Consider the following 323177-nt stretch of genomic DNA (forward strand, 5'->3'; position numbering starts at 1 on the left):
CATCAATGTTTGGCTCAGGCAATACAACCGGATAAGACCACATCACGCATTGAACATGCGCCCGCCAGTGCTTGAAACCTTATTAGAGAAAACGAAAATTACTGGTACTGAAATTGGGGGCTAGACAAGAGGTTCAAAAAGGGTCGCTCAAGAACAAACAATGAAAAATCGCTTGCGATATTCCAACGGCTGCACTCCGGACATTGCTGCCGCTCGTAACGTCAAGCCCTCAGTGAGACGTTTTTGCCTCAGCAACGGATCTATTCCTTTGGGACTATCGTGACTGAACACTCTTCATTTGTGTCGAGGCCAGCCCCTCGGCACTGCGGCTCGGTCAAGTTAAAGAAGAATACGTCCGACCCCTTGCCCCAAGGTCGGATATTCCTCTCAAACGGCTCTGATCCGTTCAGCATCACATTGGCAAGAAAAGCTCCTGTATGTTCTTGCAAGTGTTCTGGCCTCACAACGATATAGCGGGGCAGATTGGCCTGTTTGCGTAGAATTCTGGCTGAGAATGTTATCTTGCCTTGAGCCACGTATTCAACCCCCGTTTTGGTCTGCATATCTGCGTTAGCCTTCATAATGCTTACTTGCTAAGGCGCAGTCAATTGACCGGTCATGGGCTCGGAGATACCGTTCGGCGCTGACTTTTGCGTCCTTGCCCGCAAATAGATTCTTGTGCGCCTTTAACGCCTCTTTTGCGAATACCATCAAGGCTTTGACGCAGGCGGACTGCACAGGCTGGGTCGAAAACGGGCGACCTGGAGTGGATTAGGCCGGTGGGCGCTTCAAACCAATGGGAATGTAGGGCGCGGGACGTTTTTGTAGTCCAAGGACGCGTAATTCAGCGTGCAGAGAGCGCCACTATCGCAGACGATAATACGCCCGGCAATCGGGGTGAATGCAGCGCGGAAATGCTGCATGGATTTTAGTGCGACGACGGACTTCGATGCGGGATCGATTCCAAAGGTTTCAAATTGTCGCAAATCCAGCATCTGGTGCGCGATACTGACGATCAGAATATCGATCCCCGCGACGTTAAGGACGGCTGTGAGTCCAAAGCTACGCTCTAACCCACCCAGGATCGGACCGTTGCCGACAACGTGGCCATCTCCGGTCCATTTAACGGTGCCGGTCACGCTGAGTGGACCACCTCCATAGGTCGGCGCCGTCGCGCCACCGATGGAAATCGTGATCTCAGAACCTACCGCCAAGCCTTGAAGGGCCATTGCTGCCTTTGCGTCGATCAGCGGACCGAAACAGGCCTTTGTCACGCCGGCATCAAGCAAGGCTGCCAAAAGGTTCGTAGCATCGCCGTAAGCCCCGGACCCGGGATTATCGGCATAGTCGGCAATGATAAGCGGACCTGTTTCGCCGTTCCAGTTCACAGCAACGTCAGCGGCCTCAGAAACTGTCAGGTAGCTATTCAAAGATTCGTGCCGTCTTTCCCAGATGTCATCGGCCAATTCCTCGGCGATAGTCTGATGTGCGGCGAAATCCCCCTCGCAGGTGATCAGGACGGTCGGGCCTACCTCGGCAATATCGGCGCAGGGGAATGCGCCATTGATGCTGATCGCAAAAACGCTTTTGCGCGTCTCATAGGCGCGGGCAAGGGCGTGGCGGCCAATCATTGGCCCCAGGTCGGTGCGCCCGCCACTGGCCTCTTCCAGCATCGGGCGGTGCGCGCGCAGGGTCCTGGGCCGAATATCTCCCGTCATCGCGCGCTGCAACAACTCGGCCGCGCGGCGTCCGGTGGTGCGGATATCGACATGTGGGTATGTGGTGAAAGATACGAGGATTTGCGCCAGGTCGCACATCGCCGTGGTGACATTGGCATGCGGGTCTAGCGTAACTGCGATGGGTAGGTCTGGACCGATAACAGCCCGCAAACGACGTAATATCTCGCCTTCACCATCCTCGCAGAAATCGGTGACCATTGCGCCGTGCAATATCAGGAACACGCCATCCCACTGTGCGTCAGCGGCGGCGATCAGGGGCGCAGTCAATGTATCGAAGGCCTCGCGTGTCACAGGGCCGCCCGGGCCTGCAGCGGCACTCAGGACATGGGTGATCTCCCAGTCATAATCGCGCCCCGTATCCAGCAATCCGGCCAGTTCGGTATTCTTGTCGCCACGCATCGTGATCGCCTGATCACCCTCCATAAAGTAACGGTTGCGAAAGCTTTGCACTGTCGTTGGATGGATATTGAACGTGTTGGTTTCATGCGAAATTTCGGCGCTAAGGACTTTGAAGCTCAAGTAAGTGACCCTTCAGATCGGATGGCGACAAGTGTCACTAAAGTCGCCACGGGCCAACAACGCTGGCGTTTCAGACATGCATAGGGACGTAGCACGCGCGCATCTGTCGGTAAAGGCGTACCCTGACTGCAGATCGGGTAGGCTTGGCGGAGTTGCCAGACCAATCGAACCAGCCTCGGCCAGATCGGTTCGAACTCAGTGCCATTGCTGGTTCGTCGGTCTCTTAGGTCGCTTCCTCATAGGTCGGTTCGAGACGAATTGTCAGCCATCAAATGACTTGCATCAAGGAGTTAGGCTAGGAGCTACTATTAGTATAACTTGATTGCCTATGCTTTCGGGCGAGGCATCTTGTACTATAGCTCGTCTCTGCTTGCGGAGTTTCAAAAACTGAGAGGTCCCGATGAGCGACGACCCATATGCGGCCCTTGGCCTGAAAAAATCAGCCACTGCTGAGGATATCAAGAAGGCCTATCGAAAGATCGCCCGGACAAGTCATCCCGACTTGAATCCCGACGATCCCAAGGCCGAGGCCAAGTTCAAGGCAGCGTCACACGCCTATGATCTGCTAAAAGACCCCGAGACCCGCGCCCGGTTTGACCGTGGCGAGATTGACGCAAGCGGGGCCGAGCAACAGGAGCGAAGATTCTACAAGGAATATGCCGAAGCACCGGGCAATCCATATCGCTCTGGCCAGCGGTTTGAAGACTTTGGCGAGGCTTCCGACATATTCGCAGAGTTTATGCGCCAGAAGGGGTACAGAGACCGCCAGGAATCTGGGCAGCGCTTCAATGTTCGGGGACAGGACCAACGCTACGCGCTCGAGATACCTTTTCTCGAAGCGGTCAACGGTGGGACGACACGGATCACGATGCCAAACGGCTCTGCCCTCCAAGTCAAAATTCCCAAAGGAAGCGACGACGGCCAGACGATCCGGCTGCGGGGTAAGGGAGAGCCAGGATATGGTGAAGGTCCGCCTGGTGACGCGCTGATCACTCTGTCCGTGCGCCCGCATTCCCTGTTTCGCCGGGAGGGTAATGATATTTTGATAACACTGCCTGTCACGCTTGATGAGGCCATTTTGGGCGCACAAGTCGAAACACCGACGATTGATGGGAGTGTCAAGCTGTCAATCCCGAAAGGAGCCAGCAGCGGTCAGATACTGCGTCTACGCGGCCGTGGCGTCAAATCCATCGGTACCAAATCGCGCGGCGATCAGAAAGTTGAACTGCGTATCGTCGCACCGCCCGAAATTGATGACGCGCTGGCCGAATTCATGGAAAACTGGCGCAAGACCAACGCTTATGATCCGCGCAAGGGGATGAAGATATGATCGACTTCTATTCCGAAGAAGACGCCATCGCCACTGTTGCGCGCCTAACCCACACGCAGTTGCTTTCTTTCGTCAAAGCCCGGATTGTGACACCAATGCAATCCGAAAGCGGCCCGGTTTATCGCCAGATAGACCTCGTGAGGATGGAGCTGCTCTGTGAATTGTCCGAGCAATTTGAACTTGATGACGACGCGCTTGGGGTTGTCATCTCGCTGATTGACCAGCTTCATGGGGTTCGGGCCGAACTACGAGCCTTTGTTGATGCGATTGCGAGCGAGCCAGCCGACGTGCGTGAAAGGATCAGCGAGGCTGTGCGGGCGACACGATCTACCGGATAGGTCAAATGGGGGCTCAAAACGGCCATGTGCAGCTTTACGTTCGTGGTGGCATAACTCGACGCTGATATCCGGCACTAAGCGCGCTCCAAATCGGTGGCTTGCCTCAATGCTTCCGAATTGATCGGCTTATGCACTGCCTTCATCAGTAAACCGATAAGACTGATTGCAGTGACGAAAACTTTGCCCGAACCCGCCCTCCTAAGCATCCTTAGCTCAGCTGGATAGAGCGCCGCCCTTCGAAGTTGGAGAGGATGACTTACATTAAAAACATAATACATTGAATTTTAACATTGAATTTCGTCGCAAAACTTTAAAGAGAGCCGTTTTCAAGAGTTGCGGCTCAATAGACCCACTCCCCAAATTCGAACTTAAAGCCATCGGCCGAAAATCTGGGAACGCATCTCAAACACTTGTGTCGGTCTTTGTGGTGGATGGTCGCAAATCTGCAAACTTAAAATACAAAACTCAGTTTATGTTGCAAGCGACTGAATGCAGAGCTTATCATACGGAGCAGCACTATGGATCCACTCCTCCAACCCTTCCAGATCAAGCATCTGACGCTGCGCAATCGTATCATTAGCACAGCACATGCACCGTCTTATCAAGAAGGCGGGCATCCGCGCGAAAGGTATCGCCTTTATCACGAAGAAAAAGCGAAGGGAGGCATTGGGCTGACAATCATTGGGGGCTCCACCAATATCGCACCTGACAGCCCTTCGGTGTTTGGCCAACTTTATGCGGGCGATGACAGTATCATCCCGTGGTTCAGGGAACTGACGGATGGGGTGCGGTCGCATGGCGCGGCTGTGATGTGTCAGATCACCCACATGGGGCGACGCACTGCGTGGGACGATGGGCATTGGCTGCCGGTCGCAGGGCCTTCGGGCGTGCGGGAACGGGCGCATCGATCCTTTCCCAAGGTGATGGAACCCGAAGACATCACCCGGATCATCGCGGACTTTTCGGATGCGGCAAAGCGGTGCCAGGATGGTGGCTTTGACGGGATCGAGTTGCTGTCGCATTCGCATCTTTTAGGGCAGTTTTTGTCCCCCTTGGTGAACAACAGGGACGACGATTATGGCGGTTCCTTAGACAACCGGATGCGACTGACATTACAGGTCATCGAGGCGGTGCGCGATGCCGTTGGCTCCGATTTTATCTTGGGTATGCGCGTGACAGGGGATGAACTGGCAAAGGGCGGTTTGGAGGCGGAAGAATGTGTTGAAATTGCACAGAAGATCGAGGCCACAGGTGCCGTCGACTTTCTGAATGTTCTGGCCGGTGCACCTTACGATGATCTAGGACTGGCAGGCTGGGTCGCCCCAATGGGGATGCCCGCTGCACCACATTTGACTATCGCCGGTCGCATCCGCAGTGTTGTTGATCTGCCGATCTTCCATGCTGGCGGTGTTGCCGATATAGCAACGGCCCGTCACGCGGTCGCGAATGGGCTCGTTGATCTGATCGGTATGACGCGTGCACATTTGGCGGATCCTTATCTGGCACAAAAGCTAAGCCGCGGGGACGAAGAGCGTATTCGCCCCTGTGTCGGCCTTGGCTATTGTGTGGACCGTGTCAATCAGGGCAAGGCGGCTGTGTGCGGCCACAATGCGGCGACGGGGCGCGAAGCAAAGATGCCTCATATAATTCAAAAGGCACCAGAAGCACGCAAGGTTGTAATTGTTGGCGGTGGGCCCGGTGGGTTGGAGGCTGCGCGCATCTGTGCCGAACGGGGCCACAACGTAGTGCTGTTTGAGGCCAGTGACCGCTTGGGTGGGCAGATCAACCTTGCGGCTAAAGGTATGACCCGTCGTCAGATTTGGGGAACTGCCGACTGGCTAATCAATGAGGTGACGTATCTGGGTGTCGTTCAGCGCCTGAACTACTATGCAGAACCGGATGATATCACAGCTGAAAATCCCGACGTTGTCATTATCGCTACGGGCGGTTGGCCGGAAGCGTTGGATGTTCCCGGCAATCATCTAACGACCTCTAGCTGGGATGTATTGAGCGGTGAGTCGCGCCTAAACGGAGATATCTTGTTGTTCGACGAGGTCGGTGAGCAATCGGCGCTGGTCTGCGCCGACGTCATGGCCCGCGCCAACTGCTCGGTTGTTCTTGTCACACCGGATCGTATGGTCGCCCATGAATTGGGGCCGACAAACTCAGCAGTCGTTTTGCGTGATCTCGCGAAGCAAGGCGTGGCGTTCGAGTGTTTTTTCGACCTTGTTTCTGTCGAGATGGATGGCAACCGCAAACACGTGACATTACGCCATGTGCTAACCGGTGAAACCATCAATCGTGTTGTCGATCATGTTGTCGTGGAACATGGGGTTACGCCAATGGACGAGCTTTATCATGCACTGAAGCCAGGTGCGCGCAACAACGGGCAATTGGATTACACAGCGATGATCGCGGGAACGATTCCTTTTACCAATACCAACCCGGCCGGATCCTATGATTTGGCGCGTCTGGGCGACGCGGTCTCGAGCCGCAACATACATGCAGCAGTGTATGATGCGCTTCGAATCTGCAAGGATATCTGAGCGAATTGGTCACTTTGGTAAGGTTTATCGACACCTTATTTTGAAAGACTAGAGCGGCATTCAAAAAACAGCTTTACCTTGTAACAGGTCTCGGTGTTTCTCAAATGCCAAAGCGATGTGGTTCATGAAAGTACGCACACGGGCGTTTGACATCATATCACGGTGCACCAAAACCCAAATCCAATCGTTTGGTTCAGCTTCGGCTGTGGGAATACGGCGGATACCGGGGGCGACATCGCCGATGAAGCAAGGCAGGGATGCAATACCCATGTGATCTTGTATGGCGGTTAGCTGCAGGACGTCAGAATACATATTTCCGCGCACGGGGATGGATGGAAATTTCTTCTTTTGCGGCCATTTTAAATGGTTTTCGGCGTCCCCCCAGCCCAGCCAATGGCAATCAAGTGGCTCGTTTACGGGATTGTGGCTTTTTAGATATTGATGGCTGGCATAGGCTGACCGGTAAATCTGAATAACGCGTTTACCGGCCAAAGAATGCGGGGGGTTATCAACATGGCGTATGGCGATATCGGCGTCTCGCGCGGCAAGATCCCTAACGCGGCAGGTCATGTTTATGTCAAGGTTAACATCGGGGTAAAGTTGCATGAATTCATGGATTGCAGGCATAAGCAGATGGGTCGCAAAGCCGATAGGCAGGGTTATGCGGATGTCCCCCTCTAGGCGCGCGTCTTTGCCTGTCAGGTCCAGTTCTATATCATTGAATTCGTCGTAGATGATATCTGCCGAACGGGTCAGGCGTTGCCCTGCCTCGGTCAGACGATAGCCACTTGGCAGGCGGTTGAACAGTTTTGTTCCCAGATCGTTTTCCAGCATCTTTAATCGTCTGGCGCAAGACGTGTGATGCATATCGAGTTTGTCTGCAGCTTTCTTCAAGCCGCCGGTTTTAACGACTGCACGAAATATTTTCAGATCATCCCAGTTCATTGATGTGTCTCGTTCAAGGGTCGCATATTTGCGCCGTATAAATGTGATTTTGCGAACTGTGCAGTAAAATTGCATTCACGTACAAGCCTGCCATCCAAATGCTCAACCGAAAGAAAAAGAAATGACACGTAAAATATCGACCATCGGCAAGATGATACCAAAGCTGTCTTTTACGCGGCTTGCGGGGGTACTTAGTGCCGCTATTATTGCGTTAACCCTTGTAACAACACCAGTTTCAGCTCAATCACGCGAAGCCACGGTTCTGTTAAAGGCTGACACTGTGATCGAGGTTTCTTACGGCTCAATCGAAGGTGGTAAAGAAATGCAGTTAATGGGGGATTACCTGCCGAAGATTATGCCGATTGTAGAATCGTACGGTGGCAAAATGCTGGGCAACTTTCAGGTAACAGCCGTTACCGGCGGGGAAATAACACCACAGATGGTTGCTATCTTTGAATGGCCCAGCTTGGAAGCTCGCAATGAAATGCACGCGGACGAGGCAGCCAAAGAACTGTTCCCGCTGCGTGAAGACGCGATGACATTTTTCAAGCAGGCGTTTTATACGGTTGACGAAGATACGCCACTGACATTCCATGAAGATAAAACATATGAGTTTTTCACAGCGTGGTTAACCTTTGCTGCCAAAGCGTCATTGCCAGCGTACTTCGTAATGTCGGATGCGCCCAAACAAAATTATGGCCCACCACGCTTTATCGCCACACTGAAGCCGTTGGAAGATGGGCCAAACGGTAGCTATGTTCTGAACCCGGATATGGCTGGCATTGTTGAGTGGAACAATACTGCTACTTACTACGGTCTAGTCAATAATCCCGGCTTTAAGCTGGCCGCACCTTTGTTGTCTGCATCTGTGTCCCGCTTGGATATGGTGCATACAAGGTTCGCGTTTCCGCAATAAGGGACGCAAACCATTTTTTTAATGTAGTAACAGCCATCACCCGACGTAGAACGGGTGGTGGTATTTTTGGCTCGGGTACATGGCCATCGCATCCGCCAGAAATCGAGCACAAAATGACCCTAAAATTTTAACTGGACAACAATTCAAAACACGCTTCCATAGTGCAGAAAGAAACGTTCACGGTCTTACTTGAAAGGGGGGGGGCATGTTTCCGATTATCGCGCTTTGGTCACACCCGCGGTCCATGTCGACGGCGATGGAGCGTATCATGCGTGAACGCGGCGATATGCAGTGTTTTCACGAACCTTTCATGTATGACTACTACGTCAATCATAACAATCGCATGATGCCGCATTTCGACATCAATGAGGACCATCCCGTTACCTATCAGGACGTCCGCGACATGCTGCTGGAACAGGCCGCCAAAAGCCCGGTCTTTTTAAAGGACATGAGCTACTATGTCTTTCCACATATTCTTTCAGACAAAGAGTTTGGAAAACACCTGACCAATTGTTTTCTGATCCGCGATCCAATTGCGTCCATTCAATCATACTTCAAGATCGACCCCGGCATGTTATGCGAAGAAATCGGGCTGGAAGCACAATGGCGCCACTTCGACGCCCTGTGCGAGGAGACCGGAGATGCACCGGTCGTCATGAACGCCGAGGACATCAGGCGCAATGTCAAAGATTATGTCAGAGCGTTTTGGGACGCGATTGGTTTAAGCGACATTCCCGAAGCTTTTGAATGGGGCACAAAACCACCGGAAGACTGGCAACAGGTCGGCGCATGGCACGGCGATGTGACGACATCACGATCTATTCGCCCGCTGGACAAGGACGAGAATGAAAGGAAGAAGAAAACTTTTGCCGAATTGGCCCAAAAGGCACCTGATATGCAGCGCTATCTGGAACACCACCAGCCGTTTTACGACCGCCTGATGGAACATAGGATTAGGGCATAAACCCTTCGGGTGACGTCATCAAAACCTCTATCCCTGTTAAGGTGAGTTTTCATTGCAAGAGCCGTTCGAACGATTAAAACTGCCGGAAAGACCAAGAACACGCCATGCACCAGATTGTCGATTTAGGGAAATACCCGCTTGATCACCTAGGGATGAACGAAAACAACAAACAAATTTAAACACAAAGTCTAAGCCGTGAAAGTCATGACTTATAACATCCTCTGTGGCGGGCTTGCGAAGGTAAACGGTGAGGAGCGCCTCAACAGCATTCTGGAAACCGTCCAGGATTGCGCCCCAGACATACTCGCCCTTCAGGAAGCAAATCATTTTGAAAGCCCTGAACTTGCTAAAAGATTTTCCAAGGCACTTTTACTACCCTACTATGCCTTGGCTGAGGCTGCCATTTACGAAGACGGTGAGCGTTACAATGTCATCGTCTTTTCACGCTACCCAATCAGCAAGGTCTACCGGTTCCCGGATTGTCAGTTTCAATCTGCGGCAATCTCTGTGATGCTGGAAACACCCGTTGGAAAGATTTCGATCTGCAATGCGCATCTGCATGCCTTTTCAGAAACACACCGTGTTAAAGAACTTGGATGCATTCTGGCATACCAATGCGGATTTCAGGATCAACTTTTTGTCGGCGATATGAATGCTATCAGCCGAAGTGACACTTACGCGGATGATGCGACAGAGTTTGAATTGAACTACGAGGTGACAGACATGCTGAACCGCGAGTTTACGGATGTCTTTGCGGCTACGTCCGGACCAGATCAGTGGACACACCCAAGCCGTATTAAGGCAGATCACACCCGCAAGGTTTTTCGGCGGATCGACTATGTTTTTGCCTCGCCCAGCCTAAGTCGGCGCGTTGTTCGGGCGAAGGTAATCACCTCTGAAAAAGCCCACCGCGCATCAGATCATTTTCCTTTGATTGTCGAATTCGAATAAACGTGCTTTCCTGACAGCTGGCTTATTCCGACCAAGCTACAAAACGGATATCAATACCAGGAACAATACCAGAGGGCGGGTCGTAGAAATGGACGCAAGCGTAACTTTGATGGGCGTGAAAGGCGGACCGGCAATCCGCCCAGGCTCAAACATGCCAACATCAATATTGTTGCGAATGGGGGGCAAGACCATTCTGGTTGATGCCGGACTTGGCGTCACAAGGGGCATTTGCGATCAGGGCGTTACGCTTACCGACATTGATATGATCTTCATAACGCATCTTCATTCAGACCATTACCTTGAACTTGGTCCGTTTTTTCATACGGCCTGGGTTGCGGGGCTGGCACGAAAAATCCCGGTAATAGCGCCAGCCGGTTTGGCGGAATATTGGCACGGTTTCCTGAGCTCCATGCAGTATGATATTGATTTGCGCATCACGGACGAGGGGCGATGCGACCTTGAAAGCCTTGCAAAGCTTCAAACGCTCAAGGAAGGCGTCATCCACAGTCATGACGGGCTAAAGGTAACTGCAATGCGAAATATCCACCCGCCTATTGCAGAGAGCTATGCCTTACGTTTTGAAGCATCTGGCAAAAGCGTTGTTCTTTCGGGGGACACAGCGTTCATGGACGGCATGATCGAATTTGCCGACTGCGCAGATCTGCTGGTGCACGAGGCAATGCTCCTGCCCGGTGTCGAAGCCCTTTGTGCGCGTATGACGAATGGTGACGAACGCCTGCGAGCGCATATCCTGCGCAGTCACACAAGTGCCGAGGACGTTGGCCGTATTGCCCGAAACGCGCGTGTTAAGCATTTGGCCCTGAACCATTTTGTGCCGGACGGCGACCCCGATTTTAAGGAGTCTCATTGGGAAAACGCCGTGCGCGAAAACTGGGATGGCCCACTTACGCTTGGCAAAGACAGCATCACTCTCGTTTTGTAACAGAGGCAAGAACACTCAGTCGCCGCCGCGTCCTCACTACCTTTTGCGTTAGCAGTTTCTGTCATCATTTACATTCTACTAGGAGCCGACGCGCTAAGAGACTCGCTGAGTGACGTTGCCAACTTTTCATAAGCACCGATATCCCGGCACAGCAGCGCCACACCAGCAGCGTTCTGACCCCTCACCTCTGAACCCGGCACTTAGCCCGCTCCAATTCGGTGTTTTAACCCACGGCTTGCGAATTGATCGGCTTATGCATTACCTACATCAGTGAAGCCACAAACTGATTGCAGTGACGAAAACTTTGCCCTAAACCGCCCGCCTAGGCACCCGTAGCTCAGCTGGATAGAGCGCTGCCCTCCGAAGTTGGAGACGATGTCTTGCTTTCAAAATCTAGTTGTCTGAATTATTTAGATAATTTCGATGCGAAGCCACGAACAGAGTTGTATTTAAGAATTGAGGCTCAATAAAGCCACTCCCTAAATTCCTGCTCGAAACTATAGACCGAGAATGAGGAGACGCGCACTGCCTACTTTATAATACCTTGGTCTGAATTACACCAACTACAAGCATTCGCGACACATTCACCCGACTGCGGGTGTGCGAACAATGCGACCGTGGTTTTCTTCGAACTGACACAAAAGATCATCAGCAACACGCCATATCCGAATTAAACAGGTATCGTGCCCTCAATAACATTCCGGATTTGTGAAAAGGAACTGTAGAGATGCTCTATCAATGCACGAACCCGCGGGTTATGGCGAAGGTCTTGGTGGGTAAGAACCCATATCTGCAGATCGGCAATCAAGTCGAATTCTAGCAGGCGCCGTAAATCAGGGTCCTTTTCTCCTATAAAACATGGAAGCAGTCCAATCCCCTGACCGTGCCGCAACACGCTTGCGACGACAGATAAAGAGGGTGACAGAAAAGCGGGCCTAGCCGGAATATACGGCGCCAGTGTTGGTGCATAATCCAACGCAATCCACCGATCAAGAGAGGGACGGTTATCAAGATAAGACTGCGATGCGTATACAGCCAAGGGGCTTTCTGCAACTTTTCGACCGTAGGTATATTCAGGGGGGCTTTGAGTAAGGCGGATGACCACATCTGCTTCGCGGCGATTAAGGTTACTTAATTCCGCTGTCGTTATTAGCTCCAGTTTGATCATCGGGTGTTGTGTCATGAATTCGTCAATGTGATCATGCAAGGCAAACGTGTATAAATCCTCCAGCAATGACAGACGAAGGGGTCCGGCCAAACTGCCCCCCTGAGCAAACGAGAGCCGGTCTATCGCTGAGGTGTTATCAGCGACGGCATCAGCAAATGTCTGAATTTTGCGGCCAAATTCGGTCAGCTTGAAACCGTCTCTACCGCGCTCAAACAATGTGTTCCCGAGTTCTTCTTCTAGCGTGCGAACACGGCGCGAAACGGTGGCATGCGTTGTTTGTAAATCTGCTGCTGCTGCGCGGATGGAGCGAGCGCCAACCAAAGCACGAAAGAAGCGTAAATCATCCCAATTTTTCACGGATTAAAAACTATCCATTCTGCCTCACATTTGGACAATACCTATTCCATCGAAGACGACATATCAATCGTCCACCACGCCGAAAAGGAAACGATATGAATTATGAAGTGACTCTCGAAAGCGCCGATATCCGTGATACGATGGACGGGGAAATGCGGTTTGGGCTTTTACATAACAACAGCAAAGTTGCAGAAGTGTCTTACCATTGGGATGCCACGCATTTTACTGCTACATTTCACGGCCATGCCCCAAGCCTGCCGGAGCCAGCACATCCGACTGTGTTTATTCAACAGCCTATTGCAGCGATCCAAATGCTGAAAACCGAGCCAAATGTTCTGCCGACCGACGTCTTCAATAGCCATCGTGTGTTCATTAGTGGCGAGTCAAAAGGATAAATAATATGACTTATCTGAAGCCTATAGTCGTTTCCGGTATCATCCTGTTGTCGGCATCTACGGTTGAAGCTGCACCAATAGGTGTCGTCAGTTTGCTTAAAGACGGCGACACATTGGAAATGTCAGCAATCGAAAACCTCAAATGTTCTCTTGAGCGAGAAGGGAACATCATGATGCAGCAAGGCAATCTGGATTTGGAGTTACCCAACCGCTTCGCCATTTTATCGTGCGAGCAGCCCATATTGCAAATCAGCGGTAGCAGAGCACAACTGGCCGACCTGTATCCCGGAGCGCAAGAGATTGCCGTTTTCGAAGGCCGTTTGGTTTGGAATCCAGAGGACGACGCAAGTTCTTCAGTTGCTGACAGGCAATACATTCTGAAGCTTAGCCACTATAACAACACCGACCCGGATCAGCGGTATGGAGATCAGGTAGCGCTTAGCGCAGCCGGCTCAACCCGAGAAGATCACTGGGCAACAGAAGGGTTTTTAAGCGTCCACAGCGCGAGAGGAATTCCAACACCCGATGAAATTGTTGTTATCCACTATGACTCGCCGGAAGCAGGTGACAGGTTTCGTGACACCAATCAGGATATTCTCGAGCAGGTCGGTGCATTCAACAGGGCTCACCTTACTGAATTCACCTACTTGATAGGTTCGGCGAACCGGTGAAATGACAACGTTGTTAGCCAATATGGAATTTCGACCAACAATAAATTCTCTCCTTTGACGTTTGAAGCGAGCCAGCATGGCGGTCGCTGTCGGCGCCAAGACTGCCTACATCGGGCCAGGATCACCTTGGGAGAACGGTTGTTCCAAACCTGCATGTGTCACCGCGCTGTTAGTGCACAGCCCAATGCAGACCTTTGAAAAAAGCGAGATAAGAGCAGTCTTCTTGCGATCCGGACGCATGGTTTCTTCCGGAACCTTTGACCACAGAGTTCTCTTGGGGCAGTATCTAAATATGGGTTCATTGACTCAACTCGAGATTTTGCTGCCGGAATTATGCGCTTACGCACGCTATATCAGTTCGCATTCGAGCGATGCCGAGGATCTTGTCCAAGATGCAATCGAACGCACTCTCCGTGCAGATAGTCGCCCCGCTAAACTTCGGGATCTGCGGCCATGGATGTTTCGTGTCATCCGCAATCTTCATCTGGATGAATTGCGCCGCCGCAGGGTCCGGATGGAATATCAGAGCCGCGAGAAACGTTTCTCTAATGATATATGCGGTTCAACGGATGTGTCGCGGGATGTTCTAATCCGGATCGCATTCGAAAAATTGCCCCCGGAAAAACGTGAAATTCTTTTTCTGGTGGATATTAGCGGATTGACATATGCGGAAGCCGCAGAAGTAATCGGGGTCGCCCACGGCACGGTGATGAGCCGGGTCAGCCGAGCACGGAGTGCGCTGCGCAAAGTTGTTGGCGGATTCCGGGATGCGGAGAAAACTGTGGTTGATAAGGCGACTGAGAAATGAGTTTAAGCGATCACGATTGGCAGCTTTTGAATGCCCTCCACGACGGCGAACTTGACAGGCCGGCAGTCCGTGCTTTGCAAGCGCGTTTGCGCGAGGAACCTGCATTGCAGGCTGCACTTGCAGATCTGCGCGAGATCTCGACCGCATTGAAGCCGCTTCGATCGGGAAACCCTGCGAAGAATGCCCTCCCTGTCAAGCAGGGGCATTGGCGTGTTGGTGCTCTGGCCGCCGTGCTTGCGATCATGGCTTTCGGGTTGGGTTTCACTCTGCTTGGCCAGGGCAAAGCGGAACAATCACCGCTCGACTGGCATCAAAGCTTCCTCGATCGTCAGTATTCGGTAGAACAGACTACGCACAAAATCCGCACCGTCGCTCAGTGGGTCGGACACCAGCCTGACCTTTCTTCTGCCAATCTCACCTTTGTTGATGTTGCAACGTCGCCTACAGGCGAGATCTACTTCCATTATAGCGGTGTAAATGGCTGCCGGCTTACGGTTGGCGCACATTCCAAAACACCAGATTTACAAATCATATCCAGCGAAATGCATGTCCATGTCTGGTCGTCCGGTGCGGCCCACTATTCAATGCTAGCGCAAGGAATGGACGCCGGAAAATTCGCAGCAATCTTACTGCTGCTCGAAGAATATACCCGCGAAGGAACAGAATCCGAGGAAATGATGGCCGTGGTCCGTTCTGCGACGCAAACCGCACTGCCCTGCGCCTGAGTAGTGCGCCCTTTAGGGGCGTGGAAAATTGGGCCGGTCAGTGTTGTAATGCTCGGCGAGGTAGTCGAGGATCGTGTTCCTGTCTGCTTCGGCAAGCTCCCCCATTCCCTGCTCCTCGACCATCCATTCCAGAAGTTCGTCCCAACCTTCGCGGGTTTTGCCCTGCTGGGCGACGATCATTTCGGAATGGCAGGCGGTGCAGGTGTAGAATGTCTCTTCCACCCCCTCTGCGATCACGAGCTGACCAAAATCCTCTGCCGGAACATCGGTTTCCCCTTCCGCTGCGTCGACACCCGCTTCACTGAACAGTCGTGGCTCATTGCTCATAGTGTTGAGAAAGGCGATAATGTTTGCTCTCTCGGCAATATCGGACAATCCGCGATAGCTCATGCGCGTTCCCGGTATCGCTTTGCGCGGGTTTTCAAGGAAGGCCGCTAAACGGTCCAACGACCATTCCCCACCAAAGTCGCGCAGAGCCGAGGAATAACGGAAACCTTCGGATGTCGCGACCGACCGGCCCAGAACACCGTAGAGGTTTGGTCCGACTCTATTTCTGCCGCCCTGATCGACCGTATGACAGCCCTTGCATTGCCTGAACAGGCGTTCGCCCACAGCCGGGTCTGCATTTGCTATCACTTCGGAAATTTCCTGACCTACGCTTGGAAATGCATAAACACCAAGGCACAAGGCCAGACCTGTTCCGATCGCCGTGATGCGCATCTTAAGGTTCCTCTTTCCGGGAATGTGCGCGGCGGTGAGAAACACCGCCGCCGATAAACTAGCTTACACGCAATCCAACCCGGTGCATGGTATTGTTGAGATAGCCCTTCGGGTTCCAGTTAATTGCAAAGGGCTGTGCTTCGCCCGCACTGTCGGTCGCGCGCGCCCAGACTTCGTAGTAACCAGCCTGTGGGAAGGTCACATTGGCCCGCCAGTTTTGCCATGCACCGCTGTTTACCGGTGCATCAAGGCTGGCGCTCTGCCAGGTCGCGCCGAAGTCAATCGAGATATCAAGGCTGTCAACCATGCGATCACCCGACCAGGCATGTCCGCGCACCTCGGTCTCTTTACCACTCTCGGCGCCATTTGCTGGGAAGGTGACCAGCGACTTCACTGGCATACGTTCTATGATCACGAAATCCTCTTTGGGAACATCGGTGCCCGGTGAGACCGGATAGGCCGGAACGCGATAAGCTTTTCCGGTCATCTTCGGCCCGTCATGGACCTGATCACGCAGCTCGATCCGGCGCAACCACTTCTGCGAACAAGAGCCCGGCCATCCCGGAACCACCAGCCGCAGTGGCGCGCCATTCATTGGATGCAGATCTTCTCCGTTCATGGCGAATGCGATCAGGATATTGTCGGTCATAGCTTTGGCAATCGGCATGCCGCGAGAAATCGGCAGTTTCCCTTCCTCTCCTGAAAGGTGGCTGTCTGCCCCGAAATGTGCCGTGTATACGACATTCGACTGAACACCAGCCTTGGCGAGCACGTCTTTCAACCGCACGCCGGTCCATTCGGAACAGGCCACAGCGCCAAGGGTCCACTGGTTTCCGCTTGCGGGCGGGTCAAAAAATGCCCGCCCGTTGCCGCCGCACTCAACGGTCAAAGCCATTGTAACGACTTCGAAATTGTCTTTCAGCGCAGCAATGCTCATCTCCATCGGATTGTCCACGAACCCATCAACGGTCAGTGTCCATCCTTCGGCACTCATGTCTTCCGGCGGCAGGCCATTGTTACGGATGAAGTGCCTGTTTGTTGGTGTGATTGCGTCATCGAGCAGCTCCGGCGGGGTTTCGGCATTGACCGGGCGATCATTGAGTAAGGTCAGACCATCTTTGCCCATAAGAACGTTTTCCTGCGCCATTGCGGCCGGAATGAAACCTTGAGGGATGTTACGATGGAACGGGATCACCATACCAACTGCGGCTGACATAGTTGCCAGTCCTGCACCACGCAAAAAACCTCGCCTGTCGTTGTTAACCGTGCACCCTTCTACAGCCATATCCGCTGTTTCGGGCTTCTCTAGGAATTGGGTGCGCTGGTTATTCTTGTTTTCGCCCTCAGTAGTCATTCCGAACTTCCTCCCTTGTTGCGGTGCAACATGTTGTCGCACCAACCTTCTTCACTAACGGGTAAGTCGCTGGGTTTATTCCTCATCTTTCAACAATATCTCCAAGGTCACTTTTGACTTAAGCAATCAACTAATATCGCGCCGTGCCGAAAGTCCGCTGTTTGCGCATAGAGACAGTCGGCTTCAGGAAACGAAAAAAGCCAGCTAAGGGTGCAGAGCGGTAGTTTGCTATGGCCTGTTCGAGCTACCCGATTGGGTCGATTGCTGACAATTGGAGTAACAAGTTCGCATTGTCAGCTCTGTGAAAGCACTGCCATGTGTTGAAACACGAAGTCTGCGAATACCCGTCGTTGGTTTCGTGTGCAGAGATTGTCGACTTTGGAAATCACAGAAGGTGTCGACACAATACAAAAGGTATGGGTGCAAGAGGCAGATAAACGGTTCCTTCATTTCTATCAAAGCAGTGCTGACGAAGTGCCAGACATTTATGGTTTATGAATCCTTTCGCACAAATTGTATTCCGGACCATCGCGCTTTTGAATGGGTGGCCATCCCCAAACTTTTCACCCCCGGCACGCCGCCACCACTCCCCGACAAGATTCAAACGTTCTGACCCCTCACCTCTGAACCCGGCACTTAGCCCGCTCCAATTCGGTGTTTTAACCCACGGCTTGCGAATTGATCGGCTTATGCATAACCTACATCAGTGAAGCCACAAACTGATTGCAGTGACGAAAACTTTGCCCTAAACCGCCCACCTAGGCACCCGTAGCTCAGCTGGATAGAGCGCTGCCCTCCGAAGGCAGAGGCCACTGGTTCGAATCCAGTCGGGTGCACCACCTTCTCCAACTCTAATGCAGCACTGTACAAAACCTTCGCATGTGTCTTGGGTTTTAGGTTGCGCAGTTTCAATTCCACGGCTGATATGGTTTAAACCAAGGAAATCGTGAACATATCTGGGCCGCTGTGTTCGAGTCCATCATCAGACGGGGTTGACGCATTATGCTCTTGAGTAACCGGCAGGACGAATTGCAGGAAATAGTAAGTTCAGTCACCAAACTTTGTAATACGTTTGGAGAGGACTATTGGCGCAGACTCGACAAAAAGGATGGATACCCAACTGAATTTGTAAACGCCCTGACGCAGGCCGGGTTCTTAACCGCACTCATCCCGGAGGAATACGGTGGTTCCGGGCTGGGCCTGCTTGAGGCTTGCACAATTCTGGAAACCGTTTCGCGCTGCGGCGCACATGCCGGCGCGTGCCATGCGCAGATGTACGTTATGGGTTCCGTACTTCGGCACGGTTCGGACGCACAGAAAGAAAAATGGCTTCCAAAGATTGCCAGCGGCGAGATACGTCTTCAAAGCTTTGGCGTGACAGAACCAACCTCTGGTACGGACACGACGTCTCTGCGCACACAGGCGAAGCGCGTAGATGAAGGCTGGTCGATAAATGGGCAAAAAGTCTGGATAAGTCGGGTTGAGCATTCCGATCTGATGGTGCTTTTGGCGCGTACGACTCCGCGTGACGAAGTCGCCCGGAAAACGGACGGGTTATCTGCGTTTCTTGTTGATCTGCGTGCAGCGCGAAGCAATGGTTTAGACGTCCGCCCGATAGACGCGATGATTAACCACCACGCGTGCGAATTGTTTTTCGACAATCTGATCATCCCGGCTGAGTGCCTGCTTGGGCAGGAAGGCGGCGGATGGCGTGTCATTCTGGACAGTATGAATGCCGAGCGTATCCTGATCGCAGCAGAATGTGTTGGCGACGCCAGATATTTCATCGATAAATCAACTGCCTATGCAAAAGACCGCGTTGTGTTTGACCGCCCGATAGGTGCGAACCAGGGTGTCGCATTTCCGATCGCGCGAAACTACGCTGAAACCGAAGCGGCCGCGCTGATGGTTGAGCGTGCAGCACTTTTGTATGATGCAGGCAAGCCCTGCGGGGCCGAGGCAAACATGGCCAAGATGCTGGCGTCCGAGGTAAGCTGGCGCGCGGGTGACACCGCCATGCAAACGCACGGGGGATACGCTTTTTCCCGAGAATACCACATTGAGCGAAAATTCAGGGAAACGCGGCTTTATCAGATCGCGCCAATTTCGACCAATCTGATCCTCAGTTTTCTGGCAGAGAAAGTGCTCGGCCTTCCGAGGAGCTTTTGATGCGCCCGCTCGATGGTCTTCTTGTTGTTTCAATTGAACAGGCGGTCGCAGCCCCGCTTTGCACGGCGCGATTGGTTGATGCCGGCGCCAGAGTTATCAAAATTGAACGTGACGTGGGTGATTTTGCCCGTGGTTACGACACCGCCGCCAAAGGCGACAGTTCTTATTTTCTCTGGACCAACCAGGGAAAAGAATCTGTCGTGCTCGACTTCAAAGACCCGGAAGATCATGCGCTGATCCTTTCGATGATCGCTAAGGCCGATGTTTTTGTCCAAAACCTTGCGCCAGGCGCCTTAGCACGTGCGGGTTTGGATTCTGAAACTTTACGCTTAAGGAATAAACGCCTGATTACTTGCGATATTTCCGGCTATGGGGATTCTCTGGAAATGCAGGGCATGAAAGCCTATGATCTTCTCGTGCAGGGTGAGACCGGCCTCGTTTCAGTTTCGGGTGGACCAAATGAATTAGGCCGGATCGGCGTTTCCGTATGCGATATTGGCGCAGGAATGACCGCGCACGCTGGTATTCTTGAAGCGCTTATAAAACGGGGGGTCACCGGGAAAGGCTCTGGTGTAAAACTGTCGTTGTTCGATGTTGCCGCAGAATGGATGACCGTGCCGTTGATCCACGCCGAATATGGTGCGGGGGCGCCAACACGTCAGGGGCTTCAACACCCCTCAATTGCGCCCTATGGGGCTTATGAAACTCTTGAAAAGGCGAAGACGATCATTTCCATTCAGAATGAGCGCGAATGGCAAAGGTTCTGTGAGGTCGTGTTAAAGACACCCTCGCTAGGATCTGACCCACAGTTTTCAAACAACACAAAACGCGTTGAAAACCGGGGTGTGCTGGACCAAGAGATCAATCAGGTATTATCAGCAATGACTGCTGCAGAATTGCGCAATCTTCTTACAGAAGCGTCAATTGCCTTTGGTGCCCTTAACACCGTCGAAGACCTGATGGCTCATAAAGCGCTGCGCCGACGCCATGTGCCAAACTCAATGGGCGAAACAGTTTCGATCCCTGCCCCACCGATCCAGTTTGCACGTGAATCAGAAGAGGCGAATGCAATGGCCGTTCCGACCCTTGGAAACTCTACCGCCGCAATTCGAAAAGAATTTTCCAAGAATTGACGTGTTGGGCTCTGTTCAAGAAGCAGGTTTTTAAAGTTACTGCTTTTCGAAAATACCTTCAGGCTGTTGCCGCTCCAGTGTTTTCCGCCAACTCGCCCGTTACCCAAGACATGGTCGAGCGATAAACGACATATAGAATCAATGGCGTTCCGACTATCAGACCTGCGTAAATTCCAACAAGACCCAAAAGCCCCATACCTTTGCCAACGGCCAGCACCTGAACTTGTAAAAAGATCGCTATGGGGAAGGTGAAAGCTGCCCAGACCGGGCTCCACCCACCCGCGACCATCCACGGCGTGATGAGGAGCAGGCCGAACGCCACGCATTCAACGATCCAGAAAAACAGCTGAAACGCCCAGTCAATTCCGAGTGAACCAAAACAAAGAGCAAACAGACAATTCGGCGCGAGAAAAATCGCCAGCGACGGGCGTAAGCGAACCGGCGGCAGGGTTCTTAGCATTCGCAGAGCGTAGCCAACCGTTATGATAGAGAATGGCACGAGTGCTGCCAGCGCCAGCAGAATACTCTCAGTCACATAGCCAAGCGGTATTCCAGCAACTGGCCCAACAACTGGTCCAACAAAGGTAAGGTACTGAAATGTTGTAAACTCTCTGATCTCAGGCGGATCGCACCAGATCGCATAGCATCCAATCGCGCTCGCTCCGATTTGCATGATAACCCCGGCCCACCAAATATAGGGGGCCGATATTCCAAAGGGTAGAAGCGCCGCTGCAAGCAGCATCATCGCCATGGCCGCCGCCGCCACCCCTGCCCGCGCTGGTGGGCTCTTCATATCTTCCAGCAGTACTCTGGGTCGCGTTGCAAACTTTCGAAGAAAAAAGGCTAGAAAATAAAGATAGTAGGCGCAGCTTAGCCCAAGCAGAATATCACCGATTTCATGCGCAATGGGCAGTACATCGGACGCGTTACGCCAACCAAGCCCGAGCCCCATGAAACCCAGACAAACAGGGAAAATCGCAGGGGGCGTTCTTCGCCATAAGGGGTCTTCTTTAATCATCTTGCACTTTCGAATGCCGACTATCCGGGCCTACCAGAAACAGTGTTCTGAACAGATAACAATCGAATTTCAATATGTGCAATCGGCTGCGATGTCTCAGCAACGCCAAGACATCTCAGGAAACTGGCCGATCATTTTACAGGGGGTGTAATTTTATCCAACAATAATTCGGCCCGTTTGATGTGCTCGCGTGCGATCAGCACCTTGCGCTTCAACCTGTCTTTCTTTGAATCTTTTTCGGTCGCTTCGATCTCTTGAACGAGCCCTTGCTCCTTTTTCTGAAGCTTAGAGATAACTTTCAGAACATGGCTGGGTTTAATCTTCTTTGCCTTCCCATCTTCCAGACGCGCGAAATATTCGTCGATCTTATTTGCATATTTTTCTAGGCCCATTTGTCGGTCACTCCCATTATCTTTGTGTTTCGCCCACCTTGCAGGCACCGCGCAACACTTTTGTAGCAAATCAAATTTCGCAGCGTTATTTTGCAACTGCGACGTCAGAAACAACTGCTTCAACTTCTTCTTCATCCAGCGTCAGAATACGCTCGACCTCTGCCATCGCACTGTCGGGCTGAATGTAATATGCACGCGCTGCACCAAGCAGATTACGCATGGCGCTGTAGGCGTATCCAGAATCATTCAGAAAAGACGTCGCTGCATCAGCGTCCATCTGACCTTCGCGGATCAGCTCTTCAACCACGCGCGTAGAATTGACCGAGTCACTTTCGACCTGTGCCGCTTCTTCGTCCAGCCAAAGTTGGCTTCTGTCTTCGGGTTCTGCGAGGTCAAGCCTTTGGATTTCCGCCAGAATACGCCCGATCTCTGTACGAAGCCCGTTATAAAGATCACTTGCCGCGCCTTTAGGCGTGGATGTATAAATCGTGGTATTTCGCCTCAGGTGTTTAACCGCTTTCACTGCCCGTACGATCTGACCGGCAACGTCGCGCAAAATATAAACCCGGTCCATTACGTCGTGTGGCAGGTTCTTGGAGCCCGCACGCGTCGAAAATTCAACGATCGCAGTATATAGGGTTTTGACCCTGTGTTCATATTTTTCATCAATGTCGAATTCGATCTGCGCACGGCTTTCCGCCACTGTTTTTGCGACGTCTTTGGTTGAAAAAAGATCGTGCCGATGAATGTTTAAACCGTGAGTGATTAGTTCAACGGCATTATCGTATAAGTGTTTCACCTCTTTCCTCAGAGCAATTTCAATCGTTTGTGGAAATTCATCAACAGCCTCGGAAAGATACTTTGGTTTACTCAGATCCAAAGCCGGCTCTTTGATGACGCGTTCCAGAAATCTGATCAGAGCCCGTAGTGTTGGCAGCATCAAAACAACGCCGAGCACATTGAAAATAGTGTGGAACACGGCAAGTTTTAGCGCAAAATCAGTATCTGAAATGCCGACATTCGCACTTACCCAGTCAACAGCATCCCGCAACGGGCTGATAAAAATCAAGGCAACGCCTGCGGTTAAAAGGTTGAAGATCAGATGTGCCAATGCCAGCCGCTTGCCCTGAAAATTTGCGGTTAGCGATCCGATGATAGCAGTAATCGTGGTGCCGATGTTTGCCCCGATTGCAAGTGCAAGCGCGTTTTCATATGAGATTTGACCGGCCGCCAGTGCGGTAATGATCAGAACCATAGTTGCGTGGCTTGATTGCATGACAACAGTCGCTGTCATTCCGACAGCCGTATAGACAACCAAACCCAGCAAGCCTGTCAGCGCAAAACGGGTAAGATCAAATTGGTCCTTGAAGGTTTCAAACCCTTCTTTCATGTGGTGAATGCCCAGAAAGAGAAACCCCAACCCCGCTAACGCAAAGCCTGCGCCACGCAGGTATTTTGATTTCTGAAAGACCAGTATAATACTGACCGCCAGCATTGGCATCGCATAGGCCGATATTTTAACCTTCAGACCAAATCCAGCTATAAGCCATGCACCCGTCGTCGTGCCTATGTTGGCACCAAATATGATACCAACCCCCGCCAGCAGACTGATAAGCCCCGCACTCAGAAACGAAATCGTAATTACCGATACCAGCGAGCTGGACTGCATAAAGGTTGTAGACACAATTCCAAAGGCTAGCGATCTCGGAACCGAACTGGTCGCTCGTTCAAGGATGTTTTCAAGAAAGCCACCACCGAACAGCTTGAAGCCGTCTTCCAGCATCAGCATGCCAAACAAAAAGATCGCAACACCCGCAGCGATCTGCTGGAAATCGGGGCTAAACCAGAACCCGATAACCAGAACACCAATTGCGACAGGAAGACTATATTTTTTCATGTGCTAAACCCCTGCAGCCTATGGCAACATCATTCCACGCAATGCGAAGTAGAACAATGCCGCTAGAACCGCAGACACCGGAAGGGTAATGATCCAAGCCGACGCGATTTTCAGCAACGACTTTCGGCTGACCAACTGTCGTTTCAAAGCCTTTTGCAATTCTTTGCGTTGCGCGGCTGAAATCACCGCTTCAGGACCCATTTTTTTCAGTTTTTCCAACAATTGTTGCTTGTCTTCCACAGGAGCATTCTGGAAATCCCTGAGCACGGCTTCGGCTTGCACGAAATCCGGCTGACCTTCATGAAGCGCCAGCACGTCTTCAACGACCTTCCCAAGCCGCTGGTCAAGGAATTCACGCAGGAAACCAACACCAAAAACACCACCCAGTGCGACATGTGTCGAACTGATAGGCATACCCAACTGGCTGGCGACAATCACCGTGATGGCTGCTGAAAGCGCGATGCAGAATGCGCGGGATCTATCCAGCTCTGTTATTTCAGAGCCAACCGTGCGGATCAGTTTTGGGCCGAACAGCGCCAGCCCCACCGAGATACCAAGTGCTCCGATGATCATCACCCAAAGCGGAATGGCAACTTTTCCGCCGCCGTCTCCGGCGCTCAGAACATCGACAATGCCCGCCAATGGCCCGACAGCATTTGCGACGTCATTCGCACCGTGCGCAAAGCTTAGCAGCGCGGCTGCAAAAATTAAGGGGATTGTGAACAATCGATTCACGCCATCCCTGTCGGCAGAAAGTCTTGGCGAAGCTTTCCTGATCATGGGACGCACGATAAGATAAGCGATCACGGCAACGATTACTCCCGCCGCGACAGCGGAAGGGAAAGAGACTTTGACAAGATGCTTGATACCTTTGAGCGCAATGTAAGTCGTAAAGGCCCAAGCCATGATCGCAATCATAACCGGTACAACCTTTTGTGCATGGTCCACCGGGTTCTTTTTGAAAAAGACGAGTTTTTTCAACGCGTACAAAAACCCAGCAGCGACGACCCCCCCGGTGACCGGCGATATGACCCAACTCAGGACGATATTGCTGACTGATCCCCAGTTAATGATATCCCAACCCGCTGCAGCGATTGAAGCTCCCATAACACCGCCAACAATCGAATGCGTTGTCGAAACCGGAGCTCCAAGCCATGTGGCGGCGTTTAACCAAATCGCCGCCCCCATAAGCGCGCCCATCATGACCCATACGTAAACATCCGTATTGGCAAGGTTCGCCGGGTCAATGATGCCGTTTTTAACTGTTTTAACGACGTCCCCGCCAGCAACGATGGCACCTAAAGCTTCAAATATGGCCGCGATCATAATAGCGCCCGTCAAAGTCAGGGCAAAGGAACCAACTGCCGGGCCAACGTTATTGGCGACGTCATTCGCACCAATATTCATCGCCATATACGCCCCGATCACCGCCGCAGCGACGAGCAGGTAAGACTGCTCAACATGCGCAAACTTTGAACCAGTGTAAATCATGACACCGACAACAAAAATTATTGCCGTGCCAAGACGACCAACCTCAGATCGGCTGATATTGGTTGCTTTCTCAATCTTTAGATAATCTTTAATTTGCATACTTCCCCCATTCAGGCTCAGTTTGGTCAGACACTGCGTTTACGCGCCAAACCATGTCCAAGCAGAGCTGGACATCTCAGCCCGTCCCGTCTTTTGTTTGTTTCGTTAAATGACTTGCAGAAATGCTAGCACCGAATTCAAAAACACAACATGAGCCAGATCAAGAAAAACCCTGGCAAGAACAACAATGTTGGCTATGACAAAAGTCATAATTCGCCGCAACGTTTCCGCCTGTCTGCGATACGTTAACATTAGAAATTATTAGTTCATCTTAAACCAATTTTGTGTGCTTCGAACTTGATCGAGCACAAAGTTCTTCTTCGGATTAGTTGTTACAAAGAGAGCTTATGAAATGAAAATACGCGCCGTCACAGGGTCTGTATTCAAGATGAATGGAGTTCGACTTGCTGAAAGATATTCCGCTTCAAAGCCGTCCAATCAACGAAGTCAAGGATGGGCTTAGGACATCTGACGACGGGCTTAGCACTGCCGAAGCCCAGGCTCGGCTAGCGCAATATGGGCGCAACGAACTTCAGGTTGGCAAATCCACACCTGAGATCGTCAAGTTCCTGTGGCAATTCAAAAATTTCTTCGCGCTTTTATTGCTCGCGGGCGGCGGGCTCGCGTTGACAGCCGAACGGCTCGATCCTGGACAGGGTAATCTTTACATCGCAATCGCGCTTATTGCTGTCGTGTTTTTAAACGCGACCTTTACCTACCTCCAAGAACATCAAAGCGAAAAAATAATGGACAGCTTCAAAAAAATGATGCCGTCCATTGTTACAACAATGCGCGATGGAGCCCCGTGCGAGCTGCCAGGTGCTGAATTGGTTCCGGGTGATGTGATTGTCCTGCATGAAGGCGACAAGGTGCCAGCCGACGGTCGTTTGCTGTCAGCAAGCCATTTCAAGGTAGATCTGTCCAGCCTGACAGGCGAAAGCGAACCGCAACTGCTAGACCCTGCCAAAAGCCATGAAAGTATCATGGAAAGCCCGAACATGGTGTTTTCCGGAACGCTGGTACAAAGCGGCGAAGGCCGTGTTGTTATTTGTGAAACGGGTATGACAACGCAGATCGGCAGCATTGTGGAACTGACCAAGGCGACCGATGCCGCTGAAACACCAATTCACCGTGAAATTAAACACTTCATCAAGATGATCAGCGCAATCGCAATCTTTCTGGGGTTGACCTTCTTTGCCGTCAGTGTCGCGATTGGCAATGGGGCAATCGCCAGCCTGATTTTTGCGATCGGCATTATAGTTGCGAATGTCCCGGAAGGGTTGTTGCCCACCGTGACGCTTTCTTTGACAATGGCCAGTCGACGCATGGCGCGTAAGAATGCCTTGATCAAAAACCTCGAAAGCGTTGAGACGCTTGGCAGTACCACCGTTATCTGTACTGACAAGACGGGAACGCTGACTCAGAACAGGCTTGGCGTGAACACGGTCGTTCTGGGTAGGCAAAGCTACAGGGTGGACGACCCGGCGCTAACTGCTGACCCCATTTCGAAACCGCTTTTGCGAACCATGGCAATTTGCAACAACGCCTACCTTACGGACGTCGGGTATTCAGGCGATGCTACTGATGGTGCCCTTTTGCTTTTTGCTAACGATAAAGCAGATGTACGATCGCTTATTGATGTAAATGAAATCTCTGAAGAACCTTTCAGCTCTGTCTCCAAACGCATGATCAGTATTGTAAGCGACAAGCAAAGTGATGCGACAACAGCCTATCTGAAGGGCGCCCCCGAAGTCGTGCTCGACATGTGCGACAGGGTTATGATCAATGGTGAAATCCTTGAACTTACCCCTTCGCGGCGTAGCCATGTCATTGATGACTATCGCACGCTGGCTGGTCGTGGTGAACGTGGTCTCGCCTTTGCATCACGCCTATCGGACGGCTCTGCGGTTCCGGAAGACGGGTACATCTTTATCGGGCTCGTTGGCATGATTGACCCGCCACGCCCCGAAGTGCCCGTCGCACTAGAACGCTGCCGCTCTGCTGGTATCCGCGTCATTATGCTGACAGGAGATTATGGTCTGACGGCCGAAACCATTGGTCGGCAAATTGGGCTGTTCACAGGCATCGGGCGTGTTGTTCAGGGAGACGAGCTTAGCGCGATGAGCGACAGTGCTTTGCAAAACGTTCTGAAAACTGAACCTGAAATCATTTTTGCCCGTATTGCCCCTGCCCAGAAGCTGCAGGTGGTTCAGGCTTTGCAGGCCCTCGGTGAAACCGTGACCGTCACTGGTGACGGGGTAAATGACGCCCCTGCCCTTAAAAACGCCGACATGGGTGTTGCGATGGGCCTGATGGGAACGGACGTCGCCAAGGAAGCCAGCAACATGGTTCTGATGGACGATAATTTCGCCACCATCGTCAGTGCAATTGAAGAAGGTCGCACGATCTTTGACAACATCAAGAAATTCGTCGCCTACATCCTGACCAGCAACATCCCGGAAATCCTGCCGTTCATCGCTTTTGTATTGCTCGACATTCCGCTGCCGCTGACGGTGATCCTAATCCTGGGTATCGACCTTGGTACTGACATCGTCCCTGCGCTTGGTCTTGGCGCGGAACCGCCGGAAACCGATGTTATGAAACGCGGGCCACGCAAACGTTCGGAACGGCTTCTGACCCGAAACCTCTTGATCATGAGCTACGGGGTTGTCGGTATGATTCAGGCCGCGGCCGGGTTCTTCAGCTACTTTGTCATTCTATATGCCGGTGGCTGGGAATGGGGGCAAGATCTGGCAAACAGTGATCCGCTCTATCGTACCGCGATCACTGGTTTCTTTGCCTCTATCATTATCTGTCAGGTCTCAGACGTTCTGATTTGCCGGACACGGCGGCAAAGCATTTTTACGGTTGGCTGGTTCAGCAACAGGCTCGTCTGGCTTGGGATCGGGACAGAGCTTTTGCTACTTGCGCTGATCGCTTATGTTCCTGCCTTCAACGTATTCTTCGGAACCGCGCCGCTTGAAGCGTGGCATCTGATGCTAAGCGTGCCCTTTGCCATTTTGATCCTGATCGGGGACGAGTTGCGCCGCTACATGATCCGTCGCGACAATGCTTTCGTTCAGCGCTGGTTAATGTGGTAAATCGCAAGCCACCCCGGCTTAACAAGTTGCAAAAGCTATGGGGTGGCGATACGTCGGCCGTCCGCGCCGAAATGCATTTGGTCGCTGCTGTTCCAGAGAACGCCACAAGCATGGCCTTCCTCTGGCGCAGGCTCCATTCCGTTTTGGCGTACAGTAAAGGCTGCGTCTGAGGAAAGCCTCAGATGCACCAGCGTTTCAGAACCAAGCGCTTCGCTGTAGCTGACTTGCCCCTCTACAAGGCCGTGGTCCGGAGTTGTCAGCGTGGCATGTTCTGGCCGTACGCCCACGGTTGTCCCCGCAGGTGCGCCCGACACAAGGGCCGCTGGCAAGAAATTCGTCGCAGGAGACCCGATGAATCCAGCGACAAACTCCGTTTGCGGGTTTGCATAAACTTCAAGCGGCGCGCCAATCTGATCCGCGATACCTCCGTTCATCACAATCATCCGGTCCGCAAGCGTCATCGCCTCGACCTGATCATGCGTGACGTAAAGCGAGGTCACACCAAGTGAACGTTGCAATTGCTTGATCTCCAACCGCATCTGGACACGTAGTTTTGCATCAAGATTTGACAGGGGTTCATCAAACAAAAACACATCTGGCTTTCGCACAATCGCCCGACCCATAGCGACCCTCTGGCGTTGGCCGCCGGACAATTCGCGCGGTTTGCGCATCAGGTACTCTTCAAGCTGCAACAGTTTCGCGGCACTTTGAACCCGCTCTGCGATCTCTGCCTTTGGGGTTTTTGCAATTTTCAGCCCATAGGCCATGTTATCAAAGACCTTCATATGCGGATAAAGCGCGTAGTTCTGAAATACCATCGCGATGTTCCGGTCCATTGGCTCCATCTCATTCACGCCGGCGCCGTTAATCTGCACTTCGCCGCTTGTGACCGTCTCAAGGCCCGCGACCATACGCAAAAGCGTGGACTTCCCACATCCAGATGGGCCAACAATCACGATGAATTCCCCATCAGAAATATCGATATCGACGCCATGAATAACATCGGTCTTGCCGAAGCTTTTCTTGAGGTTGCTGAGTTTGACTGTTGCCATTGGTTACTTCTCGCTGTCCACAAGCCCACGGATAAATAGTTTCTGCATTGAAATCACGACAATAATTGGCGGTAGCATCGCCAGAATGGATGTCGCCATGATGACCGGCCAATCGGCGATATCATCGCCAGACGGGAACATCTGCTTGATACCCATAACGATGGTGTTCATTGAAGGGTCAGTCGTGATCAGCAGCGGCCAGAGGTATTGGTTCCAGCCATAGATAAAGAGGATGACAAAAAGGGCCGCAATATTTGTGCGGCTCATTGGCAAAAGGATATCCCAAAAAAACCGCATGGGACGTGCGCCATCAACCCGCGCGGCCTCGGCCAGTTCGTCCGGTACCGTCATGAAAAATTGCCGGAACAGGAAAGTTGCTGTGGCAGACGCGATCAGCGGAAAGATCAGCCCTGAATAGCTGTTGAGCATGCCAAAGCCGGCAACAACTTCGTAGGTCGGCACAATGCGCACTTCAACGGGTAGCATCAGCGTCAGGAAAATCAGCCAGAAGAACACTTTGCGCCCCGGAAAGCGGAAATAAACAATCGCAAAGGCAGACAGCAGCGAGATCAGAATTTTACCAAGCGCAATCCCCATCGCCATGACGAAGGAATTCAGAAGCATCTTCGCGACCGGCGCATTCACACCGGAAACCAGCGCATCACGGTAATTGTTGAAAAACTGGTCGCCGGGCCAAAGTGGCATTGGCGGGTGCACGATTTCTGGCTGTGTCACGGTCGAGGCGACAAAAGCCAGCCAAATCGGAAAAAAGATAATCAGAACACCTATGATCAACCCAAGATGGGTGAACCAATGGCCCACGCCCCGTTTCTGCACCATGCCATGTTGTTCACGCCCCGCCATCAGTAATGCACCCTGCGTTCGATGAACTTGAACTGTATGACTGTAAGCAGACCGACCACGACCAGCAAAATAACCGACTGCGCAGCAGAAGAGCCGAGGTCCTGCCCGACAAAACCATCGGCGAACACCTTGTAGACTAGAATGGTCGTCGCCTGCTGCGGCCCGCCAGAGGTGATAGTGTGGATCACACCAAAGGTTTCAAAGAACGCATAGACGATGTTTACGACCAGCAGAAAAAACGTTGTCGGCGACAAGAGCGGGAAAACGATTGTGCGAAACCGCGTCCAGAACCGCGCGCCGTCAATTGCCGCAGCTTCGATCACCGATTTCGGGATCGCCTGAAGCCCCGCAAGGAAGAAAAGAAAGTTGTAACTCACCCTGCCCCAGGACGATGCGGCGACAACAAGACCCATGGCCTCAGCCTCGTTCAGGACATGGTTCCAGTCATATCCCAATATACCCAGATACCATGAAACCACGCCAACCCGCGTGTTGAACATGAAAAGCCAGAGCACCCCCGCCACCGCAGGTGCAACGGCATAGGGCCAGATCAGCAACGTTCTGTAAACGCCAGAGCCTTTGATCAGCCGATCTGCAAGAACCGCAAGAAACAGCGCCATCCCAAGCGAGGCAACCGTCACGAGAATTGAAAAAACCGCCGTCGTTGTGAAAGCCGCACGATAGTAGGGATCACCCAGCAGAAATTCAAAGTTTCCAAGACCAACAAACTGGGATTTAAGCCCAAACGGGTCCGGAATAAATAGCGACTGCCAGACCGCCTGCCCCGCCGGGTAAAAGAAAAACACAGCTGTAACGATCACCTGCGGAAGCAGAAGACATATTGGCAACAGCCAGCCTTTAAAGGTGACGCGTTTTTCCATACCAAGCAATCAGTGTGGCCCCAAATTCTGGGGCCACACCTAATTCACTATTGGTTCGCTTGCTCAAAGCGGCGCAACAGAACATTGCCACGTTCTACCGCGCTATCCAGAGCGGCTTGCGCTGTTTTATCGCCAGCCCAGACTGCCTCGAGTTCTTCGTCGATGATCCCGCGGATCTGGTCAAAAGACCCTAGGCGCAGACCTTTAGAGTTCGGGGTTGGCGCATTTGCAGTCATCTGCATACCCGCAATCTCGGTTCCCGGGTTTTCATCATAAAACCCTTCGGCCTTGGTCTGTTCAGCAGCGGCTATCGTGATGGGAAGATACCCGGTGTTCTGATGCCATTTCGACTGAATGTCAGAGGTCGACAGAAAGCTCAGGAATTCAGAAACGCCTTTGTATTCTTCTGACTCGTGGCCGGACAGAACCCAAAGCGAAGACCCACCGATGATCGTGTTTTGCGGTGCGCCGTCGACGCCATCCCAATACGGCAACGGACGAATTTCAAAGTCAAATTGCGCCTCAGCTTTCACACCGGCATAACCGGCTGAGGATTCGGTGAAAAGTGCGCATTCCCCGGCGCGGAAGTTTGCACCACCTTCATTGCGGCGACCCGCATAGATAAACCGGCCATCTGCCGCCCAATCGCCCATCATCTGAACATGCTGAACCTGAACCGGGCCGTTGAAGGCCAATTCGGTATCCAGCCCTGCGAAACCGTTGTCTTTTGTTGCAAACGGCACGTTATGATAGGCTGACATGTTTTCGAGATGCACCCAGCTTTGCCAGGCTGTTGTTAGCGGGCATGTGCTTCCGCCCTCTTTCAAAGCGGTAAGTGCCGCATCAACATTCTGCCATGTTGAAAGGTCCGTGTCCGGGTCAAGCCCCGCATCTGCAAAAGCGTTGCGGTTAACGTAAAGGACCGGCGTAGAAGAGTTGTAGGGCAGCGAAAGCATGTCGCCTTCGGTTGTGGTGTAATACCCTTTTACGGCCCCCATGTAGCCGTCAGAATCAAACGCGGCCCCGCCTTCGGCCATTACCTCGTAAACAGGTTTGATAGCACCGCCAGCAGCCATCATCGTTGCTGTGCCAACCTCGAACACCATCAGAATATGGGGCTGTTCACCCGCGCGAAATGCGGCAATTCCCGCGTTTAGCGTTTCAGAGTAGTTTCCCTTGTGAGAGGCAACAATTGTGTAATCATCCTGGCTTGTGTTGAATTGTTCAACCTGCTCGGCAAGCAAATCCCCCAAACGGCCCGTGAAAGCATGCCACCACTGTATTTCCGTTTGCGCGTAGGCCGTGCTTGTAAAAGCGATGGTCGACGCAAGCGCGAGACTAAGTGACTTAAATTTCATTGTATCCTCCCAGAACAACTATTTATTTTTTTTAAACGAACAGCTTAGGCTCATTTAGCTAGAATTGGCAAGCTTACACAAAGAAAATCACAACCTTAGGTTTTGTCCTTACCGGTTCAGAAATGGCGGCAGAAGCCGCCACACCATTGTTTTGCAATCGCCAAATCCGACCCGCCCAGTCTTGCATTGGAAAACCGGACTTTGCCACAGAGAGCCGTAGCGAATGAAGATCAACTTTTAGTGATAATCCTTAACTTGCAATCTCGGCTTTGCTCAGTTCCGCCAGATGACCCGTTTTAACGTAGATAAGGCAACCCTCTTCTGAATAGGGATGATGCTGCGACATATGTGGGCTGCGAAGCCATGTGCCAGCCGGATAATCGCCATGTTCATCCTGAAAAGTACCTTCCAGTACAAGGATCTCTTCCCCGCCCCAATGCGTGTGTGGCACAAACTTTGTTCCCGGTGCCCAACGAACGAGGGCGGCAGATTCAGTTCCATGCTGATGCAGCGGAAGAACGGTCAGCCCATCAACGCTCCCTTGCGAAAAGGTTGCGTTTTTTGTGTCTATCGAGAATTGCCGCTGATCATCCTCTGCGAATTGCTGCAGTTTCACAAATATTGTGCAGCCCTCTTTGCTGTGCGGCGTATGGCGCGTTCCGATAGGATTGCGCACATATGTGCCTGCGGGATAGTCGCCGCTTTCGTCAGAAAAGACGCCATCCAGAACAACAAACTCTTCTCCGCCCGTGTGTTCATGTTCTGAAAACTGCGAGTCAGGGGCGAAGCGAACAATCGTTGTTGCGCGCGCAACTTCGCCCCCGATCCGGTCAAGCATCATTCGGTCAACGCCATTTTTCGGCGAATTAACCCATTCTCTGTCGTCCGGGCGGATGACGACGCGTTCTGAAAAATCTGCGTTAACGTACATGATGATGATCCTTTTCGTCTATTATTGCCGTCCGGCGGTAACGCCGCCGTCTACAGATAGTACCTGCCCTGTGATCCACGATGCCTTGTCTGAGGCAAGAAACAGCAGTGAATCAGCGATATCGCCGGGTTGACCATTTCGTCCCAGTGGATGAAATGCATTAAAGGTTGGCAGTGTTTGTTCCACCTCTTCCCTTGTCAGGAAGGTGTTGTAAACTGGAGTTTCAACAACCGCGGGCGCAACTGCGTTGATCCGGATGTTATCACTGGCGAGTTCGATCGCAAGGTTTCGCACCATCGCATGAACGCCGGCATTCGCTGCGGAGTAAGCGGCAGATGGTGTTGCGCCAATTGCCTGGATGGCCCAAAGCGAACCCGTTTGCACGATTGCCCCACCGCCGCGTTTTTTCATGGCTTTGGCAGCGGCCTGCGCTGTGAAGAACTTTCCTTTCAGGATGGTATCAAGGAACCAGTCGTATTCGTCTTCTTCCAGTTCAAGAAAGGGTTTCGGGCGGAACACACCCGCATTGTTGAAAAGGACATCAACTCCGCCAAAGCGGCTAGTTGCTATCTCAACCAGTTCCGCTGACGTTGCTGGCTTTGCAATATCGCCCGCAACCGTCGCAATGTTTTGCCCTGTTGGGTCAATCTCTTTTGCCGCTGTTTCAAGCTTGGCCTGATCGCGGCCATTCACAACAACCTTGCCGCCTTCGGCAACAAACCGTTTTGCGACTTCTTTGCCTATGCCTGATCCGCCACCCGTTACGATTGCGATTTTTTCTTTGAACATTAGAATCACCTACCTATCAGTTGATAGCTGACATATAGCTTGCAATTTCAGTTTCGCAAGAGCTATCTATCAGTTGATAGGTTTTAGGTATAGAAAATGACTGAACGCGTAGATGCCATTCTGGATGCAGCAGAAAACAGGATACGAAGAGCCGGTTACAACGGCTTTAGTTTTCGTGAAATCGCAACCGATGTCGGGATCAAAAGTGCAAGCGTACACTACCATTTCCCTACCAAAGCGGATCTCGCCGCTGCAGTTGCTAAACGCTACCGCGAGCGGTTTGAAGAAGCAGTTGCAAAAAACGAAGCTGCTGGTGCGGGACGTGTGGAAACCTGGAAAACGCTGTTTCGGGACTCTCTGGCAGAAGATAACCGCATGTGTTTGTGCGGCATACTGGCAGCCGAAAAAGAAGGTGTTCCCGAGGTTGTCGCAGACGAGGCCCGGCAGTTTTTCGAGATGGGTGTAAGCTCTATCGCCGAAGTGTCCAAAGATAATGCTGAAAATTCGTTAGCCTACGGTCTGAACATCCTAGCAACGCTTGAGGGTGCAATGCTTTTGGCGCAGTCAATGGGCGACAACACACTGTTCGACCTAGCAACCGCAAATCTGAAATAAGACAGCTTGGCACACATCTACAGGTGAATGTCCAAAAGTGATGCAGCAGCGCGTTTCGCGTCATGCGCTGCATTTTTATTGACCCCCATCATCGCCAAAACGATAGACCCCTCTTTCAGAACCATAAGCTGACGCGCCAATCCTTCCGGGTCTTTCATTTTCGCCCGTTTGGCCACGCCGGTGAAATAGTCATAGAGCATGCGCTTGTGTTCTGCGGCCTGTGCGTAAATCGGATGGCTGCTTTCCTGAAACTCGGCACTTGCCTTGATAAACATACATCCACGAAAAGCGGGGAGTTGAAACCATTCATCCATCGCGTCAAACAACGCGAGAAGCTGGCCCTGAGGCGTATCAGATATTTCCTCAATTCGCCGATATAGCCAATTTCGAAAATTCTCGTCCCTCAGCCGCAACACAGCAAGCATCAGTTCATCTTTGTTGCGAAAGTGTTTGTACATGGAGGTCTTGGAAACGCCCGTCTCCCTTACCAGCATATCCATTCCGGTCGCATGGAATCCATTGCGATAAAACACGTCCAGAGCCTTGCGAACCAGTTCATCTCTTTTATTAGGGCGCATATTTTTTCCGAAATTATGTACTGATCTGCAAATAGTTAAACTACGCTAAAATAGCAAGAAGACGTGACAAATTAAGTAATTAACTGCCTTTTACCTTGAGTATTCGATTCCTAAATCTCTCAAATCAAGAATTTTTTTGTTGACTAAGTTTAACCGATTGGTACACCTTGACCCGAAAGATGTACAGATCGGTAAACTAAAGAAATTGATACAGACTGGAGATTGATATGAAACGCCTGCTACCATTTCACGTTCCTATAGAGGTCATTATTCTGACAATTCTTTACGGCTACACACTGCAACTCGGGTCTTCGTAAGAATCGCCCCATGTCGGAACGGCAGCCCTGTTAAACGAAATGCTTTTGGCTGCTCCCCATTCTAATTTTATCGCCTGTTAGAAACTTGAAATATGTTGGTCAGTTTCGCTGACTGGATTAATCACGGGATACAAAATGACTCGCCCTCCTCTGCCCCCCTTCACAGATGAAACCGCACGCCTGAAGGTGCGCACTGCCGAAAACGCCTGGAACACCCGCAACCCTGACATCGTCACCCCCGCTTACACGGACGACAGCGTCTGGCGAAACCGCAATGAATTTGCGACCGGACACGCGGAAATCCATGCGTTGCTGACCCGCAAATGGACGCGCGAACACGAGTATCGTCTGGCCAAAGAACTCTGGACCTTCGCGGGCAACCGGATCGCGGTTCGGTTTGCCTATGAATGGCACGACGGTTCGGAAAACTGGTTTCGCGGGTATGGCAATGAAAACTGGGAATTCGCATCCGACGGCAGAATGGCCAGGCGCCATGCAAGCATCAACGACCTTGCGATAACGGAAGCAGACCGTCTGTTCCGCTGGCCTCTGGGCCAACGCCCCGACGACCACCCTGACCTGAGCGACCTGCTACTTTAGACGCGTTCAAGTATTACTTGCAAATTTAAGATGTTATGCTCCGCGGTTTCGCTGAAACTGCGGGAATGAATTCATGGCGGCCCGACGTTCGTCCGCAAAGTATTTGGCGTGAAAACGGGTACCGTTCCTTGACATCCGAACTTATAGGTGTATATACACTTGATCTTAGTTGTGTTGGTTAAAAAATGAAACTTGAGAAACATTCAAACTGTACATGCTTCAATCTGCGAAAAGCGACGCGGGTTATTACACAGTTGTACGATGAAGCGCTAAAGCCAAGCGGTATACGCTCTACTCAATTTACTTTGCTCTCCACCGTTCAAAGCAAAGGGCCAATTGGCATTGCAGAATTGGCCAAGCTGTTGGCAACCGACCGCACCACCCTAACACGGAATCTGAAACCGCTTTTAGACCGTGACCTTCTTAAAACCGTAAGTGGATCGGATGCGCGGCGGCGGCCTGTTGCCCTGACACCCAAAGGCTCAGAAACGCTACGCCAAGTTGTTCCACTTTGGGAGGCGGTGCAGGCTGAGGTTACGCATAAGTTTGGCCAACCCCGCTGGGAGAACATGATCCGCGACCTCAATCAGATCGTGTCTCAAATTCAGGAGGCATAATTTTTTAACATATTTTTACGTGTATATACACGTTAATCAACAAGAACTGCTCAGGCAAACTTAAAGCTCCGGAGACGACCAATGGAAACACCCCCAAATGCAAAATCCGCCGCAAACATAAACCCAGCTAAAACGATCCGCGCCAACGATTGGTTTAGCGCAGGAAAACGAGTGTTTTACGACACGAAGAACAAGAAATTCCTGCTAAATGGCGAAAACGGTGAAGCGAAAAAAATCGTTCAAATCCACACCCGCATCGACAAAGACGAAACACAAACTGACGGCTCTGTCTGGGCATCGTTTATGCCGGGTTGGCCGGATGGCTCCTACGGTTGGTCACGCGTCAACCAGCATTTGTCCGGACAAAACATCGGCCACAGGCTGTTCTTTGATTATGTCGGCCTGGGCGACTCTGACAAGCCAGCAGATTACCCCTACAGCACCATAGAACGCGCCGATATGATGGAAGCGTTGTGGAAAGCAAACGGAATCAAATCCACATTCATCTTCAGCTTTGATTACTCGTCGCTCGTCACGCTTGAACTTCTTTGCCGTCAGGAAGACCTCATTAAAGCGGGTATCGAACCTGAGACCCGGATCGAAGGTGTATTGCTGATGAATGGCGGTCTTTATGCAGATGGTCATTCGCATCCATGGTTCACAACGCCAATCCTGAAATCCTGGATGGGCGGCTTTGTCACCTCGCTCGCACAACGATCAAAAACCATCTTTGCCGAGCTTATGAAACCCTTGTGGTCAAAAGATTACAAAGTCACGGCCGAGGAAATAGAACAACTTTTCGATGCAATCGGGCGTCGCAAAGGCATCTACGCCATGAGCAAATCCGCCGATTTCGTGAGCTACCACAAAAAGAATGCCGAAAGAATGGATCTGAGCCGCCTCTACAGGAGTATGCGAGACGCCGTTTCATTCCATGTGGTCGGCAGCGAGCAAGACCCATTTGAAGGCCGGCAAGCGTATCTCGCTAAGGAACGGTTGGGCGCAGAGGGTCTTGACGTTCGGATTTTGCCAGGCGGCCATCTTACAACATCCGAACACCCCGACCTTATCGCCGATATCATCTTGGATGTTGGTCCAAGTAGTGAAAAATTCAAGACGGCAAAATCGGCCAGAGAAAAACCCCTGCGTGAAACAACGCGTAAGCTGAAAGTATCGTGATGCAAAAACAAACGAACAATACCTTCACGCAGGTTATCGCGGCGGCTTCGCCACCCTCGGTGTTCAAGGGTGTCCTTCTTCGTGCAGCGATCATCTCATTGATAATTGGTAGCATTCTTACGCTTGTGAACCAGTGGTTGGCGCTATTCGGAGAAGAACAAATTCAGTATCTTCCGCTCACTCTTGTTTATCTGACGCCATTCTTCGTAGTCGCCATTTCACAAGTAATCGCCATTCGAAAAGCGGTAAAGGATATGTTGAAAACTCAGAATTCTACCTTTCAGAAAAAACCGTTCATCCAGACGGCATTGCAACACGGCATTCCTGTACGCGCAGTGTCGCTTGGCCTGATCGTTGGCAGTCTAAACACGGTGATTGTAGCCACAGTTGTTCTTTCAAGCGGTGGCAGCGTCTCGGACTTGCCTGTAAAGCTCCTCGCGCAAAGTTATGCCTTGCCAGTTCTCTTTGGGTTGGTTTCGCAATCTATTTCATATCGACGTGCTGCCGCAGCCTTAAGCGCTGCGCATCAGGCAGCGCCCGGGATCTGAACACTCCGCCCACCTTCCTGAAAATCGTCAAGCGACAAAGGCCAAACGGTGCCCGGCCAGCGAATTTCCATCTGGCGTTTTCGCGGCCGGTAGACCGCCGTGTAAAGCGTTCCAAAACCCGCAGAAAACGCGATCGAATAGAGCGGTGGCTTCAAGAATGCCTTGATGAACTTTTCTTCCGGGTCTCGATGCAGTGTAAGGCGTTGCAGTAAGTAGCGTTCTCTTTCAACGGTCGCAGTAAACCGGGCGTGGCTGACCCATTCCACGGTTTCCTGGTGGTTTGTAGCAACCGCTGCGCGCGTCACCAACGCAGGCTTGTCGGGCGACATCATCACCGTAAGGTAACGTCGCTTCGCATCCAGAACGGTGACGTTATAGCTCATATGGGTCGGAAGCCGCTCTAGCGCTGCCCCCGCCTCTTCTGTGGTGGTGCAGGTTTGTAAAACATATCGCAGGATAAGCGGCACACCGAACCCTTCGCCCACGACACGACGGCCACCAAATGTGAGCGATAATGCAAGCCCTGCATCGTTCATCCCGTCAACCATACCCCAAAGCCCGTCGCTGGTGCCAAGCACGCGCCGACCTTGCCAGCTGGTGTGCAATATCAAACTGTCAAAGGCGGTCGGGCTATAGTCATAGTTGCGCACAAGAACCGGCTCTTTACCCGGCCAAATCGCCTGACTGCAGCCAGCCAGATAAGGTGGAGGACAGTAAAAGCTTAAGAATCGCGCGGCCTGATCGCCCCCGCCAGCAAGTTCACACAGCTGATCATAAAGCGGTACGATTTCCGGCATATGCTTGACCAGCGCGCGGCGGCTTTCGCCATAGCTTGGACGGGCGCTGTCGCCTTCCTTCAGCCACCAGCGTTTGTAATCAGGCCAGTATTCCTGAAACAGCCCGGCCCATTTTGGCCCGGGCTCTGCCTCGGATATTGCGCGCCACATCATTGGCTATCGCCTTTTGTCAGAGGATTTTGAAGGCTGGGTCCGCCAAGGATGGGCTTGCTTCGACCGTTGGTAAGGGCCTTGCCGCGACGGACTGTTTTATGCCGTGAATCCATCGTTTCGCTCTTTCGTTAAGCTGAAAGTTTTTCGTCATCGAGCGACCACGAGTCACAAGAATGCCAATGTCAGCACCTTCATACCGATAATCACCCGGCTGCAGAATACGCAAGAAGAAAGCTTCGTTTTCGCTCTCTACCGCGCGGCGGTGATAGTCAAACCTGTCAAAGATCACACTTCCGTCAGAAAGCATTTTGTAAATGCCGGTTTCCGGAACTTCGGTACAAATGTCTACACTGTCATCGGTATGTTTGATAACCATCTGCGACCAACTGTCGATCATTGACGGGTCGGCCCAGCGGTTATTTAGTTCATTTACATCCAGATCGAATTTCTTTTTCGAGAATTCGAGCAGATGGAACAGGAACAACGGCGCGTCCGCATGGGCAAAGGCCGCGTGGTTCGTCATTGACGACGCCCCGGTGATCCTTGGGTTAAGTTCACCAAGCCAAAGGTCGCCCGTTTTTTTGTCGATCAGAAAGTCGAGTTCAAAGTAGCCGCGGTAGCCTTCTTTTCTGAGTTGTTCACCAAATTTGAACGTCAGTTCCCTTGCCCGTTGCCGTACTTTGGGTGGAAAGGCAGTCGACAAAATCTCGTTTCCACACCAGCCACCGCGATAGGGTGTCAGGTCCTTGAAGCCAACGAGTTCCGTCATTAGCGGACCAACAATGGTCCCCTCTTTTGTGGCACATGCCTCGATCGCAGAACCTCGACAATCGATCCGCTTCATGATCTTGATCTCGCCCTCGCCCACGATTTCATGTTCGTGGCGGCGAAAGTCGGCCTCGGATTTAATAAAGAACGTCGTGTGACCTGAATCCCCAAAAGCAGACTGAAGCACAAGGTCATGACCAATCCCGGCTTTTTCGCAGGTCTTCTTCAGGTCTGCGTAATCTTTGACATCCGCCAAAACATTCGGCACCGAAGGAACGCCTGCTTTGTTGCCGATGCGGACGGTCTCGATTTTGTTGTCCATATTTGTCCGCAGCTTCGCCTTTGGAAACCAGACTTCCGCACCAAGTTCTTTTGAAAGACGCTCTGTTTCTTCGTCAAACATCAGGAATACAAACTTGGGCTTGCCACCACGCCGTTTGATAAAGTCGATAACTTCCTTGTGCTGCAACAGATAGTTATTGATATCCTCGATCGATTGGAATTCCGCGTGCGGTTGTTCCGATGGGCAGAAGACATTCGGGTGTTTGCCGCCGTAACAATCGATGTAGCAGATATATTTGAAATTCTTGACCCACTCATCAAGGCCCAACAGATTAAAGTTGGTTGCCGAAATAAAATAGATGGGGTCCTCGTTCCGGTGAAAAAACCGACGGATTTCCGAGATATTTTTAAGCACTGTTGCTGGCATAATATTTCCTCTTCTTATTCGGCTGCAGTGGGAAGTTTTAATTTAATCTGAGACGCTAAAGCTTCGGGCGTAAACACCCGCAGACCCAGATCGGCGCGATAACCGTGAATTTCGTTCACGTCCAGGGCGCGCATAAAGGCAAGGATTTCCTTGCTGACGACCTGCCCTGGCACAAGGATCGGGAAACCCGGTGGATAAGGTATTATGAAAGAGGCTGATACAACCTCTTGCCCGCTATCCATTGCCGCTTTTACGGACCCGTCGAGTTCCAGGTAGTCACAGTTATTCTCGTCGTAACTTAGGAAAAAGGCGCTGCGGATATCTCCTTCAGACGTCACATTGTCTTTCCGGAAAGCATCGTGAAAACGGCTGAAATCTGGCAACGGAGGCAAATCTTCCATCAGATTTTTAACACGCCGGTCGAACGACAACCGTTCCATGCGCGACGCATCATCAAGAAGGTCGTCCAGCCCTTTGGCAATTTCGACCAGAACCTCGATAAGATAGGCAACAGACGAACGTGTTGTCCCGATGTTCGTCATAAACAAAACCGTATTGCGCGAGGTTTTATTGATCTGAATACCGTATTGATCCATCAGAATATCAGTTTTGAACGTATCCCCATCCCAACCGGTGCCACCAACGGCAAGGGTTACGCGCGTCGCATCCAGAACGAATTCGTCCTTTTCCCAACAATCCCAGATATCTGTCCAACCCTGTTCAGAGTCGTAATAGCTCGTCACACCGCTTTCGCGATGCTTCTCAGGAATCATGTCACCCGCGGTCAGGACTTTGAAGTATTTCTGAAGCAACGGGTGCGTTGAAATAGCACGCCGCATCGACATGGCGGCCTCGACCTGACGCTGAACAAATTCGAAACCCTCCAGTTCGACCTGACGGCGACCGACATCAAGCGACGCGATGATCTGATAGTTGGGCGATGTCGATGTGTGGGTCATGTAGGCTTCGTGAAAAGACTGTTCGACCTCACCTTTGAAATCCTGATCGTTCACATGGATCATGGAGCCCTGTCGCAAGCTAGTAAGGGTTTTATGCGTTGATTGCGTCGCATAGGTCCTGACCCGCGCATTGGGCGGCGGGATAAGCCGTGTGTTCAGCAGGGTTTCCGTATCCGCATCCTTTAACTTTTCCTGCTGTTTTTCATACGCTTTGAGATGGCTCTCACTTCTGAACTTCTCTCGAAGTACATTGGCGGCATTCATCGCGGTACGCTGACGATATGTCGGGCCAAAACGCGCAAACGCAAACCAGGCCTCATCCCAAAGGAAAATAAGATCTGGCTTAATCGCCAGACATTCCTCCATCACGCGCTCGACGTTGTAGACAATACCGTCAAACGTACAGTTGGTCAGCAAAAGCATCCGAACGCGGTCAAGCTTGCCCGCAGCCTTAAGCGCAAGCAATTGGTGCTTGATATCCCTTAACGGAACCGCGCCATACATCGAGTATTCATTAAGGGGGTAGCTGTCGAGGTACACAACCTGCGCACCGCTCAGCACCATACCGTAGTGATGCGATTTGTGGCAATCGCGGTCGACCAGCACGATATCTCCTGGACGAACAAGGGCTTGCACGACGATCTTATTGCATGTCGAGGTGCCGTTTGTTGCAAAAAAGGTCTGTTTTGACCCGAAGGCACGGCTGGCCAGTTCCTGCGCTTCTTTGATGGGACCATGCGGTTCCAGCAAACTGTCAAGCCCACCCGAGGTGGCAGAAGTTTCCGCAAGAAAAATATTCGGGCCGTAAAAAGCCCCCATATCCTGTATCCAGTGACTTCGCGAAATGGATTTTCCGCGGCTGATCGGCATCGCGTGAAAGACGCCTGTAGGCTGCTTTGAATATTCAACCAGTGCGGTGAAAAACGGTGTTTTTTGGCGCGCTTGCACCCCTCTCAGAATGTTAAGGTGCAGTTCCATGAAATCTTCTTGGTTATAGAAAACACGGCGACATATGCCTAAATCCAAACCTGCGATATCTTCGACAGAGCGTTCTGTAACAAGATAAGCGTCTAGTTCTGGTCGCACCCTTGCAATCAGGCGGCACAATTCCGGACCATAGTCTTCGGGCCGCAAAGCTTCCAGTTCTTCCTGCCCACCAGCGCGGTTCAGGTACCGTGCAAGTGTTGGCTGATCAAGTTTTGACTTCAGGACAAGCCCAGGCCGGACAACAATGGCCTGAATATTATGATTAAACAGGATGGCAATTAGCGCATCCTCTAGGCTTGGCACAACCACGGCTTCGAAAAGGTAAGGGTCTTCAGGCCGCCGCATACGTAAAACATTGCTTTTCAACCAACGTTCCTGATGCTCGTTCACCTCGTCAACGATCAGTACCTCGAAATAGGGTTTGCTCATGGCACGCGCTTCCGGGGAAAGCATGGCCTCGTCGTCATGTTCCTCTTTGTCGACTGAATCCCGCTCAAGAGGTATATGGCGCCTACGATAGGCACCTGTTGTAAGTGCGCGAGTCACACGATGTACGGAAAACGCAAGATCTTCATATTTGCGATGCTCAAACTGGCGCCGCATGTGATCAAAGGCTGACATCCCGGGGAAGGCCCAGTACGGCTCTATCAACGCGAGAGAGTTGAACAACTCCTCTATCTTTTTGTGCAGTTCTCCGGATTTCTTGCATTGCGGATCATTAGAAAGCGACCTTGTCACTTCGCGCAATGCGCTCCAGCGATCTGAACGGAGCTGGATCGCAGAATAGTAGTCATTCACAGATTGCATCAGTCGTTCTCCACTTTTTTAAGCGAACGACCAATGCAATTCCAAGAACGTTTTTCGTGAACTGTCTGGTCGCTTAGCCGCTAGATATCTTGCCCAGAAAGGATGAAATCCCATGAGCCCGGTTTCTGGTTTCTTTTACTGGCTGATCGTCTGTCGGAACATCAACGCGCAGCCCTGCGCGCGAGCCTTGTTGGGGAATTTCAAGAGGTCCAAGCGTATGCAAAAAAGCATCCGTCCCGCTGTTACGGTCGTAGACAGAAAAGTCGACAGACCGGTCGCGGAAACTTTTCAAGACTTGCCCCAAACCCTTCATACCGGTTTCACGCTGGCGCCGAACCATGCTCAAGTCAATCTCGATGGGGAACATGTCTTCCTGCCCGCCGGATTGGTGCAGTACGGTCGAGGCCGGATCAATTACGCAAGACTTACCGACACCCCCGGCACCTAAGCCATTGACATCAAAGACATAGCACTGAAATTGCGCTGCTGTTGCGCGCGCGATAGCAAGCTCTGCGTCACGGTCTGTTGTACCCGTAAGAACGGGATGCAAAAGAACCTCAACACCCTGGCTTGTCAGTTGTCTGGTGGTCTCCGGGAACCAGATGTCATAGCAAATCGACAGTCCAAAACGCCCAACTTCGGGGACATCAAAAACGCAGAAATCGGTTCCGGCTGTGATCCCCGCCTCATAGGGGCGAAATGGGAACATTTTACTGTAACGCGCCACGATATCCCCGTCCGGGTTAATCACGACTGAGCTATTAAACACACGCCCGTCTTCTGCTTTTTCAAACATCGATCCGGGAATGAGCCAGACCTTGTGACGACGAGCCGCCTCGCGAAACCGGTCAACAACGTCATTTTCTCTCGGCAGAGCAAAACGATCCAACGGGCCAAATGGTGCCAGCTCGCTGAACAGGACCATTTGCGTCCACGGGAACCGCAGCATCACAATATCCAACCGCTGGATCATGTAGTCGACATTTGATTGTAGCGCGTTCACATACATCTGAACGCCGGCGATTGCGAAAGGGGTCATACAGAAAAGTCTCCATAAGCGCAGACAGCTCCATCTGGAACAAAACCGTAAGAATCTGCGTTGCGCACCTCTTACCCCCTAATACCTAGAACCGAAATAGCAGAATGTCGCTTAATAAAAACAACGCCACAAGCGTTGTAAAGAACCTTCAAACTGCGTTGTTCGCTGCACATCATATTCAGTAAAGACGTCCCATTCCGCACTTAATTCCATGACTAATTATGAGCTTTATCTTAATTTTACCTGTCTATGGACTTACCACAATCTGTTACTTCTGAGTTTTGTCAACAGATATATTCAAATTGAATCACCAGATGTACTGTTTATTATTCTAATCACTTGTTTCTTGAGCAAGTAAAATGTGCCTGGCAAAAAAATCTTGAGAAGCCAACAAGCGCGATGTCTTTTGCATTAATTTTTTGTTGCGATAATGTTGCCCAAAAGGTGGCACGTAAAACAGCACCCCAAATTAGGGACGGGAGAAATGGTTAATGTCGAAACTCATATCATTGGAGCGCTACGCGGTGTTTTTAGGCGTCGCCCTTTTGACGGTTCTGTCTCTTGTTGCAGCATATTGGTTTGCTTGGATGCTGGTACCAGCCTTGTTTTTCGCAGCCCTCACCGCCCTTGGGGTTCATGATGTCACCCAGCCCCGCCATTCTATTTTGCGAAATTACCCGGTGCTGGGGCATATGCGGTTCCTTTTTGAGGGTGTTCGCCCGGAAATCCGCCAATACCTGATCGAAAGCGATCAGGATGAAGAACCCTTTAGCCGCGATGACCGTTCGCTTGTATACCAGCGCGCCAAAGGTGTGGAAGACAAACGTCCTTTTGGCACCCGTAAACGCGTTTATGACGCCGGATACGCATGGCTCACGCATTCGATACAGCCCGTTCACCTGACAGATACAGATTTTCGGGTCAGAATTGGGAATGACGCCTGTAAAAAGCCTTATGATGCGTCGCTTTATAATATTTCCGCGATGAGTTTTGGTGCCCTTTCAGCGAATGCAATTCTGGCTTTGAACACCGGTGCGAAAATAGGCGGCTTCGCCCATGACACGGGCGAAGGTGGGGTCAGCAGATACCACCGTGAAGGTGGCGGCGATCTGATTTATGAAGTTGGTTCAGGATATTTCGGGTGTCGCGCAGATGATGGAAGCTTTAACGCAGACAGGTTTGCAGAACAATCTGCAAGTGATCAGATTAAGATGATTGAAGTCAAACTCAGCCAGGGCGCTAAGCCCGGGCATGGGGGCATGTTGCCCGCCTCAAAAATCTCGCCCGAAATTGCCGAAGCGCGTGGGGTGCCGATGGGGCAGGACTGTGTCTCGCCAGCGTCGCACAGTGCTTTTTCCACACCGATAGAAATGATGGAGTTTCTGGATCTTTTGCGCGAAAGATCAGGTGGCAAACCCGTCGGATTCAAACTTTGTATCGGGCACCGGCGCGAATTCATGTGCATCGTTAAAGCGATGCTGAAAACCGGCGTCGTGCCAGATTTCATTGTCGTTGATGGCACCGAAGGTGGCACGGGTGCTGCCCCTGTAGAATTTGCAAACCACGTCGGAATGCCGATGACCGAAGGGCTGACTTTCGTTCACAACACGCTACGTGGTGCGGGATTGCGTGATCAGGTAAAAATTGGTGCTGCGGGCAAGCTGATCACCGCGTTCGACATTGCACGCGCATTGGCCCTTGGCGCAGATTGGGTGAATTCAGCGCGCGGCTTCATGTTCGCGATCGGCTGTATCCAGGCGCAGGCCTGCCATACCAACCACTGCCCGGTTGGTGTCGCAACCCAAGACCCGCTTCGTCAGCACGCGCTTGACGTGAACAACAAAAGCCAGCGTGTTGCCCGGTTTCATGACAACACACTTAAAGCGCTTGGAGAGATGGCAGGCGCCGCTGGCCTGTCAGATCCACGGCACTTCCTGCCGCATCATTTTATGACGCGCCAAAGCGATGCACAGATGGTCACAGGCGATGAAGCCTACCCCTATTTACCCGAAGGGTTCTTGCTGAAAAAAGGTGCAGACCAATCTGGCTACAAAGAGCGTTGGAACCGAGCGCGCGCAGAAAGTTTTCAGCCCGTTCAATAAGAAAAAGGCGCATAGAACGCTATGCGCCTTTTATCAGAGAAGTTGCTTTTCAGGGGCGGTTTATTGCTCTGCAACGGCTGCAGTCAGCGCCTCTTCAAAGATACTCAAACCTTCTTCGATAATCTCATCAGACGCGGTCAATGGCACCATGATGCGAACCGCATTTCCGTGCATGCCACAAGACAGCAGGATCAGACCGCGTTTCAGCGCATGCGCACAAACCGATTTGGTCAGAGCAGCGTCTGGAGTTGCGGTTTCAAAATCCGTTACGAACTCAACGGCAAGCATTGCGCCCAAACCGCGGATGTCCCACATCCGGTAGGGGGCAGCACGGGCACCAATTTCTGCAAAACGGCTGCGGAAATGTTCCCCAAGTGCTGTCGAGCGGGCCAAAAGCCCCTCTTCCTCGATTGCCTGAATCGCGGCAAGCGCGGCTGCACAGGCAACAGGGTTGCCACCGTAGGTTCCGCCAAGGCCACCGGGCGCCAGCGCGTCCATAACGTCGGCACGGCCAATGACACCAGCGATCGGATAGCCGCCCGCCATACTTTTGGCGACGGTGATAAGGTCAGGAACAACACCGGAATGCTCGATAGCGAACCATGTGCCGGTACGGCCGAACCCTGCCTGAACTTCATCAGCAATAAGCAGAATACCGTGTTTGTCGCAAATTCCGCGCAGGGCCTGCATCAGTTCGGTCGGGACAGGGTAGTACCCGCCCTCGCCCAGCACCGGCTCCAGAATAATTGCTGCAATACGATCTGGCTGCGCATCTGTCAGGAAAAGATTTTCCAGCGCCGTCAAAGCATCAGCAACTGTAATGTCGTTGCGCTTGCTTGGGAACGGAGCACGGAAGACATCGGCAGGGAACGGGCCAACGTCCTTCTTATAAGGCGAAATCTTCCCGGTCATACCCAAGGTCAGCAGCGTGCGGCCATGATAGGCGCCGGTGAAGGCAATAACACCTGTACGACCAGTTGCAGCACGCGCAATTTTGACCGCGTTCTCGACAGCTTCGGCACCTGTGGTCACCAGCAGCGTTTTCTTGGCAAAATCGCCGGGTGCGAGTGCATTCAGCTTTTCAGCAAGTGCAACATAAGGCTCGTAAGGTACAACCTGAAAGCTGGTGTGCGTGTAGTGATCTTCCTGGGCTTTCGCCGCCTCAACCACCTTCGGATGGCGATGACCCGTGTTCAAAACCGCAATGCCGCCAGCAAAGTCGATGTAGCGGTTGCCTTCAACATCCCATAGCTCTGCGTTTTCTGCGTGGCTTGCAAAAACAGGTGCCGCTGATGCAACCCCATGTGGTACCGCCGCCTGACGGCGCGCCAAAAGCGAAGCATTGGTTTTAGCGTCTGGCGTCGCGCTTGAAACAACCTCGATTTTGGCTTTTTTCTTCGCACGCGCTCTCGCGGGTTTCTCTTTCACAACATTTGCCATAATAAACTTTCCTTCATAACGTGACGGCTTGAACTGTTTAGTATTTCAATACGGTGTTTATTTTAATTGTCAATCATGCGAAATACTAAAATAAATCGCGATTCAAAACACTAAAAATACTCTGTTTTGCTTTCCGCTTTGTCATTGTGATGCGGCAACGATAAATAATGCATTGAACAATATAAGAATTCAGGGTGTGATCCACAAAAGGCCAGTCAATTGGATATCGGAAAAAAGCTACAATCTGTAAGAAAACAGCGCGGATTGTCTCAGCGGGAACTTGCTAGTCGGGCCGGTTTGACGAATGGCACAATCTCGTTGATTGAGAAGAACAAGACCAGCCCTTCCATCGCATCGCTTAAAAGCCTGCTCGACGCCATTCCCATGAGCATGTCGGAATTCTTTTCTTCATTTGACGATGAAAACACGCCGAAGTATTTTTTCACCGCCAGCGAGTTCACCGAGATTGCGCCGCAAGTTTCAGGCGACAGCCCGGGGGCATCTGCACAGGTGTCTTTGAGGCAGATCGGCGGCTCATCCCATCACGCGCTACTGATGCTGTACGAAACCTACCCGCCTGAATCCGATACCGGTGTCGAACTTCTTTCGCATGAGGCGGAGGAAGCGGGTGTTGTCATAAGCGGTTCGATTGAAATCACCGTCAGCGATCAGGTTCGTGTTCTAAGCGCGGGGGATGGTTATATCTTTGACAGTCGCCTGCCGCACAGGTTTCGTAACACAGGCCAGCAGGAGTGCGTGATCGTAAGCGCCAGCACCCCTCCAACCTTCTAATCCGGCTTTAAGACACCCACCGATGTTTGTTTTCATAGGGCATGGTCTGCATGGGTTTTCCTGCAACACGCGTGATCGCCAGTTGAAAAATACGATCAGGGCTCTTTGAAAAACTAAGATGTGGCTTCAACGGATCACCCATTGAAACGCTGACGACTGCTGGGGTTCCGTTGTCATAGCTCAGCTGCTTACTTTGAATAAGTTGCTGGGTATGCTGCTCCAGCAACTCGTGGCTTTCACGGCCCGAATTCTGGAAAATACAAACAAAGACGCCTTTTCCAACGTAGGACATCAGGAAAAAGCCCCTGGACATCAGTGTTTCGGATATAGCGCAGCCAACTTCTTTCACGAGACGCAAGAATTCCGAAGAGCTGCCCTGCGTGTGAATAATTTCGGCCTGATCGACCTTCACGGCAAAGATCGTTGAATTGTAGAGCCGCGACTTGGAAAGTTGATTTAGGTAATTTGAAAGCACGTCATATTCGACCGCGCCCTCTATCATTTCCAGACTATTTGCATCCGAAAACTCCACTTTTGCGTCAGTTGAACCATCGGCTTGGCATGTTGGTTCGGAAAACTGACGAGTCCAGTTTTCTTTTTGCTCTGCAATCAGGTTTTCCGCCGCCAGAATTTTTTCTCCAATTGCCATAACATCGAAGGGTTTTGTGACATAATCGGTAGCACCAGCAGCGAAGGCCTGATCGATGTAAGATTTGTCGTTCATTGCCGTCAGCATGAAGATTGGCGTTGTGCGATATCCGGGCAATGCACGGATTTTTCCACAAAGTTCGATCCCGCTCATTCCAGGCATCTGGATATCGAGAAACAGGCAGTCAAATCTGTCGTCTTCGTTTGCGATTGTCGTCAGTGCCTCTTCAGCAGACATGCTGATCGAAACGTCGTGATCCCCGCAATTCGACAAAAGCAACGGTACTAGCTCTGCAATGAACTCGTCATCATCTACTGCCAGAACTTTCATCCCTAAACTCCATAGTTGCATGCGCTGCATTTGGATTCAGCCTAGGGAACAGTGCATAAATATTTATGGAGATATTGTGGCCTAATCGTGTTTTTGCCCGCCAATTCAAGGGTAAATACCGCTTTTCTAACCCTTTTTGATACGAGTTACACATTTTTCAGAACAAATCTCTGGCTCAGCATTTTGTCTGAACTTCAGGCTTTAGCAACAAAACAGCTAACGCTGGCGCCACGCTTCTGAACGCTTCAGAATAGCGCGCGATCCCACGGCATGCAGTAATCTGGCCGCTGCGTTCGTGTAAAATATCATCATGCCCATAGCGGCGGCTGGTGCGATATCGCCTGCGTCATCCATGTTCAGAACCGCGATAGACGCAAGTGCTGTATCGGTTGAATACAGGAACACCACAGCAGAAACCGTCGTCATCGCGTTCACAAACAGATAGATCGAGATGTTCAGTATTGCAGGCATACAGACCGGCACTGTGACTCGCGCAAAGAGCTTGTAAAATGGCTGCTTGAGTGACGAGGCCACGCTCTCGAATTCCGTATCCATCTGCTTAAGGGCCGTCACCGCAGTCAGGTGAGAAACCGTGTAAAAGTGGGTCACTGTCGACACGACCAATATCGCCATCGTCCCGTAGATGAAATTCAAAGGGTTCGCTGGGTTATTAAAGAAGAAGATGTAGGCAAGACCCAGAACCATGCCCGGAATGGCCATGGGCATCATCGCGAGCATCTGGAATCCTGATCTGCCCTTGGTGAAATCGCTGGTTTTCTCGACCATGTAAGCCCCGAGGAAAACCACAACCGTTCCGACAAATGCAGTGAGAAGCCCCAGCTTGATCGAGTTTTTGTAGGCGGCCCACCCGCCCCCATCCATCCGGTCAAAGGCGTAGTTGTTCAGCGAAAGGCTCATATCATAGGGCCAGAACTTGATGAGCGCGGCCATTTGGCAAATTCCGATGATACCCAGAATGAAAACTGCAACAAGGCTGCAGTAAAACAGCCAGCCGGTGTCTGCCTTGCGGTCTGGTTTTGGCTCGAACACGACCGAGCGCGCAGTCAGACCCGCGACTTGTTTTTTCTGCACTTGCCGGTCAATTGCAAAGGCAAGCAAGGCTGGCAGCAAAAGCACAACAGACACAACCGCGCCCATTTCAAAGTTCTGCTGCCCGATCACCTGCTTGTAGATATCAACAGCCAGAACATTGAACTGCCCGCCGATAACCTTTGGCAGACCAAAATCGGTGATCACAAGGTTGAAGACAACAAAGGCCGCCGAGATCAGCCCATACCGCGCCCCGGGAATTGTGACGGTCCAGAACGTACGCCACCTGCTGGCCCGCAAGGATACCGCCGCTTCATAAAGTCGTGCATCAGAGATCGACAAGGCCGTGCCAATGATGAGCATTGCATGGGGAAATGTGAAGAAGACCGAACCAATCACAATTCCGATAGGGCCATAGATGCTCTGCCCCATGAGCAATCCTTTCAGGATGCCCTGATTGCCGAACAAATAGACAAGCGCAATACCCGGCAAAAGGGATGGCACAAGAATGGGTGCCATCGCAACCAGCCTGAAGAAGCCTTTGTATTTCATGCAACTGCGGCTCAACGCGTAGGCAAACCAAAATGCAAGCGTCACTGTTATGATCGTTGAAACCGTCGCAATGAAAACCGAGTTTCCGATCGAACGGAACAATGCAGGGGTCGAAAAATAGCGCGTGAAGTTTGACATACCGCGGCTTTTGACCGGCCTTACAACGACCTTGCGAAAGGTGTTGCTGTCGACCTCCACGCTTTCGGTACCGACGTGCCGTTCTGATCCGACGAGAAAGACAGACTTTTCATCTGTTCCGGCAACACGGTACATCACCGGACTTCTGAAACTAAAGTCCGGAAAAAACTGCGTCAAACTCAGGCGGCCATCTCCCTTGGCCGCCATATCAGAATCGCCCAGCAAACCAAGTTCAGCGTTCAAATCTAATAATGTGACCGGGCCTGTTGTGAAATTGCCTTCCTCATCGCTCGCCTGAACGCTGAACTGGCTAAGATCGTAATTATACACCTCAAACGCTTTGGACAGCATCGCATAAAGCGGAAAAGCAAGGGTGATAATCAGGTAAAGCGCGATGACAACGATAAACCCACGTTGGATCAGCGCGTCCGTGCCAACCTTTTTACGTATCTTTGGACCCGGTATGGATTCGACAGAACTCATTGTTCCGCCCCCGAGGTTTCAGAAAAGGCTTTCAGGCGATCAGCCGGAAGCTCAACTGTAATTTTTTCACCTACTGCCAAAGACAGCCGCCGAACCGCATTGATTGAAAAATCCGCCGTCAGATCCAGACCTTCGGCCTCTTCATCGGATACCGATGTGCGCCAGAAAGACCCCAGAAATTCCATTTCCTTTATCACCACGTCAAATGTGTTTTGCAGCGTTTCAATCACATCAGGCGTACCCGGCAATCGCACGTCTTTGTCATGCGGAATAACGTCTTCGGGGCGAAGCGCGGCAATCACTTTGCTACCGGGTGCGAAATCACCCGTCCGGCACAGCAATGTCCTGTTTCCGACCCTGACTTCACCCTCTTTCGTCACTTCCGCGGGAACCTGGTTCATCTCGCCAATGAAATCCGCAACAAACAGCGACACCGGATCGGTATAAATTTCGGTGGGGGTGCCCACCTGTTCGATCACGCCGTGGTTCATCACGACGATCCTGTCTGCCATTGAGAGCGCTTCTTCCTGATCGTGGGTCACCATGACAGTTGTAACTTTGAGCTTTCTCTGCAGCTCTGTCATTTCGTGACGCAGGTGCACCCTTACTTTGGCATCTAGCGCTGAAAGTGGCTCATCCAATAGCAAAAGCCCCGGTGAGGTCGCGATTGCGCGGGCAAGCGCGATCCGTTGTTGTTGCCCCCCGGAAAGCTGTGCTGGGTATTTGTCACGTTGCTCGGGCAAGCCAATCAGTTGCAGCAACTCGTCGACCCGCTTTTTAACCTCTGCCTTGTTTTTTCCAGCGTTCTCGAGGCCAAAGGAGATATTCTCGCTGATCGTCAGGTTCGGGAAAAGTGCGTAGGACTGAAACACAATCCCAAAATCGCGCTCTGCTGGTGGAAGGTTCGAAACATCTTTTCCAGCCTGATGAATGGTACCTGCAGTCTGAATATCAAGTCCGGCAATTGCCCTTAGCAGCGTGGTCTTGCCGCACCCTGATGGCCCGAGAAAACAAAGGAATTCACCTTCTATGACATCCAGAGAAATATCTCTGAGCGCGACGAATTGCCCAAAGGATTTCCATAAATCCCGGATTTTCAAGAATGTAGTCATTGCAGTTCCTGTTGCTAAGCCACCGCAGAAATTTTTCATGCGATCAAAATGCGTTAAAGCTAAAGCGTGCTGGTTTTAGCGTTGGAGAGATCGGCAAAAACCGATCTCTCCTGGTTTTCAAATCTCTTATTTTGGATCTGATTTTCCGTCATAACGGCTTTGCCATTCTTCAAGAATAGCGGAGCGGTTGTTTGCAGCGAATTCAAAATCATTATCGATCATCATTTCTGCAAGGTTCTCTGGGAAATGCTCGACTGGTTGTGCAACGCCGGGATAAGCAACAACAGCATAGCCTGTGTTGTACATTTCGTTGGCAGCGCGCGTAATGCTCCAGTCAACCAAAGTCTGTGCAGCTTCAAGACTGTCAGTACCTGCAACAATTGCGGTTGCTTCCATGTCCCAACCTACACCTTCAGTTGGCACGATGATTTCGATCGGCGCGCCTGCTGCTTTGGATTTTGCACCGCGGAAGGCAAAGGAAATACCAATTGGTATTTCACCAGACGCTGCAAGCTTGCAAGGCGCGGAGCCGGAATGGGTGTAGCGTGCAATGTTGTTGTGCAGCCCATCCATATATTCCCAGCCGCCTTCTTCACCAAAGATTTGCAGCCAACTGGACACATCCAGAAAACCGGTTCCCGAAGAATTCGGGTTCGGCATAATCAAATGCCCTTCATAGACAGGGTCAAGCAAGTCTTGCCAGCTTGTCGGGACGGGTAAATCGAGCGCACCTGCTTCGACAGTATTGTAACAAATCGCAGCGACCCAGGCGTCCATGCCAACCCATTGGGGAGGGTCGCTTTGGTCTACGAACTTTGGATCAAGCAGCTCAACGCCCTCAGGCGCATAGGGCTCCAGCATGCCTTCAGATTTGAACAGCAGCAATGAGGTCGCAGCTAAGCCCCAAATCACGTCTGCTTGTGGGTTGTCTTTTTCAGCCAGCAGCTTGGCCGTAATGACACCCGTTGAATCACGCACCCAGTTGATCTGAATATCCGGGTGATCCGCATTAAACATTTCGGCGTATCGCGCAAGGTCTTCGGCTTCGACAGCCGTGTAGACCGTGAGCTCTTCGGCCAGCGCACCAGATGCGAGGCCAACAGCCAGTGCTGACGTTAATAGCCATTTTTTTGAATTGGTCATCTCTCACTCCTTGAAGAACGATTCCGATGGGTGAATCCCACCTTGGTATTGTATTTTGATTATTGTGACAGCTTTACGATAACTAAAATCTATTATTCTTATCGTTCCATCAGCTGAACACATAAGTCAGATTGACGTTGCCATCAAAATGACGCCTGCCAGAACAATCCCTGCAGCTAGAATTCTGGGTTTCCAAGGCCGCTCTCCCAGGAAAAGCACCCCGATCAGCGCTGCAAAGATGACGCTTGTCTCTCGCAGAGTGGACACCAAACCCAATAAGGTCAATGATTTTGCGTAGATCACCAGTCCATAAGCAACCGCTGAAACCAGCCCCCCAACCATTCCCGTGGCCCAGACTGACCGCTTCACAAACAGCATTTCACGCCCCCGTCGCCAGAAAATGAAACCGACGACGAAAATTTCCGAAACAAACAGCCATCCTATATACCCAATTGCGCCCTCCGCAACACGCACACCCATACCGTCAGCAATCGAATACGCCGCAATGCAGGTCCCGGTCGCAAGGGCTGCTCCGGTCGCCTTGGTCGCCGCTGCAGACATAAGTGCGCGTCTGGACAGCAACAGGATGCCTGCACTTACCATCAAGATGCCGGCCCACGCCCCGGCAGGCAGAACCTCACCCACCGCAAACTGTGCCCCTAACGCAACCAGAACTGGCGCTATTCCGCGTGCTATCGGGTAAACCTGCGACAGGTCGCCCAACCTGTAAGAGTGATACAAAAGAAAATAGTAAGCCCAATGGATCAGGGTTGATCCAGCAATGAACGGCCAGCTTGCAACCGCTGGCAGAGGCGCAAGCAAAACCAGCACCAGTCCGAATACAACATGGCCCAGTGAGATCAGCGCCAGCACAATGGCCCTGTCCTCTGACGCCTTGACCAACCCGTTCCAGACAGCATGCAGAACAGCCGCCAGCAGAACAATTGCAAAAGCTGTCGTGCTCACCCCGGGATCATTTCGGAAATCGCCGTTTCCACAATATCAAGGGCGCGATCAAGATCGGCCTTGGCAATGGTAAGCGGCGGGGAAAGGGTCAGCACACACCCTTGGCTGATTTTGAAACTCAGCCCTGCGTCCAGACATTTGTAGTAAATCTGTTCAGCAATATCCTTGCCCGCAGATTTGCTGGCCTTGTCCGTGACAATCTCGACCCCAAACATCAAACCCCGCCCGCGCACATCGCCAACGATTGGGCAATTTTTGCCAAATTCAGATAGTCTGTTCAACGCGTAAAGCCCAAGCTTTGCCGAGCGTTCGACAAGACCCTCTTCTTCGATGATTTCAATCGTTGTCAGGGCAGCACGTGCTGTAACCGGGTTTTTTTCATGCGTGTAATGCCCAATGGCAAAGTCACCACAAACATCCAGGTCTTCATGCGCGATACAGGCGGCAATTGGAAGTATCCCGCCACCCAGCGCCTTACCCAAAACCGCAATATCCGGAACGATATCGTCGTGTTCAAAGGCAAAGAACTTTCCGGTTTTACCAAGGCCCGTTGGAATTTCGTCCATGATCAGCAAGGCACCATGGGCGTTACAGGCCTCGCGCACCACCTTCCAGAATCCTGGTGGTGGTACATAGGGCACGGCGCGCATAGGCTCGGCAATAACGGCGGCGACGTCGCCTTCGCGTTCCAACACAAATTTAACCATTTCAGCACAGGCAAGACCGCAGACATCAGGCCCCGCGTGGTTATAGGGGCAGCGGTAGCACGCGAAAGGTGCCACATGCTCTGTACCCGAAAGCAAAGGGCCGGCGATATGCGAGCGGAAGGTTGCTTCACCACCAACGGACGCAGCCCCAAGCCCTGCCCCATGAAAGGAATCCCAGAACGATATTGTCTTGAACCGCCCAGTCGCAGCCCGGGCAATTTTCAGAGCGACTTCATTGGCATCTGACCCACCTGTCGTAAACAGCGTTTTGTTCAGTTTGCCCGGCGCAATGTCTGCAAGCTTCTCAGCCAGTGCAACTGCGGGCTCATTCGTGAACCTGCGGGGGGCGAAAGGCAAATCATCAAGCTGCGCTTTGATCGCTGCGACAAGTTTTGGATGGCCATATCCGATATGGTGCACCGAATTGCCGTGAAAATCCATGTAACGGCGCCCATCCAGATCTTCAATCCAGATGCCTTCGGCGCGTTTTATTGTGCTCACGCAGGGACTTGAAAGGCTTTGATGAAGAAAGGCATCAGAATCTCGTTTCAGCAATGGTGCAGAATTTGGGCCGATCGATTTTTCGAGCCATTTTTGCCGCGCTTCAGAAGTATTCGACTCCCCTTCCGTGTGGCTGAAACGTTCAAATGTTTTCTTCATGCAGTCCCCCGGAAAAAAGCAAGGCCCGAAGGCCTTGCAGCCATTTCATTGAATTTCTTCAAGTCCACGGGAGGGAGAAAGTCTTGACATTGGTGAAGCTTTTCATGGCTTCGATAACGCCTTCTTTGTAGCCGTTTCCGCTATCCTTGATGCCGCCAAACGGTGACATTTCAATGCGGTAGCCGGGAACTTCCCAGATGTTCACGGTGCCAACGACCAGTCCGGTGATGTAGCGCTGCATCCGGTGGAAATCATTGGTGCAGACACCAGCAGACAGGCCAAAGGCGGTGGAGTTAGAGATTTCCATTGTCTCGTCGTCGTTATCAGGAACACGCACGATCGGAATAACGGGGCCAAAGGTTTCTTCCATCACCAGTTCAGAGCTGTGCGGTACATGATCGACAACAATCGGTGGCAGCAAAGCGCCTTGGCGGCCGGGATTGTAAAGCACCTTGGCACCTTGCTTTTCAGCCATGTAAACACGGTTCTCAAAAACCTCTGCGGCCTGCGCATGAACAACAGTTCCAAGATCGGTGTTGGGGTCCATCGGGTCGCCAAACCTGATTTTCTTGGCACGCTCCAGAACGAGCTCTACAAATTTATCTGCCACGCTTTCCTGACACAGGATACGTTTCACCGCAGTACAGCGCTGACCGGAGTTCTTGGTTGCCCCTGCGACCGCAAGATCAGCCGCCTTGGCCAGATCATCATCACTGAGGTCATTGCAGATTATGAACGGGTCGTTGCCGCCCAGTTCAAGTACCTGACGTTTGTATACGGCCTTACCCGCGATCATCTTGCCAACCGGAACACCACCAGTGAAGGTCACCAGTTCGATGTGTTCGTTGGTGATCATCTCGTCACCAATATCCTGTGGCCAGCCGGTCACGACCGACAGCATCTCTGGTGGCAACCCTGCCTCGTACAGGGCATCCGCGAGCCAGATCGCCGTCAGCGGCGTCAGTTCCGTTGGTTTCACAACCATACAATTGTTCGTCGCAATCGCTGGTGCGATCTTGTGACTGACCATGTTGAGCGGATGGTTGAACGGTGTGATCGCAGAGATCGCACGCAATGGCTCGCGCGTGGTGAATATCTTGCGTGCCTTACCATGTGGCGTCAAATCGCACGAAAAAATCTCGCCATCATCATGAATGCACATCTGACCGGCCAGCGTGTAAACATCAAAGGCCCGCCCGCATTCATAGAGACTGTCAGAGATCGAAATTCCGAGTTCCGCCGTGATGATTGGCGCAAGCTCTGCCTTGCGTTCATCAATGATTTTGGCGACGTTCAGCAGGATTTTCTGGCGCTCGTAGCGTGTGAGTGTCGGCTTGTAATTCGCCGCTATCTCAAACGCTTCGCGCGCATGTTCCGCTGTGCCGGCAGGGACAGAGCCGATCACCTCGTCCGTATAGGGGTAATGCACCTCTACACGGGCTTCGGTGTCAACTTTACGTCCGGCAATCCGCATGGATTCATGGCGCATCTCGATAGGTGGTTTCCCCATAGTATTCTCCCTGAACCCTGAATTACTGCGCAGCGGCCATTGTGGCATAAAAGAACGCATCAAAATTGCGCAATTCGGGCGCGTTCCCCAGATCGATCTTGCGATTCACGATGAACGGCACTCGTTGTTCCTGAAGCCCACCATGGCTACGCAATGGTTCCTTTAGCGCTGCCAAATCATGCCTGTGCTCAGACGTGCCGATGGCAATATCCGCACCCGATGTCAGAACGATATCTCCGATCCTGTCGGCAGGCAGTTCAAAGCGCGCACAGGCCTCTTCACGGCCAAGGACTGTTTCGATCCCGGCGATCTTTGCCAGACGGTCGATGATATCCTGGCGATCAGCCCCTTCCGGCAAATACGCCGTTGCAAAAGACCCAAGTGCTCCGTGGTGCACCACATAGGGGTCGGTGATCGGTAAGATCACCCGCGCCGCCGCTTCGCCCAACCATTCGTCAAGCACGTCCTGCACATAGATCACATTAGGCGAGCCATCCGCATGATGCTTTGGCTTCATGCCGTGATCCCCGGTAATGACGATCGCGGCGCCCAGCGCGTCAAGCTGACCGAGATATTTGTCGAACATCTCGTAAAAGTCGTTCGCCTCTTTCACGCCCGGTGCATATTTGTGCTGCACAAAATCAGTGGTGGTCAGATACATGACATCCGGCTTCCATTCTTCCAGAAGCTTCACACCGGCCGCAAAAACGAATTCGGACAGACCTGCAGAGTAAACCTCTGGCACCGACATCCCGAGCCAGGCGCTCGCGTTGTCAATACCGTGTTCTGCTGCTGTTGCGACGTCAGATTTTTCAGCTGAGAAACAGATCGCCCGGTCCTGGTCGAATTCAAGCCCGGCGCCCAATAGCGCACGCAGCTTGTCCTTTGCCGTGACGACCGCCACCTTGGCGCCCGCATCATAAAATTGCTTGAAGACCGTTGGCGCGCGCAGGAAGCGCACGTCGTTCATCATCACCTCTTCCCCGGTTTCCGTGTCATAGAGGAAGTTACCGCAAATCCCGTGCACTGCCGGTGGGCGACCCGTCGCGATCGAAAGGTTGTTCGGGTTTGTGAATGACGGGATCACCGAATGCGCCAGCCGCACCGTTCCGGTTTCCTTGATCCGTGCAAGATGCGGCATCAGCCCCGCCTTGATTGCCTCATCAAGATAGGCCGGTTCACAGCCATCAAGGCAAATTGCAATGGCGCAGGTCTTCGGAGTCGCGTAAACGCGCTCGTTTGCAACAACCGGGGTTTGAATTGTCATTTTTATTCCTCTTAGAAATTCAGGCGGCCAGCTTGGCGCGTTCAATCAGGGCTATTTCGGGGGGCGAGGCATCTGCCACGCCCATTTCGACAAGGGCTTCTTTCGCAGCGCGCACAACATTTCGCATGACGTGTTCATCCATCTGCCCGATACATCCGATACGAAAGCTGTCAACGACAGTAAGCTTGCCGGGGTAAATGATGAACCCTTTGTCCTTCATCAGTTCATAGAACCGGGTGAATTCAAACCGTTCGTCTGCCGGGCAAAAGAACGTCACGATGATTGGCGACAACCAACGGTCTTTCAGCAGTGTCTCAAAGCCAAGGTCGCGCATACCTGCAACCACAACGTCGCGGTTTCGGGTGTATCTTGCACCGCGTGCAGCAACCCCGCCCTCTTCTTTGTGCGCGCGAAGCGCAACCAGAAAGGCCGCTACAACATGCGTCGGTGGCGTAAAACGCCATTGGCCGGTCTTGTTCATATGCGCCCATTGTGCATGCACATCGAGGCTGAGTGAATGACTGTTGCCTTTCGCAGCCTCAAGCGAATCCTTACAGGCAATGATAAAACCAAAGCCCGGCACACCTTCGATGCATTTGTTTGCCGAGGAAACCATCGCCTCATAGCGCACCTCGTTGATATCAAGGTCAACCGCGCCAAAGGCGCTCATACTGTCGACTAGTAACTTACGACCAGCTGCCTCTACCGCGTCCGAAATCTCTTTGACCGGATTCAGGATGCCAGAGCTTGTTTCACAGTGAATGGCAAGCACATGCGTGATATCCGGGTCAGTTGCGAGAATTGCCGCGACCTCGTCACCGCGTGGCGGCATGTAGTCGCCCTTGTCAACAAAGCTCAATCCACGTTCTAAATACTTAACAGTTTCCGCAGCCCGTTTGCCGTAGGCCCCGTTGGCCAAGACAAGAACCTTTCCGGATTTAGGAACAAATGACCCAATCATCGCCTCAACCGCGAAAGAACCACTGCCCTGCATCGGAACACAGTCCAGAACACCCTCGGTATCGCCTGTAAGCGCCAGCAAGCCCTCGCGCAACTCGACGGTCATAGCGCGGAACTCACCGTCCCAAGACCCCCAGTCGCGCAACATTGCCTCTTTGACAGCATAAGATGTTGTAAGGGGCCCTGGCGTCAGCAAGAATGGTTCGCCCAACCTTGGGGATTCCAGCCTCCCGGCGTTCATTTCATTTTGACTCTGAGGTTTGGACATTGACCAGATCCTTCTCGCATAAACGTCCGCGTTAGCGGCACATTGAAACGAGAGCGTATATTTGTAAAATCGTTATTTTAGATTGTCACATCGATTTTACTTTGAAAGTTTCAAGCCAGAATTGCCAGTTTCCGAAAACAGCAAAATCACCGCATATCAAGTTCGCCAATATAAAATTTCATTGCATACAACCACGATAAAATCGATATATCGAAGAAATGTATTAATTTTTCAAATGTCAGGAAAAGACATGCGGTATGTTCAGCTACGGGCCTTTCACCACGTCGCCATCCACGGCGGGTTCTCCCGCGCGGCGGACGCCCTGTTTCTGACGCAACCGGCTATCTCGGATCAGGTGCGCAAACTGGAAGAGGAATACGACATCCTGCTTTTTAACAGGAAAAAGAAACAAATCACTGTTACCGAACAGGGTGAGCGTCTTCTTGAGATCACGAAAAGGATGTTTGAAAACGAGGCCCAGGCGCGCGAACTTTTGTCAGAAAATAGGGCGTTCAGTTCTGGCACGCTCAGAATAATTGTTGATTCAGCCAGTCACGTCCTCGCAACGATCGCGAAATTCCGGGAAAAATTCCCGCTGATCAAAATCGAAATCAAAACCGGCAATTCGGAAGATGTGATTGAATCGCTCTATGCTTATCAGTCCGACATTGGCGTTTTGGGGGCCGCGCCCAGAAACTCTGAAATCGATGTTGTTTCATTGGGGGAAAGCCGGATCATTGCCTTCACCGCAAATTCCAACCCACTTTCCAGCCATAAATCTTTAACACTCGGCCAACTCTCTGCAATGCCGCTCGTTCTGAGAGAGACCGGATCAAAGACACGCCAAAAGCTGGAAGCTGCCGCATCAAAAAACAGTGTGAAACTTGTTGCCGCGATAGAAGCAGAGGGGCGCGAGGCAGTTCAGGAAATCGTCGCATCGGGCGCCGGCATCGGCTTTGTCTCAGAGAAGGAATTCAGCCATGACGACAGGCTTGTTCCGATCCAGATCAAAGGTAGCCCGATCCTGATGGAAGAATCGGTGGTCTGCCTCAGGGAACGCAATGGCGGCAAGCTGATCAAAGCTTTCACAGCCATGGTCCAACAAACCGCCGCTGACGATGGTATCACGACTTAAGGCTTCAAGTTCCCCAAGATTGTCGGCAACCTCAGCCCCTTCTCGCGGGCACAGTCAATTGCGTCTTCGTACCCTGCATCCGCGTGGCGCCAAACACCGCTGGCCGGATCATTCCACAGGACACGTTCCAGCCGTTTTGCAGCCTCGTCCGTTCCATCCGCACAAATCACCACGCCTGCATGCTGGCTAAAACCCATGCCAACACCTCCCCCGTGGTGCAAGCTGACCCATGTTGCACCTGAAGCGGTATTCACCAAAGCGTTCAGAAGCGGCCAGTCCGAGACAGCGTCAGAGCCATCTTTCATCGATTCCGTTTCGCGGTTGGGTGATGCAACTGATCCGCTGTCCAGATGATCGCGGCCAATAACAACAGGTGCGCTCAACTCTCCGGTCTTTACCATCTCGTTAAATGCCAGACCAAGGCGATGTCTGTCGCCAAGACCAACCCAGCAAATGCGCGCTGGCAAACCCTGAAATGCAATCCGGTCCCGCGCCATATCCAGCCAGTTATGCAAATGCGCGTCATCCGGCATCAGCTCTTTGACTTTTTGATCGGTCTTGTAGATGTCCTCGGGGTCGCCAGACAGGGCCACCCAGCGGAACGGCCCAACGCCCCGGCAAAACAGCGGGCGAATATAGGCAGGCACAAAGCCGGGAAAGGAAAAAGCTGTCTCAAGCCCTTCTTCCAGCGCCATCTGGCGGATGTTGTTACCATAGTCGACCGTTGGCACACCATCATTGTGGAAGCTCACCATCGCTTCGACCTGGACCCGCATGGACGCGCGCGCAGCTTTCTCAACCGCTTTTGGGTCGCTTTCGCGTTTTTCGATCCACTGGCCCATGGTCCAGCCCTGTGGCAGGTAGCCGTTGATCGGGTCATGTGCGCTGGTCTGGTCGGTTACGATGTCGGGCCGAACACCTCTTTTGTAAAGTTCGGGGAACACATCGGCGGCATTGCCAAGTAGGCCAACAGATTTGGCCTCGCCCGCTTTTGTCCAGCGGTCAATCATTTCAAGCGCTTCATCCAGACTATCGGTCTTTTCGTCCACATATTTTGTACGCAGACGAAAATCTATGCTGTCCGGATTACATTCCACAGCCAGACAGCAGGCCCCTGCCATCACGGCGGCCAAGGGCTGTGCTCCGCCCATGCCGCCCAGACCACCCGTCAATATCCATTTGCCCGTCAAATCGCCGCCATAGTGCTGGCGCCCGGCTTCGGCAAAAGTTTCATATGTGCCCTGAACGATGCCTTGCGAGCCGATGTATATCCACGACCCTGCGGTCATCTGGCCGTACATCATAAGGCCCTTTTTATCGAGCTCATTGAAATGATCCCAGTTCGCCCAATGCGGAACGAGGTTCGAGTTCGCAATCAACACACGTGGCGCGTCAGGGTGGGTTTTAACAACGGCGACGGGACGGCCTGATTGAACGACCAAAGTTTCATCGGCTTCCAGATCCTTCAGAGTGGCAATGATCCGGTCGAAATCACCCCAGCTTCGGGCGGCGCGGCCGATGCCACCGTAGACCACGAGTTCATGCGGGTTTTCGGCAACATCCGGGTGCAGGTTGTTCATCAGCATCCGCATCGGTGCCTCGGTCAGCCAGCTTTTTGCGGTGATCTCGGTCCCTGTTGGCGGATAGATGTCACGGGTGTTCTTGCGGTCGAGCATGTTGTTCTCCTTCAAGCGTTCAGTTCGGGCAAATCCAGCCCGGCTGCCACGATGATTGTGCCATCCGCAACGAGGGACGCTGCGATTTCAAGATCAGGGGCAAGGTAGCGATCCTCTGCCAGCGCTGCGCTGTCCTGGCGAAGCCGGTCGATCACTGTCTGCAATGGTGCAGAGGTCTTAAGCGGTGCACGGAACTCAACACCTTGTGCGCCGCAAAGCAGCTCTACCCCCAGGATCGCATTCAGGTTCTTAACCATCCGCATCAAGCGCCGCGCACCATGGGCCGCCATGGAAACATGGTCTTCCTGATTTGCACTGGTCGGCGTGCTGTCTGTTACACAGGGGTTCGCCAGATGTTTATTTTCGCTCATAAGCGCCGCTGTCGTAACCTCGGCAATCATGAAACCGGAATTCAACCCCGGATCGGGCGTCAGGAACGGCGGCAGATCATGACTAAGTGTCGGGTCCACCATCAACGCAATGCGCCTCTGTGCAATTGCACCAATTTCAGAAACCGCCAGCGCAATCATATCTGCCGCAAAACCAACGGGTTCTGCATGGAAGTTGCCACCGGAAACGATCAACCTGGCTTGTGACAGAACAAGGGGGTTGTCCGTCGCTGCATTCGCCTCAATCTCAAGCGTGACAGCGGCCTGACGCAAAACATCCATCGCGGCACCAGTCACCTGTGGCTGACAGCGAATACAGTAAGGGTCCTGCACACGGGTGTCGCCTTCGCGGTGGCTTTCCCGGATTTCAGAGTCGGCCAGCAAGGCGCGCATCGTTTCAGCCGCAATGATCTGGCCCCTGTGCCCACGCAGGGCATGGATTTCAGGCTGCAATGGTGCGGTAGAGCCCATGATCGCATCGGTCGAAATTGACGAGGTGATCAGCGCAGACCCCGCCGCGCGCCATGCCTCAAACAACCCCGACAGCGCAAAAGCTGTTGAAAACTGCGTTCCGTTAATAAAGGCCAAGCCTTCTTTTGGACCAAGTGCAATTGGGCTTAACCCGGCTTTTGCAAGCGCCTTGGCCCCCGGCATCGTTTCGCCCTGATATTCCGCGACACCCTCGCCAATAACGACAGCCGTCATATGAGCAAGTGGGGCTAAATCACCCGATGCCCCGACAGAACCCTGAGCCGGAATAACAGGCGTCACGCCCTTCGCCAGCATGTCCTGCAACAGTTCGATCAGCGACCAGCGCACACCGGACGCGCCGCGCCCAAGTGACATCAGCTTCAAAGCCATCATCAAGCGCGTGTGGCGACGTGAAATCGGCTCTCCCACGCCACAGCAATGGCTGAGGATCAAATTGCGTTGCAGCGTCGCCGTGTCTGCTTTTTCAATTTTCATGCTGGCAAGTTTGCCGAACCCCGTGTTCACGCCATAAACCGGCTCGTCTCCTGCCGCAGCGGCAGCGATCGCATGCGCGGCATGTTCGACGACATCGCGACAGGATGGATCAAGCACGACACTGGCCTCTTGCCAATAAATCGTGCCAAGCTGCGCAAGCGTGACAGCCCCGGGCGTTAACTTAAGCGTCTTCAATTTTTCCTCCGAAAATACGGGTGTGAAGCGGGTTGAACCCGATCCGGTAGGCAAGCTCTGCAGGGTGTATAACATCCCAGACAGCAAAGTCGGCACGCGAGCCCGGCGTAAGTGTGCCCTGTTGATCCAGACCAAGCGCCAAGGCTGCGTTGCGCGTTGCGCCAGCCAGTGCTTCCTCAGGTGTCAGGCGGAACAACGTGCAGGCCATGTTCATCGTCAACAACAACGATGTAAGCGGCGAAGATCCGGGGTTCGCATCCGTCGCCAGCGCCATTGGGATGTTGTGCTTGCGCAATAGATCAATGGGTGGCACTTGCGTTTCCCGCAGGGTGTAAAAAGCGCCTGGCAATATCACCGCGACGGTCCCGGCACTGGCCATGGCGGCAACGCCATCTTGATCCAGATACTCGATATGGTCTGCGGACAGCGCGCCGTAAGACGCCGCCAGCTTTGCGCCACCTAGGTTTGAAAGTTGCTCTGCGTGAAGTTTGACGGGCAATCCCAGTTCTTTAGCCACATCAAAAACCCGCGCAATCTGAGTTGTGTCAAAGGCTATGCCTTCGCAAAACCCATCGACGGCATCAACCAAACCTTGAGCGTGCGCGGCTTTCAGGGCCGGAATGCAGACATCGTCGATGTAGGCGTCTGCCCTGCCCTTGAATTCTGGTGGAACCGCGTGTGCGCCCAGAAATGTCGTATGCACGGACATCGGGCGTTCATCTGCAATGCGGCGTGCAACACGCAACATCTTAAGCTCTGTGTCTTGATCAAGCCCGTAGCCTGACTTGATTTCAATAACCGCAACACCTTCCGCGATAAGCGCATCAACACGCCTTAGGGCATCAGAGAGCAGGTCATCCTCGCTCGTCGTACGCGTCGCCTTAACTGTTGAGACAATTCCGCCACCCGCACGGGCAATTTCCTCGTAGCTTGCCCCTTCCAGACGCATTTCAAATTCACGTGCGCGGTTCCCACCGGACACCAGATGTGTGTGGCAGTCGATCAACGCTGGCGTTACCAGGCGGCCTTCAAGATCATGTGTTTCGGAGAGGCCATATTGCGGTGGCAGGTCGGCGCGCGCACCGACCCAAACGATTTTTTCCTGCTCCATGACAATGGCAGCATCTTCTATCAAGCCATACGGCACATCCGCAGCTATCATCGTTGCGATGGTGGTATTGATCAGCAGTGTCGGACGATCAGTCATGCGATTCTCGAGCGATTCAGGGATTGCTTTTGATTTATGTATACGTCTATATCTTTTATGTCTAGACAAATGGAAAAAGCTATGACTGCAATTTTCGCTCAACGCGCGTATCTTGGACAGGGCTGGGCCCAGAATGTCAGGCTCACGCTGTCCGACCAGTCAATCGAGACGATCGAAAAAGATGCTGTTCAGTCACCGAACGATATTGTCGTCAAAACGTTGCTCCCTGCGCTTGCCAATCTGCACAGTCACAGCTTTCAGCGCGCCATGGCCGGGATGACTGAATTCCGCGCCGCAGGACGGGACAGTTTCTGGACCTGGCGAGACCTGATGTATCGCTTTTTGGATCGGCTGACACCTGATCAGATCGAAGATATCGCAGCGCTTGTATTCATGGAGATGCAAGAGGCGGGATATGCCTCTGTCGGGGAGTTTCACTATGTTCACCACCAACCCGGCGGCACTCCATATGATGATCTTGCAGAGCTTTCGAAGCGCATTTTTACAGCAGCAAACCAAACAGGTATTGGCCTCACCCATCTGCCGGTTTTCTATTCTTACGGTGGCGCTGGGAAAAAACCGCTTTCTGGTGGCCAGCTACGGTTTGGCAATGATGTGGAACGCTTCAATCGTCTCGTAGAAGAGGCCCAACGCGCCCTCGTGGGCCTTCCGGCAGATGCCAGAGTTGGCATTGCCCCGCATTCGCTCCGCGCGACTTCGCCCGAAGACCTGACACAAGTTATTGCGGCCCACAAGGATGGCCCGGTTCATATCCATATTTCCGAACAGCCCAAAGAAGTTGAAGAAATAGAGGGCTGGCTTGGTGCGCGCCCGGTTGAATGGCTTCTGAAAAACGCGCCAGTGGATGATCGCTGGTGCCTGATCCATGCAACCCATATGACTGAAACTGAGACTTCAAACATGGCAAAGTCGGGTGCTGTTGCGGGATTGTGCCCCATCACTGAATCCAACTTGGGCGACGGCCCTTTTAACGGTGTCACCTACCTGAATGCCGGCGGGGCGTTTGGGCTCGGATCAGACTCAAATGTACGAATTTCACTGACGGAAGAACTACGAACGCTGGAATACTCTCAACGCCTGCGAGATCTTGCGCGGAACGTTCTTGTCGTTGGTGAAGGCAGCGTTGGCGAAACGCTTTATCTTGGCGCTGCACGTGGCGGGGCGCAGGCGCTTGGCCGCAATGCGGGTGTGATTGCAGAGGGGCGATTGGCTGATTTGCTGGCACTAGACAGTGACGCCCCCGCCCTGTGCACCTTGACTGATGCGCAAATTTTTGACGGGCTTGCCTTTGCCGCCAGCGACGCAGTTGTAACCGACCTATGGTCAGCGGGCCGCCACATGGTTCGGCAAGGGCAGCATATCGGCAGAGATGATATCGTATCGCGGTATCGCAAGGCGATTACAGTCTTGCTTGCACAAGGTTAGCTGCGCTTTTGAAGCATCACGAGCAATGCACAGGCGTTTTCGGAAATTATTGCACGGTTTGGATTAGTGTCGAAAAAGGCAGCATCGCCCGGCGCAACGCACTGGCCTTCGATCTGCATTTCACCAGCAATGCAATAGAGTACAAATTGACCACAAGCTTCGAAATCAGATGGAAAGTCATCGCTAGATCGTAGAACAGCAACGGAAATCCTGACCTTAGCTTCATCAAATATAGCATTGAAATTTAATATTTTTCCCCCGATAAGCCGCCCCTCTACCGGCAATGCACCAGAAAACCGCACCGGTGTTAATGGCAAAGCATTGATTGTGCCATCCGCATGGACAAGGTCTAGCCCGGCCCCGTCAATGACCGTCAAAATCCGCGTGAGGCCCGGAAAACTGGAAAACGGCCCATCCGAGGCGACCTCGGCAACGCTCAGCCGCCAGACGAGCCCAAGAGAGTCTTCTTCCTTCTCGATCTCATGAGTGAGACCACCGCCATTCTTCCAGCGCGAGGTACGAAACTGGTCTGAAGAAACGATCCGCATCATCTTGTCATTTCTGTTAACTTTTATTTTGCTGCACATAATGTATATATGCGCATACATAATAAGGAAATAGCGTTTCATGTCATTGAGCGACAAAGTCAGTTTCCGCGATATCAAAGCCCAGATTCTTGCGCGTATCCGTGACCGCGTCTGGGCCCCCGGCGCAATCATGCCGGGCGAAGTTGAACTGTCGCATGAGTTTGGCTGCGCCCGCGCCACAGTAAACCGCGCGATGCGAGAGCTGGCTGACGAAGGCTTCATTGACCGCAGGCGTAAAACCGGAACCCGGGTAAATGCAAACCCCATTCGCCAGGCGAAATTTGAAATTCCTTTGGTACGGGTCGAAATCGAAGCTTCGGGGGCTGCTTACCGTTACGCGCTTGTGAGCTGCGAAAGCCCCCCTACACCTGACTGGCTGCGCGCACGGTTAGGGCTTGGACCCGACGATAAGGTGTTGCACTTGCAATGCATGCACTACGCGGACAACGCCCCCTTTCAGTTTGAAGATCGCTGGATCAATAAAGCAACGGTTCCTGACATTGATTGTTCTGATTTTGAAACCTTAAGCCCGAATGAATGGCTGGTGAACCAAGTTCCCTTTACTGAAGCGGAAATCAGCTTTTCTGCAACAGCAGCAAACGAAAGCAACGCAGATCTGCTGGCCCTACCGGTTGGGGAGCCCGTGTTTACCGCAGAACGCATCACCTGGCTTAAAACCCGCCCTATTACGTTTGCACGTATGTTTTTTGGTCGTGGTTATCGGATGACAACGCGGTTCTAAAGCGCGCGCTTGCCGCTTCCGCGCCTCTGGCTGTGGCAAAAATTCATCACCTGAATATTTGGCGCAAATTTACCGCGACAAGCAGATTGAGACCTGCCACCACTTGGCATACGGCAGCCACGCAATGAGTTGCTCAAAATAAAACCGAGGCAGATACCAGCGCAAAAAATGCTGGGAAAGGTACAGGTCAATGGCACAGGTTCAACCGCCAGAGACGCAATCGAACACCCCCCCAAATTCACCGGAAACAGGATATTCGCCATCAACCCCGGCCAATGTTCCGACTTCCTCGCAAACGCCGCATGAATCAGCGGCTGAGCGAAAAGCGGATACCCCGGTGAAAACCATCCGGATCACGGATTGGGCCAGTATCTGAAACGACGTTGCACCCGGTGTTGGGGCATGTAAGCTCTGCGCTTATGAAAACGCCTGTTTCCAGTATCCGAAACCTTGGCCCCGCCATGGAAACCGCCTGTGCGCGCGCCGGAATCGACTCTGCTGAAATGCTGCGCGCGCTTGGCGCCGATGAAACCTATAGCCGCCTGCTGAAATCCGGAACCCGCCCGCATTTCATTGGCTACTACGTGCTTGTCATGGCGCTTCAGAACCGCCCCTGGAACGACTGTAAGGGACGCGAGAAGGAAGCACTGCGCAAACGTTTTGACAAAATAAAGGCAGAGAGTTTTGACAAGGGGCTGTCAGACCTTGAGACAGCGCTGGATGCGATTGGCGTTGTTGAGCGAAGGTAAAAATAGGACTTGCTCTTACACCATGTCTGCCCATTCCTTAACTGAATCAAGAAGTGAGAAACTGCAACTTCCGATCCGCCTGAATTATTTTAGAAAGATCAATGCTCACGCCCCAATGCCCGTGCCCTCACGGGCGGGCACCGCCCCAACCGGCCCCACGGGGTGGGCGCTTCTCGCCCTTTCCTTGGTTCGGGCTCAGCTACGCTGTAAATCCCAATCTTATAGCGCCTTACGTGGTCGTGACGAGCCGATAACCACAGTCACAATCATCAAGGTCGATCAGTCGTGAGTAACGCTGCTCCCATGCACCGCTTTCCAGATCAGCCTCAAGTCTTCCTAATGCCTCCGAAACGTCGCCCATCGCCCAAAATGGCGACATAGCTGCCCTAACTTTGGGGTCAAGATAGGCTGCGGGCCGCCGCCAATAGGCGCTCAGGAAACCATCTGTACAATCATGCGGAATTGGAACGGGTGAAATCCCTACTGGCCCGAGCGACTGCTCGTATTCAGCCATTCTCGGCATTTGCCCCTCGTCCAGCGTCACGAGTTCCGGGATGTAATCTGCAAGCCAAAACCCACGAAACGAAGGATCAAATGTAAGAATAACGATCTTGCCTCGCGTCACCCGGCGCATTTCCCTAAGGCCCTTCTCTTTGTCCAGCCAATGGTGAACCGTCAGGATCGCCATCGACGCATCAAAGGAATTTTCGTCAAACGGTAGGTCTTCTGCATAGCCCTGAATAACCGTAGCCGCCGATACGGGACGCTGCCTTATCATTTCCTTCGAAGGCTCGATCGCAGTCACCTGCCTGTCCGCAGGCTCGTATGACCCCGCACCAGCCCCGACATTCAAGATGGTTTTCGCAGGCCCCAAGGCCTTTCCGATCACCTGTTCAATCCGGGTGTCGGGCTTTCGCAGATCAGAGTAGTTCAGGCCGATTTTGTCATAGGTGGCATTCATATCGCCCAGTACCACGCGGAGTCGTTTCTGTCAGGACCCTGTTCGCTTTGGCCGGGCTTCAACCGATCGACGCAACACATGCACAGACCTTCTGCGATTCATGTGCCAGACTTAAACAACCGAGTGCGCCACAGAGGTTGCACTGCGGCCCTGCATCCTGTTTTGATACCGCAACACCCTCGGTTGCGTGTTATATGCGGCTATGAATCTCCGGTTCTTGAAGGAAGCTGGCATGTCGAATGGTCCATTGAACGGGATCCGTATTCTTGAAGTTGAAGCGATCGGACCCGGCCCCTTCGCCGCTATGATGCTCGCGGATCTCGGCGCTGATGTGATTGTCGTGCATCGACCGCGTACCGGGCCATTGCCTGGCCTGAAAGACAAGCCTCTCACCGATCGCGGCAAACGCTCGATCCTGCTCGATCTGAAGTCGGAGGCGGACCGGGAAACCTTCCTGCGCCTTGCGGCGCGCGCCGATGGACTGATCGAGGGTTTTCGACCGGGTGTTATGGAGCGACTGGGCCTTGGCCCTAAAGAGTGCCAAAAGGTCAATCCCCGGCTTGTCTACGGTCGGATGACCGGTTGGGGTCAGGATGGGCCACAAGCCCCCCTCGCCGGGCATGACCTGAATTATTTGGCCCTTGCCGGGGCGCTCTGGTCGGCGGCATTACCACACGAACGCCCGTCTGTTCCGCCAACCCTTCTTGGCGATATCGGCGGTGGGGCGCTCTATCTCGTAACCGGCATGCTGGCCGGGTTTCTGGCTGCTGAGCGCAGTGGCAGTGGCACGGTTGTGGATGCCGCGATCTTTGACGGGGCGGCCCATTTGCAAAACCTGTTGCTTTCCGTAGACGGGTCAACTGCAGGCGGGCCTCCTGCCCGATCAAACCCTTTAGTCGGCGCCCACTGGTCACGCACCTATCGCTGCGCCGATGATCGGTTCGTGAGTGTCCAATGTCTCGAACCAAAGTTCTACCTGACTTTTCTGGAGCGGATGGGGCTGGAAGACGACGCGGATTTTCTAGCCAATCAGTTTACTCCAGCGGCGTGGCCCCGGCTGGCTGACCAGCTTTCAGCGCGGTTTGCAGAACACCCTTTGCACTATTGGGAAGCGTTGTTCCAAGAAACAGACGCCTGCGTGGCACCCGTTCTTTCACCTGAAGAATCCTTTTGGACTCCGCACAATCACGCGCGCCAGACATGGCATGAAACTGAGGATGGTTTGCAGGCGGTGGCGGCCCCGCGTTTTTCAGGTTGGCCAGTATCATCACCCCCGCCCGTTCCAGATCGTGGTCAGCACTCCGCTGAAATCATGGCTGAGCTTGCGTCGGAATTCGCAGAGGTCTCGCAGAAGAAATCTTGAGCGTACTCCGCTCACCAACACCACTGATGAACGTTCGTAAAACTCACAGGTCAGACTTGGGACCACGACGTACCGAACGGGTGCTGATATAGGTGTCTAACGTAAGCAAACCCGTGCGCCGCACGGACAGAGCCGAGCCGCCCCCACGAGGCGGCCGGGCTCAAAATAAAAACGGGCCGCCCAATCTGGCGACCCGCTCAATCTTAAGTTCTGAGTTCTATTAGCCGACGAGTTCAAGGCCCGAGAAGAAGTAAGCGATTTCAACAGCCGCGGTTTCCGGCGCGTCCGAGCCGTGGACCGAGTTTTCGCCGATAGACAGCGCGTATTCCTTGCGGATCGTGCCATCAGCCGCTTCTGCCGGGTTTGTTGCGCCCATGACTTCGCGGTTTTTCGCGATTGCGTCTTCGCCTTCGAGAACCTGAACAACGATCGGCTCAGAGCTCATGAATTCGCAAAGTTCATCGTAGAACGGGCGCTCTTTGTGAACTTCATAAAACACGCCAGCCTGCGCTTTGGTCAGGTGGATGCGTTTGGACGCCACGATACGCAGGCCTGCGGCCTCGAATTTCGCGGCGATGGCACCGGTCAGGTTGCGTTTGGTTGCATCGGGTTTGATGATCGAAAAGGTGCGTTGGATCGCCATGTCAGTCTCTCTTTGCTTGCTGTCAGCCCGGCCCCTGCCCAGCTGTGAAATTTGCGGCCCTGCTAACACGCGTAGGAACGCTTGAAAAGCTGTGATTGACGCCAAGGCGCGGTTGATGCACACCGCGCGCATGTTGCGTATTACTGATCTGAACTATTCCGTTGAAGGCCGCCCTCTGTTTGAGGGTGCTTTTGCGACGATTCCCACAGGCCACAAGGTTGGCCTGATCGGCCGCAATGGCGCTGGGAAAACCACGCTGTTCAAATTGATCCGCGGTGAAATACCGCTTGAAGGAGGCACAGTCACAATGCCGGCTCGCGCGCGCATAGGCGGTGTTGCGCAAGAGGTACCCTCAAACGAGGTTTCACTGATCGATACGGTGCTGGCTGCTGATACGGAACGCGCCAATCTTTTGGAAGAAGCCGAGACAGCAACTGACCCGTCCCGCATTGCCGAGGTACAGACCCGACTGGCCGATATTGATGCATGGTCGGCCGAGGCGCGTGCAGGCGCCATTTTGCGCGGGCTTGGGTTTGACCACGCAGACCAGCAAAAACCATGTTCCGCCTATTCCGGCGGTTGGCGGATGCGTGTGGCCCTTGCAGCTGTGCTGTTTTCTGCGCCCGACTATCTGCTGCTTGACGAGCCAACCAACTATCTGGACCTTGAAGGCGCGCTTTGGCTTGAAAACTACCTGTCGAAATACCCGCATACTGTTCTGATCATCAGCCACGACCGAGAGTTGCTGAACCGTGCTGTTGGCGCGATCCTGCATCTCGAAAACAAGACACTGACCTATTATTCCGGCCCCTATGACCAGTTTGCCCGCCAGCGCGCCGAGCAACGCGCGGTTCAGGCCGCGCAGGCCAAAAAGCAAGACCTGCGTCGCGCCCATTTGCAAAGCTTCGTTGACCGTTTCAAGGCCAAAGCCTCAAAAGCAAAACAAGCTCAGTCGCGCGTTAAAATGCTCGAGAAAATGCAGCCGATCACAGCGCCTGAAGATCAGGCGCGCACGGTTTTCAGCTTTCCAGAGCCGGAAGAGCTTTCACCACCCATCATTTCGACCGAAGGCGTATCGGTCGGCTATGGCGATACAGTCGTTCTGCGGAACATGGATTTACGCATTGATCAGGACGATCGGATCGCTTTACTTGGTAAGAATGGAGAGGGAAAATCCACTCTTGCCAAGTTGTTATCGAACAGACTTAAACCAATGGGCGGGCGAATGACGACGTCCAACAAGTTGCGCGTCGGCTTTTTCGCGCAACACCAGGTCGAGGAATTATACATCGACGAAACGCCAATTCAGCACCTCGTGCGCGAACGCCCCAATGAAGGGCAGGCAAAGATACGGGCACGCCTTGCAAGTTTTGGATTGGGCGCTGATCAGGCTGAAACACCCGTGGGCCGCTTGTCCGGGGGACAAAAGGCACGGCTGTCACTCTTGCTTGCCACCCTTCCCGCGCCACATCTGCTGATTCTCGATGAGCCGACCAACCACCTTGATATCGAAAGCCGCGAAGCGCTGGTGAACGCGCTGACGGCTTATTCAGGTGCGGTGATCCTCGTCAGTCACGACATGCATCTTCTTAGCCTCGTTGCAGACAGGCTTTGGCTCGTCAAAGGCGGCACAGTCAAACCTTACGATGACGATCTTCCGTCTTATCGCAAGATGCTATTGTCGCGCGACACGCCAACCAAACCCGCAAAAGCAAAGCCCGCACCGGTAAAAGCATCACGCGATACGTTGCAATCCTTGCGCGCCGAGGTGCGTAAATGCGAGGAACGGCTGGAAAAACTAAACGAGATGGGTGAAAAACTGGCAAAGAAACTCGCAGATCCAGCGATCTATGAACCCGAGCGAATCGCTGAATCGGCCGTCTGGCAAAAGAAATACGCAGAGGTGCGGGACGCACAGGAACGCGCCGAAAATTTGTGGCTAAAAGCGCAAAGTAAGCTAGAAAAAGCAGAGACTTAGACGTGGAAGTTGCAGCACTCCTTACGGCTTTCATAACGCTGATTGTGGTGATAGACCCTATTGGTCTTGCTCCTTTGTTTGTTGCATTGACGCAAGGGATGACAACGGCTGAACGCCGTGCCATAGCGTTACGCGCCTGCTTAATCTCTGTCGGTCTATTGACCCTGTTTGGATTGTTTGGCGAAGCGGTTCTTGGATTTGCCGGAATTTCGCTATCTGCTTTCCGGATTGCTGGCGGTATCCTCTTGTTTCTTACCGCCCTTGATATGTTGTTTGAACGGCGCACGCAGCGGCGGCGTGGGCAGGCCTCTCGTGCCAACGACCCATCGGTCTTTCCCCTTGCTACCCCTTTGATCAGTGGCCCTGGCGCAATTGCGTCAATGATTTTGCTGACAGGACAGGCCGGTGGTGAATGGAGCGGTATCCTTGCCATTCATCTGGTAATGATTGCGGTAATCACTGTCGTTTTGATGTTCTTTTTAGCTGCCGGTCTGCTGGAGCGTTTGCTAGGAGAAACCGGCATCAACGTTGTTACACGTTTGTTGGGCATGCTGTTGGCCGCACTTTCGGTACAATTTGTGATCGACGGATTGCGGTCTGTTGGTGTCATTGCGGGCTGAGGTTCCTATATAGGATTTGAAAGGAACCAACATGCCGGGCGATTCACTTGCGCAAATCATTTATCTTGTCCTTCTGGGAACGGCCGTTGTTGGTTGGTTCATAGCGTCAAACCGCAATTCTTTGGGAAAAACAGCCCAGCACGCGACAATCTGGGGGCTGATATTTATCGGTGTCGTCGCAGCAGTAGGTCTTTGGGGCGATATCCGCGACGATATCCTGCCGCAGCAAAGTTACATCAATGAAGGGGCAACTATTGAAGTTCCAAGGTCCCCTGACGGTCACTTTTACCTCACGCTTCAAATCAAGGGGCAGCCGGTTCGATTTACGGTGGACACTGGCGCAACTTACATCGTCTTGTCACCGGATGACGCGCGCCGAATTGGAATCAACCCTGAAACGCTCGCGTATTTGGGGCAAGCCGAAACCGCAAATGGAACGGTACGAACCGCCCGCGTGAAACTGGACAACGTTCTTTTGGGACCGATCATTGAAGATAACATCCCCGCCTACGTGAACGAGGCGGATATGGATAGCTCGCTTCTTGGGATGTCCTATCTCAACCGTTTTGAGCGTATCGAAATTGCCAATGGCAAACTGGTCTTAACCCGCTAGCGTTCTGCCTTTTTCGTCCAGCTACCGTTATCCTGCGCCCAGTACTGGGCGCTGCATCCGGCATCTGTCAGGGTTTTCCACTGTGCCCGAGCCTTATCAACTGCGTCCGTGTCGTTACCGTCGAACAGAATGCAGACCCGTTCCATCGCAGTCACTACCTCTGGCTCTACATCGGCCCCATCGACTGACATGAGACAGCTTGCGCCATTCTGAAAATCATCATTTGTTGTCAACAAGATAGGCTGATCTGCATCGTATGTTCCACCCGCAAGACCATGCGCGAGAAACGCATCGCCCGCGCCAAGCCAGAGACGCTGATCAAGCCAGATCATTCGCTCTGCTGAACACCCAAGAACAGCGCACCGCCAGCCCGCCTGATCTGCCTTGCCCAAGAGCATGGCCAGAGTATGTTCAAGCGGACTTTCGGTTAAGTGGTAAAAGAACGCAGCGCCCATCAGCGCTCAAACATGTCGTGGATCATACGGTCAAGTGACATGACCCCCCAGCCTGTCGCGCCTTTGGGTGCAAAACTGGTTTCCGCCGCAACACTTGCGACCCCTGCAATATCAAGGTGAATCCAGGGCATGTCTTCCTTCACGAACCTTTGCAGGAACTGCGCCGCAGTGATCGAACCCGCAGGCCTCCCGCCAACGTTTTTCATATCGGCAATCCGCGATTTGATCTGTTTGTCATAGGCTTTGCCCAGTGGCATGCGCCATGCGCCTTCGCCTTCAGCTTTAGCTGCTTTCAGAAACGCGTTGCACAGCGCGTCATCATTGGAAAATACACCCGCATTTTCGTGCCCTAGGCCGATGATGATCGCACCCGTCAGTGTTGCAAGATCAATCATCCCTGATGGCTTAAACCGTTCCTGCGCGTACCAGAGGACATCTGCCAGAACCAAACGCCCTTCAGCGTCCGTGTTGATGATTTCAACAGTGTCGCCCTTCATTGACTTCACAACATCGCCGGGGCGTGTTGCTTTGCCGTCGGGCATATTTTCAACCAGCCCGACAAGACCAACGACATTTGCCTTGGCTTTGCGCAGCGCCAAGGTGCGCATCACACCAGACACGACGCCTGCACCGCCCATGTCCATAGTCATGTCTTCCATGCCAGCGCCCGGTTTCAGGGAAATGCCACCAGTATCAAAAACAACGCCCTTCCCGACCAAAGCAAAAGGCGCGTCACCTTTTTTGCCGCCGTTCCATTGCATGACCACAACTTTTGTCGGGCTTTCACTTCCTTGTCCGACAGAAAGCAGGGTGCGCATCCCAAGTTTTTCAAGCGCGTCTTCTTCCAGAATCTCAACGTCGAGCCCCAATTCCTGCATCGCGGCTAGACGCGCTGCAAAATCATCTGTTGTCAGAACGTTAGCGGGTTCATTTACCAGATCACGAGTGAAAAACACACCCTCCGCAACGGCCGCCTTCGGCGCGGACTCTGCTGCAACCTCCTCGGGTTTGGACAGCATGATTGTTATGTCGCCGTTTTTTTCTTCTTCATCCGATTTATGGTCAGAAAAATCGTACCCCCGTAGCGCAAGGCCAAGCGAAAGTTCAGCGGATTTGGCAAGGTTACCCGCCAGAACCAACAAGGGGTTTTTGCCTTTGGATTTGGCAATCGCTGATCCGGCTTTGCGTGCATCCTCGACCGTTGGGCGACGGTCAAGACGCGTTACAATAACAGCTTCTGCAGCTAACCCTGCAGGAAACGCAAGTTCACGATTGTCCCCGGCCTTCATTTTAGCGAAGCCCGGGTTTTCAACCATCCGTTGCAGTGCACCCTTTGTCAGGCGATTCACCCGCCGCGCCGTCTGATCCATGCGACCGTCAGCGCCAAGAAATACCGCAATGCGGCCTTTCCAATCGGAAATTACGTCCAAGTCTACATCTTTAAAATGGATCACAGCAGGGGTTGTCATGTATGGTCTCCGTAAGCAGGGTTTTGCTATACCTAGTCGCTGGTTGCATTATTGACCAGATAGCAGTTTTCCCCGCCAGCCAAATCCGCTAGGTTGCGCTGAAACGGGACTAAGGGGGATGAGATTGGCCAGATTCGACAGATACATGCTGTCGCAATTGATGGTGCTTTTCGGTTTTTTTTCGCTTGTTCTTGTGATGGTCTACTGGATTAACCGCGCCGTTGTTTTGTTTGACCAACTTATTGCTGACGGACAGTCCGCAACGGTGTTTTTAGAGTTCACCGCGCTCACGCTGCCGCGCGTGGTTCGGGTTGTTTTGCCTATTTCCGCTTTTGCTGCCTCGGTCTACGTAACAAACCGCCTTTCGACGGAAAGTGAATTGGTTGTTATGCAATCCTCCGGTTACAGCGGGTATCGCCTCGCGCGTCCTGTGTTGTTCTTCGGTATCGTCGTTGCGCTCATGATGTCTGTTCTCATGCATTTTCTTGTTCCCTCGTCGCTTCGGGCCTTGCACGAAAGACGTGCCGAGATTTCGCAAAACGTCACGGCACGGTTTTTGAAGGAAGGCATGTTTTTGCACCCCGCCGACGGCATCACGTTTTATATCCGTGAGATCAGCCCGGCCGGGGAATTGCGTCACATTTTCCTATCTGATGTCCGCAACGCAGACTCTCCCGTAACCTATACTGCAAAACGCGCCTTGTTGGTGCGTGATCCGTCCGGGCCAAAACTTTTGATGTTTGACGGTCTTGCACAAAATTTCACACCTGACAGCCAGCGTTTAGCAACGACGAGTTTTGCGGATTTCGCATATGACATTGGATCTTTGATTGAGGAAAAATCAACGACATCAAGCAACCCGGAGCTCTTGTCGACGTATCAGCTTTTAAACGCGTCCGACGAATTCCTGGAAAGCATCGGGATAAGACGCGCACATTTTTTATACGAAGCACATTTCAGATTTGCCCAACCTCTTCTTGCGATTGTCACGGCGCTTGTTGGCTTCTCCTGTTTGATGCTTGGTGGCTTTAACCGATTTGGATTTTGGCGACAAATCGTCGGCGCTATCGTATTATTGATCTTTATAAAAACCTTAGACAACGCCTTGAACGAAATCGCGCAAAATAACGAAAACTATTGGTTCTTGGTTTACGTTTCTGTCCTAACCGGAATCTTGATCTCTTATCTAATGCTCTGGATTTCCAGCAAACCGATGCTCTTCAAGCGACGACGCAAGGTGACTGCATGACTTTGCATCTTTATTTTGCGCGGCGTTTTTTAAGTGCTTTTGCCAGCATTTTCGCAATTTTTGCGATCATCATGTTTTTGCTTGATATGGTCGAACAACTTCGGAAATTTGATAGCGAAGTCATCGGTTTCACTGAGATCGTTTCACTGTCAGCCCTGAATGTGCCCCAGTCGATCTACCAGATTTTACCGCTAATTGTAATTCTGGCTACTTTGACTCTGTTTCTTGGGTTGGCCCGAAGCAGCGAAATGGTTGTTACACGCGCTGCCGGCAGATCAGCCCTTCGGGCGCTGGTGCCACCAGTTCTGGTGGCCCTTCTGATCGGGGTGCTGGCGGTTGCCGCGCTCAACCCTATCGTTGCCGCGACAACAAAAGAATATGAGGCCCGCGTCAACCGATACACAAACAACGAGGCAGTCCTTTCGATTTCGCAGGAAGGTTTGTGGTTGCGCCAGGGCGGCTCCGAGGGCCAGACGGTGATACGTGCTTCGCATGCGAATCTGGACGGAACGCGGCTGCTGGACACGACCTTCATGACATTCTCGAATGATGGCACAGCAATTCGTCGGATTGAGGCCCGCACGGCCTCGCTTACCTCTGGCGCGTGGGAACTGATCGACGCCAAAGAATGGCGGCTACACAACAGTGACAATCCGGAACGCGACGCAATTTTCCATGAAAACCTGAACCTTCCGTCCGAACTGACACGCGACCAAATTCGCGACAGCTTTGGAACGCCTGACACGATCCCGATCTGGGATTTACCAGCTTTCATAGAAAGCCTTGACCGGGCCGGATTTTCGGCAAGCAGGCACAAGGTTTGGCTCCAAATGGAGCTTGCGCTTCCCCTACTGCTTGTTGCGATGGTCATGGTAGGAGCTTGTTTTACCCTGCGCCACACGCGCTTTGGCCACACGGGGACGATGGTGTTAGGTGCTATCCTGTCTGGGTTTACCTTGTTTTTCATCCGAAACTTCGCCCAGGTTCTGGGTGAAAGCGGACAAATACCCGGAATTGTCGCCGCCTGGAGCCCACCCGTTGCGGCAATATGTTTGTCTCTGGCGCTTTTATTGCATCTGGAGGATGGCTGATGTCGCGCGTTCTCTGTATTTTATTTGCCCTTCTGGTGTTGCCTGTGTCCGCTCGGGCTCAGGACGCAGCGAGCCTTATTGCCGACAACCTGCAAATTCTCGGAAGTTCAACGATCGTCGCGGAAGGCAATGTCGAGATCTTTTTTCGGGGGTCTCACCTTAAGGCACGTCGCATCACCTATGACAGAGCCGGAGAGCATCTTGAAATAGAGGGACCCGTCACGCTGATCGAAGGGGATTCGATTATCGTTCTTGCAGACAGCGCCAGCCTTGACGCTGACTTAAGAAACGGTGTTATGCGCGGTGCGCGAATGGTGCTTGACCAGCAATTGCAACTCGCCGCAGCCGAAATGACCAGAGTGGGCGGGCGCTATACCCAGCTATACAAAACCGTCGCTTCAAGCTGCCAGGTTTGTGCAAACAACCCGGTTCCCCTTTGGCAAATTCGTGCAGAACGCATTATACATGATCAGGAAGAACGGCAGCTCTATTTTGACAATGCGCAATTTCGCGTAATGAACATTCCGGTAATGTATCTACCACGCCTCAGGTTGCCCGATCCGACATTGGAACGTGCCACCGGTTTTCTCACACCGTCGCTCAGATCTACATCACAACTTGGGTTTGGCCTTAAGATCCCTTACTTCATCGCGATAGGCGACGACAAAGATATCACGATAACGCCCTATTTTTCCTCCAGCACTAAAACGCTTGAGTTGCGTTACAGGCAGGCGTTCAGAACCGGAACGATAGACTTTGAAGGGGCTTTTTCGCGGGATGATATTTTGCGCGACCAGGACCGCTGGTATCTATTTGGCGAAGGCAGCTTTAACTTACCGCGTGATTACAAGCTTAATTTTGATATCGAAACCACAAGCGATTCATCTTATCTGCTCGACTATGGCTATTCTGATACGGACCGGCTGGACAGCGCAATAGAACTGTCCCGCACACGGCGGGACCAGTTTTTTAGTGCCGGGCTTGTCTTCTATGAAACGCTGCGAACAACTGAAAGTAACAGTACGATCCCATCTCTGGTATCCGACATATTCTACCAACGCAGGTTTGAACCTGCTTTCATCGGCGGCGATGCTGATCTCAGGTTTCAAACGCATAGCCACAGTCGCCGCTCGAGCATTCCGGGCAATCTTGGGCGGGACGTGACACGCGCCAGTGCTGGCCTAGACTGGCGTAAGGACTGGATTGTGAGAAACGGAATGGTCGCAGCCGTACTAACCGAAGCGAACCTCGATTTCTACGATGTTTCACAGGGTGCGCCCGGTGAAGAAGATGGTTTGTTTCATACCATTACACTGGGTTCAGAGTTACGCTGGCCGTGGGCCATGACCAGCCCCGAGGGTGCTTCGCACATCGTTGAGCCTGTGGTGCAGTTGCTCTGGACGAATGAAAACATTCCGAATTTACCAAACGAAGACAGCACATTGCTGGAATTTGACGAAGGCAATCTGTTTGCGTTGACCCGCTATCCCGGCACAGATGCTTACGAGCGGGGATTTCGCGTAAATGTTGGCGGGTCATGGACGCGCTTTGACCCTTCAGGCTGGTCCCTTGGGCTGACGGCGGGTCGCATCTTCCGGGCCGAGGATTTGGGGCAGTTCACGGCTGGCTCCGGCCTCACAGGCAGCACCTCTGACTGGTTGGCCGCGATACAGCTCAAACTGCAAAACAACCTGTCTCTTACAAACAGGGCATTGTTTGATGACACCTTTGATTTCACGCGAAACGAAACCCGCGTGTCCTGGCGCAATGATCGGCTGTCGCTTGCCTCGACCTATGTTTGGTTAACCGCAGCACCCGCAGAAATCCGCCCGCGTACATCTGAATGGATTTTCGATTCTTCCTACCGCTTCGATGATCGCTGGACCGGGAAAACCGATTGGCGTTACGATTTTGTCGAAAAACAGGCATCACGAGCAGGTGTGGGCCTGGAATACCAGAGCGAGTGCGTAAAGATTGATCTTTCCCTCTCGCGTCGCTTTACGTCCTCGACTATTGTGACCCCAGCAACAGACTTCGGTCTGACGATATCGCTCAGTGGTTTTGGGGTTGGCGGCAGTGACCGCAATCTTGCCCGAAGCTGCACCAGTTAAGGAAAGAGCAAACGAACATGAGAAGCTTTAAACCGACGCGTCTGATTTTGGCCTGTGTCTCGATTTTGATGCTCAGCTTGCCAGTATCGGCGCAAAGTAAATTCGCGCCCGCTGTTGTGGTCAATGACAAGGTCGTAACAAACTTTGAAGTCGAGCAGCGGGTCAAGCTGCTTCAGCTTCTGAGACAGCCAGGTAACCTCGAAGAAGAAGCCTTGAACGGGCTGATTGATGACCGTCTAAGGCTTCAGACAGCTGGCCAGCTAGGGATATCCGTTCCAGAAGAAGACATCGAAGCAGGAATGGAAGAGTTTGTTTCCCGCGCAGATTTGACGGTTGAGCAATTTGGCCAGCTCCTTGCAGGCAACGGTATTGAAATGCAGACGTTCCGTGACTTTGTGATCGCCGGTCTGGCCTGGCGAAGTGTTATCAGGGAACGATTCACACAACGCGTGAACATCACTGAATCAGAAATTGACCGCGCGATTGCCTTGTCGTCAAATCAAAGCGGCGTTCGCGTATTGCTTTCCGAAATCATCTTGCCGGCCCCTCCCGGACAAGAAGCATCGGCCAGACGCCGTGCGGAACAAATAAGCCAGATGACATCGCTTGGTGCGTTTTCCTCTGCCGCGCAGTCAAGCTCTGCCTCAGCCTCGCGCGGACGTGGTGGCCGGATCGACTGGATGCCAATTGGCAACCTTCCCGCGCCAATTCGCGCACAGATTCTCACGCTTAGCCCGGGCGAAGTGACGGACCCGATTGAAATTCCAAACGCGATTGCGCTTTTTCAGCTCCGCGCTATCGAAGAAACCGACACACCCGATGAGCAGGCGATATCGGTTGAGTATGCCACCTATTTCATAGCCGGAGGGCAAACCGAAAAAGCCCAGAGTCAGGCAACAAACATCCGAAACCAGATCGACACCTGTGATGATCTTTACGGAATTGCCAAAGGCCAGCCAGAAGAACGCCTTCAACGCGAAACACTACCAGTTGCAGAAGTTCCACAGGATATAGCGCTGGAACTTGCAAAGCTGGATGATAACGAAGTTTCAACTGCCTTGACCCGCTCTAACGGGCAAACATTGATGCTCCTGATGCTTTGTGGACGCGTTACCGAACAAACCGTCGACGTTTCGAGGGAAGATATACGTGCGCGCCTGACAAACCAGCGATTCAGCTCTTATGCGGATGGCTTGCTGGCGGATTTGCGGGCCGAAGCTTTCATCTCATACCCATGACGACACTACCAATTGCGCTAAGCTGTGGGGAGCCGGCGGGTATCGGTCCGGAGCTTGCAGTGCTGGCGTGGTCTGAACTTAAGGAAACACTGCCATTCTTTCTTATCGGGGACCCGGCGCATCTGCCACCAGGGACCCCGATCACAGAAATCGCGACCCCGAAAGATGCAGTTTTGGCTTCAGCGGATACGCTACCTATACTGGTTCACCGGTTCGCCGCACCAGCAACACCCGGCGTTCCTGCACCTGAAAACGCAAAAGGCGTGATAGACGTGATCGCACGAGGTGTCGAACTGGTCACATCCGGTGCAGCTTCGGCGCTCTGCACCAACCCTATTCACAAGAAAGCGCTGAAAGATGGTGCGGAATTTGCCTATCCGGGGCACACAGAATACCTCGCCGCGCTGACCGGGGTTGACCGTGTGGTGATGATGTTGGCAGGACCAGACCTTAAAGTCGTCCCAGTCACTATTCACATCGCATTATTGGAAGTGCCAAAGGCGCTGACGGCCGAGCTTCTTACAGAAACGCTGAAGATTACACATGCCGGTTTGATACGTGATTTTGGCATTGATGCCCCTCGTATCGCCGTTGCTGGCCTCAACCCTCACGCAGGCGAAGGCGGCACCATGGGGACAGAGGACAGCGACCTTATCGCCCCGGTGCTCGAAACACTGCGTGCTCAAGGGATGCGCATCATAGGCCCCCTGCCCGCAGATACGATGTTTCATGCCAGAGCGCGAAGCAGTTATGATGTAGCTGTGTGCATGTACCATGATCAGGCGCTGATCCCGATCAAGACGCTTGATTTCGACAGAGGCGTGAATGTGACGCTGGGATTGCCTTTTGTGCGCACCTCGCCCGACCACGGAACAGCCTTTGACATTGCGGGTAAAGGCATTGCCAAACCCGACAGTCTGATCGAGGCTTTGAAGCTTGCGGACAAAATGGCCAAGACCAGAGAATGAGCAAGATAGACTCTCTTCCTTCGCTTCGCGAAGTGATCAACACCCACGGCCTTGTAGCGAAAAAATCTCTGGGACAGAACTTCCTGCTCGACCTCAACCTTACGGCCAAGATCGCGCGACAAGCCGGAGATCTTGCGGGGTGCGACGTTCTGGAAGTTGGCCCCGGTCCGGGTGGCCTGACCCGGGGGCTGCTCGCGGAAGGGGCACGGCGCGTTCTTGCCGTTGAAAAAGACCCTCGGTGCATGGCAGCACTGGCAGAAATTGCCGACGCTTACCCGGGCCGACTTGAGGTTATCAATGCGGATGCGCTGGACATTGACATACGCGCGCATCTCACGCCACCAATCCGTGTTGTTTCAAACCTGCCATACAACGTCGGGACAGAACTTTTGATCCGTTGGCTTACGCCTGCCAGTTGGCCACCCTTCTGGGAAAGCCTGACCCTGATGTTTCAGAAAGAGGTCGCCCAGCGGATTACGGCGCAACCCGGCAGCAAGGCCTACGGTCGGCTTGGCATTCTTGCGCAATGGCGCACTGAGGCGCGGATTGTCATGTCGCTACCGCCCGAAGCCTTTACCCCTCCGCCAAAAGTTCATTCTGCGGTGGTTCATCTGAAACGCCGTGAAGAGCCGCTTTTTCCAGCGGACGAGAAAATCCTCAATCGGATTGTTGCGGCCGGGTTTAACCAGCGGCGCAAAATGCTGCGCGCGTCGCTGAAATCCATTGCCCCTGATATGGAAGACCGGATGGTTTCGGTTGGGATTAAGCCGACCGATCGGGCAGAGCAAATCTCGATCGAAGGGTTCTGCGCTCTGGCCCGTACTTTCACTTAAAGATTGAGTCATCTCAGCAGTTCCAGTTGATCTGCTGTGGGCACAAAACCGACATGAGTTGAAAACAGAGAATGCTCTGCGGGAAATCCGTTGCAGACAGAAAACGATTTGTCGGCCACCTATTCTGAAACGTTAACTTCCAGTGCAGACCAGCTTTCCTCTACTGGGTGCAGCAGCATCGTCGCGGTGTACCGTGTCCGAAGCATTGCACCGAACGCGTTCTGCGCATCGACGTAGGCAACAATTTGATACCTGCAGTCGCCCAGCGCGCGCGTGCTAATTTCAGTGGCCCATGGGAACTCTGCCGTCGAAGGGGCGCGGAGCTGGCGCTTAACGAATTCTTGGCTCATAACATAGGCCGTGATTTCGTTCTTGTTGCCGCATTCCTCTGCGCGCGTTGCCGCTGCCTCTGCTTGGGCTTTGGCTCTAGCTTCTTGTTGTTTCTGGGCCTCTTCTTCCGCGATCCGGGCGACTTCAACCACATGACGCTCTGGATCGATTACCTTCAATTCAGAAAGCCAGCGATCCTGATCAAAGTCTTCAAGCGCAGCAAGATAGGCGGTCTGGTCTGTGACCTTTAGTTCAGCAAACTGTGCCTCTCGCTGATCCGTGACGATCCCATGCGCGCCGATCGTCACGGGAATGCCGACAAACAAAATCAGTGCAAAATTGACTCCGCGATTGCCAAGCCACAGCTTCGGTATTGGCTTTAGCAAAGCGATTCCTGGTAGGATGAGAAATGCAATAGCGACGTAAAACGCGATCTGGGGTGACGCCACTGCCAGAATTGTCGTGCCAATGAATATTCCAAGGATGATCCCGGCGCTCTTAAGAAATGCGATCACGCTTTAGTACCTCAACCGTAGCTGTTTCGGTTCAGGATCAGGGCTTGGTGTGGCATCATCAGGGCAACAACACGACTGAGACGTGAATTTTGCTGTTCAACGACAAGCGTCAATACCATGCCATACAGAACAAGAACGGCTAAACTTTGATCGCTAGAAGCTCAAACCGGGCCAACACGATTGACTTACAGGCCGTAAGAAAACCCATACACTTCCGCGTATGGGTCTTTGACTTTTGATTACTCAGCAGCTTCGGGCGCTTCGGGTGTATCTGGCATGCCCCCGGATGGTTCTTCTTTCACAGCCTCCGGTGCTGCATCAGCCTTTGGCTTTTCTGCCTTTGGCACGCGTGGTTTACGTGGCCGTTTGAGTTTTGGCTTGGGCTCTGACGCGGACGCGGACTCTGGTGTTTCGACCAAATCACTCTCAGCGGGTGTTTGCATCATCGGGATAGGCGGCATCATGTCAGGCTGCGGCGCCTCTGCGGGGTCAACCCTGCGCTCCTGACGTCGGGGCTGTCTACGCTCCCTCGGCTGGTTGTCTCCTTGGCCTTCTGAAGGCTGTGGAGGGCGGGCATCAGATGTTTGTGCCTGCACGGATTCGTTGCGTTCTGCACGCTCCGCTTCGCGCTGGCTGTTCTGCTGCTCGCGCTGCGCTTCCTGCTCCAGCCGTCTGGCTTCCGCCTCGCGCTGTGCTTCGCCAAGCAGACGGGTATAATGCTCTGCGTGTTGCTGAAAACTTTCAGCCGCAACCCTGTCATTACTCAGCTGCGCATCACGCGTGAGCTGTTGATATTTGTCAATAATCTGCTGCGGAGTGCCGCGGACTTTGCCCTCTGGACCCGAACTGTCAAAGACTCGGTTCAGGTTGTTTCCAGTATTGCGATTGCGGTTCGGTTTGCCCCGCGTACGTTGTTTTGTTGATCTCATAATTTACTTCGTATCCAGCCTTGGTGTGGCATTCGCTGTTACCTCTACCGCGCATTATGCGTGGGGCTAACCAACCGGGTTCGGGCGATGTTCTGGCTTACTGACAAGGGGGACCGCGCTATGCATCCGCCGCCTCGTACATGACTGAGTAAACACGAGCCAAGGGACATGACAAGCAGAATCTAACGTTCAGATGCATTTTGCGTGCTTTTTTGCCACCCTGCGCGCCAGTTTTACACTATTTTCATATAACACGGCAGCTGACCACACGATCATGGCCATTCAAATCCCTTCTAACCACTATATCACGGAATCCCGCCTTTTCAAAAATGGCACTAACGGGCAATGCCTGTTCAAAGCCAATCTCGACGATTAACCGCCCCCCTTGCTTCAGAAACCCAGCAGCCTCCCTTGCGATAACACGATACGCAGAAAGACCATCTCCACCCGGCGACAACGCCTCGAACGGCTCCCACTCGCGCACCTCGGGCTCCAGTGCGTCCATTTCATCCTCGGTAATGTAAGGCGGATTAGACACTATAAGATCATAGGTTCCTGAAACATTGGAGAACCAATCAGATTGCCGAAACTCTGAAACATCTTCCAGACCAAGCGATTCTGCATTGCCGCGTGCAACATCAAGGGCTGCCTCGGAGATATCGACTCCAACACCAGAAGTGCCCGTTTTTTCGGCCAGCAAGGTAAGCAAAATACATCCGCTACCGGTTCCCAGATCGAGAACCCGCTGAAATGGCCGCTCCAATGCACAATCGATCAGCGTTTCGGTATCTGGTCTTGGATCAAGCACATCGGATGTTACCCGAAAGGCCCGGCCATAGAACTCTCGCTCCCCCACAATTTGCGAGACAGGCTGGCGCGCAATCCGGCGCTCTATAACTTCCAGAAATTTACCAGCCACTTCGTTGGAAGGGTGCCCGTCCATTGCCAGCACCAAACGGTCAACCGAAACGCCAAGCACAAACGCAAGCAGGCGTCGGGCGTCACGTTGCGGATCAGGAACACCCGCGATTGTTAGTGTTGTTGTCGCGCGGCGTAAAAGAAGAGTGAAAGCTCCGCCCGAATCCGCAGAATCAGACTCTGACGCCGCCATCTCAGGTCTCCATTTCCGCAAGCATTGTCGCCTGATCATCCGATGTCAGCGCTTCGATCACTTCAGTCAGATCGCCCTGCATGACCTGTTCCAGCTTGTAGAGCGTCAGATTGATGCGGTGATCGGTCATTCGGCCTTGTGGAAAGTTATAGGTCCGGATGCGCTCGGACCGGTCCCCGGAACCAACCTGGCTTTTGCGGCTTGCAGACCGTTCATCGTGCAGTTTTTGCCGCTCGAGATCGTAAAGCCGCGTTTTAAGAACCTGCATCGCGATCTCGCGGTTGCGGTGCTGGGATTTTTCGGAACTGGTGACAACAATCCCGCTTGGGATATGGGTGATCCGAACTGCGGAGTCCGTTGTATTCACATGCTGCCCACCCGCACCTGAGGCGCGCATGGTATCAATTCGGATATCGTTTGCATCGACGTGAATATCAACGTCTTCCGCCTCTGGCAAAACAGCGACCGTCGCTGCAGACGTGTGGATCCGGCCACCTGATTCCGTTTCCGGCACCCTTTGCACCCTATGCACACCGCTTTCGTACTTAAGCTTGGCAAAAACGCCAGCTCCCTGAACATGGGCGACAACATCCTTGATCCCGCCGAGTTCTGTTTCGCTTTGTTCAAGAATGTCGAACCGCCAGCCCTGGTTTTCGGCGTAACGCTGATACATGCGCAGCAAGTCCCCCGCAAAAAGCGCGGCTTCCTCGCCCCCGGTGCCGGGCCGAATTTCAATCATCGCCGGGCGCGCGTCTGCTGCGTCTTTGGGAAGCAGGCTTAGCTGAAGCGCTTTTTCAATTTTCGGAAGCTTTACCTTAAGCTCTTCCAGCTCTTCTTCTGCCAGTTCTTTCATTTCCGGATCAGACAGCATTGATTCTACCGCCTCGACATCGTCGAGCAATGACCGGTAATCCGTTATCTGCTCGACCACCGGCTTCAAATCGGAATATTCGCGGGAAAGCGTCACAATTTCATCACCAGAAGCACCCTGCGCCATTTTGGCCTCAAGGAATTCAAAGCGTTCGGTGATCTGAATCAGTTTTTCTAAGGGAACCATGTCTTCCCAATCTCTCATCAGCGTGACTTGGTCAAGAGGTGCAATTATGCTAACTTTGCACACATGATACGTACGACTCTTTTATTAACGGTCCTTACAGGATCAATTTTGACAGGCCCAGCGTTCGCGGATGTCTCGATGGGCGGCAAAACGATAGACTGCTACTGTACAGACAAGACGGGCTCTCGGGTAGAGTTGGGCGAAGAAATTTGCCTTGTCGTTGGCGGGCGGGCGTTTATGGCGCGCTGCGAAATGTCACTCAACAACCCGATGTGGCGTGAAACAGGGCAATCCTGCATTTCGTCCAGCCTTTCAAAGCCGCTCCAGAGCTTTGACCCAGCCCTCGACACGGGCGGCATTCACTCCCAAATCTGACCGTCCGAAGCGCAGCCTGCCAAAAATAACAACTCGGCTCCCATCCTCAGTGGGCTCGGCATATATTGTCGTGTAGTCTGGAAAACCAAAAACTGCTGACCGGGTTATGTAGGTGACTTGCCCCGATTGTATCGAGCCAGCGAAGCGATGCGTTCGCGCCGTGTCTAAAACAACGCTTTCAATCTTTGAAAGTGTTTCTGTGGGCGTCAAACCCACCCAGTCAGCTTGATACGTTACCGAACCACGCTCAACATTCCAGTTTTGCCCGCATGGCAACGGGTAATTTGAGCCTGACAGAGTGTGCCAGTCTTCAGCCGAACCCGGCGCAAGCCGTAAATAGGCCAGTACCAATATGAGAAGACCCAGAAATATTTTTACAAAAACTGTCAAATCACTGCCCCAGCGTGACTGTCATACTGACCGGTTCGATTGACCTTTGAGCAGGTCGCAATCCGATATTTCAGGCCTCTACCAGAGGCTGGGCTTTTTCAACCAATCGCGCGAAAAAGCTTGCGCCGTGCGGGGATGCCTCGTCATTGAAGTTATACGCAGGGTGGTGCAGGCCTGCCGCATCGCCCTGCCCTAAGAACAGATAGGCACCCGGGCGTTTTTCAAGCATATAGGCAAAATCTTCTGCCCCCATTTCGCGGGGGGCGTCTGGGTTTACGCCAGCTTCACCTGCTATTTCCCGGGCGACGTCCGCAGCGAACGCTGCTTTTTCTGCGTTGTTGACGGTTGCGGGATAGCCGCGAATATAATCCAGCCGGGCCTCAACATTATATGCCGCTGCCTGTCCTGCGACGATCTCTTTAAGACGATCTTCGACCATGTCCTGAACATCTTTTTCAAACGTGCGGACCGTACCGCAGATGTAAGCGTCCTCCGGTATGATATTGTCTGCGGTACCGGTATGAATTTGCGTGACGGAAACCACCAGATCCTGCAATGCGTAATGATTGCGACTTACGATTGTCTGGATGGCGCTGACCATGCCAACAGCCGCGACAATCGGATCTTTCGTATCCTGCGGATAGGCACCATGGCCTCCGTCGCCCTTGATAAATATTTCAAAGGTATCAACCGCAGCCATGATCGGACCCGGCGTCGTGTAAAACTGCCCGACAGGCACACCCGGCACATTGTGAAGCGCGTAGACCTGATTAATGCCAAAACGCTCAAGCATCCCCTCTTCGACCATGACGCCAGCGCCGCCGCCGCCCTCTTCAGCGGGTTGAAAGATCAGCGCGACCCGTCCGGAAAACCGGCGCGTTTCCGCCAGATACCGTGCGGCCCCCAGCAACATGGTGGTATGCCCATCGTGGCCGCATGCATGCATCTTTCCGTCAACGGTAGAGCTATAGTCGAGCCCCGTTGTTTCCTGCATTGGCAGCGCGTCCATATCTGCCCGCAGGCCTATGGTGTCACCATCACCCTGTCCGTTGATAATTGCGACAACGCCGGATGTTGCAATTCCTTCGTGGATTTCATCGACCCCAAATTCCTTCAATCTCTCGACTACGAAGGCAGCTGTTTCGTGGCAATCAAACTGAAGTTCAGGGTGCATATGCAGATGCCGCCGCCATGTTTTCATGTCTTCGGCGTAGTCAGCAATACGATTGACGACAGGCATGGTGGACTCCTCTGGTGTCATCTGAATAATTGCACAGAGCCTTTCTCAAACCCCGGGAAGATGCAATGACCAAAGACAGCGACGCGCTTGTGAACGACCCAGACGGGGGCCTTCCGCGGCTATTGGAAATCATGCGCCGCCTGCGGGACCCGGATACCGGGTGCCCCTGGGATGTTGAGCAGGATTTCACGTCTATCGCACCCTATACCATTGAAGAAGCTTACGAAGTTTCAGATGCGATAGAGCGTCAGGACTGGGCAGAGCTTGAAGGAGAGCTTGGTGATCTGCTGCTTCAGACCGTTTATCATACACAAATGGGTGAAGAAGCCGGCCTGTTCAGTTTTGACAGCGTCACAAAAACCATTTCAGACAAAATGGTAGCACGGCACCCGCATGTTTTCGGAACGGAAAGCCGCGAAAAATCTGCGGAACAACAAACCCATGACTGGGAAAAGTTGAAGGCCGAAGAGCGAGCGAAAAAGGCCGAAAAAGGCACCCTAGATGGTGTCGCAACCGGGCTTCCCGCCCTGATGCGGGCCGTTAAGTTGCAAAAACGCGCAGCCCGCGTTGGCTTTGACTGGCCGTCAACGGATCAGGTGCTTGATAAGATAGTTGAAGAAGCAGGTGAACTGACCGAGGCGCGGGAAACCCTGTCGCAGACCGAGATTGAGGAGGAATTTGGCGATCTTCTGTTTGTTATGGCCAATCTTGCGCGTCACCTGAAAATTGACCCAGAGGTTGCCCTGCGTGCAGCCAATGCAAAGTTCACCCACCGGTTTGAGCGGGTTGAGGCGAAATTGGCCCGGATGGGAAAAACACCCGCGCAGTCAAATTTGGAAGAAATGGATGCGCTGTGGGATGAAGCAAAGCTGGATATGAAAAAATTACCATAGTATTTTAATCAGGTATTGACCTGAGTTATTTAGTCGGCTTTATATCGCGTCAAAACCAACGATGGAAAGTTACATGTTTACCATATTCCGCCCCACCTTTTTTGCTACTGCTTGTCTGGCGCTGGCGACCCCCGCAATCGCACAAGAAGTGAATATTTATTCGTATCGTCAGCCAGAGCTTATTCAGCCGCTGACGAATGCGTTTACCGAAGAAACAGGTATCGCCGTTAATATCGTCCATCTTGAAAAAGGTATGGTGGAACGCCTGCAGGCCGAAGGAAAACGGTCACCTGCTGACCTGGTTTTCACCGTCGATATTTCGCGCCTCAATTCAATCGTTGAAGCCGGGCTAACACAACCTGTCACCTCGGACCTTCTGAACCAGAATGTGCCAGCGCAATACCGCGACCCGGATGGTAACTGGTATGGGCTGACGACACGCGCGCGTATCGTCTATGCCTCACGCGACCGGGTCGCTGATGGCGAGGTTACAACATACGAAGACCTGACGGATCCGAAATGGCAGGGCCGTATCTGCACGCGGTCGGGCACCAGCGCCTATAACGTCGCCCTGACCGCGGCTTTCATGCATCACCACGGTGAAGAAGGCGCACGCGCGTGGCTTGAAGGTGTCAAAGCAAACCTTGCCCGCGCACCACAAGGCAACGACAGGGCGCAGGTAAAGGCCATTTGGGCAGGTGAATGCGATATTGCCATCGGCAACACCTACTATATGGGCAAGATGCTGAACGACGAAGAGCAGCGTGCCTGGGCTGACAGCGTGCGCATCGTCTTTCCAACCTTCGAAAACAGCGGCACCCATGTAAACGTTTCCGGTGTTGCAATGACCGCATCCGCGCCAAACCATGACGAAGCACTGAAACTGATGGAATTCCTGACGTCGCCGGAAGCACAGGAAATCTATGCAGCGGAAAACTTTGAATATCCAATCGCAGAGGGAACCGAGCCAGACGCGCTGGTGAAAAGCTGGGGCGATTTCACAGCCGACGACGTGAATCTTATGGTTCTCGCCCGTCTTCGCGGTGACGCGCTAAGGCTGACCGAAGAGGTGGATTTTGACGCTGGCAACTAAGCCCGCATCCTTTTCACCACAATGTAAAAATTTGCCCTGCCGGTTTCCGCCGGTGGGGGTTCTCTTTCATGCTATCCGCTGGACAATCAGAAAGTGAATCGTCAGTGTCACCGCTCGAACACCAAGGCGCAGGCATGTCCCAGACGAAACGCAAGATCATCATCGATACGGACCCTGGTCAGGATGACGCGGTTGCAATTCTGCTGGCGCTTGCAAGTCCCGATGAAATTGAAGTGCTTGGCATTACAGCCGTTGCCGGGAATGTGCCGCTTACGCTTACTGAAAAGAACGCTCGTATCGTGTGTGAACTGGCGGGCATGCCACTAACACGCGTGTTTGCGGGGTGCGATTCACCGCTCAAACGTTCCTTGGTGACCGCTGAACATGTTCATGGGAAAACCGGTCTGGACGGGCCAGTTTTGCCCGACCCAATCATGCCGCTTCAAGATCAACATGCGGTCGATTTCATTATAGAAACTCTGAGATCAGAACCTGCTGGCAGCATTACACTTTGCCCCCTTGGCCCGCTGACCAACATCGCGACAGCATTTAAGAACGCGCCGGATACTATTGAAAAGGTTTGCGAAATCGTCTTGATGGGTGGTGCCTATTTCGAGGTTGGGAATATTACCCCCACTGCCGAATTCAACATTTACGTTGACCCAGAGGCCGCCGATATCGTGTTTCGCGCCGGTGTACCTATTGTAGTGATGCCGCTTGACGTGACGCATAAGGCACTGGTCACACCCGAGCGTAACAACGCGTTTCGCGCGATTGGCAACAAGGTCGGTATTGCGGTTGCCGAAATGACAGAGTTCTTCGAGCGATATGACAAAGAAAAATACGGCAGCATAGGTGCGCCGTTGCATGACCCCTGCGTCACCGCCTATCTGATCAGGCCAGAAATCTTCTCTGGCCGTCATATCAACGTCGAGATAGAAACCTCGTCCCCCCTGACAATGGGAATGACGGTTGCAGACTGGTGGCGGGTTACGAACCGACCTGCGAATGCAACTTTTATCAAAGAGATAGACACAGACGCGTTTTTTGCCCTGCTGACAGAAAGGCTGGCCCGACTATGAGCATGCTGCACCTCGCAGAGCCGAGTGACATGGACAAGCTTTTACCGCTCGTAGAGCGCTACCATGCCTTTGAAAACATTCAGACAACCGAAGCAGAGCGGCGCGCAGCCCTTGAAGTGTTGTTTTCGGGCGAAGTTCAGGCGGCGATCTGGCTGATTGGCCCGCGCCGTGCACCTGTTGGTTATATTGCGATCAGCTTCGGTTTTTCCATCGAACTGGGCGGTCGCGATGCCTTTGTTGACGAGTTTTATATCCGCGAAAGCGTGCGTGGCCGGGGCATGGGTGGCCAGACCATGTCGACTGTCGTCCCAATGCTACGGGAAATGGGTGTCAAAGCCTTGCATATGGAAGTTGATCACGAGAACACCGGGGCAACGAAATTCTACAAGAAAGCCGGGTTTGAGGCGCGCTCAAAATATTTCCTTATGACGCGCACCCTGTAAATGCAACTAGAAAGCACGGTTGACTTCGACAGCGCCCCACTGCTCGCTCAGACCTTTTAGAATATCATAGCGGCTCACCTGCCCGACAAGCCTGCCATCGCTAAGAACCGGAAATCTTCTGTACTGGCTCTTCAAAAAGGCTTCAGCCGCCTTTACAAGATCTAGGCCAGAGTCCAGCGTTTCAGGTTGCGTGCTCATATAGTCGGCAACCGTTCCTCCCCAATCCTGATAGTAAGCAGCATTCAATGCAGCTTTAAGGCAGTCCTTCTTTGATAGGATGCCAACCAGATTGCCTGCCTGATCAACGACGGGTGCGCCCGAAATCTTAGCGTCTATCAAAACATTCATAGCTCGGGTGATCTCGGTATCAGGTGTAAAGGTAATCAGGTTAGTAGCCATGTAGTCTCTAATCAGTGGAACCTTTGTCATGTGCGCTCCTCCGACGTGGCTGTTCGTGTGCATCCTGCGCATTTGATGGATTTTGTGCAGCCTGCCGTTCCACAGGTCCGCTGCACTGGTTGGCGACCGAAGAGAAGCCCAATGGAAAACACAGCGATCGAAAACGCTACGATAACAAATACCAAAACAAAAACAGACATTCCTGTGCTCCTACAGAACCATATACCGGGCGAAACGCTCAGACATAGCTTCTACAATCTTCGTGCCTTCTCGCAGTTGGAAAAGGACTGGCAAATTCATTCTTTCGGCCAGTTCAAGGCCGCGTTCCGCCCCCATTACAACCAACGCTGTTGCCAGCGCATCCGCTTGCAAACCGGACTCTGCAATGACCGAAACAGAGCCGACGTTGTTCGCGACAGGGCGCGCTGTGTGCGTGTCGATAATATGACTGAAAGCTATATTCGTTTCGGAACCACCGTTGATCGCATTACCCGATGTGGCGAGCGCCATTCCATTCAGTCTGACCAGGCACCGAAGTGAAGGCACCTTGCTGTCTGGCGTCTCGATCCCGACATGCCAGCTACGCCCATCCGGATGGTGGCCACGCGCCAGCACTTCGCCACCCACTTCCAGAAGAAATGACCGAATGCCCAGCACTTCAACCGCCTGTGCCATCCGGTCGATCGCATAGCCTTTGGCGATACCACACAGGTCAATAGTTGCATCGGGCAGGATCTTGCGAAGCCCCTGCCCTTCAAGAGCTATGGATCTGTAATTAGCTACAACAGCACCATTAATTGGGCCGAATCCGTATCGCCGAACCAGCGGGCCGACAGTGGGATCAAAAGCACCATCTGTCAGGCGTGCAATGCGAAGACTTTCAGCAATCACATGATGTGTAGGTTCGGAAAGCGGAATCCGTTGCCCGTCGGTTGACTGATTCAGGCGGCTCAATTCTGACGAGGCTATGTAAGGCGACATCGATGCGCCAGCTACATCAACAACTTCCATAATCGCAGCCCGTACATCCCGGGTATCTGTGCCTGGTGGCAGACTGGCCCGCCACCAACTTCCGAAGGCAGAGCCACCGATTGTCTGCGTGCGGCCCGCAAAGCCTGGCAAAGCAGAGCTTAAGAATGCACCACCAGTCATCATCATTAACGTTCTGCGATTAACCGTCATTCTCTAGCCTCCAAAATCGTCATTGAAGATGCTGTCGGGTTCCACGCCAATCTCTCCGAGCATGGACATGACAGCCCGGATCATCAGCGGCGGGCCACAGAGATAATACTCGCACTCTTCCGGGGCTTCGTGGTCTTTGAGATAGCGTTCATACGCCACGTCATGAATGAACCCAATCGGCCCATCCCATTCGTCGCTGGGTTTTGCGTCAGACAGGGCGGCTGTCCATTTGAAATTGTTATGTTTTTCCTGCAACTCATTGAGCTCGTTTTCGTAGAAAAGCTCGATCCGGCTGCGTGCTCCGTACCAGAACGATATTTTGCGACTGGTGCCAACCCTTTCGAGTTGATCGAACAAAATTGCACGCAATGGCGCCATACCTACACCGCCACCGATAAAGATCATCTCTCTGCCGGTATCTCTGGCACCAAAACTGCCATAAGGACCAGCGACCTTTAGACTTTCGCCTTTCCGCAAGTTGAACAGGTATGATGAAACAACACCCGGTGGTGCGTTTTCAACGGACGGCGGCGGCAGCGCCAGGCGCACATTCAAAACGATCTTGCCCTTATCGCCTGGTCTGTTCGCAATAGAATAGGCGCGTGAAACAGCCGTCTTGTTGCGCGAAACTAACCCTCTGAGGGCAGAGCCCGACCAGATCTCTTCGAACGTTTCCGAAATATCAAAATCGGCAAACCGAATATCATAAGGGGGCGCGGTCACCTGAACAAACGAACCCGCGCGCAAATTGGGAGTCGCACCAGACGGAAGGTCCAGAACGATCTCGCGAATGAACGGCGTCATCATGCGGACGGACGCAACACTGCATTCCCAGGATTCGGTTCCAAGCAGATCGTTGGGAACACGCACCTCCATGTCTTCTCGGACAACAACCTGACAGGCAAGCCGAACATGGTTCCGCATTTCGGCTCTGCCGAGTTTCGCACGCTCTGTTGGCAAAACCTGACCACCGCCAACAGGGACCGCTACACGGCAGAGGCCGCAGGTGCCGGCACCCGCACAGGCGGACGGAACCAGAACACTAGCATCGTTCAGAACCTCGAGCAGTTTTTGCCCGGTTTGAGCCGTGAATTTTTTATCCTCATTTACAGTAACTGTTACCGCGACCTTTCTTGAAAGCATTGCTTTGACTGTCAGAATGCTCAGAACCAATACCATAACGATCAGGGTGAACAGGGCTATGCCCGCCAGAATGCTGTTCATGGCGCACCCCCAGCGGCAAAGGCCGAAAACCCAAGTGACATCAGCCCGGTTACGACGAATGCCATGCCCAGCCCCTGCAGGCCGGCTGGGATGTCACTGTATTTTAACCGTTCGCGGATCGCAGCAAAGGTCACGATAGCGAGCGCCCAACCAATTCCGCTGCCAAAGCCATACACGACGCTTTCGCCAAAGGAATACTGACGCTCGACCATAAACAGGCTTCCGCCAAGGATCGCGCAGTTCACTGTCACCAACGGAAGATAAATCCCCAAGGCATAGTAAAGAGCCGGAACAAAGCGATTGAGCAGCATTTCCAGAATCTGGACCATGGCGGCAATCACAGCGATGAAGCTGAGAAGCTTCAGAAAGCTAAGATCAATCTCGGGCAGTCCTGCCCATGCCCAGGCCCCTTCGACCAAAAGCCCCTGATAAATCAGATGGTTCAAAGGCACCGAAATCGCCTGAACCACTATCATAGCGATACCAAGGCCAAATGCGGTTTCAAATTTCTGCGACACTGCCAAAAAAGTGCAGATACCCAGAAAGAAGGACAGCGCCAGATTCTGTTCAAAGATTGATGACAGGAAAAGATCGCTCATGATTGCGCCGTTTCATCATGACTAAGAATTCGGAATTCGGGAGTTTCGGCCTGCTCGGGCCTCAAGCTCCGAATGACCCAGACAAGAAAGCCGACAATGAAGAATGCGCTCGGGGCCAGTAACATCACGTGCATGGGCCGGAACCAGCCACCATTTTCCACCAACGGCAGAATTTCATACCCCAGCAGCGTGCCGACCCCAAACAATTCCCGGATGGTCCCGACTGTCAAAAGAATGATGCTGTACCCCAGCCCGTTCCCCAGCGCGTCAAGTACGCTTGGCCACACCGGGTTTCTCCGGGCAAATGCTTCGGCCCGGCCAAGGACCAGGCAATTGGTCACGATCAGCCCAACAAAGATCGAAAGACGTTTGCTCATCTCAAAGGCAAAGGCCTTTAGAAAAAGGTCCATCACAATCACCAGCGACGCAATAATGGTGATCTGGACAATCAACCGAATTGCCGTTGGCATGTGGTGACGAATGGCGCTGATCATCGCGCTAGAGAGCACAAGCACGACCGTCAGTGCTGCAGACATCGTAAGCGCAGTAGAAACCGACGTTGTAACCGCAAGTGCAGAGCATATCCCAAGAATGTGCAGCGTGATGGGGTTGGCTTTTATCAGGGGGTCGGTGAGATGCGCATATGCCTGCTTCATAATCTGATCTCCCCGGCTTGAATGCGCTTTAGGAATGGTCCGAAACCAAAGTCTCCCAACCAAAAGTGCAGCATATTGGAAACCCCGTTACCGGTTCGTGTCGCTCCTGAAATACCGTCAACCTCAAAGCGGCCTTGCCCGCTGCCACGTACAACGGAAATTCGAATATCCCCGTTCTCATCAGCCAGTGTCTTGCCGGGCCAAAGGGCCTGCCAGTCAGGCTCCGTGATACGCGCCCCGACACCGGGTGTTTCGCCCTGTTCATAGAACGACAGTCCTGCGATCGTGTTCGCATCTGCTTCGAGTGCAAGAAATGCATAGAGCATCGACTGATAGCCAACGCCGCGCACCGGAAAGACGATCAATTCCAAGGCCTGATCCCGACGAAGAATATAGACCGGGGCGAAATTCGCCCGCTGTCTGATACCGGCAGTATCAGAGTCGCGTGGCAATGAGAGACTTTGGTTCGGATCGCGCGCAGCTTCGCGCTGGTTGTAACTTGTCGGATCAATATCTTTCGCAAAGGTGCCGCTGGATAGATCAACAATCCGAACATCAAAATCGTCTATCTTAAGCTCGCTCAGTATATCGGACATGACGGACAGGGACGCGACCATCTCTTCCATACGCGCCTGCCGTTCGCGATCAAGATTCTGCTGGTAAAATGGCGTCAGTGTAACAGCAGCGACTGACACAATGACCGAGGCCACGAATGTTATCAGGAACGCGAACACCAAGGTCTTGCCAAGATCGTCATTTGGGAGTGCGAGAAAGCGTTTCCAGAGGCGGATTGGGTTGAAATCAGCCATTCCGACGACTCCGCATAAAAACGTTGATTTCGACCACAATTCTGTCGATCAAGGGGGCAAAGATGCTTCCCAGGAAAATTGCCATGATCAGCGGCTGGACCTCATTGGCCGCACCGCCCGACCCTGTGAAAACACAGACCAGAAAACCGGACAGTATACCGTTTGCCCATCGCCCACTGTTGGTACAGGCTGAAGTTGCTGGATCGCATGCCAGAAAAATCACAATGAAAAGAAAATACCCTTGAGTGAGGCTGCCAAGGTCAATCACGGCCCCGAAAAGGGAACTGGTGGCAATCAGCGACACGACAAAGCCCGCAAGCATGCGCCACGACACCAGCCGCGAGACTATCAGGAAAACCGCGCCAGGAATGCTGGCATAAGTTAACCAGTCTGCGGGGCTCGAGAAGGTGATCGTCGGGTATGCAAAGATAATAAACGCCAGGGCGACCACGACCGGATTTAGAAAACTGAACCCCCTGCCTCCGAACACCAGCTCACCTAAGATGATTCCAAAGGACAATCCCAGAACCGCCGGAAAAAGTGGCGCGTCGCCACCAGCGATAACCACGAATATCACGGCGCTGACAAGCACACCCCTGCGCTGGGGAATCTTCCGCCGAGCAACAAAAAGAGCTTGCCAACCCACCACCGTGATCACCGAAAGTACCAAAGCCGGAAAAAGTGCGCCGCCGTTTTCCCAAAGTGTGGCAACCAATGGCGGGATCAGGCAAAACAGCGTTGCCCAGGTTGCGCGCTCGTAAGACCAGAAGCCACGCATGTAAGGCGCGTTACTGCCTGAAGACACCGAAAAGGGCCGATAGAGGTTCATTGCGGCAGCCCCTCTAGATCGACGAGCGCGCGGCGCAGCAGTGCGCCATAATCCGCGCCACTGGTACACAGAGTGGACAAAAGTGCCACGTCCTCTTCCAACAGATCTTTCACACCTAGACGATGCGCTGTTTCCCAATCGCCAACACTTAGGGCGCGCATCAGCGGGACAGGCAGGATACTCCGAGGCAACGTGCCTTCGAAGGTCTCGTTCGGAAGCACGGGCATTGGCATGTTCCGGTTTCCGTGCTGAGAGTACGGGCTCTGTTGATCCCGGGAATTGGCAGGCATCAGGCAAACCTGAACATGCCGGTGGCCTAAAAAGCTCGCGGGCCTGCCTGACAAGACTGACCCGGAAAAAACAATCAATTCACCATCCAGGGCTTCTCCGACCAACATGTCCTGCAGGTTGGCGCATCGCCGCGTTCGCAAGAGCCGGGGATTGCGCGCCATCGGGCCGGCAAGGGCGACAATCTGGTCAGGCGACAGTTGCCCATTCTGAAACAGGTGGCCGATAGCAATGACGTCCTGATAACCGATCTGCCACACCCGCTGTCCGCCAAGCCTGAGCCGCTCAAGATGCACGCCCGGAAGTCCCGCAGGGTGCTTGCCCCGAAACTCGGCAATACGAATGTTTTTACGTTCAGTCTCAATGATCGGCGACCCTGCAGCCTGACAGATGATCACCGGTCCATCCACCAGCGACGCCAGTTTTTCCAATCCAAGCGCGAATTCCGCTTGGGCAGATTGAACAATCACCGTTGGGTCCGCCGCCAAGGGGTTTGTATCTATGGCAGTCACCAAAATTGCCTCTGCCGCCGCGCTTGAGTTTGGAACATTGCCGAACGGGCGCGTCGTGAGTGTCGTCCATAGGCCAGATTTGAGCAAAACCTCACGAACATCGCCGGATGTGTCGAATGTGACAGTTTTTTTTCCGTCACACTGTATCTCGATCTTTTCAAATCGGCTCCGACGGCTTCGGTCAATGTGCGAAACAACTCCCGCTACAGGAGAGGTGAACATCACCTCCGGATCATTCCGGTCGCAAAACAAGGGTTGGCCGATGGCGACTCTTTGTTCCGGCTGAACCAGCAACTTAGGCCGTATGCCCCGCAAGTCGCCGCCGCTCAAAGCAACCGACGATATTTCAGCGCCGTCCTCAATACTTTGCTTGGGGTTTCCTTTGATACGTAAGTCCAGACCACCCCGGATGGTAAATTTCATCTTATGCCTCTTGATCGCGTCGCAGCGCACTAAAACACCGAGAGGAGCCTGCAAAACAGCTTTCCAACCATTTCCAATGATTAGTTGAAAGGCAATCACACTGTGATGATCTGAATCAATTGTCCGAAAGCCGGTAAAATTCGATATCGCGGTCGACAAGACGCCTGAGGAAAGGAATTTCACGCGATCTTAGACCGCACACCTGTAAACCAGCCGCATATTCGCCTATCTCTGGGTCAGGAGAAACGCGCAATGCCCATTACGATCCCTTTTGACAATAGCTACGCACGGCTGCCTGACAGTTTTTTTGCGCATCAGCGACCAATGCCCGTTATTGCGCCTGACCTGATTGCAGTAAACCAGCGGTTGGCGCTGGAACTTGGCATCGATCCCGACATGCTCGGATCTTTGGAAGGGATTGCCGTGTTGGCGGGTAACGCGCTGGCAGCCGGGTCAGAACCGATTGCCCAGGCCTACGCGGGCCATCAGTTTGGAAATTTTGTTCCTCAGCTTGGTGACGGCCGTGCAGTTCTGCTGGGTGAGGTTATTGATCAGAACGGCATACGCCGCGATATCCAGCTAAAGGGCTCTGGCCCCACCCCCTTCAGCCGTAATGGCGATGGGCGCGCATGGCTTGGCCCGGTGTTGCGGGAATATATCGTTTCCGAAGCCATGCATGCTATGGGTATCCCAACGACCCGTGCACTTGCTGCTGTATCTACCGGACAGAAGGTGCAGCGCGAATCTGCCCTGCCCGGCGCTGTGCTCACGCGTGTTGCATCCAGCCATATCCGAGTTGGTACATTCCAATATTTTGCGGCACGTCAAAATACCGAAGCCTTGCAAGTGCTGACCGATTACGCAATTGCCCGCCACTATCCCGAAGCGGAAGGCGCACTTGGCTTGCTGCAGGCAGCAATCGTACGTCAGGCAAAGCTGATCGCGCAGTGGATGAGTGTCGGATTTATACATGGTGTGTTGAACACCGACAATTGCCACATCGCCGGGGAAACGATCGACTATGGGCCATGTGCGTTCATGGACCGATATCATCCGGAGACAGTTTTCAGTTCAATCGACCAGCGCGGCCGATACGCCTATCAAAACCAGCCAGACATTGCCGTCTGGAACCTTGCGCAGCTTGCCACAAGCCTTTTACCACTAATGGGGGGCGACAAAGATGTGGCCATTGAAAAGGCCACTGAAGCTGTACATCGCTTTGCTGATTTATTTCAATCCGAATGGCTAAACTTGTTTCGTGCCAAGATCGGGTTGCGAAGTGCCGAGGAAGGTGATGCAGCGCTCATTGGCGATTTGCTGGCACGCATGACCGCAGGGGACGCCGATTTTTCCAATTGTTTCCGCGCACTTGGTACCGCTAAGGCCCGTGATCAGTTTTCTAACCCCGCAGCCTTTGATCAGTGGGCACCTGCATGGGCCGCGCGGCGCGTGCGCGACGGCAGCACCGAAGAAGAACAGGCTACACTGATGGAAAGAACAAATCCTGCCGTCATACCCCGCAATCACCGGATTGAAGAGGCAATACAAGCAGGTGTTGCAGGTGACTTTGCCCCCTTTGAACGGCTCAATCGGGTATTGTCCAACCCCTATTCCGAGCAACAGAAAGAAGCGGACCTGACCCGGCCGCCACAGCCAGAAGAAGAGGTTCTGCAAACCTTTTGCGGTACCTAATTTTCGTCTGATTTTGAAAAGAAACGTCGGTTCTTGCTGATAAATTCCTTTATCATGCTTGGCAATCCAAGACGCGAGCGCCCTTTGAGATAGGCCACGCCCGCGCTTGCGCCAAAAAGCGCACCAGCCATATCGACAATCAGATCCCACATAGTATCGGTAAGGCCCGATTTTTGCATGTTCAGACCAAATATCTGATCCATTGAGAATTCAAAAATCTCCCACACCATGCCGATCATGACAGCAAAACAGAATCCGAAAAAAGCGATGGCCCACGGTGGCGCGGCGTAACGGTCGCCCTCGAACAACATAAAAACAAAGACAAATCCGATCAGTCCAAACCCAACAGCAGACCCGCCGTGCAAAGCGATATCCCACCACCAGTATCGTTCATAAAAATCGTAAGCCTCACCCAGAAAGATCGTGCCAAAGATGAACACAACAATGGCCGCAAAAAATGAAACCGGAAGGTGAATTTTAAACCAGCGGGCAAACAAAGCGGGCACCATTGACATAAGCAGTGTTGCGATTGCCAGAAAGCTAAGGGACCAGTTTGCATTGAACAGAGAAATCGCAAACGAAAGCAGCAAAGCCGCCCAAATGACGTAAACGACATAGGACTGCCCTTTTAAACCACCACCATCAAAGACACGCATCTTCCCTACCAAATTGCCAATTCGTACTTATGTTTAAGGTATGAAGCTTCGTGTCGCCAGTTACAACATTCGCAAATGCATCGGCCTAGACCGAAAACGCCGTCCGTTGCGCATAGCTAATGTTATCAACAAGATTGAGGCAGACGTCATTGTGCTGCAAGAGGCAGACAAACGGCTTGGGGTTCGACCAGCCGCTTTACCGCACGCAATTGTTGCGCAAGAAACGGATTACACAGTCGTCGAACTTTCGCAAAATGATGTTTCGCTTGGCTGGCACGGAAACGCGATACTGCTGCGTAAGGAATTCAGCCTTGAAAGCTTTAGCCGGATTAAACTGCCCGGGCTTGAGCCACGTGGTGCTGTATTGGCAGAGATTGCGGGCGCAAGCGGCATGTTCAGAATTATCGGCACCCACCTTGGGTTGGCGCGTCGCCACCGCCGCCGTCAGTTGACAGAGCTGCAGGAAAACCTGGCGGTCCGGAAGGATATGCCAACCATACTGCTCGGAGATTTCAACGAATGGTCAAAATCCAGCGGCATGGAGCCCTTGGAAGGTCACTTTGAGGTCCATTCACCGGGGCGCAGCTTTCATGCGGCCCGCCCTATCGCTGCACTTGACCGGATCGCACTAAATCCTCTGGTGGAATTGCGTGATGCTGGCGTCGTTGAAACACTGCAATCGCGCATTGCATCTGACCATCTACCCGTCTGGGCGGATGTCACACTCCGCGCACACGCCTCGGCCGATTGATCAGAAAAATACCGATCGCGACCAGTAGAATCGCGCCAATCGTTGCGAGTCCAATCTCTTCGTCCAAAATCGCCCAGCCGAAAAACACGCCAAAGATCGGCGACAGGAAAGAAAAAGACGCAACACCTGACGCCGGGTAGATCGTCATCAGCCAAAACCACGACACGAAGCCAATGGTCACCACCACCACAGTTTGAAACAAAAGCCCGACCAGGTGAATCGGCATCAAATCCCGCACGAGCGGGCCAAAGAACGGCGCAAGCAAAGTCAATATTATGCCCGAGACCGCGACCTGATAGAAAAGCTGCATCTCGGGGCTGGTTTCTGAAATCGGCGTCACGCGCACGCAAAGCGCAATTCCGGCCCAGCCGATGGCCGCCAGAACGGCAAAGACATCGCCAATCAGGCTCGCCTGCCCACCCTGATCGCCCCGGTCAAGAATCGCGATAGCGACACCGGTAAATGCCAATGCAACACCCAGTGCCTTCTTTCGGTTCATTCGGTCCCCCGGCAGAAAAAAATGCGCCGCCAGACTAAGCCATATCGGCATGGAGTAATAAAGAATGGTGGTCCGGCTGACCGACGAATAATCGAGAGCAAGAAAAAGGCAGAAAAACTCTGCTGTGAAAATCAGCCCGACAAAGAGCCCTGCAACAAAGATACGGCGTGAAAAATCAAACGACTTGCCCCTGAACCTCATCCAGAGCCAAACGCAAAACAGCGCGCCAAGCGAACGTACCCCGGCAAAAAATACGGGTTGCAGGCCACCGTTTACCAGCTTGATAATGACCTGATTAAAGCCCGACAAAAGTGCGAATCCCGTAAGGGCAATGACACCAAAAGCATCAATTTTGTCTTTGCGATCCATGAATTACCCCGAAACCTTGCCTGCGCCACACAATCCCCGCGAAATCATTGTGTCAAGCAGTTCCCGCGTCGCGTGGTCCGTGCTAGGAGAGGGTCAAAGAAAGAGACACACAATGAGCCTGCTACAGATCACCTCCCTTTTGATAGTTATGGCCGGCGCGTTCGGCACGATTAACTATTTGTTTTTAAAACTTCCGAGCTCGATCGGCATTCTTATCGTGGCGCTTTTCGCCTCTTTTGGAGTGATGTTGGCTGATTTGATTGTCCCGTCGCTGCAAATGGCGGACCAAGTTCGTGAAGTGGTGAAAGGCATCGACTTTTCCGACGCACTTCTAGAAGGCATGCTTGGCCTGCTGCTTTTTGCGGGTGCACTACATGTCCGGCTGTCTGATTTGCGCGAACAGTGGAAGGTCGTTTTTCTGATGGCCACAATTGGTGTTGGCCTGTCGACCGCCATTGTGGGGTTTGGGTTTAGCTGGATAACAGGCATGCCGCTGCTTATTGCATTGGTTTTTGGCGCGCTTGTCTCGCCGACTGATCCCGTTGCGGTTTTGGGTGTGCTGCGCGAAGCGAACCTTGCGAAAACGCTGGAAACCAAAATCGCCGGAGAGTCGTTGTTCAACGATGGCGTTGGCTATGTGGTCTTTCTTGTACTTGTCGGGCTTGCCTTTCCAGGTGATGACGCACATGGGTCAGGCGCTGTCTGGGCAGTTAAACTTTTCCTGCAGGAAGCCCTGGGTGGTGCTGTGCTCGGGGCTGTTCTGGGCTGGCTTGTGTTTCGGGTCATGCGCCGGATCGACGACTATTCACTGGAAGTTCTGATTACGCTGGGCCTTGCTTTCGGGGGCTACCAGCTGGCTGTGTGGTTGCATGTTTCTGCACCAATCATGGCAGTGGTTGCTGGCCTGTTCATTGGTGACGTCGGTATGAAACATGGAATGACCGAAGAAACCCGCGGCTATGTTGAGGCGTTCTGGAAACTGATCGATGAAATCCTGAATGCCGTGCTTTTCCTTATGATCGGATTTGAAGTTTTTGCGGTTGCTTTCACGTCGGACGCTCTTCTTGCAGGTGGTTTGGCAGTTCTGCTGGCACTGTTTGCACGGCTTGCTGCGGTTGCTGTTCCCGTGTTCCTGCTCAAACCATTCCGCAATTTTTCACGCGGCGTCATTCCGATCATGACGTGGGGCGGGTTGAAAGGCGGCATTTCGGTCGCCCTTGCGCTCAGCCTGCCTGACAGTGAATGGAAACCCCTTATCCTGACGGCAACCTATGTCATTGTCCTGTTCTCTATCATCGTTCAGGGGCTTACCGTCGCACGTGTCGCAAGCAAATTAGGACGTGAGCCGGAGTTGGTTTGATGGCGGATGAAACGCACTTTGCAAAAGACATCACCCCGATATGTGCATTTGATGTCATGCCTGACGGTCGGGCGATCCCTGCCCCTGACACCCTGCCCACCGCAAGCGAACAGGCGGCGTATCGCTGGCTGCATTTTGACCTGAATGATCCTAACCTTAAAAACTGGGTCGGAACGCATGTCAGCCCGATTGCCGGTGCCGCACTTCTGCAATCTGAAACACGTCCAAGATGTGACATCCATGAAGACGGAATAATACTTAACCTGCGTGTCGTAAACGCGAACCCCGGCCAAGATGCAGATGACATGGTTTCGCTTCGCCTTTGGGTCAGCAAAAACCTGATCATCAGCGCACGCATCCGAAAAGTTTTCGCCGTTGATGATCTTCGACAAGCCGCTGAAACTGGCGCGGCCCCGGGTACCGTTTCCGGGTTTTTGAACCAACTTACCGAGGCCATAACCGCCCGAATTGAAAAGACAACTGTCGAACTCGGCGATGCCACTGACCAATTGGAGGACGAGGCCGAAGACAGTACGCAAAATGACTCACCGACCTTAGCGCAACTTCGAAAAAGCGTCATAAAATTCCGCCGCTATATAGGACCTCAGCGCGAAGCGATGTGGGCGATGGTCGAAACCGAGACTGGTATTTTCAACAAAGCAGCCCGCCTGCGACTGCGTGAAACCGCGAACCGTGTGACGCGAAGTGTAGAGGAACTGGATTCAATTCGTGATCGGCTCACGGTTTTGCAGGACCACCTAGCAACTCAGCATGCGTCGCTTCAGGCAAGGAACAGCCATGTTCTTTCTATTGTTGCGGCGATCTTTCTGCCACTTGGCTTTCTAACCGGGTTGTTTGGCGTAAATGTCGCCGGGATGCCGGGCATTGATTGGCCCTACGCTTTCGCGGCATTGACCGGCGGAACATTGGTTCTTGGAATTCTGGTTTACGCCGTTCTGAAACAGCTAAAATGGTTCTAGCTGAATCTGCAACACGCAAAGAAACTTCATCAAAACAGTGGAAACCCGCTTCTCAATCGCTTAAACCCCGCCCCAAGACGAGATGAGGCCGGGCATGACAGATACAATCATTTCCAGATGCGAGGCGAAAGGCCTGCGTATGACGGGGCAGCGCCGCGTGATTGCGGATGTTCTGCATGAAGCCAATGATCATCCTGATGTCGAAGAGCTGTTTAACCGCGCCTCGGCACGGGACCCGAAAATCTCGATTGCGACAGTTTACCGGACAGTGAAACTGTTTGAAGAGGCCGATATTCTGGAAAAGCATGAATTTGGCGATGGTCGCGCACGATACGAAGACGCCGAACGTGACCATCACGACCACCTGATTGATATGAATTCCGGCGAAGTCATTGAATTTGTAGATCGTGAAATTGAAGCTCTTCAGGAGAAAATAGCCCAGAAACTGGGGTACAAACTGAAGGGACACCGGTTGGAACTTTACGGAGTTCCCCTGACCAAGAAGGACTGACATGAGCACCATTATCGATATTATCGGCCGCGAGATTCTCGACAGCCGGGGCAACCCCACTGTCGAAGTTGACGTTATTCTGGAAAGCGGTGCAATGGGCCGCGCTATGGTGCCATCTGGCGCATCAACTGGCGCATATGAAGCTGTTGAAAAACGTGATGGCGACAAGAAGCGCTATCTTGGCAAAGGTGTTTTGGCGGCCGTTGAGTCAGTAAATGGCGAAATCGCAGACACATTGATCGGCTTTGATGCAACCGAACAGGTTGCGATCGATATGGCACTGCTTGAACTGGACGGAACAGCAAACAAATCCCGCCTTGGGGCCAACGCGATACTTGGCGTTTCCTTGGCGGTCGCGCATGCGGCAGCCGAGTTCACTGAACAACCGCTCTATCGCTATATCGGCGGCACATCGGCACGCACCCTGCCGGTTCCTATGATGAACATTATCAATGGTGGCGAGCACGCCGACAACCCCATCGACATTCAGGAATTCATGATCATGCCGGTGTCGGCCACATCGATCCGCGATGCAATCCGGGTGGGTGCTGAAATATTCCACACCCTGAAAAAAGAGCTCTCAGCAGCAGGCCATAACACCGGAATTGGTGACGAAGGTGGTTTTGCACCGAACCTGTCTTCAACGCGTGACGCGCTCGATTTTGTACTCATAGCGATTGAAAAAGCAGGCTACAAACCGGGCGACGATGTTTATCTGGCACTGGATTGTGCGGCAACCGAATACTTTAAGAACGGCAAGTATGAACTTAAAGGAGAAGGCAAATCCCTGACATCAGCTGAAAATGTCGCCTATCTTAAAGCGCTGGTTGACGACTACCCGATCATCAGCATCGAAGACGGATGCAGTGAAGACGACTGGGACGGCTGGAAAATGCTGACAGACGCGCTTGGCGACCGTATTCAGCTGGTCGGTGACGACCTGTTTGTGACCAGCCCCGAACGGCTCGCGCAGGGCATTGAAAAGGGTAGCGCGAACTCTCTGCTGGTCAAAGTGAACCAGATTGGCACGCTGACCGAAACGCTTGCTGCTGTTGATATGGCGCACCGTGCGCGCTTTACCTGCGTGATGTCCCACCGGTCTGGCGAAACTGAAGACGCCACAATCGCCGACCTTGCGGTTGCAACGAATTGTGGACAGATCAAAACAGGTTCGCTGTCACGCTCTGACCGGCTGGCTAAGTACAATCAGCTGATCCGGATCGAAGAGATGCTGGGCGACACGGCAGTTTACGCTGGACGCAGCATTTTGAAATAATCGCTGTTCTTTAAAACGCTCCTCTGCGCTTCATGTGACGGAGGAGTTACTTGAATTGCGCTTCTACGAGCCAAATTCGCGGTCAATAATCCGCTGAAGTTCATGCAAAGTCACCGCTGACTTTGGGCGTTCGCGTCGGGGTTCCCGGTAAGACGAGTCGAACGGAAGGCAGCGATAGTCACAAATCTGCCGCGCAATCTGTTTCTTGAAATCAATGAACCAAAGCCGCCCGCCCGGCGTTGCAACATAGCCGTTGTGCCGATTTGCAAAATCCCCTTCCACGTCTTGCGCAGAGGGGTATTCGTTCAGGCTGTTCGGATCATAGGCGGCGTGCGTGTGATAAGACGAGAAAATCACGTAGTCGCCGTCGGGGCGAACCGGCATGCAACTATGCGTTCCGCCTTTTGAGGCGCGTGTTGCTGCGATCTGGCCGCGTCCATCATAGTAAAGAAAGCCACAAAACTCGCGGTCTATCTCTACTGATCTTTGATTAAGTGTTTGGAAAATTTCCAAAACAAACTGGTGTTCAGTTGCGTAGCGTGCGTCATGGGCGAGTTTACCGGCATTTTTAGCATCGGTCGGCACCGCAAACATCAAAACAGCGAAAACCGCAATTGTGGACCGCCAGATACTACAAGCTCGTTTCATTTTCTCTCCGCCTCTGCGCCGATAATAACGAGCAGAAACACATTAGGCAAAGCGACTTGAGCAAATTTTTAGATTTAGAAATTCTTCGAAGGCGTCTTTGATAAGGCTCGCTTGCCTGTTGGTTTGCTCAGTATCCCGCCCCCAATCGAAGCACGAACACCCGTGGTGGTTTCACAAGAGGTTGTCATTCCTTTGGCCACCCGAACAGCAAGATAGGCAAATGCCTGCGCTTCAAGCATGTCGCCGTTAAAACCAGCATCTTCGACCGGAGCAACCGGGCACTCCATCAGCAAGGACAGCATCGTCATCAAAGTAGGGTTCTTGCGCCCTCCTCCGGTGACCAGAACGCCCTGCGGCAGCCTTGGGCAATGTTCTAACGCCTTCGCAGCGGATGCGGCTGCTATCGCTGTCAGCGTCGCTGCTGCATCGGCGTCTTCCAGTATAGCGACTTCATCCAGCAGATCCGAAAAATCATTTCTATCCAGTGACTTGGGTGGAACCCGGTAGAAATAGGAATGCTGTAAAAAGGACTCTACGATGTCTTCATCGACGTCACCTTCTGCTGCAAGTTCGCCATCTTTGTCAAAATACTCATGGCGTCGCTGCCACATCAAATCGTTGATCGGCGCGTTTGCAGGGCCAGTGTCAAAGGCAAGCAACGCGCCATCCTCGTCCGGGCGGGATTTGGCTGGATCAACCCAGGTTAGGTTCCCGATCCCACCAAGGTTCAGAAAGGCGATCGGGGCGTCAATTTCCATCAGCTTTGCGCAGGCAAAATGAAAGAACGGCGCGAGCGGTGCACCCTCGCCGCCCATTTCAACATCGGTTGTGCGAAAGTCCCAGACGACTGGCGTTTGCAATACCTCTGCCAGCACCCGTCCGTCACCCGCCTGATGCGTTCCCATGCCGCGTGGGTCATGCGCAAGCGTCTGACCGTGAAAGCCAATCAGCTCTGCGTCACCAAACTCCGACAGCAACGTCGCGTGTACGGTTTCGATCACTTCGGCGGCTTCTTCGACGCCTTCATCTCCTGGCCATCGTCCGAGAGCCGCCGCAATCACTTCTCGCTCTGCCTCGGAATAAGGCCGGTAGCCCGTTTCACCGAATTCGAGTATCTGCTCCCCGTCGGTCTGCAGCAACGCCGCATCAACGCCATCGAGCGATGTGCCCGACATCGCGCCAAGCGCCCAGACGGCATCAGATTTCAACATCGGCTTCCCCTTTTTGTGTGACCCCGATATACCGCAAGTCGCAACGCAAACCATGGACAAAAAATTGATGACTTACCATGCTAAATCCGACTTCATGCGTGTGATGATTGAGCGCGGCTTTCTGGCCGACTGCACAGACTATCAGGCACTTGACGAAGCTTTGGTCAAAGGTGTGGTACCTGCTTATATCGGCTTTGATGCCACGGCCAAGTCTTTGCATGTCGGCAGCCTTATTCAGATCATGATGCTGCGCTGGCTGCAAAAGACCGGACATAAACCCATCGTGCTGATGGGCGGCGGGACAACCAAAGTTGGGGACCCGAGCTTTCGCGCCGATGAACGCCCGCTGCTGACCCCTGCCGAGATTGACGCCAATATCGCAGGAATAAAAGCCGTCTTCACGAAATACGTCAGCTTTGGTGATACACCAACCGATGCAATTATGGTCAACAACGCCGAATGGCTCGACGCGTTGAACTACCTTGATTTCCTGCGCGACATCGGGCGGCATTTTTCAGTAAACCGGATGCTGAGCTTTGAAAGCGTGAAATCGCGGCTTGACCGGGAACAAAGCCTGTCGTTCCTCGAATTCAACTACATGATCCTGCAGGCCTATGACTTTCTGGAGCTTAACCGCCGCTACGGTTGCCTGCTTCAAATGGGCGGCTCAGACCAATGGGGAAACATCGTTAACGGGATCGATCTGACCCGGCGTGTTCTTGACAACGAAATTTACGGCCTGACATCGCCCCTGCTGACCACATCAGATGGCAAGAAGATGGGCAAAAGCCAGGACGGTGCCGTCTGGTTGAACCCGGAAATGCGCAGCCCTTATGAGTTCTGGCAATTCTGGCGCAACACAACGGACGCCGATGTAGGCCGGTTTCTGAAGCTATATACGGAGCTTCCTATTGAAGAATGCGAACGACTGGGCAGCCTTGAAGGGTCTGACATTAACGCAGCCAAGATCCGCCTCGCCAACGAGGTCACAACCTTGGCACATGGGGCAGATGCCGCGAAAGCAGCCGAGGCCACAGCCCACGAAGTCTTTGAAAAAGGTGGTGTTGGGGACGACCTACCGACTTTAGATTTAACTGCGGCTGATATCGGCGATGGAATTTCTGTGGTGCAGTTGATCGTGCGTTCAGGGCTTGCGAAGTCTGGCAAAGAAGCAAAGCGGCTGATCATGGAGAGCGGCGCAAAGATGAATGATGATCCGTTAACCGACGCTGGTTTGATTCTGACAACAAGCGATCTGATCAATCCGATCAAGTTGTCAGCTGGCAAAAAACGCCACGCGTTGGTCACACTAAAAGCCTAAGTGCAAAAAAAACACCGCAAGTAAATCTTGCGGTGTTTTCAATTTCTTAGCGCTCTCATACCAACAGATGAACCGTCAGATCAAACAAAGATCAGAACGTTTCCATGTAAAGAACGGCATCACAGGACGACCCGTCAAAGGTGCCGATCCAGACGTCATAAATGCCATCTGCGGCGGGGCGCGTCAGGCGAATCTTGGGGTCAGCATTTCCGTTATCATCATCGTCGAAATACCAGTTGCCCGAGGCAGTATTAATCAAAAGCGTTGCGTCACAATTACTGACCACGCGGAATTCCAACTGAAAACCGCTTCGTCCGCGCACTGTCATCGAAAAATCAGGTGCAGTTGTGACATATCCGGGCATTGCCCCTCTGAAATTGCGCGCCTTAATACGACAGGCTGCCAGATTGTTGTTGCCGCCGGCAACAACCCGGAAACCCTGTGGGCTATAAAGCTGTTGCGCCGTAAGATCGTATCTTTCGTTTCCCCAAAGTTGAAAATCAGGACAGGCATTTGCAACGCCAGCCCATACCCAAACCATAAGTGCTATTAATCCAAATCTCATTTATCTATCCCTTTTTTGCTCACCCCATTATTCAACAGATTAGGGTTGAATTCGGGCGCAAGTCAAACTTTCGTGAGGCCAAAGTATGTAATCCGACCTATCGGCGAGCCGAAAAAAAGAGGACCACTGCTGAAAAGGTCAGTTAGGAAGCATCCAGTTTCCGTCTGGGAAGAAGGCGTGAAACGCAAAGGCGAACATCACATCATGTGGCACATCACGGCCCGACGCATCGCGAACACGGATTGTTCCGACGTCACGGCCAGCATTAATTTCGCGGCTATCAAGCGCCGAAGCCTGCCCTGAGGCCCAGCTGATCACCAACCCCGCTTCCCTGACTTCTGCTTCATCGCGCAATCTTTGAACAGTCCAGGCACGTTCGCCAACACGCACAACGCGCGCTAAAGGTGGCACATCATGAGGGGGCACTTCGCCTGAATAAAGAAACGGGCGGGAGGAGCTATCGTAACTGACATAGGGGTTCTGACCGTAGGGCCTGCGCCAGTCGGGTTCATCCATGACCAAACCATCCGGATGGCGTTCTTTGAACTCGGCCCAGCTTTCCATCCAGGACGGAAGCTGAGTCAGTGTGTCACCCGTGTGATGGCCAACAATTCCTGTTCCAACGGCCTGTTGCCACCAACTTTCAGTTTCGCGGTCAAACATGACCATGTCGGAATTTCGAAGCTTGCCCGAGACACCAAATGTGCGCAGCGCGCCATTCACCCGACGGTCAAAAACCATTCCGGAATTGCACAGCGGGCAAAATGTAACGGCAACAGGCACGTCGCCGATCACATCATTCACGATCTCATGCCAAGTCAGATACCGGATCGGATAAGCGCGCGCGGTTTGGCCGCTGATCTCAAAACTGATGACCGGTTCACGGTCCCCGATCCGGGTTTCGGATGAAGCCGCAATAAATTTCGGGTCAGAAAGCGCCGGAATACCGTCCTTGGATGGCCCGCCTGACATGATCTCGCGCCAGCTTTCGACCGTTGTTCGTTCAAAGTCGGTGTTCGGCCATTCATTTCGCCAGAATTCAGGGCTCGCATTTGCTATTGTTGCAAACACGCACAACACGATAGCGGCAAAAAGCTGGATCAAACGCATGAAGGTCTCCCCTTTTAGCTTTCAAGGGTGACAGAGAGGGGGCTATACGGCTAGCCCCGCTCACGCGAGTTTGATGTTTCGCTACTTAACAACTGTTACATGCGCCATCTGGTCCGGATCAAGAACAGCGCCGTTGTGTTGGGATGAACCCTTTTTAATCGCATCGACCACATCCATGCCTTCGATAACACGGCCAACAACTGTATATTGGCCGTTCAGATGTGTTGCCGGTTCAAACATGATGAAAAACTGGCTGTTCGCAGAATCCGGGCTGGCAGAACGTGCCATCCCGACAACGCCGCGCTGAAATGGCACGTCCGAGAATTCGGCAGGAATGTTTGGCCGGGAAGACCCTCCCATACCCGCACGAACAGTATCGCCACCTATTTTGCCAAATTCGACATCACCCGTCTGCGCCATGAAACCTTCAATAACCCTGTGGAAAATAACACCATCATATGCGCCTTCTTCCGCCAGAGCCGTGATCTGTTCAACGTGCAACGGGGCGACATTTGGTAATAGGTCAATGGTAATACTGCCATTGGTGGTTCCCGAAACTTCAATCACGAGATTTGGGCCTTCTGTATCCTCAAATGAAACAGATGCAGATTGCGCGTTGCTCTGCCCTAGAAAGAGGTAGGCGGCCAGACCGGCCGCCCCCATAATTGCAAGAGCGCCTGTGATCAGACTGCTGTCACGCATCGGCGGCAACCTTCACGCTGACCATGCGGTCGGGATTCATTGGCGGCTCACCTTTCTGAATCGCGTCAACATGTTCCATTCCGCTGAGAACACGACCGTAAACAGTGTACTGGCCATTCAGGAAATGGTTGTCGCTAAAGTTGATGAAGAATTGTGAATTTGCTGAATCCGGGCTGGCAGACCGTGCGGCACCCAGCGTGCCCCGGTCATGTGGCAATTTTGAAAATTCTGCGGGCAGGTTTGGAAGATCGGACCCCCCGGTTCCCGCGGAACGGATATTGAAATCTTTCTCCATATTTCCGTTTTTCACATCACCCGTTTGCGCCATGAACCCATCGATCACCCGGTGAAAGGCAACATTGTCATAAGCGCCTGAGCGGGCCAGTTCTTTCATCCGCTCGGCGTGCTTTGGCGCAACATCTGACAGCAGTTCGATAGTTACGGTGCCATCTTTAAGTTCCATCAGGATCGTGTTTTCTGGGTCTTTAATCTCGGCCATTGGGCGCTCCTTGTTTCCTTGGTTGGCGCAGACCCTAAAGGGCAACACCCCCAAGGAAAAGCAGAAACCGCTGCTGCGCTGTTGACCTGCGCGGTCTGATCGGGTGTTAAGGAGCAAATTTCTGCCGAAGGACACGACATGACCTGGAAAACACTTGATGACATGGACCTGACGGGGAAAACCGTCCTGACACGCATTGATATCAATGTCCCGATGGAAAACGGGGTCGTGACCGACAGCACAAGAATCGACCGGATCGTACCGACGGTTCAGGAGATTATTAAGCGTGGCGGCAAACCTGTTTTGCTTGCGCATTTCGGCCGTCCCAAGGGCGTAGTCGTGCCAGAGATGTCCTTAAAACATGTTGTCCCTGCATTGACACAAGCAATGGGTGTTCCCGTGAGTTTTGCAGAAGATTGCATCGGACTGCCAGCTAAAAAGGCTGTTGCGGCACTGCGTGCGGGTGAAGTTTTACTTCTTGAAAACACGCGGTTCCACGAAGCGGAAACGAAAAATGACCGCGCCTTTGCGGCATCACTGGCTGCACTGGGCGACATCTATTGCAACGATGCATTTTCGGCAGCGCACCGCGCACATGGCTCGACCGAAGGAATTGCACAATTGCTGCCCTCATGCGCAGGACGGCTGATGCAGGCAGAACTTGAGGCACTGGAAGCGGCTCTCAGCAAACCCTCCCGCCCCGTCGTTGCCGTTGTTGGTGGCGCTAAGGTTTCGTCAAAACTCGATCTTCTGGGCAATCTTGTAGAAAAAGTAGAATTCCTGATTATTGGCGGCGGTATGGCAAATACTTTTCTCGCCGCAAAAGGACTAAATGTTGGAACATCTCTTTGCGAGCGCGACCTTGCAGAGACAGCTCGGGAGATTATGACCAAGGCTAAAAACAGTGGTTGCGAGGTTGTCCTGCCGAAGGACATCGTAGTCGCGCAGGAATTTAAAGAGAATGCACCGCATGCGATTCTAGCCGTCGAAGACTGCCCAGACGTCGGGATGATCCTCGATGCCGGTCCGGAATCGACCAAGGCAATCATCAACGTATTCGAGCATTGCAGTACGCTGATCTGGAATGGCCCACTTGGTGCCTTTGAAATTGCGCCGTTCGACACAGCAACCAATGCGGCCGCTGCGAAAGCGGCCGAGCTTACCAGAGCCGGTTCGCTAATTTCAGTCGCAGGGGGTGGTGATACTGTTGCCGCGCTGAACAAATCTGACGCTGCAAAAGGCTTTTCCTACATCTCGACTGCGGGTGGCGCTTTTCTTGAATGGATGGAGGGAAAAACCCTTCCAGGTGTTGCGGCACTTGACGCCTGAAACGACTGTTAGCGCGAGCATAATTGAAACCCACGCTCCGCTCGCTTAGAAGCGGGGGACGGGGACGTTCCCCAACAGAGTATTTTTTTAGGCGAGGTTGCACATGCCAAATCAGGAACAACTGAATCAAATTCGCAAAGGCAAAGGCTTCGTCGCCGCGCTGGACCAGAGCGGTGGCTCTACTCCCAAGGCGCTGCGTCTTTATGGGATCAATGAAGATGCCTATTCCAGCGATGCCGAGATGTTTGACCTGATGCACGCGATGCGCAAGCGGATCGCTAAAGCCCCAGCCTTCACCGGAGACAAGATTGTCGGAGCGATCCTTTTTGAAATGACGATGGATCGCGAAATTGACGGCAAACCGACCGCCACATACATGTGGGAAGACCGCTACGTCGTACCCTTTCTGAAGGTCGACAAAGGGCTAAACGAAGAAGAAAACGGCGTTCAGTTGATGAAACCGATGCCCGAGCTTGATGCCTTGCTGAAACGTGCAGTGGATGCCGGAATCTTTGGCACAAAAATGCGTTCAGTCATCAATGCTGCTAACCGCGAGGGGATAAAAGCGATTGTCGCCCAGCAGTTCAATATCGGCAAACAAATCCTGAAGCATGGGCTGATCCCGATAATTGAACCCGAAGTTAACATCACAATCACGGACAAAGCCGAAGCCGAGGAGATGCTGCTTGCCGAACTCACGGCGCAATTGGACGCCCTGCCCGATGGCCAGGAAGTCATGCTTAAACTGACTCTTCCGGAAACCGCAAACCAGTATAAATCGCTTGTCGATCATCCACGCATTCTGCGGATTGTTGCGCTGTCTGGCGGGTATTCGCGTGACGAGGCAAACGACCGCCTTTCGCAAAATGCTGGTGTGATCGCCAGTTTCTCTCGCGCGTTGACCGAGGGTCTGTCAGCAAATCAGAGCGATGAAGACTTCAATGCAACCATCGCTGCAACGATAAATTCGATCTACGAGGCATCGATCGCAGGGTAACAAATCACGCACTCCTTACGAAAGGCGGTTCAATTGAGCCGCCTTTTTCAATGTCTGGGCTCGTTTGGGGATTCACAAAGCGAATCACTTGTGGCATTGTGCTCAAACCCACCCATAAAGAGGTGGGACGAGGCAGATAGAATGACCGCAGTCCTGAAACGCCCAACGCTTGGTGCCATTGCTTACTTTGCAGTGTGCTTTTTGCTTGGCGCTTATTTCACTTTCGCTGCTGTGCAGGGTGACTACGGGCTTTTTCAACGCGTCAGAATTGAAGCTGAAACCAAAGTGCTGCGTCAGGAACTTGCCGCGTATACAGACAGCGTAACGCGCATGGAAAACAAAACGCGCCGTCTTTCAGATAGCTATCTTGACCTCGACCTTCTTGATCAGCAGGTGCGCGAAGTTCTAGGTATGGTGCGCACTGACGAAATCGTCATACAGTAGCACCCAAAGCTCTCAGAAATCCGATGCGACATTTTCTTGCTCGCCCAGAGTGGCGGAATGCGTTATAGAATAGTTTAATGCTAAACTATTTAAGTCAATGCCGGGAGATTCACCTATGGCTGTAAGAAAAACATCAAAGAAACCAAATGTTTCGAAGGATGAACTGCTCGCCTTTTACCGCGAAATGCTTTTGATAAGACGATTCGAAGAAAAGGCGGGCCAGCTTTACGGCATGGGGCTTATCGGTGGTTTTTGCCATCTGTACATCGGGCAAGAGGCAATTGTTGTTGGGCTGGAAGCGGCTGCAGATGAGGGTGACAAGCGCATCACTTCCTATCGCGATCATGGCCATATGCTCGCGTGTGGGATGGATCCGAAAGGCGTAATGGCAGAGCTGACAGGCCGTTCAGGCGGCTACAGCGGCGGCAAAGGCGGCTCGATGCACATGTTCTCGAAAGAGAAACACTTTTATGGTGGTCACGGCATCGTTGGCGCTCAGGTTCCGCTTGGTGCGGGTCTTGCCTTCGCAGACAAATACCTCGGCAACGATCGTGTTTCATTTGCCTATTTCGGTGATGGCGCGGCCAATCAGGGCCAGATCTACGAAACGTTCAATATGGCGTCCCTCTGGAAGCTCCCCGTAATCTTTGTAATCGAGAACAACCAATATGCGATGGGCACATCATTGCAGCGCGCATCGTCGTCTCCTGAACTTTGGACGCGCGGCGCTGCTTTCGGCATTCCAGGAGAATCTGTCGACGGAATGGATGTTCTGGCGGTGAAAGAGGCTGGCGAAAAAGCGATCGCTCACTGCCGGGCTGGCAAGGGGCCTTACATTCTGGAGATGAAAACCTACCGCTACCGCGGCCACTCTATGTCTGATCCCGCGAAATACAGAACGCGCGACGAAGTTCAGAAGGTGCGCGACGAACGGGACGCGATTGAGCATGTAAGAGAGCTTTTGCTGCAAGGCAAACATGCAACTGAAGAGGACCTGAAAGCAATTGATAAGGACATCAAAGTTATCGTGAATGAAGCCGCTGAATTTGCCAAGGAAAGCCCCGAGCCCGCGCTCGAGGAACTTTGGACTGACATCTACGCTGAAGCCTGAGGAGACACGTATTATGGCAACAGAAATTCTTATGCCCGCACTGTCCCCCACCATGGAGGAGGGCACCTTGGCTAAATGGTTGGTCAAGGAAGGCGATGAAATCACCTCCGGCATGATCATGGCCGAAATTGAAACCGACAAAGCGACGATGGAGTTTGAAGCCGTTGACGAAGGTACAATGGGCAAAATCCTGATCGCCGAAGGAACGGATGGCGTAAAGGTAAACACCCCAATCGCCGTGCTTCTGGAAGAAGGTGAAGATGCAAGCGCCGTTCCTGATAGCGCCCCTGCGTCTACCCCGGCGCCGGCAGAGGCGGTAGCCTCGGCCCCTGCGCCTGCGCAGGCCAAAGCCCCGGTCCCAATTGTCGACGCTCCGCCTGCTGAAGACGAAATTCCCGCAGGCACTGAAATGAAATCAACCACAGTCCGCGAAGCGCTTCGCGACGCCATGGCCGAAGAAATGCGCCGAGATGATACCGTCTATCTCATGGGTGAAGAAGTAGCTGAATATCAAGGCGCCTATAAGGTCAGTCAAGGTATGCTCGAAGAATTCGGTACCCGACGCGTTATTGACACTCCGATTACCGAGCATGGATTTGCTGGTATCGCGACAGGTTCTTCTTTTGCGGGGCTCAGACCGATTGTCGAATTCATGACCTTCAACTTTGCTATGCAAGCCATTGATCACATCATCAATTCGGCAGCGAAAACACTCTATATGTCCGGGGGGCAAATGGGCGCGCCAATCGTGTTTCGGGGTACGAATGGTGCCGCAGCTCGAGTTGGCGCGCAGCACAGCCATGACTATGCATCTTGGTATGCACAAGTTCCTGGTCTTAAAGTCGTGATGCCCTATTCGGCAGCCGACGCAAAGGGACTTTTAAAATCTGCGATCCGCGACCCTAACCCGGTCGTTTTCCTGGAAAATGAAATTCTTTACGGGCGAAGCTTTGATGTCCCCGTTATGGAAGATTTCACAATTCCTTTCGGCAAAGCAAAGATCTGGCGCGAAGGTAGCGATGTCACAATCGTAAGCTTTGGCATTGGAATGCAATATGCGTTGGAGGCCGCTGACAAGCTTGCAGAAGACGGGATCAGCGCAGAAGTTGTCGACCTGCGCACCCTTCGTCCAATGGACACCGACACTGTTGTTCGGTCCGTGATGAAAACAAACCGCTGTGTCACGGTTGAAGAGGGCTTTCCTGTCTGCTCCATCGGTGGGCATATTTCCTCAGTACTTATGCAGCAGGCCTTTGACTATCTTGATGCGCCTGTCATCAACTGCACAGGCAAAGATGTCCCGATGCCCTACGCGGCCAACCTTGAAAAACACGCACTTTTGACAACCGCCGACGTTATCGGCGCAGTCAAATCTGTAACCTACCGCTGAGGAGAAACGTGATGCCAACAGAAATTCTGATGCCCGCGCTTTCCCCAACAATGGAAGAAGGCACATTGGCGAAATGGCTGGTAAAGGAAGGAGACGAAGTCTCTTCCGGTGACCTGCTTGCTGAAATTGAAACTGACAAAGCGACGATGGAATTCGAAGCCGTAGATGAAGGAATCATCGGAAAAATTCTGGTTGCAGAAGGCTCTGCAAATGTAGCGGTCAATACACCAATCGCTGTTTTGCTGGAGGACGGTGAATCTGCAGATGGCATTGGTGCAACAGCCGCACCTGCTGCTTCAGCTCCATCTCAGGAACCTGCAGCCACAACAGCAGAACCAGCGAGTTCTGCTCCGTCTGCGCCTGCTCCGGCAGCGCCGCTTGCCGCTACGGGTGAACGCATTTTTGCTTCTCCGCTTGCGCGTCGTATCGCTGCAGGCAAAGGTTTGGATTTAAGTCAGATCTCTGGTTCAGGGCCGCATGGCCGCATCGTAAAATCTGATGTGGAATCCGCCGAAGCGTCTCCGAAAACAACCACCGCTTCTGCGGCTTCTTCAACCGCTCCTGCAGCAGCCGCTGCCGCTCGTTCTTACGCACCTACAGGCATGGCAACGGAAACGGTTCTGAAAATGTACGCAGACCGCGAATACGAAGAGCTGCCTCTCGACGGAATGCGCAAAACAATCGCCGCGCGACTTTCAGAGGCAAAGCAAACAATACCGCATTTCTATCTTCGCAGAGACATCAAACTCGATGCCCTGCTAAAATTCCGCGCAGACCTGAACGCGCAGTTGGCGGATCGGAATATAAAACTTTCCGTGAACGATTTCATAATCAAGGCCTGCGCCTTGGCCCTACAGCAAGTGCCTGCTGCCAACGCAGTGTGGGCGGGCGACAGAGTTCTGCAACTTAAACCTTCCGACGTTGCAGTTGCGGTCGCTATCGAAGGTGGGCTGTTCACCCCTGTCCTAAGGGACGCTGAAATGAAATCTCTTTCAGCACTTTCGGCACAAATGAAAGATCTTGCAGTCAGAGCCCGTGAACGCAAGCTTGCGCCACATGAGTATCAGGGTGGCAGTTTTGCTATTTCCAATCTGGGGATGTTTGGCATCGACAATTTCGATGCGGTGATTAATCCCCCCCACGGGGCAATCCTAGCGGTCGGTGCCGGGGTCAAAAAGCCAGTGGTTGGAAAAGACGGCGAACTGGCGGTCGCGACAGTGATGTCTGTAACACTTTCGGTCGATCATAGGGTGATTGATGGCGCTCTTGGCGCAAAATTACTGAATGCAATTCTCGAAAACCTCGAGAACCCGATTGCAATGCTCGCCTAGAAAAAATCAAATAGAGAAAGAGTAAGGCGCGATGCTAATCGCGCCTTTTTCTTATCCAGCGCTTTCGTTCAGCAACTGATCCATTGTCACGGCTGGTTGTGCACAACCCGCTTCGCCAACGATTTTCGCAGGAACACCGGCAACGGTTTTGCATGGCGGAACTTCCTGCAGAACAACAGAACCCGCCGCGATCCGCGAACAGCGACCGACCTTGATGTTACCCAGCACTTTCGCCCCGGCACCAATCAACACACCGTTGGCTATCTTGGGGTGCCGATCTTCATCTTCTTTCCCGGTCCCGCCAAGCGTGACGGAGTGGAGCATCGAAACATTGTCACCAACAACTGCTGTTTCACCGATTACAATCGAATGCGCGTGGTCAATCATAATGCCGCGCCCAATCTTCGCACCGGGATGTATATCAACGCCAAACGCTTCTGAAATCCGCATCTGAATGAAATAGGCCATATCCCGACGCCCCTGCTGCCACAGCCAGTGACCAACGCGATACGCCTGAACAGCCTGAAATCCCTTGAAGAACATCATGGGTTGCAACAGACGATGACATGCTGGGTCACGGTCAAGAACTGCCATTAGGTCTGCGCGCGCAGCTTGCGACAGTTCTGGGTCATCACCAAAGGCTTCGTCCGCAATTTCACGTAATATCTGCTCAGACATTTCGTTTGAGGTAAGCTTTTGGGACATCCTGTAAGAAAGCGCTCTTTCGATCGTCGCATGATGCAAGATACCTGCATGTATCACGCCACCAAGCAAAGGTTCGTCCCGAATGGCTTCTTCAGCCTCGCGACAAATCCGTTCCCAGACAGGGTCTACTTGCGCCAGTTTTTTTCGTGTTTCAGCCATCAGACTTTCCTCTTTTGCGTAGCCGTCATACACAGATAGGTTAAAATACCCAAGCGCAAAGACCTAATATCAGGAATTCACAAAATGAATGAGTCCTTGCAAGAACAGTTCCGGGCGATGTTAACACATTCTCTTGCAGAATTAGAGCAAGAAGACGAACTGGGAAAATCCGGGCAGAAAACGGTCGAATTAGACCAGCAGTCTGTTGGCCGGCTAAGCCGGATGGATGCTTTGCAACAGCAGGCAATGTCCAAAGCCACGCAAGTACGCCGCAGTCAAATGAAATCAAGGATTCTGACAGCCTTGGCCCGAATGGATGCCGATGAATACGGCTTTTGCTTATCCTGCGGCGAGGAAATAGCCCAAAAGCGGCTCGAACTTGATCCAACACATGCGACATGTATCAGTTGTGCCTCTCGTTAAAGGCTGCTTTTTCCTGCCGCCAATTCACAAGCGAAGTAAAAACCAAGGCCATGCAACTACAATAGTCGATGTCATCCAAAAACGGCTCGATTGCTTTGGGGTATCGTTCAACCGCGCCGCTTAAGCTTCCATTGCCCCAGCGCTGGTGCAGCTTGCCGGTTCTTATACGATATGCATCAGCGGCAGAAGCTTGCGTCAATGCCTGATGGACAGCAGTCGGCCGATCTTTATCTTTCAATTTCAGCAATGTACGGGCAATAGCCGTTACATCGCCAAATAAAACAGGTCGCATTCTTCGGTTCCCAAAAATTGCACACAAAGACTTTAAAACAAATCCTCCAAGATCAAGCTTGAAGTGAGATGACAGCAAAAGGCCCGGGCCCAAATCGGTCCGACAATTGAGCTACGTGAATTTCAAATGCGCCGCTTATCCGCCGTCAGCCGCCACATTTGACGCAAGTGCTTTGCCTTCCAGCTCAAGACCGCGCAGGGCGTCATCGTCGCCTGAGCGCAAATATGCGTTAAACGCTTTCTGATGCGGTGCCTCTGCATCGGCAGCTGCGGAAAGGGCTGGGCGCCCATAAGTCATTGTTTTTCGTTCAAACATGGTTAGTCTTTCATTCTGTTGTTGAAGCTTGGAATTTATGTCGTTCATAAGGCCCGCCAGCGCAGCCGTAACATCTGCAGTTGGTGACAAGCCTTTAGGCACAGCCTCTGCGGCCCGAGCCTTGTTCTCGGTTGTTTTCATCAAAGATTTCCTGATTTTTAGGTTTAGAAAGGCCCGCGCGTGTCGCAGGCCAGCATCAGGCGGGCATCGTTAATCGTCTCCACCAGATCGTTCAGCAGATCAACCTCGGGCTCCTCGCCCTTCGTTCCGACCCGTGCTTCGGAAAGCATCGGGAATGTGACCAAAGAAACCTCCCAAAGCTCCAGTTCCGTCAAGCGCCTCAGGCCCTTGGCGTCTTTTGTTGCTTTCAACGTGCGATACCCGATCGACAATCCGTCAATTGCACCGGCTTCAACCAGTGCGGCGGCTTCGCGGCCCTTGGCAATCTCGGCAAGCAATCGCCCTTTCACGTAAAGGCCACGCTCATCCTCACGCACGTCTTCCCAAACTCCAATCGGTTGTGCCGGGTCATGTTGCCAAAGCATTTTTATGGCGCGTCCCTTTTGGGCCAGCCCCTGCAACGACTTTGCATAGGCCCCCTTTTCAACTACATCCCCGCCTTGATCGAGCTTGCCAAAAAGGGACCCGTACCCTTCAATAACCGCGCCATCTGACACGCTTACGCCCTCTTGAAACCGGCAAAACTTGGTCTCAAGCCCAAAGCCATATTTCGTTGATATCATGTCTTTTTCACCTCTTTTACCTTACTTAGGGGCTGTATCAATCAACGAGGCTATGCCCTGAGACAAAATCACCCCAACCACGCCATACACCATCAGCCAAAGCCGCTTTTCCAGGCGCTCAATCAATGTCTCTATTCGCCCTAACCGCTGATACATCGTGTCAAACTGAAGCTTCGCGATCCGCTCATTTGCCTCGATCCGGGCAGAAGCCGCATCAAAACTCTCGTAGAGAAACCGTGAGCCGCCGGTTTGTGCTTTTCCGTCGCTCATTCCCCCTCCGCAAGCTTCGCCAAACCAAGTATCGCGCGTTTTTCCGCATCCGTTAGGAAAGAGGTTTCACTGATCCGTCGCCATTGCTGGTCGCGTTCCATTGACAACGCCGGCACTTGATCAAGATCGGGCTTAAGGACAAGCTGTTCACCCGTAAACCGCGATAGCCAGTCAGACACACTGACTGCAACACGGGTCGCCAGCGGCACGACAGTTAACCGGTAAAAAGCGCGGTTCGCTTCCTGATAATTGGCATAGGTCGCGTCGCCAGTCAGACCCAGCAACATCGGCGGAACGCCAAACGCAACAGCAATCTCGCGTGCGGCCGCCTCTTTGGTTTTCTGGAACTCCATGTCCGACGGTGAAAACCCCATCGGCTTCCAATCAAGACCGCCTTCCAGCAACATGGGCCGCCCGGCGTTTGCCGCGCCCTGATGGTAGCTCGCCATCTCGTTCTGAAGCCTGTCATATTGGTCAGACGTGAGGGACGCCTGCCCCTCCGCCCCCTTGTAAACAATGGCACCTGACGGGCGCGCCGCATTGTCAAGCAGCGCTTTGGACCAGCGTGAAGCCGCATTATGCACGTCAATCGCGCTTGCCGCCGCCTGCATCGGCGACAAACCATAGTGATCATCCTGTGGATGAAAACTTTTAACGTGGCAAACGGGCGGCGCAGCCCCGGTCATGTCAAACCGGTGTTTACGCCCGCCCACAGCATATTCATAGGCGACCGGCCAGCCATCTGCCCCCGGCACCAATTGCATTCGGTCAGACCGCAGCACAGGTAGTTCCAGCGGCTTTCCGGTCTCTCCAACGATTGCCTCCAGATACCCGTTTCCTGAAAGCAACAAATGACCGTAAAGCGCTTCAAACAGCTCTGCGCGTCCCTGCGCCAGATTTGGGTTCTGTATCAGATCCATCACCGGATGCGTCTCATAGCGCCGTTCACGATCCTGTAAAACCAAAGGCAGCGCCGCCGCTGCCTCCGCAATCAGCCTGACGGAACGAAAACCAACCGGGTTCCCTGTGAAACCCGTCCGTGTCAGTGAAACCGTGTCTCTCGGACTCCAGGCCACCCGCCCAGCGCTATGATAAGCAATCACAGGCCCTGCGGACGACGCCTTTTGTTCCGGGGTTTTCACCACATTGCGGCGGAAAAAATCAAATGCCATTATTGGCTACTCCTCTTTGTCCTTCGGGCATGACTTTGACAACGCCACAGCGTTTTTCTTCACCATCACCAGTTTCCATAAATATCCCCGCCGGAGGCTCCGGCAGCCCTGCAAACGAAACGGTCTAAAGTGTGCGCAGCCTCGGCCTGCGCCACTTCGCCGCCGGAACCAGCAACAAGTCATGAAGCGCCCAGACAAGCGCATCTACCCTGTCCGGGCTGCCACGTCCTTCAAATCCGCGCTGGGTCATCCGGCACATCTGATCTTCAAGTTCCGCCAGGTCCCTTAAGTGACGCACCCTGCCCTGTTCATAAAGCGCCGCTACCGGCTCTGCCCGCACGGCTTTGCCACGGGTGGCCCGAACGGCTTTGTAAGGCACCATAGGGTCGATCTGCCGGACAACCGTTTCAACAAGGTCACCCCCCTGATTGACTTCGGCAACCAACCGCTCTGCACCAAATTCTTCCATCGCGGATATTGCTGCCTGCGCCCATTGAGTGGGCGACGAGGCTTTCAGAGATGCGTCCTTTAGCACCACCGCGTGCCAATCCTGCGGCGGTCCCTGCGTCACCGCGCCAACAACTATGATGCCGCATTCATCAGACCCGGCATGACCCGTTACAGGTGGGTCAACCGCGACCACAATCCGGTCAAGAGCCGGCGCTTCGCTAAGACGCGCTGCCTCAAGCCCTGCAGATGTCCAGAGCGCCCCTTCGGCGTCCTCCAGCAACACCCCGTCCAGCTCCTGCCGCCCCAACCGCGTACCCGCATAGCGGGCGCGCACTTCTTCAAGGAAGGAGGCCGCGAGATAGGCGCGGTTTGCCTCGGTTGGGGCGCGGGTAGTAACGGTCGACAGATTGTCCAGAATAGCCTTTAGGACCGCTAAGTTTTTCGGCGTTGTGGTCACGCATTGCCGCGGGCATTCGCCAAGCCGCAAGGCAAATTGCAGCATGTCCCAGGCGTCTTCGGCTTTCTTCCATTTTGCAAGCTCATCGACCCAGGCCGCGTCAAACTGTGGCCCGCGCAGGCTTTCCGGCTCATGAGCAGAATAGACCTGCGCCACCGCGCCGTTTGGCCATAAAAGCCGTTTGCGTGTTGCCTGCCATTCCGGGCGTCGGTCAGGGGGTGAACAGGCCAATATCCCGCTTTCACCAAAGATCATGACCTCGCGCACCTGATCAAATGTTTCGCCAACAAGCGCCACCCGCGCAGAACGCCCTGCATCAAGCGGCTTGTCGCCTTCAACTTCTCGTCTGACCCATTCGGCGCCTGCGCGAGTTTTTCCAGCCCCACGCCCGCCCATAATGACCCAGGTTCGCCAGTCTCCTTCCGGCGGCAACTGGTGTTCCAGCGCCCAGAACTCAAACAAATAGGGAAGCGCCAATAACGCTCCCCTGCCAAGATCATTCAAAAAATGCTCCTGTACCTCTTGCGGTTCTGAGCAGAGCCATTCTGCGCCCAATCTCATCGCGTGCGCTGCCGAAGTCGATGGCATAGTCATGCACAACTCCTGCCTTTTTTCTGCGATGTTCCTCAAGTCGTTCCCTTTCTTTCAGGGCAAGCACAAGCAATGCTGACGCATCCCGGACAACGCGTTGTGCATCTCCCGGGGCATCAAAATCGCCCGCTTCCCATTTGTTGATCAATCCATTCAGCTTGCCGACAGCGCGCTAAAAATGTTCCTGAGTCACCGAAAGCATCCGCTCCGAAGACGCGTCTTCCCCATCATTGGGCGTGATCAATGTCATAAAGTCTGTAACCTGCCTCTCATGCACTCCGCACGAGCGAAACAGAAAAACGGCCTCCGGGTCACCCCGCGGCCGCTTGCCCACTTCTTCTAGCTTGATTTAATGTATACTTCAGGGAGTTCTGTGAGTCAAGATTAAACTCTTAGGTTGTGTTTCTAGGAGAGTACGCGCACGGCAACAACTTGTTAAGAAAAACAGGTATGTATTTATTTATGAAAGAAATTTTATCCTGGCCTACATTGGGGCAATGACCCACACATCACTCGTTCAACAAACGATGCGATTCACCAGATAACCTTAAGTCTAGCAAAAATTAACTACAGATACAGACAAAACGCGTGGTAAGCTCACCATTATAAGGGCGGGCCTGTGTCCCGCATGACCTTATACAAGGCCATGACATGCTCTTCTTCATAACCTGCCTCAATCGCCCTATCGAAGAAGCTGCCAACATGGTCAGGAAACTCCGTGTTTATCCGTGCATCACGCGCTTGCTGCCGAAGAAGTTCAAGCGATGCTTGCCATACCTTGAGCGTCGCGGTGTTCTGGTCGAAGGTACCATCTCGTATAGTGCCAGCGTGATGTTGAATCTGCTCATCATCCGGGAATAGAGAAGTAAACTTATCCAACCCGACAGCCTCTGACTGACACAAATTCGCGGCGTGAATAATACCCATGAACCTACCAAAACGTGTTGATAGCCATGCTAGGTCTAATGTCGAAGCTGCTGCGACATTCTCTCCAAGATACTCGATCTTCTCGCCAAGGCCGCCTATCAGCTTTTCCACTTTCTTATAGGTTTCCGCTTTCCCGGAGATCAGCAACTGCCCATTTTCAGTTCCCAAATCGTTTGGCCCACAAAGAATTGCACCATCCAGATACTCAGCCTGATGACTAGAAAGCCAGCTTTCAGATTCTCTTGCTTCCTTTGGCAAGCATGTACTGAGCTGAACGAAAATTCGTCCGCTAAGACGCTGTGCAACCTGATTAGATCTAAGGATTGCACGCGTGGCATCGTGGTGATCTATACAGATAATCGTAACCGGACTTGCCAGCACAGCTTGATCAACGTCGTGCGCGCCGACAACTCTGCCGCCTACCAAGGGTTTCATTTTACTGGCCGAGCGGTTCCAAATAGTCAAATTGTAACCTGATTGCTGGAATGTTTTCACCAGCGCCGATCCCATCAGTCCAAGTCCAATGATCGTTACATCACTCATGATTACTGCCCCCCAGTGGTATAGTGGTACCCTAACAGAGTTTGGTCAACTTCCACCGGTTCCAAACAACTATCAGCAACTGGTTGTCGTGGACCCAATAAGCTAACCAAACCTCGTTGCGTCCACATAGCAAGCCTCCACCATCTAGCCGTGTCGCGGCGGCTTTACCTTCTTCAGGTTGCTCAATTGTTGCTGCGTTCCGCCTCGATTGCGCGCCATTTCGCGACGTTCTCATTGTGCTCTGCCAACGTTTTGGCAAACGCATGTCCACCCGATCCATCCGCGACAAAGAACAGATAGTCTGTCTCCTCCGGATTGAGCGCAGCCTCTATGCTGGCCTTTCCGGGGTTTGCAATTGGTGTCGGTGGAAGCGCGTCGATCAGGTAAGTGTTCCAAGGAGTTTCGCGCCGCAGTTCACTTTGGCGCAGGCCACGCCCCAACGATCCCTGACCCAGGGTAATTCCGTAAATCACCGTCGGGTCAGTTTGTAGCCGAATACCCTGACGCAACCGATTCACAAAGACCGAGGCAACCTGCCCGCGTTCCTCTGGTACGCCTGTTTCCTTTTCGACAATCGACGCCATAATCAATGCTTCTTCGATTGTCTCATAGGGAAGGTCCGCTGCGCGGTTGCGCCAGGCTTCTTCCAGAATCGCTTTCTGAGCCTCGCTCATTTGCGTGATCAGCGCGCTGCGCACCGTTCCGGACGCAACCTCGTAACTGTCCGGTGCCAATGTGCCCTCGACCGGAACCCCGGCAACTTCACCATCCAGAAAATCCGCCGCTTTCAACCCTTCGGTGATCTGCCAGCTTGTGGCACCTTCCGCCAATGTTACGCGGAAACGTACATCCGGATCATCACGCACCTCAGTATAATCTGTAGGAACCGCATCCTCTGCCGGATCAAACGACACACGAACAACATAGCGGTTGGTTTCCGGATCAAGCTCGCTCACAACAACCTGATTGCGCAAAATGCCAATCCTGAAATTTACCTCTGTGCCACAGGTTGACCGCCCGCTTCCGGTAATGATTGCGTTGATTTCCGCCATGGAAATCCCTTCACGCAGCAGAAAACTACCTGCTTTTAGTGATCTCGCGCTGTCCGAGTACTCAGCACCGATCTTAAAGATCGTTTCATTGCTGATTGCACCCTCTTCATTCAATTGCCTTGCAACCGAGGGGATCTTGGAGCCGCTTTCGACCCTAAGGCAAATCGCATCTGCCAGTGGTCCGGGTTGCGTGTACTGGTTCTTGGCCCATAAAATCACACCGCCCGCCACAAAAACGATCAGCACCAGCATCGTCAACGCGTTAGAGGCAAAATGACGCCACATCAGTCAGCGACCCTGCCAACCACCAACGAGGCGTTGGTGCCGCCAAATCCGAAAGAGTTTGAAAGTGCAATGTTGATTTCGCGTTTCACGGCTTTCAACGGCGCAAGGTCAAGTTTTGGTTCAACTTCTGGGTTGTTTAAATTCAACGTCGGTGGTGCGATCTGATCCCGGATCGCAAGCATGCAAAAAATTGCTTCAATCGCTCCCGCAGCGCCCAAAAGGTGCCCTGTGGCTGACTTGGTTGAAGACATCGTCGCTTTTGCAGCCGAATTCCCCATCAAACGCTCTACAGCGCCCAGTTCGATGGTGTCCGCCATGGTCGATGTGCCATGCGCGTTGATATAGTCAATATCACCGGGGCTTACATTGGCACGCGCAAGCGCTGCTTTCATCGAACGATAGCCGCCGTTTCCGTCAGAGGACGGTGCGGTAATGTGATACGCGTCACCCGACAAACCATACCCAAGAACCTCGGCGTAAATTTTTGCACCACGCGCCTTGGCGTGCTCATATTCTTCGAGGACAACAATGCCGGCACCTTCGCCCATAACAAAACCATCACGGTCACTGTCATAAGGTCGGCTGGCTGATTTTGGGTCATCCGCAAATTTGGTGGAAAGCGCTTTGCAGGCGTTGAAACCGGCAATGCCAATCTCGCTGATCGGGCTTTCAGCGCCGCCGGCGACCATCACATCCGCGTCCCCCCACTGAATGAGACGGGCTGCATCACCGATTGCATGCGCGCCCGTAGAACAGGCCGTCACAACTGCATGGTTTGGCCCTTTAAAACCAAAACGAATTGAGACCTGACCACCAACCAGATTGATCAGCGCGCTTGGAATAAAGAAGGGCGAAACCCGTCGTGGTCCCTTTTCGTTCAGCAAGATCGCAGTGTCGGCAATTGCGCTCAGCCCACCGATGCCAGATCCAATCATAACACCCGTGCGTTCACGGCTTGCTTCGTCCTGGGGCTGCCAGCCCGCGTCTTCAACCGCCTGAACAGCCGCTGCCATGCCGTAAAGGATGAAATCATCGACTTTACGCTGTTCTTTCGGCTCCATATATTTGTCCGGATTGAACGTATGGTTGTCGCCATTGCCACGCGGAATTTCACAAGCATATTTCGTCGCGACGCGCGCCGAATCAAAACGTGTGATTAACCCCGCCCCCGACTCGCCGTCCAGAAGACGGCGCCAGGTTGCTTCCACGCCATCGGCCAATGGCGTGACAATTCCCATTCCAGTTACAACGACTCGACGCATGCCTTAGTCCCTCTTCTGTCCCGAAGTTCCAGAACGGATACCGCACCTTGGGTAAGAGGGGCAAGCCAAAGCTCTCAGAAGTTGTGGTTTCCTGCCGTCAGATAAATTCCGCAACGCTCTCAACCTCTGATCGCGCGGCTGCCAAAGCCTCTTCGAGGCTTAGCGTTTTGCGGAACAGAGCGCGACTTACAATAGCGCCAGCAACGTTGCCAGCATATTTCAAGCGCGAAACGTCATCAGCAACGCGTACAAGCCCGTTGGCGATAACAGGCGTGCGTGTCCGTCCAACCAACGCCGAGACCAGGCTAAGAGAGGCTTCAGTGTCTTCAACATCTGCATCAATATCTGTGATAATAATCGCGGCAAAAGGGACGCCATCAAATTCTTCAAGAAACGCAGCAGGTTCAAAGGCGCTGGACGTTTTCCAGCCTTCCGTCATCACTTTGCCCTGCCAGACGTCGACAGCCAGTACGATCTGGTCCGGATAGAGCCGCGCCAGTCTTTTGACGAGAACCGGGTCAAGCGCGGCAAGCGTGCCAATGACAACGCGTCCGGCACCCTTCTCGATCCATCCACTAACTTGTTCTTGCGTACGAATGCCTCCGGCAATCTGCACCGGAATCCCGGCTGTCAGAATGATTTCCGCAATCAAATCTTCGTTACAATCATCCCCGACGATTGCATCGAAATCTGTTATTTGCATCCATTCTGCGCCCGCCACCGCAAATTCACGCGCTTTTTCGACCGGATCTACATGCCAAATCATTGGCTCATCCAGACGACCACGGTTCAGGCTCACACAGCGGCCTTTTTGTAGTTCTATTGTTGGATAGATAATCATAAGATCCTCCTCACGTCGAACGACGTTCAAAAGCCCTTACCTGGCAATCTACACGCTCAGGCAACTTGGCGTTTCGATCTAACTCTTCCTCTATTAGCTCCCTTGAGGCGTGTTCTGTCAATCGTCAGATCACCTTTCTGGGTATGCTATCGTAAATTTGATGGATCAAGTTTCGATCTTGAGGCCGTCTATAGAGACACGCAAACAAACAACATGGTCTAAAACGACGAACGGCGCCCCAAAAGGGACGCCGTCATCAATTTTGGTTGCTTAAATAAGCTTAGGAAGCTTCGGTGATGAACTTCGTCGCATCGCCAAAAGTCTGAATGGTCTCGGCTGCGTCATCCGGAATCTCGATGCCGAACTCTTCCTCAAACGCCATAACCAATTCAACGGTGTCAAGGCTGTCTGCGCCAAGGTCGTCAATGAAGGAAGCGTTTTCGACGACTTTTCCTTCTTCCACACCGAGGTGCTCAACGACGATTTTCTTAACGCGATCTGCGATGTCGCTCATTTTATTTCCTCACAGTTTTCGGGTCTGGCCCGATTTTCTCTTGACCTTCCGGCCGCTCATGTCCCGATGCGCGGGACTGCCTGACGTTCAGAACGTCCAGCAAAATCTTCGCCGCCTATAGCATACTGATGCGCCAAGGCAAACGCTTTCGAAGCCCAAAAGGGTTGCTACAACATGGCCATACCACCGTTCACATGCAAGGTCGTTCCTGTGACATACCCTGCTTCGGCGCTGGAAAGGTATAGAACTGCGGCCGCGATTTCACCCGCTTCCCCCATGCGCCCGGCAGGGACATTCGTCAATATCCCGGTTTTCTGATCGTCCGTCAGTTTTTCTGTCATCGCCGTCGTTATGAACCCCGGCGCAACACAGTTGACGGTGATTCCCCGACTCGCGACTTCGTAAGCGATGGATTTTGACATTCCCACCATGCCTGCCTTTGAGGCTGCATAATTCGCCTGCCCCGGGTTGCCGGTTGCGCCGACAACTGAACTGATATTCACAATCCGTCCCCAACGCGCTTTCATCATTCCACGCATCACGCCGCGGCACAGGCGCATCGTTGATGTCAGGTTCACCTCCAACACACTCGACCATTCCTCATCCGACATACGCATGAAGATATTGTCACGTGTGATGCCCGCGTTATTGACCAGTACATCAACACTTCCCATCGCCTCAGCCGCTTGTTTGGGGAGCGTAGTCACAGCTTCGGCGTCGCTCAGATTGCAGGGCAAAACATGTGCACGCTCTCCAAGCTCTGCGGCCAAAGCCTCAAGCGGGTCAACACGCGTACCGGACAGAGCAACCGTGGCACCCGCTTCGTGCAGCGCCGCCGCAATTGCGCCGCCTATCCCGCCGGATGCTCCGGTGACCAACGCGTTCTTCCCCGTCAAATCAAACATATACCTGTCCCTCTTTCTAAATTTGGCAACTGCCCTCAAAGGCCTGCTGCGTCACTTTTGTTAATTCGCATTGCCCAACGCCTTCGCGTGCAAATACGTGCTTAGGTTTTTAAAGCTTCAATCACTGCGGACACGTCTTCCGGTGTTCCGATTGCACGCGTTGCGACAGATCTGTCGATACGCCGGATCATTCCGGACAAGGCCTTGCCTGCACCGATTTCCCATATTTCGCTCACGCCCTGATCCGCCATCCATTGTACGGACTCGCGCCAGCGCACGGACCCGGTAACCTGTTGAACCAGCAAATCGCTTATCTCTGACGCATCGCTCACTGCTGCAGCTCTAACGTTCGCCACAACCGGCACAGCAGGTGCCAAAACCTCGACACCTGCAAGCGCTTCTTCCATTGCGCGAGCAGCGGGTTCCATGAGGGCGCAATGGAAAGGGGCAGACACCGGCAGCAAAACGGCGCGTTTAGCACCGCGAGATTTCGCAATCTCCAGCGCGCGCTCGACCGCCTTTTTGTGGCCTGACACAACAACCTGACCAGGATCATTGTCATTTGCAGCCTGGCAGACCTGTCCTTGTGCCGCCTCAGAGGCCACTTCGGTCGCTGTAGCAAAATCCAGCCCAAGGAGTGCCGCCATGGCACCGACGCCGACAGGCACGGCCTGTTGCATCGCCTGCCCACGGATGCGAAGCAAGCGCGCCGTATCCGCAACGCTGATGGCTCCAACGGCTGCCAAGGCAGAATATTCACCCAGCGAATGCCCCGCCACATAAGACGCTGACGCTGTTGTAACGCCTTCGGCCTCAAGCGCGCGCATTGCCGCCAATGAGGTCGCCATCAGTGCAGGTTGTGCATTTTCCGTCAGCGTTAGCGAATCTTGGTCGCCTTCCCAGATCAGCGCGCTCAGTTTTTCCCCAAGGGCCTCGTCCACCTCGTCAAAAATGGCCTTCGCTGCCGGGTATGCCTCGGCAAGGGCACGACCCATCCCTATCGTTTGGGCGCCTTGACCCGGAAAAACAAATGCACGGCTCATGATGTCTCCTCGTGATATTTAGGTTTTTCTAGCAGATACCGCGCGCAAAGCCATGCTGCAATCAATTGGCTGCATTCTTGCAGAGGGAATGTGCGTCAAAGGCGTTGAAAAAACCGCTCGACCCGCCCAATGTGCTGCGACACATCCGGAGACTTTTATGGCCCTTCAGAATACATCCACACGCTTTGGCGCCGTCACCAAAATTTTTCACTGGTTGACCGCCCTTCTTATACTGACACTTATTCCGCTCGGAATTATCGCACATGGCGCACCTTTTTCGACCGGAGAAGAGATTGCTTTTAAAGCGCTTTTGTTTTCAATCCATAAAACGCTGGGTGTTACCGCATTTTTTGTTGCCTTGACCCGTATCCTCTGGGCGTTAACGCAGCCCAAACCGCGCCTGCTGAACGCAGATCACAAGGCTGAAGCGTTTCTTGCTGAAACAATTCACTGGCTGCTTTACTCTGCCCTGCTGCTGGTACCCCTGACGGGCTGGATCCATCATGCCGCCACAACAGGGTTTGCGCCAATCTGGTGGCCGTTTGGTCAGGAACTGCCGTTTGTTCCAAAAGACACGCATCTTGCGCATCTGTTCGCTTCGCTTCACTTTAGCTTTGAGCGGGTTCTGGCTTTCTCTGTGCTGTTGCATATCGCAGGCGCGGTCAAACACCATTTGATAGATAAAGACGCGACATTGCGCCGGATGCTGCCTGGTCAGCCGCCACTACCTGCACTATTGCCAGACCATAAAAACCGCCTGCCCATCCTTGGGGCAGTTGCTGTATATCCGTTCGCCCTGACAGTCGGCGCGTTTCTCTGGTATTTCCCAGGTCTTGAAACGGTAGAGGTCACCCCGACCACCGAATTGGAGGAATCCTCAGGAAACTGGAAAGTAAGCGAGGGAACATTAAGCCTGACGATCAAACAATTCGGAAGCGATGTTACCGGCGAATTCGGCGAATGGTCAGCGGACATTACGTTTGACGATACACCGGGGCTTCAAAACCCGGGATCAGTAAAAGTTACGGTTAACACTACGAGTTTATCCCTCGGCTCTGTCACGGATCAGGCCATGGGCCCAGATTTCTTCGATGTGCAAAACCACCCGCAGGCGGTCTTTTTGGCCAAAATTTTTCCGGTTCCTGACGGGTATGTCGCAGAGGGCACGCTGACACTGAAAGGGATTGAAGTTCCGATCACACTGCCCTTCTCGCTTCGCATCGAAGAAGACGCTGTACGAATGAATGCGAACACGACGCTGCAACGGCTTGATTTTGGGATTGGCAGCAACATGCCCGATGAATCTTCGCTTGGCTTTTCGGTTGGAGTGTCGATCGAACTGAATGCCTTGCGCAACGACTAAGGTACATAAAAAGGCCGCCGGATTTACCGGCGGCCAATCTTTTTCAACGATGTTTTCAGCTTACTCTGCTTTGCCGACTTCGATAGAAATCATGACTTCTACTTCGTCGCTTACAAACGGCGCAAACTTGCCAAGGCCAAAATCGCTCCGCAGCAAGGTTGTTGTGCCGTCAAAACCAGCCCAGTCCTTGTTGGCCATCGGGTGCATTCCCGCCTGATTAAGTTTTGCATCAAGAACAACAGGTTTTGTCACGCCATTCAGCGTCAGGTCACCTGTGATCAGCGCGGTATTTTCACCTGTTACTTCAATTCCGGTTGATTCAAAGCTGATCATTTCTTCTGCGCTAGCATCAAAAAAATCTGGTGTCATGAAATGGTCAAAGCGGGCCTGCCAACCTGTCAGCATTGACGAAAGAGGCATCGAAACTGAAACAGTTGAATTTGCAGGCTCATCCTTGTCAAACACGACAACACCTTCAAAACCCGAGAACATCCCGTAAGTTGTCGAATAGCCGAGGTGGTTGTAGGAAAATACGATTTGGCTGTGGCCACCATCCAACATATATTTTTCGGCTGAGCCAACGCCAGCATTCGCAATTGTTGAGATACCAGCAAAAGCAGCGGCGAGTAATGCAGTTTTCATGTGATGTCGTCCCTAAACAAAAAAGATATCTTTTCTTTTCCACTCAAAGGAACTGTGCGCAATTCACTATACTGTCACATTATATGTTCAAATTTGAACAGTTCCCGGGCTACTGCCCCATTGCAAGAGCTGCAGCCTTACCAACGCCAGCAGCAGTCTGCCGCTCATTTCTGGTCGTTTTATGCATACCGGGCCGCGGCGTTACACCTTTGATATCTTTACTCAAACGGCTCTGGATTTCCAAAAGCTCAGTTTCCAGCGCTTCGACACTTTCAACTGTTTGTTCATCGTCAGAGATCTGCAAAACCAATGTTGCCCGTTTTTCATCATCTTGCTGGCGAACCACGAAAATGTTACCAACCTGGTCAAAGGAGTGTCTAGCAATTTGGGTGGTCTGACCCTTTTTACTCCGCAAAACTTCACGAAATTCACCTTTGTTCAGGTCGACCTGCAGCTCATATTTCTGACTTGTCGTACCATACCAAAGCGCCAAAACGCCAAGTGCGCACAGAATAACGGTCATTCCCAATTTAAGGACGGCAACGTCGCTTCCCATAAAGGAACCAGGTAAGACCCAAAGACCCAAAGCCGCTACAACAGCACATAACCCAACGAAACCGACCAGCGCTTGTGTAATAATCTCTGACGATTTCTGCCTTGTCTTATCTCGCAGAATGTAACCCCAATAGGTTTCGTCGACATTCAGGCTGCGTGAATGGGCTTCTTTGGCAACGTCGGTTGGATTGCTGTTAATTTGCATTTTCCAGGTCTCCTGATCTATCCAGGTCTTATTCCTGCGCGTCTAACAGGGCAAAAATTAGGCACCCTTGCATCAATTTCACGACCGTCTTATAAGGCCGCTTCCTTCCGCAATTTTCGGAACCAGTGCAGCCTCTCGTGAGTGGGTCGTGGAAGGGTTCAGTCCCCGCTCTTTGAAGTGCGCTTAAAATGAATGGAATACACATGCCGCTCTATGAGCATGTCTTTATCTCGCGTCAGGATATATCCAGCACGCAAGCCGAAGGTCTTATCGAACATTTTGGAACCGTATTGGCGGACAATGGCGGAAACGTTGTTGACCACGAATATTGGGGCGTCAAAACGATGGCCTACAAGATTAACAAAAACCGCAAAGGTCACTTTGCCTTCCTGCGCACCGATGCACCCGCACCGGCCATTCAGGAAATGGAACGCCTTATGCGACTGCATGATGATGTGATGCGCGTTCTGACCATAAAGGTTGATGAGCATAAAGAAGGCCCATCCGTGCAAATGCAAAAACGTGATGATCGCGGCGACCGCGGTGATCGTGGAGATCGCGGCTCACGCCGTTAATCTTGCAGATTAGGAAAGGACCATAAACCATGGCATCTAAACCATTTTTCCGTCGTCGCAAGGTTTGCCCCTTCTCAGGTGATAATGCCCCTGCGATCGATTACAAAGACACCCGCCTGCTGCAGCGCTACATCTCTGAGCGCGGCAAAATTGTTCCATCGCGCATCACGGCCGTATCCGCGAAAAAGCAACGCGAACTGGCACGCGCCATCAAACGCGCTCGCTTTCTCGCCTTGCTGCCCTACGCTGTGAAGTAAGGAGAAAGCACAATGCAAGTAATCCTTCTTGAACGCGTCGCAAAGCTTGGCCAGATGGGCGAAGTGGTAGCAGTCAAAGACGGCTACGCACGCAACTTCCTGTTGCCTCAGGGCAAAGCGCTTCGTGCATCTCAAGCGAACATTGCTTCGTTTGAAGCGCGCAAAGCGCAGCTTGAGACCGAAAACCTCGAAACCAAAACAGAAGCCGAAGCGATGGCTGCAAAGCTGAACGGTCAGCAATTCATCGTGATTCGTTCTGCGTCTGATTCTGGTTCGCTCTATGGCTCTGTCACAACACGTGACGCAGCTGACGCAGCAACCGAGAACGGTTTCACCGTGAATCGCAAGCAGATCATCCTGATCGCCCCAATTAAAGAATTGGGCATACATGATGTGACCGTCCACCTTCATCCGGAAGTTGATGCAACCATCAGCCTCAACGTCGCGCGTTCGGCTGAAGAAGCTGACCTGCAGGCTGCTGGAAAATCCATCCGGGAACTGGCTGCTGAAGAAGAAGCGGAAGCAGAATTCGAAATCTCCGAACTTTTCGATGATATCGGTTCCGCTGCTCTGGAAGACGATATCGGCACTGACAAAGCAGAAGCAGAGCCTGAGGAAGAAGCAAAAGCAGAGTCTGACGAAGACTGATCTGCAATTCATCCAGAAATTTAATGCCGCGTGGACACTTCACGCGGCATTTTTTATGTCGTTTTCGCTGTGTCCTTACTGCCATCTTTGTTAACGAAAAGTTAACAATTGCAGAGCACCATCTGGCTGATCAGCAACTAATCGCTTATCGTTGCGTAAAAATTATTGAAGCGATCAGCAGATGCGTCTTTCAAAATCACTTCTTTCCGCTTTGGTGCTTTCCGTTGCAATTGGGGTTTCGTTAAATGAAGCAAATGCCACAGAACGTCAATTCAGTTTTGGCTTGATCAGCACACCTGATGCATCTCACGACATTGGCGGGTTTAATTCTAACGGTGGATTTAGCAACGTCGATGATAGAAACGCATCCGTAAACGGGCTTTACATCGCATACGGCGCCAAAGATTTGTTTCGGTTGGGTACTTTACCAATTACCGTCGAAGCCGAAATAGCGGTGACCAACAGCGATGTCGTCACCAACAGCTTCCCCGGAGCACCCGGTCCAGTTTTGTTTTTCTACAATACACACATAAATTCCCAGCGCCTTGCAGCCAATCTTTGGACGCCGATATGGAGCCAATCTGACTGGATGTTAGAAGGTGGTACAGGTCTTGGTGTCCAGGCCCTGAATATTCGTGTTTCTGATGGCGTCGTTACCGGTAATAGCAGTGACTACGTCCTCTACGGTATGCTAGGGCTTAGAATGTCAAAGGAAATAACGGAGTCTTCGGGCCTCGAACTTGGACTCCGCTACAGCGATACTGGTACGGCCAACATTCCTTTGGACGGTGGGGCATCAGGCAATTACGAATACAGTCAAAGCGGCCTGTCAGTGCTGCTGGGCTGGCGTCTGGATATGTAATCAAACCCTCGTTACAATCGACTGAAGTTCAGAAACGGGTAAAGTATTGAAACCACTCAGCAATGTGCTTCGATGCTTTGGTTTTCGTCACAGCGTTATGTTTTGCCGAACAACAGTCTTAAGGGTTTCGAAATGGCCAATCCTGCTTCAAGTACGCTTACGCCCAAAAACATTGTTTCCTTTCTGGAAGACATATTTGAGCGTCGAGGGGGTGAAGAATACCTGGGTGAACCTGTCACGATGGCAGAGCACATGCTGCAGGGTGCGCATTTCGCGGAACAAGCCGGTGAGCCTGAAATCATTGTCATAGCAGCGCTGCTGCATGACATCGGCCATTTCACAAGCGAATTTGGTACCTTTTCGATGGATGACACCAAAGATCGGCTGCACGAAGAAGCCGGTGCAGACGTGTTAGAGCAGTTTTTCCCAACGCTGGTAACCGACTGCGTCCGCTATCACGTTGCCGCAAAACGCTACCTTTGCGCTGTAAAGCCGGAATACTTCAACCGGCTCTCAGAAGCCTCTGTTCATTCTTTGAACCTTCAGGGTGGGCCTATGAACGCCGAAGAAGTCGCGATCTTTGAGCAAAACCCGAACCTGAAAGAAATCATTAAAGTTCGCTACTATGATGAGGCAGGCAAACGCGCTGACTATAAAACCCAGCCTTTTTCCTACTATGCACCGATGGTTCAGCGTGTTGTTGATCAACACTGCGAGCGCAGTTACTAGGTGAACTTATTCACTTTAGTATCTGTTATTTAAAGTAAAAAAACCACCAAACTCATCCGCTCTTAGAATTTCAGAAATTCTAAAACGTCGCCTTCCATAACCTTTTCAGCATCCGCCGGGATAAGGGCAAGCCCATCAGCCGCGCAAAGCAAAGCGACACGCGCTGAATATGAAGGCGATAGCACCTCAGCAATTTCGGTACCGTTTGCATCATATCCCACCAGCTTGGCTGGCCGAAACTCGCAACGCCCCGGTCTGCGATTTGTAGTGAACCCGGCTTTTACCGTGGTTTTACGCGGCGCAATTTTCGCTGCTCCGGCTCGCTTCGCCAATATAGGCGCACCAATCACATGCCATGTCACAAAGGCTGAAACCGGGTTGCCGGGCAGACCAACATAGATTGCGTCGCCCATTGTTCCAATCGCTACGGGTTTTCCGGGCTTCATGGCAACACGCATTGCATGAATATTGCCACCAGCGGCACGGAATACTGCTGGCATATGGTCTTCGTCACCAACAGACACACCGCCGGTTGAAATAACCATATCCGCGTTTTCCGCTGCCTTGATCAGCGTTTTGGTCAGGCTTTCAGGGCTATCCTCGACAGTTCCAAGGTCAACAAGTTCGATCCAGGGTTTGTTGAGTGCGGCGAGCAGCATATAACGGTTAGAATTCCAGATCTGACCCGGGCCAAGGTCCTCACCGGGTGCTTTCAACTCTGATCCCGTGCAGAATATCGCAACACGAAGCTTGCGTCGCAAAGTTACATTTCCGTGCCCGGACGCCGCCAATGCGCAGGCCTCACGCGAAGTAATTTCAGTTCCGGCCGGAAGGATTGCACCGCCTTTTGGCATGTCCTCGCCCAACAATCGTATGTTTTGGCCCGGCTCAGGTCTGCTTTTTAAGGTAATTTCTGCGCCGATACGTTCAACGTATTCCTGCATCACGACGGCATCCATATCAGACGGCACGGGTGCGCCTGTAAATATCCGCACGGCAGACCCTTTGGGCGCACCGGTACAACCCGGGTCACCCGCTGCAATCCGCCCCGAAACTGGTAAAGTCCACGACCCGCCCCCCGCAAGATCAGCAGTCCGCAATGCATAGCCATCCATCGCTGAATTGTTGAAAGGTGGCAATGGCACAGGAGACACGGCTGCCTCTGCCGTAATGCGGCCCATCGCCTTCGCAAGTGGAACCGTTTCGGTCTCTGCCACAGGTTCGGCAAGTGCAAGCCCGGTTTCCAGAGCCATATTCACAGGAATGAGTTTTCCAGAAAGTTCCGGATCATCACATCCACATCCTACTGGTTTTGTTTTTGCAAGATTTATCATGCCGTTATCCCGTTATTCGATATATGTTCAGCGCGCACGGTACAATCAAGATCGCGCAGCAAACCGTCCTTCAGACCGTAGATCAACCCGTGCACAGACACGTCCTTACTTTGTCGCCACGCGCGTTTAAGAATTGGGGTACTGGCGACACGCCCCACCCCATCAATGACGTTCAATTCGGCCAGGCGTTCCAGCCGCATTTGAGGCCGACGTATCTGGTTCAGAGCCACTTCATAGGTCACGGCAAGCCTGCGTATTGGCTCTAACCAGTGATCTGCCAACCCGTGGGGCATATCCTCGCAAGCGGCCTTAACACCGCCACATCCATAGTGACCGCATACAATAACTTCACGGATGTTGAGCGCGTCCACCGCAAACTCCAGTGCAGAAAGGAAATTCATGTCGGTTGAATGCACAACATTTGCGACATTGCGGTGTACGAACACCTCTCCCGGATCCAACCCCGCAACCACATTGGCAGGCACACGGCTATCAGAACAGCCAATCCAGAAAAACTCTGGTGATTGATGCGTGGAAAGGCGCTTGAAATAACCGGGCTGGTTCGCGTGAATGGTGCTCGACCAATTGATATTACGTTTTAAGAGATCATCAAGCATCTGGCTCATCCGGTATCAGGCAAAGACCGCGGCGCGCCGCAATTCTAAGGGCGAGTGTTTTACGATCAGTCTCTGTCAGGCGCGCACGTGCCAGCGGCAGGATAATCGCGTTTTCTACAATCAGATGCCGACGCTCATGGTCTGCAAAAGCGTGCAGCCTCGCTGCCTCAGCCTTTGTAAGATGTGTTTTCCCAGCACTGACGGCTTCCAGAACAACGGCTGCACTTTCTGCTAAAGCTTTGCCTGCCTCGTGATCTCCATCCAGCCGGAACAGCGTTTTTTCCAGTTCATCTTCCGGGTGCGCGCGGCGGCGCAAAAGAAGAAAAAGATCTTCTTCTTCGTCCAGCATATGAAGCGGGAGTTCGTCCCGCGTATGGGCCAGAATTTTGCGCGCAAGGTCCGAATCTGCCGGTTCCTGCGTTGCCAGCCTGTCAATGTCTGCGCAAACAACGCGCTGTCGCATGTGTTCTTCAACAAAGAATTCGATGGGGTCGGCCGCAATACGGATGTCGATGCGGTCTTCACCCGACCCCCTTATTCCATGCGGCCCTTGTTCCATCGGTCCTCTCTGACGTCAGGCCGCTATGTGAAGGTCTAGACCTGTCACATCAGCACCCTGCAGTAACTCCTCAACGTAGCGCTGCGCAGCTTTCGCCCATGCCATTTTTTCATACGCTTCGGCAATTTGAACACGCACAACCTCAAAAGGCAGAACAGCACCCGGGGCTTTGGCATCAAGCCGGATGATATGCACGCCATAGCGTGTCAGAACCGGCGTTGAGGCAATTTGCCCCTCATCCAGAGATAAAAGCGCCGCTTCGAATTCAGGCACGGTGTCACCGCTGGCAATCTGACCAAGCTGACCACCATCTCCGCGCGACGGGCAATCACTGTTGTCTTTCGCGATACGCGCAAACTGATTGGGAGCTCCCTTCAGAATTTCCAGCGTAGCCTTCGCTTTATTCATTGCCTTGTCAGTGGCTTCGGTATCGTTTGGATCAACTGCAAACAAGATATGTGCCGGCTCGAACAAAGACGGTGCACAAAACCGATCAGGCGCCTTGTCATATGTCGCGCGAAGAACGTCGTCGCTGGCGGCTTCCGGCGTGATCGCGTCTTCCAAGACAGCCCTGATCTGGGCTTCTTCGTCGGTTTCAAACTTGCCTTTCGCAACTTCGCGGGGATCAGGTTTCAAACCCTGATCACGCGCTTTTTGCAACAGCAATTCACGTATCACCAGCGCCCGGGCCGCCTTGCGCCACGCGAGCCCCGGTTTGCCTTGTGGGGCTTCGTGGTTCTGTGCCTCTGCCGCAATATCTGCGGCAGAGATTGGTGTACCATTCACGGCGACATCCGCCATTAAGGGCTTTGCCATTATTTTGACCCCTCTTTACGACGCGACCGTACAATCTGATAACCCGGACGCGTGATATAGCGCAGCGGAACAGACAGCATGTGAACCAGCCGTGTGAACGGAAACAGCAGGAAGATCGTCAGCCCAAGGAACAGGTGTATCTTAAAGATCAGCGCGGCTTCCGAGATATAGCTGGCCGCCTGCCCGTCAAAGGTGAAAATCCCCAAGGCCCAGGCCATAAACGTTGTCATTTCATGACCATCCAGATGCTGAAGCGAGATAAAGATCGTACCGAGCCCAAGAACCAACTGGATCAGCAGAAGCGCAAGGATTGCGATATCTGCAAAGCTCGATGTTTTGCGAATACGCGGATCGGTCCAGCGGCGGTGAAACAGCATCAAGCCACCCACCAGCGCCATAATACCCGCGATCCCACCAGCAACAACGGCCAGTACTTGCTTGAAGCCGTGTCCAATACCCAGCGCATCGAACACCTGAATAGGTGTCAGCAACCCGACAAGGTGACCGAAAAAGATGATCAGAACACCCACATGAAACAGGGTCGAGCCGATCACCAGTTGTTTACGCCGCAGCAATTGTGACGAGGACGTTTTCCAGGTGAACGGATCACGCTCATACCTTGCGATGGACCCCAGGATCAGAACCGTAAGGGCGATGTAGGGATAAATGCCAAACAGAAACTCATGCATATCCTGTCTCCTTATTCTGCCGCCGTGGGCGGCGCGTTACGTGGGGTATCCATCTGGGCAAGCATGTCGCGCACTTGCGGACATCCTGCGTTGGGATCGGGGCCAAAAGTGACCTCACTTTCCTCCCAGACCGCATCAAGCGCTTCCAGATCATTCGGATCATCATCCGGCGTCTCAAGCAGTTCTGCGACAGCTGCTGTATCAACCTTTTCACCGGACAGATGTACCAGCGCTTCCATTGCAACAGCATAGCTGCTTTCACGACGTGTCAGCCGCGTATGAAGCGCCTTCAGGATATGGGCCGTATCTGCCAGTATATCCTTGCCCTCGCTGATTGGGCGCGCAGACAGGAACTCCAGCAAAACAGGCAGATGATCCGGCAATTCAGTGGTGGCAGGTTCAAACCCTGCCGCCCTGTAGGTTTCTACCAGATCAACCATCGCGCCACCCCGGTCACGGCTTTCACCGTGGACATGCTCAAACAGGTTGAGGCTGAGTGTGCGCGAGCGGTCAAACAGCTCCACGTACCGCTCCTGCGCGACGTAGATGTCTGCAGTGGCAATTTCATCCATCAGGCGATCAAGGTCGGCAATCAGATCAGAGGACAGCAAGCCCTCTGACGTCAGGGCCGCCATGATCTCTTGTTTGGCTGATTGCAACTCTTCTGTCGGATAGCTCAGAAGGGCTGACATCGCTTTGTATGTCATAATCATCAGAATGCCTCCGACGGAAGGGTAAGGGTCTTTTTCTTCTTCTTGCCACCAAACAGGCTGCCTTGGCTGATACCCGGTGAACATCCATTGCCATCGGTAAAGCCACAGCCACCGCGAATATCGTAAGCCTCTTCCACGGTTTCGCGGTGTGTGGTCGGGATCACGAACCGGTCTTCGTAGTTCGCGATCGCCATGATTTTGTACATGTCTTCGATCACACGACCCGACATGCCGACACGGGCTGCAACACCTTCGTCGATCACACCGTCCACCGTTTTCGCACGCATATAGGCACGCATGGCAAGCATCCGCTCTAGCGCATGAACCACAGGTTCCTCGTCACCTGCTGTCAGCATGTTGGCAAGGTAACGAACCGGAATGCGCAGAGAGCGGACATCCGGCATATCACCGTCATGGCCAATTTGCCCTGCTTCAGCAGCGTTCTGAATTGGTGAAAGCGGCGGAATATACCAGACCATTGGCAAGGTGCGGTACTCCGGGTGCAGTGGGAAAGCGATCTTCCAGTCCATCGCCATCTTGTAGACTGGTGAAACCTTAGCGCTTTCAATCCAGTCGCCAGGAATACCCTGCTCCAGCGCCATGCGCTGAACTTCGGGATCATGCGGATCAAGGAACATATCAAGCTGCGCCTGATAAAGGTCCTTGTCATTTGGCGTATTGGCCGCTTCTTCGATCTTGTCGGCGTCATAAAGCAGAACACCCAGATAGCGGATGCGACCGACACAGGTTTCCGAACAGACAGTCGGATTGCCACTTTCGATCCGCGGATAGCAGAAGGTGCATTTTTCCGATTTTCCAGTGTCCCAGTTGTAGTAAATCTTCTTGTAAGGACAGCCCGACACACACATCCGCCAGCCACGGCATTTTTCCTGATCAATCAGAACAATGCCGTCTTCTTCGCGCTTGTAGATCGCGCCCGATGGGCAGGATGCCGCGCAAGCCGGGTTGATGCAGTGCTCACAAAGCCGTGGCAGATACATCATGAAGGTGTTTTCATACTCGCCGTAGATTTCTTTCTGAATACCCTCAAAGTTCGTGTCAGCAGACCGCTTGGAGAATTCACCACCAAGAATTTCTTCCCAGTTCGGTCCCCATTCAATCTTTTCCATCCGCTCGCCGGTGATCTTTGATCTTGGGCGTGCCGTTGGAAAGGCCGTCATTTCCGGGGCTGATTTCAAATGGTCATAGTCGAAATCAAACGGCTCGTAGTAGTCGTCGATTTCCGGCAAGTCCGGGTTGGCGAAAATATTCGCCAGAATCCGCCATTTTGACCCCTGCTTGGGTTGCAGTTTGCCGCGTTTTGTCCGCTCCCAGCCGCCATTCCATTTGTTCTGGTCTTCCCAGTTTTTTGGATAGCCAATACCGGGTTTGGTTTCGACGTTATTGAACCAGGCGTATTCAACGCCATCGCGGCTCGTCCAGACGTTTTTACAAGTGACCGAGCAGGTATGACACCCGATGCATTTGTCCAGGTTCAGAACCATTCCGATTTGTGCACGAATTCTCATTCTGCTGCCTCCACGTTGGTTGCCGGCGTGTCGAGCCAGTCAACTTTTGTCATCTTGCGAACAATCACAAACTCATCACGGTTGGATCCGACCGTTCCGTAGTAGTTGAACCCGTAAGACTGCTGGGCATAGCCACCAATCATATGTGTAGGTTTCAACGTTGCGCGGGTGACCGAGTTGTGAATACCGCCCCGGTTTCCGGTCCTTTCAGACCCCGGTGTATTCACGATTTTTTCCTGCGCATGATACATGAAGATCGTACCTTCCTTCATGCGCTGGCTGACAACAGCCCGCGCCGTCAAGGCACCGTTTGCATTGTAAACTTCGACCCAGTCATTGTCGACCAGACCAGCAGTCTTCGCATCGACCTCGCTAAGCCAGACAACAGGGCCACCCCGGTTCAATGTTAGCATCAACAGGTTGTCTGAATACGTGCTGTGAATGCCCCATTTCTGGTGCGGGGTGATGAAGTTCAGCACAACATGCGGCTTACCTTCGTCCGTGTTGATTTCAGAGTTGATTGTCTTCATGTCGACAGGAGGACGATAGGCACAGAACCCTTCACCAAAGGCCCGCATCCACAGGTGATCCTGATAAAGCTGCTGACGGCCTGTCAGCGTGCGCCATGGGATCAGCTCGTGCACATTGGTATAGCCGGCGTTGTAGCAAACGCTCTCGCTCTCAATACCGGACCATGTGGGCGAACTGATGATCTTGCGCGGCTGCGCTGCCAGATCGCGGAAGCGGATTTTCTCGTCTTCCTTGGGCAATGCCAGATGCGCGTGTTCGCGACCTGTTGCTTTGGACAGCTCTTCCCACGCTTTTACCGCAACTTCGCCGTTGGTTTCCGGCGCAAGCATCAGGATCATCTCGCAGGCATCAATAGCCGTTTCAAGAACAGGCATCCCTTTCGAGATTCCTTCGTCCAGCACAACGCCGTTCAGGTCACGCAGATGCTGCACTTCGGGCTCGGTGTTCCAGGTGATGCCCTTGCCGCCATTCCCGAGCTTGTCGAGAAGTGGGCCGATTGCTGTGAACTTTTTGTAAAGGTTCGGGTAATCCCGTTCGACCGCAATATAGTTTGGAGCGGTCTTACCGGGGATCAGATCACATTCGCCTTTCTTCCAATCCAACACCTGATCCTGCGCAATCTCTGCAGGTGTGTCATGCAGAATTGGCAGTGCCACGATATCGGTTTCAGTCCCCAGAATTTCCGGGGCGACTTCTGAAAACTTCTTGGCAATCGTCTTGAAGATATCCCAGTCCGACCGGCTTTCGTACGCCGGATCAACCGCAGCTTGCAGCGGGTGAATGAACGGGTGCATGTCTGATGTGTTCAGATCATTCTTTTCGTACCAGCTGGCCGTTGGCAAAACGATGTCCGAGTAGACACAGGTCGTGCTCATGCGGAAGTCGATTGTTACAAGAAGGTCGAGTTTGCCTTTCGGCGCGTCTTCATGCCACTTCGCCTCTTTCGGCATCACGCCGCCTTCTTCGCCGAGGTCCTTGCCCAACACACCGTGTTGGGTGCCTAGAAGATGCTTGAGGAAATACTCGTGACCTTTGCCGGAAGACCCAAGCAGGTTCGAGCGCCAGACAAACAGGTTACGCGGCCAGTTTTCCGGTGCATCCGGGTCTTCACAGGACATCTGCAAATCGCCAGATTTCAGCTGCTCCGCAACGTATGCCGGAATTTCCTTGCCAGCCTTTTTCGCAGCGTTCGCAACATCCAGAGGATTGGTTTTGAGCTGCGGTGCTGACGGCAACCAGCCCATCCGCTCGGCGCGAATGTTGTAGTCGATCAGGCTGATGTCCCAATCACCCTCAGGTGCGGTGGGTGACAGGATTTCACTTGCCGAGATTTGCTCGTAGCGCCACTGATCCGTGTGCGCATACCAGGCGCTGGTTGAATTCATGTGCCGCGGCGGCCGTGACCAATCTAGGGCAAAGGCCAATGGCTGCCAGCCGGTTTGCGGACGCAGTTTTTCCTGCCCCACGTAGTGGCTCCAGCCTCCTCCTGACTGGCCGACACATCCGCACATCACCAACATGTTGATGATACCGCGGTAATTCATATCCATGTGATACCAGTGGTTCAGACCGGCACCGAGGATGACCATGGATTTCCCTTTGGTCTTTTCTGCATTGAGCGCGAATTCACGCGCGACTGTTTCGATCTTGTCGGCAGAGACGCCAGTGATCTTTTCAGCCCATGCAGGGGTGTAGGGAATGTCTTGTGAGTATTTGCTTGCGACCCAATCCCCGCCAAGACCACGATCAAGACCGTAGTTTGCGCAGAACAGGTCAAACACGGTCGCAACAAGGATTTCCTTCTTGCCGGACTTGATGCGCTTAACCGGAAGGTTCTTTGTCAGAACATCCGGATGTTCGCATTTCACGAAGTTCTCGGATGCTTCACCACCGAAATATGGGAAATCAACGCCCATAATATCGTCATGGTCTTCGTCCAGAATGAACGACATTTTCAGATCGGTGTCTTTTCCCTTGGCGCGTTCTTCAAGGTTCCATTCGCCGTCTTCGCCCCAACGGTAGCCAACGGTGCCATTGGGTGAAACCAGACCACCTGATTTTTCATCCCAGGCAACGGTTTTCCATTCGGGGTTATTCTTTTCACCGAGCTTGCCGTGCAGATCGTCGGCACGCAAGAACCGGCCCGGTACAAGTTTGCCGTCTTTTTCGTCGAGCTTCACCAGCATCGGGAAGTCGCTGTATTTACGGGTGTACTCTTCAAAATACTCGGCTTGCCGGTCAATGTGGAACTCGCGCAGAATGACGTGGCCCATGGCCATCGCCAACGCACTGTCTGTTCCTTGTTTTGGAGCGAGCCAGATGTCGCCAAATTTTGCGGCTTCTGAATAATCCGGACAGATGACAGCGGATTTCGTGCCGCGATAGCGGGCCTCTGTATAGAAGTGCGCGTCAGGTGTTCGGGTTTGCGGAACATTACTGCCCCAGAGCAACAGGAAGCCCGCATTGTACCAATCGGCACTTTCAGGCACGTCAGTCTGCTCACCCCATGTCATCGGGCTGGCAGGTGGAAGATCGCAGTACCAGTCATAAAACGACATGCATACACCACCCAGCAAGCTGAGGTAGCGGCTGCCTGCCGCGTAGCTGACCATCGACATCGCAGGGATCGGAGAGAAGCCAAAGACGCGGTCGGGACCATAGGTTTTAGTGGTATAAGCGTTTGCAGCAGCGATGATTTCGGTTGATTCATCCCATGTCGCGCGCACAAAGCCGCCCTTACCGCGGGTCTGAACATAGCTTGCCCGCAAGACCGGATCTTCCTGCAACGCTTTCCATGCTGCAACCGGGCTCATGGTTTTACGCATTTTACGCCATGCGCGCATCAGCTTGCCGCGTACCAGCGGGTTTTTTACCCGGTTGGCAGAGTAAAGATACCAGCTATAGCTTGCTCCACGGGCGCACCCACGCGGTTCGTGGTTCGGCAGATCGGGCCTTGTGCGCGGATAATCCGTTTGCTGGGTTTCCCAGGTCACGATGCCGGATTTCACATAAATCTTCCATGAACACGAACCGGTGCAGTTCACCCCGTGGGTGGAACGCACGATCTTGTCGTGCCGCCAGCGGTTTCTGTAGGTGTCTTCCCAATCGCGGTTCTCACGCGTGGTCTGGCCGTGGCCATTGGAAAACTTGTCCAGTTCTTTTGACTGAAAGAAGTTCAGGCGGTCGAGCAGATGGCTCATCTTTTCTCTCCTAGCTGCTGCTTACATGCCCCCTGCGACTTGCGCAGGGGGCAGGCTTGTTCTTGGATCAGGGGTTTTTCACGTAGGCGCCTGGGCGCAAGTAAAACCACCAGTTGATCAGGATGCAGACCCCATAGAAAATCGCGAAACCATAGAGCGCGTATTCAGGGGTTGCGGCTTTGATTTGTTCACCAAACACTTTTGGGATGATGAAGGCGCCATAGGCGGCCACAGCGGATGTCCAGCCAAGGACAGGGCCAGCCTGTTCTTTGTTGAAAACCACCGCGATGGTGCGGAAGGTCGACCCGTTGCCAATACCGGTAGCCGCAAACAGGATCAGAAAGAGCACCATGAATGGGAAGAAGTATTGCTCGGGTGTTGCCGAAACATAGGCTTGCTTAAGGAAGTAAGCCACACCCAGTGCCGAAGCCACCATGATGATCGAGATCCATTGTGTAACGCGTGCGCCACCCAGTTTGTCAGCAATCATCCCACCTACAGGACGGATCAAGGCGCCAATGAATGGGCCCATCCAGGCGTACATCAACGCAGATGGCCCGTTCGGGTTGGCAATGTTATGCGTCAGCACACCGTCAACTTCGAGGTGCTGGAAGCCAAAGACAACTTTGATCGCCAGCGCGAAAGTTGCTGCGTAACCGATGAACGACCCAAAGGTCATCGTGTAGATCACGGTCATGGCCCAGGTGTGCTTGTTGCCAAAGATCTTGTACTGACGTGTCAGGTTCTGTCCGACTTGTCCGGGGATCAGTTTCAGCAAAAACACGGTCAGCGCAATAACGATTGGCAACACGATCCATTTGGAAACCATGAAGCCAGAACCGCCCACATTCTCTGGCAACATCAACCAAAGACCAAAGGCTGCTGTTACGAACCCGACAAGCAACATTCCAGAGATCGTACCAAATGCCCCGATTGGGTTTGGTATTTCAGGTGAAACATGTTCGTCCCGGATGTTGTTCATGCCAAACCAGCCAAGGAAGGCCAGTGGAACAAGCGCAAGCAACCAGACGAAACCAGCGTTCTGGATATACGTCACCGTCCCTGCCGGGATTTTCCCGATCAGGGTTCCGGAGGTGTTCACCAACTCACGACCATCACCACCAAACAGACCGAATGTCATCACCAGTGGGATAACGATCTGCATCGTAGTCACACCAAAGTTGCCAAGACCCGCGTTCATGCCCAGCGCATACCCCTGAATTTTCTTGGGAAAGAAGAACGAGATATTCGACATCGAGGACGCGAAGTTACCGCCACCGATACCGCTAAGAAATGCCAGAGCCTGGAATTTCCAGAGTGGCGTGTTTGGATCCTGAAGCGCGAATCCTGCGCCAATCGCAGGAAGCATCAAAAGTGCTGTCGTAAAGAAGATTGTGTTACGCCCGCCTGCGATGCGGATAAAGAAGGTTGACGGAATACGAAGCGTTGCCCCCGTCAGACCCGCAATAGCGGCCAGGGTGAACAACTGTGATTTTTCGAATGCAAAGCCAAGGTTGATCATCTGAACAGTGATGATCCCCCAGTAAAGCCAGACGGCAAAGCCGCAGAGCAAACTGGGGATGGATATCCAGAGATTGCGGTTTGCAATCGCCTTACCAGTTGATGCCCAATAAGCCTCGTCATCTGGTGTGTAGTTTCTCAGATCTTGTCCCAAGGTCAGATCCTCCGATATTTGGGATTGTAGCGGGCCGTTTCACCGGCCCGCCGATTACTTGAAAATCAAGTGTTAGCGTGTGGAACATCCGACAGATGTGTGTGTTCACGCAGTTCAGGATGTCTTTCGCGATCCATCTTGCGAATAGCGAGATGCATCCAGATCGTACTGACCGCGACGATTATGAACATCAGCATGAAGACAGCTGACCACACGTGGAATACGTCCAGCAGGATGCCGAAAGAGATGGGCAGGATAAAACCGCCGAGCCCCCCGATCATGCCGACAAGACCGCCAACAGCGCCAACGTTATGCGGGAAGTAAACCGGAATGTGTTTGTAAACGGCTGCCTTACCAAGGCTCATGACAAAGCCAAGAACCACTGTCAGGAAGACAAAAACATAAAGTGGAATGCCGAAGCTGAATTCAATGAGCCGCTCAGAGCCGTCTTCGTAGGGAATACCTTCAACCACATAGGTGGTTTCCGGGTAGCTCATGATGAACAACACAACCAGGGACACGATGAATGTCAGATACATAACAAAGCGTGCACCCCAGACATCCGACATCCAGCCTCCAAGCGCCCGGAAAACCGAACCCGGCAGCGAATACATCCCGGCAAACACGCCTGCTGATGTCAAGGCGACGCCATATGCACCGACGTAGTAGCGTGGCAGGAATGAAGCGAACGCAACGAATGCACCGAAAACAAAGAAGTAGTAGGTCGCAAAACGCCAAACCTGAATATCTTTCAGAGGTTCGAGTTGTTTAATCGCTGATACGGGTTTTTCACCTGTTTTCTTTTGGTGAGCCCGCACAGGGTCTTCCTTGGCGAAGATGTAAAAGGCGATTGCCATGATAACGAGAACCACAGCGTAAATACGCGCGGTATCTTCCCATCCAACGGCAACAACCAGAAATGGTGCTGCAAAGTTGGTAACTGCGGCCCCCACGTTACCAGCACCAAAGATGCCGAGTGCCGTTCCCTGACGCTCTGCTTCGAACCAGCGAGAGACATAGGCAATACCGATGATGAATGACCCACCGGCCAGACCAAGCCCCAGCGCGATCATCAGAAAGACAGCGTAAGTCTGAACTGATGCCAACAACCAGACCGAAACCGCCGTAATCAACATTTGAAGCGGCAGCATGATGCGCCCGCCAAACTGGTCGGTCCAGACGCCCAGAAAAATCCGGCTCAACGAACCGGTAAGAACAGGTGTCGCAACCAGCAACCCAAACTGAGTTTCCGTCAGTCCCAGGTCTTGTTTAATTTTCACACCGATGATCGAAAAGATCGTCCAGACCGCAAAACAAACGGTAAACGCCAAAGTACTGAGACCGAGCGCACGATACTGGTTACCACGGGTAACACCCTCGATATTATGCATGTTCCATACCTCCGATATTTTTGCAGCCGACAAGCCATGATAGTCCTTCCATCATGCCGCTTTGAGGGTGCAGTTCCTGGCGCACAACAGCCATTGCGGGGACTGTGCCAAGCCAAACAGAAAAACAGGAAAGGAACGCAAAGCCATCAATGTGGAACGTTCTGATCTGATCCATTCTCGCGTTGAAGAAATTTCGTAAAAGGCTTGTTGCCTTATTTTGGATTTCCATATCCCCATTCCCTTACCAAGAAGACCACCCTTTTTTTGCCATAAGCGCGACACAGGCGGTTCTTCATTGCGGGGAAGATGAGAGGGTTTCGGAATTCGGAAGTTGACCTAGATCAACAAATGGCCTGATGGGTTGTGAAACAAGGTGGTGTTGAGAAAATGTATGTCACACCGGAAATTTTTGTTTATTGTCGAGTTCGTAAATGGAAATATCGGCTTGACAAATTTCGCAATTGTAATTGATTAATGTCAAACCACAGATAGGGGCGACTCAGAAGATGCGACCAGAAGAACAGCCGGTAATTCGGTCATTGCCCTTGTTTCAACAAATGACGGAAGATAATTTCGACCGCCTGATGCGTGGCGCATATGTGCAATCCTTCCCGCCGCAAGTTGAACTCATCACGGAAGGCGACCCCTGCGATTTCCTGCACATTGTTGTCGACGGAGAGGTTGAGCTGGTGGCCACGTGGTGCGGTCGTGAGACGACCATGGGCATCGTGCGCCCCGTCTCGACTTTCATTCTCGCCGCCGCGGTAAAGGACGCGGTGTGCCTGATGTCGGCCCGTACACTTGAAAAGACCCGCCTCGTTCTGCTTCCTGCAATTGATGTGCGTGAAGTCTTCGAAATCGACAACGGGTTTTCCCGCGCAGTTGTGACAGAGCTGGCAGTGGCCTATCGAGGCGTTATTCGTAACACCAAGAACCTGAAGCTACGTAGTTCTTTAGAGCGGCTGGCGAATTATCTTCTCAGCCAAAAGAATCTGGCTGGTGGTGCAAAGTCTTTTGAACTTGTGATGGAAAAAAGGCGGCTTGCGTCCTTGTTAGGTATGACACCAGAAAACCTGTCACGTGCCATAAAGGCGCTGCGCCCCTACGGTGTCAAAGTTGACGGAAACTGTATTGAAATCGTAGATTCCAGCGATCTCGAAAGGTTGGCAAAACCAACGCATTTGATTGATGGCAACGGCATATAGATTAGGATGCACACCTGGGTGCCGTAGGTTATCCTAAATCGCGTCCGGGTTTGTGGTAGCATCACGCCTTATTTCTGAGAACGGCGGAGCTATATCGTGATCGTAAATATTCATGACAAATATCGCCTGACACACGTAATAAACATGCGCGGTGTCTTTACCCCGCTGGGTGTTTCTAGATCGTCAATCGGTGTCAGCAATGCTGTTGCTCATGCTCTCGCAGAGCATTTTGTGATTGACGAGCTTCAGCAAATCGCGAGCCGTAAGATCGCCGAATTCGCAGGGGCCGAGGCGGCAACTGTCACCCACTGCACCGCGTCCGGCGTAACATTATCTGTGGCTGCAGCCATGACCGGAATATCACCTCAACGAATAGCAGCCCTGCCCGACAGCACCGGAATGCAGAGCCGTGTGGTCCTGCCAAAAAGCCACAGCGTGAACTACGGGCACCCGATCGAACAAGCAATCCGGCTGGCCGGGGCGACACCGGTTTTTGCCGGCGCCAAGGATCAGTGCACAGTGACAGAACTCGGGCAAACGGTTGCTCACGAAGACACCTGTTGTCTTTTGTTAGTTTCCTCTCGTCTCGTTTCAGGCGAACCGTTAGATTTCGCAAGCGCGGTGAGCCTCGCTCATAAAAAAGGTATTCCAGTGATAATCGACGGCGCAGCACAGGATATGCGTATCAAAGAGCTGCTTGCCACGAACGCCGATATTGTTCTGGTCAGTGCCCAAAAATACCTTGCAGGCCCAACAGCTGGACTTGTCCTCGGAAGCGCCTCTTTGGTCGCGGCTGTTCGTGCGCAGGAAAAGGGCATAGGGCGTGGAATGAAGGCTTCTAAAGAAGCGATCATTGGCGCACTCGCTGCTTGCGAAGAAAGAAGCGCAGAAGACGCCCCTGCCTGGGCAGAGATGCAGGCGCAAAAACTGCCCGGCTTCATTGAACGCGCAAATGCGTTTCACGGCGTTAACGCGTTTACGGTGCCGGATCAGACTGGCCTGCCGTTTGAGCGCGTGCACCTAAGAATTGATCCCGACACCGCGAAAATGACTGCATCGCAGCTCGTAGCGGCCCTAAAAGAAGGCACACCTTCAATCTGGGTCATGGACCAGCGTGCGGCCGAAGGCGAGATTGCATTTGAACTCGTGCAATCAACGCCTGATGAAATTGAGACTGTGCTGGAACGCTTGTCTGACCTTCTCTCGAAGCAATAATGCCCTTGGCAATGCCAATATGCTCAATCAAATTTGCGCAGGCGCCTTAGCAACGACGACGTATCCCAGCGCCCGCCACCCATTTTCTGAACGTCTTTGTAAAACTGATCGACCAAAGCCGTTACAGGCAGGCTCGCACCATTTTCGTCCGCTGTGCTGAGACAGATGCCCAGATCTTTGCGCATCCAATCAACTGCGAAGCCATGCTCAAAGTGATCGTCCAGCATGGTTTCATAGCGGTTTGACATCTGCCAGCTACCCGCTGCGCCCTGGCTAATCACCTCAACCACAGCGCGCCCATCAAGGCCGGATTTTTCGGCAAAATGAAGCGCTTCGGACAAGCCCTGCACCAACCCTGCAATGGCAATCTGGTTGCACATCTTGGTCATTTGCCCGGCACCGCTGTCACCGATCCGCCGACAAATGCGGGAATAGGCCTGAATGATCGGCTCCGCCCGGTTGTAGGTTTCCTGAACACCGCCGCACATGACGGATAGCACCCCGTTTTCAGCACCGGCCTGCCCACCTGAAACTGGCGCATCGACAAACCCAACGCCCTTATCTTCGGACGCCGCAAAAAGCTCGCGTGTCACCGCGGCCGAAACTGTGGTGTGATCAACAAACACACTCCCCGCTTCCATCCCGGAAAACGCACCGTTTTCGCCAGAGCAAACTGTGCGCAGGTCATCGTCGTTGCCAACGCAGCACATCACGAATTCTGCACCCTTTGCAGCTTCGGCCGGTGTCGCGCCCATTGCGCCGCCATGTTCTTTGACCCATGCCTCGGCCTTTGCTGCAGTTCTGTTAAAGACAGTAACCTCATGCCCCGCAGTCTGAAGATGCCCGGCCATCGGATAGCCCATCACACCAAGTCCCAAAAATGCTACTTTCGCCATTGTATTCCCTTTCTGACAAACGCCATAGGCGTTTGGTTAGTAATTATGAACTAAATCCTGAGGCAGCCCCGGCACCCATTCAAAGTTGGTCTTTTGGAGTCTTCCCTGCAAAAAATGCATCAAGATTATCCAACGCGCGAAAACCCATTGCGTCACGTGTTCTGGTGGTTGCACTACCTATGTGGGGCAGCATGAAAATGTTTTTGTACGCCGCAAAGGCTGGGTTACCACCCGGCTCTACCGCGAAACAATCAAGCCCTACTGCCGAAAGTTTACCGCTTTTCAGAGCTTCAAGAAGTGCCACCTCATCAACCAGAGCACCGCGCGCCGTGTTCACAACAACCGCACCATCTGGCAACAGCGCAAAGCGGTCTGCGTTCATCAAACCTGTCGTCTCCGATGTTGCCGGGCAATGAAGCGATAGAAAATCAGCAACGCTTAGCAGGCCCTCGATCGTTTCGTGAAAGATTGCACCCTGTTCCTTGTCTTCTGACAATCTGGAGCGGTTGTAATAGTGAATCTCCATATCAAAGCCAAGCGCCTTGCGCGCAAAGGCCTGCCCCACACGTCCCATCCCAATAATGCCAAGCCGCGCGCCGGTTGTTTGTTTGCCCACCATGAAAGACGGGCTCCAGAAATCCCAGTTACCGGAACGCACCAGATCGTCACCTTCTACCGCATGGCGCGCAGCTCCCAACATAAGAAGCATCGCGATCTCAGCAGTCGCATCTGACAGGACGTCAGGTGTATTCGTAATCGTGATTCCACGGGCTTTCAGCGCGGGCAGGTCACAATGGTCCACCCCGACAGAGTGGTTGGCGATAATCTTGAGCCGCGGATCAAGACGTGCCGCAACCTCGGCGCTGAAAAGTTCTGAGTGGCAGGGGATGATTGCATCGACCTTCGCGCTCATTCCGACAATATCATCGGCCGAACTTAGCGTATCATCGGTATTGACGATGACATCATAGTCACGCGCGGCACGTTCTAGCGTGGCGTCAGACAGACGACGGGAAATCCAGACAACGGGCTTGGTCATAGCTTACTTTCGGCGCACGCATTCATCCCAGAAATCATAAAGCGCCATACTCAGCACCGCGATCACGATAACAGTGAAAGGCAAGCCACCCCAGAATCCGGCAAAACCGGTGGAAATCGAATGGGCCAGCCCGATGATAAAGGTAAACATCAGTGCGGTCCCGAATAAGCCGACAAATAATTTTGTTCCGTTTGACATGTCTAATTCCTCCGGTTTCAGGCTTCGGCCTTCAATTCATTCAACACCCAATTCGCGGTGCGCAGCAAGCGGTCATCTTCTTCTTTGGCGCCGATGAGTTGAACGCCAATCGGCAGGCCAGTTTCACCGACAAGCAGTGGCATTGTAACACAGGGCAGTCCGGCGAGGTTCCAGATTGTGCAGAAAATCGGGTCCCCGGTGCTGTCGCCAAATTTCGGGGCCTCGCCCGTCGCCGATGGGGCGATGACCGCGTCATAGTCATGGAAAAACTCTTCAAAGAAGGTTTCGGCAGAGTCCATAACCACAAGCGCGTCTTCGTATTCTGACTGACTTATCTTGCGACCACGCTGCACGATTGGTTTCAATGTATCGCTGACCTGATCCCAATGTGTATTCAGTGTCTCAGAAAGATGATGACAGAATTCATACTCGTGAATCGTGTGCTGAACATCGACGAGCGCTGCAAGTTTTTCCGATGTTTTGATCCGTTCCACCTGCCCGCCCAAAGCTTCGGTAACTGCGGCAAACGCCTCGATGGAATCTGATGTCAGCTTGTCGTGATAAGGCATCTCAAGCCAGACGAGTGAAGGCTTCACCGGGGCTTCGGCCTGAACCCCTGCCCCCATATCTGGTCTGGGACGTGGGTAGGACATAGTATCCGAAGGGTCATAACCTTTCACAGCATCGCAAAGCAGTGCCGCGTCTTCAAGCGTTCGGCCAAAGCAACCAACCTGATCCAGCGTAACCGACGTCTGTAGAATGCCGCGGCGTGACACCACCCCACGGGTCGGCTTCAACCCAAAAATACCGCAGTAGGACGCAGGCCGAATGACAGATCCGTTCGTTTGCGTACCAATAGCCAGCGGCACGTTAAAGGCCGCCACCGCTGCTGCGGAACCGCTTGATGACCCCCCCGGCGAATAGTCCGGGTTATGCGGGTTACGTGTTACTGCGGGATGCGCGAAGGCAAGTTCCGTCGTGACCGTCTTTCCAAGGATCACGGCACCCGCATCTGTCAGGCGTTCAACGATTGCCGCATCGTGGGTCGGCCTGCGCCCGGAAAAGATGGGTGTTCCGCGTTCGGTTGGCAGGTCTTTTGTGTCAACGATGTCCTTTAACGCAACCGGCACACCGTGAAGTGCCCCAATGGGCCTGCCTGCCTTTCGAATCCGGTCCATTTCTGCAGCCTGTTTAAGCGCGGCTTCTTCCTCCAAGCTCGCCCAGGCCCTAAGCGTTGGTTCAGTCTCTGAAATTCGCTGCAAGCAGGATTTCACCAGATCGACGGAACTGAGCCGCCCTTCACGTATGTGACGGGCCGCTTCAGTTGCCGACAAAGCATTCGGCGCAGTGCTCATGGAACGTATACACCGAACAGGTAGTCAGGGAACCACAGCGCAATCCCCGGAAACTGGTACATCAGCACCATGCATAGGATCACGATACCCAGGTAAGGGATGATGCCTCGGAAAATTTCCATGAGTTCGATCTGTTTTTTTAGCACGCCCTTCAGATAATAGGCCGACATCGCCATCGGCGGCGTCAGGAACGAGGTTTGCAGATTAAGTGCAACCAGCATCGCAAAGAAGTATGGGTTCACGCCAAAGACTTCGAGCATTGGCAAAAAGATCGGAACAAAGATAATCAGAATTTCAGACCATTCCAGCGGCCAGCCAAGGAAGAAGATGATGAGCTGCGCCATGACCAGGAACTGCCAGGGTTCAAGGTTCATACCAACAACCCAGTCAGAAATCAGGTCATGCCCGCCGAGGTAGGAAAAGACCGAGGCAAACGTCCACGACCCGACAAAAAGCCAGCACACCATCGCGGTGGCCTTCGCGGTCAAAAAGACGCTTTCCTTGACTTTGAGCCACGTCAGAGAGCGGTACAAAAACGCCAGAACCAAACCACCAAGCGCACCCATGGCCGCAGCTTCGGCAGGGGTTGCCAGACCGCCAAGGATTGAACCCAGAACCAGCATGATAAGTACCGTCAGCGGCACAAAGGATATCAACAGATCGAGGTAGATTTTCCTGCGTGGTGGTATATCGTCAAGGTTGGGCTTAGGCGCGATCGCCGGATTGATCCATACGCGGATCATCACATAAACAATATAGAGACCCGCCAATAGAAGCCCCGGAAAAACAGCAGCCGCGTACAGGCGCAGAGGCGAAAGCTCTGCAATTGCGGCGTAAACGATCAGCATAATCGACGGCGGAATCAGAATACCAAGCGTACCCCCAGCGCAAATAACACCCGAAGCAAAGCTTTTGTCGTAGTTTGCTTTTGCCATAGCCGGATAAGCCAGCAGGCCCATCAGCGTGACAACCGCCCCCACAATACCCGAGGCTGTGGAAAAGACCGCGCAAGTCAAAAGCGCAGCAATCGCTAGCGAGCCGGGCAAATTCCGCGCGGCCATATAGAGCGAATAGAATAACCGGTCCACGATATTGGCACGCTCAACCACGTACCCCATGAACAAAAACAGTGGGATCGCGACAAGTGTGTCGTTCTCCATCACCGAATAGGTGTTCTGGTTTAACAGGTAGAAAATGTTGTTGTTGAAAATGTCCGAAAACGTTTCAATTCCACCTTGGTAGTAGGCGTAATAGCCAAAACCCACGCCCATCGCGAGCAGAGTGAAAGCAATTGGAAAACCGAGCAGCACCAGCAGGATAAACAGGCACAGCATCAGGATGGCAACTTCAGGATTTGTCATCTTATTCTCTTTGTCCTAGGGGGCTTTGTCTGCTCAGAATTTCGGTTCGTTGATATGCATCAGCATATCTTCGGTCTCTTTCACGTCATCCAAACGTTCCATCCAGACACCGGTTTTCATCGCCTTCCAGCACCGCATCAGCTCTGCCAGACCTTGCAGCATCAGCAAGAGGCCAGCGGCAGGTATCAGCGTTTTGAAGAAATAGATTTGGATTCTGGCCGGGCTGTTCCAGCTGACTTCCTTGTACCGCCAGCTGTCGCTTGCGATTTCCCAGCCGTACCAGAAAAGCGCAATCATGCCGGGGAAGAAGAACAGAAGGTACAGTAAAAAATCAACACGCGCCTGCCAGCGGATCGAAAACAGGCGGTAAAGAACATCACCCCGAACATGCGCGTCCTGCGCAAGCGCATAAGGCCCTGCCATCAGGAAAAGGGCACCATACATCTGAACCATCATATCGAAAGCCCAGACTGTCGGAGCGTTCAGGACATATCGCACGAAAACTTCGTAGGAAACTGAAAGTGTTAGGATCAAGATGCACCAGCCGAAAGCGCGCCCTACCCATAGGCTCAAACCTTCGATCGCATAGACCAGTTTTTCCATATTTCAGTTTCCTTAGTCCAATAAAAGTCCGGGGGCCTTTTGCAGCCCCCGGAACAGTTTTTTGTAGCAGCGATCAGCCGAAGTAATGTGCGTAGGCCAGCTTATAGTCAGGCTGGTTCAGATTCAGATAATCCATCACGTTCTCAGCGTAGGCTTTTTGTGAATCGATCACCTTCGCAAAGAATGCGTCCTCGCCCGAAATACGGTCAACCACGATATCCCAGGCATCCAGCTGCGCTGACATAACACTGTCTGGTGTGCGGTAGACATTGACACCCTGCTCGTCGCGCAGAGTTTTCAGATCATCCGCATAACGCTTTGTGTTGTGCCAGTAGAAGTTGGAATTTTCAGCTTCGGACGCATATTTCAGGATCGCCTGAAGCTCTGCTGGCAATGCTTCATACTTGTCTTTGTTGAACGTCACCTCAAAGAATTCCTGTGACTGGTGGAAGGATGCAAGATGGTAGTGTTTGGACACGTCCTGCATACCGAAGTCACGGTCAGAGGTTGGGTTGTTAAATTCTGCCGCATCAATCAGTCCGGATTTCATGGCCGGCTGAATTTCACCGCCCGGCAGTTGGACAACGGACATACCCATTTCGAGCAGAACGTCGGCAGCGAGACCGACAGTACGGTATTTCAGGCCGTCCATTTGTGATGCGTCTTTGATCTCTTCTTTGAACCAGCCCAATGGCTGCGCAGGCATTGGAGAGTTGAAGAATGAAACAACGTTCAGGCCAAGCGAGGCCATCAATTCGTCAAACAGTTCCTGACCGCCGCCATAGTTGACCCAACCCAGAACTTCTTGGCTGGACCAGCCAAAGCAGGGGCCAGTTCCAAACAGCGATGCAGTTTTTGATTTCGAATACCAGTATGCCGGCACGTAGTGTGCGGCATCCAGAACGCCGCGGTGAACGGCGTCTTGCATCTGGCTGGTTTTCACAACCGAGTTTACAGGCAGAAGGTCGATTTTTAGGGCGTCTCCCGCCATGGCGTGAACACGGTCTACGTATGATTGAGCGTTTTCAAGGAAAATACCACCGCCCCAGGCAGCTTGCATTTTCAATACGGTGCCTTCTGCGCGCGCGATTGAAGGTGCTGCAAGTGACGCAGCCGCCGCTACGGCCGAGCCGCGCAGGAATTTCCGACGATTTACGGAGTTTGTCATGTTTCCTCCCAAGGAATAGAGCAATTTATTAGTAATGTTTGTTGCTTTCGGAGCCTGATGCCCTCTTTTCACCGTTTAAAAATACTTGAACAATTTCGATGCGGCAAGAGAATTTTAACGTTTTGGTAAGGTTTTATTGCCAATTAAGCGATTTGGGTTTCTTGGGGCCACTCTGAAAATTGGGTTGCGAAAGCACAAACAGAGTTTAAGCGTCGGCTCTCCGATAAGTTAATCTTCAAGTTTCACAGAAAACTACAGAAGTTTTTTTGTTTATTTACTAATATTTATACTGGGGTGAATCCACGTGTGCTCATGCAACGTTTTACTGCAAACGACATAATGCAAGGCTCTTCGCAGGGAACCGATTTGGTTTTGGCACGGCCAGAAGCTTCCAAACGGAAAACCCCTTAATTTAGCCAATCACAAGGCGGAATGCCTGTTAGCGCCAGAGTCGCGGAAATCTCTTTCGGTCGAGATTCCAAGGCTTCTTTCACAAAACCACGTCGTTTACGGCCCATTTAAAAAATCATGCTGTTCTCAAAAATCCAGCAAACACAATACGAAACAGAATTCCAGACCGCCTGTAATACAGCGTGGCAAGATGAACCAACCTGCCCACTGGACGTCGGTTGTTCTAATCCTTATATATTCGCTCAAGTAATATAAGAGGCACCTATGACCGCCGAAGCACCACATCAGATGGAGGGTACCCCTCTCATCAAACCATCGACAACGGATCATGCGATTTACGATACCGTGGTCGAGGCTTGTCGCAGCGTTTATGACCCTGAAATTCCAGTTAATATCTATGATCTGGGGCTGATTTACACCATCGAAATCAGTGACGAAGGCGAGGTAAACATCCTGATGTCACTTACTGCGCCGGGGTGTCCGGTTGCCGGTGAAATGCCGGGGTGGGTTGCCGAAGCGGTTGAACCCCTGCCCGGCGTAAAAACCGTGGACGTACAACTGGTATGGGAACCGCCATGGGGAATGGACATGATGTCAGATGAGGCACGTCTTGAACTGGGTTTCATGTGACGAGACGTCAACCAGACCCCTCACCGCTTGAGATTAGCCCTCCAGCACCCTAAATTAATAAGCGAACAACCATAAACGGAGCCGTCATGTTTGGCATCCCAGGAAAACAAGCGGTTAGCATTAGCCCAAAGGCCGCCGCGCAAATCGTGCGGCTGATGCAAAAAGATGGCTCAAAAGGCCTGCGCATTGGCGTTAAAAAGGGCGGCTGTGCGGGTATGGAATACACGATGGACTACGTAAATGACGTAGACCCCCATGACGAAGTGGTTGAGCAAGATGGCGCACGGGTGATGATTGCACCGATGGCGCAGATGTTCCTGTTTGGTACCGAAATCGACTATGAAGTTTCGCTCCTCGAATCTGGTTTCAAATTCCGCAATCCTAATGTTGTTGATGCCTGTGGCTGTGGTGAATCAATAAAATTCGCAGATATGTAATGGCGACCGATCCGGAATTTGTCCTGTTCGCCAAAGATTTGTTTGCCGACATTGGACCAATTAAGACAACTCGCATGTTTGGCGGAACGGGCATCTATACGCAGGATGCGATGTTTGCTGTTCTGATAAATGGCTCCATTTACATGAAGGCTGACGAACCCCTGATCGCCGAATACCTTGCAGCAGGATCAGAACCCTTCAACTATGAAACGAAAGACGGCCCCCGAACAATTCATGGTCTGACCACCCTGCCCGACAGCGCGTGGGATGATCCGGACGAAGCAATGGCCTGGGCACGCAAGTCGCTGATCCCAGCATTGGAAACCGCTGCTGCCAAAAAAACAAAAAAGCCAAAAAAAGCAAAGTGATATAGCGCTGATCGGGCACTATTGCTGTTATATCTGCACAATTTCGGCTGTTGCTCTTGACCTGTCCCTGCAGGATTGCGATTTCCGTAAAAGGTCTCAAACGCCGCAAGCAAAGGATACTGACAATGCGCCAAAAACTCGCTGCTGGGAACTGGAAGATGAACGGCACTGCGGCGGCACTTGCCGAAGTGGACGCTCTGAACTCCCATTCATCAATTGCGGCAGTCGACGTCGTGATCTGCCCGCCTGCGACCTTGCTTTCACGAATGTCCGAACGCTTGACCCACAGCTCGATTGAAACGGGAGGCCAGGATTGTCATCCCGCAGCTTCCGGCGCGCATACAGGTGATGTATCTGCAGCAATGCTGGTCGACGCTGGCGCAGCTTATGTCATCCTTGGCCATTCCGAGCGGCGCGAAGACCATGGCGAAACAAGCGCGCTTGTCTGTGCCAAAGCCGGTGCTGCGATGAACGCCGGTTTGACAGCTATTATTTGCGTTGGTGAATCTGAAACCCAGCGTGACGATGGCACGACGCTCACAGTGATTGAAGATCAGCTCGCCGGGTCGATACCGGATGTTGTGACCGCGCGAAACCTTGTCATCGCTTACGAGCCGATCTGGGCGATCGGAACAGGCCGTGTACCAACGCTTTCGCAGATCGAAGAGGTGCATGATTTCATACGTACCAACCTGATTACCCGGTTTGGTGAAAAGACCGGCGCCGCAACGCGTATTCTTTACGGCGGATCCGTGAAACCCAGCAACGCAGCTGAAATATTCCACGTCGTCAATGTGGACGGCGCGCTTGTTGGTGGCGCGTCACTTAAAGCCAACGATTTCTCGGCAATCATAACGGCACTGGCCGCCAGCGCATAAGACCCCTACCCGACGGGTAATTTAACTGAAACACAAAACCGCCAAAAGATAACGGGCCGCTGCATGATGCAGCGGCCCGTTATTAATTTCTTGGTGAGGAGGTGTCGTTAAACGTCACCCCTACTGCATGATGATTTCCGGCCCCATCATCATGTTCGGCAAGAACGTCGACAGGAACGGGATATAGGTAATCATGATCAGGAAGACGAAGAGCACAGCAAGGAACGGCAGCGCCGCCTTCACCACACTCATCATCGGCATGCCAGCCACACCAGACGTCACGAACAGGTTCAGACCAACCGGTGGTGTGATCATCCCGATTTCCATATTGACCACCATGATGATCCCAAGATGGATTGGATCAATCCCAAGCTGAATGGCAATGGGAAACACGAGCGGCGCAACAATCACCAAAAGGCCCGATGGCTCCATAAACTGCCCGCCAATCAGCAAAATAACGTTAACAACCACCAGAAACATTATCGGACCAAAGCCTGCAGACAGCATCGCGTTTGCAACGTGTTGCGGAATTTGCTCCTCGGTCAGAACATGTTTCAGGATGAGCGCGTTCGCGATGACAAACATCAGCGTGACGGTCAGCTTGCCGGCCTCAAACAATGTGCGCTTTGTGTCGTGATGGAAAAACGCCGTCACCACAGCAATAGGTTTGCGCAGAATGCTGATCTTTCCATTGTCGCCCTTCGCTGCGAGCGGCCCCATATCGCGATAGATGAAACTTGCGACAAAGAACGCGTAGACAGAGGCGACAGCCGCCGCTTCGGTCGGTGTAAAGATCGCGCCCGTCACACCGGGAATACCGTAAATCCCGACCATAATGATAACAATCAGCAAAAGGCCCCAGCCCGCATCGCGGAAGGAATCAAACACTTCGCCCCAGCCAGCCCACTCACCACTGGGCATGTTCTTGACGCGTGCCATCACATAGATTGCGATCATCAGCATGAGACCAGCAAGGATACCCGGTATCACCCCGGCCAGAAACATTCGTCCGACGGAAACTTCAACAGCGGCAGCGTAAACCACCATCACAATCGATGGCGGGATCAGGATACCCAGAGTACCGGCATTGCAGATAACACCTGCCGCAAATTCCTTGGAATAGCCCGCCTGTCGCATCGCTGCGATCACGATCGAACCAATGGCGACCACCGTCGCCGGGGAAGACCCGGACAAAGCAGCAAACATCATACAGGCAAAAACCCCGGCGATTGCAAGACCACCCTGGAAATGCCCAACACAGGCGATCGAGAACCGGATGATCCGCTGCGCAACCCCGCCTGTCGACATAAACGACGACGCAAGAATAAAGAATGGAATGGCGAGCAGGGTGAAATGACCCTCAAAAGCACTGAACAAAGTTTGCGCAACAGAGGCGAGCGAACTGTCAGAGAACCATAACAGGAAAAGAACAGACGACATCCCAAGCGAAACCGAGATCGGCACACCGATCAGCATAAAGCCGATCACCATGACAAAGAGTAATACGACATCCATCAGTCTTCATCCCCCAGCTGCTCACGAATTTCCTGAATCTCGTCTTCAACCTCGTGGCTGGCGACAAGTCGATCCATCTTCCCGCTCCAAATCGAAAGCGCAACTTGAATGAACCGATACAAAAGCAGCGCCATTGAAAGCGGCAGAACAGCGTAGGGTATCATGCGCGGTAATTTGTTGTAGGATTCGCCTTCGTTGAACGCGCCTTCCATCCAGCCGAGAAAACCGGGGTGTGGAATATCGTTCACTTCATACCAGCCGCGATAGCTGGTTGGGCGCATGTCTTCAAAGCCGGTCGGGAACCAGCGGCCCGTGGTACCGGGCAGGTTGGCAAAGTTTGCCCAGTAATCCCAGGCGCCCTTCAATAACATCACGCTAAAGGCGATGCAGACCGCGACAGAGATCAATGCCAACAGCCGCCTGGTGCCTGGTGAAAGTATGTTGATGATTGCATCAACACCAAGGTGCGCACCTTTTTTGACTGCGTAGGATGCGCCCAAGAGGACAAGCCAGCCAAACAAGAACACCGTCATCTCGAGCGCCCAGAGAATATTTGAATTGAAACCGTATCGCGCGATGACATTGGCAAAAGTAATCAGTGTCATTGCACCCAGAAGAATCGAGATAAGCGTTTCTTCTATCTTGTCGACAAAAGTTTCACCCGGTTTCGGATGCATGATACTCCCCCCTATATCTCAAAAAAGGCGCGGCCCCTGTTAGAGCCGCGCCGATCTTTCTTAGTTCAGGTTTGCATTGATAGCCTGAGCGGCGTCGATGTTTTCCTGACCCACGTCCTCTGCAAACTGAGCCCAGACGGGTTTCATCACATCGACCCATGCCTGACGTTGTTCTGGCGACAGCTCACGAATAACTCCGCCAGCATCAAGAACAGACTGTCGGGATGCCTGATTAACAGCATAGGACTCTGCGTTGCGCACTTCTGTTACCTCATGAAGAATAGTCATGAACTGATCACGCACGGCAGGATCAAGGCTGTCAACCCATTCGGTCGACGTCACGACCAGATAGTCGATGATGCCGTGGTTGGTTTCAGTGATACCATCCTGCACCTCGAAGAACTTTTTGCCGAAGATATTGGACCAGGTGTTTTCCTGCCCATCAACAACGCCTTGTTGCAGCGCACCGTAAACTTCGGAGAAGGCCATTTTCTGAGGGCTGCCGCCGATTGCTTCCATCTGTGCGACAAGAACATCAGAGGATTGCACCCGGAATTTCAAACCGTTTGCATCTGTGGGTGCAACAAGTGGTACGTTCGCTGACATTTGCTTCATGCCATTGTGCCAGAACGCCAAGCCCTGAAGACCGCGGCGCTGCATTGAATCAAGCATCGCCTGCCCAGAATCTGAAGCCTGAAACGCATCAACCGCTTCAATGTTTGTAAACATGAAGGGCAGGTCAAAAATGCGGAACCGACGGGTGAACGCCTCGAATTTTGACAAGGAAGGTGCTGCAAGCTGCACATCGCCCTGAAGCATGGCTTCCAGAACTTTATTATCGTCATAAAGGGTTGAGTTCGGGAATACCTCCATACAGGCAACGCCGTTCATTTCCTCATTGACGCGCGACTCTAAAAGTGCGGCCGCAATGCCTTTGGGGTGGCGGTCGGTGTTTGTCACGTGGGCAAACTTGATAACGATCTCACCGTCTTCGCATGATGCAAATGCTGCCTGTGCGGTGAATGTAAGTGCCACAGCGGTTGCAGCAGCGGTTAGGAATTTCATCTTGGTTTCCTCCCAGATTGATCCAAAAAATTCTGACAACGCACCCCTCTGGTGCATCTGTTGAAATAAGAGCGGTTGAGCGTTGGTCGCTCAAGAAAAACCTCATACGCTCATGCTTATCTGTATTTATAGCTATATATCAGCATTTTACGCAACATACCTCTTTCGGACTTGCCACGTCGGGCAATCGAACTGGCGGTATTTCACACAGGCAGAAGCGTAGATTGTGTGGTTTTCCGCACAATCCCTAACGGTAAAATTCTGCGCGAATCCCATGCTTTGAAAGTTTATCGTAAAAGGTTTTTCGCGGCAGTTTCAGGGCGCGGGCCGCCTTTGATGCGTTTCCCTGCTGTTTCCTGAGCGCTTCGACCAAAAGGGATCTTTCGACCTTTGCCATCTGTTCCGCAAAGCCTATTTCTTCCACTTCTTCCCCTTCCGAAAGGCCCATTGCAAACCGCATAGCTTCGTTCATCAGGGCGCGGGCATTCCCGGGCCAGTCTTGCGCCATAAGGCGGGAAATAACTTCGGGCGTGATTTCGGGCAGTGGCAGTGCCGCTTGCTCGCAAGCAATCGCGACATAGTGCCGAAACAAGACCGGTATATCTTCTGCGCGCTCGCGGATCGCTGGAATTCGAACGCTCATAACCTCAAGCTTATAGTAGAGGTCCGGGTTAAACCGCCCAGCCAGGGCTTCTGCCTGTAAATCACGATAGGTTGCTGCGATCACGCGGGTGGATTTCTCTGTTTCAAGGTTTTCCAGCAGCGCAAACTGCGTTGCTGGCGTCAATGCCGCAGCTTCGTCAATGAATAAGGAGCCATCTCCCGCAGCCTCAAAAGCCTGTCCCAGCGTTTCCGGAGACAACGACGCCGCAGAGACTTTTTGAAACGGCCGCATGGATGCCGCAGACAATAAATGGATAACTTCCGCCACCTTTGACGTTCCTGTGCCGGGCTCTCCGTAGACCAGAACTTCGGCAGAGGAGTGCGCGACAGACCTTACGCGCGTGCGCAAATCTTCGGCTTGCGGCGATATGCCAAACAACATGCGCGAGGCCGCATCGCCCGTTTCCAATTGACGTCTCAGTCTCCGGTTTTCAAGAACGAGCGCGCGCGTCTTCAGCGCCTTTTCGACCACCGAAAGCAGGTCTTTTGGCGCACATGGTTTTTCCAAAAACCCAAAGGCGCCAGCGGAAATGCCTTTGACCGCCATTGGAATGTCCCCCTCGCCTGTCAGCAAAATCACGGGCAAGTCCGGGTCAACCTCTTGTGCGTATTCAAGCAAGTGAAACCCGTCTTTTCCGGGCATTCTCACATCGGTGACAATCACACCGTCAAAATCAGGAACAATATGATCCTTTGCTTCGATATAACTGCCTGCCGGAATGGTGCTTAGATCAGCGAGTTCCAGTGTCTGGCCAAGCGCATCGCGCACATTCACATCATCATCAACCAATAAGACGCGATGTGTCATGCCGCCTCCTCTAGCCTGGCAGACGTCAGTTCAACGGTGAAAATGGCGCCACGTTCCGGGTGGTTGCGCCCACGGATTGCACCCCCAAAGCTTTGCACCAATCCGTAGGATATGGACAAACCCAACCCCATGCCTTCGGATTGGCCAACCTCTTTGGTGGAATAGAACGGGTCAAAAATCTTTTCAGGATCATCAATGCCCGGGCCTGTATCCCGCACGTGCAGCAAAACTTTGCCGTCCTCTTGCTCTAAAAAGAGTTCCAGGCGCTTTTCAGATGTTGCGCTCATGGCATCCATCGCGTTTGAGACCAGATTCATCACCACCTGTTGCAAACGAACGTCGCCCCCGCGCACAAATACGGGGTGGTCTGGCGCGGCCCAGTCCAACTTTACGTTTCCCTGTGCAATCCGCGCCTCTGAAAGTTCGAGCACAGCTTGCACTACAGCACAAATATCCACATCAGAAATCGGCTCGTTTTCCTGCCGCGCAAAAGCGCGCAGGTTTTTTATGATCCGTCCCATGCGCCGCGCCAGTTCTGAAATACGGGAAAGGTTCTGGCGTGCGACGTCTGGTTTGTTGCGCTCAAGGAAGACCTCGGCATTCTCTGAAAAGCTTCGGATTGCCATTAGGGGCTGGTTAAGTTCGTGGCTGATTCCCGCAGACATTTGACCAAGGGCCGAAAGTTTGCCCGCTTGAACCAGATCGGCCTGTGCCTTTTTCAACGCGGCTTCGGCTTCTTCCCGTTCTGCAATCTCGTGACGCAGGCTTTGGTTGACGGAAACCAGTTCTTCCGTACGTTCCGCAACACGGGTTTCAAGTTCTGCATTGGCAATTGCCAGGGTGCGCCGCCGCTCTGTCGCCCAAAACAAAAACGCACCAAATGCAAGGCAAAGCGCACCGGCAACAGCCGCCTGCAATGTCGCAATTCGTTCGGCCGGGGCGGTATCGACAAGGGCTTCACCAGTCATGCCAATCACTGGAAGAGGCTGCACCAGATGCAATGCGCGCTTGGGCAAGTACCGACCAGCATCAAGCGACCAAACCGAAAGCCCGCTAATCTGCCTTTCCTGATATCGAATGAATGGCTGCAGAGCATCCTGATTATAGCGTATCTCCGGCATCAAATCCCGCGTACGAAACAACAACTCTGATCGGTTTGCGACAAAGATAACTCCCTGATCATCCGTAAAAAAGATGGCCTGTGGATCACCGCGCCAATCTGATTCCTCGACGGTTTCCATGTCGACGCGCACGACAACCGCACCCGCCGGAAAACCAGCGTCAAACACCGGTGCTGCGAAAGCAAACGCGCGCCGCTGGCCATTTCCAACCTGCGCGTGTTCAACACCAAGCGCACCCTGCATGGCCCGTTTAAATTCGGCGGTGTTTGACAGGTTCAACCCAATCGCGGTCTTGTCTGACGACGCCAAAACCCACCCGCTGCGTGACAAGAACGAAATTTCAAGCGATCCGCTTTGGTCGGCTGTTTGCAACAAAAGGGCGCTTGCCCTGTCCCTTTCGCCCGCGCCTTGTGCAAGGGCGACCAATATCGGGTGGTCCGCCATCAGGACCGCCACCTGGCGAAACCGTTCCAGCTGACCAACGAGCCGTTCTGCCGCCGAGGACAGGTCTGCACGACCCCGGTCAGCAACCTGTTGCAGCCCAGAGGTGTAGGCAAACCACCAGACCCCACCGGCAAAAACCGAGACGGCAACTATAAATCCCAATACAGCCAGCAGGCGGCGCGGCATGAATTCCCCTTTAAGGCATTCCGGATACGAGGAAAGTTTATGCAGCCCGTCTTGCAAAGACCAGCGTCTTTCGAAAAACTCGATCCGAAACAGAAAGGTCCCCGTGCAACGGTTTTCGCAATCTCCGACAGACGCCGCGTTTGTTCAGAACCCTTACGCGTTTTATGAACGGGGTCGTGCGGCCGGTGAGTTGATTTGGTGGGACGACTATTCGTTGCCCTGCGCAACCAGCTACGACGCCGTAAACGCGTTACTGCGCGACCGGCGGTTCGGGCGCGAAATTCCCCAAGACAAGCGCCCTGAGATTCCGCAACATCTGGAACCATTTTATGCGGTTGAAGCGCATTCGATGCTGGAACTTGAAGGTGCGCGTCACACGCGCCTGCGTTCGCTGGTACTGCGCGCGTTCACATCACGACGTATTCAGACGCTTGCGCCTGAAATAGAAACCCTGTGCCATCAGTTGATTGATGTTTTTCCAGCAGAGGAGTTTGATCTGCTACCTCAATTTGCGCAGAAGCTCCCTGTCATCGTCATTTGCCGCCTTTTGGGCATACCGGAAGAGATGGGCAGCGAACTTTTGCGCTGGTCCAACGCAATGGTCACAATGTATCAGGCACGCCGCACAAGAGAGGATGAGTTTGCTGCGGTGGCTGCGACCGAAGCTTTTGTCAGCTTCATGCGGTCATATGTTGAAGAGCGGCGAAAATCCCCGCGTGATGATCTGATAACCAGCCTGATTGCAGCCGAGGAAGTGGGGCAAAAACTGACAACAGACGAGCTGATTACAACCTGCATCCTGCTTCTGAACGCGGGGCATGAAGCAACGGTGCATACGCTTGGCAACGGTGTAAAGGCGCTTTTGGAACACAACACTCGTTCAGATGCTTATTCATCTGAAAACATTGAAAGAACGGTAGAGGAGATTTTGCGCTTTGACCCACCGCTTCATATGTTCACACGCTGGGCATATGAAGACGCAGAAGAACTGTTCGGCCATTCCTTCAAGGCGGGTGACGAAGTTGGATTACTTCTCGCCTCTGCCAACCGCGATGATGCCGCCTTTGAAAATGCGGCCCGTTTTGACGTAAGCCGAGCTGTAAAACCTCACACTTCTTTCGGGGCCGGGGTTCACTTTTGTGTCGGCGCGCCGCTCGCTCGGTTGGAATTGCAGATTGCCATACCCATCCTGTTTTCACGCTGCCCCCAACTGACCATGACTGAGCCTGCGTTATACGCAAACCTCTATCACTTTCACGGTTTGAAAACCCTTATGGTATCGCGCTAGGCTACGATCAAATCGGAAGCATCGTTGTTGATTTCAGCTCTTCCATCGAAAGCAAGGCCGTCACATTGTAAATCCGCACCTCGGCGATAAGTGCCTGATAAAACACATCATATGCCCGCGCATTCGCCACACGCACCTTCAGGATATAATCAATATCCCCGGCCAGCCTGTGAGCTTCTTGCACTTCGGGTCTGTCTTGCAAAGCTTTCAGAAACTTTTTCTGCCACTCCGCTTCATGTTCTGATGTTCGGATCAAAACGAAAAAACAAGCCTCAAACCCAAGCGCCTCGGCGTCGAGCAGCACCGTCTGCTGTCCGATAACGCCAGCATCCCGCAATTTGCGGATTCGGTTCCACACAGGTGTCTTGGAAGAGCCGACTTTGCGCGCAATTTCGTCCAGAGATTGCCCCGCATCGCTTTGCAATTCCTTTAGGATCTTCCGATCTACATCATCCAGACGAACAGACATACCGCTTCCTTCCAACTTTTAGAACAGGTGTTCCTATTTCGACAATAGCCAGAACAAACGTCCTTATTCATTGCTGAGACTAGCCCATAAACGGGAAAATATCCTATATCAAGGACAGAAACGAAACGCAAAGGCGCAGTGGATGAAACATTTCCCGATCTTTATGGCAGTCGAGGGCCGCAAAATCACCGTATCTGGCGGTGGCGAAGCGGCAATTGCGAAGCTGCGCCTGTTGCTAAAAACAGAAGCACACATTTCGGTTTTTGCCACAAACCCTGCTGAAGAAATCAAGAACTGGGCCGCCTCTGGCAAGCTTTCACTGAAAGATCGGCCATTTCGGGCTGGAGACACAGCCAGATCTGTTTTGTTCTATGCAGCAAACGAGGATGCAGCCGAGGACGCCCGCGTCGCCGCGATAGCGGAAGATGAAGGGGCATTGGTAAACATCGTAGACAATCTGAATGATAGCCAGTTTATCACCCCTGCCATTGTTGACCGCGATCCGGTTACGATTGCAATCGGCACCGAAGGCGCAGCCCCAGTGCTTGCACGCGCTATCAAAGCTGATCTCGAAGAAAAACTCTCTCCTGTTCTGGGCATGCTCGCGCGTATCGGCAAAGCATTCCGTCACAAGGTTGAAGCCCTTCCAATGGGCCGCAAACGTCGCGAATTCTGGGCTGACTATTATTTCAAGACGGGAACTGCCGCGCTAGAAGCTGATGGTGTCGAAAGTCTTCGTCCAACACTTGATAGCTTGCTGAAAGATCATCTGAGCCGCTCTGAACAGCCTGGTCATGTTGATCTCGTGGGTGCTGGCCCCGGTGATCCGGAGTTACTGACTCTTAAGGCGCGCAAGGCGCTGGATGCAGCAGATGTGGTTGTATATGACCGTCTCGTTGCCCCGGAAATTCTGGAGCTCGCCCGCCGCGAAGCGATTTTGCTGAATGTCGGAAAAGAAGGTTTTGGGCCTTCCGCCACTCAGGAAGAAATCAACGCGCTTTTGATTGAACATGCACAAAACGGTGCGCATGTTGTACGGCTGAAATCAGGTGATCCCACCATATTTGGCCGTCTTGACGAAGAAATAGACGCACTTGATGCCGCAAACGTTAGCTGGCGCATCGTACCCGGCATCACCGCTGCCTCTGCCGCAGTTGCAGGCATTGGGCAAAGCCTGACCAAACGTGGCCGCAACAGCGAAGTTCGCTTCCTGACAGGTCACGACATGAAGGGTTTTGCCGAACAGGACTGGCGTGCGCTTGCCCAAACCGGCGAAGTCGCCGCGATTTACATGGGTAAAAAGTCAGCCCGGTTCATTCAGGGTCGCCTGATGATGCATGGCGCTGCACCAAACACGCCCATAACCGTTATCGAAAATGCCTCTCGCCCAACGCAACGCATTGTTTTAACAGTTCTTTCAGAGCTTGGCAACGCATTGACCGAGGCAAGTCTGACCGGCCCCGCCCTGACCCTATATGGCCTCGCGCCCCGGGCGGCGCTCGCCCTTGCTGACACATTTGATAAAAAGGTTCTGAGCCTATGAGCCAAAACTTCGCCCCTAAAATCGTAACAGCGAACCACCTTGTTGAAGGTGATGTTATCTACCTGACCGAAAACGGTGACTGGTCTCGCAACCACAGCGACGCTGAGTTCATCACAGATGAGGCACGCGCCGCGATCCGCCTGGGCTTTGCCGAAGCACAACAGGAACGAGTTGTGGGTGCCTATCTGGCGGACGCAAAGCTTGGCCCGAATGGCCCGGCCCCAATCCACTTTCGTGAAGATTTCCGCTCTCGCGGACCTTCAAACTATCAGCATGGCAAACAGTCGGAGCAAACCAATGTATAAGTATAACGACTTTGACGAAGCATTTGTTCGCTCTCGTAATGCCCAGTTCCGCTTGCAGGTCGAACGTCGCGTTGACGGATCGCTAACCGAGGATGAATTCAAGCCCCTGCGCCTGATGAATGGTCTCTATCTACAGCTTCACGCCTATATGCTGCGGGTGGCCATTCCTTATGGCACGCTTGATTCCGCTAAAATGCGCCAGCTTGCCTATCTTGCTGACCGCTGGGACAAAGGCTATGGCCATTTCACTACCCGCCAGAATATCCAGTACAACTGGCCAAAACTGTCGGATGTGCCGGATATGCTTGACGCACTGGCTGACGTTGAAATGCACGCGATCCAGACATCCGGGAACACAATCCGCAACGTAACCGCTGACCATTTTGCAGGTGCATCTGCTGATGAAATCGAAGATCCGCGTCCAATCGCGGAACTGCTGCGCCAATGGTCAACGGATCACCCTGAATTCCAGTTCCTGCCGCGCAAGTTCAAAATCGCCGTATCTGGCAGCCCGACAGATCGCGCTGTGACGCGCGCGCATGATATTGGCCTGCGCATGGTGCGCAATGAGGCGGGAGAGCCCGGTTTTGAAGTCATTGTTGGTGGCGGCCTTGGCCGTACCCCGATGGTTGGCAAAGTGCTTCGTGAATTCCTGCCAAAGGCAGACCTGTTACCATACTGCGAGGCAATTGTAAGTGTTTACAACCTCTTAGGTCGTCGCGACAACAAATACAAAGCACGCATCAAGATCACTGTTCACGAAAACGGGCTTGATAAAATACGCGAGCTTGTTGACGCACGGTTCACACAAATTCGCCCAGAGTTTTCCGGGGTTGATCAGGAACATCTTGCCGAGATCGAGCGCCACTTTGCAGCACCTGAATTCGTCAGCGGCCCAACTGCTCAATATCAAACCGCGCGCGACACCAACCCGGCTTTCCGGTCATGGTCTGATACCAATCTGAGTGCGCATAAAAACCCTGACTACGCGATCGTCACAATTTCGATCAAGGCGCATGGTCAGACACCGGGCGATGCAACTTCTGATCAGATGCGCGTGATGGCCGATCTTGCCGAACAATATGGGCATAATGAACTGCGTATCAGCCACGAGCAAAACGTGATCCTGCCGCATGTTCACAAGAAAGACCTGCCGGCAATCTATGCCTCACTGAAAGAGGTGGGTCTCGCGACCGCAAATATCGGGCTGATCTCTGACATCATCGCCTGCCCCGGCATGGATTACTGTGCCCTTGCGACCGCACGCTCAATTCCCGTTGCCCAGCAAATCGCAACCCGTTTTGACGAGTTGAAGCTCGAGCATGATATCGGCGAACTGAAAATCAAAATCTCTGGCTGTATCAATGCCTGTGGCCACCACCATGTTGGTCATATCGGCATTCTTGGGCTCGACCGTGCCGGCGTGGAAAACTACCAGATCACGCTTGGCGGCGATGGTACAGAAAACGCCGCCATCGGCGAACGTGCCGGTCCCGGTTTCGCCTATGACGAGATCGTACCAGCAATAGAACGGTTGGTGCTTGGATATCTGGACATGCGTCTTGATGCTGAAGAACCCTTCCTTCAGACCTACAAACGCTTAGGTGCCGGCCCATTCAAGGCTGTGCTCTACCCGGAGGCAATCAAGAAAAATGCGGCATGAAACGCTACACCTAACCGTCAATGAGCGGGTGGAGCAGCTAAATGTACGGTACCAGCACCACGGGGCAACCTCGGTTCTGGAACGCGCACTTAGCGACCCATTTGTTGGACAAATTGGCTTGGTTTCGTCCTTCGGGGCGGAGTCAGTCGTGCTGTTGCATATGATTTCGATCATGGATCGAACCACGCCCGTTTTGTTTATCGACACCGAGATGCTGTTTGAAGAAACGCTCGACTATCAACTTGAGATTACAGAGCGGTTGAAGCTTACAGACGTACGGATTGTTCGTGCAACACAAGTGGACGTGAATCGCCTTGATCCGGCCGGAACATTGCATCAGCATGACACAGATGCTTGTTGTGCATTGCGCAAATTCGCACCCTTGCAAAAGGCCCTCTCAGGGTTTGATGCCTGGATCACGGGACGCAAAAGGTTTCAGTCTGACACCCGCGCTGCGCTCGACTTCTTTGAAAACGAAGAAAATAAGCGCATCAAGGTAAACCCGCTTGCCCATTGGACACGCGATGATGTGCGCGACTATATGGAAAACAATCGCCTGCCGCGCCATCCGCTGGTTGCAAAAGGTTACCCTTCGATCGGATGTGCGCCCTGCACATCACCGGTAAACGAAGGCGAAGACCCGCGCGCCGGGCGCTGGCGCGGCGAAGAAAAAATCGAATGCGGCATCCATTTTGTAAATGGCAAAATGGTACCCGGCCCCCTGCCCGTAGGAGCATCATGATGACGACACTTGTAACAGATACCGGGTTTCAGACCGAAGATTGGGCTAATGGCTTTTTCCGCCTTGAGGAACTGCCCGCAAACACACCGCCTGCCTTGGCCGTTGATCTGGACTCTGACGCGGAACCCGAAGCTTTGAAACCACATCTGTCCCATATCGATATGATACGGGTGGATTTCCCAAGCTTCGCCGACGGTCGTGGTTTTACCATTGCCCGGCGTCTGCGCATGATGGGGTTTCACGGTCGTTTGCGCGCCCGTGGCCATGTCATCGCAGATCAATATGCAATGGCGCGGCGCGCTGGCTTTGACGAAGTTGAAATCAGCGAAGACCTTGCCGCACGTCAGCCAGAGGATCAGTGGCAGTTCCGTGCGGACTGGCGTGCCCATGACTATCAGTCGCGGTTGCGGACCTAGACCTGAGCAAAACAAAATCTTATATCTCCCCAGACAGAGGGCGGGGCGCAGTCCCGCGTAAATTATGAACGAGCATGTAACAGTGAATGACGCCGCCCCGGTAAAAGCCGTACCCACCCTGCCCGACGCTCAGACCGTGACGTCTGTTAAACATTGGACCGACAGACTGTTTTCCTTTCGTGTGTCGCGTCCGCAAAGCCTGCGGTTCCGTTCGGGCGAATTCGTGATGATTGGCCTTATGGGTGAAAATGGCCGCCCTTTGCTGCGCGCTTATTCCATCGCCTCGCCAAGCTGGGATGAAGAGCTGGAGTTTTATTCGATCAAGGTGCAGGATGGCCCGCTGACATCACGCCTGCAACACATCCAGCCCGGGGATGAGATTATTCTGCGACCCAAGCCGGTTGGAACGCTAGTGCATGATGCACTGCTGCCCGGAAAACGGCTTTACTTCTTTGCGACCGGCACCGGTATCGCACCTTTCGCGTCGCTGATCCGCGACCCTGAAACCTATGAAAATTATGACGAAGTTATCCTGACGCATACCTGCCGCGAAGTTGCGGAATTGGAATATGGCCGCCAGTTGGTCGAAAGCCTGCGTGACGACCCGCTAATCGGCGAACTCGTCGGGGACAAGCTAAAGTATTACCCGACAACCACGCGCGAAGAGAGCCCGAAGATGGGCCGGATTACCGAACTTTTGAAATCAGGTCAGGTCTTTGAGGATCTTGGCATTCCGCCGCTAAACCCGGAAACGGACCGCGCGATGGTCTGTGGGTCGCTCGGCCTGAACAATGACATCAAGGAAATTCTGGAAGCCGCCGGACTGCGGGAAGGCGCGAATTCCGACCCCAAGGAATACGTGGTCGAAAAAGCCTTCGTCGGATAAAAACCAGACGAGTTAGAAAAGCAAAGCCCCGGTTTTATTCCGGGGCTTTTCGTGTTGTGGCACACAGGAACAGTCTAGTCGGCTGTAACGCGCTGATCTAACTCATCAGCGGATAACAACTTAATATACCGAAAGGATAGCGGCGCTGTGAAATGGTTAGACGGGGTCTTTACATTTCTTTAGGTTGTGTGACTTAATGGATTTATTCGCATTAGCTGATTTGCTTGCTCTGCCGAGCAGAGCGGTGTGAACAAAAAAACACCAAGTAATAAAAACAGGCTAAATCCATGACAGGCAGCTCATCCAAATTTCTGTTTCTGGCTCTGGCGATAATATTCCTTATTTTTGCTGGTTTGCTGTTTTATACTCAACGGGATCAAACAACTGCAGAATACAATATCTGTAGATCTGCGAAGCAAAATCCGGAGGCCGCAATACCTGCCTGTTCGGAGTTATTGTCGACTTCCGACCTCAGTGATACAAACCGCGCCAGACTATACCATTTTCGAGGTCGGGCATCGTTTTCTTTAGAAGACTGGCCGAATGCCGCAAAGGACTTTGAGCGTTCCACGGAACTGGTGCCGGATGACGATCTCTATTGACAGTGGCTAAGTGATGCCCTTGGTGAAATGGATGAATATCAAGCTGCGTTAGACGCAATTGAAATTGCTATTTCTCTCAATCCGTCCAGCAGATTCAACCACCAGCACCATCTGCAAATGTTGTGGCGTCTGGGGCGCATTGCAGAGATGGAAGCGCGCGCCAAACAATTGATGGCAGATTATCCGGAAGCGGCGTGGTTCCCCGAATTCCTAGGCTACGTGCTCCATCGGGAAAAGCGACATCAGGAGGCATCAAGGCATCTCAAAACTGGTTTGGCACTGGATCCGGCAAGCTCCTATGGAAGAAAAAAGTTCTTTGAGGTCTGCAGATCCGCAAATGACGCGTGCCCACCGCTATTTCCTGAAACTCGCCATATGAGGCCTACTCTGGAATGTGATCAGGCGTGGCAAGCAGCGGCGGACTTATTGCCAGCTTCAAGAAACGATGGGGTGGCTAGGACGATACCAGATTTGGTGCCTGACCCAGCCGGTAATCGATCATTGCAAAATCTTGTGGGTGGCCCGAAAGATGGCTGGGCTCTGGCGTATCCAGGGTTTATGGGCGCGGCACTCTCTTTTGAACAGGATGGCGATACAAAGAGTGCTGAGCACCTTATCATTTTCGATCGCTTGCTCGAATGCACCCAGCAAAGCTATTTTGACCACCCGCTATTCGATCAACAAATGTATCTTCAGTTTCAGGTTCTCTATAGCAAGGAAATTCGTGAGAACCTTCTCGATCTTGCCCACCTGTCAGATGGATAACAGTAAGTGGAAGTGCTTTGTTTTGGTGCGGATTGATAGACTTGCGTGTGTGAGAAAGTTTTTCGAAACCACATCGATACTTCAGCCTTACGGATTCCAATCATTTACGAAAAAATTACCTGCCGCGATTTCCGCGACAGGCATTGGTTGGGACTTTTTGTCTGCATGACACGTTGAAATTCAAAGCGCCACTTTAGAGGAGTCGGGTCAGAGACCCAACGCCTCTTTCACTTGTGTCAGGACTGACTCGACAAGATCAGGGTCCTCAGATGCTTGTTCGACTAGGGCTGACATCGTGGTTTTCTGGATGACGCCAAGGTCGGACCCATCAATCATTTCAATGACTTTCGCGGCGTCAAAACCTTCTGCTGTCAGTGCGGCATCAACCATGGGCTCGGTTGCCATTTCCACCGCTGCCTCTGTAGTTGTGTCAGTCACTGCCTCGGTGGCGGTTTCAGCAGCTTCCGTAGCTGTTTCTGTCACGGTTTCGGTTGCAGTCTCTACCGCCTCTGTTGCGGTTTCAGTCACAGCCTCGGTCGTCGTTTCAACAGCTTCAGTCGGTTCCTCGACCGCTTCGGTCACCGACTCGGTCACAGTTTCCACCGCTTCTCCCGCAGCTTCAGACGCTTCTTCCAGCGCGGCTGGCGTTTCAACTTCGCCAGAATCGCTCTCCATAACTTCACTAACTGGCGCGTTGCTTTGATAATAAGCGTATCCGCCAACACCCGCAGCCGCGAGCAAAGCCGCGATAATCCAAGTCTTATTCATTACTTTATTCCTTACTCTGTAATAGATTCGATAACGCCTTGAACGGCGTCTGTAGCTGCTTCTTCCGCTTGGTCGACAGCTTCTTCCGCAGCCTCAGACACAACTTCGCTTGCAGATTCAACCGCGTTTTCAACAGCTTCCGCAACGTCGCTTGTTTCTTCTGCTTCAGCAGCATCATCCGCGACAGCAGGTGTTTCAACGGTTGGTTCTTCCTCTGCAGTCTGGCTTTGGTTAAATGCATAGCCGCCAATTGCTACGACTGCGAGCAAGGCAAGAATGATCCATATTTTGTTCATCACAATATTCCTTTCCGTATTTAAAACGTGCTCATTAACGCGTGCTATGACAGATGACTGCGGATAGGGAAAGCATGCTAGGGGGAAACTGGCGGCTGTTTGCTCATCTTTTGCTGTTATCGGCTTGAATTGGCGGGGTTTGCCGTCTAGTTTCCCGCACAGCATTGCACAACTGTTGAAGGAAATTTGTTATAGCTCGCAGACCCCACAACGCCCCACCGGTGCGTGAAACTGGCCCCCGCGTAAATGAAAATATCAAGGGTACTGAAATCCGGCTAATTGGCGCCGATGGCGAAAACGTCGGAGTCGTATCCCCCGCCAGGGGCATGGTGCTGGCAGAAGAAGCTGGGCTTGACCTGGTCGAAATCTCGCCCAATGCGGTGCCGCCCGTGGTCAAGATCATGGATTTTGGCAAGTTCAAATACGAACAGCAAAAACGTGAATCTGAAGCGCGCAAAAAGCAAAAGATCATTGAAATCAAAGAGGTGAAGTTCCGCCCGAACACGGACACCAATGATTACGATGTGAAAATGCGGAACGTTTTTCGTTTTTTAAACAACGGCGACAAGGTGAAAATTTCACTCCGCTTTCGCGGGCGTGAAATGGCGCACCAAAACCTTGGCCGTGAACTGTTGGAACGCGTCGCAGAAGACACCAAAGACATTGGCAAAGTCGAAAACATGCCAAAAATGGAAGGCCGGCAGATGATCATGATGATCGGGCCACTGCCGAAGTAACGCTTTTCGTTCTGAAAAACGACTCAACGAGTAAAAACGCAAATGCCCCCGCTTTCGCAGGGGCATTTTTGTTTATGCAATCGCACGATCACCTTTGATCCATCTCCAAGCATCAACATAGTCGAATGCCAGTGAAATTACATTTATGAAAAGCAACGCCCAAAGATAGGTTTGATATTCGCCTACAATTGAATCGGATCTGATTGTCGTCCACAAAATCCAGATCAGAGGAGTCCAGCCAACAATGTGGGAAAATGCCATTGCTCTGGAAAAGCCGCGCTCTCTTGCCATGATGTAAAAGTTGGGCATCATGCCGACCACAATGGCCAACACTGCGATCAGCATCCCCCGCGGCTCTGAAAGAAATGCGAGACTTACCATATTGAGCGGGGCCAGAATAAATGCCAGCCAGATTTGCACCCACCCGGGTAATCTGCGAAAGCTTTTCCATATATCGATTATCATTTTCATACTCACGTTATTGGCGAAATTATCACCACAACCTAAACGTGTATTAACATGACTTCCACAAGAAAGGCCGCAGCACTGCTACTGCGGCCTTCAACTTTATGTGACGCTATCAGGCGGCCGAAACGGCACGCCCTGTCATCACCTTAACCAAATGCGCGCGATACTCGGCAGATCCATGCAAATCAGCAATCATACCATCTGCAGGGACCGAAAGTTCAGCAAGAGCACTCGCACTGAAGTTTCCGGAAAGCGCTGCCTCTGCGTCTGACCAGCGAAAGACACCGTCTTCGGATGCCCCGGTCACGGCAACACGCACACCGTCTGCATATTTCGCAACAAAAACACCAACCAGCGCAAACCGCGATGCGGGCTGCAGGAACTTCTGATAGTTCGCGGCCTCGGGAACTGGAAAACGGACTTCAGTGATGATTTCCCCCTCATCCAGTGCAGTCGCAAACAAGCCATCGAAAAAGTCATCCGCTGCAATTTCACGTGCATTGGTCACAATGGTTGCATCAGAAGCAAGGACCGCCGAAGGATAGCACGCCGACGGGTCATTATTGGCGAGCGAGCCGCCAATCGTTCCCCTGTTGCGCACAGCAGGATCACCCACGCCACCCGCAAGCGCAGCAAGTGCCGGATAGGCCGACGCCCCCGCAGCAACGGCTGCATGGCTTGTCGCCCCGCCGATGCAAAGTGCACCGTCGTCAGCCGTACAGATGCCCTGCATCTCGGGAATACCCGTCAAACTCACCAGCGTATCTGGCGAAGCCAGACGTTGTTTCAGCGTTGGGATCAGCGTTTGCCCACCGCCCAGCGCCTGCGCCTCATCCTTGGCCAAAGCGTCGACTGCACCGGCAATGGTAGAGGGTCGTTCAATGTTAAAAGCATACATGGCTCAATCCTCCTCAGGAATTCATCGCAGCCCAGACCCGGGACGGGCTGAGTGGCATATCAATATGGGTAACATTGGTGTGGCCCGCGCGCTGCAGCGCATCGACCACGGCGTTGACCACCGCAGGGGGTGAACCGATTGCACCCGCCTCTCCACAGCCCTTCACACCCAGCGGGTTGTGAGTACAAGGCGTCTGGCAACTGTGATCTACGGAAAACGACGGCAGATCATCCGCACGTGGCATTGCATAGTCCATATATGAACCCGTCAGGAGCTGACCGTTTTCATCATAGACCGTGTTTTCAAGCAACGCCTGACCAATGCCCTGCCCGATACCACCGTGAACCTGACCATCAACGATCATCGGGTTAACAATGTTGCCAAAGTCGTCAGCCGCAGCAAAGCTTGCAATCGTCACCTTGCCAGTGTCCGGGTCAACCTCTACCTCACAGGAGTAAGCTCCTGCAGGGTAAGTAAAGTTCGCCGGGTCGTAAAACGCGGTTTCCTCAAGCCCCGGCTCAATATCCTCAAGCGGATAGTTGTGCGGAACGTAGGCCGCCAGCGTCACATCCCCCCAGGCTACGGATTTATCCGTGCCCGCGACGGTAAACTGACCATCTTTCAGTTCAATATCGCTGTCAGAAGCCTCCATCAGGTGGGCCGCAATCTTCTTGGCCTTGGCGATGATCTTTTCTGTCGCCCGCACCATTGCAGAGCCACCAACTGCGATGGAACGCGAACCATAAGTCCCCATGCCCATCGGCACCTTCGAGGTATCTCCATGCACGATCTCGACCATGTCGGCATCGACCCCGATCATGTCTGAAATCACCTGCGCAAAAGAGGTTTCATGCCCCTGCCCGTGACTGTGGCTGCCTGTCATGACAACAAGGCCGCCAGTCGCGTTCACTCGCACGGTCGCACTTTCATACAGCCCGGCGCGCGCGCCAAGCTGACCAACAAGGTTTGACGGTGCGATACCGCAAGCCTCGATATAGCAGTTGACGCCAAGACCACGTAACATTCCCTTTTCGGCACTCGCAGCGCGGCGTTTTTCAAAGCCTTTGAGATCAGCGATCTCTTCCAGCTTGGCCATCGTCGCCTCATAGTCGCCTGTGTCATATTCCACCGCAACAGGCGTTGCATAAGGAAATTCAGTAACAAAATTCTTGCGACGCAGCGCAATCGGGTCGATCCCCATTTCACGCGCTGCTTTGTCGATGACACGTTCCAACTGAAACGTCGCCTCTGGTCGTCCTGCCCCGCGATACGCATCAACAGGCACTGTGTTGGTAAAAACTGCCTTCACATTCACGTAAATCAGCGGTGTCTTGTAGTTCCCCGCCATCAGCGTGCCATGCAGCCAGGTTGGAACAGACGGCGCGAAGGTTGAAAGATATGCACCCATGTTGGCATAGGTATCTGTCCGCAATGCCAGGAAATGCCCGTCTTTATCCAGCGCCAGTTCGATCTTGGTCACATGATCCCGACCCTGTGCATCCGAGATAAATGCTTCTGAGCGGCTTGCCGTCCACTTCACCGGGCGCCGGACCGCTTTTGCTGCAAAGGTACAAAACGCCTCTTCCGCGTAGTGAAAGATTTTAGAGCCGAATCCGCCGCCAACATCAGGGGCCACGACACGCAGTTTATGCTCGGGAATGCCAAGCACGAAAGCGCCCATCAGAAGCCGGATCACATGCGGGTTCTGGCTGGTTGTGTAAAGCGTATAGTCGCCCGTTCCGGCACTGTATTCCCCCACCGCAACACGCGGTTCCATCGGATTTGCTACAAGACGCTGGTTTTTCAACTCTAACGTTGTCACGTGATGGGCATTCTTAATTGCCTCATCCACGGCGTCGCGGTTTTCCTCAACGAATCCCCAGTCATAACAAAGGTTTGACGTCAAATCATCATGCACCTTGATATCGCTGTTTGCGACTGCCTCTTTCATATCGATCACGGCAGGCAGTTCTTTGATATCGACCACAATCGCTTCGGCTGCATCGCGTGCTGCCTCGGGGCTTTCCGCAACAACGGCGGCAATCGGATCGCCCACATGGCGTACCTTGCCCTGTGCCAGAACCGGATGCGCCGGCTCCTGCATCACTTCGCCAAACCGGTCAGTGATCTGCCAGCCACAGGGCAGTCCACCAATACCCTCAAAATCCGCCCCGGTGAAAATCCGGACGACCCCATCCATCGCTTCAGCGGCGGATGTGTCGACCCCTTTGAGTTCTCCATGCGCAACTTCTGAACGCAGGAAGTGAACATAGGCCTGTCCGTGTAAATTTATATCGTCGGTATAATGACCACTCCCGGTCAAGAACCGCACGTCTTCGCGCCGCTTTGTGCTGGCACCGATGCCTCCGTCTTTTGGCATGTTTTCCTCCCTGAACAAAGGGGGGTTCTCTTGCGAACCACTCCCTTTCTTTATTCTATAAATATCCAAAATCTACGCGTATCAATCGCACAGACATTGGCTTATTCCGCGGCGATTGCTACGTCCTGACCAGATGCAGCCTGAATAGCCTTCACAATGTTATGGTAGCCGGTACACCGGCAAATATTACCTTCAAGATAGTGACGAATCTCTGCTTCGCTTGGTTTAGGATTCTCCGCAAGCAATGCCGCTGCCGACATAACCATGCCCGGCGTACAGAACCCGCACTGCAACCCGTGATGGTCCTGAAACGCTTGCTGTAATGTGGAAAGCGACCCATCGGCATTCGCCATGCCTTCAATGGTGGTCACTTCGGCCCCATCTGCTTCGGCGGCGAACATCGCGCAGGATTTAACGGCTTGCCCATCAACATGCACAACACAGGCTCCGCATTGAGAGGTGTCGCACCCAATGTGAGTCCCGGTCATCTCCAGGTCTTCTCGCAAAAATTGTGATAAAAGCGTGCGTCCTTCGACGGTACCGGAAACGGCCTTACCGTTCACGGTCATTTTGACCTCGGTCATTCGATCCTCCCAGATTGATATGTTTGACAGGAGTAAAGCACGACAAAACGCCGTTGAGAACCGTTTCTTGACCCTTCAGTCTAATTTTATCGTGATTGCTTTGGGTCCCGGGGCTGCGGGCGGGTCGGAATCTCTTTCAGCAAGCCACCGACACCCATGCGTGCAATGTCGTCATCGCTCACATCAAGCCCGCAACATATACGCTCCAGCACCCAATCGGCACCGTTCAACGCAGGCGCACGCGCGCACCCCGGCAGCCCGATAACAGGATGGTTCCCAAAAGCACCCAGAAACAACAGGTTGCCAGGATCGACGGGCATCCCAAACCGTGTAACATGCCCACCGGCTCGGCGCAGACCTTCAGGGGCCACATCGGCGTTGTCCGAGGTCGCAGACGCTGTCAGCAACAAGATGACATCGCCTGTTGCCTCTGCGATGGCCGTCGCAATCGAATTCGTATCATGCTTACAAATCCGGGTTTCGCAAAGATCAGTTCCAAGTGCTGTTAGCCTCGCAGCAATCGCGCGTTGTCCTTTACTATCTTCTTTCTCTGGTGCGTTGTTCAGCTCTGTCAGGATCAGGCTCGCGTTTTTGTAAACCGCTGGCCGCACGCGAATTGCGCCCTCCAATCCCTTCGCAGCCTGCGCCAACGCTCGCTTTTCTACCCCATAGGCAATTATTTTGACGGTTGCGACCATTCCATTCGGTTTCGTGCGCTGGAGCGGGGAAACCGTTGCAAGGGTAATCATCGGCTCGACCCTGTTCGCCGCATGAACGGCCTCTGCGTCAATTTCAACAATACCCGGCACAGTCGCATAAACATTTACCCGCCCTGTAAAAGCCTCGGACAAACGCAGGTTGAGCGCCGCCGGGTCCGGTGCTAACGCATGTGCAAGCTCTGCCGCAGCGCTGTTTTCATCAACGTCATCGGGTGACAATTCAGCGACAATCACGCTCTCAATTCCGGCAGCGCGGAGCGACGCAACCTGCTCCACATCAAGAACAGCACCTTTTCGAAGCCGTCCAGATGGTAATTTCACCGAATGTGCAAGCACCGTACCTTCGGCCTGATCAAGGGGCACAGGGCCAAACCGCATTAGCCTTGCCTCAGGCGTTGTGTAATTTCAGCCATGATCGAGATCGCAATCTCGCTTGGCGATTTCGCACCAATATCAAGGCCGACAGGCGCATGAATGCGCCCGATTTGTTCGTCTGAGAATCCCGCCGTAAGCAGCCGGTCGACCCTTTTGCCATGCGTGCGTTTTGAGCCGAGACTGCCAAGATAGAACACATCAGAATTCAGGGCCGCCATGATCGCAGGATCATCCAATTTTGGATCGTGCGTCAGTGTCACAACGGCTGTTCGACTGTCCAGCCCGCGCGCGGCCAGGGCCTCATCCGGCCAATCATCAAGGATCACCTCGCCCGGGAAACGCGTGTTTGAGCCAAAAATCGGGCGCGGGTCGATCAGCACCGCGTCATATCCGGCAAGTCGTGCCATTTGCATTAGCGGCTGTGCGATATGAACCGCACCAATCACCGCCATACGCAACGGTGGGTTATGGATTGCGATAAACACCTCGTCTTCGAAACCCGACCTGTCACTGCGGAACCGCGTTGCAAACTCAACTCCCAATGCGCCGTCATCTCGCCCGGCAAGTCTGCGTTTCCAAGTTTCAGTGTTAACAACATAGGCGACCGGGATGCGTGCGGCGCGGCGCCGGACAAGATCTTCAAGCAGTTGCTCTGGCAAGACTTTCCCGACAGGTTCCAGCAAAATCCGAATCCTGCCACCACAGGCCAAACCCACTTCAAAGGCAGTTTCATCACTAACGCCAAACTCCAGAATGCGCGTTTCACTCTGCTCCAGCGCCTCTTGTGCCTCGACAATGACAGCACCTTCAACACACCCCCCGGAAACTGACCCGGCAATTTCAGCCGAGCCACTGATTACCAGTTGGCTGCCCACGGGTCGCGGCGCCGAGCCCCATGTTTCAATCACAGTCGCCAGAACAGCACCCTGCCCCCCGCGATGCCAGGCCAGTGCTGTTTCCGGAATATCATCGTGATGAAGGGTCATTCCTGCGTGTTATCCTAAATGTGAAACAATTATTCGTAGCAGAGCGAACATCAACATAAGCAACCTTTTCATCAGAAAAAAGAGTTTCGCAATAACTCTCCACCTCTGACGTCGGAGTTATCCGCCCGGAGCCATAGATAATACGATTATTGGAACCATAGGCTTTCAACAGGCATTCTGACCGGTTTTTCAGAACCGGCGGTTGTGAGGTTCCGCTGTACGCAACGCACGCATCCGCACACAGAAAGATCGGACCGGCTTCCGCGTAAGGCTGCAGTTCGGGAAAGGGGCGCGCGGCACAAATCAGCATCGGGGCCCCTTTTGGGATTTCATCAAGACAGTGACGGCATGGGTTGCCGCCCCCGTCTGAGATACTGCGCTCAGCAGGCTGACCATTTGCATCCGGAGCACCACTACGAATTGCGGCGACCCAATCGCTGTCATAAGGCTGGTATGTAAGGGGCATCATCGTCTCCATTTATTGTTTCTGCCTCTTACTTGGATCAAATTGAAACAGGTTCCGACCCGATTCCTGCGGTTAAAACGTTGCTCTGGTCATTCCTGAAGCGCTGCCAAAAGACGCTCCTTTTCACCAGTATCGTCGGTTCTTGAAATCGCTTCAGCCAAAGCTTCAAGTGACGCGATGTTGTGGCCCGCGCGAAAACTGTCGACATGCGGCAGCATCGCCATGATGCCCCGCGCTTTTGGAGCGAAACCCTGCCAGCGCAGCAAGGGGTTAAGCCAAATCAGGCGGCGCGCAGAGAGATGCAACCGCTGCATTTCTTTGGTCAGTTCCTCCGGCGCATCCCGGTCAAGCCCGTCTGTGATCAACAAAACAACAGCACCTTGTCCCAACACCCTGCGCGACCAGTCGCGATTAAAACTATGAAGGCAGGCGCCGATACGTGTGCCGCCTTCCCAGTCCTGCGCCTCTGACCCGGCGGCGGTAAGCGCTGCGTCCACATCTTTCTGACGCAAATGCCGGGTGATATTTGTCAGCCGGGTTCCAAATGTAAATCCAAAGACCTTGGCCCACCCCGCACCCTTTTGATTGGCGACGGCGTGCAGGAAGTGCAGCACCGCACGGGAGTAGGAAGACATTGACCCGGAGATATCACAGAGCACCACAAGGTTTGGCCAACGTGTTTTAGGTTTTTTCCAGGCGAGGCGTTCAATCTCGCCGCCGCGTCGCATGGCCAAGCGCATTGTGCCGCGCCAGTCAGCGCGTTTGCCAAGGGCATTCGGCGCAGTCCTGCGCGATACCATCGGACGCATCGGCAGTTTCAGACGCGCGAGCATGCGTTTTGCTTCTGCCATTTCGGCGGTGCTCATCTGCTCAAAGTCAAGGCTGCGCAACCGTTCTTCGGCAGACATTGTGAGGGTTGCGTCGATTTCAATCTCGCTTCCCTCTTCTTCGCTCTCGGGCAAATCAGGGACGTCTCTTTCCACTCCGTCAAGCAGCGCTTCTGCGGCGCGGCGCTCTGCAGATTTTGCGGCACGTTCTTCCTGCACTCCGCGCACAGCGGGCAACAACATCGCCATCATATGTTCAAGATAGCGGGGGTCGCGCCAGTAGAGCCTGAAAATCTGGTGGAAAACAGCGCGCTCTTCGGGTTTTGAGACAAAACAGGCGTGGAGCGCCCAATAGAAATCAACTTGTGTGCTGAAACCGGTTGCTTGGACAGCGCGGATCGCGTCGATCACCCGACCGGGACCCGCCTTGAGCCCGGCAGCCCGTAACGCCCGCGCGAAATGCGTGATGTTATGGGTGAGTTTGCCGTCTTCGGGCAGATCCAGCGGGGCATATTCAGGCATGAGCGCAAGACCAAGGTGGGGGGCTGTCTGCCCCCCAAACCCCCCGAGGATATTTTTGGGAAAAAGAAAACATCAGGCCGGAACAAGGCTTTGTTTTGCTTCTTCAAGCAGGCGCGTTGTTTCTCCGCCGGTAAGGCGCTGGATGTCATCCTGATATTTAAGAATTGCACCAAGTGTATCCGCGATCACCTCGGGTGAGAGGCTGATCACATCAAGCGCAAGCAAGCATTTCGCCCAGTCGATAGTTTCTGCCACGCCCGGTTTTTTGAACAGGTCTTCTGTCCGCAGGCGTTGAACAAAGGCAACGACTTCGCGGCTCAGCGCCTCTGATGCTTCTGGCGCGCGGGAATGGAGCACCTCGATCTCACGTTCAAAGCTCGGGTAATCAACCCAATGATAGAGGCAGCGACGTTTCAGGGCATCATGCACCTCGCGTGTGCGGTTGGAGGTAAGAATCACGATGGGCGGTTCTGCCGCCTTTATCGTGCCAAGCTCGGGCACTGTAACCTGAAAATCACTGAGGGCTTCGAGAAGGAACGCCTCAAACGGCTCATCCGTGCGATCAAGTTCGTCGATCAGAAGAACAGGGGCACCACCCGGTTGCGGACGCATCGCTTCGAGCAACGGGCGGGTGATCAGATAGTCTTCGCTGAACAGTTCCGCCTGAAGCGCGTCGCGATCCGCGCCACCTGCGGCCTCTGCCGTGCGAATGGCAACCATCTGGGCCGGAAAGTTCCATTCATAAACTGCAGAAGACGCATCCAGCCCTTCGTAGCATTGCAACCGAATGAGCCGCCGACCGAGGGCTGCTGAGAGTGCCTTTGCTATTTCGGTTTTGCCAACGCCTGCCTCGCCTTCGAGAAACAGTGGTCGTCCGAGGCGCAATGCCAGAAAAACGACAGTCGCCAGAGCACGGTTCGCGATATATCCCTGCCCCGACAGCAGCGTTTCCACCTCATCAATGCTCGAAACTTTCTGACCCATAGAATTCTCCCTTTGTGCCATAGCTCTGCATGTGACCCGCTGACGGTCAAGGGGGAGGATTGACAAGACTTACTGTTGAACGCCAGATAACGGAGTTTTGAAAGGGAGTCCCCATGTCACTTGAGCTTTGGTTTACCTTTGTGCTTGCCTCGGTTGCGCTGGTGGTCATTCCGGGCCCAACAGTTCTGCTGACAGTTTCCTATGCATTGACGCAGGGGCGCAGAATCGCGCTGGCAACGGCAGCAGGTGTTGCGCTTGGGGATTTTCTGGCGATGAGCGCGTCGCTTGCCGGGCTTGGGGCGCTGGTAGCCACCTCTGCCACGTTATTTACAGTGCTTAAGTGGGTAGGTGCGGCGTATCTGGTTTACCTTGGTGTAAAGCTGCTGCGTGCGCCAGCGATGACTGTAAAAATTGACGAAGAAACAGCCCCTATTGGTGCTGTCGCGATTTTTTGGCATGCCACTGCTGTCACGGCGCTGAACCCTAAAAGTATTGGCTTTTTCATTGCATTTGTTCCCCAATTCATGCGCCCAGAGCAGCCCCTGATGCCGCAGTTTGTAACGCTGATCATCACCTTCGTTACAATCGGAGCGATTAGTGCGTTTTCTTACGCAATGTTGGCTGACCATCTGCGCCGCTATATTCGCCGCCCAAGCGTGATGCGCTGGATGACACGAACCGGGGGTGGAACGCTGATCGGAATGGGCGCGCTTACCGCAACGCTGCAGCGCAGTTGAGTCGCCGAGAATAATTCACCTATTTGCGTTTTATTTTGCCGTTTTTGGCAACATCCCTTGGGTAAGGCGCGAACTGTTGCCTATGACAAAACAAATTCTTGAAAACCAGCCTTTGCTTTCGCAATTCTGCCCCATTGCGATGCAAATCAGGGTAAACATAGACTGATGCCCGTCAAATCCATTTAACCCGTGCAAAAGGACCGCTCCCTATGCCGCATTCTGCCGCCGGCCAGACACCGTCCTTGCAGGACCTCGCGTTTGAGGACTGGCTTGAGGCGTTGGATGAGGTGGCAGAGGAACGCGGCTATTTCCAGCCGGTTGGCCCAAACCATTCCGCGCTGTTTACTGACCGGGACCCGGTATTGCTGGTCACTTTTGAGACGGTCGAAACCATTCGTAACGAATGCGAAAAGGCCCTACCGCTTGGGTTTGACCTTGTCGAAGGAAAAGACTGGTCACAGCTTTGCCTGATGGCGCATAGCGCAAGCTGGTTTCGTGACAAAGCAGTCTATGCCTATTTTGACCGGTTAATAGACGACGGTTTTTTCGAAGATTTCGACAAGGTTGTGTTTTATGGCGAAGGCATGTGTGGCTATGCGGCCGCAAGTTTTTCGGTTGCTGCACCGGGCGCCACTGTCATCGTGGTCCAGCCACAGGCAACACTGGATCCACGCATTACAGAGTGGGACCGCCGCTATCCTGAAATGCGACGCGAGGATTTTAAAAACCGTTATGGATATGCGCCTGACATGATCGAGGCCGCAGAGAAAGCATTTGTGGTTTATGACCCGGTCGAGGCGCTGGATGCAATGCATGCAGCCCTGTTCAACCGATCCCACGTGAGCAAGTTGCGTTGTCCATGCTTCGGCCGGAAAATCGGGCGTGACTTGCGGAACATGGGCATTCTTTTGCCATTAATAGAACAGGCCTTTGAAGACACATTGAGCGAACAGTCTTTTTACAAGTTGTTTCGCGCACGCAGAGAGTATTTTCCGTATTTGCGGCATCTGGTGGATCGCCTTGAAGACAATGACCACCTGCGGTTTGCAGCAGCAGCCTGCCGTCATGCAATCATACACACCGGCGCTAGCTTGGAAAGCCGTCTCTCTGCGATCGAAAAAAGCATGTCAGAGGAGGCGTAACCGCCTTCCGTATCGATACAAAAGCCACTTGCATGCGTCACCGCCCCGTTAGCCTTGTCTGAAGGGTAAGTCGGGACTGTGTTGCTCGTGACAGTTTTGAGGGACTGTTTTGACACCCGAAAAAGTGCCCGAATTCAGCAGTAAAACATGTCGCTGAAAACGTGACGAATGATATCGTCTCGTTTAAGACCCATTTGCGCCAATTCCGCATCGGATTTTGCTTGTAAAATCTGTACGATCTGCTGCCGCGATTTTTTCTCCATACTGGAAACTATCGCACCGCCGATTGAAGAGAACACGCGACCGATCCAACTTGAGGAAATGCTGCCGCGTGTGAATGTCTGTGTCGTCGCCATAAGAAATCTCATTCTATCTGAGTTTGGTTTCCTCCCACCCTCAAGATAGCCAAAGGATCCGGCACTTAAAACGGACAGTACTGCATTGCCGGGTTTCCACAGATGCATGGCTCTTTTCCGCCCGTTGCCCGTCTTCTGTTTAGATTCCCGCAGATTCCCCATAGCCCCGCGCTCCCGGATTGTGTAATCCGGGCGTGATGACACAGTCCCTTACGCTCCGACGCCCCGATGATTGGCACCTGCATTTGCGCGATGGCGCAATGCTGAGGGCCGTTTTGCCCGAAACCACGCGCCACTTTGGCCGCGCAATCATCATGCCCAATCTTGTGCCACCTGTGGTCACCGGTTCTGATGCCGCGGCTTACAGAGACAGAATTACAGACGCGTTGCCTGCGGACGCTGATTTCACACCGCTAATGACCCTGTATCTGACAGAGCAAACTGATCCCGATGATGTTGCCGCGGCCGCAGAAAGCGGCCTGATCAGCGCGGTAAAGCTATACCCCGCTGGGGCGACGACCAATTCAGCCAGCGGTGTGAAAGATTTCGACAAGGTGCGCGCAGTTCTTGAGAGAATGGCGGAAATTGGCTTGCCGCTTTGCGTTCATGGGGAAGTTACTGACCCGGACATCGACATTTTTGACCGAGAAGCCGTGTTTATCGACCGTGTGTTAGACCCGATCCGCAGGGCAACACCGGGCCTGCGCACCGTGATGGAGCACATCACAACCTCTAACGGTGTCGACTATGCAAAATCACAGGATAATCTGGGCGCAACGATCACAACGCATCATCTGATTATCAACCGTAACCACATCCTCGTTGGTGGTATCAAGCCGCACTACTATTGTTTACCAGTTGCCAAACGGGAAGAACACCGCCTTGCCTTACGCGCTGCTGCAACTTCGGGGGATGCACGGTTCTTCTTAGGGACTGACAGCGCGCCCCACACCGATCCGAACAAGGAAAATAGCTGCGGCTGCGCGGGGTGTTTTACTGCGACAAACACAATGTCTCTTCTTGCCCACGTGTTTGAAGAAGAAGACGCATTGGACAAACTTGAAGGGTTCACATCGCTTAATGGCCCCGCGTTTTATGGCCTGCCCGTCAATGAAACCACACTTACCCTGACCAAGGGTGAAGCGATTGTTATCCCTGAAAAAATCATTTCTGAAGAAGGGCCAGTCACGGTCTTTGATCCCGGCTTTCCCGTAAATTGGCATGTGAGCTAAATTATGATTCCCACCTCTTACCCCGACGCAAAAACAATTGCCCAGCTGACCGCAAAGATGCTGCTTGATATCAAAGCAGTGCATTTCAATGCGGAAGAGCCCTTTACGCTGGCCTCGGGCCTTCCATCGCCCACCTATATAGATTGCCGCAAGCTGATCAGTTTTCCCCGTATTCGCGCGACATTGATGGATTTTCTGACCTGCACCGTAATGCGCGATGCAGGGCTTGAGGCATTTGACAATATCGCCGGGGGCGAAACGGCAGGAATTCCCTTTGCGGCCCTTGTGGCGGAGCGTATGGCACTGCCAATGACCTATGTGCGCAAGAAACCCAAAGGTTACGGTCGCAACGCGCGTATCGAAGGCGTGATGAGCGAAGGGGAACGCGTGCTGCTGGTCGAAGATCTGACAACCGATGGCGGCTCCAAACTCTCCTTTGTCGATGCGATCCGCGAAACTGGCGCAACCTGCGACAGGACCGCTGTGATCTTTTACTACGGCATCTTTCCGGAAACTGAAAAGACACTGTCAGATCACGGTGTTGGACTGTCATACCTCTGCACATGGTGGGACGTACTGGAAGCCGCGCGTGACAGCGGTGCCTTTGACAAGGCAACCCTCGACGAGGTGCAGAAATTCCTGAACGCTCCCCGTGAATGGCAAGAAAAAAAGATGCGTGGATAATATGTGAACAAGATATTCGCGAATCAAAACGCTGTGGCAGATGTTGAGAGTTCTCGCGAAACATATCCAGATGTGGTATATACACAGGATATTCACAGCTTTTCCACAGCGCCCACGGCGGGTTGTTAACAGACATATCCTGATAGGGACTACGGCACTTATGCTGTATGCCCCTCTGAAAAAGGGCAAATAAGCCCAGGGACAGAAGGTAAGAATGAACGAGATTGCACCGATTGGGGCGCAGCAGCAGGATAGCGACCTACAGGACACGATGCCCCACAACATCGAAGCTGAACAACAGCTGCTGGGCGCTATCCTAACCAACAATGAAGTCTATGATCGGGTCGCCTCGATCATCGGCTCAGCCCATTTCTTCGACCCTGTGCATGGCAAGGTATTTGAAACTGCCGAAGCGCGGATTCGCAAAAATGCAATCGCGTCGCCCGTAACGCTCAAGGCGTTTCTGGAAGATGATCCTGGGCTCGCAGAACTCGGTGGTCCCGCATATCTGGTCAAATTGGCTGGTGCATCCATTTCTTCATTTGCAGCGCGTGATTACGCGCAGTTGATCTACGATCTGGCGATCAGGCGTGAACTTATTGCCCTTGGCCGCGATATTTCTGACAAAGCCGCCAGCGTTGACGTTGCAAGCGAGCCAAAAGAACAAATCGTAGAAGCCGAGCAAAAGCTTTATGCACTCGGCGAACAGGGGCAGACCGACAGCGGCTTTCAGTCTTTCCTGAAGGCCGTGACGGACGCGGTAAATGTCGCCAACGCCGCCTATCAGCGTGATGGTGGGCTGGCTGGGATTTCAACGGGTCTGAAAGACCTCGACCAGAAACTGGGCGGACTTCACAAGTCTGACCTGCTCATTCTTGCCGGGCGTCCCTCGATGGGGAAAACATCGCTTGCGACCAACATCGCCTACAACATCGCCAAGGCCTACAAACGCGGCCGTCTGCAGGATGGCTCTGAAGGGGCAGTCAACGGTGGTGTCGTCGGGTTTTATTCGCTTGAGATGTCAGCAGAACAACTTGCCGCGCGTATTCTGTCCGAGGCTGCCGAAGTTCCGAGCGAGCAAATCCGCCGCGGCGACATGACCGAAGCAGAATTTCGCCGTTTTGTAGATGCCGCAAAACAGCTTGAGGCCTGTCCTCTGTTCATCGACGACACAGCAGCCTTGCCCATTTCACAGCTCGCCGCACGTGCGCGCCGCCTGAAACGCACACATGGGCTTGATGTCCTGATGGTTGACTATTTGCAGCTTGTGCGCGGCACAGGAAAGACCGAGAACCGTGTGAACGAGATCAGCGAAATTACCATGGGCCTCAAGGCGATAGCCAAAGAACTTAATATTCCTGTTGTCGCGTTGTCGCAGTTGTCACGTCAGGTTGAAAACCGTGACGACAAGCGCCCGCAACTTTCTGACCTGCGTGAATCGGGCTCGATCGAGCAGGACGCCGATGTTGTGATGTTCGTGTTCCGCGAAGAATACTACAAGGAACGCGAAAAACCGGGTGATCATGAACTTGATAAGATGGCGGCCTGGCAGGACGAAATGGAGCACCTGCACGGCAAAGCAGAAGTCATCATCGGCAAGGCACGTCACGGGCCAATCGGCCATGTTGATCTTGCATTTGAAGGCCAGTTCACCCGCTTCAGCGATCTTGTGAAACCCTGGCAGCAACAGATCAATGGCGACGGTTATTGATATGTCTGCTTTCAATCATCTTCTGGTGCTTGAGCGCCATTCAGAACATCGCAGAAAGCGATTTGAGGGATAGCGAGGCAGATTGCCCAACGTCCTTCAATCTGTCGTGAAAGATACGAAAATGACTGAGTTCACAGAAATCCCCGTTATAGACGTGGGGCCGCTCGCCCGTGGTGAAAACCTTGAAACGCTTGTTGACGAATTTCGGCACGCCTACAGCACAATTGGGTTTGGCTACATCATTGGCCACGGGATTGATCCGGCGCTGATCGATGCGGTGTTTGAGGCCTCTGCTCGGTTCCACGCGCTTCCCCTTTCCGAAAAAATGCGCATAAAACTCAATCGTTTACATCGCGGCTACATTCCGATCAACACGTCAACCGACGTAAACTCCAAGCTGGCCGATGTTAAAAAGCCAAATCAATCGGCCAGTTTCATGATGATGCGGGAGGACGCGGTAGCAGACCCGGATGTTTACCTGTCAGGGCCAAATCTTTGGCCCACGCTACCTGAATTTCGTGAGGCACTTGTTGCCTACTCTGATGCAATGACTTTGCTTGGTTTTCGATTGATAAAGCTCGCCCTCGCCGCGGCGGGCGCAAATCCCGAAGATGCTACTGCAGGCTTTCAGACGCCCACAACGTGGTTGCGTCTGCTGCACTACCCTCCAACACCGCCACAGGCCCCAGATGACCTCTATGGCTCTGCGCCACATACAGATTTCGGATGCCTCACACTGCTTGCGCAGGATGATGTTGGTGGGCTTCAGGTGAAAACGCCGACAGGCAACTGGATTGATGCACCAAAAATCGATGGGGCATTTGTGGTGAACGTCGGCGATATGCTGCACCGGATGTCAAACGGGCGGCTGCTTTCGACCCCACATCGTGTAATCAACCGCTCGGGGCGCGAACGCTATTCCTGCCCTTTCTTCTTTGATCCACATGTCAGCTATGGCGTCGCGCCGCTCCCCGGCACGGGAACGCCAAAGTTTGATTCCATAAATTTCGGCTCGTATCTGCGTAGTGAACTGCAAGCGGGCTATGACACGCATAAGAAAACCCGATAACGTGATCGGCATTGGTGCAAGACGTTGGGTTTTTACTTGACCTCCACGGCCCGCCTGTCAAAACCACGCTATGGGTAGTGCAACACTTTCAATCGATCTTGAAGCCATCATTGCCAACTGGCGTGCGCTTGACGCGGTATCGGCGGGTTCTGTCGAAACTGCAGCGGTCGTCAAGGCGAATGGCTATGGTCTTGGTGCCGGACGCGTCGCAAAGGCGTTGGCCCGGGCCGGGGCGCGCAAGTTTTTTGTAGCCATCGCGGAAGAAGGCGCAAGGGTGCGTCAGGCCTTGGGTCCGGGGCCGGAAATTTGCGTTTTTGCCGGGCATATGCGTGGAGATACGGATATGATCTATGATCTTATGCTGACGCCGATGATCAATTCGCTTGACCAGCTTACCCGCCACCTAGAGGCGCTCCCAACCCACAAGTTCGGCCTTCAGCTGGACAGTGGGATGAGCAGGCTTGGTATGGACCCTGGGGAATGGGCCGCAGTACGTGACATCGTGTCAGAGCAATCACCCTCCCTTATCATGAGCCACCTCGCCTGTGCGGATGAGCCGGATCACGCGATGAACGCGCAACAGCTCGCTGCGTTCTGTCAGATGACAGACAGTTTTGATGCACCCCGTTCTCTGGCAGCGACCGGGGGCATCCTCTTAGGTCAGGACTATCATTTTGACCTGACGCGTCCCGGTGTTGGGCTCTATGGTTGTTTACCCTTTGCAAAGGCAAAACCGGTTGTTGGGCTGAGCCTGCCTGTGATTCAAACCCGCGCTCTGGAGGCCGGTGACACGGTCGGGTATGGCGCAAGCTGGACTGCGAAAAAACCAAGCAGAATAGCAACTGTTTCAGCAGGTTACGCCGACGGATTAATCCGATCTATGGGTAACAAAGCACAGCTGTTTTCCAACGGCACCCCGTGCCGGTTGGTTGGCCGCGTATCGATGGACCTGTTAACCGTTGATATCTCGCATCTTGATGAAACGCCGAAATCACTGGACATCCTGTGCCCAGAACAGGGCGTTGACCAACTCGCCGAATATGCCGATACCATTGGTTATGAAATTCTGACATCTTTGGGCGCACGCTATACACGGCGTTATATTGGAGCAGGTGGATGACGACGCTTTTGTTTCCTGTGGCCGCAGTGGGCCGCACAACATTGATGATACTGGCGACAATTGGCCAGATTGCGATCTATGCAGGGCAAACAATTAGCCACATGTTTCGCCCACCATTTTACTTTAAAGAATTCATTCATGCCGTTATGACAATTGGATATTTCAGTCTTCCGGTTGTAGGCATGACAGCCTTTTTCACTGGCGGCGCACTGGCGTTGCAAATCTATGCTGGCGGTGCTCGTTTCAATGCCGAAGCTGTTGTTCCTTCTATCGTAGCGATTGGCATGGCGCGTGAGCTTGGCCCCGTTATGGGAGGTCTTATGGTTGCGGCCCGCGTTGCATCCTCCATTGCCGCTGAAATCGGCACGATGAAAGTAACCGAACAGATTGACGCTTTGGTCACGCTTTCGACCCACCCGATGAAATATCTGACGGTGCCAAGGGTGCTTGCCGCAACGCTTGCGGTGCCGGTTCTGGTTGCCGTCGGGGACCTGATCGGAATTATGGGTGGTTACGTTGTCGGCGTTACACGGCTTGACTTTAATTCCTCTGCCTATCTTCATAATACTGTTGATTTTTTAGAGTTCATTGACGTCTTCTCTGGCCTAGTAAAAGGCGCTGCCTTCGGGTTCATCGTTGCACTGATGGGCTGCTATTACGGCATGAACTCGGGCCGCGGCGCACAGGGCGTTGGTAAAGCTACGAAATCAGCGGTGGTGGCAGCATCGGTGCTGATCCTTGCGTCCAATTATCTTCTTACAGAATTGTTTTTCTCAGCATGATAGAGCTTCAGAACGTTCATAAGGCCTTTGGCGACAACAAGGTGCTACAAGGCGTCAACCTGACGATCCAGACCGGCGAAAGCATGGTGATCATCGGGGGGTCCGGCACGGGTAAATCCGTGCTGCTGAAAAGCGTTCTTGGGCTGATCAAACCCGACAGCGGTGTCATCAAACTTGACGGCCAAGATGTGGCAACGGCAGAGCGTGACGCCTTTCTTGCCCGCTTTGGCATGTTGTTTCAGGGCGGCGCATTGTTTGACAGCCTGCCTGTCTGGCAAAACGTTGCCTTCCGCCTTCTGCGCGGATCATTGAAGCGCCCGATAGAGGAAGCGCGCGCAATTGCGATTGAAAAGCTACGCCGTGTTGGTTTGAAATCCGCTGTGGCTGATCTGTTCCCGGCGGAACTGTCAGGCGGGATGCAAAAGCGCGTCGGCCTTGCCCGCGCCATTGCAGCAGAGCCCGAGATTATCTTTTTTGATGAGCCCACGACTGGGCTGGACCCGATCATGGCGGGGGTTATAAACGAGCTGATCCGCGAAATCGTTGTGGAAATGGGCGCAACCGCCATGACCATCACCCATGACATGTCGTCTGTCCGCGCCATCGCCGACAAGGTCGCGATGCTGCACGACGGTATTATTCAATGGACCGGTCCTGTGGCGAAGCTGGACGATTCAGGCGACCCTTACCTTGACCAGTTCATCCACGGCCGCGCCGAAGGGCCGATTGAGGCAGTTCGTTAACAAAAAGTTAACGGTATTCTGCGATAACTCGCCAAAAGCGCTACGGCAATTGAGGCGGGGTTAAAAATGAACCCAGACATTTCCTTTTTCATAGTCCTGTCCCCAATTCTGGCTTCTGGCATATACCTAATGGGCAGCGTATTTTTACTGCACAGGGGCCAGTACAACAAAAAACTTATTGTATTTCAGTTCCTTGCATCAATGGTTCTGGCAATCACAATTTTCGTTCCAGCGCTTGTTGGCTCAAATTTCTTTTTACCAGTTATTGCCACTCTAAACATCGCTTACTGGGTCTCGTTCTTTTTAACCGCGGTTACGCCACCAAGACGAAATCTGATCAGCACGCGAATAGCTTTCTTTGTCGTAACAACCTGTACGTTGGCCACGTTTTTGGTGACCTACATTTGGGTCCTGCAATGATCGAAGATGATCGAAGAGTTTTTGGTCAAATTTTTCAAAATTATTTTTCATGTCTACATAGCAAAATCTTTGGAATACTTATGGACGGTGTTCTACGAAAGAAACGGTGCAGTATCCGAGAAAGAAGCTGTTTTAGGATTCCGTATATCTATATTCTTAAGCAGCTTTTACCTGATGGCCCGTGTATTTGAACGCTTCAATGAAACAGAACAAAGCTTTTTTTAAAATACAGGCTCAGACGATGCCTTCGTTTTTGTCTTTGTAATTTTTACATTTCAATGCGCGGTTTTCTTTTTGGGAGAGCGAAAACGCGGTAATATATTGGTTGCGTATTCCGCCCCTGTTTTTTACCTTCTACTTCTCATCACGAGTATCGTTGATGCTGTGTTTTAATTGGCGATTGATCAAATGAGCTCTCAAATCCTCCGCCTCGCCAACCTCACCCTTCTCATCCTCTTCCCCATCGCTTGGTTTGCGCCGCTGTTGCGGGCGGGCCTGCTCCCGCTTTTCGGGCTCTCTGAAATCTCTGTCATTTCGGGCCTGCAGAGCCTTTGGGAAAGCGATGTGGCGCTGGCGCTGCTGGTTACCTTCCTCGCGGTCTTTGCGCCTTACCTGAAAACCATCGGCCTTGCGCTTATCCATTTCGGGCTGCTGCGGCGCAAAGTGCTGCCTGTGCTGCATATTCTGGGCAAACTTGCCATGGCCGATGTATTTCTCATCGCGCTTTACATTGTCATCGTCAAAGGTGTGGGTCTCGCGACCGTTGAAACCGCCTGGGGGCTTTATTTGTTCACCGGCTGTATTCTGGTCTCAAACCTGATTAGCTATTTGACGGAAAAGCGCGCGCGGTCCACAAAGCGGCATGGCTAAAGCAAATCAATTTTCATGTAATGCATGCGGGGCGTCGCACCAGAAATGGTCAGGGCGCTGTGATGCCTGTGGCGAATGGAACTCTATTGTCGAGGATGTTCCGCTTTCAACCGGCCCAGCGTCAAAGGCGCTTGGTGCTGCACGGGGCCGTTCCATTCCGCTGTCAGACCTTGCAACGGAAGAGGCGCCACCACCCCGCACACAGTCAGGCATGGCAGAACTTGACCGGGTTTTGGGCGGTGGGCTGGTGCCCGCATCTGCCATTCTGGTGGGGGGGGACCCCGGCATCGGTAAATCAACGCTATTGCTGCAAGCTGCCGCCAGTTTTGCCCGCGTTGGGCTGAAATCCGTTTACATCTCGGGCGAGGAAGCCTCGGCACAGGTGCGGATGCGCGCCCAAAGGCTCGGCCTGACGGATGCACCAGTCAAACTTGGCACCGAAACCAACCTGCGCGATATTCTGACGACGCTCGAAAACGAAAAGCCCGATATCGCGATCATCGACTCGATCCAGACCATGTGGGCTGACAATGTGGGCTCTTCTCCGGGGTCTGTCAGTCAGGTGCGGGCTGCGGCGCATGAGCTCACAAGTTTTGCCAAGCGCAAGGGGCTTGCGGTGGTTCTTGTCGGCCATGTCACCAAAGACGGCCAGATCGCAGGGCCTCGGGTGATCGAACATATGGTCGACACGGTTCTTTATTTTGAAGGCGAACGCGGCCATCAGTTCCGCATTTTGCGTGCGGTCAAAAACCGTTTTGGCCCGGCAGATGAGATTGGCGTGTTTGAGATGACAGGCGCAGGCCTGCGCGAGGTCACCAACCCCTCTGCCCTGTTTCTGAGTGAACGAGACAAACCTGCGCCAGGTTCCGTCGTATTCGCCGGAATCGAGGGCACCCGCCCCGTTCTTTGCGAGTTGCAGGCGCTTGTCGCCCCCTCGCCCCATTCACAGCCAAGACGCACCGTTGTGGGCTGGGACAGTGGGCGTCTGGCCATGATCTTGGCAGTGCTGGAGGCCCGCTGTGGCATCCCTTTTGCGGGGCTTGATGTCTACCTGAATGTGGCTGGCGGCATGAAAATCACCGAACCCGCCGCAGATCTAGCTGTGGCAGCCGCGCTACTTTCTGCACGCGAAGACGCTGCTTTGCCTTCTGACACTGTGGTTTTTGGCGAGATTAGCTTATCAGGGGCACTAAGGCCGGTTGGACAGACCGAAAACAGGCTAAAGGAAGCAAAGAAGCTTGGGTTTACAGGGGCAATCGCCCCTGCACGCAGCAAGACTGGGACGCAGTCAGGGTTCAAGGTACAGAAAATGTCCGACCTGACGGCGTTTGTTGGGGACATATTCGGGGCTGGTTAGCCCCGCGAAGGAGCGAGAGCATGGAAGGCTTTACAATAATCGACGGCGTTGTCGCCATCGTCATCATCATATCGGCTCTTCTGGCCTATTCGCGCGGGTTCGTGCGCGAGGCACTGTCGATCGGTGGCTGGATCGCGGCCGCAATTCTGGCATATCTGTTTGCCGACCAGATCCGCCCGCTTGTAAATCAGATTCCAGTCTTGGGCGAATTCGTCGCAGATCAATGCGAACTGTCGCTGCTTGCGTCTTTTGCGGTGGTTATGGTGATTGGTCTGATCGTTATGTCGATTTTTACACCCTTGTTTTCCGGCATTGTGCAACGGTCATTTCTGGGTGGGTTCGATCAGGGAATTGGGTTCCTGTTCGGAGTCGCGCGTGGCGTATTGCTGGTGGTTGTGGGCCTCGTGGCCTATGATTTCGCGGTCACAGACCAATCTTTCCCGATGGTAGATGAAAGCCGGACGGCAAAGGTTTTTGCGCAGTTGCAAACTCAGGTTGGCGATCAAGTCCCTGAGGATGTTCCTGGCTGGCTGAAAGCCCGCTTCGAAGACTTCGTTGGCGATTGCGGTCTGGAATAGAAACGCCGCCGAAAATAACTTTACCGTTCGCTTAGTCAAATGTTGCGCACCTATGCGCTTGCCGTGCTCTTTAGCCGGTTTGGCTGGGCATAAATATTGATCAGCAAGCAGGCAATGACGCCAGCCGCGCCAGCCATGTTCAGCATTAATGAGCCAGGCCAGAGGCTGGCCACCCCGGCAACTGCAACAATCACGCGCAGGACGATGCCAATTTTATTCTCCAGACATCCCTGCAAAGCGCCGGCCAGCCCGTAAATCCCCACAACCGAGAAACCAAAAACCGTAACCATCGCCCCCCAGTCACCCGACAACAATGGTGTATAGGCAAAGAGCAGCGGTACGATATAAAGCCCTTTGGCAAGCTTCCAGCTTGTCACCGCCGTTCCCATTGCAGGAGCTTTGGCTATGGCAGAGGCCGTGATAGCCGCAAGCGCGACGGGCGGCGTTACATTGCTATCCTGGCTCAGCCAGAAAATGATCATATGGGCTGACAACACAGCGGCAACTGCCAGTTCTGGCGCAACCACCATGTCCCGAAGTGGGCCGGCTATCTCAAGCGGTAAACTGCGGATCAGCTCTGACGCATCCGCCCTGCTGATGACATCCTGCACAAGCAGTTCCATCGATTCAGGTGCACCCAGCATCAAAACGGCCTTGGCACTATCAGACAAGACCCCGGCAACGACAGCATCAATCACAACCCGATCTGCAATCATGCCGGCCAACGCCGGAGCAGACAGCGTTGCAAGGACAATGTAGGCCGCCGTTACTGGCAACCCCATGCCCAGAACAAGGCTCGCCAGCGCAATCAGTACAATCGCAATCAGGATGTTGCCCCCGGCCCAGCCAGATATCATCAGGCTGAAGGTGTTCCCAACCCCTGCTGTAGCGATAACATTGACCACCAGGCCAACTGAACACAGCAGAACCGCCGTCATGATCATGCCTTTTGAACCGGCGATCAAAGCCGCAATTACAGCGCGCGGCCCCATTGGGTTTTGCGTGAGCCAGCTTGAGGCGATGACCGCAACTATCCCGACAACCGCCGCATAAGATGGTGTGAACCCCGAAACCAGCATACTGATCAAAATTGCGATTGGGATCACAAAACTCGCGCCGGATTTGCGAAATGCAGACCCCAGCGTCACGCCATCAGAAGGCATAGGTTTAAGATTATTTCGCCGCGCCTCGATCCGGACAAAGAACGCCACACTCAGAAAGTAAAGTAATGCAGGCAAGGCCGCGACCGCCACGATCCGCTCGTATGGGATCTGCGTAAAGCTTGCCATCACAAAGGCCCCTGCCCCCATGATCGGCGGCATCAGTTGCCCCCCGGTCGAACTTGCAGCCTCAACACCACCCGCGAATTTTGGTTCAAACCCGGCCTTTTTCATCAGCGGAATGGTGATAACCCCGGTCGACGCCGTGTTCGCAACAGCGGATCCGCTGATCGTACCTGTTAGACCAGAGGCAATAACGGCAACAATACCCGGCCCGCCAACCATGCGGCCCGCAACTGCGCGCGCCAGATCAATCACGAAGTTGCCTGCACCGGATTGCAGCAGGAACGCCCCGAAGATGATAAAAAGAAAAACGTAGGTCGATGAAATGCGGGCAATTGTGCCAAACATCGCATCGTCCCCATAGATCGACCGGAAAACAACGGTTTCCCAGCTAAGACCAGCAAAAGAGAAGACGCCGCCAACATACTGCCCCCAAAAGCCGACATATGTAATGGCAAGGACAATAAGTGTCGGAATAATCAACCCCGTGACGCGGCGTGTTAGCTCAATTGCACCGGCAATACAAAGGCCAGCTGCAATCCAGTCAAGTGGTGCAAGCGTTACCCCACGCGCGTAAATCGCGTCTTCGGCTTGGGTAAGATAGATAGCGGAAACCGCAATCGCAATTCCGAAGAGAACATCAAAAATATAAACAATTCGGTTAAGCTTCGCCCCGCCGCGCATCATCGGGTAGGACACGGCAGCAAGAAAGGCAAAGCCTGCAAAATGAAAGGCATTTCGTTCAAATTCTGAAATCTTGGGAAAGATCGCAACATAAAGGTGTACAATTGCGATGATCAGCGAAACAGCGGCAATGATCCCAACCATTGGGCCGGTAAGATGCCGCAGTTTTGAGCCGGTATCTTCATCCTCACTCTCGTGATTTGGTGCTGCATGTGTATCTGACATGTCTTTCCCCATTCTTTGGCAAGGATGCTTTTATCTTTGGGTATACGTGTTCAGCGCGCCGAAATATCCGGCGCGCTGTGTTTTTTATCAGGGTCTGATTAGTTTGCGATCAGACGTTCAGGAACATCGACGCCGACTTCCTGATAGTAACGCAATGCGCCAGGGTGCAGCGGCAGTGGCAGGCCGGCAATTGCGGCTTCGATTGCCATGGCTTTGGTTGCCGGGTGAATAGCCTGCAGGAAGGGCAGGTTTTCATAGATCGCCTTGGTGATCATGTAGACATTTTCTTCCGAAATATTTGCATGTGTCGCCAAAAAATTTGGTTGCGCGATCGTGTTGATGTCTTCTTCCTGACCAGGATAGGTGCCTGCCGGAATTGTGAATGGTGTCCAGAGTTCACGGCCACCATCAGCCATTGCGATTTGCTCTGGTGTAAAATTCAGCATTTTCACGCCGTCACCCGCAGCAGCAAACAACTGACTTATCGCGCCTGTCGGCACACCTGCAGGCGTACCGATACCCTTGACCTGACCGTTTTGCAGCGCCTCAGCTGATGGGCCGTAGCCCCCTTCGACCAGTTCAAAATCGTTTTCAACGTCTAGACCAATACCAGCAAGCAACGCGGTGTTTGACCCGATTGTACCGGAGTTCCGCTTGCCCAACGCCATTGCTTCGCCCTTAAGCGCCAGCAAATCCTCAAAGGTTCCGGTTGTTGCGACATCTGCAGACACAACAAACTGTTCGACGTTCTGCCAAAGCATTGTCACAGAACGCAAATCTGTTTGTGGGCCAACCTCGGCCAGCGGCCCTGTTCCGGTCGCGGCAAAGTGGCCGTAAAGCCCTTGCATAATTCCGAACTGCGCCTCGCCCGTGCCAAGCAGGCGCACGTTTTCACCAGAACCGGCAGAGCTGATTGCGGACATGCCAATTTTGGAACCCGGCTGAAGCTTGACTTTCACCAAGGTCGCGAGCGCAACACCCACCGGGTAATAGGTACCCCCGGTCGACGCCGTTGCCAGCACGTAGTTCGCTTCTTCGGCTTGTGCGGCTGTACCGCCAAACCCTGAGCTGATTGCAATTGCGGCAGCGGCACAGACAGTTGTTGCCTTAGCTGCCAGAGCAGAGAATGTGTTCATGGTTTCCTCCCGTTACACATATATGGCACGATACCTCTGGGTGCTCTTGTGAAGGAAGACCCACGGGCAAACGCGCAAACTATACCTTTTCGTACCGCTAAAACCCAAATTTTCCTATGAAGATATCCGCGCGGCACCAGATAAAGGGCTGCGAATTCACGCAGACCTACAGGTAATCGGATTTGTTGAGGCCCAGCTTTGCTATCTTTTCATTAAGGGTGCGTCGACCAATTCCCAACGCCTCGGCAACAGACTCCATCCGCCCCTGATGCGTCTGGATCGCCTTTCCAATCAACATTCTTTCAAAAGCGGCGACAGCTTCACGCAATGTGTCGGGAACATCGCCGTAGTCCTCATCAGTGCTGATCGCTTCTGCGACCGAACCGCGCCCCCGGCGCGCTGCTAGAATGCGGCGTTCTGCAACATGGCGCAGTTCACGCACATTCCCAGGCCAGTCATGAGACAACAGCGCTGTTAAATCCTCAGCCGTTGTTTCTGGCGCGATGACCTCGTAAAGCGCAGCATAATCTTGCAGAAAATGCATATAGAGCAATGAGATGTCATTTCGCCTGTCCCGCAAAGCCGGCAAATTAAACACCACATTGTTGAGCCGAAAGAACAGATCTTCGCGAAACTCTTTTTCTTTCACCGCTGCATCAAGCCGTACGTTTGAGGCAGAAATCAATCTGACATCGACCTGAACAGGTTGCTCGGCCCCACGCGGTACAAACTCCCGCGTTTCAATTGCGCGAAGAAGAGCCGCCTGAACATCAAGCGGGCTGGCCCCGATTTCATCAAGAAACAGGGTGCCTCCATCGGCGCGCAAAAAAGCACCCTTTGCCCCATCAGCAGTGCCAAACAGAATTTCCTCAAACGTGTTGGGGCCAATAGCCGCGCAATTCAGCGCAAAGAATGGCCCGGCGGACCTGTCGCTGAGGTCATGCAGCGCCCGCGCGACCAGCTCTTTTCCTGTGCCGGTTTCACCCAGTATTAGAACGGTCGCGTCCGTCTGGCTAAGATCAAGCACATCTTCGCGCAGGTCTCGCAGCATCTGCGTTTCCCCCAGCAAGACCCGGTCCAGCCCGGAAAGCCGGGACAGGCGCGCCTTAAGCCGGTCCGCGTCCTGGCTAAGCGCGTATTTGTCTGCTGCGTTCTTGAGCGCGATCAGCAGCCTGCGCGGATCAAACGGTTTTTCGATGAAACTATATGCGCCATTCTGCATCGCCTCGACCGCCATCGCGATATCACCATGTGCCGAGATCAGGATGACAGGCGGCCCAACCTGCGCCGTCAGTTGAGACAAAAGCTTCAGCCCGTCCACATTTGGCATTCTGACATCGGACAAAACAACATGCGGCTCGAACGTATTGACCTTGCGCAAAACTCCTGTGCCATCTGAAAGCGTTTCCACCTTGAAACCCGCGCTGCTTAGCAAGTGAGATAGCGATTCACGCATCTCTTTGTCGTCATCAACGACCAGAACACGGTATTTTACGTTGGCCGGTTTCATGAATCTTCCCGCTCATGCGCAAGGGGAAGCTCGACAATGAACTCCACTCCAACCCTGGTGCCGCTCTCGACACCGGAAAAATCCACAACGCTAAGTGTGCCTTTATGTTCGTTCACGATTGCTGTCGAAATCGCTAGGCCAAGCCCCATCCCCTCGCCCGAAGGTTTGGTTGTGTGAAACGGTTCCTGCAGTGTTTCGATGGACCGCCCACCAAGGCCAATGCCTGTATCAAGCACTTTCAGTGTCGCTGTTGTTTCGCTTTTGCTGACTTCAACGACAAGTTTGCGCACATCGCTTGTTTCCATCGCCGAGACGGCATTCCGAATAAGGTTGACCAAAACCTGTTCAAGCTGTTGCCGGTTGCCCATGATTACGACGGGCTTGTGTGGTTTTGAGAATTCAAACTCAATCCCCTGATGTTTAAGATCATGGCGCACCAGTTCGAGTGCGCCATCAAGCACGCGGCGCAGATCAAACTCTTCTACATTTTCTTTGCCCGGACCAGCAAAAAACCGCAGTTGCTTTGTAATGTTCTCCATGCGTGAAACGATGCCGGTCAGACGCTTTGCAAGCCGCGCTGCTCCCGCGTCCGACTCAAACTCTGACGCTGTCAGATAATTCCGCATGGCGGATATGGGCTGGCCCAACTCATGTGTTACCGACGCCGCAAGCTGACCAAGCGCAGCCAGTTTACCAGCCCGGGCAAGTTCGGAACGCGCGCGTTCAAGCCGTGCTTCGGTTGCCCGACGCTCGGCAATTTCCTCTTCCAGCTTGGTATTGACGGTCACGAGATTTCGACGGGCAAGCTGGGACGCCAGCAAAGCAACCTTCAGTCGACGAGACCTGAGATACCCGACGAGCGCCAGAAGCACGAAAGCAACGATGGTTACAAACACCACAACGAGTAAGGCGCGTTCACGCACCCGGCTTTCATCTGCCAGAAAATGCAACGTCCATCCCAACCGCGGAATTGCCGTAACAACATGCAAAAAGGCGGTGCCATCAATATCGACAATCCCGTTGTCGCGATTTACCCAGTCAAGCGGTGCCAGAGGCTCTGAACCGAACTGGCGCTCGGCGGCAATGGCGTTGCGGCGCACGTCTGTAAGAGCCCCCAGTGTTTGGTAGCGCCAGCTATTGTCGGACGATAGAACAATCACGCCATCGCTGTTCGCCACAAAGACCGCCTCGCCACCCGCGCGCCACGCTTCGGTCAGGGGTGTGAGGTCCAGTTTGAGCGCAAGAACACCCACCGGATTTCCGTTTTCGTCACGAACCGCTTCGGCTATAAAATACCCGGGCTGTGATGTTGTTGCGCCGATTGCAAAGAATTCACCGCGCCTTTCATCCATCGCATCCTGAAAATAGGGGCGAAAGTTATAGTTTTGACCCAGAAAGGTTTGTTCGGAGGCGTAATTAGACGCCGCGATTGTTAACCCTTCTGTATTCATCAGGTAAATTGCATCAAGACGCGAGCGAAAGGCAAAATCTTCAAGCCGTGAATTAACAACATCAATTTCAAAGCCATTCAGGCCGCGTCGTAAAAGCGGGTCCTGCGCAAGAATAAAGGGAAGATGTTGGTACCGCTCCAACGCCTCAACAAGCGTACTTTGGTAAAGAACAATGCGGTTTTCGGCGCGCTGCACTTCCACATCTTTAAAATAGACGTAACAAACGTAAAACAGCCCGATTACGAAGCCGAGCATCAGCGCCATAGCCCCGACCACCTTTTTCAGGGTAAACCCCTGCTTAGATTGGCGCGCCTGAGGCCGCTTCGTTTTCATTGCCGTTTTGTCCGTCATTAAGGTGTTGTTGGTCGGTTTGAGGGGCATGTCAACCGAAGTGAACAGTGCTTTTATCGCAGCAACATCAGAGATTCTGCAAAAGCGGCGGATTCCTTACATCTTATTTGTGATCCTTTGATGACAGCGTTGACTTAAGCCACTAAGAGAGGGGCAACTCACTGCAATGGGATTCGGAGCCGCTGCCACAATGCGTGAATTGCCCCCCAGCCACCCTTTCGATGACGACAAGCTTAAAGAAGAATGCGGAATTTTTGGTGTGATCGGTGTTGCCGACGCTGCCAATTTTGTTGCGCTTGGCCTGCATGCCCTTCAACACCGGGGTCAGGAAGCGGGTGGGATCGTCTCGCACGACGCTGAACAAGGGTTCAATTCTGCCCGCCGGTTTGGCTATGTACGTGACAATTTCACCAAAGCCAGCCTGATGGAAACGCTGCCCGGTCCGCTTGCGATCGGACATGTGCGCTATTCAACTGCCGGCTCAAAGGGCGCTGTCATACGTGACGTACAGCCCTTCTTCGGTGAATTCGCCATGGGCGGCGCTGCAATTGCACACAATGGCAACATAACGAATGCCAATGCGCTGCGTCGTGAATTGATTGAACGTGGATCAATTTTCCAGAGCTCGTCTGACAGCGAATGCATCATTCACCTGATGGCTCGGTCTTTTCAGAGCAACATCCCGGAACGTATGAAAGATGCGCTTCGGCGTGTTGAAGGCGCGTTTTCAGTTGTTGCCATGACACGTACGAAACTTATCGGTGTCCGCGACCCGCTTGGCGTGCGGCCGTTGGTTCTTGGAAAAATTGGCGATGGTTGGGCGCTTAGCTCTGAAACCTGCGCTTTAGATATCATCGGCGCGGAATACGTGCGTGAAATCAAACCCGGTGAAATGGTGGTGATCAACGCCTCAGGAATCGAAAGCTACAGGCCGTTTGAGCCAGTGGAGCCTAGGTTTTGTATCTTCGAGCATGTCTATTTCTCACGCCCTGACAGTATTATTGGTGATCGTTCGGTCTATGAAACCCGCCGCCAGATTGGTGTGGAGCTCGCGCGTGAAGCCCCGGTTGATGCTGATCTGGTTTGCCCGGTACCGGATAGCGGAACGCCTGCAGCCATCGGCTTCAGCCAGGAAAGCGGTATCCCGTACGCGATGGGCATCATCCGCAACCAGTACATGGGCCGGACCTTCATTGAACCGACAGAGCAGATCCGGAACATGGGTGTGCGATTGAAACTGAATGTGAACCGTGCGCTGATCAAAGGCAAACGCGTGATCCTTGTTGACGATTCCGTCGTCCGCGGCACAACCAGTATCAAGATCAAACAGATGATTCTGGATGCCGGTGCTGCAGAAGTGCATTTTCGCATCGCCTCCCCCCCAACTGCATGGCCCTGCTTTTATGGTGTCGACACGCCAGAACGTGGCAAGCTGCTTGCTGCCAATATGTCCGAGGAAGAGATGCGTGAATTTATCGGCGTTGACAGCATCAAATTCATCTCGCTCGACGGGCTATACCGTGCAGTAGGTGAAGCAACAGGCCGCAACGCAAAATGCCCGCAGTATTGCGATGCCTGTTTCTCTGGCGAGTATCCGGTTCGCCCAGCAGATATGATCGCCAAAGGCTTCGAACTGAAAGCCGCTGAGTAGCTCTGTCTGGCTCCTTTCAACATCACTCTGCAGAGCGAAATGGAATTCGCATGAACAATCCAGAAAACAAAAAAGTTGCTCTTGTCACTGGTGCATCACGCGGACTTGGCGCTGCGATGGCCGAAGCGTTGGCCGCGGATGGCTATCATGTCATCGCTGTTGCGCGCACGACTGGCGGTCTCGAAGACCTTGATGACCGGATCCAAGCGCTTGGCGGCAGCGCAACGCTGGCCCCGCTTGACGTAACCAATGACGGTGCGATGCAGCACCTGTGCCGCTCGGTTCATGACCGCTGGGGCAAGCTTGATCTTTGGGTGCATGCGGCGATTCATGGTGCGCCACTTGCACCCGCTGGCCATCTTGATGCGAAAGACTTTGACAAAAGCTTTTCCGTGAACGCACGCGCGACTGCAAGGCTTATTGGCTTTGTGGAACCCCTGCTTCTTGCAGCAGAAAATGGCACTGCTGTATTTTTTGACGACCCCCGCGCCGGGCAGAAATTCTTTGGCAGTTACGGCGCCTCTAAAGCTGCGCAAATGGCGATGGTTGAAAGCTGGCAAGCCGAAACCGTGAAAACTGGTCCGCGTGTTTTACGCTTTGCGCCAGACCCAATGCCAACGGGACTGCGTGCCAGGTTTTTCCCGGGTGAAGACCGGGCCGTACTGTCTGACCCCCATACAGAAGCTGCAAAACTTATGTCCAAACTCGGCTAACGCAATCTGGGACACGCAGACGCGCATCGCGCGCGAGTTCGCCACGTCAAGCCCGGGACAGTTCGCAGGCTGCTTTCGCCACACGTTCTTTGGCTTTACCCCTTGGCGTAGGACCGTTATTGAAAGCAAAACACCAAGGGCAGCAGCATGCGCATACTTATCACCAATGACGACGGCATCAATGCGCCGGGACTAAAGGTTCTTCACGCTATCGCCGAAGACATCGCCGGCCCAAAAGGCGAGGTTTGGACTGTTGCCCCCGCTTTCGAGCAATCAGGGGTTGGCCATTGCATCAGCTATACGCACCCGATGATGATTGCGGAACTCGGCCCACGGCGCTTTGCGGCTGAAGGCTCTCCTGCAGATTGTGTGCTTGCTGGGATATATGATGTTATGAACGGCGCCCCGCCTGACCTTGTGCTTTCCGGCGTGAACCGCGGCAATAATTCTGCAGAGAATACCCTTTATTCCGGCACAATCGGCGGTGCCATGGAAGCAGCGTTGCAAGGCCTGCCAGCAATTGCCCTGTCGCAATATTATGGACCCGGCAACAACAAGCTGGAAGATCCGTTTGATGCAGCAAGCAGGCATGGTGCTGCAACGGTACGCGCGATTCTTGGTGCAGGCCTTGACAGCGGCGCTGATGACTACCGACTTTTTTACAACGTGAACTTTCCACCCGTCGCTTCCCCCGACGTGAAAGGCACACAGGTTGTGACACAGGGATTCCGACGCGACACGAAGTTCAGCGTCGAACCACACCATTCTCCGTCAGGACGCAAGTTCCTCTGGATCAAAGGTGGAGCACAGCATACGCCAACCGCAAAAGGCTCTGATGCGGCAGCCAACCTTGCCGGGTACATCTCTGTTACACCGATGCGCGCAGATCTTACCGCGCATGACATGCTGTCCCCACTGCGCAGTTCGGTTGAAACATGAGCGACGCCGAGCGCAAAATGCAGTTTCTCTTTGCGCTCCGCTCCAAGGGGGTTACAGACAACCGTGTTCTGACCGCAATGGAAAAGATTGATCGTGGCGACTTTGTGCAGGGCCTTTTTGCTGATCGTGCTTACGAAGATATGCCGCTGCCGATCGCCTGCGGTCAGACCATAAGCCAACCTTCCGTTGTCGGGTTGATGACACAGGCCCTGAATGTTCAACCGCGCGATAAGGTGCTGGAGGTTGGAACCGGCTCGGGCTATCAGGCCGCAATACTGAGTTTGCTGGCGCGCCGCGTCTACACAATTGAACGGCATCGTCGGCTTGTACATGAATCTCGCACACTGTTTGAAAAACTCGACCTGACGAACATTACAGCGATTACCGACGACGGCAGTTTTGGCTTGCCCGAACAGGCCCCCTTTGACCGGATAATCGTGACAGCTGCCGCCGAAGACCCGCCGGGCCCCCTGCTCACCCAGTTGCGGGTTGGGGGGATAATGGTTGTCCCGGTTGGCCAGTCGGATGCCGTGCAGAGCCTGATAAAGGTCACGCGCACTGAAGGCGGATACGACTATGACGAACTCCGCCCAGTCCGATTTGTTCCATTGCTGGAAGGATTGGGAAAAGAGTAGTATAAGAAGGTAACAAGGGGCCGGAAAACAGGCCCAACACCGAGGAACGAGCACATGGCATACCGCAAAACACCCGCACTCCGATTGCTTTTTCTGGGCACGATACTGGCAGGTTTGGCTGCCTGTGATGAGAGTCTTGATTTTGATCTTCGGGGCACAACGGGCCAAGGACTCGATACATCAGGCGCTGTTCGTCAAGTCACAACACCGCGTCCGATGCCAGATGACCGTGGTGTAATCTCGTACCCGAATTATCAGGTTGTTGTGGCAAATCGTGACGACACAATCGCCGACGTTGCGGCGCGGATCGGTGTCGATGCCGTGGAACTTGGTCGCTACAACGGAATCGCGCCTGATACGCCCCTTCGCCAGGACGAAATTATTGCGTTGCCGGGCCGGGTTGCCGAACCGTCGCCGGAAACCGGTGCAATCACCACAGGACCAATCCTGCCATCGGGTCAGATCGATGTCGAAACGCTTGCATCTGGTGCAATAGATCGGGCGCCTTCATCAACGCGGCGCCCAAGTGCGAGCGCACAAACAGGAGTCGAGCCTGTTCGTCACCGGGTAGAGCGTGGGGAAACGGCTTATTCCATTGCGCGGCTTTACAATGTTTCCGTGCGATCGCTTGCGGACTGGAATGGCCTGGGCTCTGATCTTTCAGTGCGTGAAGGTCAGTTCCTGCTGATCCCGGTCACGACTGAAACCGGTTCTTCACGATCGGGTTCAACCACAGTGCCAGGTCAGGGAACTCCCACACCGTTACCACCCAGCTCTGCAACGCCATTGCCGGAAAATGATACGCTGACCGCAGCAGAGGCGCAAAACAGCGCCCCGCAATCACCAAACCTCGGGGGGCAACGCACCGCAGCTTCTGGCACACCGCGCCTGATGCTTCCGGTCGATGGAAACATTATTCGCCCCTTCAGCAGTGGTCGAAATGGCGGCATTGATATCGCTGCAAGCGCGGGCAGTGCGGTGAAAGCTGCCGACAATGGCACTGTCGCCGCGATTACGCAGAACACCGAGGAAATACCCGTTCTCGTTATCCGGCACGCAGACAACCTGCTAACCGTCTACGCCAACATTGGGAATATCACCGTCGAAAAGGGTGACACCGTTTCGCGCGGCCAGCGCATTGCATCGGTGCGTAACAGCAACCCTGCTTTTGTGCGGTTTGAGGTTCGACGCGGTTTTGACAGCGTCGATCCGATGCCATTCCTGAACTAGGCTTTTGAACTGATTGAAACTGCAAACTCTGACGAAAGTTACCGTCAGAGTTCCACACCTCTGCGGCCTGCAAGGTCAGTGAAATACTGCCAAGCCACCCGGCCAGAGCGGCTGCCGCGTGTCGCCTGCCATTCTATTGCCTCAGCGCGGAGCGTTTCATCATCAATCTCAACGCCATATGCACCGCAGTACCCTCTGATCATCGAGAGGTATTCGTCCTGATCACAGGGGTGGAAACCAAGCCAGAGGCCAAACCTGTCTGACAGCGAAACCTTTTCTTCTGTGGCTTCTGACGGGCTGATTGCGCTTGAGCGTTCATTTTCGATCATGTCGCGCGGCATAAGGTGGCGTCGGTTCGACGTCGCGTAGAAGACAACGTTTTCGGGCCGTCCCTCGATGCCACCGTCAAGCACAGCCTTTAGCGACTTGTAATGTTCGTCGTCGTGCGAAAATGACAGGTCATCACAGTAGAGCAGGAACCGCTGATCAGAACCGCGCAACAGGGTTAGCAAACGCCCGATCGAGGGCAGGTCTTCGCGTTGAACCTCTACAATCTTCAGGGCCTGACCAAGACGCAACACCTCGGCATGGACGGCCTTTACGAGCGATGATTTCCCCATGCCCCGCGCGCCCCAAAGCAACGCGTTGTTTGCTGGTAAGCCCCGCGCGAATTGCCGGGTGTTTTCCAGCAATGTATCCCGTGCCCGGTTAATCCCAACCAACAAACCCACCTCGACACGGTTCACAGATGCAACAGGTGCAAGTCGGTCAGGTGAGACATGCCAGACGAATGCGTCTGCCTCGCTGAAATCCGGGGTGTCGCCCGAAGGCGGGCTTATACGTTCCAGCGCTTCGGCGATGCGCGCCAGTGCGTCATCGCTCATGCCTGGGTCTCATCGTCTAAGTCTTCATCTTCGTCATCAAGCAAACCCTCTTCGCGAAGCCGGTCATTACGCTTTTTTTCGACCCGGCGCACAAGGAAAATAGATATTTCATAGAGTCCGTAAACAACAACAAACAAGATAGCTTGGGTAATCACGTCTGGCGGTGTGACGAGCGCGGCCAACACTAGAATAGCAACAACAGCGTATTTGCGGACTGAACCCAAACCTTCTGAACTGACGAGCCCTGCCTTGCCTAAAAGCGTCAGCAGCACAGGCAGCTGAAAACACATACCAAAGGCTACGATAAATTTGATCGTCAGCGAGAGATAAGCCTGCGCGGACCCCTGAAAGGCAATGCTTGCCGGTGCAGTCCCCTGCCCGTCGCCGCCGAGCGAGCCCGGTTGCTGGAAGCCAAGGAAGAAATCAAAGGCAAGCGGCGTTACGACGTAGTAAGCAAAAGCCGCCCCCAGAAAAAACATAAAAGGTGACGCAACCAGAAACGGCAGAAAGGCATTCTTTTCGTTTTTGTAAAGGCCGGGCGCAACAAAGCGCCAGAGTTGCGCCGCAATATATGGAAAAGAAAGAGCCAGACCGCCCAACAGCGAAATGCTTATCGCAACAAAGAAACCTTCTTGCAGCGCCAGCAAAACCAGACCGCAGTCGCCATCACCACGGTCATTGATCGCGCTGCATAGCGGGCGGGTCAGGAAATTGAAAATAGGGTTCCAGACCGTGAAACAGATTATCATACCAATGATAAACGCCACCGCCGATTTCATCAGTCGCGAGCGCAGCTCAGTCAGATGTTCAATCAAAGGGGCTGAGCTATCTTCAATCTCGTCGTTCATGAGGCGGTATCTTTAGCTGAGGGTTTAGCTGCTGCTTTGCGTGTGGCCGGTTTCTTGGCCGTCGACTTCGCTGCGGGTTTGGACGCAGGTTTTGCTGCTGGATTTTTCGCAGCGGATTTAGCGGCTGCTGCTTTGGCCGCAGGCTTTTTTGCAGCGGGCTTGGCAGCTTGTTTTTTAGCGGGTGCAGGTTTTGCATCCTCGGCTGGCGCGGTCTCGGCAGCAACACGTGCCACCTCTTCTTTCGCCAAACGTTCTGACGCAACCTCTGCGGTTTTTTCGCGAATTTTTCGTGCAGCTTCTGCCCGTTCCGCAGCCAGCTTCGCTGTTTCAGAGCCCATCGCCCGGGGTGGGTCTTCTGACGTCCAGCCTTTTGCAGCATCCTTTACGGCATCCAACCCCATGGCCTTCGGGTTGGCGATATTCTTCAGGTCTTTGGTCACATCTTTAACGCCTGCCTCGTCAGCGGCGTCATTCATGGCGCGCTGAAAATCCCGCGCCATCGTTTTTGCCTTGCCCGTAAACTGCCCGAGGGCGCGAAACATCCCCGGTAAATCTTTGGGGCCGACAACAATCAGCGCAACGATGCCAATGACCAGAAGTTCGGTCCAGCCGATGTCAAACATATGAGGCTACCTGATAAAGAACGTTCAGTTCGATTTGGCGATTACGCTTTGTCTTTTTCCGATTCCGGGGTCACGTCGATCGCGCTGTCCGCCGTATCTGATATCTCTTTCTTGCTGTCGTCCACGCCTTTTTTGAAGGCTGTGATGCCTTTTCCGACTTCACCCATAAGCGAAGAGATTTTGCCGCGGCCAAAAAGGACAAGAACGACAACTGCGATTAATAGAAGGCCGGGAAGGCCGATGTTATTGAGCATATCTGTCTCCCACAGTAGGTGGCACACACGTGCCTCTGATAAATTTCTGTATTGTATGTAGGCAGTTCACAGTCGGAATCATAGCCGCAAAGCGCGTTTTCACCCCCTCAAATCCGCGGTTTTTGCACTTCTTTTGTCAACAACATGTCAACTGACAGGTTTATGGCAGTTGCCCCCGTTTAAACGGAGCGAACTTTCAATAGAATCGGAAACGAAAAAATGACTAAAACGAACCTACCTGTTGCAGAAGTTGTCAGCTTTGAACTGGCGGAGGGTATCAGTGACGCGCAATTCGTATCCCTGAGTCAGGCCAGCGAAAACTTCGTTCGGTCTGCAAAGGGGTTTCTGAGCCGAACCCTTTCCAAAGGTGAGGACGGACGTTGGACCGACTATGTCTTGTGGAAAGATATGGACGCCGCCCAAGCAATGGCTGCCGATTTTCCGAAGCAGGATTTTGCACAGGGCCTTATGGCTGCAATCGCACCTGACACCGTAAGAATGGAACATCAGACCGTACTCTGGCAGATGTTGTCTTGACCCCTGCTATCTGGTCAGAGAGGTTGGCGCTATGCGCCGAACTGACCGCCTCTTTGATCTGATCCAAATCCTGCGCGACGGGCGTTTGCACCGCGCGCAGGACATGGCCAACAAACTTGAGGTGTCTATCCGGACAATTTACCGTGATATGGACACGCTTGCGGCCTCTGGCGTCCCTGTCGAGGGCGAGCGCGGTGTTGGCTACATGATCACTGCTGCAATAACCTTGCCACCATTGAACCTGACACTGACAGAGCTCGAAGCCTTACATCTGGGCATGGCCATTGTCGGCGAAGCGGCGGATGAGGAGCTGCAGTCCGCGGCGAAATCACTCTCGGCAAAAATCGATGCCGTTTTGCCCGAAGACCGGTCTGCCCCACCAACGGGTTGGGGATTTGCAATTTACCCATTTGCGGACGCTGCAAAAGGTTTTCAGCATATGCCGATAATACGCGCAGCAATCCGGTCGCGCCAAAAACTTGCGATCACGTACCGCGCGCTCGACGAAGAAGTCTCTCATCGCGTGATCCGGCCACTACAGCTCGAATACTGGGGCCGGGTCTGGACCTGCACAGTCTGGTGCGAAATGCGTTCGGATTTTCGGGTTTTTCGCGTTGACCGAATTGAGGAAAGTAAAATTCTGCCGGAACTCTTCGTCGAAGAGCCAGGCAAAACACTGGCAGACTACATGGCAAAGATCACACCAAAGGAAGTCTGATCAATGCTTGAACACAAAACAGCGGTCACGCCGCACTGTTAACCATAAGGGTGTGCCGACCTGAGGCAGGAACACAGACGGCACCGTCGCCTTAAGCAATGTGCCGTCGAAATCCATTTTGAATTCAACCAGACTTTCACGCCCCATGAAGCGCGCGCGTTCGACAGTGGCCTTTGCTGCGACACCGTCTGATGGTGTGGGTTCCGGTCCGCGACCACCCCTGTCAAAATCGATTTTAATGTGCTGCGGGCGAAATATGATATCAACTTTTGTGTTGTCCGGAACACCGGGTGCCAGAAACTGACCAAATGGTGTATCGGTCAGCGCGCCTTCAACGATACCGGTAATGACATTAACATCTGAAAAGAACGCAGCTGCCTCGCGGTCTTTTGGCGCATTATAGACATTATATGGTGCGCCCTGCTGAACGATCTGTCCGTCGCGCATCAGGGCAATTTCATCGGCCATACGCATCGCTTCACCGGGCTCGTGCGTTACGAGTAAGACCGCCGTACCCTCATCTTTTAGAACGGCAAGCGTTTCATCGCGAATGTCATCGCGTAACCGGTCATCAAGGCCTGAGAAAGGTTCATCCATCAACATAATCGATGGCCGCGGTGCAAGCGCACGAACCAGAGCAACGCGCTGCTGTTCGCCGCCAGAAAGCTGATGCGGGTGACTGTCCGCGAAATGTGTAAGCCCCACACGTTCAAGCAGCTCATTTACCCGCGCGTGGCGCGCTTTTTTTGGCCCGGTGAGGCCAAAGGCAACATTCTCTGAAACCGTAAGATGTGGAAACAGCGCAAAATCCTGAAACATCAGCCCGATAGAACGCGCTTCTGGCGGCACCCGAAAAATGGTGTCGCAAATCAGCTTACCGTCGACATAGATTTCACCGCTATCCTGCATATCCACGCCCGCGATGATCCGCAGTGTTGTCGATTTACCGCAACCGGACGGCCCCAAAAGGCAGGTCACCTGCCCCGGCATCACTTTAAGTGACACGTCATCCACAACCGCGCGGCCATCGAAATGGCGCTTGATATTGCGAATTTCCAGTCTCGGTATTGTCACTGCGACACGCGCCCCATGCGTTATCCGATTAAAAACATCGGAATTGCCCGAGGATTAGCAGCCCTACCCCTGCGTCGCAACCCTGCGCGAACCCGCCAGTGTTGCGGCAAAACCAACAACAAGCACAACCACGCATATCGCCAGAAGCTGTTCGTATTTATGTCCCTCTGGCAAGATCATCACGACAGGCTCCCAGGCGCGCAAGAAATACGCGGCAGCCCCGGTAATTGCTGCCCCAAAAGCGATAAGATAGGACCAGAGCGCGATTTTCCGCTGCATTACCAGACCAACAAGCAAGATCGGTGTCAGAAACATTGATGCTGTGCCGCTGACGGCAACCGCATCAAACAGGGTCTTGTTGCCCCAAAGCGTTAGCGCCGCACCAAGAACCATGAAGACGATCATTGCTACCCGCCCGCCGTTTACCGTACGCGGTGCCAGCTTGAATTCTTCAACCACCAGCCGCGCAGAAGACGCCAGCGCAGAATCCAGCGTACTGAGCGCAGAAATCAACAGGGAAAGAAGCAACGCAACAAAGATGGCGGGTGGGAACATCAAAGCCCATGTTCCAAGCAACTGACCCTGGTATTCCGCGCCAATAAGCGCAGCCTGAATTCCAAAGAAACCAAATCCGATGATACACACCCCGGAAATCCAGAACGCGTGGAAGAAGGATTTACGTGTCGTTGCCTGGTCCGCCAGGAACCCCCGGTCCATCATCACCGGGTCATGTGCCGGATATGAAAAGACCTGCAAAAAAGCGACCAATAGCAAAATCCAGCCGTTGCGCGCGCCACTGGCGCCTTCTGAGGTCAAAACCGCAGAAAGGGAAAAATCAGGTGCCAATACAAGTGCGCCCAGCGCCACTACGAAAACGACAAGAAACAAAAGCATTTGCACGACATCTGTTCGCAATGCAGCGGAAAGCCCGCCCCAGGCGGAATAGGCAAGGCCCAGTACAGCAAAAATCAGAATTGAGCCTTCGTTGGCCCCCGCGAGTTCTGGCAGAGCGGCCGAAAAGATCAACCCGACAACTAGCAAATTTGCAAAAACTTCCGAAAGCAGCCGAAGCGCGATCACCACATTATAACAGGTTGTGCCTGCCGTCCCGAAACGCGCACCCAGCCAGTCCTGCATCGACCGCGCGCCACCCTGACGCAAACGTCCGACAATAAATCCGCCAGTCAAGAAAGAGCCGTAATAGGCGGCATAGGCCAATGTGCCGGCAATTCCGTAATAGTAGCCCAAAATCGCCGAATTCATGAGCGAGCGCGCAAAAATCCATGTTGTTATCTGCGACAACACCAGCATCCAAAGACCCGGTGCCGTTCCGTTCGGGTTCAGCCCGCTGAAAAAACCATCGACGGTTACGCGGCGTGGTGCGGCGAGCAAGCTGGCAACGATCACCAGTACGAAAACGCCTACTATTGCTGTTGTCTGCATCATGAACCTCTGTGAAACCCAGTTTGCGCGTAACAGCCAGTGCCAGACCCCGCTAGAGCCAACTGTCCTGCCAACGAAAACGTGAAGAATGTAAACGCAGCTGTCACGCAGATGTTAGTTCGAATGGCACCTTTTCCAGAACGCGGCCATTCACCTGAATGCCCAATTGATGCGCGCCCGGATAAAGTGTGAATGTTGTCGCATCGCCTTTAAACCTGTGTGTTTTCTTCAACTCCAAACCGTGTCCGGCCTTTAGGACAAGCATTTTCAATTTGAACACTTTGGTCGAGGTCTTGGCCCCCGCTTTCGCGAAATCAATTACATAATCAATCAGCAATGGTTCATCCGCATCGGCATTCAGCACGAACGAAAAATCCATAGCTTCACCAATCGCCAGAGTTTCAGGGGAAACTTTCAGTTTGGTTACGGTCACTTCCGCAGCGTGACGATACCCAAGCAGGCCCAATGCTGCTGGATCACCCAATTTCACAAGCGTGCGTAACGCATGGCGGGTCATCCATTGTAATTCTTTCGCGTCCTGGCGCGCTTCACTGTGCCATTTTTCTAACGTTTGGACGACCAAAAAGGAATCTGTTTTTGCGATATCATTCAAATGGTTGGCGACCGATCTTGTCACAAAACGTGTTGGATCAGAATGAAGGCGATCCAGAAATGGGATCGGATCTGAAGGCTTCAATCCGATTTTCTTGCCCCAAGGCAATTTTGGACGTGTGCTTTCACTTACCAATCTGCGGACATGATAATGCGGATGATCCAGCCAACCCTTTAAGTCAGAGAGCGTTTCCTCTGGCCATCGGTTCAGGAACGGTCGCAGCGCAAATTCCATTGAAAACCGTTGCGTAAGCTGCTCAAACAGCTGCATTGAACGTTCACGGTGTCGTTTAAGCCCTTGATTTACAACGTATTCTCCCAAGGGCGCGAATATAAAATCACCAAAATCATCATCTGATTTTTCGGCGTCGAGCGACGGTGGAAGTGCCGCACTTATCAGATCAGCGGCCTTGGGAAATTCTGAAGGCAAAAAACCTGACAAGACGTCAGCTATCAAATCGATCCGCTGTTTGAGCTCAAGTTCAAGCAGCCGCTCCATCACCTTTCGCTGAAACCCTTCATGGTCAAAAGATGGGTCAGCATCACGAAAAAGACCCGCCAAATAGCCGACCTTTTCCACGTTAAATAGCTGATCTTTCAGGCTAAAACCCTGAACCATCAAATCGTCGCGTTGAAAGAGCCACCATCAAGCGAGATGTTTTGGCCGATAATGAATCCGGCCTTGTCCGAGCAAAGGAACGCACAAGCCGCACCAAATTCTTCGGCCGTACCATACCTACGTGTAGGTATTGTCGCTGCACGTTGTTTCTTTGCCTCTTCCATCGTTATACCCTGCGCTTCTGCAACACCCGTATCAAGGGAAACGGCCCTATCGGTTGCATGAATCCCCGGTAGCAGATTGTTGATAACCACACCCATTGGCGCCACCTGCCGCGATGTTCCGGCCACATAACCGGTCAGACCGGCACGCGCAGAGTTTGAAAGCCCCAGTTGCGCGATCGGAGACTTGACCGATTGGCTGGTGATGTTCACTACCCGTCCCCAGCCTTTTTCAATCATCCCCGGCAAAAGCGCTTTCATCAGTGCTATCGGCGTTAGCATGTTTGCATCAAGCGCCCGGATAAAATCTTCCCGGTCCCAATCGTGCCACATGCCAGGAGGCGGACCACCTGCATTGTTTACAAGAATATCGACATCTGTCGCTTCTGCCAGCACCTTTGCCCGGCCCTCTTCGCTGGTAATGTCAGCGGCCACCGGTGTCACTGTCACACCATATAGATCCGCGATCGCATTCGCAGCATCCATCAATGGGCCTTCACTGCGCGCATTCATCACAAGATTGACGCCTTCTGCAGCAAGCGCCTCTGCGCAACCTCGTCCCAGCCCCCGTGACGAAGCACATACCAGTGCCTTCTTGCCACCAATTCCCAAATCCATGTCGAAGTCCTTTCTTTGAACGCATCAGCCAGATCAGCCACGCAACAGGTGTTTAATAAGTAGCGCCAAACGGCCATTTTCGATTCGTCAGCACCCAACTGACCAACCTAGTAGATACCCGGTTTACTTCGATAAAAACCCCAAAAGTTTATGTCTTTGTTTTCACTTGGTAAACAATCGCTCTGAAACCAAGGCCCAAAGCCCGACAAGTTTGACCGCAATTCCAACTGTTCGTAACGTGAACCCAAATCAGGCGGTGGGGGTTGCAGGGTGAAAAAACAGGCTTTTTTGCCCTTTGAAACTGTCAAAGAGACGAATTACCGGATGACTGCCGCCAATCATAAACATCTGTCTTCGTGGCAAACGCTGCAGGTTTTTCGCGCGCAGTATTTTTTTGTTACAGACGGTGCCAATCTGGGTGATGCATTGATGCGGGCGTCAGAATTAGCGCTTGATGACAGATACCACCTGTCACCAGACGCCCCGAAAGAGCGTCTGACCATCACAAGCCAAAATCGGGCAAAATCGAACTGCGATTTTGTCGTCGCCGAAAGCTCAGAGCTTGGCCTGCCAGGCTCGTTTTTGATCTTAGACAGTGTTGCGACATTCATGGCGCCAGATGGTGAAACCCTATCAGCAATCATTCTTTTGGAAACCAACCCATCGGATGACGCAGTAACGCAGATTTACCTGCATCCAATAAACGACCTAAGACCAAAAACCGATTACTGTCTGATCGGTGTAGATACGAGCAACGTAAAAACCCTGTTTGCCGAGGTTGCTTGTGTCAGCTTTGGTCGTGGCACCCGCATTACATTGGCCTCTGGCGAACAATGCCCTATCGAAAACCTGCGCATCGGGGACAAGGTTCTGACACGTGACGATGGCCCACAGACCGTGCGCTGGATTGGCCAGAACACGATACGTGCGGTAGGTGAGTTTGCGCCAATTTTCATCAAAAAGGGAGCGTTGAATAACGAAAATAACCTGTTGGTCAGCCACAATCACCGTCTGTTCGTTTACCAGCGTTGTGATGAAATCGGGCTCGGTCGTTCCGAAGTGCTCGTCCAAGCGCGGCACCTCGTGAATGGCACCACCATCTATGAACAGGAAGGTGGATTTATCGATTATTTTCAAATCCTGTTTGACACCCATCAGATCATCTATGCGGAAGGGATAGCCGCCGAAAGCCTGCTGCTTGACACCCGCACAGCAGCAGTGCTGCCCGAAGGCCTGGCTGAAAGGCTTGCCCATGCACTCGGGCAACATCGATCAAGCCCCCACCTTGGCTACGAAGTCGACAAGGCGATGCTGGTTGGCCATGATCCGGCAGAAATTTTGCGCCGCGCCTCATCAGCCTAATTGGTCACCGTCACCAATTGCCCTTTCCGCGCCCCTCGCCTATAGACGCATCCATGTTAGATCGCGTCTCAAACACCCCAGTTCTGCCACCGGAAATTGCCCGGCGGCGAACCTTTGCCATCATCAGTCACCCTGATGCGGGTAAGACTACGCTGACAGAAAAGTTTCTGCTTTTTGGTGGCGCCATTCAGATGGCAGGACAAGTCCGCGCCAAGGGCGAAGCCCGGCGCACACGGTCAGATTTTATGCAGATGGAAAAAGACCGGGGCATTTCCGTTTCAGCCTCGGCAATGTCCTTTGACTACGGCAAAAACCGTTTCAATCTGGTGGATACTCCGGGCCACTCTGATTTTTCCGAAGACACTTACAGAACGCTAACGGCCGTTGATGCGGCCGTCATGGTGATTGATGGCGCAAAAGGCGTGGAAAGCCAGACACAAAAGCTTTTCGAGGTTTGCCGGATGCGCGACCTGCCGATCCTGACCTTCTGTAACAAGATGGATCGGGAAAGCCGTGATGTTTTCGAAATTATTGACGAAATTCAGGAAAACCTTGCAATTGACGTAACACCCGCCAGCTGGCCGATTGGCATTGGGCGCGATTTCATTGGGTGTTATGACCTGTTGCAGGATCGGCTGGAGATTATGGACAGGGCTGACCGTAACAAGGTTGCGGAAAGCGTAAAGATCAACGGGCTGGATGACCCGAAGCTTGCAGACCATGTTCCAGCAGAGCTGTTAGAGAAACTGCGCGAAGAGATAGAACTCGTTCGTGAACTTATGCCTGCGATGGATCAGCAAGCCTTGCTTGACGGAACCCTCACACCGATCTGGTTTGGCTCTGCAATCAATTCCTTTGGCGTAAAAGAACTAATGGACGGGATCAGTAACTTTGGCCCGGAACCACAGGTTCAGTCCGCTGAACCGCGCAAGGTAAGCCCCGATGAAAAAACAGTCGCTGGATTTGTCTTCAAGGTACAGGCCAATATGGACCCAAAACATAGGGACAGGGTCGCCTTTGTGCGCCTCGCGTCTGGTCATTTCAAACGCGGCATGAAACTGACCCATGTGCGTACAAAAAAGGTGATGACCATCGCCAACCCCGTGCTTTTCCTTGCATCGGACCGCGAGCTTGCCGAAGAGGCCTGGGCAGGCGATATCATCGGCATCCCAAACCACGGGCAACTTCGCATTGGCGACACCTTGACCGAAGGCGAGGCGATCAGGGTAACCGGCATACCGTCGTTTGCACCAGAATTGCTGCAGGTCGTACGTGCTGGCGACCCTATGAAATCAAAGCATCTGGAAAAGGCCCTGATGCAGTTCGCCGAAGAAGGTGCTGCCAAGGTTTTCAAACCCTCGATCGGGTCGGGTTTCATCGTTGGTGTGGTCGGTGCGCTTCAGTTTGAGGTTCTCGCGAGCCGGATTGAACTGGAATATGGCTTACCTGTTCGGTTTGAGCCTAGTCAGTTTACCTCTGCCCGCTGGGTGCACGGACCTAAAGCAGCGGTTGAAACTTTTGCAAACGCCAACAAGGCCCATATTGCGCATGACCACGATGGTGACATTGTGTATCTGACGCGCCTTCAGTGGGATATTGACAGAATCGAACGGGACCACACCGATCTGACCCTGTCTGCCACCAAGGAAATGATGGTGTGATTGGAAAAGAATTGTTTCCCTTTAAGAAATAATTTTGTGAAAGCCGCTCATATTGACATGAATCATCGGCAATAGATTGACCCGGGCTCATATTTTCAGTAACTCAGGCGCGTTGGGGGCCATATAGTGATATGGTTTGACCGTTCGGGTCAGCTACCCCCGGAACCGATACGGCACAGATAGCCGTAGAATACGGAAAAGAATGATAAAATTCTCCGATCTGAAACTCGATAAAAAAGTTTTGAATGCTGTAGAAGAAGCTGGCTATGAAACGCCGACGCCGATTCAGGAAGGCGCTATACCTCCAGCGCTGGAAGGCCGGGATGTTTTAGGCATCGCCCAGACGGGCACTGGCAAGACGGCATCCTTCGTTTTACCAATGATTACACTGCTTGGACGGGGCCGCGCGCGTGCGCGCATGCCGCGCTCGCTGGTGCTTGCGCCTACACGTGAACTGGCAGCGCAGGTTGCAGAAAACTTCGATATCTACGCCAAGAATACCAAGCTGACCAAAGCCCTACTCATAGGCGGCGTTTCTTTCAAAGAACAGGACAAATTAATCGACAAAGGCGTCGATGTGCTTATCGCAACACCAGGACGGCTGCTTGACCATTTTGAACGTGGCAAACTGCTGCTGACCGGCGTGCAAATCATGGTTGTGGACGAAGCTGACCGTATGCTTGATATGGGCTTTATCCCTGATATCGAGCGGATATTCAGCCTGACCCCCTTTACCCGTCAGACCCTGTTCTTCTCTGCAACGATGGCACCAGAGATTGAGCGGATCACAAACACCTTCCTTTCAAACCCCGCTAAGGTCGAAGTTGCGCGTGCTGCAACCACTGGCGAGAATATTGAACAGGGCGTCGTGATGTTCAAAGCGTCACGCCGGGACCGGGCGGCAAAGGAAAAACGCGATCTGCTGCGCGCCATGATCGAGCGCGAAGGCGAAGCTTGTTCAAACGCCATCATTTTTTGTAATCGCAAAGTCGACGTGGATATCGTCGCAAAATCGCTGAAGAAACACGGTTATGAAGCCGAACCCATTCATGGGGATCTGGAACAAAGCAAACGCATGGAAGTTCTGGCGCGGTTCCGCGAAGGCGATCTGCGGTTCCTCTGCGCATCCGATGTCGCGGCGCGGGGGCTTGATATTCCGAAAGTTTCGCACGTGTTTAACTACGATGTGCCAAGCCACGCCGAGGATTATGTACACCGGATTGGCCGAACAGGCCGTGCCGGGCGCAGCGGCAAGACATTGATGATCTGTGCTCCGCAGGATGAAAAAAACCTGGCTGCAATTGAGCGGTTAGTCAATCAACCCGTACCGCGCATCGAAGGTGTTGCTGGCGCGGCAGATTCTGTCGACACACCCACTGCAGAGGTGGAAGCGTCACCAAAACCTGAAACTGCAAAACGAAGCAGACCTAGCAGAAAACGCGTAAGCAGGAAAACATCTGCTGAAACAGAGACTCAGACTGCAGATACGGTTACAGAGCAACAACCCGAGGCGATCCCGGCAGCCGAAATCGCCAAAGAAGCGGCCCCCAGAAAGGGACGCCGTGAAAAATCCGAAGATCGTCCTGCAAGAAAACAACAGGATAACAACAAGGTTGTTGGAATGGGTGACCATCTGCCAAGCTTCATCGCCATGAGTTTTGATGAACGGCGTACAGACTAAGACCCGAACAATATGAGCAAAATCCCCGGCAAAAGAACCGGGGCTTTTTCATTGTTGCGAACCGAAAAGCGTAGTTAACCAACCAATCGGCTGACCACGACTGTCACCTCTGGCTTACGGCCTATTTCATCGTTGGCAGACCGGCGTATCTCGCGGCGAATGGCTTCTTCCAACTTGTCATCATCGCGCAGCGTTTTATCGTCCATCCGGTTCAAAATCTGGCTCAGATCTTCCTCCAGCACATCCGTGAGCGGCGCTTTGGAGCGACCCGCTTTCGGTAACCCCATCAGTTCTATCCACGCACCACCCAGCGGCTCGTCTTCTTCGTCAATGATGACCGTCGCAACAACATGGCCATTCAGCGCCATACGAATTCTGTCACGTATGATCCCGTCAAGCGCGCTGATTTGCACTGAGCCATCCAAATAGGTCCGACCAGTTTCAATGTACTCTGCAACTTTCGGCTTATTTCCCGACAAGTTCACCATTGTACCGTTCACGGCCAGAACCGCCGCGCGGCCACCGTTTTCGGCCAGTCGAACATGCTCGCGTAAATGCCGGTGTTCACCGTGCATTGGAATGATCATCTGTGGTGCAAATATCTCGTGCGCGCGCTGCAGATCGGGGCCGTTCGCATGCCCGGAAACGTGATAGTGCCCGGTACTGTCGTCAACGACGTCAACGCCCATTTCTGAATAGGCGTTCATGATGTTGATCACGCCACGTTCATTTCCCGGGATTGTCTTTGACGAGAACAGGAACAAATCCCCCTCTTTCATGGACAAACCCAGATACTTGCCACGCGAAAGCCCAGCAGAGGCTGCCCGCCGTTCACCCTGAGACCCTGTCACAATAAGCATCAGGTTTTCCCGTGGCACCTGTTGCGCCTCTTCTGCAGTAATCGTCGATGGAAAATTGGTCAGAACACCTGTTTCGACACCCGCTGTGATCATGCGCTTCATTGCACGCCCCAACAGGCAAACGGAGCGGCCGGAGGCAATGCCAGCTTCCGCCAGGGTTTGAAGGCGCGCAATATTTGAGGCGAAAGTCGTTGCCACAACCATGCCCTTGGCACCTGTCACAAGCGCCTTGATCTCCGGTGCAACGCTGGTTTCAGAGCGGCCAGGATGCCGGGAAAATACATTTGTTGAGTCACAGACCAGAACTTTAACACCGGGTTTGGCAACCTCGGCCCAAAGATCCGGGTCAAAGGCGTCCCCGACGACCGGCGTTTCATCAAGCTTGAAGTCGCCGGTATGCACGATCCGCCCGTCCGGCGTGTCAATGACGAGCCCGCTGCTTTCCGGGATGGAATGCGCTAATGGCAGGAAAGATACTTTGAACGGGCCAGCTTTTATAATTTCCGGATAGGCCGCTGCAGTTATCACCTCGTCTTCGGGCGCACCGTGTTCTTCCATCTTGCGCCGCGCGTGGTTCGCGGTGAACGTACGGGCATAGACCGGTACCTTAAGCCGGTTCCAAAGGTGGCCGATACCTCCAACATGATCTTCATGTGCGTGGGTGATGAAAATCGCTTCCAGCCTCTCAGCGTTCTCTTCTAGCCATGTCACATCCGGAAAGATCAGGTCCACACCGGGTGTCGTATCCATATTAGGAAATGTCACACCAAGATCGACCAGAATAAGCCGCTCTTTTCCTTCCGGACCATAACCGTAAACATAGGCGTTCATGCCAATTTCCCCGGCACCGCCGAGGGGAAGGTAAATCAGTCGGTTTGAGCTCATATAGTGCCCCGATCCTTGTTATACTTATGAATGACGGTCAAACCGTGCATCGTCAGATCATCATTATATTCATCAAAAAGCATCTCGGTCTGCTGAAACAACGGGGCGAGCCCGCCGGTAGCAACGACTTTCATCGGCACGCCGCGTTCCGCCTTGATCCGAGTACAAATTTCCCGGACGAGTCCGATATAGCCCCAGAACACACCCGACTGCATGCACGCAACCGTATTCGTGCCAATCACTGCCTGAGGCTTGGAAATATCCACATGAGGTAAGGCTGCTGCAGCATTGTGCAAGGCCTCAAGCGACAAGTTTACGCCGGGAGAGATCACCCCGCCGATATAAGCGCCATCCTCGGCCACTACATCAAAGGTGGTTGCGGTGCCAAAATCAACTAGGATCAAGTTCCCACCATGCAAATCAAACCCCGCAACGGTGTTGACCAATCTGTCCGGTCCGACGGCTGTTCCTTCATCAACACGCACGTCTACAGGCAGCAGGCATTCTGGTTTTCCAACGACCAGCGGTCGGCAATCAAAGTACCGGTCCGAAAACACCCGAAGGTTATAAACCACGCGTGGCACAGTGGATGAAATGATTACCTCGTCAATCTCCATCTCGATCTTATGATGCCGCAAAAGCGTTGACAGCCAGACAAAGTACTGATCAGCCGTTCGCTGATGTTCCGTAACGGTCCGCAATGTGCAGAGAAATTTCTCCCCGTCCCAGATCGAAAAAACTGTATTCGTATTGCCGCAGTCAATTGCCAGAAGCATTGGCCGCCTCCTTTTAGAAAAAGACCTCGGCGGCGGAGATCACCCGCCGACCGCTTGCAGTTTTAAGAACCAGCGCGCCGGTATCGTCAATCGTTTCAAAAGTGCCGACAACACTTTCCTTGCCAGTGCGCGCGGTAATCACTTCCCCGATCTTGGCAGCACGGTTCAACCATGCCTGTCGGATTGGGGCAAACCCGTAGGTGCTGAATTGTGCTTCCCAGTCTGCAAAGGCAGGAGCCAGCAAATCAAGAAACTCCTCTGGTGTCACGCGCGCGCCCGTTTCCGATTGCAAATCAACCGGTGTTATCGCGCTTTCGTCGACGTCCGAACGACTGGGCGCCGCCACAAGGTTAACACCAATACCGATGCAGAAATGACTTAACGTGCCACCTGCCCCGGCACTTTCCAACAAAATCCCCGCGACCTTGCCACCATTTAACAAAACGTCATTTGGCCACTTGAGCGCGAATAGTGCAACCCGTCCTGTTGCCGCAACAAACGCATCAAACAGCGCAAGTGATGCAACGAACGAACGCAGCGCAACTTTGTCCGGCGTTTCACCGGGCTGCATCACCAAGGTTGCCGTGAAATTGCCAACCGGGTTCGCCCAGGGCCGGCCACGCCGCCCACGCCCTGTGGTTTGGCGATGCGCCAGAATCCACTCTGGCCCCGAGAGTGTCGGAGCCAGACGTTGTGCCTCGGCGTTGGTACTGTCGACTTCCTGAAGAATGCGACAACCCGTTCCTTCAGGCCAGGGTTTAGCGGACAAGAGTCTCGGCCGCAGCGGCTGCGAAGCCTTCGATGCCAAACAGGTTCACGACACCCACAACCATGATTGCTGCGGACGCCATCAGGAAACCCCACAGAATTGGCGACTTGGCTTTGTCGAGCATGTCACCTTCTTCACCGAAATACATGAAGTAAACGATCCTGAGGTAATAAAACGCTCCTATCACAGAAGCGACCACACCTGCGATCGCAAGCCAGCTCATCCCGGCCTGAACTGCGGCGAGCAGCACATAGTACTTACCAAAGAACCCAACCAGCGGCGGAACACCTGCAAGGCTGAACAGCAACACCATCATCGCAACAGCGCGCAGCGGGTCATGTTTCGAGTACATGTTAAGTGAATCAATATCAGTGACGGGCTGGCCGTCTTTTTCCATCGACAGAATAAAGGCAAAAGTACCGATGTTCATGGTCACATAGATCGCCATATAAACCAGCATGGCCTGAACACCAAAGACGGTGCCAGACGCAAGACCCATCAGGGCAAAACCCATATGCGCAATCGAAGAATATGCCATCAGACGTTTGATGTTGCGCTGGCCAATCGCGGCAACTGCCCCGAGGAACATGGAAGCGACAGAAAGGAAGGCAAGGATTTGTGACCAGTCAGCAACCGCGTTGCCAAAGGCATCATAGAGCACACGGGCGAACAGACCCATTGCTGCGATCTTTGGCGCAGTCGCAAAGAAAGCTGTCACAGGGGTTGGAGAGCCTTCATAAACGTCCGGTGTCCACATATGGAACGGGGCAGCAGAAACCTTGAAGGCCAAACCTGCCGCGATGAAGACCAAACCAAACAACATACCCAAAGGCACATGCCCTGCCTCAACTGTCGTGATAATGCCAGAAAACAGCGTCGTTCCCGCAAAGCCGTATGTCAGTGATGCACCATAGAGAAGAAGCCCGGAACTCAGCGCTCCCAGCACAAAATATTTAAGACCCGCTTCCGTAGATTTAACGCTGTCCCGGCGCAATGCCGCAACCACGTAAAGCGACAGCGACTGCAGCTCTAGTCCCATGTAGAGCGCCATCAAATCGCCCGCAGAGACCATCATCATCATGCCAACAACCGCAAGCGCGACAAGGATCGGGAACTCAAAAAGCATCAATCCGCGTTTGGTCATGTAATCCTGACTCATCAACAGGATTGCAGAGGCCGAGAGCAGAATGATTACTTTTGCATAGCGCGAAAAGGCGTCGTCAACGAAAGCGCCACCAAAGGCAACCCTGCTTCCGTTGCCCGAAATAGCGACCCAGATACCGATGCCAGCAAGCACCATCGCTGTCAGCCACAGGATCATCGGAGCTGTTTTGTCTTTGCCGGTGTAAACCGCGAACATCAGCGCACCCATCGCGAAGACGGCCAGCACGATCTCGGGTAAGACAGTTGAAATATCAGAAGAGATCATCGGACCCACCCTTAGTGTGATGCAACCTGCATACTGCCGTCTGTGACAGGCAATGCAGCGTGATAATTGTGAACAAGCGCCTCAACCGAGGGACCGATCAAATCGGTCACAAGGCTTGGGTAAACGCCAAGAAGCAAAGTCATGACAACCAGCGGCGCAAAGATCGCACGCTCGCGCCCGGTCATGTCAGTGATCGAGCGCAGGGACTCTTTTATCAAATCTCCCATGACGACCCGGCGATACAGCCATAGAGCATAAGCGGCAGACAGGATCACACCGGTTGTGGCAAACATCGCAACCCACGTGTTAACCTGGAAAATACCGATCAGCACAAGGAATTCACCAATGAACCCGGAGGTGCCGGGCAGGCCAACGTTCGCCATCGTAAAGAACATGAAGATCAGCGCATAGGCTGGCATCCGGTTCACGAGGCCGCCATAGGCATCAATGTCACGGGTGTGCATTCGGTCATAAATCACGCCCACACAAAGGAAGAGCGCTCCAGAGATAAAGCCGTGGCTGAGCATCTGGAAAATCGCGCCATCAATACCCTGCTGATTGGCTGCAAAAATACCCATCGTGACATAACCCATGTGGGCAACTGACGAATACGCGATCAGCTTTTTCATGTCTTCCTGCACCAGCGCAACAAACGAGGTGTAGATAATTGCGATCACGCTGATCCAAAGAACGAATGGCCCAAGAATGTCAGAGGCGACGGGGAACATTGGCAGGCTGAATCGAAGGAAACCATACCCGCCCATTTTCAACAGGATCGCCGCCAGCACCACAGACCCGGCAGTTGGGGCCTGAACGTGCGCATCAGGAAGCCAGGTGTGAACGGGCCACATTGGCATCTTGACTGCGAAAGACGCAAAAAACGCGACCCACAATACAGTCTGCAATCCGCCTATGACCTGAAAGCCCATGACAGAAATCGTTTCCGACCCGAAAGTATGCGTCAGCAAGGCCTGAATATCGGTTGTGCCTGCATCCACATACATTGCGATCATCGCAACCAGCATCAGGACTGATCCGAGGAAGGTATAAAGGAAAAACTTGAACGAAGCATAAATCCGGTTCGCCCCACCCCAGATGCCAATGATCAGGAACATCGGAATGAGCCCGCCCTCAAAGAATAGATAGAACAGCACAAGGTCCAACGCACAGAACACGCCAAGCATAAGCGTTTCCAGAACCAGAAAGGCAATCATGTATTCTTTGACGCGCGTATTCACATCCCAACATGCGGCGATCACCAGCGGCATCAGGAAAGTTGTCAGCATGACAAACAGCAAACTGATCCCGTCAATGCCCATCTTATAGGTCAGCCCGATAATCCAAGATTTCTCCTCGACGAACTGAAAGCCAGTATCGTCGGGGTTAAATCCACTGAGCAGGAACAGGGACACGATAAACGTCGCAGAGGTTGCAAGCAGAGCGACCCATTTTGCATTTCGTTGTGCAGGCGCGTCATCACCGCGCAGAAAAAGAGCCAGAATTACGGCCGCCAACAGCGGAATAAACGTGACGATGGAAAGAAGATTTTCCATGTTATTCAGCCCCTCCGCTGATCGTCATCCATGTGACGAGGATTACGATCCCGATCACCATGGCAAAGGCGTAATGGAACAGATAGCCGGACTGCGCCCGACCCGCGAGACGGGTGAAGAACGGGATAATTCCCATTGCCACCCCATTAAGAGTGCCGTCGATGATATTGCCATCACCCCGCTTCCACAGAAACCGGCCAAGCGCCTTGGCAGAGCGAACGAACAGAAAGTCATACGCTTCGTCAAAGTACCATTTGTTCAGCAGGAACAGGTACGCCGGACGCTGGCTTTCGGCCAGGCGACGCGGCAGGCTTGGGTTCACAATGTAGAACAAGTAAGCAAGCCCTAACCCCAGAACCATCGCGATAAAGGGTGAAACTTTAACCCAGTTTGGTGCGTGGTGGGCATTGTCCATCACATGGTTGTCGGGGTGGGTAAAGACCGCACCAACCGGTGCTGTCGCCATAGCATGCCCGGCGTCAGCAAGCGCATCGTCACCGTGACCTGTATCCGCAGTTGCGGTCTCATCATGGCTCTCGGTGGTTGCTGCGGTTCCGTGATCAGCGGTTTCGGTTGTCGCCTCTCCATGGCTTGTATCCGTCGCGTCTTCGCCGTGGCCACCTTCGGCCATCGCAACTTCGTGTGTCGGCGCACCATAGAACTCGTTGACCTGATCATGGTCACCGAAGAAGGAGCCGTACCAAACCATCCCAGCGAAAACTGCGCCAATGCTCAGCACCCCAAGCGGGATCAGCATCGTCATTGGGCTTTCATGTGCATGGTCATGGGTGTGTTTGTCGCCACGCGCCTCGCCAAAGAATGTCATGAACATCAGGCGCCAGCTGTAGAATGATGTCATCCCAGCCGCGATAACAAGCATCCAGAAGGCGTAATTGCCAGCAGCTGAATGCGCACCAAACGCGCTTTCGATAATAGCATCCTTCGACAGGAAACCAGCAAAACCGATTGTCGTCAGCGGAATGCCAACCCCGGTAATGGCCAGCGTGCCAATCATCATTGCCCAATAGGTATAGGGAATCTTTTTGCGCAAACCGCCATAGTTCCGCATGTCTTGTTCATGATGCATCGCGTGGATAACGGAACCGGCACAAAGAAACAGAGATGCCTTAAAGAACGCGTGGGTCAGCAGATGGAACATCGCAGCCGAGTAAACACCAACACCTGCCGCCACAAACATGTAGCCAAGCTGTGAACAGGTTGAATAGGCGATCACGCGCTTGATGTCATTCTGTACAAGCCCCACGGTCGCGGCAAAAAACGCTGTGCTCGCGCCGATGATCACAATAAATGTCGTCGCGGCAGGCGCATACTCCATGATCGGCGACATACGGCAGACAAGGAAGACGCCAGCTGTCACCATGGTGGCGGCGTGGATCAGGGCCGAAACGGGTGTTGGACCTTCCATCGCATCGGGCAACCAGGTGTGCAGGAACAGCTGTGCAGATTTACCCATCGCCCCGACAAACAGCAGGAAGCAAAGCAGGTTTGCAGCGTTCCAATCGGTCCAGAGGAAATGCAGTGTTGTATCAGCCAGCATCGGACCAGCCGCAAAGACATCTTCAAGCCGGATGCTGTCGACCAGAAAGAACAGGCCAAAGATACCAAGTGCAAACCCAAAGTCACCAACCCGGTTCACAACGAACGCTTTGATCGCGGCGGCATTCGCGCTTGGCTTACGGTAGTAAAACCCGATCAACAGATAGGATGCGACACCAACGCCTTCCCAGCCAAAGAACATCTGCACTAGGTTGTCTGCCGTCACCAGCATCAACATCGCGAAGGTGAAAAAGCTGAGGTACGCAAAGAAGCGTGGCTTATAGCTTTCGCCCTCTTTCCATTGCGGATCATTGTCCATGTAGCCAAAGGAATAGAGGTGAACGAGGCTTGAGACCGTCGTGACAACGATCAGCATTGTTGCGGTCAGTCGATCAAGCCGGATCGCCCAGTCGGTGCTAAGCGTACCACTTTCAATCCAGCGCATAATGTGGATTTGCTGGGTTTCCCCGTCAAAGCCAAGGAACACAATCCAACTAAGAAACGCGGCCAAAAACAACAGCCCCGTCGTCAGGATCATCGCGCCCTTTTCGCCGATAATGCGCCAGCCAAAGCCGCCGATGATCGCGCCAACCAGAGGTGCAAACAGGATGATGGTTTCCATGATCCGCTACCCCTTCATCACGTTGACATCTTCAACCGCGATCGTGCCGCGGTTACGGAAGAAACATACAAGGATCGCAAGACCGATCGCCGCTTCAGCTGCGGCAACGGTCAGGACGAACATGGTAAAGACCTGCCCGACCAGATCCCCCAGATGTGCCGAAAAGGCGACCAGGTTGATATTGACCGCAAGTAGCATCAGTTCCACCGACATCAGGATCACGATCACATTCTTCCTGTTGAGGAAGATGCCAAAGATGCCGATGACGAATAATGCCGCGGCCACCGCAAGATAATGTTCAATTCCGATCATCTGTCCCTCAGTCCTTATCTTCTTCGTCTTTTTTCCGGCGTTGCCGGACCGCTACTCCAAAAACGATCATCGCAACACCGATGATCAGCCAAAGGTTCACAGCCCCTGCCCCGGTTTCATATCTTTCAGTTCCATCGCCTTGGCCGGATCACGGTGCATCTGGGCCATAACGTTTTGTCGCTTGATGTTTGGACGGTGGCGCAGTGTCAGAACAATCGCGCCAATCATCGCAACCAGCAAAATCAAACCCGCTGCCTGGAACAGGTAAATGTAGTCGTCATAGATCAACCGGCCCAAAGCGGCCGTGTTATGCGTCCCTTCAATCGCGGGGGCAACGGCCCCACGCAGATCCATTGCCGCCTCTGATGATGTCCAGGTGCCAAGCACCATGCCAAGCTGCATAAGCAAAACAACACCAATCAACAGGGCAAGTGGTACGTATTTCGCCATCTCTGCCTTCAGTTCGGCAAAATCCACATCCAGCATCATGACAACAAACAGGAACAAAACCGCGACCGCGCCAACATAGACAATGACCAGCAGCATCGCGACGAATTCAGCGCCAAGAAGCACAAACAATCCTGCGGAACTCAGAAACGAAAGGATCAGCCAAAGAACCGAATGAACCGGGTTCTTGGACACAACCACAAACAGACCAGAGGTCACTACGGTTATGGCAAACACATAAAACGCAAATGCGGTTAAGGTCATGACTTGTCATCCTCTATTTCGCCCATAACTTCTTGTGCAAGCTGTAGTGCACGGGTCATGGCAGGAATTCCGGCAAACATCGACATCTGGCCAATGGTTTCGACAATCTCTTGTTTCTTTGCCCCGGCCTCTAGCGCGTGGCGCACCGTCAGGCGAACTTGCGTATCGGCCTGAGCCCCCTGCATGGTCAGAGCTGCAATCGTAATCAGCAGCCGGGTCTTTGCATCCAGCCCGTCTTTGTTGACTGCGTTGCCAAAGGCCAGTTCCATGAGGTCTTTTGGCATCGTTGGCCAAAGTGCTTCGAACCCCTTAGGCGTAAAGGACTCCATAGCCGGATTCATGGATTTCGCCATTTCCTGCGCCCGGGCCATCATCTCTTCAAAAGGGTTCTTTGCATCACTCATCGGTAGGGTGCGTCCAGTTCAAGGTTGCGGGCAATTTCTGCTTCCCAGCGGTCACCGTTCGACAAGAGTTTTGCCTTGTCATAGAACAGCTCTTCGCGGGTTTCGGTTGAAAATTCAAAATTCGGACCTTCAACAATCGCATCCACCGGGCAGGCCTCTTGGCAAAAACCGCAGTAAATGCATTTGGTCATGTCGATGTCATAGCGCGTCGTGCGTCGAGAGCCGTCATCGCGGGGTTCTGCGTCAATCGTGATCGCCTGCGCCGGGCAAACAGCCTCGCACAGTTTGCAGGCGATGCAGCGTTCTTCACCGTTCGGATAACGGCGCAGCGCGTGTTCACCGCGAAACCGGGGGGACAGCGGGCCCTTTTCATGCGGATAATTCAACGTTGCTTTGGGTGCGAAAAAATACTTCAGCCCAAGCCCAAAGCCTTTGATGAAATCAAACAGCAGGAAGTATTTAACTGCGCGGGTATAATCCATTGCCATTCTCTTAGCCCCCAATCGCCCAGCGGGCATAGGCCCCGCCGAAAGCACCGTATTGTGCAAAGAACGCGACCAGTATGACCCATCCCAGTGACAGCGGCAGGAAGACTTTCCAGCCAATCCGCATCAGCTGGTCATAGCGGTAGCGTGGTGTGATGGCCTTGACCATCGCGAAGATGAAGAAGAAGAAACACATCTTGCCAAACATCCACAGCACGCCATCCGGCAGACCGGGGATTGGTGACAGCCAACCGCCAAAGAACAACAGGCTTGTCAGCGCGCACATCAGGAAGATCGCGATATATTCACCCGCCATGAACAGAAGGAACATCGTTGCGGAATATTCGACCTGATAACCCGCGACGAGCTCTGATTCAGCTTCTGGCAGGTCAAAGGGTGGGCGGTTCGTTTCTGCAAGGGCAGAGATAAAGAACAGGAACACCATCGGGAAATGCGGCAACCAGTACCAGCTGAAGAAGCCGTAGTCGCCGTCTTGCGCCCGCACGATATCGCCAAAGTTCAGCGACCCACTTGAGATCACGACCCCAACAATGATGAGGCCAATAGAAACCTCATAAGAAATCATCTGCGCGGCGGACCGCAGACTGCCAAGGAACGCGTATTTCGAGTTTGACGCCCAGCCCCCCATGATCACGCCGTACACCTCAAGCGAGGAAACTGCGAACACGTATAGGATTGCGACGTTCAGATCTGACAATACCCAGCCGTCGTTGAATGGAATAACCGCCCAGGCAATCATTGCCAGAACAAAGGAAACAAGCGGGGCAAGGATGAAAACCGGCCGGTCAACACCCGCCGGAATAACAACCTCTTTCACCACATATTTCAGCGCGTCCGCCACCGATTGCAGCAAACCAAAGGCCCCAACAACGTTTGGTCCTTTGCGCATTTGCACGGCGGCCCAGATCTTCCGGTCACCATAAACCAGAAACAGCAGCGAAATCATCACAAAGCCCATCACCGCAAGGCATTGCGCCAAGATGATCACCAATGTTCCCAGTGGGGTGGAAAGAAATTCAGCCATAGGTCCTCACACCGTCGGTATCCCAGTTTCGGCGCAGTTTTGTACAACAACTTCTGCGTCAATTGTTCTTAGCCCTCGTGGCAATGCTGGCGAGATGGTATAAACAGCATCCCCCCGCCAAACGCCACCCTCATTCGCTACGTTTGTGCGCACATGTCGCGCAAATCCATAGCCGCGGATCAATGCATACTGCGCTGCCGCGCATTTTGCGTATTCCGCTACGTCCTCATTCGTACGTGCGCCCGACATCTCGACCAGAAAGGCAACTAGGTCACCGTCAAGAAGCCGGGTCTCTATCCCCATGTAGCTTGGGTCATGACTGGCCTGAGTAGGCTCTTCCACCGATGCACAGGCTGCCACCCCGCCCAGCAGGGCAAGGCCAAGGGCCACATTATGAAAGAGACGCATCATTCTTATTCCGCAGCCATCGGGGTATTTGTCCGCGCTCTAGAAATTGCCGACAGCTCTGCCATCAACTCTGACGCGCGCGCAATTGGGTTTGTCAGGTAGAAATCCGTGATCACGTTGCGGAAATCTGCTTTGGCAGGTTTGCGCAGCGGCACCCGTTTCCATTTATTCTCAGCAACGCCATCAATTGCCGCCAAATGCGGAACCTCCGCAACAAGTGCTTTGCGCAGTGCTGCAAGACTGTCGTAAGGCAATGTCGCACCCAGTTCTGCAGAGAGGGCCCGCAGGATCGCCCAGTTTTCCTTTGCGTCACCCGGCGCGAAACCGGCACGTAATGCAAGTTGTGGCCGCCCTTCGGTATTCACAAACAATCCCTGCTCTTCTGTATAAGCTGCACCCGGCAGGATGATATCAGCGCGATGTGCACCACGATCCCCGTGGCTGCCCTGATAAATCACAAACGGTCCGGCGTTCACTTCAACTTCATCGGCACCCAGATTGTAGACCACTTCGGCTCCATCAAGTGCTGCCGTAAGCCCGCCTTCGGTCGTACAGCCCACATCCATTGCCCCAACCCGGCCCGCCGCCGTGTGAAGCACCATGAACTTGGACTCTGTGTTTTCGGCGAGTTTCATCGCCTGAGACAGCACCGCTTCGCCATCTGCTTCAAGCAAGGCACCCTGCCCGATAATCACGATAGAGTTCATACCTTTGGCAGCACCGATGTCTTTTTCATTCAGTTCAACCAATGCGGCGCGATCCGTGCCGACGTGAACATAATCATATGTTAAATCAACGGCTTCACCGACCAGACCAATATTGCAGCCGTTGGTCCATGCCTTGCGGATACGGGCGTTTAATACCGGCGCTTCTACGCGTGGATTACAGCCGATCAGCTGAATCATCTGCGCGTTATCAATATCTTCGATACTTGCTGTACCGACATAACCGGAACGGTTGCCTTCCGGCAATTTCGCACCGTCTGTGCGGCACTCAACATTCCCGCCTTGAGCTTCGACAAGCGCTTTCAATCCATAAGCTGCCTCAACAGGAACCAGATCGCCAACGAGACCCGCAACCTTCTTGCCCTTCATCGCAGCAGCGACAGCATTCAATGCCTCACCCCAGCTCGCTTCGCGCAGCGTTCCGTTTTCACGAATGTAAGGCGTGTCGAGCCGCTGACGACGCAAGCCGTCCCAGACAAAACGCGTTTTGTCAGAAATCCACTCTTCGTTCACACCATCGTGGTTGCGCGGCAGGATGCGTTTGACTTCACGCCCTTTGGTATCGACGCGGATGTTTGAACCCAAAGCATCCATTACGTCGAGGGTTTCCGTCTTGGTCAGCTCCCATGGCCGGGCGGTGAATGCATAAGGTTTAGATGTCAGCGCACCCACCGGGCAAAGGTCAATGATGTTGCCCTGAAGGTTCGAATCCAGTGTCTGGTTCAAATAACTGGTGATTTCCGCATCTTCGCCGCGTCCGGTCTGGCCCATCTGGGTGATACCGGCAACTTCAGAGGTGAACCGCACGCAGCGCGTGCAGGAAATACAGCGTGTCATGGTTGTTGCGACAAGCGGGCCAAGATCAAGATCATCGCAGGCCCGTTTTGGCAGATCATAGCGGCTGCCGGACAGACCATAGGCCATGGCCTGATCCTGAAGGTCACATTCCCCGCCCTGGTCGCAGATCGGGCAATCAAGCGGGTGGTTGATCAGCATGAACTCCATCACACCTTCACGCGCTTTTTTCACCATCGGTGAATTGGTCTTAACGACTGGCGGCTGGCCCTCTGGGCCCGGGCGCAAATCTTTGACCTGCATCGCGCAGGATGCCGCAGGTTTGGGTGGCCCACCCACAACCTCAACCAGACACATCCGGCAGTTGCCAGCGATGGTCAACCGCTCGTGGTAGCAAAAGCGTGGGATTTCAACTCCCGCCTGCTCACATGCCTGAATAAGGGTCATCGACGGGTCGACCTCGACCTCTGTTTCGTCAATGATAATTTTTCTTAGGTCAGTCATGTCCTAATCCGTCCTCAGAAATTTGCCGATCGGGCTTTCGGCGTCAATTTCCGCCTTGCCGATCGCACAATAGCTTTCAGGGTTGCCTTCAACCGCACCGCGGTTTGAAAGCCAAGTGTTCACATGCACGAGCAAGCGTGCCTCTTCTTCTTCGTTTTCAACGTATGCTTCGATTTCTTCGTGGCTGAAACCTTGGTCTACAGCGTAATTGTAGATAGAGCGCAGGTACATAAACCCGCGCAGTTTGCGTACGGAAATTGTCGGGCATTTCTTGTAGATTTCCTTGACAATCCCGGCAAGAACCAAGCGGTTTGTGACCCCTTCATTTTCGCGCAACGCCGCCGCCTGCACGCTCAGCGTGCTGACAAACAGCGAAACAACCGCGATATGGAAGGTGCGCTTAAACATTACTCCGCCGCCACCGCGCTGACCCGTCCGGTCCGCTTGTGTTTGATACGATCCTCGATCTCATTCCGGAAATGGCGGATCAGACCCTGAATGGGCCAGGCTGCTGCATCACCAAGCGCGCAGATGGTGTGCCCTTCAACCTGCTTGGTTACGTCAAGCAGCATGTCGATTTCTTCGACCTCTGCCTCGCCCGTCACCAACCGGTCCATCACACGCATCATCCAACCGGTGCCTTCGCGGCATGGGGTGCACTGGCCACAGCTTTCGTGTTTGTAGAACTTGCTCAGCCGCCAGATCGCCTTGATCACGTCGGTCGACTGGTCCATCACTATCACCGCCGCTGTGCCAAGACCCGAGCGTTGCTCGCGCAGCCAGTCAAAATCCATGATCGCTTCGTCCGCGACGTCGCGCGGCAATAGCGGAACTGATGACCCGCCGGGAATAACAGCCTTGAGATTATCCCAGCCACCGCGCACGCCGCCACAGTGACGTTCCAGCAACTCGCGAAGCGGGATAGACATGGATTCTTCAACCACACAGGGATTATTCACGTGGCCGGAAATACCGAACAGCTTGGTTCCGGCGTTGTTCGGGCGACCGAAAGAGGAAAACCACTCAGGCCCGCGCCGCAGGATCGTAGGAACGACTGCAATTGATTCAACGTTGTTCACCGTGGTCGGGCAACCATAAAGCCCCGCCCCTGCCGGGAACGGCGGTTTCATCCGCGGCATGCCCTTTTTGCCTTCAAGGCTTTCCAGCAGCGCAGTTTCTTCACCACAGATGTAAGCCCCAGCACCGTGCACGAGGTATAGGTCAAAGTCCCAGCCGGATTTAGCGGCGTTTTTACCCAGAAGTCCGGCGTCATAGCATTCGTCGATTGCCGCCTGCAGCGCCTCGCGCTCGCGAATAAATTCGCCCCGGATGTAGATATAGCTCGCATGCGCGCCCATCGCGAAAGAGGCAAGTAAGGCCCCTTCGATCAGCGTGTGCGGATCATGGCGCATAATCTCGCGGTCTTTACAGGTTCCGGGCTCGGATTCGTCAGCGTTAATAACAAGATAGGCCGGGCGACCATCGCTTTCTTTCGGCATGAATGACCATTTCAGGCCGGTCGGAAAGCCAGCGCCACCGCGACCACGCAGACCAGACGCTTTCGCCTGTTCCACAACCCAGTCGCGACCGCTCTTGATCAACTTGTCGGTGCCATCCCAATGGCCGCGCGCCTTGGCCCCTTTAAGGGTTCGGTCGTGCATCCCGTAGAGATTTGTAAAGATCCGGTCCTGATCTTTCAGCATGCCATTTTCCTTCGCTCATCAGGCAAGTACGCCCGACATTCCTTTAATTGTTCCGGCGCTTGCGCCAGATCTGATAAATTACAACCAACGCCCAGATAAAAGCCGCCAGTGCCGAGAGGTCGGCCAGAAACACATAGCGTGCTTCAAGGCCGAGTTTTCCCCCTATCCATTGTACGCCCATCCACAGGATCATCGTCGCCGCGATGACAAAGGACACTGTCCTTGCTTGGCGCGCCAAAGCTTTTTCCTGTTCGGGTGTAAGTGTCTTCACAACTCTTTACTTTGTTTCCCTGGCCAGTTTTTTGGCCTGTTTAATCCATTCATCCCGTTCGATCCGACCTTTGAATTTCAGGCGCGTATCGACCCATTCGACTTCTTTCTTCCGCCAAGCGGCGACTTGGTCAAAATGGTAAAATCCAAGTTCATTCAGCGTCTGTTCAAGCTTTGGTCCAACTCCGCTAATGCGCTTAAGATCATCTGCTCCGCCTGCGCGCGCTTTCTTAAGCGTTTCTGGTTTTCCATCTGCAGCAACAGACGCCCGGGCCGGTTTCGCAGCAGCGGTCGCTTTTGGTTTCGCTGCTGGCTTGGCCTTTGTAGCAGGCTTAGATTTCGCGGCGGGTTTAGCTTTCGCGGCAGGTTTTGACGCGGGTGCGGCCTTTGCAGTCGCATCAGAAGACGCCAAAGAAGCAGATGAAACGTGCTTAGCTACCTTTGGTGTCGGGGGTGTTGCGGCCAGTTCGCTCTGTCCGACCCGGTCAACAGCGGCGACATCCGCAGGAGAAGCATCAATATCGTGTTGATGGCGCGCGTGCCCACCAGAAGTAACAGCCATGGACCCAGAGCAAAAGTAGCGTGCCAGAAACCAACCTAATGCGGCACAGACGACAACGGCAAGCACCAACGAAACAAGTCCATTTACGCCAAAGCGCCCGTTTAGCACTAGAAAAGTCATGATCCCAAGAAACACACCGGCAAGCCAGCACAGATTGGTGCAAGAAAACAGTTCACCCTTTGATTCAGAATCCAATAGTCATTCCCCCCTTTAAACCTAGTGTTACAACAGACATGCAGGATGGGCTGTCTGGTGACAGCTCCGGCTTTTTATGATCTGCATGTTTCTTCATCGTACTTATGGTCCACTCAGCGGGGAAAGCTGTCAGTAAACGTCGCCCTTCCCAACTTTCTTAGAAAATTCCGTCTCACCGCCAGCGGCGAGAACTTTAGCTTGTTCAACCCATCCGTCGCGTGACACGCGTCCTTTAAAACCTTCAAGGTTTTCATCAACCCAGACAACCTCGGCAGCGCTCCATTTCGCAACCTGGTCAAAATGATAGAAACCGAGGCTGTGAAGCAGTGCTTCCAGCTTTGGTCCCACGCCTTTGATTTTTTTCAGATCATCTGCGCCCGTTTTTCGCGGTGCCTTCATGGTCCGTGGTTTTTTCTGCGCAGGTGGTGCGGCGGCAGCCTTGGTGGCTGATTTTGGCGTTGTTTTCTTAGCGGCTGGCTTTTTTGCCGCTGGCTTCTTTGCGGTCTTGCCAAGCCACGGCGTCAACAACGGGACTTCGGTGCCATCAATGCGCTTAACCGTGTCACCAAGATCAACCGAGAGTTGAGCCGAGCCGTTATATTGCGTGCGCCCACTTTCATATTCAGTCAGCGATGTCAGGCCCGCCAACGGTTCTGCCGCGAACCGCCCGTTCTGAGGACCCGGGACCGGAACCTTGCCTTCAGCAAGTTCGTTCAGGATTTCGCGAAACCGGTCGGCCGTAAGGTCTTCGTAATAGTCTTTGCCGATCTGCGCCATTGGTGCGTTTGTGCAGGCCCCAAGGCATTCGACCTCTTCCCAGCTAAACTTACCGTCTTCGGACAGTTGATGTGATTTGTCGGCAATAACCTCGCGACAGATACCAATCAGGTCTTCCGCGCCGCAAATCATGCAGGACGTGGTTCCGCATATTTGAATATGTGCAACGGAACCAACAGGTTGCAGTTGAAACATGAAATAGAAGGATGCAACTTCAAGTGCGCGAATATATGCGAGCCCCAGCATATCAGCGATATGTTCAATCGCCGGGCGGGTCAGCCAGCCTTCCTGTTCCTGCGCGCGCCAGAGCAGCGGGATGATCGCGCTTGCCTGACGGCCCTCGGGGTATTTGGTTATTTGCCCTTCAGCCCATGCCAGGTTGGCCGGGGTGAAGGCGAATGTATCGGGTTGCTTGTGGTATAATCTGCGGAGCATAGGCTTATCGTGTCCCCGTGAAATTCATTGCGCCGGACGCTTTAACATTGCGGGCAACTGCTGCCACTGGTTTCGGCTTCAGAATGACCTTTACAAAGGCCACAGTAATGCTTGCAGCCATCAGGCTCAGCAACGAAAGAGTGAAAGTTGCGCTCACCTGTCGATCTCCCCAAAAACAACGTCCATAGTCCCGATGATCGCGGCGACATCAGCCAATTGGTGGCCGGTTGCGACATGGTCCATCGCCTGCAGATGCAAAAACCCTGGCGCGCGAATTTTGCTGCGGTACGGTTTGTTCGTACCATCAGCAACCAGATAGACGCCGAATTCACCTTTTGGGGCTTCGACTGCGGTATAAACTTCACCCGCAGGCACATGGAAACCTTCGGTATAGAGTTTGAAGTGGTGAATAAGCGCTTCCATAGAGGTTTTCATTTCACCGCGTGATGGTGGCGACAGCTTGCCACGCGCCAGCACATCGCCCTTTTCGACTCTCAGCTTGGCAATCGCCTGCGTGATGATTGAAAGGGATTCCCGCATTTCCTGCATCCGGCAGAGGTAACGGTCGTAGCAGTCGCCGTTTTTACCAATCGGGATCTGGAAATCAAACTCGTCGTAACATTCATAGGGTTGGCTGCGCCGCAAATCCCACGGCAGGCCAGAACCGCGCACCATGACACCCGAAAACCCCCAATCAAGGATTTCCTGTTCTGTCACGACGCCAATATCAGCGTTGCGCTGCTTAAAAATGCGGTTTTCGGTCAACAGCCCGTCAATATCGTCAAGCACCCGCGGAAATTCACCCGCCCATTCTTCGATATCGTTCAACAGGTCATCCGGCAGGTCCTGATGTACACCACCGGGGCGGAAATAAGCCGCGTGAAGCCGTGCACCACAAGCGCGCTCGTAAAATACCATCAGTTTTTCACGCTCTTCAAAACCCCAAAGCGGCGGTGTCAGCGCACCGACATCCATGGCTTGCGTAGTGACGTTCAGCAGGTGGTTCAAAATTCGGCCTATTTCACAGTAAAGAACCCGGATCAGGCTGCCACGGCGCGGAACGGCGGTACCAGTCAGCTTTTCAATCGCCAGACACCAGGCATGTTCCTGATTCATCGGTGCAACATAGTCGAGGCGGTCAAAATACGGCAGGTTCTGCAGATAGGTGCGGCTTTCCATCAACTTCTCAGTGCCGCGATGCAAAAGTCCGATGTGCGGATCACACCGTTCTACAATCTCGCCATCCAGTTCCAGCACAAGGCGCAAAACCCCGTGGGCTGCAGGGTGTTGCGGCCCAAAGTTAATGTTGAAATTCCGAATCTTCTGTTCGCCCGTCTGAGCGTCATCGAATTTGGTGCCGTCCATCATGTCACACCTTTACCATATTCTGTTTCCAGCTTTCGGGAAGCGAGCCAAACCGCTGTTCCACAAACGCATATTGCGGGGCAAGAACACGCTGAAGCGCATTCCTTGCACTGTCTTCCATGGGAATTTCAATGCCCTTGTGAACATATCCGGTCAGATCGCCTGGTCGATAATAAATGCCCAAAAACTTGCAGAGTTTTGTAAGGGCCTCTTCCGAAAAGAGACGTTCAAAGAATTCGACAAGCAACGATCCCTTCGGTAACGCGGCATCCATCTTTCTAAGAGAATTCGCATAGTCAGACCGCTTGGTCGCAGCAACCTCTGTACCTTCGATAACTTTCGTGATCAGCCGATGCGCGACACGTTTCACCTTTTCCGGAGAACCCGCGCGTCGATCTGCTATCATTCGCACATTGGACCAGAGCCGTTCAACCGGGTCGCGCAGGACATAAACAAATAGCGTTTCCACCGGCAGATTCGCCATTTGCCGCATCCGCGACTCTGGCAGCAACGAATAAGACGGGGTTATTTCACCAACCAAACGCGCGCGATCAGCATCGCGGTACAGAAACCTCAGATAAGCGTCTGTGTTTTCGCCGTTTTCGGTCAAAACTTTGCGCCATTCCATCAGGTTTCTGCGATGACGCCATTTGCGCCAAAGCTTCAGATCTTCGTTTTCTCTCAGCACTTTACCAATCGCGTCTATGCGCTGATCCAGCTTTTTCACCGCTCTTTCGATTTTGTTGTCTTCCAGACGATCAAAATAATGAAGCTCTTTGGGGTCGGACATCTTACATTCAGGATGATTGCTCAGATAACGGTGGAGCCAACTGGTCCCCGCTTTTGTTGCACCCATCCCAAACATCAACGTCGCCTGCCCCATGCGCGTTACCCTTTGGCCTGTTCGTTTTTCTCGTCACCCGGAAGGATGTATTCCGCACCTTCCCATGGAGACATGAAATCAAATTGCCTGTATTCCTGAACCAGATTTACCGGCTCATAGACGACGCGCTTTTGTTCTTCGTCATAGCGAACTTCGGTGTATCCCGTGGTGGGAAAATCCTTACGCAGCGGATGACCGCGAAAGCCATAGTCCGTCAAAATGCGCCTCAAATCCGGATGCCCGGAAAACAGAATACCGAACATGTCAAAGACTTCGCGTTCAAACCAGTTCGCGCTTGGGTGCACCTCGCAGATCGAGGAAACCATATCATCCTCACGCATGCTCACCCGCAGACGGATGCGGTGGTTCTGGTACATCGACAGAAAATGGTAAACCACGTCGAAACGTTTATCGCGTGTAGGGTAATCGACAGCCGTAATATCGACTAGTGAGGAAAAACGGCAACTACGATCGCTCTTTAAAAATTCAACGAAATCAACCAGCGCGCTCGGAACGACGGAAATCGTCAGTTCTCCGTGTGCAATCTCGTGGGACAACACTGCATTGGGGCGTTTCAGTTCTACGTGCGCGCCAAGCTCTTGTAGTGCTTCGGACATGTTAACCCCTTACCTTACTATCGTGCCGGTGCGGCGAATTTTGCGTTGCAGTTGCAGGATACCGTAAAGCAGCGCCTCTGCGGACGGGGGACAGCCGGGTACGTAAATATCAACCGGAACAATCCGGTCACATCCGCGCACGACAGAATAGCTGTAGTGGTAATAACCGCCACCATTTGCGCAGGACCCCATGGAAATCACATACCGGGGCTCTGGCATCTGGTCGTAAACCTTGCGCAGTGCCGGAGCCATTTTGTTGGTCAGCGTTCCCGCGACAATCATTACGTCAGACTGACGTGGGCTTGCACGTGGGGCAAACCCGTAACGTTCAACATCATAGCGCGGCATCGCCGTGTGCATCATTTCAACCGCACAACACGCCAGACCAAAGGTCATCCAGTGCAATGAACCGGTGCGTGCCCAGTTAATGATGTCTTCGGTCGAACTCAGCAAGAAGCCCTTGTCCTGAAGTTCGCGGTTCAGGGTTTGTGTTGCGACATCCATGTCGACACCAGCCGTATTGGCAGAGGTTGTCACTCCCATTCAAGCGCCCCTTTCTTCCATTCGTATGCAAAGCCAATGGTCAGCACACCAAGAAACACAATCATCGACCAGAACCCGACCAGCCCCACATCCTTGAACGCAACAGCCCATGGAAAGAGGAATGCAATTTCAAGATCGAAGATGATGAATAGAATGGCGACGAGGTAAAATCGGACGTCAAACTTCATCCGTGCATCGTCGAAAGCGTTAAAGCCACATTCGTATGCGCTGACTTTTTCGGGATCAGGGTTTCGGACGGCAAGGATGACAGCGGCAAGGATTAGCACCACTCCCAATCCAACGGCCAGGCCCAGAAAAACGAGGATCGGGAGATACTCTCTTAGCAGGTCTTCCACTTTTGGCTCCTTAAGGATGGCGTTCTTTGCGCTTGCCTTAGCTCTTGAGGGTTTAAACCCGCCTCATCGCGGGGTCAACCAAAGGTGGCTCTGTTTCCACGAGTAATGCAAGAAAGACCGCACAAGTGTTGCACGGATCATTGAGACAGATTTTCAGGGCTTCTAAAACGGACTATTTCACCCAATTTGGCTTTCTTTTCTCAAAGAACGCGCCAATTCCTTCGGCAGATTCGGGGCTGTCCCAGCGCTCTGCAAGGGCCGCAACTGTTTCGTCAATCAACGCATCTGTGATAGGCGCGCCCAATGATCGCACCAGCGCCTTTGCGTCTGCGACGGCACCGGGAGCGCAATTCAGGTAAGCTACAACTTCTGATTCCACCGCCGTATCAAGTTCGTCCGGATTGACAGCACGAGCGAGCAAACCAAGAGTCACGGCCTCGTCAGCGTCAAAAATTCGCGATGACATGAAAACGCGGCGCGCCATCGCTTCGCCCATTCGGGCAACGACATAGGGGCCGATGGTTGCCGGGATCAGACCAAGACGTGTTTCCGTCATACCGAACTTTGCGCCAGTCACGCCAACAGCAACATCACAGACGGACATCATGCCAACACCACCGCCAAAGGCCTGCCCCTGCACACGGCCAATCAATGGTTTTGGCATTGTATTCATCGCTTGCAGCATCTCGGCCAGTTTTCGAGCCTTCAGGCTTCGTGTCGTCGGGTCTGCAGCAACCTGATCCTGCATCCATTTCAGGTCCCCTCCGGCGCAAAAACTGCGCCCGGCACCGGTCAAAACAACAACGCGAACAGAGTCATCATCGCCAAGCACCCGGGCCGCGTCGGTAAGTTCAATCAGCATCTCTTCGGACAGCGCGTTATGCTTGTCTTCGCGTGACAGGGTCAGCGTTGCGACGCCACGTGTATCCTGATCAATCTTTAAAGTTTTGTACATTTCAACCCCGCCGAATTGTAAGTCTTTAAACGTCAGCCTGTGCGCATTGCGCGCGCCATTGTGGCCGCCTCCGCCAACACATCGCTATCAAGACCTGTGTCATACCCAAGTGCCACAAGATGCGCATTCACGGCTTCGGTCGCGACATTGCCTTCAGCTCCGGGCGCATAGGGGCACCCGCCAAGACCGCCGACCGCGCCATCAAAAACCCGAAGGCCCATCGACAACGACACATCGATATTGTCCAGCGCCCGCCCACCCGTGTCGTGGTAGTGACCTGACAGACGGTGCGGTGGAACCTCGTTCAGCACCGCAAGCAACATTTTTGCAATCGAATCTGGTGTCCCTTTGCCAATGGTATCGCCAAGCGACACCTCGTAGCAGCCCAGCGCGAACAGCTCGGCCGCCACCTCTGCCACCTTTTGGGGCGGGGTCGGCCCATCAAACGGGCAATCCGTGACACAGGAAACATAGCCGCGGACTGGCATATCAATATGCCGCGCTGCTTTCAGAATGGGTTTGAACCGTTCGATGCTTTCGGAAATCGTTGCGTTAATATTTGATTTGGAAAACCCTTCAGAAGCGGAAGCAAAAATCGCAATTTCATCAACCTTGGCAGCAACCGCCCCTTCATACCCACGCATATTTGGCGCCAAAGCGGCATATGACACGCCATCAACCCGCTTGATATCTTTCAAAACCGCGTCGCTGTCTGCCATCTGCGGCACCCATTTGGGTGAAACAAAAGAGCCAACTTCAATCCGCTGAAAGCCAGCCCGGCTTAAGCAATCCACAAGCGCTATCTTTTCGGCGGTTGGGATTTCGCGCGCCTCATTCTGCAAACCGTCGCGGGGGCCTACTTCAAATATTTCAACAAATTCAGACATCAGGCACCTCAAAGAACGGTTTTGAATAAAGCAACCGCACGCCATCGGGCGGAAGGGCCTTGGCAAATGATGGTCGCGCCGAGAACCGTTTCCAATAGGCGGCTGTCCGGGGCAGATCGTCAAGCCGAATAAAGTGTTGCCCTGCATAAAGCCCGTAGGCAATTGAACAATCTACAGCGCTAAAGCCTGACGCAAGCAACCAGTCCCGCCCATCAGCGAGCTGCGCTTCGATCCGGCCAATCGTTTTTTCAAGCCGCTTCGCCTCCAGTTTCATCTGTGTCGGAGATCGCATCCAGTCTTCGTACAGAACAATATGTGCCTGCGTGAGGTTCGCGCAGTGTTGACCGATGGTTTCAGAGTAGTGCAGCCAATCCAGCCATTCGGCGCGCTCGGCATCGCCAACTGCACGGCCCAGTCCGGCAGCCGGGAATTTTTCGCTGAGAAACTCAATCATGGCGCCGCTTTCGACCATGCATGTGCCGTCGATTTCCAGCGCAGGCACGCGCCCCGCGGGGCTTAGTTTGAGGTAATCGGCACTGCGCATGGACTTGTCGAAAAAATCATGCAGAACGAGATCGTATTCAACACCAAGTTCTTCCAGCAGCCAGATGACCCGCATGGAACGCGCCTGATGCGCATGGTGTAGTCGGATCATGCTGCAACCTCTTCTTCGCTTTCGAGCTGGATGAGCGCAGCACCGGCCTCGACCTGCGCACCTGCTGATGTAAGCACCTCGGCCACAATACCGTCACGTGCCGCCAACAGCGCATGTTCCATCTTCATCGCCTCAAGAACGGCAAGCCTGTCGCCTTTTGAAACTTTCGCGCCGACTTTCACAAAGACCTCTTTCACGAGCCCCGGCATCGGTGCTTCGATAATGTTGCCATCGCCCGAGGCGGCGCTTGCACGATCAAGCGGGTCAATCCCATGAAAATGATAGCCATTTCCAAAGAACACGCTGACATCTGCGCCAAGCGGCACGATATTCGCGTCAGTCTTAACGCCATCCACTAGCCAGACATCGCCAGCCCGCTCAACGCAGTGGCAGATATCGGCCAGTTCAACGTCAAACAGAGACGGGCCAAGCGTTGTGACCTTGGCACGGATGTCTTTGTCCTTGAAGCGAAACTGCGTCTCCTGCGGCGTGGGCACCCAGAGCGTAAACCCTGCAGATGGATCTTGTGGTTTACTTAATCCCATCAGGCCAAGTGCCGCCAGGGAGCGCGTCTTACTGCAAGGGACGGGATCAACCGCCAGCGTTTCAAGATTGCGGTCAATCAGGCCTGTATCAACATCGCCCTTGGCAAACCCCTCGTGCCGGGTCAGCGCCCTCAGGAAAGCAAGATTGGTGACAGAGCCAGCAACCTCTGTCTTTGCAAGCGCCTGTTCCATCTGGTGCAACGCAACCGAACGTGTCGAGCCATGGGTTGTCAGCTTTGCAATCATCGGGTCGTACCAGGGCGAGATCGTGTCCCCTGCCCGAACACCGCTGTCTGCACGTGTGTTTTCCGGAAATTGCAGATGCGTCAACGTACCCGTGGCGGGTAAAAAGCCTTTTGGCACATCCTCTGCATAAAGCCGGGCCTCAAACGCATGGCCCGTGATGCTGAGGTCTTCCTGCTTTGCAGGCAATGACTCTCCGCTTGCAACGCGCAATTGCCATTCGACCAGATCAACACCGGTAATCGCTTCGGTTACAGGGTGTTCGACCTGAAGGCGCGTGTTCATTTCCATGAACCAGAACCCGTCAGGGCGAAGACCGTGTGATCCATCAACGATGAATTCCACCGTACCTGCACCCGCGTAACCAATCGCCTCGGCGGCCCTGACACCTGCGGCACCCATGGCAGCGCGCATTTCTTCTGTCATGCCGGGGGCTGGCGCTTCTTCGATCACCTTTTGGTGGCGGCGTTGCAGAGAACAGTCGCGCTCGAACAAATGGACGGCTTTAGTGCCATCACCAAAGACCTGCACCTCGATATGGCGCGGCGCGATGATGTATTTTTCGATCAGGACGGCTTCATTGCCAAAGGCGGTTTTCGCCTCACCCTTGGCGCTTATCAAAGCTTCCATGAACTTTTCAGGCGCTTCGACAAGACGCATGCCTTTACCGCCACCGCCTGCAACTGCCTTGATCAGAACCGGGTACCCAATGGTGTCGGCAGCGCCAAACAGATGTTCCGGGTCCTGATTTTCGCCGTGGTATCCCGGCACGACAGGCACGCCAGCCTTTTCCATCAGCACTTTGGCTGCATCTTTCAGGCCCATTGCACGGATTGCGCTGGCTGAGGGGCCGATGAACGCAAGACCCACAGCTTCGACCGCATCAACAAAACCCGGGTTTTCCGAAAGGAAGCCATAGCCGGGGTGAATTGCCTCTGCCCCGGTTTCAAGCGCGGCTGCAATGATTTTATCCCCCATAAGATAACTTTCAGAGGGCGACGGCGGGCCGATATGCACGGCCTCATCCGCCATGGCGACATGTTTCGCACCCCGGTCGGCGTCAGAATAAACTGCAACTGTGCGCACGCCCAGACGACGGGCCGTTTCCATGACACGACAGGCAATTTCGCCCCGGTTGGCAATCAGGATTTTAGTGAACATTCAGCTCTCCAATAATTCTACACCCCTGCGCAGGTGCACTTCAGCTTCGCTCGCTATCGCGGCAATTATTTCACCTGCTGGGCCACGTTCCAAGATCAGTCCAGCGGATTCGCCAACCATCGTACTGGCATTGCGAATATCGCCTGCACGCCACGCGGCCATCCATTTTTCGGCTTCTTCATCCGCAACTTTTAACAACCCATCCTGATCTTCATGCCACCGATCCGTAAAATCGTTCTTTAGTGAATGCGCTGTGTAGCGCACTGGCCAGTCAAGCTTACGCGCGATATCTGAAACAGGTGACCGAATGGTGTCGTCCCCCGTTGCTGCAATGGCCGCGGAGATCATATTTTTATGCGCGAGGGATTCATTGCTCGCCCAAAGTCTGGAACCAACTACAACGCCATCTGCACCCAGCATCAGACTTGCTGCCAATCCACGCCCGTCGGCAATGCCACCCGCAGCCAGCAACAAGACATCAGGCGCATTATCGACAAGCCATGTTGATATTTCCGGCACCAGCGTCATCGTCGTTCGGGTTTCGCCGTGGCCCCCGGCCTCCCGGCCTTGCGCCACCAGTATGTCCGCCCCGGCCCTAACAGCGCTTTGAGCATCTTTCAGTGTCTGAACCTGACAAATAAGTGGCACGCCTGCATCTTTGATCCGGGCAACATACGGGGTTGGGTCATCAAACGAAAGAAACACCGCACGCGGATTTGCACTCAATACAGTTTCAAGCGCTGCGGGGTTTTCCTTGATGGCCCATGTGATCAGCCCATACCCAACCGGTGTTTGCCCTGCGACCGAGATTTCCTTTTCCAGCCAATCGCCTTTACCATAACCCCCTCCGACAAGGCCCAATGCACCCGCTTTACTGACTGCTGCGGCAAGCTTCCCCCCCGCGGCCAGCGCCATTGGTGCCGAGACAATCGGATATTTAAGGTCGAACATTCTGGTCAGTCTGGTGTCGATCATGTTGTATCTCTCTTTTGCAAAACTTACTGTGGGAAGGGAAAAGCGCGGCCTTTCCGATCTGTTAAAATCTCACAAAAAGGCAAATGCAGACACGAAATTGGTGTTTCATTTGCATCAGTCTTGTAACGGGTTCGAGAAGCAATTTTCACACTGACAGAATTGCACAAAAGCGGCCAATGCCAAGCTTGCTCTAAATCTGTGAGGTGGGTCATTCGTATCTTTCACTTACATCCGGAACACGCCAAAGCGTGTCTCCTCAATCGGGGCGCACAATGCGGCGGACAGGCTAAGCGCCAGCACATCGCGGCTTTTGCGTGGGTCAATGATGCCGTCGTCCCATAGCCGGGCCGAGGCGTAGAGCGGGTGAGATTGTTCTTCGAACATATCAATCGTGGGCTGTTTGAAAGCAGCTTCTTCCGCAGCTGACCATTCCCCGCCTGCCCGTTCAATCGCGTCGCGTTTCACGGTGGCAAGCACCCCTGCCGCCTGTTCGCCCCCCATCACGGAGATGCGTGAATTTGGCCATGTCCACATGAAACGCGGCTGATAGGCCCGCCCCGCCATGCCGTAGTTGCCAGCACCGAAGGACCCGCCAACAACCATTGTGATCTTTGGCACATTCGTTGTGGCGACTGCTGTCACAAGCTTGGCTCCGTGGCGCGCGATACCTTCGTTCTCATACTTGCGACCAACCATGAAACCGGTGATGTTCTGCAGGAACAACAGTGGAATATTCCGTTGACTGCATAATTCCACGAAATGCGCGCCCTTTTGTGCAGCCTCGCTGAACAGCACACCGTTATTGGCAATGATGCCAACGGGGCAGCCTTTGAGATGCGCAAATCCGGTCACTAGCGTTTCCCCAAACCGCGCCTTGAACTCATCAAAGCGCGAGCCGTCAACGATACGCGCAATCACCTCGCGAATGTCATAGGGCGTGCGCAGATCAACCGGAACAACACCCAGCAATTCCTCGGGATCATATGCGGGCTCTTCCGGTGTTTGCCACTGAACGGTTTGCGGTTTGGCCCGGTTTAGGCTTTCAACCGTACGGCGGGCAAGCGCCAGCGCGTGAGTGTCATCCTCGGCCAGATAATCGGCGACACCTGACAGGCGCGTGTGAACATCACCCCCGCCAAGGTCTTCTGAGGTTACAACCTCGCCCGTTGCAGCCTTTACAAGCGGCGGGCCTGCCAAGAAGATCGTACCTTGTTCTTTCACGATGATCGTCACGTCAGACATTGCCGGAACATAGGCCCCGCCTGCGGTACAAGACCCCATGACAACGGCAATCTGCGGAATGCCCTTGGCGCTCATCCTTGCCTGATTGTAGAAAATCCGGCCAAAATGGTCGCGGTCCGGGAACACCTCGTCCTGATTGGGCAGGTTCGCGCCACCACTATCGACGAGGTAAATGCAGGGCAGATGGCATTCTTCGGCAATTTCCTGTGCGCGCAGGTGTTTCTTGACGGTCATCGGGTAATAGGTTCCGCCTTTTACGGTGGCGTCATTGCAGACAACCATAACCTCGTGGCCGTGCACACGCCCGACACCGGCGATCACACCTGCACAAGGGGCCGCACCGTCATACATGCCATGCGCTGCCGTTGCGCCAACCTCAAGAAACGGGCTGCCGGGATCAAGCAGGTTCGCCACACGTTCCCGCGGCAGCATTTTCCCCCGCGACAAATGCCGTGCGCGAGACTTTTCGCCACCGCCAGCCGCAGCGAGTGCAGCAACTTCTGTCGCCGTTTCAAGAGCTTGTAGGTTAACGTCGCGACGACGCAGGAAGTCTTCAGAGGTTGTGAGGGTTTGGGACTGAAGACGCATCAGCTCATCGCCCCCATCAACTCGCGTCCAATCAGCATGCGGCGAATTTCACTGGTACCTGCGCCGATCTCCATGAGCTTCGCGTCGCGAAACAGGCGGCTGACAACGCTGTCGTTCATGAACCCGGCCCCACCCATGGCCTGCACGGCCTGATGCGCCTGCACCATGGCCTGTTCAGACGCGTAGAGCACACAGGCAGACGCGTCCTGACGCGTGACCTGCCCGCGATCACAACTTTTCGCGACCTCATAAAGATAAGCGCGGGCAGTGTTCATTGCGGTGTACATATCCGCGATCTTGCCCTGCATCAGTTGGAAAGACCCGATTGGTTTGCCAAATTGCTTGCGCTCGGCAAGATACGGCATCACCTCGTCAAGGCAGGCTGCCATAATGCCAGTACCGATGCCCGAAAGCACGACACGTTCATAATCAAGGCCTGACATCAGAACGGCAACACCGCGCCCCTCTTCGCCCAGAACATTCTCAAACGGTACTTCAACGTCTTCAAACACCAGTTCTGCCGTGTTGGAGCCGCGCATTCCCAGCTTGTCAAAATGCTTTGAGGTGGAAAACCCCTTCATCGATTTTTCGATCAGGAAGGCAGTGATCCCTTTTGACCCCGCGTCGGGGTCTGTTTTTGCATAAACCACCAAGGTATCTGCATCCGGTCCGTTGGTGATCCAGTATTTTGTGCCGTTCAGCGTGTAGTAGCCGTTTTTCTTTTCAGCCCGCAGCTTCATGCCCACAACGTCAGAGCCTGCCCCGGCCTCGCTCATCGCGAGCGCACCTACATGCTGACCAGAGATCAGACCCGGCAAGTATTTTTCTTTCTGCTCCTGGTTTCCGTTCAGTTTGATCTGGTTGACGCAAAGGTTTGAATGTGCGCCATACGACAGCGAAACAGAGGCAGAGGCGCGGGCGATTTCCTCGACCGCGATCACATGCGCGAGATATCCCATCTCTGCACCACCAAATTCCTCTGGCACGGTGATACCCAGCAGGCCAAGCTCGCCCATTTCTTCCCAAAGCTCCGCGGGAAATTCGTTCTTTTCGTCAATTTCCGCCGCCATAGGCTTCAGGCGCTCCTGCGCCCAGCGATGCACCATATCACGCAGTGCATTAACATCTTCGCCCAGATCAAAATTCATCGTTGCGTTGAACATGGCGGTCTCCTCGGGGATAATATTTATTGAACGATTGTTCATTTAATACGCCAAAGCAGTGAGTCGGGTCAAGAACGCAGATCAAATCAATCGAAACTACTGATTTCCAAGCCTGTTTTCCGCAGCACTTTTGGGTCGTCAAAGCAAGTTGGAAACCGTCACTGCGTTTCAGCAAAGATCTTTATGCACCTCTGGAACGAAGGTCTGGTCTTCTATCGGCGGGCGTACATACCCGCGTTGCTGTGGCCTTTCTTCCAATTCAATCGGCTCCGGGGTAAGGTCCTTGTATGGAATCAACGACAGCAAATGGCTGATACAATTCAGCCGCGCGTGTTTCTTAACGTCAGATGACACCACATACCACGGTGCCTGTTTGATGTCTGTGTGCGAGAACATCAAATCCTTGGCGTGGGAATAGTCCACCCAGCGCTTGCGGCTTTCCAGATCCATCGGGCTTAGCTTCCAGCGCTTGGTCGGGTCTGTCAGACGCTTTTGGAAACGGCGCTCCTGTTCCTCGTCGCTGACCGAAAACCAATATTTGATAAGCTGAATGCCAGAGCGAACCAGCATCCGCTCAAACTCCGGACAACTGCGCATAAATTCCTGATATTCCTTGTCCGAGCAGAACCCCATAACCCGTTCAACACCGGCACGATTGTACCAGGAACGGTCAAAAATCACGATCTCACCCGCTGCCGGCAGATGCGGCACATAGCGTTGGAAATACCATTGTGTTTTTTCACGTTCGGTTGGCGCAGGAAGTGCGACAACCTGACAGATTCTTGGGTTCAGCGCCTCGGTGATCCGTTTTATTGTTCCACCCTTTCCGGCAGCGTCCCGGCCCTCGAAAATGAGCGCAACCTTGCGACCTGTCGCCTTCACCCATTCCTGAAGTTTGACCAGTTCGATCTGCATACGCGCCAGCTCTTGTTCATAGACAGCATTTTTGATCTTTCCGGATTTTTTCTTGGCAGTCATCTGACTTTCCCCTTGTAGTAAAAGACTCGGGTCGCGCGATTATTTGGCTCATTACGCTTGGGTTGCCCTTTAAAGTCAACGAAAGCACGTGAACTTAAACGCCGGTTACTTCATCCGCAGCAGCATTGTGAGCCTGATAGACCGCGCTCACCTCTTGGCGGATGACCCGGCTGATCAGTGCACAATCGTCCAGTGAAAAGGTAAGTGGCAGGCGCATATCCATGATACCGCGTAACACGCGGTCAGAGGTTGGCATTGGGGTTGTTGGGGCATATCGCCAGCTATCGTAGCGCGATGTAAAGCCCGTTGGTTCTGCACCACCAAACCATTTGAGTTCCACCCCGCACGCGGCACACCGGGAAACAACCTCGTTGATAGCTACGCCCGACCAATCGAGCAAAAGAAACTGAAATGAGGACGCAACGTAGGCTTCCTGTTCTGGCCGTTGGATCAGCGTGAGGCCCGGCAGGTTTTGCAACCCTTCCTCAACAATTTTGTACCGCGCGTTCCACGCGGCGCACTGACGTTCCAGATCACGAAGTTGCGGGCGCAGAATTGCAGCGCGCAGGTTGTCCATTCTGCCAGACATGTTTGGTGTCTCGTATCGCAGTGTTTCAAAGGCTTCCGGCGGAGGTGCCGCCTTGTGACGCGCGTAAAGCATGTAGGAGCCTGACATCATGATCGCCTTGGCCATTGCCTCTGTGTCGTCCGATATCAGCAACCCGCCTTCGCCCGAGTTCATGTGTTTGTAAGTTTGCGTGGAATAGCAGGCCATCACGCCGTGTCGTCCCGACAGCACACCGTTCCATCTGGCACCCATTGTGTGGGCGCAATCCTCGATCACCTGCACACCCGCAGCGTCACAGATTTTCATCAAGGCATCCATGTCGCAGATATGGCCGCGCATGTGCGACAGCAACAAAACCTTTGCACCACTTTGTTCGATCCTTTCTTTGAGGTCATCAAGATCAATCACAAGCGACTCTGTAACCCCCACAAAGACAGGTACCGCACCGACACCCGCAATAGCACCCGGCACCGGGGCAAGCGTGAAGGCATTGGTCAACACCTTGTCACCGGGACGCACGCCAATCGCGCGCAGCGCAGTCGCAATCGCATAACCACCGGAAGAAACGGCAAGGCAATACTTCGATCCCATGTAGTCCGAAAATTCCTGTTCCAGCAGCGCGGCCTCGGCCTCTTCGCCGTCAACCACGTTGTAGCGATGCAGACGTCCATTGCGCATGACTCGCAAAGCTGCCTTGATCCCTTCCTCAGGGATGGGTTCCTGCTGGGTAAAGCTGCCGGCAAATTTTTCAGTCATCGCGGACTCCTCTGCTGCATTCTTGGGGGCCTTCGTAGGCAGCGTCAATGTCGTTTTCGGTTGCGTTTGATGTCGTCAATGTCTGGCAAGACTCTTTTCGCTAGTCGCAACATGTGCGTATGGCACTTACACATGACCCGCTTTCATTCATTCATGCGGTTGCGTATGACGATCTGCCCAAAGCGGTGCAGGATCAGACAATTTTGAACGTGCTGGATCTTGTGGGCGTTGGGATTGGCGGCGCGCAAACTAAGTTGTCGAAGATCATTTGCAATCACGCCGAATTCCAGTTTGAAGGCCGCCACCGGATGTTGTTTGACGGGCGGCGGGCCTCGGCAACGGGCGCGGCACTGGCCTTGGGAATGACCATTGATGCCCTTGATGGACATGATGGGTTCAACCCGGCCAAAGGTCACATTGGCTGCGGTGTATTTGCCGGGGCGGTTGCGATCGCTCAGGAAACCGGGCTGAAAGATGGGCGCGAGTTTCTGGCAACAATCGCAATGGGGTACGAGCTTGGTGGAAGGCTCGCACTGGCTTTACACGGCACCGTTCCAGACTATCACACATCAGGAGCCTGGGTCGCAGTTGCGGGTGCAGCCATCGGTGCGCGGCTATTGAAACTTGACCCGGACCAGACCCGGCACGCGTTGGGGATCGCCGAATACCATGGCCCGCGCAGCCAGATGATGCGTGACATTGATTATCCAACAATGGTCAAGGATGGGTCAGGATGGGGTGCGATGGCGGGGGTTTCAGCGGCCTTTCTCGCACGCGACGGGTTTACCGGCGCGCCTGCAATTACGCTGGAACAGGCACCTGAATACTGGGCCGACGTTGGGCAACGCTGGATTTCGCTCGAGCAATATTACAAGCCCTACCCTGTTTGTCGCTGGGCGCAGGCCCCTATCGAAGGCGTGTTGGAACTACGCCGGACGCATGGATTGACACCTGAGGACGTGGAGCGGATTGAAGTAGAAACCTTTCATGAATCCGTACGTCTGGCGACAAATGAACCAAAAAACACAGAAGAAGCGCAGTATTCGACCTCCTTCCCCTGTGCAGTCGCAATGGCAAAAGGCACGGTTGGCCCCGAGGATATTGCCGATGATGCGCTGACGGACCCGGAACTGATGCGCCTTTCCAAATCACTGCGTATGATCGAAGACGAGTCCGCCAACGCGATGTTTCCGGCAAAACGCCTCGCGCGGGTCAGGTTAATTCTGTGCGACGGTCGGACGCTGCAAGGTGAATGGATGACACCGCGCTGGGATGCCGAAGCCCCACCTACACCCGACGAACTGCGAGAAAAGTTTCACAGCATCACGGACCCGCTGATCGGAGAAAGCGCTGCGGGGAATATTGAAGCATCGCTCTTTGGCTTGCCTGACTTGGGGTTACGCCCCCTGCTCGAATTGCTCTCTCAGCCAATGAGACGCTGAACGACATCGCCCAGATCATCATAATGATCAAGCAATGCTTCGGGCGACAGATCCGCAACACCACGCCCATCCGGGCCGAATGTCACCAGAACCGAGGCAACACCCGCTGCGCGCGCGGTTTGACGGTCTGTGGACGTATCGCCAACAAGCAGTGATTTCTTTAAAGAGCCGCCAACACGGGAAACCGCCTCATTGTAAGGCGCGGGATCAGGCTTTCTTACCGGCAGCGTATCAGCCCCGATCAAAGCCCCAAAAAGGCCCCGAACCCCAAGGTTTGTCATCAGAACTTCGGCCAATGCCTCGGGCTTATTGGTGCAAATTGCAGTCTGATAGCCGGACTTGAGCAGGCTTTCGACGGCATCGGCCATCCCGGGATAAAGCACTGTGTAACGATCAATATCTGCGGCATACGCCTCTAGAAAAATAGGGAATTGAGCGTCTATTTCGGCTGAATCTGCCACACCATTCAAGCGTTCAAACCCAAGTTTCAGCATCGCACGACCGCCACGAAAAGCAGTAGATTTGTCGTATTCGGGATCTAAAAGATCGCCATGACCAAGACCACTAAAACAACGGTTGGCCGCTGCGATCAGGTCGTGCCCTGTATCTGCAAGCGTTCCATCCAGATCAAATACGACTGTACGCATGCGCATCTCCCTTGGCGGTTTCCCGCTATTGCCTGTAATAATACGTAAATACTTTTGAACCCTTAGGCCCTTGTGACTTGCCATAAGACCGATAAAACGGACCGCACCAGAAGGAAAGAGCACAAACGCATGTCAGTCAGCCTGATAATTCTTGCCGCCGGGCAAGGAACACGGATGAATTCCGATTTACCGAAAGTCTTGCACCCCCTCGCGGGCGCGCCATTACTGGTGCATGCGATGCTGTCCGGAGCAGCGGTTTCACCAGAAAAGACGGTTGTTGTTGCCGGTCACGAGGCCGACGTGGTGGAAAAGGCCGCAAAAGCACATGATCCGGAGGTGACAATCGTTACTCAGGACGAACAGCTTGGCACCGGCCACGCGGTTTTACAGGCTCGCGATGCACTGGCAGATTTCGACGGCGATGCTGTCGTTCTTTTCGGCGACACCCCGTTTATCCACCCTGAAACGATTGGGGCGATGGTTACGGCACGATCTGACCACGCTGTTGTTGTGCTTGGATTTGAGGCAGAAGACCCCAAACGCTATGGACGGCTTGTTATGTCAGGCAATACGCTGGAGCGGATTGTCGAGTATAAAGACGCCACCGAAAAGGAACGCGCGATATCGCTATGTAATGGCGGTGTCGTCACAGCGAATGCACAGGTGTTGTTTGATTTGCTTGATGCTGTTGGAAACGACAATGCCTCTGGCGAATATTATCTGACGGACATTGTTGGTATTGCGCGAGAACGCGGCCTTTCAGCAACGGCCGTCACCTGCCCCGAAGCTGAAACGCAGGGTATTAACACCCGACAAGAGCTGGCAAAGGCCGAAACGACATTGCAAAGTCACATGCGCAGTGACGCGCTGGACAATGGCGTGACGATGAGCGCGCCTGAAACGGTGTTTTTTTCCCATGATACGGTTATAGGTCGTGATGCGACGATTGAACCCAACGTGTTTTTCGGCCCCGGCGTGACCATTGAAACTGGTGCAAAAATCCGGGCCTTCAGCCATCTGGAGGGCTGCCATGTTGCCCGTGGTTCTATTGTCGGCCCCTACGCCCGGCTGCGCCCCGGCACAGAATTGTCGGAAGATGTACGCGTTGGCAATTTCGTTGAAATTAAGAACTCTACGATTGCCGAAGGTGCGAAAGTCAATCATCTGTCCTATATTGGTGACGCCGAGATCGGCAAAGCGACAAACATCGGTGCAGGTACAATCACCTGCAACTATGATGGTGTAATGAAGCATAAAACAACAATTGGCGAACGTAGTTTCATCGGCTCAAACACAATGCTGATTGCACCGGTTACAGTCGCTGATGACACGATGACCGCCAGCGGATCTGTCATCACAAAAGACGTTGAAGCAAAGGCGCTCGCCATTGCACGGGCGCAACAGGTAAACAAACCGGGGCTTGCTGTCAAAATGTTTGAAAAGTTAAAGAATTTGAAAGCTAAACGCGATAAAGGAACCAAATAATGTGCGGTATTGTAGGTGTATTGGGCCAGCACGAAGTCGCCCCAATCATTGTAGAAGCGCTGAAAAGGCTAGAGTATCGCGGCTATGACAGCGCCGGCATTGCAACGGTAAACGATGGTCAGCTTGACCGCCGTCGCGCTGTTGGCAAACTGGTGAACCTATCCGATCTTCTGGTTCATGAACCACTTGCCGGCAAATCCGGAATTGGTCACACCCGTTGGGCAACCCATGGTGCTCCGACGGTTAATAACGCGCACCCACATCAGGCAGGCCCGGTTGCCGTGGTGCACAATGGGATCATCGAAAATTTCCGCGTGCTGCGTGCAGAGCTGGCCGAAAAAGGCATCAAGTTCCAGACGGAAACCGATACCGAAACCATCGCCCTTTTAGCGCAGTATTACATAAGCGAAGGTCTGGACCCCAGCGAGGCAGCCGCCAAAACAATTTCCCGGCTAGAAGGCGCATTTGCGTTGTGCTTCCTGTTTCATGGCGAAGACGATCTGATGATCGCTGCACGGCAGGGCTCGCCTCTTGCGATTGGTCATGGTGACGGAGAAATGTTCGTAGGCTCTGACGCGATAGCGCTGGCACCGATGACCAGCCGTATCACCTATCTTGAAGAAGGTGATCGCGCCGTTGTGACCAGAGCCGGAGCTGAAATTTTTGACGCAAAAGGCAAGCGTGCCAACCGGCCCGTCAAAAAGATTAAGATCGATGCAACGCAAGTTGAAAAAGGTGGCCACAAGCATTTCATGGCCAAGGAAATTGCAGAGCAACCGACTGTCTTGGCCGACGCAATTTCACACTACGTATCAACCGATGGCACAGCCATTACATTGCCGGACGGTGGGCTGGACTTTACCCAATATGACCGGATCGTCATGGTCGCCTGTGGCACAGCAAATTACGCCTGCCTGACCGCCAAATACTGGTTCGAGCAAATTGCACGCTTGCCGGTCGAGGTCGATATTGCCTCCGAGTTTCGCTATCGCGAACCCCCGATCACTGCGCGCACACTGGCCATTTTTGTCAGCCAGTCCGGTGAAACCGCAGATACGCTGGCGGCCCTTCGCTATTGTGTCGACAAAGCCGACAAGATTCTGTCTGTCGTGAATGTTCAGGAAAGCTCTATCGCGCGGGAAAGTGATATGGCTCTGCCCATTCTGGCCGGAACTGAAATTGGTGTTGCGTCGACCAAGGCCTTTACCTGCCAATTGAATGTGCTGGCGCTGCTGGCTCTGAAAGCAGCACAAGACCGCGGCGTGATGGACCAACAAACACTGTCAGACCACCTTTCAGCACTTCGTAACCTGCCCGGCCTTATGAACCAGGCACTGGGAACTGCTGATGCGATGAAATCTGCAGCACGCAAGCTCGCACAAGCGCAGGATGTGCTGTTTCTTGGCCGCGGCGCGATGTTCCCTCTAGCATTAGAAGGTGCTTTAAAGTTAAAAGAAATCAGCTATATACATGCTGAAGGCTATGCCTCTGGCGAGTTGAAGCATGGGCCTATCGCGCTTGTCGATAAAAAGGTTCCGGTCGTCGTCATAGCCCCAAGTGACCCGTTATTCGACAAATCTGTTTCAAACATGCAAGAGGTTATGGCGCGCAACGGTAAAGTTATTCTTGTCACTGACAGCAAGGGTGCAAAAGACGCGGGCGACGGGGTCTGGCAGGTGCTTTTAATGCCGGAGATCGAGCCGTTTCTGGCACCTATTCTTTATGCGATACCGGCACAGCTATTGGCCTATTACACAGCCGTTGCCAAAGGGACGGATGTTGATCAGCCGCGCAATCTTGCGAAATCTGTGACGGTGGAATGAATCGCCGCCTAACGACCGTCTAAATGTACAGGAACACCAAAAATGACCCCAGAGGACGCGCTTGAAGAACTTCGCGCTTTTTCCCAACCTGGAAAAGCGTTGCAGATGGCGGCGTATCACAAAGTTGACCGTGTTTTTTTGGGTGTCGCCAACCCCGATATCGATGCGGCACAAAAAACCTGGCGCAATTCGCTTGATGTTTCGGAACGTGTTGCGCTTGCAGATGGGCTCTGGCAATCCGGTATCTTCGAAGCGCGGATTGCTGCGGCAAAACTGCTGACGCAGGCCCGTCTTCGCCCGGACGAGACAGCATGGGCGCTAATCCAAAGTTGGGTGCCAGAATTCGATTGCTGGGCACTTGCCGATCATGTTTGTATTGCAGGGCAGAAGCGACTGATCGCAGATCCGTCGCGGATTGAAGCGGTAGAGACCTGGACCAAATCCGAACATATGTGGACCCGGCGCGCTGCAATGGTAATCACGTTACCCTGGACCAAACAAAATCACCCAAAGCCGCAGGATCTGGCAATTCGTGACCGGGTATTGGGCTGGGCTGCGGCATACGTCGCAGATCGTGACTGGTTCATCCAGAAATCGATTGGCTGGTGGTTACGCGAGCTTTCCAAACACGACAGACCGCGTGTTGAGGCGTTTCTGGAAAAACACGGTCAGGAAATGAAAAGCTTTGCGCGTAAAGAAGCCGCTAAATATCTGTAAATTACATGCGGTTGGAATTTCAGCGTGCGTAGACCGTTACTTCAGGCAAGCTCGCCAACGGCGCATCAAGCAATCGCATTGCCGCAAGTGATATCCGGCTCCCTGCCCCGTCGATTGGCAAAAGGTCAACATTCACCGATCGCCCATTGGCACCGTAATACACACGGCCCGCTCTGGCTGTATTGACAAGTGGTGTTTTGAGCCAGAACCCCGCTTCAGTTGGATCACCAAGCGAAACAACGGTAGACCCAAGCACCCTTTCACCCTGCGACGCAGACCCCGCAGCGGCCTGGCGTTCTGCGGCGGTGGTTGTATCAAAATCCTCTGGCGTGCGTGCGTCTTCAAACCCAGTGTCATCCGGCCTCGGTGCAGGACGGGGCGCGCTCCCCGCTTCCGAAGCAGAGCTGTCTTCGCGAAAAATTTCAAAAAACTCTTGGCCGCAACCAGAAAGGCCAAACCCTAGAGATAAAACGCAAACAAAATTTTGATACTGTTTCATAATTCCATTTCTAGTGATCTTTACGCATTCGTTCAACGCAAAGAAGTGACTTGCCGCCGACCGCGCGCGCGCATACGTTTACCGCTATGATAACGCCACTGATAGATCCCTTCCAGCGCGCCATCACCTACCTGCGGGTTTCGGTGACGGACCGTTGTGATTTTCGCTGTGTTTACTGCATGTCGGAAAATATGACCTTTTTGCCCAAGAAAGAACTGCTGACACTGGAAGAGCTTGATCGGCTTTGCAGTACGTTCATCGGTTTGGGCGTGGAAAAACTGCGGATTACAGGCGGCGAACCGCTGGTGCGGCGTGGAATCATGACGTTTTTCGACTCTATGTCCCGGCACCTTGGCACAGGGGCACTGAAGGAGCTAACGCTTACAACCAACGGCTCGCAGCTCAAGAAATACGCGCAGGATCTGGTGAATGCCGGGGTAAAACGGGTCAACATTTCTCTCGATACGCTGGACGAGGCAAAATTTGCCGAGATTACCCGTTGGGGCCGTCTGAAACAGGTCATCGAAGGCATAGATGCCGCCCAGAAAGCCGGACTTCGTGTGAAAATCAACGCGGTTGCGCTGAAGGGTGTGAACGATGTTGAACTGTTCGACCTGACACGCTGGTGTGCAGAACGTGATATGGACCTCACCTTTATCGAGGTGATGCCGATGGGCGATATCGGTAATGAGGATCGGCTTGATCAATACTGGCCGCTCAGCGATTTACGCGCGCAGCTTGAGACACGGTTCACAACCACCGACCTGGCGGAACGCACAGGCGGGCCCGCACGGTACCTGCGGCTTGAAGAAACCGGCCAGAAGATTGGGCTTATCACCCCGTTGACCCATAATTTCTGCGAAAGCTGCAACCGCGTGCGTGTGACCTGCACCGGGGAAATCTACACGTGTCTTGGGCAAGAAGGCCATGCAGACCTGCGTGAGCCTCTGCGCGCCAACCCAGAGCACGATGCGCCCTTACAGGATGCGATCCGTGCCGCAATCGGTCTGAAGCCGAAAGGTCATGATTTTGACTATTCCCGCCAGCGCACAGATGGGCAAATGTCACGGCACATGAGCCATACGGGCGGATGACACAGCACCTGATCCCGGTTTCCGGGGTCTTTTACCGGCTGGTCTTTAGCACCACACGCAATGCCCCGATCACGGCCGCTAAAACGCCGCAAGGTCGTTTTCACTACAATGGCCAGTCTGCGCTTTACATGTCTCCGACCAAGGAATGGGCCGCGAAAGCTTTAAAAGTTTATGTACGCCCTGACGATCCCCCGCGCGAATTCATCTCGCTCAATGTTACGGGTGCAAAAATTCTGGACCTGCGCAAAGCATCTGTCAGAGAGGCGTTTCAGATCAGACTTCCTGATATCAGGGCGCATTGGCGCGAAGAAACGGCCAATGGAAGCCCCGGTTCCAGTTGGAAAGTTTCAGATCGTGCAAGAGAGCTACAGGCCGACGGCCTTTTCTACCCGTCCCGCACAGAACAGGCGCGCTGGAACCTTGTTCTTTTTCGCTGGAACAAGGCTGGCGCACCTTCTGTTGAATACACTGACTAAGCTAAAACGGGCAGCATCCAAAGCGGATGCCGCCTGATTTTTAAGCTGCCGGCATCCTGCTTTCGATGATCCCGGCCCACCAGCTACAGCCTGCGGGGATCACTTCGTCATCAAAATTATATTCTGGATGATGCACCATTGCCGTGTCACCATTGCCAACCAGAATGTAGGCACCGGGCCGAGCATTTAGCATAAAGGCGAAATCCTCGCCCCCCATCACAAGGGGTGCATCGGCACAATCGCCTGACACATTGATGGCAACTTTGGCAGCAAATTCAGTCTGTTCCTCGGAATTCACCATCACCGGATAGCCGCGTTCATAGTTGACAACCGCTTTCGCACCAAAGGCTTCGGCAGTGGTTTCAGCAAGCTTTTTCAGCCGCGCCTCGGCCAGATCCTGAACGTCATCGTCAAGTGTGCGGACAGTCCCCCGCAGCTTCACTTTTTGCGGGATCACGTTGTGAGCTTTTGACTCAGTCTCAAACGAAGTCACTGAAACAACAACTTGTTCCACCGGGTTCACATTCCGGCTGGCGATGCTTTGCAATGCTACCACGATGTGACTGGCAACAAGTGTGGTGTCGATACAGTCATGCGGTTTGGCGGCGTGGCCGCCTTTCCCCTCGACATCGATTTCAAACTGGTCAGCCGCTGCAAAAAACGCACCCGGACGAATTGAAAAACTGCCAACCGGTGCGCCGGGCCAGTTGTGCATGCCGTAAACCTCGTCGATGTTCCAGCGTTCCATCATGCCATCATCAACCATTTCCTTGCCGCCGCCGCCGCCTTCTTCGGCGGGCTGAAAGATCACCACACAGGTGCCGTCAAAATTTCGGGTTTCAGACAGGTATTTCGCCGCGCCAAGCAGCATCGAAGTATGGCCGTCATGCCCACAGGCGTGCATTTTTCCGGGAGTCTTTGACGCATAGTCGAGCCCCGTTGCTTCAAGGATTGGCAAAGCGTCCATATCAGCGCGCAACCCAATGGTTCTGCCTGAATTATTGGTTTTGCCTTTAATTACAGCAACAACGCCAGTACGTCCGATGCCAGTCGCAATCTCATCGACACCAAAACTTTTAAGCTTTTCTTCCACAAAAGCCGAGGTTTCATGCGTGTCAAACAGCAGTTCCGGGTTTTCGTGCAGATGGCGGCGCCATTCTGCTATTTCTGGTTGAAGCTCGGCAAATCTGTTCTTAATCGGCATGGGTTATTCCTTAGCAAGATGGTCAACAAGGCGGTGCATGAACTGCTCTCCGGCGTTGAATTGTTCAATCGTAATGTATTCGTTTGGCTGGTGGGCCTGCGCGATGTCACCGGGTCCGCAGATAACGGCGGAATACCCGCGTTCCTGAAACTGTCCGGCTTCGGTTCCGTAAGACACGACGTGAGTTGCGTTATCCCCCGTCAAGGCACGCGCAAGCGCCTCGGAAGCACCAGCCTCTTCGGGTTTCAAGGCTGGAACATCAAAGCAGAGTTCGGCGTCTATGCCCGCGTCCGGGTGGATCGCTTTCATGGAAGCCTCAACCTTTTTGACCTCTGCCATAAAGGCAGCGTTCCAATCGTCCTGGTTGTCCCCTGGAACACAGCGGAAACTAAGCACAAAATTACAGTCCTTGGCCGTAATATTATGCGCTGTGCCACCTGAAATCATACCGACATGTATCGTGGTAAAGGGCGGGTCAAACATTTCCGCTAATGGCCCGGGGGTGCGGGCCTGATTTTCCGCATTCATGCGATTGGCCCACTCGATCAGCCTGGCCCCTTCCATGATTGCACTCACACCTGTGTGCATCAGCGATGAATGCACCTCAAAGCCTTTCATATGCACCGCAAACCCTGTGCCGCCCTTGTGCCCATTTACCGCCTTCATCATCGAAGGCTCGCCGACGATCACTGCACTGGCCGAAGGCAGTACGGTTTTCATATGATCGATCATCGGTGGCGCCCCAAGGCAGCCGACTTCTTCGTCATAAGACAGAGCAATTTGCAAAGGGCGTTTAATGCCGCGTTCCAGCGCAAGCGGAACTGCGGCCAGCGCCAAGGCATCAAAGCCTTTCATGTCACAGGTGCCACGGCCATAAAGCCGACCGTCTTTTTCAAAAACACTGAAGGGGTCTGTGTCCCATGCCTGCCCATCGACTGGCACGACATCTGTGTGGCCCGACAGCACAACTCCACCTTCAACTTCCGGTCCGACAAGGGCGTAAAGGCTGTGTTTGGTGCCATCCTCGTTCGGCACGCGGTGCGAGGTCACACCGAAGGATGAAAGATAATCTTCCACCCAATCGATCAGATCAAGATTGGAATCGCGACTGACAGTGGGAAAGGAAACCAACTTTTCCATCAGGTCGCGCGCAGACATTCGCATCGGCATTCAATCTATCCTTCTGATCAAAAATTGAGCGGTTTAGTCGTTTTGCAAAACAAAATGCCCCGGAGAAACCTCGCTGTAGACAGAAGGCCCCGGCTCATACCCTACTGGAAAAATCGGTGAAGGGATTGGCTTAAAGTTCATCTCTTTGCCGATCAGTTTCTTTCGGGGGTCCGCAACAGGAACAGCAGACAGAAGCGCCTGAGTATAGCTGTGCTGCGGGTGTTCAAAAACCCGCGCTCTTGGCCCGATTTCAACAATCCGGCCCAAATACATAACTGCGGTATGATGGCTGACGCGTTCGACAACAGCCATGTCATGACTGATAAACAGCAGCGCGATACCCAAGTCCTGTTGCAGCTCCATCATCAGGTTCAGCACCTGCGCCTGTACGGAAACATCAAGCGCTGACACCGCCTCATCCGCGATGATGAGTTTCGGGTTCAGTGCCAGAGCCCGCGCAATAGCGATACGCTGACGTTGCCCACCGGACAATTCGTGGGGATAACGACGCATGAAGTTGCGTGGTAAATGTACGCGATCAAAAAGCGTCGCAACACGATCTGTCAGTGAGGAACCCGAATCGAGTTTGTAATTTCGCAGAGGCTCTGCAACCTGATCGAACAAACGCACTTGCGGGTTAAGCGATGCGAACGGGTCCTGGAAAACCATCTGCATATTGCGACGCGCCATGCGCATATCGTCAGTCGACAAGCTAAGAATATCTTGCCCGTCCATGTAAACCTCGCCGGATGTCGGCTCAACAAGCCGCAGGATCGACCGTCCACAGGTGGATTTTCCGCAACCCGATTCCCCGACAAGCGACAAGGTTTGCCCAGCCTTCAGCGAAAAAGAGACATCTTCGACCGCATGTACATTCGCGACCGTTCTGCGAAACAAGCCCTTTTTCACCGGAAAGCGTGTGATCAGGTTTTTGACTTCAAGCAGCACTTCGGGGTTTTCCCCGGCGGCCGGTGCCTTCGCCTCTGCAGCCTCCTGCCCCATGATCCGCATTGGTTCCGGCGCAGATTTACCCCGCATCTCACCAAGCTTTGGTACAGCCGCCAACAGCGCCTTGGTGTAATCTTCTTTCGGGTTTTCGAAGATTTCCTCGACAGTGCCTTCTTCGACCATATTGCCCCGGTACATGACGATCACACGATCCGCCATTTGTGCGACCACCGCCATATCGTGCGTAATAAACAACACGGCCATGCCATTTTCACGCTTCAGGCGGTCAATAAGTGAAAGGATCTCTGCCTGAATGGTCACATCAAGCGCAGTTGTCGGCTCGTCCGCGATCAGCAGTTTCGGCTCGCACGCCATCGCCATCGCAATCACAACACGCTGGCGCATTCCACCGGAAAGTTCGTGGGGATATTGGTTTACCCGGCTTTCAGGTTCTGGAATCCGCACTTGACGTAGCAGTTCGATCGCACGTGCCTTTGCTTCTGCGTCGGTCATGCCCATGTGCAATTTCAGGCCTTCGGTCAGTTGGCGCCCGACAGTAAACACCGGATTGAGCGAGGTCATCGGCTCTTGAAAGATCATCCCGATTTCGTTGCCGCGAATATCGCGCATCTTGTCAGAATCAGCCTGCGATAGTTCTACGGTTTCATCTTCGCTGCGTTTGAACAGAAGTGTGCCACCGGAAATTTCGCCGCCGCCAAACTCCACAAGGCGCATCAGCGACAAGGAAGAAACGGATTTCCCTGATCCCGATTCACCCACGATACAAAGGGTTTCACCCGGTTTGATCTGAAACGTGACATCTTCGACGCCAACAACCATACCACTAGACGTCTCAAACTCGACCCGCAAATTTTTCACGTCTACAAGCGGTTGATCCAGCATTTCGGGCGAGCTCCCTGTTCTTCTTCTGAAAGCACGCTACGCGCCAATTTGCAAAGCTGTCAAACACCTTGGCGTCTCAAAGGAGAGATAAGATTCGGGATTATTTTGAGTTTACCACCGGTCACTTGGCCCGATCAGGACCTATTGTCTTTGTCATTTAGCGTTAGCGCTCGCTCAAACGCTCTTGTTTTCTTGCCTTTTTGGTCAATTTCTTTTTAGCCGCTTGCTTTTTCAACTGGATTTGTCTGAACTGTTGCCATGCCTGCCTGGTAAATTTCCCAAAGAGCCAACGCTCACAACGAGGAAAAACCGTGCCTGCAACAACTTCTGATGCTTCCCTTTAAAGGGCCGCATCATCCAACAAGGAGAGAAGAATGAACCTCAAAGCAACCCTACTGGGCGCTGCCGCCGCATTTGCCCTGGCCCCGATGGCCATGGCCGAGCGAGGCTCGGACGGCCAGCTTAACATTATCTATTGGCAAGCGCCTTCGATCATGAACCCTTATCTATCGGGTGGTACGAAAGAACTGGAGGCGGCGAGCCTCGTTATTGAACCACTTGCCCGGTATGACGAAACCGGCGCTATGGTCCCGTGGCTGGCAGAAGCAGTTCCAACCGTAGATAACGGTGGCGTCTCTGAAGATTTGACATCAATAACCTGGACCCTCAAAGAGGGGCTGGTATGGTCCGATGGATCTGCTGTGACCTCTGAAGACGTTCGTTTTTCCTGGCAGTATTGTACCGCTGACGGCGGTGGTTGTGCCCAAAGCGAAAAATTCAACAACGTCGTGGATGTTGAGATCGTCGACGAGCGGACCGTAACTGTTCGTTTTGATGCGCCAAAGCCCTTCCCATATGGCCCCTTCGTTGGCGCGCAGGCACCTATCATTCAGGCCGCGCAGTTTGCTGACTGCCTTGGCCCACGTGCACCTGAATGCACTGACGCAAATTTTAATCCCGTCGGCACAGGCCCTTTCACAGTGACGGAGTTTCGTCCAAATGACGTGATAGCGCTTGCAGCGAACGGAAACTACCGTGACCCTGCAAAACCTGCGTTTGCAACCGTGATCTTCAAAGGTGGTGGCGATGCAACATCGGCTGCCCGGGCAGTTTTTGAAACCGGAGAATTCGACTACGCATGGAACCTTCAACTTGCACCTGACGTGCTTGCAAGGATGGAAGCTGTAGGTAAAGGAACTGTAGTTTCAGCCTATGGTACCAGCGTTGAACGGATCATGGTCAACATGACCGATGTGAACCCTGATTTGGGTGATGAGCGTGGCACAGCAGCGCATCCACATCCGTTTTTAACGGATATCAATGTTCGCAAAGCAATGTCGATGTCAGTTGACCGGGAGCTTCTGAACGAAGTTGGTTATGGCCCAGCAGGCCGACCAACCTGTAATGTTTTGCCTGGTCCCGAGATTTACGCATCAGCCGCAAATGACAACTGTCTCGTACAGGATATTGAAGGCGCGAAAGCGCTTCTTGATGCCGCTGGCTGGGAAGTGGGCTCTGATGGTGTAAGGGTGAAAGACGGCGTGCGTTTGTCGGTCCTTTACCAAACCTCTACCAACGCCGTGCGGCAGGACTTTCAGGCGCTAATCAAAGGCTGGTGGGATGAAATCGGTATCGAAACCGAGCTACGCAACATTGACGCATCTGTGTTCTTTGGCTCGGATCCGGGTTCTCCTGATACGTTCCAAAAGTTCTTTGCCGATGTCGAAATGTACACAAACAACTTCGATGGCACAGATCCGGAAAGCTACATGGCGAACTGGGAATGCAAGCAGGCTCCGCGCCCTGAAACACAATGGCAAGGCAACAACATGCCACGTTATTGTTCGGAGGAGTATGATGCTTTGGTTGCTGAGTTTGCCGGAACGGCAGGCATTGAAAACCGCGCAGCTATAGCCAAAAGGCAAAACGATATGCTGATGCAGGATTATGTTATAATTCCGCTTGTTCACCGCGGTCGTGTGGCTGGTCACTCAAATGCATTGGGTGGAGTCGTTATGAACCCTTGGGACAGCGAGCTGTGGAATGCTGCTGACTGGCATCGCGTAAGCAACTAAACAGAATGACGATGCGATGAGCCCCCGCCTACGCGCGGGGCTCATTGCCTTTACGCTTATGATGTTCCTAGCGCGCCCGAGGCTTTCATGCTGAACTATACGATCCGTCGGCTGCTTGTTGCGATTCCGACGCTTCTTCTTATCTCGCTTGTGATCTTCCTGTTGCTGGAACTGGCACCGGGGGACCCAATGGCCAATGTGCCCCTAACCGTCCCACCGGAAGTGAAACAACAAATGCGCGAGGCTCTGGGCCTTGGGGAACCTTTGCCAATCCGTTTTTTCAAATGGATGACCCAGTTTTTCTGGATCGAACCCTTAAACTTGATTGATAATATTTTTGGAACCGGATTTGCCGAAGGCGAGCTGCGTGTGATCAGCTGGCAATGGCGCAGTTCCGTCATGGATGTTGTTGTTCAGCGCTTGCCGCAAACCCTATGGGTGGTTGGCCTGTCTTATGTGCTGGGCACACTGATAGCGCTTCCGATTGGTATCATCTCTGCCTACAAGCAATACTCCCTGTTCGACCAGTTGGGCACGTTTGTGTCGATGATCGGTTTCTCGGTTCCGACCTTCTTTACCGGCGTTCTGCTGATTGTAATCTTCTCGGTAAATCTGGGTTGGTTCCCGTCAATCTATGACACAACACATGTCGTAAGCGACTGGTCCAGCTTCGTATTTCAGCTTAAGCAGATGATCATGCCTGTCTCGGTGCTTGCACTTTACAACGCAGCCCAAATCAGCCGTTTCATGCGGGCCTCAATGCTCGACAATCTCAATCAGGACTATGTACGCACGGCACGCGCAAAGGGCCTCTCCGAACGGGTGGTTGTACTGGTGCATGTGCTGCGAAATTCGATGATCCCCGTTGTGACAGTCATCGCGCTTGGTGTGCCACAGGTCTTTGGCGGCGCCATCATTACGGAACAGGTATTCAAGGTGAATGGTCTGGGTCAGATGCTGATATCTGCCATTCAGGCAAACGATTTGCCCACCGTTCAGACCCTTACAGTGATCTTTGCGGTGCTGATCATCGTTTTCAACCTGATTGCCGACATACTTTACGGCATTCTGGACCCGAGGATCCGCTATGACTGATATTGCACAAATCGAAGAAGGCGCCTCTCGTAGTCAATGGTGGGATGTCTGGGATCAGTTCAAAACCCACAGAGGCGCGCTGATTGGCGCAGTTTTCTTTCTCCTTCTCGTTCTTGTCGTTTTCCTTGGGCCCTATGTTTGGACGCTGGACTACGAAGCAACGAATGCACGCGCACGTAACCTCCCCCCAAGTCTGGAGCACCCTTTCGGTACAGACCGCATTGGCCGGGATTTTTTCGCGCAGATGCTGAAAGGAGGCCAGACATCGCTTGCGGTTGGAATAGCCGCAATGCTGCTGTCGTTGTTCTTCGGAACACTCGTCGGGGTCGTAGCCGGGTACTATAAGCGTCTTGATGGTATTCTGATGCGGTTTACAGACCTGTTTCTCGCGCTGCCATTACTGCCTCTCTTGCTTGTTATCATCATGCTGTTTCGTGACCCGTTGCGGTCTGCCTTTGGTCCGGAAACCGGGATATTCATTCTGATTGTTGTCGTTATCGGCATTACAAGCTGGATGCAGACCGCCCGGATTGTACGTGGTGATGTCCTTGCCCTCAAAGAACGGGAATTTGTGCTGGCAGCGCGCTCAATCGGAACACCCAATGTGAAGATGATCATGCGGCATATCCTGCCGAATGTTTTGTCCCCGATCATGGTGTCTGCAACGTTGGGAATCGCAAATGCAATTATTACGGAAAGTGCTTTGTCATTCCTTGGTCTGGGGTTCCCCTCAGACTTCCCGACTTGGGGACGGCTGTTGTTTGACAGCACAGATTACCTGCAACAGTACCCCGAACGCGTTATATTGCCGGGCCTCGCGATTTCGCTTTCCGTGCTGTCGGTCAATTACATTGGCGACGGGCTACGTGATGCGCTCGACCCGCGCATTCGCGGGCGCTAAGCAATAACGAAAAGACGCTACCTTTACGAAAAGAGCCGTTTGCTCATCAAGGGGTCTCTGGGCGATGGGTTGCTTACGGTTCTGACTCGCCTCTTTTGCTTGAAAGGTATTCGTCTATGGTGTCAACACTGCCATGGCTGGCTTTAATGTAACTGTCACATTCTTGGCCATGCAGCCTCTAAATTTTGAAAGATTCGTTCCAACCAAATCCGATTGAAACCGGGAACGAAACCCGCAAAGTCACTCGAATTTATCCGTCATCTGATGGTGCGGTCGAGAAGACTCGATACTCAACTATTTCTCGTAACTCATTAAAAATAAGGATTATTTGAGATGCGTCACACATAATTGTGTGACGCTATGTGTGACACAAAAAATGAGAACTTTGCGGTTTTTTAGATTTCTTTTCTCCCAATCACTTTTCAATCTCCAATGTTCCGCATTATTGCCTTTCAAATACCACGATGCTCCAAGATTGTTGGCGGTAACTAAGTTTGTAAACAAGGTGCCAGTACAAGTTCTTTGGGTATCGCGGAGCGCGTTAATGACATCAATGACTTTTTATGCTCGCGGAGATAGTGCGTCAGCAAACAATGGTTCCCTGAATGCTCAAGGTACCAATACAACTCCTACAACCGAGCTTGTTTTCACAAGCGGACCAACTGGTGACATCGTTCTTGACTACAACAATGGTGCGCAGGACCCCGATACCACTGTCTTAGTTGATGGTGTCGAGATGAATTTCACAGTCGAGTTTTCCGGTTTGCTCCCTTCCACAAACAAATTGTCGAATGTGAACGGGGAAGACCTTAGAGGTGAAGAAATTGTTGTTGTCACCACTGAAGATGGTCAAAGGTATTTTTTTCTAACGAACGGAACAACTTCTCTTGCGACCATGGATGACTTCCCGAACGGTGCACATGCTATTGAAGGTGTAGTATCCGGAACGGATGTGCTGATCTGTTTCTTACGAGGCACTTACATCCGTACGCCCAAGGGTGAAGTTCCCGTTGAAACTCTGCGTGCTGGTGACCTTGTAACGAATTCCAAGGGAGAGCAGATTGCTCTCAGGTGGATTTCTTCACGCAAGCTTAGCCCCACGAACCTGATGTTGGAACCGAAGTATCGACCAATACGAGTTCCGGAAGGAAGCTTTGGGAATAACAAACCTTTTGCAGATTTGTGGCTCTCTCCCTTGCACAGAATTGTCGTGCGCGGATGGGAAGTGGAATTGTATTTTGGTGAAGTGGAAGTATTCGCAGCTACGAAGCATGTAGTGCAAAATCAAACAACTTCTCGATCAGCTCGGTTTCGCGACATAGAGTATTTTCACCTCCTTTTTGATCAGCACGACGTCGTGTTGGCAAACGGCTTGGAAACGGAAAGCCTATTCCCCGGAGACAGAGCCATTGCGAGTCTGACTGAGGGTGAACGGAACAAACTAGATCAAATACTAGAGGAACAGGGACATAGTATTGATAACTACGGATCGACCGCATTGCCGACGATTACGAAGCATGAAGCGCATCTGTTAAAGCGCTCCGTCATCCAATCGGATGATTTAAGCCAAAGCGTAGGTGATCAGAAGCTGATAGCAGCCTGATGGTGTTCTTAACGTATTCAACTACTAATTGATCATATTGCAATGTGTATCTCCCGGAAGTTTCGCATTTAGCATCAACAAGCTCGAACCTTTCTTACTACTTCCAATATTGAAACAAATCACAATTCTGACACAGTTCGGTCACAAAAAAACCCTGATAAGTTTGAAATAATGGCAACTTGGGGGCATTCTGAACACACTGAGGGGTGGTGAGCAGATGCAAAGGGTACTAATCAGGGTTCTAGCTGCTTTTAGAAAAAGTGAGAGCGGTACAGCGACAATAGAAGCCGTTCTTTGGCTGCCAGTCTTCATTGCGTTTATTGCATTGGCGACGGACGCATCCTTTATTTTCTTTGGTCAAAATAAGGCTTACCGCATCGTTCAGGACGCAAACCGCAGCCTGTCTGTGGGCCGTCTGGAAACCGAAGCGGAAGTAGAGGCTTTTCTCACCAGCGCACTTTCAGGCATGTCGCCGAACGCAACAGTTTCTTCGACAATCGCAAGTGGCGCGGTAACAAGCCAAATCACGATCCCCACTTCTGATTTAACATCGATCAACATGATCTCTGCGCTTACAGGGCAAAATGTCTATGTCAGAGCGCGCCACCTAGTGGAGTATTGAAAATGTACATTTCATCTGAGAGCGATCAAGAATTCCAGTTCAATTTTCTTACAGATGAAAACGGCGCCATGACTATCTTTGGTCTCTTTGTTTTTGTTGTCATGATTTTTGTAAGCGCTGTTGCGGTTGATGTTGCGAACCTTATGGCCGCGCGCAACCAATTGCAGGTTGCTGCAGATACTGCAGCGCATGCTGCTCTATATTTCCGGGACACAAATGACGAAGACGCGGCGAAAGCAAAGGCCGTAGAGCTTGCTTCAGCGGGAATGCCCGTTTTGGTCTATGGAGAGGTTCTTTCAACCGATGATGTGCAATTTGGTACGTGGGATTTTGACGCACAGGCCTTTAGTGCTGACAGCACTTCCAGAACCGCCGTCATGGTGACAACCAGACGCTTGTCAGAACGCTCAAACAGCATTGCCAGCTACCTGTTTCAATTTGCGGGTAAAAGTGATTGGGACGTGATTACCTCGGCTGTATTTACGACTTATAAGCCGACATGTTTCCGCGAAGGTTTTGTCGCTGATGACGTTGTCGATATCCAGAGTAATAATGGCTACTCAAACGGGTTCTGCATCCATTCAAACGAATATGTGTCCGTTAACTTAAACAACACATTTGAACCCGGTACGGTCGTATCCATGCCCAACATGGATGAAATCGACCTGCCCCAATCAGGTTTTGAAAACAACGACGGCTTGCAGGCAGCGCTGCGCTCAGGCGTTTATCGGTTACGGATTATCAACAAACTGGACGGCATCATTGCTGGTCTGGCAGTCGGGAGTGACAAATATATTCCGGACTACATCACATCTGACGAACCCGTGGTTATATTAGGTGGTCACACGTTGGACGAAGACGATTTCATTCCCGGTCGTATTCACACCATGCACTGTACCGGTGCAGGTAAGGTAACAATTAGCCCAACTGTACCGCTGACCGAGATTGTATTTGTCTCAGATTGCGAGGTTAAATTTGGGGCTGGTACGATCCTACAAGATGTCGTTATCGCAACTACCGATACAGGCGCCACGTCAATGAACAGCCCGGCATCATTTCAGATTGGCCGTGACGACAATTGTGCCGAAGGTGGTGGCGCGCAGCTTCTCAGCTTAGGTGGTATGGATTTTGCCGCTGGGCTCAAGATGTTTGGTGGTCAGATTATTGCAAAAGGTGACGTTGAATTTTCTGCCGAAGCAAATGGCATTGAAGGCGCGTCCATAATCTCGGCAAGCACGATTTCGGGCACGTCCAATATGGAAATGGCTTTTTGTGGGACTGGCATGGAGGACAACTTTGAGGCTGAATACTTCCGGCTCGCCGGGTAGCAAGGCTGCAAGCAGTGGCAGCCCACGGCGCGATATAGGTGCATCTGGAAAATATCCAAATCTATTTTCTAACCAGCACTTCAGTCCAATATCGCGCCGTTGGCCTCAATCAATTCCAACCCTTCAACCATTTGCCCATTGGAACGAATTTAGCTGACCGCAAAAGCAGATTCTTCACCAAATCTAAACTGCACACGACATATAAGACCCCCTCTATTGAAGTTCTTAGGGACCGCGAGAATTCAATTACCTTCACATCGGCACATACAATTTTTCACAATTTTTGTTCAGTTTGAAAATGATGGAAAGCGGATTTTCGCCTGTAATCTCTCCAATTGGCGCCAATGAAATAGTCGCGCTTGAAGAACAGATATGCGCCTGCCATCGTTTCAATCCCCTTCGATCGGCTGGATTGTAAACGATTTGGCCGAAAATTAGCCGCAATTGGCTATTATTGACCACGAATAAGAAACAATAGAGGTAAAACACATGGCGCGTACCAATAGAGCACTACCAATCAATGCGGCACCTCGTGCAGGTGAAGCATTTGAAGACATCGACAATTTTGAGCTTCCGGCATCAGCCGCAGATATTATCCCCGGCGAAACGGTTCCAGTCGTGGCGAACGAGAATGCAGAGATTCCAGCAGATGGTGACATGCCCGGGGAATTGCCTGAGGGTGCGATGGCGGGCATGGAACGCACAGCGCCTTTCGAAATGGCATCTCCGGCAGAAACAGTTGCAGCGGAAAAGGCAGGCTTGGCACTTCCGGACGCTGCAGCAGATATCATTCCCGGTGAAACAATTCCCGCTGTCGCCGATGGACATGCGGGTATCCCGGCGGATGGCGGCATGCCCGGGGAATTACCTGAGGGTGCGATGGCGGGCATGGAACGCACAGCGCCTTTCGAAATGGTATCTCCGGCAGAAACAGTTGCAGCGGAAAAGGCAGGCTTGGAACTTCCGGACACTGCCGCAGGTATCATTCCCGGTGAAACAATCCCTGCTGTAGCGGATGGACATGCGACGGTTCCGAGTGTCGAAGAAATCCTTGCGGCGCTACCGACACCTCCCGCTCATGACTTTGAAGATGACCTCCTTGAATTGCCGCAAGAATCTATGGCCGAAGAACGTGGAAATTTTGGCACCCACGGCGCAAGTTTTGAGGACCGCGGCGGAAATTTTGAAGACCACGCAGGTAACTTCGATGATTTTAGTGAGGCCAACGATTTCTTCTAACTAAGAAATCAATTTTCTCACATGGTAGGGGTCGGAAGCGTTTTCCGACCCCTACTTTATGGTTGCATGAAGATATTTAGAATAACCTCAATTTCCGAACAGCGCATTCTGAACGTGAAAGGATGCTCCTATGACTTCCATTAGGGATGCGGTAACCTTACCAAAAGGTCCCGCTACTTGGGGAATGTCGATTTTTCAAAACAACTTGGCCCGGGCGCAATGCTAATTACGAAGAGATTCAAAAACACCAGCTTTTGCGCAGTGGTACTTGGTAGTTTTGCATTAGCGCCCATAGCGAAATCTGAGGTGGTTCAGTGCGAAAAATTGGAGATCAGCGTTGATACACCTGACAACGTTCTCGCCCAGCACATCTGCCACGTTGCTGAGCAGGCGCGTGATCAGTTGAAAGTTTGCCATCTATTTCAGACGGAACCTGTTCTCATAAAAATTGTAGAGCAACCAAAGCTTGACCAGTTTGATTGTTTAGGCGTGTTTCGGTGTGATGACTCTGTTGTCGAAGTCATTGAACCATCACGAATACCTGAAGTTCTGGTTGAAGATGATCCGCTTTTACTGATTTCAGAAAATATCGTTTTTGACAGTGTAGTAGTGCATGAACTGACACATGCTTTTATGCATCAAACGTTGCCAACAAGAAGTGGGAGCGTCGCTCAGGACGAGTATCTTGCTTACGCGATGCAGTTTGAATTTATGCCTGAAGACGCGCGAAATGTTATGCTAGAGGCGCGCCCAGTCACAACAGATGTCACTCTGGATTCCCTCAATGAAATGATCTTGATGTTTGCACCCACTTTGTTTGGCTTGCGCGCTTGGACGCATTTTAACTATGAGAACAACGGATGTGATTTTTTCCAGCTTCTTTTGGGTGGCAAGGTGAATTTTGCACCGGAGTTCGAATGAAACAACAAAACTCATCATCGACAACGCCCAGAATGGATAGTGGCTGCCGATTCACCCCGGCAGTATACTTTTGCTGAAAATGGTGGAAAAAATTATTAGCGATCCACGATTGGAAAACGGGCAAATTGAAAACGGTGTAGGTTCATATTTTCAGAACGTATATCGGGGAGCAGTGGCTAACACGTATAGGGTGTATTCAGGTACCCCCTAGATGGGTCCCGGCAACTCTTTGTTTTTTAACACTTATTCCGCTAACGCGGGCACAAGTCGTCTGATGCAGTGGCTTGGTGAGCTTGCCTGTGACTGAGGCGGTGTCCGGGTGCAAGGGATGGACGGCGTTAGCCGTGATCCTACATTGACTGCCCCTCACGATGATCTTTTAGTATGCGGTAGACTGAAGCTCTCGATACGTTTGCCTGTTTGGCGATCTCATTAGGTTTGAACCCTCTTTTGTAGAAGTCCAGCACTTCAGGAGCTTTCCGCTGTGCGGTGGGCACGCGACCTTTATAACGGCCTTCAGCCTTCGCCTTCGCTATACCGACAGCTCGACGTTCAGCCAGTCTGTCACGCTCGAACTGGGCGATAGCGCTGGTAATGTGGAACAGCAACACTTGTGCAGGATCATTGGGGTTGAGTGGCTTGTCAGACAGGTCCAGCAATGTCAGGAACACGTTATGCTTTGGCAAGCGCTTTGCTTCGAGCTGTGCCTCAGTGACGTCTCTGAAGGCCCGGTCCATCTTTGTACAAACGATGTACACTGGTTTGCCTGTATCCGCCGCCCTGTCGATGGCATCAGACAGCATACGCTGAAACACAGGGCGTTCGTGTCGGGTCGAGGCTTCTTCCTCATATATGCGGTTTGGATCACAGGCATTCTTAAGCAACGTGGCACGCTGGTCTTCCCAGCCTGCAGCCTGCTCTTCTTTACTGACGCTGACTCGAATGTAGCCCCAGCGTTCCGCATTGGTCTGTATATCCATAACTTCACCTCATGATTCGCACACGGTTCTAGAACTTATGATACTTTCTCACACGGATGGAGTCCAGCATCATGTGAGACAGATATGCAGTGTTTCAGGAATCTATTTGGGGACGTCCCGTGTGAGACTGTCCAAATGGCTCCGGATCGTTGAGATGAACGCCGTTAGGCGTAATATGCCTTTGCTCCCTCCCCGGTTATCGACGTGTTCCACACCCTCAGTTGTGAACGATTCTTAACTAATGCTTGGAGGTAAGTTGTACCGATCTGTTCACTTTGAGCAATTTCTACCGTTTTAACCTCGGCAGGCGCTAAACAGCGAATATCTTACATTATCAAGGAATATCATACTAAAGGACTCAGGTATTGCCCACGGGATGGATATAGTATGTATGGGAATCGGGGTTGGGTCGTACACCCGCTGACGCGGGGGCAGTAGCAAGCCGGATACGCAGTAAAGCCGGATACGCAGTAAAAGCCAGACACGGGAATGCGGTAAGGCAGTTTGTCGGCAGTGTCGTTGAACTGGTGATAACCGCGTTAGCGGTTTGTTACATGATGATGGGTAGCGACCCCAGTGACCCCAGTGCGATGGATGGACTGGGGTCGCATTTTGCTATTACATTACAAAGCATTAGGCAGAAAAATACCCGTCAGACCCCAGTGACCCCAGTCGATGGTAACTTTGTGCGGTTGCGAGGGAGAGCACTTGGTGTCCTGTTCTTTCCTTCTTATTTCTATTTTCCATTAAATTTATAAAAGACTGGGGTCACTGGGGTCTTTCAACATTAAGACATTGAAAAAGCACAGTTTTAAGCGACCCCAGTCGAAACGATGTACTGGGGTCGCACTGGGGTCACTGGGGTCGCTTGACGAAAAGCCGCTCACGCGGTCTGCACCGTCTCCGTCTTGCCCTCTCCCGCATCTCTCCCGTATCTCAGCAATACGTCCTGCAGATCGTTGAGGGACGGGAAGCTGATGTACTTCTTCCGAGTGTCAGTTTTCTTAACCGCTCGTGAGTCATCATCAATCTCACCGAGATATTCAACAACCCGCTTATTTTCTCCACTAAACGCGTTATTTCCTAGCAGGGATTTAGTCGCACTGAGTATTTCGGCAGCTTTATTGCCGAACGCACGTGATCCATCACTAAGCGCTTGGTTGAAATGTGGCTGGGCCACAATCGTCTCTTCTTCCTCACTAAGGTTATAGTGAAACACGTCCCCATCGGGCATGCGTCCAGAAAGTTCTCCACTCACGATGATATCCATCAGTCTCGCAGCCGAACCTGCTAGCCCCATACCTGCCTGCTCACGCAGGTAAATAGTTGCAGGAGGCGCGCGTAGGCTATCCCACGTCAAATCTACGTCAGCCGGATTCCAGTTGGTAAGTTCGTGAACCATGGCTTCAATGCCCCCATTCTCCATCTGGTCATCTATCGCGCCGAAGTATTTCGCATCCTGAATCTTCGCCTCCGAACACGTCAGGACAAGAAAGCGGCGCGCATCCTCTTTATCCACGGGGACCATCCATTCATCATTCGATACAAAAGCAAGGTTAACGTAGTTTGGTCGCTCTATCAGATTGACGTGCTTGCTCTCAATCTGCAGCGTGTCGGAGCTGATAAGGTCTTTCATGACCCCCCCCGCAGACTTGTCCCCGGCCCAGAACGCTTCTTCGCAGGTTAGGAAAATCTTGCCGTCTAAGTGCGCGTTAAAATTCCCAGTCAGGTGACGTCCGGAACTAACTTTCAATGCCCCACATCCAATAGCCTTCCTAATCCAGTCAAATACTTTAGATTTGCCCGTGCCCTGTCGCCCTCTAACCGCGATTGCGCTGGGGATTTTAACGCCGGGACGCGCAAACAACGATGCAAGCCACGTCATAACCCAATTGAAAATCTTTTCGTCATTTTCGCAGATATTTTCTTTAATGTGTTCGCGTAATTTACTCCAATCACCTTCCACCCCCTCAACAGCAAAACCCGTCCACAGATTGTACTCTGCACGCGTCCGGAAAGCGCGCTGGCCCTTCACAGGCTCAGGCTCGAAGCATGTCCCCATGTAAGTGGCGCGCCGACGGTTATGGAAAAACACTTTGTCAGGCTCCACAAAACCGATCTTCCCATCCTCTTTAGTGTAAGAGACAGCGCGGTTTTTATAGAGTTTTGAAAGCGTGGCTTCTCTCCACAGGCGCACAGGCTCGCCCGGTCCATACCGCATCGCCACACGCGCTTCGCCATCCATCACAACGTAGTCAAAACGGTCTGTGGTCGCGGCTGCAATTTGGTCGCTGACAATGTTCTTCAGCTTTAGATATGCAGCGTCGTCTTTGAAGTTCAGGCCATGTTCTCTGAAGACTTTTGCGTTTTCAGCTTCAGCATCGACTAGGAATCCACTGGCGGTAACTAGGTCTTCATCGTGGAGGGGCTGCAATGCCACAGGCATATCTTGCCCCCCGATTGCGTCGGGGCTATGCGGATCAGCATCCAGAGGGTTACGCTTCTTGTCTTCATCACGCTCCATAAGCTGACGCGCTACATGCGATTTTGCATCCTCCACATGCTCACGCACGTACGTGGGCCTGACACCAAGTTCCGTAAGCTGCTGTGACAATGTTTCAGCTTTTACGCCGTCATCATCATCAGTCCCATTCTCACGCCAGAAAGCGCGCGCCTCTGTTTCTCCCAATTCTTCAATAGGGGTGAGACAGGCGAAAGAGGCCTCTTCCTTTCCGTCAGGAAGGTCAAACATAAAATCAGGATCGCTCAAAAATACCGGGTCCAGCCAATCGTTTTCAATCGACTGCGCCAACATGTGTACAAGCTTGTGATCGTTCGATTGGCAATAATTGCGAAGACATTTCCAACTCGCGTAATCTTCAGGATCATCGCCCATTGCGCCTGACGGGTTACAAGCCCGAGTTGCTGCACCATCCTCATTCGTATGAAAATCATGGTAAGGACAGCGTGTGTGTGCGGTCTCATCACCGGCTGCGCCGCCTTTAAGAAAGATGTCTTCCCCAAACGTATCGATGATCGATGTCAGGTCCCAGCGTTTACCGTACCGACGATAGAGCTTCGTTACATCAATGATCTCGCCTTCATATTCCACTGTAACTTCAGGAATGGATGACTTTCGGTTGGTGTTCGCACCTGCCTGTTCAAATGGGTTTGAAGGCGCATTTTTGAAGTCTTGTTTAGTGGCTTCCGGCACGTCTTCGAATGCCAATGATTCTCCACGAAAAATGACGGCCTCAAAATCAGCCCCCTCTGGGTGTGCACCCCGATAGAATAAACGGCTCGGGTCGGTACAGCTACCATCCGGAACGACATCCAGAGTTTTCGCCATTCCCCAAATCTTACGGCTCCACAAGTCTAGCCGTTCTCTTTCCGTATTACCCCAGTCGCGAAGAATTACACGATCTTTGAATGGGAAAATTAACCGCATCTTGTGCTGTGGTGGTGTGGAATATGTAAGACGCTGTTTGCCCATATCGTCTGTAAATTCGCCTGTCAGATTACACTGCGCTGCAAAATACACAGAGAAGCCTTTCTTGGCTTCAAGAAAACTCTGAAGGTCTGCTTCGGTTGGGTCGCCATCACATTTTGTGTGCTTCACCACATTGTCACGCATTGTGTCGTCTTTGGTCTTAAGGTGGTTGAAGCTGGTATAGAGGAAGCAGGTCAGACCGCTGACGCGGACTTTCTCTTTGATGGTCTCAATGTCTCCCGACGCATCAAGGTCCAACGCAAGAAAATCCATGCTAATAATTGTTGAAGCAAAACGCTTTCCTGTGTCCCCGTTTCCCCCCATAATGTAACATGGCCCATCTTTACGATGTGCTACTGGATGCCGACTGAACCCCATCTCCGGGGATTTCCCATCTACCGGTCCCCCCTCGACCCACTTGTAAACAGGTAGCTCTGTCGAAAACCATTTGTCTGGGCGGGTACTGCCACCTCTGCCCACGAACTGACAGCCTATGATTATCTCCGACCCACGACGCATCAGATCATCAAATTCGTGAGATTTTGGCCCCTCTACGGTCGCGTCATTCCATGTGTTCTGATTCCACGGTTCGCTGTCGCGCGCATCATCGACCCGATTAGCCGCGTTGTCGCGTTGTTCGCGAATGAGGGTTTCCTCAATGTCTATGACGTTGTCCGCAGCGACGTCTGCCTCCGGCGTACCGTCCGTGTCGTTCAGTACTGACGCATCAAAATCAGCGTCTTCAATTACGGAATTGGGGTTGTCTTTAGTATACATATTCTGCTCTCTCAATCGGCCTACTGCCGTATTATTTTATTTTACCATTTGGTAAAAATACTTGTTAAAGAGCCAGTGATGTGATACACATAATCAAACGACTGGCTCGTTTCTGTTCTCGTAGTTCCTACCCCCCCACTGTTTCTGCAGCGGGGGGTTTTCTTTTTGCCACTGGGCTTATCTGAGCCTTTTGGCTCGCTCTTTTTTTAAGGTAATTGGGTGACAGCCCATCCCGCTGACGCGGGATGAAAATCTGTCGGTGTGGTAGTACCCCGCGTTAGCGGGATACCGCCTTTTCATGGCGCTTTAGATGTTGCGCTGGCAGTTTTGCCACTGTCGTTCTTCTCCCTCAAAATTGTGTCCGGGGGGCGTCTGAATTGTGGCAGAGGTGTGCTAATATATTGATTATATTGAATATTTTCAGCTTGAAGCGTTTTTAATGCTTGCAAACACGGGCGTCCAGTCAGACTGGACTTCCTTCAGGATACCCCACGGGATATCTAGAGGCTCAACGATGATTGGAGCGCGATACCCGCCCCACCAGCCATCATTCCCACGTTTCCACCCACCCGCATACAGGGCTGACACTACAACCTCTGCACCACCGAATAATGCACACAGTTCAGAAAAGTCTTCGGGCGTTAGCTGAAAATGCTTCCGTTTGCCTTCGTTCTAAATGTTTTGTTGTTCTGCCAAAACTGCGGCAATATCGTCTGCTATTCTCATAATCGTATTCCGTTCTGGATTCCTAACTTTGCGCTGTGTGTCGGGGATGGATGCGGGCAGCGCTTACGCATCCAGTCGGGACGTGGTCGGCGGGGAGTTCTGGGAGAGAACTCAACCCGCCCCCATCGTGGCTGCAGGAGGAACGATCAGCCACTAGGATTCTTATTTCGCTAGAAGCCCGCAGGCCGCACACAGGCGAGGTCTCTCTCGTTCGGGGATACGTCCACCCAAACTTTTCAAGCTCGACTTCTCTGCGTTGCTCAGAAGGCGTAAGGACATCAGAACTGAAAGACCCTCTCGACGTGTCAGATTGAATTTCTCCAGATCAGACTCATCCACGATTTTTTCAGCGATGGTCTTCAAGCGCTGGGCATCTACCCAATCGGCCAGAACTCCAGCTCCACTTTCCTCGAAGCCCTCTAGCGTCGACGTTTTGACACCACTTCTAGACTGAACTTCTTCCAAACTAGTTAGTAGGTCTTCTAGAGAAGCCACCAGCGAAACGAGCGCGCGTATGACGTTCGCGCTCTCTTTAATGGCTAATCTCAGATAAGGCGTCGGATCATTATCACCTTCGCTCTCGCTGCTCAGCACGGCTTGCTTCATTGTGCGACGGCTGGAATTCAAAACCCAGAGAAGGTGATTCAGGTTATCCATGATGGCACTGACACCATAGACTCGGCACCACCGGCGCGTCACACAGCGCGCTAACGCGCGTATCTGCTTCATCAATCGACTGGAGTGCATCAAGCCGCGATTTCATCTTACTGATGCTGCTGACCAGCGCGGTCTTAAGATTGGCAGAATCTGAATCAAGACCGTTCCTCTCGCACAATTCCGCCAGAAACCGTAGGTCAGTGATCGTGTTGTTCAGCGTGTCGACAAGGCTATCACGTGTGTGTGCCGTCTCGTCAATCTGGAGAGATGCAGCACGTTCCCTACGCAGATACGCAACTCTCGCGATCACATCAGGCCTATGAAATACCTTGTACGCCAATTGTGCGGAGTTACGGCCCGACCCAAATACCTTCTGATAAATGGCGGTACGAGACAGGTCACCGGACGCCGCGATTCTGCAAATTTGCTCGTGCTTCGTGTTCTTCAGCGGTGTGCTACCAAGTTCCGTACCGGTCATAGCGGTAGGGCCACGGAACGGGGCGTCAAATCGGGGCGGGACGCGATAAATTCGGCAACTTCACGGGGCAACCTCTCAGCTTCCTAAGCAACTAACTTCGAGAAGATTTTGGCAGGTAAGCTCTCCCGGGCAATTTGTCCGCGCTGACGTCGGATACGCGCCGATTTCTCCGCGACGGTTTCGCGCATGGGCTTATCGGTGTAACCGGTCAACTCAATCATGCTTGAAAAGAAACCATTCATGAGTCTGATTCCTCACCATTTTCAATTCCAAATTTTCTCGCATAGTCGAGCCTTGCCTTGGAATTTGGGAGCTTCGACATTTCTATCTGGTGCGGCGTCATTTCGCGTTGGGGCTTACTCGCGATCCAGTGCCCGACCTTTGCTGAAGATTCCACGATTTCGGAAATCGCCCCCTCAACGTCGAGGGGATAGTCATCATCCGCCAAAGTGTACAACTTCACGGAATGTAAAGCCGCCACCTCATCGCTGGACGGGCTTATGGCATGGATAGATGCGCACGCAACTGAGATTTTCTGTACTGCCGACATCAATCGAGAAACGCGCTGGGCTGAGAGATTGGATAGAAGCCCTTCGAGTGCTCCGGTAGCTCTCTCGTTAAAAGCGATGTGTCGGTCGGTTATTGTGAAGTCGGACATTTAAGCCACCTTTGATTGAGTTTGATAAGCATTGTGAAGATTTGCGGTGTAAAACTGGAGCGAGAATGCCCGCCATTCGGATTCCAGCATGGGTATTGCGTCTGACTGCCCTGTCAGGATGTATCGGAGTACGTCAGGATGAAGATGTAAGACATGTGTCACGATTGAGTGCACTGGCGTCGACCAGAACGCCGTGACCAGTCCGGTCACGAAGGCAATCTGAACGCGCTGCAGCCGTTCGAGTTCTGGCTGTGTGAAGGTGGTAAGGAGTTCAGCAGCACGTGCCGTGGCATCGTCGCCAAGATCGACACCGGGTTCGGAATGGATTCTCGCAGCAACATCCGCAGCAACAAGCGATTCAATCTCAACAGTACTGAGACCCTTTTTTCGGGCTTGCCGTAGGCGGACCACCGTATTCGACAGCCGATAGAATTTGGTGTGTCCCCGGCGTTCTGATGGGAGACCTCTAAGCCACCCGCGTAATGCACGCATTGTGGATGGGATCAGGGCATGGATAGCCGGTGTGGGAAGTGAATAGATGTCAGTCAAAACGCTGACCTCCTGAATATGGGAAGATTTCGGGTGAAGAGTGAAAAAACCATCACCTCGTATGCACATGTCTAGCACACTGATTCGTAAAAAGCAATCACGCCAGCACAAAACGGGTCATTTTGCAAGCATTTTCTTCCGGCCCCGATGTCACATAGGATGACACAGGGAATGACACACAGAATGACATTGTGAATTAGAGTGGCAAAATCGTGTCATTCTAAGTGAAATTATGCTTTATTGTCAGTATGTTAGACGATAGTATCGTTTGATATTCTGAAATGCACAGTTTAGACTAACGATGCCGCGACTTCCGTGGTGGTAAACAAAAGAAAGTACAGGCAATGACTTTGAACGAGATGATCATACGCGTGACTGACGAAGTAAAAACGTTGGGAGAGAAGGAACTGGATGCCAACAATATTCAACGGCTGGAAGTCTCACTGAAAGAAGCCGCCGGTCTTCTAGGCATGGCGCAATTGGTTAAGGAAGTGGATATCTAGAAGACGTGACTACTGGTTCCCCTCGGACATCCGGATATTCGATGTATTAGTTCGACGCGCCGAATTGATTCGACAAGAACTGAACGATCGCATCTCGCGCCTCCTTATCCGGTGCATGATGTCGTGTAAGAAATACATCCAGTGCCTTCGGACCAGCCTCATTCAGCAGTCTTCGACTGAAGGAGAGCATAACGGCTGGGCCGTGGCAGAAGACACACCTAGCCCCGATAAGAGCAACCGGTGACGGTTGATCGATAGGTTGAAAGGCGTCCTTCTGTTCTTGGCCAGACACGCGCCCCGCGAGTGCAATCGATAGGGCAAGGACGTACGCAAAATAACGTAGCAGCACCATGCGAGCCTCCATATCTGGCACAGCATCGAAGCTGATCGAATGGAAACATACTAATCAGCTATGGGAATGCGCTGCATTGATTGTAATCAAAATCAGGACGGAAAGGCACAGATTTAGTACGTCTGCTCTGGGCTTATTCTGTTGAAAAACTCCAGTTTCGGGCCTAATCGATGCACTTTTTTGCCATGCAGGCCGATTAGTTAGTTTTGGCGAAGGGGTCGGCCAAACGCAATCTTCGACGCTGCTGGGCGACCGCATCAAGTCTGGTTCATAATCCTATCTAACTTTCGCCGGTCGCGCGTTTCCACCGGAAATTCGTGATTTTCAGAATTCGGTGTTTTTCAACATGGCGTAATCTGAAACTGGCTCTGCAAATTGATTGGTAGACTGTGTCCGCAACCATATGAAGGAGTTGACAGATGGAATATTTTTCTGGTCTCGCATCACGGTGAGACTGGCCGACCGGTGAGGAAAGCCGGAATGGAGTGAATGAATTGTTATACAACAAATCGACGCTGGTCAGATCGCGACAATATTAAGCTCACAAATTTAATTCAGACTACGGATTTACCCATTCAAAAATGCCTGCATTTAGGAAAAGCTTCTAAATAGCGAAGCGAAGAGTCGCATGAATACCGCATATGAAATGGCAACTTAATCCGAAAGCAGGCATAAGTTTGTTTTGAACGGTCAGGCATTGATCTGAGTCAAAACTACAAGCTTCATTGAATGATATAAAGATTAAATGAGCCACTTCACATCCCGCAAGAAAGCAGGAGAAAATGGTAACAGTAAATCAATTACTCAACGAAAAGGGGCGCAATGTTCTGATGGTTGGGCCAGATGATACTGTGCTGGATGCTATATCAAAAATGGCATCTAACGACGTTGGATCACTCGTTGTATTAGAGAACGGAGAACTGGTCGGTATCATTACCGAACGGCACTACGCACGGAATGTGTTCCTAAAAGGCAGATCATCGCCAAAAACAACCGTCGGCGAGATTATGTCAACCCGTGTTGTCTGTGTAAAACCCGAGCAATCTGTCGAAGAATGTATGGCAGTCATGACCGAAAACGGTGTGCGCCATCTGCCCGTTTTAGAAGAGAATCGAGTGATTGGACTCATTTCGATTGGTGACCTCGTAAAGTCTATAATCAGCGATCAGAAGTTTGTCATCGAACAGCTTGAGCATTACATCTCCGGCTAGCGACTCCCGGCCCTGCTGCTACCCCACCTTCTTCTAGGAATTGGACGACTGCGGTTTGTGGTCGCTTCAAGCAGACGCAGCAGAATACCGGAGCTGGCGGTCGCCACGCTAGAAGCTGAGAATGTCTTAGTGTTCTGAGCGATGCAACAGATTTATCTCGACCACAACGCCAGCACGTCGATCGCGCCTGAGGTCACTGCGGATCGCCCGAAGGAGCTCTGTGCGGCAATCCGGGCCTTTACAGGAAATGGCGTTTCTTATCACTAGTTCTTGAAAATTTGGCCTTGAGGCCTTATAATCAAAGGGTAGATCATGCTCACTATGGTTCGCTTGCGGAGGCGCAAAATATCGTGGTGAAGGGCGCGCAAACGCGCACTGTCAGCGAGACTAGTCAAGCTTTTGAATACCGTTCTCTGATGCTACGTGAAACGGATTCATCGGTTCAACAAAACACTTACATTACCCTTCAGCCGTGAACATTCACGGCATACGAGTAGCCGTTTTGGTCGCTCATCAACCGAATGGAGGAAGAGATGGGTGTTATTAGAGAAAATCAACAGAATATCGGAAACATAGGTGAAAAAGAAAGAAGTCGGAGTGGTTCGGAACGGGCTCAAATCTTGGCGCGTCACATTATGTCGACGCACATTACAACGACAAGCCCCGAGACGAGTGTCAGGGACGTTGCCAAGCTGCTCTGCAAGAAGAAAATAAGCGCCGTACCGGTCATGAAAGGACATGAGCTTGTCGGAATAGTAAGCGAAGGCGATTTAATCCAGCGTGAGGAAATCGGAACCGCGACAAGTCTAGCCGGTTTCCCGGCACGCTTGGGGATAAACGCGGATTATGACAAATCTCATGGTCTGTACGCAAAGGATGTCATGTCGAGCAATGTGGCGACGGTTTTGGATACCAGTCCGTTGACCGAGATTGTGGAAACCATGCAAAACAGGGGCGTCAAACGAATACCGGTGATGGCAGAGGACACATTGCTTGGTGGAGACACGTTGGTTGGTATCGTCAGTCGCTCGGATATCGTCCGGGCTCTTGCGAGCAGGCCAGAAGGCGCAGGAGAACCCATACAAGCTGATGACGATATTATTCGCTTCAAAGTCATTGATACACTCCTTTCGATACCGGGAACCAGTCCATGGCTGACAGATGTTGAAGTAAAAGAAGGTGTAGTTACCTTAACTGGTACAGCCGAAGATGAAACGAGTGTTGAACCATCAAGACAGGCTGTAAATGAAATCGAGCACGTCAAACAGGTCAAAGACCGTCGAATTATCTTGCAGCCCTACTGATCGTATCGTGGCTCATGAGGGATTGGCCAAGGTCCGCTTGGTCCCGCTCAGCGACCATTCGCCGGGCAACTCGAGCTACCCATAAGAGTTGGTACGCATTGTTCGAGAATTTCGCGATCGCACAGGTGGTGTGACAGATTTATCAGCTTCTGAATCGAAGGAGGAGATGTCTGGACTCGTAAATATCGGGAAAGCGTTTTGGGGTTACAACCCACTGACAAGCCTTGTTCTGGCGGCTGCAACCGTTATAGGTGCATTCTTCATCGATTTGCGGGAGCAACGCAAAACAACCTTGGCGGCGTTTACAAATGCGTACGGAACTTATCAAACTGCTGAGAGGCAGTTTGTGGCAACTGCTCTAGAAGCTATTCAGACACATGGCCGAAAAGGCGACACGATAACAAAAGAACAAATTCGCGAATTGGTGTCCGCAACGCAAACAGCACGGGAGGCGCTTAGTAAAGTTCCCACCCCAACGAACTCACTTCGGCAGTCTCGCGCCAATTTACTGAATGCTTATGCATCAAGTCTGAGGGCGGCCAACAAATTCACCGAGGGAGCTGATGGCACCTTATCGGTCACCATTGCTATTAGTGCCACAGATAATTCTGCATATATTTTTTGGCTTGATGCCGATGATTTCAAAAACTCAACTTGGCGGTTCTACTGGGCGTCTTTGTGACACTACTTAAAATTTTACAGGCAACCAGTTTTTCTTTGTGTAGTAATTTCTTAAAATGAGTTTCCTAGGTTAGCTACTAACGCGGTCGTTCGCTGCACTCGCAAACCTGACGGGCTCATACTTCAGAAGCAGACTTTCAACGGGTTGCTATGCCGCATTTTCCTTCTGCGCTGCGGCGGTCCAGTTAGAGATCTCATCTGATCCCGGCAAAGTTAACTATTTAAGTGGAGATGGCCATACCTTGCGCCGTTCGCCGCGCTTAAAGCCTACGCATTGATTAAGATCAATTATCGGTCCAGCTAACCTCTGTATGATTATCAGGTGTCCCTTACTACTTTGTCAATTCTGGAGGAAAGCAATGATCCATCACGCAAAATCTATTCTTTCGGCAATGGCACTCATCATTGCCATTCCAAGCGCGTCAGTTGCTCAAGAAATCGGCAAGGACTCGTTTATAGCCAACTGTGCAGTTTGCCATGGTGTGAATGGAAAGGGAAATGGTCCAATTGTTGATTTATTGAAGAGTGCGCCCTCTGATCTGACTAGGATTTCTGAGCGTAACGGAGGACAGTTTCCGATTAAACGCGTCTATGAAGTTATCGCTGACGCTGATCAGAGCCGTGGTCACGGAACCAGCGAGATGCCAATCTGGGGAAACCGATTTAACGCTGATACTATTGCTCAAGAAGGGGAGTATGGGACTGGCGGTAGCGGAGTACCTACAGCACAATCTAGGGTTCTTGAGCTGGTCTTCTTTCTCGCGACAATCCAAGAGCCGACATAATCGAACTTTTGTCCGTCATCAGGGATAATAGTCTTAAGCGCTGCTTGAGCTAATAGAGTATCTGGCCCATCTGGTTGGATTGATTATGCAGCAGTCTTGCGGTGTTGCAAGCGCGGGGCTTCGATGGTTTATCGTTTAATCCTTTCTCGTTGTTTCAGAATGGCTTGGCCCTTTCCGCGTCTCAGCAGTCGACTATCTCACCACCTCAGAAATTCTGCACTCACCCGCTTGTGTACTGGCGTACTAATGCTTCCTTCGGTACGTGACCGGCACGCCGTGTTGCAGTTTTAAGGTCCGGACGCATGTCTGCTCAGCGGGGTTTAACTGCCATAGGACATCCATAATTTTTGAAACTGCTGCAGTCTAAGTGAACATTTGACCGTGCTGAGATCGGAACGCGCATTCTGTATAATAGTCCAAGACGCGTGCAGAAACAGCGCCGCAATGCCAAAGGCTACCACGTGGTCGGGCCATGCGGCGTCAAACAGCGCTACGAGACCGGCGGCGATTACAACTGCCAAGTTCCCGATCGCGTCGTTCCGAGAAAATAACCAGATCGCACGCATGTTTGCATCGCCCTCTCGATGTTTGAGAAGCGGTAAGACCGCCAGCACGTTCACGATCAAAGCCCCGACACCGAAAACCCCCATCAACCCTGCATCTGGTGAGGTCTGAACAATCAGCCTGTAAAGCGTCGCCACAAGGACACCTAGACCGAGAAATCCAAGAAACACCCCTTGTATGAGCGCGGACATCGCCCGCCACGCAACGGTCCAGCCAACAGCCACAAGAGCCAGTAAGGTAATAAAACCGTCGCCAATAAAATCGAGTGCATCTGCTTTTAGGGCTTGTGATCCACCGAAAAACCCGGCTGCCATCTCGATAATGCCGTAGCCGATATTGAGCAGCACCACGATCCACAAGGCACGCCGATAGCCGGGGGCCTGATGAGAATCTGTGCCTTCATCATTCTCCTCCAGCCGTTCCGTTCCGAAACCGGCGTCGGCCACGGCGCGCTCGATATCGGGAAGTTTTTCCAGCGGAGCTTCCAAGCTCATAACATGTGTCGCTACAGAGATGCGTACACCGTCGGCTCCCGCCCCACTGGCGGCTGCCTCGATTCGGGCGGCATCTTTGCCGCAGTCCATACCGCTAACGAGGTAACGCAAGCTAATTACTGGACGGGCTGCATCCACCCTGTATGCCGATCAATTTGCAGTCGCTGCACAAGCGAACCGTCCTTTGTTACAATGTCTGCGGAGATAGTGTCCGCATCCTTTTCTTCGACATTGCCAAGCCCGATGTTTGGGTTATTCATCCAGCTTAGCCTGTGTCCCATCATGTGCCGCACATCGTCTACGCTAAGATCCTCGCGAAGGGGCTGCATCATACTGGGCCCATAGTTTCCACGCCCATTGAAGCCCTGACCCATCATGTGGCCCTGACCCATCATGTGACCCTGACCCATCATGTGGCCCTGACCCATCATGTGACCCTGACCCATCATGTGACCTTGACCCATCATGTGACCCTGACCCATCATGTGACCTTGACCCCAACCATTTTGCCAGCCTTGTGAGTTGTTGAAGTCATGCGCCGATGTTGCGCTAGACAGGGACAAGAAAGCCAAACCGGCAACGCTTACAACTTTAACCACAGCTCTCAGTTCCATCGTTTTTCCTCCCGTTTCAGATCTTGTCGGAACACTATACCATCCAACCTACTAAAGAAAAACCTGCATACAACCACGCCACCCAACCCTAGGTCCGCTGTGGGCTCAAAGTGGTCGATAGGCACTCTGTCAGACTTTGTGGCCCTGTGTGTCTGTGGTGCTATGTCAGCATTTGGGATGCGGCATGCCCAGCGCCTCGTGTGTTGGTGTGGGCCGCGTTAGCGGCTGTGAGGAATGTTGGGCTTGGACGTATGACTATTATGCGGGATGGAGCTACCGTTCGTCACACCAGAAGCATTGACCGTCTCCAAGGTGACAAGACTGAACGAATGTTCAGGTATTGGCTGTCCGAGCCGAGATACCTTTGCAGAGCGAGCAGACCCATTCCGCAGTTCCGTCAAGTGCGCGACCAGAACTCTTCAGCTCGTGGTGAGAAACAACTAGTATATCTCTGCAATAAGGACACGTCGCTAGCGCATGGAAATCCGGAACATGGATGATTTTGGGCGGGACAGGATTGCAAACCATCTTTCTCTCCTTTGCGCGGGCGGTCTCCTTGGTTTCATTTCAAATGGAGCACTTCGCGGTGTTTGTTTCTCTAACATATGAGCAGCATGCTAACAGAAGTCGATTGAACGCGTCAAAACTGACATTCGTACATCGTGAGGCCGTGTGTATTGGGCTTGGACGTATGACTGCAATCCGGACGAAGCAGACCCTCGGTTTGGGCGCGCTAAAGGCCGCTCAAAGCGTATACCCAAACCGCTGCGCGAGATCGCACAGTCAAAGATTCACCTGTCGTGTCTACTCCTGTATCGATTCCAGATAGAGTGCCAAAGACAGGATCCGCCCGCGTATAGCAATCTCTGCTCCGTAGGGCCCGATTTCACCTACGATCGGCGACTTATAGACCGCTCCCCAGACGGGCATGCTGGCAGCCGTTCCATGTCCTCGCACCCCAGTACGACCATCAATTATCTGAATAACCTCCAGCATTGGGAACTCGCCATCATTAGCAGCAGACAGCCCCGTTAGAGGCTTTGGGATGTTTATTGATAGCGCACTGGCAACGGGTCCAGCGCCTTTTCCATCAACCCCATGACACGAAGCGCAGGAATTCATGTACTCTCTCTCACCGGTTTCGTCTGCAGAAGCAGCAAGTCCTGACATGCACGCCAAGACTACCCCTAAACCTAAGGCACGAAACAAGTTCTTTCTTCTATCTCCAAAAATCATATCGATCCCTCCATGCTAATAATCTCAGCTTTGCATATAGTTGGGGTGCGAGTCTTGATTTGTGTCATGTTTGAGTCCGCTGTGGGCTCTTAGCGGAAGTTCGCCTTCCTTCACAATCACAGCGCTACTGGTTGTCAGAAATCAGCAACGCTGCAGGACGTCCTTAACGGGGCATAAGACGTTTCAGTAAGACAGCGTGCATTGAGTAGGAAAGGCGGCTGTGTGGGTGCTACAGAAGCTCAAGGAAGTGCTGACGCAGGAAATTGCTAGCTAGTTAGTTTGCGCTGTGTAGCGCCCCTTAGTATCGCGGGTGGCCTTTCATATCGCTATCGTCAATCAACGGCATTACAACCGAAAACGGTTTTCGAAGAAGGCCAGAAAAGACACGAAGAGTTGTCGTTCGGTGTGATGTTGAATGTAAAAGCATGCATCGACACGTCACTTCATAAGCGTTGGATTAGCTCGGTATTTCCAGCTACAATAGCACACGAGGAGCGAGCAAGGGCGGATATAGTGACAGACAAACGCTACCAAGTGTTCATCAGTTCGACCTTTGAGGACCTCAGGGAAGAACGAAGAGCGGTACAGGACTTGGTGATCAGTACTGGCGATTTTCCAGTACAGATGGAGTCTTTTCCTGCGGCTGACGAAGATCAGTTCGAGTTCATCAAATCCCTTATCGACCAATGTGATTACTACGTCCTAATCATCGCAGCGCGGTACGGTACCGTCGCGGACGACGGGATGAGCTACACAGAAAAAGAATATCACTACGCCGCCTCCAAGGGCGTGCCTGTTTTGGTGATGCTGCACAGCAATCGTGGAAGCATAGCAACCGATAAATCCGAAGAAACTCCGGAAGGGAAGGAAAGGCTGCGCAAATTCATTGAGGAAGTTTCGAAAGGTCGGCTGCGCAAGACATGGGACTCTATAGGAGTACTGAAACTCGCAGTTCGCGAAGCGCTAGAAAATGCCAAAGCCACGAAACCACGGGTTGGCTGGGTTCGCGGGGATGCTGTTGCCAGTGTGGAAGCGCTAGAAGAACTGAACGAAGTCCGAAAAGAGAACCTGAAGTTCAGGGACGCACTGGGGCAGTTTGAAGTAGATATTCCCTTGCCGGAAATTCCGGATCACGACGAAAAAATTGAAATCGATATTTTTCCAAGCCGTAGAAACACTGGATTCGGTTCGGCAGCCAGCACCGAACATGTTGCCAGAATTCGGGGTAGCTGGATTTCTCTTTTCCCTATCTTCTACAGTAACTTGAAGTGGGGTGTAAACGATTGGAATGATGAATACTTTTACCATATCAATGAAGAGGATAGCTGCGTCTCCATCGGTTCTGCGCTAGCAAGCGAAGTCTCCGGTATAGACGCTGCAGGAACTTTCAAGCTGAATCATAATGCGCTGGAAAAGCTAACTAGCTACTTCATTGAATCTGGGTTTATGAAGCCCGACAATGCAGGCGAGCCGTTCTCGGAAATGGCTAAGCGTTACGCACGGCGTGTTAGGATCAGAAACGATCCCGGATCAGGGTTTGAGTTAGTCTCTGGGCAGTTTGACGTGGAAGACGAAATCCCCTTTTGAATGGCGCGAAAAAGGCAATGTGGCAGTAGTATTTAGTGCAGTGCCCTGTCCGAACTCTGGTTCGATTTGCAGCGTTGTGTACGGAAGCCTGCTAATCTGAAGCAGTTATGTCCAACACCGGGTCCAATAAGGGGTCCAATAAGGTGATTCGTGAACCGTTTAAGTTATTGAAATTATTAAATAAAACGTCTGGCGGAGGAGGTGGGATTCAACTCATCCCGTTGTGGGATCGATCCGTGCAAGGCTTTTAAGAAGAGATTTCATTGATGCGCCTTCCCCATATCCGTCTTCAGTCGCATCTTTGTTTGCCCTGCCCGTGAGATAGCGGCGGTGCGAGTCGGGGATTCCAACCGTATCTGCTGCGTCCTGCAGTCGATGCCTAAACGAATGGAATACAATACTCGGATCTTGTAGTTCGAGACGATCCATCTGAGATGCAAAACGCTTTCCATAAGCGCCTGAAACCCGGCCTCTGCCGTCGAATTGTAGTTCCCCCAGTCGCTTTTTGTATCGCATCCAATACTGAAAAACGAAGCTTTCTGGATTCTTAGCCGCTTTCCGTTCCGCAACCTGCTGACGCAGGCCTTCGACAATTAGCTTGGGATGGACCGGCACCCACCGTACAGACGCTTTGTTTTTCGTACGCTGGCCTTCCCCCTCGTCTGTGATCTGCATGCACCAGATACCTTCACGCTCTTGGAAATCACATATTCTGAGCTGACAAACCTCCTGAATGCGGAGGCCGTGATGAGACGCAATCCACGGTGCCCACCGATCAATGGTTTCGGAACCAAATTGTGGTTGGTTAGACGATCTGACAGCATTCAGAATTCTGTCTAACTCTTCAGTGGTAAATGGGCGTCGTGTGCTTTTAGCCGAATGTTTGGTTTTTGCTTTCTTGAACTTGTACACAGCCCACCTGTTAACATCCAAATAGCCCTGCGTAACCGCGTGCGACATAAGCCCTTTCAGCATCGAAACGTGTTTTGAAAGGGTACTGTCGCCCAGTGTCTTTGAATTCTTTTTCTTCGCAATGGCCAGAAGCTGTTGAAGCGTCTTATCGCGCATGCCTTTGCCAGACGTTATTGCGGGCAGGCCTTTTATGGCGTCCACGTATTCGCGCAGATGTCGGACCTCTAGGGATTTAAGGGCTAGTTCACCATGTAACTCGTTAAAGCGACGGACACAGTTACGGACCGCGTCAGCGGTTTGGGGGTCCACCGTCTCGGAATATCCCTCTTCGATCAAATCACGAAGGCTAAAAACATCGCCGATAAGTTGGACATCCTGCCCAAGCCGTTTAAGCACCTTGCCACCCGCATTCACTTGAGCTGCAGTTGCGGCAATCTCTGCGCGATGTCCTGCTAGATCAACTTCGATCTCTTCACTCGAGCGCGTATCGCTATCATCGTTTGGTGTGTGGTGAGGCGCTCCAGCCTCCCTAAATTTTATTCCAATTTTTCCTCTTTCGAATTGAGCTAGTAATCCTTCAACACCTCCTGCGTCTCTTAACAGCTTATTCTGATCTGGTGGCAAAAGTTCAGCCAGTCGTTTCCATTCAGCATCTCCTCGGAACTTGTCACGCTGAGCATTCATCTTTGCTCGCATCACGGCGACACGGTCACGCGCCATGTCGGGATCAGACGTTTTGAGGCTTTTACGAACCATTTCCACGCCGCCAAACTGATCACGAAGGTCAGCAGGGACTCTCAAATTGGAATAGTACGTCCCCTTACGCTGGATTGTGTTTTCGATCTTTTTCACGGCATCACCTCAAGTGTCACACACCAATGTGTGACATAATGTGTGACAAAAATATAGGTCTAAAGCCCTTAATTCATTAACCATTATATAAATAAGGGGGATGGTGATGGTGCGGTCGAGAAGACTCGAACTTCCACGGGTGTTACCCCACAGCGACCTCAACGCTGCGCGTCTACCAATTCCGCCACGACCGCACGTGATCAGGTAGTTGGCGCTTATTAGCGAGTCGGATGCGGGATGTGAAGAGGTTATTTTGACAAAGCCGAGGGGCGCCTACCGGTCGCCCCTCAGATATTTCTACTCGGTGCAAACTGCCGCGCGAAGTCCCTAAGGATTCAAGGAAAACGTTGGCAGCGTTGTGACTGGCTGAACCGTTTCGGTTTCGCCTAATGCAGCTTGATCATCCTGACCATTGGCTTGGTAGGCCGCGCGGCGGATCAATGCGTTTCGGTCTGGATTCCCAGGTGCAAAGACGGCCGTCGCCCCATTGTCGGACGCATCAAAGCCAATCTGATACCATGCAAGCGCCAAATCAGGCCGCGTGCTGGTGCCAAACCCTTGCGATAGATGGTGTCCCATCAATTCGCCATACACCTGCTCTCCCAGAACCGTCAGCAACAACGCTGAACTCAACGCGACATCTAGGTTGTCGGTGCGATAGCCAACTGAGAGACAAATTTTCGCCGTGCCGGACAATTGGGCAGGCGACATTCCTGTCGACAGAATAAAACCGCTAACGTCCTGCATCACCTGATCATGCGGCTTCAGCGACAACGCAGCTACATAGTCTTTCATCGCAGGCCCGAACGCTTCGCACTGCGCCTCTATTTGCGCATTGGTTGCACCTTGCACCCGGCTTGCAAGGTCTTCGCCCTGCGCAATCGCGTAAGTCCGTGCCAGACAGAATTGTTCATTCAAGGCAAAGTTCGGATCCGACATAGACGCTTCGGTTACAAAACCACCGTTGCTGTTTGTCAAAAGACTGACTTGGTTACAATGCGATGCAAGCGAACGCTGATTACCACTATCCGCCATAAAGTTTGGCAGGCTCACCATTGCGGTTTGTTCGGTATCGGTCGAGCCTTCAATTATTGCGATTATTTCCGGCACATCTTTTGATGTTGAGGCCAGTGTGTTTTCGTCCGCACCTTCAGGATCATAGCCGTTTACCGTCTTGCCAGCGGATTGAGGCAAAGGCTGGTTATAGGTGCCGTTCGCCTGGTCCCTGTAGGTTTGAAGAAGGCCTTTGGAGCCATAGGGACTTGAGGCGACAATCTGAGTTGTTTCATAACCGCCGGAAATGGCCCGGTGATATGATGAAACCAGGAAATCCCGTTCGTAATGCGTAAGCTGGCCCGTTGCCGGATACCCCATGAAAACCTGATACTGCGAAATCGCGCCGCGTGAGCGCCGACCCAACTGGCCATCTGGTGTTCCGGCAGGGAAACCAAAATAGTTCAGCGATGTTTGAGTCTCGCGGTTGGCGGCGCGTGTTGCGCTGCTTACTGATGTATTGCGGGTCGTCTGTGTGGTCGTTGTGCGCCGTTGATTGTTTGTCGCACTATTTACGATAACACCCCCGATGACGCCGCCAATTATACCCCCTACAATATCCCCCCCGTCAGCAAGCACTTTTGAAGCTGGTGAAAAAGCGAGTGCACCCGCAAGACAGGTCATTACTATGCGCTTTGAAAACATGTGCGCCTCCTATAAACAACTGTTGCTTTATAAGCGTTATTTTAACACAGAGCCGCTAGCCGATCTGCGTAAAAGATTTATAAAGTTGAGCTAACTGGTCAGATTTGAGGCTGAAAATGGTAGAATGGCTGACCTCTCGAGGCTTGGTTCCGTACGAAACGGCCGTGGCCGAAATGGAAGCGCGCGTTGCGCGAATCGTCTCGGGCGAAGCAACCGAAGCTATCTGGCTCCTCGAACACCCCCCTCTCTATACAGCAGGAACCTCGGCCAATTCTGATGATCTGACAGACCCTGGCCGGTTTCCAGTCTATGACAGCAAACGCGGTGGCCAATATACCTACCATGGCCCTGGACAGCGCGTTGCATATGCAATGCTGAATGTGGGAGAGCGTGGGCGAGATGTGCGCAAATTCGTCAACCAACTTGAAGAGTGGGTGATCGCAACCCTTGCAGAATTTAATGTCAAAGGGGAACGCCGGGAGGGGCGTGTTGGTGTTTGGGTCGTGCGTCACGATAAACCACTTAACGCGGATGGCACCGCGCAAGAAGACAAGATTGCTGCAATAGGTGTTCGTTTGCGAAAATGGATCAGTTTTCACGGAATATCCATAAATGTGGAACCAGATTTATCCCATTTCGATGGAATCGTACCCTGTGGCATTCGGGAACATGGTGTCACAAGTCTGGTTGATCTGGGGTTGCCCGTTACCATGATGGATTTGGATGTCGCGTTGAAACGCTGCTTCCATAGAATTTTCGAAAGCGAACCTGTTTGACCGCAACAGTGGTACTAAACCAGCACACCAGAAAAACTGCGACAACATCCCCCCTTTAACTTACAGGATAAATCCTATGTTTTAGGCGCGACTCCCTTCCTGTTCAAACGAGGTCAAAATGAAACCCATTACACTGATAGCAGCTCTTGCGATTTCCACAGCTGCGCTGCCAGCATTTGCTGAAGGCGATGCCGCTGCCGGAGAAGACGCTTTCAAAAAGTGCAAATCCTGTCATGCAATCGCAAATGGCGACGAAGTTATCTTTCGCGGTGGACGCACCGGGCCAAATCTTTTCGGAATGATCGGTCGTCAGGCCGGAACTGTTGACGGCTTTCGTTATCGCGATGATCTGGTCGCAGCTGGAGAAGCCGGTCTTGTTTGGGACCAAGAATCGCTTGCTGAGTATGTAGCCGACCCAACAACCTTTCTTCGCACCTATCTCAGCGATGATTCTGCGCGCTCGGGGATGACCTTCAAACTGCGCGAAGGTGGCGAGGATGTAGCCGCATATCTTGCAACGTTCAGCGAGTAATTAGCCGGAAAAGCTATCTAAATGGCATTGGGAGCGACAGAAAAACCCAGTTGAGCCAGAAAAAATTGCCCTGCGGCGCAGTGGATCATTGCCCGCAGGCCGATACCATTCTAATAACGTACCGGAACGTGCCGCAAAGTTAGTGACTTTTGCGCCTTAATATTTTGGGAACTGGGAGGCAGACATGGCCGACGCAGCCATTCATGGCCACGAACATCATGATGAACGCGGGTTCTTTACCCGCTGGTTTATGTCAACAAATCACAAAGATATCGGGATCCTTTATCTTTTCTCGGCCGCAGTTGTTGGCCTGATTTCAGTCCTCTTCACCGTTTACATGCGGATGGAGCTGATGGAACCCGGCGTACAATACATGTGTCTTGAAGGTGCGCGCTTTGCCGCTTCTGATGCGACCTGTACGCCAAACGGGCATCTTTGGAACGTGATGATCACTTATCACGGCGTCCTTATGATGTTCTTTGTTGTTATTCCTGCGCTTTTTGGCGGTTTCGGTAACTACCTGATGCCGCTGCAAATCGGCGCGCCGGACATGGCGTTCCCGCGTATGAACAACCTGTCTTTCTGGATGTTCATCACCGGCACGATGCTGGGTGTTGCGTCTTTGCTGTCTCCGGGTGGTAATGGGCAGTTGGGGTCTGGCGTTGGCTGGGTTCTGTACCCACCTTTGTCTACCACCGAAGGCGGCTATTCGATGGACCTGGCGATTTTTGCCGTTCACGTTTCGGGTGCGTCGTCCATCCTTGGTGCGATCAACATGATCACCACCTTCCTGAACATGCGCGCACCGGGCATGACCCTGTTCAAAGTGCCGCTGTTTTCATGGTCAATCTTTGTGACAGCCTGGCTGATTCTTCTCAGCCTGCCGGTTCTTGCTGGCGCGATCACCATGCTTCTGACAGACCGGAACTTCGGAACAACCTTCTTTGACCCTGCTGGTGGCGGTGATCCCATTCTGTACCAGCACATTCTGTGGTTCTTTGGTCACCCTGAAGTTTACATCATCATCCTGCCCGGCTTTGGCATTATCAGCCACGTCATCGGAACATTCGCTAAGAAACCAATCTTTGGGTATCTGCCGATGGTCTGGGCCTTGATCGCGATTGGCGTCCTCGGTTTTGTCGTGTGGGCACACCACATGTACACCGTTGGTATGTCGCTGACGCAGCAATCTTATTTCATGCTGGCGACAATGGTTATCGCGATTCCAACTGGGGTGAAAATCTTTAGCTGGATCGCAACTCTCTGGGGTGGTTCGATCGAATTCAAAACCCCGATGCTCTGGGCGTTTGGCTTCCTTTTCCTGTTCACCGTTGGTGGTGTAACCGGGATCGTGCTTTCGCAAGCGGGTATCGACCGGGCCTACCATGACACCTACTATGTGGTTGCACACTTCCACTATGTGATGAGCCTTGGTGCGGTGTTCTGTATCTTTGCAGGTGTCTATTTCTACATTGGTAAAATGTCGGGCCGTCAGTACCCTGAATGGGCAGGTAAGCTGCACTTCTGGATGATGTTCATTGGGGCAAACCTGACCTTCTTCCCACAGCACTTCCTGGGACGTCAGGGTATGCCACGCCGCTACATCGACTATCCTGAAGCCTTTGCTTACTGGAACGTCTGGTCGTCTTACGGCGCATTCCTGTCATTCGCTTCGTTCGTGTTCTTCATCGGTATCGTGTTCTACACGCTGAAATACGGTAAACGCGTAACCGAAAACAACTACTGGAACGAATACGCTGACACGCTTGAGTGGACACTTCCGACACCTCCACCAGAGCATACATTCGAAATTCTTCCAAAGCAGGAAGAATGGGACAAAGGCCACAGTCACTAAGTGCCCTACGAATGGACTGGAACTACGAAAGAGGCCTCGGGTAAATCCGGGGCCTCTTACGCGTTTTCTGACGGACACCCGCCCGTTTGCACGCTATCGCTATGGCCCTTTAGGTCGCTTCCCAAGCGCGGATTCGTAATTTTTATTGCTGCCACATGCATATTGCTTCTGCTGCCGCTTCTGCCACTTCTGGGCACACCTTTCGTCTGGACCCTACTTCCGTTCCTGCTTGGTGCCGTTGCACTGATCTGGTACTTCCTCAATCGCAGTTACTGCGATGGTGAATTGCTTGAACTTCTTTCTATATGGCCCGACCGAATTGAATTGATCCGCCACAACCCACGAGGCCCGCAGCAGGAATGGTCAGCAAACCCTCATTGGGTACGCGTACAAATCCACCCGGCCAGCGGCCCTGTTCCAAGCTATGTCACATTGACCGGTGAAGGGCGCGAAGTCGAAATCGGCGCTTTCCTGAGCGAAGACGAACGCAAGGCGCTTTTCACCGAGATTAACGAGCAACTTTCATATTTACGACCTTAAGCACGTTTCGGGTCGTATCCTGCATATAACGTGAATATTTTGCCCCCATGGTACAACAGCAAGACATACCAACCCGCGCATGGATGGAACTCTGCCTTCTCGGTTTGATCTGGGGCGGAAGCTTTCTCGCCATTGCGATCACACTGCGCGAAGTGGGTTTTGTCACCAGCGTTGCACACAGGGTCTTCTGGGCCGCGATTCTGCTTTGGGGGTGGGTGGCGTACCGCGGTCTGCCAATTCCGCACTCACCGCGTCTCTGGCTGTCCTTTCTTGTGATGGGAATTCTGAACAATGTGCTTCCCTTTTCGCTGATGGCCTGGGGGCAACTTCACATAGAGTCTGGCCTGACTGCAGTGTTCAATGCGGCAACCGCTATTTTTGGCGCATTGGTCGCTACCGTAATTTTTCCGGACGAAAAGCTAACGGTCCGCAAAACTATGGGTATAGTTGTTGGCTTTGCAGGGGTTGCGACAGCGATTGGGCTTGAGTCTTTTCGCAACTTCGACATTCGATCTTTGGCACAGTTGGCGGTAATAGGCGGTACAATCTCTTATGCCTTCGCCAGCGTCTGGGCCCGCATTCGTCTTAGTGGTCTCGCACCAGAAGTTGCGGCTGCCGGTATGCTGACCGGTTCATCTGTCGTGATGGTGCCAGCAGCCTTTATTATCGACGGTGTGCCGAGCTTCGCAGTTTCAAGTTCAACGCTCCTTGCAATTGGATACTACGTTTTTTTCGCAACGGCCGGGGCCTATTTGCTGTATTATCGCATACTCGCCCTCGCAGGCGCGTCGAATACGATGCTTGTAACGCTTTTGGTCCCGCCAGTTTCCATCGTTTTAGGCGCAATTGTTCTGAGTGAATCTCTTTCGACCAACGTCTACCTGGGACTGTTCATGCTGCTTTCCGGGCTTCTCATTCTTGACGGTCGTTTGTTTCGGAGGTTCAGACGCGCAAAAACAGAGGGTACCAAATAACCCCCAGACACCAGATCGCGTCTGAGCGTTATCAGTCTGCAAACTAACAGAATTGATCAACCGAGCCGATCTTTGACCATTGGTCCAACACGGCCAAAATCCATTTGCCCCGTGTATTTCGATTTTAGCGCGCTCATGACTTTTCCCATGTCGCGAATTGATTCTGCGCCAACAGAAGCAATCGCTTTGTCGATCGCTTTCTGCGCGTCTTCTTCGGACAATTGCTTTGGCAGAAACGCCTCGATAACGGTGATCTCGCTCAACTCTTTCTCGGCAAGTTCAAGCCGACCACCTTCTTCGTACGCCCGTGCACTTTCGTGCCGCTGCTTAACCATTTTCCCAAGGATTCCAAGGATATCCCCGTCTGTCAAACGGGTTTCTTCACCCGTACCACGCATGGCGATTTCACGGTCTTTGATGGCTGCGCTGATCAGGCGGAGCGTTGAGAGACGCTCTGCATCTTTACTTTTCATCGCTTCTTTCAAAGCCGAACTCAGTTTGGTCTGCAAGTCCATCGGCATCCTTATCCTCAAGGCTTCCATTTACGTCATAAGGATGTGACCTTACCCGCAGATCGGAATTGTTACAACCTTGCAACATATCTATAAGTTATTGTTTTTTATAGATAACACAAATTTCCTATTTCCGGCTTATCTCCTTGACCCCGGCGCGCAACGCACTTAGTTTCTCGAAAATTTGAGCCGGGGAGTCGCATAATGTCTACCGCCAGCACCGCGAAAACTGCTGAAATAACTTCACAAACAAAACGTACCGCGTGCCTTGTGTTGGCGGATGGGAGCATTTTTTACGGCGTCGGATTTGGCGCAACCGGTGAAGCACAGGCAGAGCTTTGTTTCAACACGGCGATGACAGGCTATCAGGAGATCATGACCGACCCATCCTATGCTGGTCAGATCGTCACTTTCACTTTCCCACACATCGGAAACACCGGTGTTACCCCAGAAGACGACGAAACGACCGACCCGGTTGCAGCTGGCATGGTTGTAAAATGGAACCCGACAGAATCGTCAAACTGGCGCGCAACAGAAGAGCTTACGGAGTGGCTAAAGCGGCGCGGCAGGGTAGGTATTGGCGGTATCGATACGCGGCGCCTGACGCGCGCAATTCGGCAGCAAGGTGCGCCACATGTCGCCATGGTCCATGATCCGGACGGCAACTTTGACATACAGAAACTTGTTGAAAAAGCGCGCGCTTTTCAGGGCCTTGAAGGATTGGATCTCGCCAAGGACGTGACATGTGCCCAGTCTTACAACTGGAATGAAATGCGTTGGGCTTGGCCAGAAGGCTATACCCCACAAACTGCACCAAAGCATAAGGTCGTCGCCGTCGACTACGGTGCGAAACGCAATATTCTGAGGTGCCTGGCCTCGGCTGGCTGCGATGTCACTGTTTTACCCGCGAGCGCGACTGCCGAGGATATTCTGGCGCAAAATCCAGACGGACTTTTCTTGTCGAACGGGCCTGGCGATCCGGCTGCGACCGGTGAATATGCAGTCCCTATGATCAAACAGATCCTCGACACATCAGATATTCCTGTTTTTGGCATCTGTCTTGGCCATCAAATGCTGGCCCTGGCACTTGGTGCAAAAACAATAAAAATGAACCACGGACATCACGGCGCGAACCATCCGGTGAAGGACCTTGACACCGGCAAGGTCGAGATCACGTCAATGAACCACGGCTTTGCGGTCGATAGTCAAACATTACCCGACAATGTTGTTGAGACGCATGTATCATTGTTTGATGGCTCAAATTGCGGTCTGCGCATGAAAGATCGGCCCGTGTTCTCTGTGCAATACCACCCGGAAGCCAGCCCCGGCCCTATGGACAGTTACTACCTCTTCGAGCGTTTTGTCGAAGCGATGAAGTAAGACAGAAGCATAAATAACCTTTTGTTAACATTAGCTTAACTCAACATTAACTCAGATTGCGGAACTCTGATCTCAGCCAATTGGACTGATTTCGCATGATGCACGTTAAACCACTTGAAAGAACTGCGGTCACGACCCGCGTCGTTCCGGCGAAAAACACACGCCTTTTACTTGGCCCGCTTCTTGTGGAACGCGGAGATCTCAAGCCCGAAGATTTGGAAAGAGCGCTGGCTCTCAAAAAACGTCGCGGTGCGTGTCTTCGCAACGTTCTGCTGACACATAATATGGTTAACGAAAACAACCTGTTTCTTGCTTTAAAGGAACAATGGCGTTGCGAAATAGCCGATCTCGAAAACACACCACCTGACCCGGAACTCATAAACCAGGTAGGGCTTATAACCTGTATTCGAAACTGTATTGTTCCATGGAAGCGCATTCCAGGTGGAGTTGTCTATGTAACCGCTAACCCGGAACGCTTTGACAAATTCGCGCGCTCGCTGCCCCAACAGCTCGGAACACCTCGTATGATGATTGCGCCGGAACACGCCATTCACACGTCATTGATCCATCAGCGAAGCGACAACCTTGTGGAACGTTCAGAAAAGCGTGTGCCAGTGACCGAAAGTTGCCGATCATGGAACAGTAAAGCGCTGCGTATCAGCCTTTTTTTCTTAACGATGGCTTTGATCTTTGGGGTGCTGCTCGCTCCATCTGTTGTGTTTGGGTTGTTTTCCGGATGGGCCATAATCACGCTGGGTCTATTTGCTATTCTGAAAATCGCCGCAGTTGTTACCCAATTGCGAAAATCGAGACCCGCAGAGATTGCAAATACAGCCTTGTATCGGGAGAACACAACAGCCATTCTGCCGACCGTCTCTGTGCTTGTTCCATTGTACAAAGAACAAGAAATCGCACAGCAATTAATACATCGCCTGAAACGCCTGACATATCCGAAAGAGTTTCTTGATATCTGCCTTGCGGTTGAGGCGGACGATGACACAACCCAAAACACGCTTGCCGAAACGAGTTTACCACGATGGGTGCGCACAATTATTGTTCCCAAGGAACAGGTGCGCACCAAACCGCGCGCGTTAAACTTTGCGCTCGATTTCTGCAGGGGCTCGATTATCGGTATCTACGACGCCGAAGATTCCCCTGACCAGGACCAGATCCAAAAAATCGTTCGCCGATTTAGCGAATGTGGTCCCGAGGTGGCATGTTTGCAAGGTATTCTTGATTACTACAACGCGCGGACAAATTGGCTATCTCGTTGTTTTACAATTGAATATGCGTCTTGGTTTCGGCTTGTCCTGCCCGGTCTTGCAAAGCTAGGTTTCGCCATTCCGCTTGGCGGAACCACGCTTTTCGTTCGGCGCGATGCCCTTGAAGAACTTGGGTGCTGGAATGCACACAATGTGACCGAAGACGCTGATTTGGGTATCCGACTTGCCCGCCACGGTTACAAAACCGAATTGGTTGATACCGTGACACAAGAAGAAGCAAATTGCAGGTTTGTGCCCTGGATTAAGCAGCGTTCCCGGTGGCTTAAAGGATACGCCATGACTTGGGCAGTCCACATGCGTTCGCCACGATTATTGCTACAGCAACTTGGTTGGCGGCAATTTTTTGGCTTTCAGCTGGTTTTCCTCGGCACACTTTCACAATTCGTACTGGCGCCTTTTCTTTGGTCTTTTTCGCTGATTATGTTTGGCCTTTCGCACCCTCTTTCAGAGGTCATGTCAGGAAACCTTGCTATCTTTTTGGCCGCTTTGTTTTTATTTGTGGAGCTTACGTCCGTTTGTGTCGGCATCATTGCGGTTTCGCGCAAAAAACACAGCTTCCTCAAATGGTGGGTGCCAACGCTCTTTTTTTACTTCCCGCTCGGTGCAATCGCATCCTACAAAGCACTTTACGAGATACTAACGCGGCCATTTTACTGGGATAAAACAAAACACGGTGTATTTGAGCCAACACCGACTAAAACCAAAACTTAGGACCCTGCGTCGGCATCCAGTTTCAGCCGCGTTTCAAAGGCCTTTGAAATGTGAGCTTTTAGCGCTTGATAGGCGGCTTCACCGTCCCCATTCTCAATAGCGGAAACGATATCGCTATGTTCCTGAAGCGCACCTTCCCCCCGCCCTTCGGCCGCAAGTGATGTTGACGCCAAAAGCGCCATTGACCGGTGAACAAGGTCAAGTTGCTGGACAAGATACCGGTTGTGCGATGCCAAATGAATCTGTTTGTGGAACCTCCGGTTGGCGCGCGACAGCGCGTTGGGATCGCTCAGAAGTTTCTGATCATCCTCAACCATCTCACGTAGAACGCGCACCTCTTCGGGTGCGGCGTGGCGCGCTGCAAGACGTGCGGCCAGCCCTTCAAGCTCTGCACGCACAACATAAAGCTCTGCCAATTGATTATGGTCCAGCGAAGCAACAATCAGGCTCCTGCCATCGCGCGTTAGCATCGACTGCGTTTCCAAACGCTGCAGGGCTTCGCGAATTGGCGTACGCGACATTCCAAAACGCTCTGCCAGATCGCTTTCAACTAGTCGCGAACCGGGTTTGTAATCCCCGATATCAATCGCTTCCAGTATCAATGTATAGGCGTCTTTTTGCGTTTGCTTTACTTCTGCCATCGAAATCTCCGCGTCTGACCGTGCAGGACACTACCCACGCCTTGCCCCTGCAATCAACCCATTGTCGCGTTGCAACTGCGATCACTTCACCCTAGTTTGCGCCTATGGTTGCGAAACACTTCTCTCACGTTCAAACATGGGTCTTTGATCTCGATAACACGCTTTACCCACCAGCAGCGCGGTTGTTCGATCAGATCGAAGTTCGCATGACAGCCTGGGTGATGGAATCGCTGAACGTGACGAGGGACAGGGCTGACCATCTGCGCCGCCACTACTGGAAAACCTATGGCACGACGCTTGCCGGGTTAATGCGCGAACATGATGTCGATCCCGGGCCGTACCTTACGGATGTACATGATATCTCTATGGATCATCTGGAGCTTGATCCAAAGCTGGCAATGGCCATTCGCAACCTTCGCGGACGCAAGATCGTCTATACCAACGGCACAGCCCCCTACGCGCAGCGTGTGATAGAAGCCCGCGGATTGGCGAATGTTTTTGATGCCGTCTATGGGGTTGAACACGCCGGCTTCAAACCGAAACCAGAGCGTGAAGCCTTTGAGCATGTGTTTGACCTTGATGGCACGCGGCCAGCAGAGGCAGCCATGTTTGAAGACGACCCCCGCAATCTTGCGGCCCCACATGCAATGGGAATGCGTACCGTCCATGTGGCCCCTGACCCGCATGATGCCGATTTCATCCATCACCATACCGATGATCTTGCGGGCTTTGTGTCGCAGTTGTCTGGCTAAGTCTTTTCGCGCCCCCTAGCGCCCCCTAAGGTCCTTTCCATGGAACGAGAAAACACAGACATCCTGATTTCCGGCGGAGGCGTCGCTGGGCTGACTGCAGCATCGGCTTTTGGTGCCGCCGGGTTTTCGGTTATTTGCGTAGACCCGACGCCCCCGGTGACAGAGGCAAGTGCTGAAGGGTCTGATCTCAGAACTACGGCTTTTTTGCAACCCGCACGCACGCTACTGGATGAGTGCGGATTATGGGGTAGATTAGCACCCTTCGCCGCTCCGCTACAGATCATGCGGATTGTGGATGCCGGTGGTGTGGAGCCAGAACCCCGCGTGGTCAAAGATTTTGACGCAAGCGACATTTCCGATCAGCCCTTTGGCTGGAACCTGCCAAACTGGTTGCTACGGCGTGAAATGGTTGCGCATTTAGACGAACTTCCGAATGTGTCGTTCCGGCCCGGTGTTGGCACAGATCGTGTAATGACACGTGAGCGCGAGGCGTTGGTCACGCTGTCAGACAGTTCACGCATTTCAGCCAAGCTGTTAGTCGCGGCTGATGGACGTAGTTCACCTGTGCGCGAAGCCTTGGGTATTGGCGTTAAAACAACGCGTTACGGGCAAAAGGCCCTCGCCTTTGCTGTGACACATCCAATCCCACACGAAAACGTCTCGACGGAAATTCACCGTTCGGGTGGCCCATTCACACTTGTCCCGCTTCCTGACCGGGACGGCCTGCCCTGCTCTGCCATCGTCTGGATGGAAACGGGACCCGAAGCCAAGCGGCTCTACGATCTGCCCGGGGTCGAATTCGAGGCCGCAATGAACGAAAGGTCCTGTTTATTGTTCGGCCCCCTGACGCTCGCCAGCCGCCGCACGATCTGGCCGATCATCAGCCAAATTGCCGAACGAATGGAAGGTGAACGCACCGCCCTGATTGCGGAATCTGCCCACGTGGTGCCGCCAATCGGGGCACAGGGTTTGAATATGAGCTTAGGGGATTTGCGTATTTTGCTTGAGTTGGCACAAAGCAGCCCTGATCAGCTTGGCACACGCGAAATGCTGACAGCCTACAACCGCCGCCGCCATCCCGAAGTCCGTCTTCGTGTAACCGGGATTGACGCGCTCAATCGTGCGTCAATGATGGGCGCACAGGGGCTTCGCGACATGCGCGCGAAAGCGCTCAACGCGTTCTATTCAGTTGCACCGGTGCGAAAAACGCTGATGCGCGCCGGGCTAGGAACGCGATAAAACCGCTTTCCTAGCCAATTTTTATGACGGGAAGACCTGATCTAGCGCTGCTTCAAGTCGCGCAAGGCTCGCGTCTACGTCATAAAGCTTGTCGAGCCCGAACAGCCCCAAACGGAAGCTTTTGTATTCTGGCCCTTCATCACATTGCAGCGGTACGCCAGCCGCGATCTGCATTCCAAGGGCGCCAAATGCTTTTCCGGTCTGCACATCCCCATTGTTCGTATAGCAAACCACAACGCCCGGCGCGCCGAACCCATCAGCCGCAACAGATTTGATGCCGCGGGCAGCCAAGGCCGCCCGGACACGATTGCCTTGCTCCCATTGCGCATCACACAGCTTGTCGAACCCATAATCGCGGGTTTCGATCACCGTATCGCGAAAGTCACGCAACGCATCTGTTGGCATTGTCGCATGGTAAGCATGGCCACCGTTCTCATAGGCCTCCATGATCGAAAGCCACTTACCCAAGTCTATTGCAAAACTCGTGGATTGCGTTGCTTTGACTTTTGCAAACGCGGCTTCGTTCATCATGACAATCCCGGCAGACGGGGACGCAGACCAGCCTTTTTGCGGGGCAGAGATAAGTACGTCAACGCCGGTTGCTTTCATATCGACCCACGCGCACCCTGATGCGATGCAATCAAGTACAAACAAACCACCCACGTCGTGAATAGCATCAGCCACGGCACGCAGATAATCATCTGGCAAAATCATCCCTGAGGATGTTTCAACATGCGGTGCAAACACAACATCGGGTTGTTCAGATTTTATTTTAGCAACAACCTCGTCAATCGGTGCCGGGGCAAAGGGTGCGTCGACCGCATTTCCGCTGCGATGCGCCTTCATCACGATTTCTTCTGACGAAACGTTGCCAGCTTCGAAAATCTGCGTCCAGCGGTAGGAAAACCAACCGTTGCGGATGACCAGTGCTTTCTTGTCTGTTGCAAGCTGGCGGGCAACCGCCTCCATCGCGTAAGTGCCACCACCGGGGATAAGGGCAATAGCGTCAGCGTTGTAAACAATTTTCAGATTCTCCGAGATATCCCGCATCACCTGCTGAAAGGCCGCACTCATGTGGTTCAGCGAACGGTCGGTGAAAACCACCGAGTATTCAAGCAGGCCGTCCGGGTCGATATTTTCAAGCAAAGCAGTCATCGCAGATCTCCGAGAAACGTTTTGAAATGCCTAGCGCGTGTTGAAAAGGAACGCAAAGTCTATATCAGTATACCATCAACCAATTGGCCCGGGCCTGCGTTCTTCGGACAGTAAAACATTCGCCTCGACATCGCCCACACCGGGCAAGGTCATAATGCGGCGACGCAACACACGCTCGAAATCGGAAATATCACGTGCAACAACCCTAACCCTGTAATCGTAAAGACCAAGAATATGCTGCACGGTTTGCACCTCGGGAATGGCCGTTATGGCGCGTTCAAAATCTTCAAGACTAACGCGCCCTTTGGTGGCCAGTTTTACCCCAAGAAAAACTGTTACGCCAAACCCCAGCGCCTCGGCGTTCAGAACAACCCTTCGCTCCTTAAGCACGCCCGCATCTTCCAGCCGTTTGATGCGACGCCATATCGCGGGCTGGCTGAAGCCGTGCTGCCGCGCCAATGCACCTGCGCTTTGTGTGGCATCTTCTGAAAGGGCACGCAGAAGCGTGCGGTCCATATCATCAAGGTCAATCACAACGGTAATCCTTGCGACGATTTGATTTCCGCAACATGCATCAGCGCCTCGATATCGGCGATATGCGGCAAGGTCAAAATTTTGGTGCGGTAGATATGCTGGTAATGCGCCATGTCTCGGGCCAGAACGGACAGACGCACATCAACACGGCCAAGAAAGGTCTGAAGTTCAATCACTTCCGGTACGGCCCGCGCAGCCTCCATAAACTCGTCAAACGCCCGGGTTTGGGTTTTGTCGAGCGTTATGCGAAGGCTGACTTCGACAGTATACCCAAGTGCTGCCCAGTCAATTACAGCTTGCTGGCCAAGCAGGATGCCATTTGTCTGTAGCTTCTCAAGCCGTCGCCAGCAGGTTGCCGGGGTAACACCGGCGCGTTCTGCAAGCTCGTTGTTTGAAAGCTCTGGTGCGGCCTGAAGCTGACGTAGAATGCGGCGGTCTGTATCATCTGGTTGCATGATTATTTCGGTAATTGTTGATTTAATGAATGAGTTTTTTCACATATTGATAAACACGTCAAATTTTGCAGAGCGTATTCTTGATATCGCAGTATTCTGCGCCAGACGAAAACAAACCCAAAAAGGAGCGCCCAAATGCGCGTTTACTATGATCGCGACTGCGATGTTAATCTGATCAAAGACAAAAAAGTCGCCATTCTTGGCTACGGCTCACAAGGCCATGCCCACGCGCTGAACCTGCGCGACTCTGGCGCTAAAAATGTTGTGGTCGCGTTGCGCGAAGGCTCTCCTTCTGCACGCAAGGCAGAGGCCGAAGGCCTTGCCGTTATGGGTATTGCCGAAGCTGCGGCTTGGTGTGACCTCATCATGTTCACAATGCCCGATGAGCTTCAGGCAGAGACATACAAGAAATACGTTCACGACAACATTCGCGAAGGCGCTGCAATTGCTTTTGCGCATGGCCTGAACGTGCACTTTGGTCTGATTGAACCAAAGGCCGGTGTTGACGTCATCATGATGGCACCCAAGGGCCCGGGCCACACCGTGCGCGGAGAATATGTCAAAGGCGGCGGCGTGCCTTGCCTTGTTGCGGTTGATACGGATGCAACCGGTAAGGCTATGGAAATAGGTCTTTCTTACTGTTCTGCCATTGGCGGTGGACGCTCCGGCATTATCGAAACCAACTTCCGTCAGGAATGTGAAACAGACCTCTTCGGTGAACAGGCCGTGCTTTGCGGTGGCCTTGTAGAGCTGATCCGCATGGGTTTTGAAACCCTTGTCGAAGCTGGCTACGAACCTGAAATGGCATACTTTGAATGTCTGCACGAAGTGAAACTGATTGTGGATCTGATCTATGAAGGCGGCATCGCCAACATGAACTATTCGATCAGCAACACTGCGGAATACGGCGAGTATGTTTCCGGCCCGCGCATCCTGCCATATGACGAAACAAAGGCACGGATGAAGGCGGTTCTTGCTGATATTCAAAACGGTAAGTTTGTGCGTGATTTCATGCAGGAAAACACCGTTGGGCAGCCTTTCTTTAAAGCGACCCGCCGCCTGAACGACGAACATCAGATCGAGCAGGTTGGCGAAAAACTTCGCGCAATGATGCCGTGGATTTCGGCAGGCAAACTCGTCGACCAGGCCAAAAACTAAAACGTAAGCCGCCCCGCATTACACCGATGCGGGGCGGCGATTCTTTAAACTCTTTAAAGCTCTCAGTGGGTCGATTTTAAAAACTTGCAAGTTTTTAAACACCAGAATTTCCCCGCCGACCCACCTACTATTCCCAAAATGTGCCTGGACCGACAATAGAGGACGTTCGCGGCTGATTAGTCAGCGTCCGCTATGCGGACTTTCCAGGCCTTCGTCGTACGTACATCAATGTCCGGTTTTGCTCAAAGACGGTCCACTGTGTCCAAAATAGGAGCTCATTGTACGTCGATAGCTTCGATCACATCACTGAACTTACCGGAAACATACAGCAAGCTAGAATAGTTTATTACTTGGCTGCCACGCTTGTTGGCTGCGATTTAATTCAGCGTGTTCGTTTGATTTCCTATTTTTGAGAAGTATCAGAGACAGTCGGTAAATTCGGTTTCCAGTTCCTTAACCAGCATTCGTGCTGGCTTGCCAAGGAACTGCACTTGCGACCTCACGACATGAGCGACCTGTGTAGGCGGCTCAATACCTGTCGTGACTTCCACCACGCCGTAAGGAACGCGGGATTTCGACACCAATGCATACCCCAGTCCTGCCCGGACGGCCTCGATGATCCCAGCAACACTCGCACACTCCATAACCACGCGCAGCGGGCGCCCCAGATCGGGTGTGCAGGTTTCCAGCCAGTGGCGGTAGAAACAATTCCGGTCAAAAGCGATAAACGGCAGATGGCGGTGTTTTGAAAGATCATGATCCTGTGGACCGATCCAAACCAGTGAATCCTTTTTTACGATCACGTCGGTCTTCTGCACGTCACTCGCAAACACCTGCACCACACCGATATCCAAATCGCCGCTCACCAGCATCGCGTCGATGGTGCGGCTCTGTTCGACAATCGTTTTCAGTTGCACATCGGGATATTTGCGCGCGAACCGACCCATCAGATTTCCCAAACCTGATGTGATCATATCCTCGGTGATCCCGAGACTGATCTCGCCGACCAGATCTTCGTTGACGAGACTGCTGACTGCTTCGTCGTGCAAGCTGAGGATACGGCAGGCGTAGTCATAAAGGCGACGACCATCATCGGTTAGAGCGCCGCCACCCGTCGCGCGGTTCAGCAGCACCTTGCCCAAGCTCACTTCAAGCCGCTTGATCTTGTGACTGACGGCGGACTGCGAAAGCTTCAGCGCCTGCGCGGCGTTTGTGACGCCTTCTTTTTCCACCACAGCGCGCAAAGCCCGCATATCGGCGACCTCAACTTGCGCCCCCATAACACCTCACATGACAAATCTTGATTGCATTATGATATTCATTCATTTGTGTCATGTTGTCAGATGGGCCATCATCGGTCAAACAGTTTGGAGAACTATCATGCGTTCAATCGTCCCCGACGACACACTCATTAATGGCTACCGCGTGGCCCACGGCACCCATGGGACAGGCGAACCCGTTGTGCTCGTTCACGGCACGCCGTCATCGTCCTATATCTGGAGGAACGTGTATCCAAAGCTGGTCGATGCGGGATACAAGGTTCACCTTCTCGACCTCCTTGGCTTTGGCCTGTCCGAGCGTCCCTGGGACCAGTCCGTCGACACATCCGTGTCGGGACAGGTGCCGATCCTGCACGGGCTTTTTGACGAATGGGGATTGGACAAGGCTCACGTTGTCGCCCACGACATTGGCGGTTCTGTCGGGTTGAGGTTCGGTGTGTTTCATCCCGATCAAGCGGAAACCCTGACCGTTCTGGACAGCTGCACGTTTGACAGCTGGCCATCGGCGCGCACCAAACAGCAGATGGCCGACGGCCTCGATGTGCTTATCAGGAAGCCGGATCAAGAACACCGTGATCATTTTCGCGAGTGGCTTCTCACAACGGTTGAGGACAAAGAAACGTTCGACGCCGATGCCCTGAAGGTCTTTCTGGAATATATTTCTGGCCCTGTGGGACAGGCGAGCCTGTTTCAGCATCAGATCAGCCATTACGATTCCAAGCACACGATGGAAATCAACGACGACCTAACGGGACTCGGCGAGCGTCCGATGCAGATCATCTGGGGCGAGAAAGACGCATGGCAGGTCACCGACTGGGCGCACAAGCTTCATGCGGCGATCCCCGGTTCGGACCTACATATCGTGCCTGATGCTGGTCACTTCTTGATGGAAGACGACGCGACAACCGTGGCTGATCTGCTCACAACGTTTTTCCGCGCAAACCCCCTGAAGCAGACTGGATGACCGATGGCATATGATCCACTCTGGGTTCCTATCCTGACCCACTACAGGGGCGAAAACACAACAGACCTTGCTGCAAGGAGCAGCATGGTCAAATTGAGCTTATTTTGTTCTCTAATCTGTCAATGTGCACTTTTCATATTTGCAGGGTAATTGACGTCTGAGGTTGCCTTGGTTCTCTTCGAGCTGACGGGCTCATGATGGGGTTGGCTGGGTGTGGA

General features: G+C 52.9%; 312 protein-coding genes and 2 tRNA genes. 131 read left to right on the forward strand and 183 right to left on the reverse strand.

The features are described 5' to 3' along the window. Positions 1–788: 788 nt before the first annotated feature. Positions 789–2258 carry a M81 family metallopeptidase gene (locus J4E70_RS05860; RefSeq protein ID WP_213888165.1) on the reverse strand — a complete coding sequence of 490 codons (1470 nt, stop codon included), beginning with the start codon at positions 2256–2258 and terminating at the stop codon, positions 789–791. 400 nt (positions 2259–2658) lie between these two features. Between J4E70_RS05860 and J4E70_RS05865 the strand changes: the two genes are divergently transcribed. The 3 genes from J4E70_RS05865 to J4E70_RS05875 all read left to right on the forward strand — a co-directional run bounded on the left by J4E70_RS05865 (position 2659) and on the right by J4E70_RS05875 (position 6472). Beyond that, positions 2659–3588, forward strand: coding sequence for a DnaJ C-terminal domain-containing protein (locus J4E70_RS05865; protein WP_213888166.1), 930 nt, complete (start codon positions 2659–2661; stop codon positions 3586–3588). Beyond that, complete coding sequence (locus J4E70_RS05870) at positions 3585–3926, forward strand: hypothetical protein (protein WP_213888167.1); 342 nt, start codon at positions 3585–3587, stop codon at positions 3924–3926. Before J4E70_RS05865 ends, J4E70_RS05870 begins: the two co-directional genes overlap by 4 nt. A gap of 518 nt (positions 3927–4444) precedes the next feature. Then, positions 4445–6472, forward strand: coding sequence for an NADH:flavin oxidoreductase (locus J4E70_RS05875; protein WP_213888168.1), 2028 nt, complete (start codon positions 4445–4447; stop codon positions 6470–6472). A gap of 60 nt (positions 6473–6532) precedes the next feature. Here J4E70_RS05875 and J4E70_RS05880 read toward each other — a convergent pair whose 3' ends face one another. After that, entirely contained in the window at positions 6533–7417 is an 885-nt protein-coding gene (locus J4E70_RS05880) for a LysR family transcriptional regulator (RefSeq protein WP_213888169.1), read from the reverse strand. 121 nt (positions 7418–7538) lie between these two features. Between J4E70_RS05880 and J4E70_RS05885 the strand changes: the two genes are divergently transcribed. The 4 genes from J4E70_RS05885 (at position 7539) to J4E70_RS05900 (ending at position 11191) form a co-directional block, all read left to right on the forward strand. Then, positions 7539–8333, forward strand: coding sequence for a DUF1330 domain-containing protein (locus J4E70_RS05885; RefSeq protein ID WP_213888170.1), 795 nt, complete (start codon positions 7539–7541; stop codon positions 8331–8333). Positions 8334–8538: 205 nt separating this feature from the next. Continuing rightward, the gene (locus tag J4E70_RS05890; RefSeq protein WP_213888171.1) at positions 8539–9297 is read left to right on the forward strand and encodes a sulfotransferase-like domain-containing protein; all 759 of its coding nucleotides are present in this window, start codon (positions 8539–8541) and stop codon (positions 9295–9297) included. Positions 9298–9501: 204 nt separating this feature from the next. Continuing rightward, on the forward strand, positions 9502–10248 hold the full coding sequence (locus J4E70_RS05895) for an endonuclease/exonuclease/phosphatase family protein (protein WP_213888172.1): 747 nt from the start codon (positions 9502–9504) through the stop codon (positions 10246–10248). Positions 10249–10336: 88 nt separating this feature from the next. After that, positions 10337–11191: an MBL fold metallo-hydrolase gene (locus J4E70_RS05900; RefSeq protein WP_213888173.1), complete on the forward strand. Its 855-nt coding sequence runs from the start codon at positions 10337–10339 to the stop codon at positions 11189–11191. A 670-nt stretch (positions 11192–11861) separates the two neighbouring features. Here the strand turns inward: J4E70_RS05900 and J4E70_RS05905 are convergent. Further along, positions 11862–12716 (reverse strand): LysR family transcriptional regulator, encoded by an 855-nt coding sequence (locus J4E70_RS05905; RefSeq protein WP_213888174.1) that lies wholly within the window; start codon positions 12714–12716, stop codon positions 11862–11864. Positions 12717–12811: 95 nt separating this feature from the next. Here J4E70_RS05905 and J4E70_RS05910 point away from each other — a divergent pair, with 95 nt between their 5' ends. The 4 genes from J4E70_RS05910 to J4E70_RS05925 all read left to right on the forward strand — a co-directional run bounded on the left by J4E70_RS05910 (position 12812) and on the right by J4E70_RS05925 (position 15315). After that, positions 12812–13111: a hypothetical protein gene (locus tag J4E70_RS05910; protein ID WP_213888175.1), complete on the forward strand. Its 300-nt coding sequence runs from the start codon at positions 12812–12814 to the stop codon at positions 13109–13111. A 5-nt stretch (positions 13112–13116) separates the two neighbouring features. Further along, the gene (locus J4E70_RS05915; RefSeq protein WP_213888176.1) at positions 13117–13782 is read left to right on the forward strand and encodes a hypothetical protein; all 666 of its coding nucleotides are present in this window, start codon (positions 13117–13119) and stop codon (positions 13780–13782) included. Positions 13783–13858: 76 nt separating this feature from the next. Next, a complete protein-coding gene (locus tag J4E70_RS05920; RefSeq protein ID WP_246531639.1) occupies positions 13859–14590 on the forward strand; it encodes an RNA polymerase sigma factor in 732 nt (243 codons plus the stop codon). Continuing rightward, the gene (locus tag J4E70_RS05925; protein ID WP_213888177.1) at positions 14587–15315 is read left to right on the forward strand and encodes an anti-sigma factor family protein; all 729 of its coding nucleotides are present in this window, start codon (positions 14587–14589) and stop codon (positions 15313–15315) included. Before J4E70_RS05920 ends, J4E70_RS05925 begins: the two co-directional genes overlap by 4 nt. 12 nt (positions 15316–15327) lie before the next feature. On the opposite strand, the gene J4E70_RS05930 is transcribed toward J4E70_RS05925, so the two are convergent. Both J4E70_RS05930 and J4E70_RS05935 read right to left on the reverse strand, forming a co-directional pair. Continuing rightward, positions 15328–16035 (reverse strand): c-type cytochrome, encoded by a 708-nt coding sequence (locus J4E70_RS05930; protein ID WP_213888178.1) that lies wholly within the window; start codon positions 16033–16035, stop codon positions 15328–15330. Positions 16036–16093: 58 nt separating this feature from the next. Further along, complete coding sequence (locus J4E70_RS05935) at positions 16094–17389, reverse strand: sulfite oxidase (RefSeq protein ID WP_213888179.1); 1296 nt, start codon at positions 17387–17389, stop codon at positions 16094–16096. 762 nt (positions 17390–18151) lie between these two features. Here J4E70_RS05935 and J4E70_RS05940 point away from each other — a divergent pair. The 3 genes from J4E70_RS05940 (at position 18152) to J4E70_RS05950 (ending at position 20691) form a co-directional block, all read left to right on the forward strand. Continuing rightward, positions 18152–18228, forward strand: a tRNA-Arg gene (locus J4E70_RS05940). Positions 18229–18391: 163 nt separating this feature from the next. Then, on the forward strand, positions 18392–19558 hold the full coding sequence (locus J4E70_RS05945; RefSeq protein ID WP_213888180.1) for an acyl-CoA dehydrogenase family protein: 1167 nt from the start codon (positions 18392–18394) through the stop codon (positions 19556–19558). After that, the gene (locus J4E70_RS05950) at positions 19558–20691 is read left to right on the forward strand and encodes a CaiB/BaiF CoA transferase family protein (protein WP_213888181.1); all 1134 of its coding nucleotides are present in this window, start codon (positions 19558–19560) and stop codon (positions 20689–20691) included. The genes J4E70_RS05945 and J4E70_RS05950 overlap by 1 nt, the downstream gene beginning before the upstream one ends. Positions 20692–20749: 58 nt before the next feature. Here J4E70_RS05950 and J4E70_RS05955 read toward each other — a convergent pair whose 3' ends face one another. The 4 genes from J4E70_RS05955 to J4E70_RS05970 form a co-directional block, all read right to left on the reverse strand. Next, complete coding sequence (locus J4E70_RS05955) at positions 20750–21709, reverse strand: TDT family transporter (RefSeq protein WP_213888182.1); 960 nt, start codon at positions 21707–21709, stop codon at positions 20750–20752. Positions 21710–21840: 131 nt separating this feature from the next. Next, positions 21841–22224, reverse strand: a complete 384-nt coding sequence (locus tag J4E70_RS05960; RefSeq protein ID WP_213888183.1) for a hypothetical protein — start codon at positions 22222–22224, stop codon at positions 21841–21843. Further along, a complete protein-coding gene (locus tag J4E70_RS05965) occupies positions 22187–23998 on the reverse strand; it encodes a Na/Pi cotransporter family protein (protein WP_213888184.1) in 1812 nt (603 codons plus the stop codon). Before J4E70_RS05965 ends, J4E70_RS05960 begins: the two co-directional genes overlap by 38 nt. An 18-nt stretch (positions 23999–24016) precedes the next feature. Then, a complete protein-coding gene (locus J4E70_RS05970) occupies positions 24017–25588 on the reverse strand; it encodes an inorganic phosphate transporter (protein ID WP_213888185.1) in 1572 nt (523 codons plus the stop codon). Between the two features lie 404 nt (positions 25589–25992). On the opposite strand from J4E70_RS05970, the gene J4E70_RS05975 reads away from it, so the two are divergent. Further along, on the forward strand, positions 25993–28689 hold the full coding sequence (locus J4E70_RS05975; RefSeq protein WP_213888186.1) for a cation-translocating P-type ATPase: 2697 nt from the start codon (positions 25993–25995) through the stop codon (positions 28687–28689). 35 nt (positions 28690–28724) lie between these two features. Here J4E70_RS05975 and ugpC read toward each other — a convergent pair whose 3' ends face one another. From ugpC to J4E70_RS06005, 6 genes are all read right to left on the reverse strand, one after another. Then, on the reverse strand, positions 28725–29741 hold the full coding sequence (ugpC, locus tag J4E70_RS05980) for a sn-glycerol-3-phosphate ABC transporter ATP-binding protein UgpC (protein WP_213888187.1): 1017 nt from the start codon (positions 29739–29741) through the stop codon (positions 28725–28727). A 3-nt stretch (positions 29742–29744) separates the two neighbouring features. Continuing rightward, on the reverse strand, positions 29745–30581 hold the full coding sequence (gene ugpE / locus J4E70_RS05985) for a sn-glycerol-3-phosphate ABC transporter permease UgpE (protein ID WP_213888451.1): 837 nt from the start codon (positions 30579–30581) through the stop codon (positions 29745–29747). A gap of 23 nt (positions 30582–30604) precedes the next feature. Beyond that, a complete protein-coding gene (gene ugpA, locus J4E70_RS05990) occupies positions 30605–31486 on the reverse strand; it encodes a sn-glycerol-3-phosphate ABC transporter permease UgpA (protein WP_213888188.1) in 882 nt (293 codons plus the stop codon). Between the two features lie 47 nt (positions 31487–31533). Beyond that, positions 31534–32844 (reverse strand): sn-glycerol-3-phosphate ABC transporter substrate-binding protein UgpB, encoded by a 1311-nt coding sequence (gene ugpB / locus J4E70_RS05995; RefSeq protein ID WP_213888189.1) that lies wholly within the window; start codon positions 32842–32844, stop codon positions 31534–31536. A 250-nt stretch (positions 32845–33094) separates the two neighbouring features. Beyond that, positions 33095–33775 (reverse strand): cupin domain-containing protein, encoded by a 681-nt coding sequence (locus J4E70_RS06000; protein ID WP_213888190.1) that lies wholly within the window; start codon positions 33773–33775, stop codon positions 33095–33097. A gap of 21 nt (positions 33776–33796) precedes the next feature. Continuing rightward, entirely contained in the window at positions 33797–34564 is a 768-nt protein-coding gene (locus tag J4E70_RS06005) for an SDR family NAD(P)-dependent oxidoreductase (protein WP_213888191.1), read from the reverse strand. 96 nt (positions 34565–34660) lie between these two features. Between J4E70_RS06005 and J4E70_RS06010 the strand changes: the two genes are divergently transcribed. Further along, positions 34661–35179: a TetR/AcrR family transcriptional regulator gene (locus tag J4E70_RS06010; RefSeq protein WP_213888192.1), complete on the forward strand. Its 519-nt coding sequence runs from the start codon at positions 34661–34663 to the stop codon at positions 35177–35179. Positions 35180–35196: 17 nt separating this feature from the next. Here the strand turns inward: J4E70_RS06010 and J4E70_RS06015 are convergent, their stop codons facing one another. Then, a complete protein-coding gene (locus tag J4E70_RS06015; RefSeq protein WP_213888193.1) occupies positions 35197–35757 on the reverse strand; it encodes a TetR/AcrR family transcriptional regulator in 561 nt (186 codons plus the stop codon). 452 nt (positions 35758–36209) lie between these two features. Between J4E70_RS06015 and J4E70_RS06020 the strand changes: the two genes are divergently transcribed. The 4 genes from J4E70_RS06020 to J4E70_RS06035 all read left to right on the forward strand — a co-directional run bounded on the left by J4E70_RS06020 (position 36210) and on the right by J4E70_RS06035 (position 39018). Continuing rightward, positions 36210–36674 (forward strand): nuclear transport factor 2 family protein, encoded by a 465-nt coding sequence (locus tag J4E70_RS06020; RefSeq protein WP_213888194.1) that lies wholly within the window; start codon positions 36210–36212, stop codon positions 36672–36674. Positions 36675–36859: 185 nt separating this feature from the next. Continuing rightward, entirely contained in the window at positions 36860–37291 is a 432-nt protein-coding gene (locus J4E70_RS06025; protein WP_213888195.1) for a MarR family winged helix-turn-helix transcriptional regulator, read from the forward strand. An 81-nt stretch (positions 37292–37372) separates the two neighbouring features. Continuing rightward, positions 37373–38470 carry an alpha/beta fold hydrolase gene (locus tag J4E70_RS06030; protein WP_213888196.1) on the forward strand — a complete coding sequence of 366 codons (1098 nt, stop codon included), beginning with the start codon at positions 37373–37375 and terminating at the stop codon, positions 38468–38470. Continuing rightward, positions 38470–39018, forward strand: a complete 549-nt coding sequence (locus J4E70_RS06035) for a hypothetical protein (protein WP_213888197.1) — start codon at positions 38470–38472, stop codon at positions 39016–39018. The genes J4E70_RS06030 and J4E70_RS06035 overlap by 1 nt, the downstream gene beginning before the upstream one ends. Here the strand turns inward: J4E70_RS06035 and J4E70_RS06040 are convergent. The 4 genes from J4E70_RS06040 to J4E70_RS06055 form a co-directional block, all read right to left on the reverse strand. Further along, entirely contained in the window at positions 38997–39968 is a 972-nt protein-coding gene (locus J4E70_RS06040) for a C45 family autoproteolytic acyltransferase/hydrolase (RefSeq protein ID WP_213888198.1), read from the reverse strand. The two genes, J4E70_RS06035 and J4E70_RS06040, sit on opposite strands and share 22 nt — an antisense overlap. A gap of 16 nt (positions 39969–39984) precedes the next feature. Then, the gene (locus J4E70_RS06045) at positions 39985–41445 is read right to left on the reverse strand and encodes a biotin carboxylase (protein ID WP_213888199.1); all 1461 of its coding nucleotides are present in this window, start codon (positions 41443–41445) and stop codon (positions 39985–39987) included. Positions 41446–41459: 14 nt separating this feature from the next. After that, on the reverse strand, positions 41460–44198 hold the full coding sequence (locus J4E70_RS06050) for an aminotransferase class I/II-fold pyridoxal phosphate-dependent enzyme (RefSeq protein WP_213888200.1): 2739 nt from the start codon (positions 44196–44198) through the stop codon (positions 41460–41462). 73 nt (positions 44199–44271) lie between these two features. Continuing rightward, complete coding sequence (locus J4E70_RS06055) at positions 44272–45237, reverse strand: carbon-nitrogen hydrolase family protein (RefSeq protein WP_213888201.1); 966 nt, start codon at positions 45235–45237, stop codon at positions 44272–44274. Between the two features lie 491 nt (positions 45238–45728). On the opposite strand from J4E70_RS06055, the gene J4E70_RS06060 reads away from it, so the two are divergent. Next, a complete protein-coding gene (locus tag J4E70_RS06060) occupies positions 45729–47339 on the forward strand; it encodes an FMN-binding glutamate synthase family protein (RefSeq protein ID WP_213888202.1) in 1611 nt (536 codons plus the stop codon). 60 nt (positions 47340–47399) lie between these two features. On the opposite strand, the gene gabT is transcribed toward J4E70_RS06060, so the two are convergent. Beyond that, positions 47400–48779: a 4-aminobutyrate--2-oxoglutarate transaminase gene (gabT, locus tag J4E70_RS06065; protein ID WP_213888203.1), complete on the reverse strand. Its 1380-nt coding sequence runs from the start codon at positions 48777–48779 to the stop codon at positions 47400–47402. 219 nt (positions 48780–48998) lie between these two features. Here gabT and J4E70_RS06070 point away from each other — a divergent pair, with 219 nt between their 5' ends. Continuing rightward, positions 48999–49571, forward strand: coding sequence for a cupin domain-containing protein (locus J4E70_RS06070; RefSeq protein WP_213888204.1), 573 nt, complete (start codon positions 48999–49001; stop codon positions 49569–49571). A 7-nt stretch (positions 49572–49578) separates the two neighbouring features. Here the strand turns inward: J4E70_RS06070 and J4E70_RS06075 are convergent, their stop codons facing one another. The 9 genes from J4E70_RS06075 to J4E70_RS06115 form a co-directional block, all read right to left on the reverse strand. Beyond that, complete coding sequence (locus J4E70_RS06075) at positions 49579–50550, reverse strand: response regulator (protein ID WP_213888205.1); 972 nt, start codon at positions 50548–50550, stop codon at positions 49579–49581. Between the two features lie 216 nt (positions 50551–50766). Then, positions 50767–52773: a putative 2-aminoethylphosphonate ABC transporter permease subunit gene (locus J4E70_RS06080; protein WP_213888206.1), complete on the reverse strand. Its 2007-nt coding sequence runs from the start codon at positions 52771–52773 to the stop codon at positions 50767–50769. After that, positions 52770–53885, reverse strand: a complete 1116-nt coding sequence (locus J4E70_RS06085; protein WP_213888207.1) for a putative 2-aminoethylphosphonate ABC transporter ATP-binding protein — start codon at positions 53883–53885, stop codon at positions 52770–52772. The genes J4E70_RS06080 and J4E70_RS06085 overlap by 4 nt, the downstream gene beginning before the upstream one ends. Positions 53886–54011: 126 nt before the next feature. After that, positions 54012–55028, reverse strand: coding sequence for a putative 2-aminoethylphosphonate ABC transporter substrate-binding protein (locus tag J4E70_RS06090; protein WP_213888208.1), 1017 nt, complete (start codon positions 55026–55028; stop codon positions 54012–54014). A gap of 126 nt (positions 55029–55154) precedes the next feature. Beyond that, positions 55155–55994, reverse strand: a complete 840-nt coding sequence (locus tag J4E70_RS06095) for an EamA family transporter (protein WP_213888209.1) — start codon at positions 55992–55994, stop codon at positions 55155–55157. Next, entirely contained in the window at positions 55991–57361 is a 1371-nt protein-coding gene (gene pbfA / locus J4E70_RS06100) for a (R)-1-hydroxy-2-aminoethylphosphonate ammonia-lyase (protein ID WP_213888210.1), read from the reverse strand. Before pbfA ends, J4E70_RS06095 begins: the two co-directional genes overlap by 4 nt. Before the next feature lie 58 nt (positions 57362–57419). After that, positions 57420–58871 carry a phosphonoacetaldehyde dehydrogenase gene (phnY, locus tag J4E70_RS06105; protein ID WP_213888211.1) on the reverse strand — a complete coding sequence of 484 codons (1452 nt, stop codon included), beginning with the start codon at positions 58869–58871 and terminating at the stop codon, positions 57420–57422. 22 nt (positions 58872–58893) lie between these two features. Continuing rightward, complete coding sequence (gene phnA, locus J4E70_RS06110) at positions 58894–60138, reverse strand: phosphonoacetate hydrolase (RefSeq protein WP_213888212.1); 1245 nt, start codon at positions 60136–60138, stop codon at positions 58894–58896. Positions 60139–60157: 19 nt separating this feature from the next. Beyond that, a complete protein-coding gene (locus tag J4E70_RS06115; protein ID WP_246531640.1) occupies positions 60158–61366 on the reverse strand; it encodes a 2-aminoethylphosphonate--pyruvate transaminase in 1209 nt (402 codons plus the stop codon). A gap of 250 nt (positions 61367–61616) precedes the next feature. Here J4E70_RS06115 and J4E70_RS06120 point away from each other — a divergent pair, with 250 nt between their 5' ends. After that, on the forward strand, positions 61617–62501 hold the full coding sequence (locus tag J4E70_RS06120) for a LysR substrate-binding domain-containing protein (RefSeq protein WP_213888213.1): 885 nt from the start codon (positions 61617–61619) through the stop codon (positions 62499–62501). On the opposite strand, the gene hutU is transcribed toward J4E70_RS06120, so the two are convergent. Genes hutU through hutI form a run of 3 tightly spaced genes read right to left on the reverse strand, consistent with a single transcriptional unit; the run spans position 62498 to position 66934 of the window. Further along, positions 62498–64177 carry a urocanate hydratase gene (gene hutU, locus J4E70_RS06125; RefSeq protein ID WP_213888214.1) on the reverse strand — a complete coding sequence of 560 codons (1680 nt, stop codon included), beginning with the start codon at positions 64175–64177 and terminating at the stop codon, positions 62498–62500. The two genes, J4E70_RS06120 and hutU, sit on opposite strands and share 4 nt — an antisense overlap. A gap of 11 nt (positions 64178–64188) precedes the next feature. Continuing rightward, positions 64189–65727 carry a histidine ammonia-lyase gene (gene hutH / locus J4E70_RS06130; RefSeq protein ID WP_246531641.1) on the reverse strand — a complete coding sequence of 513 codons (1539 nt, stop codon included), beginning with the start codon at positions 65725–65727 and terminating at the stop codon, positions 64189–64191. Continuing rightward, a complete protein-coding gene (gene hutI / locus J4E70_RS06135) occupies positions 65714–66934 on the reverse strand; it encodes an imidazolonepropionase (protein ID WP_213888216.1) in 1221 nt (406 codons plus the stop codon). The genes hutH and hutI overlap by 14 nt, the downstream gene beginning before the upstream one ends. A gap of 81 nt (positions 66935–67015) precedes the next feature. On the opposite strand from hutI, the gene J4E70_RS06140 reads away from it, so the two are divergent. After that, positions 67016–68380: a formimidoylglutamate deiminase gene (locus J4E70_RS06140; protein WP_213888217.1), complete on the forward strand. Its 1365-nt coding sequence runs from the start codon at positions 67016–67018 to the stop codon at positions 68378–68380. Here J4E70_RS06140 and J4E70_RS06145 read toward each other — a convergent pair. Beyond that, a complete protein-coding gene (locus J4E70_RS06145; protein WP_213888218.1) occupies positions 68377–68931 on the reverse strand; it encodes a HutD/Ves family protein in 555 nt (184 codons plus the stop codon). The two genes, J4E70_RS06140 and J4E70_RS06145, sit on opposite strands and share 4 nt — an antisense overlap. Before the next feature lie 76 nt (positions 68932–69007). On the opposite strand from J4E70_RS06145, the gene J4E70_RS06150 reads away from it, so the two are divergent. The 3 genes from J4E70_RS06150 (at position 69008) to J4E70_RS06160 (ending at position 70458) form a co-directional block, all read left to right on the forward strand. Further along, positions 69008–69709 (forward strand): histidine utilization transcriptional repressor HutC, encoded by a 702-nt coding sequence (locus J4E70_RS06150; RefSeq protein ID WP_213888219.1) that lies wholly within the window; start codon positions 69008–69010, stop codon positions 69707–69709. A 190-nt stretch (positions 69710–69899) separates the two neighbouring features. Continuing rightward, positions 69900–70085: a hypothetical protein gene (locus tag J4E70_RS06155; RefSeq protein ID WP_213888220.1), complete on the forward strand. Its 186-nt coding sequence runs from the start codon at positions 69900–69902 to the stop codon at positions 70083–70085. 43 nt (positions 70086–70128) lie between these two features. Next, the gene (locus J4E70_RS06160; RefSeq protein WP_213888221.1) at positions 70129–70458 is read left to right on the forward strand and encodes a TfoX/Sxy family protein; all 330 of its coding nucleotides are present in this window, start codon (positions 70129–70131) and stop codon (positions 70456–70458) included. 229 nt (positions 70459–70687) lie between these two features. On the opposite strand, the gene J4E70_RS06165 is transcribed toward J4E70_RS06160, so the two are convergent. Then, positions 70688–71434: a class I SAM-dependent methyltransferase gene (locus J4E70_RS06165; RefSeq protein ID WP_343229447.1), complete on the reverse strand. Its 747-nt coding sequence runs from the start codon at positions 71432–71434 to the stop codon at positions 70688–70690. A gap of 217 nt (positions 71435–71651) precedes the next feature. On the opposite strand from J4E70_RS06165, the gene J4E70_RS06170 reads away from it, so the two are divergent. Further along, positions 71652–72782: a CaiB/BaiF CoA transferase family protein gene (locus J4E70_RS06170; RefSeq protein WP_213888222.1), complete on the forward strand. Its 1131-nt coding sequence runs from the start codon at positions 71652–71654 to the stop codon at positions 72780–72782. 220 nt (positions 72783–73002) lie between these two features. Here J4E70_RS06170 and ndk read toward each other — a convergent pair whose 3' ends face one another. Then, positions 73003–73425 (reverse strand): nucleoside-diphosphate kinase, encoded by a 423-nt coding sequence (gene ndk / locus J4E70_RS06175; protein ID WP_213888223.1) that lies wholly within the window; start codon positions 73423–73425, stop codon positions 73003–73005. A gap of 130 nt (positions 73426–73555) precedes the next feature. Between ndk and J4E70_RS06180 the strand changes: the two genes are divergently transcribed. Genes J4E70_RS06180 through J4E70_RS06190 form a run of 3 tightly spaced genes read left to right on the forward strand, consistent with a single transcriptional unit; the run spans position 73556 to position 76636 of the window. After that, the gene (locus J4E70_RS06180) at positions 73556–75403 is read left to right on the forward strand and encodes an ABC-F family ATP-binding cassette domain-containing protein (protein WP_213888454.1); all 1848 of its coding nucleotides are present in this window, start codon (positions 73556–73558) and stop codon (positions 75401–75403) included. A 2-nt stretch (positions 75404–75405) separates the two neighbouring features. Beyond that, complete coding sequence (locus J4E70_RS06185) at positions 75406–76023, forward strand: MarC family protein (protein WP_213888224.1); 618 nt, start codon at positions 75406–75408, stop codon at positions 76021–76023. Positions 76024–76054: 31 nt separating this feature from the next. Continuing rightward, complete coding sequence (locus tag J4E70_RS06190; RefSeq protein ID WP_213888225.1) at positions 76055–76636, forward strand: retropepsin-like aspartic protease family protein; 582 nt, start codon at positions 76055–76057, stop codon at positions 76634–76636. On the opposite strand, the gene J4E70_RS06195 is transcribed toward J4E70_RS06190, so the two are convergent. Both J4E70_RS06195 and J4E70_RS06200 read right to left on the reverse strand, forming a co-directional pair. Then, complete coding sequence (locus tag J4E70_RS06195) at positions 76633–77091, reverse strand: DNA polymerase III subunit chi (protein WP_213888226.1); 459 nt, start codon at positions 77089–77091, stop codon at positions 76633–76635. The two genes, J4E70_RS06190 and J4E70_RS06195, sit on opposite strands and share 4 nt — an antisense overlap. Further along, a complete protein-coding gene (locus tag J4E70_RS06200) occupies positions 77091–78560 on the reverse strand; it encodes a leucyl aminopeptidase (RefSeq protein WP_213888227.1) in 1470 nt (489 codons plus the stop codon). The genes J4E70_RS06195 and J4E70_RS06200 overlap by 1 nt, the downstream gene beginning before the upstream one ends. Positions 78561–78684: 124 nt before the next feature. Between J4E70_RS06200 and lptF the strand changes: the two genes are divergently transcribed. The 6 genes from lptF to rsmA are packed head-to-tail and all read left to right on the forward strand — an operon-like array spanning position 78685 to position 86050. Next, a complete protein-coding gene (gene lptF, locus J4E70_RS06205) occupies positions 78685–79809 on the forward strand; it encodes an LPS export ABC transporter permease LptF (protein ID WP_213888228.1) in 1125 nt (374 codons plus the stop codon). Further along, positions 79806–80900 (forward strand): LPS export ABC transporter permease LptG, encoded by a 1095-nt coding sequence (gene lptG, locus J4E70_RS06210; RefSeq protein WP_213888229.1) that lies wholly within the window; start codon positions 79806–79808, stop codon positions 80898–80900. Before lptF ends, lptG begins: the two co-directional genes overlap by 4 nt. After that, positions 80900–83011: an LPS-assembly protein LptD gene (locus J4E70_RS06215; protein WP_213888230.1), complete on the forward strand. Its 2112-nt coding sequence runs from the start codon at positions 80900–80902 to the stop codon at positions 83009–83011. Before lptG ends, J4E70_RS06215 begins: the two co-directional genes overlap by 1 nt. 17 nt (positions 83012–83028) lie before the next feature. Next, on the forward strand, positions 83029–84249 hold the full coding sequence (locus tag J4E70_RS06220) for a peptidylprolyl isomerase (protein WP_213888231.1): 1221 nt from the start codon (positions 83029–83031) through the stop codon (positions 84247–84249). Next, entirely contained in the window at positions 84246–85217 is a 972-nt protein-coding gene (pdxA, locus tag J4E70_RS06225) for a 4-hydroxythreonine-4-phosphate dehydrogenase PdxA (RefSeq protein WP_213888232.1), read from the forward strand. The genes J4E70_RS06220 and pdxA overlap by 4 nt, the downstream gene beginning before the upstream one ends. Next, a complete protein-coding gene (rsmA, locus tag J4E70_RS06230) occupies positions 85214–86050 on the forward strand; it encodes a 16S rRNA (adenine(1518)-N(6)/adenine(1519)-N(6))-dimethyltransferase RsmA (RefSeq protein WP_213888233.1) in 837 nt (278 codons plus the stop codon). Before pdxA ends, rsmA begins: the two co-directional genes overlap by 4 nt. A gap of 119 nt (positions 86051–86169) precedes the next feature. On the opposite strand, the gene J4E70_RS06235 is transcribed toward rsmA, so the two are convergent. From J4E70_RS06235 to J4E70_RS06260, 6 genes are all read right to left on the reverse strand, one after another. Continuing rightward, entirely contained in the window at positions 86170–86895 is a 726-nt protein-coding gene (locus J4E70_RS06235; protein WP_213888234.1) for a hypothetical protein, read from the reverse strand. A gap of 239 nt (positions 86896–87134) precedes the next feature. Next, entirely contained in the window at positions 87135–87824 is a 690-nt protein-coding gene (locus J4E70_RS06240; RefSeq protein WP_213888235.1) for a DUF4167 domain-containing protein, read from the reverse strand. A gap of 244 nt (positions 87825–88068) precedes the next feature. Further along, positions 88069–88935, reverse strand: coding sequence for a peptide chain release factor N(5)-glutamine methyltransferase (prmC, locus tag J4E70_RS06245; protein ID WP_213888236.1), 867 nt, complete (start codon positions 88933–88935; stop codon positions 88069–88071). A 1-nt stretch (position 88936) separates the two neighbouring features. Continuing rightward, positions 88937–89992 (reverse strand): peptide chain release factor 1, encoded by a 1056-nt coding sequence (gene prfA / locus J4E70_RS06250; RefSeq protein ID WP_213888455.1) that lies wholly within the window; start codon positions 89990–89992, stop codon positions 88937–88939. Between the two features lie 312 nt (positions 89993–90304). After that, positions 90305–90757: a DUF1499 domain-containing protein gene (locus tag J4E70_RS06255; RefSeq protein ID WP_213888237.1), complete on the reverse strand. Its 453-nt coding sequence runs from the start codon at positions 90755–90757 to the stop codon at positions 90305–90307. A 70-nt stretch (positions 90758–90827) separates the two neighbouring features. Continuing rightward, positions 90828–91997 (reverse strand): M20 aminoacylase family protein, encoded by a 1170-nt coding sequence (locus J4E70_RS06260; protein ID WP_213888238.1) that lies wholly within the window; start codon positions 91995–91997, stop codon positions 90828–90830. Positions 91998–92062: 65 nt separating this feature from the next. Here J4E70_RS06260 and mazG point away from each other — a divergent pair, with 65 nt between their 5' ends. The 4 genes from mazG (at position 92063) to J4E70_RS06280 (ending at position 95508) form a co-directional block, all read left to right on the forward strand. Continuing rightward, entirely contained in the window at positions 92063–92890 is an 828-nt protein-coding gene (gene mazG, locus J4E70_RS06265; RefSeq protein WP_213888239.1) for a nucleoside triphosphate pyrophosphohydrolase, read from the forward strand. A 73-nt stretch (positions 92891–92963) separates the two neighbouring features. After that, positions 92964–93983 (forward strand): Fe(3+) ABC transporter substrate-binding protein, encoded by a 1020-nt coding sequence (locus J4E70_RS06270; RefSeq protein WP_213888240.1) that lies wholly within the window; start codon positions 92964–92966, stop codon positions 93981–93983. Between the two features lie 134 nt (positions 93984–94117). After that, positions 94118–95065, forward strand: a complete 948-nt coding sequence (locus tag J4E70_RS06275) for a nucleoside hydrolase (RefSeq protein ID WP_213888241.1) — start codon at positions 94118–94120, stop codon at positions 95063–95065. Further along, positions 95062–95508: a GNAT family N-acetyltransferase gene (locus J4E70_RS06280; RefSeq protein WP_213888242.1), complete on the forward strand. Its 447-nt coding sequence runs from the start codon at positions 95062–95064 to the stop codon at positions 95506–95508. The genes J4E70_RS06275 and J4E70_RS06280 overlap by 4 nt, the downstream gene beginning before the upstream one ends. A gap of 6 nt (positions 95509–95514) precedes the next feature. Here the strand turns inward: J4E70_RS06280 and J4E70_RS06285 are convergent, their stop codons facing one another. From J4E70_RS06285 to J4E70_RS06320, 8 genes are all read right to left on the reverse strand, one after another. Then, on the reverse strand, positions 95515–95937 hold the full coding sequence (locus J4E70_RS06285) for a CBS domain-containing protein (protein WP_213888243.1): 423 nt from the start codon (positions 95935–95937) through the stop codon (positions 95515–95517). A 180-nt stretch (positions 95938–96117) separates the two neighbouring features. Next, positions 96118–97089, reverse strand: coding sequence for an FAD:protein FMN transferase (locus J4E70_RS06290; protein ID WP_213888244.1), 972 nt, complete (start codon positions 97087–97089; stop codon positions 96118–96120). A 3-nt stretch (positions 97090–97092) separates the two neighbouring features. Then, on the reverse strand, positions 97093–98313 hold the full coding sequence (gene nqrF, locus J4E70_RS06295; protein ID WP_213888245.1) for an NADH:ubiquinone reductase (Na(+)-transporting) subunit F: 1221 nt from the start codon (positions 98311–98313) through the stop codon (positions 97093–97095). After that, positions 98310–98912 carry an NADH:ubiquinone reductase (Na(+)-transporting) subunit E gene (gene nqrE / locus J4E70_RS06300; RefSeq protein ID WP_213888246.1) on the reverse strand — a complete coding sequence of 201 codons (603 nt, stop codon included), beginning with the start codon at positions 98910–98912 and terminating at the stop codon, positions 98310–98312. The genes nqrF and nqrE overlap by 4 nt, the downstream gene beginning before the upstream one ends. Then, positions 98909–99568 carry an NADH:ubiquinone reductase (Na(+)-transporting) subunit D gene (locus J4E70_RS06305; protein WP_213888247.1) on the reverse strand — a complete coding sequence of 220 codons (660 nt, stop codon included), beginning with the start codon at positions 99566–99568 and terminating at the stop codon, positions 98909–98911. The genes nqrE and J4E70_RS06305 overlap by 4 nt, the downstream gene beginning before the upstream one ends. Beyond that, complete coding sequence (locus J4E70_RS06310) at positions 99565–100377, reverse strand: Na(+)-translocating NADH-quinone reductase subunit C (RefSeq protein ID WP_213888248.1); 813 nt, start codon at positions 100375–100377, stop codon at positions 99565–99567. Before J4E70_RS06310 ends, J4E70_RS06305 begins: the two co-directional genes overlap by 4 nt. After that, a complete protein-coding gene (locus J4E70_RS06315; RefSeq protein ID WP_213888249.1) occupies positions 100370–101206 on the reverse strand; it encodes an RnfABCDGE type electron transport complex subunit D in 837 nt (278 codons plus the stop codon). Before J4E70_RS06315 ends, J4E70_RS06310 begins: the two co-directional genes overlap by 8 nt. Then, positions 101203–102429 (reverse strand): hypothetical protein, encoded by a 1227-nt coding sequence (locus J4E70_RS06320; RefSeq protein ID WP_213888250.1) that lies wholly within the window; start codon positions 102427–102429, stop codon positions 101203–101205. Before J4E70_RS06320 ends, J4E70_RS06315 begins: the two co-directional genes overlap by 4 nt. Positions 102430–102681: 252 nt before the next feature. Between J4E70_RS06320 and J4E70_RS06325 the strand changes: the two genes are divergently transcribed. Beyond that, positions 102682–104121 (forward strand): protein adenylyltransferase SelO, encoded by a 1440-nt coding sequence (locus J4E70_RS06325; protein WP_213888251.1) that lies wholly within the window; start codon positions 102682–102684, stop codon positions 104119–104121. On the opposite strand, the gene J4E70_RS06330 is transcribed toward J4E70_RS06325, so the two are convergent. Further along, the gene (locus tag J4E70_RS06330; protein ID WP_213888252.1) at positions 104118–104777 is read right to left on the reverse strand and encodes a DUF2238 domain-containing protein; all 660 of its coding nucleotides are present in this window, start codon (positions 104775–104777) and stop codon (positions 104118–104120) included. The genes J4E70_RS06325 and J4E70_RS06330 overlap by 4 nt on opposite strands. A 40-nt stretch (positions 104778–104817) precedes the next feature. Here J4E70_RS06330 and J4E70_RS06335 point away from each other — a divergent pair, with 40 nt between their 5' ends. Beyond that, positions 104818–105528 carry an endonuclease/exonuclease/phosphatase family protein gene (locus tag J4E70_RS06335; protein ID WP_213888253.1) on the forward strand — a complete coding sequence of 237 codons (711 nt, stop codon included), beginning with the start codon at positions 104818–104820 and terminating at the stop codon, positions 105526–105528. On the opposite strand, the gene J4E70_RS06340 is transcribed toward J4E70_RS06335, so the two are convergent. Then, positions 105497–106396 carry a DMT family transporter gene (locus tag J4E70_RS06340; protein ID WP_213888254.1) on the reverse strand — a complete coding sequence of 300 codons (900 nt, stop codon included), beginning with the start codon at positions 106394–106396 and terminating at the stop codon, positions 105497–105499. The genes J4E70_RS06335 and J4E70_RS06340 overlap by 32 nt on opposite strands. A 112-nt stretch (positions 106397–106508) precedes the next feature. On the opposite strand from J4E70_RS06340, the gene J4E70_RS06345 reads away from it, so the two are divergent. The 4 genes from J4E70_RS06345 to eno all read left to right on the forward strand — a co-directional run bounded on the left by J4E70_RS06345 (position 106509) and on the right by eno (position 110523). Continuing rightward, a complete protein-coding gene (locus J4E70_RS06345) occupies positions 106509–107756 on the forward strand; it encodes a cation:proton antiporter (protein WP_213888255.1) in 1248 nt (415 codons plus the stop codon). Continuing rightward, on the forward strand, positions 107756–108736 hold the full coding sequence (locus J4E70_RS06350; protein ID WP_213888256.1) for a zinc transporter ZntB: 981 nt from the start codon (positions 107756–107758) through the stop codon (positions 108734–108736). The genes J4E70_RS06345 and J4E70_RS06350 overlap by 1 nt, the downstream gene beginning before the upstream one ends. Before the next feature lie 94 nt (positions 108737–108830). Beyond that, positions 108831–109247 carry a Fur family transcriptional regulator gene (locus tag J4E70_RS06355; protein WP_213888257.1) on the forward strand — a complete coding sequence of 139 codons (417 nt, stop codon included), beginning with the start codon at positions 108831–108833 and terminating at the stop codon, positions 109245–109247. Position 109248: 1 nt separating this feature from the next. After that, positions 109249–110523 carry a phosphopyruvate hydratase gene (gene eno / locus J4E70_RS06360; RefSeq protein WP_213888258.1) on the forward strand — a complete coding sequence of 425 codons (1275 nt, stop codon included), beginning with the start codon at positions 109249–109251 and terminating at the stop codon, positions 110521–110523. 63 nt (positions 110524–110586) lie between these two features. Here eno and J4E70_RS06365 read toward each other — a convergent pair whose 3' ends face one another. Both J4E70_RS06365 and J4E70_RS06370 read right to left on the reverse strand, forming a co-directional pair. Beyond that, entirely contained in the window at positions 110587–111171 is a 585-nt protein-coding gene (locus J4E70_RS06365; RefSeq protein ID WP_213888259.1) for a DUF4329 domain-containing protein, read from the reverse strand. Positions 111172–111245: 74 nt separating this feature from the next. Continuing rightward, positions 111246–112382 (reverse strand): anhydro-N-acetylmuramic acid kinase, encoded by a 1137-nt coding sequence (locus tag J4E70_RS06370; protein ID WP_213888260.1) that lies wholly within the window; start codon positions 112380–112382, stop codon positions 111246–111248. A 67-nt stretch (positions 112383–112449) separates the two neighbouring features. Here J4E70_RS06370 and tyrS point away from each other — a divergent pair, with 67 nt between their 5' ends. Next, entirely contained in the window at positions 112450–113703 is a 1254-nt protein-coding gene (tyrS, locus tag J4E70_RS06375) for a tyrosine--tRNA ligase (RefSeq protein ID WP_213888261.1), read from the forward strand. Between the two features lie 91 nt (positions 113704–113794). Here the strand turns inward: tyrS and J4E70_RS06380 are convergent, their stop codons facing one another. The 4 genes from J4E70_RS06380 to J4E70_RS06395 all read right to left on the reverse strand — a co-directional run bounded on the left by J4E70_RS06380 (position 113795) and on the right by J4E70_RS06395 (position 116579). Further along, the gene (locus tag J4E70_RS06380) at positions 113795–114268 is read right to left on the reverse strand and encodes a hypothetical protein (RefSeq protein ID WP_213888262.1); all 474 of its coding nucleotides are present in this window, start codon (positions 114266–114268) and stop codon (positions 113795–113797) included. Positions 114269–114406: 138 nt separating this feature from the next. After that, the gene (locus J4E70_RS06385; protein ID WP_213888263.1) at positions 114407–115378 is read right to left on the reverse strand and encodes a DUF3179 domain-containing protein; all 972 of its coding nucleotides are present in this window, start codon (positions 115376–115378) and stop codon (positions 114407–114409) included. Between the two features lie 81 nt (positions 115379–115459). Beyond that, on the reverse strand, positions 115460–116080 hold the full coding sequence (locus J4E70_RS06390; RefSeq protein ID WP_377609734.1) for a peptidylprolyl isomerase: 621 nt from the start codon (positions 116078–116080) through the stop codon (positions 115460–115462). Next, entirely contained in the window at positions 116073–116579 is a 507-nt protein-coding gene (locus J4E70_RS06395; protein WP_213888264.1) for a peptidylprolyl isomerase, read from the reverse strand. Before J4E70_RS06395 ends, J4E70_RS06390 begins: the two co-directional genes overlap by 8 nt. A 138-nt stretch (positions 116580–116717) precedes the next feature. Between J4E70_RS06395 and J4E70_RS06400 the strand changes: the two genes are divergently transcribed. From J4E70_RS06400 to J4E70_RS06425, 6 genes are all read left to right on the forward strand, one after another. Then, positions 116718–117908, forward strand: a complete 1191-nt coding sequence (locus J4E70_RS06400) for a phosphoglycerate kinase (protein ID WP_213888265.1) — start codon at positions 116718–116720, stop codon at positions 117906–117908. Positions 117909–118011: 103 nt separating this feature from the next. Continuing rightward, positions 118012–118905, forward strand: coding sequence for a fructose bisphosphate aldolase (locus tag J4E70_RS06405; protein ID WP_213888266.1), 894 nt, complete (start codon positions 118012–118014; stop codon positions 118903–118905). A 141-nt stretch (positions 118906–119046) separates the two neighbouring features. Continuing rightward, entirely contained in the window at positions 119047–119349 is a 303-nt protein-coding gene (locus J4E70_RS06410) for an FtsB family cell division protein (protein ID WP_213888267.1), read from the forward strand. 115 nt (positions 119350–119464) lie between these two features. Continuing rightward, positions 119465–120460 carry a pyruvate dehydrogenase (acetyl-transferring) E1 component subunit alpha gene (gene pdhA / locus J4E70_RS06415; RefSeq protein WP_213888268.1) on the forward strand — a complete coding sequence of 332 codons (996 nt, stop codon included), beginning with the start codon at positions 119465–119467 and terminating at the stop codon, positions 120458–120460. Positions 120461–120473: 13 nt separating this feature from the next. Then, a complete protein-coding gene (locus tag J4E70_RS06420) occupies positions 120474–121850 on the forward strand; it encodes a pyruvate dehydrogenase complex E1 component subunit beta (RefSeq protein WP_213888269.1) in 1377 nt (458 codons plus the stop codon). An 11-nt stretch (positions 121851–121861) separates the two neighbouring features. Then, positions 121862–123181, forward strand: coding sequence for a pyruvate dehydrogenase complex dihydrolipoamide acetyltransferase (locus tag J4E70_RS06425; protein WP_213888270.1), 1320 nt, complete (start codon positions 121862–121864; stop codon positions 123179–123181). Positions 123182–123232: 51 nt separating this feature from the next. Here the strand turns inward: J4E70_RS06425 and cysE are convergent, their stop codons facing one another. Further along, on the reverse strand, positions 123233–124045 hold the full coding sequence (gene cysE / locus J4E70_RS06430) for a serine O-acetyltransferase (RefSeq protein ID WP_213888271.1): 813 nt from the start codon (positions 124043–124045) through the stop codon (positions 123233–123235). 84 nt (positions 124046–124129) lie between these two features. Here cysE and J4E70_RS06435 point away from each other — a divergent pair, with 84 nt between their 5' ends. Beyond that, entirely contained in the window at positions 124130–124468 is a 339-nt protein-coding gene (locus J4E70_RS06435; RefSeq protein ID WP_213888272.1) for a TraR/DksA family transcriptional regulator, read from the forward strand. Here the strand turns inward: J4E70_RS06435 and J4E70_RS06440 are convergent. The 14 genes from J4E70_RS06440 to fabD form a co-directional block, all read right to left on the reverse strand. Beyond that, positions 124449–124760, reverse strand: coding sequence for a DUF7742 family protein (locus tag J4E70_RS06440; protein WP_213888273.1), 312 nt, complete (start codon positions 124758–124760; stop codon positions 124449–124451). The genes J4E70_RS06435 and J4E70_RS06440 overlap by 20 nt on opposite strands. A 135-nt stretch (positions 124761–124895) precedes the next feature. Further along, positions 124896–125216, reverse strand: a complete 321-nt coding sequence (locus J4E70_RS06445; protein WP_246531642.1) for a hypothetical protein — start codon at positions 125214–125216, stop codon at positions 124896–124898. A gap of 23 nt (positions 125217–125239) precedes the next feature. Continuing rightward, positions 125240–125818: an HK97 family phage prohead protease gene (locus tag J4E70_RS06450; RefSeq protein ID WP_213888274.1), complete on the reverse strand. Its 579-nt coding sequence runs from the start codon at positions 125816–125818 to the stop codon at positions 125240–125242. Between the two features lie 21 nt (positions 125819–125839). Further along, positions 125840–126088, reverse strand: coding sequence for a GTA head formation protein, RCAP_rcc01685 family (locus tag J4E70_RS06455; RefSeq protein ID WP_213888275.1), 249 nt, complete (start codon positions 126086–126088; stop codon positions 125840–125842). Beyond that, positions 126085–127260 carry a phage portal protein gene (locus tag J4E70_RS06460; RefSeq protein ID WP_213888276.1) on the reverse strand — a complete coding sequence of 392 codons (1176 nt, stop codon included), beginning with the start codon at positions 127258–127260 and terminating at the stop codon, positions 126085–126087. Before J4E70_RS06460 ends, J4E70_RS06455 begins: the two co-directional genes overlap by 4 nt. Positions 127261–127384: 124 nt before the next feature. Further along, positions 127385–128728, reverse strand: coding sequence for a DNA-packaging protein (locus J4E70_RS06465; RefSeq protein ID WP_213888457.1), 1344 nt, complete (start codon positions 128726–128728; stop codon positions 127385–127387). After that, positions 128664–128906: a hypothetical protein gene (locus J4E70_RS06470; RefSeq protein WP_213888473.1), complete on the reverse strand. Its 243-nt coding sequence runs from the start codon at positions 128904–128906 to the stop codon at positions 128664–128666. The genes J4E70_RS06465 and J4E70_RS06470 overlap by 65 nt, the downstream gene beginning before the upstream one ends. Positions 128907–129361: 455 nt before the next feature. Next, the gene (locus J4E70_RS06475) at positions 129362–130228 is read right to left on the reverse strand and encodes an NAD(P)-dependent oxidoreductase (RefSeq protein ID WP_213888277.1); all 867 of its coding nucleotides are present in this window, start codon (positions 130226–130228) and stop codon (positions 129362–129364) included. Between the two features lie 182 nt (positions 130229–130410). After that, the gene (mltG, locus tag J4E70_RS06480; RefSeq protein ID WP_213888278.1) at positions 130411–131565 is read right to left on the reverse strand and encodes an endolytic transglycosylase MltG; all 1155 of its coding nucleotides are present in this window, start codon (positions 131563–131565) and stop codon (positions 130411–130413) included. Next, positions 131565–132827: a beta-ketoacyl-ACP synthase II gene (fabF, locus tag J4E70_RS06485; RefSeq protein ID WP_213888279.1), complete on the reverse strand. Its 1263-nt coding sequence runs from the start codon at positions 132825–132827 to the stop codon at positions 131565–131567. Before fabF ends, mltG begins: the two co-directional genes overlap by 1 nt. A 97-nt stretch (positions 132828–132924) precedes the next feature. Then, entirely contained in the window at positions 132925–133668 is a 744-nt protein-coding gene (locus J4E70_RS06490) for a 1-(5-phosphoribosyl)-5-[(5-phosphoribosylamino)methylideneamino]imidazole-4-carboxamide isomerase (protein WP_213888280.1), read from the reverse strand. Between the two features lie 280 nt (positions 133669–133948). Beyond that, positions 133949–134182 carry an acyl carrier protein gene (locus J4E70_RS06495; RefSeq protein ID WP_213888281.1) on the reverse strand — a complete coding sequence of 78 codons (234 nt, stop codon included), beginning with the start codon at positions 134180–134182 and terminating at the stop codon, positions 133949–133951. A 167-nt stretch (positions 134183–134349) separates the two neighbouring features. Next, complete coding sequence (fabG, locus tag J4E70_RS06500; protein WP_213888282.1) at positions 134350–135087, reverse strand: 3-oxoacyl-[acyl-carrier-protein] reductase; 738 nt, start codon at positions 135085–135087, stop codon at positions 134350–134352. Between the two features lie 101 nt (positions 135088–135188). Next, positions 135189–136130, reverse strand: a complete 942-nt coding sequence (fabD, locus tag J4E70_RS06505) for an ACP S-malonyltransferase (RefSeq protein WP_213888283.1) — start codon at positions 136128–136130, stop codon at positions 135189–135191. Between the two features lie 157 nt (positions 136131–136287). Here fabD and J4E70_RS06510 point away from each other — a divergent pair, with 157 nt between their 5' ends. Then, positions 136288–137493: a cytochrome b/b6 domain-containing protein gene (locus tag J4E70_RS06510; protein WP_213888284.1), complete on the forward strand. Its 1206-nt coding sequence runs from the start codon at positions 136288–136290 to the stop codon at positions 137491–137493. Positions 137494–137553: 60 nt separating this feature from the next. Here the strand turns inward: J4E70_RS06510 and J4E70_RS06515 are convergent, their stop codons facing one another. Together J4E70_RS06515 and J4E70_RS06520 are read right to left on the reverse strand one after the other, a co-directional pair. Further along, positions 137554–138135, reverse strand: coding sequence for a YceI family protein (locus tag J4E70_RS06515; RefSeq protein ID WP_213888285.1), 582 nt, complete (start codon positions 138133–138135; stop codon positions 137554–137556). Between the two features lie 109 nt (positions 138136–138244). Next, positions 138245–138895, reverse strand: coding sequence for a hypothetical protein (locus tag J4E70_RS06520; protein WP_213888286.1), 651 nt, complete (start codon positions 138893–138895; stop codon positions 138245–138247). A 203-nt stretch (positions 138896–139098) separates the two neighbouring features. On the opposite strand from J4E70_RS06520, the gene rpsF reads away from it, so the two are divergent. The 5 genes from rpsF to tmpB all read left to right on the forward strand — a co-directional run bounded on the left by rpsF (position 139099) and on the right by tmpB (position 141966). Then, entirely contained in the window at positions 139099–139470 is a 372-nt protein-coding gene (rpsF, locus tag J4E70_RS06525; protein ID WP_213888287.1) for a 30S ribosomal protein S6, read from the forward strand. Between the two features lie 29 nt (positions 139471–139499). Next, positions 139500–139727 (forward strand): 30S ribosomal protein S18, encoded by a 228-nt coding sequence (gene rpsR / locus J4E70_RS06530; RefSeq protein ID WP_039018159.1) that lies wholly within the window; start codon positions 139500–139502, stop codon positions 139725–139727. A gap of 12 nt (positions 139728–139739) precedes the next feature. Further along, on the forward strand, positions 139740–140375 hold the full coding sequence (gene rplI, locus J4E70_RS06535; RefSeq protein WP_213888288.1) for a 50S ribosomal protein L9: 636 nt from the start codon (positions 139740–139742) through the stop codon (positions 140373–140375). Between the two features lie 181 nt (positions 140376–140556). Further along, positions 140557–141237, forward strand: a complete 681-nt coding sequence (locus tag J4E70_RS06540) for a hypothetical protein (protein ID WP_213888289.1) — start codon at positions 140557–140559, stop codon at positions 141235–141237. A 132-nt stretch (positions 141238–141369) separates the two neighbouring features. Beyond that, positions 141370–141966 (forward strand): (R)-1-hydroxy-2-trimethylaminoethylphosphonate oxygenase, encoded by a 597-nt coding sequence (gene tmpB, locus J4E70_RS06545; protein WP_213888290.1) that lies wholly within the window; start codon positions 141370–141372, stop codon positions 141964–141966. 62 nt (positions 141967–142028) lie between these two features. Here tmpB and J4E70_RS06550 read toward each other — a convergent pair whose 3' ends face one another. From J4E70_RS06550 to J4E70_RS06600, 11 genes are all read right to left on the reverse strand, one after another. Then, positions 142029–143300: a molybdopterin molybdotransferase MoeA gene (locus J4E70_RS06550; protein ID WP_213888291.1), complete on the reverse strand. Its 1272-nt coding sequence runs from the start codon at positions 143298–143300 to the stop codon at positions 142029–142031. Then, positions 143297–143917, reverse strand: coding sequence for a carbonic anhydrase (locus J4E70_RS06555; RefSeq protein ID WP_213888292.1), 621 nt, complete (start codon positions 143915–143917; stop codon positions 143297–143299). The genes J4E70_RS06550 and J4E70_RS06555 overlap by 4 nt, the downstream gene beginning before the upstream one ends. Further along, complete coding sequence (locus J4E70_RS06560) at positions 143910–144476, reverse strand: hemerythrin domain-containing protein (protein WP_213888293.1); 567 nt, start codon at positions 144474–144476, stop codon at positions 143910–143912. Before J4E70_RS06560 ends, J4E70_RS06555 begins: the two co-directional genes overlap by 8 nt. Positions 144477–144491: 15 nt before the next feature. Continuing rightward, the gene (locus tag J4E70_RS06565) at positions 144492–145292 is read right to left on the reverse strand and encodes a peptidylprolyl isomerase (RefSeq protein WP_213888294.1); all 801 of its coding nucleotides are present in this window, start codon (positions 145290–145292) and stop codon (positions 144492–144494) included. After that, positions 145292–145981, reverse strand: coding sequence for a respiratory nitrate reductase subunit gamma (gene narI / locus J4E70_RS06570; protein ID WP_213888295.1), 690 nt, complete (start codon positions 145979–145981; stop codon positions 145292–145294). Before narI ends, J4E70_RS06565 begins: the two co-directional genes overlap by 1 nt. Before the next feature lie 11 nt (positions 145982–145992). Beyond that, on the reverse strand, positions 145993–146694 hold the full coding sequence (gene narJ / locus J4E70_RS06575) for a nitrate reductase molybdenum cofactor assembly chaperone (protein WP_213888296.1): 702 nt from the start codon (positions 146692–146694) through the stop codon (positions 145993–145995). Beyond that, on the reverse strand, positions 146694–148223 hold the full coding sequence (gene narH, locus J4E70_RS06580; protein WP_213888297.1) for a nitrate reductase subunit beta: 1530 nt from the start codon (positions 148221–148223) through the stop codon (positions 146694–146696). The genes narJ and narH overlap by 1 nt, the downstream gene beginning before the upstream one ends. Next, positions 148220–151954 carry a nitrate reductase subunit alpha gene (locus J4E70_RS06585; protein WP_213888298.1) on the reverse strand — a complete coding sequence of 1245 codons (3735 nt, stop codon included), beginning with the start codon at positions 151952–151954 and terminating at the stop codon, positions 148220–148222. Before J4E70_RS06585 ends, narH begins: the two co-directional genes overlap by 4 nt. Before the next feature lie 67 nt (positions 151955–152021). Next, entirely contained in the window at positions 152022–153629 is a 1608-nt protein-coding gene (locus tag J4E70_RS06590) for an MFS transporter (RefSeq protein ID WP_213888299.1), read from the reverse strand. A gap of 65 nt (positions 153630–153694) precedes the next feature. After that, complete coding sequence (locus J4E70_RS06595) at positions 153695–155020, reverse strand: MFS transporter (RefSeq protein ID WP_213888300.1); 1326 nt, start codon at positions 155018–155020, stop codon at positions 153695–153697. After that, on the reverse strand, positions 155013–155249 hold the full coding sequence (locus J4E70_RS06600; protein WP_213888301.1) for a hypothetical protein: 237 nt from the start codon (positions 155247–155249) through the stop codon (positions 155013–155015). Before J4E70_RS06600 ends, J4E70_RS06595 begins: the two co-directional genes overlap by 8 nt. Positions 155250–155526: 277 nt before the next feature. On the opposite strand from J4E70_RS06600, the gene J4E70_RS06605 reads away from it, so the two are divergent. Together J4E70_RS06605 and J4E70_RS06610 are read left to right on the forward strand one after the other, a co-directional pair. Continuing rightward, positions 155527–156225 carry a cyclic nucleotide-binding domain-containing protein gene (locus tag J4E70_RS06605; protein ID WP_213888302.1) on the forward strand — a complete coding sequence of 233 codons (699 nt, stop codon included), beginning with the start codon at positions 155527–155529 and terminating at the stop codon, positions 156223–156225. A gap of 96 nt (positions 156226–156321) precedes the next feature. Further along, positions 156322–157440 (forward strand): aminotransferase class V-fold PLP-dependent enzyme, encoded by a 1119-nt coding sequence (locus tag J4E70_RS06610; protein ID WP_213888303.1) that lies wholly within the window; start codon positions 156322–156324, stop codon positions 157438–157440. A gap of 23 nt (positions 157441–157463) precedes the next feature. Here J4E70_RS06610 and J4E70_RS06615 read toward each other — a convergent pair whose 3' ends face one another. From J4E70_RS06615 to J4E70_RS06645, 7 genes are all read right to left on the reverse strand, one after another. Next, on the reverse strand, positions 157464–158336 hold the full coding sequence (locus tag J4E70_RS06615) for an NAD(P)-dependent oxidoreductase (protein WP_213888304.1): 873 nt from the start codon (positions 158334–158336) through the stop codon (positions 157464–157466). 79 nt (positions 158337–158415) lie between these two features. Further along, positions 158416–159375, reverse strand: a complete 960-nt coding sequence (locus J4E70_RS06620) for a 2-hydroxyacid dehydrogenase (protein WP_213888305.1) — start codon at positions 159373–159375, stop codon at positions 158416–158418. Positions 159376–159378: 3 nt separating this feature from the next. Then, positions 159379–159573 (reverse strand): hypothetical protein, encoded by a 195-nt coding sequence (locus tag J4E70_RS06625; RefSeq protein ID WP_213888306.1) that lies wholly within the window; start codon positions 159571–159573, stop codon positions 159379–159381. A 17-nt stretch (positions 159574–159590) separates the two neighbouring features. Further along, positions 159591–160928 carry an amidase gene (locus J4E70_RS06630; protein ID WP_213888307.1) on the reverse strand — a complete coding sequence of 446 codons (1338 nt, stop codon included), beginning with the start codon at positions 160926–160928 and terminating at the stop codon, positions 159591–159593. Next, on the reverse strand, positions 160925–162289 hold the full coding sequence (locus tag J4E70_RS06635; protein ID WP_213888308.1) for a TRAP transporter large permease: 1365 nt from the start codon (positions 162287–162289) through the stop codon (positions 160925–160927). The genes J4E70_RS06630 and J4E70_RS06635 overlap by 4 nt, the downstream gene beginning before the upstream one ends. A gap of 33 nt (positions 162290–162322) precedes the next feature. Beyond that, positions 162323–162892: a TRAP transporter small permease subunit gene (locus J4E70_RS06640; RefSeq protein ID WP_213888309.1), complete on the reverse strand. Its 570-nt coding sequence runs from the start codon at positions 162890–162892 to the stop codon at positions 162323–162325. A gap of 73 nt (positions 162893–162965) precedes the next feature. Further along, complete coding sequence (locus tag J4E70_RS06645; protein WP_213888310.1) at positions 162966–164060, reverse strand: TRAP transporter substrate-binding protein; 1095 nt, start codon at positions 164058–164060, stop codon at positions 162966–162968. Between the two features lie 675 nt (positions 164061–164735). Here J4E70_RS06645 and J4E70_RS06650 point away from each other — a divergent pair. The 4 genes from J4E70_RS06650 to tpiA all read left to right on the forward strand — a co-directional run bounded on the left by J4E70_RS06650 (position 164736) and on the right by tpiA (position 166784). Continuing rightward, positions 164736–165101 (forward strand): SUF system Fe-S cluster assembly protein, encoded by a 366-nt coding sequence (locus tag J4E70_RS06650; protein WP_213888311.1) that lies wholly within the window; start codon positions 164736–164738, stop codon positions 165099–165101. Positions 165102–165187: 86 nt separating this feature from the next. Beyond that, positions 165188–165538 (forward strand): HesB/IscA family protein, encoded by a 351-nt coding sequence (locus tag J4E70_RS06655; RefSeq protein ID WP_213888312.1) that lies wholly within the window; start codon positions 165188–165190, stop codon positions 165536–165538. Beyond that, positions 165538–165906, forward strand: coding sequence for a TfoX/Sxy family protein (locus J4E70_RS06660; protein WP_213888313.1), 369 nt, complete (start codon positions 165538–165540; stop codon positions 165904–165906). The genes J4E70_RS06655 and J4E70_RS06660 overlap by 1 nt, the downstream gene beginning before the upstream one ends. Positions 165907–166031: 125 nt before the next feature. Further along, positions 166032–166784 (forward strand): triose-phosphate isomerase, encoded by a 753-nt coding sequence (tpiA, locus tag J4E70_RS06665; RefSeq protein ID WP_213888314.1) that lies wholly within the window; start codon positions 166032–166034, stop codon positions 166782–166784. A gap of 120 nt (positions 166785–166904) precedes the next feature. Here tpiA and J4E70_RS06670 read toward each other — a convergent pair whose 3' ends face one another. The 5 genes from J4E70_RS06670 to J4E70_RS06690 form a co-directional block, all read right to left on the reverse strand. After that, on the reverse strand, positions 166905–168299 hold the full coding sequence (locus J4E70_RS06670) for a TRAP transporter large permease (RefSeq protein WP_213888315.1): 1395 nt from the start codon (positions 168297–168299) through the stop codon (positions 166905–166907). Beyond that, on the reverse strand, positions 168299–168976 hold the full coding sequence (locus J4E70_RS06675) for a TRAP transporter small permease (RefSeq protein ID WP_213888316.1): 678 nt from the start codon (positions 168974–168976) through the stop codon (positions 168299–168301). Before J4E70_RS06675 ends, J4E70_RS06670 begins: the two co-directional genes overlap by 1 nt. 60 nt (positions 168977–169036) lie before the next feature. Beyond that, positions 169037–170041 carry a DctP family TRAP transporter solute-binding subunit gene (locus J4E70_RS06680; protein WP_213888317.1) on the reverse strand — a complete coding sequence of 335 codons (1005 nt, stop codon included), beginning with the start codon at positions 170039–170041 and terminating at the stop codon, positions 169037–169039. Between the two features lie 247 nt (positions 170042–170288). Further along, positions 170289–171512 carry a sigma-54-dependent transcriptional regulator gene (locus J4E70_RS06685; protein WP_213888318.1) on the reverse strand — a complete coding sequence of 408 codons (1224 nt, stop codon included), beginning with the start codon at positions 171510–171512 and terminating at the stop codon, positions 170289–170291. Further along, positions 171509–173263 carry a sensor histidine kinase gene (locus J4E70_RS06690; RefSeq protein ID WP_213888319.1) on the reverse strand — a complete coding sequence of 585 codons (1755 nt, stop codon included), beginning with the start codon at positions 173261–173263 and terminating at the stop codon, positions 171509–171511. Before J4E70_RS06690 ends, J4E70_RS06685 begins: the two co-directional genes overlap by 4 nt. Before the next feature lie 103 nt (positions 173264–173366). Between J4E70_RS06690 and J4E70_RS06695 the strand changes: the two genes are divergently transcribed. Further along, complete coding sequence (locus tag J4E70_RS06695; RefSeq protein WP_213888320.1) at positions 173367–174551, forward strand: cytochrome P450; 1185 nt, start codon at positions 173367–173369, stop codon at positions 174549–174551. 7 nt (positions 174552–174558) lie between these two features. Here J4E70_RS06695 and J4E70_RS06700 read toward each other — a convergent pair whose 3' ends face one another. Next, positions 174559–175020 (reverse strand): Lrp/AsnC family transcriptional regulator, encoded by a 462-nt coding sequence (locus J4E70_RS06700; protein ID WP_213888321.1) that lies wholly within the window; start codon positions 175018–175020, stop codon positions 174559–174561. 142 nt (positions 175021–175162) lie between these two features. Between J4E70_RS06700 and cysG the strand changes: the two genes are divergently transcribed. From cysG to J4E70_RS06740, 8 genes are all read left to right on the forward strand, one after another. Then, on the forward strand, positions 175163–176563 hold the full coding sequence (gene cysG / locus J4E70_RS06705) for a siroheme synthase CysG (protein WP_213888322.1): 1401 nt from the start codon (positions 175163–175165) through the stop codon (positions 176561–176563). Beyond that, the gene (locus J4E70_RS06710) at positions 176560–176868 is read left to right on the forward strand and encodes a DUF2849 domain-containing protein (protein ID WP_213888323.1); all 309 of its coding nucleotides are present in this window, start codon (positions 176560–176562) and stop codon (positions 176866–176868) included. Before cysG ends, J4E70_RS06710 begins: the two co-directional genes overlap by 4 nt. Then, positions 176861–178531, forward strand: a complete 1671-nt coding sequence (locus J4E70_RS06715) for a nitrite/sulfite reductase (protein ID WP_213888324.1) — start codon at positions 176861–176863, stop codon at positions 178529–178531. Before J4E70_RS06710 ends, J4E70_RS06715 begins: the two co-directional genes overlap by 8 nt. Beyond that, on the forward strand, positions 178521–179273 hold the full coding sequence (locus J4E70_RS06720; protein WP_213888325.1) for a phosphoadenylyl-sulfate reductase: 753 nt from the start codon (positions 178521–178523) through the stop codon (positions 179271–179273). The genes J4E70_RS06715 and J4E70_RS06720 overlap by 11 nt, the downstream gene beginning before the upstream one ends. Next, positions 179273–179689, forward strand: a complete 417-nt coding sequence (locus tag J4E70_RS06725) for a DUF934 domain-containing protein (protein ID WP_213888326.1) — start codon at positions 179273–179275, stop codon at positions 179687–179689. The genes J4E70_RS06720 and J4E70_RS06725 overlap by 1 nt, the downstream gene beginning before the upstream one ends. Positions 179690–179753: 64 nt before the next feature. After that, complete coding sequence (locus tag J4E70_RS06730; RefSeq protein WP_213888327.1) at positions 179754–180575, forward strand: ferredoxin--NADP reductase; 822 nt, start codon at positions 179754–179756, stop codon at positions 180573–180575. A gap of 287 nt (positions 180576–180862) precedes the next feature. After that, positions 180863–181177, forward strand: a complete 315-nt coding sequence (locus tag J4E70_RS06735; RefSeq protein ID WP_213888328.1) for a hypothetical protein — start codon at positions 180863–180865, stop codon at positions 181175–181177. Positions 181178–181204: 27 nt separating this feature from the next. Further along, positions 181205–181942, forward strand: coding sequence for a hypothetical protein (locus J4E70_RS06740; protein WP_213888329.1), 738 nt, complete (start codon positions 181205–181207; stop codon positions 181940–181942). A 207-nt stretch (positions 181943–182149) separates the two neighbouring features. On the opposite strand, the gene J4E70_RS06745 is transcribed toward J4E70_RS06740, so the two are convergent. Then, complete coding sequence (locus J4E70_RS06745) at positions 182150–182710, reverse strand: hypothetical protein (RefSeq protein WP_213888330.1); 561 nt, start codon at positions 182708–182710, stop codon at positions 182150–182152. An 11-nt stretch (positions 182711–182721) separates the two neighbouring features. Then, the gene (locus J4E70_RS06750; protein WP_213888331.1) at positions 182722–183006 is read right to left on the reverse strand and encodes a hypothetical protein; all 285 of its coding nucleotides are present in this window, start codon (positions 183004–183006) and stop codon (positions 182722–182724) included. A 221-nt stretch (positions 183007–183227) separates the two neighbouring features. Between J4E70_RS06750 and infC the strand changes: the two genes are divergently transcribed. Further along, positions 183228–183743 carry a translation initiation factor IF-3 gene (gene infC / locus J4E70_RS06755; RefSeq protein ID WP_247077176.1) on the forward strand — a complete coding sequence of 172 codons (516 nt, stop codon included), beginning with the start codon at positions 183228–183230 and terminating at the stop codon, positions 183741–183743. A gap of 72 nt (positions 183744–183815) precedes the next feature. On the opposite strand, the gene J4E70_RS06760 is transcribed toward infC, so the two are convergent. From J4E70_RS06760 to J4E70_RS06800, 9 genes are all read right to left on the reverse strand, one after another. After that, a complete protein-coding gene (locus J4E70_RS06760; RefSeq protein WP_213888332.1) occupies positions 183816–184208 on the reverse strand; it encodes a hypothetical protein in 393 nt (130 codons plus the stop codon). 115 nt (positions 184209–184323) lie between these two features. Beyond that, a complete protein-coding gene (locus tag J4E70_RS06765) occupies positions 184324–185109 on the reverse strand; it encodes an FAD binding domain-containing protein (RefSeq protein ID WP_213888333.1) in 786 nt (261 codons plus the stop codon). A gap of 13 nt (positions 185110–185122) precedes the next feature. Beyond that, positions 185123–187489, reverse strand: a complete 2367-nt coding sequence (locus J4E70_RS06770) for a xanthine dehydrogenase family protein molybdopterin-binding subunit (protein WP_213888334.1) — start codon at positions 187487–187489, stop codon at positions 185123–185125. Positions 187490–187590: 101 nt separating this feature from the next. Next, the gene (locus J4E70_RS06775) at positions 187591–188073 is read right to left on the reverse strand and encodes a (2Fe-2S)-binding protein (protein WP_213888335.1); all 483 of its coding nucleotides are present in this window, start codon (positions 188071–188073) and stop codon (positions 187591–187593) included. An 86-nt stretch (positions 188074–188159) separates the two neighbouring features. Continuing rightward, positions 188160–189170, reverse strand: a complete 1011-nt coding sequence (locus tag J4E70_RS06780; protein ID WP_213888336.1) for a molybdopterin-binding protein — start codon at positions 189168–189170, stop codon at positions 188160–188162. Further along, positions 189170–190153 carry an XdhC family protein gene (locus tag J4E70_RS06785; RefSeq protein ID WP_213888337.1) on the reverse strand — a complete coding sequence of 328 codons (984 nt, stop codon included), beginning with the start codon at positions 190151–190153 and terminating at the stop codon, positions 189170–189172. The genes J4E70_RS06780 and J4E70_RS06785 overlap by 1 nt, the downstream gene beginning before the upstream one ends. Continuing rightward, positions 190134–190619 (reverse strand): DUF1203 domain-containing protein, encoded by a 486-nt coding sequence (locus J4E70_RS06790; RefSeq protein ID WP_343229448.1) that lies wholly within the window; start codon positions 190617–190619, stop codon positions 190134–190136. Before J4E70_RS06790 ends, J4E70_RS06785 begins: the two co-directional genes overlap by 20 nt. Positions 190620–190708: 89 nt before the next feature. Continuing rightward, positions 190709–191968 carry a vWA domain-containing protein gene (locus J4E70_RS06795; RefSeq protein WP_213888338.1) on the reverse strand — a complete coding sequence of 420 codons (1260 nt, stop codon included), beginning with the start codon at positions 191966–191968 and terminating at the stop codon, positions 190709–190711. Positions 191969–192040: 72 nt separating this feature from the next. Then, positions 192041–192952, reverse strand: coding sequence for an AAA family ATPase (locus J4E70_RS06800; RefSeq protein WP_213888339.1), 912 nt, complete (start codon positions 192950–192952; stop codon positions 192041–192043). 113 nt (positions 192953–193065) lie between these two features. Here J4E70_RS06800 and J4E70_RS06805 point away from each other — a divergent pair, with 113 nt between their 5' ends. After that, positions 193066–193689 carry a LysE family translocator gene (locus J4E70_RS06805; RefSeq protein WP_213888340.1) on the forward strand — a complete coding sequence of 208 codons (624 nt, stop codon included), beginning with the start codon at positions 193066–193068 and terminating at the stop codon, positions 193687–193689. A 209-nt stretch (positions 193690–193898) separates the two neighbouring features. Further along, positions 193899–194831 (forward strand): phosphoadenosine phosphosulfate reductase, encoded by a 933-nt coding sequence (locus J4E70_RS06810; RefSeq protein ID WP_213888341.1) that lies wholly within the window; start codon positions 193899–193901, stop codon positions 194829–194831. A gap of 134 nt (positions 194832–194965) precedes the next feature. Here the strand turns inward: J4E70_RS06810 and J4E70_RS19295 are convergent, their stop codons facing one another. After that, positions 194966–195349, reverse strand: a complete 384-nt coding sequence (locus tag J4E70_RS19295; RefSeq protein WP_246531643.1) for a hypothetical protein — start codon at positions 195347–195349, stop codon at positions 194966–194968. A 35-nt stretch (positions 195350–195384) separates the two neighbouring features. On the opposite strand from J4E70_RS19295, the gene pyrC reads away from it, so the two are divergent. The 11 genes from pyrC (at position 195385) to J4E70_RS06870 (ending at position 205753) form a co-directional block, all read left to right on the forward strand. Further along, a complete protein-coding gene (gene pyrC / locus J4E70_RS06820) occupies positions 195385–196419 on the forward strand; it encodes a dihydroorotase (RefSeq protein WP_213888342.1) in 1035 nt (344 codons plus the stop codon). A gap of 3 nt (positions 196420–196422) precedes the next feature. Continuing rightward, entirely contained in the window at positions 196423–197103 is a 681-nt protein-coding gene (locus J4E70_RS06825; RefSeq protein WP_213888343.1) for an orotate phosphoribosyltransferase, read from the forward strand. A gap of 214 nt (positions 197104–197317) precedes the next feature. Then, positions 197318–198814, forward strand: a complete 1497-nt coding sequence (locus J4E70_RS06830) for a replicative DNA helicase (RefSeq protein ID WP_213888344.1) — start codon at positions 197318–197320, stop codon at positions 198812–198814. Between the two features lie 121 nt (positions 198815–198935). After that, positions 198936–199883: an isopenicillin N synthase family dioxygenase gene (locus J4E70_RS06835; RefSeq protein WP_213888345.1), complete on the forward strand. Its 948-nt coding sequence runs from the start codon at positions 198936–198938 to the stop codon at positions 199881–199883. Positions 199884–199953: 70 nt separating this feature from the next. Then, a complete protein-coding gene (alr, locus tag J4E70_RS06840; RefSeq protein WP_213888346.1) occupies positions 199954–201003 on the forward strand; it encodes an alanine racemase in 1050 nt (349 codons plus the stop codon). Further along, on the forward strand, positions 201000–201785 hold the full coding sequence (locus J4E70_RS06845; RefSeq protein WP_213888347.1) for an MlaE family ABC transporter permease: 786 nt from the start codon (positions 201000–201002) through the stop codon (positions 201783–201785). Before alr ends, J4E70_RS06845 begins: the two co-directional genes overlap by 4 nt. Continuing rightward, positions 201782–202528 (forward strand): ABC transporter ATP-binding protein, encoded by a 747-nt coding sequence (locus J4E70_RS06850; RefSeq protein WP_213888348.1) that lies wholly within the window; start codon positions 201782–201784, stop codon positions 202526–202528. The genes J4E70_RS06845 and J4E70_RS06850 overlap by 4 nt, the downstream gene beginning before the upstream one ends. Positions 202529–202594: 66 nt before the next feature. Next, the gene (locus J4E70_RS06855) at positions 202595–202948 is read left to right on the forward strand and encodes a hypothetical protein (protein ID WP_213888349.1); all 354 of its coding nucleotides are present in this window, start codon (positions 202595–202597) and stop codon (positions 202946–202948) included. A gap of 420 nt (positions 202949–203368) precedes the next feature. Beyond that, complete coding sequence (locus J4E70_RS06860; protein ID WP_213888461.1) at positions 203369–203818, forward strand: paraquat-inducible protein A; 450 nt, start codon at positions 203369–203371, stop codon at positions 203816–203818. Further along, positions 203811–205175: a DNA repair protein RadA gene (gene radA, locus J4E70_RS06865; protein ID WP_213888350.1), complete on the forward strand. Its 1365-nt coding sequence runs from the start codon at positions 203811–203813 to the stop codon at positions 205173–205175. The genes J4E70_RS06860 and radA overlap by 8 nt, the downstream gene beginning before the upstream one ends. A gap of 20 nt (positions 205176–205195) precedes the next feature. Beyond that, positions 205196–205753: a CvpA family protein gene (locus J4E70_RS06870; RefSeq protein ID WP_213888351.1), complete on the forward strand. Its 558-nt coding sequence runs from the start codon at positions 205196–205198 to the stop codon at positions 205751–205753. Positions 205754–205803: 50 nt separating this feature from the next. On the opposite strand, the gene J4E70_RS06875 is transcribed toward J4E70_RS06870, so the two are convergent. From J4E70_RS06875 to J4E70_RS06890, 4 genes are all read right to left on the reverse strand, one after another. Continuing rightward, positions 205804–207945, reverse strand: a complete 2142-nt coding sequence (locus tag J4E70_RS06875) for a TRAP transporter permease (RefSeq protein WP_246531644.1) — start codon at positions 207943–207945, stop codon at positions 205804–205806. Positions 207946–208043: 98 nt separating this feature from the next. Then, a complete protein-coding gene (locus tag J4E70_RS06880; protein WP_213888352.1) occupies positions 208044–209081 on the reverse strand; it encodes a TAXI family TRAP transporter solute-binding subunit in 1038 nt (345 codons plus the stop codon). 166 nt (positions 209082–209247) lie between these two features. Further along, a complete protein-coding gene (locus J4E70_RS06885) occupies positions 209248–210591 on the reverse strand; it encodes a sigma-54-dependent transcriptional regulator (protein ID WP_213888353.1) in 1344 nt (447 codons plus the stop codon). Then, on the reverse strand, positions 210588–212375 hold the full coding sequence (locus tag J4E70_RS06890; protein WP_213888354.1) for a sensor histidine kinase: 1788 nt from the start codon (positions 212373–212375) through the stop codon (positions 210588–210590). Before J4E70_RS06890 ends, J4E70_RS06885 begins: the two co-directional genes overlap by 4 nt. A gap of 184 nt (positions 212376–212559) precedes the next feature. On the opposite strand from J4E70_RS06890, the gene purF reads away from it, so the two are divergent. The 5 genes from purF to J4E70_RS06915 all read left to right on the forward strand — a co-directional run bounded on the left by purF (position 212560) and on the right by J4E70_RS06915 (position 217561). Continuing rightward, on the forward strand, positions 212560–214044 hold the full coding sequence (gene purF / locus J4E70_RS06895; RefSeq protein WP_246531645.1) for an amidophosphoribosyltransferase: 1485 nt from the start codon (positions 212560–212562) through the stop codon (positions 214042–214044). A 50-nt stretch (positions 214045–214094) separates the two neighbouring features. Then, the gene (locus tag J4E70_RS06900; RefSeq protein WP_213888355.1) at positions 214095–214757 is read left to right on the forward strand and encodes an SDR family NAD(P)-dependent oxidoreductase; all 663 of its coding nucleotides are present in this window, start codon (positions 214095–214097) and stop codon (positions 214755–214757) included. Positions 214758–214904: 147 nt separating this feature from the next. Next, the gene (gene surE / locus J4E70_RS06905; RefSeq protein ID WP_213888356.1) at positions 214905–215696 is read left to right on the forward strand and encodes a 5'/3'-nucleotidase SurE; all 792 of its coding nucleotides are present in this window, start codon (positions 214905–214907) and stop codon (positions 215694–215696) included. After that, entirely contained in the window at positions 215693–216331 is a 639-nt protein-coding gene (locus J4E70_RS06910) for a protein-L-isoaspartate(D-aspartate) O-methyltransferase (RefSeq protein ID WP_213888357.1), read from the forward strand. Before surE ends, J4E70_RS06910 begins: the two co-directional genes overlap by 4 nt. Positions 216332–216385: 54 nt before the next feature. Beyond that, entirely contained in the window at positions 216386–217561 is a 1176-nt protein-coding gene (locus tag J4E70_RS06915) for a M23 family metallopeptidase (RefSeq protein WP_213888358.1), read from the forward strand. A 44-nt stretch (positions 217562–217605) separates the two neighbouring features. Here the strand turns inward: J4E70_RS06915 and J4E70_RS06920 are convergent, their stop codons facing one another. From J4E70_RS06920 to J4E70_RS06935, 4 genes are read right to left on the reverse strand one after another with little or no spacing between them, the layout of a single operon-like run. Further along, complete coding sequence (locus tag J4E70_RS06920) at positions 217606–218445, reverse strand: ATP-binding protein (protein WP_213888359.1); 840 nt, start codon at positions 218443–218445, stop codon at positions 217606–217608. Further along, on the reverse strand, positions 218442–219293 hold the full coding sequence (gene tatC / locus J4E70_RS06925; RefSeq protein ID WP_213888360.1) for a twin-arginine translocase subunit TatC: 852 nt from the start codon (positions 219291–219293) through the stop codon (positions 218442–218444). Before tatC ends, J4E70_RS06920 begins: the two co-directional genes overlap by 4 nt. Next, on the reverse strand, positions 219290–219916 hold the full coding sequence (tatB, locus tag J4E70_RS06930; protein ID WP_213888361.1) for a Sec-independent protein translocase protein TatB: 627 nt from the start codon (positions 219914–219916) through the stop codon (positions 219290–219292). Before tatB ends, tatC begins: the two co-directional genes overlap by 4 nt. Positions 219917–219957: 41 nt before the next feature. Further along, on the reverse strand, positions 219958–220170 hold the full coding sequence (locus J4E70_RS06935; protein ID WP_213888362.1) for a twin-arginine translocase TatA/TatE family subunit: 213 nt from the start codon (positions 220168–220170) through the stop codon (positions 219958–219960). Positions 220171–220389: 219 nt separating this feature from the next. On the opposite strand from J4E70_RS06935, the gene J4E70_RS06940 reads away from it, so the two are divergent. Both J4E70_RS06940 and J4E70_RS06945 read left to right on the forward strand, forming a co-directional pair. Then, positions 220390–220707: a hypothetical protein gene (locus tag J4E70_RS06940; protein WP_213888363.1), complete on the forward strand. Its 318-nt coding sequence runs from the start codon at positions 220390–220392 to the stop codon at positions 220705–220707. 31 nt (positions 220708–220738) lie between these two features. Beyond that, positions 220739–221425, forward strand: a complete 687-nt coding sequence (locus J4E70_RS06945; protein WP_213888364.1) for a helix-turn-helix transcriptional regulator — start codon at positions 220739–220741, stop codon at positions 221423–221425. Here J4E70_RS06945 and J4E70_RS06950 read toward each other — a convergent pair whose 3' ends face one another. The 4 genes from J4E70_RS06950 to J4E70_RS06965 all read right to left on the reverse strand — a co-directional run bounded on the left by J4E70_RS06950 (position 221426) and on the right by J4E70_RS06965 (position 225952). Next, positions 221426–222499 carry an ABC transporter ATP-binding protein gene (locus J4E70_RS06950; protein WP_213888365.1) on the reverse strand — a complete coding sequence of 358 codons (1074 nt, stop codon included), beginning with the start codon at positions 222497–222499 and terminating at the stop codon, positions 221426–221428. 63 nt (positions 222500–222562) lie between these two features. Next, entirely contained in the window at positions 222563–223942 is a 1380-nt protein-coding gene (locus J4E70_RS06955) for an SLC5/6 family protein (RefSeq protein WP_213888464.1), read from the reverse strand. A gap of 103 nt (positions 223943–224045) precedes the next feature. Beyond that, positions 224046–225173 carry a hypothetical protein gene (locus J4E70_RS06960; RefSeq protein ID WP_213888366.1) on the reverse strand — a complete coding sequence of 376 codons (1128 nt, stop codon included), beginning with the start codon at positions 225171–225173 and terminating at the stop codon, positions 224046–224048. Beyond that, positions 225173–225952 (reverse strand): SDR family oxidoreductase, encoded by a 780-nt coding sequence (locus tag J4E70_RS06965; RefSeq protein ID WP_213888367.1) that lies wholly within the window; start codon positions 225950–225952, stop codon positions 225173–225175. The genes J4E70_RS06960 and J4E70_RS06965 overlap by 1 nt, the downstream gene beginning before the upstream one ends. A gap of 270 nt (positions 225953–226222) precedes the next feature. Here J4E70_RS06965 and J4E70_RS06970 point away from each other — a divergent pair, with 270 nt between their 5' ends. The 3 genes from J4E70_RS06970 to J4E70_RS06980 all read left to right on the forward strand — a co-directional run bounded on the left by J4E70_RS06970 (position 226223) and on the right by J4E70_RS06980 (position 230656). After that, a complete protein-coding gene (locus J4E70_RS06970; RefSeq protein WP_247077188.1) occupies positions 226223–227314 on the forward strand; it encodes a Hint domain-containing protein in 1092 nt (363 codons plus the stop codon). A 53-nt stretch (positions 227315–227367) separates the two neighbouring features. After that, positions 227368–228975: a peptide chain release factor 3 gene (locus tag J4E70_RS06975; RefSeq protein WP_213888368.1), complete on the forward strand. Its 1608-nt coding sequence runs from the start codon at positions 227368–227370 to the stop codon at positions 228973–228975. Positions 228976–229177: 202 nt separating this feature from the next. Next, entirely contained in the window at positions 229178–230656 is a 1479-nt protein-coding gene (locus J4E70_RS06980; protein WP_213888369.1) for a DEAD/DEAH box helicase, read from the forward strand. Between the two features lie 74 nt (positions 230657–230730). Here J4E70_RS06980 and J4E70_RS06985 read toward each other — a convergent pair whose 3' ends face one another. From J4E70_RS06985 to J4E70_RS07145, 33 genes are all read right to left on the reverse strand, one after another. After that, the gene (locus J4E70_RS06985) at positions 230731–232401 is read right to left on the reverse strand and encodes a ribonuclease J (RefSeq protein ID WP_213888370.1); all 1671 of its coding nucleotides are present in this window, start codon (positions 232399–232401) and stop codon (positions 230731–230733) included. Further along, a complete protein-coding gene (locus J4E70_RS06990) occupies positions 232398–233177 on the reverse strand; it encodes a type III pantothenate kinase (RefSeq protein WP_213888371.1) in 780 nt (259 codons plus the stop codon). The genes J4E70_RS06985 and J4E70_RS06990 overlap by 4 nt, the downstream gene beginning before the upstream one ends. A 13-nt stretch (positions 233178–233190) precedes the next feature. Continuing rightward, on the reverse strand, positions 233191–233946 hold the full coding sequence (locus J4E70_RS06995) for a biotin--[acetyl-CoA-carboxylase] ligase (protein WP_246531646.1): 756 nt from the start codon (positions 233944–233946) through the stop codon (positions 233191–233193). Beyond that, positions 233936–235375: an NADH-quinone oxidoreductase subunit NuoN gene (nuoN, locus tag J4E70_RS07000; protein WP_213888372.1), complete on the reverse strand. Its 1440-nt coding sequence runs from the start codon at positions 235373–235375 to the stop codon at positions 233936–233938. The genes J4E70_RS06995 and nuoN overlap by 11 nt, the downstream gene beginning before the upstream one ends. An 11-nt stretch (positions 235376–235386) precedes the next feature. Further along, positions 235387–236928 (reverse strand): NADH-quinone oxidoreductase subunit M, encoded by a 1542-nt coding sequence (locus tag J4E70_RS07005; protein WP_213888373.1) that lies wholly within the window; start codon positions 236926–236928, stop codon positions 235387–235389. Between the two features lies 1 nt (position 236929). Then, positions 236930–239107, reverse strand: a complete 2178-nt coding sequence (gene nuoL / locus J4E70_RS07010; RefSeq protein ID WP_213888374.1) for an NADH-quinone oxidoreductase subunit L — start codon at positions 239105–239107, stop codon at positions 236930–236932. A 6-nt stretch (positions 239108–239113) separates the two neighbouring features. After that, complete coding sequence (gene nuoK, locus J4E70_RS07015) at positions 239114–239419, reverse strand: NADH-quinone oxidoreductase subunit NuoK (RefSeq protein ID WP_213888375.1); 306 nt, start codon at positions 239417–239419, stop codon at positions 239114–239116. Positions 239420–239515: 96 nt separating this feature from the next. Then, positions 239516–240130 (reverse strand): NADH-quinone oxidoreductase subunit J, encoded by a 615-nt coding sequence (locus tag J4E70_RS07020; RefSeq protein WP_213888376.1) that lies wholly within the window; start codon positions 240128–240130, stop codon positions 239516–239518. After that, entirely contained in the window at positions 240127–240534 is a 408-nt protein-coding gene (locus tag J4E70_RS07025) for a carboxymuconolactone decarboxylase family protein (protein WP_213888377.1), read from the reverse strand. The genes J4E70_RS07020 and J4E70_RS07025 overlap by 4 nt, the downstream gene beginning before the upstream one ends. Next, positions 240531–241022 (reverse strand): NADH-quinone oxidoreductase subunit NuoI, encoded by a 492-nt coding sequence (gene nuoI / locus J4E70_RS07030; RefSeq protein ID WP_213888378.1) that lies wholly within the window; start codon positions 241020–241022, stop codon positions 240531–240533. Before nuoI ends, J4E70_RS07025 begins: the two co-directional genes overlap by 4 nt. Before the next feature lie 4 nt (positions 241023–241026). Beyond that, positions 241027–242064, reverse strand: coding sequence for an NADH-quinone oxidoreductase subunit NuoH (gene nuoH / locus J4E70_RS07035; RefSeq protein WP_213888379.1), 1038 nt, complete (start codon positions 242062–242064; stop codon positions 241027–241029). 6 nt (positions 242065–242070) lie between these two features. Next, positions 242071–242472 (reverse strand): hypothetical protein, encoded by a 402-nt coding sequence (locus J4E70_RS07040; RefSeq protein WP_213888467.1) that lies wholly within the window; start codon positions 242470–242472, stop codon positions 242071–242073. Positions 242473–242477: 5 nt separating this feature from the next. Further along, positions 242478–244496: an NADH-quinone oxidoreductase subunit NuoG gene (gene nuoG / locus J4E70_RS07045; protein ID WP_213888380.1), complete on the reverse strand. Its 2019-nt coding sequence runs from the start codon at positions 244494–244496 to the stop codon at positions 242478–242480. Between the two features lie 3 nt (positions 244497–244499). Beyond that, the gene (locus tag J4E70_RS07050; protein ID WP_213888381.1) at positions 244500–244904 is read right to left on the reverse strand and encodes a DUF5333 domain-containing protein; all 405 of its coding nucleotides are present in this window, start codon (positions 244902–244904) and stop codon (positions 244500–244502) included. Next, positions 244904–246199, reverse strand: coding sequence for an NADH-quinone oxidoreductase subunit NuoF (nuoF, locus tag J4E70_RS07055; protein ID WP_213888382.1), 1296 nt, complete (start codon positions 246197–246199; stop codon positions 244904–244906). The genes J4E70_RS07050 and nuoF overlap by 1 nt, the downstream gene beginning before the upstream one ends. A gap of 43 nt (positions 246200–246242) precedes the next feature. Beyond that, the gene (locus J4E70_RS07060; RefSeq protein WP_213888383.1) at positions 246243–246470 is read right to left on the reverse strand and encodes a DUF5337 domain-containing protein; all 228 of its coding nucleotides are present in this window, start codon (positions 246468–246470) and stop codon (positions 246243–246245) included. Between the two features lie 6 nt (positions 246471–246476). After that, positions 246477–247226, reverse strand: coding sequence for an NADH-quinone oxidoreductase subunit E (locus J4E70_RS19300; RefSeq protein ID WP_246531647.1), 750 nt, complete (start codon positions 247224–247226; stop codon positions 246477–246479). Between the two features lie 129 nt (positions 247227–247355). Continuing rightward, complete coding sequence (nuoE, locus tag J4E70_RS07070; protein ID WP_213888384.1) at positions 247356–248438, reverse strand: NADH-quinone oxidoreductase subunit NuoE; 1083 nt, start codon at positions 248436–248438, stop codon at positions 247356–247358. A gap of 4 nt (positions 248439–248442) precedes the next feature. Then, entirely contained in the window at positions 248443–248595 is a 153-nt protein-coding gene (locus J4E70_RS07075) for a hypothetical protein (RefSeq protein WP_213888385.1), read from the reverse strand. Then, positions 248592–249803, reverse strand: coding sequence for an NADH-quinone oxidoreductase subunit D (locus tag J4E70_RS07080; protein WP_213888386.1), 1212 nt, complete (start codon positions 249801–249803; stop codon positions 248592–248594). Before J4E70_RS07080 ends, J4E70_RS07075 begins: the two co-directional genes overlap by 4 nt. A gap of 4 nt (positions 249804–249807) precedes the next feature. Beyond that, positions 249808–250686, reverse strand: a complete 879-nt coding sequence (locus tag J4E70_RS07085; protein WP_213888387.1) for a sulfotransferase — start codon at positions 250684–250686, stop codon at positions 249808–249810. Positions 250687–250691: 5 nt separating this feature from the next. Then, entirely contained in the window at positions 250692–251303 is a 612-nt protein-coding gene (locus J4E70_RS07090) for an NADH-quinone oxidoreductase subunit C (protein WP_213888388.1), read from the reverse strand. A 9-nt stretch (positions 251304–251312) separates the two neighbouring features. Then, complete coding sequence (locus J4E70_RS07095; RefSeq protein ID WP_213888389.1) at positions 251313–251846, reverse strand: NuoB/complex I 20 kDa subunit family protein; 534 nt, start codon at positions 251844–251846, stop codon at positions 251313–251315. Then, positions 251837–252202: an NADH-quinone oxidoreductase subunit A gene (locus tag J4E70_RS07100; protein ID WP_213888390.1), complete on the reverse strand. Its 366-nt coding sequence runs from the start codon at positions 252200–252202 to the stop codon at positions 251837–251839. Before J4E70_RS07100 ends, J4E70_RS07095 begins: the two co-directional genes overlap by 10 nt. Before the next feature lie 172 nt (positions 252203–252374). Beyond that, the gene (locus tag J4E70_RS07105; RefSeq protein WP_213888391.1) at positions 252375–253157 is read right to left on the reverse strand and encodes a crotonase/enoyl-CoA hydratase family protein; all 783 of its coding nucleotides are present in this window, start codon (positions 253155–253157) and stop codon (positions 252375–252377) included. A 32-nt stretch (positions 253158–253189) separates the two neighbouring features. Beyond that, positions 253190–254044: a hydroxymethylglutaryl-CoA lyase gene (locus J4E70_RS07110; protein ID WP_213888392.1), complete on the reverse strand. Its 855-nt coding sequence runs from the start codon at positions 254042–254044 to the stop codon at positions 253190–253192. After that, entirely contained in the window at positions 254037–254699 is a 663-nt protein-coding gene (locus J4E70_RS07115; protein ID WP_213888393.1) for a glutathione S-transferase family protein, read from the reverse strand. The genes J4E70_RS07110 and J4E70_RS07115 overlap by 8 nt, the downstream gene beginning before the upstream one ends. Next, on the reverse strand, positions 254696–256648 hold the full coding sequence (locus J4E70_RS07120; protein ID WP_213888394.1) for an acetyl/propionyl/methylcrotonyl-CoA carboxylase subunit alpha: 1953 nt from the start codon (positions 256646–256648) through the stop codon (positions 254696–254698). The genes J4E70_RS07115 and J4E70_RS07120 overlap by 4 nt, the downstream gene beginning before the upstream one ends. Next, positions 256649–257623: an NAD(P)H-dependent flavin oxidoreductase gene (locus J4E70_RS07125; RefSeq protein WP_213888395.1), complete on the reverse strand. Its 975-nt coding sequence runs from the start codon at positions 257621–257623 to the stop codon at positions 256649–256651. A gap of 225 nt (positions 257624–257848) precedes the next feature. Next, the gene (locus J4E70_RS07130; protein ID WP_213888396.1) at positions 257849–259453 is read right to left on the reverse strand and encodes a carboxyl transferase domain-containing protein; all 1605 of its coding nucleotides are present in this window, start codon (positions 259451–259453) and stop codon (positions 257849–257851) included. Then, complete coding sequence (locus tag J4E70_RS07135; RefSeq protein WP_213888468.1) at positions 259453–260616, reverse strand: isovaleryl-CoA dehydrogenase; 1164 nt, start codon at positions 260614–260616, stop codon at positions 259453–259455. The genes J4E70_RS07130 and J4E70_RS07135 overlap by 1 nt, the downstream gene beginning before the upstream one ends. A gap of 168 nt (positions 260617–260784) precedes the next feature. Beyond that, positions 260785–261594, reverse strand: a complete 810-nt coding sequence (gene ppk2, locus J4E70_RS07140) for a polyphosphate kinase 2 (protein ID WP_213888397.1) — start codon at positions 261592–261594, stop codon at positions 260785–260787. 94 nt (positions 261595–261688) lie between these two features. Then, positions 261689–262918 (reverse strand): DegT/DnrJ/EryC1/StrS family aminotransferase, encoded by a 1230-nt coding sequence (locus J4E70_RS07145; RefSeq protein WP_213888398.1) that lies wholly within the window; start codon positions 262916–262918, stop codon positions 261689–261691. Positions 262919–263037: 119 nt separating this feature from the next. Here J4E70_RS07145 and J4E70_RS07150 point away from each other — a divergent pair, with 119 nt between their 5' ends. Then, complete coding sequence (locus tag J4E70_RS07150) at positions 263038–264360, forward strand: MmgE/PrpD family protein (RefSeq protein ID WP_213888399.1); 1323 nt, start codon at positions 263038–263040, stop codon at positions 264358–264360. On the opposite strand, the gene J4E70_RS07155 is transcribed toward J4E70_RS07150, so the two are convergent. Further along, positions 264342–265007, reverse strand: coding sequence for an HAD-IA family hydrolase (locus J4E70_RS07155; RefSeq protein ID WP_213888400.1), 666 nt, complete (start codon positions 265005–265007; stop codon positions 264342–264344). The two genes, J4E70_RS07150 and J4E70_RS07155, sit on opposite strands and share 19 nt — an antisense overlap. A gap of 129 nt (positions 265008–265136) precedes the next feature. Here J4E70_RS07155 and glmU point away from each other — a divergent pair, with 129 nt between their 5' ends. The 3 genes from glmU to J4E70_RS07170 are packed head-to-tail and all read left to right on the forward strand — an operon-like array spanning position 265137 to position 269032. Continuing rightward, entirely contained in the window at positions 265137–266492 is a 1356-nt protein-coding gene (gene glmU, locus J4E70_RS07160; RefSeq protein WP_213888401.1) for a bifunctional UDP-N-acetylglucosamine diphosphorylase/glucosamine-1-phosphate N-acetyltransferase GlmU, read from the forward strand. Then, positions 266492–268315 (forward strand): glutamine--fructose-6-phosphate transaminase (isomerizing), encoded by a 1824-nt coding sequence (gene glmS, locus J4E70_RS07165; RefSeq protein ID WP_213888402.1) that lies wholly within the window; start codon positions 266492–266494, stop codon positions 268313–268315. The genes glmU and glmS overlap by 1 nt, the downstream gene beginning before the upstream one ends. Positions 268316–268357: 42 nt before the next feature. Beyond that, positions 268358–269032: a DNA alkylation repair protein gene (locus J4E70_RS07170; protein ID WP_213888403.1), complete on the forward strand. Its 675-nt coding sequence runs from the start codon at positions 268358–268360 to the stop codon at positions 269030–269032. Between the two features lie 19 nt (positions 269033–269051). Here J4E70_RS07170 and J4E70_RS07175 read toward each other — a convergent pair whose 3' ends face one another. Beyond that, positions 269052–269531 (reverse strand): hypothetical protein, encoded by a 480-nt coding sequence (locus tag J4E70_RS07175; protein ID WP_213888404.1) that lies wholly within the window; start codon positions 269529–269531, stop codon positions 269052–269054. An 86-nt stretch (positions 269532–269617) separates the two neighbouring features. On the opposite strand from J4E70_RS07175, the gene moaA reads away from it, so the two are divergent. Both moaA and J4E70_RS07185 read left to right on the forward strand, forming a co-directional pair. Then, the gene (gene moaA / locus J4E70_RS07180; protein WP_213888469.1) at positions 269618–270625 is read left to right on the forward strand and encodes a GTP 3',8-cyclase MoaA; all 1008 of its coding nucleotides are present in this window, start codon (positions 269618–269620) and stop codon (positions 270623–270625) included. Beyond that, a complete protein-coding gene (locus J4E70_RS07185) occupies positions 270622–271101 on the forward strand; it encodes an RES family NAD+ phosphorylase (protein ID WP_213888405.1) in 480 nt (159 codons plus the stop codon). The genes moaA and J4E70_RS07185 overlap by 4 nt, the downstream gene beginning before the upstream one ends. 40 nt (positions 271102–271141) lie before the next feature. On the opposite strand, the gene J4E70_RS07190 is transcribed toward J4E70_RS07185, so the two are convergent. Genes J4E70_RS07190 through J4E70_RS07200 form a run of 3 tightly spaced genes read right to left on the reverse strand, consistent with a single transcriptional unit; the run spans position 271142 to position 275326 of the window. Further along, the gene (locus J4E70_RS07190; protein WP_213888406.1) at positions 271142–272305 is read right to left on the reverse strand and encodes a M20 aminoacylase family protein; all 1164 of its coding nucleotides are present in this window, start codon (positions 272303–272305) and stop codon (positions 271142–271144) included. A 3-nt stretch (positions 272306–272308) separates the two neighbouring features. Further along, positions 272309–273475: an acetylornithine deacetylase gene (argE, locus tag J4E70_RS07195; RefSeq protein ID WP_213888407.1), complete on the reverse strand. Its 1167-nt coding sequence runs from the start codon at positions 273473–273475 to the stop codon at positions 272309–272311. 33 nt (positions 273476–273508) lie between these two features. Further along, positions 273509–275326 carry an ABC transporter ATP-binding protein gene (locus tag J4E70_RS07200; protein WP_213888408.1) on the reverse strand — a complete coding sequence of 606 codons (1818 nt, stop codon included), beginning with the start codon at positions 275324–275326 and terminating at the stop codon, positions 273509–273511. A gap of 374 nt (positions 275327–275700) precedes the next feature. Here J4E70_RS07200 and J4E70_RS07205 point away from each other — a divergent pair, with 374 nt between their 5' ends. The 8 genes from J4E70_RS07205 to J4E70_RS07240 all read left to right on the forward strand — a co-directional run bounded on the left by J4E70_RS07205 (position 275701) and on the right by J4E70_RS07240 (position 285110). Beyond that, the gene (locus J4E70_RS07205; protein WP_213888409.1) at positions 275701–277401 is read left to right on the forward strand and encodes a peptide ABC transporter substrate-binding protein; all 1701 of its coding nucleotides are present in this window, start codon (positions 275701–275703) and stop codon (positions 277399–277401) included. A gap of 87 nt (positions 277402–277488) precedes the next feature. Beyond that, entirely contained in the window at positions 277489–278496 is a 1008-nt protein-coding gene (locus J4E70_RS07210; RefSeq protein WP_213888410.1) for an ABC transporter permease, read from the forward strand. Beyond that, the gene (locus J4E70_RS07215; RefSeq protein WP_213888411.1) at positions 278489–279397 is read left to right on the forward strand and encodes an ABC transporter permease; all 909 of its coding nucleotides are present in this window, start codon (positions 278489–278491) and stop codon (positions 279395–279397) included. The genes J4E70_RS07210 and J4E70_RS07215 overlap by 8 nt, the downstream gene beginning before the upstream one ends. Positions 279398–279941: 544 nt before the next feature. Further along, positions 279942–281000 carry a Hint domain-containing protein gene (locus J4E70_RS07220; protein ID WP_213888412.1) on the forward strand — a complete coding sequence of 353 codons (1059 nt, stop codon included), beginning with the start codon at positions 279942–279944 and terminating at the stop codon, positions 280998–281000. 217 nt (positions 281001–281217) lie between these two features. Further along, a complete protein-coding gene (locus J4E70_RS07225; RefSeq protein WP_213888413.1) occupies positions 281218–281622 on the forward strand; it encodes a TadE/TadG family type IV pilus assembly protein in 405 nt (134 codons plus the stop codon). Positions 281623–281624: 2 nt separating this feature from the next. After that, positions 281625–282950, forward strand: coding sequence for a TadE/TadG family type IV pilus assembly protein (locus J4E70_RS07230; RefSeq protein WP_246531648.1), 1326 nt, complete (start codon positions 281625–281627; stop codon positions 282948–282950). A 489-nt stretch (positions 282951–283439) separates the two neighbouring features. Beyond that, complete coding sequence (locus J4E70_RS07235) at positions 283440–284189, forward strand: hypothetical protein (RefSeq protein ID WP_213888414.1); 750 nt, start codon at positions 283440–283442, stop codon at positions 284187–284189. A gap of 324 nt (positions 284190–284513) precedes the next feature. Then, complete coding sequence (locus J4E70_RS07240; RefSeq protein WP_213888415.1) at positions 284514–285110, forward strand: DUF6639 family protein; 597 nt, start codon at positions 284514–284516, stop codon at positions 285108–285110. Between the two features lie 350 nt (positions 285111–285460). Here the strand turns inward: J4E70_RS07240 and J4E70_RS07245 are convergent, their stop codons facing one another. From J4E70_RS07245 to J4E70_RS07280, 8 genes are all read right to left on the reverse strand, one after another. After that, entirely contained in the window at positions 285461–286090 is a 630-nt protein-coding gene (locus J4E70_RS07245; protein WP_213888416.1) for a recombinase family protein, read from the reverse strand. A gap of 883 nt (positions 286091–286973) precedes the next feature. Next, positions 286974–290357: a primase-helicase family protein gene (locus J4E70_RS07250; RefSeq protein ID WP_213888417.1), complete on the reverse strand. Its 3384-nt coding sequence runs from the start codon at positions 290355–290357 to the stop codon at positions 286974–286976. A gap of 420 nt (positions 290358–290777) precedes the next feature. After that, entirely contained in the window at positions 290778–290945 is a 168-nt protein-coding gene (locus tag J4E70_RS07255) for a hypothetical protein (RefSeq protein ID WP_213888418.1), read from the reverse strand. A gap of 300 nt (positions 290946–291245) precedes the next feature. Further along, complete coding sequence (locus J4E70_RS07260; protein ID WP_213888419.1) at positions 291246–291740, reverse strand: hypothetical protein; 495 nt, start codon at positions 291738–291740, stop codon at positions 291246–291248. After that, positions 291733–292218, reverse strand: a complete 486-nt coding sequence (locus tag J4E70_RS07265; RefSeq protein WP_213888420.1) for a hypothetical protein — start codon at positions 292216–292218, stop codon at positions 291733–291735. Before J4E70_RS07265 ends, J4E70_RS07260 begins: the two co-directional genes overlap by 8 nt. Before the next feature lie 83 nt (positions 292219–292301). Beyond that, positions 292302–292460 (reverse strand): hypothetical protein, encoded by a 159-nt coding sequence (locus J4E70_RS07270; protein WP_213888421.1) that lies wholly within the window; start codon positions 292458–292460, stop codon positions 292302–292304. Further along, complete coding sequence (locus J4E70_RS07275) at positions 292457–292876, reverse strand: hypothetical protein (protein ID WP_213888422.1); 420 nt, start codon at positions 292874–292876, stop codon at positions 292457–292459. The genes J4E70_RS07270 and J4E70_RS07275 overlap by 4 nt, the downstream gene beginning before the upstream one ends. Beyond that, positions 292877–293425: a hypothetical protein gene (locus J4E70_RS07280; protein ID WP_213888423.1), complete on the reverse strand. Its 549-nt coding sequence runs from the start codon at positions 293423–293425 to the stop codon at positions 292877–292879. Between the two features lie 344 nt (positions 293426–293769). On the opposite strand from J4E70_RS07280, the gene J4E70_RS07285 reads away from it, so the two are divergent. The 5 genes from J4E70_RS07285 to J4E70_RS07305 all read left to right on the forward strand — a co-directional run bounded on the left by J4E70_RS07285 (position 293770) and on the right by J4E70_RS07305 (position 298261). Next, positions 293770–293928: a hypothetical protein gene (locus tag J4E70_RS07285; RefSeq protein ID WP_213888424.1), complete on the forward strand. Its 159-nt coding sequence runs from the start codon at positions 293770–293772 to the stop codon at positions 293926–293928. Positions 293929–295062: 1134 nt separating this feature from the next. Then, complete coding sequence (locus J4E70_RS07290) at positions 295063–295491, forward strand: CBS domain-containing protein (protein ID WP_213888425.1); 429 nt, start codon at positions 295063–295065, stop codon at positions 295489–295491. 533 nt (positions 295492–296024) lie between these two features. Continuing rightward, entirely contained in the window at positions 296025–296795 is a 771-nt protein-coding gene (locus tag J4E70_RS07295; protein ID WP_213888426.1) for a CBS domain-containing protein, read from the forward strand. Positions 296796–296925: 130 nt separating this feature from the next. Further along, positions 296926–297477, forward strand: a complete 552-nt coding sequence (locus tag J4E70_RS07300) for a hypothetical protein (RefSeq protein WP_213888427.1) — start codon at positions 296926–296928, stop codon at positions 297475–297477. Positions 297478–297835: 358 nt separating this feature from the next. Beyond that, positions 297836–298261, forward strand: a complete 426-nt coding sequence (locus J4E70_RS07305) for a c-type cytochrome (protein WP_213888428.1) — start codon at positions 297836–297838, stop codon at positions 298259–298261. A gap of 320 nt (positions 298262–298581) precedes the next feature. Here J4E70_RS07305 and J4E70_RS07310 read toward each other — a convergent pair whose 3' ends face one another. From J4E70_RS07310 to J4E70_RS07320, 3 genes are all read right to left on the reverse strand, one after another. Further along, positions 298582–299430 carry a cation efflux transmembrane domain-containing protein gene (locus tag J4E70_RS07310; RefSeq protein ID WP_343229449.1) on the reverse strand — a complete coding sequence of 283 codons (849 nt, stop codon included), beginning with the start codon at positions 299428–299430 and terminating at the stop codon, positions 298582–298584. A 5-nt stretch (positions 299431–299435) separates the two neighbouring features. After that, positions 299436–299933 carry a hypothetical protein gene (locus tag J4E70_RS07315; protein WP_213888429.1) on the reverse strand — a complete coding sequence of 166 codons (498 nt, stop codon included), beginning with the start codon at positions 299931–299933 and terminating at the stop codon, positions 299436–299438. An 804-nt stretch (positions 299934–300737) separates the two neighbouring features. Then, the gene (locus J4E70_RS07320) at positions 300738–301103 is read right to left on the reverse strand and encodes a c-type cytochrome (RefSeq protein WP_246531649.1); all 366 of its coding nucleotides are present in this window, start codon (positions 301101–301103) and stop codon (positions 300738–300740) included. A gap of 579 nt (positions 301104–301682) precedes the next feature. Between J4E70_RS07320 and J4E70_RS07325 the strand changes: the two genes are divergently transcribed. Continuing rightward, a complete protein-coding gene (locus J4E70_RS07325) occupies positions 301683–302756 on the forward strand; it encodes a DUF4062 domain-containing protein (RefSeq protein WP_213888431.1) in 1074 nt (357 codons plus the stop codon). Between the two features lie 213 nt (positions 302757–302969). Here J4E70_RS07325 and J4E70_RS19600 read toward each other — a convergent pair whose 3' ends face one another. From J4E70_RS19600 to J4E70_RS07340, 3 genes are all read right to left on the reverse strand, one after another. Further along, on the reverse strand, positions 302970–304520 hold the full coding sequence (locus tag J4E70_RS19600; RefSeq protein WP_213888432.1) for a DUF6538 domain-containing protein: 1551 nt from the start codon (positions 304518–304520) through the stop codon (positions 302970–302972). Positions 304521–304627: 107 nt separating this feature from the next. Further along, positions 304628–304714: transfer RNA gene (locus tag J4E70_RS07335), tRNA-Leu, on the reverse strand. Between the two features lie 133 nt (positions 304715–304847). Further along, positions 304848–306218 carry a peptidoglycan-binding domain-containing protein gene (locus tag J4E70_RS07340; protein ID WP_213888433.1) on the reverse strand — a complete coding sequence of 457 codons (1371 nt, stop codon included), beginning with the start codon at positions 306216–306218 and terminating at the stop codon, positions 304848–304850. Positions 306219–306334: 116 nt separating this feature from the next. Here J4E70_RS07340 and lipB point away from each other — a divergent pair, with 116 nt between their 5' ends. From lipB to J4E70_RS07365, 5 genes are all read left to right on the forward strand, one after another. Beyond that, complete coding sequence (lipB, locus tag J4E70_RS07345; protein WP_213888434.1) at positions 306335–306994, forward strand: lipoyl(octanoyl) transferase LipB; 660 nt, start codon at positions 306335–306337, stop codon at positions 306992–306994. A gap of 118 nt (positions 306995–307112) precedes the next feature. Beyond that, positions 307113–307526: a c-type cytochrome gene (locus J4E70_RS07350; RefSeq protein ID WP_213888435.1), complete on the forward strand. Its 414-nt coding sequence runs from the start codon at positions 307113–307115 to the stop codon at positions 307524–307526. Between the two features lie 184 nt (positions 307527–307710). Further along, the gene (locus tag J4E70_RS07355; protein WP_213888436.1) at positions 307711–309381 is read left to right on the forward strand and encodes a cytochrome c oxidase subunit I; all 1671 of its coding nucleotides are present in this window, start codon (positions 307711–307713) and stop codon (positions 309379–309381) included. Continuing rightward, positions 309382–309921: a DUF2244 domain-containing protein gene (locus J4E70_RS07360; protein ID WP_213888437.1), complete on the forward strand. Its 540-nt coding sequence runs from the start codon at positions 309382–309384 to the stop codon at positions 309919–309921. Between the two features lie 47 nt (positions 309922–309968). Continuing rightward, positions 309969–310895, forward strand: coding sequence for a DMT family transporter (locus J4E70_RS07365; protein WP_213888438.1), 927 nt, complete (start codon positions 309969–309971; stop codon positions 310893–310895). A gap of 56 nt (positions 310896–310951) precedes the next feature. On the opposite strand, the gene J4E70_RS07370 is transcribed toward J4E70_RS07365, so the two are convergent. Further along, on the reverse strand, positions 310952–311410 hold the full coding sequence (locus tag J4E70_RS07370; protein WP_213888472.1) for a GatB/YqeY domain-containing protein: 459 nt from the start codon (positions 311408–311410) through the stop codon (positions 310952–310954). A 201-nt stretch (positions 311411–311611) separates the two neighbouring features. Here J4E70_RS07370 and carA point away from each other — a divergent pair, with 201 nt between their 5' ends. Both carA and J4E70_RS07380 read left to right on the forward strand, forming a co-directional pair. Then, positions 311612–312787 carry a glutamine-hydrolyzing carbamoyl-phosphate synthase small subunit gene (carA, locus tag J4E70_RS07375; protein ID WP_213888439.1) on the forward strand — a complete coding sequence of 392 codons (1176 nt, stop codon included), beginning with the start codon at positions 311612–311614 and terminating at the stop codon, positions 312785–312787. A gap of 95 nt (positions 312788–312882) precedes the next feature. Further along, a complete protein-coding gene (locus tag J4E70_RS07380; RefSeq protein ID WP_213888440.1) occupies positions 312883–314781 on the forward strand; it encodes a glycosyltransferase family 2 protein in 1899 nt (632 codons plus the stop codon). Here the strand turns inward: J4E70_RS07380 and J4E70_RS07385 are convergent. Further along, positions 314778–315422 (reverse strand): GntR family transcriptional regulator, encoded by a 645-nt coding sequence (locus J4E70_RS07385; protein WP_213888441.1) that lies wholly within the window; start codon positions 315420–315422, stop codon positions 314778–314780. The genes J4E70_RS07380 and J4E70_RS07385 overlap by 4 nt on opposite strands. A gap of 104 nt (positions 315423–315526) precedes the next feature. Between J4E70_RS07385 and J4E70_RS07390 the strand changes: the two genes are divergently transcribed. Together J4E70_RS07390 and J4E70_RS07395 are read left to right on the forward strand one after the other, a co-directional pair. Continuing rightward, positions 315527–316174, forward strand: a complete 648-nt coding sequence (locus J4E70_RS07390; RefSeq protein WP_213888442.1) for a pyrimidine 5'-nucleotidase — start codon at positions 315527–315529, stop codon at positions 316172–316174. Between the two features lie 39 nt (positions 316175–316213). Beyond that, a complete protein-coding gene (locus J4E70_RS07395) occupies positions 316214–317413 on the forward strand; it encodes a UbiH/UbiF family hydroxylase (protein WP_213888443.1) in 1200 nt (399 codons plus the stop codon). Between the two features lie 21 nt (positions 317414–317434). Here J4E70_RS07395 and J4E70_RS07400 read toward each other — a convergent pair whose 3' ends face one another. The 3 genes from J4E70_RS07400 to J4E70_RS07410 form a co-directional block, all read right to left on the reverse strand. Then, positions 317435–318568: an aminotransferase class V-fold PLP-dependent enzyme gene (locus J4E70_RS07400; protein ID WP_213888444.1), complete on the reverse strand. Its 1134-nt coding sequence runs from the start codon at positions 318566–318568 to the stop codon at positions 317435–317437. A gap of 75 nt (positions 318569–318643) precedes the next feature. After that, the gene (locus J4E70_RS07405; RefSeq protein WP_213888445.1) at positions 318644–319102 is read right to left on the reverse strand and encodes an Lrp/AsnC family transcriptional regulator; all 459 of its coding nucleotides are present in this window, start codon (positions 319100–319102) and stop codon (positions 318644–318646) included. After that, positions 319099–319557 carry an Lrp/AsnC family transcriptional regulator gene (locus tag J4E70_RS07410; RefSeq protein WP_213888446.1) on the reverse strand — a complete coding sequence of 153 codons (459 nt, stop codon included), beginning with the start codon at positions 319555–319557 and terminating at the stop codon, positions 319099–319101. The genes J4E70_RS07405 and J4E70_RS07410 overlap by 4 nt, the downstream gene beginning before the upstream one ends. A 135-nt stretch (positions 319558–319692) precedes the next feature. Between J4E70_RS07410 and ilvC the strand changes: the two genes are divergently transcribed. After that, positions 319693–320715, forward strand: a complete 1023-nt coding sequence (gene ilvC, locus J4E70_RS07415; RefSeq protein WP_213888447.1) for a ketol-acid reductoisomerase — start codon at positions 319693–319695, stop codon at positions 320713–320715. A gap of 419 nt (positions 320716–321134) precedes the next feature. Here ilvC and J4E70_RS07420 read toward each other — a convergent pair whose 3' ends face one another. Continuing rightward, positions 321135–321995 carry a LysR family transcriptional regulator gene (locus J4E70_RS07420; protein WP_213888448.1) on the reverse strand — a complete coding sequence of 287 codons (861 nt, stop codon included), beginning with the start codon at positions 321993–321995 and terminating at the stop codon, positions 321135–321137. Positions 321996–322095: 100 nt separating this feature from the next. Here J4E70_RS07420 and J4E70_RS07425 point away from each other — a divergent pair, with 100 nt between their 5' ends. Next, a complete protein-coding gene (locus J4E70_RS07425) occupies positions 322096–322959 on the forward strand; it encodes an alpha/beta fold hydrolase (RefSeq protein ID WP_213888449.1) in 864 nt (287 codons plus the stop codon). Positions 322960–323177 lie beyond the last annotated feature (218 nt).

The sequence above is a fragment of the Pseudohalocynthiibacter aestuariivivens genome (assembly GCF_018457175.1).
GTDB lineage: Bacteria > Pseudomonadota > Alphaproteobacteria > Rhodobacterales > Rhodobacteraceae > Pseudohalocynthiibacter > Pseudohalocynthiibacter aestuariivivens.

Excerpts from the sequence above, each read along its gene's own strand:
- J4E70_RS06080 (WP_213888206.1), bottom strand. The coding sequence starts at position 52,773 with ATGAGTTCTGTCGAATCCATACCGGGTCCAAAGATACGTAAAAAGGTT.
- J4E70_RS07395 (WP_213888443.1), top strand. The coding sequence starts at position 316,214 with ATGGAACGAGAAAACACAGACATCCTGATTTCCGGCGGAGGCGTCGCT.
- J4E70_RS06490 (WP_213888280.1), bottom strand. The coding sequence starts at position 133,668 with ATGATTATCTATCCAACAATAGAACTACAAAAAGGCCGCTGTGTGAGC.
- J4E70_RS07390 (WP_213888442.1), top strand. The coding sequence starts at position 315,527 with ATGGTTGCGAAACACTTCTCTCACGTTCAAACATGGGTCTTTGATCTC.
- nuoH (WP_213888379.1), bottom strand. The coding sequence starts at position 242,064 with ATGGCTGAATTTCTTTCCACCCCACTGGGAACATTGGTGATCATCTTG.
- J4E70_RS07305 (WP_213888428.1), top strand. The coding sequence starts at position 297,836 with ATGATCCATCACGCAAAATCTATTCTTTCGGCAATGGCACTCATCATT.
- alr (WP_213888346.1), top strand. The coding sequence starts at position 199,954 with ATGGGTAGTGCAACACTTTCAATCGATCTTGAAGCCATCATTGCCAAC.
- J4E70_RS06900 (WP_213888355.1), top strand. The coding sequence starts at position 214,095 with ATGAACAATCCAGAAAACAAAAAAGTTGCTCTTGTCACTGGTGCATCA.
- J4E70_RS06640 (WP_213888309.1), bottom strand. The coding sequence starts at position 162,892 with ATGGAAAAACTGGTCTATGCGATCGAAGGTTTGAGCCTATGGGTAGGG.
- J4E70_RS07225 (WP_213888413.1), top strand. The coding sequence starts at position 281,218 with ATGCAAAGGGTACTAATCAGGGTTCTAGCTGCTTTTAGAAAAAGTGAG.
- J4E70_RS07215 (WP_213888411.1), top strand. The coding sequence starts at position 278,489 with ATGACTGATATTGCACAAATCGAAGAAGGCGCCTCTCGTAGTCAATGG.
- prmC (WP_213888236.1), bottom strand. The coding sequence starts at position 88,935 with ATGGCGGCGTCAGAGTCTGATTCTGCGGATTCGGGCGGAGCTTTCACT.
- J4E70_RS06340 (WP_213888254.1), bottom strand. The coding sequence starts at position 106,396 with ATGGATCGCAAAGACAAAATTGATGCTTTTGGTGTCATTGCCCTTACG.
- J4E70_RS07315 (WP_213888429.1), bottom strand. The coding sequence starts at position 299,933 with ATGGAACTGAGAGCTGTGGTTAAAGTTGTAAGCGTTGCCGGTTTGGCT.
- J4E70_RS07285 (WP_213888424.1), top strand. The coding sequence starts at position 293,770 with ATGACTTTGAACGAGATGATCATACGCGTGACTGACGAAGTAAAAACG.
- J4E70_RS06730 (WP_213888327.1), top strand. The coding sequence starts at position 179,754 with ATGAACGAGCATGTAACAGTGAATGACGCCGCCCCGGTAAAAGCCGTA.
- J4E70_RS06460 (WP_213888276.1), bottom strand. The coding sequence starts at position 127,260 with ATGGCATTTGATTTTTTCCGCCGCAATGTGGTGAAAACCCCGGAACAA.
- J4E70_RS06465 (WP_213888457.1), bottom strand. The coding sequence starts at position 128,728 with ATGAGATTGGGCGCAGAATGGCTCTGCTCAGAACCGCAAGAGGTACAG.
- J4E70_RS06030 (WP_213888196.1), top strand. The coding sequence starts at position 37,373 with ATGGAAACACCCCCAAATGCAAAATCCGCCGCAAACATAAACCCAGCT.
- J4E70_RS06560 (WP_213888293.1), bottom strand. The coding sequence starts at position 144,476 with ATGGAACAAGGGCCGCATGGAATAAGGGGGTCGGGTGAAGACCGCATC.
- J4E70_RS06880 (WP_213888352.1), bottom strand. The coding sequence starts at position 209,081 with ATGAACACATTCTCTGCTCTGGCAGCTAAGGCAACAACTGTCTGTGCC.
- J4E70_RS07295 (WP_213888426.1), top strand. The coding sequence starts at position 296,025 with ATGGGTGTTATTAGAGAAAATCAACAGAATATCGGAAACATAGGTGAA.
- J4E70_RS06425 (WP_213888270.1), top strand. The coding sequence starts at position 121,862 with ATGCCAACAGAAATTCTGATGCCCGCGCTTTCCCCAACAATGGAAGAA.
- J4E70_RS06935 (WP_213888362.1), bottom strand. The coding sequence starts at position 220,170 with ATGCTCAATAACATCGGCCTTCCCGGCCTTCTATTAATCGCAGTTGTC.
- J4E70_RS06180 (WP_213888454.1), top strand. The coding sequence starts at position 73,556 with ATGTTGCGTATTACTGATCTGAACTATTCCGTTGAAGGCCGCCCTCTG.
- J4E70_RS06615 (WP_213888304.1), bottom strand. The coding sequence starts at position 158,336 with ATGGCGAAAGTAGCATTTTTGGGACTTGGTGTGATGGGCTATCCGATG.
- J4E70_RS06645 (WP_213888310.1), bottom strand. The coding sequence starts at position 164,060 with ATGACAAACTCCGTAAATCGTCGGAAATTCCTGCGCGGCTCGGCCGTA.
- J4E70_RS06620 (WP_213888305.1), bottom strand. The coding sequence starts at position 159,375 with ATGACCAAGCCCGTTGTCTGGATTTCCCGTCGTCTGTCTGACGCCACG.
- J4E70_RS06330 (WP_213888252.1), bottom strand. The coding sequence starts at position 104,777 with ATGCGTGTCTTTGATGGTGGTGGTTTAAAAGGGCAGTCCTATGTCGTT.
- J4E70_RS06670 (WP_213888315.1), bottom strand. The coding sequence starts at position 168,299 with ATGGATGTCGTATTACTCTTTGTCATGGTGATCGGCTTTATGCTGATC.
- mazG (WP_213888239.1), top strand. The coding sequence starts at position 92,063 with ATGACCAAAGACAGCGACGCGCTTGTGAACGACCCAGACGGGGGCCTT.
- moaA (WP_213888469.1), top strand. The coding sequence starts at position 269,618 with ATGATAACGCCACTGATAGATCCCTTCCAGCGCGCCATCACCTACCTG.
- J4E70_RS06655 (WP_213888312.1), top strand. The coding sequence starts at position 165,188 with ATGTTTGGCATCCCAGGAAAACAAGCGGTTAGCATTAGCCCAAAGGCC.
- rpsR (WP_039018159.1), top strand. The coding sequence starts at position 139,500 with ATGGCATCTAAACCATTTTTCCGTCGTCGCAAGGTTTGCCCCTTCTCA.
- ugpE (WP_213888451.1), bottom strand. The coding sequence starts at position 30,581 with ATGGTGCAGAAACGGGGCGTGGGCCATTGGTTCACCCATCTTGGGTTG.
- J4E70_RS06380 (WP_213888262.1), bottom strand. The coding sequence starts at position 114,268 with ATGAGATTTGGATTAATAGCACTTATGGTTTGGGTATGGGCTGGCGTT.
- J4E70_RS06805 (WP_213888340.1), top strand. The coding sequence starts at position 193,066 with ATGTCACTTGAGCTTTGGTTTACCTTTGTGCTTGCCTCGGTTGCGCTG.
- J4E70_RS06160 (WP_213888221.1), top strand. The coding sequence starts at position 70,129 with ATGAAAACGCCTGTTTCCAGTATCCGAAACCTTGGCCCCGCCATGGAA.
- J4E70_RS06855 (WP_213888349.1), top strand. The coding sequence starts at position 202,595 with ATGAACCCAGACATTTCCTTTTTCATAGTCCTGTCCCCAATTCTGGCT.
- J4E70_RS07190 (WP_213888406.1), bottom strand. The coding sequence starts at position 272,305 with ATGCCGATTAAGAACAGATTTGCCGAGCTTCAACCAGAAATAGCAGAA.
- J4E70_RS07385 (WP_213888441.1), bottom strand. The coding sequence starts at position 315,422 with ATGGCAGAAGTAAAGCAAACGCAAAAAGACGCCTATACATTGATACTG.
- narI (WP_213888295.1), bottom strand. The coding sequence starts at position 145,981 with ATGCATGAGTTTCTGTTTGGCATTTATCCCTACATCGCCCTTACGGTT.
- J4E70_RS07025 (WP_213888377.1), bottom strand. The coding sequence starts at position 240,534 with ATGAGTGATGCAAAGAACCCTTTTGAAGAGATGATGGCCCGGGCGCAG.
- tatB (WP_213888361.1), bottom strand. The coding sequence starts at position 219,916 with ATGTTTGACATCGGCTGGACCGAACTTCTGGTCATTGGCATCGTTGCG.
- J4E70_RS06635 (WP_213888308.1), bottom strand. The coding sequence starts at position 162,289 with ATGACAAATCCTGAAGTTGCCATCCTGATGCTGTGCCTGTTTATCCTG.
- J4E70_RS07115 (WP_213888393.1), bottom strand. The coding sequence starts at position 254,699 with ATGATCCGACTACACCATGCGCATCAGGCGCGTTCCATGCGGGTCATC.
- J4E70_RS06875 (WP_246531644.1), bottom strand. The coding sequence starts at position 207,945 with ATGTCAGATACACATGCAGCACCAAATCACGAGAGTGAGGATGAAGAT.
- J4E70_RS06725 (WP_213888326.1), top strand. The coding sequence starts at position 179,273 with ATGACGACACTTGTAACAGATACCGGGTTTCAGACCGAAGATTGGGCT.
- gabT (WP_213888203.1), bottom strand. The coding sequence starts at position 48,779 with ATGGCAAATGTTGTGAAAGAGAAACCCGCGAGAGCGCGTGCGAAGAAA.
- narH (WP_213888297.1), bottom strand. The coding sequence starts at position 148,223 with ATGAGAATTCGTGCACAAATCGGAATGGTTCTGAACCTGGACAAATGC.
- J4E70_RS06540 (WP_213888289.1), top strand. The coding sequence starts at position 140,557 with ATGCGTCTTTCAAAATCACTTCTTTCCGCTTTGGTGCTTTCCGTTGCA.
- J4E70_RS07265 (WP_213888420.1), bottom strand. The coding sequence starts at position 292,218 with ATGACCGGTACGGAACTTGGTAGCACACCGCTGAAGAACACGAAGCAC.
- J4E70_RS05950 (WP_213888181.1), top strand. The coding sequence starts at position 19,558 with ATGCGCCCGCTCGATGGTCTTCTTGTTGTTTCAATTGAACAGGCGGTC.
- J4E70_RS06385 (WP_213888263.1), bottom strand. The coding sequence starts at position 115,378 with ATGCGTTTGATCCAGCTTTTTGCCGCTATCGTGTTGTGCGTGTTTGCA.
- J4E70_RS07085 (WP_213888387.1), bottom strand. The coding sequence starts at position 250,686 with ATGGGGCAGGCGACGTTGATGTTTGGGATGGGTGCAACAAAAGCGGGG.
- J4E70_RS06685 (WP_213888318.1), bottom strand. The coding sequence starts at position 171,512 with ATGACACATCGCGTCTTATTGGTTGATGATGATGTGAATGTGCGCGAT.
- J4E70_RS06410 (WP_213888267.1), top strand. The coding sequence starts at position 119,047 with ATGACCGCAGTCCTGAAACGCCCAACGCTTGGTGCCATTGCTTACTTT.
- J4E70_RS07155 (WP_213888400.1), bottom strand. The coding sequence starts at position 265,007 with ATGCGTACAGTCGTATTTGATCTGGATGGAACGCTTGCAGATACAGGG.
- rpsF (WP_213888287.1), top strand. The coding sequence starts at position 139,099 with ATGCCGCTCTATGAGCATGTCTTTATCTCGCGTCAGGATATATCCAGC.
- J4E70_RS06780 (WP_213888336.1), bottom strand. The coding sequence starts at position 189,170 with ATGCGGTTTGGCCCTGTGCCCCTTGATCAGGCCGAAGGTACGGTGCTT.
- J4E70_RS06690 (WP_213888319.1), bottom strand. The coding sequence starts at position 173,263 with ATGCCGCGCCGCCTGCTGGCTGTATTGGGATTTATAGTTGCCGTCTCG.
- rsmA (WP_213888233.1), top strand. The coding sequence starts at position 85,214 with ATGAGCAAGATAGACTCTCTTCCTTCGCTTCGCGAAGTGATCAACACC.
- J4E70_RS06325 (WP_213888251.1), top strand. The coding sequence starts at position 102,682 with ATGCCCATTACGATCCCTTTTGACAATAGCTACGCACGGCTGCCTGAC.
- eno (WP_213888258.1), top strand. The coding sequence starts at position 109,249 with ATGAGCACCATTATCGATATTATCGGCCGCGAGATTCTCGACAGCCGG.
- J4E70_RS06945 (WP_213888364.1), top strand. The coding sequence starts at position 220,739 with ATGCGCCGAACTGACCGCCTCTTTGATCTGATCCAAATCCTGCGCGAC.
- tyrS (WP_213888261.1), top strand. The coding sequence starts at position 112,450 with ATGACTTACCATGCTAAATCCGACTTCATGCGTGTGATGATTGAGCGC.
- J4E70_RS06975 (WP_213888368.1), top strand. The coding sequence starts at position 227,368 with ATGTTAGATCGCGTCTCAAACACCCCAGTTCTGCCACCGGAAATTGCC.
- glmU (WP_213888401.1), top strand. The coding sequence starts at position 265,137 with ATGTCAGTCAGCCTGATAATTCTTGCCGCCGGGCAAGGAACACGGATG.
- radA (WP_213888350.1), top strand. The coding sequence starts at position 203,811 with ATGGCTAAAGCAAATCAATTTTCATGTAATGCATGCGGGGCGTCGCAC.
- J4E70_RS06825 (WP_213888343.1), top strand. The coding sequence starts at position 196,423 with ATGATTCCCACCTCTTACCCCGACGCAAAAACAATTGCCCAGCTGACC.
- J4E70_RS06055 (WP_213888201.1), bottom strand. The coding sequence starts at position 45,237 with ATGACCCCTTTCGCAATCGCCGGCGTTCAGATGTATGTGAACGCGCTA.
- nqrE (WP_213888246.1), bottom strand. The coding sequence starts at position 98,912 with ATGAGCGATCTTTTCCTGTCATCAATCTTTGAACAGAATCTGGCGCTG.
- J4E70_RS06555 (WP_213888292.1), bottom strand. The coding sequence starts at position 143,917 with ATGCTTGATGATCTCTTAAAACGTAATATCAATTGGTCGAGCACCATT.
- J4E70_RS05955 (WP_213888182.1), bottom strand. The coding sequence starts at position 21,709 with ATGATTAAAGAAGACCCCTTATGGCGAAGAACGCCCCCTGCGATTTTC.
- J4E70_RS06345 (WP_213888255.1), top strand. The coding sequence starts at position 106,509 with ATGAGCCTGCTACAGATCACCTCCCTTTTGATAGTTATGGCCGGCGCG.
- J4E70_RS07175 (WP_213888404.1), bottom strand. The coding sequence starts at position 269,531 with ATGAAACAGTATCAAAATTTTGTTTGCGTTTTATCTCTAGGGTTTGGC.
- J4E70_RS07365 (WP_213888438.1), top strand. The coding sequence starts at position 309,969 with ATGGTACAACAGCAAGACATACCAACCCGCGCATGGATGGAACTCTGC.
- J4E70_RS06280 (WP_213888242.1), top strand. The coding sequence starts at position 95,062 with ATGAGCATGCTGCACCTCGCAGAGCCGAGTGACATGGACAAGCTTTTA.
- J4E70_RS06365 (WP_213888259.1), bottom strand. The coding sequence starts at position 111,171 with ATGAAACGAGCTTGTAGTATCTGGCGGTCCACAATTGCGGTTTTCGCT.
- J4E70_RS07135 (WP_213888468.1), bottom strand. The coding sequence starts at position 260,616 with ATGTTCAACGCAACGATGAATTTTGATCTGGGCGAAGATGTTAATGCA.
- J4E70_RS05880 (WP_213888169.1), bottom strand. The coding sequence starts at position 7,417 with ATGAACTGGGATGATCTGAAAATATTTCGTGCAGTCGTTAAAACCGGC.
- cysG (WP_213888322.1), top strand. The coding sequence starts at position 175,163 with ATGAAACATTTCCCGATCTTTATGGCAGTCGAGGGCCGCAAAATCACC.
- J4E70_RS06795 (WP_213888338.1), bottom strand. The coding sequence starts at position 191,968 with ATGCCTGAATATGCCCCGCTGGATCTGCCCGAAGACGGCAAACTCACC.
- carA (WP_213888439.1), top strand. The coding sequence starts at position 311,612 with ATGTCTACCGCCAGCACCGCGAAAACTGCTGAAATAACTTCACAAACA.
- J4E70_RS05970 (WP_213888185.1), bottom strand. The coding sequence starts at position 25,588 with ATGCAAATTAAAGATTATCTAAAGATTGAGAAAGCAACCAATATCAGC.
- J4E70_RS06060 (WP_213888202.1), top strand. The coding sequence starts at position 45,729 with ATGTCGAAACTCATATCATTGGAGCGCTACGCGGTGTTTTTAGGCGTC.
- nqrF (WP_213888245.1), bottom strand. The coding sequence starts at position 98,313 with ATGAACAGCATTCTGGCGGGCATAGCCCTGTTCACCCTGATCGTTATG.
- J4E70_RS06315 (WP_213888249.1), bottom strand. The coding sequence starts at position 101,206 with ATGAACCTCTATCGGCCCTTTTCGGTGTCTTCAGGCAGTAACGCGCCT.
- J4E70_RS07230 (WP_246531648.1), top strand. The coding sequence starts at position 281,625 with ATGTACATTTCATCTGAGAGCGATCAAGAATTCCAGTTCAATTTTCTT.
- J4E70_RS06625 (WP_213888306.1), bottom strand. The coding sequence starts at position 159,573 with ATGTCAAACGGAACAAAATTATTTGTCGGCTTATTCGGGACCGCACTG.
- J4E70_RS07220 (WP_213888412.1), top strand. The coding sequence starts at position 279,942 with ATGACATCAATGACTTTTTATGCTCGCGGAGATAGTGCGTCAGCAAAC.
- J4E70_RS06830 (WP_213888344.1), top strand. The coding sequence starts at position 197,318 with ATGAACGAGATTGCACCGATTGGGGCGCAGCAGCAGGATAGCGACCTA.
- J4E70_RS05870 (WP_213888167.1), top strand. The coding sequence starts at position 3,585 with ATGATCGACTTCTATTCCGAAGAAGACGCCATCGCCACTGTTGCGCGC.
- J4E70_RS19295 (WP_246531643.1), bottom strand. The coding sequence starts at position 195,349 with ATGGGGAATCTGCGGGAATCTAAACAGAAGACGGGCAACGGGCGGAAA.
- mltG (WP_213888278.1), bottom strand. The coding sequence starts at position 131,565 with ATGTGGCGTCATTTTGCCTCTAACGCGTTGACGATGCTGGTGCTGATC.
- J4E70_RS07150 (WP_213888399.1), top strand. The coding sequence starts at position 263,038 with ATGGCACTTACACATGACCCGCTTTCATTCATTCATGCGGTTGCGTAT.
- J4E70_RS06155 (WP_213888220.1), top strand. The coding sequence starts at position 69,900 with ATGGCACAGGTTCAACCGCCAGAGACGCAATCGAACACCCCCCCAAAT.
- J4E70_RS07090 (WP_213888388.1), bottom strand. The coding sequence starts at position 251,303 with ATGTCCGAAGCACTACAAGAGCTTGGCGCGCACGTAGAACTGAAACGC.
- J4E70_RS06000 (WP_213888190.1), bottom strand. The coding sequence starts at position 33,775 with ATGTACGTTAACGCAGATTTTTCAGAACGCGTCGTCATCCGCCCGGAC.
- J4E70_RS07340 (WP_213888433.1), bottom strand. The coding sequence starts at position 306,218 with ATGTTTTCAAAGCGCATAGTAATGACCTGTCTTGCGGGTGCACTCGCT.
- J4E70_RS06810 (WP_213888341.1), top strand. The coding sequence starts at position 193,899 with ATGCCGCATTCTGCCGCCGGCCAGACACCGTCCTTGCAGGACCTCGCG.
- glmS (WP_213888402.1), top strand. The coding sequence starts at position 266,492 with ATGTGCGGTATTGTAGGTGTATTGGGCCAGCACGAAGTCGCCCCAATC.
- J4E70_RS06270 (WP_213888240.1), top strand. The coding sequence starts at position 92,964 with ATGTTTACCATATTCCGCCCCACCTTTTTTGCTACTGCTTGTCTGGCG.
- J4E70_RS07020 (WP_213888376.1), bottom strand. The coding sequence starts at position 240,130 with ATGACCTTAACCGCATTTGCGTTTTATGTGTTTGCCATAACCGTAGTG.
- tatC (WP_213888360.1), bottom strand. The coding sequence starts at position 219,293 with ATGAACGACGAGATTGAAGATAGCTCAGCCCCTTTGATTGAACATCTG.
- lptG (WP_213888229.1), top strand. The coding sequence starts at position 79,806 with ATGACTTTGCATCTTTATTTTGCGCGGCGTTTTTTAAGTGCTTTTGCC.
- J4E70_RS05885 (WP_213888170.1), top strand. The coding sequence starts at position 7,539 with ATGACACGTAAAATATCGACCATCGGCAAGATGATACCAAAGCTGTCT.
- J4E70_RS07210 (WP_213888410.1), top strand. The coding sequence starts at position 277,489 with ATGCTGAACTATACGATCCGTCGGCTGCTTGTTGCGATTCCGACGCTT.
- J4E70_RS07270 (WP_213888421.1), bottom strand. The coding sequence starts at position 292,460 with ATGAATGGTTTCTTTTCAAGCATGATTGAGTTGACCGGTTACACCGAT.
- J4E70_RS06140 (WP_213888217.1), top strand. The coding sequence starts at position 67,016 with ATGACTGCAATTTTCGCTCAACGCGCGTATCTTGGACAGGGCTGGGCC.
- nuoF (WP_213888382.1), bottom strand. The coding sequence starts at position 246,199 with ATGCTGAAAGATCAGGACCGGATCTTTACAAATCTCTACGGGATGCAC.
- J4E70_RS06145 (WP_213888218.1), bottom strand. The coding sequence starts at position 68,931 with ATGATGCGGATCGTTTCTTCAGACCAGTTTCGTACCTCGCGCTGGAAG.
- J4E70_RS06760 (WP_213888332.1), bottom strand. The coding sequence starts at position 184,208 with ATGATAATCGATATATGGAAAAGCTTTCGCAGATTACCCGGGTGGGTG.
- J4E70_RS06355 (WP_213888257.1), top strand. The coding sequence starts at position 108,831 with ATGACAGATACAATCATTTCCAGATGCGAGGCGAAAGGCCTGCGTATG.
- J4E70_RS06770 (WP_213888334.1), bottom strand. The coding sequence starts at position 187,489 with ATGCCAAAAGACGGAGGCATCGGTGCCAGCACAAAGCGGCGCGAAGAC.
- J4E70_RS07170 (WP_213888403.1), top strand. The coding sequence starts at position 268,358 with ATGACCCCAGAGGACGCGCTTGAAGAACTTCGCGCTTTTTCCCAACCT.
- J4E70_RS06745 (WP_213888330.1), bottom strand. The coding sequence starts at position 182,710 with ATGAATAAGACTTGGATTATCGCGGCTTTGCTCGCGGCTGCGGGTGTT.
- J4E70_RS05945 (WP_213888180.1), top strand. The coding sequence starts at position 18,392 with ATGCTCTTGAGTAACCGGCAGGACGAATTGCAGGAAATAGTAAGTTCA.
- J4E70_RS06765 (WP_213888333.1), bottom strand. The coding sequence starts at position 185,109 with ATGTATGCTTTTAACATTGAACGACCCTCTACCATTGCCGGTGCAGTC.
- J4E70_RS05910 (WP_213888175.1), top strand. The coding sequence starts at position 12,812 with ATGAATTATGAAGTGACTCTCGAAAGCGCCGATATCCGTGATACGATG.
- J4E70_RS06520 (WP_213888286.1), bottom strand. The coding sequence starts at position 138,895 with ATGCAAATTAACAGCAATCCAACCGACGTTGCCAAAGAAGCCCATTCA.
- ndk (WP_213888223.1), bottom strand. The coding sequence starts at position 73,425 with ATGGCGATCCAACGCACCTTTTCGATCATCAAACCCGATGCAACCAAA.
- nuoL (WP_213888374.1), bottom strand. The coding sequence starts at position 239,107 with ATGGAAACCATCATCCTGTTTGCACCTCTGGTTGGCGCGATCATCGGC.
- J4E70_RS06440 (WP_213888273.1), bottom strand. The coding sequence starts at position 124,760 with ATGCGACCTGTTTTATTTGGCGATGTAACGGCTATTGCCCGTACATTG.
- J4E70_RS06260 (WP_213888238.1), bottom strand. The coding sequence starts at position 91,997 with ATGCCTGTCGTCAATCGTATTGCTGACTACGCCGAAGACATGAAAACA.
- J4E70_RS07380 (WP_213888440.1), top strand. The coding sequence starts at position 312,883 with ATGATGCACGTTAAACCACTTGAAAGAACTGCGGTCACGACCCGCGTC.
- J4E70_RS06740 (WP_213888329.1), top strand. The coding sequence starts at position 181,205 with ATGGATGAATATCAAGCTGCGTTAGACGCAATTGAAATTGCTATTTCT.
- J4E70_RS06455 (WP_213888275.1), bottom strand. The coding sequence starts at position 126,088 with ATGAGCGACGGAAAAGCACAAACCGGCGGCTCACGGTTTCTCTACGAG.
- J4E70_RS06980 (WP_213888369.1), top strand. The coding sequence starts at position 229,178 with ATGATAAAATTCTCCGATCTGAAACTCGATAAAAAAGTTTTGAATGCT.
- J4E70_RS05895 (WP_213888172.1), top strand. The coding sequence starts at position 9,502 with ATGACTTATAACATCCTCTGTGGCGGGCTTGCGAAGGTAAACGGTGAG.
- J4E70_RS06910 (WP_213888357.1), top strand. The coding sequence starts at position 215,693 with ATGAGCGACGCCGAGCGCAAAATGCAGTTTCTCTTTGCGCTCCGCTCC.
- hutU (WP_213888214.1), bottom strand. The coding sequence starts at position 64,177 with ATGCTCGACCGCAAGAACACCCGTGACATCTATCCGCCAACAGGGACC.
- ppk2 (WP_213888397.1), bottom strand. The coding sequence starts at position 261,594 with ATGACTGCCAAGAAAAAATCCGGAAAGATCAAAAATGCTGTCTATGAA.
- J4E70_RS06150 (WP_213888219.1), top strand. The coding sequence starts at position 69,008 with ATGTCATTGAGCGACAAAGTCAGTTTCCGCGATATCAAAGCCCAGATT.
- J4E70_RS06850 (WP_213888348.1), top strand. The coding sequence starts at position 201,782 with ATGATAGAGCTTCAGAACGTTCATAAGGCCTTTGGCGACAACAAGGTG.
- J4E70_RS06960 (WP_213888366.1), bottom strand. The coding sequence starts at position 225,173 with ATGGTTCAGGGTTTTAGCCTGAAAGATCAGCTATTTAACGTGGAAAAG.
- J4E70_RS06370 (WP_213888260.1), bottom strand. The coding sequence starts at position 112,382 with ATGTTGAAATCTGATGCCGTCTGGGCGCTTGGCGCGATGTCGGGCACA.
- J4E70_RS05875 (WP_213888168.1), top strand. The coding sequence starts at position 4,445 with ATGGATCCACTCCTCCAACCCTTCCAGATCAAGCATCTGACGCTGCGC.
- J4E70_RS05900 (WP_213888173.1), top strand. The coding sequence starts at position 10,337 with ATGGACGCAAGCGTAACTTTGATGGGCGTGAAAGGCGGACCGGCAATC.
- pyrC (WP_213888342.1), top strand. The coding sequence starts at position 195,385 with ATGACACAGTCCCTTACGCTCCGACGCCCCGATGATTGGCACCTGCAT.
- J4E70_RS06715 (WP_213888324.1), top strand. The coding sequence starts at position 176,861 with ATGTATAAGTATAACGACTTTGACGAAGCATTTGTTCGCTCTCGTAAT.
- J4E70_RS06015 (WP_213888193.1), bottom strand. The coding sequence starts at position 35,757 with ATGCGCCCTAATAAAAGAGATGAACTGGTTCGCAAGGCTCTGGACGTG.
- J4E70_RS06785 (WP_213888337.1), bottom strand. The coding sequence starts at position 190,153 with ATGACCCTTCATCACGATGATATTCCGGAAACAGCACTGGCCTGGCAT.
- J4E70_RS07095 (WP_213888389.1), bottom strand. The coding sequence starts at position 251,846 with ATGGGAGTGACAACCTCTGCCAATACGGCTGGTGTCGACATGGATGTC.
- J4E70_RS06965 (WP_213888367.1), bottom strand. The coding sequence starts at position 225,952 with ATGGATTTGGGAATTGGTGGCAAGAAGGCACTGGTATGTGCTTCGTCA.
- J4E70_RS06550 (WP_213888291.1), bottom strand. The coding sequence starts at position 143,300 with ATGATAAATCTTGCAAAAACAAAACCAGTAGGATGTGGATGTGATGAT.
- rplI (WP_213888288.1), top strand. The coding sequence starts at position 139,740 with ATGCAAGTAATCCTTCTTGAACGCGTCGCAAAGCTTGGCCAGATGGGC.
- J4E70_RS06395 (WP_213888264.1), bottom strand. The coding sequence starts at position 116,579 with ATGGCCGAGATTAAAGACCCAGAAAACACGATCCTGATGGAACTTAAA.
- J4E70_RS05965 (WP_213888184.1), bottom strand. The coding sequence starts at position 23,998 with ATGAAAAAATATAGTCTTCCTGTCGCAATTGGTGTTCTGGTTATCGGG.
- J4E70_RS07120 (WP_213888394.1), bottom strand. The coding sequence starts at position 256,648 with ATGTTCACTAAAATCCTGATTGCCAACCGGGGCGAAATTGCCTGTCGT.
- J4E70_RS06290 (WP_213888244.1), bottom strand. The coding sequence starts at position 97,089 with ATGACGGTTAATCGCAGAACGTTAATGATGATGACTGGTGGTGCATTC.
- J4E70_RS06890 (WP_213888354.1), bottom strand. The coding sequence starts at position 212,375 with ATGAAAACGAAGCGGCCTCAGGCGCGCCAATCTAAGCAGGGGTTTACC.
- ugpC (WP_213888187.1), bottom strand. The coding sequence starts at position 29,741 with ATGGCAACAGTCAAACTCAGCAACCTCAAGAAAAGCTTCGGCAAGACC.
- J4E70_RS06920 (WP_213888359.1), bottom strand. The coding sequence starts at position 218,445 with ATGAGCGATGACGCACTGGCGCGCATCGCCGAAGCGCTGGAACGTATA.
- nuoG (WP_213888380.1), bottom strand. The coding sequence starts at position 244,496 with ATGACTGACCTAAGAAAAATTATCATTGACGAAACAGAGGTCGAGGTC.
- fabF (WP_213888279.1), bottom strand. The coding sequence starts at position 132,827 with ATGCGTCGAGTCGTTGTAACTGGAATGGGAATTGTCACGCCATTGGCC.
- phnY (WP_213888211.1), bottom strand. The coding sequence starts at position 58,871 with ATGGGGAAACCACCTATCGAGATGCGCCATGAATCCATGCGGATTGCC.
- J4E70_RS07425 (WP_213888449.1), top strand. The coding sequence starts at position 322,096 with ATGCGTTCAATCGTCCCCGACGACACACTCATTAATGGCTACCGCGTG.
- J4E70_RS06985 (WP_213888370.1), bottom strand. The coding sequence starts at position 232,401 with ATGAGCTCAAACCGACTGATTTACCTTCCCCTCGGCGGTGCCGGGGAA.
- J4E70_RS07185 (WP_213888405.1), top strand. The coding sequence starts at position 270,622 with ATGACACAGCACCTGATCCCGGTTTCCGGGGTCTTTTACCGGCTGGTC.
- lipB (WP_213888434.1), top strand. The coding sequence starts at position 306,335 with ATGGTAGAATGGCTGACCTCTCGAGGCTTGGTTCCGTACGAAACGGCC.
- J4E70_RS06475 (WP_213888277.1), bottom strand. The coding sequence starts at position 130,228 with ATGAGTGATGTAACGATCATTGGACTTGGACTGATGGGATCGGCGCTG.
- J4E70_RS07235 (WP_213888414.1), top strand. The coding sequence starts at position 283,440 with ATGGCGCGTACCAATAGAGCACTACCAATCAATGCGGCACCTCGTGCA.
- J4E70_RS06845 (WP_213888347.1), top strand. The coding sequence starts at position 201,000 with ATGACGACGCTTTTGTTTCCTGTGGCCGCAGTGGGCCGCACAACATTG.
- J4E70_RS06990 (WP_213888371.1), bottom strand. The coding sequence starts at position 233,177 with ATGCTTCTGGCAATTGACTGCGGCAATACGAATACAGTTTTTTCGATC.
- J4E70_RS06420 (WP_213888269.1), top strand. The coding sequence starts at position 120,474 with ATGGCAACAGAAATTCTTATGCCCGCACTGTCCCCCACCATGGAGGAG.
- J4E70_RS07245 (WP_213888416.1), bottom strand. The coding sequence starts at position 286,090 with ATGGATATACAGACCAATGCGGAACGCTGGGGCTACATTCGAGTCAGC.
- J4E70_RS06215 (WP_213888230.1), top strand. The coding sequence starts at position 80,900 with ATGTCGCGCGTTCTCTGTATTTTATTTGCCCTTCTGGTGTTGCCTGTG.
- J4E70_RS06680 (WP_213888317.1), bottom strand. The coding sequence starts at position 170,041 with ATGAAATTCCTAACCGCTGCTGCAACCGCTGTGGCACTTACATTCACC.
- J4E70_RS07410 (WP_213888446.1), bottom strand. The coding sequence starts at position 319,557 with ATGCAACCAGATGATACAGACCGCCGCATTCTACGTCAGCTTCAGGCC.
- nuoN (WP_213888372.1), bottom strand. The coding sequence starts at position 235,375 with ATGATCTCTTCTGATATTTCAACTGTCTTACCCGAGATCGTGCTGGCC.
- J4E70_RS06010 (WP_213888192.1), top strand. The coding sequence starts at position 34,661 with ATGACTGAACGCGTAGATGCCATTCTGGATGCAGCAGAAAACAGGATA.
- J4E70_RS07420 (WP_213888448.1), bottom strand. The coding sequence starts at position 321,995 with ATGGGGGCGCAAGTTGAGGTCGCCGATATGCGGGCTTTGCGCGCTGTG.
- J4E70_RS06735 (WP_213888328.1), top strand. The coding sequence starts at position 180,863 with ATGACAGGCAGCTCATCCAAATTTCTGTTTCTGGCTCTGGCGATAATA.
- J4E70_RS07350 (WP_213888435.1), top strand. The coding sequence starts at position 307,113 with ATGAAACCCATTACACTGATAGCAGCTCTTGCGATTTCCACAGCTGCG.
- J4E70_RS06565 (WP_213888294.1), bottom strand. The coding sequence starts at position 145,292 with ATGGCAAAGCCCTTAATGGCGGATGTCGCCGTGAATGGTACACCAATC.
- J4E70_RS06190 (WP_213888225.1), top strand. The coding sequence starts at position 76,055 with ATGCCGGGCGATTCACTTGCGCAAATCATTTATCTTGTCCTTCTGGGA.
- J4E70_RS06835 (WP_213888345.1), top strand. The coding sequence starts at position 198,936 with ATGACTGAGTTCACAGAAATCCCCGTTATAGACGTGGGGCCGCTCGCC.
- J4E70_RS05920 (WP_246531639.1), top strand. The coding sequence starts at position 13,859 with ATGGCGGTCGCTGTCGGCGCCAAGACTGCCTACATCGGGCCAGGATCA.
- surE (WP_213888356.1), top strand. The coding sequence starts at position 214,905 with ATGCGCATACTTATCACCAATGACGACGGCATCAATGCGCCGGGACTA.
- J4E70_RS06435 (WP_213888272.1), top strand. The coding sequence starts at position 124,130 with ATGAATGAGTCCTTGCAAGAACAGTTCCGGGCGATGTTAACACATTCT.
- nuoK (WP_213888375.1), bottom strand. The coding sequence starts at position 239,419 with ATGATCGGAATTGAACATTATCTTGCGGTGGCCGCGGCATTATTCGTC.
- J4E70_RS06075 (WP_213888205.1), bottom strand. The coding sequence starts at position 50,550 with ATGAAAGTTCTGGCAGTAGATGATGACGAGTTCATTGCAGAGCTAGTA.
- J4E70_RS06605 (WP_213888302.1), top strand. The coding sequence starts at position 155,527 with ATGCGACCAGAAGAACAGCCGGTAATTCGGTCATTGCCCTTGTTTCAA.
- J4E70_RS07125 (WP_213888395.1), bottom strand. The coding sequence starts at position 257,623 with ATGATCGACACCAGACTGACCAGAATGTTCGACCTTAAATATCCGATT.
- J4E70_RS06005 (WP_213888191.1), bottom strand. The coding sequence starts at position 34,564 with ATGTTCAAAGAAAAAATCGCAATCGTAACGGGTGGCGGATCAGGCATA.
- J4E70_RS06515 (WP_213888285.1), bottom strand. The coding sequence starts at position 138,135 with ATGAAAACTGCATTACTCGCCGCTGCTTTTGCTGGTATCTCAACAATT.
- J4E70_RS06585 (WP_213888298.1), bottom strand. The coding sequence starts at position 151,954 with ATGAGCCATCTGCTCGACCGCCTGAACTTCTTTCAGTCAAAAGAACTG.
- tpiA (WP_213888314.1), top strand. The coding sequence starts at position 166,032 with ATGCGCCAAAAACTCGCTGCTGGGAACTGGAAGATGAACGGCACTGCG.
- J4E70_RS06120 (WP_213888213.1), top strand. The coding sequence starts at position 61,617 with ATGCGGTATGTTCAGCTACGGGCCTTTCACCACGTCGCCATCCACGGC.
- J4E70_RS06885 (WP_213888353.1), bottom strand. The coding sequence starts at position 210,591 with ATGAAACCGGCCAACGTAAAATACCGTGTTCTGGTCGTTGATGACGAC.
- J4E70_RS06335 (WP_213888253.1), top strand. The coding sequence starts at position 104,818 with ATGAAGCTTCGTGTCGCCAGTTACAACATTCGCAAATGCATCGGCCTA.
- J4E70_RS07275 (WP_213888422.1), bottom strand. The coding sequence starts at position 292,876 with ATGTCCGACTTCACAATAACCGACCGACACATCGCTTTTAACGAGAGA.
- J4E70_RS06400 (WP_213888265.1), top strand. The coding sequence starts at position 116,718 with ATGACCTGGAAAACACTTGATGACATGGACCTGACGGGGAAAACCGTC.
- J4E70_RS05915 (WP_213888176.1), top strand. The coding sequence starts at position 13,117 with ATGACTTATCTGAAGCCTATAGTCGTTTCCGGTATCATCCTGTTGTCG.
- J4E70_RS06305 (WP_213888247.1), bottom strand. The coding sequence starts at position 99,568 with ATGAAGCAGGCATATGCGCATCTCACCGACCCCCTGATAAAAGCCAAC.
- J4E70_RS07370 (WP_213888472.1), bottom strand. The coding sequence starts at position 311,410 with ATGGACTTGCAGACCAAACTGAGTTCGGCTTTGAAAGAAGCGATGAAA.
- J4E70_RS06915 (WP_213888358.1), top strand. The coding sequence starts at position 216,386 with ATGGCATACCGCAAAACACCCGCACTCCGATTGCTTTTTCTGGGCACG.
- J4E70_RS06405 (WP_213888266.1), top strand. The coding sequence starts at position 118,012 with ATGCCAAATCAGGAACAACTGAATCAAATTCGCAAAGGCAAAGGCTTC.
- J4E70_RS06035 (WP_213888197.1), top strand. The coding sequence starts at position 38,470 with ATGCAAAAACAAACGAACAATACCTTCACGCAGGTTATCGCGGCGGCT.
- J4E70_RS06650 (WP_213888311.1), top strand. The coding sequence starts at position 164,736 with ATGACCGCCGAAGCACCACATCAGATGGAGGGTACCCCTCTCATCAAA.
- J4E70_RS07400 (WP_213888444.1), bottom strand. The coding sequence starts at position 318,568 with ATGACTGCTTTGCTTGAAAATATCGACCCGGACGGCCTGCTTGAATAC.
- hutI (WP_213888216.1), bottom strand. The coding sequence starts at position 66,934 with ATGACTGATCGTCCGACACTGCTGATCAATACCACCATCGCAACGATG.
- J4E70_RS06090 (WP_213888208.1), bottom strand. The coding sequence starts at position 55,028 with ATGACCAATTCAAAAAAATGGCTATTAACGTCAGCACTGGCTGTTGGC.
- fabG (WP_213888282.1), bottom strand. The coding sequence starts at position 135,087 with ATGTTTGATTTGACGGGGAAGAACGCGTTGGTCACCGGAGCATCCGGC.
- J4E70_RS06750 (WP_213888331.1), bottom strand. The coding sequence starts at position 183,006 with ATGAACAAAATATGGATCATTCTTGCCTTGCTCGCAGTCGTAGCAATT.
- J4E70_RS06195 (WP_213888226.1), bottom strand. The coding sequence starts at position 77,091 with ATGGGCGCTGCGTTCTTTTACCACTTAACCGAAAGTCCGCTTGAACAT.
- J4E70_RS06285 (WP_213888243.1), bottom strand. The coding sequence starts at position 95,937 with ATGACAAAGGTTCCACTGATTAGAGACTACATGGCTACTAACCTGATT.
- J4E70_RS06940 (WP_213888363.1), top strand. The coding sequence starts at position 220,390 with ATGACTAAAACGAACCTACCTGTTGCAGAAGTTGTCAGCTTTGAACTG.
- J4E70_RS05865 (WP_213888166.1), top strand. The coding sequence starts at position 2,659 with ATGAGCGACGACCCATATGCGGCCCTTGGCCTGAAAAAATCAGCCACT.
- ugpB (WP_213888189.1), bottom strand. The coding sequence starts at position 32,844 with ATGAAATTTAAGTCACTTAGTCTCGCGCTTGCGTCGACCATCGCTTTT.
- J4E70_RS07260 (WP_213888419.1), bottom strand. The coding sequence starts at position 291,740 with ATGGATAACCTGAATCACCTTCTCTGGGTTTTGAATTCCAGCCGTCGC.
- J4E70_RS07005 (WP_213888373.1), bottom strand. The coding sequence starts at position 236,928 with ATGGAAAATCTTCTTTCCATCGTCACGTTTATTCCGCTGTTGGCGGCC.
- J4E70_RS06600 (WP_213888301.1), bottom strand. The coding sequence starts at position 155,249 with ATGGAAATCCAAAATAAGGCAACAAGCCTTTTACGAAATTTCTTCAAC.
- J4E70_RS06660 (WP_213888313.1), top strand. The coding sequence starts at position 165,538 with ATGGCGACCGATCCGGAATTTGTCCTGTTCGCCAAAGATTTGTTTGCC.
- pdxA (WP_213888232.1), top strand. The coding sequence starts at position 84,246 with ATGACGACACTACCAATTGCGCTAAGCTGTGGGGAGCCGGCGGGTATC.
- argE (WP_213888407.1), bottom strand. The coding sequence starts at position 273,475 with ATGCCGATGCGAATGTCTGCGCGCGACCTGATGGAAAAGTTGGTTTCC.
- J4E70_RS06045 (WP_213888199.1), bottom strand. The coding sequence starts at position 41,445 with ATGCCAGCAACAGTGCTTAAAAATATCTCGGAAATCCGTCGGTTTTTT.
- J4E70_RS05890 (WP_213888171.1), top strand. The coding sequence starts at position 8,539 with ATGTTTCCGATTATCGCGCTTTGGTCACACCCGCGGTCCATGTCGACG.
- J4E70_RS06020 (WP_213888194.1), top strand. The coding sequence starts at position 36,210 with ATGACTCGCCCTCCTCTGCCCCCCTTCACAGATGAAACCGCACGCCTG.
- J4E70_RS06675 (WP_213888316.1), bottom strand. The coding sequence starts at position 168,976 with ATGCATCCGAAACCGGGTGAAACTTTTGTCGACAAGATAGAAGAAACG.
- J4E70_RS07320 (WP_246531649.1), bottom strand. The coding sequence starts at position 301,103 with ATGTCAGGACTTGCTGCTTCTGCAGACGAAACCGGTGAGAGAGAGTAC.
- J4E70_RS07355 (WP_213888436.1), top strand. The coding sequence starts at position 307,711 with ATGGCCGACGCAGCCATTCATGGCCACGAACATCATGATGAACGCGGG.
- J4E70_RS05925 (WP_213888177.1), top strand. The coding sequence starts at position 14,587 with ATGAGTTTAAGCGATCACGATTGGCAGCTTTTGAATGCCCTCCACGAC.
- J4E70_RS06275 (WP_213888241.1), top strand. The coding sequence starts at position 94,118 with ATGTCCCAGACGAAACGCAAGATCATCATCGATACGGACCCTGGTCAG.
- J4E70_RS06350 (WP_213888256.1), top strand. The coding sequence starts at position 107,756 with ATGGCGGATGAAACGCACTTTGCAAAAGACATCACCCCGATATGTGCA.
- J4E70_RS06115 (WP_246531640.1), bottom strand. The coding sequence starts at position 61,366 with ATGTCCAAACCTCAGAGTCAAAATGAAATGAACGCCGGGAGGCTGGAA.
- J4E70_RS06025 (WP_213888195.1), top strand. The coding sequence starts at position 36,860 with ATGAAACTTGAGAAACATTCAAACTGTACATGCTTCAATCTGCGAAAA.
- J4E70_RS07105 (WP_213888391.1), bottom strand. The coding sequence starts at position 253,157 with ATGTACAAAACTTTAAAGATTGATCAGGATACACGTGGCGTCGCAACG.
- J4E70_RS06870 (WP_213888351.1), top strand. The coding sequence starts at position 205,196 with ATGGAAGGCTTTACAATAATCGACGGCGTTGTCGCCATCGTCATCATC.
- J4E70_RS07205 (WP_213888409.1), top strand. The coding sequence starts at position 275,701 with ATGAACCTCAAAGCAACCCTACTGGGCGCTGCCGCCGCATTTGCCCTG.
- J4E70_RS06200 (WP_213888227.1), bottom strand. The coding sequence starts at position 78,560 with ATGACAACCCCTGCTGTGATCCATTTTAAAGATGTAGACTTGGACGTA.
- J4E70_RS06495 (WP_213888281.1), bottom strand. The coding sequence starts at position 134,182 with ATGAGCGACATCGCAGATCGCGTTAAGAAAATCGTCGTTGAGCACCTC.
- J4E70_RS06630 (WP_213888307.1), bottom strand. The coding sequence starts at position 160,928 with ATGAGCACTGCGCCGAATGCTTTGTCGGCAACTGAAGCGGCCCGTCAC.
- purF (WP_246531645.1), top strand. The coding sequence starts at position 212,560 with ATGGGATTCGGAGCCGCTGCCACAATGCGTGAATTGCCCCCCAGCCAC.
- J4E70_RS06040 (WP_213888198.1), bottom strand. The coding sequence starts at position 39,968 with ATGATGTGGCGCGCAATATCCGAGGCAGAGCCCGGGCCAAAATGGGCC.
- J4E70_RS07050 (WP_213888381.1), bottom strand. The coding sequence starts at position 244,904 with ATGTTTAAGCGCACCTTCCATATCGCGGTTGTTTCGCTGTTTGTCAGC.
- cysE (WP_213888271.1), bottom strand. The coding sequence starts at position 124,045 with ATGGCTGAAACACGAAAAAAACTGGCGCAAGTAGACCCTGTCTGGGAA.
- J4E70_RS06510 (WP_213888284.1), top strand. The coding sequence starts at position 136,288 with ATGGCCCTTCAGAATACATCCACACGCTTTGGCGCCGTCACCAAAATT.
- J4E70_RS07200 (WP_213888408.1), bottom strand. The coding sequence starts at position 275,326 with ATGCTGGATCAACCGCTTGTAGACGTGAAAAATTTGCGGGTCGAGTTT.
- J4E70_RS06800 (WP_213888339.1), bottom strand. The coding sequence starts at position 192,952 with ATGGGTCAGAAAGTTTCGAGCATTGATGAGGTGGAAACGCTGCTGTCG.
- narJ (WP_213888296.1), bottom strand. The coding sequence starts at position 146,694 with ATGATTATGACATACAAAGCGATGTCAGCCCTTCTGAGCTATCCGACA.
- J4E70_RS07080 (WP_213888386.1), bottom strand. The coding sequence starts at position 249,803 with ATGGACGGCACCAAATTCGATGACGCTCAGACGGGCGAACAGAAGATT.
- J4E70_RS06710 (WP_213888323.1), top strand. The coding sequence starts at position 176,560 with ATGAGCCAAAACTTCGCCCCTAAAATCGTAACAGCGAACCACCTTGTT.
- phnA (WP_213888212.1), bottom strand. The coding sequence starts at position 60,138 with ATGACAATTCAAACCCCGGTTGTTGCAAACGAGCGCGTTTACGCGACT.
- nuoE (WP_213888384.1), bottom strand. The coding sequence starts at position 248,438 with ATGCTCCGCAGATTATACCACAAGCAACCCGATACATTCGCCTTCACC.
- prfA (WP_213888455.1), bottom strand. The coding sequence starts at position 89,992 with ATGGTTCCCTTAGAAAAACTGATTCAGATCACCGAACGCTTTGAATTC.
- J4E70_RS06310 (WP_213888248.1), bottom strand. The coding sequence starts at position 100,377 with ATGGCTGATTTCAACCCAATCCGCCTCTGGAAACGCTTTCTCGCACTC.
- J4E70_RS06320 (WP_213888250.1), bottom strand. The coding sequence starts at position 102,429 with ATGAAATTTACCATCCGGGGTGGTCTGGACTTACGTATCAAAGGAAAC.
- J4E70_RS07040 (WP_213888467.1), bottom strand. The coding sequence starts at position 242,472 with ATGCGTCTCTTTCATAATGTGGCCCTTGGCCTTGCCCTGCTGGGCGGG.
- J4E70_RS06790 (WP_343229448.1), bottom strand. The coding sequence starts at position 190,619 with ATGCCCCTTACATACCAGCCTTATGACAGCGATTGGGTCGCCGCAATT.
- J4E70_RS06240 (WP_213888235.1), bottom strand. The coding sequence starts at position 87,824 with ATGAGATCAACAAAACAACGTACGCGGGGCAAACCGAACCGCAATCGC.
- nuoI (WP_213888378.1), bottom strand. The coding sequence starts at position 241,022 with ATGGCAATGGATTATACCCGCGCAGTTAAATACTTCCTGCTGTTTGAT.
- J4E70_RS07145 (WP_213888398.1), bottom strand. The coding sequence starts at position 262,918 with ATGACTGAAAAATTTGCCGGCAGCTTTACCCAGCAGGAACCCATCCCT.
- J4E70_RS06170 (WP_213888222.1), top strand. The coding sequence starts at position 71,652 with ATGTCGAATGGTCCATTGAACGGGATCCGTATTCTTGAAGTTGAAGCG.
- J4E70_RS06085 (WP_213888207.1), bottom strand. The coding sequence starts at position 53,885 with ATGACTACATTCTTGAAAATCCGGGATTTATGGAAATCCTTTGGGCAA.
- ugpA (WP_213888188.1), bottom strand. The coding sequence starts at position 31,486 with ATGGAAAAACGCGTCACCTTTAAAGGCTGGCTGTTGCCAATATGTCTT.
- J4E70_RS06220 (WP_213888231.1), top strand. The coding sequence starts at position 83,029 with ATGAGAAGCTTTAAACCGACGCGTCTGATTTTGGCCTGTGTCTCGATT.
- J4E70_RS07110 (WP_213888392.1), bottom strand. The coding sequence starts at position 254,044 with ATGTCTGAATTTGTTGAAATATTTGAAGTAGGCCCCCGCGACGGTTTG.
- J4E70_RS07130 (WP_213888396.1), bottom strand. The coding sequence starts at position 259,453 with ATGCGTCTTCAGTCCCAAACCCTCACAACCTCTGAAGACTTCCTGCGT.
- J4E70_RS06390 (WP_377609734.1), bottom strand. The coding sequence starts at position 116,080 with ATGCGTGACAGCAGTCTGATCACAGGCGCTCTTGCAATTATGGGGGCG.
- pbfA (WP_213888210.1), bottom strand. The coding sequence starts at position 57,361 with ATGAAGAAAACATTTGAACGTTTCAGCCACACGGAAGGGGAGTCGAAT.
- J4E70_RS05935 (WP_213888179.1), bottom strand. The coding sequence starts at position 17,389 with ATGACTACTGAGGGCGAAAACAAGAATAACCAGCGCACCCAATTCCTA.
- J4E70_RS06700 (WP_213888321.1), bottom strand. The coding sequence starts at position 175,020 with ATGTCTGTTCGTCTGGATGATGTAGATCGGAAGATCCTAAAGGAATTG.
- J4E70_RS06595 (WP_213888300.1), bottom strand. The coding sequence starts at position 155,020 with ATGCATAATATCGAGGGTGTTACCCGTGGTAACCAGTATCGTGCGCTC.
- J4E70_RS07250 (WP_213888417.1), bottom strand. The coding sequence starts at position 290,357 with ATGTATACTAAAGACAACCCCAATTCCGTAATTGAAGACGCTGATTTT.
- J4E70_RS06720 (WP_213888325.1), top strand. The coding sequence starts at position 178,521 with ATGCGGCATGAAACGCTACACCTAACCGTCAATGAGCGGGTGGAGCAG.
- J4E70_RS05930 (WP_213888178.1), bottom strand. The coding sequence starts at position 16,035 with ATGCGCATCACGGCGATCGGAACAGGTCTGGCCTTGTGCCTTGGTGTT.
- J4E70_RS06445 (WP_246531642.1), bottom strand. The coding sequence starts at position 125,216 with ATGAAAACAACCGAGAACAAGGCTCGGGCCGCAGAGGCTGTGCCTAAA.
- tmpB (WP_213888290.1), top strand. The coding sequence starts at position 141,370 with ATGGCCAATCCTGCTTCAAGTACGCTTACGCCCAAAAACATTGTTTCC.
- J4E70_RS07290 (WP_213888425.1), top strand. The coding sequence starts at position 295,063 with ATGGTAACAGTAAATCAATTACTCAACGAAAAGGGGCGCAATGTTCTG.
- ilvC (WP_213888447.1), top strand. The coding sequence starts at position 319,693 with ATGCGCGTTTACTATGATCGCGACTGCGATGTTAATCTGATCAAAGAC.
- J4E70_RS06955 (WP_213888464.1), bottom strand. The coding sequence starts at position 223,942 with ATGCAGACAACAGCAATAGTAGGCGTTTTCGTACTGGTGATCGTTGCC.
- pdhA (WP_213888268.1), top strand. The coding sequence starts at position 119,465 with ATGGCTGTAAGAAAAACATCAAAGAAACCAAATGTTTCGAAGGATGAA.
- fabD (WP_213888283.1), bottom strand. The coding sequence starts at position 136,130 with ATGAGCCGTGCATTTGTTTTTCCGGGTCAAGGCGCCCAAACGATAGGG.
- J4E70_RS06775 (WP_213888335.1), bottom strand. The coding sequence starts at position 188,073 with ATGACCGAGGTCAAAATGACCGTGAACGGTAAGGCCGTTTCCGGTACC.
- J4E70_RS06450 (WP_213888274.1), bottom strand. The coding sequence starts at position 125,818 with ATGATATCAACGAAATATGGCTTTGGGCTTGAGACCAAGTTTTGCCGG.
- J4E70_RS06050 (WP_213888200.1), bottom strand. The coding sequence starts at position 44,198 with ATGCAATCTGTGAATGACTACTATTCTGCGATCCAGCTCCGTTCAGAT.